This is a genomic window from Halobacillus sp. ABH2_015 (assembly GCF_056158945.1).
In genome coordinates this window covers 1808961-2261132 of the sequence record NZ_JBSWUG010000002.1, presented here as the reverse complement: position 1 = coordinate 2261132, position 452172 = coordinate 1808961, and the positions used below count along the sequence as shown (strand labels likewise).

The following is a 452172-nucleotide window of genomic DNA, read 5'->3' as shown; positions in this document are numbered from 1 at the left end:
ATGGATGCAGCTTCTTGTATTTGTGTCAGGAATCTTTGTCACTGCTCTTGGTATCGGAATCTATGTGGCTCCTGAAATTGGAGCAGGTCCGAGAGACAGTCTGATGCTGTTGATTACTGAGAAAACCGGATGGAAGGTATCGAATGTCCGGAATGGAATAGAAATCATCATTGCTGTATTTGGTTTTCTTCTGGGTGGCCCTGTTGGAGCAGGGACTGTATTCATTGCTTTATTCCTGGGTACATTTGTAGGATACACACTGCCTCATGCAAAAAGATGGCTGCAGTTTTTAATAATGAAGGGTGAACTATATGAAGATATCTACGAAAGGCCGTTACGGGCTGACCATTATGATTGAACTGGCAAGAAAGTTCGGGGACGGTCCGATTTCCCTGAAACAGATTGCCAGGGATAATGATTTGTCCGAGCACTATCTGGAGCAGCTGATTGCTCCACTAAGGAATGCCAGCTTGGTGAAAAGTGTCCGCGGAGCTTACGGTGGCTACATGCTGACCAAAGCCCCGCACGAAATTACTGCCGGGGATGTCATCCGTGTCCTTGAGGGACCGATCACTCCTGTGGAAGGCATAGAAAATGAGGAGCCTGCCAAACAGGCCTTATGGAAAAGAGTCCGGGATGCCGTCAAAGATGTGCTGGATACGACAACCCTGGAAGACTTAAAAGATCATGTAGACGACCAGACGCAGGACGCCTACATGTTTTACATTTGATTCATGGGAGGGAACTCTATGAAATCCATTTATTTGGATCATGCAGCGACGACACCTGTCCATCCAGACGTGGTGGAGGCGATGGTGCCTGTCTATCAGGAGACGTTCGGGAATCCTTCCAGTGTTCATCAGTTTGGAAGGAAAGCAAGAAGCATCCTGGACAAGGCGCGTCGTAAAGCGGCATCCAGTCTGAATGCGGATGAAAAGGAAATTGTGTTTACAAGCGGCGGTACGGAGGCGGATAATCTGGCTGTCATCGGAACGGCCCGCGCCAATAAAGCTAAGGGAAGTCATATCATTACCACTTCGATTGAACATCATGCTACATTACATGCAGTCGAATTTTTAGAAACCGAAGGTTTTGATGTGACCTACCTCCCTGTTGATGAAAACGGCCTCGTACAACTTGAGGACATCAAACAGGCATTAAGGGAGGATACCATCCTCGTTTCAATCATGATGGTCAACAATGAAACAGGGGCTGTCCAGCCGATTGCAGAGACAGCAGAATTGTTAAAAGACCATCAGGCTTACTTTCACTCCGATATCGTACAGGCCTACGGGTTGATGGAGATGGATGTGAAGGAACTCGGTGTAGATCTTCTTGCTGTGTCCGGTCATAAAATCAACGGACCTAAAGGCGTCGGCTTCCTTTATGTGAAGGAGGGTACCGTTCTTTCCTCCCAGCAGTACGGAGGAGAGCAGGAGCGGAAACGCCGGGCGGGTACAGAAAATGTGCCGGCGGTTCGGGGGCTTCAGGCGGCGATTGAAGTGATGGAAGCCAATCGTTCGACGTATCAGGAAAAGTATCTTCATTATAAAAGAAGCTTTATCCAGACATTGAAGGATCAAGAAGTAGCGTTTGAAGTGAACGGAAAGGAAGAAACAACAGCGGCTTCCATTGTGAACATCAGTTTTACAGGAATGAACGTGGAAACGCTGCTTACGAATTTCGACCTGTCCGGGATTGCTGCATCGAGTGGAAGTGCCTGCACAGCAGGTTCTGTAGAGCCTTCCCACGTGCTGACAGCTATGTTCGGAACCGGTCATCCGAAAACGACAAATTCGATTCGCTTCAGTTTTGGTTTGGCTAATAATGAGGATGACGTGATAGAAGCGGCTGAGAAGATCAGCCAGATCATCAAGCGTCTCGCTTGATTTAAGGAAGGTGAAAGATAATGAAAGAACCGAAAGACACGCGCGTCGTCGTCGGTATGAGTGGAGGAGTGGACTCTTCCGTGGCGGCCTTGATGCTCAAAGAGCAGGGGTATGACGTTGTGGGTATTTTTATGAAAAACTGGGATGATACAGATGAGAACGGCGTCTGTACAGCAACAGAGGATTACGAGGATGTGATCCGTGTCTGTAACCAGCTGGACATCCCGTATTATGCCGTGAATTTTGAGAAACAATACTGGGATAAAGTATTTACTTACTTCCTTGATGAATATAAAAAAGGCCGGACTCCGAACCCGGACGTCATGTGTAATAAAGAAATCAAGTTCAAAGCGTTTATGGATCACGCCATGTCGCTTGGGGCCGATTACCTGGCTACCGGCCATTACGCGCAGGTACGTGAAAATGATGGACAGTATGAAATGCTGCGCGGGAAAGATAACAACAAAGACCAAACCTACTTCCTGAATCAGCTGTCCCAGGATGTATTGTCTAAAGTCATGTTCCCGCTCGGGCACCTCGATAAGAAAGAAGTGCGTGCCATCGCCGAGGAAAATGATCTGGCAACAGCCAAGAAGAAAGATTCCACCGGCATCTGCTTCATCGGGGAGCGGAACTTCAAAGAGTTCTTAAGTGAATTTCTCCCTGCACAGCCGGGACGTATGGAAACCTTGGATGGAGAAGTGAAAGGCCAGCATGACGGTCTGATGTACTATACGCTTGGACAGCGCCAAGGGCTTGGAATCGGCGGCGCCGGTGATCCATGGTTCGTCGTTGGGAAGAATGTAGAAGCTAACATTCTTTACGTCGGACAAGGCTTCCACCATGATGCGCTCTACTCTGATGGTCTGATGGCTTCAGAAGCGAACTGGACGAGTGGAAAAGCACCGGAAGCTCCGTTCGAGTGTACAGCAAAATTCCGTTACCGCCAGGATGACAGCCGTGTGACCGTGCATCCGGCCGGAAATGGTAACTGGAAAGTGGAATTCCACGAACCAGAGCGTGCAATCACTCCTGGTCAGGCCGTCGTTTTCTATGATGGGGATGTCTGCCTTGGTGGTGCCACCATTGACACAGTATTGAAAAAGGATACAGCCCTCAATTATGTAGGATAATAAAAAAAGTCATGTCCATCTTGGGAGGGGCATGACTTTTTTATGGAATTCGTATTAAAATGAACGTTGGAAAAGGAGTGGATAACATGGATAAATTGAAACAGGGGATCCAGGAAATGCAGAACCACAATTATGAAGAGGCAGCGAGGCTTTTCACAGAAGCCATCGATGAAAATCCGAAAGAGCCGGTCGGGTATATCAACTTCGGAAACCTCTTGATGCATATGAACGATAATGAAAGGGCCGTGCGCTTCTTCAACCGAGCCATTGAAATCGATGAAACGGCAGCCACCGCTTATTATGGTCTTGGCAATGCTTACTATGAGCAGGAAAAATATACGAAAGCGCAGGAGCAGTTCCTTCTTGCTGTGAAAAACGGTCTGGAGGAAGCCGATGTTCACTTTATGCTCGGCATGACCTTCATTCATCAGGAGTATGTCAAACTGGCTCTGCCTTACCTTTTACGGGCAGCTGAACTGGCTCCGGAAGACGTGGATGTTCAGTTCCAGTATGGGCTGTGTCTCGCACAGAACGGACAGATCGATGCGTCTGAAAAGGTGATGAATCATGTGCTACAATTGGAGGAACAGCATAGTGATGCCCATTATAACCTGGGCGTAGCGGCGCTTCATAAGGAAGATGCCCATAAAGCCCTGGATCATTTCCGACAGGCACTGGAGATCAATCCCGAGCACATGCTCGCCGCTCATGCGAAAAGCCAGGTGGAACAGGCGTTAAACGAGTAAGAACGAAGGAGAACGATGGATATGACTCAACAATCCTTTTTTAGCGAAATGAATGAAGAAGAACGTCCCTATGTTAAAGGGGAGCTCAATCGGATGATTTTTCACAACGAGTCGGAGCATTTTTCCATCGCCTCTATCAACGTGAAGGAGACGAATGAGGCCTTTGAAGAAAAAACGCTCGTCATCAAAGGGCATTTCTCACCGTTGGAAGAAGGGGAGACCTATATCTTCCACGGATCATTCACAGATCATAAGAAATTCGGGAAGCAGTATGTAGTGGAAATGTATAACCGGGTGCTTCCTGAAACAAAGGACGGCCTCATCTTATATCTTTCCAGTGACCTGTTTCACGGGATTGGTAAAAAAACCGCCGAACGGGTGGTAGAGACCCTTGGTGAAACAGCGGTCAGCCGTATTCTCGAGGACAGGGGAGTGCTGGATCAAGTTCCGAAACTGCCGAAGGAACGGGCGGATCAGCTTTATGAGGCTTTGAAAGAGCATCAGGGATTTGAGCACGTCATGATTCATTTGTCCCAGTACGGTTTCGGTTTGAAGCTTTCTCAGAAAATCTATGAAGCGTTCAAGGATCGGACGCTTTCCATTATTGAAGAGGATCCCTATCAGCTCGTCTTTCACGTAGAAGGATTCGGTTTCCACCGGGCGGACGAGATGGCACGGATGCAGAACCTCTCCTACGACCACCCCACGAGAATAAGGGCCGGATGTCTGTATGTGATGCAGAAAAGCATGAGTGCCGGCCACGTCTATCTTCCAACGGAGGAATGTCTTGTCCAGGTGGAGAGCCTGTTGAACCATGGGTCTGACACAGCCATCACTTTCGATCAGCTGTCTGAGCAGATCATCCACCTTGGCGGAGATAAGTTCATCTACATCGAAGATGACCGTCTCTATCTTCCTTCTCTTTATTTTGCAGAGAACGGCTTCCGCGGTCACATCGAGCGGATCATGGAGGAAGAGGTTGAAGTCACACACACGCAGGCGGACTTGATGAAGATCATCGGTGATCTGGAAGAGGAAGAGGCGATGAGCTACGGGGAAGATCAGTTCAATGCCATCGAAAAAGCTCTTACCTCCAAGTTGATGATTCTTACCGGCGGGCCGGGAACGGGAAAAACCACTGTAATTAAAGGAATTATCCATACGTATGCTTCCTTGAACGAGGAAACGGTGGACCCGGAGGATTACAACGGGGATAAGACTTTTCCGTTCATTCTTGCTGCCCCGACAGGACGGGCGGCTAAACGGATGACCGAATCGACGGGACTGCCGGCGAGTACGATTCACCGCCTCCTTGGATGGGATGGTCACGACTCCTTTGAACGGAACAGAAACAATCCATTGGAAGGAAAGCTGTTGATCGTGGATGAATTTTCAATGGTGGACATCTGGCTGGCCAACCAGCTTTTCCGTGCCATTCCCAACGACATGCAGGTCCTTCTCGTAGGAGATGAAGATCAGCTGCCTTCTGTCGGTCCCGGACAGGTGCTCGCAGATTTACTGGCTTCTGAGCAGGTGCCTTCTTCCAAACTGACCGAAGTGTACAGACAGAAGGAAGGGTCCAAAATCATCCAGCTGGCCCATGAGATTAAAAATGATGCGTGCACCCAGGCGTCGCTTCAAAAAGAACATGATTTCAACTTTATCCCGGCCAAAGAACACCAGCTGGCCGACCTTGTAACGAACATTGTAAAAAAAGCCATGGATAAAGGCATCGATGCGAAGGAACTCCAGGTGCTCGCCCCGATGTACCGGACCGATGTCGGGATCCATAAGCTCAATGAAACGATCCAGCAGACAGTGAACCCGCAAAAGAAGCAGAAGCGTGATTTAAAGCATTTTGAAGTGACTTACCGTAAAGGTGATAAGGTGATCCAACTTGTCAACCAGCCGGATGATGGTGTCTACAACGGCGATATCGGGGAAGTAGCGGCCATTTTCCGCGAGGAGGAAAACGTAGATGGTGTCGAACAGGTTGTCGTAGATTTTGACGGGAAGGAAGTTGTGTATCCTAAGAAGGAATTGAACAGCATTATGCATGCCTACTGTACGTCGATTCATAAGTCGCAGGGCAGTGAGTTTTCCATCGTTATTCTTCCCGTCGTGAGGAGCTACCGGCGGATGCTGCGTAAAAATCTGCTCTACACGGCGATTACAAGATCCAAACAGTCCCTGATCATCTGCGGGGACAAAGACGCCTTTTTAGATGGAGTCCGGACGACCGATACGAATACGCGGTATACAAGACTTAAAGACAAGCTGCAGGAACAGAGCACACCTGAGATCCAGCCCGAAGAGGAAGAAGAGCAGCTGTCTCCTTATGACTTTATGTAGGAAGGGGATTGCATTGAATCATAGATTAGGACTGTCAGGAAGTACGATATTATCCGATCCGGATCAGCTTTCTTTTTTATTTGAACGAGGCCTGGACCATGTCGAAATTGGTGAATTCCCGGATGATGCCTCCTATCAGACGTTCAGGCAGATGACCGACGATCATCACCTCGAAAGCTTCGGCATCCACTCCCCTTTAATCAGGGGAAGGAGCAAGTACGACTTGATTGAACATGTCGCTGTGGACCCGGAGCAGGCCAGGCAGGCATTTGAGCAGGAAGTCGCCCGCCTTGCTGCGCACGGGGCGGCCTATGTGCTTGTTCATTTTCCCTATTTTGCGGGAACCTCAACCAGCCCTTCTCAAAAAATCGAAGAAGGGTTAAAATTTTTACATAGATTGAAAGAAACCTATGCTCTGCCAATTGTCTGTGAGCCCAAGCTCGGCCGGAACCGTTCAGGTAAAGGGATGGAATACCTGTGGCGGTTTCCTGTTGAACTGTGGAAGCGTTATGATCTGGATATCTGTGTCGATCTTGGAGACTACCGGATGGCGGCAGGGGAGAATTGGCGCGCGTATGTGGAGCCTCTCCTGCCTTTTACGTCTGTCGTACACCTTCACAATGTCTGTTATATCGAAGACAAGTATTTCTGGATTCCGCTTCATCCGGACAAAGGGAAATGGAATGGGGCGTATGACATGGAGCCAATGCTGCAGATGCTTGGTGAAGGCAGGGGGAAATACTTCATATTCGAACATACGCCGCACGTGAATCCAACACCCGAAGAAGTGGACGAAGGAATCCGCTGGGTGAAGGACGTGCTCGGCGGGGTATGAATTTCCGTGATGAGGACATACTGAAGGGTAAAAAAAGGAGTATGTCCTATGCGGTGCCCGAATTGTAACAATAAAAACCTGGGAAAAATCGGTAGTGAACAGTATTACTGTTGGAACTGCTGTCTGGAGCTTTCAGTCGAGGATGGGAAAGTCAATATCAACCAGATCGAAGAGGATGGCAGTCTCAGTTCTCTGAATGATATCTTTTACCAACAGGGATCCTGATGTTTCATGGGTGAGCGTTCTTCCAAGTGGCTCAAACGATTAACCATCTTCTTTATTACCTTGTTGTCCCTGCTGCTTCTGGCCTGGCTTTTTCCTTATTATGAGCAGGGGCTGGCAGTGATCGGGAAGGTTCTTCTCCCTTTTGCTGCGGCCCTCGTGCTTTCGCTCCTGCTTCATCCACTGGTCCATGGACTTGAGGAAACCGGTGTTCCCCGGCCTATAGCCATTCTGGTCATCTTTCTGGCTTTTTTTACGTTGGCGAGCTATGGACTTTATAAAGGGATCCCGAGGCTGCTGGATCAATTGAAGCTTTTGAATGAGCATCTTCCAGCTCTTGTGGAATCGTATCAAGGCTGGACGAAGGAGTGGTATGCCCAGACCGAGCGGCTGCCGGACGGGATTCATAAAAAACTGGATCAGCGTTTTGAAGCTTTTGAAGGATGGATCAGTCAAAAAGTGATGACGGTTTTTACCGGAATCAGCGGTCTTTTCAATATGATTCTGCTGCTTGCTGTTATTCCTGTGATGACCTTCTATTTTTTGAAGGATTACAAAATGATCGGACGGTATTTACTCACCTTGCTTCCGCGAACGTGGCACAGGGAAGCCGGGCGTCTGGCTGTACAGCTGAATCACTCGCTTGGCGGCTACATCCGGGGGCAGCTGCTCATCAGTCTTGTTGTCGGTGTGCTGGCAGCTATTGGTTTTTGGCTGATCGATCTTCCTTATCCGCTCGTTCTCGGATTGATTGCGGGCCTCACCAATATCATCCCGTATTTCGGTCCGATCCTCGGGGCTGTTCCTGCTGTTGTGGTCGCTGTAACCGTGTCGGTGAACAGCCTGCTCCTTACCCTTCTCGTTGTCATCCTGATTCAAGTGATTGAAGGGAACCTATTATCACCCTACATTATGGGCCGGAGTATCCACACCCACCCTTTGTTCATCATCTTCGCCCTTCTACTGGGAGGGGAGATCGCAGGGATTCCCGGATTGATTCTGGCTGTGCCGGTTTTGACGTGTCTGAAGGTGATTATCGATGAAGTACGGGCTGGAAGGCTCCATATTGACAGATGAAGTACACTTCCCTATAATTACGCTTAGCGTAGACTTTTTGAACGAAGAAAACGATGAAGGAAACGAGTAGGTGCTTTATTCATGGACAGAGAGGCGTGTTCCCGGCTGTAAAACACGCTGCATGATCGTGCTGAACGCTATTCCCGAGTGCGGTTAACCCCCGCCGTAGTTATGCCGCGTTACAGGCATTCCAAGCTGACAGGTGCAGAACCTGTAACCAGGGTGGTACCGCGGAAAAACTCCCGTCCCTGCCGATGAAGGCAGAGGCGGGAGTTTTTATTTTTCTTCGTTCGTTACGGTCTCTCTATATATACTTAAGGAGGCAGCTTTATTATGAGAAATTTGACATCTGCTGACGTGCGTCAGATGTTTCTGGACTTTTTCAAAGAAAAAGGTCACAGCGTAGAACCCAGCGCATCACTCGTTCCCCACGAAGATCCGACGCTGTTATGGATCAACAGTGGTGTAGCGACATTGAAAAAATACTTCGATGGCCGCGTGATTCCGGATAACCCGAGAATTGTCAATGCCCAGAAATCCATCCGTACCAACGATATTGAAAATGTCGGCTTTACCGCCCGTCACCATACGTTTTTCGAAATGCTTGGTAATTTTTCCATCGGCGATTATTTCAAGAAAGAAGCGATGGCATGGGCATGGGAATTCCTGACGAGTGACCAATGGATCGGGTTTGATCCTGAGAAGCTGTCCGTAACCGTTCACCCCGAAGATGATGAGGCGTTCCAAATCTGGAGAGACAGCATCGGACTTCCAGAAGAGCGTATCATCCGCATTGAAGAAAACTTCTGGGATATCGGCGAAGGCCCGAGTGGACCCAACACGGAAATTTTCTATGACCGCGGGGAAGCGTTCGGCAGTGACGCCGGTGATCCTGAATTGTATCCAGGCGGTGAGAATGAGCGTTACCTGGAAATCTGGAACCTTGTATTCTCCCAGTTTAACCACAATCCGGATGATACCTACACGCCGCTTCCGAAGAAAAACATTGATACAGGGATGGGGCTTGAGCGGATCGTCTGTGTGATCCAGGAAACAGAGACGAACTTTGAAACAGACTTGTTCAAACCGATTATCGAAGCGACAGAGACAATGACCTCACACAAATACGGCGGCAGCGTCGAAGGAGATTCTTCCTTCAAGGTCATCGCGGACCATATGAGAACCGTCACGTTTGCTGTCAGCGATGGGGCTCTGCCTTCAAACGAAGGGCGCGGCTATGTTCTCCGCCGGCTGCTGCGTCGTGCGGTGCGATTTGCTAAACAGATCGGTATTGATAAGCCGTTCATGTATAAGCTTGTACCTGAAGTTTCCAATATCATGGTCGATTTCTATCCAGAAGTGAAGAAGAAAGAAGCCTTCATTCAGAACGTGATCCAGACAGAGGAAGAACGTTTCCACGAAACACTGAATGATGGTCTTCAGATTCTTTCCACCATCATGAAAGAGGAAACGGAAAAAGGAAGCACTGTCTTCCCTGGAACGGAAGTGTTCCGTCTGTATGATACGTACGGATTCCCGAAAGAACTGACAGAAGAGTATGTAGCTGAAGCAGGCTTTACCATTGATGAAGCCGGCTTTAAGGAAGAGATGGAGAAACAGCGGCAACGTGCCCGCAGTGCCCGCCAGAAAACCGATTCCATGCAGGTCCAGGACGGTGTGCTTGGTGAGGTCCATGTAGACAGTACTTTTGTCGGGTATGATCAGCTTACGGTTCCTTCCACGTTGGTGGAATTAATTAAAGACAAAGGTTTCGCCGAGAAAGCGGAGGAAGGCGACACCGTTTATCTTTTCTTGTCTGAAACACCATTCTACGCTGAAAGCGGCGGACAGATGGCCGATAAAGGCTGGATTAAAACAGATCACGGTGTGCTTGAAGTGACGAATGTCCAAAAAGCTCCGAACGGACAGCACATGCATGAAGCGTTCGTGAAGGAAGGAACGATTGAGAAAGGGGCACAGGTCACAGCAGAAGTCGACCAGGGAAGCCGTTCGTTCATTGTGAAAAACCATACGGCCACCCACCTGCTGCATCAGGCCCTGAAAGATGTTCTTGGTGAGCATGTGAACCAGGCAGGCTCTCTTGTCGCTCCAGATCGTCTGCGTTTTGATTTCTCTCACTTTGGAGCGGTAACCAATGAGGAAATGGAAAAAATCGAAGCGATCGTCAACGAAAAAGTGTGGCAGTCCATCCCGGTTTCCATTGAAATCAACTCCATTGAGGAAGCTAAAGCCAAAGGAGCGATGGCGCTCTTTGGTGAAAAGTATGGCGAGACGGTCCGAGTCGTTCAAGTAGGCGACTACAGCCTGGAGCTCTGCGGAGGCTGTCACGTGCTGAATACAGCGGAAATCGGCTTGTTCAAGATTGTATCTGAATCAGGAATCGGGGCAGGGACACGCAGGATTGAAGCGGTCACGGCTAAAGATGCGTATCTTTATATGAATCAGAAAGCTTCTGTCCTGAAGCAGGCCGGAGCTCTATTGAAAACATCTCCTGAACAGGTGCCGGAACGCATTGAAACCCTTCATAAAGAAATGAAGGATCTTCAGAAGGAGAATGACTCCCTGGGCGCGAAGCTGTCCAATATGGAGGCAGCCAGCATTCTCGATGAAGTAGAGCAGGTGAATGGCGTAAATGTGCTTGCGAAACAGGTGGATGTAAAAGATATGAACGCATTGAGAACCATGGTGGATGATTTGAAACAGAAAATCGATTCAGGGATTATTCTACTGGCTGCTCCAAATGGAGAAAAAGTTCAGTTGATTGCCGGGGTTTCCAAGGATTTGGTCGAAGAAGGCTATCATGCCGGCAAATTGATCAAAGAAGCCGCCACTCTGTGCGGCGGCGGAGGAGGCGGTCGTCCGGATATGGCTCAGGCCGGAGGAAAAGACGCTTCCAAGATTCCGGACGCGCTGCAATACGCCAAAGAGTATGCCGGTCAAAACTCTTAGTTTTTCCTGAACGAGATTTAGGTATATAATGGAGTAAATACATTTATGTGCGAGGTGACCGAAATGAGTTCAATGGATAAAACAATGCGTTTTAATTTTTCAGAAGAACCCTTCGATCAGGATGTCCAGTCTGTACTGCTTTCTGTTTACGGGGCGCTGCAGGAGAAGGGGTACAATCCGATCAACCAGATTGTCGGCTATCTGCTTTCCGGTGATCCTGCTTACATTCCCCGTCATCAGGATGCGAGAAATTTAATCCGTAAGATTGAACGTGATGAACTGATCGAGGAACTGGTCAAATTTTACATTAATGAGAATAAAGAGGGCAGTAAATGAAAAAAATAGGTTTGGATGTAGGCGAAAAAACGATAGGCATTGCCATCTCGGATGCCTTAGGCTGGACAGCCCAGGGCCTTAAAACACTTCACTGGGATGAACAGGACTATTCTACAGCGCGGGAAGAGCTGAAACAGATCATTGACGATCATCAGATTACGGAAGCTGTTGTCGGCTTTCCAAAAAATATGAACGGCACGGTCGGCCCGCGCGGAGAAGCCAGCCAGGTTTTCGCCTCCTGGTTGGAACAGGAATTTCAGCTCACTTCCCATCTATGGGATGAGCGGTTAACGACGATGGCAGCAGAACGCGTGCTGCTTGATGCTGATATGAGCCGGAAAAAAAGAAAGAAAGTCATTGATAAAATGGCAGCGGTCATGATTTTGCAGAGCTATTTAGATTCAAAACAATGAGGAGGATGTCTGTATGGCATTAGAAAAAGAAGAGCGCATTATTATCCCTGATGAAAATGGGGAAGAGCATTTATTTGAAGTCTTGTTCACTTTTGATGTGGAAAAGACCGGCCATTCCTATATCGCCGTTATTCCAGCTGAACAAAAGGATGGCGAGGAAGTGGAAGTCTTTGCTTTCCGTTTTGAAGAAAAAGGCAACGAGGAAGACGATCTTGCTCTTTATCAGATCGAATCAGATGATGAGTGGGAAATGGTTGAGGAAATGCTCAACACGCTGACAGATGAAAATCTGACATAATGCATGAAACGATAAAGCTGCCGGGAGCTCCCGGCAGCTTTTTTGTATGGGGACGATTGTTTTTGTATACCCTTGAGAAGAAGAACTATGTCACTGGCGTTCTTCGAATATTGTTGAAAATTCCGGGAATATGTAGAAAGATTCTCTCTACTTATAGTATAATGTACCGGATGAAAGGAGGAAGTCCGTTGTCTAATTCTGACTTTAAATCCCAATACCAAAAGAAATTGAAAAATAGAATAGAAGAAGCCGGCAAAGTGAGAAAAATTGTCGCCATCATTCTTACGGTTTTCACACTTGTGATTCTCATCGTAGGAATATCCGGGTACCTTTATGTGAAATCCGCACTCGAACCTGTCGATCCAGGAAATGATAAGCAGGTGGATGTGGAAATCCCGCTCGGTTCCTCTACTTCCAATATCGCTTCCATCCTTGAAGAGAACGATATCATCAAAAATGATATGATTTTCCGCTTCTATACAAAATTCAAAAATGAATCCGGTTTTCAAGCTGGAGACTATCAGTTCACATCCTCCATGACATTGGATGAGGTGATTGAATCTTTGAAATCCGGGAAACTGGTGAAGGATCCCGCTCTTACTGTCACTGTGCCGGAAGGACAGAATATAGAGCAGATTGCAGCTATTTACGCAGAAGAATTCTCCTTTACTGCTGAAGAATTCATGGACAAAATCAATGATGTCTCTTATGTAGAAACGCTGATGGAAGACTACCCTCAGCTGCTGACTGAGGATATCCTTGATGAGGATATCCGTTATCCACTGGAAGGATACTTATTTGCAGCCACCTATCCGATGTATGTCGAGGATCCAAGCATTGATCAAATCGTGAGGAAAATGCTGGACCAGACAACGAAAGTAGTCGCTCCCTACTATAGTCAAATCGAAGAACTGGATGATATAGAAAATGTCCACGATTTAGTGACCATGGCCTCCCTGTTGGAAAATGAAGCACGGACCGCAGAGAGCCGCCGGAAAATATCCGGTGTTTTTTATAACAGGCTGGAAGAAGATATGATGCTGCAGACCGATCCTACGGTCCTATATGCGAAAGGCGAGCATCAGGAAAAGGTCTACTACAAGGATCTGGAGATTGAGTCACCTTACAACACGTATCATGTGAAGGGTCTGCCTGTCGGACCGATTTCCAACTTCAATCAAAACTCCCTTCAGGCAGCTGTGGAACCTGTAGAGCATAATCATTTGTACTTCCTTGCAGACAGTGAGGGGGAAATTCATTATGCTGATACGCTGAAAGAGCATAATGAGCTGAAAGAAAAATACATCAATTAAATGACTGCGCATTACCTGTGCAAATGCAGTTTAGAACGGGACATTCTTTCATGAGTGTCCCGTTCCTTTTATAGGAAAACATAGAAGCATCCTTCCTTGCTATCCGTAATCCCCCCTTTAACGATAGGGTTCTGAAGTTTCTGTAAACGAACGCAGCTCTAAAGAACAATGGCGTTACCAGAGAGATTTGTGTTAAAATAATGGGGTTGTAAAAATGATGTAAATTTGTTGTGAAGGGATGAAGCAGGATGGAGCAGGAGAATTACCTACAATCGTTGCTCTCGAAGCCTTCCAAATCATTTCAAGATATGGAGTCGTTCGCTGAAGAACATAAGATACCGATTATGGAGCCGTTGGGAATGAACTTCCTTATGCAGCTGATCCGTATGCAGAAGCCGGAGCGGATTCTGGAAATCGGGACAGCCATCGGCTATTCAGCCCTGTGTATGCTGGAGGCCTATCCTGCAGCCCGTATTACGACCGTTGAAAGAGATGAATGGCGCTATAAGGAAGCCTTGAAAAATATAGAAAACATAGAGGCCGGGGACCGTGTTTCTGTCATCTTTGGGGATGCGCTGGAAACAGGGGACCAAGCACGTGAAGAAGGCCCGTATGATGTGCTGTTCATTGATGCAGCCAAAGGGAAGTATGAGGAATTTTTCCACTTATATGCCCCGATGCTGAAGGATGACGGGGTCATCATTACGGATAACGTTCTATTTAAAGGCTATGTTGCTGATGACCGGGAAGCCAGTCCACGGATGGCGAAAATAGCGGGTAAAATCCGTAAGTTCAACGAATGGCTTGTCAAACACCCGGATTATGATACAACGATTGTGCCCATCGGGGACGGCGTTGCCATTACAAAGAAGAAAAGCAGTCACAGCTGACTCACGGATGGGATGAAAGGAGAACCACGTAACTATGAACGATAAACCGGTAGTCATTGGTGTAGCAGGTGGTACAGGTTCTGGGAAAACGAGTGTTACCAGATCCATTATCCAGCGCTTCACGGATAAAACTTTATTGATGATCGAACAGGATTATTATTATAAGGATCAAAGCGATGTCCCTTTTGAGGAGAGACTTGAAACGAACTATGATCATCCTCTTGCTTTTGATAATGACCTGTTGATGGAACATCTCCAACAGCTGATCGACCAGAAATCCGTTGAAAAGCCGGTGTATGATTATAAAATGCATACCCGTTCGGATGAGACGATCCACGTGGAGCCGAAGGAAGTCATCATTGTTGAAGGGATCCTTGTTTTGGAGGATGAACGCCTCCGTGATATGATGGATATTAAAGTGTTTGTCGACACAGATGCTGATGTCCGGATTATCCGCCGCATGATGAGAGACATTAATGAGCGGGGACGCACCCTGGATTCGGTGATTGAGCAGTATATTAATGTCGTCCGCCCGATGCATCTTCAATTTGTAGAACCTACGAAAAGGTATGCGGACATCATCATTCCAGAAGGTGGACAGAACCACGTGGCTATTGATCTGATGGCTTCGAAAATCCAGACGGTTCTCTATGAAAAGGGTTTACTGATAGACGAAGAAAATAGTTGAAATACTGGCAAAAATCTGGCATAGTTTTCAATAGTAGTTCTAAAACTTTATGTCCTCGGGTAAAGTATAGTAAATCTCTACAATGAGCGTACAGATGTACTGCTCATTTCCTATATTAAGGACATCTCATTTTTTCTTGTACTAAAGGAGTGTAGACGGACCATGGCAGAAGAAAAAAGTTATTATATGACAGAAGAAGGAAAACAGAAGCTCGAAGATGAGCTTCATCACCTGAAAACAGAGCGCCGTAAAGAAGTGGTGGAACGGATTAAGATTGCCCGCGGCTTCGGCGACCTTTCCGAGAACTCGGAGTATGATGCAGCGAAGGACGAGCAGGCCTTTGTTGAAGCGCGTATCACACAGGTGGAAAATATGATCCGCAATGCCGTTATTATTGAGAATGACAATCAGAATCCTGACACGGTAACAATGGGTAAATCCGTAACCTTCAAGGAACTTCCTGATGGAGATGAGGAAACGTATACCATTGTCGGCAGTGCAGAAGCTGATCCTTTCGAAGGGAAAATCTCCAACGATTCTCCGATGGCCCAGAGCCTGATCGGGCACGTTGTCGGTGATAAAGTGAAAGTAGCCACACCAGGTGGAGAGATTGACGTTCAAATTATTACGGTGGAATAGAACGAAAGACAGGGGATGCCCCTGTCTTTTTCTTCATCTATATTTATAGACCAAAGGGGAGCTGTTATTCCCCGGGAAATAGAGAGGACCTTGGATGGATTGGTCATAACAGCCGGATATTGTATAATGTACGGCGTATTCAAAGGAGGAAATGAACATGGCAGATAAGCATACATCCGAGTCCCGTACCGGGCGTTTTGAGAAAAAGCGTCAATGGACCAAACGACTTCCGTGGCTTGCTGGAGCGGCCGGGATATTTGCAGTGCTGTTGATTTCTTTGATGTTATTTAGCGGAGATGATCAGACCGGACAAGCTCAGAATCCGGAGGAAGAACAGCAGGTGGACACTACAAAGGATGGCACCCAGGAGGAACAAGAGAAAGAAACTGAAAAAGAACCTGAGGAAGAAGCCGATCCTGACAAAACAAGCGTATCCCTGGAAGGATTTGAAGAACTGGAGCCGATTAAGGAAGAGGAAGGCCTGCAGATAGAAGAAAGCGACGACCCTAACGTAGAAAGTGTCGTAACTAAGGACTGGCCGGTTATTCCGACAGAGATGGATACGAACGGCAGTCACAGCATTTCGTACATTAAGGGTACACAGGACTACAAAGAGCTTCAGGAAGCTGTCAGAAGCGCTGTGAACCTTTCTGAGGACAATATTATTTATTGGTGGATTGGAAACGATGGCGGCCCGCAAAAAGCTGTAGCCACCGTTTCTGATAAAAGTAAGACCGGATATCTTCGTGTGCATGTCCAATGGGTGGACAACGAAGGATACAAACCGGTGAAACTGGAAGTACTAAACGAAAAAGTCGTGGAAAGATAGAAAGGACGTATGGATGATGGCGATTGGAATTATTGGAGCAATGGATGAGGAAGTCGAACGCCTGCAGGCGGAAATGACGGATAAGGTAGAAAAAGAAACGGCTGGGAGCTTGTTTATCGAAGGCATGCTGCGAGGGAAAAAAGTCGTTCTCCTTAAATCAGGAATCGGCAAAGTAAACGCAGCTGTTTCGACAACCATTCTGCATGAGCAGTATGAGATTGAAAGTGTCATCAATACCGGATCCGCGGGTGGTTTCGCTGAAGACCTGGAAGTCGGAGATATTGTCGTATCTGACTTTGTTACGCATCACGATGTTGACGTAACAGCTTTCAAGTACGCCTACGGCCAGGTGCCTGGTATGCCGGCGATGTATGAGGCGGACACTGTCCTGGTGGAAAAAGCGATGAAGGCGGTCGGGAGCACAAATGCCCGTGCGGCCAAAGGGATTATTGCGACCGGTGATTCCTTCATGCAGGATCCGGAGAAGGTGGCTTTCGTCAGAGACCGCTTTCCTGAAATGATCGCTGCCGAAATGGAAGCGGCAGCCATCGCTCAGGTTTGCTACAAATACGGCACACCCTTTGTCGTGCTGCGTGCGTTATCCGACATAGCGGGAAAAGAGTCTTCCATTTCCTTTGATCAGTTTCTACCTGTTGCTGCCGAAAATGCAGCACAGATGATCATGACGATGATCGAAGCCGATTGACAGCCTTTTCCACCTTTTTTGATACCTCCATTATGATACGATGATGGAAATCGGGAGGTGGAGGAGTTGGCATCAAGAGAAGCTTCATCCGTGAAATTAAAAGACTATCAAAGATTTGTTTTGACACTCATCATTTTAAGCGCTTATCTTTATGCAGGAGCGTTAATCAGTCTGTATGTGTATGAATCCCGGGCTCATTTATATATGTATCCTGTTATATCCGCTTCATCAGCGGCTGCCTTTTTCATGATTCTTAAAATGAAAAAGTGGAAACAGCAGTCGGTCGGGGAATAAATACCGAAAAAGCTTCATTGACTATTGTCAATGAAGCTTTTTTTATGAAAGGCCTCCCTGCTTACTCTGCTTATAAAATTCATGAAAAATCTTCATTAATGCCCTTTTTTCAATACGGGAGACATAGCTTCTTGATATCCCAAGTTCCTTGGCAATCTCCCTCTGTGTCTTCTCCTCTGTTTGATTCAGTCCATATCTGAAGATGATCACCTCTTTTTCCCGATCATCAAGCACATTAATAAAATCCTTGATCTTTTCAAGCTCCATGTGAAGCTGGATTTCCTCAACGATGTCGGTGACATCTGCCTGCAGAATATCGAGGAGGTTGAGTTCATTCCCTTCCTTGTCGTGTCCGATCGGATCCTGAAGGGAAACATCCTTGCTCATTTTCTTCGTGGATCTGAGGTGCATTAAAATTTCATTTTCGATACACCGGGCGGCATAAGTGGCCAGTTTTGTTCCTTTTCCAGTCGAGTAGCTTTCAATCCCCTTGATCAGTCCTATCGTACCAATCGAGATCAAGTCCTCGAAATCTTCCTTCGTATTCTCGAACTTCTTGACGATGTGTGCCACAAGACGGAGGTTATGTTCGATCAGTTTGTTCCGTGCCTCATGACTGCCCTCGGCCATCAACTGGAGCTGCTTGGCTTCTTCTTCCGGTGAGAGGGGGTTGGGGAAGGCCTGGTTTTTTACATAGGACATGAAAAAGAGGGACTCTTTGAAAAAATAAAGGATCGAAGCAATCAGACTGCTCATGGATGCACCTCCTCATGAATTAGGCAACTGCCTATCTCATGTGTATGTAGAGAAAAGGGGCTCCGTGCTTGTCTGCAATTAAAAATAAAAGGCATAACGAAGGAGATGAGGAAGATCTTCATGATAAAGAAAAACCCGTGCGGTGTTTGAAACTCGCACGGGTTTTGACGTATAAAAACGTTTGTCTACGCTTTTTAATTCTTTATGAATCCTGAGCCTGGTTTTTTCGTTCCTTTTCCAGATCTTCTGCATAATCATCCTGCACACTTTTATCCCATAGGGGCACGCCGGCCCGGTAGGCGGCTCTCGAAATCATATGACCGGATACAGGGGCGGTCAGAAGGACAAAGAAGATTCCAAGCAGCAGTTTCCCGCTGACGATTCCATTCTCTACATAGAGAAAGAGGAATGCACCGATCATTATGCCGGCCACTCCGAGTGTAGAACTCTTTGTAGCCGCATGGAGACGGGTATAGACATCGGGGAACCGAAGAATCCCAATGGACCCTGAAACAAGGAAAAAGGCACCGCTCAGCAGGAATAGACAAATGACAATATCAAAGATGAGGTTAATCCACGTCCCGCTCAATAATAACACCCTTTTCTAAGAATTTCGCCAGAGCTACTGTTCCGATAAACAGGAGAATTCCGATCAGCAGCACGACGTCATTGAATTTGGTTGTCACAAGCAGGACGGCAATCAGCCCTGCGAGGGCCATTAAATTAATTCCGATGGTATCCAGAGCAACGGCCCGGTCCGGGTTTGTCGGACCGAGAATCGCTCTGTAAAGAAGAAGGATGACAGATGCAGCAACCGCTACAATGGCGATGATGGCTGAAGTTTCAATCAGTGTCTGTGTTGTATCTAAAACAGCCTCCATTTAACGTGTCACCTCCATGATTTGTTTTTCAAATGAATTCTTAATATCATTAATGCTTTCCTGTACGTCGGGAATATCCATCGCATGAATATAAATCTTTGTATGGTCCTCACTGACTACAACAGACAGCGTTCCAGGGGTCAATGTAATCAGGTTGGCAAGCAGCGTAATTTCAAAATTCGTTTTTACATCAATGGGAAGGGCGAAAATCCCCGGCTGCATATCCTGCTTCGGTTTGTACACATATTTCAGTATATCCAGGTTGGACAGGATCAGCTCCCGTACAAACAGGAGAATCAGCTGGACAAACTTCCACGTCCGTTTCATGTAAAAGGAATCAGGGACGAAACGACGTAAGAGAAACAGAAGAATAATCCCGAGAATATAGCCGACAAGAAAAGAGGTGAATGTGTAACTTTCACTCAGGAACATCCACATGATGGCGATAATGATGTTCAGTACAATTTGTAATGGCATCGGCTTCTACTCCTTTAATACAGAATCAATGTAGATTTCCGGATCCATTAAGTATTGGGCGATGGACTCCACTACGGGGAAGAACCATTCAGCGCCAACGCCTAACAGCACGGAAAGCGTTAATAGAAATACAGCCGGGTAAACCATACGGCTGCCTTTTTCTTTCCGATCCGGCCGAGGGATATCGGTCTTGTCTCCCCAGAATCCTCTGATGAAAATACGAATCATCGAGAATAGAATCAACAGACTCGACATCAACGCCACAATGACTATCATAACTTCTTCCTGCCCAACAGCTCCCCGGATCAACTGCAGCTTGCCGATAAATCCGCTGAACGGAGGTATTCCGGCCAGAACAAGAGAAGCAAGGAACATCATCCACCCGAGTAAAGGATAGTGGTGGATCAAGCCTCCCATTTTTCTTAAATCCGATGTGCCGGCCACATATACCGTGGCACCGGCCAGGATGAAGAGGGCGGCTTTAATAATCATGTCATGAATAAGGTAATACACCGTACCACTTAGAGAAACTTCAGAGAAGATCCCGATCCCCATCAGCATGAACCCGACAGCTGGAATGATGTTATACGCAACAATCAGCTTCACGTTGTGCGTGGATAAAGCGCCGATCACACCGAAGATCATTGTCAGTGCGGCGAGGTAGATGAACAAGGTATGCGTCATATCCACCTGCTGATTGAACATAAGTGTGAAGGTCCGCAGGATAGAGTAGATTCCGACCTTCGTCAGCAGCGCTCCAAAGAGTGCAGAAACGACGGCATTCGGTGCTGAATAAGGTCTTGGAAGCCAGTAGTACAGCGGGAACACGGCTGCTTTTGTAGCAAAAACGAAAAACAGCAGAATGCCAATGGTTGTTAAGATCCCCTGCTGTTCGACTTCCTGCACACGCTGGGCAATCTGCGCCATGTTGACGGTTCCCACAACAGAGTAGAGAAAGCTGATCGTTGTAACAAACAGCATGGAAGAAAACAGGTTGATTAAGACGTACTTAATCGATTCCCGAAGCTGGGCTTTTCCATTCCCGAGAACGATCAATCCGTACGAAGCCATCAATAGAACTTCAAAGAAAACGAAGAGGTTGAATAAGTCTCCGGTAAGGAAGGCTCCACTGACCCCTGCAATCAGCAGGAAGAAAAAGCTGTAAAAATAGAAGGACTCTTCTTTTTCTGTTAAAGACTTAGGAGCGAAAAATACGGCCGCCACACCAATGATATTGGTGGTCAGAACGAGGACGGCTGCTAATAAATCACCGACAAGAACAATTCCGAACGGTGCTTCCCAGCTTCCGACCTCAAGGACGATGGTCCCCTGACTGCGGATGGTCATAAAGACGTACCCAACCACAATCAGGTTGATCACCGCTGTAATCTGGGAAAAGGAGCGGACCAGTTTTGTTTTCTTGTGTATAAAGGCAGTTATGATTCCTGCCAAAAGCGGCAGCAGAATCGGCAGTATAGCTAAATTACTCATAGTCGTTACCCCTCAGTTGCTCCATATTATCCGTACCATTGATTTTAGCGGCACGATAGGCAAGGACCAGCAGAAGGCTGGTGACCCCAAAGCTGATAACAATGGACGTCAAAATCAAAGCCTGTGGGAGCGGATCTGTGTACTTCTCGATTCCTTCTGTCAGAACCGGGGGTGCCCCCCGTTTCAGCTCTCCCATTGTAAGAATGAACAAGTGGGCTCCATGGGAAATGAGCCCCGTTCCAATAATGATTCTCAGCAATTGTTTTTGAAGGAGGTTATACACGCCGGTGGTGAATAAAATACCGGCTAATACAGCCATAATGAATTCCATTGTTATTCATCCTCCTTCGGTTTCTTTAATCGGATTAATCCGTAAATGGCCATGGCGGCGATTCCGAGAACGACGATTTCAAACAACGTATCGAGACCACGGAAGTCAACAAGAATGACGTTGACGATGTTATCTCCGCCTCCAAGCTTATAGGAGTTCTTAACGAAGTATTCGGCGATGGAATCAAACCATTTACTGCTGTGGGCGGAGATGGCAACCATTGTCATGAGTGCCCCGAAGCCGACAGAGATAATCACGTTAAGAACCTGCGTGCTCATCGGCTGATCTTTCTTCTTCAGCTTAGGAAGGTGATAGAACACAAGCAGGAATAGAGCTACTGTTACGGTTTCCACGATGAGCTGAGTCAAGGCCAGGTCAGGAGCCCTGTAAAGGACGAACAGCATGGAAAGTCCGTATCCAACGACTCCCAGAATTAAAATGGCCGCGATCCGGTTGTTGGTCAGGGCTGTACCGATGGCTGCCAAGACCATAGTGACAGCTACAGCAATTTCAGGTGCGGTAATTCTGGATAAGTTGGACGTATCCACGGTAAATCCGCCGGTCAGAGCCATAAAGGCAAAGCTGACGATTAAGATGGCTGCAAGAATCAAGCGGACATAGCGCCCGAGCGATCCGTTCATATAGCCTTTGGTGATGACTCCGGAATACCTCTCCGTCCGATCGACAAGCCCATCATAAAACTTGTTCAGATTCAGACGTCCAGGCAGGAAGTTGTACACCGGTGACCAAACCTTCCTTGATATGGCCAGAATTGCACCGAAAACCACAACGGTTAAGGACATGACAAACGGCGGGATAATACCGTGCCAGAATGTAATATGTTTTTCATCAAGGGTTGTGCCTTTAACGGCCTCCGCCGCATGGGCGATGAACGATCCGTTCACAAGGAACGGGAATAAACCGATAATGATCACACCAGCGACCAGAATCATCGGAGATACAAGCATTCCGATTGGAGCCTCGTGTGGTTTTTTCGGAAGCTGATCAATCTTCGCACGTCCTCGGAAGGTGCCGAAGAAGAAATACATGGAATAGACGAATGTGAAAATGCTCCCCAGAACAGCCAGGTAAGGAATCACACTCATCATAAAACCAGAGAAACCAGCGGCTGATGCTTCCAGGTGAAGGGAAGATTCAAAGAACATTTCTTTACTATAGAAGCCGTTTAGGAACGGCAGCGGGACACCGGCCATAGAGAATGAGGCAAAAACAGCCAGCGTCGCTGTGATCGGCAGATAAGTCATCAAGCCGCCAAGACGGCGGATATCCCTTGTCCCTGTTTCATGGTCAATGATTCCGGCAACCATGAAGAGGCTCCCTTTAAAGGTAGCGTGGTTCAAAATATGGAATACTGCGCCAAACACGGCGGCTTTCGTTCCGAAACCGAGCATCGCCATAATCATTCCCAATTGACTGATGGTGGAAAAGGCGAGAATTCCTTTCAAGTCTGTCTGACGGACAGCCATATAAGATCCCCAGCATAATGTAACAATCCCAGCTGTGGACACAATAATGAAGAACCATTCACTGGAAGATAACATCGGAGAGTACCTGGCAACTAAATAAATCCCTGCTTTAACCATGGTTGCTGAGTGAAGATAAGCACTGACAGGCGTCGGTGCCTCCATGGCATCAGGGAGCCAGATGTGGAAAGGAAACTGTGCGGATTTCGTGAAAGCCCCTAAGAGAAGCAGACTTAAAATCAGCGGGAAGTATTCACTGTTTAAAACCAGCTGCTGCTGATCAATCATTGCTCGGATACTTGTTGTATTCGTTAACACACTCATGTAAATCAACGCACCCAGCAGGCTCAAGCCCCCGAACACGGTGATCAGCATGGATTTAAGTGCACCATACCGAGATTCCTGTTTATAATTCCAAAAACCGATTAACAGGAAAGAAGACAATGACGTAAATTCCCAGAAGCTGTACAGGGCAAATACGTTGTCGGAGAGAACGACACCGAGCATCGATCCCATGAAAATAAGAAAATACACGTAGAAATGGCCCAGCTGCTCAGATTTATGTAGATAGTAAATCGAGTAGAAAGCCACTAAGGCACCGATTCCACTGATAAGAAGAACAAACAGCAGACTCAGGCCATCCAGGTGGAAAACCATGTTGATCCCAAGCGAGGGAATCCATGAGTATTCCTGGACGACAGGTTCAAAACCTGTTCCGATATGACGGACAAAGTAAATAAAAATGACCACAGGCACAAGTGTTACAAAAAAGCCCGGGTGCAGCTTTTCTTTCCATCTGCTTAAGAATGGAATGAAAACAGCAAGAATAAAAGGCAGTAATACGGCCACCAGCATGCGGATAATTCCTCCTTTGGCTATGTTTCATCTATTTGGTTCGTATAGGGATGATGACAGCCTTGTATCCATTCAATTGTAATCAAAAAAACGGTCATTATTCAACTGTAGCATACCAGCAGCAGCATGTTGTAGACTTATTTTAGTCTTTCCTTATAAATAAGAAGAGACACATCAATAATAAAAATAAAAAAACACAAAAAAACATTCATTCTCCAGAGAGAAACGAATGTTTACGATGAAGCTTGTTTATTTTATCTACCCGACGCGGGGAATCGTTTTTTCCAATTGGTTCTGAATGGCTCTTTTTTTGATTTCATTACTGATCTGTTCGACAAATTCTTCGGAAAGATTGAGTTCAATAGCTTTGTGGTAAGATTGTATAAGCAGGGAATCCGATAATTGCTTCATACCGCTGTCACTCATGTGACAGTCACCTCCCGTTTTCTTAATCTCTCAACGTCCGTCTTTGAATGTATGTTTACCTTACCATGACCCGAAATTTGCCACAATATAGAAGTTATCTACAAGAAAATGTAGATAACTAATTGAAAAAACCATCTAGGTTTAGTGATAACAAAGAAGTTACTGTGTGGAAAATGTGTATAAACTTATCCACAGCCCGGTTTTGTCGGTAAATGTCGAACGAATTTTGTTCTTAATGGAAGACCTTTTGAAACATAATGAAATTTTGTATATGATGGTGAAGGAGATTTTGCCGTTGTATAAGAGATGGAGTGAGTTGATGTTAAATAATTTTCTGCCTGATGAACACGTTCCAAGTGTATTTGATATAGATCCACAGGAACTCAAGGACAAAGGAATCAAAGGTGTTATCACAGATCTGGATAATACGCTGGTAGCCTGGGATGTTCCTGATGCTACCGAAGAAATTCAAGCATGGTTTAAAAAGATGAACAGTCATGGAATTCAGGTGACCATCGCTTCAAACAATAATGAAGCGCGTGTGAAATTGTTTTCGGAGCCTTTGGATGCCACTTTTATTCACAGCGCCCGGAAGCCCCTGTCCAAAGCGTTCAAGAAAGCACGCAAGCAGATGAATTTAAATAAGAACGAGGTTGCTGTTATCGGTGACCAGCTTCTCACAGATGTTCTTGGAGGCAACTCTGCAGGTTACCATACCATTCTCGTCGTACCGATCGTCGAAACAGACGGATTTGTTACCCGTTTTAACCGGAAGATTGAGCGGCGGATTTTAAACTGGATGAGAAGAAAAGGGAAAATTACATGGCAGAGGAGAGATGGATAATGGCAGAGATTCAATGCCAGGGATGCGGAGCGGACATACAGACAACAAACCCTGAACAACCGGGTTACGCCCCCGCTTCCGCTTTAAATCGGGAGGACATCATTTGCAAGCGGTGCTTCCGGCTGAAACACTATAACGAGGTGCAGGATGTGCCGTATCAGGATGATGATTTCCTGGAGATGCTCAATCAGATCAATGGGACGAAAAGCCTCGTCATCCAGCTGATTGATATTTTTGATTTCAATGGAAGTTTTATTCCAGGTTTGAAACGACTGACCGGGAATAATCCTGTTCTTCTTGTAGGGAATAAGATGGACGTGCTGCCAAAGTCAGTGAACCATAACAAGGTGAAGCACTGGCTGAAGCGATCCGCCAGGGAAAATGGTTTGGAAGTCGAGGATGTGTTCCTGATTTCCGCTGAAAAAAACCAGGGTGTCGAAGAATTATCAAGAGCCGTAGAGGATTACCGTAACGGAAAAGATGTTTATGTAGTAGGGACGACGAACGTAGGAAAATCAACGTTCATCAACACCCTCATTTCCAACACATCAGGAGTGAAGGATGCGATTACGACTTCTTACTTCCCGGGAACGACTCTTGGATTCATCGATATCCCGCTGGATGAGCAGAGTTCTATGTTCGATACACCCGGGGTGATCCACCGTCATCAGATGGCCCACTACGTGTCGGATAAAGACTTGAAATTGATTACACCCCGCAAAGAAGTGAAGCCGAAGGTCTATCAGCTGAATGAACAACAGACTCTGTTTATCGGTGGACTGGCCAGGCTTGATTTTGAAAAAGGGGAGCGTTCGTCCTTTATCGGTTATTTCTCCAATGAACTCCACATTCACCGGACGAAAATGGAAAAAGCCGATGACTTGTATAAAAATCATTTAGGGGAGCTTCTAACACCACCGGATCAGGATACAAAAGAGAAGCTGCCTCCTTTGAAAGCCCAGACGTTGAAAATTACGGAGCCTAAGACAGATATCGTATTTTCGGGACTGGGATGGATCACTGTTCCAGAAGGAGATGTCACAGTAACGGCTCACGTGCCGGAAGGTGTGAAAGTATCCCTTCGTTCATCACTCATTTAGGGGGAGATTTTTTGTTTACATTCGGCTTGGCAGGATTTCCGGTCGGACACTCGCTGTCTCCATGGATTCATGAACAATTGATGGAACAGACGGGGGTTGAAGGAAAATATCACCTGTTCGAAATCACACCGGAAGATTTCGATGAGCAGATCGATCAGATCAAAAAACAGCAGCTGGATGGTTTCAACGTGACGGTTCCTTATAAGGAGAAGATCATTCCATATCTTGACGGAATCGACGCGAGTGCCGAGCAGCTGGGTGCTGTGAATACAGTCAAGCGGACATCTGATGGCTGGATCGGCTATAATACAGATGGAACAGGGTTTCTGCATTCGCTTCAGGCACGTTTTCCAGATCTTTTTCATCAGAAAATCAACGTTCTGCTTCTTGGAAGCGGAGGAGCGGCCAGAGGGATCTTTGCTGCGCTGATGGACCAGGCAGAGGTTAAGGTCGATGTAGCGAACCGGACGATCAGCAGAGCGGAGGCTATGATTACTGAAACCGGTGGTGACCACGCTGCCAGAGCAGTTACCATTGAGGAAGCTGAACAAGCAGCCGGGGGATATGATTTAATTATCCAAACCACCACGGTAGGCATGAGCCCGAATGATGATACATCCATTATGCCGCTTCAAAATATCAAGGAAGGTACGGTGGTCAGTGATATTGTCTACCGGCCGCTGATGACGAGCTTCTTAAAAGAAGCGGAAGAAAAAGGAGCCCGTCTGCATTTTGGCCATGAAATGCTGCTGCAGCAGGCGGTTTATGCCTTCCAAATCTGGACGGATCTTCATCCTGAAGCGCATCCGCTCCTTGAAAAGTTCGAACGAAAGTTGAAAGGGGAATAACATGTTAACAAGTAAACAGAAAAAGCATTTGCGTGCGGCTTCCCACCAGGTGCAGCCGATTTTTCAGGTTGGTAAAGCAGGGGTCAATGAAAATATGACGACACAGATCAATGAGGCCCTTGAAAAGCGTGAATTGATCAAGGTCAGCATTCTGCAGAACTGTCTGGAAGAACCCGCATCTGTAGCAGAAGAAATTGTAGATGCTACAGATGCCCATATCGTACAAGTGATCGGAAGCACGATCATCCTGTATAAAGAATCTAAAGAAAATAAGCAGATTGAGCTGCCGTAAAGCAGGATGCCCTTATGAAAAAAATCGGCATCCTCGGCGGAACGTTTGATCCACCCCATTATGGACATTTGTTAATGGCTGAATACTGCCGGGAGGATATGGGGCTGGATGAAGTCTGGTTTATGCCGTCCTATATCCCACCTCATAAAAAAGAATCACAGACAGATGCTGACCTTCGTCTGGAGATGGTAGAACGGGCGATTGCCGGTCATCCGGATTTTCGTTTGTGTGATATCGAACTTGTTCGAAAGGGAACATCTTATACCTATGACACGCTGACACTTTTGAATAACGAATACCCGGATCACCATTTTTTCTTTATCATAGGTGGAGATATGGTACAAAATCTGCCGCAATGGTATAAAATAAATGAACTGAAAACCATTGTGGATTTTGTCGGAGTGAAGCGGCCGGGGTATGAGTGGAATCCGGAAGCCGGTGTTCATTATGTAGAGATCCCCGGTGTCGATGTTTCCTCCACCATGATCAGGGAAAAACTTAAAGATGGAAAAGGTGTCCGTTACCTCGTACCGGAAGCGGTGAATTCTTATATAAAGGAGCATCACCTCTATGGAAATGACTCGTGAACAAGCGTTGGAGTACGTCAAACCTTTTCTTAAACAAGAGCGTTTTGACCACACTGTCAGAGTCGCTGATGAGGCAGTCATCCTCGCTGAGCGCTTTGGCGCTGATGTAAAAAAGGCAGCCCTTGCCGGTGCCCTCCATGATTATGCCAAGTACAAGGACAGGGGCTTGATGAGGCGTTGGATTGAAAGCGACAGACGTCTGCCTAAAGATCTTCTTGATTATCATCATGAGCTTTGGCACGGCCCTGTTGGAGCCCTGATGCTGGAACAGGAAATTCATTTGACAGATCCCGAGGTTTCCAGTGCAGTATCCTGTCATACGACAGGAAAGAAACAGATGAGTCTTTTGGATAAAGTTGTATTTTTAGCGGATTACATTGAACCCGGTCGGAACTTCCCCGGAGTTGATGAAGTCCGTAAAACGGCGGAAACGGATTTGGATCAAGCCTGTCTCCTTGCATTAAAAAACACCATTGTATTTTTGGTCGGCAAGGGAAGGACCGTTTATCCGGACACGTTTCATGCCTATAATGATTTATTATAATCAGAAAGAGACCCAAAGAGATATAGGATGAATAAGGGAGGAAACTCATGGAAAGCAGAGAATTAGTAACACTGGCCGCACAGGCCTGTGATGAAAAAAGAGCTCAGGATATCGTCGTATTGGATATGGCGGATGTATCGTTAATCGCGGATTACTTCGTGATTTGTGAAGGATCCAATGAAAGACAGGTACAGGCTATTGCCAGAGAAGTAAAGGCTCAGGCTGAAGAGAATGGTATGGAAGTGAAACGTATGGAAGGTTTTGAGCAGGCCCGCTGGGTGTTGATTGATCTGAACGGTGTCGTGTGTCACATCTTCCATAAAGATGAACGTCATTATTACAACCTGGAAAGACTCTGGGGAGACGCAGACACGGTGTTCGTTGAGGGCTTGGAAAACTAATATGAGTTACAAGGACATGGCACGGGTGTACGATCGTCTGATGGAAGACGCTCCATACAGCAGCTGGGTGACATTCACCAGAAATCAAATGCAGCACCACAATGTGACTGGGAGCAGGATTCTTGATGTCGGCTGCGGGACAGGTGAGATCACTCATAGACTGGATCAGGAAGGATTTCAAATGACAGGTGTGGACTTGTCGGAGGAGATGCTTGCTGTCGCCCAGCAGAAAAATCCCCGTTCCTCCATCCAATGGTTGAAACAGGATATGACCGAGCTTGAACTTCCTATGGCTTTTGATGCGGTCATCAGTTATTGTGATGTTTTTAACTATCTGCAGGAACCAGGGCAGGTAAAAGCAGCGTTCACCAGTATTTATACTTCTCTGGAAAAGGGCGGGCTGTTTTTATTTGACGTTCACTCTATAGAGCATATTCAGAGGGACCTGAGTGGTTCCACCTTCGCAGAGGTGTATGATGATTTGTCCTATGTATGGTTTTGTGATCCCGGTGAAAAGGACTACAGCATCGTTCACGACTTGACCTTCTTTATCGAGGAAGGTTCCAGTTATCACCGATTTGATGAGGTTCATTACCAACAGGGGTTTGAGCTTCACGATCTTAAAGCGTGGCTGGAGGCCGCCGGCTTCAGCTTCCGGGGAGTCTATGCAGACTTTAGTACAGAACCCGGTGCTGAAGGAGACCGCTGGTTGATTGCTTGTACAAAATAGGGAAGAGTCCGATTGGAAAATCGGACTCTTTTTTTATCCTATCCGGCAGGAATTCGTCAAGTAATGTCGAATAATAAAATTACAAGTGAATGTGTTTTTTATCCTCCTGATGTTTCCTCTGTGTGGCTTCGAACATCTTCTGGAATAATGGCCCGATATGATCCTCCAGAGCCTGAAGGCCCTCGCCGGTCACCCCGCCTTTGACAGTCACTTTCTCCATGAGTTCTTCCAATGTCATAACCCGCCTTGAAAGCAGTTCTCCAAGTCCTGTCATCATATTTTCTGTTAAGACCGCAGCCTTTTCCTTTGGCATGCCGGCGACATCTCCGGCCGCTTTGATCCATTGACTCAGCAGAAAACTGATGAATGCCGGGCCGCAGGATACGATGTCAGAGGCTGCCCGGATATATTCTTCTTCAATTTCCACCGGAGTCGATATGTGAGAGAAGGCCTTATGAAGGGCCGATTGGTAGGTTTCACTCGTTTTTTCTCCGAAAGTCATTAAGCTGACGCCGGCAAGAGCGTGGTTCGTTATGGACGGCACCACCCGGGCGACTTCACAGGGCACAGCTTTCTCAAGCTGGTCCACAGCGATCGGAGAGGTGATGGAAACAAGACATTGATCTTTTTTCCACTTTCCTTTCAGTTGGTCGAGTATCTCCTTATAGTGATGCGGTTTCACACAAATGAAAAGGATATCGCTGTTCTGCTGCGTTTCCAGAATCGTATCGGCGACAGTAATTGACCCCAATTCTTCTTTTAACGCTTCCGCCTTTGTTTTTGTTCTATTGTAAATCGTTAATTGATCGCTGCGCACGGCTCCGCTTTTGATCAGTGATGTTGTAAGCATGCTCCCCATATTTCCGGTTCCGATGATTCCCCATCTCATTGGAATCCCTCCCTTAATGGTTACCTATACAATAGTATTCCGAGAGTAAAGTTTTATGAAAGAAGGGCGGACGATTCATGATCAAACGATACGGATGGATAGGAATGGTTGTTCTTCTGCTTGTACTCGTTTACAGGCAGGTACAGCCGGATGCAGATGTCGAAAACACGGTTGTTACTGAAGAAGAGCAGGTCCAGGTCATGGCTGAAGGGGAGGTTTCCAGTGATGAAATTGTGGTCGACGTAAAAGGAGAGGTCTTACGTCCGGGCGTTTACTCCATGAAGGGTGGGGCAAGGGTGGATGATGTCATCGCGAAGGCAGGGGGAATGACGAAGGAGGCTGACCCTCGGAGCGTCAACCTCGCCCAGGTCCTGCAGGATGAAATGGTTGTGCTCGTGACAGAGGCGGCTGCAGAGGGGGAAGACACTTCCCAGTCATCAAGTATGGATACGGCCAGAATAAGGGTGAATCAGGCTTCTATGGAGGAAATCCAGACATTGAACGGCATCGGGCCGTCAAAAGCCGAAAGTATCATCAAATACAGGGAAGAGCATGGTCCGTTTGGATCTGTCGAGGAACTGCTCGATGTACCCGGAATCGGAGAGAAAACATTAGACCAGCTGAAGGAATATATCGCTGTTCCATAACGTTGACGGCAGGACATACAGCAAGTAAACTTAATGAAAAAACAGGGGGATACATAGATGGAACGAATCACGTGGAACCAATATTTTATGGCACAGAGTTACCTGTTGAAATCCAGAAGCACCTGTCAGAGGCTTGCCGTAGGAGCTGTCATTGTCCGGGATAAGCGTATGATAGCCGGCGGTTATAACGGGAGTGTGAGCGGCGGAGTGCACTGTATTGATGAAGGATGCTATGTCGTAGGCGGCCATTGTGTCCGGACGATTCATGCTGAAATGAATGCACTGCTTCAGTGTTCAAAATTTGGCGTAGCTGCAGACGGGGCGGAGGTCTATGTTACTCACTTTCCCTGCGTTCACTGTACGAAGGCATTAATACAGGCGGGAATTAGAGCGGTTTATTATGGGGAGGATTATAAAAATGATCCATATGCTGTCGAGCTTTTCCAACAGGCCGGTGTCCGGATGAAAAAGGTGCCACTGGAAATTCCTCCCATGCAGACGGAGCAGCGGGACCTTGTCGGCCGGCTTATTGAGAAACTGGAAGAGTCCCGGGATCCTGAAGTGGAACAGTTAAGGGAATTAGCCGGCCATTACTTCTCCCTTCACGAAAAATGAACGCCTGTACCGGCCGGTGGCACCTCCCCGTCCTTGCTTTTGCATCGGGCGGGGTTCTGGCCTCCCTGGAAGAGGATGCCGTTTATGTGTTTGCGGTTTTGATATCCGTTGTCCTTTTTGGTTACCGCACCCATCTCCATCAATTTCTTCTCCTTTGTATGCTCCTCGCTGCTGGTTTTATCTACCTTGCCCCTCAGTCTCCTCTGACACAAAAGGAAAGCAGTGAATCATGGACCGGTATTATTGATTCAGAAGTGAAGGAAACCTCCTATGCTGTGCAGTTCCTTATGAAAGATGAAGACGGCATCAAAAGGCAGGTCCGTATTTTGAAAAGTGATCCTGATGAGCAGGTACCTGTGTTTCACCATGGATCTGTCTGTACGGTTTCCGGTGTGACAGGCCCGTTTGATTCTGCCCGGAACCCGGGTGCATTTGATTATGCGGCGTATATGTACACGCAGGGTGTCCTTGCGGAGATGGTGGTGCAGGATCACTCAGATACAGCGTGCGAGGGGCGGTCCCGGTTCAGTTATCTGTATGAATGGCGGACGCATCTTCTGAAAAAGGTCCAGCGTCAGTTGGATCCTGAATCGTACAGTTGGGTCAAAGCGCTGGTCTTTGGAGAGAAAGATGCTGTCCCCGAAGATATCATCAAGTGGTTTCAAGCGTATAACCTTTCTCATATCCTCGCTATTTCAGGACTGCACGCCGGACTGCTGGCCGGAGGAGTCTATGTCTCTCTTTACCGGTCCGGCCTGGCAACAAAAAGGCAGGCCCGCATCTTTCTGTTCTTCTTTCTCCCATCATATACAATCCTCGCCGGCGCCGCGCCATCGGTCATCCGGGCTTGTGCTATGGCCCTCATCGTCCTTGTCACTTCGATGTTTAACCGCCGGATTCCATTGTCGGATGTCATTGCCTGGACAGCAGGTTTCCTGCTCGTTTGGAATCCTGATTACCTGCATCAGGTGGGCTTTCAATTTTCCTTCCTTGTCACCTTCAGCCTTATCCTTTCTGCACCTGTGTTGAAGAAGGCATCTGGTCTTTGGCAGCAGACGATGATCATCAGTCTCATCTGTCTGCTGGCCATCCTCCCTCTTCAAATCCACTATTTTTACGAATTTCAACCCCTGTCCCTTTTCGTAAATGTGGCGGTGGTCCCCTATTTTTCCTTCTTCGTCATTCCGGTGTCCTTCCTTTTGTTTCTTGCTGCGCTTATTTTTCCCGGTTCTGTCACTTATAGGTTTTCCTCGATATTTTCTGATCTTCACCAGCGTGTCCTCTCAGCAGTTATGGAAGTGGGAGGTTTGCTGGACTTTCCCTGGGTCATTGGGGAACTGGCTGTTTCAGCAATCCTTGTGTTTATGGTCTTGTTTGTCAGGATGATGCTTCATTGGTGCAGAGAACAACGTGGGAAGACTCTTTTGTTCGGCGCTGCGTGTGTGGGTGTGCTTATGGTTTATGCTTCCCTTCCTTACTTGTCATCGAAAGGGACTGTGACAATGCTCGATGTTGGTCAGGGGGACAGCTTTATCATTGAACTGCCTTACAGGAAAGGTGTATGGATGATTGATGCTGCGGGGCCACCTGTTTTCATGGAAGATAAGGCCGAGACGGCGGAAACCATTATTGTCCCTTTCTTGAAATCCAGAGGCATCCATACGGTTGATACCCTTCTCATTACTCATGAGGATAGTGATCATGATGGAAGTGTTCCATACCTGCTCCAACACCATAATGTGAATCGTCTGGTGACGTCACCTTTTAATCCTGTCCAGTATAAAGGGGTGGAGCAGCTAAGGGTGGAGGCAGGAGACCTGTTGAAGGGCGGCGGTCTTGAAATGCGTGTCCGGCATCCGGCAGAAAACAAGGGAGATGCGAATGACAATTCCCTCGTGGTGGATTTCGATCTTGGTGGGAAGAAGTGGATGTTCGCTGGAGATATCTCAGCCCCCGTTGAGAAACAGCTGCTTCAAGGGTCTATGGCTGTTCGTGCCGATGTCTTGAAGGCAGCTCACCACGGCAGTACCACATCTTCAAGTGAGGAATGGCTGGAGCGGGTGGATGCTGACGTGGTATGGATATCTGCAGGCGTCGATAATCGTTACGGTCACCCGCACGAAGAAGTACTGAAAAGACTGATGGATCAGGAGGCGGTCATTCTCCGGACAGATCAATCCGGGGCTGTCACCTATAATTTTTATGGAGATGATGGAACGTTTTCTACTTTTCTTCCGTATAATGCAAGCAGAAAATAAAAAAAGACTGCTTCATAAGCAGCCTTCCGGAATTGCACCATTATTGACCGACCACAGAAAATACAACCCCGATTGCGAAAATAATGAAGAAGAAGACAAATGAGAAGACAAATCCCAATCCGGAATCAATGACATCATTCGTTTTGGATTGAATATCATTCTTGAACTCGTTCATATTACCCCTCCTATATCAATTACTAAGTATAGTCCATTTACAGCCAAAAATCTACATGGTGTGAAAAGGATTTCTAAAATTATCCTGGATTCATACGTTTGCCACAGCTAGCAAGACTTGTCACAGATAATTCTTCCCCAGGCGGTCAAACTAAACGCAAGAGACGAACAACATCGTCCTCTTCAAAAGCACCCGGGGCTTTTGAAATGGCGTTTATATAGATGGTTCATACGGCATGCTCACGTCACTTTTTGACAGATCTTGAAAAGGACAATAAAATAGTGACACTGAGCTCCCTCTCAGGAGGGTGCCGTATTCTTTTTTTATAAGAAAGGACAACCACTGTATGGCCAAGCTGAATCAATCACAGGTGTACTTACTATATGGAGTAGAGCCGTATCTGATACAAGAGAATAAAGATAAAATCATTAAGCAGGCGTTAAAGAAAGAAGACCGCGAATTTAATGTATCCCAGTACGACCTGGAGGAAATCCCTGTCGAGGATGTTATCACAGATGCGGAAACCTTTCCGTTTCTTGGGGATGGGAAAGTGGTGATCGCTGCCAGTCCTGTCTTCTTAAAGGCGAAACCGGACAAGCTCTCCTTTGAGCATGATGTGGATAGGCTGCTGAATTATATACAAAATCCAGCAGAATACACGACACTGATCCTCATCGCTCCGTATGAAAAACTGGACGAACGGAAAAAGCTTTTCAAGGAATTGAAAAAACATGGCGAGGTCATCCACTGTGAGCCTGTGAAAGAATGGAATATGGATAAGTGGATTTCAAGTCTCGCGCGGGATTTACATATTACCGTGCCGGAGGATATTTATGAATTGTTCACACAGGAAATTGGCGCGAACCTGATGGCTTTGAGGAATGAAATGGAAAAGCTTGCCCTTTATGTAGGGGAAGGCGGCGTTGTTACGAAAGAAGTGGCAGAGCAGCTCCTTTCGCACAGTGCGGAAGCATCCGGACTCAAACTCGTCGATGCTGTGATGGAAAGGGACCTTGGAAGAGCGATCCGGATTTATAAGGATCTTGAGAAAGTCAACGAAGAGCCGATTGCGCTGACAGCCCTTCTTTCCTCCCAGTTCCGCATCATCAATCAAGCGAAAGTGCTTAAACAAAAGGGTTATGCCCAGAACCAGATGAAAACGTATATTAAAGCACATCCCTACGTCATAAAAATGGCATTGAAAAGAGAGCGGTTTTTCACGAACCAGGAACTGAACCAAATCATGAATGAACTTGCGGAGACGGATTATAATCTGAAGCAGGGGAAAATGGAAAAAGCGCTCGCTTTTGAAATGCTCCTGTACCGGTTGATCCACATTAAACAGCAGGCGGCTGATGAAAAAGCGACGATATAAAACAAAGAAGCCCTCCGGCAGCAGGCCGGGGGGCTTCCTTCATGTAAAAACGACCCATTCAATAGAAGGATCGTCTGTTGGTCATAAATTACGATTTAATTATAGTGCGTTAACTAATTTAGTTAGGCGGGATTTTTTACGGTTTCCTGTGTTTTGAGGCAGGGCGCCGCGTTGAACAGCTTTGTCAATTTTCTTAACAGCTGTAGGAAGCACTTCTTTCGCGTTTTCTACATCTTTAGCTTCAACAAGCTTTTCTACACGTTTAACCGCCGTACGCATGTCAGATTTGAATGCTGCGTTAAGAGCGCGGGCATCATCGTTTACACGTACACGTTTTTTCGCTGATTTAATGTTAGGCATGGTTTCACCTCCTAGGTAAAAACAAAAGACTCATTCATATCGAACAAGAGACATTCTACCAGAGCAGCGAGGTGTTTTCAATACTTATCTCATTCCTTATCCGATCATCTGCATAGATTTCTTCTGCTTGGGAGAACATTTGAATAAGGAGGCTGACGATATGGAAGAACGATTACACTACTCCATCCGCACGGATCTGGCGCTTGAAGCGCAGGAAATGAATGTTAAGGATGATCCGTCATCCTCAGACAGCGACGGGGTGGAAGTTCATGAAAATAAGAAAAATGATATTACCATTACGTATGTGACCGTAGATGAAGCGGGGGCAGAAAGAATTGGTAAAAAACCAGGGCACTATGTGACGTTGGAATCCCTGGCCATCCGCAAACAGGATAAGGAACTCCAGGAAAACCTGGCAGAAACGATGTCGGTTCAATTGAGAAAATTAATGGGAGCGTGCGGCATCAAAGATATGGACAGAGGTCTGATTGTCGGGCTCGGAAATCATAATGTAACCCCGGATGCCCTTGGTCCGCTTGTGACCGAAGATGTCTATGTGACCAGTCATCTGTTTGAACTGCACCCAGAAACCGTTGCGGAGGGGTGGCGCCCGGTTTCTGCCGTTACACCGGGGGTCATGGGGGTCACAGGGATAGAGACGAGTGATATGGTCCATGGGATTATCGAGGAGATCAAGCCTGATTTTGTCCTCGTTATTGACGCCCTGGCCTCGAGGTCCATCAACCGGATTAATGCGACCATTCAATTGTCGGATACAGGCATTCATCCAGGATCCGGTGTCGGAAACAAACGAAAGGAAATCAGCCGGGAAACGTACGGCATTCCTGTCATCTCTATAGGTGTCCCCACAGTTGTGGATGCCGTTACCATTACGAGTGATACGATTGACTATGTTCTCAAGCACTTTGGACGTGAATGGAGGGAAAAAGACCGTCCCTCCAACGCATTGTCACCGGCCCTCAATCCATTTGAGAGAAAAACACTGACAGAAGAAGATCATCCTGACGACGAACAAAGCCAGGCGGTGATGGGCATGTTCGGTCAGCTTGAGGCAAACGAGAAAAAGCAGTTGATCAAGGAAGTCCTGACTCCTCTTGGTCACAATTTGATGGTCACTCCGAAAGAAGTCGACAGTTTTATCAAGGATATGGCCTGTGTCATTGCTGCCGGTATCAACGGCGCGCTTCACTCCGGAGTAGAAGACGGCCGGCTGGAGTCATACTGAAATAGAAAAAATGATAGAGACCGGTTCTATGAAATTCCTCTTTCTCATACCATTTACTAGATGTGTATGAGAGGAGGATTTTTTATGTCCCGTTACCCGGACAAGTGGAAAAAGGCGGACAAAAATATAGTAAAGCGCGGGACCCGGTGGGTGGTTCTGAGTGTCACGATCCTGATTCTATTATTCATTGGTATCGGTGTACTTACCGGTGCGAAAACGACCTACCGGCTGTATTCCGATACGATACAGGAGTGGACGGCGAAGTTGAAAGGCGGATCCTTCATCTATCTGTTTGAAATGGAAAACCGTGTGTTTAAGGATGCACATCCAGAGGGAAACCGGATCCCTGGTCTCACCTCCCTCTCTTTTCAATTGCTGACAAGTCTGACTCCCAATGACCCGCGAAGCCTGCTTGGCAGAGAGATTCCCGGGTTATCTTCCTACAACAGTCAGATTATTATTGCCGGGCAGGGGACGGACTTTTCTACACTGCCGATTGAATCAGAGCCACCGCTTGAAGTAGAGGATCGTGGAGAAGAAGGGGACATCGAGGAACAGCAGGATTCTGGTACAGATCAGGAAGCTGAACCGGCTGGCGAAGACTCTGTCTATATTTACCATACGCACAACACGGAATCCTTTTATCCTCATCTTCCAGACGAAACGACCGTGTACGATGGGAAAGTGAATATAACCCTTGTGGGCGACCGCTTAGGACAGAGTCTGGAAAGAAGAGGGGTTGGGACGGTGGTGGATAAAACAGATGTAGCCGCTCTCCGTAGTGAGAATGGTATGGAGTACTACCAGTCCTATGATGCTGTCCGTCCGGTTGTGGAGGAGGCAGTAAGCTCCAACGGTTCGTTGACCTACTTCTTCGATCTTCACAGGGACAGTCTTGGAAGGGAGCACACAACGACAACGATCGATGGAAAGGATTACGCCCGTTTCGCTTTTGTCATCGGTGCGGAGCATCCTGGTTATGAGAAGAACCTGGCCTTTGCAACCACCCTTCATAACAAGCTGGAGGAAACGTATCCGGGCATCAGCCGCGGAGTCATTACGAAAAAAGGATCAGGCGTCGATGGCGTCTACAATCAGGATATCAATCCCAATGCCATACTTATTGAGTTCGGTGGTGTTTATAATAATCTGGATGAATTGTACCGTTCAGCGGATATCATGGCTGAAGTGTTCAGTGATTATTACTTTGACGAACAAAAAGTAACGACAGAACCATAAGGAGGGACGATCATGAAGGGACTGGCCGGTCTGATCATCCTGTTCGGCGTCTTTATTGCCGGCGCTTTGTATGGCATTGAGAAGAACAATGAAACGTTTGATGAGGCCGTGCCTGTCCATCAGGAACGTGTGGAGGAGGAAAAAGCAGCAAGCGAGCAGACTTCCTCCCAAACAACAAAACAAATTCCCTCGGATGAAAAAGACTGCCACCCATCTTTTCAAGAAGAAGACGTCCCTTGGATTACCCGTCTCGCTGCAGGGATCGGGGAAGGAGTGGCGGTCACGTTCAACGTTATGATCGTCGTGGCTTCGGAAATCATACAGGCAGGATGACACGTCCTGCTTTTCTATGCCATTGAATAATCCGGGGGTTACTGCTATAATCAACCTAGATATTTGTGTCGAATTCAGTAGGAGTGATTTAAGTTGACAGCACAAAACAAACAGGAGAGGGTCCGGAACTTTTCGATTATTGCCCATATCGACCACGGGAAATCGACATTGGCGGACCGTATCCTAGAAAAAACAAAAGCCTTAACCCAGCGTGAAATGAAAGAGCAGTTCCTTGATGCTATGGATCTGGAACGTGAGCGCGGGATTACGATTAAACTGAACGCCGTTCAATTGAATTATGAAGCGAATGACGGTTTGGATTATACGTTTCACCTGATTGATACACCGGGCCACGTCGATTTTACATATGAGGTTTCCCGAAGTCTTGCTGCCTGCGAAGGGGCGATCCTCGTCGTCGACGCTGCACAGGGAATCGAAGCCCAGACACTGGCGAACGTGTATCTGGCGTTGGAAAACGATTTGGAGATCATCCCGGTCATTAACAAAATCGACCTTCCTGGTGCGGATCCTGATCGGATTAAACAGGAAATCGAAGACGTGATCGGTATTGATGCATCCGATGCGATCCTTGCTTCAGCTAAAGAGGGCGTCGGCATTGATGAAATTCTGGAGCGTATCGTGACCGACATTCCTGCACCGGAGGGCGGGGTCAAAGATCCGACGAAAGCGTTGATCTTTGATTCCCTTTATGATTCCTACCGCGGTGTCGTTGCCTATGTCTGTGTCCGCGAGGGCTCTATTAAAATGGGCGACAAAATAAAAATGATGGCAACAGGCAAAGAGTTTGAAGTGAATGAACTCGGTGTCTTCCGTCCGACTCCGACTCATAAAAAAGAACTGACAGTCGGTGATGTCGGTTACTTGACCGCCTCCATTAAAAACATTGGAGACAGCCGTGTGGGTGACACGATTACTCTGGCCTCCAACCCCGCAGCTGAACCGCTGCCGGGCTACAAGCGTATGAATCCGATGGTATTCTGTGGGATGTATCCGGTGGACGCCAGTAAATATAACGATCTTCGTGATGCCCTGGAGCGTCTCGAACTGAACGATTCCTCCCTGCAGTTCGAAGCAGAGACCTCCCAGGCGCTTGGGTTTGGTTTCCGCTGTGGATTCCTCGGAATGCTGCACATGGAAATCATCCAGGAACGGATCGAACGCGAATATAAAATCGACCTCATTACAACGGCTCCGAGCGTGATTTATAAGGTTACGACGACAGACGGTTCTGAAATGAATGTCGATAACCCATCCATGATGCCTGATAACCAGACATTGGATGAGGTGCAGGAGCCTTTTGTCAGAGCTACAATAATGGTTCCGAATGATTATGTCGGTCCGGTTATGGAGATCTGTCAGCGCAAGCGTGGAAACTTCATGGATATGCAGTATCTTGACGACAACCGTGTCAACATCGTGTATGAAATTCCATTGTCTGAAATTGTCTACGACTTCTTCGATTCCTTGAAGTCCCAGACGAAAGGATATGCCTCCTTTGATTATGAACTCATCGGCTACCGTGTTTCCAACCTTGTGAAAATGGATATCCTTCTGAACGGAGACACCATTGACGCGCTTTCCTTCATCGTGCACAGAGATTTTGCCTACGAGCGTGGAAAGCTGATTGCAGATAAGTTAAAAGAACTCATTCCGAGACAGCAGTTTGAGGTTCCGGTCCAGGCTGCAATCGGAAACAAAATCATCGCCCGTACGACGATCAAGGCGATGCGTAAAAACGTCCTTTCCAAATGTTACGGAGGAGATATCTCCCGTAAGCGTAAACTGCTTGAGAAGCAGAAGGAAGGGAAGAAGCGCATGAAGATGGTAGGCTCTGTGGAAGTCCCACAGGAAGCCTTCATGTCTGTGCTTGATTTGAACGAAGACTAAACGAACAGACTTACTATAAAGACCGCAGGAGACTATTCTCTTGCGGTTTTCCTTATGAAAGGTGGAAACATCCATGAATATCCCATCCGCTTATATACACATTCCATTCTGTCAACAGATCTGCCATTACTGCGACTTTACAAAGTTCTTTTACAATGAACGGCTGGCAGATGAATATCTAGAAGCATTGGAGAAAGAAATTCACACGTACATCCCGGGGGAGAAAGCCCGCGTGCGCACGATCTTTGTAGGTGGAGGAACGCCTACAGCCGTCAATCATAAGCAGTTGGAAAAGCTGCTGAAGATGATTGATGATCACTTTGATACCGCCTCGTGCGAAGAATATACATTCGAAGCGAACCCGGGGGACCTCGACGTGGAGAAGGTACGTCTGCTGAAAGCGTATGGAGTGGATCGGATCTCTCTCGGCGTCCAGGTTTTTGATGATGAAATGCTGGAAAAAATCGGACGCGTACACAAAGTCAAGGACGTCTATACGAATATTGACCGTCTCGTACAGGCGGGCCTTACCAATATAAGCATTGATTTAATGTATGCTCTTCCCGGCCAGACGGTGGAAGACTTCGAAAAAACGGTCGATGAAGCGGTCCAGTTCGGTCTGCCTCACTATTCGTCCTATTCACTGCAGATTGAACCGAAAACGATTTTTTATCAACGTTATAAAAAAGGGAAACTGACAAAGGCACCGGAAGAGGATGAGGCCGAGATGTATGAGCTGCTGCAGCGTAAACTGTCTGCCGCCGGAGCCCATCAGTATGAGATCAGCAACTTCGCCCTTCCTGGGTTTGAAAGCAGACACAATCTGACATACTGGAATAACGAGTATTACTACGGAATCGGGGCCGGAGCCCATGGCTATATGCCTGGAAAACGAACAATTAATATCCGCCCGCTTCCAGCCTATGTAAAAAAGGCGGGAGAAGACGGAAGGCCGATTCTTCACGAAGAACCCATCACAACCAAGGAAGAAATGGAAGAAGAGATGTTCCTTGGTTTGAGAAAAACGCAGGGTGTATCCATAGAGCGTTTCTACGAAAAATACCAGAAGCCGATGGATTATATTTTCGGTGACGCACTCGGGACATTGAAAAACAGGCAGCTGATTCAGGAAAACAACGGGTTTATCCAGCTTACACCACGGGGAAGAATCCTTGGGAATGAAGTGTTCCAGGAATTCCTTCTGGACGAATGAAAAATTGATGGTTTTCCGTTGACATCACCGAACCCTTTTGATAATTTATTATTAGATTTAGCACTCACTTTAAACGAGTGCTAACAGAGGTGATCATCGATGTTAACAGATAGACAATTGCTGATTTTGCAAGTGATTATTGATGATTTCATTCTGACCGCTCAGCCGGTAGGATCGCGTACCATAGCGAAGAAAGAAGCTGTAACGTTCAGCTCCGCTACGATACGTAACGAAATGGCCGACCTTGAGGATCAGGGGTTTATTGAAAAGACCCATTCCTCATCCGGAAGGGTGCCTTCTGAAAAAGGCTACCGCTTTTATGTCGACCATCTGCTTTCTCCATTGCGGTTGTCCCAGCAGGAAATCGTTACGATCAGAGATGCCTTTAACGAAAAAATGATGGAGTTTGAAAGAGTGGTTCAAAAATCGGCGGGGATCCTGTCTGAAATGACCAACTACACCTCCATTATTCTTGGGCCGGAAGTTTTTGAAACGAAGCTGAAGCAGCTCCAAATCGTTCCACTCTCTGATTATTCTGCGATTGCCATCCTTGTTACAGACACCGGGCATGTGGAGCACAGGGCTTTTAATGTACCTGTGGAAATGAAAGGCACAGACCTTGAGAAGATGGTCAACATCCTGAACCAGCGTCTGCAGGGGGTTCCCCTTGTCAAGCTGCACGAGAAGCTCTATACGGAAATTAACGCCTTGTTAAGACACCATACAGAGCACCATGAAGAAGCGTTCGCTTATTTAAGAGCCGCTCTTGTGGAAGACCACCCGACGAAGCTTTACATCGGTGGTAAGACAAACATTCTCATGCAGCCGGAATTCAGGGATCTGGAAAAGGTCCGGTCGCTTTATGCTACGATTGAACAGGAAAATGAAATGGCTGATCTGCTGCGTTCCGGTCAGGAAGGCATTCAAGTCAGAATAGGTCAGGAGAATCCATTCGATTCCATGCAGAACTGCAGCCTGATAACGGCCACCTATCATCTTGGCAACGATCAGATGGGGACCATCGCTTTATTAGGTCCGACGCGCATGGAGTACAACCGGATGTTTTCATTGATGAATGTACTATCCAAGCATATGACCAATACGTTCCGGGGCTGGTATTGACCCTGCGGACGGCAGAAGGAGGATGGGCGGGATTTCCCATCGCATCTTTTTGTGTGATGCTTTTTTAGGATATAGATTCATGTTATATTCATTAACGGTGTAATGGATAGTAGGAGGTGGAAGTCATGGAAGAGAACAAACAGGAAATCATTGATGAAAAAGATGAACAGCAGGAACCGGAAGAGGTTCAAGGTGAAGTAGTAGAAGAAACCGAAGAGTCTCAAGGGGAAACAGAGCAGCTCCGTCAGGAAAAAGAGGAGCTGAACAACCGGCTGATTCGTCTGCAGGCAGACTATGATAATTTCCGCCGTCGTACACAGAAAGAAAAAGAGGCGGATCGGAAATATCGATCTCAAAGTCTTATTGAAGAGCTGATTCCAGCTTTAGATAACTTCGATAGAGCCCTTCAGGTGGAGGTCGACAGTGACGCCGCCAAAAATCTTGCCAACGGTATGAAGATGGTCTACGACCAATTCAAATCCGCTCTTGAGAAAGAAGGCGTTGATGTCATCCCTGCACAGGGCGAGGAGTTTGATCCACACCTTCACCAGGCAGTGATGCAGGTAGAGGATGAAAACTACGGATCCAATATCGTAGTGGAAGAGCTCCAGAAGGGCTATCGATTGAATGACCGGGTTATCCGCCCGTCAATGGTAAAAGTAAACCAATAAAAAACAGGTAGATGAGTACGTAAAGGAGGACATTCAACCATGGGTAAAATCATAGGTATTGACTTAGGTACAACGAACTCTTGTGTAGCAGTGATGGAAGGTGGGGAAGCGAAAGTTATCCCTAACCCTGAAGGTAACCGCACGACGCCATCCGCAGTGGCATTCAAAAATGGAGAACGTCAGGTAGGGGAAGTAGCGAAGCGTCAGGCCATTACAAACCCGAACACACTTCTTTCCATCAAGCGTCACATGGGTACAGACTATAAGGTGGAAGTTGAAGGAAAAGAATACACACCTCAAGAGGTTTCTGCAATCATCCTTCAATACATCAAGAACTATGCTGAAGACTATCTTGGAGAAACCGTTGATAAAGCGGTGATCACAGTTCCAGCCTACTTTAACGATGCGGAGCGTCAGGCAACAAAAGATGCTGGTAAGATCGCTGGTCTTCAGGTAGAGCGTATCATCAACGAGCCGACAGCTGCAGCACTGGCCTACGGCATTGACAAGGAAGACCAGGATCAGACAATTCTTGTTTATGACCTTGGCGGCGGTACGTTTGACGTATCCATCCTTGACATCGGTGACGGTACATTTGAAGTAGTTTCCACAGCTGGTGACAACCGTCTTGGCGGAGACGACTTCGACCAAGTCATTATCGACCACATGGTAGCTGAATTCAAGAAAGAAAACGGCATTGACTTGTCCCAGGACAAAATGGCGAAACAGCGCTTGAAAGACGCAGCTGAAAAAGCGAAGAAAGATCTTTCTGGCGTAGCGCAGACGCAAATTTCCCTTCCGTTCATCACAGCAGGAGAAGCAGGACCGCTTCACCTTGAAATGAACTTGACTCGTGCGAAATTTGAAGAGCTTGCTTCTGATCTTGTTGAGCGTTCCATGAAGCCGACTCGTCAGGCTCTTAAAGATGCCGGCATGAGTGCAGGGGACATCCACAAAGTTATTCTTGTTGGTGGTTCTACACGTATTCCAGCCGTACAGGAAGCCATCAAGCGTGAAATCGGCCAGGATCCTTCCAAAGGTGTAAACCCTGACGAAGTTGTAGCACTTGGTGCCTCCATTCAGGGTGGTGTCCTTCAAGGAGATGTAAAAGATGTTGTTCTTCTTGACGTTACTCCACTTTCCCTGGGTATTGAAACAATGGGCGGCGTAACAACGAAGCTGATTGAACGGAACACAACGATTCCTACCAGCCACTCCCAGACGTTCTCTACAGCAGCAGATAACCAGACAGCTGTAGACATTCACGTCCTTCAAGGGGAGCGCGAAATGGCTCAGGACAACAAAACACTTGGACGCTTCCAATTGACGGATATTCCACCGGCACCACGCGGTGTTCCACAAATCGAAGTATCCTTCGATATTGATGCCAACGGTATTGTGAATGTTCGTGCTAAAGATCTTGGTACAAACAAAGAGCAGTCCATTACAATCAAATCTTCTTCCGGTCTTTCTGATGACGAAGTCGAAGACATGGTTCGTCAGGCAGAAGAAAATGCGGAAGAAGACAAGAAGAAACGTGAAGCTGTTGAACTTCGAAACGAAGCTGATCAGCTGATCTTCACAACAGACAAGACCATCAAGGATCTTGGTGAGCAGGTCAGTGAAGAGGAAAAGCAAAAAGCAGAAACAGCTAAGGAAGAACTTCAAACAGCCCTTGAAGGCGAAGACCTTGATGCCATCAGGGAAAAGAAAGATGCCCTTCAAGAGCAGGTTCAGGCACTTTCCGTTAAGCTTTACGAGCAGGCTCAGGCGCAGGCAGAAGCCCAGCAGGGTGAACAGGCCGGCGGAGCCGAGGAAGATGTCGTAGATGCTGACTATGAAGAAGTCAATGAAGACGACAAGAAGTAAGATAGCGTAGAAAAAAGTCAAAGTCAGGATCTTCTTGACTTTGACTTTTTTAATGAATAAGAAGGGGAAGGGGCGACGGTTGCCCACCCTACCCTTCAGTGTTAATATTAACGTTATGCAATAGCGTCCGGGAGAGTGATCTACAAGTGAGTAAACGTGACTATTATGAGGTGCTTGGTGTGTCCAAGGATGCCTCGAAGGATGAAATTAAGAAAGCCTACCGCAAGCTGGCTCGTCAATATCACCCAGACGTCAGCAAAGAGGAAAATGCTTCTGAAAAATTCAAGGAAGCAAAAGAAGCTTATGAAACCCTGAGCGATCAGCAGAAGAGAGCCCAGTATGACCAGTTCGGCCATGCCGGTCCGAACCAGGGAGGGTTCGGCGGATTTGGCGGAGGCGCCGAAGACTTCGGCGGCTTCGGTGATATCTTTGATATGTTCTTCGGCGGTGGAGGCCGCCGCCGTGATCCGAACGCCCCTCGTAAAGGTGCCGATCTGCAATATACGATGACCCTTCAGTTTGAAGAAGCCATCTTCGGAAAATCCACGGATATTGAAATTCCTGTAGAGGAAGACTGTGATACGTGTGATGGTTCCGGGGCGAAACCGGGAACTACACCGGAAACGTGTTCCCATTGTCAAGGTTCCGGCCAGATTAATCAGGAGCAGAACACACCATTCGGCCGTGTCGTAAACCGCCGTGTCTGTCACCACTGTCAGGGCAGCGGAAAAATCATTAAGGATAAATGTAATACGTGCGGCGGCGATGGCCGCGTGAAAACACGCAACAAAATCCACCTTGATATTCCTGCGGGTATTGATGATGGCCAGCAGATCCGTGTACAAGGCAAAGGAGAAGACGGGGCCAACGGCGGACCGGCCGGCGACTTGTTTGTTGTCATCCGTGTGCAGCCACATGAATTCTTCCAGCGTGAAGGCGATCATATCTTCTGTGAAGTGCCTTTGACCTTTGCACAGGCAGCTCTGGGTGACGAAATCCAGGTGCCTACCGTTCACGGGAATGTGAAGCTGAAAATTCCTGCCGGTACGCAGACTGGAAAAACGTTCCGCCTGAAAGAAAAAGGAGCACCGAACGTTCATGGCCGCGGCCAGGGTGATCAGCATGTGAAGACGAAAGTCATCACACCGAAGAATCTGACCGAGCGCCAAAAAGAGCTGCTTCGTGAATTCAATGATATTAGTGGAAATGAAGCCGCTGAAGAACAGCACGGCAATTTCTTTGAGCGAATGAAGCGCGCCTTCAAAGGCGACTAAGGATGTATCAGAGTCTGTACGATGGAATTTGCAGGTGATTTCCGATTCAATGTCCTGTTTTCATCGTGCAGACTTTTTTTGAGAGGGAAGAAAAGGCCTGCGGGCTTTTTTAGATATAAGAGAAGAGGGTGGAGTGTAATGAAATGGTCTGAAGTCTGTGTTCATACGACGACAGAAGCGGTTGAACCTGTATCAAACATCCTGCATGAATCCGGTGCCAGTGGAGTCGTCATTGAGGACCCCGCTGATATGCAGCGCAGGAAAACGAAGCTTGGAGAAATTTATGAGCTGAACCCCGCTGACTATCCGGCGGAAGGTGTTTATGTGAAGGCTTATATGCCTATGAACAGCTTTCTTATGGAGACCGTTGATGGAGTGAAGAAAACCATCAGCAATCTAACTGAATTCGGCATTGATATCGGCCGTAATGAAGTGACGATCCAGGAAATCCATGAGGAGGACTGGGCAACAGCTTGGAAAAAGTATTACAAGCCCGTTAAAATATCCGAGAAAATCACCATCATTCCTGAATGGGAGGATTACACACCTGTATCCAGTGATGAAATTATCATAGAAATGGATCCGGGAATGGCCTTTGGTACAGGGACTCACCCGACAACGGTGCTGAGCATCCAGGCGCTTGAACAGTATTTGGAAAAGGGAGATGTCGTCGCTGATGTCGGTGCCGGCTCCGGAATTCTGAGTGTAGCTTCCGTCCTCCTTGGAGCCGAGCATGCGTACGCCTACGACCTGGACGATGTGGCGGTTTCGAGCACGAAAAACAATGCCGCGCTGAATGGTGTCGAAAACCAGGTGACTTCCGAAGTGAATGACCTGCTTGAAGGGGTGGATTGGGAAGCAGACTTGATTGTTTCCAACATTCTTGCTGAGATTATTGTGAAATTCACAGATGATGCGTTCCGCGTCGTAAAACCAGGCGGCTATTTCATTACGTGCGGCATCATCTCTGCCCGCAAGGAAATGGTACGCGATCGTTTAATTGAATCAGGCTTCGACATTGTGGAAACAAATAAAATGGAAGACTGGATCAGCATTATCGCTAAAAAGCCGGAGTGACCCCCTATGCAGCGCTATTTTATAGACGCTCCGTACTGGAGTGATACGTCGGTAACCATTGCCGGGGAAGATGTCCATCATATCAGCCGAGTAATGAGGATGGGAGAGGGCGGCCAGCTCATTGCGGTCCACCCTGTCCATGGACCTGCTGCATGTAGGATTGACAGTCTCTCTGAGAAGATTGTCTGCTCCATCACCCATTGGATTGAAGAAGATCGTGAACTGCCTGTCAAAGTGACTGTCGCCGCAGGCTTAGGTAAAGGGGACAAGCTGGAACAGGTTGTTCAAAAGGGGACAGAGCTTGGTGCATTCTCCTTTATTCCTTATCAGGCCGACCGCTCTGTGGCCAAATGGGATGGAAAAAAAGCGCCCAAGAAAATTCAGCGGCTGGAGAAGATTGCGAAAGAAGCAAGTGAACAGTCAGAACGCACAGTCATCCCTTCTATCTCCGGACTATATTCCATGAAGGACATTACGGACTTGAAAGCATCCCATGACTGGTGCTTGTTCGCCCATGCAGAGGAAGCGAGGATTGAGTCTGAGCAGGAGTTTTCCGAAGTTCTGCGCAGCATTCGACCCGGCGACTCCATCGCTGTCATTTTTGGTCCGGAAGGCGGCTTTTCTGAAAAAGAAGTGGAAGCCTTCAAGAACGCCGGATTCTTATCCATCCGGCTGGGACCGCGCATTCTGCGGATGGAAACAGCTCCGCTTTACTTTTTATCCGCTTTGTCCTACGTGTTGGAGGAAGCCTGAACCACTTCGTTAACTCTCGCAATCAAACCGCTTTCATGCTAAGATAGTGGAGAGGTACGTACAACCTATGATAAAGGAGCGTTTGGAAATGGAACAAAATCTTGCAAAAATGATTGATCATACACAGTTGAAACCAGATACACCGAAAGAAAAAATTACACAGATTTGTGAGGAAGCTAAAGAGAGCAGCTTCATGTCTGTCTGTGTCAACCCATACTGGGTGGAATATTGCGCAGAACTGCTGGCGGATACAGATGTAAAAGTCTGCACAGTCATCGGCTTCCCGCTTGGAGCCGTTACGAAAGAAACAAAAGCTTTCGAAACGAAGCAGGCGATTGAAAAAGGAGCCACAGAAGTGGACATGGTGATCAACGTTGGAGAGTTGAAATCAGGAAATTACGACAACGTGCAGCAGGATATCGAAGCTGTCGTTCGTGAAGCTGAAGGAAAAGCTCTTGTGAAAGTCATCATTGAAACCTCTCTTCTAACGGAAGAAGAAAAAGTGAAAGCTTCTGAATTGGCGAAAGCAGCTGGAGCTGATTACGTGAAAACATCCACTGGATTCTCTGGTGGTGGAGCTACGGTGGAGGATATCAGCTTGATGCGCAAAACCGTAGGACCGGACATGGGGGTTAAAGCCTCTGGAGGCGTCCGTGATTATGAAGGAGCTAAAGCGATGATTGAAGCCGGCGCTACACGTATTGGTGCAAGCTCTGGTAAAGCAATTATCAGTGGTGGACAAGGAACATCTGATTATTAAAATGTCGAAAGCGGCCTCTTACGGCCGCTTTTTTTAATTTCCTTTTTTTGATACACTATTTAAAAAAGGAAGAATGGAATGGAAAAACAATCATTGAAAATGCACAGCTATCCAGGAATGGTGGCCGTTGTAGGCAGTGAGTGTAATGGAGAAGTGAATTTCATGTCAGCCGGGTGGCATTCCTTTTTATCTATGGAACCGCCGATGTATGGAGTGGCGGTGGGAAGAGAACGTTATTCCTACCAGCTGATCCAGGAGGCCGGTGCATTCACGATTAATTTTCTGCCTTATGAGGAGGCGGCTTTTATTCAATATGCCGGAAGTACATCCGGGGTGGATACGGATAAAGCTTCCAGTTTCGGTCAGGCATGGAAAAGAGGGAAGGACGGAGGTCCCGTCCTGGAGAGGGCCTACCTTAGTTATGAATGCAGCCTTGATCAGATGATTCCAACCGGAGATCATGACTGGGTGACCGGGACCATTACCTCCTGTTCCTACATTCCTGAAATTTTTAATAACAGAGGTCTTCCCAATTTTAAAAACCTTCACATTCCTTTATATTTAGGTCGTTCCGAGTACATAAAGCTTGATGAAAAGATAAAAAAACAATCCTTCATCGACCCTTTTTCTTATAAAAAAAGTTGACCATCCTTAATCCATATACTATAATTGTCAAAGGTATGGGAGGTCCCATACAAGAGAAACAGTTTTGTTTGCTTCGGAGGGAGGGAAATTAGCATGTCAAATACAACTCGCGTTCGTAAAAACGAGTCTCTTGAAGATGCTCTTCGTCGCTTTAAGCGTTCTGTATCAAAGAGTGGTACATTAGCGGAATATCGTAAGCGTGAATATTACGATAAGCCTAGCGTACGCCGTAAGAAAAAGTCTGAGGCGGCTAGAAAGCGTAAGTAATCAAAGAGGGTGTTGAATAGATGACGATCACTGACCGTCTGACCCAGGACATGAAAACAGCCATGAAGGCGCGGGATAAGGAAAAATTATCTACAATCCGCATGGTTCGGGCTTCTATGCAAAATGAAGCAATTAAATTGGGTAAAGATTCATTATCTGAAGAAGAAGCATTGACTGTTTTATCTCGTGAGGTAAAACAGAGAAATGATTCCCTCCATGAATTCAAAGAAGCTGGACGTGACGATCTTGTAGAAGGACTCGAGCGTGAAATTGAGATTTTACAAGTATATATGCCGAAACAGCTCACTGATGAAGAACTTGAACAGATTGTCAATGAAACAATCGAGGAAGTAGGAGCTGCTTCCAAGAGCGACATGGGCAAGGTGATGAGTGCCATCATGCCTAAAGTAAAAGGCAGAGCCGATGGTTCACAGGTCAATAAGTTCGTTCTTCAGCAATTATCGTAAATATAAAAGGCCTCTCTGTAGAAAGAGAGGCCTTTTTATTTTTAAACGAAACTTTTTACTTTGTCATTCGTATAGGAAGTATACGGAGGGGAAGATAAAAGAGGGGGTGATTGTTCGATGACACGAACTTGGCGTTTACGACTCTGGCTGACATTGTTTATGCTTGGAACCGCCGCTTCTTTGGTGCTCAGTTTTGATTTTGCTGCAGCAGAAGGAGAAGGGGAAACGGTTTACGTCATTCCGGTTGAAGATACCGTCGAACGTGGAATGGCCGCTTTTTTGAAGAGGACGACAGGTGAAGCTGAGGAAAATGGTGTCGATCACATTATTTTTGAAGTGGATACACCCGGAGGCCGTGTCGATGCGGCAGGAGAAATTGGAGAAATTTTTCAGGATCTTGATATACCTAACACAGCGTTTGTAACGAGCCGTGCCTACTCGGCGGGTTCCTACATCGCCTTGAACGCCGATAACATATACATGAAGCCGCAGGCGACTATGGGGGCTTCCGGAGTGATCAACTCAGATGGGACAGCGGCTGATAAAAAGGCCCAGTCCGCCTGGATTTCCTCCATGGCTGCTGCAGCAGAGACGAATGGAAGAGATCCACTTTACGCCCGTGCCATGGCCGATGCAGCCATCGACCTTCCGGATTACGGGGCTCCTGAGGGCGAGTTCCTTACCCTTGGGCCGGGGGAAGCGGAAGAAGTAGGCTATGCAGAAGGAATTGTCGAAGACCGGAACGAATTATTAAGTGAGCTTTCTTTATCCGGAGCGGAAGTGGTGGAGCAGAACCCGACATTATCAGAAAACGCAGCCCGTTTTCTAACAGATCCGGTTGTCATACCGATATTATTATCAGTGGCCAGTCTCGGCCTTGTGGTGGAGCTTTACTCACCAGGGTTCGGCATCCCGGGAACGATGGGCGTTACAGCTCTTGTGCTGTTTTTCTATGGTCATATTGTTGCTGGTCTTGCCGGCTATGAGGCCATCATCTTACTCGTGCTGGGGATCGGTCTTATTGTTGCCGAATTCTTTCTGCCGGGTGGGATAGCCGGAATTGCCGGGGTAGCGGCCGTCGTCTTTTCTCTGATGCTTTCTTCAGCGGACATGGGACATATGGCGATGAGCATTGGTATTGCACTTCTGGTAACTGTAATAGTATCTGTCATCCTGTTTAAGACGATGGGGCTTGAACGTGGCTTTTTCCGGCACATCATTCTGAATGATTCCACCTCATCAGAGCAGGGATATGTTTCATCGGTCAACCGTCTGGATCTGATTGGTCTTGAAGGGACAGCCGTGACACCGCTGCGGCCGTCGGGAACGGCTGAATTTGACGGCGAACGGCTGGACGTCGTTACCGAAGGTGTCTTTATCGGAGTGAATCAGAAAGTAAAAATCATGAAAACCGAAGGATCACGAATCGTGGTCCGTGAACTGAAAAAAGAGGAGGAAACAACGTGACATTGCAGGAACTCATGCCGATTATCATTATCGGTATCATTATTATCGTACTGGCTGTGCTCTTCACATTTATCCCGGTCATGCTCTGGATCAGTGCCCTGGCAGCCGGAGTTAAGATCAATATCTTTACGCTTGTTGGAATGAGATTGAGAAGGGTTATTCCCTCCCGGGTCATCAACCCGTTGATTAAAGCCCATAAAGCCGGCGTCAACGTCAATACCAACCAGCTGGAAAGCCACTACCTTGCCGGTGGTAACGTCGACCGTGTGGTCAATGCGCTGATTGCCGCTCAGCGAGCGAATATCGAATTGAGCTTTGAACGCTGCGCTGCGATCGATCTGGCCGGCCGTGACGTTCTGGAAGCCGTACAGATGAGTGTCAATCCGAAGGTGATTGAAACACCATTTATCGCTGGTGTGGCGATGGACGGAATTGAAGTGAAAGCCAAAGCGCGTATCACCGTTCGTGCCAATATCGACCGTCTTGTCGGTGGTGCTGGTGAAGATACCGTCATTGCCCGTGTTGGTGAAGGAATTGTATCGACCATCGGTTCCAGTGAAAATCATAATAAAGTATTGGAAAATCCAGATCGTATTTCTCAAAATGTATTGAGCAAAGGGCTGGATGCAGGAACGGCATTTGAAATTCTCTCCATCGATATTGCTGATATTGATATCGGCAAAAACATCGGTGCGATTCTTCAGACCGACCAGGCAGAAGCGGATAAAAACATCGCCCAGGCGAAAGCAGAAGAACGACGTGCGATGGCTATTGCCCAGGAGCAGGAAATGCGCGCCCGCGTACAGGAAATGCAGGCGAAGGTTGTGGAAGCAGAAGCACAGGTTCCTCAAGCCCTTGCAGAAGCTCTTCGTACCGGAAAAATGGGCGTCATGGATTACATGAACTATCAGAACATCAATGCTGATACGGATATGAGAAATACGCTCGGCCGCACATCAGATGAAGAAGCCGAAGAAGATAAGTAAATCCTCGCTGACTTAAAGGAGCATGCATATGGCAGATCTTATTGAATTGATATTCAGTAATTTTGTCATCGTCGCTGCGATTATCGGTGGTATTATAAGCTGGTTCAGCGGGATGTCAAAAGAAAAGGATCAAAAGCCGGGAGCTCCGAAGAAACAAACGGCGCCCCGTCCTTATCCGAATAAGTCCCAGGGGGAACCGCAGCAGGAAAAAGAGGGTCAGCAAGATAAAGGAGGCCGTCTCCGCGAGTATTATGAAGAAAAACAGAAGCGTCTGGAAGAAATAGCGGAAAAATCAAGGTCTGACGCTTCTGGATACAACAATGGCCGGAGCATAACGGATTCTCCGGTCTATAACGCAGAGAAATCCAGCCCGATGGAGGAAAACCCTCCGGCAGGCCGGAAAGCCTCGACGAAGGCTCCTCCGTTAACGACGGACGGCCCTCTGGTAGAGCAGGCGCGGAAGTGGGATAAGAAAAAACTGGCCGAAGGAATTGTAATGGCTGAAATTCTTGGACCCCCGCGTGCGCACAAGCCGCATCGCTCGCATCCCCGAAAAAGATAGACGAACGCCCGAATTGTAGTGATACAATTCGGGCGTTTTTCGTATAAATGAAAAGAAGGGGGGGCGTTGTATGCCAAAATGGCAGCAGCAGATTAGAACATGGATCGGCCGTTACTTTGACCTTCCGGCTGATGTGATGCTGGATTTACCACGAATTACTACGATCGGCTCCATACATGTCTACATAGAAAATCATACAGGCCTCCTGCATTTTTCAGAGGAAGAAGTAAGGATTCAATACAAAAAGGGCCAGGTCCGGATTGTTGGCAGAGACCTCGGAGTGAAAATGATGCTGAAAGAAGAACTCCTCCTGGAAGGGGAGTTGAAATCTGTCGAGTTTTTTCCTGATTCCAAAGGAGGATGAGTCTTATGGGAAACCAGCGGGGATTTGTTGAGGGTGTGTTAACCATCGAGGCTTCCGGTCCACTGCTGGAACCTTTTTTACAGGCGTGCACGCGGCGCGGGTGCAGGGTGACCAGTCTGAGGCGCCTGGATGAAACGACGGTCCGCTTCTCCATCCGGCTCAAGGACTGGAAAATCCTCCGATCGCTCCGGAGAAAATACAAGTGCCGCCTGACCATCAAGGAAGGGAAGGGCGTTCCTTTTTTATACAAGCTCATGCGGAGGCGGCTCTCCGTGGCGGCCGCTTTTCTGGCTGCGCTCGTTCTCATCTTTCTGGCGGCGAATACATTGTGGTCGATCAAGGTGGAGGGGTTGACGCCTGAATTAGAGGCAGCGGTTGAAAAGAAGCTGAACAGTTATGGAGTATCCCCGGGACGGTTGACCATCGGCATGAAGGATCCAAACGATATCCAGCAGATGCTGTTGGAGGATATTCCGGATCTGTTATGGATCGGGGTGAAAAAACAAGGGACAAGCTACCAGTTGTACGGTGTGAAAAAGACCAGGCATGATACGAATCAGGATAACCAGCCTTCCAATCTCGTCGCATCCAAGAAAGGGATGATCGTTCAGACCTTTATAAAAAAAGGCCGGCCGCTTGTGTCTGTCTATGATGTCGTAAAGAAAGGACAGGTCCTCGCCACAGGAGAACTTGTCGAAGAAGGGGATACGTTTGTCCACACAGAGGGGGATGTCACAGCAGAGACATGGTATCGGGTGGAGCAGGAGCTTCCCCTTCAGCAGATCGTTACACTCACTGACGGCACTGTAGAAACCGAGTATCACTTTAAAATTGGAGGCTGGTCTGTTCCGGTATGGGGGTGGTGGCGCGGAACGGATGGAAGCTACAGAGACGAAAACGTAACCACAGACTGGAGAATTTTTTCTTATTCCCTCCCTTTGAACATGAAACGCGTAGACCATTTTTCCATTGATACAGATGCGATGGAATTATCCCGCAAGGAAATCGAGAAAATAGGACGGAAGGCTGCGGGACAGAGCCTGCTGCAGGAGCTTGAACCGGGAGCGGAAATCAAAGATGAAAAAGTTTTGCACCTTAGTGAGGAGCATGGTAAAGTAAAATTAATCCTATTGTACAAAGTTTATGAAAACATTGCAGAGACCAAGTATATTAGTCAAGGAGATTGAGTATGCCGGAAGAGTTGAAAACAATGGACATCCAATTGGATAATACAACAGAAACTCTGGCCCTGTTCGGGACAGAGGACCGTAATTTAAAGCAAATTGAAGAACAGCTGCAGGTGACGATCATCTCCCGCGGCGGTCAGGTCCGGGTGTCCGGACAGGCGGAACATGTTCAATTAGTTGAGGATATTCTTCTGAGTGTCCTTGCTCTGATCCGTAAAGGACTGTCCGTGACAGAGCGTGACATTGTCTACGCCGTGGAACTGGCAAAAAAAGGGAAAATCAATCAGTTTGAAGCGTTGTTTGAAGACGAAATCACGAAAAACTCTAAAGGTAAGTCCATCCGGGTAAAAACTCTCGGTCAGCGGAATTATATTGCTGCTATTAAAAATCATGATCTTGTATTCGGAATCGGCCCGGCCGGAACCGGAAAAACATACTTAGCTGTCATTATGGCCGTCAATGCCCTGAAAAATGGAGACGTAAAAAAGATCATTTTGACACGGCCTGCCGTTGAAGCCGGGGAAAGCCTTGGTTTCCTGCCCGGGGATTTGAAGGAAAAAGTGGATCCTTATCTACGGCCGCTGTATGATTCTCTTCATGACGTTTTCGGAGCAGAACACACAGCAAGACTGATTGACCGGGGGACGATCGAGATCGCCCCGCTTGCCTATATGAGGGGCCGGACCCTGGATGATGCGTTTGCCATTCTGGATGAAGCGCAGAACACCACCCCTGAACAAATGAAAATGTTCCTGACCCGGCTTGGCTTTGGATCGAAGATGATCATCACCGGGGATATTACCCAGGTCGACCTGCCAAAAGGCGTAAAGTCAGGGCTGCGTGTAGCTGAAGAGACGCTTGGGTATGTCAAAGGTGCATCGTTCATTAAGCTTGATCAGTCGGACGTTGTCCGTCACCCGCTTGTACAGAGAATCATTGACGCATATGAAGGCGACAAACAATAAGACCCTCCCCGGGTCTTATTTCTTTTTGTGTCCGCTTACCATGAACCATTTGCCTTGGAGCATGACACCCTATATGATAGGGGGAGAGGGGAGCTTTTCACTTGGAAAAGCGGTCTTATGGCCGGAAAGAAAAAGGCCCATAATTACAACACCCTGCAGCAGACGCAGTTACTATGGATGAGGCTTAATAAGCCCTTAATAAGGAGGAAGACAAGTGATCACGATTGATTTTCACGATGAAACGAACTCTGTAGACGAAGCTTTTGTTGATATGATCCAGCGCATTCTTGAATTTGCAGGTGGACGGGAAGGCATCACTGGAGATGCTGAAGTATCGGTAAGCTTTGTTGACAATAAAGAAATTCAGGAACTCAACCGCAACTACCGCCAGAAGGATGAGCCGACAGACGTCATTTCCTTTGCCATGCAGGAGACAGGGGAAGGCGAAGTGGATATTCTGGATGAGAACCTTCCAATGATGCTCGGTGATATCGTCATCTCTGTGGACAAGGCCAAGGAGCAGGCGGAGGATTATCATCACTCTCTGGAAAGGGAATTCGGTTTCCTTGCTCTTCACGGGTTCCTCCATCTGCTGGGATATGATCATCTGAATGAAGAGGATGAAAAGAAGATGTTCACCCGCCAGGAGGACATTCTCCGTGAATTCGGGCTCCAGCGATCCTAAGAAAAAAGGAATAGGATTTGCCTATGCATGGAGAGGCATCAAACTGGTCTGGACATCGGAGCGAAATTTCCGCATTCATACCGCGGCTGCCATTCTGGCCTTAACAGCAGGCGGAATCCTGCGGTTATCCTTGGTGGAATGGGCTGTTCTTACGGTGACAATCGCTCTGGTCCTGACATTAGAGATGGTTAATTCCGCTATTGAAAAACTGCTGGACCACCTGCATCCGGACCGTCACCCGGCCGTGGGAGCTGTCAAGGACGTGGCGGCAGGTGCCGTACTTACGGCTGCCGGTGGATCTGTGGTCGTAGGTGTTTTCCTGTTCGGGCCGAAGCTCCTTGCTTTATTCATGTAACGGTAGACCTTACGGGATGTTATAATAGAATATAGAAGAACCTAAAGGTTAGATTTTATTGGAGGAACATGTATGACAGAGAATTTCAAATCAGGCTTCATTACGATTGTGGGCCGTCCGAACGTTGGTAAATCCACGTTCATGAACCGCGTAATTGGTGAGAAAATTGCCATCATGAGTGATAAGCCCCAGACAACGAGAAACAAAATCCAGGGTGTCTACACCGATGAAGAATCCCAGATGGTCTTTATCGACACCCCTGGTATTCATAAACCAAAGCACAAACTCGGCGATTTTATGGTGAACACAGCTGAAAATACGCTCAATGAAGTGGATGCCGTCCTGTTTATGATCAATGCAGAAGAAGGATACGGGCGCGGGGATCAGTTCATTATCGATCGTCTCCAACGCGTGAACCAGCCTGTCTTCCTGATCATTAACAAAATCGACCGGGTGCACCCGGACAAGCTGCTGCCGTTGATTGAGCAGTACAAGGACATGTATGATTTTGAAGAAATCATACCGATCTCCGCTCTCGAAGGTAACAACGTCAACCATCTGCTCGGGGTTTTAAAAAGCCATCTGCCGGAAGGTCCGCAGTTTTATCCGGAAGACCAGATTACCGATCACCCGGAGCGGTTTGTCATCAGTGAATTTATCCGTGAAAAGGTGCTTCACCTGACGCGGGAGGAAATTCCGCACTCGATTGCTGTAGTCATCGAAGGGATAAAGCCCAGGGAAGATGCTCCCGGCGTTTATATCCAGGCGGCGATCATCGTGGAACGTAAATCTCAAAAAGGGATCATTATTGGGAAGCAGGGCAGCATGCTGAAGGAAGTCGGCAAGAGAGCCCGTAAGGATATTGAATCCCTGCTCGGCAGTAAAGTGTATCTTGAACTGTGGGTGAAAGTACAGAAAGACTGGCGGAACAAGCAGATTCAACTCAGCGATTTCGGTTACAGGGACGACGAATACTAAAGGTTGGAAAAAATTAAGCCTTATAGATCAGGCCGGGGAAAGCAAGATAAGAATGTAAATGGTATCAGCGAATAAAAGAAAGGCGGTGTTTCTTGTGCTCGACAACCTTTCATGGAACGTTTTCAGGCAGACGGGAAGTGTGGAAACTTACTTGATGATGAAAGAATTTGAGTCGCAGGATCAACAACAGTCTCAGGAACCATTTGCTTCCTCCCCTGATCCCCTGACAACGAATGACCAAAATTCGTAAACGGAGCAGGTGATACACTTGATGGACAAAGTGGAAGGCCTTGTGATCCGTACTAATAATTATGGGGAAACACATAAGATAGTCACGATGATGACAAGGGAGAAAGGGAAAATAGGTGTCATGGCCAGAGGCGCTAAGAAGCCGAAGAGCCGGATGGCATCTGTATCCCAGCCGTTTATTCACGGAATGTATCTCATACAGTCAGGATCCGGACTTGGATCTATGAGCCAGGGGGAAATGTTATCCTCCCTCCGTTCCATCCGCGAGGATATTGTCAAAACAGCCTATGCTTCCTACATTGCAGAGCTGACCGACAAGCTCATAGAAGAAAAACAACCGGATCCTTTTCTTTTTGAACAGCTTCTGCAGACGATGGTGTGGATGAATGAAGATAAAGATCCGAACATCCTCACTATGATGTATGAATTGAAGCTTTTTAAAAAGGCCGGATTTGCGCCGGTGGTTGATCACTGCCTGAACTGCGGCAGTACAGAAGGTCCGTATTCCTTTTCCATGTCCGAAGGCGGTCTTCTCTGCTACCGCTGCAAGCATATCGATCCCGGAGCCTACGGCCTGCCGGATCCGCTTCCAAAGCTGCTGCGTTTATTTTTACATATTGATGTAAAACGACTCGGACAGATTACCATGAAGGAAGAAAATAAAAAGCTGCTCCGTCAGCTGATGGATGAATACTATGACCGTTACGGCGGATATTTTATCAAATCCAAAAAGTTTTTGAAGCAGCTTGATTTATTTTCTGAGTGAGGTTTGACAGCATCCTTGCAACTAGAGTATGATTCTAATATCAAATATACGTACTGCAGTGAAAGAGAGGAGTAGCTGAACCCCGTTCTCCACAAGCGAGCCTGAGCCGGTGAAAGTCAGGCGGGAACCATTCAGTGAAGGCGCTCTGGAGCAGTTTTTTAAAGTGGCTTTTCTACATAGAAGAGCAATTAGGGTGGAACCGCGGAAATCCCGTCCCTATGTCTGATTCAGGCATAGGGGCGGGATTTTCTTTATCCGCTCACTATTAGGAGGAGGAAAAGACTTGAATATTCAAGATATGATTTTAACCCTGCAGAATCACTGGTCCAGCCAGGGGTGTCTGCTCATGCAGGCTTATGATACGGAAAAAGGGGCAGGAACGATGTCTCCGATGACACTGCTTCGAAGCCTTGGTCCGGAACCTTGGAACGTAGCTTATGTAGAACCGTCCCGTCGTCCGGCTGATGGACGCTATGGCCAGAACCCAAACCGTTTGTACCAGCATCATCAGTTCCAGGTCATCATGAAACCATCCCCGGATAACATCCAGGAGCTGTATTTAGAATCCCTGCGTGCCCTTGGCATCGATCCGTTGAAGCATGATATCCGCTTCGTTGAAGATAACTGGGAAAACCCGACACTTGGAGCCGCCGGCCTTGGATGGGAAGTATGGTTGGACGGTATGGAAATCACTCAATTCACGTACTTCCAGCAGATCGGTGGATTGGAAGCGAAGCCGGTTTCAGCGGAAATCACGTACGGACTTGAGCGTCTGGCGTCCTATATCCAGGATAAGGAAAACGTATTTGAACTGGAGTGGACCAATGGCGTGACAGTTGGAGATATCTTCACACAGCCGGAATACGAACATTCCGTTTATACGTTCGAAGCGTCTGATGAAAAGATGCTCTTTGATTTGTTTGGGACCTATGAGAAAGAAGCGGAACGCATCATGGAAGAGGGACTCGTGTTCCCGGCGTATGATTACGTGCTGAAGTGTTCGCATACGTTCAATCTCCTGGACGCTAAGGGCGTCATCAGTGTCACAGAGAGGACGGGGTACATTTCACGGGTCCGGAACCTTGCCCGTAAAATTGCGAAAACCTATGTAGAAGAAAGGGAACGCCTCGGATTCCCAATGTTGAAGAAAGAAGGTGGAGCAGATGAGTAAGACTGTATTATTTGAGCTCGGCCTGGAGGAGCTTCCTGCCCGTTTTATTAATGATGCTCTTGCCCAGTTGAAAGATAAGACAGAGAAGTGGCTGACAGATAACCGGATTCCTTTTGGTGATATTCACGGCTTTGCCACACCGAGAAGACTGGCTGTCCAAATCACAGAAGTTGCTGATAAGCAGCCGGACGTCGAGGAAGAGGCGAAAGGCCCTGCTAAAAAGATTGCCTTGGATGAAGAAGGGAACTGGTCGAAGGCTGCCATTGGATTTACGAAAGGGCAGGGCAGAGACGTTGATGATATTTACTTCAAGGAAATCAAGGGTACAGAATATGTGCACGTGCGTAAGTTCATTGAAGGAAAGGAAACAGCCGCTCTGCTTGAGCAGTTTGGAGAGGTTTTTCTTTCTCTGAATTTTCCAAAGAATATGCGCTGGGGAGCCCGTGACCTCCGTTTTGCCCGCCCGATCCGCTGGATGGTGGCTTTATTCGGGGAGCAGGTGATTCCTTTCCAGATTGAGAACGTTCATACAGACCGCCGGACATTCGGTCATCGTTTCCTTGGATCAGAAACAACCATCACGAGTGCGGATCACTACGAACAGACGCTTTCTGATCAATACGTGATGGCCTCCGTGGAAAAGCGTCAGGACCAAATTGTAACCCAGCTTAAACAGCTGGAAGAGAAACAGAGCTGGAAGCTTATGATAGATGAGGAGCTTCTCGAAGAAGTGACCCATCTGGTGGAATATCCAGCTGTTTTCAGCGGCGCATTCTCAGAGGAATTCCTGGAGGTGCCTGAAGAAGCATTGATTACATCCATGAAAGAGCACCAGCGTTATTTCCCTGTCCGCTCCCATGATAACAAGCTGCTGCCATATTTCGTCGGTGTGCGTAATGGCGACGACCAGAACATTGATATCGTAGCCCGAGGAAACGAAAAGGTGTTGAAAGCACGCTTGAAAGATGCGCAGTTCTTTTATGAGGAAGATCAGAAGGGAAGCATCGATGAGAAGATGGAGAAGCTTTCCCGTATGGTTTATCAGGAGGAACTTGGGACGCTTGCGGATAAGGTTCAGCGGATAACAGCCATTACTGGCAAACTGAGTGAATGGCTCCACCTGAGTAAAGAAGAAAAACAAAAAGCTACCCGTGCTGCGGAAATCTGCAAATTTGACCTTGTCACCCAGATGGTCGATGAATTCACTGAACTTCAAGGAGTGATGGGGGAGAAGTATGCCCGTCTGTTTGGCGAAGATGAGGAAGTGGCTGTAGCTGTCAATGAACACTATATGCCTCGGCAGGCCAATGGTGAAGTTCCGGCATCTACAATCGGATCCATTGTAAGCATCGCAGATAAGCTCGATACGATCGTCGGCAGTGTATCTATTGGTCGTGTACCAACAGGATCCCAGGATCCATACGGGTTGAGAAGACAGGCCCTCGGTATTCTTCAAACCCTGAACAGCCGTGGCTGGTCCGTGTCCGTCGAGAAACTGATCGATCTTGTTCATCAGTTCTATATCGAGCTTGAACTCCCTACGAGATCGGAAGAAGAAGTTCACAACGATCTTCATGAATTTTTCCGTGTCCGTGCGGCCTACCTGCTTCGTGAAAAACAAGTGGATCCCGATGTGGTGGAAGCTGTTCTCGCCCAGGGGATCGGTCATTTCCCTGTTGCAGGAAGAAAAGCAGAACTCCTGGTTGAAAAGCGGAATGAACCTTCTTTCAAACCTGTCCAGGAGGCCCTCGGCCGCGTATTAAATTTAGCGAAAAAAGCCGATGCAGACGCGGTGAATCCGGATCTATTTGAGAACAAAGAAGAGCAGCAGCTTTACGATGTTTTCCAAACGGTCCATGAATCGTACAGCCGTCAGATGTCTGAAGGCCTTGTCGAAGAGGCACTGGAGACCTTGTCCGAACTGGCAGACTCCATTCACGCCTTCTTTGATGCGGTCATGGTCATGGCAGAGGATGAAAGAGTCAAAGCCAACCGACTCGGCCTGTTGAAGCAGATTTCTGAAGACATTTATCAGTATGCCGATCTGACACGAATCGAGTGGAAACAACAGTTCTAAGCACCCTTCTTTTACCCATTCAGGAAAATGAGGTATAATGAAGAATAGTATGTCACATTCAGCGTTCAGGGTGGTGAGAACTTGGAATTATCAAACCGGCAGGAGCAGATTATTCAAATTGTGAAGGATAATGGACCGATTACCGGAGAGAACATCGCAGAAAGACTGGAATTAACACGGGCGACTCTGCGTCCGGATCTTGCTATATTAACCATGGCAGGCTATCTGGATGCGCGGCCGCGGGTGGGGTATTTTTTCACGGGGAAAACAGGTTCTGAACTTTTCACGGAAAAACTGAAAAAGTTCAAAGTGAGGGAATACCAGTCCCTCCCGATTGTTGTAGAGGAAGACGTATCGGCGTATGATGCGATCTGTGCGATGTTTCTTGAAGATGTCGGAACATTGTTTGTCACGAACCATAAATCCCATCTTGTCGGCGTCCTTTCCAGAAAGGACCTGCTGAGGGCAAGCATAGGATCGAAGGACTTAACGTCCATCCCGGTCCATATCATTATGACGCGGATGCCGAATATTACGATATGTGAACCTGAGGATCTCCTTTTGGACGCCGCCCAGCAGTTAATAGAAAAACAGATCGACGGACTGCCGGTCGTGAATCCTGCAGAGGATGGGCTTGAGGTCGTTGGAAGGTTAACGAAAACGAATATAACCAAAGCCCTTGTAGAACTTGCACGCGATCAGCATATTTGATTCAGGATTAGGAGGGGCAGTATGGAGAAACCATTAATTTATGTACTATCCGATTCCGTAGGGGAGACCGCTGAGCTTGTTACCAAGGCTTGTTTGAGTCAGTTTGATGACGGACCTTTTGATCTTCAGCGCATCCCTTATGTAGAAGATAAAGGGACAATTAACGAAGCTGTTCTTCAAGCGAAAGAGCACGATGCCATGATCGGCTTTACCCTTGTCGTTCCTGAGTACAGGATTCACCTGAAACAGGAAGCCGAAAAACACGGAGTCCGCTGTGTTGATATCATGGGGCCGATGATGGAAGCGATGGAAAGTCACCTCCAAATACAGCCGAGACTGGAACCCGGCCTCGTCCACAAGCTTGATGAGGATTATTTCAAGCGGGTGGAAGCCATTGAATTCGCTGTCCGGTATGATGATGGCCGTGACCCGCGGGGCATTTCCAAGGCAGATATCGTTTTGATCGGCGTATCCCGAACGTCCAAAACTCCATTGTCCCAGTATCTTGCTCATAAAAGGCTGAAAGTGGCAAACGTCCCGATTGTTCCGGAAGTCCAGCCACCGTCTGAATTGTTCCGGGTGGACCCGGAGAAATGCATCGGCTTGAAAATCAGTGCAGAAAAGCTGAATGATATCCGGAAGGAACGTTTGAAATCCCTGGGACTCGGTGATCAGGCTACATATGCCAACCTTGAACGGATCAGCCAGGAGCTGGAGCATTTCAACAGAATCGTCGATAAAATCGGCTGCCCGGTTATTGATGTCTCTAATAAAGCTGTAGAGGAAACGGCGAATATCATTATGAATAAGCTGAGGAAAGATGCTCAGGAATAATGCAGTATCTCAAAAAGTCGCGCTTTGATTAAGCGCGGCTTTTGTTGGGAAGAATGAAATTAGGTAAAATTAGACATAGCATTCACAGGAGAAATGTATTATAATATTTTTTTGTGGAAAAATCCTGACAGGTCCGGTTTTCATATCTGCAGGATCTTTACTCCTTACGCACATTGTCTATTTTTCAGAAAAATAAAACATTTGCTTTTTAGGAGGATTCTACCGCTTGCTGTAGAAATATTGATACTATGCCAAAAATACATCGAACGGTCTGGGTGGACGCAGACAGCTGTCCCGTTCAGAAGGAAATCGAGGAAATGAGTGCGGACTGCGGCGTGACGGCCAGGTTCATTGCTACGGTTAATCATTTCAGTACAGAAAAGTCACAGACATCGTGGACCTTTGTTGATGATGGTTCCCAGTCTGTAGACCTTTACATTTTGAATGCAGCTGCCAAGGGAGATGTGGTCATTACGCAGGACTTGTCGCTGGCTGTTCTCCTGACCTCTAAAGGGGTTTATGTGATGACGCCGCGAGGAAAACTGATAAAGGAAACCGATGCGGATCACATTATGAACCAGAAGTTTATCCGGCAGCAGACGATGAAGCAGAAGCGTAAATGGAAGGGGCCTTCCGCCTTTACGGACAAGCACAGAGAAGAGTTCCGGGAAACTTTCCAATATTTGTTGTCTGATCATGAAGGAATTTAGCCTTTGGAAGAGAATAATTGAGTAGTATGGTGATCATATGGCTGGACACATTCCAGAAGAAAAAGTAGATGAGATTCGGAAATCAGCCGACATTGTGGAAGTGATCGGCGATTATGTTGACCTCAAAAAGCAGGGGAGAAACCATTTCGGCCTTTGTCCATTCCATGGGGAAAACACGCCTTCTTTTTCCGTTTCGCAGGATAAGCAGATTTTCCATTGCTTCGGTTGTGGAAAGGGAGGGAATGTCTACACCTTCCTTATGGAAATGGAAGGATACAGTTTTATACAGGCCCTCAAGCAGCTTTCTGAACGCACAGGTGTGGAAATTCCAGAGCAGTTTGCTGAGGAGAACTACACCGGTGCGGATAATCAGGAATCACAGGCGATGCTTGAAGCACACCAGTGGCTGACAAAATTATACCATCATTTGTTAAAGAATTCCAAGGACGGCCGGAAAGCCTATGAATATCTTTTGGACAGAGGTTTTACAGAAGAAACCATCCAGAAGTATCAGCTCGGGTATTCACCGGATGATAAGGATTTCGTCGTCACTTTTCTTGAGAAAAAAGGCTTTCACCCCCAGACGATGGTCAAAGCCGGCCTGCTGAGTGTGAATGATCAGGGGAATTATGCCGACCGCTTTCGCGGAAGGGTCATGTTTCCGCTGCGCAACCACCTGGGAAAGACCGTGGCTTTTGCAGGAAGAGCTCTTGGAGAGCAGCAGCCCAAATACTTGAATAGTCCGGAAACGGAACTCTTTCATAAGGGCCGGCTGCTTTATAACTTCGATCTTGCCCGGTCCTCCATACGTAAGGAAAAAACCGTTGTCCTATTCGAAGGGTTCGGGGATGTTATATCCGCTGCCCAGTCGGGTATCCCTTATGCAGTAGGGACGATGGGGACATCGCTTTCCAGTACACAGGCCAACTTGTTGAAAAAGTATACGGATCAGATCATCGTCTGTTATGACGGTGACCGCGCCGGGATTGAGGCGGCTGTCAAGGCTGCCAGACTGACAAAAAGCATCGGTTGTCAGACGTTTGTGGCCCGCGTGCCCGACGGTCTGGATCCGGATGATTTCATCCAGCGGCATGGCGGGGACCGTTTCAAGAAGGAAGTGCTTGATACCAGCGACACGTACATCTCCTTTATGATGAGTTATCTCCGCAGGGATTATAACCTGCAGGTGGAAGGAGATCGTATCGCCTATATCGAAAAAGTACTACAGGAGATTGCCACTCTGGATCGTGCGGTCGAAAGAGAGCATTACCTGAATGAGATGTCCTCTGAATTTCAGTTATCTCTGGAAACCTTGAAAGAGGAAATCAGTCAGATAAGAAGTCAGCAGGGTGTGAAGGATAATGAGCCAAAGAACCGATATACTAATCCTAAGAGGGAAACATCGGTTCAGAACAAGCTTCTTCCTGCGTTTCATAATGCGGAAAGAAAGCTGATTGCATATATGTTGAAAGATCCCTACATTGCTGATAAAGTTCAGGAGGAAATAGGAGGGGCTTTCAATATAGAAGATCATCAGGTCATTGTCACACATCTTTACGCATATTATGAAGACGGCAATGAATCAGATATCAGTCAGTTCGTTGAAATGATTGAGGATATGTCCATCAAAAACCTCGTGATCGAGCTCGCAATGGCACCCGTCAGTGAGGAAGTATCCGATCAGGAAATCCATGATTATATAGAGCGGATTCGATTGGAAAACTGGGATCGAACGGATATTAAGAGCCTGGAATCCGAGTTGAAGCGGGCTGAACAGCAGAACGAGCCGATCAAGGCCGCGGAAATTGCGATGGAGATTATAAAACGGAAAAAAGAATTAAAAGCGTAATCAGGTAGAGTTTGGATAGATTGTTGGAAGGAGGGGGACTTATGGCAGAGAAGAAACAACAGCCATCACGTTCTAAAGAAACTGAAAATCAGACGGAATTGACACTGGAGCAGGCCAAAGAGCAGGTCGTAGAGTTAGGGAAAAAACGCGGAATCCTCGCGTATGAAGAGGTGGCTGAGAAATTATCCAGCTTCGAACTCGACTCCGATCAAATGGATGAATTTTACGAGCACCTGAATGAACAGGGCGTAGAGGTCATCGGTGATTCTGAATCGGACCCTAGTATCAAGCAGCTCGATAAGGAAGAGGAATTCGACCTCAATGACCTGAGTGTACCTCCAGGTGTGAAAATCAATGACCCGGTCCGTATGTATCTGAAAGAAATCGGCCGCGTCAATCTATTATCAGCCAAAGATGAAATCAGTCTTGCCCAGCGTATAGAAAATGGGGATGAAGAAGCGAAAAGGGATCTGGCAGAAGCCAACCTTCGTCTCGTTGTAAGTATTGCCAAGCGTTACGTCGGCCGCGGCATGCTTTTCCTTGATCTAATCCAGGAAGGGAACATGGGTCTGATCAAAGCGGTAGAAAAATTCGATTACCGCAAAGGTTACAAATTCAGTACCTATGCTACATGGTGGATCAGACAGGCGATTACCCGTGCGATTGCCGACCAGGCACGTACCATCCGTATTCCGGTTCACATGGTGGAAACGATCAACAAACTGATCCGTGTGCAGCGGCAGCTTCTTCAGGATCTCGGCCGCGAACCGACACCAGAGGAAATTGCACAGGATATGGATCTTACACCGGATAAAGTCCGTGAAATCCTTAAGATTGCCCAGGAGCCCGTATCACTGGAAACACCGATCGGGGAAGAAGACGACTCCCATCTTGGTGATTTCATTGAGGACCAGGAAGCAACCTCCCCATCTGACCATGCCGCCTATGAACTATTGAAGGAACAGCTTGAAGACGTCCTGGACACACTGACAGATAGAGAAGAAAATGTCCTGCGCCTCCGTTTTGGACTTGATGACGGACGTACGCGAACACTCGAAGAGGTCGGAAAAGTGTTCGGAGTAACCCGGGAAAGAATCCGCCAGATCGAAGCGAAAGCTCTTCGTAAGCTGAGACACCCGAGCCGCAGCAAACGCCTGAAAGACTTTATGGAATAAGAACAGCCGTAGACTCAAGGTTCTTTTACAACGCCTATGTAGGAGGATCTTGAGTTTACCTGTGTTTTGGAGGAAAGTATGCAGGATGAGCGTACGAAAACCATCATTCATGAGATTCAGTACTGGAAAGAGAGCAGGCTTCTACCCGCGGAATACTGTGACTTTCTATTGGCGTTGTACACCAAAGGCGAGGAAGAAAAACCCGGCCATGCTCCTGTACAGACCGTACAGCTGCTGGTCCCGGCCTTTGTTCTGCTCAGCCTGTTTATGATACCCCTTACATTACTTGTCATTTATTTTACTCAAATGGGGTTCATAATGCAAACAGGGCTTTTGTCGTTTTTTGTAGGATCGGTATGGTTTATAAGTGGATGGTTACACTATAAACGGACCGACTGGTATTTGATACCTTTTGTGAACGGTTTGTTGATCCTTCTAATAATGTCCATCTTCGTAGTGGATCACTGGACAACATCCGTCCAGGCTGTCTACATAACGATGCTGTTTCATTTTCTTATCTGGATCAGCGTCGGAGTGTTTATGAAAATCAGGTTTTTATTATGGAGTGGCGTAACCGCTGTCATTTTGTGGATCATTTTCATTGTTTTATAAGTTTTCGGTGGTTAAGCCTTTAATAAGTAACGGTTTTCATATAAAATAAAAATAGTCGAATAGACGCGAAAAATTCATATAGGGAATACATAAGGAGGTTGCCATTCATGAGAAAGAACCCTGTGATCCCATTTGCAATTATCGCTGTACTGGGGATCGTAGCCATGATCATTGTTTCTTCTGCCGGTATCAACCAACGTGAAGCGATTCAAAGCGAGGAAGAAGGCGGAGGAGAACAGACGGAAGAAACTGCATCCGCTGATCCGGAAGAAATGTACCAGAACAAGTGTTCAAGCTGCCATGGCGGTGACTTGAGTGGAGGCGCAGGTCCGAATCTTCAGGAAGTCGGCTCCCGTTATTCAGCAGAAGAGATCCAGGACATTATCATCAATGGTAAAGGATCACAGATGCCTGCAGGTCTTTATACCGGTGAGCAGGCCACTCAGCTGGCAGAATGGCTCGCTGAGAAAAAATAAGAAGTACGTGAGAAGCTTTCTGCTGCTGTCAGAAAGCTTTTCTTTATGAGAGGAACGATTTTTTATGAATGTACATCAACTATCCGAACGGCTGGCAAAGGTAGCGGAATACCTGCCTGCTGGAGCAGTATTTGCTGATATAGGGTCTGATCATGCCTATCTGCCTTGTTATGTCTGTTTAAAGGATCCACAGGCACAAGCGATAGCCGGAGAGGTTAATCAAGGCCCTTATGACAGCGCCCTGAATGAAGTGAAAGCCCATGATCTTCAATCCAGGATCGATGTCAGATTGGGAGATGGTCTCGAAGTGATCCAGCCTGGAGAAGTTAAGCAGGTCACCATCGCCGGTATGGGAGGGCCGTTAATCCGGGATATTCTGGACAGAGGCAGGGATAAGTTAACCGCCGTTAACCGTATCGTCGCCCAGCCGAACATTGATGCACGCTCGATCCGTCAATGGTTTTACACGCATGGATACAGCCTGATTGACGAACAGATCATGGAAGAAGGCGGGCACATCTATGAAATCCTTGCAGCAGAAAAAGGGGACCCTGCCCTTGCTTATGAACCCGCCGACTTGGACAAAGAGCTTTGGCTCGGCCCTTACCTTATGAAGGAAAGGTCAGAAGCGTTTAGGAAGAAGTGGCACGAGGAAATGATCAAGAAGGAATATATCCTTGATCAAATGCAGAAGGCTTCCACTGTGGATGAAGTGAAAGTGGACACGCTTCAAAAGGAAATGAAATGGCTGCAGGAGGTTTTATCAAAATGAATAAAGTAACGGCCGGGGAAATCATAAAAACATTGGAAACATGGGCACCAAAAAGCTTTGCTTATGACTGGGACAACGTAGGGCTGCAGGTGGGCAGCCTGAACAAGCCGGTGCAGAATGTCATGGTAACGCTTGATGTTGTTGAAAGTGTAGTGGATGAGGCGGTTGAAAAAAAGGTGGATCTTATCATTGCCCATCATCCCCTGTTATTTGTGAAACTTCATCAAATCAATGTGGATACGCCAAAAGGACGGATAGTCCAGAAGCTTCTGAAACACGATATTACGGTGTATGCGGCGCATACGAACCTGGATGTTGCAGAAGGCGGAGTGAATGATGTGATGGCAGACCTTCTCGATGTTAAAAACCGCCGGCCTTTGATTCCGACAGAAACGGAAAAGCTTGTGAAACTGGCTGTTTTTGTCCCTGATTCCCACCTGGAAGCTGTAAGGGATGCGGTGAGCGAAGCAGGGGCAGGTTTTATTGGTGATTACAGCCACTGTACCTATCAGGTTTCCGGTGAAGGGACGTTCAAACCTCAAGAGGGTACAAACCCTTATCTTGGGGAGCAGGGCCGCTTGGAGCAGGTCCAGGAGAAACGTTTGGAAACCATCGTTCCACAGGATAAGCTGTCTAAAGTTCTTGAAGCGATGGAAAAAGCCCACCCGTATGAGGAAGTGGCTTATGATCTTTATCCTCTTCTCAATGAAGGCAGGACCCTCGGAATTGGAAGAGTGGGCCGGCTGGACGAGCCCATTTCCCTCCAGGATTTTGCTGACAAAGTGAAGGAGCGTTTCGACGTCCCTCATGTGCGTGTGGCAGGGAAAATGGGGAACACCGTTCAAACGGTCGCCGTTCTGGGTGGAAGTGGAGAAAAATATATTCATAAGGCTAAGAGAAGCGGAGCTGACGTATATGTGACCGGAGATATGACCTTCCATATGACTCAGGACGCTGTGGAGATGGGCTTAGATGTGATTGATCCCGGTCACCATGTGGAGAAAGTGGTCTGCGTAAAAGTACAGCAGTATCTGGAGGAACGCTGCAATAAAGATGGAGCCTTGAACATCCTGGTGTCCGAAGTGGATACAGAGCCCTTTATAATCCAGTAAAAAAGGATGAAAGCGGGAAGCTTTCATCCTTTTTATTATCGTTTCACTTTTTTGCGTGCTCTTACAGGAGGGAGGATTTTCTTCTGCTCGACCTTGGATTCACGAATCCAGGTAGCATCGTCCTCATGGTCAAACTGCTCAATGAACTTGATCACTTCTTTTGTGATCGGTGTTGGCGTGGAAGCACCGGCGGTAACGGCTACTTTATGAACACCTTCCAGCCATTCCAGCTGTATTTCGGTTACATCAGCAATCCGGTAGGCGGTGGTTCCGGCCTTTTCTTTGGATACCTGGGCAAGCCTGTTGGAGTTATTACTCATCGGGTCACCAACAACGAGCGTCAAATCGGCTTCACCCGCCTGTTCTGACACAGCTTCCTGGCGTACCTGTGTAGCCATGCAGATTTCCTGCTGTTTCTCAAGCTGAGGGAACTTTTCCTTGGCTTTTTCCATGACATCATAGACGTCCCATTGACTCATCGTCGTCTGGTTGGTAATCATAAGCTTATCATGATCCAGCTCCAGATTCTCGACATCCTCCTCTGTCTGTACAAGGTGGACCTTCCCGGGAGCGACGCCCATCGCCCCTTCCGGCTCAGGGTGTCCTTTTTTACCGACGTAGATGACTTCAAATCCTTCCGCAACTTTTTTGCGGATCAGGTTATGGGTGTTGGTAACATCCGGACATGTAGCATCAAGAACAGTCAGTCCTTTATCGCGGGCCCTTTCCTTCACCTGCGGGGAAACGCCGTGGGCCGTGAAAATAACCGTACCTTCATGAATACCTTCCAGCATATCGCTGCGGTTTTTACCATCGACAGTGATGATGCCTTCTTCTTTGAAGGCTTCGGTCACATGGGAGTTATGGACAATCATACCTAATATATAAATCGGGCGCGGCAGATTCTGGTCTTTTGAGGCATTTCTCGCAATGACCATGGCATCTACGACTCCGTAACAATAACCGCGAGGGGCGATTTTAATAACTTCCATTGATTAACGTCCTCCTCTTTATCCAATCGAACAACTTTTAAGATACCATCTTCATTATAAAGGGTAAAGCGTAAGTTGACAAAGAAAGCGGTGGTCAGACAACGTTATCGTGCAATTTAGGGCGCACTCTATTATAATAGGGAAGGAACATTTTACATTAAAGGAGAACGGACATGAGTAAGCATACTTTTGAACAATACGCAATTTCCTCTACAGTAAGCAGAATTGTAGAAGGTTTGGGCTTTAAACAGCCGACGCCGATCCAGCAGCAGGTGCTGCCGCCGGCATTAAGAGGGGAAAGTTTGATCGGACAATCCCACACTGGATCCGGTAAGACACATGCCTATCTGCTGGCTTTATTCAGCCGGATGGATGAGAATGCCGATGCCGTACAGTTTGTCATTACAGCACCAACACGTGAACTGGCCATCCAGATTCATGAAGAAGTGAAAAAAGCCGTGAAGCACGCAGGTAAACAAGAGATTTGGCGGTCCAAGCTGTTGATCGGTGGAACGGATAAACAGAAGATGGTGGAGAAACTGGCTTCCAATCCGCCGCACATTGTCGTAGGAACACCGGGCCGTATACTCGATATGGTCAAAGAGGAAGCGGTAGACCTTTATCAAGCCAAATCGTTCGTTCTGGACGAAGCGGATTTAATGCTGGACCTCGGATTTATCGAAGAAGTGGATCAGATTCTTGTTCGCATGGCCGAAGACGTGCAAATGCTTGTTTTCTCTGCAACCATTCCTGAACGGCTGCAGCCATTCCTGAAGAAGTACTTGACCAATCCGGTCCATATTCAAATCGAGGATGATAAGCCATCTCCGGAAACGATGGAGCACCGGTTGATTCCTCTCCGGCATAAACAGCCTGGAGAAGTGATCATGGATATCACGAAGGCGATTCAACCTTATCTGGCCATTATTTTCACGAATGGCAAAGGTCTTGCAGACGAATTGGCGGAGGATTTGATGAGTCGTGGTTTGGAAACAGGCATCCTTCACGGAGGCTTGTCCCCGCGAGAGCGTAAAAGAGTCCTGAAAGAAATCCAAAACCTCCGTTATCAATACATCGTAGCGACCGACCTTGCTGCGCGTGGGATTGATATCCAGGGTGTGAGCCACGTCATCAACGCCCAGATGCCGAAGGAAGAGGAATTCTATATACACCGTGTCGGACGTACAGCAAGGGCCGGGCTGGAAGGTACAGCAATCAACCTCTATCAGGAAACCGATCTTCCATTGATCCAGAAGCTTGAGAAGAAGGGGTTGTCTTTCCAATTCTATGAAGTGAAACAAGGGGAATGGAAAGAAGTGAATGCCTATAATGAGCGGCAGATCCGTGAAAAGAAAGAAACGGATCTGGATAAACAGGCGAAACAGCTCGTCCGCCGTCCGAAAAAGGTGAAGCCGGGCTATAAGAAAAAGATGAAAAAGCAGGCGGAACAAAATAAACGCAGATTGAAGCAGAACCGCTTTAAAAAGAAATAAGAAAGGGTCGAGATCGTCATGGTTAAAATTGGTTCACACGTATCAATGAAAGGGAAGAAAATGCTTCTTGGCGCAAGTGAAGAGGCAGCTTCCTACGGATCCGGCACATTTATGATATATACAGGCGCCCCTCAAAATACGCGCCGCCGTCCAATTGAAGAATTGAATATCGAGGCAGGTCAGGAGCATATGAAGGCCAATGGTATTCAGGATATTGTCGTGCATGCTCCCTATATCATAAATGTAGGTAACACGACCAAGCCGGAAACCTTTCAACTGGGTGTTGATTTCCTGCGCAGCGAAATAGAGCGCACAGAAGCGCTTGGAGCAGGACAAATCGTTCTTCACCCGGGGTCCCACGTGGGGCAGGGAGTGGAAAAGGGTCTTCCGAAAATTATTGAAGGGCTGAATGAAGTCCTTCATAAAGATCAAAATGTCCAGATTGCCCTGGAAACGATGGCCGGCAAAGGTTCCGAAATTGGAAGAAGTTTTGATGAGCTTGCGCAGATTATTGATGGTGTCACATTGAACGAAAAGCTTTCCGTCTGTATGGATACGTGCCACATTCATGACGCAGGCTACAATGTAGTGGAGGATTTTGATGGTGTGCTGAACGAGTTTGATAAAATTGTCGGACTGGACCGCCTGAAAGTCATTCACGTCAATGATAGTAAGAACATTCAGGGAGCAGCCAAGGACCGCCATGAAAATATCGGCTTCGGTCATATCGGCTTCGATGCCCTTCATCAGGTGATTCATCACCCGCAGTTGAAGGATCTTCCAAAAATTTTGGAAACCCCGTACGTGGGGGAAGATAAGAAGAACAAAAAGCCTCCGTATCGATTTGAAATCGATATGGTTAAGCAAGGGACGTTTGATCCGGACCTTAAAGAAAAGATTCTAAAACAGTCATAAGAAAAAGGCGGGGGTGCTGAACCTTCCGCCTTTTTTTATTTCAGCCAGTCCTCGACCCCGTACTCCTCTGCCAGTTTATGAAGCAGTTTATTTACAGAGCGGGCTGTGTCTGCGGAGGTCAGCCCGGCCAGTTTCTTCAACATTTTCTTCCGGCCATTCTTTTCAAAAGGGTTTTCCTTATTTTTTTTCAACGCTTGAACAATAGCCTGTGCCTCTCCCTCGGTAATCGGTATCCGATACTTTGTGCTGTATTGAAGCAGTTCTTTGACGGTTAACTGCTTCAATTTCTGGGTAATGAACTGTTGGGCCATCTTCTTCATCATGTCATCACCTTTTTCCACTGTTTCATACACCTTATGAATTGTGGGAATGATGTGTGTTTTACAAATCATTCACGTGTGAGTAGATAAATTGAAATCAAACACCCATTCGGTTAAGATGGCGCAATGGGTTTCATGGGCTCTTATGGTAAAGGAAGAGTCACGGGAAGGAGTGAACAGAATGAGGGATCAAAAACCAATCATTCGAACGGTCTTTGCTATGCTGTTAATGAGTCTTGTCTTTATAACTTATCATCAATGGCATCAAAACGAACAGCAGGCATTGGCAGATGAAAATAAAACGTTGGAGCAGAACAAGGAAAAGCTTGAGGGAGACAAGGAAAAGCTGTCTTCTGTCAACGACTATTTGAAGGAGCAGTCTTCAGAGAATAAACAAAAAAATGGATATCTGACATGGCCGGGGATCGAAGACCAGGCTGATATTCTGGTACAGGAAAGTGAGGGAGCCTTCAAGAAGGCATGGGCCATGTATTTAGTGAAGGAGTCCAAACGCTATGATTTGGATCCATACCTCGTTTATGAGTTGTTGAAGGTGGAAACGGGCGGGACATTTGACCCTGAGCTTGTAGGACCTGAAACAAAGTATGGACGCGCCTACGGCATGTCCCAGTTCATGAAGAATACAGCGCCGTGGATTGCGGACATGGCTGGTCTTCCCTATGAAGAGGAGCTGCTGTTTGATCCTTACTATTCCATGCAGTTATCTCTGGTTTATCTGGATTATTTAAACAGCCGTTATCAAAACTGGGACGAGGCATTAACCGCTTATCACAGGGGAATGTCCGGTCTTGAACAGTATAAAAGTGAACATGGACATGCGGAGAGCTGGTATGCCGTAGAGATTCAGGAAAACGCTGAAGCTCATACGACACTGGCTTCAGCTGAATAATGGTAAAACCGGATGAACTCATCCGGTTTTTTTTCTGCCATCAAATCCCTTCGTTAAATACAAGAGAAACGTCACATAATATAGGTGATTCTCCATACAGAAAGTGAGGGAATTCGCATGTACGATCCAAAAGAAACTGTTGAGAATCAAACAGAAAATGCTCCCCATCACGGGGACGCACGGGAACAGGTCCATGAAGATGAGCCGACAACGGAGCAGGTGCTGGATGAAGCGTTTGATGAAATCCAGGACAGCGATTTAAGAAAAGAATCCGGGTATGACAAGGTGGAATCCGTGGATGACCATGGCCGCGGTCCTTATCAGCCTGTTTATGGCGACAGTTATGAAGAGGAATTTGCCCAGGAGGCTGCTGTCGGTCCCATTGATGAACCAATGAATAATGGTGAGCAGGAAACGACGATGGAGGATGATGTGAAAGTAGGAATGGGCTGGCTAGGATTATCGGCCGCTATTCTTTCCTTCTTTTTTGCTCCACTGATTCTCGGTGCCGCCGGGATTATTCTTGGGATTGTCGGGAAGAGAAGGGGAGCCGATACTCTTGGAAACACGGCGATCATTATCAGTGTCGTTTCCATCGCCTTTTCTCTTTTCTTCGCTCCGTTTATCAATTTCCTGTAAAAAAAGGGGTGGACCATTATGGTCCACCCTTTTTATCTTAGGATTGCTGCTGTTCAAGCTTTTTCTGGCGCTCTTTCTCATAATGCTCTTCAGCAAGTTTATCTACTTCTTTTTTAAGCTCTTCGACCATGATGTCCTCAGGCACTTTCCGGATGATTTCTCCGTGACGGAAGAGAAGGCCTTCCCCGCGGGCACCGGCAATACCGATATCAGCTTCACGGGCCTCGCCTGGTCCATTGACTGCGCACCCAAGAACAGCTACTTTAATAGGAGCCTTGATGCTCTGGATGTATTCCTCGACCTCGTTGGCGATGGAAATCAAGTCGATTTCAATACGACCGCATGTCGGGCAGGAAATCAGCGTAGCAGCGTTGGACGCAAGTCCGAAAGTCTTCAGAAGTTCCTTCGCTACTTTTACTTCCTCTACAGGATCAGCACTTAAACTGATTCGGACGGTGCTTCCGATTCCTTTACTCAGAATGGCACCAAGACCGGCCGCACTTTTTACTGTACCTGCAAAAAGCGTCCCGGATTCTGTAATACCAAGGTGAATCGGGTAATTGAAAGCGGCCGCTGCTTTTTCATAGGCTTCAATCGCCAGTTTGACATCTGAAGCTTTCAAGGAAACGATGATGTCGTGGAAGTCGAGATCTTCAAGAATTTTAATGTGGTGAAGGGCACTCTCAACCATTCCATCAGCCGTTGGATAACCGTATTTTTCAAGGATGTGACGCTCAAGGGAACCGGCGTTGACTCCAATACGGATAGGGATGCCTTTTGCTTTTGCTGCTTTTACGACAGCTTCAACTTTTTCGCGCTTCCCAATGTTCCCCGGGTTGATCCGGATTTTATCCGCCCCGCCTTCGATCGCTTTCAATGCTTTCTTATAATCGAAGTGAATATCGACAACAAGCGGGATATTGATGCGTTTTTTGATTTCAGGGATGGCGTCAGCAGCACGATCGTCAGGGCAGGCCACACGGACGACCTGGCATCCGGCTTCCTCCAGACGTTTGATCTCAGCTACAGTAGCCTCCACATCATGGGTCTTCGTCGTGGTCATGGACTGAATGACAACTTCATCAGAACCACCTATAGTAAGGTCCCCGACTTTCACGGGACGTGTATCTTTTCTGTGCGTAATTGGCATGAATATCGCTCCTTTAAATTAAAAAAAGGGTTGCAGGATGTTTTTCCAATCTTCATTATAAGGCTAATGGCCGGAAATGAGAAGTAAGGACTCTTAAAAGCCCTGGATTTCACGTAAAGTTTGTGTAAACAGATTGGATTTCCTCGACGTGAAAAGTATATCACGAGAGGAAACGGAAGAAAATTGTTATCATTTGAAACATAGCACCACAGTTGTTCGTATGTATAGTAATAGAAGAGAGGGTGAGCGGTTATGCTTCAAACAGACTGGATAGCACTCCTGATTACATTTTTAGGAACAATGTTCCTGATTGGTGAGCTGCTTGTTAACATGCGTGGGGTTTTCGCTGTGCTGGGGCTTGGATTTATTACCGTGTTTTTTTCCAGTTACCTGGCTGTCGATATGTTCATTATTATGATGTTTGTGTACTTTCTAGGTCTTACACTTATGATTATTGATGGAAAGCTGATTAATGATGGAACACTTGCCACTATAGGTGCAGCAGCGATGATTACAGCTGTTGGTTTCAGTGCGCCTAACTGGACTGCGGGATTATACAGTGTCATTGGTGTTATTGCCGGAGGCTTTTCTGCCCTCATTTTCCTCAAGGTTTTTAAGCGCAGAAACATGTGGAACAAAATGGCGTTGAATGATCAGATGACCTCGGAGATGGGCTATAATTCCATGAATGAATCCTATCAGAAGCTTTTAGGGAAAACGGGGTCTGCGCAGACAGATATGCGTCCTTCCGGTACGATAGAGGTAGATGGAGAGGATTACAGCGCTGTCTCGAACGGCCAGTGGATTTACAAAGGAGAGCCGGTAACGGTCGCTTCTGTCGACGGGACTAAAATCATGGTCAAAAAGGTTCAGAATTAACTATTGTTCACATATTCTTCATCGTTTCTTAACACTTCATTGTCATAATTTATTTGGATGATTATTCAAATGACAATGGAGTGTTTTCTAATGAACGTTAAAAGAAAGACCGGCTTATTAAAATTTACACGGGGCGGATGGCCTCTTCAGGTAAGACTGACGCTCCTGATTATTTTACTTGTCCTTCTCTCTGTATTTGCAACAGGTTTTTTTTCCTATACGAAAGCAGAGGAAAACCAGCTGGCTCTTGTGCAGGACCGGTTGGAACGAGAGCTGCTCGTGGTTCAGGATGTAGCGCAGCAATTGATGTATGCCTTCGTAGGGGATCAGAAGGAATTCGATCAGCGTTTTCAAGGCTATGCAGATGCACAGAAAGCTCAGATGCAGCAGGATGGTCTGACAGCGGATGCATACCTGTTCACTGAACAAGCTGTGTATTCCTATCCAGACTTGACTCCTGTTCCTTCTTTTACCGAAGAGGAAGTAGAGGAGGTTTTAAGTAAGGAAAATGGCACAGAACAGTGGACGACAAATGAAGAATCGTTTGTGTATTCGTTTGCTCCTGTCCAGGAGCTGCAGGGGATCTATGTTCTTGGTGTGGCGGAAGAGGATATTATGAAAGAAGTCGATCAAATGGCCTGGTATACGTTTTTGATTGGAGCTGGGACAGCGGTTGTAGCTGGAGTCATGGTTTCCTATATCATTCGAAAGACTGTCCGCCCCCTCAAACAGCTGGAGGAAATGATGGGGAAGATTGGCAGCGGTGTGATCGGGGAGGCATCGGCTGTAAAAACGAGTCTGCCGGAGGTCCGGTCATTAAAAAGGAGTTATGAAAAGTCCATTACCACTATTGTGGATATTCTGTCTACGGTAAAAGCAGCCGTCCAAAACCTTGATCAAGGGGGAAGCCGCATGGATGAATCAGCGCGGGTTCTTGATCAATCCCAGCGGGCGTTAAAGGAAGAGCTTCTTAAAGTAGATAGAACTGCTGCTGAAACAGAAGGATTTATGGAGGATCAGCAGGAAGTCTTTCGTGAACTTTCTCAAGTTTTCTCCCACTTGAAATCAGCCATGGATCACATGATGGAGAGACAGGGACAAATGAACCAGTCGGCTGCTTCCGGTAATGATGGGGTGGAGCGCGTGGAAAGTTCCTATATAAGTATAAGAAGAGAACTGACAGAAATGTCATCAAGAGTAGAATCCTTTCAGAGTTATATGCATTCGGTACAGGATTCAGGAGCTAAAATCCAGGAGCTGGCTGAACAGACGAGGATGCTTGCTTTAAATGCTTCCATTGAGGCAGCGAGAGCCGGAGATCATGGCCGGGGATTTGCTGTTGTAGCCAGGGAAGTGGGTAAGCTGGCCGATCTTTCCCGGAACACGGCCTTGAACATCGATCAGCGAATGGCGGATCTGATCGAGCTTGGATCTGACTTTTCCAGACAGTTTCGACGTCTTTCTGTTGAAATGAATGATCAGCAGAAGCAAATGGATATTTCAAAAGCAGCTTTTCGAGATCTTTCCTCTGGAATGGAAACGTTCAACGTACAATTAGAATCCGCATACCTTCATTTGGTGGATGGAGAAGAAGTGATGCCCCGGATGCAGAAGGTCATAAAAGGGATGGACCGCCTGACAAGGGACCAGTCCTTGTCCATTGACCATTTAACCCAGGCATCAGACTGGCAGGAGGAAAATGTGAGAATGACGGAGGAATTCATAAGAGAATTGGTCGTATTGACCCAGGAACTGTCCGACATGATTACAACTAAACAGTTGGTTTATGAAGGTGGGGAGAATGTTTCTGAGCCTCATGCTTCTTAAACATCGAGCGTTTGAAAATACCTGTACATAAAGAAGGCTTCCTTGTAAAAGGGGGTCTTTTTGTTATGGAACAGACAGAGATGCATGAGAGCTAAGGAAATCACCATCCCAGGTTAGTTTGTGTGAGAAAAAACGGCAATGTAAATTTAATGTTAAGTTTTCTATTACATCTTTACAAAAGAATCATAGTTCGTTAATAATGGATGAGGTGTTTTAAAGAGAGACATACAGAAATTTTGGATGAGGAAAGGGTGGAAAACATGGAAATCGATGTGCAGCAGATGATATTCGAATTCATCGGCGGGCTAGGTATTTTCCTGTTTGGAATTAAATTTATGGGGGACGGCCTCCAAAAAGTAGCCGGAGACCGTTTGAGGGAACTTTTAGACCGTTTTACCAGCAATCCGTTAATGGGTGTCATTGCCGGTGCCGTAGTGACGATTCTCGTTCAAAGTAGTTCTACAACAACCGTTTTGACTGTCGGATTGGTTAACGCTGGATTTATGACCTTTAGACAAGCTATCGGTGTTATAATGGGTGCCAATATTGGGACGACATTTACTGCATTCATTATTGGTATTGATATTAAAGAGTATGGACTGCCGATCCTGGCTCTAGGTGCCCTGTTGATTTTCTTCTTTAAGAATAAGAAAGTATCCAATATCGGCCAGACCGTTTTTGGACTCGGTGCTTTATTCTTTGGTCTTGAATTAATGAGCGGAGGAATGAAGCCGCTGCGTTCCCTTGAAGCATTCAGGGAACTGACACTCAGTATGAGTGAGAACCCGGTACTTGGTGTCGTGATCGGTACACTGTTCACAGTAATCGTACAGAGTTCCAGTGCCACGATCGGTATTCTGCAAGGACTGTTTGGAGAAGGCCTTGTAGATATACAGGCATCTCTGCCGGTACTTTTCGGAGATAACATTGGAACAACCATCACAGCTGTCATTGCAGCGGTTGGAGCAAGTGTAGGGGCCAAGCGTGCGGCTTTTGTACACGTGATTTTCAACGTGCTCGGTGCTACCGTTTTCCTCATTCTATTGAAGCCTTTTACCTTATACGTCGAGTGGCTCCAGAACTATATGGACCTTGGACCGGAGATGACCATCGCTTTCGCGCATGGGTCGTTTAACATTGCCAACACGGTGGTCCAGTTCCCGTTCATCGCTGTTCTGGCGTGGATCGTTGTTAAACTCGTACCAGGGAATGATTCCCTGATTGAATTCAAGCCTCAGCATCTGGACCCAATCTTTATCGAGCAGTCTCCTTCTCTTGCGCTTGATCAGGCGAAGGAAGAAGTGATCCGCATGGGCGAATATGCCTATAAAGGATTGGAAGAAACGAGTCTGTATTTAAACAATAAACAGCAGAAGCATTCAGAAATTGCGATGCAGATTGAAGATGCATTGAACAACCTCGATCGGAAAATCACCGATTACCTGGTTGATCTTTCTCAAGCATCGCTTACGGACGAAGAAAGCCGGAAACACTCAGCTCTTATGGATTCTGTCCGTGATCTGGAACGGATCGGGGATCACTTTGAGAATATCATCGAGCTCATCGATTATAAGAATTCCAACAAAGTAAATCTTACTGCTCAAGCTGTCGACGACTTAAATACAATGTTCGATCTGACATTGATGACAGTGAAGCAGGCAACAAAATCCCTTGAAAACATGAGCCGTGAGGAAGCACTCGCTGTTGTCCAGAAGGAAAATGAACTGGACCGGATGGAACGAAGCTATCGCAAGAAACACATCATCCGTCTGAATGAAGGAGTATGTACAGGACAGGCCGGTATCGTCTTTGTAGATATGATCAGTAATCTCGAACGGATCGGAGATCACGCTGTGAATATCGCAGAAGAAGTACTGGGAGAAAAAGATAGTCTGTAATGAACGAGGTGAAAGCTTACCAAAGCTTTCACCTTTTTTTATAAAAATCCTTGCCGAGTCGTTCATTGCATGGTATATTATTTTTGTCGCTGAAAACGGAACGGGAAAATATGTTGACACAGTGATACATAAATGGTATATTAATTAAGTCGCTTACAGAGCGAATATGGCGGTGTAGCTCAGCTGGCTAGAGCGTACGGTTCATACCCGTGAGGTCGTGGGTTCGATTCCCTCCACCGCCACCATACATATGATCTTATCTATAAACATGGCGGTTGTGGCGAAGTGGTTAACGCACCGGATTGTGGTTCCGGCATTCGTGGGTTCGATTCCCATCAGCCGCCCCATGTGGACCCTTAGCTCAGCTGGTTAGAGCTATCGGCTCATAACCGATCGGTCGCAGGTTCGAGTCCTGCAGGGTCCACCATATAGATTCCGGAGGAGTACCCAAGTTTGGCTGAAGGGAGCGGTCTTGAAAACCGCCAGGGGGTTTACGCCCCGCGGGGGTTCGAATCCCTCCTCCTCCGCCATCTTTTCTTTTTTTATAAAGGGATATCTAAAACAGCATAGTTTTATGGCTCGGTAGCTCAGTCGGTAGAGCAACGGACTGAAAATCCGTGTGTCGGCGGTTCGATTCCGTCCCGAGCCACCATTGATTGAATGAACAAGCGGTATGCTTGTTTTTTTTATGTTTAAGACCGATACATAAGGGAATTTATAATACCGGAAGATATTCCATTTCACTGCCTTGCAAATCAGTTGCAACAGGCAGGTCTGTTTGATAATGTAAAACGAGAGGCAGAGGCTTCTTATTTTACATACTATTTTAAAGGAGGAGTTACATTATGGCTAAATTTGAACTACCAGAACTACCTTACGCATACGATGCATTGGAACCAACGATCGATAAGGAAACAATGAACATTCACCATACGAAGCACCACAACGGATATGTTACCAAGCTGAACAACGCTCTTGAAGGACATGCTGATCTTCAGGACAAATCATTGGAAGAGCTTCTTTCCAACAACCTTTCAGCTGTACCGGAAGATATCCGCACTGCTGTGCGCCGTAATGGCGGTGGTCATGCCAACCACAGTCTTTTCTGGACGATCATGTCTCCAAACGGCGGCGGTGAGCCGGCGGGTGATCTAGCTACTCAGATCAACGACACATTCGGAAGCTTTGATCAATTCAAAGAAAAATTCGAAACGACAGCAACCGGCCGTTTCGGTTCAGGCTGGGCATGGCTTGTAGTCAATAATGGCAGCCTGGAAGTGATTGATACACTAAACCAGGATTCTCCGATCATGGAAGGTAAAACACCTATCCTTGGCCTGGACGTATGGGAGCATGCGTACTACTTGAACTACCAGAACCGCCGTCCGGATTATGTTTCTGCATTCTGGAATGTTGTAAACTGGGATGAAGTAGCGAAGCGCTTCGATGCAGCTAAATAATCGTATGAAGAATAGGTGAGAGAGGGACGGATATTTCCGTCCCTCTCTTTTTGTATATCTCCATATGTTCTGAAAACACTAAAGGAGAACATAAAGGAGACATGCATATGATGAGTAAGCTGCGCACATGGCTGAGCCGCGAAAACGTTTCTAGAGATTTATTATTGTTACTTCTCATTGGAGGCTTGTACTCCCTCGGAATATTCTTATCCAGTACCTTTGTGAACATATACTTATGGAAGCAGTCCAACAGCTACACGGATATCGCTCTTTATAACCTCAGCATATACATTTTTCAGCCGCTTACCTTTATCGTTGCGGGACGGTGGGCGAAAAAGATGGACCGTGTCATTGTGCTGCGAACAGGAGTAACAGTCCTTTCGTTATTTTTCCTGACTGTGCTGGTGGTGGGGGAACGGGCGGCTTCCTTCAACTTGATGCTCGGTGCCCTGCTCGGAATCGGTTACGGTTTTTACTGGCTTGCTTATAACGTTCTGACTTTTGAAATTACAGAGCCGGATACACGAGATTTTTTTAACGGCTTTCTCGGTGTCCTGCAGTCGCTTGGCGGTATGACAGGACCCCTTTTGGCCGGCTTTATTATTTCACGCCTCAATAACTTTACCGGGTATACAGTGATTTTCAGTGCTTCGTTTGCCTTATTTATTGTAGCCGTGCTGGTGAGTTTTGGATTATCAAGAAGAAGAGCACGGGGGAATTTTTCTTTCCGGCGGATTGTAACCGAGCGGAAGCATAATGTGGACTGGAAACGTATTTTAAATGCTCATGTAGCCCAGGGATTCAGAGAGGGGACTTTTTTGTTTGCTGTATCCATTTGGATTTTCCTGCTGACAAAAAATGAACTGTCTCTCGGAGTTTTTAATTTGGTTTACTCCGGTTTTTCATTTATGTTTTATTTTCTTGTGAGCAGATGGGTGAAACCGAAGCGGAGGAAAACATCGATCTTTATTTCAGGCCTCTGCTTATATGTCAGTGTCATCATCCTTCTATTCAGCAGCACGATGCCGCTGCTTTTATTGTACGCCGCTGTTGCCGGAGTCTTTTTTCCTTTGTTGTACGTGCCCTACGTGTCTCTCACCTATGATGTCATCGGGAGATCGTGGAATGCGGCTGAGATGCGGATCGAATATATCGTAGTTCGGGAAATTTTTTTGAATATGGGGAGAGTTCTATCCATCCTCGTTTTTTTAGGGGCCATTACATTTATTCCTCCGGAAACGGGGATTCCTTACATTCTGCTTCTTGTCGGCGGAGGACACTTCCTGATTTACTTTTTCATTCGAGGTATTGATTCGAAACCTCCCCGAGTGACACATAATTGAAACCAAACACCCATGAGCTTCTTCTATTCTCAGGACCTGAAGAAATGGTATAATAGCAGAAGGATTTTGAAAGAAGGAGAGGAGTTCATGGGGAAAAACAAACGACATAAAGATAATACACACCTTCCCTTTCGGTTGAACGTGGTGTTTTTTATTGTGTTCGTCTTATTTGCCGGAATCATTCTGCAGCTTGGAGTTGTTCAAATATTGAATGGCGAAGAAGCACAGGATGAAATTGACCGCACTGAAAATACAACAACGACCATTTCTGTGCCGCGGGGTGAAATGTATGATCGTAATGGTCAGGTGATTGTTGATAATGAACCGTTATACTCGATTACGTATACACCACCCAAAGGGGTGCAGGGCGGAGATAAGCTGGAACTTGCTCAGACATTGTCCTCTTATATTGACATGGACTATGAAAGTCTGACAGATCGTGACCTGAAGGAATATTTCTACCTGCAGAATGAGCAGGAGGTCCGTGATCGTGTAGAGGATCAAGTGACAGAAGATATGGATAACGGCGATGTATATCAGCTGCAGCTGGACAGCATTACAGAAGAAGAGATCTCCGGCTACGATAATCAGACGAAAGAAGTCATCGCTGTGAAAAAGGAGCTTGATCAGGCGTATTCCCTGGCGCCGCATGTAATTAAGAATTCAGACATTACAGAAGCGGAATATTCCGCGGTGGCAGAAAACCTGGCGAAGCTTCCAGGCGTGAATGTAACTTCAGACTGGGAACGTACTTATCCGTATGAGTCCACGTTTCGCAGTTACCTCGGAAGTATCACATCAAGTGAGCAGGGTCTCCCTAAGGATGATCTTGATTATTACATGTCTCTGGATTACAGCCGCAATGACCGTGTTGGTACAAGCGGACTTGAACAGGAATATGAGGATGTTCTCCGGGGGACGAAGGAAAAGGTCCAGTATGAAACGGACAGCAACAACACCGTCATCAATTCCAAAGTCATCCGTGAAGGACAGGCAGGAAAAGACCTGCAATTGACCATTGATATGGAGCTTCAGGAAGAAGTGAATAAAATCGTCCAGGAAGAGCTTCAATCAGCCATCGTCAATGCGCCTTCTCTAAACCGTCATCTGGAGAATGCCATTGCTGTCGTTTCCAATCCGCAGACAGGAGAAATTCTGGCGATCAGCGGACAGACCTACAACCGCAGTCCGGAAGAAGGAGAGGACCGCTTCACAGACACTTCCCATCAGGCGTTATACAATGCCTATATGCCGGGGTCAACGGTTAAGGGGGCAACAGTTCTGACAGGTCTTCATGAAGGTGTCGTTACACCGAATACATGGATCAATGACAAACCTATTACAATAGCCGGCAGCCAAAAAGCATCATACACGTCGGGGATCGGATCTGTTAACGATATAGCTGCCCTGCAGCAATCCTCCAACGTCTACATGTTTTTCCTGGCTATGTATCTTGGTGGAGAAACAAGCAATCAATATAATATGAATGCTTTGAAACTGGAAGATGAAACGTTAGACAAGTTCGTTTACAATTTCAACCAGTTCGGGCTGGGCGTCACCACTGGAATTGACTTTCCGTATGAGGCAACTGGAGTCAATGGTACACTTCAAAACCCTGGGGAAATCCTTGACTTTTCCATCGGGCAGTTCAATACGTATACAGCGATGCAGTTGAATCAATACGTCTCGACAATTGCAAATGGCGGCGACCGTATACGTCCGAGTCTCGTCAACAGTGTCCACGAACCATCCAGCAGCGAGGGACTCGGTCCGGTTTATAAAGATTATACGCCGGAGGTGCTGAACCAGCTTGATATGGATTCGTCCTATATTGAGCGTGTACAGGAAGGCTTCAGGCAGGTGGCCCAGACGAGCGAAGGAACGGCGAGTTCCATATTCTCGAAGCAGCCCTATGCCCAGTATGATATGGCTGTGAAGACAGGTACGGCACAGGCGTCTAAAACAGTTTTCAGTGAAGATGGAGAGAGAACCACCTACGATGAGCTTCTGAACAAAACTTTGGTCGGCTATGCTCCATCGGATAATCCGGAAATTGCCTTTTCCATCATTTCTCCTTACCTGGGAGAAGGGGCAACAAGTACGTTCAACATCAGCAATAACATTGGTGCCCGGATTGGTGAGGCGTACTTCGAGCTGAAAGAAGCACGGGAAAATGGTACCGCTGACGAAGGACCGGATGAACAAGAGAATAACAACGGAGAAGATGCAGAAACTGAGGAGTGATACACAACGTATCACTCCTTTTTTTATACGAAGACGGAGAAATATAGCGTAAAAATAAGTCATTTCCCAATCTTTTTCGCTAAAAAACCTCAATTTACAAAACCTTTACGTTTCATTCATATGTTATTAAAACTCCGTCGTTAGTATATAAAATGTGAGTTGGCCAAGCGGCCGGCAGCATTAAATATTTATAAATAATAGGGGGAGAAAGAAATGAAAAACTTCAAGAGTTTAGCATTAATGCTTGCATTCATCCTTGTAGTAGGAGTGCTTGCAGCATGTGGTGGTTCCGAGGAAGGCAACACAGAAGAACAGGACAGCACAAGCGGTGAAGGTTCTGGAGAAGAAAGCTCCGAAGAAGTATCCGGCCCAATCGACATTGATGGTTCTTCTACTGTGTTCCCGATCATGGAAAACTTAACTTATTCCTATCAGCAGGAACAACCGGAAGTTGACGCAACATTGAACTCTTCTGGTTCCGGCGGTGGATTCAAAAAATCTACAGTTGGTGAAATTGATCTAAGTAACGCTTCCCGTGAGATCAAGGAAGAAGAAAAATCAATCGCTGAAGAAAATGATATTACTCTTGAGCCTCTAGAGCTGGCTTACGATGGTCTTTCTGTAGTAGTGAGTGCTGAAAATGATTTCGCTGAAGAGCTTACAATCGATCAGCTTAAGCAGATTTTCCTCGACTCTTCTGACGCTCAAATGTGGTCTGACATTAACCCTGACTGGCCTGAGGAACAAATTAAAATCTTCAGCCCTGGTCATGATTCCGGTACATTCGACTACTTCAACGAAGTTGTTCTTGAAGAAGAGCCGATGAAAGAAGGCGAAAACACAACTCTTTCTGAGGATGACAACGTTCTTGTACGTGGAATTAAAGACAATCCAAACGCGATCGGATTCTTTGGATATGCCTACTACGCTGAAAACCAGGACAGCCTGAAAGCTCTTGCCATTTCTGAAGGTGAAGGCGAAGCTGTTGAACCGAATCCGGAAACGATCCAGGATGGTTCATACACGCCACTTTCCCGCCCGCTATTCACATATGTAAACGTGAATGCTTATAAAGAAAAAGCGCAGGTTCGTGACTTTGTAGAGTACACGTTGAACAATGCTGGTAAAGCAGCTGAAGAAGTTGGTTATGTAGCTCTTCCAGACGAGAAATATCAAGAACAGCTTGATACAGTTCAAGGCTGGGCAGAGTAAGTTACTTTAAAACCTAACAAGGAGGGTGAGGCTGATTCCAGTCTCACCCTGCCTTATGGATGAGAGGAGTTTAATGATGGACAAAGGTTTGCAATCAGAGGGGAATATGATTGACGTCCAGCAGATGATTGAGAACAATAAGAAAAAGAAAACGGTCGGTGAAAGAATAGAGAAAATCATCCCGTTTTTCCTGTTACTTTGTGCAGCAGTAAGTGTTCTCACGACACTGGGTATTTTATTTACTTTATTAAGAGAATCGATCGGATTTTTCTCCGATGTTTCAATTGTTAATTTCTATACAGGATCAAACTGGTCTCCGTGGTCCGGCGAATATGGGGTTGCTCCGTTAATCGGTGGTACACTGCTTGTTACGCTGATTGCAACACTTGTTGCAGTTCCACTTGGACTAATGGCAGCCATTTTCTTGAGTGAGTATGCGAATGATAAAGTTAGAAGGGTCATCAAGCCTATCCTGGAAGTACTGGCTGGTATTCCTACAGTCGTCTACGGATATTTTGCTTTGACGTTCATCACTCCAATGTTTCAATCTATTATTCCTGATCTTGGAATTTTCAACGCCTTAAGCGCAGGGGTTGTCGTAGGAATTATGATTATTCCTATGGTTGCATCCCTTTCTGAAGATGCCATGAACTCTGTACCGAATGCTCTACGTGAAGGTGCGTATGGTCTGGGAGCTACGAAATTGGAAGTTGTAGTAAAGGTTGTTCTGCCAGCCGCTCTTTCCGGAATCGTTGCCTCTATTGTACTTGCTATTTCCCGTGCAATTGGGGAAACGATGATTGTAACGATTGCGGCCGGCGCTACACCGAATCTTACTTTCAACCCGACAGAGTCCATCCAGACGATGACTGCCTTTATTGTACAGGCTGCAACAGGGGATACGACATTCGGATCCACGATTTATTACAGCCTTTATGCAGTAGGTATGACCTTGTTTGTATTCACCTTGGTCATGAACCTGATTGCCCAGTACATTTCGCGTAAGTTCAGGGAGGAATATTAATGCTTGGACAGAATGAACAAAATATGAAGAAGCGCATGGAAGGCAGAGTAACCGCAAATAAAATCTCCATGGTTTTATTTGGACTTGCTACAGCTGTCGGCCTGATCGTTCTAGTTTTACTATTTTACCGTGTGTTGACTCAAGGGGTTGGATACCTCAGCTTGGATTATCTTTTAAACTTTCCTGCTCCGTACCCGGAAGAGGCAGGGATATATGCCGGCTTGATCGGGTCGATTTTCTTAATGATCATCGTTGCCGTGTTTGCCATCATTATTGGTGTAGCAACAGCCATTTATCTTGAAGAATACGCACCCCAAAATCGCTTTACAGACTTTATTCGTGTGAATATCCAAAACCTTGCCGGCGTTCCGTCGATTGTGTTTGGACTTCTGGGATTAACTTTCTTTGTCTATATGTTCAGCTTTGGGTACACCCTTCTTGCGGGTGGTTTAACCATGGCACTTCTTATTCTTCCTGTTATCGTTGTGGCAGCGCAGGAAGCTGTCCGGTCTGTACCGTCTGAAATCAAGGAAGCTTCCTATGGAATGGGAGCCTCCAAGTGGCAGACGATTGCCCGCGTGATACTTCCAGCGGCAATACCAGGAATATTGACAGGTGCCATCATTGCGTTGTCACGGGCCATTGGGGAAACAGCTCCGTTGATTATTGTCGGAGCAGCTACAGCTATTTATACACTGCCGGATTCACTGCTTGCGAAGTATACAGTGATGCCGATTCAAATTTATAACTGGACGGGCAGACCACAGGAAGAGTGGCAGTATGTAGCCGGTGCGGGGATCATTATTCTACTGGCTGTCCTGCTTTTGATGAACTCAATCGCTGTCTTGATCCGGAACAAATATCAGAGACGCTTTTAATTAGGATGAGGAGGGTTTCATTATGAGTAAAGTAATGGAAGAGAAAACAAACGTGAGAAACGAACAAACAAAAAAACCTGAAGTGAAATCAGAGGTAAAAAAAGAGAAAACCAACAGCATCATCGAAGTGAATGATTTGAACCTATGGTACGGATCCGATCAGGCTCTTTATGAAGTAAGCATGGGTATTCCACAGGAACGGGTAACGGCTATTATCGGGCCTTCAGGCTGTGGTAAATCTACGTTCCTAAAGACATTGAACCGCATGGTTGAAATGGTGCCGATTGTTAAAACGTCTGGTTCTATTAAATATCGCGAACAGGATATCTTCAGCAGTAAATTCAAGGAAGAATACCTTCGTACAAAAGTGGGGATGGTTTTCCAAAAGCCGAACCCATTCCCTAAGTCCATCTATGATAACGTTGCTTACGGTCCACGTATTCATGGTGTGAAAAAGAAAGAAATTCTTGATCAGATTGTTGAAAAGAGTCTGAAAGGGGCAGCCATCTGGGATGAGTTGAAAGACCGTCTTCATGAGAACGCGTATGGATTGTCCGGCGGTCAGCAGCAGCGTGTGTGTATTGCCCGTGCCCTCGCTGTAGAACCTGACGTTATCCTTATGGATGAGCCCACTTCAGCCTTAGACCCTATTTCTACAGCAAAAGTAGAGGAATTGGTTCAGGAACTGAAGGAGAAGTACAGCATTGTCATTGTCACACACAATATGCAGCAGGCAGCGCGTATTTCTGATAAAACGGCCTTCTTCCTAAATGGGGAGCTTATTGAATATGCCGATACAGATAACCTGTTCCAAAACCCTCAGGATAAGCGTACAGAGGATTATATTACAGGACGGTTCGGCTAATTCGGGAAGGGGTATTCTATGTCCATTCGTGTTCACTTTGAAGAAGAACTTGAAAGTATAAAAGAACAAATTAAGGATTTAGCTATCGATGTCAAGTACTCCCTTGATACAGCCATCCATCTGTTGTATCAGGGAGATGTGGAGGCAGCTGAAAAATTAATTGAAGATGATGCGGTGATCGATGCAAAGGAAGAAAAAATCAACGAGGACGCCATTTTAATGCTTGCCAAGCAGCAGCCCGTTGCCCGGGATTTACGAAGAATTGTAACAGCCATTAAGATTTCTTCTGATTTGGAGCGGATGGCGGATCACTCTACAAACATTGCCAAGGCGACGATTCACCTCGGAAAAAATCATGGGATTCAGATTGACCCTGAGCTTCGGGAGATGGCCATTTTAGCGATGGATATGGTGGATTTGGCTGTGAAAGCCTTTGAACACGAAGACATTTCCCTGGCGAATAAGCTTGCAGAAATGGATGATGTCGTTGACCGGAAGTGCGGGGATGTAGTGAAGCAGATGCTTGAATTCACGGCCATCAATCCTGAACAGGTGCAGCATGTCATGCAGATGGCTTATATAGCCCGATATATAGAACGATATGCCGATCACATCACGAACATCGGTGAAAGTATCTTCTATCAAGTTAAAGGAAGAACGTATGATTTAAATTAATTAATAAAAAGCGTCTGGATATGGATATCCAGACGCTTTTGGTCATACGACCTGTAAGAAGAAAATAAAAAGACCGTAAGAGCACTCTACACGCTCTTGCGGTCTTTTTACATACGTTTATTTTGAAGTCATGGCCCCGGCCATTTCTTCGAACGACATGGTTGACTTGACTGTGGCCTGGCCGATTTGGATATACCGGCTGTAACCGCCGTCTTCCATAAATGCAGTAAAATCATCCGCATCCTCAATGATGCCGGCATTCACTAATTTTTCACCGATTTCGGGAGTTGTCGTACCTTCGGCAATATCAATGGTATACGTTGTCTCCCCGGAACTGGATGGTTCTGCTTTTCGGGTTGACGGATTTTCAGCTTTTACCGCTGCCCATTCCTCATTGGAGAGTACCCGGTATCCAGACTGCTCCAGATCGTCCATCATATCTTGTTCACTCATAGATTCTGTAATCACTTCCGCTTCAGGGGATTCCGTATTCCAGTATGTTATTCCTAGAACAGCGGTTGATGTCAGTAATCCTATGGAAAAGGCCTGTATCCACTGCTTCATGATTGAACTCTCTGCTTCGGTCGGTGGACCATAGCAAGAACCTCATCTTCACTCAAATTCGTCTGCTTCGCTATGTAATGGGTTTTATAACCCTTTTGATACATGGTAAGCACCGTATCTGCTGCATTCAGTGGTGTGGAAGGCCTGCTTGTTTGTTTTTGATTGTGCTGATCGACAATTTCCTGTGTCAAATCTCCAGCAAGCAATTCCTCTTCAAGGACTTTCATTTTTTTCTTCATTTGATAATCGTTCTGCATCATTGTCAAGTTCATCTGTTCCATTTGATTCTCCAACTGTTTGATGCGGTCTTTAGCAAAGAAGGAAAGAATGAAAAAAACAATAGCTGCGCCCGCCAGCGCTGCAACTGCATAAAACATAATATCACTCCTAAACGAATCCCTGTTTATTTATATCATACAAATCACGGCCTGGCTATGGGATATTCAGCCGTTTTTACTGGAATATTCACTTGAAAGACAGGCAGGTTTTTGTTATTATGAGTAAGTCTGATAATGTGATTAAGTCAGTGATTAGATACTAGGAGGAATGAACATGCGTGTAAACATTACACTTGCCTGCACTGAAACAGGTGACCGCAACTATATTAGTACTAAAAACAAACGTAAAAACCCTGAGCGCATCGAGCTTATGAAATACAGCCCGCGCGTTGGTAAGCACACACTTCACCGCGAAACGAAGTAAGCAGTAGGATTTATTCCTACTGTTTTTTTTATACATATCGGAGGTGACGGGATGGATAAAACAGCGTACCGCTTTAAAGGAAAAAGCATCCTTCATAACATATCATTAAGAGAGAAACAGTCCATTGAATCATCCATGTATCAGAGCTTATTCTCCAGTGAAGAATGGAAAAAGGCCAAGATTATAGGAGTCACTCTTTCGCAGGACCATGAATGGTCTACAGAGCCGATCATAGAAGAAGGCTGGAAAGCAGGGAAGACCATTGCGGCGCCCCGGTGTCTGCCTAAGGAAAAGCAGCTGGAATTTTATCAGCTGGACAGCTACAATCAGTTGGAGCGCGTTTATTTTGGATTAAGGGAGCCGGTGCGGGATAAAGATTGGTTCGTTGAAAAGAATGCCATTGATCTGCTGCTCGTTCCCGGACTGCTGTTCGATTCCAAAGGGTACAGAATTGGTTATGGTGGGGGATACTATGACCGTTATATTGAAGGCTTTAGAGGGAAGACGATGATGATGGCTTCAGAAAAACAGCGCGAGGATACCCTTCCGTTTGAGGACTATGATCAGCGGGTGGAATATGTTCTCACAGAAAAAGGGATTCATTCCACCTATACTCTGTAATACAATACTGGTTTAAAAATCAAAAGAAGCTTGTATAAGGGAAGAGAGCTGAACAGAAACTAGGCGTATCCAATCACAAATGAGGTGTCTTACATGCGTCTATTCTTTCGGTGGATCTTCATTATCGGGTCTTTGATTACAGCGTTATACAAGTATCGTTACCAAGCCCTGGATGTAGTCACGAGATTTCCTGCCCTGCGCCGGATGCTTGTACGTTTTTCTATGAATATCCCGTGGGTGCGGCAGAAATTTCTATCCCAGATGTTTCGGGGGCACTCTTGAAGCGGTCAGGTTATCCTGGCCGTTTTTTATTTGTACAGTCAGGTAGTGTGAATGGCTGTGCAGGTGGGAAGCGTGGTAATATGAAAGGTGCAGGGAGGGACCGCCATTGTTTATTGAACAGGAATATTACCTCTGGAAAATGGCTGACTATATGGTCCAGGTTCAACATTTCCAGGTTCTCCATGTGAATACGAATCATGGGGAGATATGGCTGGAGAAAAAAGTGAATAAAAAAAACCATGTGTTCAGGCTTTCCCATAAACAGCTGAATTGGAGAAATGAACTGGCGAGGGAACTGGAAACCGGGTATCGACAGCTCAATCAAAACCGGTCTCTATTTCGCGGAGGGAAGCTTGAGTTTCATATGGTATTCGTATCTGAACATCCTCCTGTTGACGAGTGGGAAGATACTGTAAAGGGGTATAAGGATCAAAAAATCCCATTGCATTTGTATTATATGAATGATGAAAACAAGGAGCAGGCACTGGCTGACCTTTTTCAATCACTAGACATCGATAAGCCTGAAATCAACCGGAGTATAAGGGAAGAGGAAATGGAAGCTTCCCTTCCTTATATGAAGCATCAGCTCGTGAAAAAACAGAAAGATCAAAGAGAGGCTGCAGCTTCCATTTTTGATTACGGTCGTCCCCGATTGACCTATGTTCTGTTAGCCGTCAACATTTTGGTCTTCCTTTATCTGGAGATCATCGGAAGCACAACCTCCATTGAAACGTTGATTTCCTATGGTGCCAAATATAACCCGGCAATTATGGAAGGAGAATGGTGGCGGATCTTTACGTCGACCTTCCTTCATATTGGCTTCATCCACCTCTTTATGAACATGCTGGCCTTGTATTATTTAGGTTCTGCAGTAGAGAGGATTTATGGCACGGTGCGTTTTGCGGTCATCTATTTTGCTGCCGGCCTGTTCGGAGGGATGGCAAGTTTCATGATGAATCCTTCGGTCGCTGCCGGAGCTTCGGGAGCTATCTTTGGGTTGTTTGGCGCCCTGTTGTTTTTCGGTGTTCAGTACAAGCAGCTGTTCCTCCGGACGATGGGGTATAACCTCATCGTGATTATCGGGATCAATATTGCTTTTGGTGTGATGGTTCCTCAAGTGGATAACGGCGCCCATATTGGCGGATTAATCGGAGGGTTTACTGCGTCTGCAATGGTTCATATGCCGGCGCATTCCATGAAAAAATGGCAGCCCGCTGCTGCTCTGCTTTATATTGGAGCCATGGCAGCTATGGTATATCTTGGCATCACAGGCGTATTTAATGGGGAGCAGTCCAGGGTGGTTGTTGAGGAAGTAAGCGAGTTGAACGAACAGCAGTCCTACGGGGAAGTAATCCAACGCACCACCCAGGCTCTTGAGGACCCGCAGGGCTATGAGGCAGAACTTCTTTTCCACAGGTCCTATGCCTACCTGCAGTCCGGAGACTCGTCAGAAGCCAAGGACGATCTCGAGCAGGTCATATCCATCGCGCCGGATCTGGCAGAAGCCCACTACAACCTGGCCCTTCTGCTTCAGCAGGATGGTGAATTGGAAAAAGCGGCTGAACGGGCGTCCACAGCCGCTGAATTAAATCCGGACAATACAAACTTTCAACAGTTGAATGAAGAATTGGCTCAATAATATTGAATGAGCTGATGTTTTTTTCCTGTATCATCTTCGTACAATACAATTAAATGCTTCCCATCCTTGTCGAACAGAATCAGGGGAATGTAACTTTGAATCGGATGCGATGATTTCGTATCGCTGATACCCAGCACATAATTTTTATACAGCCCTTCCCATAGTTGGCCTTTGATGCGTTCAGAATCAGCTTCATTTGTCCCGGGTAAGGGCTTGTTATGATAATCCGCAAGTTCTGTAAGAGCGACTGCTGTATATTTGTCCCGTGGAATTTGATAATGGGTGATAAGCTCCTGCCACTGGGCTTCAATCTGTTGTTCAATAGAATGATCGAGCCTTTGTTTCCACTCCTTTTCCTCCTCGGTCTCCGGTTGCTTAAAAGCGGTTCGGAGCGAGTGGGGGGAATCGATGACGTACAGTTCATCCCTGGAGGTGGCCTGCATGCTCTTAATTTCATTTTCCCCTTCATGAACCTCTCCGTGGTGAAAGGAAACCGCCTGATATTTTTGACTGTCTTCGCCGTGGAGCGACGTTTCTTTTTCAATGACGTCTGCATTCTCCTTCCACTTCGATACAACCCCCTTCAATCTTCCATTTACGTAAAGCAGGGAAACGTCCTGCCTTAAATACACAGGACTTTCACTTTTGGAAGCTACCTTCCAGGATACTTTGTATTCGTCCTCGTCTTCCTCAGCGTCATAATCAAGAGCGGTTCCAAATGATTCGAATGTTTCCGATTGATCGATTGGGAAATATTTGATGACGGGCTGCTCTCCAGTCTGGGTGAATAATGCCAGGGCGACTGCCAGAGTCAGCGGGCCCAGCACCCAGTAGATCCACACTTTTTTCATTCGACTCTCTCCTTGGCCTGTCACAATCTTGAATTAGTAAAGGATATGTATTGAAAAAGCAGGACATGCCTCTGACTGGAACTTCTACATGAACCTCTGCGCATGAAATCGGGGGTTTGTAGGAAAAATAAAAGATAGCACAGGAGAGTGTAAGGAGGCAGGCGCGTGGAAGAAAAGAAAGATCAGCGATTGTTTGACAGTTATGAAGAAAATGTAGCGTATATGAGAAAACGACTCGGCGTGGACGAAAGCTTTGATATGGTTCATCTGGACCTGGTATATGCCGGCCGGGGGATGTCCTTGTTCTTCATCGATGGCTTTGTGAAGGATGATATTCTTCACTATTTAATGAAGCTGTTGTCTCGTCTGGAGCCAGAGCAGCTCGATCCCGATCCTTTAGATAAATTATTGAAAACCCATCTTCCCTATGTAGAACTGGGGCAGGAAAAAGATATGAATCAGGCGGCCAATCTCGTTCTGGGAGGACCGACAGCCCTTCTTGTAGAAGGGGTCGACGAGATCATTATCATTGATGCCCGGACCTACCCCGTACGCGGGCCGCAGGAACCAGATCTGGAAAGGGTTGTCCGTGGCTCCAGGGACGGCTTTGTAGAAACGATTATTTTTAACACCGCCCTGACAAGAAGGCGTGTGAGGGACCGGTCCTTACGAATGGAGTATCTGCAGGTCGGAAGAAGATCGCTGACAGATGTCTGTATCTGTTACATCAAGGATATTGCCGATACAGATCGAGTGGATCATCTGAAAAGGGTGCTGCAGGAGATCGATACGGACGCTCTACCTATGGCGGAAAAGACGATCGAAGAATATATCAGTGGGCAGCATTGGAACCCCTACCCGGTCATTCGTTACACAGAGCGGCCGGATACAGCGGCCGCCCACTTGTATGAAGGACATATCCTCGTCATTATTGATGGATCTCCAAGTGTCATGATTACTCCGGCAACGTTCTGGCATCATATGCAGCATGCGGAGGAATACAGGCAGAAACCATTGGTGGGGGCTTATTTACGGTGGGTCCGCTATTTTGCGTTTTTTGCATCTATTTTTGTTCTGCCCCTGTACTTCTTATTTTCAAAAAATCCAGACCTGCTTCCGGAGTCCCTTTCCTATATCGGTCCAACAGAAGCGGGAACCATCCCATTACTTGTGCAGTTCCTTTTTGCTGAAATTGGAATAGATATGCTGCGGATGGCCGCTATCCACACCCCGTCTTCTCTGGGGACAGCTCTGGGGCTCGTGGCTGCCATATTAATCGGACAGGTCGCCGTGGAAGTCGGGCTCTTTTCAAGTGAGGTCGTGCTGTACCTCGCCCTTGCTGCGGTTGGGACGTTTGCTACACCAAGTTACGAGGTCGGTCTGGCGGACCGTCTTTCCAGGCTCGCGCTTCTCTTGGCTGTGGGACTTTTCGGACTTAAAGGGTATGTGATCGGGATTACGTTCTGGCTGATTTACCTGACGCGGATGCAGACGTTCAAAACCCCGTATCTCTGGCCGTTTATGCCGTTTTCCTGGAAGCCCTTAAGAGATGTGCTGCTGCGTTCGCCCATTCCTTTGAAAAACAGACGACCCGCCTTTCTTCACCCGAAAGACCCTGACCGCTGACGGCCGGGGTTTTTCTGCATTTTCAATTGGACCGACTCTTGCTATAATAGGAACTGGTGATAAAATATGAAAACGATTTATGATGTTCAGCAGTTTTTAAAAAAATTTGGAACGATCATATATATTGGTGATCGGACAGCAGACTTAGAAATGATGGAAGATGAGATCCGGGAGCTCTATCAATCCCAGTGTATGACAACAGAAGACTTTCAGATGGCTTTATTGCTGCTCCGCAGTGAAATTGCCCGAGAGAGAGACCGGCAGGAGGGGGACAATCGACGATGAGCGGACACGTGTACATAGGTGCTGATATTGGCGGTACAACGATTAAGCTTGCTTTTATTAATGAAGATGGACAAATTATGAAAAAGTGGGAAGTTCCGACGAATACGGATGACAAAGGGGCGGCCATTCCTGAAGACATTTCCGAAGCCGTAGAGCAGGTCCGGGCGGAGCTGGGCATCCATCCGTCACAAATTATGGGGATCGGGGCAGGAGCTCCTGGATTTGTGGAAACTTCAACTGGTTATATCCACGAAGCTGTAAACATAGGCTGGAAAGATTTTGACTTCGGTCGAATTTTAAGTGGACTGACGGGCTATGACGTTTGGGTCGATAATGATGCCAACCTTGCAGCGCTCGGAGAGAACTGGCTCGGGGCAGGGCGCGGATGTAAAGAACTCATCGCGGTTACGCTTGGAACTGGAGTAGGCGGAGGTGTGATCGCCAACGGCAGTGTATTGAATGGGGCGAATGGAACAGCAGCAGAACTCGGCCACGTAACGGTCATCCCTGAAGGCGGAGCCCCTTGTAATTGTGGGAAGACCGGATGTCTGGAAACAGAGGCGTCAGCTACAGGGATTGTTAGAAAGGCGAAAGTGGAAGCGGAAAACTATGATGACTCTGCTCTTCATTCCTTTATTCAATCCGATGAGCTTACAGCCAAAGATGTCTTCAGAGCTGCTGCGGAGGGAGACGAAGCGGCATCGGTTGTTCTTCATCAGGTAACCGACGTGCTTGGAATGGCAATTGCCAACATGGCAATCGTTATCAACCCTGAGAAAATTGTCATCGGTGGTGGGGTTTCACAGGCTGGTGATCAACTGCTGAACCCCTTGAAGACGGCGTACCGTAAATATGCCCTTTCCCGAACAGCGGAAGCGTCCACTTTTGAATTTGCAGAACTTGGAAATGATGCCGGGGTTATCGGTGGAGCGTATTTAGTGAAAAAGAACAAATAAAAAAACTGGAGCCTTGTCGGCTCCAGTTTTTTTGTGGGGATTCGGCTCATAGAAAACATTCTTCATGTTGGAGGAGGCCATGATGATGAAATAGGTAGATAGACCTTATCGAAACTGGTAAAATCAGGGTAATAAAATTTGAAACTTTTATGGTACAATAGACGTCATATATAAAGTGACGGTTTAATATTGATAATAAGTGGAAAATGTAAAGTTAAATAATGGCTATGGTTAAAAAATGTAAAGATATGGCCATAGATGTACTAGAGGAGGAACCACCATGCAATTGAGAAATATTCGCATGCCTTTATTTATGATTGCTACGGTTTTATTTGGTATTAAGACATACATCGTTTACCGATTTATGTTTGATTTATCGATTGAAAACCCCATGCAGGAATTGATCCTGCTGTTTAATCCGATTGCGAGTGCCTATTTGATTTTCGCCATCAGTGTATGGATGAAACCTAAGAATCAACGGAAATACTTAAGGTGGACCGTGCTTCTCGGTTCTTTTATTTTGTTCGTGAACTTGATCTTCTATCGGAATTTCACTGATTTCATTACCATTCCTGTATTGTTCCAGGGGAATAATGCAGCGGACTTAACAGGGAGTTTCCTTACGCTTCTGCATATCGAGGATATTTTCATTTTTGCCGATGCAGCCATCGTCTGGTACTTGAGCAGACAGAGGTTTGATTTGACTGTAAAGCTTCCTAAGCGTGGGAAGATCGCTGCAACAGCCGTCACTTTTCTGCTGCTGGCCGGCAATGTCGTCCTTGCTGAAATTGAGCGTCCGATGCTGTTTGTGCGTGCGTTTGACCGCGAGTATCTCGTCAAAAACATAGGCATCTTTAACTACCACGTGTATGATGCGACCATGCAGACAAAAACGAGAGCGCAGAGAGTATTCGCTGATGGTAGTGAAATTAGTGAAATCGAGTCTTATCTTCAAGAGAAATCACCGGATGAAGCTGATAAGGATGCTGAATTGTACGGGATTGCTGAAGATAAAAATGTGATTTTCGTGAGTGTGGAATCTTTCCAGCACTTTTTATATGATTCAGAAATCAATGGAGTAGAGACCACACCTTTCCTGAACGAATTGAAGGAAAGCAGTGATACGGTTACGTTTGAAAACTTCTATCATCAGACTGCTCAGGGGAAAACGTCTGACTCAGAGTTTATCGTGGAAAATTCGTTGTACCCTCTTGGCAGGGGAGCGGTGTACTTCACCCATGCCGGGAATGAGTACCATGCGCTTCCTGAAATTCTCAACAATGAAGGATATGAAACATCTGTTTTCCATGCTAACAATGGAAGCTTCTGGAACAGGGATGTGATGTATGACAATATCGGATACGATGAGTTCCACGATGAGCAGTCCTTTGACGTGACACCGGAAAATTCCTTTGGATGGGGACTTGAGGATAAGGCGTTTTTCGAGCAGTCGATTGATTATTTGAAAGAGCAGGAGCAGCCGTTTTACAGCAAGTTTATTACGCTGACCCACCATTTCCCATTTGAACTGCCGGAAGAAAAGGCGCATATCGACAAATACGATTCCAATTCCAATACGTTGAATGCATACTTCCAGACAGCCAGGTATACAGATGAAGCGCTGGAACAGTTTTTCCAACAGCTGAAGGATGCGGATCTTTATGAGGATTCCATTATTGTTATGATGGGTGACCACTACGGCATCAGCGATTTTCATAATAAAGCGATGAGTCAGTTCCTTGGAGAAGAAGTGGATCCATTCGTTCAAACACAGCTGCAGCGTGTCCCGTTCATGATTCATATCCCAGGGTATGAAAATGGGGGCGTGGAGAATAAGGTCGTCGGGCAGATTGATGTGAAACCGACCCTGCTGCATTTGCTGGGGGTTGATTCCGGAGGCGATATGACCTTTGGTGACAACATGTTCTCTGAGAAGAAAAAAGATTTCATCGCTCTCCGTGATGGCAGTTTTGTGACGGAAGAGTATGTCTATACCAGTGAGACATGCTATGACAGGGAAACAGGGGAACCGTTGGAAGAAGGGCAGGCGGAAGCTTGTGAACCTGTGAAGCAGGAAGTGGACCAGGAGTTGAACTACTCTGATAATATTATTTACGGAGATTTATTCCGGTTCTATGATTTTAAATAATGAGAAAAGCTTGTACAGTTGAACTGTGCAGGCTTTTTTTCTGCTGCATAAATGTCCTATCAGGAGGGTAAAGATAGGCAGATAGATGAAAAAGGGGGAAGGGCTGTGTTTCGTTTTGAACATGTCAGCCAGCAGCCGCTGGAGGATTTGAATTTTACAATAGAAAAAAAAGATCAAGTCATTTTATTCGGTCCATCAGGAGCTGGAAAAAGCACGCTGTTATTTTTATTGAACCGACTGAATGATCCCGGGAAGGGGACCATCTATTTTAAAGATGCGCCTATCTCTGAACACCCTGTAACGGAATTAAGAAAAAAGGTGGGGCTGGTCCTGCAGGCTCCGAATTTGTTTCCGGGGACCGTTCTGGACAATTTGAAATATGGTCCCAGCCTTTTTGGTGAATGGCAGGAAGAGGACGGCAGGAGGCTCCTGGATTATGTCCAGCTGCCATCCAGCTATTTGGAAAGGGATGTCGATCAACTGTCCGGAGGAGAAAAGCAGCGGGTTTCCCTGGCAAGGACACTTGCGAATTCACCGGATGTCCTGCTCCTGGATGAACCGACAAGTGCACTGGATTACCGGACGGCTGAAGAAATCGAGGAAGTGTTGGAAGAGCTCATACAAGAACACGAACTGACGATGGTGATGGTTACTCATAATTTGAATCAGGCCCGGCGGCTTGGAACGCGCGGCCTTTTTGTTGCTGACGGAAAGCTTCAAGAGGATGGAACCATCCCGGAAATGTTGGAAAACCCGAAAACGGAACGACTCCGTGAATTTTTGGAACAGTAAGGATGTGGTGAAGGTTGGCTCCTGAAATATCAAATCAGTCATTATTATTTTTAGTGATCTTTGTCATCGTCCCGCTTGCTTTGTCTTATTTTTATCAGCTTGGAGTCAGTAAAAATGTGTTGTGGTCAACATTCAGAGGGACGGTGCAGTTGTTTGCCATCGGCTACATATTAACCTTTCTATTTGAACTCCCGGCCTCTTATGGTATTCCTCTTATGCTCTCGGTTATGATCATCATCGCCACTTTTCATGCCAGGCAACGGGGAAAAGAGCTGCCTTATGTCGGCTATGTCTTATTCGCCGGTCTGGTTGCGATTGAGGCAGGAGTGCTCGGTCTCTGGCTGATCTTTGACATGATCCAGTTTAAGCCCTCAGAAGTCATCCCGATGAGCGGGATGGTCATTGGGAACAGTATGACAGCCATGGGACTGGCTCTCGAAAGGATGAAGAGTGAGTTCAAGGAAAATAATGGTCGGCTGTTGGCGGCTTTATCACTCGGAGCGGAGCCGAAGCAGGCCTCACATTTAATTGTACAAAAAACACTGCATGCTTCATTGATCCCAAACGTAGACCGGCTGAAGACCATTGGTCTTGTACAGCTTCCCGGAATGATGACGGGTTTGATACTCGGAGGTGTATCGCCGGTTATGGCGATTAAATATCAGCTTGTGATTTCCCTGAGTATCTTTTCTTCTGTATCCTTAAGCTCTATGTTTATTACGCTCGCTATGTATAGGTATTTCTTTAACAGGGAGAAGCAGCTGCTCCAGTCGGAAGAGGAAATCCGCAGTTCCAGATCCTAAAAAAAGCAGGCTCTTCATCAGAAGAGCCTGCTTTTTCATTTAAGCAAAGAGATTGTACCAGATTGTCATGACAGAGAACCAGCCAAAAACTAAAGCTGAGGCCCCTGCAAAAAGGACAGCGAAAAAGTTTTTTGTTTTCAGTTCGCGGAAAATTGCAAAGACACAAAGAATTGTAACAAGTAATAGAAGAATAGCTGTTACCAAATTCAGCACCTCCCGGCCCACTTTTCTTTATTATCATCCCAAAACCATGGATGTTATACTATATGTAACGAACGTTGATACTCATATTTTATAGTATTATAAGGAAAATGTCGAGTTATCTCTCCGTATTTTCTGAAAATCAAAAAGAGGTGGATCCTATGATGAAAATTTCCCGTCTTCCCTTAGGACCGGTATCCACAAACGCTTACATTATTCATGAGAATAAAAAAGCGCTGGTTATCGACCCCGGCGGTGATTACAAAAAGCTGGAAAGTTATCTCCAGGAAAGAGAACTGGACGTGAAAGCAGTCCTTCTGACACATGCCCATTTCGACCATATCGGTGCCGTCGATGAGGTGAGGGAGGCCTATGATGCTCCTGTGTACATACACGAAAACGAAGCCGGGTGGCTCGGAGATCCTGAGAAAAATGGTTCCCAGCTGTTTGGGCTTGGCCGGATAACAGCGGCTCCTGCGGATGAGTTCCTTAAGGAAGGGCCAATGGAATTGGAAGGCTTTCCGTTTGAAGTGCGTTTTACTCCCGGTCATTCACCGGGCAGCGTGTCCTTTGTGTTTAGGAATCAAAGGTTTACCATCGCAGGTGATACACTCTTCCAGCGCGGCATTGGGAGAACGGACCTTCCTGGTGGAAGCCGGGAGGTGCTGGAGGAGAGCATCCGGACGCAGTTGTTTTCGCTGCGGGCGGATATGCGGATTTTCCCCGGACATGGCCAACCGACTACAGTGGGCGAAGAGATAGAGGAAAATCCTTTCCTTAACTAAAAAAAAGCTGTTATCCATAGAACTGGATAACAGCTTTTTTTCTAGTGTCCACCAAACCCCGGTACCAGAATAAACGAACAGTAGTAAGTAAAACCAATCATAAAGACTGTCAGGTATGAGAAAAATATGTACACATACATACGCTCTGACAGCTTAAGATACCCAATAGTAAGGAAAAAAGCCGTTTGAACTAGTGAAAGTAGAGATGCTTCCACCATATCACCGGTATAAAACATGACAGCGAAAATACCTGTCCAAAAGGCCAGAACTCGAAACATACGATCCATGCTTTTTTCCCCCTCCTTTTCTGTCGTTAAACCATCACCCATATTATATACGACCCTGAAATAATTGTAAATAAAACGGATACATGTTCCTTTGTGTAGTATGTGTATATCCATTTACACTTACTCGTAATCGTCCTGATTCAGTGTGAACTCTTTACCTCATCCGATCTTTCATGGATCTTGCTTGTATTTTTCGATGAGTGCTGCGTAATTATGCAGAAAAATGCCTTATAATTGTGAACATTTTATGTCAAGTGAAGAAATGTGTTTAAAATATTGTACAAAGGTTATACAATCACTGTACAACGATAAATAACACACAGCGAGGAGAGCTGAGCATGGAAGAGTTAAAATTTTATACCTACCCGAGTTGCACGTCCTGCCGACGCACGAAGTCATGGTTGAACAGTCAGGGGGTCGTTTTTAACGAACAGCACTTGTTCCGTGAAACTCCTACAGCCGATGAACTGAGACAGATTCTCGCCCTTACAACAAACGGAATTGATGAAATACTAGCTAAAAGAAGCAAGGAATTCAAGGCTTTGGATATTGATGTAGACGACCTTTCCCTCAATGAATTTTTGAACCTTGTGATTGAAAAGCCGAAATTGCTGCGCCGTCCGATTTTGACAAATGGCGAAAAGCTTGTCATTGGCTATGATCCAGAGGGACTGCGTGGAATTACAGATAAACGCGTGGAATACACAGAAAAAATTTCATGAACTTACTTAATGGTGCACCTGAATGGAGGTGCATTTTTATTTGTCTGGATATTGGTAAGTGACAACATATTTACTTCCCGATTGGTTCACGGATAATTCCCAGCTGCACTTCCATAAGGCTTCGGTTTCTTTCCTGCATTCCGCAGCGGCTGTTCCGTTCGCGGTGTGGTAGGAATAGGGAAAAACCGCCTCGCTATCTGGTACCTGTGCCAGCTCAGTGTTGATGTAGTGCCGTGCTCTCTCCAGCAGATGCTTTTTTGTAATGCCATATTGGTGGCTTTGTGTAAGCCTGTGGTGGTTTTCAAAGGAAGCAGCTGTGTATGATACAAGAAGGACAAAGACAAGGGTAACCATCAGGACCCAGGGGAAAATCATACCGGATTCACTTTTTGTGAGGCAGGTGAACCACCTCTTCAAAAGTTTCCTCATTTGTTAAACCCACCTCTACAGATACTATAAAGTCCTTTTCGGTATACGACAGGTTTTTAACGTTTTCCAGAAGGATTTCGTATCCCTTTCCATTTACTGTACGTTTAATCGTGGAGCCATTTTGGGAGATTTCGATAGTCCGGTCATCCTTGTCTGTAACGACAAGGACGTCCCGGGTGAAGGTATACGTCTTGGACTGACTTACCTCCTCATAAAGAACATGGGTGAATTGTTCCGCAGCAAATTCCTCTGTATAGCTGCTCATACCTTTGATGAGAGGAAAGACGGGACTGATGAAGGCTGTTACGATGGTCAGGATTGTCAGACTCAGAACAACTTCCGTGAAGGTATAGCCCTTATTCCGGCGGAACATCATACAGGCAGAATTCATTTTCGCGATCATTGATATCCTTCCAATAGGCACAGCCCGTGCCACCGCCTTCCTTTGTGAATATCAGTGTGACTGGATTTTGAATTTGATACACTTTTGTATAAGGGTAGGGCCGGTTCTCTTGGAGGTGAAGGTGATATTCATCGTATAAAAGGGAAACAGCTTCCCGTTCCCATGAAAGAGCGGCCCGGCCGTTTTCGAGTGAGATAAGAGCCGGGAAGAGGGTGAGAAGCAGCACCAGCAGGACACTGAACGCTGTAACGGTTTCCAGAAGAGTGAACCCGTTAGAGTTCCTCAATTCTCATCCTGCTCGTCCCAAAAGGGAACGTGATTTTATACGTAGCATCAAGTGATGAAATCCTCATCGTCCCGGCTTTCCGGATGGTCCCCTGCTGGTTGAAGTAAACGTTATAGGGAAGTGTCAGCATTTCAATCGTCCACCCTTCAGGCAGTGTAGTTTTTGTGATGGTTTCCCTGTGAAGGGAGTCGTAAATGTAATAGTATCCCCGGCTTGTATTAAAACGGAGTGAATGGTACCCATGATCGTTCATGGATAAATGTTGAATGAGGTATACATCTTCCTTGAATTGTTCCAGGACCTGCGTAGTCTTCACTTGCTCATAAGTGGAGTGGTGGATCGGAGTCAGGCAGAGAATCAGCACAGACCATGTGAGCAGGACGAGAAGCGTTTCTGTCAGGGTAAATCCTTTATTCCCCCGCAGCGTCCACTACCTCACCGTTTGTAATGGTCAGGGCTGTACCATCTGGACATTCGGTTGTCTTGATGTATTCAGCTGTTTTCAACTCTTCGATGGTCGGAACAGCATTGTTTTCGACTTGATAAGCTTCCATCTGAGCTTCCACCGTCACTTTTAAGGCGTCACACCCTTTAGTTCTGATATTTTCTGTGTTCTGCGACAAGTTGGGGATGGTGATGATCAGCAGAACAGAAATCACGAGCAGAACGATCAGCATTTCTATCAGCGTAAACCCTTTTTCATTTTTCCACATAGGTCGATCTCCTTTATTTATAATTGATTCATCCATTGGTAGAGGGGCAGCATAATAGCGGCGTAGACCATTACAATGACAAAAGCAATGCCGACAAAAAAGACAGGCTGGATCCATTGGATGGATTTCTGGATTTTTTCCTGCATGAGGGTCATGAGAAACTCCGAGAACAGATCCAGTTCGTGCATGAGAGCTTGCATATCATTGGTATGATGGAACACATCCGTCAGTTCTTTTCGTAACAAACGGCATTGGTGAAGGGAAGCGGATATGGTGCTCCCTTCAGACAGGTTTTCGAGAATGTTCGTACAATAGTAGGACAGGATGTCATGCTGCTTGTGCTCCTTGACGAGCATGAGGGCATCCTTCAGAGGGAGTCCGGCTTGGAAAAGGGAGGCCAGATGGGAGGAAAAGAGAAAAGAAAGCCTGTAGGAATGATACATACGCAGTGGAGCAAATCTTTCGATTACCTGCATTTTTTTCTCAAACGGCAGCATTGGAATGAAAACAGCGAGCCCTGCTCCTAGAATAAAGATAGCGGCAAACAATATAGCAGCGGTGTTTAAGCCATGGTTCATAAGGTGCATAAGCGTCAGAGAAGAACTTTGCTGATCAGCAAACAAGGTAGTGAAATTAGGGATGATCGTCCTTTTCATAATGATAAAAGTAAGGAAAAGGAACAGAAGAAGGAACACGGGGTAGCGGACAGCCGCGAGAAATTTCTCCTTGTATTCTTTCTTCATAAGCAGAAGTTCACGGCACTGTTTAAACGTTTTTGGCAGGTCATCCTGGTACTGACTGAAGGAGAGGTACTGGGTGACGGTATTGGAAAAATGGGCTTTCTCCAGCGCAAGGCTTAACGTGTCACCTCCTTTCAGCACTTCAATCAATTGATGACTGACTGGCTGGAGGCGCGCGTCCCATCCTGTCATAGAGAGGGACTCGAGCAGGGGGTATCCTTTTTCGAGGATATGACTCAACCTGTGAAAAAAATCGATCTGCAGTTGAATGGAAGGGCCCGGTGTTCGTTTAATCGGCCATTTCTTCCTTAGAAATGAAGCCGAGCGCATAAGCTTTCCTCCTTAGTTGTTCGAAAGTATAAATAGAGGAGGGACTCCCGTTCAGAGCCCGGAGCAGCTGACCGCCCTCCAGTGTTTCAAGGATGGCCGCACGTTTAGGAAGGCGGTCTTTTCCAGTAAGGGAAACCAGCTGCTGAGCGGCGATGGCCAGGAGTGTCTGTTCCATTTCCACTTGTTGAATGTTCATTTCCCTCAGCCTGTGCAGGGTTCCCTCGGCATTTTTAGCGTGGATTGTACTAATGACGAGATGCCCGCTTAAGGCCGCTCGGAAGGCGAATTGAGCGGTTGCCTGATCGCGTATTTCACCAACCATAAGAAGATCAGGATCATGTCGGAGGGCTGCTTTCAACCCGGTATCATAGGTGATGCCCGCACGCTCATTCACCTGTACCTGAATAAGGTTGTTAATATTTTTCTCAATAGGATCCTCGAGTGTGATGGCCTGATACGAACTCTGCGTCATCAAGGCTTGAAGAAGGGCATATAAAGTGGTGGTCTTTCCACTGCCGGTCGGTCCTGTGAATAAAATCATGCCGCTGCGGTGATGAAGCCATCGTTTCAATCGTTTTCCTTGATGAGGGAAAAGAAATAACTGTTCCAGCGGGGTATGATCCATAGGATTGAGGATTCGGACAGCGAGGCTTTCGGAGTCCTGGATAGGAAGCGTAGAGAGACGGAGGTCAAAGAGGCTGCTGCCGGAGCGGTGTTGAAAGGTCCCGTTCTGCGGACGTTTCTGCTCACCGATATCCATCCCGGAAGTGAACTTAAAGTAGGAGAGTGTTTTTTGGTACAAAGGCATAGGAAGACTGGAGTGGAAAATTCTTTCGCCATGGATTCTGAAATAAATGGAGCATGATTCGCGGTAGGGGGAAAAGTGGATGTCCGAGGCGGACTGCTGAACTGCGGAGACGATCAGGTCATAAGCATAAGTCGCAATGGATTTCAAAGGGTTATCACCTCATTTATATCGTGGTTAAATAGAAGTATTCGACATAAAGTGAAAATATCCTGCATGAAAATAGGAAAGGGGAACAAAATGATTTATTTAATTGGTTTTATGGGAAGTGGAAAATCAACCATCGCTTCAAGGCTTGCAGAGAAACTACAGTGCTCCTGCATAGAAATGGATGAAAGTATCGAAAAGCAGGAGGGGATGACTATCCCGGAAATGTTTGCTCAGCATGGCGAAGGCTATTTCAGGGAAAAAGAACGGGATTTTCTGCGAGGCTTAGAGGATGAAGCCGTTGTTTCCACCGGAGGTGGTGTCATATTGTCCAAGGAGAACCGTGAGATGATGCGGGAGGGTACCGTGATCTACCTTCATGCCGGATGGGACACCATTGTGCGTCGATTGAAAAATGATACATCCCGGCCGTTATGGTCAGGGGATGAATCGGAGAAAAAGCAGCGTTTTGAAGACAGGCTTACCCTTTATAAGGAAGCCGCTCATTACGTGGTTGTCGTGGACGATAAAGCTCCAGAAGTCATTGCTGAGGAGATTGCCGCACGTCTAAAATGATGAATTCCCGGGCATACTATTTGTAATTGATGCTTAAAAGAGGGGATTTTATGAACCAAAATGACTATGTGAAGTTTTTGACGGAGGAAATGGTCAAATACATGCAGCTGTCCAAAGAAGAAAAGAAACAGAGAAAGCGGGAAAAACCTTCAAAGAAATCGTCTGTTTACTGGTTTGGATTAATTCCTCTTGCTATACGCATGTTCAAAAGGAAACGGAACATCTCCCATCATTAAAAAAGCCGCTGTTCATCAGCGGCTTTTTTGATGGATCCACGGAGCACTTGTTTCCTGAGAAATATAAAACAAACCACCATTGACCACTTCAAGCTTAATGCAGGGCTTATAGCGGGTATCCATCTGGTCACGTTCTTTCGTAAACGATTCGAGATCGATGTCTTCCGACGCATAAAAGGATTCAAGCAGCGCTGTTTCTCTTTGTAAATGCTGATGTGATTCCACCGCCCATTGATTATTTTGTGATGAAATATACGTCTCCACGTGCTTTTCCATCCGTCTGTATGCGTTGGAAAGTGAAATGACAGGCGTCATGGGGAACGTATAGTCTGATACAGTGTTTCCGAACGGGACCGTTTCCAGTTTTTCCATCATCTTTAACATCATCGTTCCATGAATGAGATTCAATCCGATGGAAAGTGGTTCATCCCGTGCCTGTTTCCCGCGGTAATGCAGCAGGAAGTTGACGACAAGCCACGGACTTACAGCTGTATGACCTGCATTCTCCGGCGGGATGCGCTCATACAGCCGGGCAGTCTTTCCTTTATTGATGGCTGTTTGATAGAGGGCATGCAGTTTAGGTGTTCCGGCATGAAGGTAGATGCCTTGTTTCTGACTGCCATCGGTCTGGGTGAACGTGAGGCGCATCGGTTCGCCTTCGCGGTTCATCTTTTTCATATAGTGCCAGTAAAAGGGGCGGTTCATGATTTCTTCATCCATTTCACTCGTCAACTGGACGGTGAAATGAGTGGGGCCTTTTTCAAGAACCGGACAATTATAGGCAGCGAAAAAATGTTCAACAAATGCAGCGTAGGGGTGGAGAACACTCAACTCGATTCTCTCCTTTCATTAACCGTATGTTCAACGTAACTGACAAGATTTTTTAACTTAATGTCCATTTCCCCCTGACTTTCGGACTGTTTGACAATCGACTGTATCTGCTGCTCAAACGTCCCGCCGGGAATCTGCTCGAGAATGTGATCCAGATCTCCGACCGCATTCTTAAAGACCTCAATTTTTTCATACAACATCTTCATAATGTGGTCCTCAATCGTGTTTTCTACAGCAAAATTATAAATATTCACATCATATTTTTGTCCGAAACGATGAATTCTTCCAATGCGCTGCTCAAGACGCATCGGATTCCAGGGGAGATCATAGTTGATCATATGGTGGCAGAACTGGAGGTTGATGCCCTCTCCGCCTGCTTCTGTAGCGACCATCACTTGTGCTTTGTTTTGAAAAAGCTGTTTCATCCAGTCACGTTTGCTCTTATTAAATTTCCCGCTGAATGGAACAGATGTGATTCCATGCTGCTGTAAATACCACTGCAGGTAAAACTGGGTGGCTCTGTATTCGGTGAAAACGATGAATTTCTCATCTTTTTCCTTTATCAGATCCACCATACGTTCAGCTTTAATATGGTGGGGAAGCCGGCCGAGCGCCTCGATGAAATCATCATAAACCGCTTGTCTTTCAGGTGGGGCTTTCTTCTTCAATTGGGTTAGAGACATGTAACAGGCTTCCCTTGAAGAACACAGTTCTTTGGCCAGGGTCAGCCATGTGAACGAAGGATGATCAGCTTTTAACTGTTCAAGGGATTGATATAGTTCGGCTTCTTCATTTGTAAATGTCAGTCTTTCATTCCTCACCCTGCGTTTAGAGGAATCAAGCCCTGTATCTTTTCTGCGGTTGCGGATCATCAGCTGACCGACAAGGGAGTGAATATGCTGGATATGCTCTTCTTCCCGGGCATGCTTTTGATATTTCTTTTTAAAGTCCGTCAGGTTTCCTAAATATCCGGGCTTCAGGATGGATACAAGGTTAAATAAATCACTCAGCTTATTCTGGATGGGGGTGGCTGTGAGAAGAAGGCAGTAGGTCTTTTTTAAAGACTGGACAAACTGATAATTCTTCGTTTGATGGTTCTTCAGCTTATGGGCTTCATCAATGATGATAAAATCGTATTCCTGGGAAAGAATCTCTTCTCTGTGATGGTCCCTTTTAGCCATATCAATGGATGTAACCGCAACATCCCACTCTTTCCAGGACGCCTGCTTTTTTCTCGGGGATGCAGCCTGGATGTAGAATTTTTCATTCAATTCCTGAATCCACTGATTAACGAGGGATGCAGGAGTAAGAATGAGCACTTTTTCAGCTCGGCCTCGAATCATGTATTCTTTTAAAATCAGCCCGGCTTCCAATGTCTTTCCGAGTCCGACCTCATCAGCCAGAATCGCACGGCCGTTCATGTGATGAACGACGGTTTCCGCGGCTTCTATCTGATGATCCATAAAGTCTACATGAGGAAGGTGATCAAGTGCCAGCAGACCTCCGAATTCCGGCACGGTTTTGAATTGGGCAGCCTGGTAGGCCAGTTTAAATCCTTCCCAGGAGGCCAGATGTTCCGATTGGTCAAGATGGCTGGACAGAGAGTGGATGAACGTTTGATCTGGATGAATGGTAAACATGGAAACAACCCTCCGGATTCCGATATTTTAAGATTGTGAATTGTTGTAGAATTTTCGTGTTCTTTGCCGGACACGCATGATATAATGAACGGGAAATGAAGTGTCATCCATACATTACACGATAGTATGCCCGGTAAAATCTAGGAAAATACAAACGCGAATGACTGCAGAGGGAGAGACCCTTGTAAGGGCGCCGAAGGAGCAAGCAGAATTGTGAATCTCTCAGGCAAAAAGACCTCTGCAGGACGCAGCTCTGGAGAGCGTCTGCCTTCTACGGGCGGACCACCCAAGAAGCAAACACCCTCCACAGGTGTGAAACTTTCTGGTTCACGGACAGAGACTCCCGCTCATAGCGGAGGAGTCTCTTTTTTTATGGGCGGAACGACGTAAAGGAGTGGTTGAATTGACAGAATTGAAACGAACACCTTTATATCCCGAGTATGAAAAGCTTGGAGCGAAAACCATTGATTTTGGAGGCTGGGATCTGCCGGTGCATTTTTCCGGCATTAAAGAGGAGCATGCAGCGACAAGAAATGCGGCTGGTCTTTTTGATGTGTCTCACATGGGGGAAATCATGATCGAAGGATCCGACAGCCTGGCTTTTCTACAGAAAATGCTGACGAACGATGCTTCAAAGCTCGTCCCTGGAAAAGCACAGTACACGATTATGTGCTATGAAAATGGAGGGACGGTTGATGATTTGATCGTTTACCACCTTTCTGAAAACACGTATCTGTTAGTCGTCAATGCGGCGAACAGGGAAAAGGATTTGGAATGGCTTCAACGTCACGCCGAGGGCGATGTGTCTGTGAGGGATGTTTCTGATACGTATGTTCAACTGGCTGTTCAAGGGCCAAAAGCAGAAAAGATTCTTCAAAAGCTCACGGATACCGATGTGTCCGCCATTAAGTTTTTCCGATTTGAACAGGGCGTTTCCCTTGATGGAGTGCAGGACAGCGCCATTGTTTCCCGCACAGGTTACACAGGGGAAGATGGATTTGAAATCTACCTTCCTTCAGCTTCAGGGCCGGATCTCTGGCAGGTTCTATTAAAAGCAGGTGAGCCGGAAGGGCTGCGTCCGATCGGTCTCGGTGCAAGAGATACGCTCAGGTTTGAAGCGAACCTCGCTCTTTACGGACAGGAGTTGAGCAGTGATATTACGCCGATTGAAGCCGGTCTGAATTTTGCCGTCAAAATAAAAAAGGAAGAGGATTTCATTGGGAAGGAAACTCTCGTTAAACAGAAAAAAGAGGGGCCCGAGCGGAAGCTGGTCGGTATTGAAATGCTCGATAAAGGTATTCCGCGTACTCATTATGAGGTCTATGACAGCGATGAGAAGATTGGTTTTGTAACAACAGGGACCCAGTCGCCGACATTGGGTAAAAATGTCGGACTCGCTCTACTTAACCGTGCGTATACAGAGGAAGGGACAGAAGTAACGGTTCAGGTTCGGAAGAGACGCCTGAAGGCCAGGGTCGTCCCGACACCTTTCTACAAAAGATAAATACCTGAGGGGGATGGAACAATGGAATTTCGATATTTGCCTATGACGGAAAAAGATAAAAAAGAAATGCTTGAGACCATCGGTGTCCAGTCATCTGAAGAATTGTTCGCTGATATTCCTGAACGCGTAAGGTTTCAAGGTGATTTAAATATTAAGCCGCCGAAAAATGAATACCAGTTGATGAAAGAACTGGCGGATACAGCCGATCGGAACGTCAACCTCAAATCCCATACGTCATTTCTTGGAGCAGGGGTTTATGATCATTACATTCCTTCCATTGTTGACCACGTCATATCAAGGTCTGAATTTTATACGGCTTACACCCCTTATCAGCCGGAAATATCCCAGGGGGAGCTGCAGGCGATCTTTGAATTTCAAACGATGATTTGTGAATTGACAGGCATGGATGTCGCCAACTCTTCTATGTATGATGGCGGGACAGCATTGGCCGAAGCCGTTAACCTTGCTGCTGGACAGACGAAAAAGAAAAAAGTGCTTGTATCCAAAGCAGTCCATCCAGAATCTCTCGCTGTGATTCATTCCTACGCCAAGGGACCGGGGGTTGAAATCATCGAAATCGACCACAAGGAAGGTTTGACAGACCTTGAACAGCTGGAACATCACCTCGATGAAGATACAGCTGGAGTGGTCGTTCAATATCCTAATTTCTTCGGTCAGGTGGAGCCGCTTGATTCCATCCGCCACCTCGTAGACAAGCAGAAAAAGGCGATGATGATTACTTCAAGCAATCCGCTTGCGCTCGGGTATTTAACTCCGCCTGGTGCGTTTGGCTCTGATATTGTCGTCGGCGATGCTCAAGTGTTCGGAATCCCTGCCCAGTATGGCGGTCCGCACTGCGGTTATTTTGCAACAACGAAAAAACTGATGAGAAAAGTGCCCGGCCGTCTAGTGGGCCAGACGGTGGATGAGGGTGGACGCAGAGGTTTCGTCCTTACCCTTCAAGCGCGTGAACAGCATATCCGCCGGGATAAGGCGACTTCCAACATATGTTCCAACCAGGCATTGAATGCACTGGCTGCTTCGGTCGCTTTGTCGTCCATAGGGAAGCAGGGATTGAAAAAGATGGCGGCGATGAACATTAAGAAGACGTTATACATGAAACAACAGCTTCAATCCCGGGGCATCGAAGTTTTGTATAAGGGAGCCTTTTTCAATGAACTGGTCATCCGCATGAAGAAGCCTGTGAAAGAGATCAATCAGCAGCTTCTGGAGAAAGGATTTATTGGTGGGTATGACCTTGGACGTACAGATGAACGTCTGGCAGGCTGTATGCTGATTGCGGTTACAGAAATCCGTACAAAAGAAGAAATCGACACCTTCGCAGGGGAAATGGGGGATTTGAATGGCTAACCAAGACTTTCCATTGATTTTTGAATTGAGTCAGGAGAGCCGCACTGGGTTCAGTCTTCCTGAACTGGATGTGCCGGATACCGATATTGATGAGATGTTTGAAGATAAGTATGTGAGACAGGACGCACCTCATCTGCCGGAAGTCAGCGAGCTGCAGATTATGCGGCATTACACAGGTCTGTCCAAACGTAACCACGGGGTGGACTCCGGGTTTTATCCTCTTGGATCGTGTACGATGAAATACAATCCGAAAATGAATGAAGATGTAGCCAGACTGGCCGGCTTCAGCCATATCCATCCGTACCAGCCGGAGGAAACGGTTCAGGGGGCGCTCCACCTCATGTATGATCTTCAGGAAACGCTCGCGGAAATTACAGGTATGGATACCGTCACGCTTCAGCCTGCGGCAGGTGCTCATGGCGAATGGACAGGACTTATGATGATTCGTGCCTTCCATGAGGCTAATGGTGATCATCAGCGGACAAAAGTCATTGTGCCTGATTCGGCCCACGGTACGAACCCTGCCTCTGCTACGGTAGCTGGGTTCGAAGCCGTGACGGTAAAATCAGACGAGCGGGGATTAGTGGACCTTGAAGACCTGAAGCGTGTCGTAGACGATCAGACAGCTGCACTGATGCTGACAAACCCGAACACGCTCGGTCTGTTTGAAGAGGATATTGAGGAAATGGCGGCCATCGTTCATGAAGCGGGTGGCAGACTGTATTACGACGGCGCCAATCTGAATGCTGTATTAGGGTATGCAAGGCCGGGAGACATGGGCTTTGATGTTGTCCACTTGAACCTGCATAAGACTTTCACAGGCCCTCACGGTGGCGGTGGTCCGGGATCAGGTCCTGTAGGTGTAACGGCAGAGCTTGAGCCGTTTCTTCCCAAGCCGATCCTTACGAAAAAAGACGGCTGGTACAGATTCGATGATGATCGTCCACGTTCCATCGGCCGGGTGAAGCCCTATTATGGGAATTTCGGAATCAATGTGCGGGCCTATACGTACATCCGCACAATGGGACCGGAGGGATTGAAAAAAGTAAGTGAATACGCCGTTTTGAATGCCAACTATATGATGCGCAGACTGCAGGAAGCATTCGATCTTCCTTTTGACAGGCACTGTAAACATGAATTCATTCTGTCGGGCCGCCGTCAGAAAAAACTCGGCGTACGAACACTGGATATGGCTAAACGCCTGCTTGACTTCGGCTATCATCCGCCGACGATCTATTTCCCGATCAATGTGGAGGAAGCGTTGATGATTGAGCCGACGGAAACGGAATCCAAGGAAACTCTTGATGACTTTATCGATCGTATGCTTCAAATAGCCAAGGAAGCAGAAGATGAGCCGGAGACGGTTCAGGAAGCTCCTCATACGACGATTGTCAGCCGGATGGATGAAACCCAGGCAGCAAGGAAGCCTGTTCTCCGCCACCCGATGGAGTAGAGAAAAACCGGCCCCCTTCGTGGGGAGCCGGTTTTCCTGTGTTGTGATATTTTTCGTTATTTCTTCGTCTTAATTTTGCCGGTCCATTTCTTGAAGCCACCTTCAAGCATGTTCAGGTCGTTGTACCCCTTCTTATGAAGGGTCATTGCCGCACGTGCAGACCGTGCGCCGCTCTGGCAGTACAAGTAGACGGGTTTGTCCTTGCGGATTTCCACGAGTCTGTTGTTCAGCTGTGAGAGCGGAATATTTCTCGCTCCGAGGATGTGACCCCCGTCAAATTCCTTCGGTTCACGGACGTCAATCAGCTGAGCTTTGCGGTAACCTTGACGGAATTCTTCTTCAGATATCGTGTTCAAGATTTTTCTTGTTTTGAAGAATCTATACAAACCGAAAGCAATAAGTAGAACAAGTGCTCCGAGTAAGATCCATAATTCCATTTTCATTTCCCCCCTGTTTTCTCTATTCTTTTATCTATTATAGAAGGGAAGGGCGGGTATTTCAAAAAAATTTTTCTTCCTGCCTGAAAAAAATGCCGTTTTGGAGGGGATTATATCGATTTAACAGATGCAAGACAGGAAAAATCGAAAAAAAAAGACATGAGAGGTGCTTTCCTCTTATTCCCTGCTTTTTTCTAACTGTATCTTACGATTTTCTGATTGACAAAATTCAACACATTCGTTCAATAACACAATATATGGTGATCGAATAATAAACAAACACAATATATTGATTAAAAATCTGTATATGTGGTATGTTACATATATCAATTATGGAATTGGCTTTTTCAAGATAAGGGAGAGATGCGAACATGCAGACGACAACTTCTAAAGATGTGCATACAAAAATCAACATAGACCGGCTGAATGCCGATATCAAACAGTTCCCACAGGTCCACCCGGTAACGGACAACATGTCCATTACCCACAAAGGGGTATCCAGGCTTGTCATGCTCGACCGTTATGCGTTTAAAGATACAGAAAAGCTGACGTTGTCCGAAGGGGATTTTGTCGTACTTACAGTAAAAGACGATCCGAAGTTTCCGGCTCGCGGATTCGGTTTCATTCAGTCCGTTGACTGGCAGACCCACGAAGCGTTTGTAAAAGTGGAAGACGAGTTCGTGAACGTTCTCGACCGTGAGGAAGAAAGAGAGACCGGCGTCATTAAAAGAAATCTTGATACCATCGATAAACCGCTGGAAGTTTATTATGAACAAATTGCTTTACGAAATGCGACAGGACTCTCAGAGGTGGAAACAGATCCGGAAAGACAGGCGCAGAGCTTTGAGGAATTTTACGAGGAGTTATCCAGCCTGAATTTCATACCTGCCGGCCGTGTGCTGTACGGAGCAGGTTCCAATACGGATGTGACCTACTTCAACTGCTACGTGATGCCTTATATCCAGGATTCACGGGAAGGCATTTCGGATCACCGTAAACAAGTCATGGAAATCATGTCCCGTGGCGGTGGTGTCGGGACGAACGGATCGACCCTGCGCCCGAGGAACACGCTCGCCCGCGGGGTGAATGGGAAATCATCCGGTTCCGTTTCATGGCTGGATGATATTGCTAAGCTGACCCACCTGGTGGAGCAGGGGGGATCCAGACGTGGTGCCCAGATGATCATGCTGGCAGACTGGCATCCAGACATTCTTGAATTCATTATTTCCAAGATGCAGAACCCGCGTATCCTCCGTTTTCTTATTGAAAATACGGAAGATGAAAACATTAAACAACTGGCGAAGGACAAGCTGAAATTCACGCCGTTGACCGAAGTGGAAAAAGACCTTTATCAAAGTGTCGTCAATTACAAGCACATTCAGGGTCAGGGTGGTTTTACAGATCAAAGCGTGCAGGAAGCACAGGAAAAACTGGCCCTCGGCGGGACGTATTCCGTTCATAATTCAGAATTCCTGACAGGAGCCAATATTTCCGTCTGTATCACGAATGAGTTCATGGAAGCTGTGGAAAATGATGACGAATACCAGCTTCGTTTCCCTGATGTAGAGAATTACACGGGAGAGGAAATGAACGCCTATAATGAAGAATGGCATGAGAGCGGCGATGTACGCGAGTGGGAAAAACGCGGCTTCGGTGTGCGGGCCTACAAATCCATTAAAGCGAAAGAGCTGTGGAATCTGATTAATGTCTGCGCGACGTATTCAGCAGAACCGGGAATCTTCTTTATTGATAATGCCAACGAAAAGACAAATGCGACAGCTTATGGACAGAAGGTCGTTGCGACCAATCCATGCGGGGAACAGCCACTTGCGCCATATTCCGTCTGTAACCTGGCGGCCGTAAACCTGGCGTCTGTAGCGGATAAGGAAAATAAAACGGTCGATTTTGAAAAACTTACACAAACTGTTACACGTGGTGTCCGTATGCAGGATAACGTGATTGATGCTACTCCTTACTTCCTGGAGGAAAATAAAGTACAGGCCCTTGGTGAGCGTCGTGTAGGCCTTGGTGTCATGGGTCTCCATGATCTCCTGATCTATTGTGAAACAACCTATGGTTCAGAAGAAGGCAACAAACTGGTGGATGAAATTTTCGAAACGATCGCTGTCACAGCCTACCGCGCATCCATTGAACTCGCGAAGGAGAAAGGCAGCTTCCCGTTCCTTGTCGGAGCCACGGATGAAGAAACACAACAACTTCGTGAGAACTTCATTCAGACAGGGTATATGAAGCAGATGCCGGAAGACATTCGGCAGGATGTTCTGACTTATGGAATCCGTAACTCCCACCTGCTTACTGTAGCTCCAACCGGAAGTACAGGAACAATGGTAGGAGTAAGTACAGGTCTTGAGCCATACTTCTCCTTCTCCTACTACCGCAGTGGTCGTTTAGGCAAGTTTATTGAAGTGAAGGCGGATATCCTTCAGGAGTATCTGGATGCACATCCAGAGCAGGATCCGGAGCAGCTTCCTGAATGGTTTGTGACGGCGATGACGATGTCTCCGGAAGCTCATGCGGATACACAGTGCGTCATTCAGCGCTGGGTCGACAGCAGTATTTCCAAGACGGTCAATGCACCCAAAGGATATACGGTCGAACAAGTGGAAAGCGTCTATCAGCGCCTGTACCGGGGCGGTGCGAAAGGTGGTACCGTGTACGTGGATGGGAGCCGTGACAGCCAGGTGCTTACTTTGAAAGCTGAGGAGAACGCTTTTGATGGAGAGCAGACGGAACTGTTTGAAGATGACAAGCGTCCACGTGTTGTCCTGGTCGATACCGTTCATGAGCTGGATAAGACGAACGTGACGATTGGATCGGAAGTCGGCGACACATGCCCGGTCTGCCGTCAAGGAACCGTGGAAGACATCGGCGGCTGTAACACATGTACCAACTGTAATGCTCAGTTGAAGTGCGGTTTGTAATAACTAGAAAAACAGTCCTTCAAATCTGAAGGACTGTTTTTTTATGTTAAACAGCGGCTGCTTGTATCACATAAGAAACTAGTGTATCATTTTTCTATGTAGTCATCAGCAGATCACAAGCGTTATATCTACATAAAGACAGGGTATTGGAGGTTCATCATGCCAACACCAAGCATGGAAGATTATATTGAGCAAATTTATATACTCATTGAAGAAAAGGGTTATGCCCGCGTCTCGGATATTGCTGAGAACCTGGATGTTCACCCGTCTTCCGTGACGAAGATGGTCCAGAAACTCGATCGCGACCAGTATTTGAATTATGAAAAGTACAGGGGATTGATTTTGACTCCGAAAGGGAAAAAAATCGGGAAGCGGCTGGTGTATCGTCATGAGCTGCTGGAACAGTTCCTGGAACTGATCGGTGTAGATAAGGAAAACATCTATGAGGATGTCGAAGGTATTGAGCACCATATGAGCTGGAATTCCATCGACCGTATCGGCGACCTTGTCCAGTTCTTTGATGAGAATAAAGGGTATGTGGAAGCTTTGAGAGAAGTGCAGAAGAAAAACGAAGACCAGAATAACGAATAGAGTGCCTGAGACACGGATGTCCGTGTCTTTTTTTTATGTCCAACCGGCTCGTGGCGGGAAGTTATGAGGAAGGGGGAATTCTGCCACCTGCGTTCTATTTAGTGGACCCGCTGTTTATAATGAATTAAAGCGGGGTGAAGCGTGGTGAAAGTAGATGGGGTGTTTTCCGGAGGCGGGGTGAAGGCACTCGCTTTTATAGGAGCCGTCGAGGAACTACAGAGCCAGGGCTATGAGTTCAGACGTGTTGCCGGTACCTCTGCAGGAGCAATTCTGGCGGCATTAACGGCAGCGGGGTATACAGCCGGGGAAATCAAATCCCGTCTGATGTCCATATCCTTTGGAGAGATGATCCATGTTCCACTGACAGACCGGGTCTTCCCTTTTATGAAATGGCTGTTCCTCTATTATCGTCTCGGCCTTTACAACGGGGCGCAGATGGAAACCGTACTGGCTCAGTGGCTGGAGGAAAAAGGGGTGCGTACGTTCGCAGATCTCCGGCCCGGATCGTTGAAGATCATCTGTTCGGATCTTACTTTAGGGAGAATCGTCGTCCTCCCCGATGACTTGAAGAGTACTTATGGCATTGATCCCGCTACATTTTCCGTGGCAAAAGCTGTAAGAATGAGCTCGAGTCTTCCATACTTCTTTATTCCTGTGAAGATTCATGGAAAGCGTGGGAAATCGGTGATCGTCGATGGAGGGGTCCTTAGTAATTTCCCATTGTGGATATGGGAAAAGCAGGATGGATGCCGGACGAGACCGGTAATCGGCTTAAAATTAAGTGATGAGCCGGATAAGCTTCCTGAACAGAAAATCAGAAACGCCATCCAGATGTTTCATGCCTTGTTTAAAACGATGCAGCGGGCTCACGACTCCCGCTACATTTCAAAATCCATCAGTAAGGATATTCTTTTCATACCGGTAAGCGGCATAGAAACCACTGATTTTCATATGACGAATGAGGAAAAAGAACATTTGATGAATTACGGACGCCAGCATGCATTGGAATTTTTAAAAAGATGGACAAAATAAAATCGAGCCTTTTAAAAAGAGGCTCGATTTTTGTCTTTGTTTTTATTTCCCTCAATGACCCGGAGCTGCGGCCCGTTTGTTCTTCGGCTTTTTTTGCGTGTGAACGGAGCGGATTTAACCGCTGTTTTCGCAGCCGGACTTTTCTTGACGACCGGTGCAGGCTGTTTGTATTTCTGTTTGGATTGTTTAACGGCCTGTTTGTATTTTTTCATTTCTGTGCGGTTGCCGGAACCCCCGCCAAATCCGCGTCCGCGGAGGAAGAAGAAGTAGATGGCTCCATAGAGGATAGCCGCCATCCCGATCATAACCACTATGTTTGTTAAGAAACCTGATGTATTGGTAAACAGCTGAACGCCTACAAAGAAAATGGCAAGCCCGATTAAAATGTACATGACTGGTGTCATCCAGTTACGCATGTCAATGTCCTCCCTTCTAGTATTAGGTCACCTGTACGACATCTTTTAGTTATATATACCCTGGATTGTACACTTTTCAACATTTCCTGTGGCGGGTATGTGCTATTTTCAATTGTTTCCGTAGTAGATGAATTTATGCAGTATTTATACTCAAAGTTCAGGTGAAAGATTCGGGGTTATTCTTTTCTTTCCTTTAGACTGTCACCTCTAAACTAGAAACATGGTAAGTATGTCTGGACCTTTATTTTACAACAAATGGAGAAGAATCACTAGGTCTATTATGAAAGCGGGCATGAAAAAATGCGGGTTGGTTAAAATGAGGAAAGAGGTGATGGAGATGGCAGAACAAACAAAAGATCAACGGAAGCAGGAGCCCCGGCAGAGTGTTGCCTCAAAAGCGGCAGCAACAGGTTTTGCCGGGGGGCTTTTATGGAGTGCTCTGGGTGCCGGCGCCTATTATTTTCATTTTACGGAAGTGTCCGCAGCATCCTTTATATTCCGGTCCTTCTGGCAGACGGATTGGACTGGAACATGGCTCGCAGAAGTTCTTTCGGTGCTGATAGTTGCGCTTCTCTCAATCGGAACGGCTTTCGTTTATTACTTTACTTTAAGATCAAGAAAAGGCATTTGGCCGGGCGCCATTTTTGGACTGCTTCTGTGGGGTGTGGTCTATTTTGTGTTAACCCCTGTGTTTCCAGCAATTCCTGGTTTCATGGAACTGAGCAGTGATACGTGGGTGACAACGGCCTGTTTATTTATCTTATACGGTGTGTTTGTAGGGTATTCCATATCTTATGAGTATCATGAATTTAATCAAACGGCAGATTCTTATTCAAATAAGGAGGGAGTATGATAAGATTTAACTGTATGATCCTTTGGGGAACGGTGGGGATATGGAATGGAGAAAAAGAAGATTTATTTACTGAATGGGCCGAACCTGAACCGTCTGGGTGTCCGCGAGCCCGGAACATATGGCACCGGTACACTTGAGGATGTGGTCCGGCTCGTTACTGAGACCGCGCAGAAAGCCGGCTTCGAGGTGGAGGCTTACCAATCCAATCATGAGGGGGATCTCGTGGACTGGATCCACCAGGCTGAAGCATCTGCGGACGGGATCGTCATGAACCCTGCTGCCTATACTCATACGAGTGTAGCTCTGCGGGATGCAGTGAGTTCCGTTTCCTTACCAGTCATTGAAATCCACATTTCCAACATCCACGCGAGAGAAGCTTTCCGGCATACGTCGATGCTTGCTCCTGTCACGGCAGGACAGATCGTAGGATTCGGAATCGATGGATATCGACTGGCGGTAGAAGGGTTGGTTCATAAGCTGAATGAGAGAGGAGATCACTAATATGATGAAATTGACAGGACTGCGTACAGCAGCTGCGACAAAAGAACTGGATGGACTATTGATCACGAGTTCGAAAAACAGACGGTATCTTTCCGGTTTTACAGGTTCTTCAGGAGCTCTGCTCATTACAGGCCGTGATGCTTTTCTGATTACAGACTTCCGATATACCAAGCAGGCCGCCGATCAGACGGAAGGGTTCGACATTATCGAGCATAAACGTCCCCTGCACGAAGAGGCAGCTGCCAAAGCCAGGGAACTTGGTTTGAAACGGGTCGGCTTTGAAAAAGATCACGTTACATATTCGTCCTACGAGCAGTACAAACAGGTGATGGATGCTGAACTTGTCCCAACCTCTGGGCTCGTTGAAAAATTACGCTTGATTAAGACCGATGAGGAGATTAGTATATTAAAGGATGCTGTTAAGATTGCTGATGACGCTTTTGACCACATTCTAAGCTACATAAAACCAGGTGTGAAGGAAATCGATATCTCCAATGAACTGGAGTTTTTCATGAGGAAGCAGGGAGCGGTTTCCTCCAGCTTTGATATTATTGTAGCGTCCGGTTATCGGTCTGCCCTTCCGCACGGCACAGCCTCGGAAAAGGAAATTCAGTCCGGTGAGCTTGTCACGATGGATTTCGGTGCTCTCTATAAGGGGTATTGTTCTGATATTACGAGAACCGTCGCTGTTGGGGAAATCAGTGATCAGCTGAAAGATATCTATGATACGGTTTTACAGGCGCAGTTAAGAGGTATGAAAGGTATTAAAGCAGGTATTACCGGTAAGGAAGCGGATGCTCTCACCCGTGACTATATTAAAGAAAAAGGATATGGGGACTATTTTGGACACTCCACAGGCCACGGCATCGGTCTTGATGTTCATGAAGGTCCGGGACTTTCCTTCCGTTCTGAACAGACGATCCTAGAAGAAGGCATGGTCGTTACTGTGGAACCGGGGATTTATGTACCGGATGTCGGCGGCTGCCGTATTGAAGACGACACGATCGTAACGAAAACCGGCAACGAGCGTCTGAGCCAATCAACGAAAGAGCTAATTACTTTGTAAGGAAAGAAGGAGGAACAACGTATGATTTCAGTAAACGATTTTCGTACAGGTTTAACAATTGAAGTAGATGGTGGAATCTGGCAGGTTATGGATTTCCAACACGTAAAGCCGGGAAAGGGAGCCGCATTTGTTCGTTCAAAGCTTCGTAACCTTCGTAATGGAAACATCCAGGAAAAAACGTTCCGCGGTGGAGAGAAAGTAGAACGTGCTCATATCGAAAACCGTAAAATGCAGTACCTTTACGCTAATGGTGACATGCATGCATTCATGGATATGGAAACGTATGAGCAGGTGGAAATTCCTTCTGCGACTATTCAGGAACAGCTGAATTATTTGAAAGAAAACATGGAAGTTCAGATTCAGTCGTATCAAGGTGAGACCATTGGTGTCGAGCTTCCGAAAAACGTGGAATTGAAAGTGACAGAAACAGAACCGGGAATCAAAGGTGATACGGCGAGCGGAGGTACGAAGCCTGCGACGCTTGAAACAGGATTAACGGTTCAGGTACCTTTCTTCATTAATGAAGGAGAAGTACTGCTCATCAGCACAACAGACGGCAAATATGTCTCCCGTGCGTAATGAAATCGATCATCAAGCGTGTTCCCATCCGGGAGCACGCTTTTTTTATGTCCGCCCTCCCAAATTGCACTAGAGGCCTGCTCTAGCAGAACTCTAGTACGTGCTGATTTCTTCTACTTTTATATGATTTGACCTGTCATAAGTATAAACGTGGGACATACATATGAAGTAAACCAAATAAAGGAGTAGGAGAAGGATGAAAGAGATTTTACGTCTGTTTCCGCCTTCATTTCAGAAGGTTTTACTAGAGCAGGTGGATTGGAGGAGAGTCCAGGAGATCCGTTTAAGGGTGGAACGTCCCATAGAGATGATCAGCAGTTCAGGCTATTCCGTTTTAGAGTCTCTCTCGATGACCGCGGATCATCTCTCCTACGTCTTGAATCAAATCAGCCAGTTTTCTCTCTATCGATTCAAGGATGAACTGAAAGAGGGTTTTATTACTATTGAAGGCGGCCACCGCGTAGGGATGGCGGGCAAAGCAAACACACAGGAAGATAAAGTAGAGACGTTGAAGCATATCTCTTTTATGAACATCCGCGTCGCTCGATCCACGAGGGGGCAGGTATCCTCTCTGCTTCCTTATCTTTATGACGACATGGGATGGAGAAGTGTTCTGATCATAGGCCCCCCTCATTCCGGAAAAACGACACTGCTCCGTGAACTGGCCTGTGTTATTGGGGCAGCAGCCGGTCCCTATTCACCGTCTAAAGTCGCCATTGTGGACGAGCGGTCGGAAATAGCAGCCAGTTTACGGGGAGTTCCGCAGCTGGACGTCGGCACCCGTACAGATGTGATGGATGCCTGTCCAAAAGCGGACGGGATGATGATGATGATCCGTTCCATGTCCCCGGATGTTTTAATCGTCGATGAAATCGGCGGGGAAAGGGATGCCCGTGCTGTTCAGGAAGCGGTTTATACCGGTGTGAAGGTCATATGCAGTCTGCATGGTAACGGGGTGGAGTCCGTAAGCCGGCGACCGTCGGTTTCCCAACTGATGCACGACCAGGTATTCGAACGTTATATTACACTGGAACGTCTGCGTGCAGGATCGGTCCTTACATGGAAGGTGTATAACCACCTTGGACAAGTTCTTGGTGAAGGGGAAGGAGGTCGGATGGATGGAGTGGATCGGCGCCGTCATCATTTTAACCGTTACAACACTGGGCGGATTTGAAATTGCATCCCGGTTCAAAAAAAGGCCCGGCCATATCAGACAGTGGAAAAATGCTCTTCAACTGATTGAAGCGGAGATGGTTTATGGTCAGTCTTCTCTCTGGGAGGTATGTGAAACCTTATCGAGACATCTGCCTATGCCGATAGCCGGATTTTTTGAGCAGCTTCAAAAGGAGCAGTACAGCTGCCGGGATTTTTCCGTTCTCTGGGAAACCCTTTTGAAAAAACATTGGCCCTGGAATGCCATGGGCAAAACAGAAATGGAAATTCTGCTTCAGTTCGGCCGGACCCTCGGACAACATGATCTGGAACAGCAGCAGAAACAGATCCAATTGACCATCCACCATTTAGACAGAGTGCTTCAGGAAGCATTGGAAGTAGGCGATCAGTACCAGAAGATGGCCAGAGGGATGGGGGTTTTAAGCGGTCTTCTCGTCATCATCTTAATTATATAGAAGGGGGAAGGACCATTGTGCTCCAAGATGCCACAATCCTTTTTCAAATAGCGGGAGTAGGAATTATCGTCGCCATGATTCACAGTATTCTAAAACAAATGGGAAAGGAAGAGATCGCCCAGGCTGTCACATTGACGGGATTTATCATTGTACTGTTTATCGTCCTGCACCGTCTGGCTGACTTGTTCCAACAGATCAAATCCGTCTTTCTCTACCAAGGATAGCTTTATGGATATTATCCAGGTTGTTTCGCTGGGTCTTGTTGCGACTATGCTGATCATTCTGCTGCAGGAACAGAAATCATCAGTCGCTTTTCTGCTTCTCCTTTTCACCGTCATCGTTATTTTCCTGACCGTCCTCGATCAACTGACTTATGTATTTACATTGCTTTCCTATATGGCTGATCAGGCCCAGGTGGAACCGATGTACTTCAAAACGATTTTGAAAATCATCGGTATTGCATATATCGCTGAATTCGGTGCCCAGCTGATCCGGGATGCCGGCCTCAATGCTTTGGCATCGAAAGTGGAACTGGCTGGGAAATTATTCATTTTGATGCTTGCCATTCCAATTGTTACAGCTGTCATTGAAACCATTCTTCAATTCATACCCGGAGGTTAGGGAGGCGGGGAGCAGATGAAACGTCTATGGAAGTGGCTGTGTGCAGGGATCATCGGGGTTTTTCTTTTTCCTTCGGCTTCTGCGGCATCCCCTGAAGCTCCGGAAACGACAGGACCTTCCATGTCGGAATACATTTCAACAGAAGATATGGAAGCGAACTGGGAGGATCTGCAGCAGCAGTATGGAGATTATATGCCGAATTTCCAGCATGACAACTTTATGGAGTTTATTCAAAAGGAAGGGGCGCTCGAGTCTTCCGACTGGTACTCCGGAATGGTGGAATTTTTCTTTCACGAACTTCTTTTAAACGGCCGGCTGCTCTCTTCTCTTTTATTTCTAACCTTATTCAGCACGCTCCTGCAGTCTGTGCAGTCCGCCTTTCAAAATTCAGTCGTAAGTAAAGCAGCGTACATGGTTGTCTATCTCGTCCTGCTGACTCTTGCATTGGAAAGTTTCCGGCAGGTGATTGTCTATACATTGGATGCGGTGGAGCGGATGAGCAGTTTCATGATCGGTCTGATCCCTCTTCTTCTTGGTATCATGGCTTCCTTCAGTCATCTCATGTCCATTTCTTTTTTCCATCCCATCATCATCGCTCTCGTTCAGTCCAGTGGTCTGCTGGTTAAATATCTGCTTATCCCGTTATTTACATCATCAGCTCTTTTATTGATTGTCGGGAGTTTGAATGAAGACTTCAAAGTCGACCATTTAGCAGAACTGTTACGGAAGACGGGAATGGCTGTCATGGGGATTTTCCTTACCGTTTTTCTTGGTGTTATTTCCGTGCAGGGAACCGTCACGGCTGTTCAGGACGGCATCACGATGAAAACAGCCCGGTTTGTGACCGGAAATTTTGTTCCTGTTGTCGGACGTTTGTTTACAGATGCCACCGACACCATACTTGGGGCTTCTCTTGTATTAAAAAACACCCTCGGGATTGCAGGAGTGGTCATTCTCCTCGGCATCGCTGTTTTTCCGTCAATCAAAGTCCTTGCTATCGCGATTATCTATAAATTGGCCGCTGCCCTGCTGCAGCCCCTCGGCGATGGACCGGTCATCCAGGCGATGGATGTAATTAGCCGGCACATTTTCTATATCTTTGCCGCACTGCTTATGGTCTCCATGATGTTTTTCCTTGTCATAGTCATTATGGTCGCAGCAAGCAATATTACAATGATGATCAGATAGGGGGGCGGGTAATGGACTTATTTATTGAGTGGATTACAAGAATCGTATTATTCCTTCTTTTGGCAATGGTTGCGGATGCGCTTCTGCCGTCGGGGGTCATGAAGAACTATGCAAGACTTGTGATGTCCATTTTACTGCTTCTTGTTTTCCTCGGCCCCCTGCTTCAGCTTCTGCAGATCGATCCTGAGCGTCTGTTGCAGTCGGCTGATCAGAAAATGGAAGAGCAGTGGGATACCGACGGTTTGGATGACACTATTGAATCGAAGAAAAATGAAATACTGCAGGGACAAGATGCATATAGATTAGAACAGGTTACCCAAGCTCTATCTGCTGAACTGCAGCCTTCGTTGGAAGAAGAGAAGGATGTCACGCTTCAGGATACGGCGATGACTTTTACCGGACAGCCATACAGCGTGGAAACTCTTGAAAAGGTGACACTGACGTTATCACGGAGCCAGGAGATGGGGGACGTGGAGAATGTCGATATCTCCTTTATGGATGAGCCCTCCCCGCCAGTCTCTTCGGAAGAGGATGCAGAACTGGTGAACTGGGTGGCTGGGAAACTGGACTTGAAGCCTGAACAAATAGAAATCCACTGGGAGGATCAGGATGAATAAATGGTGGAATAAGATCACTCTATCGTCCGATAAGGAAGGGAAGAAGGTGAACAAGACCAAGTATTTGATTGGTCTTGGAATGATCGGGGTTCTTATCATTCTTGTCAGCAGCTGGTTCCAGCCGGATGCAGAGCCGCGTACTCCTCCCGCGGCAGGGAGTACACAGGAGCAGGCTGCATCGGAAACTTCTCCATCTCCGGAACAGACCGATTCCATCACACAGCTGGAAGGGGAATATGAAAAACAGCTCAAGCCGCTTCTTGAGAATATCCAGGGTGTCAGTGCTGTGGATATTATGATAAATCTATCATCCACACACAAAAAGGAGTATGACAAAAACTTGATCATAGGCAAACAGAACACAAAAGAATCCGATAAGAATGGAGGAGAAAGAGAAATTGAAGATTATACGAGAGAACAGCAGCTGGTTCTAGTCCGACAGGGTGACCGCGAAGTTCCGCTGCTCACCCAGACATCCAAGCCTGAAGTCAGCGGGGTTTTCGTAACGGCCAAGGGAGTCGATCAAATTCAGGTGAAGGAATGGGTGGTTGAAGCTGTTTCCCGGGTGCTTGATGTACCGACACATAGAATATCAGTTCTGCCTAAACAATAAGGAGGGATTACCTTGGTAAAAAAACAAACGGTGTGGCTGTTGACAATGTTGAGTCTTTTGATTGTGTTGAGTGTTTACTACATGACATCCCCGGAAAACGGCGAGATGGCTTTTATTCAGGAAGAGGACTGGGCTGAAATGACCAGTGAAGAAGCAGAAGGGGAAAACGTTGAAACGGCAGGAGACGGGACAGTGATTTCGCAAATTTCCACTGATGAGTTATTTTCAGCTATCCGTCTCGATATGAAAAACCAGCGGGATCAGGTCCAGGAGCAGCTTTCCGAAATTGTAGCGTCCAGTGATTTTACGACTGACGAGAAAAATGAAGCACTGGAAAAAATGGAAACGATTAAAACCAATCAATCAAAAGAATCCATCATCGAAAATACCATCCTTGCAAGCGCCCAGTATGATGATGTCCTCGTACGTGCCGAAGATGACGTCGTCCACGTAACCGTAAAAGCCCAGGAGTTATCCAAGGAAGAAACGAACCAGATTATCCAGATGGTCTCCGATGAATTCGGACATAAGCAGGTACAGGTTCAATTCCAGCCTGCAGGCTGAACAAAAGAAGCTGCCGTTGAAAACGGCAGCTTCTTTGGCTGTAGAAAAGCCTGTGTTAACCAGTCAGAGTTCTCCGCACGTCGTGTTGAGGGGACGCGTTCCGCTTATCGGTGGATGCCTGCCGCGGGCACGGCCTCAGCTAAATTGGTCAAGAAAACCATTGGACCAAGTGGATCTTCGGCTCGCGCTGTTCCCGCAGGCGTCACCACCGAACGCTCCTCGTGCCGACGTTAGAATATAGAGGAGAGAAATTGTGCCCTATGCAGATTTGCAGATTCAAAAGAACGGCATGGTCTGCGTTATTGTCGCTTGCGCGGAAAAGAGAATGTGCGCGAACAAGCGTTACTGACGGCGGCTTGCCAAAACATGAAAAAGATTGCCCTTCACCTATCCAGGGTGAGATAGGTGAAGGAGAGGCTTTTTCGTTGAAGGGCGGGCGAATACCAGGAGACTCCTGCGGAGAAAAGGGCGACCCGAGACCCCGCAGTGTGGGTTTTCACGAGGAGGCTCGGGCGTTCGTCCGTGGAAAGCGAGTGGTATTCGCCCGCACGAACTGTACAAAAAAAGCTTGCAGAAAAACACGGGGTTTCTCTACAAGCTGAAGCTGCCGTTGAAAACGGCAGCTTCTTTTTGTGCATGGTTAAAAAGCCGTGTGTATGGAAATAGTGGTGGAGAAAGAAATCCACAGACCTATAGAACTGCCAATTGTTAACGGATAACGTCTGTCTTTCTACCTTCTTTCAGGAGGTTCAGTTGCAGGAAAGCAGGAATTTATAATAGAATGTTAAGAGGAGTTATTAGTACCAGTTATAAAGCAACTATACATAAAAGGGGTGCCAGCTATGTTAAAGGTACAGGAAATCAGAGAAATTATTAAGCTGATCGATCAATCTTCCATCGATGAATTCAGCTATGAAGCAAATGGGACGAAAGTTTCGATGAAAAAACAACAGGAACAGGTTGTTACAGAAGCTGTACAGCCGCAGCAGACGGTTCAGGCACAGCCGAAACCACAGCCGCAGGAATCTGCGCAGAGCAAGGAAGTAAATCAAGAGCCGGCTGCAGAGGAAGCACCTCAAGCAGAAGCTGCCTCCAGCGATTACGATGCTGAAGTCAAGTCTCCGATGGTCGGAACCTTCTATGTGTCTCCGTCCCCGGACCAGGATGCCTACGTGAAAGTCGGCGACGATGTCAAAGAAGACTCTGTCGTATGTATCGTGGAAGCTATGAAGCTTTTCAATGAAATTGAAGCGGAAGTTTCTGGTGAGGTTGTAGAAATTCTGGCTAAAGACGGCGAACTGGTCGAATATGGACAGCCGTTGTTCCGAGTGAAGTCTAAGTAAGCGGGGGATGAGACGTTGATTAAAAAAGTTTTAATAGCCAACAGAGGTGAAATTGCTGTCCGGATCATCCGTGCCTGCAAAGAAATGGACATTGAGACGGTCGCCATTTATTCTGAAGCAGATAAAGAAGCCTTGCACGTCCAGCTGGCGGATGAAGCCTATTGTGTTGGACCTACATTAAGTAAAGACAGCTATTTGAGCTATACCAATATTTTAAGTCTGGCAATCCTGACACAGACGGATGCGATCCATCCAGGATACGGTTTCCTTTCTGAAAACGCAGAGTTCGCCGAGATGTGTGAAGAATGCAACATCACCTTCATTGGCCCATCCGCCTATGCCATTCAAAAAATGGGGACGAAAGATGTGGCCAGAGAAACGATGAGAGAAGCGGGAGTTCCGGTTGTACCCGGTTCCGCTGGAATCATCAGCAGCGAGGAAGAAGGCTTGAAGGTAGCGGACGACATCGGATATCCGGTCATCATCAAAGCGACAGCCGGCGGTGGAGGAAAAGGAATCCGTGTTGCCCGTAATGAAGATGATTTGAAAACAGGAATCCGCATGACCCAGCAGGAAGCGGAAACGGCGTTCGGCAACCCGGGCGTCTATATTGAGAAGTTCATCGAGGACTTCCGCCACGTGGAAATCCAGGTACTTGCCGATAACCACGGGAACGCTGTGCACCTGGGAGAGCGGGACTGTACGATCCAGCGCCGTCTTCAGAAGCTTATCGAAGAAACACCATCTCCGGCAATTTCCGAAAAGATGAGGAAGAAGATGGGCGATGCTGCCGTCAAAGCGGCTCTTGCTGTTAATTACTCAGGGGCCGGTACCGTAGAATTCATTTTCGATAAAGAGGCGGAATCCTTCTACTTTATGGAAATGAATACGCGTATTCAAGTAGAGCATCCGGTGACCGAGATGGTAACAGGTGTAGATCTTATTAAAGAGATGCTGCTGATTGCCAACGATGAAAAGCTTTCCTTTAAACAAGAAGACATTGAGTTTGAAGGCTGGTCCATTGAATGCCGGATCAATGCGGAGAATCCTTATAAAAACTTCATGCCTTCGGCAGGGAAAATTGATATGTACCTGCCGCCGGGAGGTCTCGGTGTGCGTGTGGATTCTGCAGCATACCCGGGGTATACCATCCCTCCCTATTACGATTCTATGGTGGCCAAGCTCATTACGTACGGCCGTGACAGAGATGAAGCCGTCCGTCGTATGAGACGTGCGCTCGATGAATTTGTCGTAGAGGGTGTCCATACAACGATTCCGTTCCACCAGCGTATGATGGAGCATGAAGTCTTTGTGAATGGCGACTTTAATACCAAGTTCCTTGAGAAATATTCGATTATGAAAGATGAAGCTTAAAAGGAGTGGTCATTAATGACTGATAAGCAATTGTTGAATGTGACAGATGGATCGACATTAGGCAATATTGAGATTGCTCCTGAAGTAATTGAAGTCATCGCGGGCATCGCCGTATCCGAAGTGGCAGGAGTTGCTTCAATGCGGGGGAACTTTGCCTCCGGTGTTGCAGAACGACTGGGCAAGAAAAATCACGGCAAGGGTGTCAAAGTGGAGTTGACAGAAAGCGGCATTTTGATTGACGCCTACGTCGTTATGGATTATGGCATCAGTATTCCTGATACCGCCCAGAAAATCCAGGACAATACCCGCCAGGCATTGAAAAATATGACAGCTCTTGAAATTAGTGAAATCAATGTGCACATCGTTGGTATCCAAATGGAGGGAGCAAAAGAAGAAGAAAACGAAACGGAAGCCTATTCATAGGAATCAGAAAGGGGAGACCCTTTCTGATTTTTCTTTTTGCACTAAGGAAACACCAGGCTGTATATCCCTGTTATCATGGCTTTTATCCAACTAAAATGTTATGATTCTAACGGATATTACCTTAAAGGAGAATGAACATGAAACGACGCACAGCACGAGAAAAAGCATTTCAGGCGCTTTTTCAAACGATTACAGAGGATATTGATACGGATGAGGCCATCCAGCACGTGGTAGAAGATCCAGAGGTGGATCCATTCCTGCACGATCTTGTCCACGGAGTCATGGACTACAGGGATGACCTGGATCAGTGGATTGCCGACCATTTGGACAACTGGACGTTCCCACGTCTTCCTAAAGTAGAGAAGACCGTTCTTCGAATGGCCGCGTATGAAATGAAACATAACGAAGATGTCCCGACACAAGTAGCAATCAACGAAGCAGTAGAACTTGCTAAAATCTTCGGCGAAGAAGATTCCGGGAAGTTCGTCAATGGCGTTTTATCCAAGATGATCTAACTTTGAACTGGGGGAATCGGAGATGGCAGCGGAAGTTATTTATGGAAAGCAGTTAGCGGAAGATTTACGGGAAGAGATGAAGCAGGAGGTGGCGGTGCTCCATGAAAAAGGTGTACACCCTAAACTGGTTGTCGTCATTATCGGAGAAGATCCTGCCTCAAAATCTTATGTAAAAGGGAAGCAGCGGGCTTCTGAAAAAGTAGGTATGGATTCTGATCTTATTGAACTTTCTGAGGAAACCTCTGAGCAGGAGCTTCTTGATTTGATCCATCGGTTGAACCAGGATGATACGGTTCATGGTATTCTGGTACAGCTTCCAGTTCCGGAGCATATTTCTGATCAGAAAATAATTGAAGCGATCGACCCTGGCAAGGATGTGGATGGTTTCCATCCTGAAAACGTTGGCAGAATGCTGACAGGCCAGGATACCTTTTTCCCCTGCACACCATATGGGATTATGGTGATGCTTGAACGTGCAGCTATTGTTGTGGAAGGGAAGCATGCCGTCATTGTAGGGCGCAGCAACCTCGTCGGTAAGCCTGTAGGGCAGCTTCTTCTCAATAAAAATGCAACGGTCACCCACTGCCACTCCCGGACAAAGGATTTAAAGTCTCATACGAAACAGGCAGATATTCTGATTGTAGCGGCAGGCAGACCGGGACTCGTAACCGGGGAACATGTGAAGGAAGGTGCTGTCGTCATTGATGTCGGAGTCAACCGTGTAAATGGTAAACTGACCGGCGATGTTGACTTTGAATCAGCTAAGGAATTGGCCTCCCATATCACTCCTGTTCCCAAAGGGGTGGGGCCGATGACCATTACCATGCTGCTCCACAATACCATTAAGGCGGCGAAGCAGATTCACCGCGTGTAAGGAGGCGTTGTCGTGCAGGACCAGTATTTGACGGTAACGGCTTTAACCAAATATATCAAACGGAAACTATCCGGCGATCCTCATTTGAAGACCGTATGGCTCAGAGGAGAAATTTCCAACTTCAAACATCATTCCAGAGGACACATGTATATGTCCTTAAAAGATGATCAGGCAAGAATTCAGGCGGTTATGTTTGCCGGAAGCAACCGCTCGCTGAAATTCATGCCTGAAAATGGGATGAATGTCCTCGTAAAAGGTGAGATCAACGTATACGAACCGATGGGGCAGTATCAGCTCTATATTAAGGAAATGCAGCCGGATGGAATCGGTGCCTTGTATTTTGCTTTTGAACAGCTGAAGGAGAAATTGGAGAAGGAAGGTCTGTTTGCTGAAGAACGTAAGAAAAAGCTTCCTACATATCCAAAGCATATCGGGGTGATCACTTCTCCTACCGGTGCGGCTGTCAGGGACATTTTGACAACGATTAAGCGACGCTATCCGATTGTACCGGTATCCATCCTTCCGGTTCTTGTCCAGGGGGAGCGCGCAGCAGAATCGGTATCCAACGCCATCCGGTACGCCAATGAGCATCTCGATTGCGACGTTTTAATCGTCGGCCGCGGCGGTGGATCTATTGAAGATCTTTGGGGATTCAATGAAGAAATAGTCGCCCGGGCGATTGCAGCATCGTCGATTCCCATTATTTCTGCCGTCGGTCACGAAACGGATACAACCATCAGTGATTTTGCTGCTGATTGGAGAGCACCGACGCCTACTGGGGCCGCAGAAGTAGCCGTCCCTTCCATTACGGAACTGAGGGAACAGGTGCAGCAGTTCAGACAGAGGCTCATAAGATCCATGGACGGACAGCGGACTGAATCCAGGCAGAAGCTGAACCGATTGAAAAAATCCTATGCGTTTAAGTATCCGGAACAGCTGATGCGTCAGAAAGAACAGGACCTGGACCGGGTGCTGGAACGTCTGACCAAACAGATGAACCGGCAGCAGACGAGCCGCCGTGAACAGCTGGGTTATCTAACCAAACGGCTGGAGCAGCAGGGGCCCGATAAAAAAATCAAAGAAGGAACTGAGTCTCTTCAAAGGGATACGAAACAGCTCCAAAAAGCTTTGGATACCATTGTCTCCCGGAAAAAAGACCGTTTCCATTCCACGCTGGATAAGCTGACCCTGCTGAATCCGCTTGAAATTATGAAACGCGGCTATGCCATTCCTTTTGATGAGGAAAATCAGGTCATTAAAAAGGCTGGTCAGGTGTCGGAGGGAAGCAGTCTTTCCCTTCAAGTCCAGGACGGTCTCATTCAATGTCAGGTTACATCGGTGAAGGAGGATGAACATGGAGGAAAATAAACAGGAAATCAGTTTTGAAGAAGCCATGAATCAGCTTGAGGAAATTGTCGAAAAGCTGGAAACCGGCGAAGTCCCCCTTGAGAAAGCTATTCAATACTATCAAGAGGGGATGAAGCTTTCAAAGGTATGCAGTGAAAAGCTCGGAACAGTGGAAGAGCAGATGCAGCAGATAATGAATGAACATGGGAATTTTGAACCTTTCACCGTACAGGAGGAAGAATAGCCTGTGGACTTGAAAGCTTATTTAACAGATAAACAAACGTTCATTAACGACCAGTTGACCATGTATGTAAGAGATTATACCGTCCCTGGCAGACTTCAGGATTCGATTCTTTATTCTATTGAGGCTGGTGGGAAAAGGCTGCGTCCTATTCTTCTTCTGGCCACGGCGGAAGCCTTTGGAGCTCCAGCGGGCAAAGGGTTGACCGCTGCCGCCGCTCTTGAAATGGTGCATACGTACTCCTTGATACATGACGACCTTCCAGCTATGGATGATGATGATACCAGGCGCGGGCTGCCTACCAATCATAAAAAATTCGATGAAGCGACAGCTATTCTTGCCGGAGATGCCCTGCTCACCATGAGTACCCAGCTGATTGCAGAAGACCCGTCTCTTGCACAGGAAGAAAAATTATTTCTTATTCAGGAGCTGACTAAAGCTGCCGGTCCAAGAGGTATGGTCGAAGGTCAGATGCAGGATATGCTGAGTGAAGGAAAAGAGATATCTCTCGAGTCTCTGGAAGCCATTCATAAAAACAAAACCGGCGAGCTGTTGAAATATGCGATCCGTGCAGGTGCAAAGCTTGGAAAGGCCTCAGAGCAATCCATGCAGCAGATGAGCGGAATGGCGGAAGCGCTCGGCCTTATTTTCCAGATCCAGGACGACATTCTGGATGTGACCGGCGATGCAGAAGTGATCGGTAAACCTGTAGGCAGTGATGTGGTGAATGATAAAAGTACCTATCCGGGTCTTCTCGGTCTGGACGGTGCAAAAGAGCAGAAGGATCATTACGTCAAAACAGCTGAGTCCGCTTTGACGGAAGCAGGTGTGGAAGGTACGGTTCTGTCACAACTTATTCACTATTTAAGTACGCGTGATCATTAATCGGAAGGATTTCGATTGAGGTGTGTGCTGAAATATGATATATTATTTTTACAAAAGGAATGGTGCAGTATTCTAGTCGGTCCTCCGTTCCTGAAGGCGGGCCTAAAAATCCGCCAAAGGGCACATCGATGAAGTTCCTTGTGTTGGCTTGAGGCGCCCAGCCTTGGGTCGATGCTGGGAGTTAAGGTCGCAGGGCGATCCACAAAGGCATGTGGGCGTTGACCCTGCTTCCGCGGAGGCCCATTCTTGTAACGGGCTCTGAGCCAGATACCGTTATGAAATGGGGTATGAACCTGCAGCATATGGAGTAACATCTATATGCGCAGCGTAGCCTGCCTTGAGTGGTTTTTGAGGGGATTACAGTCCATGAGACCCTGTGACTACAGATGGCCACTGTGGTCCTGGGACGTAAGCTGTATGAAATCACAACTGCAAAAGAGGCTAAGGAACGGTCAAAGGCTGTCGGGGAAATCCCCTAGACTGTTCTATGGACATAAAACGGGAATTATAGTGCGGACTGAGTGGCAATCTAGTCCAGTTATCGGAAACGAGGCTGAGTCGAGTTTAAAGGGGAACCGCCAGAGTGGTGACACTCGGTACTTGATTGGGAAAACCTACTAGACCTAAGCCGCAATTTTTACCCGTTTTGTGACCATTCCTTTCTGTTACATAATTAAATTATGATTATATATAGATATAGAGGGTAAGAATGGATAATAAATTAAAAAAAGCCGTAAATTTCAGTTTGAGTATTGCCGTTATCACATTTGTGTTAGCGGCTATTTTTTCAGTTATCTCTTCTTCCGTTTTAAGTGGAGTCATGTGGGTCATTGGACTGATCATTGTATTTATCATCGTGTTTACCGGTGTAGTCTTTGATATGCTTGGTATAGCAGCTACAGCTGCTGAAGAGAAGCCCTTCCATGCGATGGCTTCCGAGAAAGTCCCGGGCTCCAAGGAAGCTATTGCGATTGTCAGAAATGCGGATCGATTCGCAAGTTTCTGTAACGACGTTATAGGGGATATATCTGGTATAGTTAGTGGTACGGCCTCCACTGTCGTCGTACTTCAGCTTGCTTCGAGTTTCGGGTATACAGAAGGGTCTGCCGTCCAAATCGGTATTAACGTGGCCCTTACCAGTATCGTGGCAGCACTGACGGTGGGAGGAAAAGCCATTGGTAAATTCTTCGCCATCAATAAATCCACGCAGATTATCTTTTTTGCTGCCAGGGTGATTGCATGGTTAGAAAACAAATTAAATGTAAGAATTTTATCAAATGTCATGTCGTCCACTAAAAAATCAAGATAATTACAAGGGGGTCCTTCAATGGATCTGAGCAGAATCAACGACCCTTCGTTATTGAAGGATATGAATACGAAGCAATTGGAAGAATTTGCAGCAGAAGTGAGACAGTTTTTAATTGAAAACCTGGCCACAACAGGCGGCCACCTTGGTGCGAACCTGGGAGTAGTGGAGCTGACTCTGGCTCTTCATAAAGTATATAACAGTCCCGTCGACCGTCTTATATGGGATGTCGGGCACCAGTCATATATCCATAAGATTCTGACCGGCCGTGGAGGGCAGTTCGACACACTGCGGCAGTATAAGGGCTTGTGCGGCTTCCCGAAACGTGATGAAAGTGAGCATGATGTATGGGAAACCGGCCACAGTTCAACTTCGCTGTCCGCGGCCATGGGGATGGCTATTGCACGCGACTTGAAAAAACAGGACCATTCCATCCTTCCCATCATTGGTGATGGAGCCCTGACAGGCGGTATGGCGCTGGAGGCGCTGAACCATATCGGGCATGAGAAAAAGAATGTAACCGTTATCTTGAATGATAATGAAATGTCGATCGCTAAAAACGTAGGAGCCCTGCACGGGGCGCTCGGCCGGATGAGAAGTGCAGGGAAGTACAATCGTGCCAAGGATGATCTCGAATGGCTGCTGAAGAAGATTCCCGCCGTTGGAGGAAAACTCGCGCAGGCAGCAGAGCGCTTGAAGGACAGCATGAAGTACTTTGTTGTTCCGGGCATGTTCTTTGAAGAGCTCGGGTTTACGTATTACGGACCGGTGGATGGTCATGACTTTGAAGACTTGATGGAAAACCTGAACTATGCGAGAAAAACAGACGGACCTGTCATCGTTCATGTAATGACCAAGAAAGGGAAAGGGTATCATCCCGCCGAAACCGATGTGAAGGACAAGTGGCACGGTGTAGGTCCTTATAAAATCGAATCAGGAGAGAAAATCAAACCGGTCGATGCTCCTCCTGCGTGGAGCTCGGTTATCAGTGATGCGCTGATTAAAAAAGCACGGGAAGATGACCGCATAGTGGCTGTGACTCCTGCCATGATTCTCGGGTCCAAACTGGAAAAATTCGGCGAGGAATTCCCGGACCGTTTATTTGATGTAGGCATTGCCGAACAGCATGCTACCACGATGTCCGCCGGTCTTGCGACTCAGGGGATGAAGCCGTTCCTGGCCATTTATTCCACGTTCCTGCAGCGCGGTTATGATCAGGTGGTCCATGATGTGGCCCGTCAGAAATTGAATGTGATTTTCGGTATTGACCGCGCAGGACTCGTCGGAGCTGACGGAGAGACCCACCAGGGTGTGTTTGATATTGCATTCCTGAGGTCTGTTCCGAATATGATTATCAGCATGCCGAAAGATGAGGATGAAGCCCAGCATCTCGTTCATACAGCTGCAGAATATGAAGAGGGGCCTTTTGCAATCCGTTATCCGCGGGGGAACGCTAAAGGAATCGACACGGATAAACATATGAGGTCCATCCCCGTCGGCAGCTGGGAAATCCTGAAAGAGGGAACAGAGGCTGTCATCCTTACGTTTGGGACGACCATTGATGCAGCTCTTGATGCGGCGGGCCGTCTGGAAAAAGAAGGACGGTCTGTGCGGGTGGTGAATGCCCGTTACATCAAACCGATGGACGAGTCCATGCTGCATGATATGATGAAGCAGGGGCTGCCGATTCTGACAGTAGAGGAAGCGGTTCTTCAGGGAGGATTCGGTTCAGCAGTGCTTGAATTCGCTGAGGAAAACAATTACACCTCCCAATGGGTGCGCCGGATGGGCGTTCCAGACCGGTTCATTGAACACGGCAGTGTGCCAAAGCTCTGGGAAGAAATCGGATTGACCCCGGAAAACATGGTGAAAAACCTAAAAGAATTGATACCTACAAAACAACAGAGGGCATAAAAGATATGGGCAGAAAAGTACGTTTAGATGTATTACTTGTAGAAAAAGGCTATATAGAAACGCGTGAAAAAGCGAAACGAACCATCATGGCCGGACTTGTTTTTCATGAACAGGTCCGCCTTGATAAACCCGGCTTGAAGGTGGACGAGGATCTGGAGTTGATTGTTAAAGGCCGTCCCATTCCGTATGTCAGCCGCGGCGGATTGAAGCTTGAAAAAGCATTGAAGCACTTTGATCTTTCCGTTAAGGACAAGATTATGATTGATATCGGTTCATCCACAGGCGGTTTTACGGACTGTGCGCTTCAGAACGGAGCCAGACTCAGCTATGCCGTGGATGTTGGATATAATCAGCTTGACTGGCGTCTCCGCAATCATGACCAGGTGGTTGTTATGGAACGGACCAATTTCCGATATGTGACGAAAGAGGACCTTACACACGGTCAGCCGCAGTTTGCTTCCATCGATGTCTCCTTCATATCCCTTCGTATCATTCTGCCGGTTCTTGCTGAGATTCTGGAGCAGCAGGGAGATGTGGCAGCACTAATAAAACCACAGTTCGAAGCAGGTAGAGAACAGGTAGGGAAAAAAGGAATTGTGAGAGACCCTTCGATTCACAAAGAGGTCGTAAAAACAATTCTTGATTTTGCTTCTGATCACGGATATTCTGTTTATGGACTCACTTTTTCTCCGATTACCGGCGGGGATGGGAATATAGAATTCCTCGTCCATCTGCGGCTTGATGAAGGCAGCAGCAGTGGAGAACAGGTGGATATCGATGCTGTAGTCAAAGAAGCGCATGAGGCGCACAGCAGAAACGCATAATGAATGTAAAAGGGCTTAGCACAGGCCCTTTTCTTATGGAAGGACTTGAAACGGAGGATGGTCATGAACAAAGGACAACGTCACATCAAAATCAGGGAACTGATTACAAACGACGATATTGAAACCCAGGATGAGCTGGTCGATCGATTGAAGGGTATGGGATACAATGTCACCCAGGCAACCGTATCCCGCGATATCAAAGAACTACATCTTGTAAAGGTGCCGATGATGGATGGCCGGTACAAATACAGTCTCCCTGCAGATCAGCGCTTCAATCCGTTTGAAAAGCTGAAACGGCTCATGATGGATGCCTTTGTCAGTATAGATCGGGCCGGACATTTTATTATTTTGAAAACTCTGCCGGGAAACGCCAATGCTGTAGGTGCTCTCGTGGATAATCTGGAATGGGATGAAATTATGGGGACCATCTGCGGAGATGATACCTGCTTAATTATCTGCCGCAGTGAAGATCATACGGAGTCAATTAGTGAGCAGTTGCTAAATATGCTATAACTGAGGTGGATGGTTTCATGCTAACAGAGTTGTCTATTCGTGATTTTGCAATCATTGATGAGATCTCAATCACGTTCAAAGAAGGGTTGACTGTACTGACCGGTGAAACAGGTGCTGGTAAATCCATCATTATTGATGCGATCCAGCTTCTTTCCGGTGGTCGGGGATCCGTTGAATTTGTTCGTCATGGAACAAAAAAAGCTGAAATTGAAGGGTTGTTTACCGTGCAGCCTGAGCATCCGATCCATAAGGTCGGACAGGACTATGGTGTCGATATTGATGAGGACGGCATGGTTGTTCTTGAACGGACCATTACCCATCAGGGGAAAAGCATCTGCCGGGTGAATGGAAAACTGGTGACACTCGGGATCATGAGGGAGTTCGGACATTCCTTGATCGACATTCACAGCCAGCATGAGACGCAGTCGCTTATGGATCCTGACCGGCACGTCGAGCTTCTGGATGTATTTGCCGGTGAAGAGCTTCGTTCGGTCCTGGACGAGTATGAGAGCGTTTATGACAAGTACAGAACGATGAAGAAGCGCTATAAAGAATTGAGTGAGAATGAGCAGGAAATGGCTCAGCGTCTGGATCTGCTTGAATTTCAGCTGCGCGAGCTTCAAGGAGCTGAAATGCAGCCGCTTGAAGATGAAGAGCTTTCCGAAGAGCGGAAGAAACTCATGAATTTTGAGAAGGTGTACCAAGGCATTCATGATGCCTATTATTCTTTGTACGGGGAACAGCGCGGAATGGACTGGCTGAGTCATGCAATGACTTCTTTGGAAAGTACATCCGATGTGGATGAAAACCTTGCACAACTGTCGGAAGAAATGACGAACACGTATTACCTGATGGAAGAAATGACGTTTAAGCTGAGTAACCATATGGCAGAGCTTGAATTCGACCCTGAGAGACTCAACCAGATCGAATCCAGGCTGAACGAACTCAACCGTCTCAAGAAGAAGTACGGAGCTACGGTGGATGATATGCTTCAGTATGCTTCTCGGATTGAAGAGGAAATTGATGAAATCCGCAATAAAGATTCCCATTTGAGTAAGATGGAGAGTGAAATCGCCGATTTGTCCGAGGATGCTCTTCTTGAGGCGCAGGGGATGCGTGAAATCCGCGTGAAAGCTGCAGATCAGCTGGCTGAATTCATTCATGTAGAATTGAGAGACCTTTATCTGGAGAAAGCAGCCTTTGCTGTGGACCTGCAGACGAAACCGGGGAAACAAGGAGATCCGGAACTGGATGGTACTCCTGTCCAGCTGCTGCCAAACGGTATTGATTTAGTGAAATTCCTGATCACGACCAATCCCGGAGAGCCGCTGAAAGAACTACATAAAGTAGCATCCGGGGGTGAGATGTCCCGGATTATGCTTGCGTTGAAGCGGATTTTCTCGCGGCATCAGGGCATTACGAGCGTGATTTTTGATGAAGTGGATACAGGTGTCAGCGGAAGGGTGGCCCAGGCGATTGCTGAGAAGATTTACGGGATCTCTGAGGGATCGCAGGTGCTCTGTATTTCCCACCTTCCCCAGGTAGCAGCTATGGCGGATACTCATGTCCGGATTGAAAAGCGTGTGGAGGATGAGCGGACATCGACAGCAGCCAAGGAACTTACAATGGATGAAAAAGCTGACGAAATCTCCCGCATGATTACCGGAGCAGAATTAACCGCTACAACCGTTGAGCATGCGCGGGAACTGCTTACGATGGCAGATAAACATAAAAGTAAATCATTATGATGAACCTAAGCGCATGGACGAGTCCATGCGCTTTTGTTTGTTTTATCTTTTCCACCGACACACCTCTTTATACAACGTTTACCTATACGTTGGAGAATGTTTCAAAGCAAGGCAAACGGTACTATAATTACTCAGATTATGCTCGTTTAAAAAGGATTAAGGAAGACCACATTATAAGTAAGCCATTTAGTTGGTACTGGAGTACAAGGAGAGTGAACCCGTGAAAAATCAAGCCTTTAACTATATATGTGGTTCTGTTCTCCTGCTGTTTATGCTTATTTTGCCCTTTTATGCCCCTGTCCAGCACTATCTATCCATCCCGACAGAAGTAAAAGTCGGCGCCAGCCCTGATCAACCTTCTGTTGACCAGGAAGCGTGGACGGCGTTTTCGTCCACAAATGATCACGAAGTGTTTTATGAGTTTGCAGGTGTTCCGGTTAAAAAAACCAGCCTGGAGCCGTTCAAGGATATCCGGTTGATCCCCGGCGGTCAGTCGGTAGGTGTAGAGCTTCATACGAAAGGTGTGCTTGTCGTAGGGCACCACCTTGTAAACGGAAAAGGCGAACAACGGACTTCGCCAGGAGAAAAGGCGGAAATTCTCATCGGCGACATCCTGCTTGAAGGCAATGGAGAGGAAATTAACAGTATGGAGAAATTATCCTCCATCGTAAAGAAAACCGGGGAAAAGGAAGAACCCCTGAAACTGAAAATTAAACGGGGAAAGGAAATAACGACGACAAGCCTGACACCGGCCTACAACCCGCGGGAAAAGGAATATCAGATTGGTCTGTATATTCGTGATTCTGCAGCTGGGATAGGGACAATGACTTTTTATGATCCTGAAACGAAAAAGTATGGCGCTCTCGGTCATGTCATCTCGGATATGGATACGAAGAAGCCGATTGAAATTCATGAAGGCACCATTGTCAAATCGCAGGTCACCTCCATTGAAAAAGGAGCACAGGGCGTTCCGGGAGAGAAAAAAGCCAGGTTTTCCTTGAGGAACGACCGCCTCGGAATCATTACAAAAAACACGCCGTTCGGTATCTTTGGAACATTAGATGATGATATGACGAATGAGGAATATCCGGAGGGACTTCCGATCGGTTTCGCAGAACAGGTGGAAGAAGGCCCGGCTCAAATTATGACGGTCCTTGACGGGGAGAAAATGCAGACCTTTGATGTGGAAATTGTCAGCAATATGCCGAAGAAATCTGCGGTAACAAAAGGAATGATTGTCAAAATCACAGACCCTGAGCTTCTGGATAAAACGGGAGGGATTGTTCAGGGGATGAGTGGCAGCCCGATCATCCAGAATGGAAAAATCATCGGTGCCGTGACTCATGTGTTTGTCAACGATCCGACAAGCGGATATGGCGTCCATATAGAATGGATGCTTCAGGAAGCAGGTATTAACCTTCATGAAGAAGAACGGGAAAAGAAAGCAGGCTAGGAGCTCATAAAGGGCTCCTTTTCCTTTTCGTCGACAAATTTCGACACCGATGGCCGGGCATATGTCGAATACATACGAAAAACCGAGTATTTTTAAGCATTTGCCAGATATTCTCTAATTCTTTATATTTTTTGTTATAATAAAAAAGGAAAGTCTTATATGCCTGTCGAATACGTGTATTACGGAAATAAAGAGGATTATTCTCTTAAGGAGGAAAAAGGAATGGAAAAGATTCAAGTGTGTTTGGCTGATGATAATAGAGAGCTGGTAAAGCTTCTTGAAGAGTATTTTGAAGACACTCACGATATAGAAGTGGTCGGTTACTTCCTACAATGGAAAAGACTGTCTGCAAATGGTCGAAGAGAAGAAACCGGACGTGCTGATTTTGGATATCATTATGCCGCACCTCGACGGCCTTGCTGTGCTGAACAAGCTCAGGGATATGGACAAGCATCCTGAGGTCATTATGTTAACCGCGTTCGGCCAGGAAGAAGTGACGAAAAAAGCTGTCGAACTTGGAGCGGCTTATTTTATGATGAAGCCATTCGACCTTGATCACCTTGGAGAGCAGGTCCGCCAGATCAAACATGCCGGCGATCCCATCAATCGTGCCCTCGGCAGCAGTTATTCCTCAGCAAGATCGAAAAAACCGGATCTCGATACAAGCATCACCCATATCATTCATGAAGTCGGGGTGCCGGCCCACATTAAAGGGTATCAATACCTTCGTGAAGCCATTACAATGGTCTATAAAGATTTGGAACTGCTTGGATCCATTACAAAAGTTCTTTATCCGGATATCGCCACTAAATATAACACAACAGCATCTCGTGTCGAACGGGCCATCCGCCACGCCATTGAAGTAGCCTGGAACCGGGGCAATATCGATGCTATTTCCTCCTTGTTCGGCTATACGATTTCCAATACAAAAGCAAAACCCACGAACAGCGAATTCATCGCGATGGTGGCTGATCGTCTCCGCCTGGAGCATCGAGCAAGCTGATCCATTGAAAAAGCACGTATGTGACAACATACGTGCTTTTTTATGTCATTAGCTGTTTAATTTGTCCTGCAAGCTCTGCGTTATCATAAACCCCTTCGTCAATGGAAAAGAGCTCGTCCTTCAAGAAATCATGGGCTTCCTTATCGACAAAGGCAAGGCCGTCGAGGTTAATCAACCGGTAACTGAAAGGAAGGTCCAAATATTGAATAATGACATATCTGTGTCCTTGATCAAAATAGCTGCAAAGGACAGACATCTCGCTGTTTTCTGGATAATATCGTGTTCCACCGAACCCGTCATTCATCAAAACCATCTGATCACCCTTCCTCCTAGTATCCATAATATAGGATAATAAACAAATATGTAACAAATTTATAAGGAAATTGTAAAAAACTTGTAGAAATATAAGAAAAAAAGTTTTTTAAATTTTTTTGATAAATCTGTTCAACTTTCCGCCTCCTTTGTGTTACAATTCTTAATTATTAATTACTTTGGTACTCTAATGAGGTGTTGTACATATGAAAGTCGTAAAATTTGGCGGCAGCTCCGTTGCCGATGCAGGACAGCTCCAAAAAGTGAAGGATATCGTAACGTCTGAAGATAACCGGCGTGTTGTCGTCGTTTCCGCTCCTGGGAAACGATACAGCGGCGATCAGAAAGTGACCGATCTGCTCATCAAGCTGGGGGAATCAATCCAACACGATCAGGTTGACCATGAGGTATATAAAATGATCGTTGACCGTTTTCAATCGATGGTCAATGAGTTGAACCTTCCGATGAATGTATTGGAAGAAGTGAGGAAGCGGTTGGAGTTCTCAATGGATCAGGTGCAGAAAAAAGAAGCCAAAGCCATAGACTCCTTGAAATCCTGTGGTGAAGACGGGACCGCGTTAATCTTGAGCGCTTATTTAAGGCGGGAAGGTTATGACTCCTCTTATGTAAATCCGAAGGAAGCGGGCATTCTGGTCCGTGATGAACCCGGTGGAGCTCTTGTGTTAGAAGAAAGTTTCGACCAGCTCTACCGTTTAAGGGAGCGCAGGGGAATCCTCGTCATCCCCGGATTTTTCGGTTACACACCTGAAGGGACCCTTGTAACCTTCTCCAGAGGTGGGTCGGATATTACCGGTTCGATTGTGGCAGCAGGGCTGCAGGCGGAACTTTACGAGAACTTCACCGATGTGGATTCGGTCTATTGTGTGAATCCGATGTATGTGGACCGCCCGAAGGAACTGACTTCTCTGACCTACAGGGAAATGCGTGAATTATCGTACGCCGGCTTTTCGGTTTTTCATGATGAGGCGCTTATTCCAGCTTTTAAAGCTAAAATTCCCGTCTGCATTAAAAACACAAACAACCCTTCCGCACCTGGGACAATGATTACAGCAGATCTGCCTGAGCGTGAATCCCATGTAGTGGGAATTGCCAGTGACAAAGGCTTTCTTAACTTGTATGTCAGTAAATACTTGATGAACAGAGAGCTTGGTTTTGGGCGGAAACTTCTGCAGATTCTGGAAGATGAAGGAGTCTCCTTTGAACATGCCCCTTCTGGAATCGATGACATGTCTGTTGTACTAAGGGATCACCAGCTTCCGCCGGAGAAAGAGGAAGTGGTCGTCGGCAGAATTAAGGAAGAATTGAAAGTGGACACGGTTATCATCGAACGGGATATGGCGATGATTATGATCGTGGGAGAAGGAATGAACCAGACCATCGGAATTGCCAGCCAGGCAGCCTGTGCCTTCAGGGAAGCTGATGTGAACATCGAGATGATTAACCAGGGATCTTCTGAGGTTTCCATGATGTTTGGAGTGAAGACAGAAGGACTGGCTGATGCAGTTCAGTCGTTATACCGCACGTTTTTCGAATAATAGATAGAAAAAGACGAAGCCCTTAAAATCGGGGCTTCGTCTTTTTTAGATCATCGAACTGCTGGTATAAATCATTCAGTGTGTGAATGCCGTGCTGTTCGGTCTTCTCCAAAAGGAAACGGAACAATTCTGCCGTCATAATAGCATCATTCAAGGCATGGTGCCGCTCCCTTTTTTCAATGCCGACATGTTTCAGTAGTGGATCGAGCTGATGGCGGACATGCGGGAGCAGCCATTGGGCCATCACCTGGGAATCAATTACGTGCGGGTCATACTGAGGAAGCTTCCATCGTTTCAGCATTGTTTTGAGAAAACGCATATCAAATTTTGCTGGATGAGCGACCAAGACGGATCCTTCGCTGAACTCCATGAAAGATTGAAATCCTTCAATAAAGGGACTGGCGTTTCTCAACTGATCCTTGGAAAGGCCGGTAAGACGAAGAGTCTGCTTGTTGACAGGACGGATCGGCCGGATCACTTGATAAAACGTCTTTCTGTGACAGGCATTCCATCCGTTCAAACGAATCGCCCCGATGGAAATGATCTCGTGACCGATTTCAGGAAGGAAGCCGGTGGTCTCTAAATCGAAGATGGTAAAATCAAGAGAGGTCAGCGGCTGCTCTTTGAAGTGCGCCTCTTTCCCGGCCTCGTGAAGGCTCTGTTCCAGCTGGTGATACGTATGCCATCTTAAATAAGGTTTTATTTTGTAATGATATAATGGTTTTTCAAAAAGCAGATACTTTATGATCTGTAAGTCAACAGGTAACATCAAACCACCCGATTTCGGTTATAACTCAGTTCAAGCACCTGCTGCAGCCGTTTCGCAATAATAAGCGCTTCTCTCAAGGAGCGGCGTTCTTCCTTTTTCAGTGGAGCGAGCTTTAAGTCATTGGATAAGGTGTCTCCTTCTTCCAATTGCTCAAGGTTGGACTGCAGACGGAAAAGCATCAGCCTGTGCAGGGCTGTTTTTGCGTTTTCCACGTCCCTGGGGTGGAAACGTTCATGTTCGGCCAGGGCGTCCAGGCGGTTGACTGTATTGATTTCTTCAATTCCATATTTCATGCTGTAAATGCGTATGGCGTTGACAATCTGCATGATGGCAGATTTTTTAATATTCAAGGTGCGTTTTTTACCGATGCCTGAAATCCTGCCAAAAGGCTGCACGGGAACGCGGAACCGAAGGGTATCCTTCATCAAGAGCTGATGAAGGTTCAAGGATTTCTGAACCTTTTGTGTTACGTATTTTTTCAAATCATAGGCCAGGGAGTAGTCTCCGCTGATAGGCCTGAAATCCATGAAAATGGTGAAATCGCGGATTTCTTCCGCATCCATCTTGGTGATCCATTGATCGATATCCGCATGCCACTCATCTGTCTGTTTTCTCCATTTGTCCTCTTTGGCCATGATTCCTCCTGTGCAGTACGGATATCCGCACTCATGGAGCATATCATTGATCTTCCTGGAAAAAATGGAGAAATAGGCATCGATTTTCTTCTTATGCTTGGACTTATCGTAATCCGCCATGATCATCGCATTATCCTGATCGGTGGAAAAAGCCTGCTCCTTACGGCCTTCACTTCCAAGCACAAGAAAACAATAGTTCACCGGCGGCGCACCATAGCCTTCGCGGATCATTTCGTCTTCTGCAATCTGAACAATCTGCTTATGAATTCTATCGTTGTAGTTTGTCATCAATTCCGCAATATCATAGGCCAGCATCTTGTCTTTAATTAAGCTGCGGACAAACTGCTGGAACCGTTCATTATAAATCGGGGACAATGACTTGATTTCCTCCACACTCGCAGAATTGGAAATTTTGTAGGTGAGGTCGAAATACACCGAGTTCTTGATGGTGAAAAACGACGACTGCCTTAAGATACCGACCACTTTGTCCTTGTGCAGGACCGGAATGATTTCTGTCGGATGGTGTTTCAAATAACTAAGCGCATCATAGATGAACTCCTGCTCACTAATTTCATATGCTTCCTCTGACATATAGGCTTGGACGGGGTTGTTATGATCATTTTCGAAGTAGGCTTTTAAAATTTCGCTGTAGCCGATCATCCCAACCATCGACCTTGAATCCTCGCTCACGATAAGCGCTTCAATTTTTTGCTGCTGCAGCATCCGGGCTGCTTTTTCAATGGAAGCCTGGGGATGGATGAATGTAGGGGGCTCCATGTAAGCATCGGCTCTTTTTTTATATAATTCACGGTCGTCCTCCTCATCTGTGGAGGAACTTTTATATTTGACCTCGTCATACAAGCTTTTCATCAAGTGGCTGATTCCGTCCATCACCACTTTGGAAAACTGGGTATTGTTTGACATGATCTGCAGGAAGGATTCACGTTCAAAACAGATCGTTTTTATCGGTTCAAGAGCCTGTACAGAGAACCGCATTTCTCCGCTCGTCAATAAGATCATGACTCCGATCAAATCACCGGGATAATAAAAGCGGACAGACAGCTGCCGGCCGTTGGACCGGTGCATAATGTTCTTGGCAAGACCGGAGATCATAAAGTGGATATCGATCGAATCATCTTCCTGATCCTCATGAATGATAAATTCGTTTGTGCTGTATTCCTTTACGGAAGCTTTTCCGAAAACGTCCTGGAATTCCTCCTCAGACAACAGGTCAAACGGGTACTGCTGCCTGAATAATTCAAACTCTGTCACAGAGCAAAACTCCTTCATTCTGGATAGTTGGATTGTTTGAACCGTCCTTTAGTCAAGTTCCTTTTTCTGTCCCGGTGGAGAATGAAGCCTCCAATGAAAGCCAGTCCGCCTGCGAAAAATAGAATACCAGCCAGACCCTGGAGGGCAATATGAAAGTAAAGATCATGGAATTCCCCGAAAAGGGCATCACGGATTAATTTTATGCCGTAGACGGCGATCAAACCCGGAGTTACTAATAGCAGTAGTGCTATGAGGCGCATGGGCATCGCTCCTTTTTATAGTCCATTCACAGTATATCAAATGGGGAGGGAAGTGGGAACAATCCCATGCTTGCTAAAATATGCAGATTGATATACGATGAAGTTACGCAAAATATTGCAGGGTGTGGTGAAATGAAACGAGTATTGATTGTTGGAGCCGGCAAAGGCGGTACCGCTCTGCTGAAGCTGCTTAGTCAAGTGGACCGTATGCAGGTAGTGGCTGTGACAGACATCAATTCAGACGCTCCTGGTCTTGCTCTTGCGGAATCCTGTGGAATTCCTGCGGGCGGGTCCTGGGAGGAATGGATACATAAAAAGATTGATATCGTTATTGAAGCGACTGGACAGGAAGATGTGTTCCAGTCGATTAGAGAAGAAAGAGACGAAACGACGGTTGTTATTCCAGGGTCTGTGGCTTATGTGACAGCCGAACTTCTTGAAGAAAAGGAAGCTCTTGTTCAAAAGCTGAAACGACAGACGGATAACCAGCATTTCATTTTAAACAGCATTCACGATGGGATGATCGTCGTCGATAACAAGGAGAACATTACATTCATCAACCCCAGCGCTTCCCGGATTCTGGGCAGAAGTCATCAGGACGTTCTCCATCGTCCTGTTCAAGAGATTATTCCCGCCTCCAGACTGCCTTACACGATGGCATCCAAACACGAGGAAGTGAACAAGAAGCTGGAACTGGAAAATGGAAAGACGGTTGTGACAACCAGGATACCAATGATTGATGAAGATGGAAGTGTCATTGGTGCCTATGCCGTGTTCAAGGATATTACAGAGGTGGTTCACCTGGCTGAGGAAGTCACCGACCTGAAAGAAGTCAAAACCATGCTGGAAGCTATTATACAATCGTCGGATGAGGCGATTTCTGTTGTAGATGAGAATGGAAGCGGTTTAATGGTAAATCCTGCCTACACAAGGATTACCGGTCTTCCGGAAAAAGACATCGTCGGAAAGCCTGCGACAGTGGATATTTCAGAAGGAGAAAGTATGCATATGAAAGTCCTCCGTACGCGCAGGCCTGTCCGAGGAGTACGGATGAAGGTTGGTCCTGCCAGGAAAGATGTCCTGGTGAACGTGGCCCCTGTTATTGTCGATGGCAGACTAAAGGGAAGTGTCGGAGTTCTGCATGATGTATCAGAGATTAAATCCCTGACAAGTGAATTGAAAAGAGCCCGGCAGATTATCCGAAGCCTTGAAGCGAAATACACGTTTGATGACATTATCGGAGATTCACCTGAAATGACCCTGGCACTCGAACAGGCCAAGGTCGGAGCCCGGACTCCGGCATCGGTGCTCCTGCGAGGCGAATCAGGTACAGGGAAGGAATTGTTTGCACATGCCATCCATAATGAAAGCGGGAGACGTCATAACAAGTTTATCCGGGTGAATTGCGCGGCTATTGCCGAGTCGCTGCTTGAAAGTGAGTTGTTCGGATATGAGGATGGAGCATTCTCCGGGGCGCGCCGTGGAGGGAAAAAGGGATTATTCGAGGAAGCAGACAACGGCAGTATTTTTCTTGATGAAATAGGAGAATTGACTCTGCCTATGCAGGCGAAACTTTTGCGTGTGCTTCAAGAAAATGAAATGATTCGTGTGGGCGGAACCAAACCGGTTCACATTGATGTGCGGGTCATTGCTGCTACGAATATAAATCTGGAAAAAGCGATTATGAATAAAAATTTCAGAGAAGACTTGTATTACCGGCTGAACCGTCTTCCTATTTATATCCCTCCTCTCCGGGAGAGGATTGAGGACATCCCCTTGCTGTCCGCCCACCTGATTCAAAAGCTCAACGAGGATTATGGGCGTAACGTAACGTCCCTCAATGAAGCGGCTTACCAGTGTTTAATGGACTATCCGTGGCCTGGAAACGTAAGGGAACTGGAGAATATTATCGGAAGAGCGATGATCTATATGGAACATACAGATGAAATCATAAAGCCTGAACATCTGCCCACTCTTAAAAAACAAGAGGATTCCGTAGAACCGGGCCGGACATCTGCTGGTTGGAGAGGGGAGACACTGCAGGAGGCTGTGGACGACTATGAAAAGAAACTGCTCGTCGAAGCGTATCGTTCGCACGAGTTTAATAAGACCAAAACAGCCAAGGCTCTCGGTATTTCCATTAGAAACCTTTATTATAAGCTTGAGAAGTATGGATTGGATAAAAACAGCATGCAATATTTTTCATAATGCAGAATCCTGCAGGTGCCGAAATGCCTTGTGGGGCTGTACGGGCGTCTCAGACTTTTGGCATGAAATTTGCATGAATGAGATTAGGGATGAGGTGAAGCTTTGAAATCGTTAGATGAACTGATAGAAACCATTGACCGAACGAGCAGACAAACCGTGGCTGTCGCTCAGGCCGCAGATCCAGAAGTATTAAAAGCCGTGAAAATGGCCTTGGACCAGGAACTGGCTCGTTTTATCCTTACAGGTGAAGAAGCGGATCTTAAAACGTGTGCCGCGGAGGCGGGCCTGTCGCTTGACCACCCGGATCTGCAGTGGAAACCGGCGCAGCCGAAAGAAAGTGCCCTCGTGGCTGTACAGGCTGTAGCAGAGGGGGAAGCGGATGTCTTGATGAAAGGGCATGTAGATACGAAGACCCTCCTGCAGGCAGTGCTCCATAAGGAATACGGCCTTAAAAAGAGAAAGGTTCTTTCCCACGTAGCTTTGTTTGAAATTCCCGGGAGAGACCGATTAATATACTTAACAGATGCCGCTATGAACATTCAGCCAACGCTGGAAGACAAAGTAGAGATTATTCTGAATGCGGTGGAAGTGGCCCACAAAGCAGGATGGGACAATCCGAAAGTGGCTGCCCTCGCAGCCGTAGAGGCAGTCAATCCTAAAATGCCGGCATCCACCGATGCAGCCTTGCTGACCCAGATGAACCGCCGTGGTCAAATCGCGGGCTGTGTGGTTGACGGCCCGCTCGCCTTTGATAATGCGGTAGATGCAGAAGCGGCTGCTCATAAGAACATTCAGTCAGAAGTAGCCGGCCAGGCAGATATCCTCGTTGTTCCTACCATCGAGACGGCCAATGCGCTTTATAAATCATTTGTATACTTCGCCCATGCCAAAGTGGCGGGTGTGATCAGTGGAGCATCTGCTCCCATCGTGTTAACATCAAGGGCTGATGAAGCCCAGAGCAAAATTTACTCACTGGCTTTAGCTTTAAAAGCCAGTCAATCCTAGGAGGAATACAAAATGGAAATTTTCAGCTATATGCAGGAATATGATTACGAGCAGTTGTTGTTTTGTCAGGATGAACAGTCTGGTTTGAAAGCGATTATCGCCGTTCATGATACGACCCTTGGACCCGCTCTTGGAGGGACCCGCATGTGGACGTATGCATCCGAAGACGATGCAGTTGAAGATGCGCTGCGTCTTGCTAAAGGAATGACCTATAAAAACGCAGCGGCCGGTCTGAACCTCGGCGGTGGAAAGACCGTGATCATCGGTGATCCGAAAAAGGATAAAAATGAGGAGATGTTCCGCGCATTCGGCCGTTACATTCAAGGACTGAACGGAAGGTACATTACAGCGGAAGATGTGGGGACAACAGTTCAGGATATGGATTTGATCCATGAGGAAACCGATTATGTCACAGGGATTTCTCCTGCCTTCGGTTCTTCCGGCAACCCTTCCCCTGTAACAGCCTATGGGGTATACCGTGGTATGAAAGCAGCTGCTAAGGAAGGCTTTGGATCAGATTCCCTTGAAGGTAAGACCATTGCCGTCCAGGGTGTCGGGAACGTAGCTTTCACCTTGTGCCGCCATCTTCACGAGGAAGGTGCGAATCTGGTTGTTACCGATATAAATAAAGAAGCTGTTCAGCGTGCTGTTGAAGAATTCGGAGCTAAAGCAGTGGAGACGGATGAAATCTACAGCGTGGACTGTGATATTTATGCACCGTGTGCTCTGGGTGCGACCATCAATGATGAAACGATTCCGCAGTTGAAAGCGAAAGTCATTGCCGGTGCAGCAAACAACCAGCTCAAGGAAACGAAACATGGTGATATTCTTCATGAGAAAGGCATTGTCTATACACCGGATTATGTCATCAATGCGGGGGGCGTGATCAACGTTGCCGATGAACTTCATGGGTACAATAAGGACCGTGCGATGAAGCGAGTAGAAACCATCTACGATAACGTTTCCCGTGTATTTGACATTTCCCGCCGTGATAATATTCCTACGTATCTTGCAGCGGATCGTATGGCGGAAGAACGCATTGAGCGTATGCGTCGTTCCCGCAGCCAGTTCCTGCAGAACGGCCATCACATCCTAAGCAGAAGACAGAACGGATAACGGAGGTCTTTGTTGTGCACACTCATCGAATCCTGGTTATAAACCCCGGTTCCACGTCAACAAAAATCGGCGTGTTTGATGACCTGGAAGCCGTCTTTGAAAAAACGATCCGCCACAGCGGAGATGAAATCAATCAATTCAAACGTATTATCGACCAGTACGATTTTCGAAAGCAGGTCATTCTTGATGTGCTCGATCAGGAAGGGATTAATATAAGCAGACTGAGTGCCGTCTGCGGAAGAGGCGGACTCCTGCGTCCAATTGAAGGCGGCACCTACGAAGTAAATGCAGCGATGCTTGAAGATTTGAAAAACGGCTATAATGGAGAACATGCCTCCAACCTTGGCGGCATCATCGCCTATGAAATTGCCCGCGGGCTGAACATCGGAGCCTATATCGTCGACCCCGTGGTTGTCGATGAGCTCCAGGAGCTCGCCCGGATCTCAGGCGTGCCGGAAATCCCGAGGAAGAGTATTTTTCACGCCTTGAACCAGAAGGCGGTCGCCCGGCGTGCGGCAGCTGATCTGGAGATGGATTATCCGGAGGCCCGTTTGATTGTCGCTCATATGGGTGGAGGAATTACCGTCGGTGCTCATATTGGAGGCCGTGTAGTTGATGTCAACAACGGTCTTCACGGCGATGGTCCTTTTTCACCTGAACGAGCCGGTACCGTGCCTGCCGGTGACCTTGTCTCGATGTGTTACTCAGGCCAGTATTACCGTGATGAAGTCATGAAGAAACTCGTCGGACAGGGAGGGCTCATGGCTTATCTCGATACCAATGACGCCAGGGAAGTCGAAAGTATGATCGCCCATGGCGACAAAAAGGCCGAAATAGTTTTCAACGCTATGGCCTACCAGATTGCCAAAGAGATCGGAAGCATGAGTGCTGTGATGGAAGGTCGTGTGGACGCCGTCGCTTTGACAGGCGGACTGGCCTATGGAAAAGCCTTCATCAAAGAGATTTCCAAACGGGTACACTGGATTGCTGATGTGCTCGTTTATCCAGGAGAAAATGAACTGGAGGCATTGAATGAAGGAACACTGCGCGTCCTCAATCACGAAGAAATTCCAAAGCAGTATCCGAATTTTCAGGAATAAAAAGGAGCGGTAGATATGGCAGAGGAGTATGATCTAGTAGTTCTAGGAGGCGGGACGGGAGGCTACGTAGCCGCCATCCGTGCTTCAAGGCTCGGCTTGAAAACAGCGATTGTTGAAAAGCGTGAACTGGGCGGAACCTGTCTTCACAGAGGCTGTATTCCATCAAAAGCATTATTGAGAAGTGCAGAAGTTTTCAAACAAACGAAAGAAGCCGACAGTTACGGCATTACAGTTGAAAACCCTGTATTGAACTTCCAGAAAGTCCAGGAACGAAAGCAGTCGATTGTGGACACATTACATAAAGGTGTTCAAGGTTTGATGAAAAAAGGGAAAATTGATGTTTATGAAGGTTTCGGCCGAATTCTCGGCCCTTCCATCTTTTCACCGACCGCAGGAACCATCTCTGTTGAAATGAACAACGGTGAAGAGAATGAAATGCTGATTCCGAAAAACGTCCTTATTGCAACCGGCTCCAGTCCAAAAAGTCTGCCCGGCCTGGAAGTGGATGGGGAGGATGTGATGACCTCCGATGAAGCCTTGAATATGGAAGAACTCCCATCGTCCATTATCATTGTCGGGGGCGGAGTTATCGGCATCGAGTGGGCTTCCATGCTCGCGGACTTCGGCGTTGAGGTGACCGTCCTTGAGTATCTTCCTCACATTCTCCCAACAGAAGATGAGGATATTTCCAGGGAAATGAAAAAACAGATGAAGAAAAAAGGTGTGGACGTTGTTACCGGTGCCAAAGTCCTTTCCGAAACACTTGAAACGGAAGATGGTGTCACAATCCAGGCTGAAGTTGACGGAGAAACCACAACCTATAAAGCGGAAAAAATGCTCGTATCTGTCGGTCGTTCCGCCAATGTGACCAACATCGGTCTTGAGAATACGGATATTCAAGTGGAGAACGGCTTCATACAAACGAATGACTATTATCAAACAAAAGAAAGTCATATTTATGCGATTGGTGATGTAATCGGTGGGATGCAGCTGGCCCATGTCGCTTCTCATGAAGGAATGACGGCGGTGGAGCACATGTCAGACAACGAGCCCCATCCATTGAATTCTGAACAGATTCCAAGCTGCATTTATTCCAGCCCGGAGGCTTCCAGTGTCGGACTGACGGAAGCACAGGCCAAGGAAAAAGGGTATAACATTAAGACCGGTAAGTTTCCGTTTCAGGCCATCGGTAAGGCACTCGTACACGGGGAAACGGACGGATTCGTGAAAATCATTGCCGATAAAGATACCGACGATCTGCTGGGTGTCCATATGATCGGCCCGCATGTCACCGATATGATTTCGGAAGCAGGGCTGGCCAAAGTTCTGGATGCAACGCCTTGGGAGATTGCTGAAACCATCCATCCTCACCCAACCCTCGCCGAGGCTGTCGGAGAGGCAGCGATGGCTGTTGATGGGAATCAGATTCACGGATAAGAACAAAGGAGGGAAACTCATGGCTGAAAACCGCCATAAGGATTTAGGATTAACGGACGAACAGGTGCTGGATATGTTCCGCACCATGCTATTAGCTAGAAGAATTGACGAACGGATGTGGCTTTTGAACCGTGCAGGGAAAATTCCATTCGTCATTTCCTGTCAAGGGCAGGAAGCCGCCCAGGTCGGCGCCTCCTACGCACTGGACCGAGATAAGGACTATGCGCTTCCTTACTACCGTGACATGGGAGTTGTGCTTTCCTTTGGCATGACGGCACAGGATTTGATGCTTTCCGGTTTCGCTAAAGCGGAAGATCCAAACTCCGGAGGGAGACAGATGCCAGGACACTTCGGCCAGAAGAAAAACCGGATTGTTACAGGGTCATCTCCCGTAACCACCCAGGTGCCTCACGCTGTAGGGATCGCTCTTGCAGGGAAAATGGAGAAGAAAGATTTCGTTTCTCTCGTTACTTTTGGAGAAGGATCTTCCAACCAGGGGGATTTTCATGAGGGAGCCAACTTTGCGGGCGTCCATAAACTGCCTGTGATCTTCATGGTTGAAAATAATAAATACGCTATTTCTGTTCCGGTCTCCAAGCAGCTGGCCTGTGAGAAAGTATCCGACCGGGCGATCGGGTACGGCATGCCTGGGTATACGGTCGACGGAAATGATCCACTTGCTGTTTATGAAGCAGTAAAAGCTGCTGCAGACCGCGGACGTAACGGGGAGGGGCCGACATTGATCGAGACGGTTTCCTACCGCCTGACGCCGCACTCCAGTGATGATGACGACCGTGTTTATCGGGAGCGTGACGAAGTAGATGAAGCGAAGAAGAAAGATTCCATCGTTACGTTTGCCAACTATCTCCGTGAGCAGGGGATTTTGACGGAAGAGAAAGAAACAGAGCTGAATGACGAAATCAATCACATCGTCAATGAAGCCACCGACTATGCTGAAAATGCGGCTTATGCCGAGCCGGAATCAGCAATGAAATACGTGTACGAAGAGTAAGGAGGGGGCACGATTATGGCAGTCATTTCGTATATTCAAGCTGTCACCCAGGCACTTCGGGAAGAAATGCAGCGGGATGAAAAAGTATTTGTACTAGGAGAGGACGTTGGTAAGCGCGGAGGCGTTTTCCGTGCAACGGACGGCCTTTATGATGAATTTGGAGAAGATCGTGTACTGGATACGCCTCTTGCCGAGTCTGCCATTGCTGGTGTGGGCATAGGAGCGGCTATGTATGGGATGCGTCCGGTTGCTGAAATGCAGTTTGCGGACTTTATCATGCCGGCGGTCAACCAGATTATTTCAGAAGCAGCGAAGGTCCGTTACCGGTCCAACAACGACTGGAGCGCCCCTATCACTATCCGTGCGCCGTACGGGGGGGAGTTCACGGGGCTCTTTATCACTCTCAGTCTGTTGAAGCAGTATTCGCCAATCAACCGGGCCTTAAGATTGTGATGCCGTCCACACCTTATGATGTGAAAGGTCTGCTTAAAGCGTCCATCCGTGATAACGATCCTGTTCTTTTCTTTGAGCATAAACGGGCCTACCGTTTGATCAAAGGGGAAGTTCCTGAAGAAGATTACACACTTCCGATTGGAAAAGCAGATGTGAAGCGGGAAGGATCGGACATTACGGTCATTACGTACGGATTGTGCGTTCATTTTGCTCTTCAGGCAGCAGAAAAGCTTGCAGAAGAAGGCATTGATGCCCACATCCTCGACCTTCGTACGGTTTACCCTTTAGATAAGGAAAGCATCATTGAAGCAGCTTCCAAAACTGGAAAAGTGCTGCTTGTCACGGAAGATAACAAAGAGGGCGGGATTATTTCAGAGGTTTCTGCTATTGTCAGCGAAAACTGTCTGTTTGATCTTGACGCTCCTGTCCAGCGTCTCGCAGGTCCTGATATTCCTTCCATGCCGTATGCACCGACAATGGAAAAGCATTTTATGATGAATCCTGATAAAGTCGAAAAAGCGATGCGTGATCTCGCAGAATTTTAATGGAGGAGGCGTTCGTCGTGGGCGTAGAAAAAATCAACATGCCTCAACTCGGAGAGAGTGTAACAGAGGGCACTATCAGCACCTGGCTGGTCCAGCCAGGAGATAAAGTAAACAAATATGATCCGATTGCTGAAGTCATGACGGATAAGGTGAACGCGGAAGTCCCTTCGTCCTTCACGGGTGTGATCAAGGATTTAGTGGCTTCTGAAGGAGATACCATCGAAGTTGGTGAACTAATGTGTCATATTGAAATCGAAGGTGGAGGCTCTTCCTCAGAACCGGCAGCGGCTGAGCAGAAAGAAGAACCTTCAACGTCGTCTTCAAAGGCACAGGCATCCGAACCCGCTTCGAATGGGAAGGACCAGGGGCAGAAGAAACGCTATTCACCGGCAGTCATGACCCTTGCTCAGGAAAATGACATTGATTTAAATCAGGTGGACGGGACGGGCCGCGGCGGCCGGGTCACCCGCAAAGACGTTGAGAAAGTGATTGAAAGTGGAGGAGTTCCAAAAGCCGAAGACCGTCCACAGACGGAACAGAAAGCTCCGGCTGCCGAACCGTCTGCGCCCGAATCCGCAGCCAAGCCGGCTCCTTCTGTTCCTGACGTCCAGGCAGGAGAAGGGGATATCGAAATCCCTGTCACCGGCGTCCGTAAGGCGATTGCTGCCAATATGGTAAAATCCAAAACCGAAATTCCACATGCGTGGATGATGGTCGAAGTGGATGTGACCAATTTGGTGGAGCTCAGAAATGCGAAGAAAAATCAATTTAAAAAACAGGAAGGCTACAGCCTGACCTACTTTGCTTTCTTCGTCAAAGCTGTTGCCCAGGCCTTGAAAGAATATCCACAGCTTAATAGTACATGGGCAGGCGATAAGATCATTCAACGCAAGGCGGTTAACTTGAACATCGCTGTCGCTAAAGAAGATCAGTTGTTTGTGCCCGTGATTAAAGATGCCGATGAGAAAAGTATCAAAGGCATTGCCCGTGATATTACAGAACTGGCTGGTAAAGCCCGTGACGGGAAATTGACGTCCAAGGATATGGAAGGCGGAACCTTTACTGTAAACAATACGGGTTCGTTCGGATCCGTTCAGTCCATGGGTGTAATTAATCATCCACAGTCAGCCATTCTACAGGTGGAATCTATTGTGAAGAAACCGGTCTATCAAAATGGCATGTTCGGTGCGCGTGATATGGTTAATCTCTGTCTGTCGCTGGATCACCGTGTGCTTGATGGTCTTGTTGCCGGTAATTTCCTTGCCCGTGTAAAGGAAATTCTCGAGAAAATGAGTGAAGAGAATACTTCCATCTATTAAAGAGGAGAAGCAGCTGCATCGGCTGCTTACAGGCTGCCTGCTAAAGTTTCAGGCAGCCTGATTTTTATTGGATACCTCTTTTCCGGGTTTTACGGTCTGTCGGATGTCGATATGTCTTGTCTCTGGATGGGAAGGATAGTTCCCGATTCCGGCAGGAGGAAGCTTTTTCAGACAGGAAAGAAACGGCAGAAGAATTGAAAGCCTTCCGTTATCTTGGTAAAATGTTCATAGTATTTATAAAAAGGGGCCATGTCTAATGGATTTCAATATTTTCATGAATGATGTCGTTACAAAAGCACGTGAAGAAATTACGCAAGCGGGGTACACCGAACTTACTTCACCTGAAGAAGTCGATCAGGCACTGACTCAGGAAGGAACCACTCTTGTTATGGTCAATTCCGTCTGCGGGTGTGCAGGAGGGATTGCACGTCCAGCCGCTGCCCATGCCATTCATTATGATAAACGCCCGGACCGCCTGGTCACAGTGTTTGCCGGTCAGGATCGCGAAGCGACGAACCGTGCACGCGAGTATTTCGAAGGATACCCGCCGTCTTCTCCTTCCTTCGCGCTTTTGAAGGATGGGAAAATCCAGACGATGGTGGAGCGTCATGATATCGAAGGCTTTGAACCGATGGAAGTCATCGGAAAGCTTCAGCGCAGTTTTGAAGAATACTGCGAAGAGGTATAATAAAGAAAAGGCTTGGGATCTTTGTGATGAGCAAAGGTCCTTTTGCTTTTCTGCATGGGTTTTAGACAGTATTAGGAAGAGAAAGGATTAGACAGACATTGAAGATAGGATACCGTACCATTAAGACAGCGTTAGGCACCCCTTTTGCCATCTGGGTGGCCCAGATGCTGCAGCTGGAAAACTTTGCATCAGCAGGAATCCTGACGATTCTCTGCATCCAGATTACGAGGAAGCGGTCATTTTTAAGTGCATGGCACCGTTTTTCAGCATGTATTGTAGCTATGGTTTTTTCGTTCGCCTTTTTTGAGCTGATCGGATATAACCCGCTGGCTATCGGGATCATGCTCTTTGCCTTTATCCCTGTGACCGTCTGGCTGAACATTACACCTGGTATTGTGACGAGTTCAGTCATCATTCTCCATTTATACGGCTCAGGCAGTATAGGCTGGGAGATCATTATAAATGAAGTGATCCTGATTACTGTAGGAATCGGTACGGCCCTGCTGCTGAATTTATACATGCCGAGTCTGGAAAATAAACTGGGGGAATACCGGAGTCAGGTCGAGCATAACTTTTCCCTGATCATGAAAGAGCTTGCTACGTTTTTAAGAGATGGAGACAATGACTGGACAGGACATGAGCTTACAGAAACAGCGGCACTGCTTGAAAAAGCCAAATCCTTATCCTACAGGGACGTAGAAAACCACCTGCTTCGGACTCATAACCATTTTTATCATTACTTTCACATGCGGACCAAACAGTTTGAGTTATTGGAGCGGATGCTTCCGCTTGTGAGCCGGATTTCCACCTCGAATATGCACAGCTCTAAAATCGCTGATTTCTTTGATGATTTAGCCGGGGCGATTCATCCTGGTAATACTGCGGTCATTTACCTGCAGCGGTTCAAAGAGATGAAGGAGGAGTTCAGGGAAGATGATCTTCCACAGACGCGCGAGGAATTTGAGATGCGTGCCAGTCTTTTTCACCTGCTTAATGAGATTGAGGAATATTTAATCATTAAACGGTCATTTAAGAAGAGTGACGTATAAAGGACATGAGGGCGGGGAAACTTGAAATAAAAAGAAGGGATATACATGACATTCTTTTTTCTTGTTCTCACCGGCCTCCAGCTGCTGCTTCCCGCGTCAGCTGAAGAGCCTGTCGTCCTTGTCAACAAAGCCGTACACGAACTCGTGGTCTATGAGGACGGGGAGCAGACATTCCAAGCTTCTGCGGCTGTCGGGAAAACCGATGAACTCACACCGGAAGGACTATTTGTAATTAAAGTAAAAGCCGAAGATCCGTATTATCGAAAAAACAATATTCCAGGCGGCGTTCCGGAAAATCCTCTGGGAAGCCGCTGGATCGGGTTTGATGCAGAGGGAACAGACGGCCGGATTTACGGCATCCACGGCACGAATCAGCCGGAGTCGGTCGGAACCTCTGCTTCGGCAGGGTGTATCAGACTGAAAAATAACGACGTGGAAACCTTATACACGATGATTGAAGAAGAGATGGACGTTTGGATCGTGGACGATCCGGACGTATCAATGGAAGATTTATATGAACAGTGGCTGAAAAAGAAATGGCAGCAGTTTCTGAATTAAAAAAGCCGGGAAGGGTGGAGAACCACCTTGCCCGGCTTTTTCTCTTTTTATAGGAAGAAGCTCGCTCCCGCCAGTACCGTAGAGAGAACCATGGAGAGAATCATAATATAAATAACGATTTTCATGCGGCGTTCCCGCTTTGAGCGTTTTTTCGTTTCAGCCAAGGTTGGTAACCTCCTTCTCAGTCGTTCCTGTTCAATATTCTACCGAAAAAAAAGAAAATGGACAAGGGGACGTTTGGATTCACAATTTGTTGTGAATTATGTTAATTTTTAGATAGGTAAGCGCTTCATTTCTGGTATGCTAGAAGAGAATAGACGAAAGAGGAGGCTTTTCCAATGACCCTGTCATCCAATGGACAACATTTCAAGCAGGAATGGGAGAAGAATGTAGAAAAAACCATGCAGCGTTTCCCAGAGCGCCGTCATTCTTTTCATACAAGTTCGGATATTCCTGTGGATCGTCTCTACACACCCGAATCATTAAGTGAAAATTACATAAACCAAATCGGTTTTCCAGGGCAGTATCCATATACGCGAGGGATTCAGCCGACGATGTTCCGCTCACGGTACTGGACGATGCGCCAGTATGCAGGTTTTGGTTCAGCAGAAGAGACGAACGAGCGTTTCCGTTACCTGCTGAAGCAGGGCCAGACAGGCTTATCCGTCGCCTTTGATCTGCCGACACAGATCGGCTATGACTCAGACGACCCCATGGCTGAAGGGGAAGTCGGCAAAGTCGGTGTAGCGATTGATTCACTGAAAGATATGGAGCAGCTGTTCCATGAAATTCCACTCGATCAAGTGAGCACCTCCATGACGATAAACGCGCCCGCAGGCATTCTCCTTGCGATGTACATTGCGGTAGGGGAGAAGCAGGGCGTGCCGAGAGAGAAGCTGACGGGTACGATTCAAAACGATATTTTGAAGGAGTACATTGCCCGAGGGACGTATATTTATCCTCCAAAACCATCCATGCGGCTCATCACGGATATTTTTGCCTACTGTCAGGAGCACCTGCCTAAATTCAACACCATCAGCATATCCGGTTATCATATCCGTGAAGCAGGATCGACCGCTGTACAGGAAGTCGCTTTTACGATCGCGAATGGCATGGCTTATGTAGATGCTGCCATTGAAGCAGGGTTGAAGGTGGATCAATTCGCTCCACGCCTGGCCTTCTTCTTTAATGCCCACAATCAGTTTTTTGAAGAAGCAGCCAAATTCAGGGCAGCGCGCCGGATGTGGGCAAAAATCATGAAAGAGCACTATAAAGCGGAAGATCCAAAGAGCTGGAAAATGCGTTTCCACACCCAGACAGGTGGAAGTACGCTGACGGCCCAGCAGCCGGATAATAATATTGTCCGCGTAACGATGCAGGCGCTGGCCGCTGTATTAGGAGGCACCCAGAGTCTTCATACCAATTCCAGGGATGAGGCGCTGGCGCTCCCGACAGAGGATTCTGCGAGAATTGCTCTCCGGACACAGCAGATTATTGCCAATGAGAGCGGTGTCGCTGACACAGTCGATCCGCTTGCTGGGTCGTACTATGTCGAGTCCTTGACCGACCAGATTGAAAAAGAGGCCGGTGCATACCTGGAACGGATCAGTGAATTCGGCGGGGCTGTTCAGGCTGTAGAAGAGGGGTACATGCAGCGGGAAATCCATCAGGCAGCCTACGAGGCGCAGAAGCGGATGGAATCCAAAGAGGATATCGTTGTCGGCATGAACGAGTATCAGGTGGATGAAGAAATCCATGCGGATCTTTTGAAAGTGGATGAAGCCCTTGAAAAAGGACAGATAGAAAAAACAACGCAGGTAAGAGAGCAGAGAAATCAGGAAGTTGTCGATCGCTGCCTTCAGGAACTCCGCAATGCAGCAGCGGAGCAGGACAATGTCATGCCTCCGATCGTCAGGGCTGTCCAGGCTTATGCCACAGTCGGGGAAATTGCCAACGTCCTGCGTGAGGAATTCGGTGAATATACAGCGATGTAGAAAGGGATGAGTCAGTATGAAGCCAATTCGAGTACTTATAGCTAAACCAGGGCTGGATGGGCATGACCGCGGCGCTTTAATCATCGCCCAGGCTCTCCGGGACCATGGAATGGAAGTCATCTATACAGGTCTGAGACAGTCTGCGGTGCAGATTGCCCGGGCTGCCGTGCAGGAGGATGTCGATGTCGTCGGTTTATCTTCGTTATCCGGAGCGCACAAATCCTTGTTTCCAAAAGTAGTGGAAGCTCTCAAAAAGGAAGGGGCCGATGACATCCCTGTCATCGGTGGAGGAGTCATTCCGGCTGAGGATATTCCTTATCTGGAAGGAAAAGGGGTCCACAAAATTTTCACCAGCGGATCGCCGACAGACGCTATTGCCGTTTATATTAAGCAGCTGATCCATCAGGAAACGATCAGCACTCCAAAGAAAATTGCCCACATCGGGATTGCAGTGGAAAGCATTGATGCTGCGCTTCCTTTTTATCAGCATACGCTGGGTATGGAACTGGAAGCTGTAGAGGACGTGGAATCGGAGCATGTTCGTGCTGCTTTTTTAAGAATTGGTGAGACGAAGCTGGAGCTTTTGGAGCCTCTGAATGAAACCTCCGCCATCGCTTCCTTTTTGGAGAAAAGAGGCAGTGGGATCCATCACATCGCCTTGGAAGTCGATGATCTGCATAAACGCCTTCAGCAATACAAGGAACAGGGAATCCGAATGATTCATGAAGAGCCGAAAACGGGTGCTCATCAGGCCGATATTGCCTTTATGCATCCGAAAGCTTCCGGCGGTGTTCTTTATGAACTCTGGCAGCCAGGGAAGGGGGAGTAGACATGGATATTTTCGATAAAATCAACGAATTATACGATAAGCGCAGAGAGGTTGAACTCGGCGGCGGGGACGAACGCATCGATAAGCAGCACGAAAAAGGGAAATGGACGGCCCGTGAACGGATCGATCACCTTTTGGATGAGGGTAGTTTCATTGAGCTGAACCCTTTCATAGAGCATCGTCATGATGCCTTCGGGATGGACGGCAAAACAGCCCCGGGAGAAGGGGTAGTCACAGGATACGGGAAAATTGATGGGAGAAGTGTGTATCTTTTTGCCCAGGATTTCACAGTGTATGGCGGAGCATTGGGGGAGATGCATGCAAAGAAAATTGCTGCCGTCATGGATCTGGCTGCCAAGAACGGAACGCCTTTCATCGGTTTGAATGACTCGGGAGGAGCGAGAATCCAGGAGGGGGTTTCATCTCTGGATGGATATGGGCAGGTGTTTTACCGCAATTCGATCTATTCAGGAGTCATCCCGCAGATTTCAGTCATTATGGGACCGTGTGCAGGTGGAGCGGTCTATTCACCGGCCATCACCGATTTCGTCATCATGGTGGAAAAGACGTCCCAGATGTTCATTACGGGACCGAAAGTCATAGAGACGGTCACGGGAGAACAAATATCCGCTGAGGATCTCGGAGGCGCCGGCGTTCACAATACGCTCAGTGGAAATGCCCATATGAAGACAACGGATGAAGCGGAGGCCCTGGATGCTGTACGGAGGCTCATCAGTTATCTTCCTCAGAATAACGAAGAGAAAACACCAATGATCCAGGAAGAAACGAGGGATCATTTCCGTCCGGACCTGACCGATAAGATTCCTTTTGATCCCATCCGTCCTTATGATGTCCGCGTCATTATTGATGAAGTGGTGGACGAGTCGTCATTCTTTGAAATTCAAAAAGACTTTGCCAAAAACATTGTCGTTGGTTTTGCCCGTATGGACGGCAGGGCTGTCGGCCTTGTCTGCAATCAGCCGAAATATATGGCCGGCGGGCTGGATATCGACTCCAGCGATAAAGCCGCACGATTTATCCGTACGTGCGATTCGTTCAATATCCCTATTATTACGTTTGAGGATGTAACCGGATTTTTCCCTGGTATTAAACAGGAACACGGGGGAATCATACGACACGGAGCAAAAATTCTTTATGCCTATTCAGAAGCTACGGTGCCCAAACTTACAGTGATCACCCGAAAGGCGTATGGCGGGGCCTATGTGGCGCTGAACAGTAAGTCTATAGGAGCGGATCTTGTCTACGCCTGGCCGAACGCTGAAATTGCGGTCATGGGGCCTGAAGGAGCCGCCAACATCATTTTCGCCAAGGAGATCAAGGAAAGTGCCCAGCCTGAAGAAACGAGGCAGAATAAGATCAATGAATACCGCGAACGTTTTGCCAACCCATACGTTGCTGCAGGTCTCGGGATGATCGATGATGTCATCGATCCACGGGAAACGCGGAGCACACTCGTAAAGGCTTTGGATATGCTGCAGGACAAGCGGGAGGAACGTCCTTATAAAAAGCATGGAAATATTCCTCTTTAATTGACATGATTCTTTCGTTCCGCTAACGTACAAAGAGGAATGTGGTTACATATGAAGGAGGAAATATCCATGGCAGAAATCAACAAACAGCGCTTGCTGGACGAATTTTTAGAACTCGTCCAAATTGATTCCGAAACAACGCAGGAAGCAGAGATTTCCAAAGTACTCAAGAAGAAATTCACGGACCTCGGACTTGAAGTACTGGAAGATGAGGCGGCTTACGCGACAGGTCACGGAGCCAACAACCTGATCTGTAATCTCAAAGGCTCGAAAGATGGAGCCGATACGATTTACTTCACTTCGCATATGGATACCGTCGTGCCAGGGAACGGCGTAAAACCCTCCATCGAGGACGGGTATGTCGTCACGGACGGAACGACGATTCTCGGTGCGGATGACAAAGCAGGGATTGCTGCCATCCTTGAGGCTATCCGTTCTCTGAAAGAGCAGAGCGTAGAGCATGGAGATATCCAATTCGTTATTACAGTCGGAGAAGAGAGCGGCCTTGTCGGTGCGAAAGCTCTGGACAGTTCGCTCCTGAAAGCGAAATACGGCTATGCGATTGACAGTGACGGGCAGGTTGGAAATATTGTCGTAGCGGCTCCGACACAGGCGAAAATCAATGCTGTCGTCAAAGGCAGAACGGCTCATGCCGGTGTAGCTCCTGAAAAAGGGGTTTCAGCTATCACGCTGGCGTCACGCGCCATCGCAAAAATGCCTCTGGGACGTATTGATGAGGAAACGACAGCGAATATCGGACGCTTTGAAGGTGGTCAGAAAACCAACATCGTATGCGATCATGCCGAAATTCTCGCTGAAGCCCGCTCGCTCGACCCTGCGAAAATGGAAGAGCAGGTCGAGAAAATGAAACAGGCATTTTATGAAACAGCAGAAGAAATGGGTGGAGAAGTGGACCTGGATATCCAGGTCATGTACCCGGGCTATAAGCAGGAGGCTGGTGACGAAGTGGTCGAAGTGGCCCGCTCGGCAGCCAAACGGATCGGCCGGGAAAGCGAACTGCTCCGCAGCGGCGGCGGCAGTGATGCCAACGTGATTGCCGGCCACGGAGTTCCGACGGTGAACTTGAGCGTCGGTTACGAAGAAATCCATACGACCAATGAGCGCATCCCTGTAGCTGAACTTGAAAAAATTGCCGAATTTATTACAGCTATTGCTGAAGAAGCGGCATCTTAACGAAGAGGGAGAGTCCCTTCTTCTATCCAAAACCCGTACGGTGTATCTCAAGCGCCGTGCGGGTTTTTATTTCGGCTGTTTTTTCACTTGAATGATGCAGCCTTTTCCGGTGCGAGCAGTCCGCACCATACATCCCGTGGTCTATGCTATAATAAAAGAACAAATGTTCTAATGGAGGAAAGACGTATGGCTTCAAAGTGGTATCCAAAAAAAGGGCGGGTCATTTTTCATGTGGATATGAACAGCTTCTATGCTTCAGTGGAAGCTGCCTTTGATCCCAGCTTAAAAGGGAAGCCTTTAGCTATTGCCGGCAATCCGGAAGAACGACGCGGGATCATCGTGACGAGCAGCTATGAAGCAAGAAAATACGGAGTGAAAACGACCATGCCGCTTGGAGAAGCGCGAAGACTCTGTCCGGACCTGATGGTGATGCGGCCGAATTTTGAACGCTACCGCACAGCATCCAAAGAGATGTTCAAAATTCTCACCGATGTGACCTCTCTCGTCCAGCCTGTCTCCATTGATGAAGGCTACATGGACATTACCGACTGTTCCGACCAAGGTTCTCCTCCTGAAATTGCAGAACGCATTCAGCAGCGGATCGCCGAAGAGCTTGATCTTCCATGCAGTATCGGGATTGCTCCGAATAAATTTCTGGCAAAAATGGCTTCCGATATGAAGAAACCCATGGGGATAACCATTTTAAGAAAAAGGGATCTCGAGCGTACGCTTTGGAAGCTTCCGATTGAAGACATGCACGGCGTGGGATCCAAAACAGCAGAGAAGTTAAGAAAAATTGGGATCGAAACGATCGGCGGACTTGCTTTGCATTCCGTCATAGAACTGAAAGGGATCCTCGGTATCAATGGAGAGCGTCTGCAGAACAGAGCCAACGGAATGGACGACAGACTGGTGGACCCTGAAGCTGTGCATGATTTCAAAAGTATCGGCACTTCCACGACGCTTCCTCATGACACGACGGACGAGGATGAAATCCAAACCGTCCTGCGCCGGCTTTCCAATAAGGTTGCTGCGAGGATGAACGGGAAAAAGGTCCTTGCCAGGAACGTGCAGCTCATGATCCGGTATCATGACCGGAAAACGGTGACGAGGAGCCGCCAGCTTCAGGAATTCATCAGTAAACCCGATGAACTGTTCCAACACAGCATCCAGCTTTTTGACCAGCACTGGAACCAGGACCCTGTCCGGCTTCTCGGTGTAACTGCCGGTGACCTCGCAGAAAAATCCGAGGTCACCCAGCAGCTTGATCTATTCAATTATGAACAGTATGCCGGTAAGGAAAAGTTGTATAAAACCATTGATACACTCACAGAGAAATACGGGAAAAACCCTTTCCGCACGTTGACGAATCCGGATGAAACCAAAGTATCCACCAGCTTTCAAAAAGACTTTCTGGACGATTATAAAAAGTGATTCCCAGGCATGACTCCGCTTTTTTGTTTCATACTAAACAGGAAGGGAGGAAGGAATCATGGGTAGAGATCGACAAGAAAAGAAATTGAAAAAGTCTGGAAAGGTCCAGTCCGACCGTGATCAGAGCCTCAGTTATCCAGGGGCGACGATGATGGAGGGGCCGGAGCCTGCTCGAAAACGCAGATAAGGAGGCGGTTTCTAATGGGTGGACGCCGCATGGGACCCAAACAACAAACACGTCCGGACATTCCTCTCGGTCCGGATCAGGCATATGGCGAAAAGGCGCAGGGCTCACACAAAGCCAAGCAGGCCCGTCATTCCCGTCAAAAACAAAAAACATCGCACGATATGTAATCAAAAGCAGCCGGAAGCGGCTGCTTTTTCCATTCTTTGCTGTTCATAGCCTCAACGCTTCAGGGGATTCTATAAAGGAGGAGGTTGAGAACTATGCCGGAACGAATTGTCGCTGTAAAAAAGAACGGTCAGGGAAGCATTGTTGAGATGCAGCTGGCGTCAGGGCGTGTGGTCGATTATAAGCAGGCCCACGAAATGGCGCGCATCGGTGAGTTGGAACACGTGAACCTGATTCGTGGTAAGGATGGGGAAGACCATCTGCGCAGTGAGCCGGATGGCATACAATCCAACAACCTGGACAACCTTCCCTCTTTCTAAGGAAAACCGGGCAGAGCATACAAAGCTCTGTCCGGTTTTTTTGTATGTAAACAGTAAGCAAATCAGATGGATGTGATAAAAATGAAATAATATCATATAAATATTTCAAAAGTAGTTGACTTTTTTTAGGGGTGTTGTAAACTTAAAATGAAATATAAAACATAAAATATTACAAAACTTTTTAATGGGGATGATGAAATGGCGATCTTCGCAGAAAAGGTTACAAAAACGTATCAAAGCGGAGAGGTGACGGTTAAGGCGCTGCGTGAGGCGAGTCTGACTGTACCGGACAAAAAGATTGTCACAATTCTAGGACCTTCCGGATCGGGTAAATCCACACTTTTGAACGTGATCGGGGGCATCGACCGCTATGACGAAGGACAGATTGTAGTGGATGGCCGGACGCTTGATGAGTTGAAGGACAAACAGCTGACGGAATATCGAAGAAAAAATATTGGGTTCATTTTCCAACAGTATAACCTTATTCCCACTCTTACTGTTGAGGAAAATGTAGAAGTCGGCCGGGAGTTGAGCAGTAATCCGCTTTCGATGGAGGATACGCTGAGAAAAGTGGGTATGCTTGATAAAAAAGATAAATTCCCCTCTCAATTGAGTGGTGGAGAGCAGCAGCGTGTGGCCATCGCCCGTGCATTAATTAAAAATCCCAACATCCTGTTATGTGATGAGCCTACGGGGGCCCTGGATGAGGATACGGGTAAGAATATTTTGAAGCTGCTGAAATACGTGAACGAAACGTACGGAACGACCGTACTCATCATTACTCATAACCAGGGAATCGGAGAGATGGCCCATCAGGTGATCCGGATGAGCAGCGGGGAAATCGTAGAGACGTTTGAAAACGAGACACTGGTGGACCCTGAGCAGGTGACGTGGTCATGATTTTAAAAAAATCGATGATCCGTACACTGAAAGAGAAGAAATTTCAATATGCCGGTGTCATTCTGCTCCTCCTGCTGGCTGTTACACTGTATGTCTCTTTGTCGATGGCTGTGACGACGTTGGAAGAGCGGAACGCCAGGTTTACCGAAGATTATAAACAGGAGACCTTCCATTTCGTACCTTCTGAGCCGGTGGACTCCTCCAAGCTGCAGGAGTGGGAGGAGGAGTTTGGTGTCACCCTTGAGGCCAGGTCCTATTATGATGCTGATGTAGACGGTTCAGTGCTCAGGGTCTTTTCACAAACAGAAGAAATCAACCTTCCTTATCTATCCGAGGGTTCAAACCCGACAGACGGTAGTGAAATCGCTGTTTCCTCCGTTTTTGCTGAAAAAAATGACCTGCATATCGGTGATGAGGTGGAAATCAGCGGAGAACGGATGGAAGTGACAGGATTTGTTTATCTTCCTGACTATATTTACATGATTGAACAATTGACGGATATGATCAGCGATGCGGAGAAATTCGGTATAGCCATAGCCTCAGAGCGTGTCATGGATCAGTGGTCGTCCCTGTCCCAGACAGAAATCACGGGCTGGTCCAGTGATGGAGAGGTTCCTGATGGTTTCATGGAGGCTGTCCGTGCGGAGACGACCATTCTGCAATTTGTAGAAGCCGGTGACAACCCCCGGATTCAGTTCGTGGATACGGAAATTGAAGGCGCAAAAAGTATGAACAATACGCTCCCGCTCTTCATTCTGGCTCTTGCTGCAACGATGGTCCTTCTTTTAATGAGACGCCGGATCGAGATGCAGCGCAAGGAAATCGGGACGCTGCTGGCGCTTGGCTACCGGAGGAATGAACTGCTTCGGCATTACCTCGGCTATGCGTGGGTCATCGGCCTAAGTGGTACGGTTCTCGGACTGGCAGCGGGTGCCGCCTTATCCGTTCCGTTATCTAATCTATATGCAAACTATTTCAATCTACCTGCCTTATCTATGTTCGATTTTAATCCGATGGTGCTCGTCATTGGTCTGATTATTCCTCTGGTGCTCATGCTCTCATTGACAGCGTGGGGGATTCACAGGGCTTTAAAAGTCGATCCTTTGACACTTCTGCGCCCGAAAGAAGTGACGGTCGGCCGGAAATCGTGGCTGGAGCGTCTTCCGTTATTGAACAAAGGCAGCTTTATTCAACGGTTCCGACTGCGTCTCCTTGTCCGTAACAAAGCGAGGAGTCTTTATATCTTCCTTGGTGTCATGTTTTCAACCGTTTTACTGCTGTTTGGTTTTATTATGTTCAACAGTATGGATCAACTGGTGGAAACGACGTATGAGGACATTATGACCTACGACTATGCGGTTTATTATCAGTCCTTACAAACGGAAGAACCAGCCGATGGTTCCTCACCTTTTACCGTCGGCGAAGTGAATGTAAAAGGTGAGGATGCAAAATTAACGGGGTATGGAATCGAAACAAACACCCCTTATATCCATCTCCTTTCTGACGAGGAAAAACTCAACTCCGAACTTAAGGAAGGTGCTGTTCTGAGTACACCAGCTGCGGCGGTCCTTGGTGTCGGGGCAGGGGAAGACATCACGCTTACCAACTCCTTAAATGACGAGGAAATGACCGTCCAGGTGGCAGGGGTGGCTGAGGTGTATATTGGCAGTCAGATCTACCTGCCCCGGGAGGCCTTTAACGAATTTCTCGGCTATCCCGGTGATGCTTACAGTGCCATCTGGCAGGTTGAAGCACCGGAACGGGGGCCGGATGTTTATCAAATTGAAGATAAGCAGAAGGTGATTGACAGTTTTGAAGCGACATCCGGAGCTACACGGTCATCGGTAATCGGAATGTCTGTTTTTGCTGTCGTCATCAGTGTCATCGTCCTTACGCTGCTGACGAATTTGATTGTGGAGGAAAATTCGCCTTCCATCTCCTTGTTCAAGGTCATGGGCTATCACAACAGTGAAGTATCCAAGCTTGTTCTTAGTGTTTATACACCTGTTGTGATGCTCTCTTATTTGATTTCAATACCTCTGGCAGGTTTGGCGCTTGGACAGTTGATGAACTCCCTCGTAGAGCAGACAGGATTCATTCTTCCGACAGATGTATCCTTGTGGATGGCAGCTGCAGGATTTGTCGTCATTATGCTGACCTATGCACTCTCGATTGCTCTTTCCAAACGGAAGTTGAAACAAGTTTCCCTGCAGGAAGCTTTGAAAAAACAACAGGATTAATAGAAAAAAAGACACTCATGAAAAACGGAGTGTCTTTTTTTATTGGCTCTGCTGAAGTTTAATGTGGATATTATATACCGCATGCGCCATCTTCATCGCTGGATGAAGTTTATCGAATGTATGATAGAGGGTTATTCGCTCCGTAAAGCAGCCAAGTTGATGGGAGACGTTACCCACGTAACCCTGTTCTATTGGAGGCACAAGCTTCTTTCGGCATTAAAACAGATGGAAAGTTCAACATTCCAGGGTATCGTTGAAATGGACGACACCTAATTCCTGTACCTTACCTTGTTTCAGGTGTTAGAGAGTATCCAATATCAGCGGAATGAAGTGACGACGAATGTGGTTAAAAGGAATTTATATCTAATCGTTGAAACCCAGGAAACCCTTAGATTATCTACATTACTGTTGTAACCATTGAATCTAGTTGCATATATATCTCGAAACTGAGTCTTTTGCTAAAGGGCAGTTTTCTGGAAGACTCAGTTTCGAGATAATACCCAGTTTTGAAACGATTTATGTACTCATTCGTATATGGATTAAAACACTTTTTAGGAGTGGTAGTTATCTTAGACCTTGTGGTAGTTGTTGCGGTTGCCGTTGGGGGGGGGATAATTGCACTAATTGGGCTTTTGGTCATATTAGGGAGTAAAGTTGCTGAACCTAATAGAGATTTGAAGCGAAAAGTGGAGCGTCTGGAAAGTGAAGTTAAAAGTCTCAAAGATAAAAGGTGAATTAGAAAGTAGTGGTGAACTAATTGGTAAAAAGCAAATTATTGATTCAAAGTGTATTAGTTCTGCAAATCATATGGTTTGTTATGTTTTTAACTAATTTGCTTGGATACATAGGTTCTAGAAATGAGATAGTACAGGACATCGTATGGTTAGGAATACCGATAATCGGTATTTTTGTTTCATTGAAATTTTTACTTGAGAAACGTTTTACTTTTCTAGGCACACTGACCATAGCTTTATCTTTAATTATCGTTTTCATATGGTTTTTAATATCTGGATTAAGTGAAATGTGAAAATTAATTTCTTTTAACTAACAGGTATCTTTGTTGAAAGTTAGTACGACGACTCAAAACCAAGTCTTACGGAAACGGGGGCAATTATTCAATTAGGATGGTTGCCTTTTTCTATATATTCAGTAGTGAACAGTGCTTCTAAGATAGTGAAATTATTAAAGGTTATTCATTATCTTTTAGCGAATTCACGTAAATAGAGCTTAGTTGTAAAAAAGGGGGGTATTATTTTGAAGAAAATAAAGATCGCATATGTTCTTAACACGATCTTGAGTGGTTTAATCGCTATTCTTATATCTACTTTTTTTGCTGGAGGTACTATAGCTGAGAACTATACTGACGAGACTTGGGTCTCCCCAGAGTTTTTTGTGATTTTACCTATATGGGCTTTAGGATTTCTACTAGGATTGCTTATTTTTAAAAGTAAAAACCCTGGGATATATTTGTTTATATCTATTCTTATCACATGGATTTCAATCCCACTTGGAGTACAATTGGGATTTAATCTAACTACATAATTTCCAATAGTGAATGCTATGTACCTCTATATGTCTTGAAATCAATTCTTATAGAAACGGGGGCGATTGTTCAATAAGACCAATCGCTTCTTTCTAATAAGCAGGTTAGTTGGAGACAGTTTCGAGATCACAGCAGTATTGAAACAATCTTCCCGTTCAAACGTATAGTAATTCAAGTCAATTTCCGCATAATTGTATAGTGTTTAAAAGGAGGAACTATGCGACATTTAATTATTTTTGGCATAGCATTGTTTAGTATTTTAATAGGATGTGAGGAAGGGATTTCCAATAAAATAAACAACCAAAAAAATGACGCGATTGTCTCAACTGAAAAGACTTCTAATCAAGATGAATACATAATCGAACAGACCACAGAAAACGGTCAAACTTTAAGAATTTTTTCTGCCTACGAATATGTGCAAAAATATGTGAAAAAGGCTGAAAAAACAGATGAACTGAGTGAGCAGAAAAAATTATGGGACAATATCGTTATGGATCATATACAAGAATCGTGTTTGAGTGGTGAACACTCTCATCTTGTGAAGGAATATGTGAGTACTCCTCCAAAAGAACTGAATAAAGTAAAGGATGATATCACCATTCTTCGGGCTTCAGAACCTGAAAAAACGGCACTTGAAGCCTTGGAGAAATCCGCTGATGTATTACAGGGACAAGATACAACGGTTTGTATTCTTCCCAGAGGAAATCTGGATTACGGGGGTGTGAATGTTAGGGCAGGCAAGGTGTCTGTTTTTTACTTCCCTCAATTTAGCAAGGAGCGATTAAAACAGACGGTTGCACACGAATATCACCACAGTGTGTGGACCGAAAAATTTGCTCGAAATTATGAATGGGATTTACTGGGTAGTATTATTTTTGAAGGAAAAGCTGAATACTTTGCTTCCTTGTTATACGGAGAACCAGTAGTGAAAACGTATCATATGGATGACGTACAAGAGAAACAATTATGGAATCAAGTGAAGGATTCTCTGGATTCAACTGAGGATGATCTAGTGAACACGGTTCTTTATGGAGATGGGAATGAGTTTCCATACAGCTTCGGTTATATTACCGGCTACCACATTGTTCGTGATTATGCTGAAAATCATCCTGAGACAACGGTTGAAGAATGGACGAAATTAACACCCGAGGTACTCTATGAGAAAAGTGGCTACGAAGAATCTTTAAAATGACACAGACCGATCGCCTGGAGTCACGAATAAGCATTTTTAGATTTCCACCGAATTTATCTAGACTACAGTTAATTCTCTAATGAAAATTAACTTAAGAAAAATCTCGAAATCAAGTCTTCAAGTAACGGGGGCTAATCTTCAAGAAAGGATTCACTAACTTATTCAGGATTAGAAAGTGGCTAGAAGACTTTTCTTCTAGAGAGCAAGTTTACTTTTGTCCTTTATGATAAAATCGGACATAGTTGGATTGTAAAATAAATACAAACATAAAATGAAAAAGTGACTCACCGTTAGGGATGATTTTGCTACCCCATATATTTTTAAAGTTATAGCAGTATTGATTGGATTGCTTTGAACGTACAGAATGATTTGGTAAAAAGTTAATTAAGGAGGTTCAATCCCAATGTAAATACGCCCTTTTTTCATCGATTACAAAAACGATAAAAAAGGGGTAGTAAAAAATGAAATCTTCATCCTTTCGGTTTTTATGGATTGGGCAAGCAATGGCCAATCTTGGTGATGTGTTTTATATCGTCAGCTTAATCTCTATTATGTACACAGTTTCACAGTCAGCTTTTTACTTAGCTTTGCTCCCATTTATTAATACATTTGGACGGTTTATCAGTGGGTATCTTTCACCATTATTGTTTAATAAATACCCATTAAAAACACTTTTATCTGGATCACAAAGTAGTAAAACCTTTTTCTTGTTTGTTTTAGCGTCTTTGATCACAGTACAATCTCACGGTTCCATAATGATTATCCTTTTATTTATTTTCATAATCGCCTTTCTCGATGGATGGGCAGCACCTGCTAGCCGTGCGATGCTTCCCAGGTTAGTGCATAAGGAGGAAATTGTAAAAGCGAATAGTTTCTTCTCCGTTATATCACAAATCATTCAACTTGGTGGATGGGCTTTAGGAGGCATTCTGGTAGCCTGGATCGGCGGTCAGATCGTTATTTGGCTAACGTTTTTTTTGTTTATCATATCCTCTGGCTTGATGATGCTGATTCGAGATTCAACAGAGTTTCATCTTCCAAAGGAAAAGTATCCTATCGGGGCAGTTTTAAAAGAAGGTTGGAAAATCATTTGGCACACACCTGTGTTTAGAAAAATACATGTGGTGATCTTTATTGAATCCATAGCGAATGTGGTATGGATTGCCGCCATCATTTATGTCTTTGTTTCTGAGGTTCTTCAGAAAGGGGAAGCATGGTGGGGCTATATTAATACAACTTTCTTTATAGGCCTTCTCATTGGTGGTTTGTTTTGCACGCAGTACTCCTCGATCATTGAGAAGAACTTAAAAAAATTGATGATCTTTACTTCGTTCGGTGTTAGCGCCGTAACTCTGCTTTTTGGTTATAATAGCATCGCCTGGGTGTCCTTACTTTTATCTGTACTATATGGCATAGTTGAGCAAATTAAGTCCATAACTATGGAAACTTATCTTCAAAATGAGGCATCTTCCGATGACTTGCCAAAAATTTATGGAGCCCAAGGAGCATTAACTTCATTAACGTTTGGTATTGCTTCTTTATTGTTAGGTGGAATGGCAGACGTTTTTGGCGTACAAAATGTCTTTTTATTTTCGGGAACCTTACTAGCACTAGCTGCTGTTTATCTTGCGTTTTCAAAACAAAGTTTTCCAGCAACTTATAGCACTTATGAAACTTAAGCCAAAGAAAAGACTGCACTATTCAATGGTGTAGTCTTTTCGCTTATCAATATTTGAACCCCACATTATTGTTTTATTTCACATTGTTTCGCCGAATTATATACCAATCAAATAAGCCCTATGAAGGTTCATTATGATAGGACAGTTTAAATACTAAAATTTGTTTTGATTAGTTAAAAATATCTTGAATTCGAGTCTTAAAGAAATGGGGGCAATTCTTTAACATAAGAATTGCTTCCTTTTTGATGATTTGAGGGCAATTGGTCAATACACCGATAAATCTACTTTTCGTAAAAGTTATTTAATAATTGTATCCACCCTATACAGGGGTAGGGGTCATTTTTTTGGAATAATTTAGGTTTAATTACCTTGTTTTACGATGTAAGTAGTTATACAATGTAATTACTACTACTTGGAGGTAACGCAATGGACAAAGAGTTGATGAAGGGGAGCATTGAAATCTTGTTGCTTTCGATTCTGGGGCAGGCAGATTGCTATGGGTACGAAATGACGAAGAAGCTCAGGGCACTGAGTGAGGGTGCCTACCACATGAATGAAGGGACCCTTTACCCGGCTTTGAAGAGGCTTGAGAAAAAGGAATGTGTGACGTCGTATTGGAGTACGGAATCAGCTGGCGGGCGGAGGAAGTATTATTCCATTACCGAAACAGGACGTACTGTATTGACGGGAAAACTTAAGGATTGGAAGCAGATCAATTCATTAATTAAAAATACTGCGGGGGATTTTTGATGAAGGAGATGGAGAAGTATGTAGAGGAAATCACCAAGAACCTACCTGATGAGGAGAAGGAAGAATTAAGAGAAGAGATGGTCGGACACCTCCAGGAACATATGAAAGAGCTTCTCATCCAAGGGCATTCAGAAGAAGAAGCTGTGCGTCTGGCAATTGGATCCTTTGGCGATGAGGGCAAACTGAATCAAGAGTTCAAGAGGTTCTTTTTTCCAACCTATAAACTGGTTCGTTTCACGTGGTCTGTTGTGTTAACCGTAGCAGGTCTGAGTGTGATATCTTACTTTTCCATGGAGCACTATCATCCAGAGTTTGATAATGGGATGGACTTGTATAGTGTTTGGATGTTTATATTTTATATTGCCTCTCTCGCTGGGGCTGGTGAAGTGATGCATAGTTCTTTGGAAGGTGAAATCAAGTGGAAGTGGATAGTAAACCCTTGGGTGTTTTTTATGGTACCGTCGTTGATGATTAGTGGGCTTCAAACATCGATGCTGTTTACCCAGCCTGAACGGTATCAGGATGGGCTATGGTTGGATTTATACGCCGTTGCGATTGGGGCCTTGGTGTATGTTTCGGCAAGGCAGCTATTTAATGGTCTTTTTCTGGGGGATAACAAAGTGAAAAGAAATGTAATCAAATAAGCATCCTGTGGAATCTATTGAAAAATACGGTGGACTGCATGATGCTGAATGTGTTAGCTGTTGTGATGGTTGCGGGAAGCTGTTACTGGATGATCTAAAACATCAAAAAAGAAGATTCGAGTATCCCTCTGTTCATAGAAATGATTGTTTTGCCTCTTGCCTTCTTTACCATGGGGATTGGTTATGATACTTCTGTTTAGCTTATATTAGACTTAGAGACATTTTAAGGAGGAATTGTATGGATGTTTTAATCTATTTATTGCTTGGGGCATTGTTAATCCCTGCGAACATATTCATAGTAAAATGGCAAAAGAGTGAGCAGTTCCCCCTCTGGTGTTCTGGGATTCTTTTAGCAGTTCTGGGCGTTGGTTTTGGCTTTGCCGTTGGTGCAATACTGGTTGGTCTCGGTAATGCCGGACAAGGAGGAGCCATAATGTCAGCTGTTGTCGGCCTTGTTATCGTAGCTAATGGATTAATATATGTTTTTATAGGTCTTTTAATGGTCATCGGAAAACTTTTTACTAAAAAGAATACTCCAGTATAAGAAAACCCCAAGTCACGGATGTAACACGAGATGTGGAAGTAAATTTTGAATAAGTGTTAAATAATGTAAATTATTTAAAGCATCAAAAGGTTCGTTAGTTAAGAATTCCTGCAAATTTTCTCGAAACCGATTCTTACAAGAACGGGTGCAGTTCTGAAACAGATGATTGCCCCCCCTTTTAATTTTCAGAAAATTATCCATAAAGGTGATACTCTTAACGTTTCTGCTTTTACAAGTCTTATACTTATCGGTAAAAGTTAAGAACGATAAAAATATCAACTATTATATACCTGCCTTTATTGTAAGTATAGCTACAGCTTGGTCTATTTTAAAAACCTTTACTATGAGTGGATTTGGTGTTATTACCTCATATTTTTTTCTACTATAGGGTTATTCATTTTATTTGTTTTTACCAAACATCCTCCGTTTTCAAAAGGAAAAATGTAAGGTCCTCTTGAAATTGAGTCTTCAACTAACGAGAGATTTAGTTCATTAAGCCAATTGTAAAAAAAGGAACTTCCACAAATTTGGGAGTTCCTTTTTTTCTAGTAATATTACACTAAACTTTAACAAAGTCATTTTTAATATGCCTTTTAAAAAGGGGGGATTTCCTGTAGGGTGGAAAAATTGTGAAATTTAGATGGTTAGATATCTTTAAAGTTTATGTCCAAAAATTCTCGCGCTTTATGTCACAGTGTGATACAGTCGTAGTGTGACATACTTAAAAATGGAAAAAGGGGATTAATTAATGAAAAAGCCAGAAAAAACTTACATACCTATGACTGAAACGGCTTTCTACATTTTGCTTGCATTAACTGAACCCCGCCATGGCTATGGCATTATTAAACACGTTGAAAATCTGACACAAGGGAGAATAAGTTTAGGTTCGGGGACTGTGTATGGAACATTGACGAAGATGCAACGCGATGGTTTGATCGTCAAGTATGCAGATGGTGAGCGGAAGAAAGTATATGAAGTTACAGAAGACGGTAAAAAGATCATGAGAATGGAGATAGAAAGACTTAATGAACTCTACAATAATGCAGTCAGATATAAGGGGGAGTTTTTATGACCACATCGATTTTTCGACCCTTTTGGAGTTACGATCCGATTAAAACGGAACAATGGCTGGAAAAGAAAGCAAGCGAAGGGCTTTTTTTGACTGGACTCAATCGGTGGACAAGAAAGTTCTATTTTAAAAGAGAGGACCCTAAAACCTGTGTCTATAGACTTCAATATGAGAAGGTTGACCACTTCCCACAGGCTTTAGTTGAGGCAGGCTGGAAATCGGTTGCGAAAGAAGGTCGTTGGAGAATGATCTGCCATGAGGGTGCTGCGAACAAGGAGCCTATAAGGGATAACATGGCCTCAAGGAACAAAGTTCATTACTATACTTACATGGCGGTTTTCATTTATATGCTTATCGCAGCCGGAATGGCTGGAATGCTGACTCTCACAGTACTTTTAGGTGGTGGATCAGCGACGTTCGTTCCCAGTCCTTATTGGGCAATAACTATTACTGTAGGACTGACGCTTTGGACCGTAATTCCTTATTCAACACTCACGTTACATAAAGGGTTGAAAAAACTGAAAGTAGATCCATCATCTTCTACAGATCGGAACTCAAGCCTTATCAAGTTTACGAAATGGCGTTTAGACTGGGTGTTTGCTCCTGACCGTTTAGAAAAATGGCTGGAGTGTATGGAACAAAAAGGATATCAGTTAGAAAAAGTCAGTAGATGGGGGCTTAGGTTTTCCTTCAGTGAAGGAGAACCTAGAATGGTAAGCTATGCGGCTGATTTTCAAAAAACGATTGAATCGGACTATTTTTATATGCATAGCGATCAAGGGTGGAGTCAATTGTTTCATTCTTCTTCTCTGTTTATGTCTTGGACATTATGGGCGAAAATGTACACTCATGATGAGGAAAGACCCCAACTGTACACTGACCCCCATCACAAGTTAAAGCATGCCAAGCGTGTTACTCTGTGGCAGGGGGGAAGATTTTTACCTTTGGTGATTCTCTATATATGGTTAATCACAATGAATATCAATGGGATTTTTCAGGGGGAAATTCTTGATTCGACCTTTTGGGTGGTAGTTGTGCAAACCATCATCGTCATCGAATTCGGTTATTTTTTTGTTCGTTCATTATTGTATTATAGCCGAGTTAGGAAGACGATACAGTGATGGAAAGAATGCTTACACACTTCCTTAATAAGGCTCGTGTGACTTGAATATTGAATGGTTAGGTTTTATTCAACCTTCATTTATCTTGAAATCAATTTTTAAATTATTGGGTGCTTTAGTTCAATAAGCCAATTGTAAAAAAGGAACTTCCACAAGATTGGAAGTTCCTTTTTTCTAGGAATATCAACTCTAAAATTTAACAGAGTCTTTTAATTAACCGAAGATCCGCTTCATGATAGCCAGTCCAAGGGATGAACCGGGATAACGGAAGCTTTGATCGAATTTAGTGGTTTGTTTTGTAATGCTCTTCTGATGGGTGAACGTGTCAAAGCTGGCCTGGCCGTGGTAATGACCCATGCCGCTTTCACCAACGCCCCCGAAGGGGAGGTGAGGGTTGATAATATGGTAAAGGGTGTCATTGATACAGCCTCCACCGAATGAAATGCGGTTGAGTACCTGCTGCTGTTCGATTTCATTTTCTCCGAAGTAATAAAGGGCCAGTGGTTTTGGACGTTCGTTGATCTGTTCAACCACCTCATCCAGTTCATCATAGGTGAGGACCGGCAGAATCGGTCCGAAAATCTCATCCTGCATCACAGGATCAGCCCAAGTCACCTGATCGAGGATGGTGGGAGCGATTTTCTCCTGGCGTTCATCGACAGATCCCCCGACAACGGTCGTACCGGACGTTAGATAATTGGAAAGTCTCTCAAAGTGGGAGGCATTCACGATTTTCGTATAGTCCGGGTTTTTGAGAGGATGTTCTCCGTAGAACTCCTGGATGTACTTCTTCATCGATCGGATCAGGTCAGCCTTCACTTCATGATGGACGTACAAATAGTCCGGAGCAATGCAGGTCTGCCCGGCATTGGTGAATTTCCCCCAGACAATCCGTTTGGCAGCAAGGTCTACAGACGCATCTTTATGGACGATGGTTGGACTCTTCCCGCCAAGTTCGAGGGTGACTGGAATCAACCGTTGGCTCGCTTTTTCCATGATGATTTTCCCAACCGGAACACTGCCTGTGAAGAAGATGTAGTCCAGAGGCTGGTCGAGCAGCTCCTGCGTCACGTCCTTATCCCCTTCCACAACAGCGATATAGGAGGAAGGGAAGTACTGCTCCACCATCTTTTTCAATACCCAGGAAACGGTCGGTGTCAGTTCGGAGGGTTTAAGGATGACCGTATTTCCGGCCGCAACGGCACCGATCACCGGGGCGAGGGCCAGCTGAATCGGATAATTCCACGGGGCAATGACAAGGACGGTTCCGAATGGCTCTTTTTTGATGTAGTTTTTTGAACCGGTATGTGTGAGAGGCGCTTTAACCTTTGTCGGCTGCATCCAGTTTTTCAACTGTTTAAGATGATGGTCGATTTCACTCTTCAGAAAAGCAATCTCTGAGGCATAGGCTTCATATTCGGATTTGTTCAAATCAAATTTTAATGCATTCAAAATCGGTTTTTCAAAGGTAGTGAGCATCTGTTTCATCTTCTGCAGCTGCTCCCTGCGAAAGGTGTAGCTTCTCGTGTGACCTTCCTGGAACCATGATTTTTGTGCTTGTACAATGGTATGCATCCTGGGGCCTCCTCAATGATTTCTGGAAATATAATGCTGGTAAAAATCTTTGGAAATGGTCGTATTCGGGAAAATTTCCCTGGCTTCATCCAGCAGCTGCTGGACGGCTGTCCCCTGGTACCTGGATGAGATGTGGTTGAGAATCAGCTCACGCACGCCGGCTTCTTTAGCGAGGGAGGCGGCCTGTTTCACGGTGGAGTGGAAATAATTAAAGGCCATTTCCTCCTGATCACCGGCAAACGTTGCTTCATGAACGAGGACATCAAAGCCTTTCAAGGGGCCGGCGAGCTCCGGGAGACAGCGGGTATCACCAAGAATGGCCACTTTCCTTCCTTTTTTAGGGGGACCGGTGACATCGTTCCGTCGAATGATTCGTCCATCCTCCAGCTCTGTTTCCGGCCGGCTTTTAATCTGCTGATAAAGAGGGCCTGGCTGGATACCAAGCTCCTGCAGCTTTGATGGGAGGAGTTCACCGAGCTGGTCCTTTTCCTTTAGGAGATATCCAAAGCTCTCAAGCCCATGCTCCAGACGGACAGCTTCAACAATAAATTGTTTATCCTCAAACAACAGCCCCTCTTCAACCTCTTCGACATACAGAGGGTAGCGCAGGTGTGTTCCGCTTAATCTCAAGCTGATATCAATGTATTCTTTTAATCCGCGAGGGCCGTAAACGGTTACAGGACTCTCGCCGCCCTGGAAGGACCGGCTGCTTAATAAACCGGGCAGCCCGTATATATGGTCGCCGTGCAGGTGGGTAATGAAAATAGCTTCGATTCTGCGGGGCCTTATCGTTGTATTCAGGATCTGCTGCTGGGTGCCTTCCCCGCAGTCAAAGACCCATGTCGTTCCCCGTTCTTCGAGCATTCGTAAAACGAGCGAAGAAACATTCCGCTCTTTTGATGGGACTCCGGATCCTGTCCCTAGAAAAAATAGTTCCATAGCAACACACTCCTACTTTCTCCATGATACCATCCGCGGAAGGAGAACTCACTTCATATGGTACAAAAAACTGCCGGACTTGGATCCGGCAGTTGAGGTGCATCCTTTACCAGGCTCTTGTATACGGCCTTGGTCCTTCTAATGAATAACCAAGATCATCAGCAGCCTGTTTCGGCCAGTAAGGGTTCCTTAAAAAGGCGCGGGCGATGAAGATCAAGTCGGCCCGTTCGTTCTGCAGAATTTCCTCTGCCTGTATCCCGCTGGTAATTAAACCGACGGCTCCTGCCGCGATATCCGCCCCGTGCTTGATCTGTTCAGCAAATGTCACCTGATAACCCGGGTGAGGCTCGATGGATGCAGGGACGACGCCCCCGGAGCTGACATCGATGAGATCCACTCCCTGCGTCTTCATCTCGGAGGAGAAATAAAGAAAGTCATCCATGGTATTCCCATCCTCATGATATTCTTCACCGGATATCCGTACAAACAATGGACCGGACCACACTTCCTTGACGGCTTCAATGACTTTACGAAGAAAGAGGTACCGGCTCTCGCGGCTGCCTCCGTATTGGTCCGTCCGGAAGTTGGTGAGCGGGGACAAGAACTGGTTGATCAAGTAGCCATGGGCGGCGTGGAGTTCGATGATATCGAATCCGGCTTTTTCTGCACGTCCGGCACTTTTGCGGAAAGCTTCGATGGCTGATTCAATTTTTTCCTTGGACATTTCCACAGGTTCTTTCATCGAAGAGTTGAATGCTTTTGCGCTGGGAGCGAAAATCTCTCCCTTGAGATTCGCTTTACGTCCGGCATGCGCAAGCTGTATGGCGGAGGCAGCTCCATGACGGTGAATGCCATCATTGATTTTCTTCAATCCTTTGATTTGGTCATCCTCCCAGATGCCGAGGTCCTCGTGGGAAATCCTTCCTTCCGGTAGAACGGAGGTGGCTTCAATCATTACAAGACCCGCCTGACCGGCAGCGCGGCTTTCGTAGTGGGCGAGGTGGAAGGGCTGGACTCTTCCGTCCTGTTCGTGTGAGGAATACATACACATGGGAGACATAACGATCCGGTTTTTTAACGTGACGTTTTTTATCGTGCAGGGTTGGAATAATCGATGTTTCATTCAGACTCCTCCTTGGTGTCCCGGAAATTCTGTTTCAGTTCACGCAGCGAATACCGGCTTCCCCGCCACTCAATGCCGCCTCTGAACCATGTCAGGATGAGGGCCCGTGCCAGCATGTAGAGAAACAGAACAGCGGACAGCGGAAGGACAGAAGCAAGCCACAGTGGATACGTTGTAAACGCCCGGGTCGATAAGATATATAAATAAAATAACAAAAGGACATTGATGAAGCTAATCATCTGCACGGAGGAATCGGGATGAAACAAAAGGAAAAAAGGAAGGACCTGGGATAGAAAGACACCAAATAAAGCAGAAATGGAAAGCAGAAATGAGTAGTTCAGTCCGGCAAAGGCGTTTTTCTCAAACCCTTTCAGGGCGGAAGGGAGATCTGGATACCATTCAACAGAGAGGTGCTGGGTAGCGGAAACGAACATTTGAGAGCAGCGTGCGGCTTTCATCCGCTGACCAAGAGCCAGATCATCGTCCGCCCGCATTTTCATTTTTTCATGACCGCCGATATGTTCATACGCCTCAGCTTTCATGAACTGGAAGGCACCAATACCCATCCCTTTAGTTGACCCCGGATCATTTGCGGTCCACGGCCGTTTCAAGTAACTGAACCCGAATAAGAAAAAAGAGATTAAACCTTTTAAAAGGAACGAACCGGCCTTGAGATCAGGAGCGGCTGTTACATAGTCGAGCTGGTGTTTTTCTATCAGCTTCACGGCATATCGGAGGGTATCCTCGTGAAAATGGATATCCGCATCTGTAAATAATAGATAGTCTCCTCCGGCCTTGGAGGCTCCCAGGTGAAGGGCGTGATTTTTACCGAGCCAGCCTTCCGGGAGATCCGTCACGTGGACAGGGATAATCTGCGGGTGACGGGCAGCTGCCTCATCAATCCATGTGCCCGTCTTGTCGGTAGAACGGTCATTGACAACGATGATTTCATCAGGAGGGAGGGTTTGTTGAACAAGGGAGTCCAATGTTTGGATGATTGCTTTTTCCTCGTCTTTAGCAGCGATGATAATGGAAATGTCCGCGACCGGATCTGAATGTGAAAGGCCGGCTGAAGACAGGGAGGGGATGTTCCGTATCCCTGTCGTAAAATCAACAAGTAGAACGACCCATACAACTGCTGCCAGCACGTAGATCCAGAACAGCATTATCGGCCACTCCGTTTATGGTGCAGCTCCCTGTATTCAAGAGCAAGGTGGGGCACATCGGTGAAAATGCCGTTGACTCCAAGCTTGTAGCATTTTTTCATCATGGCCGGTCGATTGACGGTATAGATCCGCAGGGCCAGTTTTTCCTTCGCCGCCTGTTTAACGAGGCGTTTGTCCAACAGTCGGTGTTTCACATGAAGGGCGTCAGCCTGCAGGGATTTCGCATAGTGAGGAAGCCGCCTCATTTTTGTAGAGGTGAGAAAGGCTGTCTCCACGGAAGGATTGATTTCTTTCATCCGTTCGATAGAATCCGAATTGAAGCTTGATATGACGGTCCGTTCCAGGACGTGATACCGCTTTAAGGAATCGTAGACGATGCGTTCAATATTCTTGTATTCAATGACATTCGTTTTTAATTCCACATTCAGGAACATCGGCTGGTCACGAAACCAGCGAAGGAACTCGTCTAGTGATACAATGGATGTATCAGAAAATTCCGGCGAAAACCAGCTTCCAGCATCAAGAAGCCGGAGTTCCGCATATGTATAATCTTGTACGAACCCGGTTCCGTTCGTCGTACGTCTCAGGTTTTCATCATGAATGAGCACGGGAACCTGGTCTTTCGTCAGCTGGACGTCCGTTTCAATTCCCTCTGCGCCAGCCTGACGAGCCAGCTCAAAAGCGGGCATGGTGTTTTCCGGAGCCAGTTTACTTGCTCCTCTGTGGGCATAAACGAGTGTTTTTACCAAGGGGGTCACCTCTTCCAAGTGGGCTTTATGAGTCTGATTGTGTTTGATATTCTGTGAAAAGTCAACAAGGAGTGTGGAGTGATGAAGGTATGGCAGACGAAAGAACAATTGACGGATCTGCTCTGCTCGCTGGTGGAGTATCCGAGTATTACGAACAGCGATGAAGAGATCGCCATCATTGAATACTTATATTATATTTTGGAGGACAGGGATTATTATAAAAAGCATCCCGATCATCTTAAACGGCATCCTCTTGATGATGGACGACAGCTTCTCACTGCGCTTGTAAAAAATGGAGAAGCGGAGGAAACCATCGTCCTGCTTGCCCATGTGGATGTCGTTGGTGTCGAAGATTACGGATCGTATCAGAATCTGGCGTTCTATCCACGGGAGTTAACGCAGGAACTACATAAAAACAGCAGCGACCTGCCAAAAGAAGCGTTGAAGGACTTGGAATCCGGAAACTGGCTCTTCGGGCGGGGGACGATGGATATGAAAGCTGGTCTAACTGTTCATTTGTCTCTTTTGGAAAAGGCGATGAATGGTGAATTTGAAGGAAATCTACTGCTCATTGCGGTTCCTGATGAGGAAGTGAACTCTGAGGGGATGCTGGCAGCACTTCCGGCCTTGAGGGAAATCAAAGAAAAAGAAAATCTCGTGTATAAGACCGCTTTGAACGGTGAGCCGATGTTCAGTAAGTATCCGGGTGATCCGGCCTACTATTTATATACCGGTTCCATAGGGAAAGCGCTGCCCGGTTTCCTGTGTTACGGGAAGGAAACCCATGCAGGGGAGCCCTTCGGCGGTCTGAATGCCAATTTAATGGTCAGCTATCTGGCTCAGGAAATGGAGCTGAATGAAGCCTTTATCGAAAAGGTCGGGGAAGAGCGGACACCGCCGCCGATCAGTTTGATGCAGCGGGACTTGAAATTTGAATATTCCGTACAGACCCCGCAGGCAGCTGTGGCCATGTACAACGTCCTGTATATGAAGCAGACGATCAAGGAATTGAATGAGAAGCTGCTACTGGCCGCCCAACGTGCAAAAGCCAAGATCATCAACCATTATCATCATCAGGCATCGTATTATTTGGAAGGCACCCAGACGTCAGCCTTTCATCCGGATATCACGATTCTTACGTATGACCAGCTTTACAAAGAAGCGGTCGAAAGGTATGGGGAGATGGAAGTGGAACGTCGGCAGAACCGGCTTGTGAAACTGCGTGATCAGGGAGATCGTGATTTCTCAACGACTCTCGTGCAGAGTCTCGCTTCCCTGTGTAAGGATATCAGTCCGATGATTGTTCTTTTTTACAGTCCACCGTTTTACCCGGCGGTTTCCTCGCACCACGATCCAATGATCCAGCATGGAGCGCAGACAGCTATGGATTATGCCCGTACACATTATGGAGAAGAACTTGAAGTAGTGGAGTACTTTACAGGGTTGTCAGATTTGAGCTTCATCGGCCCGACGTCCGCCCGCTCGTCCCTGACGGATTTGACGAAACAGATGCCGATTCACGGAAATGGGTTTGAATGGCCGGCGGAAGACATGGAATCGATCACAATGCCGATTATTAACGTAGGCCCTCTGGGTAGGGATCCTCACCAGTGGACGGAGCGGCTTGAGTTGACCTACAGTTTTGAAAAGCTTCCAAAAATCGTAACCGAAACGATTCACGAACTATTTAAAGCGTGAAGCACATAAGAAAAGCCTGGAATGAAAATCATTCCAGGCTTTTTGATTATCCATTGTATTCAAATCCGGCACCAGGGCCGATGGGAAGACCTGTCATCATCCAGATGAGGAGCATAATCATCCAGATGATGAAGAAGGCAATGGAATAAGGGAGCATAGCGGAAATCAGTGTACCAATGCCCACTTTTTTATCATATTTTTGTGCAAAAGCAATCACAATCGCAAAGTACGGCATCAACGGTGAGATGACGTTGGTCGTAGAATCGGCAATCCGGTAGGCAAGGGTTGTCAGTTCCGGTGAATATCCGAGCTGCATCATAAGTGGCACGAAGACCGGCGCCATAATGGCCCATTTAGCGGAAGAGCTTCCGATAAATAAGTTGATGAATCCGGCCACAAAAATGAAGGCGATGATCAGGCCGATGCCTGTAAAGCCAAGGTTATCGAGGAATTCCGCGCCACTGACGGCAATCACTTTACCAAGGTTGGTATGGTTGAAGTAGGCAACGAACTGTCCTGCCGTAAAGGCAAGGACGATGTACATGCCCATGGAAGCCATCGTATCGGACATCTGCCCGGCGACATCCTTATCGTTTTTAATTTCCTTCGTCACTTTTCCATAAATAAATCCTGGGACAAAGAACAGAATCAATATAACAGGAACGAGACTGTGGAAAAATGGAGACGCAAGAAAATCATCCGGATCACGCAGCGGTCCCCACTCCGGTACAACAAGCAGAGCCATGAGAGCGATGGTCACGATGAAACCGATCAGTGCACCTGTCATTCCTTTTTTCTCAATGGCTGTTAAGTAGTTGACTTCTTCCTTCACGCCGCCCTTATAGGTGCCAAGACGCGGCTCAACGATTTTATCTGTCACAATGGTACCGACAATCGTTAATACAAACACAGAGGCAATCATGAAGTAATAGTTCATCGTATACAAAATCGCATCCGCATACTCCGGATCGATGGTAGCAGCTGCCTGGATCGTTAAATCACCAAGCAGTGGATCCAGAGCGGTCAGCAGCAGGTTGGCACTGAATCCGGCGGATACACCGGCAAAAGCAGCTGCAAGTCCAGCAAGCGGATGTCGGCCGAGGCCGGCAAACAGTACGGCACCGAGGGGCGTCAAGACGACATACCCGGCGTCTGCGGCCATACTGGACATAATTCCTCCGAAAACGAGGGAAGCAGTCATTAATGAGCGTGGCACGGAAGTAACGAGACCCCGGAGCATCGCACTGATCAATCCGGATCTCTCAGCAATCCCGATACCCAGCATCGTGACCAACACGGTTCCAAGTGGTGCGAATCCTACAAAGTTTTCAACCATGCTTTCAAACATATATTTAATACCTTCACTGGAAAGCAGATTCACCACCTGCAGGGTTTCACCTGAAGCGGGATCTTCCACTTCAACACCTGCTGTGGAAGCAATCCATGAAGCAATGATGACCAGCAGTGCAAAAACAGCAAACAATGTAACAGGGTGGGGAAGTTTGTTCCCGACACGTTCCACGCCGTCAAGCAGGCGCATTGTCAGCCCTTTTTTCTCCTGTTTTTCCATGATTCTCCTCCTTACAGCTTTTCAAAAAGTTCTTTCTTTTACATAGACGCGTTAAAGTATAAAGAATTGTAAGACTTTTTTGAAGGGTGTTTGAAAAAGTGCTACTAGAAAGAGTATTACGAATTATAGGATATTTAAACATCCGTATGCGGGAAATCCGAAAAGAAACATGGTACAATATAAGAAATGAATGTTCATTCAGTTTGGAGGAAGGGTATGAAAACATTGAAAGATACAATTACTCAAATCACAATGCCTACGCCCTATGCGGTGGGAGATGTCCATACGTACCTGTTGAAAGGGGACCGCCTTACCCTTGTGGATGCCGGTGTCCGTACAGAAGATGCTTGGAACGCGCTTGTCGATCAGTTGAAAATGACAGGGTACAGGCCTGAGGATATTGAGCAGGTGATCCTTACACATCATCATCCTGACCATATGGGTTGGGTGGATCGTTTTTCACGTGTCCAGACGATCGCAGGTCATCCTAAATTGAAGCCGTGGCTGGAGAGGGATGACAGCTTCTTTGAACGGTACGAATCATTTTTTAAGTGGATGTATAAGGAATCGGGTGTCCCGGAGCGCTTTGATTCTCTATTGAAAGGGCTGAAAAAACCGCTGAAATGGACGGCAGAAGGGAAAATGACGCACCTCCTGGAAGAAGGCTGTATCCTCCCCGGCCATGACGAATGGGAGGTGCTTGAAACCCCTGGGCATGCCCAGAACCACCTGTCCTTTTTCCGGAAAGACGACGGTGCCTTGATCGGGGGAGATCATCTTCTTGCCCATATTTCCTCCAACCCTTTACTGGAGCCTGCCTACAGTCCGGGAGAAGGACGGCCGAAGCCTCTTCTTCAGTACCGGGCTTCCATGAAGAAACTGCTTCCTTTGAACATGAACACGGTTTATCCGGGCCATGGGAAGGTGTTCGGTGATGTGAATGCTCTTATACAAACCCGTCTGACAAAGCAGGAGCAGCGGGCGGAAAAAGTTTTCCGCATGTTTAAGGACGGACCGCAGCGTGCCTATGACGTATGTGAGCGTCTGTTTCCCAAGCATGTAGAATCCCAGCTTGGGCTGACGATGTCGGAGACCGTAGGACAGCTGGATTATTTGGAGTCGATAAATCGGCTGAAAACCTCTATCATAGAAGGGGAGAAATTTTACGAAATGAACGGGTGATCATATGAATGAACGTTTAAAGGGAAAAAAGATCCTGATTACCGGGGCCTCCAGCGGAATCGGACAGTTTCTTGCCATCCATGCAGCATCAGAAGGTGCTGTTCCGATTTTGACGGCCAGGTCAGAGGATAAACTGGAACTGATGAGTGAAACCATCGAAAGCACTTTCGGCACATCCTGTCCGTGGTATAAAGCCGATCTGTCCAATGATGCAGAATGGAAAGACACCATTGACAAAATCTGCTATGAACAGGGGTCTGTCGATGCATTGATTAACAATGCAGGGGTGGCGGTGTTCGATTATGTAGCCGATTCAAACTGGCAGGATATTGACCGGATGGTGTCAGTCAATGTGACGTCATTGTTCCGCGCAACTCATCAACTGCTGCCCCACCTGCTTCAGAACGGGGAAGGGCATATTGTGAATATCGCCTCCCAGGCTGGGAAGATGGCGACGCCGAAATCCGCTGTTTACGCCGCTACGAAACATGCCGTGCTTGGGTTTACCAACGCATTAAGGATGGAAGTAGAGCCGCTCGGCCTTCATGTAACGAGCGTCAACCTCGGTCCTGTCCGGACAAACTTTTTTAAGCAGGCGGACCCGAGTGGGAATTATGAAAAAGCCGTGGATAAGATGATGCTGGATCCGAATAAGGTGGCAAGAGTCGTCATCAGCCGCTTATTCACGAAACAGCGGGAGATCAACCTGCCTTCCTGGATGAATTCAGGAAGTAAAGTATACGCGGTAGCTCCCTCAGCGGTCGAAAAAATCATGCATAAACAGTTTAAGAAAAAATAAGGATATCCAACCTCCGGGCCTGCTGGCCGGGGGTTTTTTTATATTTCAAGACAGGATTACAGGAATTGGAACTTGCAAACACGAACATATATTCGCATAATAGTAGTAAAAACGAAAGGAGAAGGGACATGAGCAATCCGAATATTGATTACACCCGCTATCCGGATCGTGGCATCCTCTGTGTGGATATGAAAAGTTTTTACGCCAGCTGTGCAGCGATTGACCGCGGGCTTGATCCTTTAACTTGTTCCCTGGCGGTCGTTGCGGATATGAACCGGAGAGGGAGCGTTGTTTTGGCTGCGACACCGGCCATGAAACAGAAATACGGCATCCGTACGGGGAGCCGTCTGTTTGAAATACCATCGTCACCGGATATTGTGATTGTGTCCGCTCAAATGAGGAAATATTTGGAGGTGTCTACGCAAGTCACGCACCTCTTTCATAAATTCGTTCCTAAAGAGAACATCCATACGTACAGTGTCGATGAAAGCTTTTTGGAAGTTGGAGGGAACAAAGGGAAATTCGGCCGTCCGGATGAGACGGCACAGATGATTATTGATGAATTGAAGGAAACCTTCCATTTGGATGCCGCCATCGGAATCGGACCGAATATGCTGTTATCCAAACTGTGTCTTGATCTGGAAGCGAAAAAGAAGGGCATAGCGCGGTGGACGTTTGAGAACTTTCAGGAGAAATTGTGGCCCGTCGCCCCTTTGTCTGAGATGTGGGGGATCGGCCCGCGGATGGAGCATAGGTTGAACCGGATGGGCATCTGGTCAGTCGGCCAGCTGGCAAAATTTCCGCTGGAACGACTGGAGAAGGCGTTTGGTGTGATGGGGAATCAACTTTATTACCATGCGAATGGGGTGGACTTATCCGATCCGGGAGCTCCGATTATCCATGGCCAGGTGAGTTATGGAAAAAGTCAGATTCTCCTCAGGGATTATCCGGATCCTGAGGAAGTGAAGTACGTTATCCTGGAGATGTGTGAGGAGGTGGCCCGTCGTGCGCGCCGCAAGGGCCATGCGGGCCGGACGATTTCGCTCGGTATCGGCTACAGTAAAAGGGAAGATGGCAGCGGCTTTCACCGGTCTGTATCCATCAATCAGCCGACAAGCATTACGATGGATATTTATCATGCCTGCCTCACTTTGTTTCACCGCTTTTACAACGGGGGAGTCGTCCGCCGCCTATCCATTTCGCTTGGCAGTATTACGGAGGATGCCAGTGTTCAGCTGGACTTGTTTGATCAAGGAAAGGATAAAAAACGTGACCTCGGATATGTCATGGATGAGATTCGTGAACGGTTCGGCCAGGATATGCTGCTCCGGGCGGTTTCCTGGACGGACGCCGGCACAGCTCGACACCGCAGCCGTCTAGTTGGCGGACATTATGCCGAATAAAATCAAAACGATTGTTCTTTGTTAAAGGATTTTTTACAATAGAAGGACAGGAGGGATGAAAGATGAAACTACGCATCACAGATGAAGCTAAACAACAGCTCGAGCAGATACAGGAGGCCGGCCGGCCGCTTCTCCGCCTTTTTTATGATACTGAAGGGTGCGGCTGTGGAGTGAACGGACTCCCGACCCTTCGTCTGGAGCATGAAGAGCGGACGACGGATGAGAAAGTGGAAAATGAAGATTATCCGGTCATTATTGACAACCAGCAGGCCATTTTCTTCAAAAAGGAGATGAAGCTTGATTTTGTCCGTGGCACTTTCCGCCTTTCCAGCCCTGATGGTATCTTGAATCCGATCATCCCGATCAAAGACGTGAAAGAAGGAGCGACGATATGAGTAAAAAGAAACTGGAAGAAGGCTCGCTGGGCTCCCAGCTGAACGCCGATGTTTTATCCAAACTCAAGTCGAAGCAGAATGAATGGAAACAGCAGGCAGCAGAACGGGAAGAACAGGAAAAGCAGCGCCGGATGGAAGAAAGAAAGCGCAGAGAAGCCAATAAGAGTTTTGAAGAGCTTCTTAATGAGAGTGAACTCGATTGGAAAACTTTCAAAAAATAAGCACTCCACTAAGGGGTGCTTATTTTTTCAGTCTGTAGAAAAAGTTTGTCTTATCCAGTTAGAGTCGTCCGTATGTCATGTTGAGAGGGCACGAGCCGAAGATCCACTTGGTCAAGAAAACCATTGGACCAAGTGGATCTTCGGCTCGTGCTGTTCCCGCAGGCGTCACCACCGAACGCTCCTCGTGCCGGTGCCTGTGGAGCTTTACGCTATGATGATAGAGAAAGGTTGGCATAGCTCCTTCGCCGTTTCAAAAAACAGTACAAGATGCGTCACTGCCGCTTGCGCGGGGAAAATCCTATCCATGATCAAGTATTGGTGATCGCTCCTTTGGAGTCACTAGAAAACGCATGTTTTTCCAAACGGATCAGGGACCCGGTGATTCCTGCGAAAAAGGAGGCAGTGCAACCACTTTAGAAATAACCACTTCTACGACACGGACTATTTATTTTTTGATGAATTTATTATATAGTGAATGATTATTCATTCATGTTACAATAGGGAAAGAATCTAAAAAGGAGTGAATCCTATGTTTCAAGTCTTTGAAAAAGAGCAGGTCACATGTGTGGAAATGGTCGTCTCTCATATGGGCAGCGTCTATGCGTATTACGTGGACGGTATGATTGTAGATACGGGCACCCGTCATTTTGAAGATGAACTCATTTCGTTTTATGAACGCATACCGATAGATGTGACGGCTCTGACGCATAACCACGAAGATCATACAGGGACTGCGGCGTGGCTGGAACAGCACCACCGTTCTCCGATCTATGTTCACCCATCCGGCATCGATACGTGTAAGGAATTTGCTCCTTACCCGGAATACCGAAGGAAGACGTGGGGGCTTCGGGAAGCCTTTCATCCTGTCCCGTACCCGTCTCGGCTTTCCTCCCGTCAATTGGACTGGGAAGTGATTGAAACGCCGGGCCATGCGGTAGATCACGTTTCCCTGTTCAACAAAGATCGTGGCCTGTTATTTTCAGGAGATTTGTACGTACGGCCGAAGACAAAGGTAATCATGCGGGAGGAGTCCATCCCGCAGATTATGAACTCCATACAAAAGGTGCTCACTTACGATTTTGGACCGATGTTTTGTGGTCATGCCGGTTATATAGAAGATGGGCGCCGCCGCCTGGAAGAGAAACTGGACCATCTCCAGCACCTCTATGCAGAAATTAAGCACCTTCACGAATCCGGACTGTCCAATCATGACATTCAAAAGAAGCTGTTCCCGAAGGAGTATCCGATTATTTCTTATTCTGATGGAGAATGGGATTCCTTTCACATCATTACCTCCATTGTCGCTGACGTGAAAGCCCGTGTGAGAAAGGTGGGAACCGACGTTTAACAGACAAAGGCCGGATTCATTGTGTCCGGAAAATACTACTTTTCGCAAGACATGTGTATGGTCGCGTTCCGCTTAGCGGTGGATGCTTGCGGCGGGCACGGCCTCCGCTGACTTGGAGAGGAAGAACACCTGCCGAAGTGGATCCTCGGCCCGTGCTGTTCCCGCCGGCGTCCCCAACGAACGCTTCTCACGACCTTCCCAAGTGACGGTGGGAAAAAATGAAACGAAAGGGTCCGGGAGAGTTTTTAAGTTCCTGGAGAAGATAGGGGAATATGAGGTTCATCTACAAAAAGACCGCTGCGGGGCAGCGGTCTTTTTGTTATGTTTTGGAGAGTTCGTTTGATACAGCTTCTCCTGCTTTTTTAAGGAGTTTCTCCCATTTTTCCTGATCAGCCAGGAGCTGATCGGTTTTTGCACCGACGATGGAGAGGGCTGCGGCGGTTTCAGTTTTGCTGAAAATCGGTACGGCCATGCTGATCGATCCATCAATCGGGTCATCCACGCTTTTGGAGAGCCGTTCTTCCTTTACGTGTTCCAGCTGCTTTATATATTCCCCTTGATCGATAATGGAACGGGATCCATATTTCTCCAGTGGCTGGCCGGCTAAATAATGCTCCCGTTTTTTGATATCCATAAAAGCCAGGAATACTTTTCCGAAATTACCATAGGTGACAGGGAGGGTTTGGCCTGCTTTGGAGAAAAACCTTAGTTCCTTCGTTCCTTCGACCGCCTCGATGATCAGAAGCTGATCATTTTCCATAACAGCCAGCTGCACCGTTTCCCCCAGCCGGTCACGCAGATCCACCATATGGGGAACGGCTGCATTTCTTAATTCGTGATGAGCCTTTAATTGAACACTGAGTTCGAGGATTTGATAACCAAGAGAGTATTTTTGTGTAACACTGTCCTGTTTAACAAATCCCCGGGATTCCAATGTCTGAAGCGTCCGGTGCAGCGTGCTTTTAGAGATATCAAGCTGGACCCCGAGCTCCCGGATGCTCTTTTCTTTGTTCTGGCTGAGAACCATTAATATGTCAATCGCATTATCAATGGCTGCAATACGCGAAGGCATCGCATGACCTCCTTTACGTAACAAACGCATTTTCCCTCTATCATACCACGTCTTTTTGGTGGGTGGGGCTTTTAAGACTGGTAACGGGCAGCGAGCGTTTGGTAGCTGCTCATCATTTCTTTTGCGAGCTGGAGGCTGTCTTCCGGTCTGAAGCTGGCATGATCGAAATGAAGCATTTCCTTCAAAATCTGATGGGTATAGTCCGAATAATAAATGGTCCCATCTTCGCTGATGTGATCAATCCCATCCAGCTTGGCAGAAGCTTCATTGATCTGAACGGCTTCTTCCAGCGTCAATCCTTCCGGGAGGACGGGTTCAGCCCCTTCCCGGCTCAAATAGACAGGATACCCGCCGGGCAGCCCTTGTGGAGAGGGGGAGTGTGTAAGCAACTTAGCTGGCTGGAGGAGGGCAAACATATTTTTAATGGTGGAGCTTGCGGAAACGGTTGTGAATGCTGTGCCCTCCGGATACTGTTTGATGGCGTCCCACAGCAGCTGTTCAGTATCAAACTGGTTCGTAACATCTTGGTCATGCACCATAATTTTCATATAATGCGGGGCTTTCTGATAGCCGGCTTCTCTTGGATAGACCCACCATTGATGATGGATGACCAGGTAGATCGTTACGGCATCTGCCGGTACATGAAGGCTTTCAGCAACTGAAAGTTTTACAGAAGGTTCAATTACATCCACATTCCCGATACCGATAGTAGGGGCAAGTCCGAGTTTCCCAAGGGCAGGATTGACCAGGTCGGATAAAGCTGTATTAATCACATGCGGGGAAACAGAGGATTGCCGTACGGCCAGCATAAGGTGGTAGGCAAGGGCGAGCTGGCATGGAAGCCATGCACCGAGACTGGCTGCGCTCAACCTTTCATAGACTTCCTTAGGAAGCTTACGGATGGTATGCCACGTCTGGAGAACCGCGCAGTTGATGATGACGTCTGGCTGCTCCCTGTCAATGAGATCAGCTGTTTCTTGGACATTGGTTACGTCCAGCCTTTTGAACGTAACTTCAGGGTACAGGCGGCTGACGGCCGCTCCGCTTAAGGCGTTATGCACTTTCTTCCTGCCGTCTTCCTCATTAATATCACAAACAACCAGCTCCGGGCATTTAGGATCACGAACGATAAATTCCAAAATATGACTGCCAACTTCACCAGTTCCAATCAACAACACTTTATTCATCGAAAAACCTCCATTTTGGGACAGTGTCCCTTTTTTGTTATTATACGCAGAAAAAAGTGAAGGGGTCAACGGAGAACTTAGCCCGTATAGAGTAAAGTATCGAATATGAATAAAAATTTATTGTTTATCAGGCGGTTTACCTCAATTTCTTCTTTCATCACTTCTGGATTGATATCCGTTGGTGGCTCGCATCCCTTGTCGTTCTCCTGTTTATTCGGACACGGGTAACTTATATTGTTCAGGGGCGGGAATATTCAATGCCGCTCGTTCTGTCCTTTGTCCTGATCGGTTTTTTTATCTGGATTGCTGAAAACATTGCAACATTTTTCGGTGCGTGGCAGTATCCCGGCCAGCAGGACGCCTGGACGCTTGTTCATGTGGGGAAGATCAGCTCCTGGCTGCTGCTTGTGATTGTCAGTTTTCTTATTGTTGCTCTCTTGAAGCATGTGAAGGAAAAGCGTTCAGGAACAGGTGAGGAGAAGGAAACAGAGGCTGTATGAGCAAAAAAAGAGGAAGCCTGATATCAGGCTTCCTCTTTTTTATAGTCTGCGGATTGAATGAGCATGTGTGCCGTTTCTTTTGCTCCTGTGGTCCCTCGTTCATAAATATCAAGGGAATAGGTCACCATTAACCCTTCGTGAAGAATAAATAATTGTTCTGCTATAGGACCAGGATTTTCCATCTGCAGTTGTTCCAAAAGGGAGGAGAACAATTCCTTCAACCACTTTTTCTCTTCCATAATAACCTTCCGGCCTGGATGGGTTTCTTCAGAAAGCTCAGCCAGGGCATTTACGAAGGCGCACCCTCTTTTGTTCCGTGTGCTCATCCAGTTTTCAAGGGCATCGAAAATACGCAGGATTTTATCCAGCGGCTGATCGTCCGGCACTTCATCCATGCAGGAGAACAGGTGCTCCCTCCATTTTTGATCCCGCTCTTCCAAGTACGCCACAATAAGCTGATCCTTAGAACCGAATCGGTCATACAGGGTCTTTTTGGTTACACCAGCTTCACTTGCGATGGTTTCCACACCTACAGCATGGATGCCTTTGGAATAAAACAGCTCTGAAGCGGTATCCAGAATCCGCCGGGCCGCCGGTGTCATTTTTGTCGTTTCACCCATGCAAGCCACCTCCATCTATTGTTTGTACGGATCGGTCTCACAAGGACCGGCTTCTGCTTTTTGAATGACCCATACGCCTAGAAAACATATTATCATTCCTGAGATGGTTAAGAAACCAATTGTATCTCCAAACATAACATAAGCCCAGATCATTGTGACAGGTGGTGTTAAATAAAGGAGACTGCTGACTCTTGTAACACTGCCGATTTTTAAGTTCAACCAGTAAAAACCGTATCCTCCAATGGTGGACAAACCGGCGACCCAGGCGATTGCGAACCAGAAATCAAAGGTAGCCGGGGACGCCGCATTGTCCGTTGCTATCCCAATGGCTGTAAAGAAAACAGCAGTTACGGCTGTTTGAATCGGCAGCGCATCCATTAAAGATAAGGGACGTTTGATTGTCTTTTCAAATAGTGTGGCGATGACAAGGGAAATCATGGCTGCAAATGACAGTCCATAAGCCCAGATCGGTACGTCTGAAGCTTTTCCAAGATCACCGTAAACGACGAACAATACGCCTGTGATGCCGGTGAATAATCCGATCCACTGTTTACGGGATGTCCCTTCCTTTAGAACAGGCCCCGCGAGCAGAGCTGCTGCTATAGGCTGCAGCGTCGTTATTAAATTAGAAGTCCCCGCTGAAACCCCCTGTTCAACGGAAAGGAATACACAGTATAAGTATCCTCCCTGAGCCAGCAGACCGATCAACACCTGAGTCATCACACTTTTAGGACTCAAACGGGTGCGCCGCTTCCATAACCACCAGATCCCTAAAATAGCAGCAGCCGTTATAAAACGCCACATCAACACCGTCATAGAAGCTGCCTCATCGGTCCCGAGTCTCGCTCCGATAAATCCTGAGCTCCACATAATTACAAATCCTGTTGCGGCCAGTACGTTCAATTTTTTATTCATGAAGCATCACCCTCCTTAAAGTAAACCGATCGGTATATTCTTCTTATATATAACCATACCGGTCGGTTTACCGTCAAGAGAAAGTGGAAAGGGAAAAATGTTCCAAAGAACGAAACTTATGCAGAGGGAGATACGTAGAACAGGGAGGAAGTGAAAGGGGAGGAGAAAACATGGTCGCAGCCTACACGTACAGCAGCACCTTAAGAAAGACAAAAGCGGCTCGGACCGCTTTTGTCCTCATTGTCTGCAGCGTTGTGTCAGTGGTAACCGCCCTCCTCACGGGAGACCGTTCTCTTCTTTATACGCTCCCTGCAGGCGTCCTCATCAGTGGGGGAGCGGTCTGGTATGTGCTGACTATGAAAACACGTACCTATACAGTCGTGCGTAAGGATGGATTAACGATCCATAGAGGACTGGGAGGCGGCTATCTCGACCTTCCATTTGATGACATCATTAGAATAACAAAAGTAAAGGACGTCTTGATCATAAAAAGGAAATCGGACCACTCAAAAGAACTTTATATGGGTTACTTATCGGCGGAAGACCAAGAGTCTCTGCTCTCGGAAATTGAAAAGTACTGGGGGCAGGCCCACCCAATAGAAAAGGGGGAAAACGAATGACGAATATTCAAAAGCACAACGAAAAGGCCTGGGATCGAAAAGTCGAGGATCAGGTCCGCTATACGAGAGCGGTCGATGCAGAAGTCATTCAGAAGGCTTCTGCTGGTGATTGGGCAGTCGGGGTAACTGCAGGAAGGAAAGTCCCAGGACATTGGTTTCCGAAGTCTGTCAGTGCATTGAAAGTGCTGTGTCTGGCTTCTGGTGGCGGACAGCAGGGACCAGTACTCGCAGCCGCAGGAGCTGACGTCACAGTTTTCGATTTATCGGCGGCCCAATTGGAACAGGATAGAAAGGTAAGTGAAAGGGAAGGGCTTTCCCTTAGAACCGTTCAAGGGGACATGACTGACTTGTCCGTTTTTGAAGATGAAACCTTTGATATCATTGTTCACCCCGTCTCCAACGTATTTGTGGAAAATGTCCGGCCGGTATGGAAAGAAGCTTCCCGGGTATTGAAAAGAAAAGGTACGTTGATTGCTGGATTTATGAATCCGGTTCTTTACCTGTTTGATGACCAGAAAGAAGAGGAAGGAAAGCTTGAAGTGGCTCATGCGATTCCATATTCGGGACTGGAAGATGCTTTTGAAGAGAACGAGGCTGTAGAGTTCGGACACACGCTTGAAGATCAGATTCAAGGACAGATCGAAGCCGGCCTGATGATTACCGGTTTTTACGAAGATGATTTTGGAAACGGGCGGACAATCGACAAGTACATAAAGACAATGGTTGCGACAAGGGCGGTGAAAGGCTGAAAGGTGTGGGGGTTGTGTTCACATAAAAACCGTCCTGCTCCATTTATGGAAGCTGGACGGTTTTTTGTGCAGCGCTCTATGAAAAAAACGTTTGTTTCGCTTGAATAGCTGCCTGGATTTCCTCAAGAGACCGGCAGCAGGGACCTTCGATGTCTCCTGAAAATTTTTCCGGCTTTTTTTTCAGCAGACGAAGCACATGACAATCGGTAAACCAGTCTCCTTCTTCCGCACTAGGATGGACCCAGTCATCCCAGGCCATTGACAAGGTCGGACTGAAAAGTTTGTTTCTCCCAATTCCTCTGCAGGGGCTTGGAGAAGGTACAGGTGTTGAACCATCCCCTTCCATAAAGAATAACTCGGGCCAGTAATCAGCTCTTGAGCCGGTATGAGGACGGGATTCCGCCCACAGAATAATGGATTCAAGCCGGGATTCTATGGAATAGAGCAGGTCGTAGAGAGAACGCCCCAGGGAGACGCGTTTATTTACGGAAGTGAAATGGTGGACCGTTCCACCTGTCAGTTTTATTCGTTTTTGCACAGGCGTCAGGTAAGGGAAAAGGATATGGTTCATGGACAGCAGTTCCTGAAGTTTGAACATGACTTTATCCATTACTGTCTGCATGTAAAGGGAGTTGTTAAGAACGCGGTTTTCAATATAATGCTGTTCATTAACAATCAGCGCTTTGGTGATTTCTTCACTGCGGCCGCTTTCCCAAAAACGCTCCCAAAAAGGGCGCATGAAGGCAGACACATTCAGAAAGGGTAACAGATGCCAAAGAGGTGCCCCCTGTTTCCTGCTGTATTCATAGAGAAGCAGTTGAGGATAGGCATCTTGAAAGATGAGCCAGTTTCCGCGTTCCAAAAATACATAGAAATCAACCGTTTCTTTTGCTGTCAGCAGTTTAGGAAGATAAGACCCCTTCAAATCGGTCATGTTCCATCCGGCATTTCTTGAAACTAAATGGGCAAGCAGAGCCCAGTGGATTTCGGGGTGGATGAGAAAGAAATCCATATAGGCTTTCGTACGGGTAACATTGTTCCGGTTGGCTTTTTTGGTCTTATTTTTAATGTCCTCCAGCATTCTTTCCTCTTCTTTATGGATCGGCGGTGTGTCACCTGGTTTTAAGGCGTTTTTTAACTGCTTTTTTAATACCCCTGCATCAGACCGGAATTTCACCGTACCCCCCCTCCCATATGCAGATCTATTTTCAGGTTTTCATGATTTTTCTAGTGTATGCAGGAAATAAAACCGTATGTAAAACAAGGAAGGAATATCGTTGTATCTCAACGAATTCTTCTAAAATAAGGGAATGAAAGAGGGAGAAGTCCGGCAGATAGCCGATGATATCAAAAAGGAGGAAACCCTATTGCTGCAGCGTATCATGTGGGATCATCTTGACGCCGCCGGTTCGGAATATGTAACCATTAACAAACGGCCTGACGGTATGGAAGTGAATGGGACCGTTCTGCTGATCAATGACAGACGCCCCCACCGCGTATCTTATCTCCTTAGACTCGGCCATGATTGGAAAACAAAAAAGCTTAAAATTTTTACAAATGAAGAAGAAGACCCTTTTGTCATTGAGACCGTTAAAGAGGACAAATGGTGGGTGGAGGGCAGTTACATGGAGACTTTGGACGGGGCGTCCAATATTGACTTGTCCATCACACCTTTAACCAACTCGCTTCCAATCAACCGGGTTTCATGGGTGATAGGGGAGAAAAGAACATTCAAAATGGTCTCCGTGCAGCCGTTAAGCCGGGAAGTGATGCCAATCCTGCAGACATATACGTATTTAGGGGACTCTGATGGCTGCCGGATTTTCCAGTACAGGTGCCGAAATTATGAAACAGCACTGGTCGTTGACCAAAATGGCTGGGTTGTCGAATATCCGGGCTTTTTTTACCGGCAGGGGGTGTCGGATTATAGAGGAGTTTTCAATGGGGCACCGGTATTTCTGGCTTCGGAAGGAAATTCAGGAGGGAGGCTTCCGACCTGACGAAACCCTCTCCGGCAAAAACAGCGGAAGGAGAAGTTGCTGGATAACAGAAATTTCTTTACACTTATTGTAAGCGCTTTAATTAGGAGGGTGTTGGCATGCATGTACCTTTAGTTTTAACCGATTTCCTTGATCGGGCAGTAGAACTATATGCAGAAAAAACAGCAGTCATAGACGACACGTTTTCATTGACCTACAGTCAGTTGAATGAGAGGGTCAACCGGCTTTCACGCGGCCTGGATGCACTTGGTGTAGGAAAAGGGGACAAAGTGGCTTACCTGGCTCCCAATTCAACAGAAATGCTGGAAGGGTTTTATGGAGTCTTTCAGCTTGGAGCTGTCATGACGCCCTTGAATACCCGGTTGCAGCCGGCGGATTATCAGTTCATTTTGAGACATAGTGAAAGTAAAGTTCTGCTTGTTGATGCTTCGCTGTATCCTCTGGTGGAGAACATTGTCGATGACCTCCCATGCCTGCAGCACGTCATTGTCCATGGAGACACATCTGGACAGGGGTATGAAAACTGGCTTCACTCCTTTTCCTGCGACTCATATCCAAGAGCTGAGGTGGAGGAAACAGATCCGGCTTCCTTGTTATATACGAGCGGGACGACAGGGAATCCCAAAGGTGTTGTGTTGAGTCACCGGTCGAACTATCTGCATGCCTTATCTTCGATGCATCATTTACGTGTTTCGGATCAGGATACGCTGCTGCATGTACTCCCGATGTTCCATGTGAACGGATGGGGGTCTCCATTTTACTACACAGCAAATGGAGCGACACAGGTGATGCTGCGAAAAAACGATCCATCCGCCATCATTGATAAGGTGGAGAAGTATAAGGTGAGCGTGTTACATATGGCTCCCACGGTGTTGAACATGGTGATTGAGGCTTATGAAGCGGCCGATCCGCAAATTAAACAGGATGTGCGCGTCGTGATTGCGGGATCGGCTCCACCTCCGGCTTTTGTAAGGAAAGTGGAAGAGGACCTGGGCTGGAAATTCATTCAAGTGTACGGCATGACTGAAATCTCGCCGCTCATTACGACATCTGAGCTCAAGTCCATGAATTTGGAGAAAGAGTCGGAAGAACGTTATCGTTTGAAGGCGAAAGCAGGTTATAGTATGATAGGCAGCCGGGTAATGGTCGTTGATGAGCAGGGCAGCCAGGTTGAGCATGATGGAAAAACCATAGGGGAAATCGTTACACGGTCAAACAATGTTATGGACGGTTATTACAAAAATGAAGAAGCAACAACAGCTGCCATCCGTAATGGCTGGCTGTATACCGGAGACATGGCAGTCGTGGACGAGAACGGCTATATTGAAATCGTCGATCGGAAGAAAGACGTCATCATCAGCGGTGGCGAAAACATCTCTTCCATCGAAGTGGAAGGAACGCTGTACGATCATCCATCCATATTGGAAGCGGCTGTCGTGGCAGTTCCTCATGAAAAATGGGGGGAGGTTCCGCACGCAAGCATTGTACTCAGAGAAGGAGAAAGTTTGACGGAAGAAGAAGTGGTCCGCTTCTGTAGGGAAAAACTCGCTCATTTTAAAGTACCGAAGAGCATTTCCTTTATTGAAGAATTACCAAAGACCGCATCCGGAAAAATACAAAAAGTGGTGATCAGGAAAGAATTCTGGAAAGGTCACAGTCGGATGGTTCATTAAAAAGAACCTCCCCTTATCGACGGGGAGGTTCTCTTTGTTGACATTTATACCAACGGGGGTATAAAATACAACTAGAAAATGAAATGAAAAAGGAGGGATGGGTCATGACGGCGGTAATGAGTGCTTTGATCATGTTTGCCTTATACCACATCCTCTATCGGATCTGGCCGGCCCGGTCAGTCCATAAAGTCTCTATAACACCCAGCCGCTCTTTTACAGGCAGAGCCGTTGTTGATACCCGGGATTATCAGATTTCCTATAAGGATCCGTATCCACAGGCGTACTGCCTGCCTCTGGCCTATTTGAAACGGCACGCAGGAGAGCTGCCGGATCAGCCGCTGCTGCTGATCTCCACCAACGAGGTTGAGAAAAATATGGCAGCAAGAGTTCTTAGAAAAAAAGGATTTACGGTTGAAGGATACGCGATTGCAGGCGAATGCGAGGAGTGTCCGAAAGTTCCTTGTATGGCCGGCTCTTGACCGTGTGCTTCTTGTTTAGATGAAGGATTGAAGGATCTGAGACCTTTATGGAATTGAAAAAAGACGCTTTCTTCTTCAGCCACTCCGGCTGGGAAAGAAGCGTCTTTTTTATATACAACAAGCGTCAGACATTCGATGCCTGTTCAGAAGCCTCCCTCTATTCCTCCTCACACAGCACCCGCTCCAGCTGCGTCTTAGGAACATGCTGCAGCCCCCAGTCACAAATTAAGTCTAGAACAGGAATCAAGGAACGCCCCCGTTCCGTCAATGAATATTCAACCTTTGGTGGAACTTCTGGATAAACCTTCCTGAACAGGAGGCCGTCTTGTTCCAGTTCTCTTAATTGTCTCGTCAATGTTTTATGGGAAACATCTTGTATATACTGCTTCTAATCCCCGAAACGCCGGTATTGACATTCATAGATTTCATAGAGGATCAGAACTTTCCATTTTCCCTGAATCATCTGCAGCGTGGCGTCAAATTCATTTAAGTAAAGGATATTTTCCATACGTCGTCCTTTCTATACGTTACCTTGATGTCACCATCTGACATGAAAGTGCGTACTTTTTTCTTCATGATTCCTCCTGTACACTACCCATGAGTGAAAGAAAAGAAAGGGGAATAATGATGAAAACAGGGTTTATCGCAGTCACAGGAGCTTCCAGCGGGATAGGGAAAGCAACGGCTTCATTATTGATAGAGAAAGGCTTCAAAGTTCTGCTTATCGCCAGCATCTTTTGGACGGGTTTTCTGGAGACCACGTCATGAAAGCAGATGTGGACGTTACGAATGACAAGGCTTTAAAGGCTGCAATAGAGAAAGCGGAGCAGACGTTCGGGCCTGTTGACCTGATGGTGAACAACGCTGGACGCATGCTTTTAGGAGATATTACTAATCAAAACAAAGCTGAATGGAAGGAAATGTATGATGTGAATGTACTCGGAGTTCTACACGGGATGCAGGCTGTTCTTCCGTCTATGAAAAAGCATCAGCAGGGTACCATCATTAATATTGGGTCGATTGCCGGCAGAAAAACCTTCCAGGATCATGCCGCTTACGTGGGAACGAAATTTGCCGTTCACGCCATGACGGAAAATGTCAGGGAGGAAGTAGCTGGTGACAATATCCGCTTAACGACTATTGCTCCGGGCGTTGTGGAAACCGAACTGTTCAGTCATACGTCTGATGATGGCATCAAACAAGGGTACAGGGATTGGAAAGCATCCATTGAAGGAGGACTTCGGCCGGAAGTTGTAGCCGAGGCCATCTATTATGCATATCAGCAGCCATCGTCTGTAACGATTCGCGAAATCGACCTGGCACCGACGAAACAGCAGGATTAACAGGAAATGAACCGCAGATTGAAACGCCTTCCTCCTCTTTTTCGTATGGAATAGAAGAAGATGATCAGGAGGGCTGTCTAATGATTCAAGTCATTGTCACACTAACCGCAGGTGTCGGTTTGTACATGTTATTCAACTGGCTTATGGGGTACCGGAAGGGGCATATCCAATTGGATTTGGATGGCCGGTATGTAGATTTCGGCGAATATACGCAGGCTGTTCTGGCTGAATTGAAGAACCAGGGTTACAAAGCATCTTATGAAGGGGACGGGGTGTTTACGATCAATGGAAACCGTTATGTCTTCATTGAACGAAATGTTTCCATGGGAGGCGTCCCCCTTCAGCGGACCATCTTAAAACCCGATCAATAAGCAGAAAAGCTCTCTCCAACAAAGAGAGCTTTTTTCTATGGAATAAGATGACCGCCGCTCTGCACACTAATAAAAAAAGAAATGGGGTCAGAGATGAAACTGACATCTGGCATTACTGCTATTTTTCTGTTTTTTGGAAGTTTTCCTCTACTCTCGACGGACGCTCATCCGCGGCACTTTTATGAAGAGAAAGGGACCGCGATCTGGGAAGTACCGACAGAGTCCAAATGGGTTGCCGTCACATTCGATGATGGACCGAGTGATACGTACACACCCGAAATTATGGAAGTACTAAAAAAATACGGGGCAAAGGGTACATTTTTTGTAGTAGGGTCACGAGCTCAGAAGCATCCGGACTTGATCAGGGAGATGGCGCAGGAAGGACATGAAATAGCCAACCATACGTACCATCATCCGAGTTTCACCGGAATATCAAAACAAGATATTGTGAAGGAAATTGACTTTACGGCAGATGTAATCAAGGAGATTACGGGGAAGCCTCCTCAATTGTTCCGCCCACCCGGCGGTGTTTACAATGACATTATTGTAAATACCGCCAGCGAGGAAGGGTATATGGTAGTCATGTGGTCCTGGCATCAGGATACAAAAGACTGGCAGAGCCCCGGGGTAAATCGGATTGTGGATACAGTTCTAGACCATTCAAAGAATGGGGATATCATTCTCTTTCATGATTTCGGAGGCAACAGATCTCAGACGGTCCAGGCATTGAACCGTATTCTCCCTGCATTAAAAGAAGATGGCTTCCAGTTTGTAACGGTATCCGAATTGATTGAAAAACATCCAAAGTATAAAATCGTTGATGACTTTTCCGGTTAGTATAGCAGGATAAAGGGTGCCTGGCTGTAGAGAACGTGATCTCCACAGCCTTTTTTCATGTTTAAAATACCAGTGGGTAAAGGTTTTTTCTTAAAGAGTTGGACGGATGTATAAATGGAAAGGGCGAATCATTCTGTGTAAAGGTACAGCGTGTAGAGCCCGCTTATAAATTTTGAAAAATGTGAAGAATCCTTACATAAACAATTGTGTTAACATTTTGACTTTGGTACAGTAGTATATATCATATTATGTTAAGAAATCTAACATGGAGGGGTAAGTCATGGAAGCCACGTTTTTAATGAACAATCTCTGGATTGTTGTCTGTACGATTCTTGTTTTGTTGATGCAGGGAGGGTTTATCCTTTTGGAGGCGGGATCGACACGTATGAAAAATGCCGGCCATATTGCAGGGAAAACCGTCTTTACAGTGGGAATTGTTTCTTTGGTTTTCTGGGCTGTCGGGTATGGGTTGATCTATGGTGAGGGGAATGCTTTTGTAGGCTTATCCCAGTTCTTTTACGGGGATGCAGAAACCATGGGAGAGGGACTGGCTGGTTCCGTTGATTTTATGTTCCAATTAGCTTTCGCAGCTATTGCCATGACCATTGCTTTCGGTGGCTTTGCTGAGCGGGCGAAACTGATGGGGTACGTTATTTTTGCGGTCTTATTTTCAATACTTATCTACCCGGTTATCGCTCACTGGATCTGGGGCGGCGGCTGGCTGGCGGAGCACGGGAAACAGGACTTTGCCGGTTCCACTGTTGTTCACCTGACCGGAGCCATGGCGGCTCTGGCAGCAACCATGATCTTGAAACCGCGGATCGGTAAATACAATAAAGACGGTACATCGAATGAGATTGCCGGTCATAACCAGGTGTTCACAGCTCTCGGTGTGCTCATTCTCTGGGTTGGCTGGTTTGGTTTTAATGCGGGAAGTACTTTTGGTGTGGGGGATGCCTTTTTCGGTTATGTCGCCTTGAATACTCAGCTGGCAGCCGGTGCGGGGGCTGTTGGGGCAATGCTTATGGTATGGGCCGTGACTGGGAAGGCGGATGTACCGACAACACTGAACGGAGCTTTGGCTGGTCTGGTTGCCATTACCGCCTCCTGTGCCTTCGTTGCTCCATGGGCGGCTGTCTTGATCGGCTTGATTGGAGGAGCGTTCGTCTTCTTCAGTATGAGGTTCTTCGATAAACGGAGAATCGACGACCCGATATTCGCCCTTTCTGTTCACGGTACAGTAGGGATCTGGGGGACATTGTCCAACGGTTTATTTGCAACGCCGGAACTTGCCGCTGTAGGTCGTCCCGGACTTTTCTACGGCGGGGGATTTGAACAGCTGGGTGTACAGATTCTGGGAGTCGTCAGTTCTGGTCTCTATGCGTTTGTTGTTTCCTTCATCATTTTGAAGGTTATGGATAAGGCAATGGGCGGCCTCCGTGTTTCCGAGGAAGAAGAGATTATGGGACTTGATATAAGTGAACATGGCGGGTATGGGTATCCTGAGAACCTGACACCACCGAAGTCGAATTCAGGAGCCTAAATAGAGATAAAGGGTGGAGTTGGCATGCGCGAAAGCTATCAAGAGCTGCGTACATGGCGGGAAACGATGATCCCTGGTCTGTTGACCGATTCTGAGGAATTGAATGTGTTTCATGATCAGCTCATCTCGCGGACGGTGAAATCTGCAGAGGAACGGGTGAGAAATGAGCAGGGAATGCCGCCTGCTCCTTTTTCTTTTTATCTCATGGGGAGCGCGGGGCGGGGCGAGCAGTCCATTTGGAGTGATCAGGACCACGGTCTTATTTTTGAAGGAGGAAGGTCTGATCAGGATTACTTTCTCACGCTGGGTGCTGAAATCAAACGCGGTCTTGCCGTTGTCGGCTATGAAGAATGTGAGGGAGATGTCATGTCCTCCAATCCAGTTTGGTGTCAGCCGAAAGAGGAAATGAAGCAGCAGGTATCAGGGTGGCTGCAGCGGGGGGACTGGCAGGCTCTCCGTCATATGCAGATCTTCTTCGATTCAAGAGTTCTCGTGGGTGAAAAAGACAGGCTGGCACCGGTAAAAAATGAAATTTTCACAGCATTCCAAGAGCACCCTCACCTGTATCAAAGAGTTGTGGAGAACGTGAAGCTTATAAAAAAAGGAAAGGGCGTGTTCGGGCAGCTGCTTCCGGAACAGAAGGGAAGCCGGCAGGGCAGCGTCGATCTTAAACAAACCATTTACTTTCCGTTTGTCAATGCAGCGAGACTTCTGGCTTTCTATAAACAGCTGCATGTCCCTTCCACCCTGTCGAGGTATGACTATTTGGAGGAGGACTTTCCGGAACTTCATTTTTATAAGCAGCAGTTTCAAGAATTTCTTCAGTTCCGGCTCCATAAGGTGGAGGAGTCGGATGGGTATGACGGGGTGCATTATGTTCCAGTACATTCTCTGAAAGCGGAAGAAAAAAAGCGGTTGAAATCCTGGATGAAATACGGCCATGAAGCCATTGAGCATGCTAAAGCGGTTTTATCTAAAGAGGGAGTGCTATGAATCCATTTACTCAATTTGTAAAAGATCTCTCCGGCCGGCTCGGAAGCGGCTTTTCATCCCTGAATCAAAGCAGTGCTTCCAACCAGGCCTACATTAGAAATCTGGAGCGCGAAATTAAGGAAAAAAATGTGCTGGATCTGCCGCTTGCAGATCTTCCTGTCGTCGTCTTTGATTTAGAAACGACCGGTTTTCACCCCTATCAAGGAGACCGCATCCTCTCGATAGGGGCTGTAAAAATCAGAGGCTTGCAGATTGAAAAGGAATCCTTCTATTCGCTCGTCCAGTGCAGGGGCTCCATATCTGATGAAATCACATGTCTCACGGGCATTACAAAGGAGATGACGCAGAAAGCCCCACCGCTTGAGGAGGTCCTGCACGATTTTTACAGGTATATCCAAAGTGATGTCTTAGTCGCCCATCACGCCGGCCATGAGCGAAAGTTTATGAATCATGCGGCATGGACGGAAATGAAGCGGAAGTTTCGGCACCGGATCCTTGATACAACCTTTCTCACCAAAGTGAATCGTCCGAACCAGGATCTGAATTCCCTTGATGAATGCTGTGCGGCGTATGAAATACTGGTTGATCATCGGCACCATGCTTTATCTGATGCCAAGGCTGCAGCAGCCTTATGGATTCAGGCGGTCGAGGAAGCACGTGAGAACGACTACCGGACGCTCGGGGAAGTCTATACAAAACTCGCTTCTTTTAGCTGAAGCACTCCTGATTGTAAAAAAGGGGTGCTTTTTTTATGTGGAAAAAAGCTATAGGTTAAAAATCCTTTAGAAAAAAATGAAAAAAACAACCTCCTGTTGTAAAATTCAGACTATTATGTATAATGTGAGACACAATACAGGCGGGAGGAATAGCAGTGTCAGTAGATATGGCTGATTTTATACAAGAATTGAAGCTGGTGCTTCAGGACCATCAACTTTCAACGAACACAACTGTCCTTGATCATCACAGCAGGGACGAGTCCTATCATAAACCGGAAAGACCGGAACTGGTTGTCTTTCCGGAGACGACAGAAGAGGTGCAGGCGGTTGTAAAAGCTGCAGACGCTTTCGGGATACCCATTATTCCATTCGGGCTGGGAACCAGCCTTGAGGGTCACGTGATTCCATATGTCCGAGGGGTCACGATTGATTTTTCACAAATGAACAAAGTCCTTGAAGTGAGGGATAAAGATTTTCTAGTGAAAGTCCAGCCTGGGGTAACCAGATCTCAGCTGAACAAGGAGTTGAAGAAATACGGCTTATTCTTTCCGGTAGATCCCGGCGCAGATGCCACGCTTGGAGGGATGGCAGCCACGAATGCAAGTGGGACCACATCTGTTAAATATGGAGTCATGAAAGATCAGGTGCATGACCTTGAAGTGGTCACGCCTGATGGAAGCTGTATACATACAGGCAGTATGGCAAGGAAGTCATCTTCCGGTTACCATTTGAACAGTCTTTATGTCGGTTCAGAGGGAACTCTTGGATGCATGACAGAACTAACTCTTAGAGTATATGGTATTCCTGAGCACATTACAGCGGGAAGAGCGTCTTTTCCAACCGTCAATGATGCTGTGGAAGCCGTGGTGTCTATCCTGCAGGCGGGTGTTCCTATTGCAAGAATGGAACTCGTGGACGATCGGTCGATGCAGCAGGTGAACCATTTCAACCACACAACCTATGATGAAAAGCCGACTTTATTCTTAGAGTTCCATGGAAATGAGTCCGGGCTTTTAGAGGATATTGACTTTGTGAAAGCTATCGTCCAGGAACATCATTGTATGGGGATCCAATTCGAAAAAGACAATGCTGCGCGGGTGAAGCTGTGGGAGGCGCGGCATCAGCTGGCCTATGCCTATATCCACAGCTTTCCCGGCAGGAAGCTGATGGTGACGGATGTGTGTGTTCCGATTTCCAAACTGGCTGGAGCCGTGAATCACGCACGTGGTGTCATTGAAGAACTGGGCCTCCATGCCGGAATTCTTGGTCATGTAGGGGACGGAAATTATCATGCGCTTCTTATGCTGGACCCGGATCACCCTGAGGAAGCCGCTAAGGCGGAGCAGTTGAATGAAGCCATTGTAGAATATGCTCTTGCATGTGGTGGAACATCGACGGGTGAACATGGGGTTGGACGAGGAAAGATGAAGTATCAGAAACAGGAACATGGGGCCGCACTGGCTGTTATGGAGAAAATTAAACAGGCCCTTGATCCAAAAGGAATCATGAACCCGGATAAACTCGTTCCAACAAGGAGGACAAATCAATGAAGATGCTTGAATCTATTAGTCATATAGCTGGAAAGTATTTTGCTTTCTGGGTGGTGGGGGCTGCGCTGACCGCCTTTTTCCTCCCTTCCACTTTTCTCGGTCTGGGAGCCTACATTACCATTCTGCTTGGAGTTGTCATGTTCGGAATGGGACTTACACTAAAACCTGTGGATTTTAAGATGGTCGTGCAAAAACCGGTTCCAGTCATCATAGGGGTGCTGTCTCAATTTTTGATTATGCCCCTGGCTGCTTTTGTTATTGCGTATTTGTTGAAGCTTCCTGCCGAGCTTGCAGCAGGACTTGTGCTTCTCGGTTCAGTTCCTGGAGGGACCTCTTCCAATGTCATGGTGTTTCTTGCTAGAGGGAATCTGGCTTTGTCTGTGGCGATGACCTCGTTGTCAACGCTTCTTGCTCCCATTTTCACACCATTGATTCTCCTGATTCTGGCTGGTCAGTGGCTCCCTGTGGACCCGGTATCCATGTTTATTTCAATCGTGCAGGTTATCATTATTCCGATCGCTCTCGGAGTCGGTGTACGTAAGCTTGCCCCGGTAGTGGTTGACAAAGGAACGTCCATCATCCCGCTCATCTCTGTTCTGGCCATCATCATTATTGTTATGGCAGTAGTGGCAGCGAATGTAGACAGCATCATCAGTTCCGGTGTGATGGTTTTTGCTGCAGTTATGCTGCATAATCTATTCGGTTTGTCCCTTGGTTATGGAACGGCAAAAGTTATGAAGCTGGATGAAAGCAAGCGCCGGGCGATTTCCATTGAAGTAGGGATGCAGAACTCCGGTCTTGGTGTAGCGCTTGCTACAGCCCATTTTGGTCCCCTTGCTGCGCTGCCAAACGTTCTTGCTGCCGTATGGCACAATATCTCGGGACCTATATTGGCAACCTTCTGGTCGAAGAGACCGACAGAAAAACAAGAGGAGGATGCTGCACCTCACGATGCGTGGGTAGAAGGTATAAAACAAACGGGTCTATAAAAATTCTGTCATAGGTGAAACCTTTTTCCATTCTTTTCCGTAAACCATAGAAACAACGGAGGAGGATCCACGTGAAGCATGGCAGGAAGGAGAGACGCAGAAAAAGAAGAGCACGGACCTCGGCTTTCTTTGATATTTTTACAGAATGTATCGGCTGGATCCCCGAGGTGGTTTTCGGTATCGGGCGGCTTCTTCTCTGGATGTTACAATTTATAGGAAGACTGTTCCGGGGGATGTTTGACCTACCTTAGGAAAAGCACGTGCGTATACGGCTGAAGAAAAGGTGGATACGCACCTCATATACATATGTCAGAGTGGCATCTTATATTTTTAATGACGAAAGAGGGGGCTTATGAAAAAAATATGGATAGGCATCTGTTTATTTCTTTTTGTTCTGCTTTCAGGAGTCACTTTGTATTCTTTATGGGGCAGCCAGGAGGTGAATGCTGTGACTGAGTATGAAAAACAAGAAGTCGAGAGGATTGAAATCGAGGTGGCATCCATGGATGTCGACATTCAGACCGCATCTGTCTCCCACGTTGAAATGAGTGCAGAAGGAAAGACAAACCAACCCCTTTTTACGTACCATTACTCTCAAGGGAAACTACATATTGAAGAAGTGGAACGAAAAGGGATCCGTCTGCTTCCTTTTTCTCCCTTCAAAGATGCTTCCTTACACATTGTGCTTCCTGAGAAAAAATATGAGGCGCTGACGATGCAGGCATCATCCGGAGACATCCGTATCGAGGAAATGACAACAGCGTCTTTAAATATCAAAACTTCGTCGGGATCTGTGGACATGGTGAATAATGAGATTGAAAGGACTCTGGCCATCGAAACTTCCAGTGGAGATATCGCAGGGGAAGCTGTTACAGCGGGCGCGCGAACTTATCAGACGAAGAGCGGATCCATTACGGAAGAGGATGCTGAGGGAGAGAAGACAAGGGTCAACACGGCTTCCGGAGATCTTTCCTTGACCGGAATGCAGACACTGACGGGTTTGGATGTGGAAACGACCAGTGGGGATGTGCATGTGAGTTATGAATCGGCAGCACCTCAAGATGGAACGGTTTTATTTACGAGCCGGTCAGGAGAAGCGGTTGTAAACTGGGAGGATTTGTTGTATGAAAAGAAAGAGGAGCACTCCTTTCGAGCTGTGCTTGGGAAGGGGAGTGAAGAGAACATCATACAGATTGCTACACAGTCCGGGGATCTGCACTTGAATAACAGGTGAGAGGAGGAGACCTCCCACCTTCGCCTGCTTACTATTGATGTGCGCCCGGTCCTTCTTCAGGTCGGTTTTTATTCGTGCGGTGTCCTGGTTCTTCTTCAACAGGCAGGCTTTCCTTCGGTGTTTTATTGTTGGTTTTAGCGGCGTTCATTTGAGATGTGCGTTTTCCCATATAAGATCCCTCCTTGTATTTTCCTTAGTGTTCGGTCGGAGGAAGGATGTTAATCGAGTAAAATATGGCAGAAAAAGAGCGCCCCGGAGGACGCTCTTTTTTTATGGGTTCATGATTTCTGAAATGATTTCATAAGAGCGCAGCCGTTTATCGTGATCGTAAATTTGAGAAATGATCATCATTTCGTCTGCCTCTGTCTCTTGAAGGAAGCTTTCCAGTTTGGCTTTGACCGTTTCTTTACTTCCGATAATGGAAGAGCCGAGCTGCTGCATGAGTGCCAGCTTTTCCCTTGGCGTCCATACATCCTCCATGTTTTCAACTGGAGGCTGAAGCAGCATGTTCGTGTTCCGGACGAGGTTCAGGAACTGCTGCTGGAGGGATGTGGCCAGATATTCCGCTTCTTCATCCGTATCGGCGGCAATCACATTCACACCAACCATCACATAGGGCTGGTCCAACACATCGGATGGACGGAACTGTTGTCTGTATAAACGCAGCGCTCCTTCCGTATTGTTCGGGGAAAAGTGGCTGGCGAATGAGAACGGCAGTCCCAGCTGTCCAGCCAGCTGCGCACTGAATCCGCTGGAACCAAGGAGCCAGATCGGCACATTCAGTCCTTCTCCTGGTACAGCATGAATGCGGTTTTCGCCGGCAAAGTAACCTCTTAATTCTTCCACCTGCTCAGGAAACTCGTTTGGATCACTATCCAGGTTTCTCCTTAACGCACCAGCTGTCAGCTGATCTGTTCCCGGTGCCCGTCCGAGGCCTAAATCAACCCGTCCAGGAAATAAAGTCTCCAGTGTACCAAACTGCTCAGCGACCACAAGTGGAGCATGGTTGGGCAGCATTACCCCGCCGGATCCGACTCGAATGGAATCTGTATGGTGCAGTACGTGGCTGATGGCTATGGAAGTAGCCGAGCTTGCGATAAACGGCATATTGTGATGTTCCGCTAACCAGTATCTGTTAAATCCCCAGCGCTCAGCATGCTGAGCCAGATCCACTGTATTTTTAAAGGAGTCAGCCGGTGTGCCGCCTTCTGTAACGGGGGCAAGGTCTAGAACGCTGTATTTTGTGTGAGAGAGTGTTTTTTCAGTCATATCCTGTCCTCATTTCTTTGTAGAATCCTATGGTTATCTTATCAATTTTGTTTCGAGACTCAAAATAATTTGTCTGAGCCTGAATCCATGCTTTCTTCCAAAGAGCCCCAGTCCTGTTCCTTCATATCCCGTATTGGAATGGACACACTAAGGAACAACAAAGGAATCTGGTTGGTTCTTTATAGAAGAAAGGAAGGGTATCGGTGAGAACGGCTGTATTCTGGATTAATGAAAGCCTTCTTATACTATTTCTCAGTCTTGCCGTTGCTTATACCGTAAATAGTGAGGCCACGGATCTGGAAGGGGACGGCAGATTTAAGCTCGTGCTGCTTCCGGACACCCAGTTGTATTCAGATGAGTTTCCAGAAAGGTTCCATGCCCAGACTCAGTGGCTGGCAGATAACTTTGAAAAAGAGGATATTCGCTTTGCCGCCCATTTAGGGGATGTGGTGGATAAAAATCAAAAACATCAATGGGAAAATGCGGATCAAGCCGTTGACCGGATGGATCAAGCCGGAGTGCCATATGGAATAGCGATGGGAAATCACGATATGGGGGGTAAAGCGGCTCACTATAAACAGTACTTTGGCAGCAGACGGATGAAGGGGCACCCGGGTTATGGAGGACACTCTCGAAATGAATTGAACTCCTATTATACGTTTTCAGCAGAAGGAAAAGATTTTCTTCTCCTTTTTTTAAATATCGACCTGCCCGGTGAAGATCTTGCCTGGGCCCAGCGTGTTCTTGATGAACACCCAGACATGCCGGTCATCGTTGTCACCCATCTGCTTATGGATACGAAAGGCCGGCTTTCAGAAAAACCTTATGTAAGAAAATCCAAAGGGAATTCTCCGTCATTCATTTATAACGAGTGGATTGCGAAGAATAGTCAAATTTTCATGACTGTCAACGGTCATTACAGCGGAACCTACCGCAAGATTCGTAAAAATGAGGCGGGACTGCCTGTCCATCAATATGCTGCTGATTACCAAGGGTATCCGAATGGAGGGGAGGGGTTCCTGAGAATCATTGAATTCGACTTGAATAAAAATACGCTGACCCACCGGACATATTCGCCTTATTTAGATGAGGACATGATTGGGGAGCAGCATAATTTTACCGAGTATGTGGATTTTGAGAAGCGGTGGAACCTTGAAATTCCCAACCAGCCCTATGAATAAACGAACAACCGCCGGCAGAACATTATCTGCCGGCGGTTGTTCGTTTCAGGCCCCTTCCTGCCACACAGCGTCTGTTTTTTTCTCAGCCGGTCTGCGGGTCATATGGAAAATGATATGAAGACCGATAGCTGTAAGGCTTCCAGCTACTATGCCGTTGCTTGTTAAAATTTGAATACTGTTAGGCAGCTGGGCGAATAGTTCCGGTGCTACAGTTACACCAAGCCCCATGCCGATGGAACAGGCAACAATCATAGAATTCTCAGGAGAAGCGGCGGCTTCCCTGCTTAACATTTTGATCCCCTGGGCAATCACCATGCCAAACATAGCAAGCATCGCTCCACCTAGAACAGGAGTGGGGATGATCGTTGTTAAGGCTGCGGCCTTAGGAAGCAGGCCGAGTCCAAGCAGCATGCCACCCATAATGAAGATGACTTTTTTTGATTTCACACCAGTCATGTTCATAAGACCGACATTTTGAGAAAAGGCGGTGTAAGGAAAAGCATTGAAAAAGCCGCCGAGCAGAATGGCGATACCTTCTGCCCGATACCCATTTCTCAAGTCTTTTTCCTTCACTTCCTGATCAGTCAGGTCACCGACAGCAAAATAAACGCCCGTCGATTCAACAAGGGATACCATAGCGACAAGGATCATCGTCAAAATGGCTGACCAGTGAAACGTAGGGATGCCGAAATATAGGGGTTCGATCATGTGAAAGAAGGAAGCCTCCGTAACAGCTGCTGTATCTACCCGGCCGAAGAAGAAGGCGGTCAGTGTACCGGCAGTAATTCCCATAAGAATGGAGATGGACTGGAAAAATCCACGAGTAAACCGGTATAAGAGGATAATGCCACCCAGTGTACCGAAAGCCAGAGACAAGTTGAATAGCGAGCCGAAGTCTTCTGCCCCTTGTCCGCCGCCCATATTCTGTACGGCAACCGGGATCAAAGTAATTCCTATGATGGTAACGACAGACCCTGTTACAACCGGAGGGAAAAAACGGACAAGCTTACTGAAAAAGCGGCTGATCACCAGGACGAACAGGCCGGATACAAGAATTGCGCCGTAAATGGCTGTCACTCCGTATTCGCTTCCGATAGCAATCATCGGACCGACGGCTGTAAAGGTACAGCCGAGCACAACAGGCAGTCCGATACCGAAATATTTGTTCTTCACAACCTGCAGGATGGTTGCCGCTCCACACATGAAAATATCTACGGCAACTAAATACGTCAGTTGTGTAGAACTTAACCCGAGGGCACTGCCGACAATTAATGGAACGAGAATGGCTCCAGCGTACATCGCAAGAAGATGCTGGATGGCTAAAGTGATTTGTTTCACTGTGCTCCCACCTTTTCAACAAATTGGACACGTCCGTTTTCCAATGAAGCAACGCGGGCTAAGGATTCCACTCGGACCCCTCTGTTCTTTAATATTCCGCCGCCATCCTGAAAGGATTTTTCGATAAGAATACCGATTCCTTCCAGAGTAGCTCCTGCTTGTTCAACAATATGCAGGAGACCGAGAGCCGCTTGTCCATTCGCCAGGAAATCATCAAGGATCAAGACGTGATCGTCTCTGTTTATGAATTCGTGAGAGACGGCAATTTCACTCGCCTGTTCTTTTGTAAAGGAGTAGACTTCAGAGGTGTACAACTGATCGTTCAGCGTCAATGATCTGCGCTTTCTGGCAAAAACAACAGGAACCTGTAAGTGAAGGCCTGTCATTTGAGCAGGAGCGATTCCGGACGATTCAAGCGTCAATATTTTTGTAATGCCTGCTTCTGAGAATCGGTCGGCGAATTCACGTCCAATGCTGTCCATTAATAAGGGATCGATTTGATGATTGATGAAGGCATCCACTTTTAAAACAGATGCGGAGAGTACACGTCCTTCTTCTCTGATTTTTCTTTCCAACAATTCCATAGGATTCCCACCTTGATGATGAATTACATTGGATGTTTCATAAAAAAATGCGTATCGTCCACCTCTCAAAGTTATGAGAAGCCGGACGATACGCACAGCTGGCATCGTAAGGAGAAGAATCCAGAAAGGATTCTTCATCTGTCAGGCTTTTCATAGTCGGTTCATTTACGGCAAACCGGTAGAAACTTGCAGGCCTTATCCCTGCTATTATATGAAAATATCCGAATGTTATTGGTATTGTAACATATAAAGGTTCGATATCAAGAGCCTGTTGACAGATAAGCGAAGAAGATATGGAATATTAAAAAGAAATCATCAGGCTACTGCGCCCGCTTCTTCATTCGGGACGGCTTGGATTCTGCTTTTTTCAGTTCTTTGATTTCTCGGTTGGCCTCTTTGAAGAAGGACCCTCCCATAAGTAAAATGACGACAGAGAATGGGAGAGCAGCTATGATCAGGACGTTCTGCAATCCCTGTGTTCCACCAAAATAAACGATGGTGGCGGCCATACCTGTCAGAGCCAGTCCCCACAAAATTTTGACTGTACCATCTGGATTCAATGACCCTTTGGTGGAAAGCATTCCTAATACGAACGTAGCGGAGTCCGCAGAGGTGATAAAGAAAATCGCAATTACGAAAATCGTAATGAAGGACATGAGTGTGCCAAGCGGATAGTAATCCAGTGTCGCAAACGTTGCGGTTTCAATCGGGAACTCTGAAATGGCTTCAATGCCCCGCTGCTGCAGATCGATAGCGGCTGTTCCAAAGACAGCAAAGAAGACGAAGCAGACGAGAGATGGAACCACCAGCACACCGGTCATGAACTCCTTGATTGTTCTTCCGCGGGAAATCCTTGCAATGAAAATCCCGACGAAAGGTGACCAGGAAATCCACCACGCCCAGTAAAAAATGGTCCACGAGTTGATCCACGATCGGCTTTCCTCATTAAGAGGAGCAATGCGGAGACTCATATCAAAAAAGTTGGTTACGTAGTTTCCAAGAGACTGTGTAAACATATTCAATGTCAGTATGGAAGGTCCTACGATAAACAAAAGAATCATCAAACCAAATCCGAGAAAAAGGTTCGTATTGCTTAAATATTTGATTCCCTTGCTGATGCCCGACCACGCAGAGGCGATAAAGAGCACCATGGAAACGACGAGTATAATAAACTGGGTGGTAAAGTTAGTGGGAACGTTGAATAAGTATCCCAGTCCTTCGTTGATCTGAGCGGAACCAAACCCAAGTGTCGCGGCTACACCAACGACGGTGGCGACGACGGCAAGCACATCAATCAGCCTGCCCGGCAGGCCGCTCATCGCCTTTTTGCCGAACAACGGGATTAAAGTGGCGCTGATCAACCCGGGGTAGCCTTTGTGGAATTTAAAGTAGGCAAGTACAAGAGCGACGAGTGCATAAATCGCCCAGGCGTGGATGCCCCAGTGGAAAAAGGAGTACTGCATGGCATCCTTAATCGCCTGCTCGCTTCCCTCAGGAGCTATAGGACTGCTTTTGAACGCGTGGGAAGCAGGTTCTGCTGTCGTCCAAAAGACGACGCCCATCCCCATACCGGCGCTGAAAAGCATGGCAAACCATGTAGGCAGGGAGAATTCAGGTTTCTCGTCCTTTTTACCAAGCTTCAGGTTTTTGAACCTGGAGAATACTAAGTAAATACAGAAAATCAGCATCGCTAAAACGATGATCAGGTAGTACCATCCAAACGTGTTTGAAATATCAGCCGTAATTTCGGAAGTGACGGTCTGAAGCTGATCAGGGCTGATCGATCCCCAGACCACGAACAAGGCACAGATGGTTAACCCATACCAAAAAACAGGAGTTACATTCTTCATTTCTTCACCTCATATGTAATAATAAAAAGCAGGGGTTGATTCTTCTTCTTACCCTTAAAGTCTACATTTAAATCCTGTTTTTGTTAAATTTGTTACAAGATGTAGAAATATGTAGAGGAGGCAGCCGTATGGATCCGCAAATCGTTCAGCTTGGAAATATGCATCTTATAGGAGAAAGCAGGAGCATGACCTTGACTGAAGATAAGACTGTAGAGTTGTGGAAAAGCTTCAAACCTAAGGTGAAAATGATTCAAGAGCGGAAGGACGAGTGCTTTTATAACCTATCCATTTATCCGGAAGGATTTGACCTGAACACGTTCACCTATGATACCCGCTTCACCCGGTGGGTGGCAGTTCACGCCCAATCTAATGAAGAACTTCCGGAAGGTATGGAGAGCTTTACTATACATGGAGGGCTGTACGCTGTTTTTATTCATAAAGGACCGGCGCACACCTTTGCAGGCACCCTTGGTACTATTTTTAATGAGTGGCTTCCGAACTCTCCGTATGAAGTGGATGTGCGCCCCCACTTCGAGAGGTTGGGGCCGGATTACAGGGTGGATGATCTAAATGCTGAAGAGGAAGTGTGGGTTCCGATTAAATAAAAAAGGTCAATGCCGGCTGCGGCATTGACCTTTTTTTATACTTTTTCTAATTCATGGTCATCGGTAAGAACTTCGGATTTATCCGGGTAGCAGTTCTCGATGTGCTGTTCCCCCCATGCACAGAGCATATCCAGAGCGGGCTTTAAGGACCAGCCGTAGTCCGTTAGTTTGTAAACAACTTTCGGTGGAACCTGGTTGAAAACCACCCGGTCCAGCACCCCGTCCTGCTCGAGCTCCCTTAGCTGCTGGGTAAGCATTTTCTGGGTAATCCCCGGCATGAGACGCTTCAATTCACTCGTTCGTAATTCGCTCTTTATTAAATGACATAAAATAACGACTTTCCACTTCCCACCGATGACTTCAAGAGCTGCCTCAACGGGGATGTTGTATTTTTTCATCATGGTCCACTCCTTCATGGTTCACGTTCCTTATGAATGGAAGACACGTCTTTGATTCTTTTCAACGCTTTAAAAATTTATCATATCTTTATGAAATGTTCCATCGTTATAACTTCCTTTGTCGGTGTCCATAAAAAAGTGGAACGATATGGTCTCGGCAGAACCCTCTGGCGGCACAAATGTTACTAAAAAGTACCTACGTGACTTTAAAGTACGTACTTTCTAAAAAGTTTCATTCGTAGCATAATCATTTTTGTCCCCGGGGGATTGGCCCGCGTTAAAGAGGCCCGGGCCCGTTTAGCTACCCGATGGATATGCCATTTATGTTCCCCGGGCGTGCATGACATTCAATAGAGAAATCCGGAAATGGTCAAAGGCGCCTTTGCTTTTTCGGACTCACAAAAAGAAAGAGGAGGACTTCTTCATGAGTTCATACGCAGAAACGATTGATCAACCTAAATCAAAAGGAGGCACTCCTGCGCTGATTGCTTTAGCCATTAGTGCCTTCGGAATTGGAACGACGGAATTTGTGCCTGTAGGTTTATTATCATCCATCGCCGGTGATTTATCGATATCCATTACGCTGGCGGGGCTTTTGATTTCCGGCTATGCCCTCGGGGTAGCTGTCGGTGCGCCTGTATTAACGGCTCTTACGAGTAAAATGAGCCGTAAATCGCTTTTATTGTCGTTGATGGTGTTGTTTATTATCGGGAACTCGGTAGCTGGCCTGTCGACAAGTTTCGGCCTGCTTCTCGTCGCGCGCTTCATTACCGCTTTCTCTCATGGCATCTTTTTTTCCATCGGTTCCACGATAGCCGCAGATCTTGTACCTGAACATAAACGGGCCAGTGCCATCGCCTTTATGTTTACAGGATTGACGGTTGCTACGGTCACGGGCGTTCCGCTGGGGACGTTCATTGGACAGGCTTTCGGCTGGAGAGCCACCTTCTGGGGAGTTGCTCTGCTTGGTGTGGTCGGTATGATCGCCAGTTCCATTTTAGTTCCAAGTAACTTGAAAGAAGCGGCGCCTGCTAAATTCAGTGAACAATTGAAAATCCTGAAAAATGGAAAACTCATGCTGGCTTTCCTGATTACAGCCCTTGGATATGGAGGGACCTTTGTCGCCTTCACTTATCTGACTCCTTTACTTGAAGATGTAACAGGATTCAGTTCCAAGTGGGTCAGCATCATCCTGCTGGTGTATGGGGTGGCTGTAGCAATCGGTAACGTTGTAGGTGGGAAAGCTTCTAACAAAAACCCGCTCCGGGCGTTATTCTGGATGTTTGTGTTTCAAGCCGTCATCCTGTTTGGGTTGACGTTTGCTGCTCCTTTCAAGGTTGCGGGGCTTATCGCTATCTTCCTAATGGGGCTGTTTGCCTTTATGAACGTTCCCGGTCTTCAAGTGCTCGTCGTTAACCTGGCTGAAAAATACGTCCCATCCGCAGTCAATGTCGCATCTGCTTTGAACATTGCCGCCTTTAATGTCGGAATTGCCATCGGTTCTTTTGTCGGCGGAATCATCGTAGACGGTATCGGTCTTATTCATACCCCTTGGATTGGTGCCATCATGGTTGTCGGGGCTGTATTGTTAACAGGTTTATTGAGAAAAGTAGAACAGTAACAATGTTTGGGTTCTCTTTCTTTCGGTAATGAGTTTCGAGCAGATGAAAACAACAAACAATGAAGAGGAGGAAAATATCATGAAAACCAATATGAAAACATTGAATAACGGTTTGGAAATGCCGGAAATCGGCTATGGAGTCTTCCGCGTCGACGAAGGGGAAGCTCTTGAGGAAGCTGTTGTTACAGCCATTAAGGAAGGCTACCGAAGCATCGATACTGCTGCCATTTATGGGAATGAACGCAGTGTAGGAAATGGAATTAAGAAAGCCGTAGACGAGGGGATTGTAAAACGCGGGGATCTTTTCGTGACTTCCAAAGTGTGGAATGACGGCCTCGATTATGAAGGGACCATCAATGCCTACGAAGAAAGTTTAGAGAAACTGGGTCTGGACTATCTGGACCTTTACTTGATTCACTGGCCGGGGAATAAGAAATATGAACAGCCGTGGAAAGCTATGGAATCCCTTTATAAAGAAGGGCGCGTAAAATCGATTGGCGTTAGTAACTTCCAAGTCCACCATTTGGATGATCTGTTGTCCTATGCTGAGGTCAAGCCTGTTATCAACCAGGTGGAGTTTCATCCTAAACTGACCCAGCAGGAGGTTCGTGAATACGGGGAAAAACACGACATTCAAGTCGAGGCATGGTCTCCATTAATGAATGCGGATCTATTGGATCACCCGGTTATCCAGCAGCTGGCGCAGCGTCATGATCAATCACCGGCTCAGATTATTCTGCGCTGGGATATCCAGCATGATGTCGTAACCATACCGAAATCCATGACGCCTTCCCGAATAAAAGATAATATCAACATCTACAATTTTGAATTAACGGATGAAGAGATGAAAGAACTGGACGCACTCAATGAGAATGCCCGCAGCGGCCCGCATCCGGATGAATTCGATTTTTAATGAAACAGTGAAAGGACAGGGGAATCCCTGTCCTTTTGCTGTTTTTACAATTGTTTATTGTACTTTGGATCTGATGATTTCCTTCCCGCTCCATCGATATAGTAGGTTTCCTTTAACCGGTGGGCGTCCTCAGACTGAGTTTCCCGCTTCATGCGTTTCCTTCTTTTTCGATCGAAATAGATCGACACAGCAATAACGACAGCCAGAATACCGAGCAGCAGCCACAGCATAATCATCCTCCTCGGGTTTTATGACTTATATTCTCCTATTCCCGGTTTTTAGATGGTCTAGTGCTGTCTGACAGGAAACAGGGCATCCGGCCCATTATTTGTAAAAAAACGCAGGGGAATGTCATCATTTTGATATAGGAGCTATATCGATTGGACGGAATGTCTTTGCTTTTGGTAGGCAGCCGCTATTTCTGCTCCTAAGGCCGCATTGGATTTGATTAACGCGATGTTCGCCTGTACACTTTTTCCTTGTGTCGCCTTGTGGATATAATCAAGCAGGAAGGGGGTAACGTCCTTCTGCGTAATATTTCGCTTACCGGCTTCATGTAAAGCTTCCTCGATCATTTGGTTCATATAGGATTCTTCCAGTGCGCTGTGTTCAGGAATAGGATTGGCAATGACCAGGCCACCGTCAAGGCCGAGCGACCATTTGGTGTCGATGACAGCTGCGATTTCATCCGGATGATTGACTTGATAGTTGGAGGAAAAGGCGCTCGATCTTGTGAAAAAGGCAGGAAGCAGATTTGTTTGATAGCTGAGTACAGGAACTCCTTTTGTCTCCAGGTATTCCAGTGTCAGGCCGAGATCGAGAATGGATTTCGCGCCGGCACATATGACAGCGACGTTTGTTTGAGCCAGTTCCTCAAGGTCCGCTGAAATATCCATCGTGGACTCGGCGCCGCGGTGGACACCGCCGATGCCGCCTGTTACAAACACCGAGATACCAGCAAGACCGGCGCAGAACATCGTCCCTGCCACGGTCGTTGCACCTGTTTTTCCTAAAGCAGCCAGGTACGCAATATCTTTGCGCGACGCTTTGATCACTTCTTTTTCAGAGGCAAGTCTCTTTAATTCTTCTTTTGTGAGTCCCACTTTGATTTTTCCATCCATAATGGCGGTTGTGGCCGGTACAGCGCCATGCTCCCGTATGATGGAAGCCACGTCCTCCGCCGTTTGTAAATTATGAGGAAACGGCATGCCGTGTGAGATGATGGTCGATTCAAGAGCGACTACGGGGAGGTTTTCTGCCAGAGCGTAAGCCACTTCTTCGGAGATGTCTACATAAGGGTTCATACAAATTCCTCCACATCCTGGGTCAGCAGGGACGGGGTCAAATCCTGCCGGACCGTGTAGGGGGACTGAATGCATTTTACTGCATTCATCATCCCCGTTTTTATAATTTCCTGAAGTTCCATGCCTTCCATCCATCCGTATAAAACACCGGCACAGAAAGCATCTCCCGCACCAGTCACATCGCTGACATCCCCTGTTGAAAAAGAAGGGAAGTGATGGATACCTCCTTCCTTCTCCCCAACGACGACGCCGTCCTTTCCGGAGGTAATGGTCACTTTGTCGATGCCCATCTCCAGCCATAAACCTGCGGCGAGGTACCATTTTTCTTTGGAGTCAATAGACATATCGAATTGAGCTTCGGTTTCTTCAATATTGGTCATCAGCCACGTAAGTCCGTGCAGATCTTTGGGCAGGCGCTTCATCTTAGGGGCAGAGACGGTAACGAACGCAAGGGGGACCGAGAAACTGCGGCTCATCCTAAGCAGGAGTTCCAACGTCTCTTTTGGACAGTTGAGGTCAGCAACCATACATTCCGACTGCCTCATCTTTATTTCACTTTTCATAACAAGGGGAGGAACAATCGCCTCGAAAACCTCCATATCCGCGAGCGCAGTAAGCAATTCCCCCTGAGGATTCATCAATGCTGTGTATGTACCTGTGGTGGCGTGAGGGAGATGAAGAGTACCTTCCAGATTCATAAAGGGACGGGAGGCTTTTTCGATCATGTCCCAGTCAGCGTCCATGCCGGCTGCTGTAATAAGCGAAGGGTGAAAGCCCAGCCTTCCAAGGTTTTCGGCGATGTTTCTCGCTACACCTCCAGCACTGGAACGGGAATAGACAGGGTTGGATGTGTACATTTGAAGCGGTTCATGGGTGTGGAGTTTCCGGTCGACATTGGCGCCTCCGATGCAGAGGATCTGTCTGGATTTGTTCAACACATAGGCACGACCGAGAAGGACATTTTTCTGAACGAGACCGGAAATAATATTGGCTACTGTGGAACGGGAGAGTTGAAGAGCTTCTGAGAGGGTCTGCTGGGATATATAAGGGTTTTTGACAATCTGCTGGTACACCTGACGCTCACGTGTGGTCAACTTTTCCATTAATCATAATTCCCCCTTCATAAACAAATGTTTGAATAGTCAAACATTTGTTTGCTCTATTATAAGAACGCTTTCATGGAAAAGTCAATAAAAATCGAAGAGAATGGTGACAGGAAATCGTTTGTCCCGTTATAGTAGAAGAGATTACTCAGAGGAGGAATGGGATGCTTGTAAAACAAATTCATCATGCTGCAATAATTTGTTCAGATTATGAAATTTCGAAACATTTCTATGTACATATTCTCGGTTTACCGGTAATAGCTGAAAACTATCGGGAGGAAAAGGCATCTTATAAACTCGATCTTCAAGCAGGTGAAAATCAAATCGAATTGTTTTCTTTTCCATCCCCACCAGAACGGCCGGATGATCCGGAAGCAAGAGGTCTCAGACATCTCGCTTTTGCCGTAGAGGACGTGGAACGCTCCAAACAAGAGCTGGAGGAAAAAGGGGTGGTTGTAGAAGAGTTGAGGATTGATCCGTATACCGGAAGAAGATTTACTTTTTTCAAGGACCCTGATCAGCTGCCCCTGGAACTGTATGAAACAGGCGAAGAAGGAGCGGAGAGGTAACGCTTTGGAAACCTCTGTTGTTTTATCATTTATCGGGATTTCCCTTTTGTTGACACTGAGTCCGGGACCGGACATCCTTTTTGTGCTGGCTCAAAGTATTGTCCAGCAGGCCAAGGCGGGGATTGTTACGGCCCTTGGGCTGTGCACTGGGCTGGTGATCCACGTGTCAGCAGCTGCCCTTGGAGTATCAGCGGTCATCTATCAATCAGCGGCGGCGTTTGAAATCGTGAAATATGCAGGGGCCGCTTACCTGCTTTTTCTCGCTTTTCAATCCTTCCGGGGTGGAGCACCAGCGAATGGAGCAGCGCAGGGGAATTCGGAAAAATACCAAAAGCTTTACAGGAAAGGGATCCTTATGAACCTTCTCAATCCGAAGGTATCGTTATTCTTCCTTGCCCTTCTTCCACCTTTCGCCGATCCGTCCCGCGGGAGTGTTTCTCTACAGATGCTTTTACTCGGATTGATTTTTATCACCCAGGCTTTTCTTGTATTCTTCCTGGTCTCCGTGTTAGCAGAAAAAATTCAACAGCACGTGCTTCACCGGATTTCGACAGGAAAGCTCCAAAAAGCCCAGGGCCTCATCTTCAGTTTCATCGCCATGCAGATTATGATCAGTGGAAAATAATCCCTCTTTATGGAGGGGGTTTTTTGGCTGTAAAAAAAGCCTGTGCTAACCAGTTAGAGTTGTCCATTTGTCGTGTGAAGGGTCACTTTCCGCTTATTGGTGAATGAATGCCGCGGGCACGCCCTCCGCTGACTTGGTCAGGAAGGCCGCCTGCCCAAGTGGAGCGTTCGGTTCTGTTCCCGCAGGCATCACCACCGAACGCTCCTCGTGCCGGGTTAGAATAAATAGGAGAGTAAACAGGTTCGCAGATTCAAAAGAACGCTATGGGCTGCGCTGATGACGGCTGCCTGCCGGAATATAGCAAAGACTGTCCTCCATCCAGCAAGGGGCTTTCGCTCCTGGCGGTAAGAAAAAAAGCTTGTAAAGAAACAGGGGTTTCTCTACAAGGTGAAATCCCCCTCATTAAGGAGGGGGATTTCTATTTATGAGGATATCTGCTTGATTGGTGCGCCTGATTCAGCAGCGGCCTTCCTGATGTGAGCGGCGATCGTATCCCATGCCTCTGTGGCTGCTTCTGTGGGACCAAGATGCGTGAACAGGTGGTAACAGTCTTCAAATAGGCGGTGATGGACAGGGACACCTGCTTTTTTCAGCTTTTTCGCGTATCTCTCCGCTTCAGGCTTGAAGGCATCATATTCCGCTGTGATCATGACAGTTTCGGCTGCACCGCTGACATTCTCTGCGTAAACAGGCGATGCGTAGGGATGGACGTCCTGTCCTTGTTCAGGGACATAGCAGAGGTTCAGAAAATGGGCGAACTGAGGGTATTTGGAACGCCATTTATCTGGTTCTGGTTTTTCAGAAAACGGGGTAGCAAAATCAAGCATGGCACACGATAAAACCTGGAGGAGGGGCTGAGGCTCCTCTTGATCCTTCAAGTATAAACACAAAGCAGCAGCGATGTTGGCACCTGAGCTCTGCCCTCCGACCATCCACTTGTCAGGGTCGATGTTCAGACCTTCGGGATTGCTTTTCACCCAGGCCAATACTTCATAGAGCTGGATGATTGGAGCAGGGAAGGGATGTTCCGGCGCTTTGCCGTATTCTACATTGATGACCACACAACCTGTCCTGTTAGCCAGGTACCGGCAGTACGGGTCATCCATTTCTTTGTTATACATAATGAAGGCCCCGCCGTGGAGGTTTATATAAACCGGTGGTTTATTATAGGTAGAGTGAAGCGGTTCGTAATAGGTGACCGCTACTGGAGCAATCGAAGTGTCGACTAAAACATCGACCCGCTTCTTTACTTTCTGTTTTTGAATGGTAGACGTGCGTGCTGCTTTATTAGGAAGCATACGCAGGAGACGAGCAATCCACTGGATAAACATAAAAGACCTCTCTTTTTTTAGGGTAGTGTTCCCTTAGATATCCTACATTAATCAAACCGGCTGAGGTGAATACACCTTTGGAAAAAGGGGAAAACGAAGCCCGAGAAGCACCAGCTGATAAGGATTTGATTATTATGTATATGGAAAAGGAGAAAAGAAGGTGAATCGATGGTCTTCAATGCAGTTATATGGCTGTTCATCCATTTAGCTGTCAGCGGCATCACAGCTATGGCACCTGCTTCCTTTATCCGGTTCCTGCATCCATTATTAAGGACGAAGAGCTGGGAAGGTCGTGGGCGTATTTACCGGTCTTTCGGAATTCATAGATGGAAAACAATGCTTCCAGAAGCGAGGAAATGGGTGAACAAAGGTAGAGGAAAGACAGCGGCATCGATTAGAAACGTGTATGCATATAGTGAGCTGGAAGAGCAGCTTACCAGATCGGAACTCTCACACTGGATGCAGATTTTCCCTGCGCCCTTGTTTTTTCTATTTAATCCAGCATGGGCAGGGTGGATCATGATTATGTATGCATTGTTGTTTAATCTGCCCTTCATCATGATTCAGCGCTACAACCGGGCAAGAGTCAGCCGTCTTTCGGACAGGTTGCTCCATGCATTTCCGCAAAAGTAGAAAAGAGTCAGAGTGGAGCACTCTGACCGGCGTTTCATTTTAGTATTTAACATAAGCAGCTCCAACAATAATAAGGAGAATAAACAAAACAACAATCAGCGCAAAGCCTGCTCCGTATCCGTAGCTCATGATCTCACCCCCTGTTCATAATTAGTTTATGCGGGGGTTTTTGTTTGGGAAAGGCATCCATCATGCATTACGGTGAATTCCACGTTTTGCGGGGTGGATGATTTTTTTGCTTCAGACACATCCAAAACTTGTTTTTATCCGTATTCTATATAAAACGTGAAGGATTTGATAAAAACAGATATACTAGTATCATTATGGATTTAAAGGAGATTTCTGAATGGCCCAACCGACAGACTTGGATTTGTATGAACGAATCAGGCAGAAAGATAAAGAGGCCCTTGAAGTTCTTTACGACCGATATGAAAAATTGCTGTACTCCTTTGCCTTTCGCATGATGAAGGATTCGCAGGCAGCAGAGGAAGTCATGCAGGATGTATTTATGAAGTTGTGGAGAGGAAAAGGGGCCGGTCAGTATGTCAGCGGGCGGGGAAAGTTCTCCAGCTGGCTTTTGACGATTACCAGGAATGCTTCCATTGATTTAATAAGAAAGAAAAAAGTTCAGGAAGTAGAATGGGATCAGCGTGATTCTGTTCAAGAAGACCTGCCGGGCGTTGAGCAGGAAATTGAAGATAAAGAGGAGCGGGATCAGCTTCGAAGAGCTGTTCATACGCTCCCGGACGAACAACAGAGAATGATTTGTCTCTTTTATTTTCAAGGGATGTCTCAAAGAGAGATTGCGGAAAAATGTGATATTCCCCTCGGTACCGTCAAAGGACGTGTCCGGCTGGCGCTGAAGAAATTGAGAGAGCACCTTGAGAAAGAAGGGGGGATCGTTTATGAACGATAAACCATGTGACCACATCCTGGATTATATAAATGATCAATTATCAGATATCGAGCGAAAACAGTTTGAAAAACACTTATCCGAATGCCCCCGGTGCCAGGAAGAACTGAAGGAATTGGAAGACTTGATGGGGGATCTGCCGTCATATATGGAGCAGACGGAACCACCTTCAGGTATGAAGCAGAGGGTATTGGACGAAGTCTTCTCAAATGAGGAGGAAGACAACACACCTGTCCGTACGAAGAGACCTGTGAAGTGGAAAGCCTGGTCAGGTGTACTGGCTGCAGGACTGCTTCTTTCCATTGGTATGAACGTGTATACTGGACTGGAAGTATCCGATCTGGCCTCAGAAAATGAACAGTTGGAATCGAGCCTTACGGAAATCCAAACAGCTCTTTCCGAACTGGAGGACAGCGAATCCGGTACAGCTTCACCGCTTCAGCAGACAGAACTGGCTTCTGCTGAAGGGACCAATGCTGCTGGAACAGCTACGTTATTAAACCGGGAAACCAAACAGGAGCTTCTCGTACAAACGCAGAACCTGGAAAACCTGGAACCAGGCGAAGTGTATCAAGTATGGCTGATTGAAGGAGAGACACCGGAACCGGCTGGTGCTTTTACAACGAATGATACCGGCAGTGGTGGAGTAGCGTTTACGATAAATGAAGAAAAATCGTGGGATGCTGTTGCCATTACGAAGGAACCACAGACGGGCAACCAAACGCCGCAGGGAGATATTATTCTTCAAGCCGGACTTTAATAGAAGAGAGCTTTCCGTGGATAAGCGGAAAGCTCTTTTTGTTTTCGTTATGTTTCGCTGTCGACCAGTCTTCTGATTTCATTGAGGATCTGCTGTTGATCTTCAATCCGATTCACAAGTTCCCCTTCTCTTACAAGCCACTGCCCCCGCTCAAGCTCAAGCTCCTGAATCTGTTCCTGAAGAAGGGTGATCTCTCCTTGAAGGGTTTCCAATTCCTGACGCAGCTCTTCTAACTCCTTTTCCGAGCATGTGTCATCATAATACCAGTCATGAATGACCAGAGCAGTTTCAGGCTCAACTCTGTACGAATATTCCGGGTCGTTATTTCCGATGACCCATACGGAAAATCCGAGAAAATAGGAAAGATCCTCCAGCGTTTCCTTGTAGGCAGTCCAGCCATTCGCTTGAACAGCTGGAGATTTAACAGGAGAAACAGCCTCGTTCCAAGGAAACTTCAGTCCATATTCAAGAGCTGGAATGTTAAATCCGCCAAAATAAATCTCTTTTCCGGTGACTTCATGGAATCGCTGGATTTCCTGCAGGACGTTCTGCTTCCTGTTGTAAACCTCTGTGGATGTCATGGAAGCTTTGATTTGTTCGACAGTTGGAACTGCCTGATTGTTCAGTTCAAACCAGGCATCAATAGATATGAAATCGACAAGCTTCCAATAAGAGCGGTTGATTTTTGCTGTAAAATCCTGCTGTGTCTGAGGACTCCAGGATGCAGTATACCACCAGTTCGTACGCAATACGACGATACCTTCAAACTGCCGCCTCGTTTCTGTGATCATCGCCTCCCAGTCGGATTCCATGGATTCAAAGTTGACGAGGTTGGAGGCAATATTCAATCCCCAGACTTGATAGGGGATGGCGATGGTGGTAATTAAAGGATTGAGCACCGTCGTCTGCCACAACATAAACCATCGTTTTTTATCTGCGGGGTTCCATTCGGTTTCCCCGTACTGTCCTCCTTGGATGAATGGGAACGGCTCCAGCATCACTTGAATCCCTTTACTGGTCAAAACCTCAATCAATTCGACCGCTTTTTGTTTTTGAGCTTCATTGATTGTCATGGTTAATGATGTACGGCTGGGAATGTCCACCCGGATCGGTACATTCACAGTGTTTAAGTTCAGGCGGAGGATATCATTCAAAATCAGCTCCGGATTAAAATTATCCAGCACCCACAAGTTTCCCGATTTAATTTTCCCAGGCTGCACAGGGTTGTTTATATTATCCATAGTTATCGTAACCTCCAGGTTATGATCTTGTCTTAGGAATAGTGTATGCGCGTGCCCCTGCTCCGGCAGGGTGACAGGCCAGATGAAATGAAATAAGTAGATAGAAAACATACCAGGTCCCCTGACATAGAGCGCTTGATAGACGTTATTCCTGGTGGGGGTGACTAGTTTCCAAAAAAAATCATAGAAATAGTGATCCACATATCATCTCCTCTCGTTAGCTGTATGAAACCAATTCAAAGAGGAGTGGATGAATCAATGACACACAGAGTAAATTGGAAGAAGACTTTTGCAGCGCTTCCGCTATCAGCAGCTCTATTAATACCTACAGCGAGCCCGGCCTTTGCCGACCATCATGGCGACCATGAACAAATGGACAAAGTAACGGTAACTACCCCGGCCGCCGATCTTCGTGCGACTCTGGATCATTATCTTTCTGAACATGCCTACCTGGCTGTCGTAACGATGCAGAAAGGATTGGAAGGCGGTGAAGACTTTGAACAGGCAGCCGCTGCCCTGCAGGCGAATACGAAGGACCTATCCGGTGCTGTCGGATCTGTCTACGGGGAAGAAGCTGGCAGCCAGTTTGAAGACCTATGGTCCGAACACATTGGTTATTTCGTTGACTACGTAAAAGCAACAGCGGAAGATGATGAAGAGGGACGTCAGGCCGCCCTTGATAATCTTGACGACTACCGACAGGATTTCTCATCCTTTATGGAATCAGCAACAGGAGAGAGATTAGAAGCCTCTGCCTTGGCTGAAGGGCTTCAAATGCACGTAGATCAACTAGTTGGAGCTTTTGACAGCTACGAGGAAGGCGATTTTGACGAAGCTTACGAAAATCTCCGTATGAGCATCGAGCATATGTACGGTGTTGGTAAAGGATTATCAACAGCCATTACAGACCAGTTCCCGGAGAAGTTTGAAAATACAACGCCGGCCACACCAGCCGCTGATCTCCGTGCTGACTTGAACCATCTTCTCTCTGAACACGCAGCTCTTGCCGTTTTCGCTATGCAGAAAGGTGGCGACGGAGCGGAGGACTTTGAAGAAGCTGCCGAAGCTCTAAGTCATAACACAGAAGATTTATCAGCAGCTATTTCCTCTGTCTACGGGGAAGAAGCGGGTGCACAGTTTGAAGACATGTGGTCCGAGCACATCGGCTACTTTGTTGATTATGTAAAAGCAACAGGAAATGATGATGAGCAGGCGAAAGAAGAAGCATTGAAAGCTCTTGATGGGTACAGACAGGAATTCTCCAAATTCCTTGATACAGCAACAGAAGGTAAATTGATGGCTGAAAATACAGCAGAAGGTCTGCAGATGCACGTGCAGCAGTTGACTGGAGCTTTTGATAACTATGTGAATGGTGACTACGAAATGGCCTATGAGCAGGTACGTGAAGCATACGGCCACATGTACGGCGTAGGAAAAGGATTATCCGGAGCCATTGTGGAGCAGAATCCTGACATGTTTGCCAGCGACATGCCATCTGAAATGCCGAAAACCGGCTTGGGCGGTACGAGTGATGATGGCGGGCTGAATGCCTGGATGATCGCTTTCGCTTCCATGGGTATGGCTGTTCTTGCTGCCTTCATCGGTTTCCGCCGTAAGCAGGATCAAGCGTAAAAAGAACAGATTCCAATGCGGGGTGTTCTCATCCCGACATTGTTTTCCATAAAGGTATTAAAAAAGAGTGGTGTCTTATCTGGACACCACTCTTTTTTATGGATGTATTTAGAATTTTTTGACAACCGAGTCGTTTTCTTTTCTTCTATATGAACTTTGTCTTATGATTTAAACCAGGTACCTTTCTCAGGAGCCAATGAATGATGGACACTCAGGAGGAGATGAAAGCATGAATGTAACAGAATGGTCCGTTCCATCGATACCATCCATGGAAGGGAAAATCGTAGTTGTGACAGGTGGGAATGGAGGCCTTGGTCTGGAAGCAGTCAAAGTCCTCGGTGAAAAAGGGGCCACAGTGATTATGGCTTCACGTTCTAAGAAACGTGGAGAACAAGCCGCCGATCTGCTAAAGAGACAACAGTCAGATATTCGAGTAGACGTAATGGAGCTGGATTTAGCAGATTTGGATTCTGTCGCTTCCTTTGCAGAACAATTCAAAGAGAAATATGACCGCCTTGATATCTTGATGAATAACGCCGGAGTGATGACAACGCCTTATGGTAAAACGAAGGATGGCTTCGAGCTTCAGTTCGGAACCAATCACCTGGGTCATTTTGCTTTAACGGCCCGCTTATTTGAACGGTTAGCCGCTACAGAAGGCTCCCGGGTTGTGACAATCAGCAGCAATGCCCACAAATCGGGCTCTGTGAACTTTGATAACCTTATGTTTGAACAGGGGAAAGGATACACCCCTATGAAATCATACAGCCGCTCAAAGTTTGCTAATTTACTATTTGCCTTTGAACTGCAGCGCAGGATCGATCAGGCCGGACTATCCATCAAATCACTTGGTGCCCACCCCGGGGGAGCACAGACGGATCTCGCCCGTCATATTGAAGACCGTTTCTTATACAAAGCTCTGAGTGGTGTGTTGAAACGTGTCACCCAGAGTGCCTATGAAGGAGCACTTCCGGGGATACGCGCAGCCACTGATCCGGACCTTGAAGGCGGCCGTTATGTTGGACCTTCAGGATTTATGGAGATGAAAGGAGATCCTGTCGTCGTGAAGCCGAAAACTGAAACCCTTGATGTAGTGGATGCGGAAGAACTTTGGGCAGAATCCGAGCGTCTTACCGGAGTTTCTTTCACGGTCACAAGCTGATAAAAAGGACACCTTCTCAAGGTGTCCTTTTTATAGTTACGTATGGACGGTTGTTTCTTTTACCTGCTTCACGAACTCTTTCATAATGTTCGGGAGATCCGGCCAGGCATGTCCGGATACGAGATTCCCATCAACATAATTCATTTCATTCATATATTCGGCACCAATACTCTCCACCTCCGGCTGGCAGGCCGAATATGCGGTCATTTTCCTTCCACGGGCCACATCAGGGACAGTCGTCAGGACAAGGCTGCCATGGCACATGACGGCAACCGGCTTATCGTTTTCAAAAAAGTGGCGGACCATACCCGGAATTTCTTCATTCATGCGGATGTGTTCCGGAGCACGTCCACCAGGGATGATCAAGGCATCATAATTTTCCGGTGTCACATCAGCAAATGCAATTCCGGCTTCAATTAAGTATCCGGGCTTTTCCGTATACGTTTCCCAATCCTCGAAATCATGGATGACGGTATTCAGTTTCTTTTGATGAGGGGCGGCAATGTCAACTTCGAAACCTTCTTCCAGGCAGCGGAAATAAGGGTAGTACACTTCCAGGGCTTCAACAGCATCTCCAGTAATGATCAACACTTTCTTTGCAGTCATTCCATACCCTCCTTGTCATGAATAAATACAGTACGTCCATTCCCTTAATCCATGATTTGTAATCCGCTTTCCAAAAGAATAAAACAGAGGCCCTGCACAAAGCAGAGCCCCCTGAGTCAGGTTGTTAGTTCAGTAAACCTCCAAAAATAACAGGGACGTAGAAATAGACGATGACAATAGAGAAGAGGATGCAGCTGATGTTCAGCCAGATTCCTGTTGAAGCCATCCGGCTCATTTTGATGTAACCGGTTGCAAAAACAATCGCATTCGGTGGTGCCGCTACAGGGAACATAAAGGCAAACGTCGCACCCATACAAGCAGCCACCATAAGAATAATAGGATCTGTTCCTAAGGCAGCCGCGCCTGCAGCAACAATAGGGTAGACCATTGTAGAAGTAGCTGTGTTTGATGTGAACTCGGTTAACATCGTGATGACGGCGATGATTAAACCAATCATAAGGAAGAATGGGATGCTGCTGTAATTGACGAGCTGGCTGCCGATCCATTTATCCAGACCGGAACTGACGATACCCGCAGCAAGAGCGAGACCTCCTCCGAAAAGCCAGAGGATTCCCCAGGGCAGTTTCAGGACTGTATCCCAATCGAGAATGCTTCCTTCTTTATTTTTGGCAGGAATTAAGAAGAGCAGGACTGCTCCAAGCAGTGCGATAATCGTGTCATCAATACCGGGAATAAAGCGTTCAAGGACAAGACTCCGCGTAATCCAAGCCAGCGCTGTCAGGGAAAATACAGTCAGTACAATCTTCTCTTCGTAACTCATTTTTCCAAGTTCTTTTAATTCCTTCTTTATAATTTTTCTTCCGCCTGGAATGTTCTTGATTTTCATTGGATAGGCGACTTTAACAAGATAGAGCCAGACGAGAGGTACAAGAAGAACAACCATGGGAAGACCGAACATCATCCATCGGGCAAAGGAAATGTCAATGCCGTATAAATTATTCACCGTTGCAGCCAAAATCGTGTTGGCCGGAGCACCGATCAGTGTGCCGAATCCACCGATGGTTGCTGCATACGCGGTTCCGAGCATAATGGCGGTACCAAAAGGGAAGTTTCCGGGAGTTACATCTGTGTTGTTTTTCAAGGATTCGGCTACGTGTTTCGTAACAGCCAGGCTGATTGGAACCATCATCATTGTACTGGCTGTATTGGAAATCCACATCGATAAAAAACCGGTCGCTGTCATGAAACCAAGTATAATCATATTCGGACTACTTCCTATAAAGGCAATGATAGCTAAAGCGATTCGTTTATGAAGGTTCCATTTTTCCATCGTTAAAGCAATCATAAAACTCCCAGCGAATAAAAAGATCAGAGGATCGCCATAAGAGGAGGAAACTTCACCGGTCTCCATCACTCCTGTTAACGGAAAAAGCAGCAGCGGAAGCAGGGACGTGACCGGAATCGGCAGCGCTTCGGTTACCCACCATGTAGCAATCCAGCTGATCAGACCAAGCATCTGGACCGCTTCTGCGTTCATTCCTTCCGGCTGAACCAGTGAGGTAATCAACACATATAAAAGGGGTCCCACAAACAATCCGATTTTCTGAGGGGTGGAATAATTCCCCGGTCGTGGAGGTTTGTCATCGACGAGTTCCTTTGATGGATCAATCTCTTCCTGTACAGCTGCATTCGAAGAAGATTTTGCAAATACAAAAGAAGTTACATGCTTTATATCCTTTCGAAGGCTGCGATCCCATTTCCATAATTGCTCCCAGACAGAATGTAAGTACATCCGTTTATCCCTTCCTTTCACCTTTTTGATAACGCTTTCATGTCTGAATGATACTTTACGTATACATTATTGTCAAACTATTTTCAAAAATTGGGATATTTATCTTTTACATCAAATTTAATTTGACATTAACGTATACATTAATTAATATTTAGAATAGTTAAACAAAAAATCTTTCAGGAGGAATGTATCGATGGAAAACAAACAACATTTTAAACTAGCTGTAATTCCGGGTGATGGTATTGGAGAGGAAGTCATTCAAGAAGGGCTTCGTGTCGTCGATCATCTATCAAAGACTTCTAATAAGTTCACTTTTGAAAGCGATTACTTTCCTTGGGGGTGTGAATATTACCTTGAACATGGAAAGATGATGGATGAGGATGGACTGGAAAGAATCAAAGATCATGATGCTATTTACTTCGGAGCTGTTGGATATCCGACCGTTCCCGATCATATAAGCCTCTGGGGACTCCGTCTTGCCATTTGTCAAGGTTTTGATCAGTGGGCCAATATTCGCCCGGTTGAGTTCCTGCCAGGTGTAGAAGGGAAATTGAATCATCCGGATAAGGAAAAGTTGAACTGGGTGTTAGTCCGGGAAAACACAGAAGGTGAATACTCCGGTATCGGCGGTCGTAATTTTGCCGGGCGCGGACCTGGAAAAGAAGTGGCCGTCCAGTCTTCTGTATTTACAGAGGAAGGCTGTGAACGAGTGATTCGCCACGCTTTTGATCTGGCCATGAAGAGAGACCGGAAAAAAGTGACCAGTGTCACAAAAAGTAATGCCCAGCAGTACGGCATGGTATTGTGGGATGAAGTTTTCAAGCGCGTAAGCCGGGACTATCCTGAAGTCGAAACCGATCAATGGCTCGTGGATGCGATGGCTGCACGCTTCGTACTTCATCCGGAAGAGCTTGAAGTAGTGGTGGCTTCCAACCTTCATGCGGATATTTTATCCGATCTCGGCAGTGCTCTTGCTGGAAGTCTTGGAATCGCCCCGAGTGCAAATATTCATCTGGACGGCCGTTTCCCAAGTATGTTTGAATCTGTCCACGGCTCTGCCCCTGATATTGCAGGACAGGGAATCGCCAACCCGATCGGAACCATCGGCAGTGCTGCCCTCATGCTGGAACACCTTGGACTGAAGCAGGAAGCAGACTTAATTAATGAGGCCATCCGTGCTACAACGAAAGATGGTATCTTAACAGCAGACATTGGGGGAACCAGCTCGACAAGAGAAGTCACAGACGCGATTATCTCACACATTTCATCCAAATACGCAAATGTCTAAATTCCATACAGGGTAAAAAGGGAGTGCGCTCTCTTTTTACTCTCTTCTTGTTATAATGGAAGGAAGACAAAAGTCAGAGTGGTGAATTTATGAGAGAACAATCATCAGTGAGTACAGAACCGCATACAAGAGTAGAGGAAATGAAGGAACGGTTGGCGCCGATCATCCATCATGTGTCCGAACGAAAACTGCCGGCCAGAGCGTATCAGATTTTACGACTGGCAATCAGAAACCTGAAGCTTCTGCCGGGCCCGACCATCCTGGAACGGGAGATTGCAGAAGTTTTAGATATGAGCCGCACTCCTGTAAGGGAAGCATTAATCCGTCTGCAGACCGAAGGAGTCGTCCACCTGATCCCTAGAAAAGGGTTTGAAGTTGAACCGATATCTGCTAAAGATTTGAAAGAAATCTATGAAGTGGTGGAAATGTTGGAAGGATTAGCCGCCGGCCTTGCTGTATCAGTCATGGACGGTGATGATCTGGACCATCTGGAAGAACTTATTTCCCAGCAGGAACAGGCGTTGTCACACAATGATCTTGATGAATGGGCAAGGCTGGATAACTTGTTTCACTTTACAATTATAGAACATGCAGGGAATCAACGACTGGCTAATGTGATTGATGTTCATGCCGATCAATTGTACCGCGCCCGCCTGCTTACGATAAATAAACGTCCGCTCCCGCTGCAGTCGATTGTAGAGCACAGGGCCATAGCTGCGTGTATGAAGGCGGGTAACGCAGAAGCGGCTCAGGCCTCGATGCAGTCGCACCGGAAAAGAGCAAGGAATGAAATCCTTGAGGTGCTTGAAGAAGATCAAGACTCTATGTAAACGAAGTACGGGAGGACATTTGGAGAGGATACGTCTATGAAATGTATAGTAGCCCCTGACTCTTATAAAGGCAGTTTATCTGCTGTTGAAGTTGCCCGGAGTATGGAAGAAGGCATTAAACAGGTGTTTCCTTCCTGTGAGGTCCGTTCATTTCCGCTTGCAGATGGAGGAGAGGGTACGGTTGAGTCCCTTGTGAAGAGCACGGGTGGAAAGCTTCAAACTAACGAAGTGACCGGCCCCCTTGGTGGAAAAGTCCAAGCGGCTTGGGGCATTCTGGGAGACGGGGAGACGGCTGTCATAGAAATGGCCGCAGCTTCCGGTATTACACTCCTTGCCGAAGAAGATTTGAATCCCTATGAAACAACGACATACGGCACGGGTGAACTGATTAAAAAAGCGCTGGATTACGGAGTAAAGAAAGTAATCCTCGGCATAGGCGGCAGTGCCACTAATGACGGCGGCGCGGGTATGGCTGCCGCACTTGGAGCAGAGCTGCTGGATAGGGAAGGGCGCCTGCTGCCTAATGGAGGGAAAGCACTTTTGGATCTCCATGAAATCAGGACGGATCAATTGGACAAAAGGATTTTTTCTACTCTGTTCATAACCGCCTGTGATGTTGAAAATCCACTGTGTGGACCTGAAGGGGCTTCGGCTGTTTTCGGCCCTCAAAAGGGAGCCACGCCGGAGATGGTAGAAGTACTGGACCAGGCGTTACATCATTATGGAATGCAGATTCACAAATATCTCAATAAGGATATCAGGCATGAAAAAGGGGCTGGGGCAGCCGGAGGCCTGGGAGCTGGTTTGATGGCGTTCTTAAACGCTGAATTAAAGCCGGGCATTGAAATCGTTCTGGATAGTATTGATTTCAACGCTGAACTGGAAGGTGCGGATTTCGTACTTACCGGGGAAGGGAAAACAGATCGCCAGACGTTATTCGGCAAGGCTCCTATGGGCGTAGGAATGAGAGCAAAACAGTTTAACGTTCCTGTCTTTTGTATAGCTGGGAGTTTGAGCGATGGTTATGCGCTTCTTGAAGAAAAAGGCATTCAAGCCTTTTTCAGTATTGCCCACGCGCCCTCCACTCTCGATTATTTAAGTGAACATGCTGGTCCTCTTGTTGAGGAAACCGCAAAAAACATCATGAATGTTTACAAAACGGTCTATAAATATAAGACCGCTTCTGCAATATCAAGCGTCTGATCCCCTTGAAGATCTCTTCCTGAGCCAAAAGGAAGAGATCTTTTGTATGCGCTTCCTGTTTTTGCGAAGGGTTTGGAAGGTATAACAGAACTAAGGAAAAGGAGGATTTACTGTGTATTACGCAGGCATTGACTTATCAGGTCCGAGCAATCATGCCGATACGGTCGTGATGATTTTTGAGGACAGGAAAGATGCACTGATTTTCAAAGAAAAAGTTACTCCGGCCAGTGACGGGGACATTATAGATACACTGAGCAGGCTGGCATCAGAGGGGAAGGTTGTGGTCGGAATCGATGCGCCACTGTCTTATCAGGATGGTGGGGGCGATCGCATGAGAGACCGTTCTTTACGGCAGTTCCTTATGGGAGAAGGAGGACGATCCTCCTCCATTATGACTCCGACTATGACACGAATGGTGTACCTGACTCTGAGGGGGATTCGGTTATCAAGAGAGCTTTCCCATTTGGATACGCCGTATGATATTCAAGTCGTTGAAGTCCATCCCGGTGCAGCTGTTCTGACACGGGTGGATGACGCAGACCATTTTCTTTCGTACAAAAAAGACCGCTCTATCCGAAAAGAAGTGCTGGATTGGTTGAGGGATCACATGAATATGCTCGATATTCCGGAAGAATCACTCGAACATGTCCATACGCTGGATGCCTGCGGATCTGCTCTTGCCGCATGGGGATGGAATGACTCAAAATTGGTATCTCCCTGGAGCTATCAAGCCGAACCGCCACTGCACCCTTATGACTTCTGCTGTTAAAATCCGCCCGCTTGGAAAAAACGGTATGGATAAAAATAAGCAGGATCCGCCGAAACAATATACGACGGATCCTGCTTATTTTTCAGGAATTCTTTCACAGGCAAAGGATATAGTCTCCTCGGTCTGTTTTATACAATTCCAATATAGGACATCAAAATTCCTACTACTGTTGCCACAAACGGAATGAGCAGAGCAACGATGAAGATATCTTTATAGGAATCTTTGTGGGTTAAGCCTGTAATCGCAAATACAGTCAATAGGGCACCGTTATGCGGAAGAATCGAAGCTCCGGATGCAATGGCTGTAATCCGGTGAAGGATTTCCGGGTTCATTCCCATCTCCATCGCCTGCTGGTAATAGTCAGATCCGAGAGCATTCAAGGTAATGTTCATTCCCCCTGATGCGGATCCGGTGATCATCGCCAGCACCTGAGTAGCTAACGCATCTGAAATGACAAGGCCGCCTTTGATGTTCAATAACGCTTCTTTAATCGCTGGAAAAGCAGGGGAAGCCTGAACGACTGCTCCAAATCCAACGGCTGCGCCTGTATTCACAACGGCAGTTACAGCGCCTTTGGCTCCATCATTCAATGCTGTGATGAACTCGTGGAATGCTTTCCAATTCAAGATAATCGTTAGAATAATTCCGATGAATAAAGCAATCAGCATTTCTACGTTGAAGATGTTAATCAAAAGGACTACACAGAGAAGCGGCAGGAAGGATAAAAAGACGCTGGGATCGTTCCCGGAACTCTCGGTTCCAACCTTATTCTGCGGCTCTGTAAAGCCTTCTCCGGCTTTCGTCAGTTTATTCGCCCGGTAGGAAAGATAAAAGTATCCGCCGACAGCCATAATCAATCCGGTGACAATACCGATGATCGGCGCGGCCATCATCGTTGTATCAAAGTATTCGGTAGGAATATAGTTCTGGACCTGAGCTGTACCGGGTAGAGCAGTCATTGTAAAGGTGAACGCACCAAGCACAATTGTTCCTGGAATGACTTTCCGACTGATATCGGCTTCTCTGAACAAGTTAATAGCCAGAGGATACATAACAAAGACGACAACAAATAGACTCACACCGCCATAAGTTAGGATGGCAGCACCTAAAAGGACTCCTAAAATCGCCCGCTCTTTTCCGACAATTCTGGATAAAAAGCTGGCTACTTTCCGGGCACTCCCTGTTACTTCCATCAGTTTTCCGAAGACCGCCCCAAACAGGAAGATGGGGAAGAAGTCTCTCGCAAATGAAGCAAACCCACTCATGAAGTCAGATGTGAATGCATCTAGAATATTCATGCCTGATAGAATCGCTACGATCGAAGCAGCAATTGGGGCAATCCATAGAATGGACCAGCCTAAGTACGCCATGATCATTAAAGAGACAAGTCCTATGATAATAGCAAACATGGTATTACCTCCTTTTGGTAATTATTATAAGTAAAATTGCGTTTGACAAAACTCGACAATATTTTGCAACAAGAAATATCTTACTCTCACGCTTTACAGTAATCAATAGAAATAGAAAGATAGAGAATTCATGCATTTTTCGGGGAAAAACGAATATTCCGCATAATTCGTAATGCATGAAATGGAAATTGTTTTTGGGTACAATCGAATTTGAGTTAAAAGTAGCAGCTCATCAAGAACATACATGAGAGAGGTTGATAGACATGGTTGAAAACAAAGTTGTATTTATTACAGGAGCAGCTCAGGGAATCGGGTACCAAATCGGAAAAGTCTTTGCAGAAAACGGTGCAAAAGTCGTCTTGTCTGATATTAATGAAGACGGTGTACAAGAAGCCGCAAAGTCGCTGACCGAGCAGAACTTAACGGCTATGGGGGTAAAAGCGGATGTTACGAGCGAAGACGAAATCAATGCCGCTATTAACCAGACGGTTGAAACCTATGGCCGCATTGACGTACTTATCAATAACGCAGGGCTTCAGCACGTATCTCCTCTTGAAGAATTCCCAACAGAAAAATTCAAGTTGATGCAGGACATCATGCTGACAGCACCATTCATCGCAACGAAAGCGGTCTTCCCGATTATGAAGGAGCAGGGGCAGGGACGTATCCTGAACATGGCTTCCATTAACGGTGTCATCGGATTCTCTGGTAAAGCCGCATACAACAGTGCCAAGCACGGAGTCATCGGCTTGACGAAAGTAAGTGCCCTTGAAGGTGCAGAACATGGCATCACAGTCAACGCTGTAGCCCCTGGGTATGTAGATACACCACTTGTACGTGGTCAATTGAAGGATCTTGCCAAATCCCGTGGCGTGGAACTGGAAAAGGTGTTGGAGGAAGTTATTTATCCACTAGTTCCTCAAAAACGCCTGCTTCAAGTAGAAGAAATTGCAGACTACTCTATGTTCCTTGCCAGTGACAAGGCGAAAAGTGTAACAGGCCAAACCGTCCTTATTGATGGTGGATATACAGCTCAGTAAGTAAACGAAAATGATTGATAACATATAAAAGGAACCGTTCATTGAATAAAATGAACGGTTCCTTTTTATGTAGAAATAGACGGCTGTGAAATGAAGGGTCCATCAGCCCCGAAGCTGGTTGACGGCTGATCTTCCCGTTTCCCGGTGGGTGGCGCTGCTGTTTTTCTTTGATTCCTGTACGACGATGACAGCCGTAATGACGAGGCCGACCCCTGCGTACTGCCAAAAGGTCAACTGCTCCTGAAAGACGAGAAAACCCATGAGTGTGGCGACCACTGGTTCAATGGTAGCGATAATGGAGGCCTTGCTCGATTCTACGAAACTCAAACCTTTCGTGTATAGAATAAACGGAAGCATCGTAGATAAGAGCCCCAGTCCCAGTACATAGAGCCATGTGGATACGGTTGAAAATAAAGAAGCCTCATTCCAAAGGACGCTGAATGGTACGATAGCGATCGATGCGAATACAAACGTATAAAAGGTAACCGTCAGTGAATCATAGTGCACAAGGGCAAACTTCCCGAAAATGCTGTATAACGCATAAAAGAATCCTGATCCAAGTCCAAGAATCAGTCCATACATGGAAATGGATTGTTCCGAATGTGGAACGATGCCGACGACAAGGGCACAGCCTGTAAAGGTAATCAAAAGAGCAGAGACTTTCCGCAACGTCAATGATTCTTTGAAAATCAGCCGTGAAAGCATTGTGACAAACGCCGGAGCTGTGTAGAGAAGGATGGATGCTACAGAAATAGACGTTTCCTCAATCGCACTGAACAAGCACCAGTTAAAGAGGACGATACTGATGATCCCCGTCCCGATAAAGTATCGGCTGTCACCTGCTTTTATTTTAAAGAAACGGCGGTCTTTTGATAATAGGTAAATCCCCAGAAGCAGGCTGGCTGATAAAACCCTCAGCGACACGACTTGTGCAGGGGTGAATCCGATATTGTACAAGTAAGTGACGTAAAAACCGATGATCCCCCATAAAGCGGCACCTGTACCGATTGAAAAAAGAGCAGACTTTTGACTCATTGTGACTTCCTCCATACGATTTGATATATGGAATGCTATCAGAATATGGAAGGATTGGATAGATTCTGTTCCTTCTTTTCTAAAAAAACGGCGTCTGTATGGACGATGATGCAAAGATTGCCGAGACCTGCACAGAACGGCTGACCCGTAAGCGGATCAGCCGTTTTCCTGTATAAAGGACCCGGGTGTTTATAAAGAGGAACGGAGCAGAGTAGACGAATTATAAACATACAGGGGAGGTTTGGAAGGAGAAATGTGTGCATGATGGATGAATAGGGTGACCTAAAAGAATAGGAGCAAGGAACCCGGTGTAAAGTCTCTTTTTGGTCATTTTTTCCTCATGTTATACTATCCTCTTCATTACTTAAGGGGAAAATGGACATCAAACCATTAGAACCTTTCCCCCATGACCTAGACGATTACAAGAGGAGACATGACCATGCAGACGATATACTACGGAGGAAATATTCTTACTATGGAAGAGGAAAATACGTTTGTTGAATCGATTTTAATCGAGGATGGATGGATTAAACATAAGGGCGCACTTCAGGAAATCGAGAAGGAAGCACATCCATCAGAGGTGGAAAAAGTGGACTTGAAAGGGAAAACGTTAATGCCTTCGTTTATTGACCCCCACGGGCATATCTCTTTTGTAGGTCCGGTTTCCCGGATGGCAGATCTGAGCGGCTGCGAAAACTTTGAAGACGTCAAGCGCACGCTTCGTCAATACATAGAGCAGCAGGAAGACGAACAAGACGGAGTGATTATTGGGTTTGGCTATGACCACACGATATTGGATGAGGGACACCACCCTGCCAAGGATATCCTGAACGAGATCACAGATCGACCTCTCTTTGTTTTTCACGCTTCCGCTCACATGGGTTGTGCTAACGACGCTCTTCTGCAAATGGCAGGCGTTGATTCCGAAACGGAGGAAGTCGAAGGTGGAACCATTGGCCGGATGGCAGAAAGTATGGAACCAAACGGATATTTTGAGGAAACAAGTCTTTCATTGATTCAACCGTATCTGCAACAAGGGATGGAAATGGATGCTTTGAAGATGGTGGAAGAAGGACAGAACGTTTATATACAGAATGGGATAACAACTGTGCAGGATGGAGCCGCCTCTCAGCAGTTCGTCGAGTTGTGTAAAGCCTTAGCTGAAGAGGACCGACTGCTTATTGATGTCGTATCCTACCCTCTTATGGACACCAATCCGAATGAGATCTTTGCATCCAACCCTCTTTATGCGAAGCAATACCATAAACGCTTGAAGCTTGGTGGATACAAAATGTTCTTAGATGGCTCTCCGCAGGGGAAAACAGCCTGGCTTACGGAACCTTATGAAGGAGAGGAAACGTATAGAGGCAGTGCCTGGTACAGCGATGAGCAGGTGAAGCAGTTTACAAAACAGGCGGTTCAAGACAATGTTCAATTGTTAACTCACTGCAATGGAGATGCAGCAGCCGATCAGCTGCTGAGAAGCTATAAAGCTTCTGTAGAAGAAACGGAAGATCCGGAGAAAGATGTGCTCAGACCGGTCATGATTCACTGCCAGACCGTCCGTGATGATCAGCTGGATGAAATGAAGAAGATTGGAATGATCCCTTCTATGTTTGTTGATCATACGTATTACTGGGGAGATGTCCACTTGAAAAACCTCGGTGAAGAGCGGGGAAACCGGATCAGTCCGGCTAAATCAGCCATAAAAAAAGGTCTTCCTGTCAATTTCCATCAGGACGCTCCTGTTATCAAGCCGAATATGCTTCAAACGATCTGGAGTGCTGTGAATAGAAGAACGAGAACAGGAGTAACGATTGGAGCAGAACAGCGTACGACCGTGTATGAAGCTCTTCAAGCCGTTACGATTCATGCCGCCTATCAATATGGAGAAGAAGAGACAAAAGGAAGCCTTCATGCAGGGAAGCTAGCTGATTTGGTCATCCTTGATCAGAGCCCGTTCCAAGTAGACCCCATGCAGATCAAAGAAATACAAGTAGAAGAAACAATTAAGGAAGGGCGCACCTTATACAAAAGGGAAGAAAACCAGGGGAATCCAAATGCATTGTGAGCCTTGCCGTTTTCGTTTTAATAAAGCCGCCTGTCCAAGTAGGACAGGCGGTTTTTTTGCTTAGGCTTTCGTTTTATACGATGTTATATGATCCTGCAGCGTGTCATCGCTGCCGAATAGGAAGTGTTTCTTCATATCTGGAGAATACGTGGAGTTTACAGCTGTGCGTCCGACAGTTTCGACTACTTCACGAAGCATAGCCGGAGACGCTCCACAGCAGAGTCCCAGGTAGTTCACACCTATACCGTGAGCTTCCTTAGCCCATTCCGCCAGTTCATAGCGGTTCGTATAGAGCGGGTCGAGAGATGTTGGGAACGTTGTTTCCGTTGGAAGCGTGCAGGCACAGCCACCGTCCGGCAGGTTGAAGAAAGTAGGATGCTCCTCCGTTGTCCGGTAAGGGATTGGAAGGGCCCCAACATAACCGTCCACGGTTTTACGGATTTTCTCAACGTACTGCTGCATCGTTGCCGGACCGCGGAAACAGTTCATTCCTACAACGAGCGCCCCTTTTTCTTCTAATAAGCGGCAGGCCTCTTCGACTTCATAGCCATCCCGCAAGACGTTCTCCCCCATCAGACCGAATGTGATGACAGCAGGGAGGTCCTGCTTTTGAATTTCTTCAAGAGCAATCAGAGCTTCTTCATAGTAGTAGAAGGTTTCACCATTCACGAAATCTACACCTTCCTCTTTACACCAGCCGATCATCTCTGCAAACATGCTCCTTGTTTTCTCAACAGCTTCAGGATCATCCGGATTGAACAGGTTGGTATTGGAAACGTTCCCAGCCACAAGAGCTTCTTCCTCTGGATGCTCTTGAGCCACCTCTTTAGCCAGACGAATTGCCTGACGGTTGAGCGGTTCCAGTAATTCTTCTTTTCCAATAATTCTCATTTTTTCGCGGTGACCGTTATACGTGAATGCTAACACAACGTCGGAGCCCGCAAGCATATAGTCTCGATAAGTCTGTTTGAGTGCCTCCGGGTTATCCAGCGCTACTTCCGGTACGAAGGATCCAGCTTGTAAATAGCCGCGGCGCTCCAATTCAAACAAGTAACCTTCTCCACAAATGACGGGTCCATCCTGTAACCTCTGCTCTAATGATCGTTTCATTTCACAACAACCTTTCCATTTGGTATTGAATAAATATATTAGAAAGCTCATCCTTCTAAAGGAATATGCTGACTCACAGATTCTGATGGAGCTCTTTTTAACAGAAGAAGTGGTGTATATTTCCATTAAAAAAAGACCTCCTTTGATAAGGGGCCTTCCATTTTTCTAGGACTCCTTATCTTCAAGGCAGTAAAGCTGCCTTCTGGATTTAGCACCGTGCCAATGGCTGGTTGCTGAGGTATCAAAGGGCCAGTCCCTACACCTCTCTGGATAAGTTCGTATGTAATTTTTAAAGCAGCTGATCCGTTTGATCAACGCTTATCCTTTCGCTTGCGTTATACATTACAGGAAAATATAGTGAGAATCAATAGAATTTTCGGAAAAAATCCACCGGTATTTAAAAAACGAAGAGAAGAAGGATGCGCCGTTACGACGATAATGGGAAAATGAACGTAGATTTATAGGTGGAGGGGGTCTCTTCATTATGAAACTTTATACAAGGCATTTCGTAGTCCATTATAGAAGGCTTGTGTTCTGTCTTAACCGGAATGGTTTTTCTGTCTTAGGGATTGTGCCGGGAAGTGCGTAAAAAATGGAGGGAACGTTTATGTCTATGCTTTAGATACCTTGGCAGACTGGAAACTTGGCTAAATAACCGCTGAGTTGAACTCGGGGCACTACTTTAAAAGAAGACGGGAAGATGTTTCACTTCAGGTGGCAGGGGCAGGAAAAGAAACAATTACGACAAAAGGAGGGATGAGGATTACACCTGATATAACAACGGATGAGATCCTCCTTTCCCCTTCGACCGTTTTGCTGCTGCCCGGAGCAGATACGTGGAACTGATGTATCCATCAACCCATCATACATAAAGCAGCAAAGCTTCTGGACTGTGGGACGACGTTTGCTGCCATTTGTGGGGCCACACCGATGCTTGCTGAAGCCGGTTTGTTGAACATTCGTTTCCATAACAGCAACAGTCTTGAATATCTTTATATGGTCCGTCCGAACTATGATGGGGAGGCGTATTACAAGGACATAAAGGCCGTAGCGGATCAGAACCTTATAACAGCCAGCTCTGCAGGAGCCCTTTTATTTGCGAATCTTATACTTAAGCACTTGGACGTTTTTTCGGAAAGAACCCTGGAAGCGTGGTATACGTACTTCAACACAGGTGATCCCCGGTACTTTTACATATTGATGGAAACCTTAGAGAAATAGATTCAATAGAAGATGAAAGTGATGTCTCAAGGTGGGAGAGGAGGAGAGCATGTACAAAGCAATCCATTTTCTATTCATCATTCTTATCTTTATTGTGTATCATGTCGTATCATTCGGAGATACTCCCGCTCCTTTTGGGGTAGGCGTCAAAGAGTTGGGAGATCAGACAACGAGGGTCGAAGAATATAATTGGAGAGGAAGCACCGTTCATCAAACTGTTATAAGCTGGAAGTCGCTGGAGGACAAGCCGGAAGAACTGACGTATCTCTGGGTGAATGAAAAACAATTAAGACAAATGTATGCGGCCTTCCTTTCTTATGTCCTGCTATTGTTCTATTTCCCTCTATCTAAACTTATAAGATTGAAATCCAGCATCAAAGAGAAGGATACGAGTCTGAATCCTTTTTGGAAGGGAGTTTTATTTATACTGGGTACAGGCGTCTACACAGCCGTATTGATCACCGGCATTGTGCAATACCAAGAGCTGTTGGATGAAACCACTCGCTTACTAGCTGAACTGGAGCCACTAATGCATCAGGATGAGTGAAGACATTTCAGATTACATCACGAAAAAAAAGGGAGCACGATAAAAGTGGCTCCCTTTTCTTTGTTCAATGAGAGGGTCGATCTATACGTTTACTCTGTCACCCTGGTGACCTTGCTGATCTGCATAGGTTCCTCCTGCAGCGGAAGGCCTTTTTCGACACTCCCTACATCACATAGTGGAATGAAACTGGTTGTCCCAGGTACAAGTAGATCATCGATTTCAAGAACATAGTCTTCCAGTCCTCGATACCTGCCGACAAAAATGCCTGCTCCTTCTTCTACGAAGAAAGTGATGCCAATCGTATCTCCGCAGCGGAAACGGCTGGAGATGACATTAGCTAGTCCAGTAACACAGCAGCTGCAGGTGATTACATCCACATCGGGATGAGAATCCTTTTTACACGGTTTATGATCCATACCATACACCTCCTGAATATCAAGATAGTACATTCTATGACAGGATATGAACTATGGTATAGATGAATATCACAGTCGCTGAAAAGATAGAGAAGCAGATGGGTTTTCTATTATTTTTACTAAGGCAGCCGGAATAATACAGACCGAATTATACATGTAGGTAAAGCATTCCCCATTCGATGATGAAACGTAAACCTCGTTCTTTGCTGAAGTTACCCATGGTCGAAGTTCATTTCGTTTTCAATTCGGCTTTTGTTGATGAATCGTATAAGGCCATAACCCCCTCAGAATCCACACCTCCAAAAAATCATCGATTTCGTTCAGGAACAGTGCCTGTCATCAGGTTCAGGAAAGAGGATGATTTCCATAGAGGGGATCGGTTGGGATCTAGGATAGGAGGTATAAGAAAGAAAGACTTTTCAAAGGAAATGATTGAAAAGTCTTTCTTTTTTCATAAGCGTTTAAAACTCTTTTTTCAGCGGGAATCGGGGGAAAAGGTTATTCATGAATTGAAGTTTAAAAACAGCGGGGTGATGGGATAATGAGTCCGGAACAAATAGGTTTTGCGCTATTATACATTGGTGTATTTCTTATCATCGGGAAGATTATCAGAGTAAAAGTGAAAATATTTCAGGATCTCTTTTTGCCGGCATCGATTATCGGCGGCTTTATAGCTTTATTATTAGGTCCGCAGGTGCTTGGGAAAATTGCAGCCCAATTTGTATCAGAAGGGCATTTCTTAACGAACGGCATTATGACAGATACGATTATCCAGGTTTGGTCAGCCCTTCCAGGGTTAATGATTAACGTAGTATTTGCTTCTCTCTTCTTGGGAGCGGCTATGCCTAAATTGAAAGACGTGTGGACCTACGGCGGCCCTCAGCTTGCCTTTGGCTGGGCCGTCGGGTGGGGACAGTATGTCATCGGCTTGTTAGTCGTACTGCTGATTTTAACACCCTTTTTCGATATTCCAGCGATGGCCGGTGCTCTTATTGAAGTGGCTTTTGAAGGAGGACACGGTACAGCGGCGGGAATGGCAAGTACATTTGAAGAGCTAGGTTTTTCAGAAGCCTTCGATTTAGCGATCGGCCTGGCCACTGTGGGTGTTTTATCAGGGGTCATCTTTGGTATTATCTTGATTAACTGGGCGGTCCGGAACAACAAGACCGAGGTCATCAAGGATGTTGATGGATTTTCTGAACTGCGGAAGAGTGGCATTATGGAATATCAGAATCGTGAACCTGCCGGGAAAATGACTCTCCGTCCTGAATCCATCGAGCCGTTATCCTTTCACCTCTCCATCATTATGATCGCCATTCTGATTGGCTGGGGTATTTTACAGGGACTGATCGGACTTGAAAGCATCACGATTGCCAATTGGACAGGATCAAGCTTCATGACATATATTCCATTGTTTCCGGTTGCTATGTTCGGCGGCATTATCATTCAGATTTTCTTTAACAAAAATGATAAATACAACTTGATTGATCGGAGAATGGTGAACCGCATCCAGGGGCTGGCTCTGGACTTGTTAATTATCTCAGCCATCGCAACGGTTTCCCTGGAAGTGATCGGGGACTATCTTGTGCCTTTCTTAATTTTGGCTGTGGCCGGGATTTCATGGAACCTCTTCAGCTTTATTTTCCTTGCTCCCAAGATCATTCCAAATTACTGGTTTGAACGAGGGATCGGAGATTTTGGTCAATCCATGGGGGTGACGGCCACGGGCCTTCTATTGATGCGCATCGTCGATCCGGACAACGAGTCCCCGGCATTTGAAGCTTTCGGCTATAAGCAGCTCGTTTATGAACCATTTTTAGGAGGTGGCCTCGTCACCGCACTTTCTGTCCCATTCATTGCCGGGGTCGGTCCGTGGGCCGGACTTATTCTCGCTTTATGCATGACGGCCCTGGGTATATTGGTCGGCATTTTCCATTTTGGGAAACAAAAAAATCAAGAGTAGACAAGGAAGCTGCTTAAACGCAGCTTCTTTTTTTCGTCAAGAACGTTTGGTTTGTTCTAAAATAAGGAATCATTTATTAAATTTTGAAACTGGATGCCCCTGGTGTTCGTAGAGTCAGGAAAGAACGAGAGGTGGGGGTTGTTTCATGATCAAAAAGGTTTCCATTGTCTTTGCTGTTCTTTTTTTTACTGCAGGATGCACATCTTCCCAGTCTTCTTTAGACCATGAAGAAAATACCACAACGAAAGATGATGTATCGAAAGTGCTCACGCAGCTGTTCACAGGACCGGGAGAAGAGGTTAAGGAGTTGTATGAAGAAGGCAGTTATGAAAAGGTTCATGCCTATTATACGGAGCAGTTCGCACCCTATTTAACGGAGGATTATATGGATCAGGCGATGAAGACGAATCTGCTTACAAGGTATCACCAACAAGCGTAAAGCAGTGAAGTGAAGATGGAAGTGGAAAATAAAGACATCCAGCAAAGCGACGTAGCAACAGATTATATTTTTGATTACCAGGTGAATGTAGATAATGGTGAAACGGCTGATGTTCGTGGGAGAGTAAACACAAATGAAGATGGGGAAATCACTCGGATCTATTTTACGGAGGGCCAGGCATTGAGGCATGCTTTTGATACCGTGGAAAAAACATCGGACGGATTATTTGAGTATGACCATTCAAGTCTGGAGACCCGTTCTTCTGATGAATCGTTTCAGCCCCAATTCCCTCAAGTGATGCCTTATGAGGTGCATGGTGTCGAAATAAAAGCTGGAACGAAGGAAGATAAAGATACTCTTTTAACGTTTATTTTTCATGGTGAGTCGGGAGAATCCATGACATTGACCACGATGAAAGAGGAAGACCTTTCATTGGAGGGCATGGAAACGGAAGAGATTGCTGTTGGTGATGGTACAGGAAAGTATGCCGTGGATAACAACGCAAAGTATTTGAAATGGACGGCAGAAGCTATTACCTATAAACTCGAAAGTCGTCTGGAGCAGTTATCTAAAGATACCCTCGTTTTAGTAGCGGAGTCTTTTGAATAAGTGGAAGCTCATGTCTATTTATGTGGAGGTTAAAGCGTTTTATAACCACAAGAGTCCGCTGTTCCCTTCCAAGCATAAAAAAGGTGGTGCTGAAAAAATGAACAAGGACATCATGCTATGCCCTGACTGTGGCCGTAAACTCAAAGCGGGATACATATTCTCTCCGCGGAAGATTTGCTGGTCAGAATCGCCTGATTCGATTGTTATGGATTTTGGCAGTGAGGTTCTGGTAGAAAGTGCGCTTCTTAAAGTAAGGAAGATTCCAGCTCATAGGTGTGAAGCCTGTCAAAAGGTGATATTCGGCTATGAGCAGTAGAAATGACGGAGATGAACGGATTTTAAAAAGGCATCCTGAGAAAGAGGTGTAAAGGAAACCGCACGGGATTCTCTAAGGAACCTTGGATCGGCGCAGTCTTTTTCTGACTGCTGGTTGGTCACCTTGATTGATTATCCTTCAAATTCGATAAACCATACGACATCCTTTGTCCCTTCTCCAACAAAATGGTTTAATGAAAGAAAGGAAAGGGTGGGAGAACTGTGAATATTCTCATAAGTGAAGTAATATGGCCGGAGGGCGTGGAGATTCTTGAGAATCAAGGCCACGAAGTAACATACGATAAAGAATGGTATAAGAACAGAAGAGGACTGCTGGAGCATCTTCGGGACGCTGATGCGTTGATTGTACGGAACCAGACCCAGGTGGATGAGGAGCTGTTGAGCTGTGCACCAAATCTTAAGGTCATCGGCCGGCTGGGCGTAGGTTTGGATAATATTGAACGGAACGAAGCGGAAAACCGGGGAATTTCTGTCATCTCAGCTAAAAACGCGAATGCCGTGTCTGTGGCGGAGTATGTGATGCAGGCGGTTCTCAGCGCCGGCCGCCCTCTGCATGAAGCCCATAAGAGTGTGACTGAAGGCAAGTGGGAAAGAAAGGTACATACCGGATTTGAAATAAGTGGAAAAACGCTCGGGTTCATTGGTCTGGGGGAGATTTCCCACAGGACAGCAAAACGGGCAAAGGCTTTCGGTATGAATGTGATCGGCTATGATCCTTTTCGTACTGAATATGATTATATGATTGACGAAACGGGCGTTGTGAAAAAAGAATGGGAAGACGTACTGAGGACGTCCGATTTTCTTTCCATTCACGTGCCATTCAATGCGGCTACGAAAAACCTTGTGGACAGAGAAGCCTTACGGATGATGAAACCTTCTGCCTGGGTCATCAATACCGCAAGGGGCGGCATTGTCGATGAGACTGCTCTGGCTGACACCTTACATGAAGGGCGTTTGGCAGGTGCTTTTCTCGATGTGCTGGAAAATGAACCTGTCCAACCTGAAAACCCTATCCTCCATGCACCGGGCGTCAGGCTGACCCCTCACATCGCCGGTTTAACAGAGGAATCGCAGAAGAGGATTTCTGTTATGATTGCGGCGGAAGTGAATCAGGAACTTCAAGGCATCCCTTCTTTGTGCCGTGTATAGTTTTTAAGCTGTATTGACCACTTCTCTATCCTTCTGCTATAGTTTTACTAGTTATGAAGGGGAGTAGCTTTAACAGTAAAGTCATCATGACAGAGTTTCCGCTCTCGGCTTTACTGGCGGCATACATGCTGCTGGCAGGACCTTTACCAATCAGGGTAAGGGTCTTTTTGTGTGCTTCTGTAAACGATACAGAAGCCTTCATCAGGAAGGGGAATAAAACATGGAATCTATTTGGATTGAATACGGGTGGACCCTGTTAATTTTAATCGGTCTTGAAGGTTTGTTATCTGCGGATAATGCTCTTGTTCTCGCCGTGATAGCTAAACATCTGCCGGAGGACCAGAAGAAACGGGCGATCAATTATGGAATTATCGGTGCTTTTGTTTTCCGTTTCAGTGCTTTATTTGCTATATCGTTCATCGCCAGTGTATGGCAGGTGCAGGCTCTTGGTGCCGCCTACCTGATCTACCTTGGTTTGAAAAATATATTATCGAGGGAGAGTGACGATGAAGAAACAGCACAGGAAGGAAAAGGAAAGGGGTTCTGGCCGACGGTTGTGAAAATCGGGTTTGCCGATTTGGTTTTCGCTATCGACTCCATCCTTGCTGCTGTGGCGCTGGCTCTTGCGCTTCCGGATTCACCGCTGCCAGTAATCGGAGGCATGGACGGTGGTCAATTCATCGTGGTTATAACAGCAGGTATTGCCGGTTTGGTCTTGATTAAATTCGCTGCTTCCTGGTTCGTGAAGCTTTTAGAAACACGTCCAAGTTTGGAGACGACGGCTTATCTAATTGTTGCCTGGGTCGGGGTGAAACTTGCTGTCATAACGTTATCCCATAAGGATGTCGGTATACTGGATGAACATTTCGCTCATGGTCTTGTGTGGACGGTGATCTTCTGGACCCTTTTACTTGGTATCGCTGTCGGTGGCTGGTTCCTGTCTGGTCGTCACCTGAACAGAGCCTACGAAAAAAATGCTTCTTAATGAAAATGGATCCCATAGAAGGGGTCCATTTTTTTGCATTATCGGACAATTCTTACTTGTTATAAACCTATTGCGGCCCTTTTTTTCAACTGGTATCATTTATCCTTTAGTTCGAAACGGTAGCACATGAAACAGTGGATGAAAAGGAAGAGGGGTTTCAACATGATAAATATCTTATGGGGGTTAGGCGGAGTGAGTGTCGTCTTCATTCTGGCCCTGCTATTTTCAACAAATAGAAAAGCGATTCGCTGGAGAACCGTAGGCGCAGGTCTTCTGCTGCAGGTTTCTTTTGCCTTCCTGGTTTTCGCAACCAGTGGAGGGCAGAAACTTCTCGGAGCCATGTCTTCCGGAGTAAGTAAGCTGATCGGATACACAGAGGAAGGAATCGGTTTCCTTTATGGACCGCTGATCAATCAGGATGGGATGGGCATGCTGTTCGCCTTTCAAGTCCTGCCGACAATCATATTCTTCAGTTCCTTGATTGCTGTATTGTATCACCTTGGTATTATGCAGATCGTCATAAAGTTGATCGGAGGATTCCTGTCTAAAGTTCTCGGCACGACGAAGGTGGAAAGCATCAATGCTGCAGGGAACATTTTTGTCGGACAGACAGAGGCGCCGTTATTGATCCGTCCATTTATATCCAAAATTTCCAAATCGGAATTGTTTGCTGTGATGACTGGTGGATTCACCTCTATAGCCGGGTCAACGCTTGTAGGATATACACTTCTCGGCATTAACGTAGAGTATCTGCTGGCCGCTTCTTTTATGGCTGCACCGGCGGCCCTTGTGATGGCTAAATTGTTTCTTCCAGAGACTGAGCCGCGTTCGGAAGAGTTCTCTGATATCAACCCGGAAGACAGCGATACGTCGAACGTATTTGATGCTGTGGCAAACGGAGCGGTGACCGGTTTACGGCTGGCCTTGAATATCGGAGCGATCCTGCTGTCGTTCATCGCCCTTCTGGCCCTGTTGAACGGGATGGTCAGCTGGATCGGTGGTTTGTTCGGCTTTACGATTACCATTCAGCAGCTGCTTGGATATGTGCTGGCTCCTCTGGCATTCGTGATTGGTGTCCCTTGGGAAGAGGCTGTTAGAGCAGCTGGATTTATTGGGGAGAAAATCATGGCCAATGAATTTGTTGCGTTTTCCAGTCTTGGCGAAGCTAAAAATGAATTAAGTGCGAAGGCAGAGATTGTGACGACCTTTGCATTAACGGGCTTTGGCAGCCTGTCTGGTATCGGCGTACAGATCGGCGCCCTTGGCGGCCTTGCTCCTGACAGGAGGAAAGACGTAGCCAACCTGGGTCTTAAAGCTGTCGCTGCCGCAACACTGGCCAACTTCCTGTCAGCCAGTATTGCTGGAATGTTTCTGTTATAAGACGAAAGCACCTGAGATGCTCAGGTGTTTTTTTGTGTGCTCTGTTCGAACATCCGTACGTTTATCTTTTTATGGAAAAGGCAAAGGAGGAAGGACTACAGATTACAATTGGAGGAGTATTCGTGAAGAGAAGTCTTTTAATTATTCTGGCTGCTATAGATATTCTATACATGCTTACCATCATTTTCAGATATGATTTCACCTTTGAAGGGGCAATTAATCTATTGTTCGGCTTTGCCTTCGCTGCAGGCATCGTTGTTTCTGCTCTCTTCATATTTCAGGCCCAGTATAAAAAAGGGTTTCATCCCATATTATCTATATTCGTACTGGCTATGAGTGCCGCGTCCTTAGCATGGCTCGCCTTTTTCAACTTTCTAGCAGACTTCATATCCTGAAGCATACCCGGGGGCACTCCCCGGGTATTTGGTATGGTACGATTGTTATCGCAAACTTTTCTGCCGGAAAAGATAAAACCTGCCCTCCCGGGTAGACTGGATGTACAAAGAGTTCTGCTTCATAAAATTGCAGAATACTTGGAATGATTTAAAAATCAGGGTTGTTTTCGCTATAATAGAACCATAGACAAGAGAGGGTGTTGGTATGAATCCATTGGAAACACGAATGAAATTTCGAAATCAGGAGTTGACTGGAACAACTTCCGGCTTGTGTGAACAGTATATACAAACCAATCTGGTAACGCTTCCGAAAGCCTACGCTTTCGATTTTCTTTTATTCTGTATGAGAAACCCAAAACCATGTCCGGTTGTGGAAGTTATGGAAGCGGGGGTGACGAAGCCGGCTTCCGCAGATGCGGATATCCGCACCGATCTCCCGCGCTATCGGATTTATAGAAACGGTTTCTTTTCAGAGGAAGTCCTGGATTTGAACGAAGTCTGGCAGGATGATTTTGTTACTTTTCTCATTGGATGTTCCTTTACCTTTGAACAAGCCCTTCTTGACGGGGGGATTCCTCTGCTCCATCAAGACCAGAACAAAGTCGTCCCAATGTTTGATACGAATATACCCCTTAAAGAAGCAGGCATCTTCAAAGGAAATATGGTTGTAAGTATGCGTGCCGTTCCGAATCATTTAGTCGATCAGGCTTTGGAAATCTCCCAGCAATTTGAATCTTCCCATGGTGAGCCGGTCCATATCGGTTCTCCGGAGCAGATCGGAATCGACGACATTCAACAACCGGATTATGGTGAAGCTGTTACCTTCGACAGGGATGAAATGACACCGGTATTCTGGGCATGCGGCGTAACTCCGCAGAATGCCGCCCTTCAGGCACAGCCTTCGATTATGATAACCCATGCGCCCGGACACATGCTTATTACAGACGAAAAAGATCCAAATTATTCCTGATGTGGGAAGGGGAGGTGTGTACCATGGGAAGGAAAGTGATTCTCGACTGTGACCCCGGCCATGATGATGCCATATCGATTATTTTAGCAGCTTCTCAAATAAGTCCGCTTCAAATCGAAGCGATAACGACCGTGGCCGGAAATGTAGAAGTGGAGAAATGTACATCCAATGCTTTACATGTTTGTGGAATGATAGGACTGGACGTTCCAGTGGCTGAGGGAGCGGCAAAACCTTTAACAGGCGGTCCGGTGACAGCAGGAGATTTTCATGGGAAATCGGGGCTTGACGGTCCCGAACTTCCAACCGTTCCGACAAAAGAGCCGGTTGAACAGCATGCGGTGGACTTGATTATTGAAAAAGCTCTTCAATCAGAACAGAAAATCACGCTCGTCCCGACAGGTCCTTTGACAAATATTGCCTCAGCTCTCATCAAGGAGCCCGGGATTAAGAACAATATTGAGGAAATCGTCTTGATGGGCGGGGGAACGTTTGGGAACTGGACGCCAGCGGCCGAATTTAATATATGGGTGGATGCAGAAGCGGCTGAGCACGTATTCAAAAGCGGCATTCCGATTACGATGTTTGGTCTTGATGTGACACATCAAGCACTCGCCGACCGGGAAATAATGGACAGGGTTGCAGCTGTCGATCACCCCGCTGCCCAATTTGTTTTTGAGCTTCTGGAATTCTTTTCGAAAACGTATAAAGATGTCTTTAACTTTGAAGCCGGACCCATTCATGACGCGTGTACAGCTATGTACCTTATAGAACCAGACATCTTCGAATGCAGGCATGTGCATGTGGACGTGGAGACAAGAGGAGAATATACTACGGGTATGACAAGTGTCGATCTCCTTGGTGTAACGAAAAAAGAACCGAATGTCCATTTTGCTGTTCATTTGGACAAGGAAAAGTTCTGGAATGTTTTTGAAAAAGCTTTGCGCTCCTACATCGACTAACCGCTATATTTTTATAAGTGCATTGAATATTCTGATAAATAACCTTATCCTTGAGATAAGGTTATTTTTTGGCCTTAACATACTGACTGGTAGGTATAATAAAGGAGGAGGAGTCCATGCAGTACGTTGAAACGGTAACAGGACCGATCAAGGCGGACAAGCTTGGCAAAACATTGATTCATGAACACTTTTTCTTTGGGTATCCTGGTTTCCAAGGGGACCTGACCCTTGGAGGGTTTGATTTTGAAGAGAAAAAACAACAGGGCCTTAAAGTGGCCGAATTGATGCAGACGCAGGGGGTTGAAACGGTCGTCGATCCTACTCCGAATGAATGCGGACGTCATGTAGAACTGCTCAGAGCCGTTTCTGAAGCGAGCGGCCTGAACATTATTTGTGCCACCGGTTATTACTATGAAGGGGAAGGGGCCACCCCTTACTTTAAGTTCCGTCAGCAGCTTGGAACAGCTGAAGAGGAAATCTATCAATTATTCAAAGCAGAAATAACCGGAGGGATAGAAGGAACCGGTATTAAACCGGGCATCATCAAGCTGGCTTCGAGCAAAGGGGAAATTACGGAGTATGAGCGCATGTTTTTCCGGGCAGCGGTACGAGTGCAGAAAGAAACAGGCATCGTTCTTTTAACCCATACGCAGGAGGGAACCATGGGACCGGAACAGGCAGCTTTCCTAAAGGAAGAAGGAGCTGATCCTAAAAAGGTTGTGATCGGCCACATGTGTGGAACGACAGATATTACGGAACATCTGCAGGTGCTGAAGCACGGAGTCTATCTTGCGATGGATCGCTGGGGCCTTCAGGGAATAGTCGGCGCCCCTTCGGATGAGCAGCGGACAATTGTTTTAAAGGCTCTTCTTGGATCAGGGTATGAAGACCAGCTGTTTCTTTCCCATGATACGGTCAACGTCTGGTGGGGCCGGGACCCGGTTATGCCTGACCCCCTGAAGGAACTCCTGAAAAACTGGAAGCCGGACTATTTATTCCAGCATATTCTTCCTGGTCTACTGGAGGAGGGAGCCGTAACCAGCGGGCAGCTGGAGCAGATCTTTTCCAGAAATCCCGCCAGGCTTTTTGGACAAACCTATGAACCTCAGCCGGAACAAAGGCAGTCACAGGCAGAATGGATGTAAAAGAAGGAAGGATTATGGACCTGACACAGTCAGGTCTTTTATTTATTTGGCTCTGTTATTGTTTGGTGTTGTTATTTAACATGTGAGCTCAGATCACCCCTTTCTGTCATGGGATTGTAGGAGGCGGCCTTGGGAATGACTCCCTTTCCACGGGGTACCGTGAGCCTCCTCAAACTTCGTTTCCCGCGGAAAGCGGACGGTTTTCCCTGCCATCCCATGCTCTGAGTAAACAACGGACCGGAACCTGATTCCAGACGGAAACGATTTAGTAATCGTTTAAAATATCAACCACAGGCTTTAACAGAGCTATTTATTTAATGAAGGAACCGCTTTCGTAAAGCTGTTTTCAATCAAGAGCAGTGAATCATACAGAAAAGCATAGACTTTTCAAAGGAACAGGGATAAAATCGAAGTTTAACAAACAGGTGATTGAGGGATATATAGCAGGGATTATTTACAGATAGAGAGAAAGAGGAAGGTGTTTGAACAATGTTACAAAACCCAACAGGGAAAGAAAGAATCGGATTAGCGTTTCTGCTTGGAATGCTCGGGATTCTGGGTCCGCTGAATATTGATATGTATCTGCCGAGTTTTCCGGCTATCGCGTCTGATCTAAATACAAGTGCTTCATTGGTGCAGCTCAGCTTGACCGCCTGTCTTATAGGTCTGGCTGTTGGACAGATCGTCGTAGGTCCAATCAGTGATGCGCAGGGCAGAAAAAAGCCATTAACCATTTTTCTGGCTTTATTCTCTGTTGCTTCACTTTTGAGTGCACTGGCACCGAACATTACCATTCTTGTTATAGCAAGGTTTCTGCAGGGTTTTACTGCTTCGGCAGGAATCGTTCTCTCACGTGCGGTTGTGCGTGATGTGTTTACAGGACGCGAATTGACGAAGTTTTTTGCATTATTGATGGTTATTAATGCGACCGCTCCAATGATTGCTCCGATGACAGGAGGGGCGATTCTGCTGCTGCCATTTTCAACATGGGAAACGATTTTCTTTTTCTTAAGTATTGTCGGAGCGGCTATCGTTTTGACGGTCATTGGGAAAATGCCGGAAACTCTTCCAAAGGAGAAAAGGATTCCAAGCTCTGTCAAAGAATCTATTTTGACGATTGGACGCCTGCTTAAAGATCGTTCCTTCATTGGGTATGCGTTGACCATCGGCTTTGTCCATGGGGGAAGCTTCGCTTATGTATCCGGAACACCGTTCGTTTATCAAGGCATTTATAACGTATCTCCCCAAGTCTTCAGTATCTTGTTCGGAATGAATGGACTTGCCATCATCACAGGGAGCTTTTTGATCGGTCGTCTCGGAGGAATCATCCATGAGCGCAGCCTGCTGCGTACGGCTGTTCTGACAGCTGTAACCGCCACAGGGTTTCTACTGGTAATGACTTGGATAGAAGGGCCTTTGTATTCCATCGTTACTCCTATTTTCATTTATATGACAGCGATGGGAATGGTGCTGACGAGTACATTCACTCTTGCCATGGAACATCAGGGCCACCGCGCGGGAAGCGCCAGTGCAGTTCTCGGTATGCTTCCGCTGTTGTTTGGAGCCGTGGTTTCACCGCTGGTCGGTTTGGATGAAACGTCTGCTGTACCTATGGGACTGATTTTATTCAGCACATCCTTTATAGGAGCGGTACTCTTCTTTACACTCACCAGTAAAAATCAGCATGCGTCTGCTTAAACGGCGAACCACCTCTTGGATGAGTTTTCTTAATCACCATATGATGAATGCTGGTATGGAAAGAAAGCTTTGGGGAACAATAAGTGTCGGATCTTTGTCCACTTCACGAGCGGATGATTTCTCTACTGACATGAGTTTTTGTAAAATGAAAAGGCAGTAAGTCACCAGCCTGACCGGGCTGTAAAAAAAGGAGAATAACTATGATAACGATTCATGCATTTCTAACAGCGAAAGAAGGACGGGAGGAGGAACTGTTCAATGAATTGAAAAAAGTGATCGAGCCTTCCCGTAACGAAGCGGGTTGTGTCGATTACGTCCTTCACCGTTCTCTTGATGATGCTTCTGTATTCGCTTTTTATGAAACATGGAAGGACCAGGAGGCGCTGCAGATGCATATCGATTCTGACCATTATCAGGCCTATCGTGAAGCGACCAAAGACCTGACCTCCTCACGTGAAGTTCATAAATTAGAAAAAGTTCAGTGAAACCGCCGTCTCCCGGCGGTTTTTTTATGGGCGGTTTCCTCCATAAGTGTAGAAGGAAAAAGAGAGATCAACAAAAAACGGTCAAGGTTACAGCAATGATACAGGCGGGATCATCGTATTCTGCTGTGAATAATCTAATCGATTCTACCTATCAAATAATTCAACGGCTTATGTTAAGATATAGGAAGTTTTCTATCAGGTAGGAAACTGAATCTACTACATAGGAAGTGACTGCATGAGAAAGATTACAGTGATACTATTTGTGTTGATTCTGGGAGTTATCGCAGCCGCATGCTCAGAAGAATCGTCTTCGGATCAACAGGACAATAAAACAGAAACGGAAGAAGAAACGAAGGAAAACGAAGGGACAGAATCGGCTTCATCAGATACTCAGCACACGGAACAACCATTTAAAGCCGTAGAGCCGGATGATTCAGCAGCTCCTTTAAAAGAAGGATTAACCGAAGAAGAATTAAACAACATGCCGTCTGCAGAGGCGCATGGGGGTGACCGGACCCGGATGGTGCCGGTGGGAGAAACACTTGTGAAAGGGGCTGAAGATGAAAGTTCAGGCCCTTTGAAGGATCATAGAATCGTTGCTTATTATGGGCACCCGGATTCTGAAAATATGGGGATCCTTGGGGAAATGGAACCCGACGCACTCATGGAAAAACTAAAGGAACAGACACAAGCCTATTCCAACGCTGATCCTGAACGACCGGCTGTTCCGATGATTGAGTTGATCAGTACGGTCGCGCAGCGCACGCCTGGTCCGGAAGGTAAATATTATCACCGCACCTCGCCTGAAGATATCGACCGTTACGCGGAACTCGCTGAGGAGAATGATGCTTTGTTGATGCTTGATGTTCAGCTGGGGACCGATTCTGTGATGAATCAGGTCAAGCTGTTGGAAAAATGGTTGAAACTCCCGCATGTCCATCTTGCCATCGATACGGAATTTCACGTGGCTGAAGGCGAAACGCCGGGAGTGAATCTAGGTCAGGTAGATGGAGCAGAAGTACAGCAGGCAGTGGATTATTTATCAACGATGGTGGAGGAAAACGACCTGCCGGATAAAATGATTCTCGTCCACCAATTCATGGATGAAGCGCTGACAAACAAGGAAGCCATCACACCGACAGATAACGTTGAAGTTGTCCTCAACTATGATGGGTGGGGGGATTCAGCGACTAAAATGTCTCTTTACCGCAAATTCGTCCGTAATGAAGCTGTCCAGTACGGAGGATTTAAAATCTTTTACAAAAAGGACGAACCGGTGATGAGTGCCGAAGATGTGCTGAGGCTGGATCCAAACCCTGCGGTTATTAATTACCAATAAATGATATGTAATAGACGGAGGAGGGATATGTCATCAGTCTTATAGTTGTTGTAGTCATTATTATATCGCTCTGGTCCATCACGAATACGATAGAAAAGAACACACGGAAAATCACTACTAAGATGGACGAGCAGAACAAATATTTAAAGCATATCCACGAGGCTGTGGAAAAAGGAAAACAATAGCGGTTCTTTTTTCAAGAGATGCAGAAATGCATCTCTTGTTTTCGTTTCATTTCAAATCCTTCCTCCAATAGATGGGTGCATGGACTGGGAATCATTTAAAGATGTAGGACAACAGAGGGAATTTATTTTTATGCGTACAGTAGGGTGAAAAGATTGGTTCTTCTATGAAAAGCGAACTATAGGAAAGGAAGAGGCTGAGAAGAAACGGTGCCATACGTTAACGCTGTGTAAATGGGCATTTATGGAATTTCAGAAAGCGTCGCATCCGGTGATGTGTACGAGATAGATGTAGAAACAGATGAAGATATTCCAAATACAGAACGATAACGGACAACGGTTTTTCATTACAACCGTCAACCCTGTCATCCAAGAGCATGGGAGGGCAGGTTTTTAATGTTTACTCGTGCTAAGGTAAAAGAGAAGGAAAGGAGAGGAGAGATGTGAAGGGCATTGAAACAATGCAGAAAGCACTTCAATATTTAGAAAGCCATTTGAAAGAGGATTTTTCGATGAAGGAAGCGGCCAGGGAGGCCTGTCTTTCTCCGTTTTAATTCCAAAGAACTTTTCATCTTTTAACAGGTACAACGGTAATGGAATACATCAGAAGAAGAAGGTTGACACTTGCAGCCCTGGAGTTGAAGCAGGGGAACACCAGAGTCATAGATGCTGCGTATCGATATGGCTATGAATCCCCGGAATTTTTTGCACGGGCCTTCCGAAAACAGCATGGATGCCCGCCGAGAGAGATAAGGCTTCCTGAAAGGAAGGTGACTGTTTTTTATCCCCTCGTCATTCAAGTAACTATCAAAGGAGCTGAGCCGATGAAGTTTCATATTGAGGAAAAGGAAGGGTTTAAGGCTGTTGGAGTGAAAAGGGAAATATCCTGTCTGCACGGGGAAAACCTAAAGAAAATCCCTGAGATGTGGGTGGAATTAAATACGGATGGCACGGTTGAGGAAATCGCAGCAGTGAATAACGGACCGGTCAGAGGGATTTTGGGGATCTGTGAAGATCGGTCGGATGAAAAAGAAGGTGTCATTGATTACTCGATTGCTGCAGCCAGTGTGAACGAAGTTCCTGCCTCTATGACCTCCATCTCCATTCCAAAAGCTGTCTGGGCTGTATTTGAAGTGAAGGGTCCAATGCCTCAGGCGATGCAGGAGAAGTGGGAACAAATTTATTCCGAATGGTTTCCTTCAAGCAGCTACACACAGTCCCCCGGTCCTGAACTCGAAGTCTATCCTGAAGGAGATCCTTATAGGAACGATTACTTTTCTGAGATTTGGATCCCCGTGCAGAAGTGATGGTTGTAAGCACAATTCATTCCCGAATTGTGCTTTTTTTTGTTGGGAAAAGGATTTTTCTGTTCCCAGGGAGAAGTAAAGGGTAAAGGAAGAGTATGGATATTGAGAGGAGCAGACGAATGAAAACAGCAACGAATTTCTTTATGCGGGAGATTACATCAGAGGACTGGGAAGCGGTCCACAGCTATGCGTCCATTTCTGACGTCTGTCGTTTTCAGGCATGGGGACCGAATTCAGAGAGAGAAACGAAACTTTACATAGAGCAGGTCCTTTCCGATACGAGCGTGGAGGACCCGACCAGGTATGTTTGGGGGCTGGCGGATATTGAAGAAGGTCATTTGATCGGAGCTGCTGAAATGAATATTCTGGATAAGGAAAATGAAATCGGCCGGATCTCTTATGTGATCCACCCGGGGTACTGGGGACGCGGCATCGCTACACAGGCGGCGGAGCAGATGATTTCCTACGGATTCCAAAACTTGACCCTGCATAGAATTGAGGCTGTCTGTGATCCACGCAACGCCGCAGCCATCCGTGTTTTGGAAAAGAACGGAATGGAGAAGGAAGGACGGATGAGAGGGCATTTGAAACTCGATCAAGGCTGGCGGGATTCCTACTTGTACAGCATCCTTGTGACGGATGCTCTTTATCGTTGAAAGGCAGACCGAAACAGAGGAGGAAGTAATATGACCACTCCGGTCAAAAATGAAATCGGGACCGTTTTTATCCCTGTCCGGGATATAGAAAAATCCCGTGACTGGTATTGCTGCCTATTAGGTGTACCCAATGACGGTGAAATCGTCCATGACCACTTGTACATCCTGCCTATGAAGGGGACTGGAGCGGTTTTGGACAGCCGGATATATGAACCCGGCAGAACATTTGATATTCCGGTTTTTCATTTGAATACGACAGATATAGAAGCTGCTTATGATTACATGATGTCTCAGAACATCAATGTTGTGACAGAAATCCAGCGCCACTATTTTAATTTCAAAGATCCGGATGGCAATCTGCTGATGATCTGTCAATGTTGATATTGGATGCATCTGAAAAGAGGAGGTTCGGTAAATGGAGAAGCAACACCAACTTGTCCATATGCTTTCTATCAAGTATCCCATCATACAGGCGGGAATGGCAGGAGGAGTTTCGTCTCCGTCCCTTATAGCAGAAGTGTCGAACCATGGAGGTCTCGGTACACTCGGCGGTGGCTATATGCACCCTGAGGAAATGAGGTCGGCCATTAAAAATATCAAAGAAAAAACCAGCAGGGCATTTGCTGTGAACCTGTTTGTGCCAGAATATCCCGAAGTAAGTGGAGAAGAGGTGACAGCCGCCCATAAGGCGCTGGAACCCTACTATGATAAATTGGCTGTACACGAACGTCAGGACCCCTTTCTTGATGTGGAATTGTTTGAACAGCAGATCAATGTCGTATTGGAAGAGAAGATACCAGTCGTAAGCTTTACATTCGGTCTCCCTTCAGGAAGGGTCATGAAAGCATTGAAACATTCAGGTGTCATTACAATAGGAACAGCTACAACTGTTGAAGAAGCTGTTTTGAATGAAATGAAAGGCATGGATATCGTCGTTGCTCAGGGAAGTGAAGCAGGCGGGCACAGAGGCTCTTTCCTGCAGAGTTTTGAAAAGAGCATGATCGGTCTCTTTTCACTCATTCCCCAGGTCGTAGATGCGGTGAAGGTTCCGGTTGTTGGAGCGGGCGGAATCATGGATGGCCGTGGTTTTTCGGCTGCTCTCTCCCTTGGCGCTGAAGGGGTCCAGATGGGAACCGCCTTCGTAACAAGCCGGGAGAGCGGAGCCCATGAGTTGCATAAGGAGATGATCCAAAAGGCCAGAGAAGATGAAATGACATTAACCAGCGCCTTCAGCGGAAAGCCGGCCCGGGGCATCCGTAACACTTTTACAAAATCGTTGAGCAGACATGAGGACCTGCTCCCATACCCTTTGCAAAACCAAATGACAAAAGCGATCAGACAGGCCTCCGCAGCCAAAGGAAACCCGGAATACATGTCCCTCTGGTCGGGGCAGAGCCCAAGGCTCAGCAGAGACACTTCAGCTGGGGAAGTAATCAGTGATCTTGTATCCTATGTTGAAGAACATCGGGTGCTGCCCATCACCTGGTCATCTACATAAGGAAGAGCAGGTGAACATACGCACAGTTTACAGAATAAGGGGAGGTCGCGGGAGGAATGGCACCAAAGCACATCATATCGGCAGCGACGGTCATATTGAATGAAGAAGGAAGATTTGTACTGATTCAGGGGCCGAAGCGGGGCTGGGAGATTCCCGGTGGGCAGGTGGAGGAAGGAGAATCCTTAACGGCAGCTGCTGTCAGGGAGGCTGAAGAGGAATGTGGATTGAAGATTGAAGTGATCCGGTTCTGCGGCATTTTTCAAAACGTTGATCGGTCTATCTGTAATGCCCTTTTCATTGGAAAAGTGATTGGAGGAGAATTGAAAACGACCGCAGAGGCTCTGGATGTTGGATTTTTCAATTTGGAAGAGGCTGAAAAGCTTGTCACATGGACGAATTTCCTGGAAAGGATTCAGGCGTGTCTGGATGAAAAGAATCAGCCCTTTTTATGTGAATGGTAAAGAGAGAAACCCGGGCGTTAAGAAGCCCGGGTTTTTGTTATGAATGGGAGGAGGATGAATGAAAAAGCCTGCAGGGAAACATGAGGTTTCTCTGCAGGCGGTTGGTAAAATAATTCGATTATGCTTTAATATGGAGCTTCCTGATAGGCTTGATCTGCTGCTGCCGGCAGTCGGTGATACAGCGGATAAACTTTTGTATAAGCCAGTTGGATCACGGGACCGAGAAACAGCATAGGGGCCAGTGTTCCAAGTCCCACAGGTCCTCCAATAAGGAAGGCCAGAGAGGTCATGATGACCGCTACAATCGTCTGACCTGCCTGCAGGCTTAATTGGAAACGTTCACTGACAGCAAGGAAAAGCTGGTCGACAGGCGCTCTCGGGAATTCCGGCAGAATGTAGATGGCTACACCAATACCGATAATGATGACACCGGCAAGCAGAGTCACAACTTTTACGAAGAACGGGGCAGCCGTTAAGTTTACACTTGCAAAGACGATTTCAAGCCAGAAGTCCAGGATGAGACTTTCCAGAAATACAGGGATGACCGCCCGGATTTCAGGCATTGATTTCATGAGCTTTGCATTGATGAAGATAATTATCAGCTGAAAAACCCCGTACCAGAAACCGACCGTAAATCCGAGGTGGTCAGAAACCCCGATGAAAAATGACGTCCAGAATCCAGCTCCCAGTGTGGCATTGATAAGCAGCGCAACACCGAAGAAGTTAATAAGCATACCGGTCAGATAGACGATTGAGCGGTAAAGCATACATGTTCCTCCCTTCCTTTTCCAAATGAAAATGCACAGCACTCTCTAAATTTCTCACCACATTTTATTAGGGTGGAAGAGGGGGTGTCAATCATAAAATTTTGGAAGAGGAATGGAAGCGGTTGCGCTCTTATGACAGTCTTTAGAAAAGTCCGGAATTCAAAAATCGGACTCAGCTTTTAAGGCTTTTTTCTGCAGCAGTAGAGTAGTCTGAGCTCCTTCCTGAATAAAAAAACTCCTGTCCCTGCTGCCTCTGTCATGTTGAAATAAAAAGGGGAGGTTTTCTGTCCAACAGAAAACCTCCCCTTTTTGCCGTGTGGTCGAAAGCTGCTGACAAGGATGCAGCCTTTTTCCATTAAAAGACTTTCGTCGTCCAGTCTTCGCAATTCCATACATCCGTCACGATATCCTGGTAAAATTCCGGTTCGTGTGAAATGAGCAGAACGCTGCCCTTATATTCCTTAAGGGCTCTTTTCAGTTCAGCTTTGGCATCCACATCCAGGTGATTGGTCGGCTCGTCAAGAACGAGAAGATTGGTTTCTTTATTGATCAGCTTACAGAGGCGGACTTTTGCTTTTTCTCCACCACTGAGCACCTGGACTTTGCTCTCAATGTGTTTTCTAGTCAGCCCGCACTTAGCGAGGGCGGCGCGTACTTCATACTGGGTGAAGTGCCGGAATTCTTCCCACACTTCTTCAATACAGGTGCGGCTTCCCACATCGGTCAGCTCCTGTTCGAAGTATCCGATGTGCAGGTGTTCTCCAAGTTCCACGGATCCGGAGACAGGTTGAATTTCCCCGAGGATACTTTTCAGCAGGGTCGTCTTACCGATTCCGTTTGCCCCGGAGAGGGCTATTTTCTGGCCGCGTTCCATAGTTAAATTCAAAGGACGGGACAGAGGCTCGTCGTAGCCGATGACGAGGTCTTTCGTCTCAAATAGATACTTTCCCGGTGTACGGGCCTGCTTGAATTGGAAGCTCGGTTTCGGTTTTTCTTTATCCAGTTCGATGACATCCATCTTATCCAGCTTTTTCTGGCGGCTCATCGCCATTTTACTTGTAGCGGCATTGGCTTTATTGCGGGCTACGAAATCCTTGAGGCTGGCGATTTCCTTCTGCTGCTTTTTATAAGCGGCCTCCAGCTGCTGTTTCTTCATTTCATATACTCTTTGAAATTCCTCATAATCTCCCGGATAACGGTTCAGCTCCTGGTTTTCCATGTGATAGATCAAATTGACTACACTGTTCAGGAAAGGAATGTCGTGAGAGATGAGAATAAAGGCATTCTCATACTGCTGCAGGTAAGTGCGCAGCCATTCAATATGTTCGACGTCCAAATAGTTGGTCGGCTCATCCAGAAGCAGGATATCCGGTTTTTCCAGCAGCAGCTTGGCAAGCAGCACTTTCGTCCTCTGACCACCGCTCAAGTCGTGGACATCACGCTCAAGGCCGATATCATCCAGCCCGATCCCATTGGCGACTTCATCCACCTTCGCATCAATGGTGTAAAAATCATTGTTGGTCAGCATATCCTGAATGCTTCCGGTTTCCTCCAGGAGGGTTTCCAGTTCTTCCGGAGAGACTTCTCCCATTTTTGCGAAGAGGTTGTTCATTTCCTGCTCCATATCAAATAAATACTGAAAAGCTGTTCTCAGCACGTCACGGATGGTCATGCCCTTGGCAAGGTCTGCGTGTTGGTCAAGATAACCAATCCGGATCCGCTTGGACCAGGTGATGGAACCGGCATCCGGTTCAAGTTTTCCAGTAATGATATTCATAAACGTTGATTTACCTTCGCCATTGGCACCGATCAACCCGATGTGCTCCCCTTTTAAAAGACGGAAGGACACATCCTCGAAAATCGCACGGTCACCAAAGCCGTGGCTCAGGTTTTTTACTGTTAGTAAACTCATAGTCGTAAACACCTTTTTTCCTTGTAGTAAAATTGCTCTTACTCATTATAAAGGGGATGGACGCTGGATGACAGGGTGCGGAGAAAAAAAGAGTAAATAATCCGCACGTGGGAAAGGTAAGCGAAAAGGTTGAACGGGCGTGGATACGATGAAATATGACTGCATTATTATAGGAGGAGGTCCGGCCGGGCTGCAGGCAGCCGTCCAGCTTGGAAGGTATATGCGGAGCGTCCTTATCGTAGATGCTGGTTCAGGGAGGTCCTCGGCGTGCCGGAAATACAGTAACCTGCTTGGTTTTCCGGAAGGTGTCAGCGGGGATACATTGAGAAGGCGTGGTCTGAAACAAGTAGAGGCTCTTGGAGTTACGCGTGTGGAAGAAGAGGTCAGCCGTGTTCATAAGTCTTTCACAGATTTTATTGTCCAGACCCGGAAAGACCGCGTGTACAAAGGTAAAAGTCTTTTGTTCGCTACAGGTGTCCAGGATGCATACCCGTATGTTCCTGGTTTACAGGAGTGTCTGGGGGTTTCTGTCTATATTTGTCCGGATTGCGACGGGTATGAAGTGAAAGGCAAACGGACAGCTGTCTGGGGGTGCGGAGACCCAGGGGCGGACATGGTGGAAACCATCTATTACTGGACGAGAGATATTATTTATGTCAATCATGGTGCCCTTCCATTGACTGCTGAGAAAAGAAGAGGGCTTGAGGATAAGGAAATCCCTGTCTATGAAGCGGTGGTTACGGACCTTGCCCATCATCTTGGACAGGTCCAGTCCTTGAGAAGTTCCACTGGAGAGTCCTGGGCTGTGGAAAAAACCTTTCTTGCTTTTGGTGGAAGCCGCCCCCGAACCGAATTGGCTTACTCTCTCGGTGTCATTCAGGATGATAAAGGACACGTTCTCGTGGAGCCCCGAACGAAAATGACAAATATTGAAGGCGTCTGGGCTGCTGGGGATATTTTGATGCATTCTCAGCTGGTCAGTACAGCGGCAGCCGATGGAGCTCAGGCGGCGGTTTGGATTCACAAATGGCTTCACAGGCAGTCTTTTTGATTTTGGCCGGGTCCTGTAGGATAATTATAGATGACTCACGTCTTTTTCCTCAAAATCCCCATTACCAACGAAGGAGCATAGACCTTCCATGTTTTTCGAAGCTTTTGGAACAGACTCATTTTTATTATTAACCGCTTTATTACTTTTCAGCGGTGTATTCGTAGCTAAATTCTCAAGCCGCTGGGGGATCCCGGCGCTTATTTTATTCATTTTGATCGGCATGTTATTCGGAAGTGAGGGCCTCGGCATCGTTTATTTCAACGATGCATCAACGGCACAGTTGATAGGTGTATTTGCCCTTGTCATTATTCTATTTGAAGGCGGGCTCCATACGAAGTGGGCTACAGTGAAGTCTGTTGCACTTCCGTCTCTGTCACTCGCCACCCTTGGTGTGCTCCTTACCTCGATGATTGCCGGGTTTTCCGTCTATTTTCTGTTTGAACTCAGTCTGTTGGAGAGCCTCTTGTTTGGTGCCATTGTAGGATCCACTGATGCTGCAGCCGTTTTCGCTGCCTTGAAAGAAAGGAATATTAAGGCGAAAATGGGAGCGACGCTTGAGGCCGAGTCAGGGACGAACGACCCGATGGCCGTCTTCTTGACTTTATCTTTCATTGAATTGATTACTTCACCGGATACATCCCTGTGGATGCTGATCCCCCGCTTTTTCTTCCAGATGGGTCTCGGTCTTGTATTTGGTTTTGTGTTAGGGAAACTCGCTTCGGTTTCGATTAATAAGATTAAACTGGATTCCAGTGCTCTTTATCCGATTTTCTCGGTAGCCTTTGCCCTGGCTACTTACAGCATAACAGCATTCAGCGGAGGCAGTGGCTTTCTTGGAGTATACGTAGCGGCGCTTGTGATTGGTAATAGCGAATTGACATACCGGTATTCCATCTTTCAGTTTAACGAAGGCTTTGCATGGATGGCGCAGATTTTAATGTTTGTGATTCTCGGCCTTTTTGTTTTTCCGAGTGAATTGTTCACCGCCCCGATCATGATCAATGGTCTTCTGCTTTCGGCGGTGCTTATTTTAATTGCCCGCCCCGCCGCCGTATTTTTGTCATTACTTGGCATGAACTACTCGAATAAGGAAAAGTTGTTTATATCGTGGGCTGGTTTGCGGGGAGCTGTCCCTATCGTTCTCGCTACGTTCCCAATTGTAGAAGGCTTGGAAAACAGCCAGAGCTTGTTTAACCTCGTTTTCTTTGTTGTTCTGACATCAGCCCTTGTGCAGGGATCGACGATTTCCTATGTAGCCAAGAAGATGACATTGGTAGGTCCGAAAAAGGATGTGCCCCACCACAGCATCGAACTTATATCGATGGGGAAAGCCAAGGCAGAGATGATTCAATACCAGACCAATGCTGAATCAGCGGTTGTCGGAAAAAAACTGCATGAGGTAAGCTTTCCCAACCGTGCCAATATCAGTGCCATTATACGCGATAACGAAGTGATTACCCCTTACGGAGAGACAGAGATTCACGCTGGGGACTTTTTATACATCCTTGTCGAGGAGAAGTATAAGGCCCAGTTGAAGCGGACACTGGAGGAGCGGGTGAAAAAAAGTAAAGAGAAACAAAAAGAAAAGCAGAAACAGGACGCGGTCAACTAACGTGTCTGTTTCTGTATTTTTTTGCATCTATGACGAAAAAGGACATATGTCCTTTCCGGGTGCTCTGTCTTCCTTTTTAATATAGGAAGAACAGGAGGCTGACGTATGAAAGGTGCATTATTTTCCCTGCTTGGAGGTCTTTGTATCACCCTGCAGGGCATTTTCAACGCGAGAATGAGTGATTCCATTGGCGGCTGGCATACAACATCAATGGTTCATTTGGTGGCCTTTGCCATTTCATTCTCCATTTATATGAAAGTAAGAGATGGAAAAGGGAAGAGCTTTGCGCGTGTTCCCTTCGTATATTTGACCGGAGGGACTTTCGGTGTCATTGTCGTCTTTTCCGAATTAACCGCTATCCATCAGATCGGTCCGGCTGCTGCTATTGCTGTTTTACTCGTCGCGCAGATTGGTACCGCCTTTATCATTGAATCACGCGGATGGTTTGGTGAGAAGAAAATACCAATTACCCTGAGGCAGGCGGCAGGACTGACGATGATGGTGCTTGGCGTGATCCTTTTTCAACTTTGATTTAGAGGAGACATCACCATGAAAGAAGCAAACACAAAGAAAATGATGGACTACCTGTCCATGTATGATCTTGACCAGTATTTTCCCGGACCCTACAAGGATAAGCTTCAATTGTTTTCCTTTACAGAAGGTGAAGATTTATTTGTGCCGGGGGAAAAGCTGGACCGGCTTTATTTCTTAGTCGAAGGGAAAATTAAAATTTACACCCTCACACCAGAAGGCCAGTCACTGATCAACCGGTTTAAAAAACCGCTCGCAGTCATCGGCGATGTTGAATATGTAAAGCAAAGTGCCGTACTTAATTCTGTTGAAGCGGTCAGTTCGGGTGAAATGATCGGTTTTCCTTATGCAGCACTGAAGGATTTGGAAAAGGAGCACCCGGCTATTCTCCGTTTCCTTTTGGAAATGGTGGCACATAAATTTTATACAGAGGCTCATTTTACGAGTATGCATATGCTTTATCCAGTTGAAGTCCGGCTGGCCGGGTACTTGCTGTCCATCTCTTCTGTAGGTGAAGGGACCGCTTTTCATCAGGAAATGCGTACGTCCAACTTATCCGAACTGGCCGAGTGGATTGGAACGAGCTACCGCCATTTGAACCGGGTCCTGAGAAAGATGGAAGCTGATGAAGTTATCGAAAGGTCGAGAGGATCGATTATGATAAAAAATTTACAGGAGCTCCGGCTGCTGGCAAAAGGTAATATTTATGAATAAGGAGGAATTCGATGTCAGGCATCATTCTTGCCGTCGCGGCAGGCATATTGATCAGTCTGCAAAATGTCTTTAATGCCCGGGTCAGTGAGAAAACAGGGCCATGGGCCACAACAACGCTAGTGCTCGGTCTTGGCCTTGTCTGTTCACTGCCGGTGTTTTACGCCGTTGAAAGGGAAAGTCTGTTCACTTTTGGAAATGTAAATCCGATTTATCTATTCGGCGGGGTCTTTGGTGTTGGAATCGTTTTCTTTTTAATGCAGGGAGTTACGTTGATCGGCCCGGCTTATGCTATTTCAATTGCTTTGATTTCCCAGATCGTTCTTGCATTCATCATTAATACAGGAGGATGGTTCGGGTTTGCTGCTTCCGATTTATCCTGGCAGAAGCTGCTTGGTATTGCTCTTTTAATCGGTGGTGTCCTTGTTTATAAACTGGAGAAAAAGCCGGAGGTACGTGAACATACAGAGGAGCATCAGCTGCGGGCCTGAAGCCCACGGCTGATTATTCGTCCATCTGCAGGTATTTTTTCAAGGCGATAAGCGGCCAGATAGCATGATAGCTGTGGTAATGGATATAAAAATTTCCGGGCAGGCCCGCTCCCGTAGGGTATCGGGTACTCCAATCTTCGTTTTTCAGCTGCGTTAACAGACTGGAGACTCCTTGATCAATGGCAGGCGTCCTTTTTTTGTAAACCGAAAGAAGAGCATCCAAAGCCCAGGCTGTCTGAGAGGGTGTGCTGGTGCCTAACGGAGTGTATGTTCCATTTTGATCACTCCGGCATGACTCTCCCCAGCCGCCATCCGTGTTCTGAATGGACATCAACCATTCACCTGCCTTGAGAACGGCAGGGTGGTCGATGGTTTTTCCGGCAGCGGCCAAACCGGTCAGCGCCGCCCATGTCCCGTAGATGTAACAGACTCCCCAGCGTCCGTACCATGAACCGTCCTTTTCCTGATGATCGATCAGCCAATGGACGGCTTTTTTTACGCTTGGATGGTCAGGTTTAAGACCACCATCTGTGCATAAGAATTCCAGTGTTCTCCCTGTCAGATCCGCTGTGGATGGATCAAGAGCGGCATGCGCAGCTCCATCCATCGGCACATAGCGGAGGAGTGGGTTTGTTTTCCCTTTTTCAAAAGCCGGCCAGCCCCCATCTTCATTTTGAAGTCCCATCACCCAGTTCAACCCACGAGTATAATGGTTCGTGAGCGGAGGATGACTTTTTAAAAAGGGGGAAAGAGCTCGTAAAGCTGCCGTGGTATCATCAAGATCAGGATGGATGGAATTGCTTTTTGAAAACCCCCACCCTCCGGGTAGAAGAGAAGGCGCTCCCATCACCCAGTCTCCGTATTCGTACTGCTGATGTTGGAGGAGAAAGGATAATGCTTTGGTACAGCCTGCTTTAGATGATGGAGGAAGGCCTAGAGCATAAGCCGCCAGGGCGGTATCCCATATGGCTGAGGGGGAGTTCTGCATATGATACCCTTCCTGGAGTGGAAAGAGGTGGGTTCTCAATCCTGAAATGGCCCGTTGTATGACAGGATGGGATTCTTTATACCCGCATGACAGCAGGGCATAAATCATATAAGCGGTGGAGCTCGTATAACTATAAAGTGTTCCATCCGATTCAATTCGATCAATCATATAGGATTCCAGTCTTTTTCTGGCGGTCCAGTACAGCTGCTCTGGAGCTCCGGCAAGATGGAGAATTTTCCTTTTTATATGAGCAAGCAGCTGTGGAGAACGATGGTCTGATCCATCTTCCACTGTTCGGTTGTTCAATGTGTGAAAGTCTGGAATCCCTGGTTTTAACAGGCGGAATTTTTTGTCGGACATAAGCAGGATCGGTGCCATATGCACCCTTGCATAGCTGCTGAAATCATAAAAGGACAAAGGCGATTCAGGGGGGAGGAGGCTGATATGAACAGGCAGGTGGAAGACATGCGGCCAATCATATTCCCCGTAGATGGCAAGTAAAATTTTTGTCATGGAGTGGGAGCGGCGAAGACCTCCTTTGGCACGGATGAAATGAAAAGCTTTTTGTATTTCCGGACTTTCCTTCTTATAAAACCCGGCCTAAAGAAGGGCGAATGAAGCTTCGATCGTTGCAGATAGATTCCCTTTTTCATCATGATAGAGGGACCACCAGCCTTCTGGCTGTTGTAAGGAAGCAAGTCGTGTGCATAGACTTTGGACGGTGGAAGCATCATTCGTAAACGAGCGCAGCAAAAGGATCATCGAGACATCTGTGGAAAGACTGTTTTCAAAACAGTAAGAGTAGTGACCATCGTGGTCCTGTTCAGCCTGGACGGCAGAAGTGATTTCAGAAACGGCCTTTTCTGCTGCATCCTTCATGAGCGGCCCTCCCTTTTCGGGTGCGTCGTGGTGGAGATGGGGGAAGAGCTGATGGTAAAGATGAAATCATCGACAAAAGCCTGCACATCAAATTCAAGACAAATCGCAGGGTCACCCGGGTTGGAGTGTGACCCCGGGCGGAAATCGGCAATAGATGTTCCTTTTCCTTCCCCTTCGACTAAAACAGAGACGGATCTTCTTACATATCTTCCCTTCCCAGGGTTGATCATCAAGTATAAAGTCAATACATCATGGAGAGGAGCCCCTTTGATTCCGGGGATAAGGGTTTGATAAGCTTCTGTATAGTAATCCATAAGTTCTTTGAGAATCGGCACAAGGGGATGAGAAGAATAATCCGTGATCTGCTGGATATGGTGAGGGGTAATGACGGCTTTTGATGTCACATTCAAGGGAATGATATAGATGGTCGCAGCCCGCTGAAGGACGATGTTGGCGGCAACGGGATCACCAAAAAAATTGGCCTCCGCAGATGGGGTGACATTGCCTGGAACCAAAAAGGCCCCACCCATGAGGAAAATGTCTTTAATGTGAGGTTCTATATCGCTCCCGAGGAGAAATAAATGCGCAAGCGCTGTGTTCCGCCCGATGTCCACAATCGTTACATCGGTATGGGCAAGGAGAATATCATACACATCAGAAAAGTTGTTGAGTCTCCCTTTAAAGGGTGGAGGAGTCAATGGACCGAGTCCGTCCGGCCCATGAATTTCAGGGTAGTACTCAGGGGTTTCACCACTCAATGGACTGTTTGTTCCACCGATCATGGGAATGGAAGGGAATCCGGCTTTATTCAAAAGAAAAGCTGCGTTATCAACAGCTTTTTGTTTCGTTACATTTCCGTAGCTTGAGACGATGGCGAGCACTTCAATTTGGGGATGCATCAGGGCATACATAATGGCGATGGAATCATCAATACCAGGGTCGGCGAACAGGATGATTTTTTTCACTAATCTGCTCCTCCCTCATCATATGTGCTTCTACCATCGTATGGGCAGAAAGAATATTTCATGTATATCAGAAAGGTGGACATCCCGTGGCAAAATTATCGAGGAATGATATGTATATCCGATCGCTTCAATTGTTAAGAGAAAAGGTTCCATCCTTTCAATCCTTTCCTTTTCATTTACCTGTGCTGAGGGAATTGGACGAACTTCAGTTCCATCCTAATGTCACGTTCATCGTAGGTGAGAATGGAATGGGGAAATCCACTCTGCTTGAAGGAGCGGCTGTAGCCTATGGGTTTAATCCTGAAGGCGGGACAAAGAATTTCAATTTCACAAGCTATGATTCGCACTCTCACCTTGATGAGTACCTGCGCCTTGTTAAAGGGATAAAAAAACCGGACGATCAATTTTTCTTCCGGGCAGAAACGTTCTATAATGTAGCAACAAATATTGAGGATATGGATAGTGATCCGATGGGAGGGGGGAAGGTTATTGATTCCTTTGGAGGTACCTCCCTGCATGAGCAGTCCCATGGAGAGTCTTTCTTTGCTGCCTTCAATCATCGTTTCTTCGGAAAGGGGCTGTATATTCTGGATGAACCTGAAGCCGCCCTTTCTCCATTGAGGCAGCTTTCGATGCTCTCGATAATGCATGACCTTGTAGAGAATGAATCCCAGTTCATCATATCCACCCACTCCCCGATTCTTATGGCTTATCCTCATGCAGACATTGTTCAGCTTACAGAGGAAGGATGCCGGAAAGTCGGGGTCGAAGAAACGAGTCATTACCACATTATGAAGCAGTTCATTGAAGATCGGGAACGATTGTTTTATCACCTGCTGCAATAAGGAAGACCGGTGCGTTCGGCACCGGTCTTTTTGTTGATACAGCTCGTTTCAGAATAAAACGGATCGAGTCTGGGGGGGGCATGGACCAAAATCCTGCAGCAGATCAGGAATAGAAAAAGGCTGACGGAAATATCCCCGTCAGCCGCAGAACCGGTGCTTTTCTCAGCGGTCGTATAGGAAATGGCCTGTTATTTCAAGTTGCTTCGGATATACTTAACGATTTTACGGATTTCATTTGGGTGGGGGCGGCCGAATGGGCTTGTCTGACGCTGTTGATACAAGACTTTCCCCTGGTCATCTGTCAGAAAGTAGGCGGGTTCTCCATGAGTTCCATGATCTTCATACGGCGCCTGCTCATCATGATAATGGACACCGTAGGAAGAAAGGAATTCCAGGTTCTCATCAATAAGCACAGGGAATGTGAAATCATGCTCCTCCACCATTTTCTCAAGAGCTGCCTTATCGTCATGCGTGACAGTTATGAGGCGGATGTTATGTTTGTCGAAATAGTCTCTGCTGTTTTGGAATTCATCAAGTTCACTCATGCAGGCCGGGCACCAGGAGCCGCGGAAATAGACGATGAGGTTCCAGTTTTCTCCTTCTTGTTTTAACGTGTCTGAGAAGCTGAAGGTTTCCCCGGACACGGTTGGTAGTGTGAAATCAGGTGCATCTTGGTTTAATTTGAATGTAGTCAAAGTTGGACACTCCTTTTCTATTTCATTCCTAGTCCTATACCCTTTTCATACGGGATATAACATAAAACGATCGGAAAACAGGAAAGCGGGTGCCTGCGACGTGCACCCGCTGGTTGATCAGCAGACGAAAGCTGCTCCAACGATAATCAAGAGAATGAACAATACAACAATCAGTACGAAACCGCCGCCCGATCCGTATCCACCGTATCCATAACCGCAGCCATAGCCGCCGAAACCACCAGGGTATCCACCATATCCAAAGCCCATTGAGGAAAACTCCTTTCTGACATGAATTGAGGATGGTTCCTCTACACTGATAGCATATGTCCAGGTCTGAATCCTGCGTGTGCGGTTGTCTACTTCACCAGAGATTCACATGAGCTCAAAGTTGATACATATACTTGTACAAAAGTTCAAGCTGAAGTGGGGGATAGGCATGGGCGTGGTGCCGACGGCGGAATCAGTGGAACGATTTTGCAAGGCTGCAGCGAAAAGGAAAGTGGATATAAACGAAATGCAGCGAAAGATGTTATGCAGGACGGAGGATCATCCGTTTCCTGAGTTTACAGAAAAAGAAATCCAACAGCTTCTTCACTTCTATGGATTATTTAAGCCCGAAAACTACCAAAGAGCAGAAAGGTTGGTGAAAGAGTGGGAGGAGCACGAGTTATATTCGCGTCTGGAGAAGGAATTCATGCGTCTGAAAAAAATGTGGCACGGTCCTGATGTACCTGTTTATTTATATCCTTTTCAAGAAACGGGAGGTCTCTTCGGAAAACATGGGAGAGGTGGAGCAGCTTTCAAAGAGGCGTTGTATATCTTTTATGGCGGGGTTTCGGAAAAGGACGACTGGAAAGCTGTACTTGCTCATGAGTACAACCATGTTTGCCGCCTTCACCAAGGGGCCTATTCAATGAATAAGGTCACACTTCTGGATTCCCTTATCATTGAGGGCTTAGGAGAATACGCAGTCCTCGAACTCTACGGGGAAGAATACACCGCACCATGGACACAAAGGTATTCCGACCGGCATTTGAAGCAGATCTGGAAAAAGAAATACCTTCCTTCCATCTATTTGAGAGGTCAGAAGAAACATATGAATTATTTGTATGGCAGTCGAAGGCAGGGACTTCCGAAGTGGGCTGGATACCAGCTGGGCTACCGGATGGTGGCGTCCTACCATAGATCCCACCCGGAAGAAACGATGCTTTCTTTGCTTCAAAAAAGTGCATCAGAAATCTATCAGGGTTCCCTTTTTACTGACAGGTAGATAAAAAACGACACGTGTCTGCTATCTGGAAGGAATCAAGGAAACAGGGACAGATGCATATACGGCCTTTCTTTTCTGCACATAGGATATGTATGAATCTTATGAATGGAGGAGGAGGGTTCTCGTTGTTTGATAAATTTGAAAAAAAGACAGGCGTCAAAATGGATGAAGTCTTTAAGCTGGCACAATCCCTGCAGGGGGCAAACTTTAAAGATGAAAAAACCATTCGCAACGTAATTAAGAAAGTATCTTCCCTTGCCAATCGTCCGGTATCCAGGGAGAAAGAAGATATGATCGTCAAGGCTATTCTTGATGGCAAAGTGCCGAAAGACATGGCTTCTATGGAGAAAATGATGAAGAAGAAAAAGTAAAAGGAAAACCTTTATCTGGCATGACCATACCGGATGAAGGTTTATTTTTTTCACCTCTTTCTTTGTTACAATGAACAAAAGGAGAGTGAATCGTATGAAGTCGATCATATGGATGATGGTCATCTTATTGGTGATTGTCGTAGGAAGCGTGGTCTGGTTCATGGTTGCAGCGGGGTCTTGAAACGGTGGTTTCTTTACAGGGTAATAGTGCAGGAGGAGAGGGAAGATGAAAGGGTACAAAATCATAGAAATGAAAACGGAATCTGATTTCCGTTCTGTTTTTCCAGTCATGCTGGAGCTGCGTCCCCATTTAAGTGAGCAGAGCTTTGTAGAACTTGTTCAGGAGGCCGTCTCTGTGGATCGTTATCACCTTTATGGATTATGGAACGATGGAGTGCTTGTGGCTGCTGCAGGATTCAAGCCGATGACGACGCTGTACTACGGCCGGTTCGTATGGGTATGTGATTTAGTCACAACTGCCGGAGAGCGCTCTTCGGGATGGGGGAGCATCCTCCTGCAGTTCATTGAAGGATGGGCCGAGCAGCACGGTTTTACAAGCATCGCTTTATCTTCAGGACTCACAAGACAAAGAGGCCATAAATTTTACGAGAAACATATGCAGTACGAAAAAGTGAGTACGGTATTCCGGAAGCAGCTTGATACATAAAGTAGGTTTTGAGATAAAACCAGGAAAAACTGTCTCTCGAGAGGCAGTTTTTTCATTCTAATCTTCGTTTGAATGTTGACGCTTGAAAGCGTAGAGCATATGATGGGTATACAATCAAACATGTATTTGAATGAGGTGGACAGAATGCCTGAAAAGGTAATGAAAAAGCAAGCCGGAGATACGTGCGATATCTTCTGTTATGACGAGGCGCTTGTTCAGCGCGTGCAGCCTCAGGTGGAGCGGGTGTCCGGCGTGGAGCAGATTTTTAAAGCTCTTTCCGATCCGACACGCATGAAAATCGCCTACGCTCTAACCCTGGAAGATGAGCTGTGCGTGTGTGATGTGGCAAATATTATTGGATCGACAACCGCTACGGCCTCTCATCACTTACGGCTCCTGCGTAATATGAATCTTGCTAAGCATAGGAAGAAGGGGAAGCTCGTCTTTTATTCCCTGGCTGATGAACATGTCCGGCAATTAGTATCGATCGCCTTACTGCACAACGAACATGAGTGATGGTACAGAATGGAGATGGGGTTTATGAGTACGAACGAAAAAGATATACAAAATAGCTGCTGTTCCGGCAGCCACGAGCAAAAGCCGGGAGCGATCCAGTCCCGGTCTTCCTGCTGCTCGAAAGAGATTTCCAGCAGGAGGGATGAGGAACATTCCTGCCCCTCCAATCAACGAAAAGAGGATCAGGAGAACGTATGCTGTGAAACCAGTGAAGAAGAGGAAGACGAGGATTCCGGTCCATCGGCACCTCCGACACAGCTTGCAGAATACCAGATTAAAGGCATGGATTGTCCTTCGTGTGCCGCAACGATTGAAAAAAGTCTCCGAAAAAAAGAGGGAGTGCAATCTGTTTCCGTCCATTATGGTACAGCTAAAATGGTTGTCGGCGGAGAAAGCCGGGCTGTTTATGAACAAATTCCTAATCAGTTGAGAAAGCTGGGATTTGAAGCCGAGCCTCTTCAAACCGGCAGGGAGATGGAAACATATAAAGTAGAAGGGATGGACTGTGGTTCGTGTGCCGTGACCATTGAAAAGCACCTCTCGAATCATCCCAGTGTTCAGGATGTACGCGTGAATTTTTCCACAGGTAAACTTCATGTCCTTCACACGACAAAACCTGAAGAGATCATGAGAGAAGTCCGAAAATCGGGTTTTGAAGCTTATCTTGAAAAAGGGGGTTCCTCTAAGGAAGGTCAAAAGATTCCTCGAAGACCTTTTCCTTCTGCTGCAATGTCAGGGTTTCTTCTTGCCCTGGGCTTCATCGGGTCCTTCACGTCGCTGTCTGTCGTATGGGTGACGGCTTTCTATGCGCTGGCCATTGCCGTGGGAGGGTGGAAACCGTTAAGAAGTGCTTTCTATGCTGTGAGAAGCGGCTCGCTTGATATGAACGTGCTGATGGCTTCCGCGGCTCTTGGAGCAGCCCTGATTGGGGAATGGTTCGAAGGAGCTATGGTCGTCTGGTTGTTTGCGTTAGGGAATGCCCTTCAAAATCGATCGTTGGAAAAAACGAGAGATTCCATTCGCAGCTTAATGAACATTGCTCCGGCTGAAGCGTTGGTGAAAGAAGGCCGTCAGTGGGTCAGCAAAGCTGTTGAAGCGGTATCGATCGGGGAGGTCATCGTTGTCAAGCCGGGGGACCGCGTTCCATTGGATGGAGAGATCATCCAAGGAGCTTCCAGCTTGAACCAGGCACCCATTACAGGTGAATCTCTTCCTGTTGATAAGCAGGAAGGAGATACAGTTTATGCCGGGACGATTAATGAGAGTGGCTCTTTGGAAGTCCGTGTAACGAAACGATCCGAAGATACAGCCATTGCAAAAATCATACATCTGGTGGAAGAAGCACAGGAAAAGAAAGCTCCTACCCAGGCGTTTGTAGACCGATTCGCAGCTGTTTACACACCTATTGTGTTTATGCTGGCTCTGTTAGTAATGGTTATCCCTCCGTTGGTTACAGGAGGAGCATGGAGCGAATGGCTTTATAAAGGGATTTCCCTGCTTGTTGTTGCCTGTCCGTGTGCCCTGGTGATCTCCACCCCGGTGGCGATCGTATCGGCCATTGGGAATGCAGCCCGGCATGGTGTACTGATCAAAGGTGGAACATTCCTTGAAAAAGCGGGTGCCATCCAAGCTATTGCCTTTGATAAAACCGGTACCCTGACAGAAGGTAAACCGAAAGTAGCAGATGTTATTGCTCTTAATGGAGAAAAAGAGAATCTCATCAGGATTGCGGGGACGATTGAAGAATATTCTACTCATCCGATAGCGGCAGCCGTATCATCTTATGCATCAGAACGGCAGATATCAACAGCCCGCGGGAGTGATTTCCGCACACGGCCTGGCAAAGGCGCCCAGGCCAAGATAGATGGGACTGTCTATTACGCAGGGAATCCGAAATTGTTCAAAGAACTGGGAGTTGATCTGGATGAAGTGGAAAATCAATTGGATCAGCTCGAGTCAGAAGGGAAAACCCTCGTTCTTATAGGTACGGATAAAGAAATACATGGGATCATTTCTGTCGCTGACTCTATCAGGGAAATCACGATCCGGTCGATCCAATCCTTGAAGCAATCGGGATTAAAAGAACTGGTTATGCTTACGGGAGATAACGAGGGGACCGCCAAGCGGATAGCAGCAGAAGCAGGTGTGGACCGTTATTTCGCTGATTTGATGCCGGAAGATAAAACAAAAGCGATCGAGAAACTGCAGGAGGAAGGGAAACAAGTGGCTATGGTGGGGGATGGGATCAACGATGCTCCTGCTCTTGCTTCCTCAGACCTTGGTATTGCGATGGGCGGTGCCGGGACGGATACAGCTATGGAAACAGCTGATGTCGTTCTAATGGCGGATAATCTGGAAATGCTGCCTCATACGATACGATTGAGCCGTAAAGCCTTGACCATTATCAAACAGAACGTTTGGTTTTCCCTGCTTACGAAACTGGCGGCGCTCATTTTGATTTTTCCAGGTTTCTTAACGTTGTGGATGGCTGTGTTAAGTGATACAGGTGCTGCTCTGATCGTCATCCTCAATAGTATGAGACTGCTTCGCAAAAACGCATAGACCGAAGAAAATCCCGGATGAGACATCCGGGATTTTTTATGGTCGAGGATATTTTCGTTAGTTGAACCGCAGAAATATTCCCAAGTTCGATGAAAAAAGACAATCTTAAACGGTTTTAAACCCTATTACTTTCACAATTTCATTAACTGAAAATTATGATATATTAAAAATGTGCTAGATAAATAGGAGGGATTCGATGAATTGGAAATCAGTAATGGCTACCTTTGTTCTGGGTACGAGTCTTGTGTCTGGCGGGACACTCGCTCATGCGGAGACAGGCAAAGATGTAAAAGAGGTACCGAACGCATCGGAGTTTATGCAGAAAGAATGGCAGGCGAAAAATGTCAAATCAGAAAAAGGGATCCAGGAATTCTTTAAGCAGAATGCGAAAGACTTTCAGCTGAATCCATCCAAAGATTTGAAATTAATGGATACAGAAACCGATGAACTTGGAATGAAGCATTACACATACCAACGGGTGATTGAGGGAATCCCTGTCGCTGATTCAGAAGTCGTGGTACATACCGATAAGAACGGGAATGTTTCAGCTGTGAATGGTGAATTTCATATGGATGCACCAGACAAGCTTGAAGAAAAACGAAGCGTAAGCAAGACGAAGTCGTTGATGCTCGCTTGGAAACACATTGACGTAGATCGCAGTGAAGCGGATAAAGTCCAGAAAAGTGATGTAGGTGAAGATTTTGAAACGTTAACGGAAAACACAGATCTTGTTGTGTTCCATGGTGAACAGGGGTATACGCTGGCTTACCAAGTGGAGCTTCAGTTTGCTCAGCCTTATCCTGCCAATTGGAAGGTGTATATTAATGCGGAGTCAGGAGAAGTGTTGAAAGCTGCCAATGCTGTCCATGAAGCTACAGGTACAGGAACAGGTGTATTGGGAGATACGAAATCACTTAACACCTACGCGTACAACAACACGTACTATTTATATGATACGACAAAGCCAATGAGCGGGGTTATTGAAACATTTGATAACTATGGTGGACAATTTAGTAATCTACCAGGAAGTTATGTTACCGATTCAGGTAATACGTTCACAAGCGAAAGACAGAAAGCGGCTGTAGATGCTCATTACTATGCTGGAGAAGTTTTTGATTATTTCTATGATACATTCGGTCGTGAAAGTTATGATGACCAGGGATCCAATATTCGTTCCACTGTCCATTACGGTTCGAATTACAATAACGCAGCCTGGACAGGGAACCAGATGATTTATGGAGATGGGGACGGCAGTACGTTCACATATCTATCCGGTGCTGACGATATCGTCGCTCATGAATTGACTCATGCTGTGACAGATACGACCGCTGACCTTGTGTATGAAAATCAGCCGGGAGCTTTAAATGAGTCCTTCTCTGATGTGTTTGGTTATTTTGTAGATTCAGAGGACTGGCTGATGGGTGAGGATGTGTATACGCCGGGTCGTTCAGGAGATGCGCTGCGTTCCATGTCCAATCCGAATGCCTATGACCAGCCCTCTCATATGAATGAATACCGCAACCTTCCGAATACGGAAGCAGGGGACTGGGGCGGTGTCCACATCAACAGCGGCATTCCGAACAAAGCTGCTTACAATACCATTAACAGCATTGGGAAATCGAAAGCAGAAAAGATTTATTACCGTGCCCTTACGGTTTACCTGACACCGAACAGTAATTTTTCCAGTGCCAAGCAGGCGCTTGAGCAGTCAGCTCAGGATCTATATGGATCTTCAACTGCCAGCGCTGTTACACAGGCTTGGAATAATGTAGGCGTCAATTAAGCAGAGGATCAAAAGAAGCAGAGCCACCGCTCTGCTTCTTTTTTTATGGAAAATACAGAATAGTATCGTATTTTTTTATGGAATGGGTAATTCCGCACATTTGAAAGGGAATGAAGCGTTGACAAATTTCCCGGGAGCACGTAGTATAATGTACGAGAGTGAGAATCATTATCACTGTTAAATGGTTTAAATGTTCGAAAGGGGTCCTTATTATGACACGTCTACATACGGATGGTCTCCATGTGGGCTACGAGGATAAACTCATTGTAGAGGATATGACACTGGAAATTCCGGAAGGGAAAATAACGACGATTATTGGGGCCAACGGCTGTGGGAAATCCACACTGCTGAAATCGATTGCACGCATCATCCCTAAACAGGAAGGCAGCATTTATCTGGACGGTGAAAGCATTCATCATCACCCGACAAAGGAACTGGCCAAAAAGATGGCGATTCTTCCTCAATCTCCGGAAGGTGCTCCAGGATTAACAGTCGGTGAGCTTGTATCATACGGACGCTTTCCTTATCAAAAAGGGTTTGGCCGTCTATCGAAAAAAGATCGGGAGGTCATTGACTGGGCTGTTGAAATGACAGGAATGACGGAATTTAAATACCGGCCGGTGGATGCCTTGTCGGGTGGACAGCGGCAGCGGGTATGGATTGCGATGGCCCTGGCTCAGGAAACAGATCTCATCCTGCTTGATGAACCGACGACCTATCTTGATATGGCACACCAGCTGGAAGTTCTCGAACTGCTGGAACGGCTGAATAAAGAAGAAGGACGGACGATTGTCATGGTGCTTCATGATGTCAACCAGGCTGCCAGATTTGCTGATCACCTGATTGCATTGAAGCACGGACGAATCATAAAGTCTGGATCCGGACAGGAAGTCATTCATAAAAGCGTGTTAAGAAGGGTCTTTCATATTGATGCTGAAATCGTTGCGGACCCTCGAACAGGAAAACCTATTTGTTTGACATACAACTTATTAAAGGGAGATAGAAATCATGAAGAAAATCTGGCTGATCAGTCTCTTGTCACTGCTGCTCATTCTTAGCGCCTGTGGTGGTGGAGAAACAGAAAACGAAAATACAGGGAATGAAAGCGGAGACGATACACAAACCGAAGAGACGAGTTCTGATTCTGAAACAAGAATGTATGAGTCCGAAAACGGTGAAGTTGAAGTTCCGGCTGAGCCGGAGCGAGTGGTTGTCCTCTCGTCCTTCGCGGGTAATGTTCTTGCGCTGGATACGAACATTGTAGGGGTGGACGCATGGTCTAAAGGCAACCCGTTGTTCGAGGAAGATCTTGCGGATGCAGAAGAGCTTTCTGATGAAAGCCTTGAAAAAATCATTGAGCTTGACCCGGATTTGATTATCGGGCTGGCGAACACGAAAAACAAGGACAAGCTGAATGAAATTGCTCCGACCGTCACTTACACGTATGGTGAGCTCGATTATTTGGAGCAGCATGTGGAAATCGGGAAACTTCTGAATAAAGAAGAGGAAGCCCAGCAGTGGGTGGATGAATTTAAGGAAAAAGCCGGGGAAGCGGGTACAGAAATCAAAAATGAAATCGGTGAAGATGCGACGGTCACTGTATTCGAAGAGTTTGATAAGCAGCTTTATGTCTTTGGAGATAACTGGGCACGCGGAACAGAAATTCTCTATCAAGAGATGGAACTGAAGATGCCTGATAAAGTGAAGGAAATGGCGCTTGAGGATGGTTTCTATGCGATTTCTCCGGAAGTGCTCTCAGACTTTGCCGGGGATTACATGATTTTCAGTAAGTCGGATGGTGCAGACAGCTCCTTCCAGGAAACGGAAACGTACAAGAATATTCCTGCTGTAGAAAACGATCAAGTGTTTGAAGCAGATGCCGAAGCTTTCTACTTTAATGATCCTCTTTCACTGGAACACCAGCTCAGCTTCTTTCAAGAGAAGTTTTTGAACGAATAACCTTTTGTAGAAAAGATGAGACTTTATGCAGACTTTTTCAGTAAGGCAACTATATAAATTCATAATTGGAATCGCCGTCCTCATCCTTTCTTTCTTTGTCGCCATGACATTCGGGGCGGCGGACACCACCTTTAAGCAGGCGTGGATTTCCATGACGACCAGTTCGCTGGACTCAACTACGACGATGTTAAGGGAAATCCGTCTGCCGCGGGAGATTGCTGCAGCCCTTGTCGGTGCGGCGCTGGCGGTGTCAGGGGCGATTATGCAGGGGTTGACCCGGAACCCTCTTGCTGATCCGGGTCTGCTTGGTTTAACCGCAGGGGCAAATGCTGCACTTGCGGTTACACTTGCTTTATTCCCTTCTGCGAATTACATGGGAATTATGCTGGCCTGTTTCATTGGAGCGGCCGTCGGAGTGGTTCTTGTGTTTGGAATCGGTTCAGCTAAACGCGGCGGTTTTTCTCCGTTCAGGATTGTACTTGCCGGAGCAGCCATTTCAGCGTTTTTGTTCGCTGTGGCCGAAGGTGTAGCCCTTTATTTCAAAGTGTCCAAAGATGTTTCCATGTGGACGGCCGGTGGGTTGATCGGAACGTCCTGGAGTCAGATACAGCTGATTGCTCCCATTGTATTCATCGGGACGATCGTTGCTGTCCTGCTGGCCCGTCAGCTGACGATTATCAGCTTGAATGAGGAAGTGGCCGTTGGACTCGGGCAGAATATCCTGACTGTTAAAATTATCTTATTCATCGTCATTACCCTGCTGGCCGGAGCAGCGGTGGCGCTGGTCGGAAACCTTGCCTTTGTCGGTTTGATGGTGCCCCATATGGTCAGACCGATCGTGGGAAATGATTACAGGATGGTGCTTCCGATGTCTGCTTTGTTCGGTGGAGCTTTCCTTCTCCTCGCGGATACATTGGCCCGGACGATTAACGCCCCTTATGAAACGCCGGTTGCAGCGATTGTTGCTGTACTCGGTCTGCCGTTCTTCCTCTTTGTTATACAAAAAAGGGGGAATGCATTCTCATGATTCATCCTTCTGTCTTGAAAAAACAACGTCTATATCTGATCCTGCTTTCACTCTTAATTTTAGCAACCGCTGTAGCAGGGCTTGGTCTCGGATATTCCTCCGTTTCCTATGACCGGATTCTTCCAACGATCCTCGGGAACGGCGGTTTTAAAGAGGAATTTGTTTTATTTTCGATTCGTCTTCCACGGATGATCATAACCGTACTGGCGGGGATGGCTCTTGCTTTATCCGGCGCTATTCTTCAAGGGATCAGCCGGAATGATCTCGCTGATCCGGGAATTATCGGAATCAATGCAGGGGCAGGGGCTGCTGTTGCGCTCTTCTTTTTGTTTGCTCCCATTGATGCAGGCTCTTTCGTTTATATTCTTCCACTGATCGCATTCGGGGGAGCAATGATCACGGCCCTGGGTATTTATTTGTTTTCCTATAATAAAAGGACCGGTTTTGAGCCTGTCCGTTTAGTGCTGGTCGGTGTCGGGTTTTCCATGGCTCTTTCCGGTTTAATGATTATTCTCATATCATCAGCACCAAGGGAGAAAGTGGACTTCATCTCTAAATGGCTGGCAGGCAGTATCTGGGGCACAGACTGGCCTTTCATCCTTGCGCTGCTGCCATGGATCATCGTTTTAATTCCATTTGCGCTTTGGAAAAGCAACGTTATGAATCTATTAAACACAAGTGAACCGGTTTCCATCGGCGTTGGTCTTCCGCTTAAGAAAGAGCGTTTTATTATGTTGATGACCGCGGTAGCTCTTGCTGCTTCTGCTGTATCCGTTACCGGAGGGATTGCATTTGTCGGTTTGATGGCTCCTCACCTGGCCAAGGTACTTATCGGTCCGAGAAGCCAGCTGTACCTGCCTTTGAGTATCCTGATAGGAGGGTGGCTTCTGTTGTTTGCTGACACGGTCGGGAGAAACATCGCAGAACCCGATGGGATTGCAGCCGGAATTATGACTGCGCTTATCGGCGCCCCTTATTTTATTTATCTATTATTGAAGAAGTCCTGATCACCGGTTTCCTATTGCGGGACATCCGTTGACTATTAAAAAAATATGGATGTCTACTGGCAATCAGGAAGAGAGCTTATCATAGGCTTTTCTTGAAGAAAGGGAGAGTTTCTGAAGTCCAGAAACTCTCCCTTTTAATATTTCAAAGTCACAGGACAGCCAATTATTACGTCTCTTGAATCACTGAATATCAGGCTGTAAGACACGTAAATGAATATATATACAGGGGGTGGGTCCCGGCCGCTTCCCGCTGTACAAAAAACGCCTCCCGATCAGCCGGGAGGCGTTTTTAGCATTTATTGAGTCAATCCTTCTTTAATCGTTTTGATATTCCATTCCATCATGGAGATGTAACTGTCTCCATCTTCTCCAGGTTCAGCAAGGGAATCGGTAAAGACTTTACCCCTGATCGGAACATCGGTTTCTGATGATACAGCTTCCATACTCCGGGCATCAATACTGGTTTCGAGGAACAATCCTGTGATTTCTCTTTCATTGATCAAATCTACAATTCTAGTGATTTGATCAGGAGTCCCCTGGTTTTCCTGGTTGATTTCCCAAATGTATTCGGCTTGGAAGTTGTAAGCCTCACTGAAATATTTGAATGCTCCTTCACTTGTAACGAGCACACGTTCTTCCTCGGGGATTTCCTCGAACTGGGCCACTGCTTCATCATGCAGATCCTGCAGTTCTGCGATATATTCTTCTGCATTTTTTTCATAGACTTCCTTGTTCTCAGGATCCACCTTAATCAGGCCGTCCCGTGCGTTTTCAGCATACTGGATCCCGTTTTGAATATTCAGCCAGGCGTGAGGATCTTCTTCACCCTCCTTGCCTTCTGTCGTTAAGTACATGGCTTCAACATTTTCACTCATTAAAAAGACAGGAGCATCGTCGCCGGCTTTTCCGGTGGTTTCCATCAGTTTATTGAACCATGAATTTCCCGCTTCCAAATTCAAACCATTGTAGAATACGGCATCAGCATCCGTTGTTTTCTTTACATCTTCCGGTAGTGGATCGTATTCATGGGGGTTGGAGCCGATGGGAGCGAGACTGTGAATCTCCACTTTGTCACCACCGACATTTTTAACGATGTCATAAATAATGGAGTACGTCGTTACGACCTGTACTTTTTCATCTTCCTCTTTCGTACCGCTTGCTTCATTGTCTCCACAGGCTGCCAGAAAGAGCAGAGTGGAAAACACGAGTACACTAAGGATCCAATTCTTTTTCAACATAATATCATTCCTCCTGACTATTCGTTAATCGTTGTTTTATACCATGGTGCTTTAGATAACAAGTGGTAAAAGGGAAGAGGTACTTGTCTTCCCTGCATTAATGATGACTCCCATTAACTTTATTCATTCATTAAACGAGGGATGCCCGCTTTTTCCTTACTTTCAGCATTTTCCATAGAAGTCCGTGCTTTGGTGAGAAAAGGAAGACGAGAATAAAAAGAGCGGTGGCTGCTAAAACAATGGCAGCTCCTGAAGCCAGGTTGTAGGTGAAACTGAAGTACAACCCTGTAATGCTTGATATGACGCCGATACCGGCAGCGAGAAAAATCATGATGGAAAGCCGGTCTGTTAATAGGTAAGCGGCTGCTGCCGGCGTAATCAACATGGCTACGACGAGGACAATGCCGACGGTCTGCAGAGAAGCCACGGTTACCATCGTCAACAGAGTCATAAGAAAATAATGAATCATACGTACAGGCAGCCCATAGGCGGCCCCCATCGTTTCGTCGAAGGATGTAACGAGCAGTTCTTTATAGAATAAATACACAGCTGCCAAAACAAATAGACCGATGCCCATGGTGATCCACATATCTGACGAACGGACGGCGAGGACATTCCCGAACAGGATGTGATACAGATCTGTACTGCTCTTCAGCAGTGTAATAATGATAATCCCGGCAGCGAATGCAGCGGTGAACATAATTCCAATGGATGTATCATGTTTGATCCGGCTGTTTTGACTGACGAATCCAATGGCAATGGCCGTCAATACACCGCTGAAAACGGCACCGAAAAAGAAGTTGATTCCCAGCATATAAGAAATGGCAACACCAGGTAGGACGGCGTGTGAGATGGCGTCTCCCATGAGTGCCATCCCTCTTAAGATAATGAAGCAGCCAATGACTCCGCAGATGATACCGACCATAATCGATGTAAGCAGCGCTTTTTGTAGAAATTCATATTGAAAGACGGCTTCAATAAATTCCATAATTACACTCCAATCTCTTTCATAAAGGCGAATTGCCCTTGGTAAGCTTTGGCGATGGTTTCTGTACGGAAAACTTCACTGACAGGACCGAAACCTACCAATTCTTTATTTAGTAAAATGAGCTGATCGAAATATTCTTCTGCTTTACTTAAATCGTGGTGGACGACCACGACGGTTTTTCCCTGCCAGCATAATTGCTTCAAAATCTTGACGATCGTTTCCTCACTGGATACGTCGACTCCTACAAAAGGCTCGTCAAGAAAGAACATATCCGCTTTTTGGGCCAGGGCGCGGGCAAGAAATACACGCTGCTGCTGTCCCCCGGAAAGTTCACCGATCTGTCTCTTGCTGAAATCTTTCATACCGACTCTGTCCAAACACTCCAGTGCCCAGGTTTTTTCTTTTTTTCCCGGTCTCCGGAACAGTTTCAGGTTGGGATAGGTGCCGAGCAGGACAGCATCGAGGACAGTAATTGGAAAATCCCAGTCGATATCATTTCTTTGAGGGACATAGGCGATTTTCCGTCGTGCTTCCTGAATGGGATTCCCGAATAACTGTATGGTTCCTTTATCTTTAGGAATCAGATTCAGTACAGCTTTTAGAAACGTAGATTTACCTGCGCCGTTTGGCCCGATAATGCCGATAAGGTTCCCTGGCTGCACAGAGAGGCTGATACCTTTGACAGCTTCATTTCCATAATAGGAAACGTGAAGATCTTTGATGGATATAGCTGGGTGGTGCATGATGATCCTCCTTTAATCATTTTCTATATGCATGGTTCGTGCATGTCTTCATAAAATTTATATTAGGGCATTTAAATTTGCCGAGTGCAACTTTTAGTTTAAAAAAGATACCCCTTTACTATATGGGGGTCCCAAAAAAAGATGACAATATTGCTTTTGGCATAAAAAGTTTCCTTTGTGCAAAATATATAGCTAACTCCATGAAATGTCAACAGTGAAGACAGAATATTATACGAAAGTTTATAAAAAAGGTACATTCCGGGGGAGTGTACCTTTTGGCCTTCTTCTTATTGGGCGCTGTTCACTTTTTTCTCGGCAATATAATCTTCCGGGCGTTCTTTCTGTGCGATCAAGTCCTCCATCGTAACTTCATTCTCGTTCGTTGAAAGGGAAGGCAGTGAATTCATAGATTGAACGCCGGGGTTTTGAATGAGCTGTGAAAGCTGACCCTGGTTTTGTTCGTAGAGCCGGTAGCCCACTGCTCCAACGACTGTTCCTGATACAAATCCCATCATGAAATCCTTATTTAATACCATAGTGATACCTCCTGTTTTTTTAGAATGCCAGTATTCTTTTTTTATTTGAATCATTTAAAAGCTCAAGGACGTTGACAGCCCACGTTACCATCGCTACTTGAAGAATGTTTCCTGCCCCGATGGACAGCATGCTTACATTTCCTGTGAGAACATCCGGGTGGCGAAGTTTGTTTTCTCCATGGGACAAAACCGTATAAGCAGTGGAAATGACGACGGCATAGTCGAGCATTCCAGGAACATTCCCCGGTTTGTTGTTCAAGTAGGCCAGCAGAATAAGGAATCCTGTTACAAGACTACGTAGAAAATCCTTGCGCTGGGCAGGGGCAATATTGATCATGATATTGTCCAGCGGATCAAACTGCGTCTGCTTGAAAAATAGACTGATAAAACGGAGGATGATTTTTCTGTTAATCACGTCCTTGGAGTAGTGAACCGTCATCGATTGAATAGCCGGCTCAATGAACGTCTATCCTGTAAGATCCCAGCACTTTTTCCAAGCGCTTTAAAAATAAGACTTGCTTTACTTTAGTGAGCATAGCGGACTCCTTTGCGATAGATTGTTTAACAGGTTTATGATTAAGCGCATGTAAATTTCCATTATATGACAAGGTAAATTCCTCATGTTCTTACTTCGCATAATAGGGTTGAAGTCCACACTTCAGACAATATCTTTCAACGTTAAACATGAAACAAAAACTACCCGGACTTTTATCCTGCCTGGTGCAGCGTGAAAGATTCGTAATGATAGAGGAAATAAGGTCAATGGGAGGGGATGTTTTTTTCATTTGGAAAGATTCCTTGACTATGGTGTGTACCCCACGGTTTATAATAAGTGCAGGAGGGTGTGTCATGTATAAAAGAAGTGAATTCTCAAACATTACCGGCCTCAGCAAGGATACACTCCGGTATTATGCAGAGGTGGGCCTGTTGGAACCGGCTTTTATTCATCCCGAAAACAAGTACAGGTACTATGATGACGGCAGCTATTTTCTCGCTCTTCTGCTTGGTAAACTGCGGAGGTTCGGTTTTTCCATACAGGAAATGAAAACGGTCATGGACGATGACTCCTTTACCAGTCTGGAAAAATTGTTAGCCGAAAAGAAAAGCAAAATGGAACAAGAGGCAGAAGATATTCAAGAAAGAATTAAGGAACTGGATGATTTTATCCAATCTGGTAAGGAGGAGAACGAATGATAGAATGGGAAAAAGAAAAAATGATCGGCGCTTCACTTGAGGATGTGTGGGATCTTTTCAAAGATAAAAACATTAAGCGGATCATGCCTAAGGTGGAAGAGCATAAGCTGATCGAAAAAACAGAAACGGAAGCTGGTGCGAAACATCTTCAGACTTACAGAGAAGGGAAGCGTCTCGAAACCTATACTGTAAATACGCTTGTGTATGAAGACAAACCGGCATTTAAACATAAGAAAATCGCTTTTGTGATCGGCAGAGCGTTTGAAGTAACGGCGTCCTTCCGATTGGAAAAAGTAGATAATTCAACAACAAGGTTGATATACTCCGGGTCCAATCGTGGGACCAACTTTGTCGGCCGTGCCATGATGAAGCTGGCGAATAAAAAAGGGAATGATACAGTCGTCCAGGAGTTTGTCGACCGTGTAGAAGAGCAGGCGGCACTGTCCAGCGAAACAAGGTAACGGAATAGATGGATGCTTATTATTGGAAGACCTGATTATTTATATGGGCTGGTTTGGAAAGGGGAAAAAGAGGCACATACGTAGTAGAGAAAACAGATTGAACCTCTGACATAACTGATAAATCTTGTTTTACGGGAAAGGAGTGAGTTTATGGAAATCATTACGCTTCCGGAATGGAAGACCGCCTGCCGGAGATGGGAAGGGAGTTACACAGAGCTTTCGGATCTGAAAGGGTTTATAGAGGGTGTAATGGCGGAAATGATCGCAAGAGCTGACCTTGAGCATCTATCTGAACAATGGGGGTTTTCTTATCATACGAGGGATGATGGATTTGTCCACTATTCAGGTTGACGAGTCGGTGGAAATTCCCTCGACGATGAATCTTCAAACGATTCCAGAACAAACCTATCTGCACGTGCAGCATTTGAAAGGAAAAAGTGTTGCAGATACCTATACAGCTGTCTATCAATGGTTTAAGAATATGGGGAGACAACCTCATCGTGAACCTGGTGTGGAGTATGATGATCTGCCAATCAAGTTCGAGAAGTACCCGGTGCCAAGGGAAATGGATCATCATGATTTTGATATATACATCCCACTTCTGCAGCGAGATTATTGATACGGATGGAAAAGAAGAAGACCGTCCCGGCTTTAGAAACATCATGTAGAGGTGGCTTTATGTCATCTTGATTGCAAAGGCCCGCATATGGGAAGAAGCCTGTCGGTAGCACGGCCTCCGTTAACTTTTTCCGGTAGAGATTCCTGACCAAGCAGATCTTCGAATGATCGTGCTTCTGCAGGCATACTTAACGGGCTTTTCATAAGATCGGGAATCCATTGTACAAAAAAAGCTGCCGGAAACGTTACCGACAGCCTGACCGGCCGTAGAAGCGGCCGGTTTTCTTTTTAATAAACTTTGTCTCCATTGAAGATGGAGTTTTTTACAATGACATAGTCCACGTGTCGAATGCCATCAAGGTCGGTACCGCCTGCATAACTGATGGCGGACTGAAGATCCTGTTCCATCTCTGTAAGGGTATCTTTCAAATGTCCTTTGTATTCTACGAACATCTTCTTGCCCTCGACGTTTTTCTTTTCCCCTTTTTGATATTCAGAAGCAGAGCCAAAATATTCTTTGTAGAGTTTCCCATCTTTTTCAACGGTTTCTCCCGGGGATTCTTCGTGACCGGCAAAGAGGGAGCCGATCATTACCATGGAGGCGCCAAAACGGATGGATTTTGCGATATCTCCATGGGTGCGGATTCCGCCGTCGGCAATAACAGGTTTACTGGCTGCCTTTGCACACCAGCGTAAAGCTGCCAGCTGCCACCCACCCGTACCGAAACCGGTTTTGACTTTGGTAATACATACTTTTCCTGGTCCGATTCCTACTTTAGTGGCATCGGCTCCGGCATTTTCAAGTTCCCTGACGGCTTCTGGAGTACCGACATTTCCAGCAATGACGAACGTGGAAGGAAGGTGGGCTTTGATGTGCTGAATCATGTGAATGACAGCGCTGGAATGTCCGTGGGCGATGTCGATCGTAATATAATCCGGAGTCAGATGGCGCGCAGCCAATGATTCGATAAATTCATATTCGTCTTCCTTCACACCAACACTAATGGAAGAAATTAAACCTCTTTCCTTCATGGTTTCAATAAAACGGGTGCGTGTTTCAGGCTGGAAGCGGTGCATGATATAGAAATATCCATGTTCAGCAAGCTTTGTTGCTGTTTCATCATCAATAATGGTCTGCATGTTGGCGGGAACCACAGGCAGCTTGAACGTATGATCTCCAAATTGAACAGAGGTGTTGCATTCAGAACGACTATTTACGACACATTTTGCGGGAATTAATTGAACATCTTCATAATCAAATACATTTTCCATCAAAATCACTCCTGAAACACGAATATTTTAGTAATAATTAAAATTATTGTTCGTACAATAGTAATTTACATCATTGTGAGCTTTCTGTCAAAGAAAGATTGATATCTTTTCTTTATAAGGAAGTCTTTGTAAAAGCAGGTGTAAATGATCGTAAAGAAAAGCAAAACCCTTGCAAAAGTGGATCATTTTATAGAACATAGGGAAGGATTGTACTTTGACAGAGAAGATGGAGGTTCAAAATGGAGACGACGCAGAATAGAAAAATTATATTGGCCACGTTTATGATCGGGGCGTTTTTTGCCATTCTCAACGAGACGCTTTTGAACATAGCTTTAACAGAACTTATGGATGTTTTCGGCTTAAGTGCTCCGACGGTCCAGTGGATGGCCACGGGCTTCATGTTGGTGATGGGGGTCTTGATGCCGATATCCGCCCTCTTAATTCAATGGTTTACGACGAGACAGATGTTTATCGGAGTTATGACGATCTTCTTAATAGGAACGACAATTGCAGCGTCCGCATTGAACTTTCCGATGCTTTTAACCGGGCGTATGATTCAGGCGGTGGGAACGGGATTGTTAATTCCTGTCATTATGAATGCCCTTCTTTTGCTGTATGAGCCTGCGGTCAGAGGAAGGATTATGGGAACATTCGGACTCGTCATCATGTTCGCTCCAGCGATCGGCCCGACATTATCCGGGGTCATTGTTGATTTCCTGGGGTGGCGCTGGTTGTTTATTACCGTCATTCCATTTGCTTTGTTTTCCATCATTTTCGCATGGAAATTCCTTGAGAATGTCGGTGAGATCACACGACCGAAGGCGGATGCAATTTCGATTGTCCTTTCTTCTATAGGAATCGGCGGAATCGTCTATGGCTTCAGCAGTGCAGGGGAAACGGAAGCAGGATTCGCCTCACCCTCGATCATTGTGATCCTGGCTGCTGCAGTTATCAGCATGGTCTGGTTTGTTTTCCGCCAGCTCCGTTTGGATGAGCCGCTTCTTGATGTACGGGTTTTTCAATACCCGAGCTATGCCAGAGGCATCTCTATTTTTGTTATTGTCATTATGGCGATGTTCGCTTCCGAAATCGTCATGCCGATGTATCTCCAGGGTCCCCTTGGATATTCCGCCAAAATCGCCGGACTGCTTTTACTTCCCGGCGCCCTGCTTAATGGGTTGATGTCACCGGTCATGGGGACGTTATTTGACAAAGTCGGCCCACGGAAGCTGATTATTCCCGGGACGATTATCCTGACAGGGGTGATGTTCTTCTTCAGCCAAATCACACCCTCCATCCCGACGTGGAGTTTTGTTCTTGCTTATATCCTGCTGATGTTGTCGATTTCAGCCATTATGATGCCATCCCAGACCAATGCGCTGAATGAGCTGCCGAAGCACTTGTATCCTCATGGAACAGCGATAGCCAATACGCTGCAGCCGATCGGAGGGGCGCTTGGAGTATCCATTTTTGTCAGCATTATGAGCCAGGGGCAGAGAAATTATCTCGATGGAGAACAGGCACAGGAGGGAAGTGCCCTAATGACCGAAGCCATGACAGCCGGCGTTCATCAAGCTTACTGGTTTGCGCTTGCCCTGGGAGTTATCACTGTGGTCATTGCCTTGACGATTAAGCGGGCGGTTTCTCCCGATTACGACAAAGAAACTGAACAGAAACAAGCATAAAAAAAGCCCATCCGGATTCCGGATGGGCTTTTTTTATAGGTTCATCATACGCTTGATGAACGACTCCAGAGGTTTCCTGGACTTTATATTTTCGTTGCATTTCCTGCTGTCATAGCAGATATAATTCCCACGGGTTACGCTTTCTTCAGCATCTTTTCCTTTGCTGGTGACCGTAAACAGGCCGACACGCTCCTGTTCATGGCAGAGCGTGCATATGTTCTTCTGCCTGGATGGCAGGTAGTGTCCGTAAAGACCGGTATACCGGTCGTCGACTTTCGTGATGATATATTTACGATTGGCTGCAGGGTCATTCCACCCCATATAGGACATTTCAGCCCAGTCCATTTCATCGAATTCCGGAACCTGAAGTTTTTTTACTTTAGGAAACAGGAGGCTGATTTCTGCGTCGGTCAGCTTCGGGAAAGGAATCACATAATGCTTCAGTCTGGAAAAATAAAAAATGGCATCTGTTTCTTCCTGCACCTCTTCAATCTGACGGATCAATTCGTGCTGTCCTTCCGTTAACGCTTCAAAAACATCGAGGGCTTTTTCGGAAGAAAGAGAGGTAAGTGCCTGAGTGACCGATGAATCATTGGTCGTCCGGTGGCCGTTCAGCAGATTCTGGGTTTCATTCTTTATATAATGGTATTGATCGGAGCGGATAAATGCATCCATGTTTATACCTCCGTTTCTAGTAGGTGTGGTCTTATTATTTCAGAGCCGTTTCATTTCATCAACTTAAAGGCTTATTATTCACACAGGAACCCTCCAAATATAAAATTCGGTGGCTTTTTCATAATCCCTGATGAAATATGGAACGCTAGGGTTAAGGAAAAAAGTAAGGAGGGTGCCTGATGAATACGGTTATGTATCTTGGAAGCGGAATCGTTTTATTTTTTGTATTATATATACTGGCCCGGACACTTGGAAAGAAATTGACATCCCAGATGACGCTTTTCGATTTTATTGCAGGTATAACCCTGGGAAGTATGACAGCGACGACGTTTCTGTCCCCAAGTGTGTCCCTTCCGCGTGGCATCCTTGCCCTCGCTTTATTTTCCGGACTGGTTTTTCTTATCGACCATTTGACGTTGAAAAGTCTTTGGATCCGCCGGATTTTCAATAGTGAAGCAGCCATACTCATGAAAGATGGACAGATTCAGATGGAAGAAATGAAAAAAGTACGTTTTACAGTGGATGAACTTATTGCCGAGTTAAGAAAAAAAGGTGTCTTCAGTTTCAGCCACGTGGAAGCAGCTGTACTCGAAACCGACGGGACTGTCAGTGTATTAAGGAAAGCGGAGGCTTCTCCGGTCACTCCTGCCCATATGAACCTTTTAACTCAAACCACCTCTTCTCCCTACCTGGTGATCATAGATGGAGAAGTTGTCAAGAAACAACTCCAGCAGAGCGGTTTCAGCGAACAATGGCTTCAGGAGCAGGTGAAAACGGAGGGGTTTGTTTCTTTTAAGGAAATTTCTGCATGCCAAATCCATCAGGATGGATCTCTGTACCTTTCGGGAAAGTAACCGGCGTTCCTAACGACTATAGACTCAATCCTTCGACAACATCTGGAATAAAAATGCAGAAAATGAGGATTTTATGTTTAAAAGTGAGAGGGGTGGGTTATTAACCTGTAGGTGGAAAATAGTGGGTTGGGTCAGCTTTTGGATCATACATACATAGGAAACTCACCGTAGAAGCCAATATGAAACGGGAGTGTTTGGATGAAGAAAAAGTTTTTGAGTACGATGATGGCTGGTGCTGTTCTGTTTGCGTTACCTCTTCAAGCCGCTGCGGCTGATAGGAGTGCGGAAGACATCTTGAAAAAATCGAACGAAGCGATGATGGGTCTGGACAGCTATACGATCCATACGTCTTCTGAACAGACAGTACCGGGGATGGAAGGCGGAGAAAACTCCGAAGTGACATCTGAATCAAAGGCGGATGTCATGCTTGATCCTCTTACAATGCATATGATGACGACCATTGCCGGTCAGGAAACGGAATCATATTTGACGGAGGATGGGTATTACGTTCAGGTGCCTGAGGAAGGCTGGGTGAAAATGTCCGGAGATCTTGGAAATCTTCAAAAATCCATGATGGCAGAAGGGCAGATGTCCCAAGCGATGCCGCTTGCCTCAGACATGACCGTCAGTGAGGAAGATGACGCTTATGTACTGACCTATGAAGGTGACGGCGAAAAACTATTGAAAATGTCCACGCAAATGCTTCAATCTTCCGGCAGTCAGCAGGATTCGGAGCAGTCTGCTGAAATGCAGAAGATGATGGAGCAGTTGATGGAGAAAGTTGAAATTGAAGATTTCTCTTATCAAGTAACCATTGATAAAGAAAACCATTATATGACAGGTATGATGATGGACATGAAAATGATGTTTGAGGACAGCGGTGAATCTGTAACTATCAGTCAGACTTCTGATGTCACTCTTTCCAACTTCAATGGGGTAGGCTCTATTGAAATTCCTCAGGAAGTCCTGGATGCCCAGACACTCGAAGAGGCTGCCGGCGGTGAGCTTCCAGACACGTCTTCCAATGAACCGGTATACGCATTAGCAGGTGCACTTGCTGCCGCTGCTGCCGGAGTCGTCCTTTTGTACAGAAGAAAAGAGACAGCATAAGAAGGAGATAGAGAAGCCGCACAGCGGCTTCTCCCTTTCTTTATTAATGAAAAAGGAGGTTTTTTCGTGAATAAATTTCTTATTGGGATCATAACCATCGGGCTTTCCATCTCTCTGTTTTATGGACTTCAATGGTGGAATGCTGCCGGTGCAGTAGAGAAGGTCTCCCAAGAAGAAATCAGTACATGGGAGGAAGCTTCCACGGAAATAAATGAAATGGCGGTCTTGGATGGCCCTGATCGTAAAACGGCAGGGAAAGAGAAGGTGTACAGTGAGCAAGTATCTACATATGAAAAAGGAGAAGAGATGGGAAGGCTGATCATCCCGATGCTTAACAAAGGATACACCACTTACTGGGGCGCGGATGAGGATTCACTGAAACGGGGCGTCGGCATGTATGTGAGTGAGTGGACCACCACTCCTGATGAAAAAGGGCATACCGTGTTAAGCGGGCACCGGGAGACGGTTTTTACGAACCTGGGCGATATCAAACAAGGAGATTCCCTTTTTTATGAGTATGAACAAAAGCGTTATGAATACAAAGTAGAGAAGACCTGGGTTACTGATGCAGACGACCGCTCTGTCATTGTGGATAAGAAGGAGCCGACATTGACACTGACTACCTGTTACCCGTTTAATTTTGTTGGAGACGCGCCTGAAAGGTATATCATTCAAGCTTCTTTGGTCCACGTTAGTGAAATGGACGGATTATGACAAGAGGATGGACAGCTTTGACAGGCAGGTTGGATTAAATAAAGTCCGGCGGAAAAAAAGAAAATGGGAGCAATTTAGTCAAATTTCGTTTACAATAGAAATGAACTACATATTGGAAAAGCAGGCGCAATTGAACGACTCAATTGCTTAATAGGGAAGCTGGTGAAATTCCAGCACGGTCCCGCCACTGTAACAGAGAGAGACCCGCAGATGATCCACTGTACGCAAAAACGTATGGGAAGGAGCGGGGCTTGTTGACCTGAAGTCAGGAGACCTGCCTGCTTTAAACACCAAAAAAACCTACGCGGATAGGAGGGTGTGTCGAAAGATTAGAAGGGACCCGTCTGCGGTGTTTTCTAATGGTGCACATCTTTTCCGGGGATGTGTTTTTTTGTGTTCCAAGGAATAAGGGGAGGAATAAAGATGGAACATTTATGGAGAAAACTGCTGGCTGTGATATTTGTCATCGGTCTACTGGCGGGATGTGCTTCAGGTGGGAATGAGGATGCAGAGTCTTCCGAGGACCAGTCCGACCAAACGACAGAAGAAAATGAAACGTCCGGGGAAGAGGGTTCTTATCCATTGACCTTAACGGATGCTATGGATAATGAAGTAACCATCGAAGAAGAACCGGATAATATTATCAGTACAATTCCAAGCAATGGGGAAATCCTGTTTGCACTTGGCTTGAACGAGGAAGTGGTCGGGGTTAGTGATTTCGCCAATTACCCGGAAGAAGCTGCCGAAAAAGAGAAAATCGGAGGACAGGATTTGAATGTAGAGAAAATCCTTTCACTTGAGCCGGATGTAGTCCTTGCTCATGCTTCCGGAGCGCATACTTCCCAAGAAGCCCTTCAGCAGATTCGTGATGCAGGGATTTCCGTTTATGTCGTTAAGGATGCTTCTTCGTTCGATACGGTCTATGAAACGATTGCCACGATTGGAGATATTACCGGAACAAGCGAAAAAGCTTCAGAGATCGTCTCTGGTATGCAGGAAGACTTGAAAGCGGTTGAAGAAAAGGCGGCTGCGATTGCTGAGGAAGACAAAAAAGATGTATTTGTGGAAGTGTCACCGGAACCTGAAATCTACACAGGTGGACAAGGCACATTTTTGAATGAAATGCTGGCTGCTATTCAGGCGGAAAACGTTGTCGGGGATCAGGAAGGCTGGTTCAAAATGAACAATGAAGCAATTGTTGAACTGCAGCCGGACGTCATCATTACGACGTATGGCTATTACACAGAAGATCCTCAAGGCAGTGTTTTAAGCCGGGATGGCTGGGACACCGTACCTGCTGTAGAGGAAGAACAAGTCTATGATGTTCATTCCGATCTTGTCACACGTCCGGGTCCACGTTTAGTTGAAGGGGTTCAGGAACTTGCAGAAGCCGTTTATCCAGACGTTTTTAGCGAATAAGACGACACATTATATTGGCAGTGTCTTGTTTTTAGTGTTCAGCATTTTTCTCGGGGCTTCCCTTGGCAGTGTCCCGATTTCCTTCGAAGCTATTGCCCGCATCATCGGCGGGCAGCTGCTTCCATTTTTGCCTGTGTCTGAAGGGACAGATCCTACTCTGCAGGCAATTATTCTGCAGATCCGGCTGCCGAGGGTCGTTCTTGCAGGATTGGTAGGCGGCGCACTGGCTGTATCAGGGGCCGCTTTTCAAGGTCTGCTTAAAAACCCGCTCGCGGATCCCTATACACTCGGCGTGTCTTCAGGGGCGTCGGTGGGAGCGGTTGCGGTTTTGTTCCTGGGCATAAGTCTTCCTTTTGCCGGTTCTTTTACGCTTCCAGTCGTAAGTATTACGGCAGCGATCTGCACGATTTTTATCGTCGTAGGTTTTGCCAGGCTTGTAGACCGATCGATGTCCATGACGACGATCATCTTAACTGGGATTATCTTCAGCTCATTCCTCGGATCATTCATATCCCTTATGATTTCTTTGACAGGAGAGGAGCTGCGGCAGATCATCAACTGGCTGCTTGGTAGTGTCGGTAACCGTGGCTGGGATTATGTCCATTTGATGCTTCCTTTCTTTGTTGGTGGAGTCCTATTGCTCATATTTACAGGACAGGAACTGAATGCGATGACCTTTGGTGAGGAGCGGGCCAGGCAGCTCGGGGTTCATGTGGAGCGTCAAAAATACGTGGTCCTGTCTGCGGCCTCTATCTTGACTGGTGCGGCTGTTGCCGTATCCGGGACCATCGGATTTGTCGGACTGGTTATCCCTCACATATGCAGGAAGTTGTTTGGTAGTGATCACCGGCATCTAATACCACTGTGTGTCTTGAATGGAAGTGCATTTCTAATTCTCGCTGATTTACTGGCCAGAACAATCGTCACCCCATCCGAGCTTCCTATAGGTGTGGTCACCGCTCTGATCGGGGCACCGATGTTTGCTGCCATACTAATCCGAAGAAGAAAAGGAGGTAGAAGTTCATGATTGACGTGCAACATCTCTATGCCGGTTACGACCATGACATTCTTCATGATCTGTCCTTTTCTATACTTAAGGGTGAAATGTTTGGTATCCTCGGTCCGAACGGCAGTGGAAAGACGACGTTACTTAAAGCGATAAACGGGACGCTGCCGGGAGTCAGGGGGGACGTTGCCATTCAGGGCCGTCCGATCAGCCGTATGACAGCGAAAGAAACAGCGAAGGAAATGGCAGTCCTTCCCCAGCATCATGATGTGTCCTTTTCCACAACAGTGGAGCAGACTGTGTTGATAGGCCGCTACCCTTATCAAAAAGGACTTTTCAAACAGTGGACAAGAGAGGATTATCAGATTGCAGAAGAAGTGATGGAACAAACCGGGGTGACACAGTTCAGGCACCAGTCGCTGTTATCCCTTAGTGGAGGGGAGCGTCAGCGTGTTTTCCTGGCCCAGGCGCTGGCTCAAAAACCTCGCATTCTTCTATTGGATGAACCGACGAACCACCTGGATTTCAGTTATCAGAAGCAGATGCTTGACGCATTAAAACAGTGGTCCTTGAAAAACGGACTGACGGTCGTCGCGATCTTTCATGACTTGAATTTGGCAAGCCTGTACTGCGACCGTCTCCTGTTGTTGGATCAAGGAAGGGTGAAGGCGCTGCAAGAACCGGAAGTGGTGCTGAATGAACAGCACCTGTCAGCCGTCTACCGATCGGATATCCATGTCCATGCTCACCCCTCCTTTTCGAAGCCGTTTACAAATGTCGTCCCCTCTTTTAACGAAGATAAACCGAAATCCATCCTGTCACCAGATCAGTTGGACGTTTCAAAGGAGCGGGTCTATTACAAAAGTCGTCAACCTTTGAAGTGTTATTCGTCGGCTGTTCTTCATCCCGGCTTCGGCTGGTTTGAAGAATTTATCAATGTCCAGGTAGACCATTCTTTCCGGTGTGATGATCCAGCGGGCTATTTGAGGACAGAAGCGGAGCGATGGGGCTGTCAGATCCACAGGACCGTGGGCATGATGACAGCGGCGGACGTCGAGGATCTTTCGACCGAGTTTGTTGAAAATGAAGATTTTACGCTGCTCGTCGTCGTCACAGCAGGAACAGGGAACGCTGTGGATGTCGTCCACGGCAGCAGTCATCTACAAGAAACTGTGCCGGGGACGATCAATACCTGGGTGTTCATAGACGGACATTTATCTGAACAGGCCTATGCTCAAAGCCTGATGACCGCAACAGAGGCTAAGGTGAGGGCTCTGATGGATATGGCTATTAACGATCCTGTAACGGGTACGGCGGCAACAGGCACCTCTACAGATAGTGTTTTAATCGCAGGCACACAGCAGGGAGCGATGCTGGAATATGGAGGAACGATTTCTTCATTAGGCAGAGCGGTCGGTCCAGCTGTATACAAAGCGACGAAGGAAGCGGCTGCCCGATACCTCAATCGAAAAGAAGATGGGTTTTGATTTCCCATCTGCTTGCCCTCACATTAGGATGCCTCCTGGATTTCTTTTTTGGAGATCCCACAAAGATGCCTCATCCTGTTACAGGGATGGGAAAGGTTATTGCGGTTTTGGAGAAGTCCTGGAACAAGGGCCGGTATCAGGTTTGGAGAGGAGCGCTTCTTTGGATTGTCGTTACAGGTTCCGCTTTTCTGACTGCATGGGGGATGGCAGCCGCTGCCGCTTTATGGAGTCATTCCGCGTCCGTCATTGTAGAAGGGCTTCTTATATGGACGACGATTGCAGGAAAAGGGCTGAAAGAAGCCGCTCTTAACGTCTATCTTCCTTTGAGGGAAGGGGATTGGGAGACTGCACGTCGGGAGCTTGGGTGGATTGTCGGCCGGGATACGGGCCATCTTGAAGAGAGGGAGCTTGTCCGTGGTACGGTCGAAACGGTGGCGGAAAATGTAAGTGACGGTGTTACGGCACCCCTTTTTTACGCTTTGATCGGTGGGGCACCACTCGCTGTGTTGTATCGGGCGGTGAATACGTGTGATTCAATGGTCGGCTACAAAACAGAGCGATACAAAGCCTTCGGGTATGTATCAGCGAAAATGGATGATTTATTTAACTACATCCCAAGCCGGCTGACGGCTTGCGTGACGCTCATCGTTTCCAATGGAACAGCCCGTGAAAAGCGGTGGAGGTTCCATCACCTGTCTTCTCAGGCCTCGCATCATCCAAGTCCGAACAGTGGCTGGGGGGAAGCCGCCGCCGCTTTATCGCTTGGCGTACGTTTAGGTGGAGAAAATACGTATTTCGGGGAAAAGTCATTCCGCCCGTATATTGGTTTTCCTCATCATGAATTGACAGACATACATATCAAGCAGGTCAATGTACTGTTAACACGGACGGTGGCAGCATGGATTGTCCTGCTCTGGTTAGGGGGGATTGGGTTTGAACTGGCCGTCTCATGGTGCAAATCCTTATAAACTTTATCAAATGCAGGGGAAAATACCGAAAGAAACGATTACGGATTTCAGCGTGAATACAAATCCATACGGGTCTCCGGCCGGGTTGAAGGCTCATATGGCACACCATCTGGATTTGATCCATGAATACCCCGATCCTGAGCAAAAGCGGCTTACAGAACGAATTGCTTTGATGCAGGATCTGCCGAAAGAAAAGGTACTCGTCGGCAACGGAGCTTCTGAACTTATTCATATGATTGCCCGATTTTGGCAGGGCAGGCGGGTGGGGATTATTCAACCAACCTTTTCCGAATACGAAAAAGCGTGTGAAGCGTATGGTTGTGACATCGTCAACTTTTATGTATCGGAAGAGAGGAACTTTCATCTCTTTATTCCAGATATTCTTCCACACCTCCCGAGCCTGGATCTATTCATACTTTGTCATCCCAACAATCCGACAGGTAGAACCTATCAGCCTGATGTATTGTATGGGTTGTTAAAACTCTGTGAATTCAACGACGTTCAGGTCGTGATTGATGAGGCTTTTTATGATTTTGTTTCAGGAGAGCCTTTCTTCTCACCCGACTTGTTTGAATTTCCGAATGTTCTTCTTCTTCGCTCCCTCACAAAAATGTACAGCATACCCGGACTCCGCCTCGGTTATGTAATGGGAGAGGCAAAGGTGGTTGAAGCACTGAAGCGCCTGCAGCCGGAGTGGAGTGTCAACGCACTTGCTGAGGAAGCGGGCATGTATTGTTTGAATCAGCAAGGATTCGCCCGGCAGACAGCTGCTGATCTTTCCAGGGAGAAAGCTTTCCTCTTTTTACAATTGAAGAGGCTGGGCTACACTCCTTTATCCACGGAAACGAACTTCTTTCTCATGAGAGACCCTTTCCACAGCCAGGCCGATGACATGATCTGTTTTCTCCTGCAGGAAGGCGTGACTGTCCGGCATTCGAATAACTTCAAGGGGTTGAACGGAGCCTTTGTCCGTGTGGCCGTGAAACAGCGGGCGGATAATGACCTGCTTCTCAAAACTCTGGAAAAATGGAGAAGTGTATGCTTACAGTAGTGATAGGCGGTGTCAGGAGTGGCAAAAGCAGCATGGCGGAGAGGAAAGCTGAGGGTACAGGAGAAGAAACCCTTCATTATATTGCTGCAGGGGTTAACACAGATGAAGAAATGCAGCACCGGATTGATCATCATCAAAAGGCCAGGGAAAATTCGTTATCTACATGGGTTCTTCATGAGTATCCAGTCCAACCATCGGAAGCTTCTTTTCCCGATGGCAGCGTTGTCATCCTGGACTGTTTAACGACCTGGGCGACGAATGAATGGGTGAAGATGGACGGGGATACCTGTGTGGATGACCTTGTGGCCGCGATCCTGGGTGAAATCATTCATTTAAATGAACGGGCAGGTCATCTGATCGTTGTTTCCAATGATCTATTTTCGGATGCTTCCGATCATCCGCCTGTGATTGAAGAATATTTACAACTGCTGGGAACCCTCCATGTAAAACTGGTTGATATGGCCGAGCTTGTCTATCATATGCAGTTCGGCCACGCCCGGCTTAAAAAGGGGCAACAGCTATGAAGGGACTAATGATACAAGGAACAGCTTCCAATGTAGGAAAGAGTTTCATTGTAACCGCAATCTGCCGGTGGCTCTCCAATCAGGGATATCGAGTGGCGCCGTTTAAGTCGCAGAACATGTCGAATAATTCCTATGTAACCAATTGGGGAACAGAGATCGGCAGGGCCCAGGGAGTCCAGGCAGAGGCGTGCAGGACACCGGCCCTTCCGGAAATGAATCCAATCCTTTTAAAACCGAGAAACGATCAGGATGCGGAAGTCATCTGTCTTGGAAAGTCTATGAAGACATTCTCAGGGAGTAATTACCGGGCTGCCTTTTATGAAGAAGGGCTTCAAGCTATCAAGCAGAGCCTTGACAAACTGAATAACTCTTTTGACTATATCGTTATTGAAGGAGCCGGAAGTCCTGTTGAAGTGAATTTAAATGACCGGGAGCTTGTGAATATGGCTGTCGCCGACCTTGCTGACGTTCCGGTCCTGCTGACAGCGGATATCGACAGGGGCGGGGTTTTTGCATCCATCGTCGGTACGCTGGAACTGCTTCCCCCGCATCACAGGGATAGGGTCAAAGGGATCCTCATCAATAAATTCCGTGGGGATCCTGACTTGTTCGAAGGTGGGCGGAAGTGGCTCGAAACCTATACGGGGCTCCCTATCCTCGGGGTTCTTCCGCATGTCGAACATCATATTGAAGCGGAGGATTCCTTATCATTACGTCCCCCTAAGGCGTCCACAGGTACCAAGTCTCTGGATCTTGCCGTCATCGTTTTTCCCTACGTTTCCAATTTTACAGATGTCGATCCGTTCTATAGGGAAAAGGATGTCAGTATCCGCTATGTGTACAGTAAGGAAGAATTCGGATGTCCAGATGCTGTCCTTCTTCCGGGGACAAGAAGTACGATCGAAGACCTGAAAGCGGTGCAAAACAAAGGTCTGGCCGAAGCTTTGACCTCTTATATACACCGGGGAGGGACAGCGGCAGGGATATGCGGAGGCTATCAAATGCTTACCCGCCAGCTGACAGACCAACACGGTTCCCATGAAGGACTGTCCATCCTGCCAATGAGGTCGGTGTTTAATACCGACAAGCAGACGAGGCAGGTCCGGGGAGAAGTGCACGCTTCCAGTGGTTTCGGACCCCAGTCTATTGAAGGGTATGAAATTCACCTCGGAGAAGTCACCGCTGAAGACGAAGTTCCAGCTTTGTTCACATTTAACAGCCGTGATGAAGGTGCAGTCTGGAATGATGGCAGAGTAATAGGCACCCATCTGCATCATGTGTTCCATAATGATGGCTTTCGAACAGACTGGTTGAACAGGCTCCGTAAAGAAAAGAATCTTCCGGTCCTTCCTGAAGCAGATCAGGAAGAAGACCCTTATGACAAAGCAGCGGATGAATTAGCTGCAGAAGTGGATACCGATGCGCTCCTGCGCTTATTAAATGGGGAGGAGCTTGTACCATGAAGGCATGGATTCAAGGATTTCTTCTGGCCTTTCAATTCTTCTCCATTTTACCTGTCCGTCGTGAGCTGCCGATGGAGGGAAGGCAGTTGAGGGGAGCCATGGTGAGTCTGCCCTGGGTCGGGCTTGCCGCCGGAGGATGCGCATTGGGGGTTTCCTTTCTGCTGGATGTGTATACGCCTATGTCTAATGAAGGGATCGCGCTCGCAGCTTTGATTATCAGCGGTGTGTTCACTGGAGGCATTCATCTGGATGGGTGGATGGATACAGGAGATGCTTTCTTCTCCTACCAATCCATCGATAAACGGTTGGAGATCATGAGTGATCCACGCACGGGGGCTTTCGGCGTCCTCTCCGTTCTCCTTCTCCTTTCCGTCCGCTTCCTGTTTTTAATGGAAACCCTGCATGTATCCTTTGCTGCATTTGCTTTCGGCCTCCTTGTCCTTCCATGGATCAGCAGAAGTATCCTTCTTTATCATTTTGCCTGGACACCTCCTGCCAAGCAGGAGGGGCTGTGTGTGCTTTTTCAGTCAGCTTATGAAAAAAAACTATGGATCATCAGTCTTTTGCAGAACCTTATCTGGGTGGCCATATTCATTGCTGGATATCATCTGTTCTGGATTCCGGCCGTCCTCTCGTTTTCAGCAGCTTTTTTGATGTATTGGCTTTTCCGGAATCGATCTATCCGTTCGTTCGGGGGAATGACGGGCGATGTATTAGGTGCAACGGTGGAAGGAGGGGAAACACTGTTATGGATCGTATGGTGGATCTCTATTTTATCCGTCATGGATTAACCGAAGGAAACAAGCAGAGACAATATATCGGCTGGAGTGATGTTCCGCTTCTTGAAGAAGGGAAAACAAGCGTTCAAATGTTCAAGGATCAGCTCCCTGATATGGGATTGGTTTTCAGCAGTGATCTGCTTCGCTGCGTGGAAACGACGGAGCTGTTGTTCCCCGGCTGTCGATACGGAAGAAGTTCTTCTCTCAGGGAAATCCATTTCGGTGACTGGGAAACCTGCACGTATGAGGATTTAAGGGATAATGACCTCTATAGGGCGTGGGTGTCCCGGCCGGACCGGTTTACACCACCGAGAGGGGAATCATATCCGCATTTCCAACAGAGAGTAAATCGGTTTTTGCTGTATCTGCTAAGAGTGGTCGAGAAACAGCAGGTCCAATCCGCTGTGGTCGTTACCCACGGAGGTCCATTAAGGGAAATGGTCAGCTGGGTGACAGGAACACCTCTTTGGACCTATCCAGTCCACCCTGGAGAAGGTCTCAAAATTAAGCTTCAGCAAAAAGGGGAAGGGGGGATATCATGGAATTTGTTACAGGTGGATCCTATAACGGAAAAGGAAAATGGGCCCGGGATATGTGGCTGAACCATCATGAGGAGCACACGTGGATGGACTTGAAATCCCAGGAGGTGCACATCCCGGACACAGATCAGCTCGTTCTTGAAAACATTGAATTTATGGCCAGGGAGACGGAAGAAGGTTGGTCCTGGCTGGAACCTTTGTTGTCATGGGAGAACGAGGCCCCTCAGCGCCGTCTGCTTCTGATAGGTACGGATATTACCAGAGGGATTGTTCCATTGGAAAAGTCGGACAGAGAGTGGCGCGACCGGACAGGTTTCTTATATCAAAGGATCATGGAAGAGGCAGCCCATGCTTATGTGGTGTGGTTCGGCATTGCAGAACAATTGAAATAAACAGGAGGTTATCAAATGAGACTTTATACAAAATCTGGTGATAAAGGCCAGACGAGTGTTATCGGAGGACGGGTGGACAAGGATGATATCCGTGTAGAAGCCTATGGTACGGTTGATGAAGCCAACAGCTTTGTCGGAAAAGCAAGAACAGAATTGGATTTGTCGATCGATTCACTTCAGCAGGTGGATCAGGAACTGGAACGGATCCAGCATGAATTGTTTGACTGTGGAGGTGATCTGGCCAATAAAAAAGCGGATCATCCCTATAAATTGGAAGAGAAAAGTGTGAACTGGCTCGAAGACCGGATGGATGAGTATATTGCAGAAACGCCAGAGCTCAAACGGTTTATCCTGCCTGGAGGGGCACCGGCTGCCGGCACGCTGCATATCGCACGGACAGTTACGAGGAGAGCGGAAAGAAACGTCGTTTCCCTTGCGAAAGTCGAGGACATTCATGACGTGTGCCTGCGATACTTGAACCGGTTATCCGACTACTTTTTTGCGGTCAGCCGGTACATCAATTTCGTCAGTGGGGAGAAGGATGTAGAGTATATCCGCAGTGCGGAAGTGTTCAAAGGCCGTCCGCGAAAGTCTAAAGATACGTGAAGAAATTCGTGTGGACCGCGATGTTCACTTCCATGGCCGCTGTAGGCGGCTTGTTGAAAATCCCCGTCGGCATTGGAAGTATCGCGCTTGATGCTGTGCCGGCGCTTCTTGCCTCTATTGTTCTTGGACCGGTCAGTGGAGCGGTGACCGGTGGTCTCGGCCATCTTCTTTCCGCATTCACCGGCGGTTTTCCACTCGGTCCTTTTCATCTGTTTATTTCGGTGGAAATGGCCCTGCTTCTTTTGCTGTTTCCCTTTATTTACAATAAGAGCAGATGGACGGGATATTTGTTTTTCATCACCTTCAACAGCCTTGTTTTACCACTCCCATTTTTATGGATGATGAGCTCTGTGTTTTACTGGACCCTTGTCCCGGCTCTCACAGCAGGCGCTTGCATCAATGTCATCTTGTTCTGCTTTGTATTACAGAAAATAAAACCGGTACTTATGGGGGCGAAGGAGGAGAAAGTCAGTGCGGGATAGTACGTTTATTCCTTTTGATAAACAGTTCGATCTAGTAATCAGTTCTGATAACGCGGCGAATATCGGCGAAAAGGATGCCGATTACATTCAAGCTCCTTATCCACTTGTGGCGGAATCTATGTTCAGGGTGGCCTTTATGGAAAATTACGCAGTAGGAGCTGAGCCATTATCCATCCTGCTGCACAACTTTTCAGGAGAAGATGTGTGGCAGCCGTGCGTGGATCGGATCAACGAATTGGCTGAAGGTCTCGGTCTTTCTGTTTCCGTGACTGGGAGCACCGAATCCAATTTCCCCCTGCAGCAGTCTGCGCTCAGCCTTACTGTCATAGGGAAAGTAAGCCCGTCAAATGTAAAGACAGGGTGTACACCGGAATGGGCAGCTTTTGCTGTCATCGGTGAGCCGCTGGTCGGGCAGGAAGTGATGGAGAAGGAGGACCGGATGGCGCCGTTGTCGTTATTTAAAGAGCTCGCTGATCATCCGTCCGTTTTTGAAATGCTGCCTGTCGGCTCCAAAGGAATTCTTTACGAGCTGCAGGAAATGTTGAAGGCGAATGATTTAGCAGCAGCTTTTCCTGAACATTGTTCATTGGATATAAAGAAATCCGCCGGCCCTTCCACCTGTTTTATCATCAGCTATAAAAAAGAAGAGGAGGCAGCGATCCGTAAAGCAGCAGGGGCGTTGTTCCACCCTCTTCTCCCACGTTAAAAAACCCCCGTCGGCTGGATCAGCCGCGGGGGGTCTGTTTTTAATTGGTTTGGTCGGCCATTTTTACAAGAGCGTGTGCAATGTGCTCCCGCTCATTTTTGTCTGCCGCATTCCACAGTTCATTGAGAACCTTCTCTTCTCTGTTTCTTGGTTCTTCATATTCAGCTAAATAATCCGCTACGCGTTTGGCGCCCTTTGTAAGACCTTCTTCACCAAGGCCCAGTTTTTCGCCTTTATGGACTTTATCACCGAGGTAGTCCTTAAACGTTTGGAAGTTGCTCATGATTTCATCTTTTTTCTCTTCATTCATCTGTGCTGCCTGCTCTTTTGGGTCTTTCACTTTAAATTCCTCCTCTTGTAGATTCTCCGTTGTGTATCGTTACGCTTTTTCCCAATAGGCTGCCTGGTTTTGGGAACTGATAGGTGGGAAAGAGTCGCCGCTGTTCAGTTCAACATGCTTTTCGTCTTCTGTTACACTGTCTTCCTTACCGCCATCAACAAGTCCTGCGAATTTGTAAGTGCCATTCTCCGGCGCTTTTTCACCCGTTTTAAAACGATCCGCCATTACTGAAAACTCCCTTTCCTTTTTTTGTAATTCTTCGTGTGTACATTACGTGTATATCCGGATTGAGGGATAGTGAAACATTTGGAAAACATCCAGTGGAAAAATGAGGAAAATGGCAGGGGATGCCACCATTCATCTAGAAGGAGTTATAATAAGGAGGCGTTTCCATTGAGTATTTCCATGATAATGACCTTGTTTGGATTGTTCCTCGTAGGAAGTGCTCTTGTATGTACAGGTCTTGGATGCTATTTCACGAAGAGAACGGATGTAACAACAGGATATTTAGCTGTGCTTCTTCCCAGTGTCGTCCTCGTTACGCTGACGGTGAAGTGGTTCCTTTTAACAGCCGTGCCCGTGAGTGTAAGTATGTTCACCTGGGTAATGCCGATTGCCCTTGTCCTTGTTTTTTATCCTCTTTTTCTCAGTATGAGCTGGGTGCTGTTAAAACGAATGGACCATGCATAAGCGGGAATTTCATGACAGATGATATAGAAAAAGAATCTTGGTGATGGTTATGACATTATTCCGACTCGGCTATGTGGCTATGAGTGTTCATCTGCACAATGCTTCTCCTTCTCAGACCGTAACTTATAAACGATTTGCCCAGATGAAAGATCAGGAGGCTGCAAAAAGGAAACTGGAGCGAACCGCTTCTGCCAATCTACAGAACTGCCTCAGACTTTTGAAACATAACAAAGCACACGATATCCAGTTTTTTCGCTTGAGTTCCCGTCTTGTTCCCCTCGCCACGCATGAGGCTTTACGAGGGTGGGATTACCTTGGGCCGATTAAGCAGGACTTGAAGATGCTTGGAGACTTCGCCCGGGAGAATGGGATGCGGCTGGATTTCCATCCTGATCATTTTGTGGTGCTGAACGCCCGTAATCAAGAGATTTTCCAATCGTCTATCACTGTGTTGAAGTATCATTATCTCCTTCTGCATCATATGGGGATCGATCCGACCCATCGATGCGTCTTTCACCTCGGAGGGCGGTACCAGGACAAAGAATCGTCTCTGGAGCGTTTTATAGAGAACTGGGCTCTCGTTCCAAAGGGGATCCAGAAAATGGTGATGATCGAAAATGATGATACTTCCTACACGCTGGACGATTGTCTCTATGTATGTGAAAAACTTCAAATCCCCCTCGTTTTTGATCTTCATCATCATATGGCGAACCATGAGCATAAAGAATGGGAAGAGAATTGGGACCGTGTCCTAGGGACGTGGACCCATTCCCCGCTTCCTGTGAAAATGCATATCTCCAGCCCGAAAAGTCCGGATTCTTTCAACAGTCATGCTGATTATGTTGATCCGGATATGTTTCTGGCGTTCATTGAGAAAACCGCCGGTACAGTAGACCAGATCGACTGTATGATTGAGGCGAAACAAAAAGATGAAGCTCTTTTTCAACTGGCTGGGAAGCTTCGTAATCATCCTCGCATCGAAATGAAAAGTGAGAGCAGCTTTGAGTGGAAGGAGTGAGGAATAACAGCCTGCAGGGGGCACCTGCAGGCTGTTGTTTTTTGATTGATTTAAGATTTCCACGCCGGCATCGTCCGGTCTAATGGTTTATCTTTCCGATATCCGAGAACATACTCGGCCTGCATGATGGTATGGATCTCTCGTGTGCCTTCATATATGACGGGAGCTTTGGAATTCCGCAGATACCGTTCAACAGGGTATTCATCAGAATATCCGTAAGCACCGTGAATCTGTACAGCATCATCAGCGGCTTTGTTGGCAAAATCGCACGCCTGCCATTTGGCCAGAGATGTTTCTCTTGTGTTTCTTTTTCCTTCGTTTTTTAACTCACCTGCTTTATAGACGAGCAGGCGGCTCATCTGCAGGCCGGCTTCCATTCGGGCGATCATCTGTTGGACGAGCTGATGCCTGCCGATTTCCCTTCCGAACGTTTTCCGCTCATGGCAGTAATCCACACTTGCTTCCAGGCAGGCCATAATCTGTCCGCAGGCTCCGGCTGCGACGGTAAAGCGTCCATTATCAAGGGCGGACATCGCTATTTTAAACCCATCGCCTTCCTGCCCGACCAGGTTATCTTCCGGCACGCGCACACCATCAAAAAACAATTCTCCCGTATTCCCCGCACGTATACCGAGCTTTCCTTTTTGAGCTTTTGATGAAAAACCAGGGAATGTCCGTTCGACGATAAAGGCGGATATACCGTGGTGCTTTTTACTTTTATCTGTGTAGGCAAAGACGAGAAAATGATCGGCAGCATCACAGAGGGAGATCCAGGTTTTCTGCCCGTTCAACACGTATTCGGTCCCATCTTTGACAGCTGTCGTCTGAATGGCGGCAACATCAGATCCTGCACCGGGCTCTGTGAGTCCAAACGCACCCACTTTTTGTCCTTTGGCCTGAGGGATGAGATAACGCTTTTTCTGTTCCTCGGAGGCCCACTGCAGAAGTGTCATACAGTTCAGGCCTGTATGCACGGATACCGCGGTGCGGAAAGCGGTATCGCCACGCTCCAGTTCCTCACAGACAATTGCCAGGGCGTTATAATCCATCCCGCTTCCTCCATAATCTTCAGGTATGCACACCCCCATCAGTCCGAGGTCTGCCAGCTGTCGAAGGACACCGTGGTCAAAATGACCGGAAGCATCCCATTGTCTGATGTTCGGCATAATTTCCTGATCGACGAAGCTGCGGACCGTTTTACGAAGCATGTCCTGTTCCTGTGTAAACGAAAAATCCATACCATCACTCCTTATATGATCTCACCGTTTTTCAGTCGTTGTATTTCGTTTGGGGCATATCCGAGTTCCGATAGAAGGCCTGCACTGTCGGCACCTGGTTCAGGTGGAGCCGTGCGGTAGGTTACGGGAGTTTTTGAAAGTTTCAACGGACTTCCGATGATGGATGTCGTTCCCGCTTGTGGGTGATGCATGCGGATAAACATTTCCCTGACCTTCAATTGCGGATCGTTCCAGACGTCCTCCAACGTTTGAATGGGGCCGAAAGGGATATTCCTAGTCAGACAGGCTTGTTCCCAGAAGGAAGTATTTTCCTTTAAAAACAACTTCTGCAGGATGGCTGAAAGTTCCTTCCTGTTTTTTACTCTTCCTGTATTGGAGTTGAACTTCTCATCCGATCCTAGCCCGGGTTTACCGAGCATTTCTGCCAATTGCATGAACTGCCGGTCATTTCCTACAGCAATAACAATTTCTCCATCCTTCGTATAGAACGATTGGTAAGGGACGATATTGGCATGACGGCTGCCGAGTCTCTCAGGTAGATGACCGGTCATTAAATAATTGCTGCCGATATTCACAAGGGCGCTTACAGCTGAATCGAAAAGGGAAAGGTCGATTTTCTGCCCTGTTCCGGAAACCTCGCGTTCCAATAAAGCGGACTGGATGCCGATACACGCGTAAAGACCGGTCAGAATATCGGTAATCGCTACTCCCAGTTTCTGCGGGCCGGATGTTTCATCTCCGGTAATGCTCATTAAGCCGCTCATGGCCTGAATGATAAAATCGTATCCCGGTCTGTCCCGGTACGGTCCGGTTTCACCGAATCCGGTAATAGAACAGAAGACGATCCCTGGATGGATCTCTTTTAAACGGTCATATCCGATTCCGAGCTTTTCCATCGTCCCTGTCTTGAAGTTATGAATGACCACATCGCAGGTTTGGACGAGTTTTTCGATGATCTGTATGCCTTCCGGCTTTTTGAGGTTCACCGTTAAGCTTTTTTTGTTCCGATTGGTACACAAAAAATAGGAGCTGACTCCATTTTTGAAGGGAGGACCCCAGCAGCGTGTTTCATCACTGCCGCCCGGGGCCTCTATTTTTATGACTTCTGCGCCAAGGTCACCGAGGATCATGGAACAGTAGGGGCCTGCCAGCACACGGGTCAAATCAAGGATCCGACGTCCTTTCAAGGCTGTCTCCATATACGACCACTTCCTTCCATAGAAAAAGCCAGAAGAACCCATACGTGGTATGAATCCGACTGGCTTGGGAAACGCGGGGATTACGGTTCAACGTTGTCCTTTACGGGTTGTATCTCATCCTATGCAGAAGCTGGGCAGCCTATGAATGGGTAAAATCTATCATCATACCTGCCTTATCCGGCTAATAGGATAAGACAGTACGGTGAATGTGAATATAGGACAGGCTGGAGGTAGGGTAAATGATTCCACTTTCCAAACAGGTGCAGAGTCTGCCTGCATATCTGTTTTCTCTTTTTCATAAAAAGAAGATGGCTCTTACGGCGCAGGGGATTGATGTGATTGATCTGGGGATCGGAGCTCCGGATCTTTCTACACCGCCGTTTATTATAGACAAGCTTATTCAGGAAGTCAGAAAGCCGGAAAACCATAAGTATCCCCCTTATCATGGATGTATGGAATTCAAGCAGGCCGTGACGGATTTTTATCACCGCCGTTTTCATGTATCCCTTGATGTGGACAGGGAGGTTTTGGCCCTGATCGGTTCAAAGGAAGGGATTGCCCATTTGATCCAGTCGATGCTCAATCCTGGCGACGGCGTCCTGGCGCCGGACCCCGGCTATCCGGTGTATCAATCAGCAGTGCATTTGGCCTATGGGGTGACGATTCCTTATCCTCTCAACCCAGAGGAAAATTTTGCACCTGCATTTGATCAAATTTCGGAGCGGGACTGTACCCGGGCAAAATTGATGATCCTGAACTATCCCAACAATCCGACCGGTGGAACGGTTGGCATGGAAACGTATGAACAAGCTGTCCGATTCGCGAAAAAAAATCAACTGATCCTTCTGCAGGATGCCGCTTATGATCTTGTGACCTTCGGGGACTATCAATCTCCAAGTCTTCTTCAGGCTGAGGGAGGAAAGGATGTTGGCATTGAATTCGGCTCTCTGTCTAAAAGCTTCAATATGGCAGGGTGGAGATTGGGATATGCCGCCGGAAACGAAGAACTTATTCAAGGCCTCGGTCTTGTCAAAAGCAACAGGGACACAGGGCAGTTTCCTGCCATTCAAAAAGCAGGAGCAGCTGCTTTAAACAGCAGTTTTGATTCTGTCGTAGCCAATAACAGGACGTACGAAATGCGCTTCAATATTATTCTTCCAGAGCTGGAGGAAATGAATGTCCGCGCCGTAAAACCCAGAGGGACGTTTTTTGTCTGGGCGCACGTCCCGGAAGGATTTACATCCCAGAGCTTTGCTGAAAAAATGCTCGATGAAGCCGGAATCATTCTGACACCCGGGACAGCCTTTGGGCAGCAGGGAGAAGGGTACATCCGCATCAGTCTGACCCACCCCGTCGAGCGTCTGCATGAGGCTGTGCTGAGGATGAAAAAGGCGATGAAGGGAGGGTGATGGTGTGAAGCAAGCGGTTATGTCCAGTGCCAGGGCCATTGTGGAGTGTATAAAAATGGAAGGTGTCCGACACATCTTTTGTGTCCCGGGTGAGAGTTTTCTACCGGTGCTGGATGCCATATCAAGGGAACGTTCCATGCAGTTGATTTCCGCCAGGCATGAAGGTGGTGCATCGTTTATGGCGGAAGCCTATGGGAAAGCGGGATCCTGCCCAGGTGTCGTCATGGCCACTAGAGGAGTTGGAGCGGCCAACCTTGCCATTGGTGTCCATACGGCTGCGCAGGACTCCACGCCTCTTGTCGTTCTTCTTGGACAGGTGCATTCCAGCTTCAAGGGGCGTGAAGGGTTTCAGGAAGTGGATTTGGAAGCCTTTTTCAAACCTATCGCGAAGTGGGTGGCTGAAATCAGAGAGCCGCCCCGGACAGCAGAAATCATTCAGCGTGCCTTCCGGATTGCACAGACAGGGCGGCCCGGGCCGGTGGTGGTTTCGCTGCCTGAGGATGTTTTGAAAAAAGAAGCCCTTATGACATTCGGTCCGGCGGTTACCATACCTGCACCTGCACCTTCTGAAGAGGAAGTAGAAGCCGTAAAGACTGCCTTGAAGTCCGCTGTCCGTCCGGTTGTGATTGCCGGGGGCGGGATTAAGCGTGCAGGCGCAGAACAAGAGCTGGTCTCTTTCGCGGAACGTTTCAGCCTTCCTGTCGTTACGGCCTTCCGCAGACATGACAGCTTTCCAAACGACCACCGTTTATATGCCGGTCACCTCGGGTTAGGGACCGATGCGGACATTCTGGAAACGGTCCGTCAAGCGGATACGATTGTTGCGATCGGCACCCGTTTATCAGAAATTACAACACAGGACTATAAGCTTCTCACTCCCGACCATAAGGTCATTCATATAGATATCGATGAACAGACGATTGGACGTGTGCATCCGCCGTTCCTTGGGGTGGCCGCTGACGCACGACAAACATTGAAAAAGCTGGAATCCATGGATGTTCCCGCCGGATGGGTTTCTTGGGCGGAACAAAGGCGGTTGAAATATGAACGCACGCTGACCAATGCTGGAAGGCAGATGTTGAATGGCCGGGTTATTGATTGTTTGCAGAACAGACTTAAAGAAAACAGTGTGATTACCAACGATGCTGGTAATTTTGCGGGATGGCTTCATTCGTTTTTTGTATTTCGTCATCCCCATTCCTATGTGGGGCCGACTTCCGGGGCTATGGGCTACGGACTTCCCGCAGCCCTTGGAGTGAAGCTGGCATCTCCTGAAAAAATCGTCGTTTCTCTCTCCGGAGATGGAGGGTTTATGATGACCATGCAGGAAGTGGAGACCGCCGTCAGATACAACATTCCTGTAATCAGTCTTGTCTTTAACAATCGTATGTACGGAACCATCCGCATGCATCAGGAAATGCATTACCCGCATCAGGTCGCAGGAACAGACCTTGGGGAGGTCCGGTTCAGTAAAATAGCCCGTCATATGGGAGCGGAAGGTTTCTATGTACAAACAGTGGAGGAATTCGACGGAGCCTTGGAAAAAGCTCTACAGTCGAACGTCCCTGTAGTCATTGAAATTGAATGTGATCCAGAGCAGATTTCCCTGAACCGGACCATTTCAAGTCTCCGGTCAAATCAGTAACCAAGAGGAGTGAGCACGTGGAAATCACCCAGGTAAAAAAGTTAAAGAACTTTATCAATGGTGAATGGAAGGCACCTTCTACAGAAAAAATGACCAAGGTGTATAATCCGGCTGATTCAGAAATACTAGCCGACGTTCCGTTGTCCAACGCAGAGGACGTCAAGGCGGCGACCAGGGCGGCCGTTTCTGCCCAGAAGAAATGGGCGCTTGTTCCTGCACCGCAGCGGGCGGAGGTCCTTTATAAAGCAGGCTTGATCATGAAGGAGAAAAAAGAGTATCTGGCTCGTCTGCTGACGATGGAAAACGGTAAAGTCATTGAAGAGGCGCGTGGGGAGGTGCAGGAAGGGATCGACATGGCATTCTATATGGCTGGAGAAGGACGGCGCCTGTTTGGACAGACGACTCCTTCCGAGCTGAAGGATAAGTTTGCTATGAGCGTCCGTGCCCCAGTAGGTGTCGTCGGAATTATTACCCCTTGGAACTTTCCCATTGCCATAGCAACGTGGAAGTCCTTTCCTGCCATCGTTGCTGGAAATGCCGTCGTTTGGAAACCTGCAACCGAAACCCCGTTCATGGCCTTTGAACTGGCAGGGATTCTTCAGGAAGCCGGCCTTCCTGAAGGTGTCCTGAACGTTGTGTTCGGATCCGGTTCCACCGTAGGGGAAGCGATGATCGAAGAGGATGACATCCGTGTTATATCCTTTACCGGATCGAACGAAGTTGGCAGGCACATTGCTGGAAAGTGCGGAAGCCGCCTGAAGAAAGTGTCATTGGAAATGGGCGGTAAAAATGGTGTGATCGTCATGGATGACGCTGACTTATCCCTTGCGGTCGAAGGGATTTTGTGGAGTGCGTTCGGCACAAGTGGACAGCGCTGCACCGCCTGCAGCCGTGTCATGGTGCACGAGAACGTTAAAAAAGAGCTGGAGGAGCGGCTGCTCAAGGAAACGGCAAAGCTGACAATAGGCAGCGGCCTTGATGAGTCGATAAAGGTGGGGCCGATTATCAATCGAGGCGGCCTCGAAAAAATTCAGCAGTACGTAGACATTGGGAAACGAGAAGGGGCAAAGCTTCTTGCAGGAGGTTCTGTGATGGACCAAGGCCCATTGAAAAACGGCTGTTACTTCGCCCCGACCATTTTCACAGATGTTACCCCGGACATGCGGATTGCCCGTGAAGAAATTTTCGGGCCGGTGGTATCCCTTATTCCTGTTAAAAGCTTTGAAGAAGCGGTTCATATCAATAATCAAGTGGAATTCGGCCTGTCCAGTTCGATTTTCACTAAAGATGTAAACCGAGTGTTTGCCGCCCAACGGGATCTCGACACAGGAATCGTTTATGTGAACGCGGGAACGACAGGTGCTGAGATCCACCTTCCGTTTGGCGGAACAAAAGGCACGGGCAACGGTCATAGAGATTCCGGAGTAGCGGCTCTTGATGTATTCACAGAATGGAAGGCCGTTTATGTCGATTTCAGCGGCCGCCTGCAGCGGGCGCAGATTGATGTTGAGGAAGGTTCATAACGGGCAGAAGGAGTGATCCAATGAAGGTGGCTGTTTTAGGATCCGGTCTCATGGGAAAGGAAGCGGCCAGAGACCTTGTTCACAGTCCTGGTGTAACACATGTCGGTCTGGCTGATATTGATCAGAGAAGAGCCGAGGCTGTCGTTAATACGCTGCATTCTCCAAAGCTTTCGGCCTATCAGGTTGATGCAGGCAATGAACAGCAGCTGGAGAGCTTTTTGCAGGACTACGATGTCGTGATCAATGCCTTGTTTTATTCGTTTAACGAAATTGTTGCGCGTACAGCAGTGAAGGCAGGTGTCCACTCCGTCGATCTAGGAGGTCATATCGGTCACATTACCGACCGTGTGCTTGAACTGGATGAATCCGCCCGAAAGGCAGGGGTTACCATCATCCCTGACCTCGGTGTAGCCCCCGGGATGATCAATATCCTTTCAGGGTATGGCGCATCAAAACTGGACAGCTTGAGTGGGATAAAGCTGTACGTCGGGGGGATTCCTGTCCGCCCTGAGCCTCCGCTTGAGTATAATCATGTCTTTTCTATGGAAGGACTGCTGGACCACTATTCCGATCCTTCTACGATAATAAGAAAAGGGAAACTGGAAGAAGTGGAATCTCTGACAGAAATAGAGCCGATCTACTTTGACCGTTTCGGCCCTCTGGAGGCTTTTCACACTTCCGGAGGGACATCGACGCTGCTTCAATCCTACCCGGATATTGAAACGCTGGAATATAAAACGATCCGTTACCCTGGTCATGCAGCGAAGATGAAGCTGCTCGTCGACCTGAACCTCACAAGGGCAGGGAACGTAGTGGAAGTAGACGGGAGGAAAATCAATACGAGAAAAGTTCTCCTGAAAAGCATCGATCCTCTTTTAGAACTAAAAGAAAAGGATGACGCTGTACTTTTAAGAGTCCTTGTAGAAGGACAGAAGGATGGGGCAGACCAATCCTGCTGCTATGAAATGATCACGTATAAAGACAGGGAAGCCAATGTAACGGCGATGGCAAGAGCGACCGCTAATACGATATCCGTTGCTGCCCAGATGATCGGAAGCGGCCGGATCACAAAGCGTGGGGTCCATCCTCCCGAAAGAGTTGTTCCCGGTGATTTTTATATCACGGAAATGGCGAAGCGGGGAGTGGTTATTACAGAAAAGAATCATAAAGTGTAGGAAAAGAGAGGGGGACGCCCCCTCTCAGCTTATAAAGAAACCCCTGTTTCTTTATAAGCTTTTTTCTTTCTTACCGCCAGGAGCGAAAGCCCCTTCCCTTTCCGCGGACGAGCGCCCGAGCTTCCTCGCAAAAAAACCGCTCGGCGATCTCGGCCCACTCGTTCTTCCGCAGGAGTGGAAGGGGCACCGTTCCCTGGGAGTTCTTGAAAATCAAACAAGATTCTCCTTCCCCCCGCTCACCCTTACTGGATGGAGGACAATTTTTTTCATATTCCTTCAGGCAGCCGTTATCAGTGCCTGTTCTTTCCCTTTTTGTTTTCCACGCAAGCGGCCATAGCGCAGCCCATGCCGTTCTGCTTAATCTGGGATCCTGCGTAGGGCGTGCCCGTGGCATTCATCCACCGAAAAGCGGAATGTGACCCTTCCCACGACAAATGGATACCTCTAACTGGTTAACACAGGCCTTTTCTACAGCCAAAGAGGGGGGGCGCCCCCTCTTTTCTTAATTTTTACATAAATTTCAAACAAGATGAACATCCCGGCGTTATACTGGTGGCGCCACATGTTATCAGCGGCCGCTCAACAGAAGGAGTGGTTGTGATGTTTAAAAGAAGACGATATTGGTAAGGAAAAGAAAAAACAGGGAGTGCGTAAACATGGTATGGAAAGAAATCGAAAACCTGCAGTTCCTCAGCCAGCTGTCCTTGAAGCAGGTGGAGGACAGACTCTTGATCACTGCTGATTTTGCACCTGAACTGAAAAAGGCACTGGGCATGAAAGAGCCCTTTCTTTACGTCACGCTTTACGTCCGTGGAGGGGCGAGGATAAAGATCATCGATGAGGATAGTGCTGCCCTTTTTAATACAACCAAAAAAGATTTTGACGAAGATACGTATGCGCGGATCATTGATTTTGCCAAATCTCATGCCCGCCAATTCAAGAAAAGAACGTAACCTTCATGGTAAAATAAACCTATGGCTTACAAGCCGCAGGAAGGAGCATTGCGCGCTCATTATTTTTCAGGAAGGTGGTTTACATATGAAAAAAGTGGTATTGGCTGGAGGAACTGGATTTATCGGCAGGTATTTTAAGCAGCGATTTGAAGAGATGGGGGTTGAAACCTGTACGATTTCCAGGCAGCCCGGGTATATTCACTGGGAAGACTTTGACGGGATTGTTCAGGCTCTGGAGGGAGCCGATCTGTTGGTGAACCTGGCAGGCAAATCTGTGAACTGCCGGTATCATCCACGTAATCAAAACGAAATTATGATCTCACGCGTCATGACGACGCATGTTCTAAGTAAAGCTCTTAAAGCGTGTTCCCACCCGCCGGAAGTGTGGATGAACTCGAGTACAGCTACGATTTACCGGCATGCGGAAGACCGGCCGATGACGGAGGAGTCAGGGGAAACAGGGAGTGGGTTTTCCGTCAATGTCGCATCGACCTGGGAGGATCACTTCTATGCCCACAGCCTGCCTGGAGTCCGCAGGGTCGCGCTTCGGACAGCGATCGTTCTCGGTAAAGAGGGAGGTGTGATGGGCCCTTATAAAAATTTAGTCAAGTTTGGTCTCGGTGGTGTCCAAGGGAGTGGGAAGCAGATGTTCAGCTGGATTCACGTGGAAGATTTGTTCAGGATTGTGTTATTCCTGAAAGATCGGTCTGATTTAACCGGTGCTTTTAACTGTTCAGCCCCCGGGCCGGTCAGTAACGAACATTTCATGGAAATCATGCGGGAGCAAATGGGGCGGAGTTCTGGACTTTCCGCTTCGAAGTGGATGCTTGAGCTGGGTTCTGCATTTATCCGCACAGAAACTGAATTGGTGTTGAAAAGCCGCTGGGTCATTCCGGATCGTCTGGTCAAAGCGGGATTTTCCTTTGAATATCCTGCCATTGACGATGCACTCTCGGAAATTCTACAAATGTCGTCATAATTAGTCCCTCGAGACATATTCCTTCTTTATCCAGGCCCCTGTAAAATAAAAGAGTACAAGTGAATGAAGCTGACTTGAAACTCATAAAGGGGAGAAAAAGTGATGATGTCTAAGGTGGATCTTTCTGTTCAAACGCTTTTGGAAAACGATGATGTTCATTTGGAACCTGTCAATAAGCGGATCAAGGTGTACAAGCTTCCAGACTGGATCACTGAGGAAGAACTGGATGACCTTTCTCAGACGGCTCTGGATAACGACTGCGATAAAATCATTTTCTATGTGCGGGCGGATCAAAAAGAAACATCGATTGCAGAGGAGCATTCCTTTATATATGAAGGTGAAATCCAAGGTTTTTTCCAAGGGGAGGATGCGCTGATTTATGCCAGGTATTTGAATCCTGACAGAGGGAGAGCCGGCACGGGCAATGTGATTCCTCGCCTCAAGGAATTAAACATTCAGGAGCAGACCGGGGGTAGGCCCCTGCCTGAAGGGTATGATATCCGATGGGCAGAAGAGCAGGATGCAGAGGAAATGGCCGAGCTGTACCGGGAGGTTTTTCCGAAATACCCAACCCCTATTCATGACCCTTCCTATATTAAACAGCTGATGAAAGAAGATGTTTATTTTTCCCTTATTCATGACGGGCATCAGCTGGTGAGCTCCTGTTCCGCTGATCTATTTCCTGAATTTAATGCAGCGGAATTTACAGACTGCGCAACTCTTCCTTCTCATAGAGGAAAAGGTCTTTTATCCTGTCAGTACCCACACCTGGAAGAAAAAATGAAACATCTCGGCGTCCAGACGATGTTCTCCTATACGCGTGCAGCTTCCATGGGGATGAATATCGTGGCAAGACAGCAGGGCTTCACGTTCGGGGGATGTATGATTCAAAACAGTATGATCGGCAGTGGACTCGAAGATATGAATATATGGTATAAAGCTTTATAAACCTAAAGCTTGGTAAAATCGAATCTGAAAATAACACCCGTACGGTGAAACATGGGATCATCGTGCGGGTTTTTCTTTGCAGACCTTATTCCCTGCCGGAGTATGAAGGTCTGCTTGCAGGGCAAGGAAAATGAAAACGGAAAAAGGAGGAGGGATTTGTTTGATATACATGGCGTCCTTCTATCAGGAAAATGACAACGTGCAAGCTGTCATTTTAGCCGGTTCTGTGTCCAGGAACCTGGGTGATCATCATTCTGATATTGAACTGCATGTGTTGTGGAAAGAGCCGCCGAGTGATTCCGACCGCATGGGTCCGGTGAAAAGAGGGAACGGAATCCTTCGTACGTTTTACCCTTATGAAGAGGGGGAGTGGTCTGAAACGTATCACGATGAAAGCGGGGTGAAGTTTGAAATCAGCAGCTTTTTAACGAGGACGATTTCAGAGGTGATCCATGATGTAAAGGAAAAGCTGGATGTGAGTTATGAAAAGCAGTGCCTTCTTGCAGCTGTTCAGGACGGGGTCGTATTACACGGCCATCATGTAGGAGAGATACTGAAGGAGGAGATGAATGTTTATCCGGAAGCCTTAGCGGAAAAGATGATCAAAATCCATCTGGATTTTGGCAGTCCTTGGCGCAGTCGTAAGGCGTTGTGTGAAAGAGAGGACTGGCTGATGTTTTATTCTGTCATGTGCGGGGTTCATCACAATCTTTTCGGTATTCTTCACGGATTAAACCAGATGTACGTCAAACACCCTTCCTTTAAATGGATGAAAGATACCCTGGAGCAGATGGACGTTAAACCCGAAAGGATGTCTGAGAGGTTGACTTATATCTTTGAGGCATCTCCTGCACAGGCGCTGCAGGAGACAGAGCACCTCGTTAATGAAGTCGTCCAGCTGGTGGGAATTTCTGATTATAAAGGGCCCCTTCAGGATGAGATAGAGTCGTACTGGAAAGAAGCGGGCCCCATCAGTTAAAGGTGTAACAGCAGGGAAGGGAAGGAATACCCAATGATATACAGGAACAGGCCCAAGGTATAGCTGACAATGGTATAAGCTGCAAGTGTTTTCCATTCCCTTCCCCTGTGGAGGTGGAGGGCTTCCAGTTTAAACGTGGAGAACGTGGTCAAACCTCCCATGATCCCTGTTCCGGCCAAAGTTATCCATGTTTCTGAAAGATGCAGGCCTGCTGTTGTACCGAGCATAAAGGAACCAGTCATATTGACAGCAAAAGTGGCCCAAGGAAAGGAAGAGGACGTCCGTTTGTTGATCCATTTACTTATGGTATAGCGCAGGACAGCTCCAATGAATCCACCTGCCCCTGCCAGGAGTACTAACAGTATCGTCATCCAGTCTTCCTCCCTGCGAGGTGGAATCCAAGGAAAGAGCATAAAAATCCGCCCCCGATGCTCAGACTTATATAGAGAAGGCTCTCCCATTCACTGCCATGCTGATACAGCGAAAGCGCATCTGCTGTCAAAGTGGAAAACGTCGTATAAGATCCAATGAGTCCGGTGCCCAGAAAAGCTTTCCACTCAGCCGTCAGCTGATATTTGTTGATCAGTCCTGCGGTCATCCAAGCCAGCAGAAAGCTGCCGGACAGATTCACAAAAAGGGTGGAATAAGGAAATCCACTCGTATTTACGTATAAAAGACCAATCAAGTACCTCAGGGATGCCCCAATAAACCCACCGAAGCCGACATAAAGATAGATCATTCCACAAACCTCCTACCATTCTCATCGATATTATAAAGACTTTTGATTTAATTTAAAAGGAATGCTTTTTTTACATGGGGAGAACCCTTATAATTTATCTATCAGCACCAAAATGAAAGAGGGTTACCAATGATAGTCAGAATCTTAAAGAACATCGATTTTTCAATCCTTTTCGCCGTACTGGCGCTTTCCGCCTTTGGTACTGTCATGGTATACAGCGCGAGCATGGTCAGTGGTGTCATGGTGTATGACGTAACCCCCGGATATTTCTTTGAAAAACAGCTGCTTTCCTGGGGTCTGGGAATCGGCGCTTTATTTTTCGGGATCATCTTTCCGTATAAAAACTACCGCCGTTTATTTAAACTCATTTTACTGGTGACCGTCATTCTACTAGGGATGGTTTTTGTCATTGGACAAACGACCAACAACGCTCAGTCCTGGATCAGCCTCCCGCTGATCGGACGCTTTCAGCCGGCGGAACTCGCAAAAATGTCCCTGATTATCTACTTGGCTGCTATTTATACGAAAAAAAGCAGCTACATACAGGATTTCACACGAGGACTGCTTCCTCCAATGATCATTACAATGCTTGTCGTGGCTATGATTTTAAAGCAGCCGGACTTGGGCACAGCAGTAATCGCTCTGGCTGTTTCCGGATTGATCATTATGTCCAGCGGCTTGAAGAAGTCCCATTTGTTCTTTATGCTCGGTCTCGTTTTAGTGGCTGCCGTTACGATGTACCAATTCGGTTTGAGTGAAGAACAGCTCTCCCGGTTTGATGGTGCCTACCAACCCTTTGAATATGCGGATGACGCAGGCTACCAGCTGATTAATTCCTATCTCGCTATCCATAACGGCGGGATTATCGGTACAGGCCTCGGAGCCGGGGTGCAAAAGCTTGGCTATCTGCCGGAAGCGCATACCGACTTTATTATGGCCGTTGTAGCGGAAGAACTGGGGATTATTGGAGTGGCTGTTGTGATCGGACTGATCGCTCTTATCGTCCTGCGTGGTTTTTATGTCAGTATGAACAGTCATGATACCTTCGGAAGGCTGCTGTCTATCGGTGTTTCCGGTTTAATCGGCATTCAGGCTGTTATCAACCTGGGAGGATTGACAGGTTTGATTCCTTTGACGGGAGTTCCGCTTCCGTTTGTCAGTTTTGGTGGAACCTCGTTATTGATGATGATGTTCTCTGCAGGAATTTTAATCAATATCCACGCCATTTCCAAAATCAAAAAGAATCAGGAAGAAAGAGCTGCCGCATAAAAAGGCGTCATCCCTGGAGGATGACGCTTTTGTTTTTATAGAGTGCATTATTAGAGCTGTGGTGCGGTGCTCGAAGGTCAATGGATGACCTGAACAGCTGTAACCGGACGCCGAAGGTCGGTAACATGAGCCCGTAGCTTTATTCTTTACTATCCATTGTTTTTGTTGTTTTTTATACTTCACAAACCATAGAAAAAAAGGTAGTGTATAAACCATGATTTATTCTATAACACATTAACTCGTTAAATTTTTACAAATGGAGAAAGGAAGAGGGAGATGAAAAGAATACCATTATTAGTAAGGATTGTCCTGGCAATAGCGCTGGGGATCATTATAGGACAGTTTGCACCGGAAATCCTGATTGAAATCGCTGCAACATTCACAGGTTTATTCGGTAATTTCCTAAGCTTTGTCATCCCGTTAATCATTCTCGGTTTTATTGCGCCTGGGATTGCATCAATGGGCCGGGGGGCAGGAAAGATGCTGGGTCTGACGACTGGATTAGCCTATGTCTCCACAGTTCTGGCAGGTACAGCGGCTTTCTTATTCGCCAGGAACCTGTATCCATCTTTTTTGCAGGGACAAAGTGGAGCGGCTTTTGCTAATCCCGAGGAATCCCTGGTGGAAGCACCTTTTTCAGTTGAAATGACTCCAATTATGGGCGTCATGGCCGCACTTATATTATCTTTCCTATTAGGAGTTGGAATGACGGCTGTTCAAGGCGATTCTTTGTTACATGTCATGAATGAATTTCGTTCCATTATCCAAAAGGTGATAGAGAACATCATTATTCCTCTCTTACCGTTTCATATATTTGGAATCTTTGCGAATATGACGTATGCAGGACAAGTCGGTACGATTTTAAGTGTATTCGCAAAAGTGTTCTTGATGATCATAGCTCTGCACCTGCTTTATCTTGTCGTTATCTATGGTATTGCGGGCAGTATGCATGGCAGAAATCCATTCAGTCTATTGAAGAAAATGACGCCTGCCTACTTTACAGCACTAGGAACGCAGTCCTCGGCAGCTACGATTCCAGTGACATTAAAACAAGTGAAGAAAATGGGAGTGCGCGAACGTGTCGCAGATTTTGCTGTACCGTTACTTGCGAATGTCCACTTAGCAGGAAGTACAATCACAATTACCAGCTGTGCCATGGCGGTTATGTATATGCTGGGACAAGCAACAACATTTGCTGATGTATTTCCATTCATTCTTATGGTAGGAATTACAATGATTGCAGCCCCGGGTGTGCCGGGAGGAGCAGTTATGGCAGCTATCGGCCTCCTCGAATCGATGTTAGGATTCGATTCCACCATGGTTTCCTTAATTATTGCTCTCTACCTGGCTCAAGACAGCTTTGGTACAGCAACGAACGTTACAGGCGATGGAGCCATTACTGCGATTGCTGATAAACTTATGAAAAAAGGAAAACAAGAGGATCTTCCTGTATCTGATCAGAACGTTGGATAAGGAAATCCTATTGTAGTAAAAGAGCCGCTGCTTAGGCAGCGGCTTTTTGTCTGTTGAGAAACAATCGCTGCCCCGCATGTCGTGGTTGCGTTAACGTATCGCTTATCGGTGGGTGTCATCCGAGCCCCTGCTCTAGTAGATCTTTGGCGCGCAGTCATCACCACTGAACACCCCCGTGCCCTCACCCAATAATCATTTGAAAAAGGGAAGATCTTTTGTTTAACAAAAGATCTTCCCTTTGTATCTTTCGGAATCAAAGCTCTCAAACTGATGTTCGAATCCATGAAGGTATTTCAGAAAATAAAAGGAATAGGAATGGAAATGGTTTTACTTTCCTACACCGTATTCCGTGATGTCAATACTGCTTTGCATTTTTAACAAGCGAGGGGAAGGTCTTATTAGATAATCTATGCACTTAGGTTCCGTATGCAACCTGTTAATATCCATTTTATGGTATCATATGAACCACATAGACATAATAAAATGGAGGGAATTTTATGATGATTTACGGACCTTTACTCGTATCATTCTTTCCAGAGATCCTTGTATTGGGTCTTACTTGGTGGTTCAGCAAAAAGGGTTTTTCTCTGTTTATCAGGATGTTACCCGGAGCTTTATTGAGTATTGCAGCTCTTATCCTTTTTTATATTGGATTTGTTAACATCAGGGGATTCGAAGGGGCAGCTTATGGCATTCTTTGTTTCTTTTTTATGCTTTTTGCTATTCTGTCCTTTGCTGTTGCATTTAAGGTGAAATGAAGTACGTGAAAGGATCATGGATTGAACAAGGATTCAATGTTAAATAGGAATGCAATCAATAGTACCTTTGTTAACTCGCCCTCTGGTTGAAGGAAATATCATTTTCGCGCAAATCTTAAATATCCAAAGCCCGCCTTCTGCCATAACGGGATCTATAAAAAATATAAGCAGTCATAACGGAGGAGTGTTTTTGTGAATCAGTTATTGGCCTTCTCTATATTAGGTTTAAGTATTAGCGGTGCGGTTTTAATTCTATCTGTTCCTTTATTATTTAAATCTCCAACAGGGGACTTTGAACTCTTATTGGCTGCTGGATCAGCAGGTTCTTTTGCTGTTTTCGCCGCCTCATCTCTCATTTTACGAAACCGTTTCAACCACTCTAAGAATTGATGGTTCAGCTTTCCCTGTTGATCTCATGCAATGAAAGGAAGGTTTTTTTGGATCTTCTAAATCAAAGACTGCAAGATGTGAAAAAGCCCCCCATTCATTCAGAAATGATTAAAGGGACTCACGCAGGTGATATGGTCCGGATTGAAACTTTCAATCAAAATGGTGAAAAGGAAAAACTCTTCTATAAGGAATTTGCTAAGGATAGAAAGATTGAAATAGACATGTATAAAAAGCTGGGAGATCAAAGCAGAAGAGAGCCCGGCAGGAGAATCTATCATCATACTACTTCTGGGGAGATATCAAATGACTACTGGAATCTATGAATGTATAAGTGAAGAAGCGTTATACAAGTACGCAGAACTCGCTGTAAAAGTTGGTGTGAATCTACAAAAACAGCAGATGTTGATTATTCATAGTGATATCCAAAATGCACCGTTTGCACGTTTCATTCAAACGGCAGCCTATAAGGCGGGTGCATCAAATGTACATATCGATTGGACTGATGTACAGTCTGCCAAAGAATTTTTCTTACATGCACCAGATCGCATCATCGGGTACTATCCGGATTGGCAGGCCGCCCGTTTTCGGGAATGGGAAGAGGCAGACGCCGCTTATATCCATATTATTACTGAGAATACGGAAATGTTTAAGGAGGTTTCTGCTGAGAGGGTGGCCTGTTTTCAAAAAGCTTCTCGTGCCAAATTGAGGGATTATCACACGAAGATTAGATCCCACGAGATACGCTGGTGTCTTCTCGCTGTACCGAGTGTTGACTGGGCATTGAAGGTATTCCCAAACCTACGTAAAAAAGAAGCTTTACAATCCTTGTGGACGTCGATTTTAAAAGGAGCCCGGGCAGACGGGGATTTCCCTGTAAAGGATTGGGAAACTCACCATGCAGCCTTCGAGTCCCGGAAGAATTTCCTGAATGAGAGCCAATTTGAATCCCTGCATTTTAAGAATAACCGGGGAACGGATTTACACGTTGGTCTACCTGAAAACCATCTCTATATCGGCGGGGGAGTCTCAGATAAAGAAGATATCCCATTCTTTCCGAACATTCCTACCGAAGAAGTATTTACTGCTCCCCATAGAAATAAAGTGAATGGGCGACTGGCAGGTAGTAAACCGCTAGTTTATGGGGGACGTGTTATCGATGGGTTTTATCTGATTTTTAAAAACGGGCGGATTACGGACTATTATGCGGCAGAAGGGCAGGAAGTGCTGCAGCATCTCATTGACACAGACGGGGGATCCCAATACCTTGGTGAAATCGCTCTCGTCTCTCATACATCCCCACTTGCTCAAGAGGATACTCTTTTTTACAACACACTGTTTGATGAGAATACATCCTGTCATATCGGAATTGGACATGCTTCTCCTTCCAATATTCAGAACGGCATGAACCAATCTGAGAAAGAGTTGAAGACAGCTGGGCTGAATACGTCGCTATTGTCCGTTAATGTGACCTTTGGTACTGGAGATATGGAAGTAACAGGCATAAACGAGGATGGAAGTGAAGTCCTGCTGATGAAAGAGGGGGATTTTCAATTTTAAATCGCCCGCAGCTGAAAAGCGTCATCCATGGTGGGTGACGCTTTTTTGATCTTTCTCCTAATGAGGAAGGAGAGTGATACGAATTTCATCCGTATCGGATGTTTTACGATTATTTCCGAGAACAAGTTTCGTTTGCAGAACATAGGCGATATCGGGAGAGGTCTGTTCCATGTCTTCAGGCAGGACGAAATGGAATGGGTACTCAGTTTCTTCGTTGGAATCAAGTTCTCTATTCATTAAGATGGTTGTAATGGGCTGTATAAAAGCTGGTTTTCTTCCTGCTTCCTTTTTAAATAAGTCACATTCCAGACGTTGAATGGTTTGATGGGTGAGTCCCCCTTTTACGTGAAAAGAGCCCTGGACTGAATCGCCGGGTTTGAATTGGTTCCCTGATAAGACTAGATCCACTTGAGGAAATCCGGTTTTGATCCAGCTGAAAAGTTTGGCAAGCATAGGCTGATTTCTCCTTCATGATCAGAATAAATGACTCCATCCGGGGATGGATGTGAGTGGTGAATAGCTATTTTTTCGTTTTTTCACACGAGATAATGAAGAGCTGGTTAGCGTTCTTTCAGCTGTCTACACTTGTATAATATTCCAACCTCATGGAGTCGTCAATCTTTTATTCTATTCTTCTTTGATTCCATATGGCAGGGTTATAGTTGTTGGAAAATTATGATAAAGTAGAAGTCAAGAAGATGCTTGAATGCAAATGAATCATTTATTTTCCTATCTGTTTTCAAATAAAAGAACAGGAGTCATCCATCATAAGGCTGTCGTAATGGAAATGCCCGGTTCGCAAGGGTCAACCAGTGATCCCCGCTATTATGTACGTATAAACGATTATGACAAGGCAGGCAGCATGGTATCCTTTCGAATATAAGGGATTGAAAGTCAGATGAACAGGCTCAGGATGGCGGATGGGGGAACGATATGGAGTTTAAGGAATTGACTACAGTACGGCTGCGTCTTGTGGAAATGACTGATGGATATATTGATGACTATTTTCACATCTTGTCCAGAGACGAAGTGACAAAGTATATAGGGATGCCTTCGCTCACCCACCGGGATCAGGCTGACGGAATGATTCAAACCTTTAAAGAACAATTTAAGTCTGAAAAGGCTGTCCGATGGGGCATTTTGCTCAGCGAAGAAGAAAAGTTTATCGGTACGGTGGGGCTGAGTCATATAAGCCTCTGGGGGAGAAAAGCTGAAATAGGGTATGAACTGCACCCCGGCTATTGGAAGAGGGGATTGATTACGGAAGCCGTTTCACGTGTTCTAGCTTATGCGTTCGATGACTTAGGACTATACAGGGTGGGAGCGGTTACCTTTCCGGCGAATACTCCTTCCTCCAGAGTGCTTGAGAAAACGGGGTTTCTTAGAGAGGGCCTGCTGCGGGGCTACCTGTTTCAAAATGGAGAAAATCATCATGCCTATATGTATTCCATCCTGCGTACCGAATTCAGTAAACGTTAAAGTAGGGATGTGTAACCAATGAACATAGGGAAACTTTTATTATGGATCGCCGGTATTGGACTTATTTTTGGTGGAGGGTATGCGGCTGCTGTATATGTTGGTGACACACCTTCCTATACGTTGACTGCCGTGAAAGCAGGGGAGAATAAAGAAACGGCTGCCACACTTCATAATGGAGAACATCAGGCTGAACTGGATACGGTGCTCACTATTCTGCTGCATCAAAAACCGGTGGAAGGGGCATCTGTGGACATGGAAAATCCTGATGTAACCTTGAAGTTGATCAGTCCGGAACGGTCCATCGGCATTCTGGACGCAAGGGTTTGGTTTGAAGAAGACAGGGCTGTGCTTGGAATTCGTAGTGGACAGACGTGGAATAGTATCCGGTTTTCGGAGTTGTCACAAAACGATGCCTCATACATCCGGTCCATCATCGACGAAGAATAATTCGTCGTTATAGGTAAGCGCTTTATTTAAAGTGGAGAGAAGGATAGAGAGGGTGGGCGCCCTCTCTATCCTTCTCTAATAATATCCGGGAAGGTATCCAGCTGGACATGGATTTAAAACTGGCCGTTGTACCATTGGAAATAGTCTAAGTGAATAGACAGAACGATCAATGCCCCCAGCACCGTAAACATGAGTAGAGGAAACCCCCAGTCCTTTGCGCTGATTTTCATCGGTCTGTAAAACGTACGTGACCGTTCCCCCGTAAATCCTTTGGACTCCATGGCAGCAGCTGTTCGTTCTGCTTTTCTGACAGCGCCTGCCAAAAGAGGGATGGAATAGCGCTGCAACTGTTTAAACTTTCCTTTGAGCGATTTGGATTCTGTGACTCCTCGTATGCGGTGGGCCGCCCGAATCTGATCGAATTCTTCTTTCATCATTGGAAGGAAACGGTATCCTGCCATCAGACCATATGCAAGCTTGGGAGGCAGTTTCAGTTGTTGAATGAGGCTTAATATGAAATGAACCATGTTTGTCGTAAATACAAACAAAAGAGATAAGGCGGCAAAGGCCATTACACGAAAGGAAAGCGCCAGAGCCATCAATAAATCTTCTTTTGGGAACAGAAACCCAGCAAGGCGGATAGTCTCGTCGGGACTTGCTGGTGCATCGGCAAAGGCAATGGTCGTCCACAGCATGCCGAAGGCGAATACGGTGAACGCGGAGAGGTATAGGACATATACTCGTTTCCGAAACCTGCCGAAAATCAGTGTCAAAGCGATTGTAAATCCTGTGAAGACGAAAGGGGTTACAGGATCGAATAAGAAGGCGAGTACAAAGACGAGTCCGATTATCGTGCAGGCTTTCATGGCAGGATTAAGAGTATGAAGGGACATGAAAGCGGCTCCTTTCTATTAATAATCGATTCAGTTGAACAGGAAGGGGAGGTTCAACAGGCCAATCCGGAAGTCGGTTATCGTTCCAAAGATGTTCTGGGAGACCATCGTAAGCGATCCTTCCTTGTTCCATCACAATCACCCTTGTCGCATATTGGTGAACAAGCTCCATATCATGTGTGATCATCAATAAGGTGGTCCCTTGTTGAAAGCGCTGCTCAAGCAGAGCCATCAGTTGTTGGGTCGAGACCGCATCCTGACCGAAAGTCGGTTCATCCAGCAAAAGAAGCGATTGATTTTCCACGATCATCGTGGCCACGCTTAAACGGCGTTTCTGCCCCTGACTTAACTGATAAGGATGATGCCTGTCTAATCCATTCAATCGGCACAGGGAGAGCAGATGTTCAACCTGCCGGCGTATTTCCAATTCGGGTGTTCCCCGCTGCCTTAAACTGAAAGCAATCTCCTCGAACACTTCATCGGTTACAAATTGGTGTTCCGGATTTTGAAAAACGTACCCCACCTGTGTCCGTAAGTTGTCCGCTCTCCATTTTTTCATGGATGTCCCTTTCCAAGTCACTGTGCCTCTGTCCGCCTTTGTGATGCCGGCCATTATTTTGGAAAGACTGGATTTTCCACTTCCATTCGCCCCTACCACAGCAATCCATTCTCCTTCATAAAGGGAGAGAGTGAGATCCTTTAAAATATGTTTCCACTGGACATCGGATAATTCCAAGAGCGCCTTTCCGCGTCTGTTCGGGTCACGAACATTTGATGGAACTTCAATGTTCCGCTGCGATAACTCCTCCAGGGTAAATGGATAGGGAGGAGGGCAGTCTTCGTCTATGCTGTACTGCACAGCATAGGGAAGCCGGATCCCCTGATTGTGGATGGCGCGGCCCTGGTTATTGATGACTTCTTTTAACGGCCCCTTTGTAAGAATCCCGCCATCGGAGTGGAGTACAATGACATGCTTGAGAAGTTCCAGCCATCCTTCCAATCTGTGTTCGATCACAATCAAGGTGAGACTTCTAGTTTTTTTTATGGAAGTCAGAATAGTAATGAAATCACGAGCAGACTGCGGATCCAGATTAGCTGTCGGTTCATCCAGGAGAAGGATGTCCGGCTCCATCACCAGCACACAGGCAAGGGCCAGTTTCTGCTTCTGTCCGCCGGACAAGTGATGGATGAACGACGTTTTTTTATCCAGTAGATTCACCTGTGCAAGGACATCATCTATTTTGTGTTCCATCTCCTCAGCAGGTACATGAAGGTTTTCTAAACCAAAGGCGATTTCATCCTCGACGGTCAGCATACAAAATTGAGTTTCGGGGTCTTGAAAAACACTTCCAACAGTTTTAGCCAGCTCTCCCGGTTTGAAGTCGCTTGTTGAACGTCCGTAAATGGCAGCACGCCCATTCATCTCGCCATCCAAATCCTCCGGGTAAAGCCCGTTTATACATTGGACAAGCGAGCTTTTTCCTGAACCGCTCGGGCCAAGGATGAGGGTGTCCTGTTCGTTTTCGATGGAGAGGGTGATATCCGTCAATACGGTTTTTTCATTTTCTTCATACGTAAGCGTCAGGTTTTCCAATTGTACAGCCGTCTTCATCAGGAAGCCTTCTTCTTTCTTAATTCCCGCCCGAGAGCAAAACTGGAAAGGACGCCGGTACGGGCAAGTCCGTCAGCCACGGCTTTACCCAATACTCCGGAAATCACAGCGCCGCTGACCATACGGACAATCAGCATGGCAGCGACGTATCCACCACTTAACGCAGCGTATCCAGATTGGAAATACCCCCATGCGAAACTGAAAACGGCAGCCATCACGCCGGCGAGCATGAGTACAGAAAGATGATAAGACCGGTAACGCGTCAGAGCAAACGCACTTTCCGCTCCGAATCCCTGAATCATTCCCGTTAGAATCAATAGGGGACCGGAAGCATTCCCGAGCAGAACTTCAATTGTCGCTGCGATGGTTTCAGAGAGAAAAGCTGCGCCCGGGCGGCGTAAAATATAGGCGGCAATGATGGATACGATAAACCAGATACCAAAGATAATATCATATCCGATTGGACCAAAGAGACCTGAGAGAAGTTTTCCAACAGGCAGGAAAGCGAGATAGACGACAGCGAAAACGACGGACAAGACAGATAGAACAACGATTTCTTTGAGTTTCCAGTTTTTCATAAGATGCTCCCCCTGGAGGAAGGGCTGTTGACCGACACCGATACAGTCATGACGGTGTGAGACGACCCTGAAGCTTCTGTCTCACGGAAAACGTTTTCCAACCCTTCGAAAACCGTATGGGTATCTCCGTCAAGTCTTGTAGAATAGTGGGCGGGCGTCACTTGGATGCCCTTCGATTTCATCGCTTCAATCTGCTTGTATATTGTATCCATATAACTGTCCCCTCCCATTGGATAGAGCGAAAACTTAGCTGCTAATGGCTGGGTAATCGAGCGGGAAGTGTCTTCATTCCTCCGTTGCAGGGATTCAGCCATATACGTGTCTCCAGCCGAGTCTCCCGGGCACCCGATTGAATAAGTCGCATGAAAAGCCGCATGAACACCTTCTTTGGATACATGAAGAAGGATAGCCTTTGTCACATCAAAAATATGTTCCATCCGCCCCCGTACCGTCGTAGAGACATCATCGGTATCGAGCCATACTTTAGATGTATCCACTTCCTTTAAGCTTTCCAGAATTATACCCGCAAACTCATCACTCATCGGATGTATGGAAAACGAACATCCAGCAATTTTCGATGTACCACAAACTTGATTCATCCATCATTCCTCCTTTTTTTAAACACAAAGCTCTGTTAAAGTCTGTTGTTGTTATTTTAAACGAGTACTAAATCGTCTCCGTCTGGAATTAGGGGTCCGGCCCGTTGTTTACTCAGAGCATGGGATGGCAGAGAAAATTGTCCGCTTTCCGCGGGGAACGAAGTTTGAGGAGGCTCACGGTACCCCGTGGAAAGGGAGTCATTCCCAAGGCCGCCTCCTGCAAATCCCATGACAGAAAGGGGTGATAGGAGCTCACATGTTAAATAACAACACCAAGCAATAACAGACCCAAACACAAAAAAACTGCATCCCATGGGAATGCAGTCCGTTGATCGATGAATAAAACCTGTAAAGGCCTGATTGATAGAACGGCTGCACTTCCCCACGCTAGTATTATCTAGTTCGGGTGCCAAGGGTCGGATCATCCTCTCAGCCGCTCGCAGCAGCTCCCCTAGTGCCTCATATGTATACAGTTTTTTGTATTGACTCTATCGTAGCGGATGTTGGAATATTTGTAAATGTTTATTCTCCTTTTTATGAATACGAATGATAGAGTTCATTTTCAAAATCTTCCAATCGTGATACGCTGAAGATAATAGAATCTGTCATATCTTGAGTGGAATAAAAGAGTCGGACAATCAGAAGACAAGGGATACCATCAATGGGAAGGGGAAGACAGATATGAACACTCACATGAATCGCACAAGCAGGTGGATGAAGCGGTATGCACGTCCATTGGAAGCAGCCAGATGGGAAGCACTTTTTGAAAGAGGTCCTAAAGAAAAGGTCCTCGTATACTTGAGTGCGTTCCAAAATGAAGATGGAGGTTTTGGTCACGGAATTGAGCCGGATTTTCAACTTCCAGCTTCGTCTCCAATGGCCACATGGGCAGCTTCCCAAGTGCTTGCTGAATTGAATGTATCTTCCAAAGAGCCGCTGCTTCAACAGATGGTTTCCTACCTCCTTCGCTCATACGATCGTCAATCAGGGATGTGGCCTTCGGTTATTCCTGAAGTCAACCATTTTCCTCATGCGCCCTGGTGGTCGTGGAGGGAAGGGGTGCAGTCCAACTGGATGTTTAACCCGGGGGCGGAATTGGCCGGTTTTCTCATCGACTGCTCTCAAAGGGATACAGAAGCCTGGAAAACGGGTGTGGCTGGAGCCGTTAAAGCTGTTGAACATTTGATGAGTGTCAGTGAGATGGATTTCCACGAATGGCAGTGTTTTCAAAATCTACTAATCTCCGTGGACAAGCATAAAGGACTCGTCCATAATCAAATGCCTTACGGGCTTGATCAGGTGCAGTCCCACCTTCTTACGTTAGGCGAGAACTGTTTCAGTCAGGATCCTTCGGAATGGGGAAGTGGGTACGGTGCGCTTCCGACTGACATAATATCGTCCCCACAGCATCCGTTGTATGCTAAATACAAACCTTTAGTTTTGGAAAACATCCGTTATTATTTGAAAACGCTGAAGGAAGAAGGCATCTGGGATATCAGCTGGGACTGGGGAGACGGAACAAAAGCTTTTGCTGCAGCTGAACAACAGTGGAAAGGAATTACGGCGGTTCAGCGTTGGAAAATTATCCATGCTTTTCAAGGGGAATGGTAAAACGGAAGAGAGGCTGTAGCGCCTCTGTCGGACGTAGATGTTGGAAAAAGAGAGGTTATTGGGATCCTGTTTGCTTTACTGAGCAGCAAGTGCTGGTTTTGTGGTCATCCTTGTCCATGAGGTGAACGTCCATGTGACCGGGAGTATTGGTGTCGATGTTATTGATGGCTGAATCAAACAGTGTTTTACAAGCGTCTGCTCAGTGGATGACCTGAAGGAGACACCCCTCGTTTAAACCTGACCACTTTTCGTGAATTATCTTTTTCCCTGAATATAAAGGAATAAAGAAAACCGGGATACATGTGTTATGTATCCCGGTTATTTTTATGGCTTAAATAATCTTAGTTTTAAGTTGTCTTCATTCTGAGAGCAGTCCAGATAAGGAAGTTTTTCATAAGGATAGTACCGCACAGTTGTCGGGTTCATATCAAGCAGGCCGAATAGTTCCTTCATATCCGTAATCCGGTTCAATTGAATGAGCGTATCTTTCCCTGCGAACGATTGGAATCTTGCAGACGTAAATCCTTCTTCCTTGATAAAGTTAAGAATGTCCATTAGTTAGTCTCCTTATGGCCGTAAGCTGGTTGGACATGTGCTCATTATATTTTCATAGACGTAACCGGATTCAATCCCTACCGGCTGTTATTCTACAATAACAAATATCTCGGGAAATAGCCAACTTTTCCCGTTTACTTATTGTTTTTGTAATATAAAAAAGAAAAAAGCCACGTATCCAAAGACACGTGACTCGTTTTAGTAATAAGGAGAAATCATTAAATAGACAACGACGCCTGTCAAACTGACATAAAGCCAGATCGGCATCGTCCAGCGGGCGATTTTCCTATGTTTATCCACTTTCATTGCCAGACCTCTGAACAGTGTTAACAGGGCAAGGGGTACAATAAGTGCGGCCAGCACAATGTGGGTGATCAGAATAAAGTAATAAATACCTGCCACCAGACCCTCGCCGCCGAAGGACGTTGATTCAGACATGGAATGGTACGTGAGATATGAAACTAAAAACAATGCTGTTGTTGTAAAGGCAGCAAAAATGAATCGTTTATGCCACGTAATATTCTTTCGGATAATCATGAATAAAGCCGCCAGCAGAAACACGAATGTGAAGGAATTGAATACGGCATTAAGTAATGGGAGCAGTGTAATGTCAAAGCTGGTCTCGCTTCCAATTTCCGGGAGGAACAACAAGGCCACGACAATTAGATTGATAGCAATGGACAATCCAACCACCCATGGTACATAATTAAAATCTTTTTTTATTTCCAAAGTAAAACCCCATCTCATAATAGACTGCAGGAATAGTATATAAAAAATCCGCTTGAAAATCATCTCATGATGTCGAACGTTAACGAAACTGTCACTTCATGATGGCTTACAAGCGTGACAAAAGACGGAATAATGGGCTGACCTTTTCCGGAAAGAATCCATAGGATACGTACAAGGAGGGAAGATTATGCGCCCGAAGTACTTGTTTTTGAAATTTCTGGGATTTGGCGGGGAGCTGCTCCTATCCGGAACAGGGGCTGCTCTATACACGTATCTAGAGGACACCGGGAGGGGATTTGATCCCAACCCTGTATTCTGGCAGGCCTTTATCACGATCCATCTGACCATGTTGATAGTTCTGCCATTATTCTTACAGGGGAGAACGTTAGGCATGCTGCTGACAAATATGTCTGTCGTTTCGACGCATGGAGGAAGCCCTCATGTGTTTCAATCCATGATAAGAGCTGTTCTTGGATTCGGCCCGGTTCTGTTGACCAATGGATGGTGGCTGTTTGTCTCTGCTGCAACATCCGTATTGGATAAAAAAGGACGGAGCTGGGGGGAACTCATATCCTTTACAATGATGAAGCCAAAAGAACCTAAAGAGAAGTAATGTTTCTGTATTCAATCGAAAAACCGGTTCCTGTAAGGCAGCCGGTTCTATTTATTGGTTTAAATCTTGAATGAGTGTTTGCAGGGTCTGCTGCTGGGTTTCTATAGACTTCCGTGTGTATTCGGCCATTCGTTGATAGATTGATAAAATAAGCTGGCCATACTGATCACCAGGTACAGCCCATTTTCCATTCAACGCGGTCCATGTGCGGGCGCTTCCCCGTGCAACAAGTTCGAATCGTGGATCTACAATCTTCACCCCCTCAGGAATATAATCGCTGGAAGCATAGGCATATAAGTGTTGAATCTGAGCGTGGACACCTTCTTCGGGTGTCGGAAAGGATGCCCCGGCCACTCCACCACCTACAGCACCAATACCTGCAAAATTATTCTGATCTCTCTGTACATCGCCGGTGAAACGGAAATAGTTCGTTTCATGCACGGCCTGGGCAAACGCAATATCCCCTCGTATGCCGTAAAGGTTTCCGTATACCATATAGTACTGACCAAGCTCTGGAGCACCGGGATAGACCGAACGGACAAATTGGTCAAGCTGACAACCGTCAATCACACTCTGCCCAAGAATGGTCCACTTGTCTTCCTGTGTTTCGGGGGCAGGTGAATCTGGTGCGGCTGGGAAATCAGAACCCGACCAGATGAAGGCGTCGATGATACCGAACGACTTCAATTGATGCACAAGAGCTTTGGCATGATCCATTTCTTGAAAAGCGCCGGCTTGAACCCGGTAATAGGTGAGGCCGCCGATATCTAAAGTGGTGATAAACGAGGATAATCCGGCAGCGGTAAGCCGGTTCATCCGTTCCTCGGCATTTTTCCTTTCTCGGAACGATCCGGCAATGACCCGGTACAGATCATCTTCCGGCACAGGGGATTCGGATTTGTCTGTTCCGGCGAGGATATACGCGTCTGCGATCCCTATCCGCTTTAATTGGTCTATCTGTGATTTGGCATTTATTTCCTTGGAGAAAGCTCCTGTTTGAACCCGGTAATAGACCCCGCCTGAGATGGAGGCAGGCACAATAAAAGCAGCGAAACCGTTTTGAAATAAAAATTCGGTTCGTTGTTCTGCGTTTTCTCTGCTTTGGAAAGCTCCAGCCATCACTTTGTATAACGTGGAGCTCTCAGTCGCTGCGGTGCTGGAAAGCTTCGGCAGCTGTAGAGCTTTGGCTGTTCCTTCCGCGATAGCTCTGGATATGTCGTTGATGAACGCGGAGTTTCTCAGCAGGGACAGATCGTCGGGATGATCGACAAATAAGAGTTCGAGTAAAAGGGAACTCATTTGTGTTTCGCGGGTGACGAATAAGTTGGCTTGCTTCATGCCCCGGTTGTTCACGCTGTATTTTGAAGCTGTTTGATAAATCGTGTTATGGATGATGGACTGGTAAGCTTGAGTATTCGGAGCAAGAGTTCCGTTATAAATATAACTTTCAAATCCGCTTCCACCGGCGGCATTATTGTGGATCGATAGGAAGAAATCAGCGTTGACGGAATTAGCAGCCGCCGTCCGCCTGCTCAAGGAAACCGTTACATCCGACGTTCTCGTCATGACAATTTCAACTTCATAATGCTCCGTAAGATAACGCTGGACGTTGAGGGCGATGGATAGGTTAAAGGTCTTTTCCTGATACCCTTGGTAAACGGCACCTGGATCTGTACCTCCGTGCCCCGGGTCAATGACAATGGTTTTCATATCAATCTTTCTCCTTTCAAGAATCTCTTTTAGTATATGAGTTTTCTTAGATGCTTGTATGGATGAAGCGGCAAAATCACCTTGTCAAACACATGCTTTAGCTGACTACGGCTTGTATTGTATAATAATAGAATGACGTGAAAAGGAGGAGACTCATGGATCCACTGGATATTGTAGGGAACTTACATAGAATAAAGCCTGTCTTTCAACCGATTGTCAGTGCAATTAATCACGATGTGATCGGATATGAGGTGCTGGCCCGTTATAAAGAAAATCAGACGTGGGAGAGTCTTGGTCCCTTTTTCCATGATACGGACGTGCCGGAGGAATTCAAAGTGGAGGTCGATCAAGTCGTCCTCACTCAAGCGGTCCACATGATGATGGATAACAGAACAGAAGGTCTGCTGTTTATCAACCGCAATGCTAAGCAGCTGATGGTGAACAATGGGGATGATCTCCTGCAGTCGCTCCTTCAATTCAAGGACCAGGGATTTGACCTGAGTCGTATTGTCATTGAAGTGACTGAACATGATTTTGATGAAGACTTTGAAACCTTGAACCACCTTCTGCTGTATTTTAAAACGTACGGTATCCAGATTGCCGTGGATCATGTTGGAGCAAAGAGCTCGAATATCGACCGGATCAGACTTTTGGAACCCCATATTTTAAAAATTGATACAGGGATCATCCGCAGACAGGATGGAGATGCTTTTCAGGATATCATGTACTCGTTATCTATGCTCGCCCATCGGATCGGGGCGGCACTTTTATTTGAGAATATCGAGGATGATTTTCAATTGTATTTTGCCTGGAAGCACGGCAGCAGATTCTATCAGGGATATTACCTTGCCCACCCATCCTTCGACCCCATAGGTAAAGGGGCGCTGTCGGTGGATATCAAAGAACGGATGAGCGGCTTTGTACAGCGGGAAAAACGCCTGTTGGAAGATCGTCAGCAGTATGTGAAACATTGGGAAGCCAAGGTGAGACAGCTCCTGGCCAGGTGGGAAGGACCAAAGAAATCCGATGCGTTTATTGATGGGGTGACGGAGAAGTTTCACAATGAAAGCTTCCGTATGTTCATTTGCCACATGGACGGTCAACAAGTATCCTCCAACTTCCGTAAAAAAGAAGACGACTGGTTTATGGAAACGGATAAAAGAGGATCCAACTGGGCTTTCCGCCCGTATTTTCTGGAAAATGTGATGAAAATGAGGGAAACGCACGCCGGTCTTCTTTCGGACCTTTACTCGGATATTGAAACGAAAGAAATGGTCCGCACATTCAGCTTTCCATTAACCGACCAGCATTTTCTTTTCATTGATTTGAGATACGCTTATCTATATGATCACGCATGTCTGCTTGCCTGAACAGCGGCACATTCCACTTCTCGCAGAAAGGCCTGAGGAACCATCGAAACATGGTCCCTCAGGCCTGTTTTGTTTACAGAAAGAGAATGTGATGAAAGGGTCTACGTTGGTGTCTATGGAATAAAGTAAGGCAAGGAGGGATGGCAGATGAAAGTGAGAGCACTGGAAGATGTTGTTGGATCCAACAGGGAAGTGGATGGAGGGAACTGGATCAGCCGGCGTTTACTTGTTGCTGAAGATCATATGGGTTATTCTGTCAACGATACTGTAATCAGGGCGGGGACGGAAACGAAAATGTGGTATAAGCATCATCTCGAGTCGGTCTACTGTATAGAAGGGGAAGGCGAGGTCGTGACTGTTTCTGATCAAAGGACCTGGCCCATTCGCAAAAACACTTTATACGCCTTGGATCAGCATGATGAACACGTGCTCCGTGCCTTCACGGATATGCGGATGATCTGTGTGTTTAATCCACCTTTACAGGGGCGGGAAAAACACGATGCAGATGGTACGTATCCAGCAGATTCAAAACAAGGGAACCTTTGATGTAAGGGGTGTTTTCCTTTTCTGTATTTTTTTGGTAACCTAACAAAAAAGGCAGAAAGGGAGCATGTTATGGAAAAAGCGTTGGATGAAGAAAGCGTGGATCAAATTTCCATTCGGATGAAAAGCCGGAAATCCATGTGGTACAACTTTCTGATTATGGCCTTTCTGGTGGGGGTTTCTCAGCTTTTCTTTGAATCGGTGACTGGAATCATTTATCTTGCTGCCATGCTCTTTTTCGGGCTGTTTTTATATGAAACAACAATGGCACGTAAGACGAATGAACAATTATGGCAGATTTGGGAAGAGCGTTGGCTGGAACGGCCGTTTTTCTATAGTCTGCGCTCGTCATTTTCCCAATCGGCTCAAGTTTGGCTTCCGGCTATTATTACTACGGATTTTTCCTGGGTTATGGCAGTTGTTCTCTCCGTGTTTAGTCTGGGGGTCGGTTTTTATTCCGGGTATCAAAGGTGGAAAGCCAAAAACCATTATTGCCGTATCGCTGCAGGGAAGGGTAAAGCGGCGGTTTCATAAATGAATAAAAAGAGGAAGAAGGGGAAGGCCCTTCTTCCTCTTTTTATTTTATATAAGATGAATGTAAATCTTTTTTCAAAGAGGTTAACAGTCTGGTATTCTATTAGTGAGAAAGGGGAGAGGAAACCTTGGATCCTATACATATCGACGTTCCCTATGTGCTGCATACGAAACGCCTTCGTCTACGGAGGCCGGAGGCTGGAGACGGCCCGGCGGTTAATGAAGCTGTTCATCGGTCGGAAAAGGAGTTGAAGCCGTGGCTTCCTTTTGTGCAGGAGATGCCTTCGATTGAAAATACAGAAAGCAATATCAGGCAGGCCCATGTAGATTTTATGGAAAGAAAAAAACTCCGGTATCTTGTTTTTCACAAGGAGAATGGAGCGTTTGTTGGGACGACTGGACTTCATACTATTGACTGGGATATTCCGAAGTTTGAAATCGGGTACTGGATCGACACCAAATGGAGTGGGCATGGGTATATGCAGGAAGCCGTGCGTGAAATAACGCGGCTGGCTCTTTATGATCTCGGTGGAGCGCGTGTAGAAATCCGATGTGAAAGGGAAAATGAAAAAAGCAGGCAGGTTCCCGAAAAACTTGGCTACCATCTTGAAGGAATGTTGCGTAATGATGATCGATCCGTGGATGGGAAACATCTGACAGACACGTGTGTCTACGCAATAATTAAAGAGCGGAGGCAGGAACATGTATGATGTGACCATTGTCGGTGCTGGTGTAGCGGGAACATTTATGGCCTACACCCTTGTCCAGAAACACCCCGGACTTCAAGTGAAAGTCGTAGACGTAGGAAAACCGTTGAAAGAGAGATCCTGCGCACAGGGGCATGGACAACCTTGCACGTGCTCTGGAGCCTGCGATCAGTACATAGGCTTTGGCGGTCTTGGGAATTCAGAGGGAAAATTCAATTTTACCAACGCTTTTGGTGGAGAGCTTCCACGAAAAATCGGCGGAAAGGAAACCGCCCGCCTTATGAAAGAAGTGGACCGCATTCTAACCGGTTTTGGAGGAGACCGTGTGGACATGTATTCAACAGATAACGAGCATGTGAAAAGAAGGGCTGCTTGTGGTGACTTGACCGTTTTAACGACGGAGGTACGCCACCTTGGTACTTCTCTGTCGAAGGAGGTATTTCAAAACCTATATGAACACTTAGTCAATAAGCTTTCCTTTTCTTTTAACACCCATGTCAATTCCATTACACGGGTGGGTGAAGGTTTCCGTATCGTTACAGATTGTGAGGAGTTTCTAAGTCGAAAAGTTGTGCTTGCGACAGGAAACAGCGGCCGGGAGTGGTTCGCACGGATAACGGAACCGCTTGGCATCGAACCGAGGGAGACGCGGCTGGACCTGGGTATACGGTTGGAAATGCGGGGCGGCCAGCTGGATGCTCTCCTAAAAGAATCATTTGAAACGAAACTTTTGAAAAAAACGTCACGTTTTACGGCCTACACATACTGTATGAATCCCAAAGGCAGGATTATTCGAAAACATCAGCATGGACTTGTCATGCCTGATGGTCAGAATTCACGAGAACAAGGGGTGCCGGGAGAAAATTTGAATTTCACTTTGTTTGTCACCCGTTACTTTCCGAGTCTAAAGCAGGCGGTGGAAGAAGCATCACGCGTCATTGGAGGAATCAATCGTTCGAGGGGAAGAATCGTGGTCCAGCGTCTTGAAGATTTGAAAAAGGGAAAGGGGACGACTTCAATTCATGCAAACTCCGTGATTCCTTCTCTTTCCGCTGACGAAGGATCGCTGATAGAAGAAGTGCCACATATTTATATAGAGGCTCTCATCGAGTTCCTGACCTCTCTTGAAGCAGCGATAGGTGAACCGGTGGATCCTGACACGCTGCTTTATGGGCTTGATGCTAAATTTTACGAACCAGTTATTCCAACCAACAGGAATTTTGAAACGGACGTCCCGGGACTTTTTCTGGTCGGAGACTGCTCATCCGTCACTCATTCCTTGTCCCAGGCAGCGGCTAGTGGGATTTATGTCGGAGAGGTAATAGGAGGGTAAAGGAAACGACCGTTTTCCTCAGCCTTTAGAAAAAAACATATCTTTTCCTGGATCATACCTTCTCATCTGGATGTTCGCGTCCGGCTGACGGGTGGATGCCTGCCGCGGTCCCGGCCTGTGCTGACTTGGGCAGGAAATATAAATCGTTGTATGGAGTAGCTTCACTTGGGTATGCTCTTCCATACCAAGGAACAAGAAGATTGAAAATGGTTAACCGCATCAGCGGTTAACCATTTTCAATCTGGGTCATCGCTTCCTCCACTTGAGCGGCATCCATGACGTTCATTAATCGGATGGATTCCCCCGGTTTTACAGCATGCTCCGCTGTTATGGAGATGGCTTCTGCCTTGTTGGTCAAGTTGAAGTCATCGAGGGTTACCGGCAGGTTCATCTCCTGGTAATAAGGGGTGAGTGCTTCAATTTCATCAAAGCGGCCTTCCAGAGCAAGCTGGACGAGAATACCATAAGCCACTTTTTCTCCGTGAAGGAAAGCGTGGGTTTCCGGTACTTTGGTCAAGCCGTTATGGATTGAATGGGCTCCGGCGATTCTTCCATAACTATCCCCGTATCCACCGACCATACCGCCAGCCATAATAATGGTTTCCACAACTCTCATGAAGGCAGGTATGACGGCTTGCTGACGAACGGCTTCCACAGCTTCTGTACCATCTTGTATGAGAACATCCCTGCATAATCCGGCCGCGTGCAGCGCAATGTCTACGGAAATCGGTTTGGAGGCGAGAGACCTCGTGAGAACATCCGCTTCATACCATTTGGCGAGCGTATCGCCGATGCCGGCCCTGAGATAAGGTTCCGGGGCACGAACGAGCAGATCAGGCTCTACAAGCAGCATCCATGTACTACGTGGATAAATAATGTATTCCTCAAAATTCCCTTCATCATCGTAAAACACACTGAGCGGCGTCCAAGGTGCGCAGTTTGAGGCTAGTGTAGGAATGAGCACGACTGGAATATTCAATTGATCGGCACAGGCTTTTCCGAGATCAAGGACCTTTCCGCCTCCGATGCTGATCAAGACGTCACAGTCCCGCAGGGCTTCACTGAGACGCATGACCTCTTTATGGGAGCACTCCCCGTTATAGGCTTCCGATTGGACCGGCATCGTCAGCTTTGGAAAATAGGGCTGAGCAGCCTTCCACGACTGCTCACCGTGAATGATTCCTGCTTTTGCAAAGGCCTGGTTTTCCAACAATTCCGGTATATTCCTTAAAATTCCAGGATCAGCTTTATAAATCGCAGGTGCTCCTTGTACAGTTACGTTTTTCATGGTTGATCACCTCTGGTAATGATATAGCCATCATTATCCAGATGACAGAATAATATGTCAATAACAAAACCGGGAGCAGGCCCCCCGGTTTTGCAGCTTAACGGTTTCGGAATTCCTGAAGAATGTTCAGACCTGTGGTGACGGCCTGACTCATGGCAGAGCCCCCGCCGTAAGCAGCTGATACACCCATCGTTTCATAAATTTCCTTGTCCGAACAATCTGCTTCGACGCACTGATCCATGTGATAGGCAATACTGGCTTCATCTCCATCTTTCACACTGATGGCAAGAGCCATTAAGTGCTTGGTACCTTTGCTGAGTTCTCCGTCTTCAAAGAACGAGCCGGTAAAGTGATTGTATTCTTTTGTGGCCTCCGGCAGGTGTTCGGTCAGGGTTTCAATGCCATTTCTATATTCTTTAAGCAGGTCTTCTCCTTGTTTGTTCATTCTTTCACTCTCCCTTTTCTTTGTTATTCCTTTTATTCCTTCCTCTTCCAGTCACTTAAACAACGTAATAGGCTTCCCGGCACATCCCTGTCCATTAATGAAATGTTGGGAAAATTGTTTACAAATGCAGAATGATGCGTTAAAGTTGTAAATCATAAACGAATAGCAACAACTAATTCTTATCAAGAGTGACTGAGGGAAAGGCCCGTAGACGTCACAGCAACCTTCCATGTGGAGTGGTGCTAAATCCGCCGGAATGATATTCCGGGAGATAAGAGTTTGGCTGATAGTTATGCGAAACTCTCTTCTTGATAAGGAAGAGAGTTTTTTTATTAGGTAAAGGAGGACGGTTATGATTTCCATCCAGGAGCTCAGTAAAATTTACACATCCAAGAAAAAACAGGTGATCGGGGTGGACAAGGTTTCTCTCGATATTCAGGAGGGGGAAATCTATGGAATCGTCGGATACAGTGGAGCTGGTAAGAGTACACTCCTCCGATGCATGAACATATTGGAACGCCCGACATCAGGAGAGGTTTATATCGATGGGATCGATCTGCTTTCTCTCTCCAAAAAGGACCTTAGAAAAGCACGACAGTCCATCGGCATGATTTTCCAGGGGTTCCACCTTGCTATGGGGAAAACGGTTTTGGAGAACGTGGCCTTTGCTTTGAAAGCGGCCGGTAAACCAAAACAGGAGCGCAATGATCGTGCCAGGCGTCTGTTGGAACTTGTAGGTCTTAGCGATAAAGCCGATCAGTACCCCGCTCAATTGAGTGGAGGGCAGAAGCAGCGGGTCAGTATTGCCCGGGCACTGGCCAACGATCCTAAAGTGCTGCTGTGCGATGAAGCAACTTCCGCACTCGATCCGAACACGACACAGTCGATCCTGAAACTATTAAAGAAAATCAACCGGGAGCTTGGACTGACCATTGTATTGATTACACACGAAATGGAAGTGGTGAAAGAAATCTGCGACCGTTGTGCGGTCATGGAAGAAGGAAAAGTGGTAGAACAGGGGGCGGCCTACGAAATTTTCGCCTCTCCTCAAAATGCTTTGACAAAGCGGTTTATTCGAACAGTGATCGATTTCCATGTTCCGGAAGAACTGCTGAAAAACAGCCGCGGCACCATTGTCCAGATGAAGTTTACCGGCGGACAGGCGGGAGATACGGTTGTGTCGGATCTGCTTCAGAACTATAAAATCAAGGGAAACATCCTGCATGGAAATGTGGATTATATACAGGAAAAAGCCCTCGGTACATTTGTTATGGAATTAACCGGTGACCCGCAGGAAGTCGGGAGAGCTGTGGAAAATCTGAAAACGATACTGGATGAAGTGGAGGTGCTGAATCATGATCGATCAGCTGATCAACCTGTGGCCCGAGCTGAATAAATCATTTATGGAAACATTGATCATGGTAGGGATCGGACTTGGCGTAGCCGTTATCGCCGGTCTGCCTCTGGGGTTGCTGCTATTTGTTACCGACCGTGACTTGTTTTTGGAAAACAAATGGATCAAAGGAGCTGTGGGCATTTTTGTAAACCTTGTCCGTTCCATTCCATTTATCATCCTGCTTGTGTTTTTATTCCCATTTACTAATTTTCTTTTAGGTACGACAACAGGACCGATTGCCGCCTCCGTTGCTTTATCGGCCGCAGCGATTCCTTTTTATGCAAGAATTGTAGAATCATCCGCCAGGGATATTGATAAAGGCGTCATAGAAGCGGCTATCGCATGTGGGGCTTCCCCATGGCTGATTATTAAAGATATCATTTTTCCTGAAATCAAGCCGGGCTTGATCAGTGGTTTAACGATAACAGCCATCAGCTTGATCGGGTATTCCGCAATGGCCGGCGCAATTGGCGGTGGAGGGATCGGCGACCTCGCCATCCGGTACGGGTATTACCGTTATGATAATTTCGTCATGTTTACAACGGTTATTGTGTTGATCGTCCTTGTTCAGGTAGTCCAGTACGCTGGGGATTTCCTGGCAAAAACAGTGAAAAAAAGTTAACCCAAGACGAAACGAAGTTCAGGAGGAAGATAAAATGAAAAAAATCGTAACCTTGTTTGCAGCTTTAACAATCATTACTTTTTTGTCTGCCTGTGGTGGCGGAGAAGAAAATGCAGATGCAGAAGAGAAGAAAACCATCCGCTTTGGAGCTACATCCGGTCCTTACAGTGATATGGTCACCGAAGCGATTGCTCCGCTGCTGGAGGAGAAAGGCTATGAAGTAACCAATAAAGAGTTTACGGATTATGTGCAGCCTAACAAAGCGTTAGCCAATGGTGATCTGGATGCTAACCTGTTCCAGCACAAAATCTATTTAGAGTCCTTTGCCGAAGAACACAACCTGGATCTGTCCGAGGTCATTGTTGTTCCAACAGCACCTATGGGTATTTATTCCAGTGAGTATCAGAATATCGATGGTGTTGAAACAGGCAGTACGCTGGGGATTCCCAATGACCCGACGAACCTGGCCCGAGCGCTGATCATTCTTGAAGATGAAGGTCTGGTCACTTTGAAGGAAGATGTAGACCCTCTTCGTGCCTCTTTGAACGATATCGTAGAAAATCCAAAAGAAATCGAATTCGTTGAAGTAGAAGCCGGCCAGCTGCCACGACTGGTGGACAGCGAGGATCTATCCATGGTTCCTGGTAACTATGCGCTTGCTGCCGAGATGGATCTGCTGAGTGCTCTCGCCCTCGAAGATATGCCGGATGATTATAGAAACCGGGTAGCTGTCAAGACCGAAGATCTGGATGCCCAGTTTGCCAAGGATATTAAGGAAGTTGTGGAATCGGAAGAGTTTGAGGAAATCATGGATGAAAAGTTTGAAGGCTTTGGTAAGCCACAATGGATGAAAGAAGAATAACATGTGAGCCGTCTTCCTTTGGAAGGCGGCTTTTTGAATGGAGGTTTATGCAGGTGAAGAAGGAACGATGGTATTTGACCGGGATGATCTGACGTGTCGGACAGAACTGGAGGAATTTATCAACCATCGGTCTTATGATGGAACTATAGCAGGCGCGTGATTTTTCCTGCTATTCTGAAACTTATCTCTGTGTGATACGTAAGAAGGGTCAGAAAGGACGAAGAAGGGGTGGAGAGCAAATGGAGGTTGTAATCAAAGTGGACCGATTGACCAAAAGCTTCGGAAAAGTGCAGGCTGTCAAAGGCGTCTCATTTTCCGTCAAAAAGGGAGAAATTTTTGGGATCATTGGACCCAATGGAGCGGGCAAGACAACGACGCTGGAAATGATTGAAGGAATTTTGAAGCCTGACAGTGGAACCATTGATGTGCTGGGACTTACGCCGAATCGGGAACTTCAACAATTGAATCAGCGGATTGGTGTTCAGTTTCAGGCGACATCCATTCAAAAGAAAATGAAAGTGAAAGAAGCCCTGGATTTATTTGCTGCTTTTTACCCAGGAAAAGTAATGAAACAACAGCTTGTGGAAATGCTGGGGCTGGAGGAGAAAATGAATGTCCGTTTCGAAGATTTGTCAGGAGGATGGAAGCAGAGGGTTACCCTGGCACTGGCGACCCTGCACCAGCCGGAAATCATTTTTCTTGATGAACCGAGTATGGGACTGGACCCCCACGCCAGAAGGGAAATGTGGACGTTGATCCGCCGGTTGAGAGAGAAAGGAAGCACTATCGTGTTGACAACCCATTATATGGAAGAGGCTGAACAGCTCTGTGACCGGGTGGCAATGATTTACAGTGGTGAACTGAAAGCAATGGACCGGCCCTCCGTTCTGCTTGAGCAGAGTGGTGCCATGCTGATCACATTTCAAAGCGATGATTTTCCTTATGTAAAGCTTCCATCTATGCCGGGGGTGGTCAAAGTTGAAAAAGAAGAAGATACGTTTAAAGTGTACAGTGACGATCTGCAGCTCACCAGTTATCATCTCTTCGCCTATGGTCATCAAGAGAATCTATCCTTAAATCATTTCCAATTTGCTAAAGGGACGTTGGAGGATCTTTTTGTCCAGTATTTGGAGAAGGAGGAAGCCAGATGAATGTCGTATGGAAGCTTGCACAGCTGGAAACGAAAATGTTTTTCCGCGACCGTCTCAGTGTATTCTGGACCTTTTTATTTCCAGTCGTCATGATCTGGCTGTTTGGATCCATGTTTGGAGACAATGCTGAAGGAAACTTTTCATTTGCTGCGTTATTTGTACCTTCCTGGATCGGAGTAAATATCGTGACCACTTCCTTTTTCACCTTGGGAACCGTTTTGGCCGGCTACAGGGAAACCGGAGTCCTGCGCAGATATCAATCCACCCCTTTACAGCCGTGGAAGATCCTGGCTGCTCACACAGTTCAAGGGACGGTGATTTTTCTTTGTTCTGCTCTGCTCCTTCTTGTATTTGGAATGTTGATGTATGACCTGGAACTTCCACTTTATATGGGAAGCACACTAGCTGCTCTTTTTCTAAGTATCGCTGCCTTTTTCCCTTTTGCTCTTTTTATTACATCATTGGCTAAAAATACACAGTCTGCGGCTGCGATCAGTTCATTGTTTTTGAATGTGATGATTTTCTTGTCAGGGGCTACTTTTCCCCTGGAAATGATGCCGGAAGTCCTCCAATATACAGCCAAAGTCCTTCCGCTTTATTATGTGATCGAACTTCTGCGTGGGACGTGGAACGAAGCACCCATTTTTGAATATGGATTCGAAGTGTTTGTATTGATCGGCATTGCCGTCGTTTCTACAGTATTAGCCGCGAGGTTTTTCCGTTGGAGTGATAAATAAGGAAGAGGCAGGTTACCAATGACTTAAACAGGCACTGATATCTTCCATCTGCATAGTGGTTGAAAGAGCTGTCTCAGCTGAGGATTATTCGCAGCGAAATGACATAATAAATCCCGTCCCGCGTGGAGGTGTCACCAATACAGGACGGGTTTTACACCATTGAAAATTAGAATGGATTGGTAGCCCATTGAAGGGACTGTTTAATGAAGATTCTTGGATGAAGCTTCAATTGAGCCGTCATATACTCGGCAATATCCTCCGGCTGCATATATTTTTCCTTATCCTGCTCTTCCAAATGATCTCCAAAGACAAGCTCTGTAGCCACAAGACTCGGGTTCAGGGTGAAGACACGGATGTTGTTTCTGCGCACTTCCTGCATCAGCGCTTCCGTCATTCCCTGTATAGCGAATTTCGAGGCGCTGTAGGAAGTGGATCCTGCAGTTCCCTTTATACCATTGCTTGAAGAAACGTTGATGATATCCCCATGATTTTTCTCCATCATATCGGGGAGGACCGCCCTGGTCACATGGTAGGTACCGAATACATTGACTTCAAAGGTGCGTTTCCAATCTTCAGGATCGATATTCAGGAAATCCCCGTAAAGCCCCATGCCGGCATTGTTAATGAGGATATCGGCAGAGCCGATACGCTCTTTTAATTGTTCAACCGCCTGTTCTACGTCTGACTGCCGGGCAATATCTACAGAGACTGCAGCGGCTTGTACTCCATAAGCCCTTGCTTCGTCTGCTGTTTTGTTTAACTCTTCTTCTGTGCGGGCCATTAACCCGACGTGCACGCCCTCAGAGGCAAGCTTGAGAGCGGTGGCTTTTCCGATCCCGCGTCCGGCTCCTGTAATGTAGGCGGTTTTTCCCTTGATTTCCTGTCCCATTTTAATCATCCTCTCCAACATTCTCTCCTAAAGTGTAAACCGAAGAAGAAGAGGAATCAAAAAATGTTACTCCATGTTGAAGTTCTGTGTGCCAAAGTCCTTAATACGAACTTCTGCTTTCACATCAATATCCATCTGGGAGAAGATTTCATCCCACTCCTCTTTATGTTTATTCCAATAGTCCGGCTGATGGATACGTACCCACTGGGAAAGGTGGACAAAATCCGTTTTTAATTCTTTCTGCGCGATCTGAAGAATGGCATTGATCTTATCCTCGATATTTTTGTCCGCGGCTTTCTTGATTCCTTCTTCCCAACCCGTTTCAAAAACGTTGCGGTCGACGCCCCAGTCCTCGCCAAGGGATGTGGTCACCTTTACATCAACACTCATGGAAAGTTCCCCGTCAGAGAAGGAAACGTCAAATTTGGAATCCGCCCCCTTAATTTCCAGAACGACGGGTCCGTCTACGATATTTTTTTCGCTTAAATAAATGTATCCACCTTCCACATTGTTATGGAGGTAACGGACGCCTTCCATCTTTTCAAGTGGAATCCAGCCGATATATTGGGACGTTTTTCCTAAAATGACGCCGGCTCCGTAGGATTTGATATTTCCATTAATCATAGCCATTCCAGGTATAATAAAGCTTCTTTTTTCTGAAATATACTGGGACATATCTCCGATCGTTAAGTTTTTAGGGTTGGTATTATTCTTATGGTAGTTTTCACTTAATTCTTTAATTTGGATGGATGGAAACAGCTCTTTTTCCGGCTGGGCGTTGAATATGTTCTGAACAGGATCCATTGTAATGAATACTGGAACAGTCCGGCGGAATTCGTGGTCGCGGATATAAAGGTCAATCAGTTGGCTGAGCTTCTCTTTTTCGAGCAGCCTGGTTGAGAATAAAATCGATTTTAAATGAGTATAGTTTGGCGGTCGGTTACTCTCGAGTGAGTTCTCACGAATCATCTCAAACAGCGTTGTTCCGGTTGATTCGAGATTTTGATACGGGCTGTCCTGCTGGGAACTGTCCTGTTGTGTAGGAATCTGCCCGGGCTTTACATATTGATTAATCATTAACATGTGGTCATCTTCGGCAACGTCTAAAGCAAGTCCGGTAACAATACCGACATCTTCAATTTCCTTAATATCCCAGCATCCCGTTAACAGGAAAGTCGAACAAACCAGACAGAAAATAGGTTTAAGTGTCATGCGTCTGCCTCCTCATCAATGATACGATCAGTAACAGTCCAGGGAATCCGATGACCGCAGCCGCACTGATCCATTGAATGTGAGAGGAGTAATCCAGCACTTCTGTAAGGCCTTCCGGATAAAGGGTGATAGTGAAAATCAAAAGGCCTGCGGCAGCCATACACCACCAGCCCGGCTTCGTTACTTTCCCAATGCCGAGAATCATTCCATAAGTATAAGTCACGAATGAAGTGAATACAGTGATCAGCCAGCCGAAAATGAAAATCAATTCAAAACGTTCAAAGAAGAAACCTTGAAATTCAATGCTTTTGGCCATCTCGATCGTGGGAAACGTGCTTTCCTTTAGTTCCGCTATGCCTAAAACCCCGATGGTTAAAATGTGAAAAATCACATAGATCACAGCTGTCACAATAATACTGGTCCATACAGATAAAGCCAGTTTTTTTATTTTTTTCGTTTTGATGAGGGGAGAGAAAATCATCAGGAATTCAATGCCGATAAATGAAAAGAAAGATATCTTCGATTGGGTGACCGTTGTCATAAGATTGCTCTTCAGGACAGGCCTTAAGTTTTGAACATCCACATCTTTGAAACTCAGAAGAGCAAGAATGAGAAACATGAACATCATGACAGGAAAGTACAGCTGGAAGAAACGGACGACATCTCCAGGTCCGTTGCTGATTAAATAAAGGCTGACCAGCATAAATGATCCAATGATGATATATAAGGGAGTGGTATCCAACAGGTAATTTTTTATAATCGCTGTGGTCACTCTTAAAATATAGGAGGCTACAATGAGACAGTGAAAAATGAAAAAGAGGTTGATCAGCGTTCCGACCCATCTGCCTGTGATCTTTTTTGACATATCAAAGAAAGTGAGACCTGGATAACGGGTGACTAATAAAACATACAAAGTGGCGATCAGGCACATAAGAAAAGCGCCGATGATGATACTGACCCATAAGTCCGGGGAGTTCACAGCATTGGCCAGGTCACGCGGCATCAAAATGATCCCTACGCCGATCATCGCTGATATAAAGATGACGATCAGCTGAATGGAAGTCAATTGTCTTAAATCACTCATCCAAACCACCTTCTTTATCAAATCGTAACCGGATCAATGTGTCTTTCCATCTGTTTGGGTAATAAGGAGCAAAGGGTTCCAGGTAAGGGACTGTAAAGCTGTTCAACCGAATCAAATGGATACTCAGAATAAAGACGGCGAGGATTAAGCCGTAAATCCCGAGCATAGCAGCGACAAACAACATGACGAAACTCACCGTCCTTAACGCAAGGCTGAGGCTGTAATCGACAATGGTAAAGGAGCAGATAGCTGCAAAGGCGACGACGATGATCATTAATGGACTGACGATTCCGGCTGTTACAGCTGCCTCACCTATTACTATGGCTCCTACAATGCTGACAGCCGGTCCAATAGGCTTAGGCAGACGAATGCCGGCTTCCCGGAGGATTTCAATCGTCATCTGCATAACAAATGCTTCCATGAATGAAGGGAAAGGCACACCTTCTCTTGTCTTGGATATGGAGATGGCCAGATCTGTTGGAATTAATCCATGATGAAAGGAAATCAAGGAGATATAGATAGATGGCAGCATAACAGCAAGAAATGCAGCAGCAAACCGCATGAGACGAATGAGAGACGCAGGAATCCATTTGAAGTTGTAATCATCTGATGTCTGAAAAAGGGAATTCAAGGTTACAGGTGCTAACAGGACAGAAGGGGATCCTTCCACGAAGATGGCCACCTTTCCCTCAGCCAGGGCGTTGGCGACTTTAGCCGGTCGTTCGGTTTCCTGGAGCTCAGGAAATAAAGAGAACGTATTTTTCTCCAGGCTTTGTTCGACCACCCCTCCATCCGGGAGGTAGTCTTCTTTAACGGCCTTTATACGCTTTCTTACTTCTTCCAATAATTTTTCATTGGCTTCCTCTTCCACGTAGGCAATGGTTACATGGGTGAAAGCTTTCAAACCGAGAGAAAGGTGTTCGAACTTTAAATGTGTAGATCTCAAGTGAACACGGAGGAGCTTGATGTTTTCTTCCAGTGATTCAATAAACCCATCCCGGGCGCCCCGGAGAGTCATTTCAGATACAGGCTCTGATACAGCACGGTAATGGAATCCGCACGTTTCAACAGCATATACGGTTTCTCTCTCAAGCATTAGTGTATATCCATTGAGAAGGTGACTGTCCATATCCTTTGCTTGAGAAAGGATCGTCAGCGGTTCTGCCGAAAATGCATGCTCTACGGTTTGGTGATCCGGGTTGTTCCACTCAAGCAGCGGGGCAAGAATGGAATCCTGGATCTTAGTCATATCTGTAATAGAAGGCATATATAAAACATAAATGTTGTGGGAATCAAATGGGATGGTTTTGATCGTAACGCAGTCATCGTTTTTCTTCTGGGACAGGTACTCCTTGACATTCAACGGAAAGCCCTCCATAAGATTCTTGGAATTTTTATTAGTATGAGCCAATCATGAGGGATTACCCTGAAAAGCGGAACAGCCTTCGAAATGGAAGAAACTGCTTCATTAGCTGCAGAAAAATAACAAAGGATAAGAAGGAAAGGAGGGTGGAACATGGGAAAAAAAGCGAAAAATAAAAGCAAGAAGGATTTAAATGCACTTCGAAGAGAAAAAGGGGAAAAGAATGGTACAGGAAAACAAGATCCATACCGCTGAAAAAAGCCTGCTCCTTTTTGAGGAGCAGGCTTTTCATTACCGGTTGTCTTCTTCGATTTGATCGTTCAATTTTGTAAATCGGTTTTTAATGACAGAAGTATCAGCAAATAAATCATGGATGCCCTGGTGGCGTTTTGTGAAGGCCACGACAAGATAGGGAAGTCCTCCGAGGGCCATGCTGATATAACGTCCGATGCACTCCCGGAAGATAATCTGACCATTACTCATCCTGCTGCGTGTCAGAGACACAACGGATAGACCGAACACCATCTTCCCGAGTGATGCCTGGAAAAACTTGGTCATCAGAATGAAGTACAGGAAGAAAATCAAGGACGTCATGATATTTTCTGCACTGAACAAAGGGATCCACATTTGCGCATCCTCCAGGTTAACGAGGCGCAGCAGTGGTTTTGTTACGATGGAATTCACACTCCAGATGACGAGAAGGTCGATGAGATAGGCAAAAAAGCGGGGGATAAATCCCGCAAAAATGACTCTCTGTATATCATCCTTCTGTTGAAGGACTAAAGTGGATAATGGGTGACTGGGTTGTTCAAATTCTGTAGTTTCCATCTTTACTCCTCCTTATTCTGTGTACATGTACATCAATGTCGGACCTTGACGCTCACTGATCAGCTGTTCAATATAACGGATCTCACTGTCTGGCATCAAGCTCTGCGCCATTGGGAAATCAAACAAAGATGTGATTGTATTCTTGTATTCAAACACCTGTGGGTCTCCACCGATTTCTTCTTTTAAAGCAGCAAGGGTATCTTCGCGGAAGCCGATCTGGTCAACAAGTCCGTTTTCAGCTGCCTGCTTACCGGAATAAATTCTTCCATCAGCCAGTTCCTTCACACGGCTTTCAGACATATCTCTTCCTTCAGAAATAACGTCAACGAACTGTTGATAGGATTCATCAACCAAGGTCTGGAGAATTTCCCTGTCAGCCTCCGTCATTTCTTTTGTGGGACTCATAATATCCTTGAACTCGCCACTTTTGATCGTGTTGAATTTGACGCCGTACTCATTAGCGAGCTCCTGATAATTCACACTCTGCATAATGACACCAAGGGAGCCGGTGAACGTGTCGTTGGAAGCATAAATTTGATCAGCGGGCGCAGAAACGTAATACCCGCCGGAAGCAGCCGTGTTCCCCATGGACACATAGATCATTTTATCTTCTTCTTTAATCTCAATCAGTTTATCATGGATTTCTGCACTCTCATAAACACCGCCGCCCGGCGAGTTCACATATAAGTGCACACCTTTGATGGTTGGATCATTTTTGATCTGCTCGAGTTTTTTCATGAAACGGTCATGCTGATAGCCTCCACCGCTGAACGGATTGGTGTTGGAACCTGGACTGTCCATAATCGCTCCCTCAAGGTTGATTTCTACGATGCGGTTGGATCCAGACCCTTTCTCCACCACTTTTTCTTCCAGCTTTTCACTGGAGGAGAAAAGGGACATCGTGCCGTTCTTTTCCTCATCTTCCTGTGATAAAAATGCTCCAGCCGCCTGGACGGCAATCGCTACGATCAGCAGGGCACCGGCAATGACTGCCGCGGTAATTCTTTTTGTCATATGTACTCTCCTTTCAATCTCTTCCATAGTATACATGTTCATCGAATTTCTATCGACAATTACTATACGGATCGGGGAAGGGGATGGTTTCAAATTTTCCTGATGAACCAGGATTTAGGGGATGACATTAAAATTCAATAACATCATGAAAATATTTGTACGTGAAAGCCTGAATTGTTTTAAAATAAGGGCTGTACATGAATGTCGCAGTAAAGGAGACGTCCTCGTGAAAATCAAGAAGGTATTCGAACTGTTAAACATAGACCCCCAGCCCTTTACAGCACTTGGGCTGGAAAAAGACATAACAGGAATTACAGATGATTCAAGACAGGTGAGCCCTGGTCAAATATTTACAGCGGTAGAAGGTCATGAGGCAGATGGCCATGATTATATATACGAAGCCTGCCGTAATGGAGCCGCAATCATTGTAGGAAGCAAAAAGCCGGAAAATATCCCCGTACCATTTTTGTACGTCGAACAACCGAGAAGAGCGCTGGGGATACTGGCAGCGGCTTTTTATCAATATCCCGCACGAAGCAAAACGATAATAGGAGTGACGGGGACCAATGGAAAGACGACCATTACACATCTGCTTCATCATCTTCTGGAGTCCAGCGGTTTTTCCTGCGGACGCTTTGGAACGGTAGGGAATTATATGAATGGGAAATCCGTGGAAGGGTTCCAGACGACCCCCGGCGTGGTGGACCTTCATAAATGGTTGTATGAAAGCAGGGACGATGTGGTCGTGATGGAGGTCTCCTCCCATGGGCTGGACCAGCATCGCCTGGAGGGGGTGTCCTTTGATATCACGCTATTTACTAATCTTCAGCAGGATCACTTGGATTACCATCCATCAATGGAAGATTATTTTAAGGCGAAGTCCAAACTCTTCTTTATGATGAAGGAAAGGGGACAGGCCATCATTCATGTGGATGACCCGTGGGGGGACAGACTCTCAAGTCTGCTTAAAGACGAAGGACTTGCGGTTACCTCTATAGGTGAAAATGCCGCTTGTGATATCCGGATTGATGAGGTCAATGACGAAGGAGTCCGCGTCTTTGAAGATGGAAACTCTTTTTATTATCCAACCCCCATTACAGGTATCTACAACAGCTATAACACGCTTCAGGCTTGTACAGCTGCTGCTTGTTTAGGAGTTTCAAAAGGGAAAATGGTCGATGCTTTAGAATCGTTCCCAGGTATTCCTGGTCGCTTTGAGCAGTATTCCATGCCGAATGGTGTGCATGTGATCATCGACTATGCTCATACAGCAGACAGTATTCGTCACATCCTTCAAACCGCTGCCCGGCAGTATGACGGCAATATTACTCATGTATTTGGATTCAGAGGGAATCGGGATGAATCCAAGCGGCCGTCTATGCTGCAAGCTTCGGCAGAGTGGAGTGACGGCTATATCCTGACCCTTGATGATTTGAACGCGGTGGCTTATGAAGAAATGACGGCCACCCTCTATAAACTACATGAAGAAGAAGGCCGGTCTCACGTGCGGATCATTCCTGATAGAACCTCAGCCATAAAAACGGCCGTCGAGGGTGGCGGGGAAGGAGACGTCATTGTAATCACCGGCAAAGGTCATGAAACATACAAGCAGTCCTATCAACGTCCGTTTACTTCGGACCGTGAGACAGTACTGAACCTGCGTAACGAAATAAAGACCGATGTTCATCAGTATCAATAAAGGATTATCCCGGAAACGTCCAGCAGCTGCTGGACGTTTTTTTACTTATGGTTTCTCTTAGGGCTGGATGTCCCGGGGGTACGGTTGATTTTTTTCCATTTCAATCCATTGGCGATGATTCCGATCACACCGGTAATGATAAACATCCATGCCGTCCATACCGCCATATCTTCCAGCTGGCTTGTTAACATCCGGCTTGCTCCCGCAAAAGCAAGGAAAAAACTTGCAATCAAGGCAATTCCTGTTTTTAATTGTTCATTCATGAGCGGATTCACTCCTTTTTGGAACTACTCATCCATCCTATCATATTTTGACGGGCGTCAAAGAACCAGTCTCTGCAGTGGGAGGTGCATTGAAAATAGTGGCGCTCCCTATCTTTCCAGACATTTTTGCTTTAAACTATCATAAGAAAATGAATGAAAATGTAGGTGTATAGAATGAATTATATCATTGTAGGAGCTGGGATACTGGGAGCTTCCACAGCTTACCATTTAGCTTCCAAAGGAGAAAAAGTGGCGATTGTAGACCGTGGGGAAGGTGGACAGGCTACACGGAATGCGGCTGGGATCATCTGTCCATGGCTGACAAACCGGACGAGTAAGGACTGGTACCAGCTCGCTGTCAACGGCGCGGGATATTACCCTGAACTGGTGGAGCATCTTAAGGAAGCCGGTATTTCTGATCCGGGTTATAAAAGGGTGGGCGCACTCAATATATTCGATACCGAAGAAAAGCTTGACCGGAAAGCCGCTTATGCAGAAATGCGGAAAATGGAAACGCCGGAAATGGGGGAGATATCGAAGCTGTCTCCAAAAGAAACAAGGGAGATGTTTCCACCTCTTGCGGAACATTACCGCTCTCTTCACCTCTCGGGGGCGGGGAGAGTAAATGGCAGCCGTGTCACCGAATCTCTTTTGAAAGCGGCCGAGCGGAAAGGAGCAGAAGTTATCTATGGGAACGCCTCTTTGCGTACATATAAAGGGGAAATCCAAGGTGTCGACATTGATGGTGTGCCGCAGCATTCCGATCAAATGATCCTTACGAATGGATCCTGGATGCGGGAATTGTTTGCGCCTTCTGCCCTGAGCCCGCGGGTGACCTTCGAGAAAGCGCAGATCATCCACCTTCATCTGACCGGGTATGCAACGGAGCACTGGCCGGTCCTCCTGCCGCCTTTCAGCCACTATATGCTTGGTTTTGAAGAAGGGAAACTTGTTGTCGGAGCGACGAAAGAAAAAATTCATGAGCATGATTCACGGGTTACAGCTGGTGGCATTCATCAACTGCTGGAAAAAGCTCTTCGCACAGCGCCGGGGTTGAAGGAAGCTGCCTATGTAGAAACGAAGGTAGGGTTCAGACCTTTCACTCCTGGATCGCTCCCTGTCTTCGGGCGGCTGCCTAATCAGCCGCATATCCTTGCTGCCAACGGTTTGGGGGCATCGGGGCTGACGAGTGGACCCTATGTCGGCGCCCAGCTGGCTGCACTTGCAGCAGGGGAGGATACGTCCATGGACGTCAGTCCTTATACTACAGATCGTTTATTTAAGTAAGAGCCTGTGATTTAGTCTATTTGAACATCGATTCAGAACCATGTCCGGATACTTTCTATGAAAAAAGCGTGTAGAAAAACATGAAGTTTCTCTACACGCTTTTTTTATTTGGAATGCCCCTATGACGTGTGAAGGGAAGCTTCTTCTTTGTCCGTTTCCGGTGCAGGAGAAGCTGCTTCTGCTTCATCAGGCGGGTGGGTCTTTTTCACAAAAAATGCAAGCACAATTCCCACAATAGATAAGGCTGTAATGACCATGAAGGCCGTGTTCACTCCAAAAATCGCAGGATGATCAATGGCGGGATCACCTCCAGCTGATTGGGTTGTTGATGTCATAATCGTTACAAGGACGGCTGTGCCAACAGATGCAGCCACCATCCGCATAGTATTGCTCATCGCAGTCCCGTGCGGAATCAACCGGTTAGGCAGCTGGTTCAATCCTGCCGTTGTCACAGGCATCATAACCATGGAGAGACCGAACATCCGAATGGCATACAGGACTGTAATGGTCGTGAATGTTGTCTGGATATCCAGGAACGAAAAGGCAGCTGTGGCACCGGTGAGGATGATCAGTCCACAGACCGCCAGCAGCCGGGCACCGATTTTGTCAAAAATCCTTCCTGTTATCGGAGACATGAATGCTGTAATAACGGCACCCGGAAGCAGGGCCAGTCCGGATTCGAAGGCTGTAAATTCACGCATGTCCTGCATGTAAAGAGGGATCAAGGTTTCCGATCCGATTAAGCCTAAAAAGGCAATCATGGCAATTCCGGTCGTTATTGAAAAAACAGGATAGCGGAACACACGGAATTCCAGCATCGGATGCTCCATTTTCAACTGCCTTGTTATGAATAAAGCGAGGGCAGCTGAGCTTCCGGCGAGCACGGCTAGTGTCAATGGCGAAGACCATCCGGCGTTTCCTGCCAGTGTAAAGCCATACAAAAGTCCTCCAAATCCTGCTGAAGACAGGATGATGGATAAGGGATCGACCGTTGGATAGGTCAGTTTTGTTACATTTTTCAATATGAAATACGCAACAATGATGATAAGAATGGGCAGCGGGAGAATAAGCCAGAATAAAAATCTCCAGCTGAATTCAGAAGTGATCCACCCTGACAAGGCGGGGCCGATGGCCGGTGCAAAAGAAATGACCAGTCCAATGTAACCCATGGCCGTGCCGCGCCGTTCGACAGGGAAGATCATTAAGAAAACAGTCTGCATCAATGGCAGCATCACACCTGCTCCCATGGACTGGACCACCCGGCCGAATAAGAGCATAGGAAAGTTTGGGGCAATCCCTCCGAGGATGGTCCCTACTGTGAAAATTCCCATGGCACTTAAAAATAGCTGCCTGGTGGAAAAACGCTCAATTAAAAAGGCGGTCACTGGTATCATGACGCCGTTGACAAGCATGAATACGGTTGTCAGCCACTGGGCCGAGTTGGCGGACACGTTCATTTCATCCATAATCGGTGGGATGGCTGTGATCATCAGCGTCTGATTTAATATGGTTATAAACGATCCTGCAAGCAGTAAAGCTGCCATCAGGATTCGGTTGGGGGTCTGTTCAGACACATTCCTTCCTCCTTTTTCAACTTACTAAACGTCCATTATACGCCGTGTTCTTCACCGGGAAAAACATTCTGCTCTAATAGGTGACAGATATATTGTTATGTAAACAAAGGGGGGATATGAAAAAAGCCCTCAGTTCTTTGCTGAAGGCTTCCTTGCTATATTCCTTTATACACAGGCCGGCCGACAGAGGAGTAATAAAGAGGCAGATGTAAAGCTTGTTTAATTTCGTAACAATTTCTTCCATCAAAAATATTGGCCTCCTTCATCAGAGAAGGATAACAGGCTGGAGGGAAGTCGACGATTTCTTTCCATTCTGTACAGATGACGGCCAAATCAGCACCTGTCAATGCTTCTTCCATCGATTCTGCCAGAGGAATCTGCCATATCCGTTTCCTGCTTTTACTGATAAGAGGATCATATCCAATGACCATTGCTCCTTCCGAGGTAAGAAGATTAATGACCTCCCGGGCGGGGGAAAGACGCAGGTCATCTGTATTGGGCTTGAACGTTAAACCAAGCACAGCGGCTTTTTTTCCTTCTATAGAGCCAAACCGGTCAAGGATCTTTTGTAAGAAAGCCCCCGGCTGTTTTCGATTGACTTCATTGATAGAGGAAAGCAGGGGGACGGGCAGTTTTTTCTGCTCGGCTGAATAAAGCAGAGCGGCTGTATCCTTAGGAAAACAAGAGCCGCCGTAACCGATACCGGCCCTTAGGAAACTTTCACCGATCCGTTTATCCATCCCCATTCCTGCAGCCACCATCGTGATGTCGGCTCCTTCAGCTTCACATAAGGACGCCATCTCATTGATAAAGCTGATTTTGGCTGCCAGAAAGGCATTGGATGAATATTTGATCATTTCTGCTGTCTGTGGATCTGTATGAAGCACCGGGGCAGGGAGACTCTCGTAAATATGCTCAACGAAGGCAGCGGCATAAGGATCGGTTGAACCGATAACAATACGGTCACTGTAAAAGAAATCGTTGACGGCGGAGCCCTCTCTTAAAAATTCGGGGTTGGAAACTACTTGGACGGATCGGCCGGTCGTTCGGTCCAGCCGAACTTTAATATCTGCATGAGTACCGGCAGGAACTGTACTTTTGATGATGAGGACCGAATGGCTTTGAAGAAATGGAGCTATATCGCGGACAGCGGTATGCATGTACGATAAATCGGCACCCCCGTCTGCGCGCGAAGGTGTCCCGACAGCAATGAAAACCGCTTCTGCATGCTGGACAGCTTCTTCCGGACTTGTCGTATAGGAAAGGCTGCCGGCGGCTGTACATGTTTCGTGAAGCTCCTGTAATCCCGGCTCGAAAAGAGGGAGGTGCCCCCGGCTGATCTGGTCAATTTTAGATTCATCAACATCCATACAAGTGACATGATGTCCTCGGGAAGCCAGGCAGATTCCTGTAACCAGTCCCACATACCCTGTTCCAATGACAGCCAGCTTATTCACATCATCATCTCCTTTTTACGCATGAGACAGCACCGGTACTTCTTCCACGATGGTTTGATACTCCTGCAGCAATCCATAGAACACAGCATCCCAAGAACGGGTTAAGGCATAGGCTCTGGCTTTTTCGCTCATGGCCTTCAGTAAAAGCGGATCCTGCAGCAGGTGTGTGACTGCTGAAACGAAACTGGAAGGGTCATCTGGTGTACAGGTCCACCCTGTTTTCCTGTGCTGGACGATTTCCTTGACGCCCCCGGAATCTGCTACAACGGCCGGCGTTCCAGATGCCAGGGCCTCCAGCACGACATTTCCGAATGTCTCCGTCGCAGAGGGGAAGACGAGCAGAGCGGATTCTGCATAGATCCGGCTCAAATCCATGCCACTTTTGTAACCGGTAAAGGTCATGTTGGCCGGTGCTTCCTGTTGAAGTGTTTGATATAAAGGCCCTTCTCCGACTATCATCCAATGAATATACGGATGCCATTCTGACGGGAGGGCGGCAGCTGTTTTCATAAGAATGTCCAGTCCCTTCTCGGGAGCCAGCCGGCCGACATACGTTAAGATAAATGGTTCAGTGACCCCGAATGTGTCTCGCAGGTAAGTAGACTGTGGCTGTGGGTGGAAATGATCACTGTCGACGCCTCTTGACCAGATGCACACATTGGACAATCCTTTCTTAAGCAGCTCGTCCCTCGTCTCTATGGACGGGACGAAAATCCGTTTGAAAGGCTTGTGAAACCACCGCATATACTTCCAGATCAGCGGGGTTAAACAGGACATTTTGTAAAAGTCCAGGTACTTGTGAAAATGTGTATGGTATGACCCGACCAAAGGGATGTTCAATTTCCGGGCATAATGATGCCCTGTCAACCCCATATTGAACGGTGTCGCAACGTGAATGATGTCTGGTTTGAACTGTTCCAGTTCCGTTCGAATATGGGATAGACGGGGGAGGGCCAGCCGGCATTCCGGGTATAACCAGAAAGGAAGACTCTTAAAGCGGTGGATGTTCTCATTATAATCACAGGTTTCAAGGGGATTCGGGGCGAATAGGCGGTAGGACGTCTGCTTGGTTTCCAGGAAATCTGTCCATTTCTTCAGCGTTTTGGCAACCCCATTGATTTGAGGTGCGTAGGTATCGGTGAAAATGGCGACTTTCATGATTATCCCCCTCCATGTTTTTCACGCATGTCTACTGGTATTTATTTATTCGCCTGAAAAAATGATTATGCGGAGGAGGCGGATATCCAAGTGAACTTTACACAGCGTTCATAATGTGCATTTGGAAACAGCAAAAAACCTGCCTGGGCAGGTTTGAACATACGTATAGGAGGATGGTTGTCGGTTTCCGCTGCTTTTCCGGGGCATGGGTAAAGTAGAAAGATTTATGCGGATTTTTTAGAGATGGACTGCTGGCTTACTGCTTTTAAGAGAATCATTTTGTCCTTGTTTGTCAAACGCGTCCAAATACCAACTTTGATTTTCATTGGTTTTCCTCCTCAGGGGTTTGAATGGATTTGGTGACAAGTGGCGAACGGAGAGAACCGATTTGTTAGTACTTAGCATATACCGTCATTTCAACGGTTTTAAACCACAAAAATATCTACATAATTCGATGGATGTTTCTGTAATAGAGAGGTAAACACATAGTTTTGTCGAATGAACAGGCAGAGGAAAAGAAAAGTTCTGTTATTCTAGCTGATTCATGAACATTTTGTAAAAAAGAAATGAGGTCTGATCTTGATTATTTATGAATTTCAGTCTGAGGAAGGGGGAAATTCTATTGGAGCTCTCCTCCTTCATACGGCTGCTGTAGAATATGTCCATCAGGTGATCAGTTTTGAACAGCGAGACCTGAATGAAGAGGAGGAACAGCGGTGGGGAGATGCCCTGATGCTCGGAAGAGGAGCGGCGGAGTCCATCCATTCGGCCCCCGTTTCCTTTTATATTAAACAATTGAAAGACGTCCGCCGCAGGACAATGGAAAGGCTCAAAGAGAAAGAGGATGAGTGGCTTTATGAACCAAGGACATGGCCGAACGGTGTCGTCCGTAATCCCTGCTGTCTCTGGTTTCATGTGATGGAAGATGAAATCAATCACAGAGGTCAAATCCGCGCGCTGGTAAGAAAAAACAAATCCATTAATTAGGAAAGGGAAATACATATGCTTCGATTTATTGACGGACATCACGATACGCTGTTGGAACTGAATGATGGATCTGACGCTTTCTTTACGGGACTCCCATCTGCTCATCTGGACTTTACCCGTGGAAGAAAAGCAGGTTTTGCGGCCGGGTTCTTTGCGGTTTTTGCTCCCAATCCAAAATCAGATCCTGATCCCGGCATTGTCCATACTCAGGCAGGTTATATGAAATCTCTGCCTCCAAGACTTTCAAGGGAATATGCGCTCGCTGCTGCTGCCAGGTCAATGACCCGTTTTTTCCAATTGGAAGAATTGTCAAAGGGAACCTTCAAAACGATACGGACGATAACAGATTTGAAGAAAGCCGTAGACGGGGAATGGATGGGAGGGATTCTCCACATGGAAGGCGCAGAGGCCATCGATAAAGATCTTGATTTGCTATATGTGTTTTACAAAGCAGGGCTTCGGTCCATCGGGCCCGTCTGGAGCAGGTCGAATCCATTTGGGGAGGGCGTCCCTTACGGGTATCCCTCTTCTCCTGATACCGGCCCGGGGCTGACACCTGAAGGGAAAGAACTCGTTCGAAAGTGCAGTGAACTGGGTATCATGGTTGATCTTTCTCATTTAAATGAGCAGGGATTCTGGGATGTGGCAGCGATTTCCGATAAACCCTTAGTGGCTACACATGCCAACGTTCACAGGATCTGCCCGGTATCAAGAAACCTAACAGATCCTCAAATCGATAAGATAGGGCAGTCCGGTGGTCTGATAGGGGTGACGTACAGCATTGATCCGAATATGGTAACCCCCCGTGCTGAAGGGGATCCTGAGGCTTCCCTGGAGGATATTGCTGATCATATCGATTATGTCAGAAACCGGATTGGTGTAGACCATGTTGCCTTAGGGTCAGATTTTGACGGTACGATGGTGCCGGATGCTATGAAGGATGTCACAGGGGTTCCCATGCTTTTAAGTGTGCTTGAGCGAAGAGGGTGGAAAAAGAACGAACTGGAGCAGCTGACTAATAAAAACTGGGTCAGGGTGCTGGAGCAGACCTGGAAAGAATAAAAAGAGCCTCCTGGCAGATCCCGGAGGCTCTTATTTAAGAACGATGTTTTTGATAAGTAAGAGGTTTTGTTAACGACTGGATCTTCCTGTACGTTTCATCTGTTAGAGCAGGAGCGGTTCTGTATGTCAGGCTGTCAGCCAATTGGTCCGTCGTCCGGGCGCCAAAAACGGCGGAGGCCACTGCAGGGTGGTGGAGGACATACTGAAGGGCGAGCGCTTCTGCGTTTTTATCTGAATCTGTTAAGGATGGCCACTCTTCAGCGATGGCCAGCACTTCATCCCTGCTGTATTCCAGATACCCGTCTTCTGCTTTCGACGCTGCTTTTTCAGGCCCCTGGCTTGAAAGCATACCTTTGGCTAATGGACCGCGGGCCAATACACTGATGTTATGGTCAGAAAGATAGTCGAGAAGCTCCTCCGGGCGCCTGTCCAAGGCATTGTACTGCATCATTATGCTTACGATGTTCGATTTTTCCACGTATTGTTTAATCACATTCGGGCGGATGGATGATATTCCGTAGGCGCGCACCAATCCTTCGTCCACGAGTTCATCAAAAGCCTGGATACTTTCATCTACAGGGTCCTCAATCGTGCCCCCGTGAAGTTGATATAAATCGATAAAATCCACACCGAGCCGTTTCAGACTGCTCTTCACCCCTTCTTTGATGTGTTTTTTAGAAGGGTCCCAGGTCCAGCCTTCTTCCCCGGGGGTGAATTTATTACCGACCTTTGAACCAATGATCACGTCATCTCGGCGTCCTTTAACGGCCTGACCTACGATTTCTTCATTTTGTCCATAGTCGTACAAGTCAGCGGTGTCCAGATAATTAATGCCGGAGTCCAGAGCCTCGTGGACGATGTCTTCTGCTTTAGCGTAGTCGGTTCCCAGGGACATGCACCCCAGCCCGATATCTGATACGTATAAATCTGAATTTCCAAGGCGTCGTTTCTTCATAGAATCATCCTTTCCTGTATAGTTTATCGTAATATTCATTGTAGACGCTACTCCTGTGATAGAATGGCGGTAGATAATCAGAGAGGATGAAATCGATGAAAAAATTTGAAGAGAAAACCTACCAGACCGAAACCATATATACAGGTAAAATTGTCCAGCTTGACGTAGACAGTGTTACTTTACCCGATGGGCATACATCTAAACGGGAGCTCATCAGACATCCGGGAGCGGTGGCGGTTATCGCGACGACCCAGGAAGGGAAACTCGTCCTTGTGGAACAGTATCGAAAAGCGATGGAGAAAAGTATCGTTGAAATTCCTGCCGGCAAGCTGGAACCGGGAGAGGAACCGAAAACATGTGCCATGAGAGAGCTTGAGGAGGAAACCGGTTATACAACCGAAGATTTGGAACTGGTCACATCCTTCTACACATCCCCGGGTTTTGCAGATGAGCTCGTCTATGTTTATTTCACGGATCAAATCAAGCCGATGGATATCCAGCCGGACGGGGATGAAGACGAATTTGTAGAAGTGATGGAACTGACTCTGGACGAAGCGGTCCAGCTGGAGAAGGACCAGCGAATCCATGATGCGAAAACAGCCTACGCCCTCCTATATCTGCAGTTGAAGCAGAAATGAAGGATTACTTCGCAGATTTACATATCCATATCGGGCGCGACTGGAACGGTGGTCCTGTGAAAATTACCGGATCCAAGAAGCTGACCCTTACGAACGTGGTTGAAGAAGCTTCCCATTCCAAAGGACTGGATATGGTAGGGGTTATTGATGCCCAGTCTCCTGCTGTCCAGGATGAAATTCAATCTCATATAACGAACGGTCAGGCAAAGGAGCTTCAGGATGGCGGTATTCAATACAAGCATACGGTTTTGATTCTTGGAGCAGAGATTGAAGTATATGATGCTTCCTGTTCAGGTCCTGTGCATCTGCTCTGTTATTTTCCGTATTTGAGGGATATGGTTCGTTTTTCAAGCTGGCTTTCCAACAAAATGAAAAACATCTCCCTGAGCTCCCAGCGTTTCTATGGTACAGCCCGGGAGCTCCAGTCGTATGTCAGGGAGCACGGAGGACTCTTTATCCCGGCCCATATTTTCACCCCTTTCAAAAGCCTTTATGGCAGGGGAGTGCGGACGTCATTAATAGAAGTATTGGACAGTACCGCCATTGATGCTGTTGAACTTGGGTTGAGTGCGGATACGGAGATGGCTTCGCATATCTTTGAACTTCAGCCTTATACGTATGTAACCAATTCAGACGCCCATTCTACGGCCAACATGGCCAGGGAATACCAAACCATTCAGATGGAAACCCCTTCATTTGAAGAGCTGCGTCTGGCTCTGCACAATCTTAGAGGAAGGAAAGTGAAGGTCAACTATGGTATGAATCCGAGAATGGGCAAATACTTTCAGACGGTATGTGCCGCCTGTCTGCAGCAACAGTCTGACAATCAGGAAAGACGCTGTCCTTCCTGCGGGAAAGGAAAATGGATCAAAGGGGTGTCCGATCGAATCCGTGAGTTGTCAGACAAGCGTCAGGAGCGGGAAAGGCCGCCATATATTCCACAGGTGCCTCTCCATACCCTTCCAGGAATCGGCCCGAAAACCTATCAAAAGCTGATAGAAGCGTTTCAAAATGAGATGAATATCATTCATCACACAGCCGAACAGGACCTGGCCGGTATCCTGCCCGAACCGACCATTGAAAAAATGATCGATATGAGGCAGGGGCGGCTTTCTATCTCCAAAGGCGGGGGAGGGAAGTACGGGAGGATCCACTAGCTTTTTCAGGTCTACTTTTTCATTTTTTCTCATAGATTGGTCATAGACCAGGTAGGAGAAAGGATGAGGGATAATGCACCAGGGCATGCGGATGGTTAAAAATGATGTACAGTCGCATATGAATATTTTCGTATTCATTTTTGTGTTGTTTCTTATGGGAATCATTTTCGGGGCTGTCATCGTAAACAGTATGAACTTTGTACAAAAACAAGATCTCTTTTTCTATTTGAAGCAGTTTTTTGAGCAGCAGGCTTCGTCTCCTGGAACGGGAAAAGCTGTTTTATGGAAGGACAGTGTGCTTTACCATGTAAAGTATATGCTGCTGTTGTTTCTGCTGGGCATTTCCGTCATCGGTATGCCTGTCATTACTGTGCTGCTATTCATTAAAGGACTGGTGCTCGGCTTTTCCGTCGGCTTTCTTGTCAACCAGATGGGATGGTACGGTCTGCTGATTTCCACCGTTTCCATAGCACCCCAGAATTTGATTATCATTCCCGTTTACCTGATCGCCGGCTCTCTTGCCTTGATATTCTCACTTACCCTCTGTAAGCAGCTTTTTATAAGAAGGGTGCACCAGCCTCTTATGAAGGGGTTCGTCCGGTACAGTGGATTGTTCGGCGCATTGATGGCTGTGCTGATGGTATCTTCCGTGATTGAGGTTTTTATTTCAAATTCTATTTTGGAACTGGTTTTAAAGTGGCTTTACGAATGAATAAATCCGCCGCCAGATAATAACGATTATCATTAACAGATTAAAATGATTATAATTTGACACTCGTTCTGTCTCTGATTATAATGAGAATGGTAAGACGAGGGAGGGACGAACGATATGGAACATCGTATAGAAAAGATAAAGAAGCAGCTGCATTCCCAAAGTTATAAGCTTACACCACAGCGGGAAGCAACTGTACGGGTTTTACTGGAAAACGAAGAAGATCATTTAAGTGCGGAAGATGTTTACCTCCTCGTAAAAGAGAAAGCACCTGAAATTGGTCTTGCTACCGTATATCGTACACTTGAACTTTTATCAGAATTGAAAGTTGTCGACAAAATCAATTTTGGAGACGGCGTTTCCCGTTATGATCTTAGAAAAGAAGGGGCCGAACATTTCCACCACCATCTCGTCTGCATCGAATGTGGATCCGTGGAGGAAATCGAGGAAGACCTTCTACTTGATGTTGAAAAAATAGTTGAAAGTCAGTGGGGGTTTGAAGTGAAGGATCACCGTTTGACCTTTCACGGCATCTGCCGGGTCTGTCAAAAGCAGGCGGTCGCTGCTTCATCTGCGGAAGAAAATAAAAAATGAACGCCGGAGGCCGCTATGCAGAATCATAGTGGCTTTTTTTATAGAGGGACCGGGCAGATGTTAAGCATCTGCTCGTTTTTATTTACAAATGAAGAAAAATCGTGTACGTTAATGCTAGATGGACTTGTGTTCTAGATACGGATGCTTTCACCTCCGCTGCGTATATTTTGAGCTGTTTCCGGCATATCCTTGAATAAAGGACAGCGGTGGGGGTGATGGAGTGGGCCGGCTTCGGCATAGTTTAAGAGATTTAGTCAAAGTCCTCTTAGTTTTTACTGTCTGCACGTTCGTCTTTTACATGGCATTGAGAATGGTTCATGGAGAATACGAAAGGCAGCATCGATATGATCCTCCAGGGGGATCAGCCGTAAAGGTGTCCAGTTCTCAAGATTCTGATTGGGCCGATCGTCTATCGATATTTTTTCGATTAGGAGAGTAGGTGGAAGATGCAGTATGCTCTTGAAGATTTTTATCACTATTTAACGGTGGAGCGCGGACTTTCACCCAACACAATACAATCCTATAAAAGGGATCTTACGCAGTACACGGCGTTTATGCAGGAAAAAGAACAGATTAAATCGTGGGATGTGGTGACGAGGGCCCATATTATGAAATACCTCCACCACTTGAATGATCAAGGGAGATCTCCGGCTACGACGGCACGTTTTCTGTCTTCCATCCGTCTTTTTCATCAGTTTTTGATCAGGGAGAAAAAGACAGAGCATGACCCGAGCCTACATATAGAAACACCGAAAAAGGAACGCCGGCTTCCTAAAGTTCTTTCTTCGGATGACGTGGATAAACTCTTGAACATCCATGCCAGGGATCCTCTTTCCTCAAGGAATAAAGCCATGTTTGAAATGCTTTATGCCACAGGGCTCCGTGTAACGGAACTGGTGTCTCTGAAGGTCAGTGATCTCCATTTGACGATGGGATTTGTCCGCTGCCTTGGCAAAGGATCCAAAGAACGGATCATTCCTCTAGGGGATATGGCGAAAGAAGCCGTGGAAAATTATTTGGATACAGGCCGTGGTGCGCTGGTCAAACAGAAAAACACGGAAGAATTATTTGTGAATCATCATGGGAATAAGCTGTCCAGGCAAGGATTTTGGAAGATTCTGAAAGCGGTTGCTCGAGAGATGGGGGTGGAGAAAGAACTGACTCCACATACGCTCCGCCATTCGTTTGCCACTCATCTGCTTGAGAACGGAGCGGATTTAAGAGCAGTACAGGAAATGCTGGGACATGCAGATATTTCCACGACACAGATTTACACACACGTCTCAAAAACAAGGTTGAAAGATGTTTACCGCTCGTATCATCCGCGAGCGTAAACTTTTTTTGCTTTACAGATGTCTGACATCCTACATCTATGGAAAAAGGGTAGTTTCAGACGAATTTGGGAAATTAAAAAACAGGAGGGATCGTTGATGAATTCATTTAAACGCGTATTTTTGGTTGTGATGGACTCCGTAGGGATCGGGGAAGCCCCGGATGCAGGAAAGTTTGGTGATCAAGGAGCAGATACACTCGGACATATCGCCGCCCACATGAACGGCTTGAATATGCCGCATATGGGAGAGCTTGGATTGAGCAACATCAGAAGGATTCAGGGAATTGAACAAGCTTCTGCACCTAAGGCGCATTATACGACTATGGTGGAGGCTTCCAATGGGAAGGATACGATGACCGGTCACTGGGAGATTATGGGTCTTTACATCGACCAGCCGTTCCGCACCTTCCCCGATGGTTTTCCTGACGAACTGCTGGATCAAATCAAGGCAAAGACAGGTAGAGGCATCGTAGGAAATAAGCCGGCCTCAGGAACAGAAATCATTAAAGAGCTTGGCGGACACCATATGGAAACCGGCGATTTAATTATTTATACTTCGGCTGATTCTGTTCTTCAGATTGCTGCCCATGAAGATGTCGTTCCACCCGAAGAACTGTTTGAGATCTGTGAATTCTGCAGGGAGATTACCAAGGATGAGAAATATATGGTCGGCCGCGTCATTGCCCGGCCGTTTGTTGGCGAGCCCGGCGCATTTGAACGTACATCCAACCGTCATGATTATGCTTTGAAACCATTTGGTCGCACAGTCATGAACGAAATGGCAGATGCAGGTCTTGATGTTGTAGCTCTTGGTAAAATTTCCGACATCTATGATGGAGAAGGTGTGACAGAAGCGGTTCGAACGAAGGACAATATGGACGGAATGGACCAGTTAGTGAAATCCATGGATAAAGACTTCCGTGGCATGAGCTTTTTGAACCTGGTTGATTTTGATGCCAAGTACGGCCACCGCCGTGATCCTCAAGGATATGGGGAAGCTTTGGAAGCTTATGATGAGCGCCTTCCCGAAGTATTGGAAAAGATGGAAGACGATGATTTGTTAATCATTACGGCTGATCACGGCAATGACCCGGTCCACCATGGTACAGATCACACGCGTGAACTTGTTCCCCTTGTCGTTTACCATAAAGGAATTGATGTAGGGAAAGAACTGGAGCAGCGCCGGACGTTCGCAGATATCGGGGCCACCATTTCCGATAACTTCGACATTCAAATGCCTGAGCATGGGCAGAGTTTCTTAAAGGATATCCAATAGGGAGGGGTATGATCATGAATCAAACGCAAGTAAAAGAAGCATCTCAATTTATTAAACAGCAGCTCACCGGACAGCCGGGGGTAGGCTTGATTTTAGGATCCGGCCTGGGGGTTTTAGCGGAAGAAATCCAAAACCCTACAGCCATCCCTTATTCCGAAATTCCTCATTTTCCGGAATCAACGGTTTCGGGTCATAAAGGACAGCTCGTCATCGGAGAGCTTGAAGGACAGCAGGTCATTGCTATGCAGGGCCGCTTCCACTATTACGAAGGCTATACGATGAAGCAGGTTACCTTCCCGGTACGCGTGATGAAAGAGCTCGGGGTTGACACTCTATTTGTCACAAACGCTGCCGGCGGCATCAATACTTCCTTTGAGCCTGGGAACTTGATGGTGATTACCGATCATATCAATAACATGGGGGACAGCCCGTTGATCGGACCAAATGATGATGAACTGGGAGCCCGTTTCCCGGACATGTCTGAAGCTTATGACCGTGAATTGGTTGTTCATGCAGAAAAGGCGGCGGAGAAGTTAAACCTTGGCATCCAAAAAGGTGTGTATGTGGGCAACACGGGTCCTGCCTATGAAACGGGAGCGGAGATCCGCATGCTCCGTACGCTTGGTGGAGACGCTGTAGGTATGTCCACGGTACCTGAGGTCATGGTGGCCAACCACGCAGGGATGAAAGTTCTTGGTATTTCCTGTATCTCCAATATGGCTGCTGGTATTCTTGACCAGCCGCTCACCCATGATGAAGTGATTGAAACAACAGCACAGGTTCGTGAAGATTTTCTCGGGTTTGTTAAGGAACTGCTCCGTACACTTTCTGTTTGACGTGTTTGAAATGAAGCAGCTAAGGTGGTGGCTCTTCAGTCACCGCCTGAAATTCTTAGTAAAAGCAAAGGGTGATAGGACATGAGAATGTATGATGTAATTGTTAAAAAACGTGACGGCGGGGAACTCACCAAAGAAGAAATACAGTTTTTTGTGGAAGGGTATACAAAAGGAGACATTCCTGATTACCAGGCGTCCGCCCTTACGATGGCCATCTATTTCCAGGGGATGACACAGGAGGAAACGGCAACGTTGACGAAAGCGATGGTCGACTCTGGTGAAACGATCGACCTTTCGGAAATTGATGGGAAGAAAGTGGATAAGCACTCGACAGGCGGTGTCGGTGACAAAGTGACCTTTATTGTAGGGCCTCTTGTTGCATCCATTGGTATTCCCGTTGCGAAAATGTCCGGGCGCGGCCTCGGTCATACAGGCGGGACACTGGACAAGCTGGAATCTGTCAAAGGCCTTGAAATTGAGATGAGCAAAGAGAAGTTCATCGAGAATGTCAACAAATTCAAGCTCGCGGTTGCAGGACAGACAGGCAATCTGGCACCAGCTGATAAGAAGCTTTATGCACTGAGGGACGTAACTGGAACAGTCAACTCCCTGCCTCTCATCGCCGGTTCAATCATGAGTAAGAAGATTGCATCCGGGGCAGACAGCATCGTTTTGGATGTAAAAACAGGAACGGGTGCCTTCATGAAGACACTGGAGGATTCCGAAGCTCTTGCGCGTGAAATGGTGAATATTGGTAATAACCTGGGAAGAAAAACCGTAGCAGTGATCAGTGACATGAACCAGCCGCTCGGTTATGAAGTTGGAAATGCGAACGAGATTAAGGAAGCGGCGGAAATACTACAGGGAAGCCCTGTGGAAGACCTTCGTACACTATCCTTGGAAATCGCTTCCCATATGGCTGTCCTGGCTGATAAGTTCCCTAGTTACGAGGATGCATATGAAGCGCTGGAAGCCAATATTGAAAACGGCAAGGCATTTCAATCCCTGCGCAACCTTATTGAAGCACAAGGGGGAGATGTATCCATGATCGACGATCTCTCCAAACTTCCGCAGGCGAAGTATCAAGTAGAAGTAAAAGCCGACAAAGATGGATTCGTTTCAGCTATTGACGCGGAATCCATTGGTGTTGCCGCTATGTACCTCGGTGCAGGTCGTGCGACAAAGGATGATGAAATCAACCATGGCGTCGGAATTACGATGAAGAAAAAGATTGGTGATTCGGTAAAAGCGGGAGAACCTCTCGTCGTTCTTCTAAGTGATGATGAACAGCCGGAAGACTCGATCCAAAAGGTCCAGCAGGCGTATACGATTTCGAACGAACAGGTGGAAAAACCTACGTTGATCCACAACATCATTAAATAAACCGGAAGACGGAGTCCCAGTGGCTCCGTCTTTTTTTATGGGGATGATCATAAAAAACATGCGGCAAAGAGGTTTGTATAGAAGATCATGGAAAGGGAAAGCTAGGGGCACTTACAGCTATATGGGAGGTTTAGGGAATGAGAAAATTAATAGGTGTCATCCTGGCTATGTGTTTATCCGCCGCTGTCCTTCCGGCGGGCATATCAGCGGAGGAAAAGGCGTCATTGGATATTGTGAACTCAGCCAAATCGGCTGTGCTGATGGAAAAAAACAGCGGGCGGACACTTTTTGATAAGGATGCAGATAAGAAGCTGCCTCCAGCAAGCATGACAAAGGTCATGACGCTTTTATTGATCATGGAGGAACTGGAAAAGGGCGGAATCACTCTGGACGAAATGGTCCGCGTCAGTGAACATGCCGCATCCATGGGAGGGTCGCAGATTTTCCTTGAAGCTGGGGAGGAGATGACAGTGGAAGACCTTCTCAAAGGAATCGCCGTAGCTTCCGGTAATGATGCCAGCGTAGCAATGGCTGAACGAATTGCCGGTAGTGAAAAAGAATTTGTAGCGATGATGAACAAAAAAGCAGAGGCGCTCGGTTTAAAAAACACCCATTTTGAAAATCCGACGGGACTACCGGCTGAAAACCACCTGAGTACCGCCCGTGATATGGCTGTTATGGCCCGTGAATTACTTCTCCACGATGAAGTAACCACCTATACAAAGATTTATGATGATTATCTGCGTAAAGGACAGGATAATGAATTTTGGCTGGTGAATACGAACAAGCTCATCAAAACCTATCCCGGAATGGATGGTTTGAAAACAGGCTACACCTCCGAAGCGAAATACTGCCTGACTGCATCCGCCCAGCGGAATGATATGCATATGATTGCAGTCGTTATGGGGGCGGCCACCCCGAAAGAGCGCAATGCTGATGTTTCGAGTCTGCTGGACTATGGGTTTTCCCAGTTTGAAGGTGTTAAGCTTTATTCCAAGGATGATGCGATGACAACGCTGAACCTGACAAGGGGAGAGCCTCGTCAAGCGGTGTTGAAACCGGAGAAAGATGTTGTTGTTCTGAAGAAGAAAAATGACAAAAAGACAGATTATGAAACAGAGTTGAAGGTAGACGACAGTCGAAGTCTTCCCTATGAAAAAGGGGCGCACATGGGATGGGTTGTTGTAAAAAATGGTGGTGAGGAAGTCGCCAAAGTACGTCTGGAAACTTCAGAACCAGTGGAAGAAGCAGGATTTTTCCAGTTATGGGAACGGTCCTGGAGGAATTTGACGAGCTTTCAGAGGTTTTAGCACTTTCCCACTAGTATTGTACCAGAGCAGGAAATGACTCAGAAAAGGACGAAAAGACTTAGGGACTCTTAAATGTCAGAGGAGGAATTCACTTGAGTCTTCAAAGTCAGTTCGCTGTCAGGGAAAATGTTTTAATCGTTCGTTTAAATGGAGAGCTCGATCATCATGAAACAGGATACTTGAGGGAAGCCTGGCAGAAACATCTGGAAAATGAAGCGGTAGAACATGTGATCGTTAATTTGGAAAAACTATCCTTTATGGACAGTTCCGGCCTTGGTGTGATGCTTGGTCGTTATAAAGAAGTACAGGCTAAAGGGAATGTCATGGTCGTTTGTTCTGTATCCCCTGAAGTTACACGCTTGTTTGATATGTCCGGTCTATTCAAAATAATACAGCTGATGGATAATGAAGCCGCTGCACTGGAAAGTCTGGGGGTGGCATCATGCGGAATGAAATGACCCTTGAGTTTCTAAGTATCAGCGCCAATGAATCTCTGGCCAGGGTTTCCGTCGCTTCCTTCATCAGTCAGCTCAACCCGACGATGGAGGAGCTGACAGATATTAAAACCGTTGTATCCGAAGCGGTTACCAATGCGATTATTCATGGCTATGAAGAAAAGAGTGACGAAAAAATTGTTCTTACCTGTGCCATAGATGGAGAAGAAATTGAATTGATTATCAAGGACCATGGGAGCGGTATTGATAATATCGATCTTGCCAAGGAACCCTTATATACCTCCAAACCGGAATGGGAGCGTTCCGGTATGGGATTTACAATTATGGAGAACTTTATGGATCAAGTGGATATCACATCTGAGCCCGGGGTCGGGACGACCATCCGTATGACCAAGCAGCTGACGTCCACCCGTGCGCTCTGTAATTGAGGCTGCGCCTATGGGAGATGCCACTAAAGAACGTCTGTCGGATAAAGATGTAAAGGCATTGATTAAGAAAAGTCAGGCAGGAGATCAAGAGGCCAGGGATTTTCTTGTTGAAAAGAATACCAGGCTTGTTTGGTCGGTGGTGCAGCGTTATCTGCGCCGGGGGTATGATCAGGATGATCTTTATCAAATCGGCTGCATCGGTCTTTTAAAGTCCATTGATAAATTTGATCTTAGTTATGATGTGCGTTTTTCTACGTACGCCGTTCCTATGATTATTGGTGAAATTCAACGGTTTATCAGAGATGACGGCAGTGTCAAGGTAAGCCGCAGTCTGAAGGAACTGAATCATAAAGTCCGGGCGAAAAAAGAAGAGCTTTTAAAGGAATATGGCCGGTCGCCAACCGTCAATGAACTGGCCGGGGCTCTCGGTATGTCCAAGGAGGAAATTGTCCAGGCAGAGGATGTCGGCCGGGCACCTCAGTCCATTTATGAAACCGTTTATGAAAATGAAGGAGACCCCATTACCCTTGTTGACCAAATCGCTGAGGAGGATGACAGCTGGTTTGATCAGCTTACACTGCAGGATGTCATGAGCCGGCTGGATAAACGGGAGCGTCTCATCATTTATCTCAGGTATTATAAAGACCAAACACAAACAGAAGTTGCTGAGAGGCTTGGCATATCACAGGTCCAGGTGTCCCGGCTGGAGAAAAAGATTCTGGCGGATATGAAAGCTACCATGAATGATACGAGTTAAAGGACTGCGCCTGCTGAAGGTGCAGTTTTTTTATTGGACACCTGCTGCAGCGAGGAGAGGGTGGCGTATGATTTCCGCTGCACCACGCATAATAAACGTATCTAACCATTACAGGGGGCGTGAAAGATGACAGCACCCGTCTATATTCGTCTGAAGCAGTCCATTTACGTTCATCCTCAGGCAGAAATTCGTCTTAAGGATACGGCTGCAATCACAGGGACTGAACAGCAGATCGCCCCTTTGAAGGAAATCGTTCTGCATGCCGTGACACCCGAGGACCAGAACATTGTCGTCATTGACGCGTTCATGATTGTGGAGCAGATCCTTCATCAACAGCCTGGTACAGAAGTCCAATTGATCGGCCCATCCTGCTGCGTCGTGCATATAGAGAAACACGGGAAGGAACCGAATCCCATGTTGATCAGTGCTATTTGGATCTTATTATTTATCGGAGCCGCCATGGCTATTATGAATTTCCATTTCGATGTCAGCATGCAGTCCGTGCAGCAGAAGCTGCACTTGATGCTGACAGGACGGGAAGCCGAATATCCATTATGGATACAAATTCCTTATTCGATCGGACTGGGAATCGGTATGATCTTATTTTTTAACCATTGGTTCCAGAAAAGGTTCAATGAAGAACCGAGTCCCATGGAAGTGGAGATCTTTAACTACCAGGAGGATCTGGATCATTATGTAGCCATTAAAGAAAATAAGGTGGAAAAAAAGGATGTGGATCGTTGAAATCTTAATCGGACTGGCTTCAGGGATTGCCGTCGGCACAGGATTTGTAGCATTCCTGACTGTCCTCGGTATTGTACCGCGTCTCATGCAGTTGAGCCATTCGGAATCAAAGTTGAGGCATTACGAATGGGCGGTCATCACTGGTGTGTTTTTCGGGATTTATTTATCATTTGGCAGCTTTCCTCTTCAGATGACATGGTGGGGGCTCGGCGTGTGGGGGCTGTTTCATGGGATCTTCATCGGTATGCTTGCAGCGGCTCTCACAGAAGTGTTGAACGTTTTTCCTCTGCTTTTTAAAAGGATAGGAGTCGATGGTTATCTCTTTACGTTATTAATGGCGCTGGTGCTTGGGAAAATCGCAGGTTCGCTGTTTCAATGGATCATTTTTGTCAGATAATCCGCAAATTGGAGGGATATGTATGGATAAGCAGCCTTTGAATGAGCAGAATTTTGAACATGCCGTCAAATCCTATCAACCGAAGCCGCCTTATGTAATGAACTGCATAAAAGCATTCATTGTAGGCGGCCTCATCTGTGTGTTCGGAGAATTGTTATCACAAATGTATATACATTGGTTTGACTATAATGAAGAAAATGCAATGAATCCTACAGTGGCCACCCTTATTCTCTTAGCAGCGCTCGCGACAGGTTTTGGTGTTTACGACAAGCTGGGGCAGTTTGCGGGGGCTGGATCGGCTGTACCGGTGACTGGTTTCGCCAACTCGATTACGAGTGCAGCCCTTGAACATAAATCAGAAGGCCTTGTTCTCGGGGTGGCGACCAACCTGTTTAAACTTGCGGGTTCGGTCATTGTCTTCGGTGTCGTGGCTGCTTATGTTTTAGGGATTTTCCGATACCTTTGGTCACTTATATTCTAGGAGGAAACAGGAATGGGTAAAGCTGGAAAGCACACATGGACATTTTCCAATCAAGTTTATATACAGGCTTCAGGTACAGCTGTCGGACCGATGGAAGGGGAAGGGCCTCTCGGGTCGACGTATGATGTAATCCATAAGGAACTCCATTGTGGAGAATCCAACTGGGAACTGGCGGAAAGGAAGCTGATGTTTGATGCGGTATACGCGTGTCTCCAAAAAGCAGGAGTCGATCAGTCCGCCATCGATTTGTTCCTTGCGGGTGATCTTCTCAATCAAAACGTGACTGGAAATTACGTGGCCCGCCAGCTTGGTATTCCCGTTCTCGGCATGTTCGGTGCCTGCTCGACGAGCATGGAGACCCTGGCGTCAGGCGCGGCTCTTGTCGACAGCGGGTTTGCAGATCAGGCTTTAGTAGCGGTGAGTTCCCATAATTGTACAGCCGAACGCCAATTTCGTTACCCGACGGAATATGGAGGACAGAAGCCGAAAACAGCGACGTATACGGTAACCGGAAGCGGTGCCGCTCTTCTTTCCAGGACTCCTTCCCCTGTTCAAGTTGAAGCGGCAACAATCGGAAGGGTGATGGATTATAACATCAAGGATCCTTTCGATATGGGATCCGCTATGGCTCCGGCGGCATGGGATACGATTAAAACCCACCTGGAGGATATGGGGAGAATGCCTTCGGATTATGATGTGATAGCGACGGGGGATTTATCATCTGTAGGTTCGCCGATTTTCAGAGATATGATGAAGCAGGATGGGTATGACCTTAGTGAAGTCCATAAAGACTGCGGCATGCTTGTCTATCACAGCGATCAGCCTGTATTTGCCGGGGGGAGCGGCTGTGCCTGTTCCGCTGTGGTCACGTATGGAAAACTGCTAAAGGATTTGATGGACGGAAAATATAACAAGGTGCTCGTCGCAGCCACCGGAGCTTTGATGAGTCCGATGATGATTCAGCAGAAGGAATCGATTCCAGGTATAGCGCATGCAGTTGTATTAAAGCGTGGGGAGGGAGCCTCATGACCTTTTTATGGGCTTTTATCGTAGGGGGAGGAATCTGTGTCATCGGCCAGATCCTGCTTGATGTATTCAGACTGACACCTGCCCACGTGATGTCCTCCTTTGTTGTGGCGGGGGCGGTTCTCGATGCTTTCGACATTTATGATAAACTCATTGAGTTTGCAGGGGCGGGGGCTACGGTGCCGATTACCAGCTTTGGACATTCCCTTCTGCACGGAGCGATGGAACAGTCGGAAAAGCATGGGTTCATCGGAATAGCTGTCGGCATTTTCGAACTAACGTCTGCAGGAATTGCCTCTGCCATTTTGTTTGGCTTTATCGTTGCTGTGTTTTTTAAACCGAAAGGATAATGATGCCTCAAGGAGTGAAAGGAATGCCGGATCAAAAAGAAGCACCCATCGTTATGAAACTGGAACAGAATAGAAAAGCAATGAACGAGAGGATAGGGGTTGAACAATCCTTTGATCTTGGATTCCGCACCGTTCATATTCTTGGAACAGAAGTCAATGTGTATTATGTGACAGGTCTTGTAGAGACACCCATCATAGTAGAAATTATGAGGCAGTTGTTCGAATTGAATGAAGGTTCGGAAAAAGAGGATTCCATCCGCTCGCGGATCAAGAACGATATTCCACACCAGCAGGTGGAATCCTCTTCAGATATGAACCAGTGCATCACCCAGTTGTTATCCGGGCTGATCATCATTTTTGTAGAAGGAGAGACAGAAGCGTTCATCGTGGATGTCCGTACCTACCCGGGCCGTACACCGGAAGAGCCGGATACAGAAAAAGTGATCCGAGGATCCAGGGACGGATTCACTGAAAATATTATTGAAAATACTGCTTTAACAAGGCGGAGAATTCGTGATGAACGTCTTCGTCATGAAATTCTTCAAGTAGGAGAAAGGTCAAAGACCGATATCTGCATTTCTTATATCAAGGATGTCGCAGATCCCGGGCTTGTCGATTTGATTAAGAGTGAAATTAAAAACATCGATATCGATGGACTTTCCATGGCAGATAAGACGGTTGAAGAATTCCTCGTCAAGCAGGGGAGGAACCCGTTTCCGCTTGTCCGCTATACGGAGAGACCGGATGTGGCATCGTCCCACTTGTTTGAAGGGCACGTCGTCATTATGGTGGACACCTCCCCGAGTGTGATTATTACGCCGACGACCTACTTCCATCATGTTCAACATGCGGAGGAATTCAGGCAGGCACCGGCCGTAGGTACATTTGTCCGCTGGGTGCGCTTTTTTGGAATCTTTTCATCCATATTTGTACTGCCGCTCTGGATGCTTTTCGTAATGCAGCCGGATCTGCTCCCTCAGGCGCTGGCTTTTATCGGCCCGAATGAAGAGACGGCCATACCGATCATTATTCAAATTCTACTTGCGGATCTCGGTCTCGAAATGCTCAGGATTGCCGCCATTCATACCCCGACACCGTTATCGACAGCTATGGGTCTGATTGCGGCCGTGCTGATCGGGCAGATTGCTATTGACGTGGGAATGTTTGTCCCGGAGGTTATCCTCTATGTAGCCGTTGCCGCAATCGGGTCCTATTCCACTCCCAGTTATGAATTGTCCGTCGCCAATAAGATGGCCCGTGTGCTGTTTGTCATTTTAGTAGCCGCTTTTGGTATCAAAGGTTTAATGATCGGTTTCCTTGGTTTCGTTCTACTACTGGCTCATACAAAATCGCTGAACACGCCTTATCTCTGGCCTTTCCTGCCTTTCAATGCCAAAGCAGCGCTGCAGATTATACTGCGGCTCAGTATGCCGTCACTCAAGGTGCGGCCGAGTGTGGTCCACCCTCAAAATAACCAGCGGCAGAAATAATCATATTGCCGGTCTTTCAGCAATGTGATAAATTATAGACAATTAAAAAATGTCCTTTACCAATAAAGGGCATTTTCTTTTTATTCCAAGTACATACGTTTGAACAAAAAAGGCGGGATGGTATGAATCACGAAGTAAATGAACAAGGGCAGCTTATGATTGCCGGAGTGCCGGCAAATGAGCTCGCCCACCACTACGGCACGCCGTTATTTGTCTATGATGTCGACCGAATCCGTGCGAATGCGCAGGCGTTTGTACGTACATTCGAAGAATATAACGTTCCTGCCCAGGTCGCTTATGCCAGTAAAGCTTTTTCTTCCACAGCGATCCTTCAAGTCGCCCATCAGGAAGGGCTTAGCCTTGACGTCGTTTCCCAGGGAGAGCTTCACACTGCTCTCGAAGCAGGTTTTCCAGTAGAAAAAATCCATATGCATGGAAACAATAAGAACATCCAGGAAATTGAGATGGCTGTGCGCTGCGGCATTGGATGCATTGTTGTCGATAACTTCTTTGAAATTGAACTGCTGAGCGCTGTATTGAAAGAACAAAATAAAACGATGGATGTGCTTCTTCGTGTTACACCAGGGATAGAAGCGCATACCCATGACTATATTCTCACAGGTCAGGAAGATTCCAAGTTCGGGTTTGACTTGAGCAGCGGCCAGGCCGAGGAGGCGTTTCAGAAAGTCCAGGAAGACCCGAATATACACATGAAGGGACTTCACTGCCACATCGGTTCCCAGATATTTGAAACGGATGGTTTTCAAATGGCTGCCCAGCGCCTATTCCGCACCCTTCACGAGTGGAAGGACACCTATCACTATGAAGCTTCTGTCGTCAATCTTGGTGGAGGATTCGGAATTCAGTATACGGAAGAGGATCAGCCGCTTGAGCTGGATCAGTACGCACACGCTCTTATTAAAGAGGTGAAAGCCTTATCCCGTCAGTTCGACTACCCGATGCCTGAGATCTGGATTGAACCCGGCCGGGCGATTGTGGGAGAAGCGGGTACGACCCTTTATACAGTAGGTTCTGTGAAAAACATTCCGGACGTGCGGACTTATCTATCAGTTGATGGGGGAATGACGGATAACATCCGGCCTGCTTTGTATAATGCAAAATATGAAGCCGCCCTTACGGAGAAAATGAATGAGCCTAAAGAAAATACCTATTCAATTGCCGGGAAGTGCTGTGAATCCGGAGATATGCTAATATGGGATGTGGCGCTTCCTGCTGTTGAGCATGGAGATACACTTGCAGTTTTCAGTACAGGAGCGTATGGTTATGCTATGGCAAGTAATTATAACCGCTTTCAAAAACCGGCAGTTGTGTTTGTGGAAAACGGGGAACATCAGCTGGTCGTCCAAAGAGAAAGTTATCAGGATATGACCAGACTGGATTTGTCATACGAGAATGGAAAGGGGAAAGAGAAATGAAACAAGCAACGATTCAATTTGAAAATGGTGAGAAAATGGTGGCTGAGCTTTATGAGGAAGCTGCGCCGAATACGGTAGCCAATTTCGAGAAACTGGCCAACGATGAGTTTTATGACGGCCTGACTTTCCACCGTGTTATTCCTGACTTTGTCATTCAGGGAGGCTGCCCGAACGGAACAGGTACTGGTGGTCCTGGATATACAATTAAATGTGAAACAGAAGGAAACCCGCATAAGCACGAGCGCGGATCCTTGTCTATGGCCCATGCAGGCAAGGACACAGGAGGAAGTCAGTTCTTTGTCTGTCATTCTCCGCAGCCTCACCTTGATGGCCGTCATACGGTATTTGGAAAAGTCATTGAAGGTGTGGATATCGTTGACCGTGTACGTGTCGGTGACGTTATGCAGAAGGTAAGAGTAAAAGATAAATAAGGTATTGGATGAGCCGGCTTGAAAAGACAATGACCCATTGTTGGATCAGCGGCTCCTCTTTTTCTGTCCGGCGGGGAGGAAAAGAGCGGTTACATCTGCTTATGAAATGAACGGTGAGTCATTCATTGAGAGAGGGAGACGTAAGGTGACCGGGTGTCCGCCTGATTCCCGTCACAGGCGCCATGCTGTATCATCACTCTTAAGTAGTCTGTTGCGCTTGTGGAGAGAGGGTTGAATATTTTATCCTGTTGCTATATTCTTATTGAACGGGGATAAGAAATTCGTTCGACCGGGGGATACAAGATGAAATGGAAAAACTGGACACTGTTTACCATTCTCGCTTTATTCAGCATTGGCTGGGGCCTGTTTTACTGGTTTGGCATTGTTATGTAAAATCGTGGTGTCCGGCCTGACAGACAAGTGGACAATTACTTGAATAGAATGATATGACTTAAATGTATGTGGATAACCAATACGATTAGTTATTTCATAATTGAGGGGTTAATATGCTGATTCGATATAAAAAATCTTTTGAAAAGATAGCTATGGGTCTGCTTTCCTTTATGCCGGAAGTTACAGACGTCCGCAATCTGCAGGATGTCATCCGGCGGTATGATGCAGATCCTGACTGGTATCTGTTTTTATGGAAAGAAGAAGATATTCTGGGGGCGGTGGGCGTCCGTCTGGAGGACGGCAGAGCCGTCGTACAGCACGTCTCCGTTAATCCATCCCACCGTAATCAGGGGATTGGACGCAGGATGATTCAAAGCATCCGTCTTCACTTTAAAGATCAATGTGAAATCTGTGCTGACACAGCTACAGAAACGTTCATTGAAAAATGTGATGAGGAAAGTGCTTCTTCCCAGTTGTAAGATAAAAGAGGTGCCTCTGCGGCACCTCTTTTCTCATGGGGAAATTTATCTTCTGCGCTTATGTTTATGAATCAGTCTTTCATCTTCCATCCTGCTGGGTGATCCGAATGCCACTCCCCAACTTTGACAGATTTCATCAACATCCTGTAAAAGCTGTGGGTCCGTAATGGAAAAGTTCCAGCTTACATAGGGTTCACCGCTGCGTACACGACAGAGTTCTGAGGAAAGCTTTTGTTCCATGTGGACTGGATCAATCCCCAGATGTACAAGGGATTCCCGCTGTACAGGCATATGATGGACGCACCTTTTTAAAAGAGTGACAGCGCCGTTTTGGTTGCCCCGCCGGTCATGGTACATAGCCACAGCTGTTTGTATAAGCAGAACCCATACAGACTGCCGGTTGCCGGGGTCTGTATTTTTCCAGTGCTCCTCGAGCACTTCATGGCATTCAAAGTAATCCCTTGTCCCATGAAAATGGGCCAGAAATTCCAAGTAAAGAGAAGGGTACATTGCAATTACTCCATTTCAAGCGGAAGCCTGTTGGTCCGCGTCATTTTTTCGAAACCGGCGTGCCCGCTCTCTATAGTTTATAGGATACACCCATTCATCTACAAGGGGCACCGTTTAGACCACCTGTTGGCATAAGAACATTTCTGATATGATAAAAGTGAAGAATCAGTGGTAAAGGAAGAATAACATGACAAAAAGCTACCAAGTGAAAGTGGAAGGCTTCGAAGGGCCTCTGGATCTTCTTTTACATCTTATCAATCGATACGAAATTGATATCTATGATATTCCTGTTTCACAGATAACGGATCAATACATGCATTACATTCACACGATGCAGGAATTAGAACTTGATCTTGCCAGTGAATATTTGGTGATGGCTGCAACACTGCTGGCTATAAAGTCACAGATGCTGCTTCCTCAGCCTCAAATGGAAGAAGATATGGAAGATATGGAACTCGAAGAAGACCCACGGGAAGAATTGATGCGGCGCTTGATCGAATACCGTAAATACAAGCAGGCCGCGGATGAATTGAAGCAGAAAGAGCTGGATGCCAATCGGATCTATACGCGTCCACCTTTAAGTGTAGAGGACCAGGAAGAGGAAAAGGCGGAAGTCCGTCCGGGAGAAGCATCGATTTATGATATGATCCAGGCCATGGGCAGGCTGATGAAACGTAGTAAAGAAAAGCAGCCCGATGAAGCCAGGGTCCGGCGCGATGAAATTCCCATCCAGATGCGTATGGACGAAATATTACATCAAATGCAGCGTTCGCCAGAAGGGACTCCGTTTTACCAGTTGTTCGAAAAACGGACGAGGCCCCATATTGTCGTTACGTTCATTGCCCTTCTTGAGTTAATGAAAAGCAATGATATTACCTGCGTGCAGCAGAAGCATTTTGAAGAGTTAATTGTGTTTAAGATGGAGGATGCCCCATGGAATTAGAGGAATACAGAGCAATCATAGAAGGGGTGCTGTTTGCCTCCGGTGAAGAAGGAGTGCCGAAAAAGAAGTTGATGGATTTGTTGGGAATAGACAAATCTTCTGTAGATGATTTGATTGAGAGTATGCAGGAAGCTTATATGCATCCATCCCGGGGGCTGATGATTATGGAGTCCCAGGGAACCCTGCATCTTACAACGAAACCCGAGCATGCGTCCTACTACAAACGTCTGCTGGATTCCCCGAGCGCAACCAGACTTTCGCAGGCGTCTCTGGAAGCGCTGGCGATCATCGCATATCAGCAGCCGATAACGAGAATTGAAGTGGACGATCTGCGCGGGGTGAAAAGTGACCGCTCTATACAAACCCTTGTCAATAGAGGTCTGATTGAAGAAAAAGGACGCAAGGACGCTATTGGTCGTCCAATTCTTTACGGAACGACGAAGGACTTTTTGATTTACTTTGGTTTGACATCGATCGACGACCTTCCACCTCTTGAGGACCTGCAACACCCTGAGGATATGGCAGGAGATGCCGATCTTTTCTTTGAAACATTTGAGAAAGATCCATTAAATGATGAAGACTGACACTTGCTGCTCCTGATCCAGGGGCAGCATTTTTTTACGACTGGGCGGGAACTTCATGATTCATATGCCTGTACATTCAGGCATAAGGTGTAGCAAACGACTAGAATGGGAGGAGCTCCTCTTGAAAAGGTGTTTATATATGATTTTGACCGCCCTGCTCGCTTTCCAATGGTTTAGTTTACACCCGGTTCAAGCTGAAGGAGCGCTGTCTGTATCAGCCGAGCATGCGGTTTTGATGGATGCAGCATCCGGACGGGTCCTGTATGAAAAAGATGCCTACGAACCAGCTTTGATTGCCAGTACAACTAAAATCATGACGGCGTTGATTGCCGTTGAATCAGGCAAAATGGATGAGAAGGTTTCCGTAAGTAAGAGAGCCGTGTATACAGAGGGATCTTCCATTTATCTAACAGAAAAAGAAAGTATCCGCTTAAAGGATCTTGTTTATGGTCTCATGCTCCGGAGTGGGAATGATGCAGCGGTTGCTATAGCTGAACATGTGGGAGGAAGTGTTGAAGGCTTTGTCCAGATGATGAATGATAAGGCCGCATGGCTCGGGATGAATGACAGCCGGTTTGAAAACCCCCACGGCCTGGACGGGGAATCCCATCTTTCGAGCGCCTACGACTTAGGCCTGCTGATGGCTTATGCAATGAAAGATGAAACGTTTCGTGAAATTACGGGAAGCGAATCCTACCTTTCAGAAAACAGGGACTATGCGTGGATGAACAAGAACAAAATGCTCACTCAGTATTATGATCCGACAAATGGTGGAAAGACAGGTTTCACCAAGGCAGCAGGACGGACGCTGGTCACCTCTGCTGCTAAAGAGGGAATGGAATTGATTGCGGTCACTTTGAATGCACCGGACGATTGGAATGATCATAGAAACATGTTCGAGTGGGGATTCGCCCATTTTGAAACCGTCCTTCTGCAGAAGAAAGGCACGGTGAAAGTGGGGGGAGAAACCTATTATGTACCGAGAGATTTAGCTTATCCATTACTTCCATCTGAAAAAGAGCAGTTGGAGGCCGTGTTTTACCCTGTAGAAGAAGGGGCGGAAATCATGGCAGGGGTTACTTATTACAAGTCGGGCCGCGTCCCAATCGTAGAAGCAGCCGTTTGGAAAGAACGGCCGTCGCAGTCTTTTCTGCGGGAAGTCGGTGATTTTCTTCACCGGATGATGGGGGTGGCGCCATGGTCAACCTGATCTGGGCGCTTCTTGCAATCATCGGTATTGTTTATGCGGCATTCAACGGCACAATGAAAGAGGTCAACCAGGCGATATTTGAGACGCTGGATGAGGCTGTTATGATTACGATCAGTCTCGCGGGGGTGCTGGTGTTCTGGCTTGGGCTGATGAAGATCGCGGAAGAAGCTGGATTGTTAAGAGGACTTGCTGTGTTATTTAAACCTGTAGTCCGCCGGATCTTTCCAGATATCCCGGACAACCATCCTGCACTTGGATACATTTTATCGAACATGACGGCCAATATGTTCGGGCTGGGGAATGCAGCGACGCCGATGGGGCTGAAGGCGATGAAGGAATTGAAGGATCTATCCGGTTCGGACCATGCCAGCCGTTCCATGATTACCCTGCTTGCCCTCAACACATCCTCGTTAACGTTGATTCCTACAACCGTTATAGCGATCAGGATGAAATATGGATCCTCTGACCCTACATCGATCATCGGGGCTACCATACTGGCCACAATCATTTCCACCTGCGCCGCCCTCTGCATCGACCGCTATTTTTATTACAGGAGAAAGCGGAGGCTTGGATTATGATCAGTATATGGCTGATTCCGGGAATCATCTGCCTCGTACTGGTCACGGCTACCATAAAAAAGATTCCCTCTTATGAGGTTTTCGTAGAAGGGAGTAAGGAAGGGCTGCAGATTGCTGTGTCCCTGCTGCCCTTCCTTCTAGGCATGATGGTATCCATCGCCGTCTTTCAGGCCTCAGGAGCTATGGGAGCGGTGCTCGTATTGTTCGAACCCGTTATGAATGCTTTCGGCGCACCGGAGGAAATTCTGCCGCTGGCTTTTATCCGGCCCATCTCGGGAACGGCCGCATTGAGTATGACAACAGAACTGATCCGTACGTTCGGCCCTGATTCTTTCATCGGCTATCTGGCATCCGTCATGCAGGGAAGCACAGATACTACGCTTTACATCATCACCGTCTATTTCGGTGCTGTAGGAATCAAGCGGATGGGCGATGCATTGAAGGTTGGACTCCTTGCAGATTTAGTTGGTATACTGGCATCAATCATAATTGTGATCATCCTATTCCAATGATAGGATGATTTTTTTGTTCAAACCTATATAGAATGTGTATAATGTAAATGGTATGTTCACTTGCTTAAGGAAAGCTGCAGGGGACATGAGAGATTTTAGAAACAGAAGAAAGTTGGTGACGGTCGTATGGCAGAGAAGGAACGACTACAAAAGGTGATCGCCCATGCCGGTGTTGCATCACGAAGAAAAGCAGAACAGATGATTTTGGATGGAAAAGTGAAAGTGAATGGTGAAATTATCACGGAACTTGGAACAAAGGTTGGAAAAAACGACGATGTTGAAGTGGAGGGTGTCCCAATCGATAAAGAGGAACCTGTCTATTTCATGCTCTATAAACCAAGAGGTGTGATTTCCAGTGTAAGCGATGACAAAGGCCGGAAAGTCGTAACGGACTTTCTTCCTGAAGTGAAAGAGAGGATTTTCCCGATCGGACGCCTGGATTATGATACATCCGGCTTGATCCTGCTCACTAATGACGGGGACTTCGCTAATATGCTTATGCATCCCAGCCATGAAGTCAACAAAGTATATATCGCAAAAACGAAAGGGATTCCGACGCCGGAACAGTTGAAGCAGTTGAAAAAAGGGATCACGGTGGACGGGGAGTATTTAAAAGCTGTCCATGCAAAAATCAACTCTACGGATTCCAGAAAAAATACAGCAATCGTTCAGGTTATTCTGCATGAAGGGAAAAATCGTCAGGTGCGCCGTATGTTCGATACCCTCGGTTTCCCGGTAGATAAACTGAAACGTGAACGATACGGAACGCTGGACCTTAAAGGGCTGAATGCCGGAGATTATCGTCCTCTGAAGCCTTTTGAAGTGAAACAGCTGCGCCAGCTCGCTGAAGAAAATGTTGAATAACGTTCATATTTTGACTTTCCAATCGATGATATAATGATCTGGGAGTGACGGCTATGAAAGAGAAAACCATCCGGAAAAAGAAAAAAAGGCTGATCTTCCGGGCTGCCATGCTGACGGTTATGATTGGCCTTGTCGTTTTTGCTCTCGTGGCAAATGGAAAAGATGATCAGGTGGCTGTTGCCAAAGGGGAAGAGGCGCCTGATTTTCAATTGAAGAAATTCGGTACGGAAGAAACGGTTCAATTGAGTGATTTGGAAGGGCAGGGGGTCATGCTGAACTTCTGGGCCACCTATTGTGGTCCGTGCAAGGATGAGATGCCTTATATGGAAGAGTTATACGCCGAGTATAAGGAAAAAGGTGTGGAGATCCTTGCCGTCAACCTGGATTCAACAGAATTGGTTGTAGAAAACTTTGTGAATGAATATAACCTCTCCTTCCCGATTCTTCAGGATAAAAAAGGACAGGTGATGGATCTGTATAACATCGGTCCGATCCCTTCGACCTTATTCATCAATCCGGAAGGTGATATTGAAGAGCAGGTGATCGGCCCGCTGACATTGGAAAAACTGGAGGGGTACCTGCAGGAGATTTCACCAGAGGAATAGAGTCTACTTATATATTGTGAGGTTTTATTATGAATGAGATTACCTGTGAGTGTGGACACGTAAACCCCGAAGGTACCGTTTTATGTGAGTCCTGCGGAAAACCGATCGAGGGGAATCAGCATATTGACGGCAATGACCAGAAGGAATTGCTGAACATGCGCTATGATGGCAGTGCCCGCAGGTCCCAGACGTATAACCGGACGATGGTTGATAAAATATGGAATTTCTTTTCCTCTGTTAAAGTGGGCGTTTGGCTCATTTTTATTACTGTCATAGCTTCAGCAGTAGGAACGATTTTTCCACAGGAAGTGTTTATACCTGGGAATGCTGATCCGGCCACCCACTACCGGGATCAATACGGAATCGCAGGTCAGATTTATTATCAGCTTGGTTTTCATGATTTATTCAGTTCCTGGTGGTATATGCTGCTGATTGCCATGATCGGTATTTCCATCGTTATTGCCAGCATCGACCGATTTTTTCCTCTATACAAAACCTTGAAAAACCAGAAGCCGAAACGGCATGAGTTGTTTATGAAAAAACAGCGGGTGTTCGGAACGACAGAAACTCAGAAAGTGGATGTGGAGCGTTTCAAAGCCAACCTGAAGAAACAGCGTTTTCGTGTGTTTGAACAGGATGGTCATCTGCTGGCGGAGAAAAACCGGTTTGCCCGGTGGGGACCGTATGTCAACCACATCGGCCTGATCATTTTTCTGATCGGGGCTCTTCTCCGATTCGTCCCGGCTTTTTATGTTGATGAATTCATCTGGGTCCGGGAAGGGGAAACCATTTTAATTTCCGGAACGGATGGGCAGTATTATATTGAAAATAAAGCTTTTACACTGGAAACGTATGACAAGGATAATCCTGATGATGCCCGGTTTAAAGAAGCGATTGAAAATCAGAATGGAGCCATTCCTAAAACCTTCCGGACGGATGCTGTGATCTATGAGCGCACCAATTCGGATGTCCCGGGAGCTGAACCGGAGCTGGAGCAGGTCAAAGAAGGGGCATCCACGATGAACAATCCTTTGAAATTCGGTGATTATGCCCTTTATCAAGCCAGTTATCAGCTGAATGAATTCAAGGAAATGTCCTTTAAGATTCATGACAAGGATGACGAATCGACCAACTATGGAGAATTCACCGTCGATCTGACAGATCCTCAATCTACATATGAACTGGACGGAGGCTACAGGGTGGAAATCGCCAACTATTTTCCTGATTATGAACTGGAAGATGGGGAACCGGTTTCCGTGTCGAAGTATCCAAGGAACCCGGCCTTTGTTTTTCAATTATTTCCTCCAGGGGAGTCTGAACCTGAAACCAGTTTTCTCGGTATAGGAGCCAATGTTGATGCTGGTGGTGAAAATGAGTACAAGCTCGGTCTGACTGAATTTGATGTCAGGGATGTGACCGGTCTGACCGTGAAAAAGGATGAAACGCTCTGGCTGATTGCTTTTGGAGGCGCTGTCTTTATGATCGGTGTTGCCCAGGGCATGTACTGGAACCACCGCAGAATCTGGCTTCAGCCTAGAAGTGATGGTGTCTGGATTGCAGGGCATACGAATAAAAACTGGTATGCATTAAGGATGGAGATTGATAAAGCGATTGAGGGAACAGGAATAGAAGCTCCCGTCGATCAGCACGAAATGAAATCATAGAGTCAGGAGGATGAACATGGGAGATTTAACGACCATAAGCAGTAACCTGCTTTATGCGGCATTTTTCATCTACTTGACGGCTACCTTCTTCTTCGGGGGAACAATAAGAGATAAGAAGAAAGGCAGCAGCAGAGTGGCTGGAAATATCGGTATTACGATTACCATCATAGGATTTCTTACGCAGCTTGGATATTTCTTTACAAGGTGGGGAGCAAGTGGTCATGCCCCAGTCAGTAATTTGTTTGAATATACGACATTCTTTGGGATGATGCTCGTTTTTGCTTTTATTGTCCTTTACTTTATTTACCGTGTGGATCTGCTGGGTCTGTTTGCCCTGCCGATTGCTCTGCTTCTCATTGCATTTGCGAGCATGTTTCCGACAGAGATTTCACCTCTCGTCCCGTCCCTGCAGTCGCACTGGCTTTATATTCATGTAACGACAGCTTCTCTCGGTCAAGGAATCCTGTCCGTAAGCTTTGTCGCCGGTTTAATCTTTCTTATCCGGCAGGTGGATCAGACGAAACGATCCAAGCATACGATGTGGCTTGAGTTTGTCATCTATATCATTGCCGCTACAGTTGCGTTTATCGTCCTTTCCTCAACCTTCAGTGCTCTTAATTACCAGGCGGATTTTGAAGCACCAGTCGAAGGACAGCCGATGACCATCACCTATGAGATGCCCGCCATTGCAGGCCCTGCTGGAGGGGAATTACTGACTGAAGATGCGGTATCTCCTTTGTTTGATGCTCCTGAATGGATGCGTGGCGAAGATGCAGCGAAGAAATTCAATACATTCCTCTGGGCTGTCGCTGGCGGACTTGTTCTTTACTGGGGCTTACGCCTCGTTTTCCGCAGACGTATTGCGGCGGTCATTCAGCCGCTGTTGAAAAAGGTTAATCCTGAGCTTGTTGATGAAGTGTCTTACCGGGCGGTAGCCATCGGGTTTCCGGTCTTTACGCTCGGGGCACTGATCTTCGCTATGATTTGGGCCCAGCAGGCATGGGACAGGTTCTGGGGCTGGGACCCGAAAGAGGTCTGGGCTTTGATCACCTTCTTCTTTTATGCCGCTTATCTGCACCTCCGCCTTTCCCGCGGATGGCAGGGGATGAAGTCTGCCTGGCTGGCTGTTGGTGGTTTCGGTATCATTATGTTTAATTTGATCGCCGTTAACTTAATCATTTCAGGTTTGCATTCTTATGCATAAGATCAAGGGCAGACGGTTTTGAATCGTGCTGCCCTTGCTGTACATTCAATCGATTTAAATGGTAATGGAGGAAGATATTATGGAACGAGAAGCTAAAATACTGGTCGTGGACGATGAGGAACGTATCCGCCGGTTGATCCGTATGTATCTTGAAAGAGAAGATTACGTGATTGAGGAGGCAGAGGATGGCGAAGAAGCCTTCCAAAAAGCGGTCCAGGAAGATTATGATGTGATCTTGTTGGATTTGATGCTTCCGGGGAAAGACGGCATTGACGTCTGCCGTGAACTGCGTGAGAAGAAAGCGACACCGGTGATTATGCTGACGGCCAAAGGAGAAGAAGCGAATCGTGTCCAGGGCTTTGAAGCAGGGGCTGACGATTATATTGTGAAGCCTTTCAGTCCGAGGGAAGTGGTTCTGCGGGTGAAGGCCCTGCTGCGCAGGTCTTCCTCGACGAAGTTTTTGGAAACGGAAACCTCTGCCCGCAACGTCCTTGTTTTTCCTCATATGACGATTGATAATGATGCCCACCGTGTAACCGCTGATGGGAATGAAGTATCTTTGACACCGAAAGAGTATGAACTACTGCATTTTATGGCGCAGGCCCCGGATAAGGTTTTTGATAGGGAAAGGCTTTTGAAAGAGGTATGGCAGTACGAATTTTTCGGGGATTTGAGAACGGTCGATACCCATGTGAAACGACTGCGTGAAAAACTCAGTAAAGTGTCCGCAGAAGCTGCCGGAATGATTGTAACGGTATGGGGCATCGGCTATAAATTTGAGGTCTCCGGCGATTGATGTTCTGGCGTAGTGTCGTAGGTAAATTGTGGTTTACCATCCTCTTTCTCGTATGTTTTGTTCTGTTTATTTTAACCATCCTTTTATTGGAGTTTTTTCAGAATTACCACATTCTTGAGGCGGAACGGCATCTTCTCCAGACCGCTGATAAAATATCGGAAGTGGTGGAGAGGTATGAGTCGGATGAGGATCTTCTTTTGTCTACGACAGAACTCGTCAAAGATCCTGCGAGCCGGGCTGTCATTACGTGGGGCCCGGACCGTCAGATTGCGGCGGAAAGCTCCTCTGAGAATCTTCCTGTCATCAATTATGATTGGTTTAGAAGCGACCCTGATTTATCCACGGTTATGGAAGAAGGCATGGACGTGAAAAAGGTAGCTGATCTGAGTGCCGGAGAAACCGGCATTATGGTTGTAGGTACACCCCTCACCGAGGGTCAGGGGGCGGTGTTTGTCTATCAGTCGCTGGATACGATTGAAGAGACTTCTGAACAAACGACTAAAATCATCTTCCTTGGTGCAGGGATTGCCATTGTTTTAACTACCATCTTTGCTTTCTTCTTGTCGACGAGAATTACTTCGCCTTTGATAAAAATGAGGGAAAGCGCCCTTGAACTTGCTAAAGGCCGCTTCAATACGAAAATCCCGATCCGTACTCATGATGAAATCGGCGAGCTTGCTATGGCTTTTAATCGGATGGGTCGGGAGCTGAAATTTCATATTAATGCCCTGAATCATGAGAAAGAACAGCTGTCCGGGATTCTTCGGTCCATGGCGGATGGGGTTATTACCGTGAACCGTCAAGGGGATGTTCTTGTATCCAATCCGCCTGCTGAACAGTACTTGGAGGCATATGAGTTTGAAAATCAAGGGGCAGATGGACACGTAGATCTTCCTGAACCATTACAGGAACTGCTGCAGCGCGTCATTATCGAAGAACAGGAGCTGATGACAGAAGCAACTCTGCAGGGGCGTTCATGGGTGATTTTAATGACGCCTCTATACGATCGTCAGAAAATCCGTGGTGCGGTGGCTGTTCTAAGGGATATGACAGATGAGAGGCGTCTGGATAAACTAAGGAAAGATTTCATTGCCAATGTATCCCATGAGCTTCGCACGCCTATTTCGATGCTCCAGGGCTACAGTGAAGCTATTGTGGACGACATCGCGGAAAGCAAAGAGGAAAAGAATGAACTGGCTCAGATTATCCATGATGAATCGCTTCGGATCGGCAGGCTCGTCAATGAACTGCTCGATCTGGCCCGTATGGAGGCGGGGCATATCCAGTTGTCCATGGAGACGTTGGATATGGAATCCTACATGCATAAGATCATCAGGAAGTTCCAGGGGGTTGCGAATGAAAAGGGCGTGATCCTTCATTCAGCTATAGATCCTCAAGTGGAAACGGCCTCTTTTGATCCCGACCGGATCGAGCAGGTGTTTACCAACCTGATTGATAATGCCATCCGTCATACAGAAACAGGCGGCGAAGTCATGATTCGTGTGGAAGCCGGAACCGGGGCATGGGTGGGGGCGGTCAGTGACTCCGGCCTCGGCATTCCTGAAGAGGATCTGCCGTTTGTATTCGAGCGTTTTTATAAAGCAGATAAATCAAGAAAGCGTGAAAATAAGAATTACAAGAAAGGGACCGGCCTTGGTCTTGCCATCACGAAGAACATTGTAGAGGCTCATGAAGGTTCAATCAGTGTTCACAGCCGGCTGAAAGAAGGGACAACCTTCACCTTCAAGATCCCTTACCATCCGTAACGTAGAAGCTGCCTGCTGCAGGCTGCTTCTACGTTTTTTTTGGACGTTTGAAAGATCTGGTTTTCTTTTCTAAACGAAGACTTTAAGATGAAAGTGTAACGTTTGATACATAGGAGCGTCTAAATAAGTATCGCAGGAGGTACAGCCATTGAGAGCGTTCTTTGATGAACTTTATGATCATTACCACCAGGACCTGTTTCAGTTCATTTTTTATATGGTAAAAGACCGTAACCTGGCGGAGGATCTTGTCCAGGATGTTTACGTGAAAGTGTTGAAATCCTATCAATCTTTTCATGGGAAAAGCTCGGAAAAAACGTGGTTGTTTTCCATTGCTCGTCACGTAACCATCGATCACTTCCGCCGTCAGAAAAGGACGCGGGATCGTGTGGCTGAATTTTTTGACTGGGGCGATAAGGGCGCCCAGCTTCCTGACCGCGCTCCACTCCCTGAAGAAATCATTATCCAGAGTGAGGATGTGCGGCATGTCTACCTGGCGATGAACCATTGCTCTGTCGATCAGCGGACCGTTTTGATCCTCCGTTATATCCAGGGGCTTTCGATTAAGGAAACTTCCGAGGTTACGGGCTGGACAGAAAGTAAAGTGAAAACGACACAGCATCGAGCGCTGAAAACCGTGAAAGAATATACAGATTCAGTGGAAGGAGGGGGAGGAGAATATGAAAAAATCTAATAGACAGAACGTGGAAAAGCAGTTATCCAGGCTTCCTTCCATAAAAGATCATCAATCCAGAGATGTTCTCTACAAGGCAGTCAACCAAAAGTTACACCGGAAGGAAAAACGTATCCCTTCGTGGCTGGGGCCTGGATTTGCCGTCTGTGCCGTGCTCGTACTGCTCGCCGTCTTTATCCCTGTCTTTATGGCACAGAATCAACAATTGAATACCCAGCCTTCCACACAGACCAGTGATGAAGCTTCCCCGTCTCTGGAGAGCCCTGAAAAAGAAAGTTCTGCAGGATCCGCTGCGAAGGAAGAGGGGGAGTCTTCTGAGGCGCCCGATGGATCGTTCTCTATCAAGGAGGATGAGTGGTTTACATTCGCTTATCCGGGAAGGAATGCGGAAGTTGTTATTCCGGTTTCCACTCACGATGCTCTTCCTTATACAAAGGAAAAAGCGGAGGAGAAAGGGCTGTCAGACAGGCTTCTACAGAACGTCGAGATTGATATTGATGAAGAGACGAAAAAGGCGGAGGTTACTTTTCCGGATGAATTTGAGCCGGCAGGAACTGCGTATGTGCAAATGCTCATGGAAAGTATCCGCTGGGAGCTGGAAGGAAAAGGAGTGCGAACCATTGCGTTGAATCGTCCTTCCTATGATTCGGTCCCGATGGGGAATTACGGGGAACTGAACAGCCTGGACCCGATTTCGGAAGGGGAGTATATGTTTAAGCTGTACCAGTATAACGCCCAGTCCTCCTCTTATCTGGCTCCGGTTCCTACGGAAGGGAAACCATCGCTGGAAGACGTGTTGAACTTGATGAAGGAGAAAGGTGGAGGAACGTATATCAGACCCTCTGTACCAGACCATGTGGAATTTGCCGTCGATAAGGTTGAAGAAGGGCATGTACAGCTGGACATTACTCATCAGGAGTGGAAGAGCGAACAGGAACTCATTCTGATGATTGAGGCTGTTTCAGCTACGGCCCGCCATTTCGGGATGTCCCGGGTCACCTTTGGTGGAATGGGAGTGGAGGAAGTAGGAGGGTATGATTTAACAAAACCTGTCGATCTGCCCGGTCCCTTTAATGTAGAATCATGATCCTTACCAAACTCCCCATGTTCAGGGGAGTTTTTTTGGGACGTTCCGGCTGATGCATGTTAAAATAGAACCGTCTGAAAAAGGAGACATGCAGATGGATCAAATGGAGATACAGCAATTAATTTCTCGAAAAATGAAGCTTATCCGGGTGGAATATGGATACACACAGAACCGTATGGCTGAAATCATTGGTCTGTCCAAAAAGACCCTTGTTCAAATAGAAAAGCAGCGAACGACGGCTGGGTGGACGACGGTCACAGCGGTCTGTGCGCTCTTCAGAGAAAGTGAGATCATCAGGAGAGTCTTGGGCGATGCGCCTCTGGAAATATTGGAAACGGCTGCCCATCTTCATATAAACGCCGGGGAGGAAGTCCCATCCACCCTGCCGGTGACGTGGACGGTCATCACTGAAAAAAGCAGTTTTAAGCTCGAACGAAATGAAAGGAGCGGACATTTCCGCATCAGTAGAGCGGGAACGAGGCTTTTATCAACATGGAATCGTGTGGAGGCAGAACTCCATTTGGAGAAGATAGCACGTGACATATAAGAAAGGCCCCTTTTTAGAAGGGGCCGGTGTATATTATTCGAATTTCAACGGATCTCCATGAAAAGGAGCTTCCGCAATTTTAATAGAATCGGTTGGACAGCCGTCAAAGGCATCTTCCATATCTTCCTCATATAAATCGGGTACAGCTTCCGTCCCCTCATTATCATCCATCACTGCAAAGGCAAGTCCTTCGTCATCATAATCATAGATGTCCGGAGCAGCAGCCCCGCAGGCCCCGCAGGCAATACAGGTTTCTTTATCGACCATCGTGTATTTCGCCAAAGGGTTTTCCCCTCCTTTTTCTAACCATTCTATATTGACAGGCATTGTCTATGAAAGTGGTCCACGTCCTATTGTAAATCTCCCCCCTGTATTTTTCAAATGGTTGACTAGGAGCTGTTTTTCAGGGCGTGTTGTACGAACGATGAAAAAATCAAACGAGAAAGGTGGTGGGTGGATGTTTGAATCTATTGTTCTTCACTGCATCCAGCGGTTTAAAGGGGAACGGACGGTATCTGGTATTTTTAATATGCTGACAGGGAAAAGATCCTCCCAGACCATGCAGGATGCCAAAGCATATCAGCTTGATCATCTGTTCGGTATTTTTCCAGAGCTGGACCGCAGACGACTGGATACCGTGATCGACCAGATGTCTCATCGTGGAGAAATCGTTCTGAATGAGCAGAGTTTCCCGCACATAACAGAAAACAGCCGGCAGCCGTCTCCGCACACGTTCCCGTATTTTCAGGGGATGACCTGGCATGAAGTGGTCCCGGCCTTCATTTCCCGTTTAAACCTTCTCGTACAGGCGTCTTCAAATAAAGAAGCGGGGATTCAGTCCTATGTAGCCATTGTTGACAATCCAGAAGCCCAGCTATGGGTGAAAAAGGTGTTCGCCACTTTCCAGAATAAGCTGGCCCGCCTCAACCAATCCTTGTATGAAGAACTGGAAAGGCTTCTTTCTGGTCATGATCCAATCCAGGCGGAGCTGTTTACTCACCGCCTTACGGGTGGAGGGTGGATAGGTCTGACTATGGATCAGCTTAAAGAAAAATTCAGTTTGTCCAAGGAGGATGTCCTGCTGGGGCTGAGACATACGTACTATTATCTATTTCAGCAGGCAAAAATGGACCAGGATGCCTATCCTGTCCTCCATTTATGCACCCGCGGTCTTCAAGCCTCCCATCTCGTTACAGCGTCCGCGGGGAAAACCTATCAGCTTATAGCCCAGGGGCTTTCCCTTGAAGAGATTGTGACTATCCGGCGTTTGAAGAAAAGCACGATACAGGATCATATTGTGGAAGCCGCCCTTGTAACTCCTGACTTTGACGTCTCTCCCTTTTTGACGGCGGACCAGGTCGTGGAGATCAATCAAAAAGCGGTTGATTTGAATACCCAGCGGCTGAAGCACATTCATCAGGATCTTGGAGGCGTCTATGATTACTTTGAAATCCGCCTGGCTCTGGCTCATGGGCGGAGCACGCACATAGAAAGGAAGCCATTATCTTGAGTACACAGCTAGCAGCAGCATTAAAAAAATATTTCGGCTTTGACCAGTTCCGGGAAGGGCAGGAAGATGTCATCCGGGATGTGATGGACGGAAACGATGTTCTGGGGATTCTTCCAACAGGCACGGGTAAATCCTTATGCTATCAACTGCCCGCACGGCTTCTCCAAGGAACAACCATCGTTGTCTCCCCGCTTATATCCTTGATGGTCGATCAGGTGAAGCAGTTGAAGGCAGCCGGATATAAATCGGTTACAGCATTGAACAGCTTTATGGACATAAAGGAAAAAAAACAAGTGATTCAGAACCTTGATCAGTATGATCTTGTCTATATTTCACCGGAAATGCTTCAAAATGAACGGCTCCAGGAGGACTTTAAACGAATGACCGTTCCACTTTTTGTCATTGACGAAGCTCACTGCATCTCCCAGTGGGGGCACGAATTCCGTACAGATTATCTGAAACTGCACCGGATCATTGATTCGATAGGGAGCCCTCCTGTACTTGCTCTGAGCGCCACTGCTACACCTGAAGTCCAGGGGGATATCATGGAGAAACTAAACCGTCCGGGGATGGTCCGCCATATCTATCCTATGGATAAACAGAACATCAGCCTGTCAGTGGAGGAAGTCCAAAGCCCCGACGAGAAAACAGAAAGAATCGTAAACATCCTCTCCCATATACACGCACCGACGATGATCTATTTCTCCAGCCGCCAGTGGGCGGAGAAGGTAAGCTTTGTGCTGAGAGAGAAGCTCAGCCACCGGACCGCCTTCTATCACGGAGGCATGGAACAGACGGACCGTATGCTCGTTCAACAGCAGTTTATGAATGGGCAGCTGGATGTGATCTGCTGTACAAGTGCCTTTGGTATGGGCGTGGATAAAAAAGACATCCGTCTGGTTATTCATTTTCACCTCCCGGCCCAGACCGAGTCGTTTATTCAGGAAATCGGTCGTGCGGGAAGGGACGGAAAACCTTCTGCCAGTCTCGTTTTGTTTACAAAAAAAGATCACTACCTTCCTCAAATGCTTATCCAGAGTGAGCTGCCTGAGCGGGAGCAGCTGGATCTGGTCCTTGGTTATTTGAAACGTCAGGAAGGACGCGGACTTTTGGAGGACGCATCGATCATGGAGCAGCTTCAACTTTCTGAATCGCAGTGGAATTTCATCAAATACCAGGCAGAAGAGCGGGGCGTGCTGGATCATGGAAAGGTTCAGCCGTTTCCGATGGATTTCGAGAGCCGGCTGCATGCGCTGCTGCGGGAACGGTGGACCTATAAACAGGGGAAACTTACGGAAATGCTGACATGGATCCATCATACAGGATGCCGCAGGGAAGCGTTATACCAATCTTTTCAGGACCAAATCCGGGCGCCTTATGTTCCATGCTGTGATGCCTGTGGTTTTTCTGTAAATCATCTGACCTTTCATGAATCATTGGAAACTCCGGCAGCAGAATCTTGGAGAGAGCGCCTGCAGATGATTTTTCATCAGGGGCCGCCCCATGCGTGAGGCCCAGCAGGAAATGATCCAGGAAATGTCAGACAAACAAATCACCTTTCACCTCCTTTTGACGCAGATGATCATTATGTCTGCCGCTGTCGTAGCAAGTGCCTTTCTTTTTGATTCGTTTCTTGCGGAATGGCAGGAGCAATTTCACATAAACTGGAGGCACTGGTGGCTTTACGGTGTCATTCCAGGACTTATTATCCTTCTCATTGATTTGTTTCTCCTGTATGTTTTACCTGTGAGGGCTTATGATGATGGAGGAGTCAATAAAAGGGTTTTTGCGAGCCGGTCTTTTCCTGGAATTATCTTCATCTCTCTGCTCGTTGCCGTAAGCGAGGAAATGCTGTTCAGGGGCGTCCTCCATCATGAGTTCGGTTATATAACGGCAAGTGTACTGTTTGCCATTCTGCATATCCGTTACTTAACACGGGTGGTGCTGCTGCTATCGGTTTTATTTGTCAGTTTCTTTATCGGGTACATGTATGAAGTAACAGGAAGTCTCCCTGTTACCATTACAGCTCATTTCATCATTGATGTTGTTCTCGGTGTCTGGATCAGACTCGGGAAATGGGGGGAGAAGCATGCATCAGACGGATAAACGCGAAATCCATGAAGAAAAGGAACAGGAAGACCTCGACGTGCTGGGGCTGCCGCCGCGGCAGGAGGTCCATACGAGCAGAACGGGAAGAGTCAGGTGGAAAGTCAGCACCGCCTGGATCAGTTTTTGGTTTATCGTATTCATAGTTCTCATCTGCTTTATCTTCTCTTATCCTTTATGGGGCGAATGGCTCAAGGGGATATCTTTTCAGCCGCTGAATCTGAATGAAAAAGCGCCCTACCATGAAGAAATCACGGTGGAGCGCTGAACGGTCAAAAGAATTGTTTCCGGTCCTTTTCGAATTTTAAAATCTCCACAGCTTCACGGAAGCGCTGGGAGTGGATGACTTCCCGCTCCCTGAGAAATTTGAGGCTGTCATTGAGGCACGGATCATCGGACATATTAATGATCCATTGATAAGTGGCCCGTGCTTTTTCCTCGGCAGCTATATCCTCATACAAATCAGCAATGGGATCTCCTTTGGCTGCTATATATGTAGCTGTCCAAGGACTACCTGCTGCGTTTTGATAATACAAAGCGTGATCGTGGTTGGCGTAATGCGCACCAAGCCCTGCCTCTTTCATTTGTTCAGGTGTAGCATCCTTCGTTAATTTATAAATCATGGTTGCAATCATTTCAAGATGGGCGAATTCTTCTGTTCCTATATCTGTTAATAAACCGATGACTTTATCAGGGATGGTATATCTCTGATTCAAATAACGGAGGGCGGCCGACAGTTCCCCGTCCGCTCCGCCGTATTGTTCGATAAGATATTTGGCCAGTCTGGGGTTGCATTCCGTTACTTTAACCGGATACTGCAGTTTCTTTTCATAAAACCACATATTCTACCTCCTTAAAGTTCAAAGATTTACACCTGCCATGGCCAAGGGGCATCGGACCAGTTCCATGGATACCCGGAAAAACTGCCTCCATACTGCCGGAGGGGGCCGTATTTCTGTTCAAAGACGGTTTTCAAATCCCGGCTTTCCACTGCAAGCTGATTAAACTGCTGAACCGCCTGCGTATCTTCGGGATGTGTGTCCAAATAAAGCGTTAAATCAACCAGAGCGAAATCGACCATTTGAATTTTTTCCATCAAGGAATAGCGCTCCTGATCGTGGGATTGACCCTGCTTCATCCTTTACCTCCTTTAGGTACGGGCGTCGGGTAGGGGTCATAAAGACAGGGCCATAAGGTTCCTTTGTACAAAGCTTCCTGCAGAGGATACTGCTGCAGGTTCATTGGCTGGAATCCGAGGTATAAATTAGGTGGTGTCTGGTAACACTTGGTCCTGATGGGTGGACACGGATCAAAAGGCCCGTAATAAGGGTGGTAGCACTTCACTGGTGTATACATATTTCAACACTCCCTTTGTCTCCAAAAATATATGTGTCCAAATGTTGTCCTATTCTGATTAAGGCAGGAGAACCGCCGGCTTCAGGCGAATAAGGTACTGACCATAAAAGAAAGAGGTGACAGGTATGTTTGTAAAAGGGATCATGAAACCAGTTCATCAGTCATTTACAGCAGATGTAAACACCAGTTTGAAAGACGTGCTGGAATTGTTGGAGCAGAAAGACATCGAAGCTGTGCCTGTACTGGAGGGGAACCTTTTCAAAGGTATGATTTCGAAGGAAATGATTTATGAATCCTGCTATAAAAAGGACGGTCGGCAAGACACGGGGACTTTCCTGCAAGAAACCCCTGCTGGGGAAGCGGCCGGATATGAAGATTTCTGTATTACCAATGAAGAAGTGTTTGAACGCACACTACCTATGTTCAAGGGCTTTGCTGTACTCGCGGTGGTGGATGACCATCGTGTTTTTCAAGGGCTTGTGACACGGTATGATGTGATTGAACAATTTGAGAGTGCCTTTGGTGTAAAGAAACAAGGCATTCGGATCGCCTTTACGTCAGAAGAGTCTGAGGGCCGGATTGAACGGCTGGGGGACATCATCAAAAACTATCACGAAAACGTGATTTCTCTTGCTACCTTTGACGAGACAGATAAGCTGGCAAGGAGAATCGTTTTGAAAATCGAGGAAAATGATAATATAGAAGCCTTTACGAAAAAACTTGAAAAGTCAGGTTTTCGAATCTTAAGCGTCAAACATGTATAACCACTGCCGCTGTGCCTATCCGGGCATAGCGGTGTTTTTTTGGATATGCTATGATGATATTTTCGCTGCGGGAAACAAGGAGGTGGGCTGGAATTGGTGATATGGATACTTGTATTGGCTGTGGCAGGGCTGAGTGTGCTGTTGTATATGAGGTACCTGGCTGGTAAAGATCATGTCAGAGAGGAAAAGGTGCAGAACGCCTTTGGAAAAGACGGAGACCACCTGCGTATTTTCTTTATCTCTGATATACATAACCGCATCATTAAAGAACAAACATTAAAGAAAGCCGGGATGGTGGATGCTGTCATTATTGGTGGAGACCTGGTGGATAAACGGACATCCATTTCTAAACTTGAGACGAACCTGAAAAATTTGAAACACTGGGAAGTACCGGTTTACTTTATACCAGGCAACAATGATCATGAACTGATCGAAGAACCACTGACGGCCGTATTGGACAGACATCGGGTTGTAACGTTGTCCAATGAAGATGTGGACGGAGAAGGAATAGGAGGAACACCGTTCATAGTAACGGGTCTTGACCCTTATTTCCTGAAGCCGAGGCGGTCGCTGAAACTGGCTGATTCTTCCTGTTTCCGGATCTTATGCGTACACGATCCCTATGTATACAGTCAGATGAATGTCCAGGAAAAAAACAAGTATGATCTTGTATTGAGTGGTCATACTCACGGGGGACAGATCAGGCTGTTCGGCATAGGTCCCTATCAGCGCGGAGGATGGAGCAGAAGGGCTTCTGTTCCTCACCTGGTGAGTGAAGGGTACGGAACATCCCTTCTGCCGTTAAGACTTGGGACAAGAGCAGAGTGTCACGTCATTGACATCAGCGGATATGTAAAGGATTCTTCTAAAAACCTTGCATAAAGAATATACAAATTTTACACAATCCGTTTGATTCCTATATAATTAAAGTAAAAGACTTACTTGGAGGCAGGCTTATGGCTACGACTAAAGCAAAATATAATATTAAAGCGGTGTCACAGATGCTGGGCATCCAGCCTGGAACACTCCGAGCCTGGGAACGTCGATACAGAATGATCCGTCCTTCCCGCAATGAAGCAGGTCATCGGCTTTATACAGATGAGCATATCAGGATATTAAAATGGTTGATGGAAAAAGTGGATAAAGGTTTTACGATATCACAGGCGGTTTCACTCCTGGAAAGCAATGAAGACGCCGTCACCCATAATGAGCACTCAGAAAACCGCACACAGCTTGATAAAATTGGTGATCAGCTGCTGGACAGCCTTCTTTCGTTTAATGAGAATGACGCTCAGCGGCATCTTGATCATGCATTCAGTCTGTTCACGCCTGAAACGGTGGCGATTGATATTATCGGTCCGATTCTCGTGAAAATCGGGGATTTGTGGGAGGAAAACAAAATCACAAGCGCCCACGAGCACTTTGCCAGTCAGTTTATCCGCTCCCGTATAGGCATGATGCTTCTTTCCATTCCTTCGGACAGTATGCTTCCTAAAGCTCTGCTCGTATGCGGCCCGAATGAACGGCATGAACTGGGCCTGCTTATTTTTGCCCTCTTTTTGAAGCGGAAAGGTTATGATGTCATCTATCTCGGCCAGAGCATCGCAGGAGGAGATATCGATATTGTGATCAATGAAATTGACCCCGCTTATATGTTTATGTCCTGTACACTAAAGAAAAATATACCGATCACGATTCGTCTGGCCGAGGCGCTTCAGCGTGAATTTCCTTCTCTTAAGATAGGTCTCGGCGGGTATGCCTATGACCGGCTTTCTGAATTGGACAAGAAACGGATACAGCCGTTTATCGTTGGAAATTCCAAGCGTGCATGGGAACAGTGGCTGCAAATGAACTGATGGACTGGGAAATTATATTTGCCCCCGGCTTCAAATGTCGGATATAATTTGAAAAAAGGTGCCATATTGGCGCCGGTCATCATACTATATAGATAACACATCGTGACCAGGGGGGCGATCATATGCGAGTAGAGAGAATGACGAGTGAAAAATTCAAGATTTTCCTTACTTTTGACGATTTAATGGACCGGGGCCTCTCCCGCGAGGAACTCTGGAATGATCTACCTCGCGTACACCGGATATTCAGCGATATGATGTATGACGCAGGCATAGAGCTCGGAGTAGAGCTTACAGGAGTTCTGCTCGTGCAGGTTTATCTGCTTCAGGCACAAGGCATGCTTGTCGTTGTGACAAGAACAGAGCCTGCTGATATTGAGGAAGATGACGAAGACTACCTTGAAATGAAGGTAACCCTTGATGAGAGCAAGGAAATGATGTTTTCCTTTTCTGATTTCGAACACGTCATCCAGGCGGGGATCCACCTGCATCAGCTTGGTGTGACAGGGGGAAGTATTTATCATTATGAGGATTCCTATTATATGCTTTTGGAAGATAAAGAAATAGATCACCTGGACCAGGATCAGGTCATTGCCCTGCTTTCTGAATACGCTTCAGCCACAGCCGTAACCTCATACCGGCTGATGGAATATGGGAAATCGATTATGGACAAAGATGCCTGTGAATCAATAACTAAACATTTCTCTTAATGATGAAGGAACGAGTCTTGAAGAAAAGCTCGTTCTTTTTATTTATGGATAGAAGGCCTATTGTCAAACGTGTTACTATAAAGGTTGGCAAATCTATATCGTGGTAGGAAATGGAGTGTAGGAAATGAAGATTGCGGTGTTATATGGAGGAACCTCAGGGGAACGGGAAGTTTCCTTGTCTACAGGGAAGGGAATTATACAAGCATTGAAAAATAAAGGCCATGAGGTTACGGCCGTCGATTTTTCCCCGGATCATCTGGACCAGGTCACAGCGCTTGATGTGGACCTTGTATTCATCGGTCTGCACGGACGCTTTGGCGAAGACGGAAGGATTCAAGGTCTTCTTGATATGAAGGGGCTCCCGTATGTTGGTTCAGGGGTGCTGGCTTCTGCTCTGGCCATGGATAAGGCTAAATCCAAGCAGATCTTTTCCCTTAACGGCTTGAACACAGCGGAGAGCGCTGCTTTTGATGTTACAGATGAGAGTCAATGGTCTTCGATTGAACATACGATCAAGCAGCAGTTTCAGGTTCCCTATGTCATTAAACCGAACCAGGAAGGGTCCACACTGGGACTGACCATCGTAAAGGATGAGGCAGATGCCGGCCTGGCAGTTAAAACAGCAGCACAGTCGGATTCTATGATTCTCGTAGAGGACTATGTAAAAGGAAGAGAAGTAACTGTACCCGTCATGGGGCGCCGAGGGGAAGAGAAGGCTCTTCCGGTCATTGAAATTATTCCGAAGAATGATTATTACGATTTTGATTCAAAATATCAACCAGGTGGAAGTGAACATATCGTACCAGCTGAACTGCCGGCTGATATGACGGCGAAGCTTCAGGAAGATGCCGTTCGTGCTCATCAGCTGCTGGGATGTGACGTTTATTCACGCGTGGATTTCATTATTAATGATAAAAATGAACCGGTTATTCTTGAAGTCAATACCCTGCCGGGAATGACGCCGACGAGTCTGTTTCCTGATGCCGCTCAAGAGATCGGCTTAAGTTATGATGATTTAATCCAATCGTTCGTGGATCTGTCCCAGCCTGCATATGAGAAAAAAGTGTAATCGCTTACAACTTCTTTGTGAAAACGGATGAAAAAGCTGGTTTCGACCTTTCCAACAGGCAGAGGAACGTGTATACTATTCACTGAAAGAAGAGCCCTAATCGAATGGATGATATAGGAGGTAAATGGATGGTAGCCGATAAGCCTGCAGACAATGCAAACGAAAAAAATGACAAACTTGACGTGTTGAAATCCACGCAGACCGTGGTTAAAAAAGCACTTGATAAATTAGGATACCCTAATGAAGTATATGAATTAATGAAAGAGCCTGTCCGCATGATGACCGTAAGAATTCCTGTAAGAATGGACAACGATCAGATTAAAATCTTTACAGGGTACAGGTCCCAGCATAATGATGCTGTAGGTCCAACCAAAGGCGGCGTCCGTTTTCATCCAAATGTGTCTGAAAAAGAAGTCAAAGCGCTCTCCATCTGGATGAGTTTAAAAGCCGGTATTGTCGATCTTCCGTACGGCGGAGGTAAGGGCGGTATTGTATGTGATCCGAGGGAAATGTCCTTCCGTGAACTGGAAGGAGTCAGCCGCGGATACGTCCGGGCGATCAGCCAGATCGTAGGCCCGACGAAAGATATTCCCGCTCCCGATGTATTTACCAATTCACAGATTATGGCGTGGATGATGGATGAATACAGCCGCATTGATGAATTTAACAACCCGGGTTTCATTACAGGTAAACCACTGGTGCTCGGTGGTTCCCACGGAAGGGAAACCGCGACAGCGAAGGGCGTAACCATCTGCATTGAAGAAGCCGCCAAGAAAAAAGGCATCAATGTCGAAGGCGCAAGAGTCGTCGTTCAAGGCTTTGGTAATGCCGGAAGCTTCCTTGCGAAATTCATGCATGATAAAGGTGCTAAAGTGGTCGGAATATCGGATGCCTACGGAGGGCTTCACGATCCGGATGGTCTTGACATTGACTATCTTCTGGACCGTCGTGACAGCTTCGGCACAGTGACCAACCTGTTCAACAATACAATTACGAATGAAGAACTGCTGGAGCTTGACTGTGATATTCTTGTTCCCGCAGCTATTGAAAACCAGATTACAGAAGATAACGCCTATAACGTGAAAGCGAACATTGTCGTAGAGGCAGCGAACGGGCCAACGACACTCGAAGCAACGAGAATTCTTTCTGAGCGCGGCATCCTTCTTGTGCCGGATGTACTGGCTTCTTCCGGGGGCGTAACCGTTTCCTACTTTGAGTGGGTACAGAACAACCAGGGATATTACTGGACAGAAGAAGAAGTGGAAGAGAAGCTTCATAAAGTCATCGTCAAAGGTTTTGACAATGTCTACCGTACATCAGAAACAAGGCGCGTGGATATGAGACTGGCCGCCTATATGGTCGGGGTCAGAAAAATGGCAGAAGCATCCCGTTTCCGTGGATGGATATAACTTGATTCTATAAATGGAATCTCCTATCATGATGATGGTAGGAGATTCATTTTTTTGAAATGAACGGAAGAACGTTGTTGGAAAGAGGAGTGTTATACGTGCATCAACAAGAAAAAGCCATCATCATCGGCGGCGGTCCCTGTGGGATGAGTGCAGCTATTGAACTTCAGAAGGCTGGTATTGAACCGTTAATCATTGAAAAAGGGAATATTGTAAATTCTATTTATCATTACCCGACCCATCAAACTTTCTTCAGCTCCAGTGAAAAACTGGAAATTGGTGAAATTCCTTTTATTTCTGAAAGGCAGAAACCGGTGCGTAATGAGGCGCTTGCTTATTACCGTGCGGTGGCGGAGAGAGAGAACCTGCGGGTGCATACGTACGAAAAGGTTCAAAAGGTTGAAAGAGAAACTAGCGGGTTCATCATCCATACAGAAAAATCATCGGGTGAACAATCATCGTATGCAGCGGACCAGGTAATCGTTGCGACAGGCTATTATGATCAGCCGAACTTCATGGGTGTCCAGGGGGAGGAGCTTCCTAAAGTGATGCACTACTTCAAAGAGGGGCATCCCTATTACAACAAGAATGTCGTCATCATCGGTGGAAAAAACTCGGCAGCGGATGCTGCTTTGGAACTGGAAAAATCAGGTGCTCGGGTAACCGTTCTGTATCGTGGTGAAGATTATTCGAAAAGTATCAAGCCATGGATTCTCCCTCAGTTTGAAGCCCTTGTGAGAAAAGGAATCGTTACCATGGAATTTTGTGCCGACGTAAAAGAGATTACTCAGGATGCCGTCCGATATGAATGCAATGGGGAAGAAAAAAGTGTGGCGAACGACTTTGTCTTTGCAATGACGGGCTATCAACCTGACCACAGCTTCCTGACGAAAATGGGCGTGGAGATAAACGAGGAAACCGGGCGTCCATCCTTTAATGAGGACACAATGGAAACGAATGTTCCAGGCATTTATATTGCCGGTGTCATCGCTGCCGGATATAACAACAATGAAATCTTTATTGAAAACGGACGCCACCACGGCGGGAAAATCGCTGCTTCCATCGCAGCGGAATCAAAAGCGTAAAAAAACGTTCAGGCACCCGCCTGAACGTTTTTTTTCAGCTGAACATATGCTCGAGTTCTGTCATATTCGCCGTCATCTCCAGAGCCACCATTAACTTGATGCGGGCTTTTGGACCTGTCAGGCCGTTTGCGAAGATGATGCCCATATTTCTAAGCTGTCGTCCGCCTCCGGGATAGCCGTAAGTGTCCTGGACGATTCCCTGATAGCAGCGGGAAACAAGGACAACGGGAATGCCTTCCTTAATTGTTCTTTCCAGTGCTTCCATCGTTTCAGGAGGGAGGTTACCCTGTCCGAGTGCTTCAATGATCAGCCCGTCCACACGGCTTTCGCGTACCGCATCGATTAAATCGCCGTCCATCCCTGCGTATGCTTTAATCAAAGACACACGTTTGCCTATGTTTTGGATCGGATAGGAGTCATGCCGGGTCATCTTATGGTGGAAAAAGACATCTGATTTTGTCGTAATTCCGATAGGCCCGTATTGAGGGCTCTGGAAAGTCGCAACATTGCTTGTGCTCGTCTTCGTTACATTTTTGGCTGTGTGGATTTCGTCATTCATAACGACGAGCACACCTTTGTCCTGGGCTTCATCACAGCTCGCCACCTTTATGGCACTTAGCAGGTTGTAGAGCCCGTCCGCTCCTATTTCATTACTTGAACGCATCGCTCCTGTTACGACGACGGGTTTTCTTGTTTGTAAGAACAAATCCAGGAAGTAGGCTGTCTCCTCCAATGTGTCTGTTCCGTGAGTGATTACGACGCCATCATAATTTCGTCTGGCCATTTTTTCATGGATATAGCGGCCGAGTTTCAACATATGGTCGGGACGGATGTGCGGGGAAGGAAGATAGAATAGAATATCATCCTCAATTTCCACCTGTCCTTGAAGAACTGTTGTGATTTCCTCCAGCGGATGGCGGGAGGAGGTATTGACTTCACCGGTTTCCTTATCTTCTTTCATTGAGATGGTTCCACCTGTATGTATGATTAAAATGCGCTTCATGAATCATCCACCAACTTTCTATATCGATAGTTCCTTTTCTTTATTCTTCATGATACGATGAATCTTAGTTGAAAGAAAGAGAGAGGGTTGATTACCTTGGCCATATTGACCGCTGCCATATCACCTGCTGTGGCCATCATGACATTCATATACTTAAGCAAGCGTATAGAACTTGAGCCTCTCCCTCTTATTATACGGATGTTTGTTATCGGCGTCATTATGGTTTTTCCCATCATGTTTATCCAGTATGCCTTTGAGACGGAACAGGTCATTACAAACCAGTTATTTGTATCCTTCTTCCTTGCAGGTCTCCTGGAGGAATTTTTCAAATGGTTTTTTCTATTATTTGTCGCCTACAGACATTCTCATTTCGATCACCACTATGATGGCATCATTTACGGTGGAGCGGTCAGTCTCGGGTTCGCGACGATCGAAAATGTTCTTTTCCTTTTTAATAAAGGGATTGAAATTGCGATGCTCCGGGCGGTCTTTCCTGTTTCTTCCCATGCCCTGTTCGGCATCATCATGGGGTATTATATGGGTAAGGCGAAGTTTACAACGGTCCATATCCGAAAGTCTCTGGCCTGTGCGCTTATCATCCCTGTTGTATTACATACGATTTATGATTACATCATCACGATTCAGACGGATACGTGGGCGTATTGGATCACCCCGTTTATGGTCGGTTTATGGATAGTCGGAATTCGAAAAATCAGACTCGCCAACGATCATCATGAATCCATCTATCATAGAAATCAAGAGACACCCTGATGAGGGTGTTTTTTTACTGCCATTCACCTGTTTTTCAATCAAAAAATTACCTGCAGGCGTTTTTACAGAAATCCATTTCATCGAGTACAGATGACGGGAATGTATAAAGTCGGGCGTAAGTAAAAAACTACTTCCATAACTAAATTATTGCGTCAGGGGTGTATGGTGGATGTTATGGAAGAAAACAATGGTCGTTACTGCAGGTCTGGTCCTGCTGATATTCCCAATAGCAGATGGCACATGGAGCAAACCGGTTCATGGATTTTCCAGTCAGGTCATCCAGCAGGGGGCAACAGGCGATGATGTCATTGAACTGCAGGCAAGGCTTCAGTATCTCGGCTTTTATAATGGCGATATTGATGGTGTGTTCGGCTGGGGGACTTATTGGGGGCTTCGGAATTTCCAGTATGAATTTGGATTGGACATCGATGGCCTGGCCGGTCAGGAAGTGAAGGATAAGCTTGTCAAAGCCAGTAATTACGATGAAGGATATGTGAAAAAACAGATCCAGGAAGGCAAAGACTTCACCCATTATGGCGGCGTTCCAAAAAGCCAGCAGACGAAGCAGCCTTCCGGTCAATCTCCTCCATCTTCAAAACAGCCGGAAAGCCAGGGAGGGGACCAGGGCGGGGGACAGCCGGATGAGCCGACAGCTGTCAACGTTCCGAGCGGATATTCACAAAATGATATTCAGCTTATGGCGAATGCCGTCTATGGCGAGGCCAGGGGGGAACCTTATGTAGGTCAGGTGGCTGTTGCGGCTGTCATATTGAACAGAGTTCAGAGTGCTTCGTTCCCGAATACAGCATCGGGGGTCATATTTGAACCTCGGGCATTCACAGCCGTGGCAGACGGTCAGATCTGGCTCGAGCCGAACGATCAGGCCAAGGAGGCGGTCATGGATGCCATCAATGGATGGGATCCATCCGGACAGGCGTTGTACTACTTTAATCCAAATACCGCCACTTCAGACTGGATTTGGACAAGACCTCAAATCAAGCAGATTGGAAAACATATCTTTTGTAAATAGGAGGTGCGAGTATGATCAGGTGGTCTTTTATTGTTGTCTTAAGTATTGCCGCTGTCGGTCTTGGCGTATGGGGGTATCAGGAGAATCAGGATAAAAATGCGGTTCTTATTCAAGCGGAAAACAGTTATCAACGCGCTTTTCATGACCTTACGTTTAACATCGATCTCCTTCATGACAAGATCGGCTCCAGCCTGGCTATGAATTCCAAGCAGAGTCTTTCCCCGCAGCTCGCGGACATATGGAAAATTTCTTCTGAAGCTAATTCGGATGTCGGGCAGCTGCCCCTGACGCTGCTTCCGTTTAGCAAGACAGAAGAATTTCTCTACGACGTTGGTGATTTTGCCTACCGCACAGCGGTGAGGGACTTGGAGAAAAAACCGCTGAGTGATGAAGAGGTTAAACTGCTGGAAGAACTGCACGAAAAGTCAGGGGAGATTGAAAGCGAACTGAGGAAAGTGCAGAATGTAGTGTTGAGTGACAACCTTCGCTGGATGGATGTGGAGCTGGCGCTGGCCACGAATGATGAAGCCGGTGATAATACGATTGTCAATGGTTTTAAAACAGTTGAAAAATCGATGGACAGCTTTGAAAGCTCTGTTACAGAGGTCGGGTTTGGAAGTTCCGGGCCTGAGAAAAATTACCGCAATCTTCAAGGAGAAAACCTGACCAAGGAAGAAGCGAAGAAAACAGCTTCCCAATGGCTTGAAAAAGTGGATACCGAGAAGCTTACGCTGACGAAATCAGGAAAAGGAGCAGATGTTCCTACTTATACAGCCTCCTTCCAGGAAGGAGATAAAAACGGGTATATCGACCTTACTGAAAAAGGTGGACACCCGTTGACTATGATGATCAGCCGGGACGTCAATGATCCTGAAATAAGTCTGTATGAGGCTTCTGAGAAGGCCAAGGAGTTTGTCAGCGGATTGGATATTGACAATCTTGAACTTGTAGAAAGCAACCAGTATGACAAAATGGGTGTCTTCCGCTTCCTTTATACGAAAAACGATGTCCGCTTTTTCCCGGATGCCGTCGTTGTTAAAGTTGCCTTGGATAATGGCGAGGTCCTGGGGCTGTCGGCCAGAGATTATTACGATTATCATAAGGACCAGGATTTGAATGAGCCGGAAATTACACTGGAAGAAGCACGCTCCAAAGTGAATCCGAACGTGGATGTCCAGGAACATCATTTGTCTGTGATTGAAAATGATTTGAAGGAACAGGTGCTGTGTTATGAATTTCTAACTACGATGGAAAATACAACCTACCGTATATTCATAAATGCATCCACAGGAGAAGAAGAAAAGGTCGAAACGTTGAAGAAAGCAGAAATGAAATTCAATCAGGAAATTTAATAGGAAAAAGACACTTTCCAACAGGAGGGTGTCTTTTTTCTTAAAACTTTGTGCCTATATTCTTCCTTTTTCTTCTTTATAATGAGATAATTCCCTTAACTGATTCATGTCAAGGGAGGGTTTTAAATGGAGATTTTTCCTATAGGAACATCCGTCATCTTGGAGGTTCCGGACGGACATTCAAAAGATGTGCCCGATAAGTACAGGTGCAGACTCGTGGATATTGAACAGGAGCGGATATACATTGATTATCCCATCCATACGGAAACAGGAAAAACAGGTTTCTTTTATGAAGGGACGCTGTTTCATGCGAGTTTTGTGGGAGAAGATGATTGCGTGTACTGGTTTAAAACAGAAGTGTTGACGCGGAAAATCAAAAACATACCGGTCATTGTCCTTTCTTTTCCGGGGGTGAATGATCTTGTGCGTATTCAACGGCGCCGTTACGTGCGGGTGGATGCAGCCGTGGATGTAGCCGCGCGCTCTTCTGATTATTCCTTCACGACCGTAACCAGTGACATCAGTGGTGGGGGGATGATGTTTACGAAGCCTCCGCATCATGACATTCAACAAGGGGATGGGATGGACTTCACCATTGTGCTTCCTATGAATGCCGGAGATTATTTTTATCTCTTGGCAGCAGGTTCGGTTGTCCGGGTGGTCCCGGCTACTTCCAGCCAAACGGCCCGTATATCGGTAGAGTTTACGGATATAGAGGAAAGAGACCGCCAGCAGATCATCCGCTACTGCTTTGAACAACAGATGAAGTGGCGGGCTAAAGCGCTGAATTAGCTTTTTAAATAGATTTTCTCCCTGGGATTGTGTTATTCTGAACAATGGTAAAAGTAGTCATTACAAGGGTAGGATCGGTTTCCACCCTGTAGTCAGGACAGATGGAGGAAATAGAACGTATGATGAACACAATCACGATTGCAATTGACGGTCCAGCGGCTGCCGGAAAGAGTACAGTAGCAAAAAAAGTCGCAGAAAAACTTTCATTTATCTACGTGGATACAGGAGCTATGTACCGTGCTCTGACATGGAAAGCCATCGAGGAAAATGTCTCGCTTGAGGATGAGGACGCTCTTTTTTCCCTTTTAAACAGAACGGATTTGAACCTTGTCCAGTCGGATGAGGGCCAGCGTGTCCTCGTAGATAAGAGTGATGTATCTGAGCGCATCCGCACGGCAGAAGTGACCAACCAGGTATCTATTACAGCAAAACACAGGAAAGTGCGGGAGGAAATGGTACGCCGTCAGCAGGAATTGGTTAAGGACAAAGGTGTTGTGATGGACGGTCGTGATATCGGAACCCATGTGCTGCCGGATGCGGAAGTGAAAATCTTCATGATCGCATCTGTCGACGAAAGAGCGGAGCGCCGCCATAAGGAAAATGTGGAAAAAGGATATCCCTCAAACCTTGAGGAATTAAAAGAAGAAATCCGCCGCCGTGATGAGCTGGATTCCAACCGTGCTGTATCCCCGCTCCTCAAAGCGGATGACGCCGTTGAAGTGGATACCACATCGATGAACATTGAAGAAGTCGTCGGCCGTATCCTGGAAATCGTGAAACAGAAAAGTCCAAAGGGGGAATAACGATGAGCCTCTATAAAATTGGTAAGCTGCTCTGCAGTGTCATTTTCTATCCCCTGTACCGGATTAAGGTTGTAGGGAAGGAAAATATTCCGGCAGATGGACCGGTTATTATCTGTTCCAATCATATTTCGAATGTAGACCCGCCTGTGGTTGGAATTACCAGCAGCCGGAATATTTACTTCCTCGCCAAAGAAGAGTTGTTTAAAAACCCTTTGATTGGGGGAATATTGAAAAAAGTCCACGCGTTCCCAATTAAACGCGGGATGAGAGACAGAAATGCTCTCCGCAAGGGTCTGGATATTCTTAAAGAAGGTCACGCCCTTGGGCTGTTCCCTGAAGGGACAAGACAGAAGAGCGGGGAAATCGGTCAGGGACTTGCCGGTGCCGGGTTCTTCGCCCTTCGATCTGAAGCTGCGATCGTTCCGTGTGCTATCATCGGACCTTATCAAAAGTTTAAGCGTCTGAAGGTCGTTTATGGAGAACCGATAGACATGTCGGAATACCGTGAACAGAAAGCGTCGGCCCAGGTCGTAACAGACCGGATCATGGAAGAAATCAGACAATTGCATAAAATTCATGAATGATATGGCGTAATCACTTGACAAAATGCTCTAAATATTAGAAGTTAGACAAAAGGGCATTTCTGTATTATTAGGTTGTGTCGGAAATTGAAGGAGGTAGCTTGGTATGGATGAAATGAATCAGGAAGTATCAGGAATGAAAGAATTCTCTGCAGGGGACATCGTGACTGGTAAGGTCGTGAAAATCGAAGAAAAACAAGTCCTTGTAGATGTTGGATATAAAGTCGAGGGGATTGTACCCATCAGTGAATTATCCAGCCTTCATGTTGAAAAAGCATCAGACGCAGTTAATGAAGGGGACGAACTGACCCTGCAGGTGAAAAAAGTGGAAGACGATGAAATCGTACTTTCCAAGCGCGCTGTAGACGCCGATAAGGCGTGGCAGGATCTTGAGGCTAAATTCGAAAGTGGAGAAATCTTCGAAGCAGAAGTCAAGGACGTTGTAAAAGGCGGTCTTGTTGTAGATATCGGTCTTCGTGGATTTATTCCAGCTTCTCTCGTTGAAACGTATTATGTGGAAGATTTTGAAGACTACAAAGGGAAAACACTTTCTCTTAAAGTGGTTGAGCTTGATCGGGAGCAGAACCGTGTCATTCTTTCTCACCGTGCGGTCGTGGAAGAAGAGGAATCAGCCAAGAAGCAGGAAGTTCTTCAATCCCTTGAGGAAGGACAGGTCATCGAAGGTACAGTACAGCGCCTTACTGACTTTGGCGCGTTTGTAAACCTCGGAGGTATTGACGGTCTTGTACATATCTCCCAGCTTTCCCACCAGCATGTGGAGAAAGCGGCAGATGTGGTTGAAGAAGGCCAGTCCGTGAAGGTTAAAGTGCTTTCTGTTGACCGCGACAATGAAAGAATTTCTCTTTCCCTCAAAGCTACACAGCCGGGACCTTGGCACGATATCCAGAATAAGGTGAACTCCGGAGAAACTCTTGAAGGTACGGTACGCCGCCTTGTAAGCTTCGGTGCTTTTGTGGAAGTTTTCCCTGGAGTCGAAGGTCTTGTGCATATCTCTCAAATTTCCAACCGCCATATCGGGACGCCGGATGAGGTGCTCGAAGAAGGCCAGACTGTTCAAGTGAAAGTTCTGGATGTGGATGAAGGGGCGAAACGCCTGTCTCTAAGCATGAAAGAACTGGAGCGTGATGAAACGCGCGCGGATATTGAACAATATGAAAGAGAAGAAGACAATTCCGGCTTTTCTCTAAGCGATATGATTGGTGACAAGCTGGATAAATACAAAAAATAAATCGTACGTGGTGATGGATATGAGTAGATCAAAAAGAAAAATTGATCATATCCGCCATGCTTTAGGTCATGAACGGGCGCCTTATAACCATTTTGATGATATGAAAATCGTTCATCAAAGCCTGGCCCGTTTGGATTTCAATCAAATCACGTTAACGGCAGAAGCGGGGGAACTTAAATTAAGTTCCCCTCTTTTTGTTAATGCCATGACCGGTGGAGGCGGAGAAAAGACAAGAGAAATCAATCGCGATCTTGCTATTGCAGCAAGGGAAACCGGTATAGGAATGGCTGTCGGCTCCCAGATGTCTGCAATCAAAAGACCGGAAGAACGATCAACCTATGAAGTCGTAAGAGAAATGAACCCGGATGGGGTGGTATTCGCCAATGTGGGCAGTGAGGCATCATTGCAGCAGGCGGAAGAAGCTGCCAGTATGATTGACGCGAATGCGCTGCAGATCCACATCAATACCCTGCAGGAATTAATCATGCCGGAAGGGGACAGGGACTTTACTGCCCGGATGACGAACATCCAGAAAATCGCACACGGGATGGATCTCCCTGTGGTCGTCAAGGAAGTCGGCTACGGCATGTCGGTGGAAACGGCACAAACGCTATACGATATCGGCGTGCGTTACATAGATGTCGGCGGCCGGGGGGGAACCAACTTTTCACGAGTGGAAAACCTCCGGAGGGAAAAGCCTTTTTCTTCCTTTAATAACTGGGGGATACCTACACCAGCCTCTATTCTTGAGGCGCGCAGCAGCCAGAACATGCACATATTCGCTTCAGGAGGCATCAGACACGGACTGGATGGGGCGAAAGCTATGGTTCTTGGAGCCTGCGGATTCGGGATGGCTGGTTCTTTGTTAAAAGTTCTTCTAGAGGAAGGCAGGGAAGCTTTAATCGATGAAATCCATCATATCCACCAGGAATTGAAGATGGCTATGATGCTTTTAAACGCCTCCAGCCCTGAAGAACTTCCTGATAAGCCTTTTGTTCTGACAGGAGAAACAAAAGCGTGGCAGGAGCAGAGGATAACGAATGGCCGCTGGTAATCTCTCGGGCTGCCGGAATTATGACGGCAGCCGTGTTTTTATCAATCCTCTTTTGTTAGAGGTGATGGGAACGAAGACTTATCTTGAAAAAGCTTTCTATAAGGTATACTTCCTGTATCAGAAGTCTGTCCGTATATCTTAAACCTGTTCCATCCTTGAAAAAAGCAGATGACCGCGGGCTTACCCGCGGGAAAGACCTATGACAGTGAAGTCATAGGTCTTTTTTTATGTGCTCCATGTTTAAAGCTGTCCAAAACCTTCCATAATGACAGTGAAGGAGTTGGAAAGTATGGCGGTTTACTGGTATGCCTGGGTGCTTGTCATCTGTGCCTGGTTTTTTATGAAACACACCCGAACAAGAACAGCCTTGCTGTTCTTTCTTTTCATCCTTATGTGTACATACAGCTGGAGTATCATTTCCCCATCCGCCTACCTTTATGCCCACCTCGCCCTTCTTATCCTATTTGGTCTATATCTCATATCTTTTCACAAAAGGCCGCTGGTGGTTTATTTATGGTTGTTTTTCTTAAGCATTGGTTATGCGTCCGCCAGCCTTTTTATCATCATTCATCCGGTTTGGATGCACCTGCCTGGATTTTCGATAGGGTTTGTCGTGGTCCTGCTTTTGAGGATGATTGTGACTGATTTGAGAGGAATGGCTGGTCTCTGGTTGTTGATCAACGGCTCAGGTATGACCCTCACCTATGTTGTCCTCCGTTTCTATGGGAAGGAAGGGGTGGTAACGGCCCAGCCGATGCTTGTTTTTGTTCTGAAAGGGTTGTTATTTCTTCTTTTTGTGCATGGTTTACGTGCATTGAAGAAAAATAATGCAGGAGCAGGAAAAAGTAAACATAAGGGAGACGCATATGCATGAATGAATATACATATCCCATTTTGTTTGGGATTATCGCAGGAACCGTTTTGAGGGTGTTTATGATGCGGACGGATTACCGTCAGTATCCGACCTATCTGCATGGAAAGATCATCCATTTGTCTTTGGGGTTTATTGCCGCTGCTCTCGGGACCATTGCCATTCCATCTATTATGGAAAAGGAATTCACAGCTGTTACTTTTCTGACGCTGGCTGCGTCCCAGTTCAGAGAGGTGCGGAACATGGAGAGAAATACACTGGCTGAAATGGACAGCTATGAACTCGTACCTCGTGGGAACACGTATATCGAAGGGATTGCTGTAGCCTTTGAAAGCCGGAATTATCTGGTGATCTTTACATCTTTCATCGTAACGCTCTGCTACCTTGCAGTGAATATGTGGGCCGCTCTCGGGGCGGCAGCGGCCTGTTTTGTATTGTCCTCCATCTTAATGAGTGGCTCTAAACTGGGCGATATCGTAACGATTGAACAGAGGGAGCTCACGTTCGATGGGGCTGGTCTTTACGTAGATAACATTTATATTATGAATATTGGTCTCCCTGAACGGCAGGATGAAATTCTGAGGTATGGGATGGGGTTTATCCTGACGCCTAAATCTTTTAATATCCGTTCTACGATTGCCAACCTCGGCCAGCGGCAGGCAATTCTTCATGATGTGTCTGTAACGCTCGGGGTCTTCCGTGATTCCGGGACTCCGGCTCTTGTGCCACTCATTAAGCGTGACTTGAATGATGGACGGATCGGTGTATTCATCCTCCCCCAGGAGAAGGATCCCGCCCGTGCCAGAGAAGTCATAGCCAATGTACCGGTGCTGGAAAATGCGATACAAAAACCAGGGAAACGGAGTGGGTGATAGCAAATGAAAATGGAAAAAGCGATCCTTGCCTCCATTACGACACTGGATAATAAAGTCCAGGGAAGTGCTGCTGTTTTCAAGTGTGAAACAAAAGAGGAGATGGAGGCGGTGGCCGCTAATTTGGAAGCCATCTTAGATGGAATCGCCCACCGGTTGAGTGACCAGCTCTATATTATTGTCAAGCACTGAACGTTGAAGAAAGAATTGTTTCTTTTCCTAAAGTCTGCTAAGATAAAAAAGTTAATGGCTTGCTGCTGTTCTTCGGGTGATGGGCGGAAACCATCAAGCCGTAGGGGAGCAGTCTTTTTTTGCTTTTCACTGCTGTTGAAACATGAAATAATGAAAATAGAATGAAGAAAGGATGATCCTTTCATGAGAAAATCAGTAATTGCAATCGTAGGAAGACCGAATGTCGGTAAATCAACAATATTCAACCGGCTGGTTGGAGAAAGAATATCTATTGTAGAAGACACGCCGGGGGTAACCAGAGACCGGATTTATGCAGAAGCCGAATGGCTCACCTCCACCTTTAATGTCATTGATACAGGTGGCATTGAAATCGGGGACGAGCCTCTTCTTGTGCAGATGCGTGCTCAGGCACAGGTGGCTATAGATGAAGCGGATGTCATCGTTTTCATGGTCAATGGCCGTGACGGCATTACCGGAGCCGATGAAGAGGTGGCAAAACTGCTCTTCAAATCCAATAAGCCTGTCGTACTGGCTGTAAATAAAGTGGATAACCCGCAGATGAGGGAGAATATCTACGAGTTTTATTCCCTGGGATTCGGTGAACCTTTCCCGATTTCCGGCACACATGGCCTGGGCCTTGGGGATCTGCTTGATGAAGTGGTTAAACACTTCCCTGAACGGATCGAGGAGGAAATCGATGATGATACCATCCGGTTCAGCTTGATTGGACGACCGAATGTCGGAAAATCTTCGCTTGTAAACAGCCTGCTCGGTCAAGAGCGTGTGATTGTCAGCGATATAGCCGGAACGACAAGGGATGCGGTTGATTCACCATTTACGAAAGACGGTCGTGACTATGTCATCATCGATACCGCGGGAATGCGTAAGCGAGGAAAAGTGTATGAATCTACAGAGAAATACAGCATTCTCCGTGCATTGAAAGCGATTGAGCGTTCCGACGTTGTTTTAACGTTGATTGATGCAGATACCGGGATCCAGGAACAGGATAAGAAAATTGCCGGATATGCCCATGAAGCCGGTAAGGCGGTCGTTATTGTCGTGAATAAATGGGACACGCTGGATACTGATGAAAAAACGATGAAGGAATTCGAAGATAAAGTCCGGGATAACTTCCGATTCCTTGATTATGCACCGATTGTCTATCTGTCTGCCAAGACGAAAAAACGCATTCATACCCTGCTTCCAAGAGTGTTGGAAGTCAGCGAAAATCATGCCAAACGGGTGCAGACCAACGTGTTGAATGAAGTCATCATGGATGCTCTGGCTATGAATCCTTCTCCTTCCATTAAAGGACAGAAGCTGAAAATCTTCTATGCTGCCCAGGTATCCGTGAAACCACCAAGCTTTGTGGTTTTTGTGAATGAACCTGAACTTATGCACTTCACGTACGAACGATTCCTGGAAAATCGGATCCGGGAAGCATTTGGATTTGAAGGAACTCCTATTAAAATCTTTGCAAGAAAACGGAGTTAAGCTGTAGGAAGGGAGTCGATACTGTGGAAAAGATAGCGGTTTTAGGTGCGGGAAGCTGGGGGACGGCCCTGGCTCTCGTTCTCGCTGATAATGGCCATGATGTCCATTTGTGGGCACATCGGAAAAGTCTGGCTGAAGAGATCAGCCGCACACATACAAACGAAAAATACCTGGAAGGTGTAGCACTTCCTGAACAGCTCCAGGCCACACATGAAATGGCTGAAGCCGTTCGAGGGGCCGGCCATATCCTATTGGCTGTTCCGACGAAAGCCATAAGGGAGGTCTGCACCCAGCTGAAGGATCTTCTACAGGATAAAGTCATCCTCACTCACGCAGCGAAAGGGATTGAACCCGGAACTTACAAACGGGTATCTGAAATCATAGCTGAAGAAATTCCAAAAGAAAGTTATGAAGATATTGTTGTGTTGTCAGGGCCGAGTCATGCAGAGGAAGTCAGCCGCCGGCAGCCGACGACGGTAACGGTATCGGCTGCCGATCTAACCGTGGCCGAAAAAGTGCAGGATATCTTTATCAACCATAATTTCCGTGTATATACCTCCCCGGATCTTGTCGGGGTGGAGCTTGGTGGAGCCTTGAAGAACATCATTGCCTTAGGAGCGGGGATTTCCGATGGTCTGGGTTATGGAGATAATGCCAAGGCGGCGCTTATCACGAGAGGCCTTGCTGAAATCGCACGTCTGGGTACATCCATGGGAGCGAATCCCCTGACGTTTTCAGGCTTGACTGGAATCGGTGACCTGATTGTTACATGTACAAGTTCACACAGTAGAAACTGGCGTGCCGGGTATAAGCTTGGTCAGGGCAGCGGACTTGAACAGGTGCTTGAAGATATGGGGATGGTTGTGGAAGGGGTTCGCACAGCCAAGGCGGCCTATCAACTTGCCTCCGATCAGAATGTCGACATGCCCATCACCACAGGAATCTACCAGATTTTGTTTGAGAACAAGGGTCCGCGTGATGTCGTGGATCAATTAATGACACGGATCCGCAGGCATGAAATGGAGGATTTGACAAATATCCTTGACCAGCAGTTGAAAGACTGACACATCATGACCTCTGTGCATATACTACACAGAACCTAATGCACGAGGAGGTCAATTGTTCATGAGTGATTTTCAAAAGAGTATTTTTGATCACCTGAAGAAAAAAGCAAACATCGATGCTCAGGATGTATTCAAGGTCGCTGATAAGGTCCAGCACGCAGACTTTTCGGACGAAAAAACGGTGCGGGGGCTGGTCCGGCAGTTGTCAGCGGTCGCCGGCAAAAACATATCCAAGCAGAAGGAAGACAAAATCGTTGAAGCCGTTATTAGTCAGAATATGCCTCTGGATATGAATACGTTAGGTAAATTCTTGAAATAATTGCGAACTGGTGGGCGCCTGAGGAGGCGGTCTTTCCATCGTATGCATAAGATATCACGCAGCAATCATTACACATGAGCTGGTCAGGGAATTGTTTAGTCACCCGGGGTGGGAGCACCCCGGTTTTTTTATGTATCCGTTTACGAACAGGATATGGTATAATGTCAAAAGTCGAATGTACACCAAAGGAGGGCCATTTATGTCTGAATCCATGCTGAATATGTACATATCCTTTGCTGGAATCATCTCCTTATTCCTTGCTATTGGTCTCATCTATTTAAGCAGATTTAAATTAAAGGGCATTTTTTCAGCCGTTACCGCCGTGTTTGCCTACCTGTTTATGATCGTGGGCGGCTTGATTATTTTTTACATTGTACTCAGCGGCCCAACCGCTTAACGAAGGAGGAAACAGCATGAAGATTTTTCACTACTCAGGGCTGCTCATTCTTCTTTTCCTGTTAACCGGGTGCTTATATCCTCAAGAAAGACTTCAGAAAAACCAGGTTCCCAACGATCAGCAGCTGAACATGGTACAGGACGCTGTCGATACTTATCAGGAAAGAACAGACGGGCTTCTTCCTATTAAGACGAAAGATCAGGATACACCGCTTTTTCAAAAATATCCTATTGAGTTCAGCAAGCTGAAGGAAATGAACATTCTTGGAGAACTCCCGGGGACATCTTTTGAGAACGGGGGCCATTACCAGTATGTCATTATTCATCCGGAAACGGATCCGACTGTGAAAGTGCTGGACCTGCGGACGACAGAAGAAGTCAGGTCACTCCAGGTGAAAGTCAAATTCTATACGGATAACAACCGCTATCCTCCTTTAGGAGATTTCGTGTCCCAAGGGGTGTACGAGCTGGATTATGAGAAGATCGGAATGGACGAACCGCCAATGGTGGACAGTCCATATTCTGATCAACGTCTTCCGGTTTACCTGGATGAGCAGGGACAGGTCTATATCGATTACCGGAAAGACCTCTATGCGTATCTTCGATCAGAGGACCATGCGTATGAGGCAGGAGAGGACATTCGTTTTCTTCTGACGGATTATACCCCGATTGTGCCTGCCTATTCAACGGCCTATACGGTGGAAGAGGGAGAGCCGGTATTTTTAACCGCCCCGTCATCTTCCTGATTGAACCGTTCCCCCTGTGGGAGCGGTTTTTTTATGTCTTTCTCTTTCACGTTCCTTTCCCAGGCTGAGGTGCTTGTGCCGCTTGATTATAGATTTCTGGCATATTCACCTGGGACAACGTCATAGAATCAGAGTGTCTAGGCTTGTATGGTGGTGAAATTACATTTGGGAGGGGATCCTTTGGAAAAGGTTGATATCTTCAGTGATATTTCCAAACGGACAAATGGAGATATTTATTTAGGTGTTGTCGGTGCTGTACGCACGGGTAAGTCAACATTTATAAAGAAATTTATGGAGCTTGTTGTACTGCCCAACATGGATGAGGAATCTGACAGGGAACGTGCTTTGGATGAACTGCCACAGAGTGCAGCTGGAAAAACGATTATGACCACCGAGCCTAAATTCGTCCCTAACCAAGCGGCTAATATTACAATAGATGACCATCTGGATATCAGAGTCCGAATGGTGGACTGTGTGGGTTATGCTGTTAACGGGGCTGTCGGCTATGAAGATGAACACGGGCCGAGGATGATTCACACGCCGTGGTATGAGGAGGCCATCCCGTTTCATGAAGCAGCTGAAATAGGGACACAGAAAGTGATCCAGGAGCACTCCACGATTGGAATTGTAGTCACGACAGACGGGACGATAGGCGAAATACCAAGGCAGGATTATGTGGAGGCCGAGGAGAAAATTGTTGAAGAACTGAGAGAGGTTGGAAAACCTTTTATTATGATCATCAATTCCGCCCAGCCTCATCATCCGAACACCGAACATCTCCGGGAGTCCCTTGCGGAGAAATATGATATCCCGTGCCTGGCTCTTTCTGTAGAGAGTATGAGAGAACAGGATGTTCAGAGTGTCCTTCGGGAAGCGCTGTTTGAATTTCCGGTCCTTGAGGTGAATGTGAACCTGCCGAGCTGGGTGATGGTGCTTGACTCCAGGCACTGGTTGAGAGCGAACCTGCAGGCGGCGATCGAAGATACTGTCAAAGACATCAAGCGTCTCCGGGATGTCGACGATGTCGTAGGCAGCTTCGATCAGTATGAGTATATAACAGGGGCTCATATTTCGGGCATGGATCTTGGTGAAGGGATCGCTGAAATTGACCTGCAGGCACCGGAGCACTTATATGATCATGTCCTGAAGGAAATTGTAGGTGAAGAAATCCGGGGCAGGGATCACCTGTTGGAAATCATGCAGGATTTCTCCTATGCAAAACGCGAATATGATCAAGTGGCTGATGCCCTGCAAATGGTAAAGCAGACCGGTTATGGGATTGCAGCTCCTTCTCTTGAAGATATGAAGCTGGATGAGCCGGAAATTATCAGACAAGGATCGAGGTTTGGTGTGCGTCTCAAGGCGGTTGCCCCTTCCATTCATATGGTTAAAGTGGATGTGCAGTCTGAATTTTCGCCGATTATCGGAACAGAGAAACAGAGTGAAGAGCTCGTCCGATATTTAATGCAGGACTTTGAAGATGACCCGCTTTCCATTTGGAATTCTGACATTTTCGGGCGTTCCCTGAGTTCTATTGTCAGAGAAGGTATCCAGGCGAAACTGGCATTAATGCCTGAAAATGCCCGCTACAAGCTTCAGGAAACACTGGAACGGATTATCAATGAAGGTTCAGGCGGTATGATCGCAATCATTCTGTAACGGCTCTTATTAAGAGCCGTTTTTATTTTTATTATGGCTTTTGATCTGCATCCTTGGGTTTTTATCAGAAAAAGCAGCTGGAAGAACGTTGGTACCTGATCTAAAGGCATACATAAGGATGGTATTCCGGATTGCTCCTTGCAATCCGGGAGGCGCTTTCAAATGGGGTGAAATGTGAAAACCGCGTCTTTTCAGGCTTTCTGGACGAAGGATTTGAAAATTTTTTTACTGAAAAACTTTGAAATGAAGGATTTTTTTACAACAACGTCGTATTAACCTGTGAGAAGATGTTCATACTGGTAGAAACGTTGTCATGACAGGCTTTGCAGGTTTTTTTGTAATTGTTGGACATTTCCGCGTCTGAATGGAAAGTGAACCACAATTCAGCGTTGAAATCGCATTGTAACGCGATTTTTAAAGGATTGTCTATTGAATTTCATGAAAAACTCGTTTATTATAAGGCTTGTCATCAAATGATGACCGTTAAATAAACATTTATAGCGGTGAACACCGCTTGAATGAGTTTAACCTTCTCGGGAGGAGGTGAATGTCATGAACAAAACAGATCTAATCAATGCGGTATCTGAAAAAGCAGATCTTTCTAAAAAAGATGCGACTCAAGCTGTAGATTCTGTATTCGAATCTATCATGGATTCACTTAAAGATGGTGACAAAGTCCAGCTGATCGGATTCGGTAACTTTGAAGTTCGTGAGCGTGCGGCACGTAAAGGCCGTAACCCACAAACTGGTGAAGAGATTGAAATCTCTGCAAGCAAAGTACCAGCGTTCAAACCTGGTAAAGCCCTTAAAGATGCGGTTAAATAATCAGCTACATAGGGCTTGGGAAAAGGGTGCACACTGCACCCTTTTCCTTTTTTTCATAGTAAAAAGCCGGTTATGCGTCCATACTGTAGTTGAATCGCGATCTCAGGCCCATTCAACAGGGTGGATATTTTGACAAAGGCGGCTCATTAAGACATAGTTAAGATAAAGAAGGAGGGCTCCTGCGATGTCTGCATCCAACAACGATTTTTTTGTAATTAAAGCACTGGAAGATGGTGTGAATGTCATTGGTCTTACAAGAGGAACGGACACAAGATTCCACCATTCCGAAAAGCTGGACCGTAATGAAGTGATGATTGCTCAGTTTACAGAGCATACATCTGCTGTGAAGGTACGCGGAAAAGCGGTTATTCAGACGAGCCACGGGGAAATGACCAACGACACAGAGTGATGGATATCCTCTGGTGTCCGATACATACAGGGAATGGCGAAATATGCTATAATAGGAATGTTTATTAGTGTTCAGGAAGGGACCGGGTGATCATGTTGAATTCTTCAGATAACGATATTAAGCAGCTCAAAAGTAAAATCGCAGCCAAGGTCCGCCATCCTTATTTGGTTCGTTTTATACCTGAGCCGCACATCGATGACGACAAACTTGTTATCTTATCTTCCATTATGAACCATACAACACTGCCGGTGGAGAAGAAAGAGCAGTATATTATTACGACCATGCTCGTACAAATTGCTCTGGACACCCATGATCTGGTTACCTTGACTGATGACGAAGATGATAAAGAAACAGTAAGGCACCGCCAGCTCACGGTTCTGGCTGGTGATTATTTCAGCGGGCTCTACTATTATTTATTATCCCAGTTGAATGATATTCCCATGATTCATACCCTTGCGGGAGCCATAAAGGAAATCAATGAGCTCAAAATGGAACTCTACTATAAAGATGTGGAGTCTTTTCAGGAATTTCTGGATGGTGTGAAGAAAATTGAATCGCTGCTCATACAAAGAGTAGGTGCTTATGTTCAAAAAACAGCCATCAATGACATGGCAGGGGAATGGCTGCTGGCTAAGAAATTGATGGAGGAAAAACGCAGTTATCAGGAGGGGAACGTATCGCCGTTGATTGAAGCCCTTGTGAAAAGGCCCGGCCTTTTCGGGAATCACGGACAGGTGATCGGAAGCCTTGAACAGATGCTGCAGAGTCATGTGAACCATCTTGAGGCAGCGGTGGCCCAGCTGCCCATTCATTTCAACTGGCTGAAATCCTACGTTCATGCAGCTATTCATCATCAATTTAATCATAGACAGATCGCGGAAGAAGGGTAAGTTATGGATCCACAGACGAAAGAAGAACGGGTACACCATGTGTTTGAGAAAATATACGGACGTTATGATAGTATGAATTCCATTATTTCCTTCCAACAGCACAGGCTTTGGCGCAGGGACGTCATGAAGCGCATGAATGTCCAGCCGGGCGATACGGCCCTTGACGTCTGTTGTGGGACGGGGGACTGGACAATGGCTTTGGCAGAAGCCGTCAGCAGCAATGGAAAAGTCACCGGCCTGGATTTCAGTGAGAACATGCTCTCTGTCGGTATCAAGAAAAAGCTGGCCGGTCGAGTGCGTCAGGTTGAGTTTCAGCATGGAAATGCGATGGCACTTCCATTTGAGGATGATCAATTCGATTTTGTAACCATTGGATTTGGTTTAAGGAACGTGCCTGATTACCAGCAGGTGCTTCGGGAAATGTACCGGGTCGTCAAGCCCGGCGGTAAAGTCGTCTGTTTGGAAACCTCCCAGCCGACAAATCCGTTTTTTAAACGGATGTATTACTTCTATTTTGGAAATATCATGCCGCTTTTCGGCAGGGTGTTTGCAAAGAGTTATCAGGAGTACAGCTGGCTTCATGAATCAGCCAAGGACTTTCCCGGCAAGAAAGAATTAAAAATGATGTTTGAGGATGCCGGCCTTTCCAACGTCATTGTCAAATCCTATACAGGCGGCGTAGCAGCTATGCATATGGGTGAAAAGCTTTAACCGAGGATGAACTAGAATGAAATTAGCTATGATCTACTCTTTTCTAAAAAATGACCTGGCTGTGATTGAAGATGCAGTCAATGATACCATTCAGTCCAACAATACGGTTTTAAGAGATGCGTCCAGTCAGCTTCTCCAGGCAGGCGGCAAGAGGATCCGCCCTGTCTTCGTTCTTCTCGGGGGCAAATACGGCGATTATGATATTGAGCGGATGAAAGCCGTTGCTGTTTCTTTAGAGCTGATCCATACAGCCTCTCTCGTCCATGATGATGTCATAGATGAAGCGGAGCTGAGAAGAGGGGAACCAACCATTAAAGCAAGGTGGGATAACCGCATTGCAATGTATACAGGGGATTACATATTTGCACGCTCTCTGGAAACGCTGTCGGTTCTTGAAAACCCGAAGGCCCATCAGATTCTTGCTGGAACGATGGTGGAATTGTGTCTTGGTGAAATTGAACAGATTAAGGACAAATACAATGTCCACCAGAATTTCCGCACCTACTTACGACGGATCAAAAGGAAAACAGCTCTGCTTATCGCGGCCAGCTGCCGCCTGGGAGCCATTGCTGCGAATGTTGCCGAGGAGAGGGAAAAAGAGCTTTACCGATATGGCTACAATGTAGGGATGTCCTATCAGATCATCGATGATGTGCTGGACTTTACAGCTTCTGAAGAGGAGCTTGGTAAACCGGCGGGCAGTGACCTTCTGCAGGGAAATGTGACGCTGCCGGTGCTTCTTTCTATGGAAGACCCGCTTTTCAAGAAGCAGCTTCAGGAAGCTTTTACAGGCACAGAAGCGGAAACGACAGAAAAACTGAAGCCTCTAATCCGGACCATCCAGACAAATGGTTCGATTGAACGATCCCTTGAAATCAGCGACCTGTATCTGCAGAAAGCCTATCAGTCACTGGATGGACTTCCAGCAGGGCGTGCCAAGCAGACTTTGAAAGGAATCGCCAAGTATATTGGAAAAAGAAGGGCATGATTCTATTGCCTTTCCTTTCATTGTTTGATAGACTTTTTATGGCACTTATTAAAAGCGCTTTCAGACTATACATAAGATGAGGTGTTTGTCATGGAAAAGACTTTTTTAATGGTTAAACCCGACGGTGTACAGCGTAATTTGATTGGAGAAATCACAGGAAGATTCGAGCGGAAAGGTTTCAAATTGGCCGGTGCCAAGCTGATGTCTATTCCAGAGGAATTGGCACAAGAACACTACGGCGAGCATAAAGAGAAGCCTTTCTTCGGTGAATTGGTCGAATTCATCACTTCCGGTCCTGTATTTGCAATGGTATGGGAAGGGGAGGACGTCATAGCGGCCGCACGCCAGATGATGGGGGCTACAAAGCCTTCAGACGCAGCTCCTGGGACAATCCGCGGGGACTTTGGCATGATCGTTGGGAAGAATGTCATCCATGGCTCCGATTCAAAAGAAAGTGCAGAAAGAGAAATTTCCCTGTTCTTCAACGAAGGAGAACTGGTTGATTATCAAAAAGACAGCCTTGCCTGGGTCTATGAATGAACGATAAAACCGCCTGCGGGCGGTTTTTTTGTTTCTACCTCTCTATATTTACAATAAGCAGGCGGTAGCGTAATCTTAAGGGTAGATTATAGAAGCAGGGGGCGCGGGGATGACAGATGATTACCTAAGCTTTACGGTAAATATTTATGCAAAGACAGGCATTGACCTTTCTCTCTATAAAGAGACGCAGATGAAACGGCGACTTACCTCACTGCGTGACAAAAGAGGGTACCCCAGTTTTAAAAGCTACTTTCAAGCTTTGGAGGGAGACCGTGAACTATTGGAAGAGTTGATGAATAAAGTCACGATCAACGTTTCAGAATTTTATCGGAACCGGCAGCGTTTTGATGTTCTGGAAAAGAAAGTGATTCCTCATTTATCGAAAAAGAATCAGCGTCTGCGCATATGGAGTGCCGCATGTTCTACGGGGGAGGAGCCTTATACCCTGGCGATGATCCTTGCGCGTTTTTTTCCTCGGGAACAGTTGGAAATTATCGCTACAGACATCGATCCTCTAGCTCTGGCGCGTGCGAAAGAAGGCGTGTATCACGAGCGGTCACTTAAAGAAGTTCCTGATGATATAAAGCAGGCGCACTTTACTAAAGAAGGTCCATTTTACCATGTTCATGAAGATATCAGGAGCCGCGTCGTGTTTAAGGAACACAATCTGCTGGCCGATGCTTTCCCTTCCAAGTGCGACCTGATCGTCTGCCGCAATGTCATGATTTACTTTACGGAAGAGGCCAAAAAGGAACTGTATGTTAAATTCAACCAGGCTCTGAAGGCGGACGGCATTTTCTTTGTAGGCAGTACGGAGCAGATTTTTTCGCCGGAACACTATCATTTCAAGGTTTTTGATACCTTTTTTTACCAGAAAGTAAATAGAGCATCGGCGGTTTCGGGTGTAAAAGCGTTTTCATGAAAGATTAATAAAAAAATTGAATTTTTCGATGTTACAAACGGGATTCCTTATGATATAGTAGTATCTAAAATTTATCCCCCGTTATATCCGGGGGTACCTATACAGGAGGTACAATATTCATGCGCTACTTAACCGCTGGTGAATCACACGGAAAACAACTGACAACAATACTGGAAGGCATCCCCTCTCATCTTCCACTGTTGAGGGAACAGATCAATGAATCACTCATACGCCGCCAGGGTGGCTACGGTCGTGGAAAACGGATGCAGATCGAAAAAGATCTCGTAGAAATTACAAGTGGTGTAAGACATGGATATACGTTAGGGTCACCCATTACGCTTGTTGTACATAATGATGACTTTAAGCATTGGACAGATATTATGGGAGAAGATCCCCTTCCCGAAGGTACAGATAAAATTCGACGGACTGTAACGAAGCCCCGCCCGGGTCACGCCGATCTAAATGGCGGAATGAAATATGGTCATCGTGATATGCGGAATGTGCTGGAACGTTCATCAGCAAGGGAAACAGCTGCAAGGGTAGGTGCAGGAGCGGTCGCGAAAGTTCTCCTTAAAGAACTTGGCATTGAAGTTGCCGGCTATGTAAGAGAAATCGCGGGCATCGTCAGTGATGTAGATGAAAATCTTACCCTGAGCGAACGCCGTGAAATTTCCGAGGCTTCTCCTGTCCGTACATTTGACGAACAGGCGGCTGAAAAAATGATGAAAGCCATTGATGATGCGAAGAAGGATGGAGATTCCATCGGAGGGGTCACTGAGGTTTACGTAGAAGGGATGCCTGCAGGGATTGGCTCTTATGTCCAGTACGACCGGAAGCTTGATGCTAAAATTGCCCAGGCCGTGATGAGCATCAACGCCTACAAAGGGGTGGAATTTGGAATTGGTTTTGAAGCAGCAAGAAAACCTGGAAGCCAGGTCCATGATGAGATCCTTTGGAGTGAAGAGGAAGGTTACACACGCAGGACGAACCGTCTTGGCGGGTTTGAAGGCGGGATGACTACAGGGATGCCGATTGTGGTCAAAGGCGTTATGAAGCCGATTCCGACGTTGTACAAGCCTCTGCAGAGTGTGGATATCGAATCGAAAGAGCCATTTAATGCAAGTATCGAGCGGTCAGACTCCTGTGCAGTACCGGCAGCGTCTGTTGTAATGGAACATATCGTTGCTTTTGAACTGGCCAAAGCGATAACAGAAGAATTTCCATCCGACTATTTCCCACGTCTTAAGCGGGCGGTTGATGATTACAGAAAAGAAATCAGGGATTTTTGATGAAGACATTACAGATCACGGCAAGTACACATGAATATGAGGTTGTCCTTGGAGAAGGGATTCGTCATAGGATTCCTGACATGTTGGAAAAAGACTATCAGTCCATCCTGATCATCACCGATGATCAGGTATCGGATTATTACCTCGAAGATGTAAAGCAGTCGTTTACCAGTGACCGGTACGTCTATACTGCTGTGGTCCCAAGTGGGGAAGCATCGAAAAGTATGGAATGTTATGAGCAGCTCCTCGATGCCTGCACGACTCATCAGCTGGACCGCCGCTCATTGATCATCGCCCTTGGCGGCGGTATGATTGGCGACCTCGCGGGCTTTACCGCTTCAACGTACTTAAGAGGTATCGATTATATCCAAGTGCCGACTACAATTCTGGCTCATGACAGCAGTGTCGGCGGGAAAGTAGCCATCAATCATCACAGAGGAAAAAATCTTATCGGGAGCTTTTTCAACCCTCAGAAAGTCGTTTATGACCTTGAAACCATCGCTACACTTTCCCGGAAGGAAATCCGCTCCGGTTACGGAGAAGTCATTAAACACGCGTTCCTAAGTGATGTAAACTGGCTTGACAGCCTTCTTGATGTGTCGCTGGATACCTTGACAAGCAGGCAGCTGGAGGAAGATTTATATAGAGGCATTCAAGTGAAGGCCTCTATCGTGGAAAAAGACGAGAAGGAAGCGGATATCCGCCAGTACTTGAATCTTGGGCACACGCTTGCCCACGCGGTTGAATCCGAGCTCGGTTATGGCAGAGTGACACATGGAGAAGCTGTAGCCCTCGGGCTTTTATATGCATTGAAATTGAGCAGCATAACAAGCGGAAAAGATTTACGAGTAAATGATTATGTAAACTGGTTAAGAAAAAATGAATACCCGCTTGATCTATTGAGAGGCCTTGATGCTGAAAAACTGGTGGATCGTATGAAGTGGGATAAGAAAACGATCGGCAGGCAGATTAACTTTGTTCTGCTGGATGGTGTAGGACATCCTTATGTCCAGGCCATGGATGACAGTCTCCTGTTAAATGAATTAAAATGTGTCATAGAAGAGGTGGGGAACGGATGATGATCAGAGGAATCAGAGGAGCTACGACCGTCGAAAACAATGAACAGGATGAAATCGTCAACCGTTCATTAGAAATGATGCAGGCGATCATTACGGCTAACCAGCTGGATGCGGATGATGTCGTTTCCGTTTACTTTACCGTTACCGAAGATTTAACGGATACCTTTCCAGCGAAAAGCTTGAGGCAGATAGATGGATGGACGTATGTGCCTGTCATGTGCATGAGGGAGATTCCCGTACCTGGCAGCCTTGAAAAATGCATCCGCGTGATGGTGACGGCCCGGACTAAGATTGAGCAGGCACAGATTCAGCATGTATATCATCATCAGGCCGTTCGACTTCGCCCTGATTTAAAGAGTTGAGAGGAGTTTTTTCATGAAAGCAAAAGATATTCTTAAGACGATGAAACCTTATAAACCCGGCAAAGGCATTGAAGAGGTGAAAAAAGAGTACGGGCTTGACCGTATTGTCAAACTGGCTTCCAACGAAAATCCATACGGCTTTTCTCCTGTGGTGAAGGAAGAGCTTCCAAAGCTCGTTTCCAAACTGGAAATTTATCCGGACGGCTATGCAGCGGGTGTGAGGACGAAGGTTTCCAGTTTTCTTGGGGTGGATGAAGACCAGATCATTTTTGGAAATGGATCGGATGAAGTTGTCCAAATCATCTGCCGCACATTCCTTGAGCCTGGTGCCAATACGGTCATGGCTTCTCCGACGTTTCCCCAGTACCGTCACAATGCCTTGATAGAAGGGGCGGAAGTGAGGGAAGTTCCGTTGAAGGAAGGTCATCATGACCTCGAGGAAATGATTCGTCAAATTGATGAAAACACGCGTGTTTTATGGATCTGTACACCGAATAACCCAACAGGGGTTCACATCAACGAAGAAACGATACAAGACGTGCTGGCCAGAGTCCCTGAACATGTACTGGTCGTGCTTGATGAAGCCTACTACGAATACCTGGAAGCGGAAGATTCTTTTGATGCGGTCTCTGCATTAAATCAATACCCGAACGTAATGGTTCTTCGTACCTTTTCAAAAGCTTATGGTCTTGCCGGCCTGCGTATCGGATTCGGCTTGGCCGCAGCGGAGGTCATTCAGGTACTTGAACCAGCAAGAGAACCGTTCAATACATCTACAGTTGCCCAGGCTGCTGCGATACTCGCTCTGGACGATCAGGAATTTATTACGACAACAGTGGAAGCCACCCATAAAAATAAAAGAGCCTTGATGCGTTTCTGTGATGAAAACGGTCTGGGCTATTATGACACCCAGGCGAACTTCCTTTTGATCCAGCTCCCTATCAGCGGGGATGAGATGTTTGAATACCTCCTTACTCAAGGGTTTATCGTTCGCTCCGGCGAAGCGCTTGGACTGCCGAATTCCATACGATTGACTATCGGCAGAGAAGACGACATGCTCCAGATTCAACAGGCCATGAAAAAGAAGCTGGAAATGGTTAAGCAGTCATGAAACAGACGGTCCTCATCGTCGGTTTAGGATTAATCGGCGGATCGATTGCAATGAATGTATCTAAGAAAGAAGATGTTTTTGTCATCGGTATGGACGGAGACGAAGCAGCTTTGAATATGGCGCTGAAGCAGGGCGTCATTGACCAGGCATCTTTTAACTTTTCTAAAGCAGTGGTGGAGGCGGATGTATGTATTCTGGCTACGCCTATTTCAGTCACCATCGATTTTCTCCATCAGCTAGAAAACGTGGAGCTGACTAAACCGCTGCTTGTTACGGATGTGTCATCTGTGAAAAATCAGGTTTTAAAAGCAGCGGACCGCCTGACACACCCTCTGCTTTCCTTTGTGGGCGGCCATCCAATGGCCGGCTCACACAAGCAGGGCTATACAGCGGCGAAACCTCATCTGTTTGAAAATGCGATATACGTTCTCACGCCCGCCCTTAATGGCACAAAGAAGGAAGCGGAAAGGCTTAAGGATTTACTATCCGAAACAAACGCTCGTTTCCTGACGTTTTCGACAAGTGAACATGATGAAATGACTGCGGTCATTTCCCACTTTCCACATTTAATTGCTTCCTCCCTCGTGCATCAGGCGAAGGTTTGGCAGGAAACCCACCCATACATTGAACACCTGGCTGCCGGCGGTTTTAAGGATATCACCCGGATCGCTTCCAGCAACCCGAAGCTCTGGCAGGATATTTTCTTTCAAAACAGGGACCTCCTTATTGCAATGCTTGAGGATTGGATCAACGAAATGGATAAAGTCCGCACCTTCCTGAAGGAGGAGGCGGAAGAGGAAACATATGAATACTTGAAAGAAGCCAAGCTTTACCGTGACGGTCTTCCTGTGAAGGAAAGGGGAGCCATTCCCGCTTTTTATGACATTTATGTAGATATTCATGACCAGCCGGGGGCTATCCATGATGTGATTGGTCTTTTGGCAGCGGATGGAATCAGCATAAAAAACATTCAAATCCTCGAAATCCGTGAAGGGATTACAGGAGTTCTGCGTGTAAGCTTTGCTACAAGCGAAGAGCAGAAGCTGAGTCATAAAGTCCTGCAGGAGAAAAAATATGAAGTTATGGTGCAGCAGTAATCAAGGGAGGCAGAAGAATGACAGAGATACAATTGCAGCCGACACAGAAGCAGCTGCAGGGGACTATGTCTGTCCCTGGCGATAAATCAATATCCCACCGGTCTGTTATATTTTCGGGATTGGCAGAGGGAACATCATATATTACCAATTTCCTAACGGGAGAGGACTGCCTTCGGACTGTCGAAGCTTTTCGTGAGATGGGTGTCAGAATTGATCAGCAGGATGACCGTCTGACGGTATATGGAAGAGGAATTCAAGGCCTCAAGGAGCCGTCTTCTCCATTGAATTTCGGCAACTCCGGAACAACCGCAAGATTGATGAGCGGGGTTTTGGCGGGGCTGCCTTTATTTACGACGGCCTTTGGGGATGCATCCTTATCCAAGCGGCCGATGGATCGTGTCGTCGTCCCATTAAAGCAGATGGAAGCGGATATCTCCGGCAGGGATGAGAATCGTCTGCTTCCTCTCGCATTCAGGGGCCGTAAGTTGAAAGGGACTATACATGAGCTTACCGTTAGAAGCGCGCAGGTGAAATCAGCCCTTCTTCTTGCAGGCATGCTGGCGGACGGGGAGACCAAAGTGATCGAACTCGGACAGACAAGAAATCATACAGAAATGCTTCTTCCTGAATTCGGCGTGGATCTTAACATAGAGGGACCTGCCATTACCATCGAGGGTGGTCAGCAGCCACAGGCATCAGATATAAAAGTTCCCGGAGACATTTCATCAGCCGCATTTTTCATTGTCGCTGCTGCCATCGTTCCAGGCAGTGATCTCCTGATTAAAGATGTGGGGTTGAATTCTACCAGAGACGGCATTATTCAGGCGATGAAAAGAATGGGGGCGGATATTGAAACGGATATCCATACCTATATCGGGCGCGAGCCGGTCGGGGACGTCCGGGTCAGAAGCTCCCGTCTCAAGGCTCTGCAGCTGGATGGTGAGCTGATCCCGAATCTTATTGACGAAATTCCGATTATTGCCCTTGCTGCGACACAAGCCGAAGGAACAACCGTCATTAAGGATGCTGAAGAACTGAAATTCAAAGAAACCGATCGTATTGAAGCGGTCGTGACTACTCTTACGAAGCTCGGAGCTGAAGCAGAGGCCACTGAGGACGGTATGGTCATCCATGGAGGAGCTTCTTTAACAGGAGGCAGCGTCCACTCTTATGGTGATCACAGAATAGGGATGATGGGTGCTGTCGCTTCTCTTATCAGTGCTGAGCCGGTCACGATTCAGGACAAGGACTGCATCAATATTTCCTATCCTTCCTTTTTTGAGCATTTAAATGGAGTCCTCCGTTAAAATAACTTCATAGTTTCATTGAAGCTCTCATACGATATAAAAAGCCTGCCTGGTGGAGGTAATCGTAGAGAGCTTCTTTGCGTAAAAGGAAAGAGAAGATGATTCAGGGATGTCCACCAGAGAGGGTCACCACGAGGAAAGGGATGGGTCGTACAGATTTTTATGGTAATGGAAGCGCATTCGGCCTGGTGGGATTATGTGACGGCGGCTTATGACTGAAAAGAGAGACCTGCTTCTTCGGTTTGAACACCTAGTGAATAGCTTACGCAGCAGATATCTGGAATATGACCACATCATGAAGAGGTCTGTTGTACATAAACAGACATCCGCACCCTGACATCTATTCTTCTTTTCATCTTACCCGCTCCTGAATGGAAACCTTGGACAAAATTCGTCAGCGGAATGGAATATCGTCGAACGACTAATCAGAAATGTGGTCTTCACTGTATGGACATTATGGTATGATTAATCTGAAAGACGTGGTTTTCCGATGGAGAGCCGGAACGTTTGAAGAGAAGGATGTTTTCAGATATCATAGTGCTGTTCCAATAAACAAAAATACGAGCGGACGGATGGAAAACTCCATCCGATCTAAATAAAGTGAAGAATCACATGCATGTGCTTAACGTGGAAAGGATGTCATCATGGAGGAAATACAAAAAGCCATTCGTCAAATGGAGGCCCATAAGACGGAAGATGCAATAAAAACACTGACAACATATCTGCCAGAGGCGGATGAAGAGGAGCGTTTTACCATTGCAGAACTGTACATGCAGTGGGGAATGCTGGAAGAAGCGAAAATGGTGCTTCACGAACTAATTCAACGCTATCCGAAAGAACAGGAATTGAAAGTGATGATGGCAGAAATTCACATCGATCTTGATGAGGATGATGAAGCAATCGAACTGCTGAACCAATTCGGACCTGAAGACGAAGACTATCTTCAGGCGCTGGTACAGCTTGCTGATTTGTATCAGGCCCAGGGGCTGTATGAAGTAGCCGAACAAAAACTTCTGGCTGCTAAAAACGTGGAACCAAACTCAGCCATTATTGATTTTGCTCTTGGTGAACTCGCGTTTTCAAATGGGGAGTACTCCAAGAGTATCCCGTATTATGAAAATGCCATGCACCATCAGCCTGTGATTGGTGATATAGAAGTGGCCACACGACTGGCTGAAGCCTATGCGGCCAATGGGGAATTTGAGCAGGCGTTGGAATTCTTCCAGAAGGTGGAAGAGGACAATCCGGATGTTCTCTTCCGTTATGGATTTGTGGCTTTCCAGGCCAACCGTAATGATATCGCGATTCACGTCTGGGAGGAACTGATTGAGAAAGATCCTTACTTCCAATCGGTTTATCCACACCTGGCTCAGGCTTATGAGTCCGAAGGGATGCCTCAGGCAGCCCTTGATATGGCTCGAAAAGGACTTGCTAAAGACGAATTCAACAAAGAACTTTATCACCTTGCCGGCAGTCTTTCCCACCGTCAGGGGAATAAGGAAGAAGGATACCGTCTCATGCGGGAAGCGGTCGCCCTGGACCCCGGCTATAAAGAAGCTGTTCTGTTTCTGATTGAAAACTTTAAATCCGATGAGGACTATGATCAGATCATCGATTTAATTCAAGAACTGATTTCCTTAGGTGAGGAAGACCCCCATTATCTATGGGAGCTTGCCCATGCTCTGGAAGAGGAAGAGCGTTTCAAGGAAGCCTATGAACAATACAGCCAGGCTTATCTTTCCCTTAAGGAAGACACCGACTTCCTCAAATCCTACGGATACTTCCTCGTTGAGGACGGCCGTATGGAAGAAGGTGTCCGTGTCTTCAAGGAATACCTTGCCATCGACCCTGCTGATACTGAGATCGAGGATTTCGTTAAGCGTCTGAATGAGGAATAAATGGAAAACTAAAGCGCAGGAGGGGCGCATATGCAGACACCAATTTCTGTGGATGAGAAAAAAGATTTTGTCCGCTGGTTTTTGAATCACTTTCAGTTGAAAAAGAGGGAAAGTGTCTGGATTCTTAACTATTTAATGAATCATGAATCTCTTTTATCCAGTGTTCATTTCGTCCAGGAAGTGAAGTTTTGTCCCCGTGGTATGGAAATTAGTGCGCAGGGAGTCTCTGATCCCCCTTTCCGGTTTTATAAAGGTCAGGTCATGACCAACGATGCGGAAAAATCCTTTCATGATCTTCGTATGAATCAGGGGGAGCCGGTTTATATTCAGATGAACTTCGAGAATGCCCAGCAGTGTTCCAAATATGCGCTTGTTCTTGAAGAGAATCCATATCTCCCCAAAGATTATTATTTGAATGACCGTGATAAGAATGAAGCAGACCGCCTGTTGAAAATCAGCCTTCTCCAACATCGGAGAAAGCAGATTGAAGAACAGATTGATGAATCCCTGATCAATGGGGAACGGACGGTTTTTACCGAGTTGTGCGGCCGGCTCGAAAAAGTGAAAGAGGAACTGAGTGCGTTTTATTAAAAAATAAAGTCAGGAGCATCCTATGATGTTCGCTGACTTTATTTTTTATTTTTATGTAGTAAAATATAGAAAAACGTACATAACAAAGGCAGGGGATACTTATGAAATGGACGAAAGCAGATACGACCCAGTACTTACCGGAAAAACAATACGTGGACACGCTAATGATTCCACTGATACCCTTTGACCCCGCCGGGGACCAGCAGATGGTCGGGCAGGCTTTCCAACGGGAGCTGAATCAGGTGTTTATGAACCTGATTGAAAAAGAATACAGAGGCAGGATCTTTCTTTCCCCTGACTATGCCTATTTAAAGGGTGGATACGAAAAGGAGAAAGAAAGATTAAATGAGTGGATTCGGCGTTTCAGGGAACAGCCGTTTGAACACGTTTTCCTATTTACGTTCGACAGCGGCTGGAAGAAACATGAGGATGATTTGGCCGGCCGTTTAATCTGGGTGCCGGGGATGTCGAGCGGCAGCATGAAATCGACAGAAACACAGGCATTTGTGAAGGAACAGGCCCGCGGCATCAGTGAACTGATCCAGGCCTATTGGTGACTGGATAAAACTTCCGACAAGGTTTGATATTTTATTGACCAGGCTATAAGATTGCGCTATCATGGTAATGTCCTAGTTAAACCATGTGTGATCGATCCATGCTGCATGGATTACAGCATAGAGGGGGGAAAAGTATGAGCGATAAAAAGAGGGTGTCCCGACGTCAGTTTCTGAACTACACGCTCACTGGTGTAGGCGGTTTCATGGCTGCCGGTATGCTTGCTCCGATGGTTCGGTTCGCAATCGATCCCGTTTTGAAGTCCAAAGAAGGCGGCGATTTGAAATCGGTTGCTTCTGTCGATGAGATCACAAAAGAGCCGCAGCGCTTCGAGTGGACCATCGACCAGGTGGACGGCTGGTACGAATCTGAAGTACAGAAAACAGCCTGGGTATACAAGGATGACAATGATGAAATCGTTGCCCTGTCACCGATCTGCACCCATTTAGGCTGTACAGTGGACTGGGGTTCCAATGATGAGTACCCGAATGAGTTCTACTGTCCGTGTCACGGGGGCCGTTATACAAAAGACGGCGATAACGTTCCGGGCACACCGCCGACCGCACCATTACCTGTTTTTGAGCACGAAACCAAAGAAGGTATGCTTTATTTAGGTGAAGCAAAAGACAGAGGGGGGGCATAACACATGCTTCAGAGAATTTACGACTGGGTGGACGAGCGTGTCGATGTAACCCCGTTATGGCGTGATATAGCGGATCACGAAGTTCCTGAGCACGTCAACCCGGCACATCACTTTTCAGCATTTGTTTACTGTTTTGGTGGTCTTACATTCTTCGTAACAGTCATTCAGATTCTGTCCGGAATGTTCCTGACCATGTACTATGTACCAGATATTGAGAACGCATGGAAATCGGTTTATTACTTACAGCGAGAGGTTGCTTACGGTCAAATCGTACGTGGGATGCACCACTGGGGCGCCAGTCTCGTCATTGTGATGTTATTCTTACATACACTGCGGGTATTCTTCCAGGGCGCTTATAAAAAGCCGCGTGAATTGAACTGGGTGATTGGGGTCCTATTGTTCTTTGTCATGCTTGGTCTTGGTTTTACAGGGTATCTGCTTCCATGGGATAACAAAGCTTATTTCGCTACTCAGGTAGGTCTTGAGATTGCAGCGGCAACACCGTTTATCGGAGATCAAATCCGTACACTGCTTGCCGGTGACCCATCGATTGTTGGTGCTCAAACGCTTACACGTTTCTTTGCTATCCACGTATTTTTCCTTCCGGCAGCATTGTTCGGATTAATGGCCTTCCACTTTGTCCTAATCCGTAAACAAGGTATTTCCGGACCACTATAAAATAGCAAAAGAAGGAGGGAAAGCTGTGCATAGGGGAAAAGGGATGAAGTTCGTCGGTGATTCAAGGGTCACTGCCGAACAAAAAGCCAATTTACCAAAAGACTATTCAGAATATCCAGGCCGCACGGAAGCGTTCTGGCCCAACTTCCTGTTGAAAGAGTGGCTGGTAGGATCGGTCTTTCTGATCGGGTTTTTAATACTTACCGCTGCCCATCCGTCACCGCTGGAGCAGCAGGCGGATCCAAACAACGCGAGTTACATTCCGCTACCGGACTGGTACTTCCTGTTCTTGTATCAATTCCTTAAATATCAATTTGCCGGCGGGGATTACATTGTTCTCGGAGCGATTGTTATGCCGGGTCTTGCCTTCGGTGCACTTCTGCTGGCACCGTTCCTGGACCGTGGACCGGAACGACGTCCTCACAAGCGTCCAATTGCTGTAGGCCTGATGCTTCTTGGTTTCGCAGCCACCTTTTGGCTTACCTATGAATCCGTCACACATGCAGATTACGAAATGCGTGCGGAGAAATATGGTGTGAACGTGGAAGCGGTTGAATCCACAATTGATAAATCAGCTCCGGGTTATGCCGTTTATGAAGCCAACTGTCTGAGCTGTCACGGCGATGCCCTTCAAGGTCAGGGAAGCTACCCATCATTAATTGATGCAGAGCTGACGGTTGACCAAGTGAAGGACATTGCAGTGAATGGTAAAGGCGCCATGCCGGCTGGAATCTTTAACGGAACGGATGAGGAACTTCAGCAGCTTGCTGAGTTTGTTGTCGGGGCAGGCAGTGGTGAAGGAGGCTCATCTGAAGGAGAAGGCTCTTCTGAGGGAGAAGGTTCTTCCGAAGGAGAAGGTTCTTCCGAAGGAGAAGGCTCTTCCGAGGAAGAAAGCTCCTCTGAAGAAGAATCTTCCGAGGAAGAAAGTTCCTCTGAAGGAGAGAATGGTGAAGATTCAGAAGAAGAGAATGGGTCTTCTGAAGAATGAACAAAATAGATTGATGAATGCCGCGCTGAAACATGCGCGGTTTCTTTTGTTACAGGAGGAAGGTTCGCATGAAACAGATGTTGACATATATTTTGACGCACCGGCTTTTTTTAATCGTATTATTTTTTGTTAATCTCGGAGGAACGATTTACGGGTATCTATGGTATGAACCGCAGCTGGAGGTAACAGAACCGATCTTCCTCC

Annotated in this window: 483 protein-coding genes, 5 tRNA genes, 9 pseudogenes, 7 riboswitches and 1 other annotated feature (2 of these 505 running past the window's edge); of the genes and pseudogenes, 386 read left to right on the top strand and 111 right to left on the bottom strand. The window is 46.7% G+C overall.

Annotated features, from left to right (window positions below):
* The 20 genes from ACXAD6_RS12075 to ACXAD6_RS11980 form a co-directional block, all read left to right on the top strand.
* A protein-coding gene (locus ACXAD6_RS12075) for a YczE/YyaS/YitT family protein (RefSeq protein WP_474969072.1) crosses the window boundary here: on the top strand, nucleotides 1-358 show its 3' portion. It extends 326 nt beyond the left edge of the window; the window shows 358 of its 684 coding nt (coding positions 327-684); its start codon lies off the left edge, out of view; it ends in the stop codon at nucleotides 356-358.
* Nucleotides 312-731, top strand: coding sequence for a cysteine metabolism transcriptional regulator CymR (gene cymR, locus ACXAD6_RS12070; RefSeq protein ID WP_027955302.1), 420 nt, complete (start codon nucleotides 312-314; stop codon nucleotides 729-731). The genes ACXAD6_RS12075 and cymR overlap by 47 nt, the downstream gene beginning before the upstream one ends.
* Nucleotides 732-749: 18 nt before the next feature.
* Nucleotides 750-1889 carry a cysteine desulfurase family protein gene (locus ACXAD6_RS12065; protein ID WP_474969071.1) on the top strand — a complete coding sequence of 380 codons (1140 nt, stop codon included), beginning with the start codon at nucleotides 750-752 and terminating at the stop codon, nucleotides 1887-1889.
* 20 nt (nucleotides 1890-1909) lie between these two features.
* Entirely contained in the window at nucleotides 1910-3022 is a 1113-nt protein-coding gene (gene mnmA, locus ACXAD6_RS12060; protein WP_474969070.1) for a tRNA 2-thiouridine(34) synthase MnmA, read from the top strand.
* A gap of 86 nt (nucleotides 3023-3108) precedes the next feature.
* Complete coding sequence (locus tag ACXAD6_RS12055; protein WP_474969069.1) at nucleotides 3109-3768, top strand: tetratricopeptide repeat protein; 660 nt, start codon at nucleotides 3109-3111, stop codon at nucleotides 3766-3768.
* A 21-nt stretch (nucleotides 3769-3789) separates the two neighbouring features.
* On the top strand, nucleotides 3790-6120 hold the full coding sequence (recD2, locus tag ACXAD6_RS12050) for an SF1B family DNA helicase RecD2 (protein WP_474969068.1): 2331 nt from the start codon (nucleotides 3790-3792) through the stop codon (nucleotides 6118-6120).
* Between the two features lie 13 nt (nucleotides 6121-6133).
* A complete protein-coding gene (locus ACXAD6_RS12045) occupies nucleotides 6134-6955 on the top strand; it encodes a sugar phosphate isomerase/epimerase family protein (protein ID WP_474969067.1) in 822 nt (273 codons plus the stop codon).
* Nucleotides 6956-7003: 48 nt separating this feature from the next.
* A complete protein-coding gene (locus ACXAD6_RS12040; protein WP_474969066.1) occupies nucleotides 7004-7180 on the top strand; it encodes a hypothetical protein in 177 nt (58 codons plus the stop codon).
* A 6-nt stretch (nucleotides 7181-7186) separates the two neighbouring features.
* Nucleotides 7187-8254, top strand: a complete 1068-nt coding sequence (locus ACXAD6_RS12035) for an AI-2E family transporter (protein WP_474969065.1) — start codon at nucleotides 7187-7189, stop codon at nucleotides 8252-8254.
* Between the two features lie 333 nt (nucleotides 8255-8587).
* Entirely contained in the window at nucleotides 8588-11224 is a 2637-nt protein-coding gene (alaS, locus tag ACXAD6_RS12030; RefSeq protein ID WP_474969064.1) for an alanine--tRNA ligase, read from the top strand.
* Nucleotides 11225-11287: 63 nt separating this feature from the next.
* On the top strand, nucleotides 11288-11560 hold the full coding sequence (locus ACXAD6_RS12025) for an IreB family regulatory phosphoprotein (protein ID WP_027955310.1): 273 nt from the start codon (nucleotides 11288-11290) through the stop codon (nucleotides 11558-11560).
* Nucleotides 11557-11973: a Holliday junction resolvase RuvX gene (gene ruvX / locus ACXAD6_RS12020; RefSeq protein WP_474969063.1), complete on the top strand. Its 417-nt coding sequence runs from the start codon at nucleotides 11557-11559 to the stop codon at nucleotides 11971-11973. Before ACXAD6_RS12025 ends, ruvX begins: the two co-directional genes overlap by 4 nt.
* A gap of 13 nt (nucleotides 11974-11986) precedes the next feature.
* Nucleotides 11987-12271 (top strand): DUF1292 domain-containing protein, encoded by a 285-nt coding sequence (locus ACXAD6_RS12015; RefSeq protein WP_474969062.1) that lies wholly within the window; start codon nucleotides 11987-11989, stop codon nucleotides 12269-12271.
* 188 nt (nucleotides 12272-12459) lie between these two features.
* The gene (mltG, locus tag ACXAD6_RS12010; protein ID WP_474969061.1) at nucleotides 12460-13584 is read left to right on the top strand and encodes an endolytic transglycosylase MltG; all 1125 of its coding nucleotides are present in this window, start codon (nucleotides 12460-12462) and stop codon (nucleotides 13582-13584) included.
* Nucleotides 13585-13832: 248 nt separating this feature from the next.
* Nucleotides 13833-14474 (top strand): O-methyltransferase, encoded by a 642-nt coding sequence (locus ACXAD6_RS12005; RefSeq protein WP_474969060.1) that lies wholly within the window; start codon nucleotides 13833-13835, stop codon nucleotides 14472-14474.
* Between the two features lie 34 nt (nucleotides 14475-14508).
* Complete coding sequence (gene udk, locus ACXAD6_RS12000; RefSeq protein WP_474969059.1) at nucleotides 14509-15162, top strand: uridine kinase; 654 nt, start codon at nucleotides 14509-14511, stop codon at nucleotides 15160-15162.
* A gap of 162 nt (nucleotides 15163-15324) precedes the next feature.
* On the top strand, nucleotides 15325-15801 hold the full coding sequence (gene greA / locus ACXAD6_RS11995) for a transcription elongation factor GreA (RefSeq protein ID WP_027955316.1): 477 nt from the start codon (nucleotides 15325-15327) through the stop codon (nucleotides 15799-15801).
* A 157-nt stretch (nucleotides 15802-15958) separates the two neighbouring features.
* On the top strand, nucleotides 15959-16630 hold the full coding sequence (locus tag ACXAD6_RS11990; RefSeq protein WP_474969058.1) for a YrrS family protein: 672 nt from the start codon (nucleotides 15959-15961) through the stop codon (nucleotides 16628-16630).
* 16 nt (nucleotides 16631-16646) lie between these two features.
* A complete protein-coding gene (mtnN, locus tag ACXAD6_RS11985) occupies nucleotides 16647-17336 on the top strand; it encodes a 5'-methylthioadenosine/S-adenosylhomocysteine nucleosidase (protein WP_474969057.1) in 690 nt (229 codons plus the stop codon).
* Between the two features lie 66 nt (nucleotides 17337-17402).
* Nucleotides 17403-17630, top strand: a complete 228-nt coding sequence (locus ACXAD6_RS11980; protein ID WP_474969056.1) for a YrhC family protein — start codon at nucleotides 17403-17405, stop codon at nucleotides 17628-17630.
* Nucleotides 17631-17672: 42 nt separating this feature from the next.
* Here the strand turns inward: ACXAD6_RS11980 and sigK are convergent, their stop codons facing one another.
* The 8 genes from sigK to sda all read right to left on the bottom strand — a co-directional run bounded on the left by sigK (nucleotide 17673) and on the right by sda (nucleotide 24331).
* Nucleotides 17673-18386, bottom strand: a complete 714-nt coding sequence (sigK, locus tag ACXAD6_RS11975) for an RNA polymerase sporulation sigma factor SigK (protein WP_027955319.1) — start codon at nucleotides 18384-18386, stop codon at nucleotides 17673-17675.
* A 202-nt stretch (nucleotides 18387-18588) separates the two neighbouring features.
* A complete protein-coding gene (gene mnhG, locus ACXAD6_RS11970; RefSeq protein ID WP_474969055.1) occupies nucleotides 18589-18975 on the bottom strand; it encodes a monovalent cation/H(+) antiporter subunit G in 387 nt (128 codons plus the stop codon).
* Nucleotides 18956-19267 (bottom strand): Na(+)/H(+) antiporter subunit F1, encoded by a 312-nt coding sequence (locus ACXAD6_RS11965; protein ID WP_474969054.1) that lies wholly within the window; start codon nucleotides 19265-19267, stop codon nucleotides 18956-18958. Before ACXAD6_RS11965 ends, mnhG begins: the two co-directional genes overlap by 20 nt.
* Entirely contained in the window at nucleotides 19268-19744 is a 477-nt protein-coding gene (locus ACXAD6_RS11960) for a Na+/H+ antiporter subunit E (protein ID WP_474969053.1), read from the bottom strand. It abuts the gene before it with no gap.
* Between the two features lie 6 nt (nucleotides 19745-19750).
* The gene (locus ACXAD6_RS11955; protein WP_474969052.1) at nucleotides 19751-21235 is read right to left on the bottom strand and encodes a Na+/H+ antiporter subunit D; all 1485 of its coding nucleotides are present in this window, start codon (nucleotides 21233-21235) and stop codon (nucleotides 19751-19753) included.
* Nucleotides 21228-21566, bottom strand: coding sequence for a Na(+)/H(+) antiporter subunit C (locus ACXAD6_RS11950; protein ID WP_027955324.1), 339 nt, complete (start codon nucleotides 21564-21566; stop codon nucleotides 21228-21230). The genes ACXAD6_RS11955 and ACXAD6_RS11950 overlap by 8 nt, the downstream gene beginning before the upstream one ends.
* A 2-nt stretch (nucleotides 21567-21568) precedes the next feature.
* A complete protein-coding gene (locus ACXAD6_RS11945) occupies nucleotides 21569-23905 on the bottom strand; it encodes a Na+/H+ antiporter subunit A (RefSeq protein WP_474969051.1) in 2337 nt (778 codons plus the stop codon).
* Between the two features lie 258 nt (nucleotides 23906-24163).
* Nucleotides 24164-24331, bottom strand: a complete 168-nt coding sequence (gene sda / locus ACXAD6_RS11940) for a sporulation histidine kinase inhibitor Sda (protein WP_474969050.1) — start codon at nucleotides 24329-24331, stop codon at nucleotides 24164-24166.
* A gap of 235 nt (nucleotides 24332-24566) precedes the next feature.
* Here sda and ACXAD6_RS11935 point away from each other — a divergent pair, with 235 nt between their 5' ends.
* The 8 genes from ACXAD6_RS11935 to ACXAD6_RS11900 are packed head-to-tail and all read left to right on the top strand — an operon-like array spanning nucleotide 24567 to nucleotide 29677.
* The gene (locus ACXAD6_RS11935) at nucleotides 24567-25175 is read left to right on the top strand and encodes a YqeG family HAD IIIA-type phosphatase (RefSeq protein WP_474970420.1); all 609 of its coding nucleotides are present in this window, start codon (nucleotides 24567-24569) and stop codon (nucleotides 25173-25175) included.
* A complete protein-coding gene (gene yqeH / locus ACXAD6_RS11930) occupies nucleotides 25175-26275 on the top strand; it encodes a ribosome biogenesis GTPase YqeH (protein ID WP_474969049.1) in 1101 nt (366 codons plus the stop codon). Before ACXAD6_RS11935 ends, yqeH begins: the two co-directional genes overlap by 1 nt.
* A gap of 11 nt (nucleotides 26276-26286) precedes the next feature.
* Nucleotides 26287-27123, top strand: a complete 837-nt coding sequence (gene aroE / locus ACXAD6_RS11925) for a shikimate dehydrogenase (protein WP_474969048.1) — start codon at nucleotides 26287-26289, stop codon at nucleotides 27121-27123.
* Nucleotide 27124: 1 nt separating this feature from the next.
* Complete coding sequence (gene yhbY / locus ACXAD6_RS11920) at nucleotides 27125-27415, top strand: ribosome assembly RNA-binding protein YhbY (RefSeq protein ID WP_474969047.1); 291 nt, start codon at nucleotides 27125-27127, stop codon at nucleotides 27413-27415.
* 14 nt (nucleotides 27416-27429) lie between these two features.
* Complete coding sequence (locus tag ACXAD6_RS11915) at nucleotides 27430-28002, top strand: nicotinate-nucleotide adenylyltransferase (RefSeq protein WP_474969046.1); 573 nt, start codon at nucleotides 27430-27432, stop codon at nucleotides 28000-28002.
* Nucleotides 27986-28546, top strand: coding sequence for a bis(5'-nucleosyl)-tetraphosphatase (symmetrical) YqeK (gene yqeK, locus ACXAD6_RS11910; protein ID WP_474969045.1), 561 nt, complete (start codon nucleotides 27986-27988; stop codon nucleotides 28544-28546). The genes ACXAD6_RS11915 and yqeK overlap by 17 nt, the downstream gene beginning before the upstream one ends.
* Nucleotides 28547-28593: 47 nt before the next feature.
* Nucleotides 28594-28947 carry a ribosome silencing factor gene (gene rsfS / locus ACXAD6_RS11905; RefSeq protein WP_027955332.1) on the top strand — a complete coding sequence of 118 codons (354 nt, stop codon included), beginning with the start codon at nucleotides 28594-28596 and terminating at the stop codon, nucleotides 28945-28947.
* 1 nt (nucleotide 28948) lies between these two features.
* The gene (locus tag ACXAD6_RS11900; RefSeq protein ID WP_474969044.1) at nucleotides 28949-29677 is read left to right on the top strand and encodes a class I SAM-dependent DNA methyltransferase; all 729 of its coding nucleotides are present in this window, start codon (nucleotides 28949-28951) and stop codon (nucleotides 29675-29677) included.
* 79 nt (nucleotides 29678-29756) lie between these two features.
* Here ACXAD6_RS11900 and comER read toward each other — a convergent pair whose 3' ends face one another.
* Nucleotides 29757-30566, bottom strand: coding sequence for a late competence protein ComER (gene comER, locus ACXAD6_RS11895; RefSeq protein ID WP_474969043.1), 810 nt, complete (start codon nucleotides 30564-30566; stop codon nucleotides 29757-29759).
* A 77-nt stretch (nucleotides 30567-30643) separates the two neighbouring features.
* On the opposite strand from comER, the gene ACXAD6_RS11890 reads away from it, so the two are divergent.
* Genes ACXAD6_RS11890 through ACXAD6_RS11880 form a run of 3 tightly spaced genes read left to right on the top strand, consistent with a single transcriptional unit; the run spans nucleotide 30644 to nucleotide 34086 of the window.
* Nucleotides 30644-31213, top strand: a complete 570-nt coding sequence (locus ACXAD6_RS11890; RefSeq protein ID WP_474969042.1) for a helix-hairpin-helix domain-containing protein — start codon at nucleotides 30644-30646, stop codon at nucleotides 31211-31213.
* Nucleotides 31214-31270: 57 nt separating this feature from the next.
* Complete coding sequence (locus ACXAD6_RS11885) at nucleotides 31271-31828, top strand: ComE operon protein 2 (protein WP_474969041.1); 558 nt, start codon at nucleotides 31271-31273, stop codon at nucleotides 31826-31828.
* The gene (locus tag ACXAD6_RS11880; protein ID WP_474969040.1) at nucleotides 31825-34086 is read left to right on the top strand and encodes a DNA internalization-related competence protein ComEC/Rec2; all 2262 of its coding nucleotides are present in this window, start codon (nucleotides 31825-31827) and stop codon (nucleotides 34084-34086) included. The genes ACXAD6_RS11885 and ACXAD6_RS11880 overlap by 4 nt, the downstream gene beginning before the upstream one ends.
* A 40-nt stretch (nucleotides 34087-34126) precedes the next feature.
* Here the strand turns inward: ACXAD6_RS11880 and ACXAD6_RS11875 are convergent, their stop codons facing one another.
* The gene (locus tag ACXAD6_RS11875; RefSeq protein ID WP_027955338.1) at nucleotides 34127-34261 is read right to left on the bottom strand and encodes a YqzM family protein; all 135 of its coding nucleotides are present in this window, start codon (nucleotides 34259-34261) and stop codon (nucleotides 34127-34129) included.
* A 346-nt stretch (nucleotides 34262-34607) separates the two neighbouring features.
* Between ACXAD6_RS11875 and holA the strand changes: the two genes are divergently transcribed.
* Nucleotides 34608-35636: a DNA polymerase III subunit delta gene (gene holA / locus ACXAD6_RS11870; RefSeq protein WP_474969039.1), complete on the top strand. Its 1029-nt coding sequence runs from the start codon at nucleotides 34608-34610 to the stop codon at nucleotides 35634-35636.
* A gap of 99 nt (nucleotides 35637-35735) precedes the next feature.
* Here the strand turns inward: holA and rpsT are convergent, their stop codons facing one another.
* Nucleotides 35736-35996 carry a 30S ribosomal protein S20 gene (gene rpsT, locus ACXAD6_RS11865; protein ID WP_027955339.1) on the bottom strand — a complete coding sequence of 87 codons (261 nt, stop codon included), beginning with the start codon at nucleotides 35994-35996 and terminating at the stop codon, nucleotides 35736-35738.
* A 160-nt stretch (nucleotides 35997-36156) separates the two neighbouring features.
* On the opposite strand from rpsT, the gene gpr reads away from it, so the two are divergent.
* The 37 genes from gpr to ACXAD6_RS11680 all read left to right on the top strand — a co-directional run bounded on the left by gpr (nucleotide 36157) and on the right by ACXAD6_RS11680 (nucleotide 70903).
* Nucleotides 36157-37242, top strand: coding sequence for a GPR endopeptidase (gene gpr, locus ACXAD6_RS11860; RefSeq protein ID WP_474969038.1), 1086 nt, complete (start codon nucleotides 36157-36159; stop codon nucleotides 37240-37242).
* An 84-nt stretch (nucleotides 37243-37326) separates the two neighbouring features.
* On the top strand, nucleotides 37327-38481 hold the full coding sequence (gene spoIIP, locus ACXAD6_RS11855) for a stage II sporulation protein P (RefSeq protein WP_474969037.1): 1155 nt from the start codon (nucleotides 37327-37329) through the stop codon (nucleotides 38479-38481).
* A 12-nt stretch (nucleotides 38482-38493) separates the two neighbouring features.
* Complete coding sequence (locus ACXAD6_RS11850; RefSeq protein ID WP_474969036.1) at nucleotides 38494-38814, top strand: hypothetical protein; 321 nt, start codon at nucleotides 38494-38496, stop codon at nucleotides 38812-38814.
* A 93-nt stretch (nucleotides 38815-38907) separates the two neighbouring features.
* Entirely contained in the window at nucleotides 38908-40722 is a 1815-nt protein-coding gene (lepA, locus tag ACXAD6_RS11845; protein ID WP_474969035.1) for a translation elongation factor 4, read from the top strand.
* A 73-nt stretch (nucleotides 40723-40795) separates the two neighbouring features.
* A complete protein-coding gene (gene hemW, locus ACXAD6_RS11840) occupies nucleotides 40796-41935 on the top strand; it encodes a radical SAM family heme chaperone HemW (protein ID WP_474969034.1) in 1140 nt (379 codons plus the stop codon).
* Nucleotides 41936-42034: 99 nt separating this feature from the next.
* Entirely contained in the window at nucleotides 42035-43057 is a 1023-nt protein-coding gene (gene hrcA, locus ACXAD6_RS11835) for a heat-inducible transcriptional repressor HrcA (protein ID WP_474969033.1), read from the top strand.
* 125 nt (nucleotides 43058-43182) lie between these two features.
* Nucleotides 43183-43728, top strand: a complete 546-nt coding sequence (gene grpE / locus ACXAD6_RS11830; RefSeq protein ID WP_474969032.1) for a nucleotide exchange factor GrpE — start codon at nucleotides 43183-43185, stop codon at nucleotides 43726-43728.
* Nucleotides 43729-43767: 39 nt separating this feature from the next.
* Nucleotides 43768-45597 (top strand): molecular chaperone DnaK, encoded by a 1830-nt coding sequence (gene dnaK / locus ACXAD6_RS11825; RefSeq protein WP_474969031.1) that lies wholly within the window; start codon nucleotides 43768-43770, stop codon nucleotides 45595-45597.
* A 146-nt stretch (nucleotides 45598-45743) separates the two neighbouring features.
* Nucleotides 45744-46871, top strand: a complete 1128-nt coding sequence (dnaJ, locus tag ACXAD6_RS11820; protein WP_474969030.1) for a molecular chaperone DnaJ — start codon at nucleotides 45744-45746, stop codon at nucleotides 46869-46871.
* A gap of 138 nt (nucleotides 46872-47009) precedes the next feature.
* The gene (gene prmA, locus ACXAD6_RS11815) at nucleotides 47010-47948 is read left to right on the top strand and encodes a 50S ribosomal protein L11 methyltransferase (protein WP_474969029.1); all 939 of its coding nucleotides are present in this window, start codon (nucleotides 47010-47012) and stop codon (nucleotides 47946-47948) included.
* A 6-nt stretch (nucleotides 47949-47954) separates the two neighbouring features.
* Nucleotides 47955-48701 (top strand): 16S rRNA (uracil(1498)-N(3))-methyltransferase, encoded by a 747-nt coding sequence (locus ACXAD6_RS11810; RefSeq protein WP_474969028.1) that lies wholly within the window; start codon nucleotides 47955-47957, stop codon nucleotides 48699-48701.
* An 88-nt stretch (nucleotides 48702-48789) separates the two neighbouring features.
* On the top strand, nucleotides 48790-49461 hold the full coding sequence (deoC, locus tag ACXAD6_RS11805; RefSeq protein ID WP_474969026.1) for a deoxyribose-phosphate aldolase: 672 nt from the start codon (nucleotides 48790-48792) through the stop codon (nucleotides 49459-49461).
* Between the two features lie 78 nt (nucleotides 49462-49539).
* Nucleotides 49540-50106 (top strand): flavin reductase family protein, encoded by a 567-nt coding sequence (locus ACXAD6_RS11800; RefSeq protein WP_474969025.1) that lies wholly within the window; start codon nucleotides 49540-49542, stop codon nucleotides 50104-50106.
* Nucleotides 50107-50199: 93 nt separating this feature from the next.
* The gene (gene rpsU, locus ACXAD6_RS11795) at nucleotides 50200-50373 is read left to right on the top strand and encodes a 30S ribosomal protein S21 (protein ID WP_027955353.1); all 174 of its coding nucleotides are present in this window, start codon (nucleotides 50200-50202) and stop codon (nucleotides 50371-50373) included.
* 20 nt (nucleotides 50374-50393) lie between these two features.
* Entirely contained in the window at nucleotides 50394-50840 is a 447-nt protein-coding gene (locus tag ACXAD6_RS11790; RefSeq protein WP_027955354.1) for a GatB/YqeY domain-containing protein, read from the top strand.
* Nucleotides 50841-50999: 159 nt separating this feature from the next.
* Nucleotides 51000-52307 (top strand): NfeD family protein, encoded by a 1308-nt coding sequence (locus ACXAD6_RS11785; RefSeq protein ID WP_474970419.1) that lies wholly within the window; start codon nucleotides 51000-51002, stop codon nucleotides 52305-52307.
* Between the two features lie 14 nt (nucleotides 52308-52321).
* The gene (gene floA / locus ACXAD6_RS11780; protein ID WP_474970418.1) at nucleotides 52322-53293 is read left to right on the top strand and encodes a flotillin-like protein FloA; all 972 of its coding nucleotides are present in this window, start codon (nucleotides 52322-52324) and stop codon (nucleotides 53291-53293) included.
* Nucleotides 53294-53321: 28 nt separating this feature from the next.
* On the top strand, nucleotides 53322-53855 hold the full coding sequence (locus tag ACXAD6_RS11775; protein WP_474969024.1) for a hypothetical protein: 534 nt from the start codon (nucleotides 53322-53324) through the stop codon (nucleotides 53853-53855).
* 70 nt (nucleotides 53856-53925) lie between these two features.
* Nucleotides 53926-54219, top strand: a complete 294-nt coding sequence (gene yqfC / locus ACXAD6_RS11770) for a sporulation protein YqfC (protein WP_027955358.1) — start codon at nucleotides 53926-53928, stop codon at nucleotides 54217-54219.
* 5 nt (nucleotides 54220-54224) lie between these two features.
* Nucleotides 54225-55406, top strand: a complete 1182-nt coding sequence (yqfD, locus tag ACXAD6_RS11765; protein ID WP_474969023.1) for a sporulation protein YqfD — start codon at nucleotides 54225-54227, stop codon at nucleotides 55404-55406.
* A gap of 2 nt (nucleotides 55407-55408) precedes the next feature.
* Nucleotides 55409-56371 (top strand): PhoH family protein, encoded by a 963-nt coding sequence (locus tag ACXAD6_RS11760; protein WP_474969022.1) that lies wholly within the window; start codon nucleotides 55409-55411, stop codon nucleotides 56369-56371.
* A gap of 217 nt (nucleotides 56372-56588) precedes the next feature.
* The gene (ybeY, locus tag ACXAD6_RS11755) at nucleotides 56589-57056 is read left to right on the top strand and encodes an rRNA maturation RNase YbeY (RefSeq protein WP_027955361.1); all 468 of its coding nucleotides are present in this window, start codon (nucleotides 56589-56591) and stop codon (nucleotides 57054-57056) included.
* Nucleotides 57031-57411 (top strand): diacylglycerol kinase, encoded by a 381-nt coding sequence (locus ACXAD6_RS11750; RefSeq protein ID WP_474969021.1) that lies wholly within the window; start codon nucleotides 57031-57033, stop codon nucleotides 57409-57411. Before ybeY ends, ACXAD6_RS11750 begins: the two co-directional genes overlap by 26 nt.
* Before the next feature lie 72 nt (nucleotides 57412-57483).
* The gene (gene era, locus ACXAD6_RS11745; protein ID WP_027955363.1) at nucleotides 57484-58389 is read left to right on the top strand and encodes a GTPase Era; all 906 of its coding nucleotides are present in this window, start codon (nucleotides 57484-57486) and stop codon (nucleotides 58387-58389) included.
* A gap of 94 nt (nucleotides 58390-58483) precedes the next feature.
* A complete protein-coding gene (locus tag ACXAD6_RS11740; RefSeq protein ID WP_084163142.1) occupies nucleotides 58484-58639 on the top strand; it encodes a YqzL family protein in 156 nt (51 codons plus the stop codon).
* Between the two features lie 18 nt (nucleotides 58640-58657).
* On the top strand, nucleotides 58658-59404 hold the full coding sequence (gene recO / locus ACXAD6_RS11735; RefSeq protein WP_474969020.1) for a DNA repair protein RecO: 747 nt from the start codon (nucleotides 58658-58660) through the stop codon (nucleotides 59402-59404).
* A gap of 49 nt (nucleotides 59405-59453) precedes the next feature.
* Nucleotides 59454-59625, top strand: a binding site (T-box leader).
* 62 nt (nucleotides 59626-59687) lie between these two features.
* Entirely contained in the window at nucleotides 59688-60575 is an 888-nt protein-coding gene (gene glyQ / locus ACXAD6_RS11730) for a glycine--tRNA ligase subunit alpha (RefSeq protein WP_474969019.1), read from the top strand.
* Nucleotides 60568-62652, top strand: a complete 2085-nt coding sequence (glyS, locus tag ACXAD6_RS11725) for a glycine--tRNA ligase subunit beta (protein ID WP_474969018.1) — start codon at nucleotides 60568-60570, stop codon at nucleotides 62650-62652. The genes glyQ and glyS overlap by 8 nt, the downstream gene beginning before the upstream one ends.
* Before the next feature lie 81 nt (nucleotides 62653-62733).
* Nucleotides 62734-63363 (top strand): transcriptional regulator CcpN, encoded by a 630-nt coding sequence (gene ccpN, locus ACXAD6_RS11720; protein ID WP_474969017.1) that lies wholly within the window; start codon nucleotides 62734-62736, stop codon nucleotides 63361-63363.
* 21 nt (nucleotides 63364-63384) lie between these two features.
* Complete coding sequence (locus tag ACXAD6_RS11715) at nucleotides 63385-64197, top strand: pyruvate, water dikinase regulatory protein (RefSeq protein WP_474969016.1); 813 nt, start codon at nucleotides 63385-63387, stop codon at nucleotides 64195-64197.
* Between the two features lie 248 nt (nucleotides 64198-64445).
* Nucleotides 64446-64907 (top strand): DUF188 domain-containing protein, encoded by a 462-nt coding sequence (locus ACXAD6_RS11710; RefSeq protein ID WP_474969015.1) that lies wholly within the window; start codon nucleotides 64446-64448, stop codon nucleotides 64905-64907.
* 37 nt (nucleotides 64908-64944) lie between these two features.
* Nucleotides 64945-66756, top strand: a complete 1812-nt coding sequence (gene dnaG, locus ACXAD6_RS11705; protein WP_474969014.1) for a DNA primase — start codon at nucleotides 64945-64947, stop codon at nucleotides 66754-66756.
* A gap of 41 nt (nucleotides 66757-66797) precedes the next feature.
* Nucleotides 66798-67931, top strand: a complete 1134-nt coding sequence (rpoD, locus tag ACXAD6_RS11700) for an RNA polymerase sigma factor RpoD (protein WP_027955371.1) — start codon at nucleotides 66798-66800, stop codon at nucleotides 67929-67931.
* 78 nt (nucleotides 67932-68009) lie between these two features.
* Nucleotides 68010-68543 (top strand): hypothetical protein, encoded by a 534-nt coding sequence (locus tag ACXAD6_RS11695; RefSeq protein ID WP_474969013.1) that lies wholly within the window; start codon nucleotides 68010-68012, stop codon nucleotides 68541-68543.
* Nucleotides 68544-68650: 107 nt separating this feature from the next.
* Entirely contained in the window at nucleotides 68651-69019 is a 369-nt protein-coding gene (gene cccA / locus ACXAD6_RS11690; protein WP_027955373.1) for a cytochrome c550, read from the top strand.
* Between the two features lie 64 nt (nucleotides 69020-69083).
* Nucleotides 69084-69791 carry a tRNA (adenine(22)-N(1))-methyltransferase gene (locus tag ACXAD6_RS11685; protein WP_474969012.1) on the top strand — a complete coding sequence of 236 codons (708 nt, stop codon included), beginning with the start codon at nucleotides 69084-69086 and terminating at the stop codon, nucleotides 69789-69791.
* Entirely contained in the window at nucleotides 69788-70903 is a 1116-nt protein-coding gene (locus ACXAD6_RS11680; RefSeq protein WP_474969011.1) for a Nif3-like dinuclear metal center hexameric protein, read from the top strand. Before ACXAD6_RS11685 ends, ACXAD6_RS11680 begins: the two co-directional genes overlap by 4 nt.
* Before the next feature lie 35 nt (nucleotides 70904-70938).
* On the opposite strand, the gene ACXAD6_RS11675 is transcribed toward ACXAD6_RS11680, so the two are convergent.
* Nucleotides 70939-71895 carry a 4-hydroxy-3-methylbut-2-enyl diphosphate reductase gene (locus ACXAD6_RS11675; protein ID WP_027955376.1) on the bottom strand — a complete coding sequence of 319 codons (957 nt, stop codon included), beginning with the start codon at nucleotides 71893-71895 and terminating at the stop codon, nucleotides 70939-70941.
* 173 nt (nucleotides 71896-72068) lie between these two features.
* Between ACXAD6_RS11675 and ACXAD6_RS11670 the strand changes: the two genes are divergently transcribed.
* Both ACXAD6_RS11670 and ACXAD6_RS11665 read left to right on the top strand, forming a co-directional pair.
* Entirely contained in the window at nucleotides 72069-73388 is a 1320-nt protein-coding gene (locus ACXAD6_RS11670) for a DEAD/DEAH box helicase (protein ID WP_474969010.1), read from the top strand.
* 18 nt (nucleotides 73389-73406) lie between these two features.
* Nucleotides 73407-74303 (top strand): deoxyribonuclease IV, encoded by an 897-nt coding sequence (locus ACXAD6_RS11665; protein WP_474969009.1) that lies wholly within the window; start codon nucleotides 73407-73409, stop codon nucleotides 74301-74303.
* Between the two features lie 35 nt (nucleotides 74304-74338).
* On the opposite strand, the gene ACXAD6_RS11660 is transcribed toward ACXAD6_RS11665, so the two are convergent.
* Nucleotides 74339-74695 carry a DUF2624 family protein gene (locus tag ACXAD6_RS11660; RefSeq protein ID WP_474969008.1) on the bottom strand — a complete coding sequence of 119 codons (357 nt, stop codon included), beginning with the start codon at nucleotides 74693-74695 and terminating at the stop codon, nucleotides 74339-74341.
* 109 nt (nucleotides 74696-74804) lie between these two features.
* On the opposite strand from ACXAD6_RS11660, the gene ACXAD6_RS11655 reads away from it, so the two are divergent.
* Nucleotides 74805-75533: a lytic transglycosylase domain-containing protein gene (locus tag ACXAD6_RS11655; RefSeq protein WP_474969007.1), complete on the top strand. Its 729-nt coding sequence runs from the start codon at nucleotides 74805-74807 to the stop codon at nucleotides 75531-75533.
* A 117-nt stretch (nucleotides 75534-75650) separates the two neighbouring features.
* Nucleotides 75651-76172, top strand: a complete 522-nt coding sequence (locus tag ACXAD6_RS11650) for a hypothetical protein (protein WP_474969006.1) — start codon at nucleotides 75651-75653, stop codon at nucleotides 76170-76172.
* A gap of 37 nt (nucleotides 76173-76209) precedes the next feature.
* Here ACXAD6_RS11650 and ispG read toward each other — a convergent pair whose 3' ends face one another.
* The gene (gene ispG, locus ACXAD6_RS11645; protein WP_474970417.1) at nucleotides 76210-77316 is read right to left on the bottom strand and encodes a flavodoxin-dependent (E)-4-hydroxy-3-methylbut-2-enyl-diphosphate synthase; all 1107 of its coding nucleotides are present in this window, start codon (nucleotides 77314-77316) and stop codon (nucleotides 76210-76212) included.
* A gap of 258 nt (nucleotides 77317-77574) precedes the next feature.
* Here ispG and ACXAD6_RS11640 point away from each other — a divergent pair, with 258 nt between their 5' ends.
* From ACXAD6_RS11640 to phoU, 16 genes are all read left to right on the top strand, one after another.
* Nucleotides 77575-78201, top strand: a complete 627-nt coding sequence (locus ACXAD6_RS11640) for an NfeD family protein (protein WP_027955383.1) — start codon at nucleotides 77575-77577, stop codon at nucleotides 78199-78201.
* Nucleotides 78202-78291: 90 nt separating this feature from the next.
* Nucleotides 78292-80028 (top strand): methyl-accepting chemotaxis protein, encoded by a 1737-nt coding sequence (locus ACXAD6_RS11635; protein WP_474969005.1) that lies wholly within the window; start codon nucleotides 78292-78294, stop codon nucleotides 80026-80028.
* Between the two features lie 260 nt (nucleotides 80029-80288).
* On the top strand, nucleotides 80289-81926 hold the full coding sequence (locus ACXAD6_RS11630) for a Na/Pi cotransporter family protein (protein ID WP_474969004.1): 1638 nt from the start codon (nucleotides 80289-80291) through the stop codon (nucleotides 81924-81926).
* Between the two features lie 168 nt (nucleotides 81927-82094).
* Nucleotides 82095-82171: transfer RNA gene (locus ACXAD6_RS11625), tRNA-Met, on the top strand.
* A 26-nt stretch (nucleotides 82172-82197) separates the two neighbouring features.
* A tRNA-His gene (locus tag ACXAD6_RS11620) sits at nucleotides 82198-82273 on the top strand.
* Nucleotides 82274-82276: 3 nt separating this feature from the next.
* Nucleotides 82277-82353, top strand: a tRNA-Ile gene (locus ACXAD6_RS11615).
* A 10-nt stretch (nucleotides 82354-82363) separates the two neighbouring features.
* Nucleotides 82364-82456: transfer RNA gene (locus tag ACXAD6_RS11610), tRNA-Ser, on the top strand.
* Between the two features lie 46 nt (nucleotides 82457-82502).
* Nucleotides 82503-82578: transfer RNA gene (locus ACXAD6_RS11605), tRNA-Phe, on the top strand.
* Nucleotides 82579-82771: 193 nt separating this feature from the next.
* On the top strand, nucleotides 82772-83386 hold the full coding sequence (locus tag ACXAD6_RS11600; protein ID WP_027955386.1) for a superoxide dismutase: 615 nt from the start codon (nucleotides 82772-82774) through the stop codon (nucleotides 83384-83386).
* Between the two features lie 107 nt (nucleotides 83387-83493).
* On the top strand, nucleotides 83494-84729 hold the full coding sequence (locus ACXAD6_RS11595; RefSeq protein WP_474969003.1) for an MFS transporter: 1236 nt from the start codon (nucleotides 83494-83496) through the stop codon (nucleotides 84727-84729).
* Nucleotides 84730-84816: 87 nt separating this feature from the next.
* Complete coding sequence (locus ACXAD6_RS11590) at nucleotides 84817-86973, top strand: peptidoglycan D,D-transpeptidase FtsI family protein (RefSeq protein ID WP_474969002.1); 2157 nt, start codon at nucleotides 84817-84819, stop codon at nucleotides 86971-86973.
* A 213-nt stretch (nucleotides 86974-87186) separates the two neighbouring features.
* Nucleotides 87187-88185, top strand: a complete 999-nt coding sequence (locus ACXAD6_RS11585) for a PstS family phosphate ABC transporter substrate-binding protein (RefSeq protein WP_474969001.1) — start codon at nucleotides 87187-87189, stop codon at nucleotides 88183-88185.
* Between the two features lie 76 nt (nucleotides 88186-88261).
* Nucleotides 88262-89209, top strand: a complete 948-nt coding sequence (pstC, locus tag ACXAD6_RS11580) for a phosphate ABC transporter permease subunit PstC (RefSeq protein WP_474969000.1) — start codon at nucleotides 88262-88264, stop codon at nucleotides 89207-89209.
* Nucleotides 89209-90087, top strand: a complete 879-nt coding sequence (pstA, locus tag ACXAD6_RS11575; protein WP_474968999.1) for a phosphate ABC transporter permease PstA — start codon at nucleotides 89209-89211, stop codon at nucleotides 90085-90087. Before pstC ends, pstA begins: the two co-directional genes overlap by 1 nt.
* Nucleotides 90088-90109: 22 nt before the next feature.
* Nucleotides 90110-90952, top strand: coding sequence for a phosphate ABC transporter ATP-binding protein PstB (gene pstB, locus ACXAD6_RS11570; RefSeq protein ID WP_474968998.1), 843 nt, complete (start codon nucleotides 90110-90112; stop codon nucleotides 90950-90952).
* An 18-nt stretch (nucleotides 90953-90970) separates the two neighbouring features.
* Nucleotides 90971-91627: a phosphate signaling complex protein PhoU gene (gene phoU / locus ACXAD6_RS11565; RefSeq protein ID WP_474968997.1), complete on the top strand. Its 657-nt coding sequence runs from the start codon at nucleotides 90971-90973 to the stop codon at nucleotides 91625-91627.
* 117 nt (nucleotides 91628-91744) lie between these two features.
* Here the strand turns inward: phoU and ACXAD6_RS11560 are convergent, their stop codons facing one another.
* Complete coding sequence (locus ACXAD6_RS11560; protein ID WP_474968996.1) at nucleotides 91745-92191, bottom strand: hypothetical protein; 447 nt, start codon at nucleotides 92189-92191, stop codon at nucleotides 91745-91747.
* Nucleotides 92188-92568, bottom strand: coding sequence for a DUF6115 domain-containing protein (locus ACXAD6_RS11555; RefSeq protein ID WP_474968995.1), 381 nt, complete (start codon nucleotides 92566-92568; stop codon nucleotides 92188-92190). Before ACXAD6_RS11555 ends, ACXAD6_RS11560 begins: the two co-directional genes overlap by 4 nt.
* A gap of 175 nt (nucleotides 92569-92743) precedes the next feature.
* Between ACXAD6_RS11555 and rpmG the strand changes: the two genes are divergently transcribed.
* The 3 genes from rpmG (at nucleotide 92744) to ACXAD6_RS11540 (ending at nucleotide 95435) form a co-directional block, all read left to right on the top strand.
* Nucleotides 92744-92893, top strand: a complete 150-nt coding sequence (rpmG, locus tag ACXAD6_RS11550) for a 50S ribosomal protein L33 (protein WP_027955394.1) — start codon at nucleotides 92744-92746, stop codon at nucleotides 92891-92893.
* A 51-nt stretch (nucleotides 92894-92944) separates the two neighbouring features.
* Nucleotides 92945-93514 (top strand): 5-formyltetrahydrofolate cyclo-ligase, encoded by a 570-nt coding sequence (locus tag ACXAD6_RS11545; protein WP_474968994.1) that lies wholly within the window; start codon nucleotides 92945-92947, stop codon nucleotides 93512-93514.
* Between the two features lie 388 nt (nucleotides 93515-93902).
* Nucleotides 93903-95435, top strand: a complete 1533-nt coding sequence (locus ACXAD6_RS11540) for a rhomboid family intramembrane serine protease (protein WP_474968993.1) — start codon at nucleotides 93903-93905, stop codon at nucleotides 95433-95435.
* Here the strand turns inward: ACXAD6_RS11540 and ACXAD6_RS11535 are convergent.
* Nucleotides 95429-96286, bottom strand: a complete 858-nt coding sequence (locus tag ACXAD6_RS11535) for a hypothetical protein (RefSeq protein ID WP_474968992.1) — start codon at nucleotides 96284-96286, stop codon at nucleotides 95429-95431. The genes ACXAD6_RS11540 and ACXAD6_RS11535 overlap by 7 nt on opposite strands.
* A 222-nt stretch (nucleotides 96287-96508) precedes the next feature.
* On the opposite strand from ACXAD6_RS11535, the gene ACXAD6_RS11530 reads away from it, so the two are divergent.
* The 6 genes from ACXAD6_RS11530 to ACXAD6_RS11505 all read left to right on the top strand — a co-directional run bounded on the left by ACXAD6_RS11530 (nucleotide 96509) and on the right by ACXAD6_RS11505 (nucleotide 102897).
* On the top strand, nucleotides 96509-97912 hold the full coding sequence (locus ACXAD6_RS11530; protein WP_281658387.1) for a spore germination protein: 1404 nt from the start codon (nucleotides 96509-96511) through the stop codon (nucleotides 97910-97912).
* A gap of 66 nt (nucleotides 97913-97978) precedes the next feature.
* Nucleotides 97979-98197 (top strand): YqgQ family protein, encoded by a 219-nt coding sequence (locus ACXAD6_RS11525; protein WP_027955399.1) that lies wholly within the window; start codon nucleotides 97979-97981, stop codon nucleotides 98195-98197.
* On the top strand, nucleotides 98194-99153 hold the full coding sequence (locus tag ACXAD6_RS11520) for an ROK family glucokinase (RefSeq protein ID WP_474968991.1): 960 nt from the start codon (nucleotides 98194-98196) through the stop codon (nucleotides 99151-99153). The genes ACXAD6_RS11525 and ACXAD6_RS11520 overlap by 4 nt, the downstream gene beginning before the upstream one ends.
* Nucleotides 99154-99433: 280 nt before the next feature.
* Complete coding sequence (locus ACXAD6_RS11515; RefSeq protein WP_474968990.1) at nucleotides 99434-101302, top strand: LTA synthase family protein; 1869 nt, start codon at nucleotides 99434-99436, stop codon at nucleotides 101300-101302.
* A 105-nt stretch (nucleotides 101303-101407) separates the two neighbouring features.
* Nucleotides 101408-102094 carry an ABC transporter ATP-binding protein gene (locus ACXAD6_RS11510; protein WP_474968989.1) on the top strand — a complete coding sequence of 229 codons (687 nt, stop codon included), beginning with the start codon at nucleotides 101408-101410 and terminating at the stop codon, nucleotides 102092-102094.
* Between the two features lie 14 nt (nucleotides 102095-102108).
* Nucleotides 102109-102897 carry an ABC transporter permease gene (locus tag ACXAD6_RS11505; RefSeq protein ID WP_474968988.1) on the top strand — a complete coding sequence of 263 codons (789 nt, stop codon included), beginning with the start codon at nucleotides 102109-102111 and terminating at the stop codon, nucleotides 102895-102897.
* Nucleotides 102898-102936: 39 nt separating this feature from the next.
* Here ACXAD6_RS11505 and ACXAD6_RS11500 read toward each other — a convergent pair whose 3' ends face one another.
* Nucleotides 102937-103101, bottom strand: a complete 165-nt coding sequence (locus ACXAD6_RS11500; RefSeq protein ID WP_084163120.1) for a DUF2759 domain-containing protein — start codon at nucleotides 103099-103101, stop codon at nucleotides 102937-102939.
* A gap of 158 nt (nucleotides 103102-103259) precedes the next feature.
* Here ACXAD6_RS11500 and ACXAD6_RS11495 point away from each other — a divergent pair, with 158 nt between their 5' ends.
* Nucleotides 103260-103883, top strand: a complete 624-nt coding sequence (locus tag ACXAD6_RS11495; protein ID WP_474968987.1) for an MBL fold metallo-hydrolase — start codon at nucleotides 103260-103262, stop codon at nucleotides 103881-103883.
* A gap of 41 nt (nucleotides 103884-103924) precedes the next feature.
* Here ACXAD6_RS11495 and ACXAD6_RS11490 read toward each other — a convergent pair whose 3' ends face one another.
* Nucleotides 103925-104170 carry a DUF2626 domain-containing protein gene (locus tag ACXAD6_RS11490; protein WP_027955405.1) on the bottom strand — a complete coding sequence of 82 codons (246 nt, stop codon included), beginning with the start codon at nucleotides 104168-104170 and terminating at the stop codon, nucleotides 103925-103927.
* Nucleotides 104171-104508: 338 nt separating this feature from the next.
* Here ACXAD6_RS11490 and ACXAD6_RS11485 point away from each other — a divergent pair, with 338 nt between their 5' ends.
* Nucleotides 104509-104892: a Spx/MgsR family RNA polymerase-binding regulatory protein gene (locus tag ACXAD6_RS11485; protein WP_474968986.1), complete on the top strand. Its 384-nt coding sequence runs from the start codon at nucleotides 104509-104511 to the stop codon at nucleotides 104890-104892.
* Between the two features lie 36 nt (nucleotides 104893-104928).
* Here the strand turns inward: ACXAD6_RS11485 and ACXAD6_RS11480 are convergent, their stop codons facing one another.
* Genes ACXAD6_RS11480 through comGA form a run of 7 tightly spaced genes read right to left on the bottom strand, consistent with a single transcriptional unit; the run spans nucleotide 104929 to nucleotide 108748 of the window.
* Nucleotides 104929-105267 carry a hypothetical protein gene (locus ACXAD6_RS11480; protein WP_474968985.1) on the bottom strand — a complete coding sequence of 113 codons (339 nt, stop codon included), beginning with the start codon at nucleotides 105265-105267 and terminating at the stop codon, nucleotides 104929-104931.
* Nucleotides 105268-105274: 7 nt separating this feature from the next.
* Nucleotides 105275-105724 (bottom strand): competence type IV pilus minor pilin ComGF, encoded by a 450-nt coding sequence (locus ACXAD6_RS11475; RefSeq protein WP_474968984.1) that lies wholly within the window; start codon nucleotides 105722-105724, stop codon nucleotides 105275-105277.
* A complete protein-coding gene (locus tag ACXAD6_RS11470) occupies nucleotides 105678-106010 on the bottom strand; it encodes a prepilin-type N-terminal cleavage/methylation domain-containing protein (RefSeq protein ID WP_474968983.1) in 333 nt (110 codons plus the stop codon). Before ACXAD6_RS11470 ends, ACXAD6_RS11475 begins: the two co-directional genes overlap by 47 nt.
* A complete protein-coding gene (locus tag ACXAD6_RS11465) occupies nucleotides 105997-106374 on the bottom strand; it encodes a competence type IV pilus minor pilin ComGD (RefSeq protein WP_474968982.1) in 378 nt (125 codons plus the stop codon). The genes ACXAD6_RS11470 and ACXAD6_RS11465 overlap by 14 nt, the downstream gene beginning before the upstream one ends.
* Nucleotides 106375-106420: 46 nt before the next feature.
* Nucleotides 106421-106723 (bottom strand): competence type IV pilus major pilin ComGC, encoded by a 303-nt coding sequence (gene comGC, locus ACXAD6_RS11460; RefSeq protein ID WP_474968981.1) that lies wholly within the window; start codon nucleotides 106721-106723, stop codon nucleotides 106421-106423.
* A gap of 17 nt (nucleotides 106724-106740) precedes the next feature.
* A complete protein-coding gene (locus ACXAD6_RS11455; protein WP_474968980.1) occupies nucleotides 106741-107793 on the bottom strand; it encodes a type II secretion system F family protein in 1053 nt (350 codons plus the stop codon).
* Nucleotides 107753-108748 (bottom strand): competence type IV pilus ATPase ComGA, encoded by a 996-nt coding sequence (gene comGA / locus ACXAD6_RS11450; protein ID WP_474968979.1) that lies wholly within the window; start codon nucleotides 108746-108748, stop codon nucleotides 107753-107755. Before comGA ends, ACXAD6_RS11455 begins: the two co-directional genes overlap by 41 nt.
* A gap of 90 nt (nucleotides 108749-108838) precedes the next feature.
* Between comGA and ACXAD6_RS11445 the strand changes: the two genes are divergently transcribed.
* Complete coding sequence (locus tag ACXAD6_RS11445) at nucleotides 108839-109321, top strand: shikimate kinase (RefSeq protein ID WP_474968978.1); 483 nt, start codon at nucleotides 108839-108841, stop codon at nucleotides 109319-109321.
* A 50-nt stretch (nucleotides 109322-109371) separates the two neighbouring features.
* Nucleotides 109372-109557 (top strand): YqzE family protein, encoded by a 186-nt coding sequence (locus tag ACXAD6_RS11440; protein WP_474968977.1) that lies wholly within the window; start codon nucleotides 109372-109374, stop codon nucleotides 109555-109557.
* Nucleotides 109558-109572: 15 nt separating this feature from the next.
* Here ACXAD6_RS11440 and ACXAD6_RS11435 read toward each other — a convergent pair whose 3' ends face one another.
* Together ACXAD6_RS11435 and ACXAD6_RS11430 are read right to left on the bottom strand one after the other, a co-directional pair.
* The gene (locus ACXAD6_RS11435; protein WP_474968976.1) at nucleotides 109573-110388 is read right to left on the bottom strand and encodes a YqhG family protein; all 816 of its coding nucleotides are present in this window, start codon (nucleotides 110386-110388) and stop codon (nucleotides 109573-109575) included.
* Entirely contained in the window at nucleotides 110385-112028 is a 1644-nt protein-coding gene (locus ACXAD6_RS11430; RefSeq protein WP_474968975.1) for a DEAD/DEAH box helicase, read from the bottom strand. Before ACXAD6_RS11430 ends, ACXAD6_RS11435 begins: the two co-directional genes overlap by 4 nt.
* Before the next feature lie 160 nt (nucleotides 112029-112188).
* Nucleotides 112189-112276, top strand: a riboswitch (glycine riboswitch).
* A gap of 3 nt (nucleotides 112277-112279) precedes the next feature.
* Nucleotides 112280-112367, top strand: a riboswitch (glycine riboswitch).
* A gap of 64 nt (nucleotides 112368-112431) precedes the next feature.
* Here ACXAD6_RS11430 and gcvT point away from each other — a divergent pair.
* The 3 genes from gcvT to gcvPB are packed head-to-tail and all read left to right on the top strand — an operon-like array spanning nucleotide 112432 to nucleotide 116356.
* Nucleotides 112432-113532: a glycine cleavage system aminomethyltransferase GcvT gene (gcvT, locus tag ACXAD6_RS11425; protein WP_474970416.1), complete on the top strand. Its 1101-nt coding sequence runs from the start codon at nucleotides 112432-112434 to the stop codon at nucleotides 113530-113532.
* 21 nt (nucleotides 113533-113553) lie between these two features.
* Nucleotides 113554-114903: an aminomethyl-transferring glycine dehydrogenase subunit GcvPA gene (gcvPA, locus tag ACXAD6_RS11420; RefSeq protein WP_474968974.1), complete on the top strand. Its 1350-nt coding sequence runs from the start codon at nucleotides 113554-113556 to the stop codon at nucleotides 114901-114903.
* Entirely contained in the window at nucleotides 114896-116356 is a 1461-nt protein-coding gene (gene gcvPB, locus ACXAD6_RS11415) for an aminomethyl-transferring glycine dehydrogenase subunit GcvPB (RefSeq protein ID WP_474968973.1), read from the top strand. The genes gcvPA and gcvPB overlap by 8 nt, the downstream gene beginning before the upstream one ends.
* A gap of 56 nt (nucleotides 116357-116412) precedes the next feature.
* Here gcvPB and ACXAD6_RS11410 read toward each other — a convergent pair whose 3' ends face one another.
* Entirely contained in the window at nucleotides 116413-116793 is a 381-nt protein-coding gene (locus ACXAD6_RS11410) for a rhodanese-like domain-containing protein (protein ID WP_027955421.1), read from the bottom strand.
* A gap of 371 nt (nucleotides 116794-117164) precedes the next feature.
* On the opposite strand from ACXAD6_RS11410, the gene ACXAD6_RS11405 reads away from it, so the two are divergent.
* The 3 genes from ACXAD6_RS11405 to ACXAD6_RS11395 all read left to right on the top strand — a co-directional run bounded on the left by ACXAD6_RS11405 (nucleotide 117165) and on the right by ACXAD6_RS11395 (nucleotide 121358).
* Entirely contained in the window at nucleotides 117165-119735 is a 2571-nt protein-coding gene (locus ACXAD6_RS11405) for a vitamin B12-dependent ribonucleotide reductase (protein WP_474968972.1), read from the top strand.
* A gap of 159 nt (nucleotides 119736-119894) precedes the next feature.
* Complete coding sequence (mntR, locus tag ACXAD6_RS11400; RefSeq protein WP_027955423.1) at nucleotides 119895-120326, top strand: transcriptional regulator MntR; 432 nt, start codon at nucleotides 119895-119897, stop codon at nucleotides 120324-120326.
* Between the two features lie 141 nt (nucleotides 120327-120467).
* A complete protein-coding gene (locus tag ACXAD6_RS11395; RefSeq protein WP_474968971.1) occupies nucleotides 120468-121358 on the top strand; it encodes a patatin-like phospholipase family protein in 891 nt (296 codons plus the stop codon).
* 11 nt (nucleotides 121359-121369) lie between these two features.
* Here the strand turns inward: ACXAD6_RS11395 and ACXAD6_RS11390 are convergent, their stop codons facing one another.
* On the bottom strand, nucleotides 121370-121774 hold the full coding sequence (locus ACXAD6_RS11390; RefSeq protein WP_474968970.1) for an SA1362 family protein: 405 nt from the start codon (nucleotides 121772-121774) through the stop codon (nucleotides 121370-121372).
* Nucleotides 121775-122111: 337 nt separating this feature from the next.
* Here ACXAD6_RS11390 and ACXAD6_RS11385 point away from each other — a divergent pair, with 337 nt between their 5' ends.
* From ACXAD6_RS11385 to spo0A, 28 genes and pseudogenes are all read left to right on the top strand, one after another.
* Entirely contained in the window at nucleotides 122112-122627 is a 516-nt protein-coding gene (locus ACXAD6_RS11385) for a YqhR family membrane protein (RefSeq protein WP_051254697.1), read from the top strand.
* A gap of 45 nt (nucleotides 122628-122672) precedes the next feature.
* On the top strand, nucleotides 122673-123128 hold the full coding sequence (gene aroQ / locus ACXAD6_RS11380) for a type II 3-dehydroquinate dehydratase (RefSeq protein WP_474968969.1): 456 nt from the start codon (nucleotides 122673-122675) through the stop codon (nucleotides 123126-123128).
* A 1-nt stretch (nucleotide 123129) separates the two neighbouring features.
* On the top strand, nucleotides 123130-124194 hold the full coding sequence (locus ACXAD6_RS11375) for a M24 family metallopeptidase (protein ID WP_474968968.1): 1065 nt from the start codon (nucleotides 123130-123132) through the stop codon (nucleotides 124192-124194).
* 21 nt (nucleotides 124195-124215) lie between these two features.
* Entirely contained in the window at nucleotides 124216-124773 is a 558-nt protein-coding gene (gene efp, locus ACXAD6_RS11370; RefSeq protein WP_160836097.1) for an elongation factor P, read from the top strand.
* 196 nt (nucleotides 124774-124969) lie between these two features.
* A complete protein-coding gene (gene spoIIIAA, locus ACXAD6_RS11365) occupies nucleotides 124970-125947 on the top strand; it encodes a stage III sporulation protein AA (protein ID WP_474968967.1) in 978 nt (325 codons plus the stop codon).
* Nucleotides 125892-126401, top strand: a complete 510-nt coding sequence (gene spoIIIAB / locus ACXAD6_RS11360) for a stage III sporulation protein SpoIIIAB (protein ID WP_474968966.1) — start codon at nucleotides 125892-125894, stop codon at nucleotides 126399-126401. The genes spoIIIAA and spoIIIAB overlap by 56 nt, the downstream gene beginning before the upstream one ends.
* Before the next feature lie 17 nt (nucleotides 126402-126418).
* Nucleotides 126419-126625: a stage III sporulation protein AC gene (spoIIIAC, locus tag ACXAD6_RS11355; protein WP_008637060.1), complete on the top strand. Its 207-nt coding sequence runs from the start codon at nucleotides 126419-126421 to the stop codon at nucleotides 126623-126625.
* Nucleotides 126626-126629: 4 nt separating this feature from the next.
* Nucleotides 126630-127022: a stage III sporulation protein AD gene (gene spoIIIAD, locus ACXAD6_RS11350; RefSeq protein ID WP_474968965.1), complete on the top strand. Its 393-nt coding sequence runs from the start codon at nucleotides 126630-126632 to the stop codon at nucleotides 127020-127022.
* A gap of 15 nt (nucleotides 127023-127037) precedes the next feature.
* Nucleotides 127038-128210 carry a stage III sporulation protein AE gene (spoIIIAE, locus tag ACXAD6_RS11345; RefSeq protein ID WP_474968964.1) on the top strand — a complete coding sequence of 391 codons (1173 nt, stop codon included), beginning with the start codon at nucleotides 127038-127040 and terminating at the stop codon, nucleotides 128208-128210.
* 11 nt (nucleotides 128211-128221) lie between these two features.
* On the top strand, nucleotides 128222-128827 hold the full coding sequence (gene spoIIIAF / locus ACXAD6_RS11340) for a stage III sporulation protein AF (RefSeq protein WP_474968963.1): 606 nt from the start codon (nucleotides 128222-128224) through the stop codon (nucleotides 128825-128827).
* Nucleotides 128820-129440, top strand: coding sequence for a stage III sporulation protein AG (spoIIIAG, locus tag ACXAD6_RS11335; RefSeq protein ID WP_206935132.1), 621 nt, complete (start codon nucleotides 128820-128822; stop codon nucleotides 129438-129440). Before spoIIIAF ends, spoIIIAG begins: the two co-directional genes overlap by 8 nt.
* Before the next feature lie 12 nt (nucleotides 129441-129452).
* Nucleotides 129453-130004, top strand: a complete 552-nt coding sequence (locus tag ACXAD6_RS11330; protein WP_474968962.1) for a SpoIIIAH-like family protein — start codon at nucleotides 129453-129455, stop codon at nucleotides 130002-130004.
* 267 nt (nucleotides 130005-130271) lie between these two features.
* Nucleotides 130272-130409 (top strand): annotated as a pseudogene (locus ACXAD6_RS11325) (transposase); the annotation flags it as partial.
* Between the two features lie 437 nt (nucleotides 130410-130846).
* Nucleotides 130847-131347, top strand: coding sequence for an acetyl-CoA carboxylase biotin carboxyl carrier protein (accB, locus tag ACXAD6_RS11320; protein ID WP_474968961.1), 501 nt, complete (start codon nucleotides 130847-130849; stop codon nucleotides 131345-131347).
* A 15-nt stretch (nucleotides 131348-131362) separates the two neighbouring features.
* The gene (gene accC / locus ACXAD6_RS11315; protein ID WP_474968960.1) at nucleotides 131363-132721 is read left to right on the top strand and encodes an acetyl-CoA carboxylase biotin carboxylase subunit; all 1359 of its coding nucleotides are present in this window, start codon (nucleotides 131363-131365) and stop codon (nucleotides 132719-132721) included.
* 15 nt (nucleotides 132722-132736) lie between these two features.
* A complete protein-coding gene (locus tag ACXAD6_RS11310; protein ID WP_474968959.1) occupies nucleotides 132737-133144 on the top strand; it encodes an Asp23/Gls24 family envelope stress response protein in 408 nt (135 codons plus the stop codon).
* Between the two features lie 137 nt (nucleotides 133145-133281).
* Nucleotides 133282-133659: a transcription antitermination factor NusB gene (gene nusB, locus ACXAD6_RS11305; RefSeq protein WP_027955439.1), complete on the top strand. Its 378-nt coding sequence runs from the start codon at nucleotides 133282-133284 to the stop codon at nucleotides 133657-133659.
* A 22-nt stretch (nucleotides 133660-133681) separates the two neighbouring features.
* Nucleotides 133682-134533 (top strand): bifunctional methylenetetrahydrofolate dehydrogenase/methenyltetrahydrofolate cyclohydrolase FolD, encoded by an 852-nt coding sequence (gene folD, locus ACXAD6_RS11300; protein ID WP_474968958.1) that lies wholly within the window; start codon nucleotides 133682-133684, stop codon nucleotides 134531-134533.
* Between the two features lie 12 nt (nucleotides 134534-134545).
* Nucleotides 134546-135901 carry an exodeoxyribonuclease VII large subunit gene (xseA, locus tag ACXAD6_RS11295; RefSeq protein WP_474968957.1) on the top strand — a complete coding sequence of 452 codons (1356 nt, stop codon included), beginning with the start codon at nucleotides 134546-134548 and terminating at the stop codon, nucleotides 135899-135901.
* Nucleotides 135888-136124, top strand: a complete 237-nt coding sequence (locus ACXAD6_RS11290; RefSeq protein WP_027955442.1) for an exodeoxyribonuclease VII small subunit — start codon at nucleotides 135888-135890, stop codon at nucleotides 136122-136124. Before xseA ends, ACXAD6_RS11290 begins: the two co-directional genes overlap by 14 nt.
* A gap of 9 nt (nucleotides 136125-136133) precedes the next feature.
* The gene (locus ACXAD6_RS11285) at nucleotides 136134-137006 is read left to right on the top strand and encodes a polyprenyl synthetase family protein (RefSeq protein WP_474970415.1); all 873 of its coding nucleotides are present in this window, start codon (nucleotides 136134-136136) and stop codon (nucleotides 137004-137006) included.
* Between the two features lie 709 nt (nucleotides 137007-137715).
* A complete protein-coding gene (locus ACXAD6_RS11280; RefSeq protein ID WP_474968956.1) occupies nucleotides 137716-138315 on the top strand; it encodes a hypothetical protein in 600 nt (199 codons plus the stop codon).
* An 18-nt stretch (nucleotides 138316-138333) separates the two neighbouring features.
* Nucleotides 138334-140226 (top strand): 1-deoxy-D-xylulose-5-phosphate synthase, encoded by a 1893-nt coding sequence (dxs, locus tag ACXAD6_RS11275; RefSeq protein WP_474968955.1) that lies wholly within the window; start codon nucleotides 138334-138336, stop codon nucleotides 140224-140226.
* Between the two features lie 5 nt (nucleotides 140227-140231).
* Nucleotides 140232-141050, top strand: coding sequence for a TlyA family RNA methyltransferase (locus tag ACXAD6_RS11270; RefSeq protein ID WP_474968954.1), 819 nt, complete (start codon nucleotides 140232-140234; stop codon nucleotides 141048-141050).
* A gap of 63 nt (nucleotides 141051-141113) precedes the next feature.
* The gene (gene ahrC, locus ACXAD6_RS11265) at nucleotides 141114-141563 is read left to right on the top strand and encodes a transcriptional regulator AhrC/ArgR (protein ID WP_027955448.1); all 450 of its coding nucleotides are present in this window, start codon (nucleotides 141114-141116) and stop codon (nucleotides 141561-141563) included.
* A 17-nt stretch (nucleotides 141564-141580) separates the two neighbouring features.
* Complete coding sequence (recN, locus tag ACXAD6_RS11260) at nucleotides 141581-143311, top strand: DNA repair protein RecN (RefSeq protein WP_474968953.1); 1731 nt, start codon at nucleotides 141581-141583, stop codon at nucleotides 143309-143311.
* A 220-nt stretch (nucleotides 143312-143531) separates the two neighbouring features.
* Nucleotides 143532-144764: a SpoIVB peptidase gene (gene spoIVB, locus ACXAD6_RS11255; RefSeq protein WP_474968952.1), complete on the top strand. Its 1233-nt coding sequence runs from the start codon at nucleotides 143532-143534 to the stop codon at nucleotides 144762-144764.
* A 222-nt stretch (nucleotides 144765-144986) separates the two neighbouring features.
* Nucleotides 144987-145767, top strand: a pseudogene (spo0A, locus tag ACXAD6_RS11250) (sporulation transcription factor Spo0A).
* Nucleotides 145768-145807: 40 nt separating this feature from the next.
* On the opposite strand, the gene ACXAD6_RS11245 reads toward spo0A, so the two are convergent.
* The gene (locus ACXAD6_RS11245; protein WP_474968951.1) at nucleotides 145808-146080 is read right to left on the bottom strand and encodes a hypothetical protein; all 273 of its coding nucleotides are present in this window, start codon (nucleotides 146078-146080) and stop codon (nucleotides 145808-145810) included.
* A 205-nt stretch (nucleotides 146081-146285) separates the two neighbouring features.
* On the opposite strand from ACXAD6_RS11245, the gene ACXAD6_RS11240 reads away from it, so the two are divergent.
* Nucleotides 146286-147635, top strand: coding sequence for an aspartate kinase (locus ACXAD6_RS11240; protein WP_474968950.1), 1350 nt, complete (start codon nucleotides 146286-146288; stop codon nucleotides 147633-147635).
* 22 nt (nucleotides 147636-147657) lie between these two features.
* Here the strand turns inward: ACXAD6_RS11240 and ACXAD6_RS11235 are convergent, their stop codons facing one another.
* The 3 genes from ACXAD6_RS11235 to ACXAD6_RS11225 are packed head-to-tail and all read right to left on the bottom strand — an operon-like array spanning nucleotide 147658 to nucleotide 150571.
* On the bottom strand, nucleotides 147658-148404 hold the full coding sequence (locus ACXAD6_RS11235; protein WP_474968949.1) for a 3'-5' exonuclease: 747 nt from the start codon (nucleotides 148402-148404) through the stop codon (nucleotides 147658-147660).
* Nucleotides 148404-150311, bottom strand: a complete 1908-nt coding sequence (locus ACXAD6_RS11230) for a DUF294 nucleotidyltransferase-like domain-containing protein (RefSeq protein WP_474968948.1) — start codon at nucleotides 150309-150311, stop codon at nucleotides 148404-148406. Before ACXAD6_RS11230 ends, ACXAD6_RS11235 begins: the two co-directional genes overlap by 1 nt.
* 14 nt (nucleotides 150312-150325) lie before the next feature.
* On the bottom strand, nucleotides 150326-150571 hold the full coding sequence (locus ACXAD6_RS11225) for a DUF2627 domain-containing protein (protein WP_027955456.1): 246 nt from the start codon (nucleotides 150569-150571) through the stop codon (nucleotides 150326-150328).
* 132 nt (nucleotides 150572-150703) lie between these two features.
* Here ACXAD6_RS11225 and ACXAD6_RS11220 point away from each other — a divergent pair, with 132 nt between their 5' ends.
* From ACXAD6_RS11220 to ACXAD6_RS11165, 12 genes and pseudogenes are all read left to right on the top strand, one after another.
* Complete coding sequence (locus tag ACXAD6_RS11220) at nucleotides 150704-152779, top strand: sigma-54 interaction domain-containing protein (protein WP_474968947.1); 2076 nt, start codon at nucleotides 150704-150706, stop codon at nucleotides 152777-152779.
* A 102-nt stretch (nucleotides 152780-152881) separates the two neighbouring features.
* Nucleotides 152882-153784, top strand: coding sequence for a phosphate butyryltransferase (yqiS, locus tag ACXAD6_RS11215; RefSeq protein WP_474968946.1), 903 nt, complete (start codon nucleotides 152882-152884; stop codon nucleotides 153782-153784).
* A gap of 12 nt (nucleotides 153785-153796) precedes the next feature.
* On the top strand, nucleotides 153797-154900 hold the full coding sequence (gene bcd, locus ACXAD6_RS11210) for a branched-chain amino acid dehydrogenase (protein ID WP_474968945.1): 1104 nt from the start codon (nucleotides 153797-153799) through the stop codon (nucleotides 154898-154900).
* 14 nt (nucleotides 154901-154914) lie between these two features.
* The gene (gene buk / locus ACXAD6_RS11205) at nucleotides 154915-156000 is read left to right on the top strand and encodes a butyrate kinase (RefSeq protein WP_474968944.1); all 1086 of its coding nucleotides are present in this window, start codon (nucleotides 154915-154917) and stop codon (nucleotides 155998-156000) included.
* A gap of 15 nt (nucleotides 156001-156015) precedes the next feature.
* Nucleotides 156016-157437: a dihydrolipoyl dehydrogenase gene (gene lpdA, locus ACXAD6_RS11200; protein WP_474968943.1), complete on the top strand. Its 1422-nt coding sequence runs from the start codon at nucleotides 156016-156018 to the stop codon at nucleotides 157435-157437.
* Between the two features lie 19 nt (nucleotides 157438-157456).
* Nucleotides 157457-158449 carry a thiamine pyrophosphate-dependent dehydrogenase E1 component subunit alpha gene (locus ACXAD6_RS11195; RefSeq protein WP_474968942.1) on the top strand — a complete coding sequence of 331 codons (993 nt, stop codon included), beginning with the start codon at nucleotides 157457-157459 and terminating at the stop codon, nucleotides 158447-158449.
* 15 nt (nucleotides 158450-158464) lie between these two features.
* Nucleotides 158465-158937 (top strand): annotated as a pseudogene (locus tag ACXAD6_RS11190) (alpha-ketoacid dehydrogenase subunit beta); the annotation flags it as partial.
* A complete protein-coding gene (locus tag ACXAD6_RS11185; RefSeq protein ID WP_474970414.1) occupies nucleotides 158923-159447 on the top strand; it encodes an alpha-ketoacid dehydrogenase subunit beta in 525 nt (174 codons plus the stop codon). The pseudogene ACXAD6_RS11190 and the gene ACXAD6_RS11185, both read left to right, overlap by 15 nt.
* Nucleotides 159448-159464: 17 nt before the next feature.
* Nucleotides 159465-160766 carry a dihydrolipoamide acetyltransferase family protein gene (locus ACXAD6_RS11180; RefSeq protein ID WP_474968941.1) on the top strand — a complete coding sequence of 434 codons (1302 nt, stop codon included), beginning with the start codon at nucleotides 159465-159467 and terminating at the stop codon, nucleotides 160764-160766.
* 256 nt (nucleotides 160767-161022) lie between these two features.
* Nucleotides 161023-161454: a BrxA/BrxB family bacilliredoxin gene (locus ACXAD6_RS11175; protein ID WP_027955465.1), complete on the top strand. Its 432-nt coding sequence runs from the start codon at nucleotides 161023-161025 to the stop codon at nucleotides 161452-161454.
* A 98-nt stretch (nucleotides 161455-161552) separates the two neighbouring features.
* Nucleotides 161553-162503, top strand: coding sequence for an aromatic acid exporter family protein (locus ACXAD6_RS11170; protein WP_027955466.1), 951 nt, complete (start codon nucleotides 161553-161555; stop codon nucleotides 162501-162503).
* A gap of 45 nt (nucleotides 162504-162548) precedes the next feature.
* Entirely contained in the window at nucleotides 162549-163061 is a 513-nt protein-coding gene (locus tag ACXAD6_RS11165; RefSeq protein WP_474968940.1) for a L,D-transpeptidase, read from the top strand.
* Nucleotides 163062-163108: 47 nt separating this feature from the next.
* On the opposite strand, the gene prli42 is transcribed toward ACXAD6_RS11165, so the two are convergent.
* Complete coding sequence (gene prli42 / locus ACXAD6_RS11160; protein WP_242520466.1) at nucleotides 163109-163225, bottom strand: stressosome-associated protein Prli42; 117 nt, start codon at nucleotides 163223-163225, stop codon at nucleotides 163109-163111.
* 174 nt (nucleotides 163226-163399) lie between these two features.
* On the opposite strand from prli42, the gene ACXAD6_RS11155 reads away from it, so the two are divergent.
* The 19 genes and pseudogenes from ACXAD6_RS11155 (at nucleotide 163400) to ACXAD6_RS11065 (ending at nucleotide 182416) form a co-directional block, all read left to right on the top strand.
* Nucleotides 163400-165055, top strand: a complete 1656-nt coding sequence (locus ACXAD6_RS11155; RefSeq protein WP_474968939.1) for an acyl-CoA mutase large subunit family protein — start codon at nucleotides 163400-163402, stop codon at nucleotides 165053-165055.
* Between the two features lie 16 nt (nucleotides 165056-165071).
* Nucleotides 165072-165884, top strand: coding sequence for a methylmalonyl-CoA epimerase (gene mce / locus ACXAD6_RS11150; protein ID WP_474968938.1), 813 nt, complete (start codon nucleotides 165072-165074; stop codon nucleotides 165882-165884).
* A gap of 2 nt (nucleotides 165885-165886) precedes the next feature.
* The gene (locus ACXAD6_RS11145; protein WP_474968937.1) at nucleotides 165887-167434 is read left to right on the top strand and encodes an acyl-CoA carboxylase subunit beta; all 1548 of its coding nucleotides are present in this window, start codon (nucleotides 165887-165889) and stop codon (nucleotides 167432-167434) included.
* A gap of 69 nt (nucleotides 167435-167503) precedes the next feature.
* Nucleotides 167504-168628, top strand: coding sequence for a M20/M25/M40 family metallo-hydrolase (locus ACXAD6_RS11140; protein ID WP_474968936.1), 1125 nt, complete (start codon nucleotides 167504-167506; stop codon nucleotides 168626-168628).
* A 186-nt stretch (nucleotides 168629-168814) separates the two neighbouring features.
* Nucleotides 168815-170062 carry a DNA polymerase IV gene (locus ACXAD6_RS11135; protein ID WP_474968935.1) on the top strand — a complete coding sequence of 416 codons (1248 nt, stop codon included), beginning with the start codon at nucleotides 168815-168817 and terminating at the stop codon, nucleotides 170060-170062.
* A 58-nt stretch (nucleotides 170063-170120) separates the two neighbouring features.
* The gene (locus tag ACXAD6_RS11130; RefSeq protein WP_084163123.1) at nucleotides 170121-170249 is read left to right on the top strand and encodes a YpzI family protein; all 129 of its coding nucleotides are present in this window, start codon (nucleotides 170121-170123) and stop codon (nucleotides 170247-170249) included.
* 14 nt (nucleotides 170250-170263) lie between these two features.
* Nucleotides 170264-170416, top strand: coding sequence for a small acid-soluble spore protein P (locus tag ACXAD6_RS11125; RefSeq protein ID WP_027955473.1), 153 nt, complete (start codon nucleotides 170264-170266; stop codon nucleotides 170414-170416).
* Between the two features lie 93 nt (nucleotides 170417-170509).
* The gene (locus tag ACXAD6_RS11120) at nucleotides 170510-170734 is read left to right on the top strand and encodes a DUF3892 domain-containing protein (RefSeq protein ID WP_474968934.1); all 225 of its coding nucleotides are present in this window, start codon (nucleotides 170510-170512) and stop codon (nucleotides 170732-170734) included.
* Between the two features lie 198 nt (nucleotides 170735-170932).
* The gene (locus tag ACXAD6_RS11115; protein WP_474968933.1) at nucleotides 170933-171634 is read left to right on the top strand and encodes an ABC transporter ATP-binding protein; all 702 of its coding nucleotides are present in this window, start codon (nucleotides 170933-170935) and stop codon (nucleotides 171632-171634) included.
* Nucleotides 171631-173874, top strand: coding sequence for an ABC transporter permease (locus ACXAD6_RS11110; protein ID WP_474968932.1), 2244 nt, complete (start codon nucleotides 171631-171633; stop codon nucleotides 173872-173874). Before ACXAD6_RS11115 ends, ACXAD6_RS11110 begins: the two co-directional genes overlap by 4 nt.
* A 72-nt stretch (nucleotides 173875-173946) precedes the next feature.
* A pseudogene (locus ACXAD6_RS11105) lies at nucleotides 173947-174144 on the top strand (IS1595 family transposase); the annotation flags it as partial.
* 984 nt (nucleotides 174145-175128) lie between these two features.
* Nucleotides 175129-175416 carry a hypothetical protein gene (locus tag ACXAD6_RS11100; protein WP_474968931.1) on the top strand — a complete coding sequence of 96 codons (288 nt, stop codon included), beginning with the start codon at nucleotides 175129-175131 and terminating at the stop codon, nucleotides 175414-175416.
* A 218-nt stretch (nucleotides 175417-175634) separates the two neighbouring features.
* Entirely contained in the window at nucleotides 175635-176609 is a 975-nt protein-coding gene (locus ACXAD6_RS11095) for a DUF2268 domain-containing putative Zn-dependent protease (RefSeq protein WP_474968930.1), read from the top strand.
* Between the two features lie 461 nt (nucleotides 176610-177070).
* Nucleotides 177071-178288, top strand: a complete 1218-nt coding sequence (locus ACXAD6_RS11090; RefSeq protein ID WP_474968929.1) for an MFS transporter — start codon at nucleotides 177071-177073, stop codon at nucleotides 178286-178288.
* Between the two features lie 426 nt (nucleotides 178289-178714).
* Nucleotides 178715-179038, top strand: coding sequence for a PadR family transcriptional regulator (locus ACXAD6_RS11085; protein ID WP_474968928.1), 324 nt, complete (start codon nucleotides 178715-178717; stop codon nucleotides 179036-179038).
* The gene (locus tag ACXAD6_RS11080; RefSeq protein WP_474968927.1) at nucleotides 179038-179682 is read left to right on the top strand and encodes a permease prefix domain 1-containing protein; all 645 of its coding nucleotides are present in this window, start codon (nucleotides 179038-179040) and stop codon (nucleotides 179680-179682) included. The genes ACXAD6_RS11085 and ACXAD6_RS11080 overlap by 1 nt, the downstream gene beginning before the upstream one ends.
* Before the next feature lie 238 nt (nucleotides 179683-179920).
* Nucleotides 179921-180226, top strand: coding sequence for an inner-membrane translocator (locus tag ACXAD6_RS11075; protein ID WP_474968926.1), 306 nt, complete (start codon nucleotides 179921-179923; stop codon nucleotides 180224-180226).
* Between the two features lie 748 nt (nucleotides 180227-180974).
* Complete coding sequence (locus ACXAD6_RS11070) at nucleotides 180975-181298, top strand: PadR family transcriptional regulator (protein ID WP_474968925.1); 324 nt, start codon at nucleotides 180975-180977, stop codon at nucleotides 181296-181298.
* Complete coding sequence (locus ACXAD6_RS11065; RefSeq protein ID WP_474968924.1) at nucleotides 181295-182416, top strand: DUF2812 domain-containing protein; 1122 nt, start codon at nucleotides 181295-181297, stop codon at nucleotides 182414-182416. The genes ACXAD6_RS11070 and ACXAD6_RS11065 overlap by 4 nt, the downstream gene beginning before the upstream one ends.
* A gap of 213 nt (nucleotides 182417-182629) precedes the next feature.
* On the opposite strand, the gene ACXAD6_RS11060 is transcribed toward ACXAD6_RS11065, so the two are convergent.
* The 5 genes from ACXAD6_RS11060 to ACXAD6_RS11040 all read right to left on the bottom strand — a co-directional run bounded on the left by ACXAD6_RS11060 (nucleotide 182630) and on the right by ACXAD6_RS11040 (nucleotide 187968).
* Nucleotides 182630-183991 carry an aldehyde dehydrogenase gene (locus tag ACXAD6_RS11060; RefSeq protein ID WP_474968923.1) on the bottom strand — a complete coding sequence of 454 codons (1362 nt, stop codon included), beginning with the start codon at nucleotides 183989-183991 and terminating at the stop codon, nucleotides 182630-182632.
* Between the two features lie 12 nt (nucleotides 183992-184003).
* Nucleotides 184004-184930 (bottom strand): ribonuclease Z, encoded by a 927-nt coding sequence (rnz, locus tag ACXAD6_RS11055; RefSeq protein WP_474968922.1) that lies wholly within the window; start codon nucleotides 184928-184930, stop codon nucleotides 184004-184006.
* 106 nt (nucleotides 184931-185036) lie between these two features.
* Nucleotides 185037-186053, bottom strand: coding sequence for an NADPH dehydrogenase NamA (namA, locus tag ACXAD6_RS11050; RefSeq protein ID WP_474968921.1), 1017 nt, complete (start codon nucleotides 186051-186053; stop codon nucleotides 185037-185039).
* Nucleotides 186050-187219 (bottom strand): glycosyltransferase family 2 protein, encoded by a 1170-nt coding sequence (locus ACXAD6_RS11045; RefSeq protein WP_474968920.1) that lies wholly within the window; start codon nucleotides 187217-187219, stop codon nucleotides 186050-186052. The genes namA and ACXAD6_RS11045 overlap by 4 nt, the downstream gene beginning before the upstream one ends.
* Nucleotides 187219-187968 (bottom strand): glycerophosphodiester phosphodiesterase, encoded by a 750-nt coding sequence (locus ACXAD6_RS11040; protein WP_474968919.1) that lies wholly within the window; start codon nucleotides 187966-187968, stop codon nucleotides 187219-187221. Before ACXAD6_RS11040 ends, ACXAD6_RS11045 begins: the two co-directional genes overlap by 1 nt.
* A gap of 81 nt (nucleotides 187969-188049) precedes the next feature.
* On the opposite strand from ACXAD6_RS11040, the gene ACXAD6_RS11035 reads away from it, so the two are divergent.
* Nucleotides 188050-189666, top strand: a complete 1617-nt coding sequence (locus tag ACXAD6_RS11035; RefSeq protein ID WP_474968918.1) for a M20/M25/M40 family metallo-hydrolase — start codon at nucleotides 188050-188052, stop codon at nucleotides 189664-189666.
* Between the two features lie 46 nt (nucleotides 189667-189712).
* On the opposite strand, the gene ACXAD6_RS11030 is transcribed toward ACXAD6_RS11035, so the two are convergent.
* Nucleotides 189713-191236, bottom strand: coding sequence for an AbgT family transporter (locus tag ACXAD6_RS11030; protein WP_474968917.1), 1524 nt, complete (start codon nucleotides 191234-191236; stop codon nucleotides 189713-189715).
* Between the two features lie 216 nt (nucleotides 191237-191452).
* On the opposite strand from ACXAD6_RS11030, the gene ACXAD6_RS11025 reads away from it, so the two are divergent.
* The 6 genes from ACXAD6_RS11025 (at nucleotide 191453) to ACXAD6_RS11000 (ending at nucleotide 196584) form a co-directional block, all read left to right on the top strand.
* Nucleotides 191453-192418, top strand: a complete 966-nt coding sequence (locus ACXAD6_RS11025; RefSeq protein WP_474968916.1) for an MBL fold metallo-hydrolase — start codon at nucleotides 191453-191455, stop codon at nucleotides 192416-192418.
* 4 nt (nucleotides 192419-192422) lie between these two features.
* Nucleotides 192423-193217 (top strand): SDR family NAD(P)-dependent oxidoreductase, encoded by a 795-nt coding sequence (locus tag ACXAD6_RS11020; protein ID WP_474968915.1) that lies wholly within the window; start codon nucleotides 192423-192425, stop codon nucleotides 193215-193217.
* Between the two features lie 128 nt (nucleotides 193218-193345).
* Nucleotides 193346-194620 (top strand): Y-family DNA polymerase, encoded by a 1275-nt coding sequence (locus ACXAD6_RS11015; RefSeq protein ID WP_474968914.1) that lies wholly within the window; start codon nucleotides 193346-193348, stop codon nucleotides 194618-194620.
* Nucleotides 194621-194682: 62 nt separating this feature from the next.
* Nucleotides 194683-195015 carry an iron-sulfur cluster biosynthesis family protein gene (locus tag ACXAD6_RS11010; protein WP_027955490.1) on the top strand — a complete coding sequence of 111 codons (333 nt, stop codon included), beginning with the start codon at nucleotides 194683-194685 and terminating at the stop codon, nucleotides 195013-195015.
* On the top strand, nucleotides 195012-195236 hold the full coding sequence (locus tag ACXAD6_RS11005) for a YqkE family protein (RefSeq protein WP_474968913.1): 225 nt from the start codon (nucleotides 195012-195014) through the stop codon (nucleotides 195234-195236). The genes ACXAD6_RS11010 and ACXAD6_RS11005 overlap by 4 nt, the downstream gene beginning before the upstream one ends.
* A gap of 529 nt (nucleotides 195237-195765) precedes the next feature.
* Nucleotides 195766-196584, top strand: coding sequence for an MBL fold metallo-hydrolase (locus ACXAD6_RS11000; RefSeq protein WP_474968912.1), 819 nt, complete (start codon nucleotides 195766-195768; stop codon nucleotides 196582-196584).
* Between the two features lie 319 nt (nucleotides 196585-196903).
* Here the strand turns inward: ACXAD6_RS11000 and ACXAD6_RS10995 are convergent, their stop codons facing one another.
* A complete protein-coding gene (locus ACXAD6_RS10995; protein WP_474968911.1) occupies nucleotides 196904-197656 on the bottom strand; it encodes an IclR family transcriptional regulator in 753 nt (250 codons plus the stop codon).
* A gap of 71 nt (nucleotides 197657-197727) precedes the next feature.
* Nucleotides 197728-198843 (bottom strand): saccharopine dehydrogenase NADP-binding domain-containing protein, encoded by a 1116-nt coding sequence (locus tag ACXAD6_RS10990; protein WP_474968910.1) that lies wholly within the window; start codon nucleotides 198841-198843, stop codon nucleotides 197728-197730.
* A gap of 131 nt (nucleotides 198844-198974) precedes the next feature.
* Here ACXAD6_RS10990 and ACXAD6_RS10985 point away from each other — a divergent pair.
* Nucleotides 198975-199343: pseudogene (locus ACXAD6_RS10985) on the top strand (DUF817 family protein); the annotation flags it as partial.
* A gap of 23 nt (nucleotides 199344-199366) precedes the next feature.
* Here ACXAD6_RS10985 and ACXAD6_RS10980 read toward each other — a convergent pair.
* Together ACXAD6_RS10980 and ACXAD6_RS10975 are read right to left on the bottom strand one after the other, a co-directional pair.
* Nucleotides 199367-199963 (bottom strand): TetR/AcrR family transcriptional regulator, encoded by a 597-nt coding sequence (locus ACXAD6_RS10980; protein WP_474968909.1) that lies wholly within the window; start codon nucleotides 199961-199963, stop codon nucleotides 199367-199369.
* A 15-nt stretch (nucleotides 199964-199978) separates the two neighbouring features.
* Nucleotides 199979-200878, bottom strand: coding sequence for a DMT family transporter (locus ACXAD6_RS10975; RefSeq protein WP_474968908.1), 900 nt, complete (start codon nucleotides 200876-200878; stop codon nucleotides 199979-199981).
* A 170-nt stretch (nucleotides 200879-201048) separates the two neighbouring features.
* Between ACXAD6_RS10975 and ACXAD6_RS10970 the strand changes: the two genes are divergently transcribed.
* Nucleotides 201049-201498: a hypothetical protein gene (locus tag ACXAD6_RS10970; RefSeq protein WP_474968907.1), complete on the top strand. Its 450-nt coding sequence runs from the start codon at nucleotides 201049-201051 to the stop codon at nucleotides 201496-201498.
* On the top strand, nucleotides 201495-202247 hold the full coding sequence (locus tag ACXAD6_RS10965) for a class I SAM-dependent methyltransferase (RefSeq protein ID WP_474968906.1): 753 nt from the start codon (nucleotides 201495-201497) through the stop codon (nucleotides 202245-202247). Before ACXAD6_RS10970 ends, ACXAD6_RS10965 begins: the two co-directional genes overlap by 4 nt.
* Nucleotides 202248-202323: 76 nt before the next feature.
* Here the strand turns inward: ACXAD6_RS10965 and ACXAD6_RS10960 are convergent, their stop codons facing one another.
* Nucleotides 202324-203424: a DUF2515 family protein gene (locus tag ACXAD6_RS10960; protein WP_474968905.1), complete on the bottom strand. Its 1101-nt coding sequence runs from the start codon at nucleotides 203422-203424 to the stop codon at nucleotides 202324-202326.
* Between the two features lie 190 nt (nucleotides 203425-203614).
* Between ACXAD6_RS10960 and ACXAD6_RS10955 the strand changes: the two genes are divergently transcribed.
* The 3 genes from ACXAD6_RS10955 to ACXAD6_RS10945 all read left to right on the top strand — a co-directional run bounded on the left by ACXAD6_RS10955 (nucleotide 203615) and on the right by ACXAD6_RS10945 (nucleotide 206399).
* Nucleotides 203615-204247, top strand: a complete 633-nt coding sequence (locus ACXAD6_RS10955) for a putative glycolipid-binding domain-containing protein (protein ID WP_474968904.1) — start codon at nucleotides 203615-203617, stop codon at nucleotides 204245-204247.
* 98 nt (nucleotides 204248-204345) lie between these two features.
* Nucleotides 204346-205920 carry a long-chain-fatty-acid--CoA ligase gene (locus ACXAD6_RS10950; RefSeq protein ID WP_474968903.1) on the top strand — a complete coding sequence of 525 codons (1575 nt, stop codon included), beginning with the start codon at nucleotides 204346-204348 and terminating at the stop codon, nucleotides 205918-205920.
* A gap of 104 nt (nucleotides 205921-206024) precedes the next feature.
* Nucleotides 206025-206399 carry a hypothetical protein gene (locus ACXAD6_RS10945; RefSeq protein ID WP_474968902.1) on the top strand — a complete coding sequence of 125 codons (375 nt, stop codon included), beginning with the start codon at nucleotides 206025-206027 and terminating at the stop codon, nucleotides 206397-206399.
* Nucleotides 206400-206556: 157 nt separating this feature from the next.
* Here the strand turns inward: ACXAD6_RS10945 and ACXAD6_RS10940 are convergent, their stop codons facing one another.
* The gene (locus tag ACXAD6_RS10940; RefSeq protein WP_474970413.1) at nucleotides 206557-206778 is read right to left on the bottom strand and encodes a winged helix-turn-helix transcriptional regulator; all 222 of its coding nucleotides are present in this window, start codon (nucleotides 206776-206778) and stop codon (nucleotides 206557-206559) included.
* Nucleotides 206779-206996: 218 nt separating this feature from the next.
* Between ACXAD6_RS10940 and ACXAD6_RS10935 the strand changes: the two are divergent.
* The 9 genes and pseudogenes from ACXAD6_RS10935 to ACXAD6_RS10895 all read left to right on the top strand — a co-directional run bounded on the left by ACXAD6_RS10935 (nucleotide 206997) and on the right by ACXAD6_RS10895 (nucleotide 215975).
* Nucleotides 206997-207742, top strand: a pseudogene (locus ACXAD6_RS10935) (SDR family oxidoreductase).
* An 80-nt stretch (nucleotides 207743-207822) separates the two neighbouring features.
* Nucleotides 207823-208113 (top strand): hypothetical protein, encoded by a 291-nt coding sequence (locus ACXAD6_RS10930; protein WP_474968901.1) that lies wholly within the window; start codon nucleotides 207823-207825, stop codon nucleotides 208111-208113.
* Nucleotides 208114-208206: 93 nt separating this feature from the next.
* Nucleotides 208207-208950, top strand: a complete 744-nt coding sequence (locus ACXAD6_RS10925; protein ID WP_474968900.1) for a polysaccharide deacetylase family protein — start codon at nucleotides 208207-208209, stop codon at nucleotides 208948-208950.
* 280 nt (nucleotides 208951-209230) lie between these two features.
* Nucleotides 209231-210493, top strand: a complete 1263-nt coding sequence (locus ACXAD6_RS10920; RefSeq protein ID WP_474968899.1) for an ammonium transporter — start codon at nucleotides 209231-209233, stop codon at nucleotides 210491-210493.
* 24 nt (nucleotides 210494-210517) lie between these two features.
* Nucleotides 210518-211486, top strand: coding sequence for a DUF294 nucleotidyltransferase-like domain-containing protein (locus ACXAD6_RS10915; RefSeq protein WP_474968898.1), 969 nt, complete (start codon nucleotides 210518-210520; stop codon nucleotides 211484-211486).
* Nucleotides 211483-212202: an exonuclease domain-containing protein gene (locus ACXAD6_RS10910; protein WP_474968897.1), complete on the top strand. Its 720-nt coding sequence runs from the start codon at nucleotides 211483-211485 to the stop codon at nucleotides 212200-212202. Before ACXAD6_RS10915 ends, ACXAD6_RS10910 begins: the two co-directional genes overlap by 4 nt.
* Before the next feature lie 155 nt (nucleotides 212203-212357).
* Entirely contained in the window at nucleotides 212358-213752 is a 1395-nt protein-coding gene (locus tag ACXAD6_RS10905) for an FAD-binding oxidoreductase (RefSeq protein WP_474968896.1), read from the top strand.
* Nucleotides 213749-214741 (top strand): bile acid:sodium symporter family protein, encoded by a 993-nt coding sequence (locus tag ACXAD6_RS10900; protein WP_474968895.1) that lies wholly within the window; start codon nucleotides 213749-213751, stop codon nucleotides 214739-214741. Before ACXAD6_RS10905 ends, ACXAD6_RS10900 begins: the two co-directional genes overlap by 4 nt.
* Nucleotides 214742-215189: 448 nt before the next feature.
* Complete coding sequence (locus tag ACXAD6_RS10895; RefSeq protein WP_474968894.1) at nucleotides 215190-215975, top strand: DUF4097 family beta strand repeat-containing protein; 786 nt, start codon at nucleotides 215190-215192, stop codon at nucleotides 215973-215975.
* Nucleotides 215976-216006: 31 nt separating this feature from the next.
* Here the strand turns inward: ACXAD6_RS10895 and ACXAD6_RS10890 are convergent, their stop codons facing one another.
* Nucleotides 216007-216144, bottom strand: a complete 138-nt coding sequence (locus ACXAD6_RS10890; RefSeq protein ID WP_474968893.1) for a hypothetical protein — start codon at nucleotides 216142-216144, stop codon at nucleotides 216007-216009.
* 101 nt (nucleotides 216145-216245) lie between these two features.
* On the bottom strand, nucleotides 216246-217244 hold the full coding sequence (locus ACXAD6_RS10885; protein WP_474968892.1) for an LLM class flavin-dependent oxidoreductase: 999 nt from the start codon (nucleotides 217242-217244) through the stop codon (nucleotides 216246-216248).
* A gap of 203 nt (nucleotides 217245-217447) precedes the next feature.
* Here ACXAD6_RS10885 and ACXAD6_RS10880 point away from each other — a divergent pair, with 203 nt between their 5' ends.
* Complete coding sequence (locus ACXAD6_RS10880; RefSeq protein WP_474968891.1) at nucleotides 217448-218425, top strand: metallophosphoesterase; 978 nt, start codon at nucleotides 217448-217450, stop codon at nucleotides 218423-218425.
* A 45-nt stretch (nucleotides 218426-218470) separates the two neighbouring features.
* On the opposite strand, the gene ACXAD6_RS10875 is transcribed toward ACXAD6_RS10880, so the two are convergent.
* From ACXAD6_RS10875 to ACXAD6_RS10865, 3 genes are all read right to left on the bottom strand, one after another.
* Nucleotides 218471-219763 (bottom strand): nucleobase:cation symporter-2 family protein, encoded by a 1293-nt coding sequence (locus ACXAD6_RS10875; RefSeq protein ID WP_474968890.1) that lies wholly within the window; start codon nucleotides 219761-219763, stop codon nucleotides 218471-218473.
* On the bottom strand, nucleotides 219760-220347 hold the full coding sequence (locus tag ACXAD6_RS10870) for a xanthine phosphoribosyltransferase (RefSeq protein ID WP_474968889.1): 588 nt from the start codon (nucleotides 220345-220347) through the stop codon (nucleotides 219760-219762). Before ACXAD6_RS10870 ends, ACXAD6_RS10875 begins: the two co-directional genes overlap by 4 nt.
* Before the next feature lie 133 nt (nucleotides 220348-220480).
* Nucleotides 220481-220582: riboswitch (purine riboswitch) on the bottom strand.
* A gap of 85 nt (nucleotides 220583-220667) precedes the next feature.
* Nucleotides 220668-222197: a BCCT family transporter gene (locus ACXAD6_RS10865; RefSeq protein WP_474968888.1), complete on the bottom strand. Its 1530-nt coding sequence runs from the start codon at nucleotides 222195-222197 to the stop codon at nucleotides 220668-220670.
* A gap of 128 nt (nucleotides 222198-222325) precedes the next feature.
* On the opposite strand from ACXAD6_RS10865, the gene ACXAD6_RS10860 reads away from it, so the two are divergent.
* Nucleotides 222326-222802 (top strand): GyrI-like domain-containing protein, encoded by a 477-nt coding sequence (locus ACXAD6_RS10860; protein WP_474968887.1) that lies wholly within the window; start codon nucleotides 222326-222328, stop codon nucleotides 222800-222802.
* A gap of 35 nt (nucleotides 222803-222837) precedes the next feature.
* On the opposite strand, the gene ACXAD6_RS10855 is transcribed toward ACXAD6_RS10860, so the two are convergent.
* Nucleotides 222838-223200, bottom strand: a complete 363-nt coding sequence (locus tag ACXAD6_RS10855; RefSeq protein WP_474968886.1) for a winged helix-turn-helix transcriptional regulator — start codon at nucleotides 223198-223200, stop codon at nucleotides 222838-222840.
* Between the two features lie 424 nt (nucleotides 223201-223624).
* Here ACXAD6_RS10855 and ACXAD6_RS10850 point away from each other — a divergent pair, with 424 nt between their 5' ends.
* Both ACXAD6_RS10850 and ACXAD6_RS10845 read left to right on the top strand, forming a co-directional pair.
* A complete protein-coding gene (locus ACXAD6_RS10850) occupies nucleotides 223625-224821 on the top strand; it encodes an MFS transporter (protein WP_474968885.1) in 1197 nt (398 codons plus the stop codon).
* A 79-nt stretch (nucleotides 224822-224900) separates the two neighbouring features.
* The gene (locus ACXAD6_RS10845) at nucleotides 224901-225734 is read left to right on the top strand and encodes an aldo/keto reductase (RefSeq protein ID WP_474968884.1); all 834 of its coding nucleotides are present in this window, start codon (nucleotides 224901-224903) and stop codon (nucleotides 225732-225734) included.
* A gap of 44 nt (nucleotides 225735-225778) precedes the next feature.
* Here ACXAD6_RS10845 and ACXAD6_RS10840 read toward each other — a convergent pair whose 3' ends face one another.
* The 3 genes from ACXAD6_RS10840 to ACXAD6_RS10830 all read right to left on the bottom strand — a co-directional run bounded on the left by ACXAD6_RS10840 (nucleotide 225779) and on the right by ACXAD6_RS10830 (nucleotide 228141).
* Nucleotides 225779-225964, bottom strand: a complete 186-nt coding sequence (locus tag ACXAD6_RS10840; protein ID WP_474968883.1) for a hypothetical protein — start codon at nucleotides 225962-225964, stop codon at nucleotides 225779-225781.
* 141 nt (nucleotides 225965-226105) lie between these two features.
* Nucleotides 226106-227038: a pseudouridine-5'-phosphate glycosidase gene (locus tag ACXAD6_RS10835; RefSeq protein WP_474968882.1), complete on the bottom strand. Its 933-nt coding sequence runs from the start codon at nucleotides 227036-227038 to the stop codon at nucleotides 226106-226108.
* Nucleotides 227035-228141 (bottom strand): carbohydrate kinase, encoded by a 1107-nt coding sequence (locus tag ACXAD6_RS10830; RefSeq protein WP_474968881.1) that lies wholly within the window; start codon nucleotides 228139-228141, stop codon nucleotides 227035-227037. The genes ACXAD6_RS10835 and ACXAD6_RS10830 overlap by 4 nt, the downstream gene beginning before the upstream one ends.
* A 164-nt stretch (nucleotides 228142-228305) precedes the next feature.
* On the opposite strand from ACXAD6_RS10830, the gene gloA2 reads away from it, so the two are divergent.
* Both gloA2 and ACXAD6_RS10820 read left to right on the top strand, forming a co-directional pair.
* Entirely contained in the window at nucleotides 228306-228710 is a 405-nt protein-coding gene (gloA2, locus tag ACXAD6_RS10825; RefSeq protein ID WP_474968880.1) for an SMU1112c/YaeR family gloxylase I-like metalloprotein, read from the top strand.
* A 4-nt stretch (nucleotides 228711-228714) separates the two neighbouring features.
* Nucleotides 228715-229335: a LysE family translocator gene (locus ACXAD6_RS10820; RefSeq protein WP_474970412.1), complete on the top strand. Its 621-nt coding sequence runs from the start codon at nucleotides 228715-228717 to the stop codon at nucleotides 229333-229335.
* A gap of 422 nt (nucleotides 229336-229757) precedes the next feature.
* On the opposite strand, the gene ACXAD6_RS10815 is transcribed toward ACXAD6_RS10820, so the two are convergent.
* Nucleotides 229758-230666: an alpha/beta hydrolase gene (locus ACXAD6_RS10815; RefSeq protein ID WP_474968879.1), complete on the bottom strand. Its 909-nt coding sequence runs from the start codon at nucleotides 230664-230666 to the stop codon at nucleotides 229758-229760.
* A 168-nt stretch (nucleotides 230667-230834) separates the two neighbouring features.
* On the opposite strand from ACXAD6_RS10815, the gene ACXAD6_RS10810 reads away from it, so the two are divergent.
* Nucleotides 230835-231299: a glycosyl-4,4'-diaponeurosporenoate acyltransferase CrtO family protein gene (locus tag ACXAD6_RS10810; protein ID WP_160836011.1), complete on the top strand. Its 465-nt coding sequence runs from the start codon at nucleotides 230835-230837 to the stop codon at nucleotides 231297-231299.
* Between the two features lie 39 nt (nucleotides 231300-231338).
* Here the strand turns inward: ACXAD6_RS10810 and ACXAD6_RS10805 are convergent, their stop codons facing one another.
* Complete coding sequence (locus tag ACXAD6_RS10805; RefSeq protein ID WP_035531392.1) at nucleotides 231339-231428, bottom strand: YjcZ family sporulation protein; 90 nt, start codon at nucleotides 231426-231428, stop codon at nucleotides 231339-231341.
* A 217-nt stretch (nucleotides 231429-231645) separates the two neighbouring features.
* Between ACXAD6_RS10805 and ACXAD6_RS10800 the strand changes: the two genes are divergently transcribed.
* Both ACXAD6_RS10800 and ACXAD6_RS10795 read left to right on the top strand, forming a co-directional pair.
* The gene (locus tag ACXAD6_RS10800) at nucleotides 231646-232215 is read left to right on the top strand and encodes an RNA polymerase sigma factor (protein WP_474968878.1); all 570 of its coding nucleotides are present in this window, start codon (nucleotides 231646-231648) and stop codon (nucleotides 232213-232215) included.
* Entirely contained in the window at nucleotides 232205-232972 is a 768-nt protein-coding gene (locus tag ACXAD6_RS10795; protein WP_160836492.1) for an anti-sigma factor, read from the top strand. The genes ACXAD6_RS10800 and ACXAD6_RS10795 overlap by 11 nt, the downstream gene beginning before the upstream one ends.
* A 47-nt stretch (nucleotides 232973-233019) precedes the next feature.
* Here ACXAD6_RS10795 and ACXAD6_RS10790 read toward each other — a convergent pair whose 3' ends face one another.
* Nucleotides 233020-234324: a glycoside hydrolase family 113 gene (locus ACXAD6_RS10790; protein ID WP_474968877.1), complete on the bottom strand. Its 1305-nt coding sequence runs from the start codon at nucleotides 234322-234324 to the stop codon at nucleotides 233020-233022.
* A 147-nt stretch (nucleotides 234325-234471) separates the two neighbouring features.
* Between ACXAD6_RS10790 and ACXAD6_RS10785 the strand changes: the two genes are divergently transcribed.
* Together ACXAD6_RS10785 and ACXAD6_RS10780 are read left to right on the top strand one after the other, a co-directional pair.
* Entirely contained in the window at nucleotides 234472-235845 is a 1374-nt protein-coding gene (locus tag ACXAD6_RS10785; RefSeq protein WP_474968876.1) for a copper amine oxidase, read from the top strand.
* Nucleotides 235846-236074: 229 nt separating this feature from the next.
* The gene (locus tag ACXAD6_RS10780; protein ID WP_474968875.1) at nucleotides 236075-237007 is read left to right on the top strand and encodes an oxidoreductase; all 933 of its coding nucleotides are present in this window, start codon (nucleotides 236075-236077) and stop codon (nucleotides 237005-237007) included.
* A gap of 36 nt (nucleotides 237008-237043) precedes the next feature.
* Here ACXAD6_RS10780 and ACXAD6_RS10775 read toward each other — a convergent pair whose 3' ends face one another.
* Complete coding sequence (locus ACXAD6_RS10775; protein ID WP_474968874.1) at nucleotides 237044-237613, bottom strand: DJ-1/PfpI family protein; 570 nt, start codon at nucleotides 237611-237613, stop codon at nucleotides 237044-237046.
* 124 nt (nucleotides 237614-237737) lie between these two features.
* A complete protein-coding gene (locus ACXAD6_RS10770; RefSeq protein ID WP_474968873.1) occupies nucleotides 237738-239366 on the bottom strand; it encodes an SLC13 family permease in 1629 nt (542 codons plus the stop codon).
* A 193-nt stretch (nucleotides 239367-239559) separates the two neighbouring features.
* On the opposite strand from ACXAD6_RS10770, the gene ACXAD6_RS10765 reads away from it, so the two are divergent.
* From ACXAD6_RS10765 to ACXAD6_RS10750, 4 genes are all read left to right on the top strand, one after another.
* Nucleotides 239560-240654: a tartrate dehydrogenase gene (locus ACXAD6_RS10765; protein WP_474968872.1), complete on the top strand. Its 1095-nt coding sequence runs from the start codon at nucleotides 239560-239562 to the stop codon at nucleotides 240652-240654.
* Nucleotides 240655-240794: 140 nt separating this feature from the next.
* Nucleotides 240795-241484 carry a GntR family transcriptional regulator gene (locus ACXAD6_RS10760; protein ID WP_237417222.1) on the top strand — a complete coding sequence of 230 codons (690 nt, stop codon included), beginning with the start codon at nucleotides 240795-240797 and terminating at the stop codon, nucleotides 241482-241484.
* 36 nt (nucleotides 241485-241520) lie between these two features.
* Nucleotides 241521-242687 (top strand): glycerate kinase family protein, encoded by a 1167-nt coding sequence (locus tag ACXAD6_RS10755; protein ID WP_474968871.1) that lies wholly within the window; start codon nucleotides 241521-241523, stop codon nucleotides 242685-242687.
* Between the two features lie 112 nt (nucleotides 242688-242799).
* Nucleotides 242800-243456, top strand: a complete 657-nt coding sequence (locus ACXAD6_RS10750) for a DUF429 domain-containing protein (protein WP_474968870.1) — start codon at nucleotides 242800-242802, stop codon at nucleotides 243454-243456.
* A gap of 128 nt (nucleotides 243457-243584) precedes the next feature.
* On the opposite strand, the gene ACXAD6_RS10745 is transcribed toward ACXAD6_RS10750, so the two are convergent.
* Complete coding sequence (locus tag ACXAD6_RS10745) at nucleotides 243585-244865, bottom strand: GntP family permease (RefSeq protein WP_474968869.1); 1281 nt, start codon at nucleotides 244863-244865, stop codon at nucleotides 243585-243587.
* A 263-nt stretch (nucleotides 244866-245128) separates the two neighbouring features.
* Here ACXAD6_RS10745 and ACXAD6_RS10740 point away from each other — a divergent pair, with 263 nt between their 5' ends.
* On the top strand, nucleotides 245129-245905 hold the full coding sequence (locus ACXAD6_RS10740) for a 3-hydroxybutyrate dehydrogenase (protein WP_474968868.1): 777 nt from the start codon (nucleotides 245129-245131) through the stop codon (nucleotides 245903-245905).
* 102 nt (nucleotides 245906-246007) lie between these two features.
* Here ACXAD6_RS10740 and ACXAD6_RS10735 read toward each other — a convergent pair whose 3' ends face one another.
* Nucleotides 246008-246940, bottom strand: coding sequence for a DMT family transporter (locus ACXAD6_RS10735; RefSeq protein ID WP_474968867.1), 933 nt, complete (start codon nucleotides 246938-246940; stop codon nucleotides 246008-246010).
* 439 nt (nucleotides 246941-247379) lie between these two features.
* Between ACXAD6_RS10735 and ACXAD6_RS10730 the strand changes: the two genes are divergently transcribed.
* Nucleotides 247380-249011: an amidohydrolase gene (locus ACXAD6_RS10730; protein ID WP_474968866.1), complete on the top strand. Its 1632-nt coding sequence runs from the start codon at nucleotides 247380-247382 to the stop codon at nucleotides 249009-249011.
* 60 nt (nucleotides 249012-249071) lie between these two features.
* On the opposite strand, the gene ACXAD6_RS10725 is transcribed toward ACXAD6_RS10730, so the two are convergent.
* On the bottom strand, nucleotides 249072-250121 hold the full coding sequence (locus ACXAD6_RS10725) for a homocysteine S-methyltransferase family protein (protein ID WP_474968865.1): 1050 nt from the start codon (nucleotides 250119-250121) through the stop codon (nucleotides 249072-249074).
* Nucleotides 250122-250293: 172 nt separating this feature from the next.
* A riboswitch (SAM riboswitch) is annotated at nucleotides 250294-250398 on the bottom strand.
* Between the two features lie 572 nt (nucleotides 250399-250970).
* Between ACXAD6_RS10725 and ACXAD6_RS10720 the strand changes: the two genes are divergently transcribed.
* Nucleotides 250971-251342: a DJ-1/PfpI family protein gene (locus ACXAD6_RS10720; protein ID WP_474970411.1), complete on the top strand. Its 372-nt coding sequence runs from the start codon at nucleotides 250971-250973 to the stop codon at nucleotides 251340-251342.
* 49 nt (nucleotides 251343-251391) lie between these two features.
* Nucleotides 251392-251889 (top strand): hypothetical protein, encoded by a 498-nt coding sequence (locus tag ACXAD6_RS10715; protein WP_474968864.1) that lies wholly within the window; start codon nucleotides 251392-251394, stop codon nucleotides 251887-251889.
* Nucleotides 251890-251978: 89 nt separating this feature from the next.
* Here ACXAD6_RS10715 and ACXAD6_RS10710 read toward each other — a convergent pair whose 3' ends face one another.
* Nucleotides 251979-252305 carry a hypothetical protein gene (locus tag ACXAD6_RS10710; RefSeq protein ID WP_474968863.1) on the bottom strand — a complete coding sequence of 109 codons (327 nt, stop codon included), beginning with the start codon at nucleotides 252303-252305 and terminating at the stop codon, nucleotides 251979-251981.
* Nucleotides 252306-252484: 179 nt separating this feature from the next.
* On the opposite strand from ACXAD6_RS10710, the gene ACXAD6_RS10705 reads away from it, so the two are divergent.
* The 21 genes and pseudogenes from ACXAD6_RS10705 (at nucleotide 252485) to ACXAD6_RS10605 (ending at nucleotide 270261) form a co-directional block, all read left to right on the top strand.
* Nucleotides 252485-252847 (top strand): hypothetical protein, encoded by a 363-nt coding sequence (locus ACXAD6_RS10705; protein WP_474968862.1) that lies wholly within the window; start codon nucleotides 252485-252487, stop codon nucleotides 252845-252847.
* A complete protein-coding gene (locus tag ACXAD6_RS10700) occupies nucleotides 252847-254268 on the top strand; it encodes a sodium/glutamate symporter (protein ID WP_474968861.1) in 1422 nt (473 codons plus the stop codon). The genes ACXAD6_RS10705 and ACXAD6_RS10700 overlap by 1 nt, the downstream gene beginning before the upstream one ends.
* Nucleotides 254269-254413: 145 nt before the next feature.
* On the top strand, nucleotides 254414-254707 hold the full coding sequence (locus ACXAD6_RS10695) for a hypothetical protein (protein ID WP_474968860.1): 294 nt from the start codon (nucleotides 254414-254416) through the stop codon (nucleotides 254705-254707).
* Nucleotides 254708-254722: 15 nt separating this feature from the next.
* Nucleotides 254723-255316, top strand: coding sequence for a DUF4367 domain-containing protein (locus ACXAD6_RS10690; protein WP_474968859.1), 594 nt, complete (start codon nucleotides 254723-254725; stop codon nucleotides 255314-255316).
* A 10-nt stretch (nucleotides 255317-255326) separates the two neighbouring features.
* The gene (locus tag ACXAD6_RS10685) at nucleotides 255327-255632 is read left to right on the top strand and encodes a PF20097 family protein (RefSeq protein WP_474968858.1); all 306 of its coding nucleotides are present in this window, start codon (nucleotides 255327-255329) and stop codon (nucleotides 255630-255632) included.
* A gap of 221 nt (nucleotides 255633-255853) precedes the next feature.
* Nucleotides 255854-256801, top strand: a complete 948-nt coding sequence (locus ACXAD6_RS10680) for a hydroxyacid dehydrogenase (RefSeq protein ID WP_474968857.1) — start codon at nucleotides 255854-255856, stop codon at nucleotides 256799-256801.
* 220 nt (nucleotides 256802-257021) lie between these two features.
* Nucleotides 257022-257786 carry a TerC family protein gene (locus ACXAD6_RS10675; RefSeq protein WP_474968856.1) on the top strand — a complete coding sequence of 255 codons (765 nt, stop codon included), beginning with the start codon at nucleotides 257022-257024 and terminating at the stop codon, nucleotides 257784-257786.
* Nucleotides 257787-257951: 165 nt separating this feature from the next.
* The gene (locus ACXAD6_RS10670; protein WP_474970410.1) at nucleotides 257952-259166 is read left to right on the top strand and encodes a NupC/NupG family nucleoside CNT transporter; all 1215 of its coding nucleotides are present in this window, start codon (nucleotides 257952-257954) and stop codon (nucleotides 259164-259166) included.
* Between the two features lie 71 nt (nucleotides 259167-259237).
* A complete protein-coding gene (locus tag ACXAD6_RS10665; RefSeq protein ID WP_474968855.1) occupies nucleotides 259238-259561 on the top strand; it encodes a hypothetical protein in 324 nt (107 codons plus the stop codon).
* Between the two features lie 205 nt (nucleotides 259562-259766).
* On the top strand, nucleotides 259767-260531 hold the full coding sequence (locus ACXAD6_RS10660) for a putative hydro-lyase (protein WP_474968854.1): 765 nt from the start codon (nucleotides 259767-259769) through the stop codon (nucleotides 260529-260531).
* Between the two features lie 23 nt (nucleotides 260532-260554).
* Nucleotides 260555-261490, top strand: coding sequence for a nucleoside hydrolase (locus ACXAD6_RS10655; RefSeq protein WP_474968853.1), 936 nt, complete (start codon nucleotides 260555-260557; stop codon nucleotides 261488-261490).
* Nucleotides 261491-261606: 116 nt separating this feature from the next.
* Entirely contained in the window at nucleotides 261607-262635 is a 1029-nt protein-coding gene (locus tag ACXAD6_RS10650; RefSeq protein WP_474968852.1) for a phosphotriesterase family protein, read from the top strand.
* 489 nt (nucleotides 262636-263124) lie between these two features.
* Entirely contained in the window at nucleotides 263125-264333 is a 1209-nt protein-coding gene (locus ACXAD6_RS10645; RefSeq protein WP_474968851.1) for a Bcr/CflA family efflux MFS transporter, read from the top strand.
* A 200-nt stretch (nucleotides 264334-264533) separates the two neighbouring features.
* Nucleotides 264534-264818 (top strand): putative quinol monooxygenase, encoded by a 285-nt coding sequence (locus tag ACXAD6_RS10640; RefSeq protein WP_474968850.1) that lies wholly within the window; start codon nucleotides 264534-264536, stop codon nucleotides 264816-264818.
* Between the two features lie 235 nt (nucleotides 264819-265053).
* The gene (locus ACXAD6_RS10635) at nucleotides 265054-266157 is read left to right on the top strand and encodes a hypothetical protein (protein ID WP_474968849.1); all 1104 of its coding nucleotides are present in this window, start codon (nucleotides 265054-265056) and stop codon (nucleotides 266155-266157) included.
* A 748-nt stretch (nucleotides 266158-266905) separates the two neighbouring features.
* A pseudogene (locus tag ACXAD6_RS10630) lies at nucleotides 266906-267082 on the top strand (helix-turn-helix transcriptional regulator); the annotation flags it as partial.
* A gap of 81 nt (nucleotides 267083-267163) precedes the next feature.
* Complete coding sequence (locus tag ACXAD6_RS10625; protein WP_474970409.1) at nucleotides 267164-267646, top strand: GyrI-like domain-containing protein; 483 nt, start codon at nucleotides 267164-267166, stop codon at nucleotides 267644-267646.
* 119 nt (nucleotides 267647-267765) lie between these two features.
* Nucleotides 267766-268302 carry a GNAT family N-acetyltransferase gene (locus tag ACXAD6_RS10620; RefSeq protein ID WP_027954602.1) on the top strand — a complete coding sequence of 179 codons (537 nt, stop codon included), beginning with the start codon at nucleotides 267766-267768 and terminating at the stop codon, nucleotides 268300-268302.
* Nucleotides 268303-268332: 30 nt separating this feature from the next.
* Complete coding sequence (locus ACXAD6_RS10615) at nucleotides 268333-268683, top strand: VOC family protein (protein ID WP_474968848.1); 351 nt, start codon at nucleotides 268333-268335, stop codon at nucleotides 268681-268683.
* A 34-nt stretch (nucleotides 268684-268717) separates the two neighbouring features.
* Nucleotides 268718-269800: an NAD(P)H-dependent flavin oxidoreductase gene (locus ACXAD6_RS10610; protein WP_474968847.1), complete on the top strand. Its 1083-nt coding sequence runs from the start codon at nucleotides 268718-268720 to the stop codon at nucleotides 269798-269800.
* 56 nt (nucleotides 269801-269856) lie between these two features.
* On the top strand, nucleotides 269857-270261 hold the full coding sequence (locus tag ACXAD6_RS10605) for an NUDIX hydrolase (RefSeq protein WP_474968846.1): 405 nt from the start codon (nucleotides 269857-269859) through the stop codon (nucleotides 270259-270261).
* Between the two features lie 125 nt (nucleotides 270262-270386).
* Here ACXAD6_RS10605 and ACXAD6_RS10600 read toward each other — a convergent pair whose 3' ends face one another.
* Together ACXAD6_RS10600 and abc-f are read right to left on the bottom strand one after the other, a co-directional pair.
* Nucleotides 270387-271028 (bottom strand): YczE/YyaS/YitT family protein, encoded by a 642-nt coding sequence (locus ACXAD6_RS10600; RefSeq protein ID WP_474968845.1) that lies wholly within the window; start codon nucleotides 271026-271028, stop codon nucleotides 270387-270389.
* Nucleotides 271029-271383: 355 nt separating this feature from the next.
* The gene (abc-f, locus tag ACXAD6_RS10595; protein WP_474968844.1) at nucleotides 271384-272940 is read right to left on the bottom strand and encodes a ribosomal protection-like ABC-F family protein; all 1557 of its coding nucleotides are present in this window, start codon (nucleotides 272938-272940) and stop codon (nucleotides 271384-271386) included.
* 148 nt (nucleotides 272941-273088) lie between these two features.
* On the opposite strand from abc-f, the gene ACXAD6_RS10590 reads away from it, so the two are divergent.
* From ACXAD6_RS10590 to ACXAD6_RS10570, 5 genes are all read left to right on the top strand, one after another.
* The gene (locus ACXAD6_RS10590) at nucleotides 273089-273991 is read left to right on the top strand and encodes an NAD(P)/FAD-dependent oxidoreductase (protein WP_474970408.1); all 903 of its coding nucleotides are present in this window, start codon (nucleotides 273089-273091) and stop codon (nucleotides 273989-273991) included.
* An 88-nt stretch (nucleotides 273992-274079) separates the two neighbouring features.
* Nucleotides 274080-275603, top strand: coding sequence for a potassium/proton antiporter (locus ACXAD6_RS10585; RefSeq protein ID WP_027954595.1), 1524 nt, complete (start codon nucleotides 274080-274082; stop codon nucleotides 275601-275603).
* A 105-nt stretch (nucleotides 275604-275708) separates the two neighbouring features.
* Nucleotides 275709-276134, top strand: coding sequence for a DMT family transporter (locus ACXAD6_RS10580; RefSeq protein WP_027954594.1), 426 nt, complete (start codon nucleotides 275709-275711; stop codon nucleotides 276132-276134).
* 18 nt (nucleotides 276135-276152) lie between these two features.
* The gene (locus ACXAD6_RS10575; protein WP_474968843.1) at nucleotides 276153-276848 is read left to right on the top strand and encodes a Crp/Fnr family transcriptional regulator; all 696 of its coding nucleotides are present in this window, start codon (nucleotides 276153-276155) and stop codon (nucleotides 276846-276848) included.
* 11 nt (nucleotides 276849-276859) lie between these two features.
* Nucleotides 276860-277336, top strand: coding sequence for a DMT family transporter (locus ACXAD6_RS10570; RefSeq protein WP_474968842.1), 477 nt, complete (start codon nucleotides 276860-276862; stop codon nucleotides 277334-277336).
* 13 nt (nucleotides 277337-277349) lie between these two features.
* Here the strand turns inward: ACXAD6_RS10570 and ACXAD6_RS10565 are convergent.
* Nucleotides 277350-279203, bottom strand: a pseudogene (locus ACXAD6_RS10565) (terpene cyclase/mutase family protein).
* Complete coding sequence (locus ACXAD6_RS10560) at nucleotides 279200-280168, bottom strand: nucleoside hydrolase (protein ID WP_474968841.1); 969 nt, start codon at nucleotides 280166-280168, stop codon at nucleotides 279200-279202. The pseudogene ACXAD6_RS10565 and the gene ACXAD6_RS10560 overlap by 4 nt, the downstream one beginning before the upstream one ends.
* Nucleotides 280169-280278: 110 nt before the next feature.
* Between ACXAD6_RS10560 and ACXAD6_RS10555 the strand changes: the two genes are divergently transcribed.
* A complete protein-coding gene (locus ACXAD6_RS10555; protein WP_474970407.1) occupies nucleotides 280279-281013 on the top strand; it encodes an AAA family ATPase in 735 nt (244 codons plus the stop codon).
* Nucleotides 281014-281201: 188 nt separating this feature from the next.
* On the opposite strand, the gene ACXAD6_RS10550 is transcribed toward ACXAD6_RS10555, so the two are convergent.
* Both ACXAD6_RS10550 and ACXAD6_RS10545 read right to left on the bottom strand, forming a co-directional pair.
* Nucleotides 281202-281708, bottom strand: coding sequence for a peroxiredoxin family protein (locus tag ACXAD6_RS10550; RefSeq protein ID WP_474968840.1), 507 nt, complete (start codon nucleotides 281706-281708; stop codon nucleotides 281202-281204).
* A gap of 117 nt (nucleotides 281709-281825) precedes the next feature.
* The gene (locus ACXAD6_RS10545; RefSeq protein ID WP_084163045.1) at nucleotides 281826-281975 is read right to left on the bottom strand and encodes a YjcZ family sporulation protein; all 150 of its coding nucleotides are present in this window, start codon (nucleotides 281973-281975) and stop codon (nucleotides 281826-281828) included.
* Nucleotides 281976-282084: 109 nt separating this feature from the next.
* Between ACXAD6_RS10545 and ACXAD6_RS10540 the strand changes: the two genes are divergently transcribed.
* The 10 genes from ACXAD6_RS10540 (at nucleotide 282085) to ACXAD6_RS10495 (ending at nucleotide 292870) form a co-directional block, all read left to right on the top strand.
* On the top strand, nucleotides 282085-282978 hold the full coding sequence (locus ACXAD6_RS10540; protein ID WP_474968839.1) for a DUF2268 domain-containing putative Zn-dependent protease: 894 nt from the start codon (nucleotides 282085-282087) through the stop codon (nucleotides 282976-282978).
* 125 nt (nucleotides 282979-283103) lie between these two features.
* The gene (locus ACXAD6_RS10535) at nucleotides 283104-283349 is read left to right on the top strand and encodes a stage VI sporulation protein F (protein ID WP_027954587.1); all 246 of its coding nucleotides are present in this window, start codon (nucleotides 283104-283106) and stop codon (nucleotides 283347-283349) included.
* A gap of 226 nt (nucleotides 283350-283575) precedes the next feature.
* Nucleotides 283576-284016 carry a GNAT family N-acetyltransferase gene (locus tag ACXAD6_RS10530; protein ID WP_474968838.1) on the top strand — a complete coding sequence of 147 codons (441 nt, stop codon included), beginning with the start codon at nucleotides 283576-283578 and terminating at the stop codon, nucleotides 284014-284016.
* Nucleotides 284017-284160: 144 nt separating this feature from the next.
* On the top strand, nucleotides 284161-284532 hold the full coding sequence (locus ACXAD6_RS10525; protein WP_474968837.1) for an ArsR/SmtB family transcription factor: 372 nt from the start codon (nucleotides 284161-284163) through the stop codon (nucleotides 284530-284532).
* Between the two features lie 24 nt (nucleotides 284533-284556).
* Nucleotides 284557-287094 (top strand): heavy metal translocating P-type ATPase, encoded by a 2538-nt coding sequence (locus ACXAD6_RS10520; protein ID WP_474968836.1) that lies wholly within the window; start codon nucleotides 284557-284559, stop codon nucleotides 287092-287094.
* Between the two features lie 196 nt (nucleotides 287095-287290).
* Nucleotides 287291-288877: a M4 family metallopeptidase gene (locus ACXAD6_RS10515; protein ID WP_474968835.1), complete on the top strand. Its 1587-nt coding sequence runs from the start codon at nucleotides 287291-287293 to the stop codon at nucleotides 288875-288877.
* A gap of 212 nt (nucleotides 288878-289089) precedes the next feature.
* Nucleotides 289090-289935, top strand: coding sequence for an ABC transporter ATP-binding protein (locus tag ACXAD6_RS10510; RefSeq protein WP_474968834.1), 846 nt, complete (start codon nucleotides 289090-289092; stop codon nucleotides 289933-289935).
* A complete protein-coding gene (locus ACXAD6_RS10505) occupies nucleotides 289886-290836 on the top strand; it encodes an iron-hydroxamate ABC transporter substrate-binding protein (RefSeq protein WP_474968833.1) in 951 nt (316 codons plus the stop codon). The genes ACXAD6_RS10510 and ACXAD6_RS10505 overlap by 50 nt, the downstream gene beginning before the upstream one ends.
* Before the next feature lie 25 nt (nucleotides 290837-290861).
* Entirely contained in the window at nucleotides 290862-291863 is a 1002-nt protein-coding gene (locus ACXAD6_RS10500; protein WP_474968832.1) for a FecCD family ABC transporter permease, read from the top strand.
* Nucleotides 291860-292870 (top strand): FecCD family ABC transporter permease, encoded by a 1011-nt coding sequence (locus ACXAD6_RS10495; RefSeq protein WP_474968831.1) that lies wholly within the window; start codon nucleotides 291860-291862, stop codon nucleotides 292868-292870. The genes ACXAD6_RS10500 and ACXAD6_RS10495 overlap by 4 nt, the downstream gene beginning before the upstream one ends.
* Nucleotides 292871-293166: 296 nt before the next feature.
* Here the strand turns inward: ACXAD6_RS10495 and ACXAD6_RS10490 are convergent, their stop codons facing one another.
* The 5 genes from ACXAD6_RS10490 to ACXAD6_RS10470 all read right to left on the bottom strand — a co-directional run bounded on the left by ACXAD6_RS10490 (nucleotide 293167) and on the right by ACXAD6_RS10470 (nucleotide 296790).
* Nucleotides 293167-294108 (bottom strand): metal ABC transporter solute-binding protein, Zn/Mn family, encoded by a 942-nt coding sequence (locus tag ACXAD6_RS10490; RefSeq protein WP_474968830.1) that lies wholly within the window; start codon nucleotides 294106-294108, stop codon nucleotides 293167-293169.
* Between the two features lie 130 nt (nucleotides 294109-294238).
* On the bottom strand, nucleotides 294239-295096 hold the full coding sequence (locus tag ACXAD6_RS10485) for a metal ABC transporter permease (protein WP_474968829.1): 858 nt from the start codon (nucleotides 295094-295096) through the stop codon (nucleotides 294239-294241).
* A 2-nt stretch (nucleotides 295097-295098) separates the two neighbouring features.
* Nucleotides 295099-295839, bottom strand: a complete 741-nt coding sequence (locus ACXAD6_RS10480) for a metal ABC transporter ATP-binding protein (protein ID WP_474968828.1) — start codon at nucleotides 295837-295839, stop codon at nucleotides 295099-295101.
* 287 nt (nucleotides 295840-296126) lie between these two features.
* Nucleotides 296127-296375, bottom strand: a complete 249-nt coding sequence (locus tag ACXAD6_RS10475) for a hypothetical protein (protein ID WP_474968827.1) — start codon at nucleotides 296373-296375, stop codon at nucleotides 296127-296129.
* A gap of 19 nt (nucleotides 296376-296394) precedes the next feature.
* Nucleotides 296395-296790, bottom strand: coding sequence for a hypothetical protein (locus ACXAD6_RS10470; RefSeq protein ID WP_474968826.1), 396 nt, complete (start codon nucleotides 296788-296790; stop codon nucleotides 296395-296397).
* 434 nt (nucleotides 296791-297224) lie between these two features.
* Between ACXAD6_RS10470 and ACXAD6_RS10465 the strand changes: the two genes are divergently transcribed.
* The 4 genes from ACXAD6_RS10465 to ACXAD6_RS10450 all read left to right on the top strand — a co-directional run bounded on the left by ACXAD6_RS10465 (nucleotide 297225) and on the right by ACXAD6_RS10450 (nucleotide 298649).
* Nucleotides 297225-297569, top strand: a complete 345-nt coding sequence (locus ACXAD6_RS10465; RefSeq protein ID WP_474968825.1) for a MerR family transcriptional regulator — start codon at nucleotides 297225-297227, stop codon at nucleotides 297567-297569.
* Entirely contained in the window at nucleotides 297566-298030 is a 465-nt protein-coding gene (locus ACXAD6_RS10460; protein WP_474968824.1) for an SRPBCC family protein, read from the top strand. Before ACXAD6_RS10465 ends, ACXAD6_RS10460 begins: the two co-directional genes overlap by 4 nt.
* 150 nt (nucleotides 298031-298180) lie before the next feature.
* Nucleotides 298181-298381 carry a hypothetical protein gene (locus ACXAD6_RS10455; RefSeq protein WP_474968823.1) on the top strand — a complete coding sequence of 67 codons (201 nt, stop codon included), beginning with the start codon at nucleotides 298181-298183 and terminating at the stop codon, nucleotides 298379-298381.
* Nucleotides 298362-298649, top strand: a complete 288-nt coding sequence (locus tag ACXAD6_RS10450) for an effector binding domain-containing protein (RefSeq protein ID WP_474968822.1) — start codon at nucleotides 298362-298364, stop codon at nucleotides 298647-298649. Before ACXAD6_RS10455 ends, ACXAD6_RS10450 begins: the two co-directional genes overlap by 20 nt.
* A 287-nt stretch (nucleotides 298650-298936) precedes the next feature.
* Here ACXAD6_RS10450 and guaC read toward each other — a convergent pair whose 3' ends face one another.
* Complete coding sequence (guaC, locus tag ACXAD6_RS10445) at nucleotides 298937-299920, bottom strand: GMP reductase (RefSeq protein WP_474968821.1); 984 nt, start codon at nucleotides 299918-299920, stop codon at nucleotides 298937-298939.
* Between the two features lie 239 nt (nucleotides 299921-300159).
* On the opposite strand from guaC, the gene ACXAD6_RS10440 reads away from it, so the two are divergent.
* The gene (locus ACXAD6_RS10440) at nucleotides 300160-301605 is read left to right on the top strand and encodes an MDR family MFS transporter (protein WP_474968820.1); all 1446 of its coding nucleotides are present in this window, start codon (nucleotides 300160-300162) and stop codon (nucleotides 301603-301605) included.
* Between the two features lie 33 nt (nucleotides 301606-301638).
* On the opposite strand, the gene ACXAD6_RS10435 is transcribed toward ACXAD6_RS10440, so the two are convergent.
* Nucleotides 301639-302280, bottom strand: coding sequence for a FusB/FusC family EF-G-binding protein (locus tag ACXAD6_RS10435; RefSeq protein WP_474968819.1), 642 nt, complete (start codon nucleotides 302278-302280; stop codon nucleotides 301639-301641).
* A 179-nt stretch (nucleotides 302281-302459) separates the two neighbouring features.
* On the opposite strand from ACXAD6_RS10435, the gene ACXAD6_RS10430 reads away from it, so the two are divergent.
* From ACXAD6_RS10430 to ACXAD6_RS10355, 16 genes are all read left to right on the top strand, one after another.
* Nucleotides 302460-303134, top strand: coding sequence for a DUF421 domain-containing protein (locus ACXAD6_RS10430; RefSeq protein ID WP_474968818.1), 675 nt, complete (start codon nucleotides 302460-302462; stop codon nucleotides 303132-303134).
* 198 nt (nucleotides 303135-303332) lie between these two features.
* Nucleotides 303333-304244, top strand: a complete 912-nt coding sequence (locus ACXAD6_RS10425; RefSeq protein WP_474968817.1) for a DUF6612 family protein — start codon at nucleotides 303333-303335, stop codon at nucleotides 304242-304244.
* 66 nt (nucleotides 304245-304310) lie between these two features.
* Nucleotides 304311-304958 carry a class D sortase gene (locus ACXAD6_RS10420; protein WP_474968816.1) on the top strand — a complete coding sequence of 216 codons (648 nt, stop codon included), beginning with the start codon at nucleotides 304311-304313 and terminating at the stop codon, nucleotides 304956-304958.
* A gap of 105 nt (nucleotides 304959-305063) precedes the next feature.
* Nucleotides 305064-305254: riboswitch (cobalamin riboswitch) on the top strand.
* A 127-nt stretch (nucleotides 305255-305381) separates the two neighbouring features.
* A complete protein-coding gene (locus ACXAD6_RS10415; protein WP_474968815.1) occupies nucleotides 305382-306377 on the top strand; it encodes an ABC transporter substrate-binding protein in 996 nt (331 codons plus the stop codon).
* Nucleotides 306340-307404 (top strand): FecCD family ABC transporter permease, encoded by a 1065-nt coding sequence (locus ACXAD6_RS10410; RefSeq protein WP_474968814.1) that lies wholly within the window; start codon nucleotides 306340-306342, stop codon nucleotides 307402-307404. The genes ACXAD6_RS10415 and ACXAD6_RS10410 overlap by 38 nt, the downstream gene beginning before the upstream one ends.
* Nucleotides 307401-308870, top strand: a complete 1470-nt coding sequence (locus tag ACXAD6_RS10405) for an adenosylcobinamide amidohydrolase (protein ID WP_474968813.1) — start codon at nucleotides 307401-307403, stop codon at nucleotides 308868-308870. Before ACXAD6_RS10410 ends, ACXAD6_RS10405 begins: the two co-directional genes overlap by 4 nt.
* A complete protein-coding gene (gene cbiB / locus ACXAD6_RS10400) occupies nucleotides 308870-309838 on the top strand; it encodes an adenosylcobinamide-phosphate synthase CbiB (RefSeq protein WP_474970406.1) in 969 nt (322 codons plus the stop codon). The genes ACXAD6_RS10405 and cbiB overlap by 1 nt, the downstream gene beginning before the upstream one ends.
* The gene (gene cobD, locus ACXAD6_RS10395) at nucleotides 309804-310889 is read left to right on the top strand and encodes a threonine-phosphate decarboxylase CobD (protein WP_474968812.1); all 1086 of its coding nucleotides are present in this window, start codon (nucleotides 309804-309806) and stop codon (nucleotides 310887-310889) included. The genes cbiB and cobD overlap by 35 nt, the downstream gene beginning before the upstream one ends.
* Nucleotides 310877-311413, top strand: a complete 537-nt coding sequence (locus tag ACXAD6_RS10390) for a bifunctional adenosylcobinamide kinase/adenosylcobinamide-phosphate guanylyltransferase (protein ID WP_474968811.1) — start codon at nucleotides 310877-310879, stop codon at nucleotides 311411-311413. Before cobD ends, ACXAD6_RS10390 begins: the two co-directional genes overlap by 13 nt.
* Complete coding sequence (locus ACXAD6_RS10385) at nucleotides 311410-312876, top strand: cobyric acid synthase (protein ID WP_474968810.1); 1467 nt, start codon at nucleotides 311410-311412, stop codon at nucleotides 312874-312876. The genes ACXAD6_RS10390 and ACXAD6_RS10385 overlap by 4 nt, the downstream gene beginning before the upstream one ends.
* Nucleotides 312873-313667 (top strand): adenosylcobinamide-GDP ribazoletransferase, encoded by a 795-nt coding sequence (locus ACXAD6_RS10380; protein WP_474968809.1) that lies wholly within the window; start codon nucleotides 312873-312875, stop codon nucleotides 313665-313667. Before ACXAD6_RS10385 ends, ACXAD6_RS10380 begins: the two co-directional genes overlap by 4 nt.
* Nucleotides 313625-314257 carry a histidine phosphatase family protein gene (locus tag ACXAD6_RS10375; protein WP_474968808.1) on the top strand — a complete coding sequence of 211 codons (633 nt, stop codon included), beginning with the start codon at nucleotides 313625-313627 and terminating at the stop codon, nucleotides 314255-314257. Before ACXAD6_RS10380 ends, ACXAD6_RS10375 begins: the two co-directional genes overlap by 43 nt.
* Nucleotides 314194-314586 carry a bifunctional adenosylcobinamide kinase/adenosylcobinamide-phosphate guanylyltransferase gene (locus ACXAD6_RS10370; protein WP_474968807.1) on the top strand — a complete coding sequence of 131 codons (393 nt, stop codon included), beginning with the start codon at nucleotides 314194-314196 and terminating at the stop codon, nucleotides 314584-314586. Before ACXAD6_RS10375 ends, ACXAD6_RS10370 begins: the two co-directional genes overlap by 64 nt.
* Before the next feature lie 15 nt (nucleotides 314587-314601).
* The gene (locus tag ACXAD6_RS10365) at nucleotides 314602-315192 is read left to right on the top strand and encodes a cob(I)yrinic acid a,c-diamide adenosyltransferase (RefSeq protein WP_474968806.1); all 591 of its coding nucleotides are present in this window, start codon (nucleotides 314602-314604) and stop codon (nucleotides 315190-315192) included.
* Nucleotides 315189-315674: an ECF transporter S component gene (locus ACXAD6_RS10360; RefSeq protein WP_474968805.1), complete on the top strand. Its 486-nt coding sequence runs from the start codon at nucleotides 315189-315191 to the stop codon at nucleotides 315672-315674. Before ACXAD6_RS10365 ends, ACXAD6_RS10360 begins: the two co-directional genes overlap by 4 nt.
* Nucleotides 315664-316380: an ATPase gene (locus ACXAD6_RS10355; RefSeq protein WP_474968804.1), complete on the top strand. Its 717-nt coding sequence runs from the start codon at nucleotides 315664-315666 to the stop codon at nucleotides 316378-316380. Before ACXAD6_RS10360 ends, ACXAD6_RS10355 begins: the two co-directional genes overlap by 11 nt.
* Nucleotides 316381-316420: 40 nt before the next feature.
* Here the strand turns inward: ACXAD6_RS10355 and ACXAD6_RS10350 are convergent, their stop codons facing one another.
* The gene (locus ACXAD6_RS10350) at nucleotides 316421-316690 is read right to left on the bottom strand and encodes a DUF3243 family protein (protein ID WP_474970405.1); all 270 of its coding nucleotides are present in this window, start codon (nucleotides 316688-316690) and stop codon (nucleotides 316421-316423) included.
* A 69-nt stretch (nucleotides 316691-316759) separates the two neighbouring features.
* Nucleotides 316760-316945 (bottom strand): YjzC family protein, encoded by a 186-nt coding sequence (locus ACXAD6_RS10345; RefSeq protein ID WP_474968803.1) that lies wholly within the window; start codon nucleotides 316943-316945, stop codon nucleotides 316760-316762.
* A gap of 168 nt (nucleotides 316946-317113) precedes the next feature.
* Here ACXAD6_RS10345 and ACXAD6_RS10340 point away from each other — a divergent pair, with 168 nt between their 5' ends.
* Nucleotides 317114-317410 carry a hypothetical protein gene (locus ACXAD6_RS10340; RefSeq protein ID WP_474968802.1) on the top strand — a complete coding sequence of 99 codons (297 nt, stop codon included), beginning with the start codon at nucleotides 317114-317116 and terminating at the stop codon, nucleotides 317408-317410.
* 49 nt (nucleotides 317411-317459) lie between these two features.
* Entirely contained in the window at nucleotides 317460-318428 is a 969-nt protein-coding gene (gene uvsE / locus ACXAD6_RS10335; protein WP_474968801.1) for a UV DNA damage repair endonuclease UvsE, read from the top strand.
* Between the two features lie 50 nt (nucleotides 318429-318478).
* On the opposite strand, the gene ACXAD6_RS10330 is transcribed toward uvsE, so the two are convergent.
* Both ACXAD6_RS10330 and ACXAD6_RS10325 read right to left on the bottom strand, forming a co-directional pair.
* Complete coding sequence (locus tag ACXAD6_RS10330; protein WP_474968800.1) at nucleotides 318479-319666, bottom strand: acyl-CoA dehydrogenase family protein; 1188 nt, start codon at nucleotides 319664-319666, stop codon at nucleotides 318479-318481.
* Between the two features lie 11 nt (nucleotides 319667-319677).
* Entirely contained in the window at nucleotides 319678-320865 is a 1188-nt protein-coding gene (locus tag ACXAD6_RS10325; protein ID WP_474968799.1) for a CaiB/BaiF CoA transferase family protein, read from the bottom strand.
* Between the two features lie 239 nt (nucleotides 320866-321104).
* Between ACXAD6_RS10325 and ACXAD6_RS10320 the strand changes: the two genes are divergently transcribed.
* The 8 genes from ACXAD6_RS10320 (at nucleotide 321105) to ACXAD6_RS10285 (ending at nucleotide 330476) form a co-directional block, all read left to right on the top strand.
* Nucleotides 321105-322274 (top strand): aminotransferase class I/II-fold pyridoxal phosphate-dependent enzyme, encoded by a 1170-nt coding sequence (locus ACXAD6_RS10320; RefSeq protein ID WP_474968798.1) that lies wholly within the window; start codon nucleotides 321105-321107, stop codon nucleotides 322272-322274.
* Nucleotides 322275-322293: 19 nt separating this feature from the next.
* The gene (locus tag ACXAD6_RS10315; protein ID WP_474970404.1) at nucleotides 322294-323919 is read left to right on the top strand and encodes a thiamine pyrophosphate-dependent enzyme; all 1626 of its coding nucleotides are present in this window, start codon (nucleotides 322294-322296) and stop codon (nucleotides 323917-323919) included.
* A 17-nt stretch (nucleotides 323920-323936) separates the two neighbouring features.
* A complete protein-coding gene (locus ACXAD6_RS10310) occupies nucleotides 323937-325442 on the top strand; it encodes an aldehyde dehydrogenase family protein (protein WP_474968797.1) in 1506 nt (501 codons plus the stop codon).
* Between the two features lie 20 nt (nucleotides 325443-325462).
* Complete coding sequence (locus tag ACXAD6_RS10305; protein WP_474968796.1) at nucleotides 325463-326617, top strand: saccharopine dehydrogenase family protein; 1155 nt, start codon at nucleotides 325463-325465, stop codon at nucleotides 326615-326617.
* A 656-nt stretch (nucleotides 326618-327273) separates the two neighbouring features.
* Entirely contained in the window at nucleotides 327274-327570 is a 297-nt protein-coding gene (locus ACXAD6_RS10300) for a hypothetical protein (RefSeq protein WP_474968795.1), read from the top strand.
* A gap of 85 nt (nucleotides 327571-327655) precedes the next feature.
* Nucleotides 327656-328549, top strand: coding sequence for a TIGR01777 family oxidoreductase (locus ACXAD6_RS10295; RefSeq protein WP_474968794.1), 894 nt, complete (start codon nucleotides 327656-327658; stop codon nucleotides 328547-328549).
* A gap of 102 nt (nucleotides 328550-328651) precedes the next feature.
* Nucleotides 328652-329497 carry a putative beta-lysine N-acetyltransferase gene (gene ablB / locus ACXAD6_RS10290; protein WP_474968793.1) on the top strand — a complete coding sequence of 282 codons (846 nt, stop codon included), beginning with the start codon at nucleotides 328652-328654 and terminating at the stop codon, nucleotides 329495-329497.
* Nucleotides 329498-329666: 169 nt separating this feature from the next.
* Nucleotides 329667-330476 (top strand): DUF4037 domain-containing protein, encoded by an 810-nt coding sequence (locus ACXAD6_RS10285; RefSeq protein ID WP_474970403.1) that lies wholly within the window; start codon nucleotides 329667-329669, stop codon nucleotides 330474-330476.
* Here ACXAD6_RS10285 and ACXAD6_RS10280 read toward each other — a convergent pair.
* Together ACXAD6_RS10280 and ACXAD6_RS10275 are read right to left on the bottom strand one after the other, a co-directional pair.
* Nucleotides 330473-330847 (bottom strand): fluoride efflux transporter FluC, encoded by a 375-nt coding sequence (locus ACXAD6_RS10280; protein WP_474968792.1) that lies wholly within the window; start codon nucleotides 330845-330847, stop codon nucleotides 330473-330475. The genes ACXAD6_RS10285 and ACXAD6_RS10280 overlap by 4 nt on opposite strands.
* Nucleotides 330844-331215 (bottom strand): fluoride efflux transporter FluC, encoded by a 372-nt coding sequence (locus tag ACXAD6_RS10275; RefSeq protein WP_474968791.1) that lies wholly within the window; start codon nucleotides 331213-331215, stop codon nucleotides 330844-330846. The genes ACXAD6_RS10280 and ACXAD6_RS10275 overlap by 4 nt, the downstream gene beginning before the upstream one ends.
* Before the next feature lie 129 nt (nucleotides 331216-331344).
* On the opposite strand from ACXAD6_RS10275, the gene ACXAD6_RS10270 reads away from it, so the two are divergent.
* The 6 genes from ACXAD6_RS10270 to ACXAD6_RS10245 all read left to right on the top strand — a co-directional run bounded on the left by ACXAD6_RS10270 (nucleotide 331345) and on the right by ACXAD6_RS10245 (nucleotide 336662).
* Nucleotides 331345-332484, top strand: coding sequence for an FtsW/RodA/SpoVE family cell cycle protein (locus tag ACXAD6_RS10270; protein WP_474968790.1), 1140 nt, complete (start codon nucleotides 331345-331347; stop codon nucleotides 332482-332484).
* A 276-nt stretch (nucleotides 332485-332760) separates the two neighbouring features.
* Entirely contained in the window at nucleotides 332761-333957 is a 1197-nt protein-coding gene (locus tag ACXAD6_RS10265) for a dicarboxylate/amino acid:cation symporter (protein WP_474968789.1), read from the top strand.
* Between the two features lie 497 nt (nucleotides 333958-334454).
* The gene (locus ACXAD6_RS10260; protein ID WP_474968788.1) at nucleotides 334455-334715 is read left to right on the top strand and encodes a YesK family protein; all 261 of its coding nucleotides are present in this window, start codon (nucleotides 334455-334457) and stop codon (nucleotides 334713-334715) included.
* A gap of 192 nt (nucleotides 334716-334907) precedes the next feature.
* Nucleotides 334908-335105 carry a hypothetical protein gene (locus ACXAD6_RS10255; RefSeq protein ID WP_474968787.1) on the top strand — a complete coding sequence of 66 codons (198 nt, stop codon included), beginning with the start codon at nucleotides 334908-334910 and terminating at the stop codon, nucleotides 335103-335105.
* Complete coding sequence (locus ACXAD6_RS10250; protein WP_474968786.1) at nucleotides 335105-335428, top strand: hypothetical protein; 324 nt, start codon at nucleotides 335105-335107, stop codon at nucleotides 335426-335428. The genes ACXAD6_RS10255 and ACXAD6_RS10250 overlap by 1 nt, the downstream gene beginning before the upstream one ends.
* A complete protein-coding gene (locus ACXAD6_RS10245; protein WP_474968785.1) occupies nucleotides 335409-336662 on the top strand; it encodes an aminopeptidase in 1254 nt (417 codons plus the stop codon). The genes ACXAD6_RS10250 and ACXAD6_RS10245 overlap by 20 nt, the downstream gene beginning before the upstream one ends.
* A 57-nt stretch (nucleotides 336663-336719) precedes the next feature.
* Here ACXAD6_RS10245 and ACXAD6_RS10240 read toward each other — a convergent pair whose 3' ends face one another.
* Entirely contained in the window at nucleotides 336720-337115 is a 396-nt protein-coding gene (locus ACXAD6_RS10240; RefSeq protein ID WP_474968784.1) for a sporulation protein, read from the bottom strand.
* A gap of 480 nt (nucleotides 337116-337595) precedes the next feature.
* On the opposite strand from ACXAD6_RS10240, the gene ACXAD6_RS10235 reads away from it, so the two are divergent.
* Nucleotides 337596-338141 carry a GNAT family N-acetyltransferase gene (locus ACXAD6_RS10235; protein ID WP_474968783.1) on the top strand — a complete coding sequence of 182 codons (546 nt, stop codon included), beginning with the start codon at nucleotides 337596-337598 and terminating at the stop codon, nucleotides 338139-338141.
* Nucleotides 338142-338159: 18 nt separating this feature from the next.
* Entirely contained in the window at nucleotides 338160-338588 is a 429-nt protein-coding gene (locus ACXAD6_RS10230; protein WP_474968782.1) for a hypothetical protein, read from the top strand.
* 113 nt (nucleotides 338589-338701) lie between these two features.
* Here ACXAD6_RS10230 and ACXAD6_RS10225 read toward each other — a convergent pair whose 3' ends face one another.
* Genes ACXAD6_RS10225 through ACXAD6_RS10210 form a run of 4 tightly spaced genes read right to left on the bottom strand, consistent with a single transcriptional unit; the run spans nucleotide 338702 to nucleotide 342270 of the window.
* Nucleotides 338702-339481: an energy-coupling factor transporter transmembrane component T family protein gene (locus ACXAD6_RS10225; protein WP_474968781.1), complete on the bottom strand. Its 780-nt coding sequence runs from the start codon at nucleotides 339479-339481 to the stop codon at nucleotides 338702-338704.
* A complete protein-coding gene (locus tag ACXAD6_RS10220) occupies nucleotides 339462-341093 on the bottom strand; it encodes an ABC transporter ATP-binding protein (protein ID WP_474968780.1) in 1632 nt (543 codons plus the stop codon). The genes ACXAD6_RS10225 and ACXAD6_RS10220 overlap by 20 nt, the downstream gene beginning before the upstream one ends.
* Nucleotides 341093-341671 carry an ECF transporter S component gene (locus ACXAD6_RS10215; protein WP_474968779.1) on the bottom strand — a complete coding sequence of 193 codons (579 nt, stop codon included), beginning with the start codon at nucleotides 341669-341671 and terminating at the stop codon, nucleotides 341093-341095. Before ACXAD6_RS10215 ends, ACXAD6_RS10220 begins: the two co-directional genes overlap by 1 nt.
* A complete protein-coding gene (locus ACXAD6_RS10210) occupies nucleotides 341668-342270 on the bottom strand; it encodes a YkoF family thiamine/hydroxymethylpyrimidine-binding protein (protein WP_474968778.1) in 603 nt (200 codons plus the stop codon). Before ACXAD6_RS10210 ends, ACXAD6_RS10215 begins: the two co-directional genes overlap by 4 nt.
* A gap of 362 nt (nucleotides 342271-342632) precedes the next feature.
* A riboswitch (TPP riboswitch) is annotated at nucleotides 342633-342733 on the bottom strand.
* A gap of 218 nt (nucleotides 342734-342951) precedes the next feature.
* Here ACXAD6_RS10210 and ACXAD6_RS10205 point away from each other — a divergent pair.
* Complete coding sequence (locus ACXAD6_RS10205; RefSeq protein WP_474968777.1) at nucleotides 342952-343881, top strand: hypothetical protein; 930 nt, start codon at nucleotides 342952-342954, stop codon at nucleotides 343879-343881.
* Nucleotides 343882-344205: 324 nt separating this feature from the next.
* On the opposite strand, the gene ACXAD6_RS10200 is transcribed toward ACXAD6_RS10205, so the two are convergent.
* Together ACXAD6_RS10200 and ACXAD6_RS10195 are read right to left on the bottom strand one after the other, a co-directional pair.
* Entirely contained in the window at nucleotides 344206-344436 is a 231-nt protein-coding gene (locus ACXAD6_RS10200) for a hypothetical protein (protein ID WP_027954522.1), read from the bottom strand.
* A 198-nt stretch (nucleotides 344437-344634) separates the two neighbouring features.
* Nucleotides 344635-345183 (bottom strand): DUF420 domain-containing protein, encoded by a 549-nt coding sequence (locus tag ACXAD6_RS10195; protein ID WP_474968776.1) that lies wholly within the window; start codon nucleotides 345181-345183, stop codon nucleotides 344635-344637.
* Between the two features lie 169 nt (nucleotides 345184-345352).
* On the opposite strand from ACXAD6_RS10195, the gene ACXAD6_RS10190 reads away from it, so the two are divergent.
* Complete coding sequence (locus tag ACXAD6_RS10190; RefSeq protein ID WP_474968775.1) at nucleotides 345353-345778, top strand: RDD family protein; 426 nt, start codon at nucleotides 345353-345355, stop codon at nucleotides 345776-345778.
* 51 nt (nucleotides 345779-345829) lie between these two features.
* Here the strand turns inward: ACXAD6_RS10190 and ACXAD6_RS10185 are convergent, their stop codons facing one another.
* Entirely contained in the window at nucleotides 345830-347488 is a 1659-nt protein-coding gene (locus ACXAD6_RS10185) for an N-acetylmuramoyl-L-alanine amidase (protein WP_474968774.1), read from the bottom strand.
* A gap of 155 nt (nucleotides 347489-347643) precedes the next feature.
* Here ACXAD6_RS10185 and ACXAD6_RS10180 point away from each other — a divergent pair, with 155 nt between their 5' ends.
* The 5 genes from ACXAD6_RS10180 (at nucleotide 347644) to ACXAD6_RS10160 (ending at nucleotide 351975) form a co-directional block, all read left to right on the top strand.
* Entirely contained in the window at nucleotides 347644-348858 is a 1215-nt protein-coding gene (locus ACXAD6_RS10180) for an EAL domain-containing protein (RefSeq protein ID WP_474968773.1), read from the top strand.
* A gap of 147 nt (nucleotides 348859-349005) precedes the next feature.
* Entirely contained in the window at nucleotides 349006-349404 is a 399-nt protein-coding gene (locus tag ACXAD6_RS10175) for an ectoine synthase (RefSeq protein ID WP_474968772.1), read from the top strand.
* Nucleotides 349405-349473: 69 nt separating this feature from the next.
* Complete coding sequence (locus ACXAD6_RS10170) at nucleotides 349474-349935, top strand: hypothetical protein (RefSeq protein WP_474968771.1); 462 nt, start codon at nucleotides 349474-349476, stop codon at nucleotides 349933-349935.
* Nucleotides 349936-350063: 128 nt separating this feature from the next.
* Nucleotides 350064-350645, top strand: coding sequence for a GNAT family N-acetyltransferase (locus tag ACXAD6_RS10165; RefSeq protein ID WP_474968770.1), 582 nt, complete (start codon nucleotides 350064-350066; stop codon nucleotides 350643-350645).
* A complete protein-coding gene (locus ACXAD6_RS10160) occupies nucleotides 350638-351975 on the top strand; it encodes an NAD(FAD)-utilizing dehydrogenase (RefSeq protein WP_474968769.1) in 1338 nt (445 codons plus the stop codon). Before ACXAD6_RS10165 ends, ACXAD6_RS10160 begins: the two co-directional genes overlap by 8 nt.
* Before the next feature lie 226 nt (nucleotides 351976-352201).
* On the opposite strand, the gene ACXAD6_RS10155 is transcribed toward ACXAD6_RS10160, so the two are convergent.
* Nucleotides 352202-353263, bottom strand: a complete 1062-nt coding sequence (locus ACXAD6_RS10155) for an iron-containing alcohol dehydrogenase family protein (protein ID WP_474968768.1) — start codon at nucleotides 353261-353263, stop codon at nucleotides 352202-352204.
* Nucleotides 353264-353360: 97 nt separating this feature from the next.
* Nucleotides 353361-353708, bottom strand: a complete 348-nt coding sequence (locus tag ACXAD6_RS10150) for a carboxymuconolactone decarboxylase family protein (RefSeq protein ID WP_474968767.1) — start codon at nucleotides 353706-353708, stop codon at nucleotides 353361-353363.
* Between the two features lie 176 nt (nucleotides 353709-353884).
* Nucleotides 353885-353986, top strand: a riboswitch (SAM riboswitch).
* 74 nt (nucleotides 353987-354060) lie between these two features.
* Here ACXAD6_RS10150 and ACXAD6_RS10145 point away from each other — a divergent pair.
* The 6 genes from ACXAD6_RS10145 to ACXAD6_RS10120 all read left to right on the top strand — a co-directional run bounded on the left by ACXAD6_RS10145 (nucleotide 354061) and on the right by ACXAD6_RS10120 (nucleotide 358476).
* Nucleotides 354061-355104, top strand: coding sequence for a methionine ABC transporter ATP-binding protein (locus ACXAD6_RS10145; protein WP_474968766.1), 1044 nt, complete (start codon nucleotides 354061-354063; stop codon nucleotides 355102-355104).
* On the top strand, nucleotides 355061-355726 hold the full coding sequence (locus ACXAD6_RS10140) for a methionine ABC transporter permease (protein WP_027954511.1): 666 nt from the start codon (nucleotides 355061-355063) through the stop codon (nucleotides 355724-355726). The genes ACXAD6_RS10145 and ACXAD6_RS10140 overlap by 44 nt, the downstream gene beginning before the upstream one ends.
* A 34-nt stretch (nucleotides 355727-355760) precedes the next feature.
* Nucleotides 355761-356588 carry a MetQ/NlpA family ABC transporter substrate-binding protein gene (locus ACXAD6_RS10135; RefSeq protein ID WP_474968765.1) on the top strand — a complete coding sequence of 276 codons (828 nt, stop codon included), beginning with the start codon at nucleotides 355761-355763 and terminating at the stop codon, nucleotides 356586-356588.
* Between the two features lie 37 nt (nucleotides 356589-356625).
* Nucleotides 356626-356748 (top strand): hypothetical protein, encoded by a 123-nt coding sequence (locus tag ACXAD6_RS10130; RefSeq protein ID WP_474968764.1) that lies wholly within the window; start codon nucleotides 356626-356628, stop codon nucleotides 356746-356748.
* Nucleotides 356749-356827: 79 nt separating this feature from the next.
* Nucleotides 356828-357739 carry an ABC transporter ATP-binding protein gene (locus ACXAD6_RS10125; RefSeq protein WP_474968763.1) on the top strand — a complete coding sequence of 304 codons (912 nt, stop codon included), beginning with the start codon at nucleotides 356828-356830 and terminating at the stop codon, nucleotides 357737-357739.
* The gene (locus tag ACXAD6_RS10120; RefSeq protein ID WP_474968762.1) at nucleotides 357736-358476 is read left to right on the top strand and encodes an ABC transporter permease; all 741 of its coding nucleotides are present in this window, start codon (nucleotides 357736-357738) and stop codon (nucleotides 358474-358476) included. Before ACXAD6_RS10125 ends, ACXAD6_RS10120 begins: the two co-directional genes overlap by 4 nt.
* A 166-nt stretch (nucleotides 358477-358642) precedes the next feature.
* On the opposite strand, the gene ACXAD6_RS10115 is transcribed toward ACXAD6_RS10120, so the two are convergent.
* From ACXAD6_RS10115 to sppA, 6 genes are all read right to left on the bottom strand, one after another.
* The gene (locus ACXAD6_RS10115) at nucleotides 358643-359365 is read right to left on the bottom strand and encodes a 3-ketoacyl-ACP reductase (protein WP_474970402.1); all 723 of its coding nucleotides are present in this window, start codon (nucleotides 359363-359365) and stop codon (nucleotides 358643-358645) included.
* 66 nt (nucleotides 359366-359431) lie between these two features.
* Nucleotides 359432-360577: a Ger(x)C family spore germination protein gene (locus ACXAD6_RS10110; RefSeq protein WP_474968761.1), complete on the bottom strand. Its 1146-nt coding sequence runs from the start codon at nucleotides 360575-360577 to the stop codon at nucleotides 359432-359434.
* Entirely contained in the window at nucleotides 360567-361661 is a 1095-nt protein-coding gene (locus ACXAD6_RS10105; protein ID WP_474968760.1) for a GerAB/ArcD/ProY family transporter, read from the bottom strand. The genes ACXAD6_RS10110 and ACXAD6_RS10105 overlap by 11 nt, the downstream gene beginning before the upstream one ends.
* Entirely contained in the window at nucleotides 361654-363024 is a 1371-nt protein-coding gene (locus ACXAD6_RS10100) for a spore germination protein (protein ID WP_474968759.1), read from the bottom strand. Before ACXAD6_RS10100 ends, ACXAD6_RS10105 begins: the two co-directional genes overlap by 8 nt.
* Nucleotides 363025-363315: 291 nt before the next feature.
* Nucleotides 363316-363852: an RDD family protein gene (locus ACXAD6_RS10095; RefSeq protein WP_474968758.1), complete on the bottom strand. Its 537-nt coding sequence runs from the start codon at nucleotides 363850-363852 to the stop codon at nucleotides 363316-363318.
* Between the two features lie 12 nt (nucleotides 363853-363864).
* Nucleotides 363865-364866, bottom strand: coding sequence for a signal peptide peptidase SppA (sppA, locus tag ACXAD6_RS10090; protein WP_474968757.1), 1002 nt, complete (start codon nucleotides 364864-364866; stop codon nucleotides 363865-363867).
* 226 nt (nucleotides 364867-365092) lie between these two features.
* Between sppA and ACXAD6_RS10085 the strand changes: the two genes are divergently transcribed.
* Complete coding sequence (locus tag ACXAD6_RS10085; protein WP_474968756.1) at nucleotides 365093-366565, top strand: UDP-N-acetylmuramoyl-L-alanyl-D-glutamate--2,6-diaminopimelate ligase; 1473 nt, start codon at nucleotides 365093-365095, stop codon at nucleotides 366563-366565.
* A 41-nt stretch (nucleotides 366566-366606) separates the two neighbouring features.
* Here the strand turns inward: ACXAD6_RS10085 and ACXAD6_RS10080 are convergent, their stop codons facing one another.
* Entirely contained in the window at nucleotides 366607-366828 is a 222-nt protein-coding gene (locus tag ACXAD6_RS10080) for a hypothetical protein (protein ID WP_474968755.1), read from the bottom strand.
* A 174-nt stretch (nucleotides 366829-367002) separates the two neighbouring features.
* Here ACXAD6_RS10080 and ACXAD6_RS10075 point away from each other — a divergent pair, with 174 nt between their 5' ends.
* Nucleotides 367003-368115 carry an NAD(P)/FAD-dependent oxidoreductase gene (locus ACXAD6_RS10075; RefSeq protein ID WP_474970401.1) on the top strand — a complete coding sequence of 371 codons (1113 nt, stop codon included), beginning with the start codon at nucleotides 367003-367005 and terminating at the stop codon, nucleotides 368113-368115.
* A gap of 119 nt (nucleotides 368116-368234) precedes the next feature.
* Here ACXAD6_RS10075 and ACXAD6_RS10070 read toward each other — a convergent pair whose 3' ends face one another.
* From ACXAD6_RS10070 to ACXAD6_RS10060, 3 genes are all read right to left on the bottom strand, one after another.
* Entirely contained in the window at nucleotides 368235-369689 is a 1455-nt protein-coding gene (locus ACXAD6_RS10070) for an MDR family MFS transporter (RefSeq protein WP_474968754.1), read from the bottom strand.
* 155 nt (nucleotides 369690-369844) lie between these two features.
* Nucleotides 369845-371146 carry a UDP-glucose dehydrogenase family protein gene (locus ACXAD6_RS10065; protein ID WP_474968753.1) on the bottom strand — a complete coding sequence of 434 codons (1302 nt, stop codon included), beginning with the start codon at nucleotides 371144-371146 and terminating at the stop codon, nucleotides 369845-369847.
* A 15-nt stretch (nucleotides 371147-371161) separates the two neighbouring features.
* Nucleotides 371162-372304, bottom strand: coding sequence for a glycosyltransferase family 4 protein (locus tag ACXAD6_RS10060; protein ID WP_474968752.1), 1143 nt, complete (start codon nucleotides 372302-372304; stop codon nucleotides 371162-371164).
* 579 nt (nucleotides 372305-372883) lie between these two features.
* Between ACXAD6_RS10060 and ACXAD6_RS10055 the strand changes: the two genes are divergently transcribed.
* Nucleotides 372884-373291, top strand: coding sequence for a DinB family protein (locus tag ACXAD6_RS10055; RefSeq protein WP_474968751.1), 408 nt, complete (start codon nucleotides 372884-372886; stop codon nucleotides 373289-373291).
* A gap of 15 nt (nucleotides 373292-373306) precedes the next feature.
* Nucleotides 373307-374353 (top strand): dipeptidase, encoded by a 1047-nt coding sequence (locus ACXAD6_RS10050; RefSeq protein ID WP_474968750.1) that lies wholly within the window; start codon nucleotides 373307-373309, stop codon nucleotides 374351-374353.
* Between the two features lie 34 nt (nucleotides 374354-374387).
* On the opposite strand, the gene ACXAD6_RS10045 is transcribed toward ACXAD6_RS10050, so the two are convergent.
* A complete protein-coding gene (locus ACXAD6_RS10045; protein WP_474970400.1) occupies nucleotides 374388-375308 on the bottom strand; it encodes an aldo/keto reductase in 921 nt (306 codons plus the stop codon).
* 95 nt (nucleotides 375309-375403) lie between these two features.
* Between ACXAD6_RS10045 and ACXAD6_RS10040 the strand changes: the two genes are divergently transcribed.
* The 22 genes from ACXAD6_RS10040 (at nucleotide 375404) to ACXAD6_RS09935 (ending at nucleotide 393414) form a co-directional block, all read left to right on the top strand.
* On the top strand, nucleotides 375404-375946 hold the full coding sequence (locus tag ACXAD6_RS10040) for an NUDIX hydrolase (protein WP_474968749.1): 543 nt from the start codon (nucleotides 375404-375406) through the stop codon (nucleotides 375944-375946).
* Complete coding sequence (locus tag ACXAD6_RS10035) at nucleotides 375943-377103, top strand: endonuclease Q family protein (RefSeq protein WP_474968748.1); 1161 nt, start codon at nucleotides 375943-375945, stop codon at nucleotides 377101-377103. The genes ACXAD6_RS10040 and ACXAD6_RS10035 overlap by 4 nt, the downstream gene beginning before the upstream one ends.
* 73 nt (nucleotides 377104-377176) lie before the next feature.
* Nucleotides 377177-377815 (top strand): stage II sporulation protein M, encoded by a 639-nt coding sequence (gene spoIIM / locus ACXAD6_RS10030; RefSeq protein WP_474968747.1) that lies wholly within the window; start codon nucleotides 377177-377179, stop codon nucleotides 377813-377815.
* 117 nt (nucleotides 377816-377932) lie between these two features.
* Nucleotides 377933-378409: a ferric iron uptake transcriptional regulator gene (gene fur, locus ACXAD6_RS10025; protein ID WP_027954489.1), complete on the top strand. Its 477-nt coding sequence runs from the start codon at nucleotides 377933-377935 to the stop codon at nucleotides 378407-378409.
* 220 nt (nucleotides 378410-378629) lie between these two features.
* Nucleotides 378630-378848 (top strand): DUF4227 family protein, encoded by a 219-nt coding sequence (locus ACXAD6_RS10020; RefSeq protein WP_084163029.1) that lies wholly within the window; start codon nucleotides 378630-378632, stop codon nucleotides 378846-378848.
* 7 nt (nucleotides 378849-378855) lie between these two features.
* Nucleotides 378856-379743 (top strand): site-specific tyrosine recombinase XerD, encoded by an 888-nt coding sequence (gene xerD / locus ACXAD6_RS10015; protein WP_474968746.1) that lies wholly within the window; start codon nucleotides 378856-378858, stop codon nucleotides 379741-379743.
* A 96-nt stretch (nucleotides 379744-379839) separates the two neighbouring features.
* Nucleotides 379840-381018 carry a phosphopentomutase gene (deoB, locus tag ACXAD6_RS10010; protein WP_474968745.1) on the top strand — a complete coding sequence of 393 codons (1179 nt, stop codon included), beginning with the start codon at nucleotides 379840-379842 and terminating at the stop codon, nucleotides 381016-381018.
* A 14-nt stretch (nucleotides 381019-381032) separates the two neighbouring features.
* Nucleotides 381033-381854, top strand: a complete 822-nt coding sequence (locus tag ACXAD6_RS10005; protein ID WP_474968744.1) for a purine-nucleoside phosphorylase — start codon at nucleotides 381033-381035, stop codon at nucleotides 381852-381854.
* 81 nt (nucleotides 381855-381935) lie between these two features.
* Nucleotides 381936-383237, top strand: a complete 1302-nt coding sequence (locus ACXAD6_RS10000; RefSeq protein ID WP_474968743.1) for a pyrimidine-nucleoside phosphorylase — start codon at nucleotides 381936-381938, stop codon at nucleotides 383235-383237.
* 137 nt (nucleotides 383238-383374) lie between these two features.
* Complete coding sequence (locus tag ACXAD6_RS09995) at nucleotides 383375-384547, top strand: D-alanyl-D-alanine carboxypeptidase family protein (protein WP_474968742.1); 1173 nt, start codon at nucleotides 383375-383377, stop codon at nucleotides 384545-384547.
* Between the two features lie 92 nt (nucleotides 384548-384639).
* On the top strand, nucleotides 384640-385005 hold the full coding sequence (gene spoIIAA / locus ACXAD6_RS09990) for an anti-sigma F factor antagonist (protein WP_474968741.1): 366 nt from the start codon (nucleotides 384640-384642) through the stop codon (nucleotides 385003-385005).
* Nucleotides 384990-385430: an anti-sigma F factor gene (gene spoIIAB, locus ACXAD6_RS09985; RefSeq protein ID WP_474968740.1), complete on the top strand. Its 441-nt coding sequence runs from the start codon at nucleotides 384990-384992 to the stop codon at nucleotides 385428-385430. Before spoIIAA ends, spoIIAB begins: the two co-directional genes overlap by 16 nt.
* Nucleotides 385431-385440: 10 nt before the next feature.
* Nucleotides 385441-386187, top strand: a complete 747-nt coding sequence (gene sigF / locus ACXAD6_RS09980; RefSeq protein ID WP_474968739.1) for an RNA polymerase sporulation sigma factor SigF — start codon at nucleotides 385441-385443, stop codon at nucleotides 386185-386187.
* 126 nt (nucleotides 386188-386313) lie between these two features.
* On the top strand, nucleotides 386314-386931 hold the full coding sequence (locus ACXAD6_RS09975; RefSeq protein WP_474968738.1) for a stage V sporulation protein AA: 618 nt from the start codon (nucleotides 386314-386316) through the stop codon (nucleotides 386929-386931).
* Nucleotides 386918-387328, top strand: a complete 411-nt coding sequence (locus ACXAD6_RS09970) for a stage V sporulation protein AB (protein ID WP_027954479.1) — start codon at nucleotides 386918-386920, stop codon at nucleotides 387326-387328. The genes ACXAD6_RS09975 and ACXAD6_RS09970 overlap by 14 nt, the downstream gene beginning before the upstream one ends.
* Nucleotides 387329-387350: 22 nt before the next feature.
* Nucleotides 387351-387809 carry a stage V sporulation protein AC gene (gene spoVAC / locus ACXAD6_RS09965; protein WP_474968737.1) on the top strand — a complete coding sequence of 153 codons (459 nt, stop codon included), beginning with the start codon at nucleotides 387351-387353 and terminating at the stop codon, nucleotides 387807-387809.
* Nucleotides 387810-387821: 12 nt separating this feature from the next.
* Nucleotides 387822-388838, top strand: a complete 1017-nt coding sequence (gene spoVAD / locus ACXAD6_RS09960) for a stage V sporulation protein AD (protein WP_474968736.1) — start codon at nucleotides 387822-387824, stop codon at nucleotides 388836-388838.
* Entirely contained in the window at nucleotides 388835-389185 is a 351-nt protein-coding gene (spoVAE, locus tag ACXAD6_RS09955; protein ID WP_474968735.1) for a stage V sporulation protein AE, read from the top strand. Before spoVAD ends, spoVAE begins: the two co-directional genes overlap by 4 nt.
* A 23-nt stretch (nucleotides 389186-389208) precedes the next feature.
* Nucleotides 389209-390675 carry a spore germination protein gene (locus tag ACXAD6_RS09950; protein WP_474968734.1) on the top strand — a complete coding sequence of 489 codons (1467 nt, stop codon included), beginning with the start codon at nucleotides 389209-389211 and terminating at the stop codon, nucleotides 390673-390675.
* A gap of 122 nt (nucleotides 390676-390797) precedes the next feature.
* Nucleotides 390798-392111, top strand: coding sequence for a diaminopimelate decarboxylase (lysA, locus tag ACXAD6_RS09945; RefSeq protein ID WP_474968733.1), 1314 nt, complete (start codon nucleotides 390798-390800; stop codon nucleotides 392109-392111).
* On the top strand, nucleotides 392108-392542 hold the full coding sequence (locus ACXAD6_RS09940; RefSeq protein ID WP_474968732.1) for a peptidylprolyl isomerase: 435 nt from the start codon (nucleotides 392108-392110) through the stop codon (nucleotides 392540-392542). The genes lysA and ACXAD6_RS09940 overlap by 4 nt, the downstream gene beginning before the upstream one ends.
* Before the next feature lie 506 nt (nucleotides 392543-393048).
* On the top strand, nucleotides 393049-393414 hold the full coding sequence (locus tag ACXAD6_RS09935; RefSeq protein WP_474968731.1) for a GNAT family N-acetyltransferase: 366 nt from the start codon (nucleotides 393049-393051) through the stop codon (nucleotides 393412-393414).
* Nucleotides 393415-393459: 45 nt separating this feature from the next.
* On the opposite strand, the gene ACXAD6_RS09930 is transcribed toward ACXAD6_RS09935, so the two are convergent.
* Nucleotides 393460-393924: a DUF309 domain-containing protein gene (locus tag ACXAD6_RS09930; protein ID WP_474968730.1), complete on the bottom strand. Its 465-nt coding sequence runs from the start codon at nucleotides 393922-393924 to the stop codon at nucleotides 393460-393462.
* Between the two features lie 187 nt (nucleotides 393925-394111).
* Here ACXAD6_RS09930 and ACXAD6_RS09925 point away from each other — a divergent pair, with 187 nt between their 5' ends.
* The 14 genes from ACXAD6_RS09925 to ACXAD6_RS09860 all read left to right on the top strand — a co-directional run bounded on the left by ACXAD6_RS09925 (nucleotide 394112) and on the right by ACXAD6_RS09860 (nucleotide 406975).
* Nucleotides 394112-394867 (top strand): segregation/condensation protein A, encoded by a 756-nt coding sequence (locus ACXAD6_RS09925; RefSeq protein WP_474968729.1) that lies wholly within the window; start codon nucleotides 394112-394114, stop codon nucleotides 394865-394867.
* Nucleotides 394858-395451, top strand: coding sequence for an SMC-Scp complex subunit ScpB (gene scpB / locus ACXAD6_RS09920; protein ID WP_474968728.1), 594 nt, complete (start codon nucleotides 394858-394860; stop codon nucleotides 395449-395451). Before ACXAD6_RS09925 ends, scpB begins: the two co-directional genes overlap by 10 nt.
* 139 nt (nucleotides 395452-395590) lie before the next feature.
* Nucleotides 395591-396661, top strand: coding sequence for a D-alanyl-D-alanine carboxypeptidase family protein (locus tag ACXAD6_RS09915; RefSeq protein WP_474970399.1), 1071 nt, complete (start codon nucleotides 395591-395593; stop codon nucleotides 396659-396661).
* Nucleotides 396649-397239: a nucleoside recognition domain-containing protein gene (locus ACXAD6_RS09910; RefSeq protein ID WP_474968727.1), complete on the top strand. Its 591-nt coding sequence runs from the start codon at nucleotides 396649-396651 to the stop codon at nucleotides 397237-397239. Before ACXAD6_RS09915 ends, ACXAD6_RS09910 begins: the two co-directional genes overlap by 13 nt.
* Nucleotides 397236-397751 (top strand): spore maturation protein, encoded by a 516-nt coding sequence (locus ACXAD6_RS09905; protein WP_474968726.1) that lies wholly within the window; start codon nucleotides 397236-397238, stop codon nucleotides 397749-397751. The genes ACXAD6_RS09910 and ACXAD6_RS09905 overlap by 4 nt, the downstream gene beginning before the upstream one ends.
* Nucleotides 397752-397877: 126 nt before the next feature.
* Nucleotides 397878-398615, top strand: a complete 738-nt coding sequence (locus tag ACXAD6_RS09900; RefSeq protein WP_474968725.1) for a pseudouridine synthase — start codon at nucleotides 397878-397880, stop codon at nucleotides 398613-398615.
* A gap of 53 nt (nucleotides 398616-398668) precedes the next feature.
* Entirely contained in the window at nucleotides 398669-399220 is a 552-nt protein-coding gene (gene resA / locus ACXAD6_RS09895; protein ID WP_474968724.1) for a thiol-disulfide oxidoreductase ResA, read from the top strand.
* Nucleotides 399221-399249: 29 nt separating this feature from the next.
* Nucleotides 399250-400884: a cytochrome c biogenesis protein ResB gene (resB, locus tag ACXAD6_RS09890; RefSeq protein ID WP_474968722.1), complete on the top strand. Its 1635-nt coding sequence runs from the start codon at nucleotides 399250-399252 to the stop codon at nucleotides 400882-400884.
* Nucleotides 400885-400900: 16 nt separating this feature from the next.
* A complete protein-coding gene (gene ccsB / locus ACXAD6_RS09885) occupies nucleotides 400901-402088 on the top strand; it encodes a c-type cytochrome biogenesis protein CcsB (protein WP_474968721.1) in 1188 nt (395 codons plus the stop codon).
* 79 nt (nucleotides 402089-402167) lie between these two features.
* Nucleotides 402168-402884: a response regulator transcription factor gene (locus tag ACXAD6_RS09880; RefSeq protein ID WP_474968720.1), complete on the top strand. Its 717-nt coding sequence runs from the start codon at nucleotides 402168-402170 to the stop codon at nucleotides 402882-402884.
* Nucleotides 402884-404650, top strand: a complete 1767-nt coding sequence (locus ACXAD6_RS09875; RefSeq protein ID WP_474968719.1) for an ATP-binding protein — start codon at nucleotides 402884-402886, stop codon at nucleotides 404648-404650. The genes ACXAD6_RS09880 and ACXAD6_RS09875 overlap by 1 nt, the downstream gene beginning before the upstream one ends.
* A 148-nt stretch (nucleotides 404651-404798) precedes the next feature.
* Nucleotides 404799-405341: an RNA polymerase sigma factor SigX gene (gene sigX, locus ACXAD6_RS09870; RefSeq protein WP_474968718.1), complete on the top strand. Its 543-nt coding sequence runs from the start codon at nucleotides 404799-404801 to the stop codon at nucleotides 405339-405341.
* Nucleotides 405328-406428: a hypothetical protein gene (locus tag ACXAD6_RS09865; protein ID WP_474968717.1), complete on the top strand. Its 1101-nt coding sequence runs from the start codon at nucleotides 405328-405330 to the stop codon at nucleotides 406426-406428. The genes sigX and ACXAD6_RS09865 overlap by 14 nt, the downstream gene beginning before the upstream one ends.
* Before the next feature lie 94 nt (nucleotides 406429-406522).
* A complete protein-coding gene (locus tag ACXAD6_RS09860) occupies nucleotides 406523-406975 on the top strand; it encodes a helix-turn-helix transcriptional regulator (RefSeq protein ID WP_474968716.1) in 453 nt (150 codons plus the stop codon).
* Nucleotides 406976-407008: 33 nt separating this feature from the next.
* Here the strand turns inward: ACXAD6_RS09860 and ACXAD6_RS09855 are convergent, their stop codons facing one another.
* Nucleotides 407009-407257, bottom strand: a complete 249-nt coding sequence (locus tag ACXAD6_RS09855; protein WP_027954456.1) for a ferredoxin — start codon at nucleotides 407255-407257, stop codon at nucleotides 407009-407011.
* 175 nt (nucleotides 407258-407432) lie between these two features.
* On the opposite strand from ACXAD6_RS09855, the gene ACXAD6_RS09850 reads away from it, so the two are divergent.
* From ACXAD6_RS09850 to ACXAD6_RS09835, 4 genes are read left to right on the top strand one after another with little or no spacing between them, the layout of a single operon-like run.
* Nucleotides 407433-408485 (top strand): YpbB family protein, encoded by a 1053-nt coding sequence (locus tag ACXAD6_RS09850; protein ID WP_474968715.1) that lies wholly within the window; start codon nucleotides 407433-407435, stop codon nucleotides 408483-408485.
* Nucleotides 408482-409996, top strand: coding sequence for a RecQ family ATP-dependent DNA helicase (locus ACXAD6_RS09845; RefSeq protein ID WP_474968714.1), 1515 nt, complete (start codon nucleotides 408482-408484; stop codon nucleotides 409994-409996). Before ACXAD6_RS09850 ends, ACXAD6_RS09845 begins: the two co-directional genes overlap by 4 nt.
* Entirely contained in the window at nucleotides 409989-410591 is a 603-nt protein-coding gene (locus ACXAD6_RS09840) for a lysostaphin resistance A-like protein (RefSeq protein WP_474968713.1), read from the top strand. The genes ACXAD6_RS09845 and ACXAD6_RS09840 overlap by 8 nt, the downstream gene beginning before the upstream one ends.
* Nucleotides 410575-410859: a hypothetical protein gene (locus tag ACXAD6_RS09835; protein WP_474968712.1), complete on the top strand. Its 285-nt coding sequence runs from the start codon at nucleotides 410575-410577 to the stop codon at nucleotides 410857-410859. The genes ACXAD6_RS09840 and ACXAD6_RS09835 overlap by 17 nt, the downstream gene beginning before the upstream one ends.
* A 4-nt stretch (nucleotides 410860-410863) precedes the next feature.
* On the opposite strand, the gene ACXAD6_RS09830 is transcribed toward ACXAD6_RS09835, so the two are convergent.
* The 3 genes from ACXAD6_RS09830 to ACXAD6_RS09820 are packed head-to-tail and all read right to left on the bottom strand — an operon-like array spanning nucleotide 410864 to nucleotide 411947.
* Nucleotides 410864-411433 (bottom strand): manganese catalase family protein, encoded by a 570-nt coding sequence (locus ACXAD6_RS09830; protein WP_027954451.1) that lies wholly within the window; start codon nucleotides 411431-411433, stop codon nucleotides 410864-410866.
* Between the two features lie 26 nt (nucleotides 411434-411459).
* Complete coding sequence (locus tag ACXAD6_RS09825; protein ID WP_474968711.1) at nucleotides 411460-411729, bottom strand: spore coat protein CotJB; 270 nt, start codon at nucleotides 411727-411729, stop codon at nucleotides 411460-411462.
* A complete protein-coding gene (locus ACXAD6_RS09820; protein ID WP_027954449.1) occupies nucleotides 411726-411947 on the bottom strand; it encodes a spore coat associated protein CotJA in 222 nt (73 codons plus the stop codon). Before ACXAD6_RS09820 ends, ACXAD6_RS09825 begins: the two co-directional genes overlap by 4 nt.
* A 143-nt stretch (nucleotides 411948-412090) precedes the next feature.
* Here ACXAD6_RS09820 and ACXAD6_RS09815 point away from each other — a divergent pair, with 143 nt between their 5' ends.
* From ACXAD6_RS09815 to ACXAD6_RS09785, 7 genes are all read left to right on the top strand, one after another.
* A complete protein-coding gene (locus ACXAD6_RS09815) occupies nucleotides 412091-412711 on the top strand; it encodes a CBS domain-containing protein (protein ID WP_474968710.1) in 621 nt (206 codons plus the stop codon).
* A 96-nt stretch (nucleotides 412712-412807) separates the two neighbouring features.
* Nucleotides 412808-413593 (top strand): metallophosphoesterase, encoded by a 786-nt coding sequence (locus tag ACXAD6_RS09810; RefSeq protein WP_474970398.1) that lies wholly within the window; start codon nucleotides 412808-412810, stop codon nucleotides 413591-413593.
* A gap of 74 nt (nucleotides 413594-413667) precedes the next feature.
* On the top strand, nucleotides 413668-414567 hold the full coding sequence (locus ACXAD6_RS09805; protein WP_474968709.1) for a MerR family transcriptional regulator: 900 nt from the start codon (nucleotides 413668-413670) through the stop codon (nucleotides 414565-414567).
* Nucleotides 414568-414689: 122 nt separating this feature from the next.
* Nucleotides 414690-415274: a genetic competence negative regulator gene (locus ACXAD6_RS09800; protein WP_474968708.1), complete on the top strand. Its 585-nt coding sequence runs from the start codon at nucleotides 414690-414692 to the stop codon at nucleotides 415272-415274.
* A 124-nt stretch (nucleotides 415275-415398) separates the two neighbouring features.
* Nucleotides 415399-416343 carry a D-alanine--D-alanine ligase gene (locus ACXAD6_RS09795; protein ID WP_474968707.1) on the top strand — a complete coding sequence of 315 codons (945 nt, stop codon included), beginning with the start codon at nucleotides 415399-415401 and terminating at the stop codon, nucleotides 416341-416343.
* 128 nt (nucleotides 416344-416471) lie between these two features.
* Entirely contained in the window at nucleotides 416472-417752 is a 1281-nt protein-coding gene (locus ACXAD6_RS09790; protein WP_027954443.1) for a Glu/Leu/Phe/Val family dehydrogenase, read from the top strand.
* Nucleotides 417753-417898: 146 nt separating this feature from the next.
* Nucleotides 417899-418837, top strand: coding sequence for a YpdA family putative bacillithiol disulfide reductase (locus ACXAD6_RS09785; protein ID WP_474970397.1), 939 nt, complete (start codon nucleotides 417899-417901; stop codon nucleotides 418835-418837).
* A gap of 34 nt (nucleotides 418838-418871) precedes the next feature.
* Here the strand turns inward: ACXAD6_RS09785 and ACXAD6_RS09780 are convergent, their stop codons facing one another.
* On the bottom strand, nucleotides 418872-419840 hold the full coding sequence (locus ACXAD6_RS09780) for an asparaginase (RefSeq protein WP_474968706.1): 969 nt from the start codon (nucleotides 419838-419840) through the stop codon (nucleotides 418872-418874).
* Between the two features lie 87 nt (nucleotides 419841-419927).
* Between ACXAD6_RS09780 and prsW the strand changes: the two genes are divergently transcribed.
* The 37 genes and pseudogenes from prsW to lhaT all read left to right on the top strand — a co-directional run.
* Nucleotides 419928-420611: a glutamic-type intramembrane protease PrsW gene (gene prsW / locus ACXAD6_RS09775; RefSeq protein WP_474968705.1), complete on the top strand. Its 684-nt coding sequence runs from the start codon at nucleotides 419928-419930 to the stop codon at nucleotides 420609-420611.
* Nucleotides 420612-420780: 169 nt separating this feature from the next.
* Nucleotides 420781-421641 carry a spore cortex-lytic enzyme gene (gene sleB, locus ACXAD6_RS09770; RefSeq protein WP_474968704.1) on the top strand — a complete coding sequence of 287 codons (861 nt, stop codon included), beginning with the start codon at nucleotides 420781-420783 and terminating at the stop codon, nucleotides 421639-421641.
* Between the two features lie 11 nt (nucleotides 421642-421652).
* On the top strand, nucleotides 421653-422993 hold the full coding sequence (gene ypeB, locus ACXAD6_RS09765) for a germination protein YpeB (RefSeq protein ID WP_474968703.1): 1341 nt from the start codon (nucleotides 421653-421655) through the stop codon (nucleotides 422991-422993).
* Between the two features lie 126 nt (nucleotides 422994-423119).
* Nucleotides 423120-423785, top strand: a complete 666-nt coding sequence (locus ACXAD6_RS09760; protein ID WP_474968702.1) for a flagellar brake protein — start codon at nucleotides 423120-423122, stop codon at nucleotides 423783-423785.
* Nucleotides 423786-423904: 119 nt separating this feature from the next.
* A complete protein-coding gene (cmk, locus tag ACXAD6_RS09755; protein WP_474968701.1) occupies nucleotides 423905-424588 on the top strand; it encodes a (d)CMP kinase in 684 nt (227 codons plus the stop codon).
* A 2-nt stretch (nucleotides 424589-424590) separates the two neighbouring features.
* Nucleotides 424591-425172, top strand: coding sequence for a lysophospholipid acyltransferase family protein (locus tag ACXAD6_RS09750; RefSeq protein ID WP_474968700.1), 582 nt, complete (start codon nucleotides 424591-424593; stop codon nucleotides 425170-425172).
* 103 nt (nucleotides 425173-425275) lie between these two features.
* On the top strand, nucleotides 425276-426418 hold the full coding sequence (gene rpsA, locus ACXAD6_RS09745) for a 30S ribosomal protein S1 (protein ID WP_027954434.1): 1143 nt from the start codon (nucleotides 425276-425278) through the stop codon (nucleotides 426416-426418).
* 19 nt (nucleotides 426419-426437) lie between these two features.
* Entirely contained in the window at nucleotides 426438-427472 is a 1035-nt protein-coding gene (gene fni, locus ACXAD6_RS09740; protein WP_474968699.1) for a type 2 isopentenyl-diphosphate Delta-isomerase, read from the top strand.
* A gap of 289 nt (nucleotides 427473-427761) precedes the next feature.
* Nucleotides 427762-428346: a YphA family membrane protein gene (locus ACXAD6_RS09735; RefSeq protein WP_474968698.1), complete on the top strand. Its 585-nt coding sequence runs from the start codon at nucleotides 427762-427764 to the stop codon at nucleotides 428344-428346.
* Complete coding sequence (locus tag ACXAD6_RS09730; RefSeq protein ID WP_474968697.1) at nucleotides 428343-429215, top strand: YIEGIA family protein; 873 nt, start codon at nucleotides 428343-428345, stop codon at nucleotides 429213-429215. Before ACXAD6_RS09735 ends, ACXAD6_RS09730 begins: the two co-directional genes overlap by 4 nt.
* A 6-nt stretch (nucleotides 429216-429221) precedes the next feature.
* Entirely contained in the window at nucleotides 429222-429407 is a 186-nt protein-coding gene (locus ACXAD6_RS09725; RefSeq protein ID WP_027954430.1) for a capping complex subunit for YIEGIA, read from the top strand.
* A gap of 183 nt (nucleotides 429408-429590) precedes the next feature.
* On the top strand, nucleotides 429591-430901 hold the full coding sequence (gene der, locus ACXAD6_RS09720) for a ribosome biogenesis GTPase Der (RefSeq protein ID WP_474968696.1): 1311 nt from the start codon (nucleotides 429591-429593) through the stop codon (nucleotides 430899-430901).
* Nucleotides 430902-430924: 23 nt separating this feature from the next.
* The gene (locus tag ACXAD6_RS09715) at nucleotides 430925-431965 is read left to right on the top strand and encodes an NAD(P)H-dependent glycerol-3-phosphate dehydrogenase (RefSeq protein WP_474968695.1); all 1041 of its coding nucleotides are present in this window, start codon (nucleotides 430925-430927) and stop codon (nucleotides 431963-431965) included.
* Between the two features lie 61 nt (nucleotides 431966-432026).
* Nucleotides 432027-432284 (top strand): stage VI sporulation protein F, encoded by a 258-nt coding sequence (locus ACXAD6_RS09710; protein WP_027954427.1) that lies wholly within the window; start codon nucleotides 432027-432029, stop codon nucleotides 432282-432284.
* A gap of 199 nt (nucleotides 432285-432483) precedes the next feature.
* Nucleotides 432484-432681, top strand: coding sequence for a DUF2768 domain-containing protein (locus ACXAD6_RS09705; protein WP_027954426.1), 198 nt, complete (start codon nucleotides 432484-432486; stop codon nucleotides 432679-432681).
* Between the two features lie 16 nt (nucleotides 432682-432697).
* Nucleotides 432698-433426 (top strand): hypothetical protein, encoded by a 729-nt coding sequence (locus tag ACXAD6_RS09700; RefSeq protein WP_474968694.1) that lies wholly within the window; start codon nucleotides 432698-432700, stop codon nucleotides 433424-433426.
* Nucleotides 433427-433606: 180 nt separating this feature from the next.
* Complete coding sequence (spoIVA, locus tag ACXAD6_RS09695; protein WP_474968693.1) at nucleotides 433607-435085, top strand: stage IV sporulation protein A; 1479 nt, start codon at nucleotides 433607-433609, stop codon at nucleotides 435083-435085.
* 552 nt (nucleotides 435086-435637) lie between these two features.
* Entirely contained in the window at nucleotides 435638-435910 is a 273-nt protein-coding gene (locus ACXAD6_RS09690; RefSeq protein ID WP_008638574.1) for an HU family DNA-binding protein, read from the top strand.
* A gap of 184 nt (nucleotides 435911-436094) precedes the next feature.
* The gene (gene mtrB, locus ACXAD6_RS09685) at nucleotides 436095-436319 is read left to right on the top strand and encodes a trp RNA-binding attenuation protein MtrB (RefSeq protein ID WP_027954422.1); all 225 of its coding nucleotides are present in this window, start codon (nucleotides 436095-436097) and stop codon (nucleotides 436317-436319) included.
* Between the two features lie 92 nt (nucleotides 436320-436411).
* Nucleotides 436412-437209: a heptaprenyl diphosphate synthase component 1 gene (locus ACXAD6_RS09680; protein WP_474970396.1), complete on the top strand. Its 798-nt coding sequence runs from the start codon at nucleotides 436412-436414 to the stop codon at nucleotides 437207-437209.
* A gap of 3 nt (nucleotides 437210-437212) precedes the next feature.
* Nucleotides 437213-437920 (top strand): demethylmenaquinone methyltransferase, encoded by a 708-nt coding sequence (locus ACXAD6_RS09675; RefSeq protein WP_474968692.1) that lies wholly within the window; start codon nucleotides 437213-437215, stop codon nucleotides 437918-437920.
* A gap of 16 nt (nucleotides 437921-437936) precedes the next feature.
* A complete protein-coding gene (gene hepT, locus ACXAD6_RS09670; protein ID WP_474968691.1) occupies nucleotides 437937-438908 on the top strand; it encodes a heptaprenyl diphosphate synthase component II in 972 nt (323 codons plus the stop codon).
* 90 nt (nucleotides 438909-438998) lie between these two features.
* The gene (gene ndk / locus ACXAD6_RS09665; protein WP_027954418.1) at nucleotides 438999-439448 is read left to right on the top strand and encodes a nucleoside-diphosphate kinase; all 450 of its coding nucleotides are present in this window, start codon (nucleotides 438999-439001) and stop codon (nucleotides 439446-439448) included.
* 109 nt (nucleotides 439449-439557) lie between these two features.
* The gene (locus tag ACXAD6_RS09660; protein WP_474968690.1) at nucleotides 439558-440370 is read left to right on the top strand and encodes a CheR family methyltransferase; all 813 of its coding nucleotides are present in this window, start codon (nucleotides 439558-439560) and stop codon (nucleotides 440368-440370) included.
* Nucleotides 440371-440489: 119 nt separating this feature from the next.
* On the top strand, nucleotides 440490-441659 hold the full coding sequence (gene aroC, locus ACXAD6_RS09655) for a chorismate synthase (protein ID WP_474968689.1): 1170 nt from the start codon (nucleotides 440490-440492) through the stop codon (nucleotides 441657-441659).
* Nucleotides 441659-442738 (top strand): 3-dehydroquinate synthase, encoded by a 1080-nt coding sequence (aroB, locus tag ACXAD6_RS09650; RefSeq protein WP_474968688.1) that lies wholly within the window; start codon nucleotides 441659-441661, stop codon nucleotides 442736-442738. Before aroC ends, aroB begins: the two co-directional genes overlap by 1 nt.
* Entirely contained in the window at nucleotides 442738-443100 is a 363-nt protein-coding gene (gene aroH, locus ACXAD6_RS09645; protein WP_474970395.1) for a chorismate mutase, read from the top strand. The genes aroB and aroH overlap by 1 nt, the downstream gene beginning before the upstream one ends.
* Before the next feature lie 13 nt (nucleotides 443101-443113).
* Nucleotides 443114-444211 carry a histidinol-phosphate transaminase gene (gene hisC / locus ACXAD6_RS09640; protein WP_474968687.1) on the top strand — a complete coding sequence of 366 codons (1098 nt, stop codon included), beginning with the start codon at nucleotides 443114-443116 and terminating at the stop codon, nucleotides 444209-444211.
* Complete coding sequence (locus ACXAD6_RS09635; protein WP_474968686.1) at nucleotides 444208-445308, top strand: prephenate dehydrogenase; 1101 nt, start codon at nucleotides 444208-444210, stop codon at nucleotides 445306-445308. Before hisC ends, ACXAD6_RS09635 begins: the two co-directional genes overlap by 4 nt.
* A 17-nt stretch (nucleotides 445309-445325) precedes the next feature.
* Nucleotides 445326-446615, top strand: a complete 1290-nt coding sequence (aroA, locus tag ACXAD6_RS09630) for a 3-phosphoshikimate 1-carboxyvinyltransferase (RefSeq protein ID WP_474968685.1) — start codon at nucleotides 445326-445328, stop codon at nucleotides 446613-446615.
* 644 nt (nucleotides 446616-447259) lie between these two features.
* Nucleotides 447260-448513: a tetratricopeptide repeat protein gene (locus ACXAD6_RS09625; protein ID WP_474968684.1), complete on the top strand. Its 1254-nt coding sequence runs from the start codon at nucleotides 447260-447262 to the stop codon at nucleotides 448511-448513.
* 30 nt (nucleotides 448514-448543) lie between these two features.
* Nucleotides 448544-449104 (top strand): ReoY family proteolytic degradation factor, encoded by a 561-nt coding sequence (locus ACXAD6_RS09620; RefSeq protein WP_027954409.1) that lies wholly within the window; start codon nucleotides 448544-448546, stop codon nucleotides 449102-449104.
* Nucleotides 449105-449205: 101 nt separating this feature from the next.
* Nucleotides 449206-449661 carry a DUF2487 family protein gene (locus tag ACXAD6_RS09615; RefSeq protein WP_474968683.1) on the top strand — a complete coding sequence of 152 codons (456 nt, stop codon included), beginning with the start codon at nucleotides 449206-449208 and terminating at the stop codon, nucleotides 449659-449661.
* Between the two features lie 134 nt (nucleotides 449662-449795).
* Complete coding sequence (locus tag ACXAD6_RS09610; protein WP_027954407.1) at nucleotides 449796-450302, top strand: QcrA and Rieske domain-containing protein; 507 nt, start codon at nucleotides 449796-449798, stop codon at nucleotides 450300-450302.
* A gap of 3 nt (nucleotides 450303-450305) precedes the next feature.
* Nucleotides 450306-450980 (top strand): menaquinol-cytochrome c reductase cytochrome b subunit, encoded by a 675-nt coding sequence (gene qcrB, locus ACXAD6_RS09605; protein ID WP_027954406.1) that lies wholly within the window; start codon nucleotides 450306-450308, stop codon nucleotides 450978-450980.
* A gap of 25 nt (nucleotides 450981-451005) precedes the next feature.
* Nucleotides 451006-451764 (top strand): annotated as a pseudogene (locus tag ACXAD6_RS09600) (c-type cytochrome); the annotation flags it as partial.
* 281 nt (nucleotides 451765-452045) lie between these two features.
* Nucleotides 452046-452172, top strand: partial view of a lipoprotein heptaprenylglyceryl N-acetyltransferase LhaT gene (lhaT, locus tag ACXAD6_RS09595; RefSeq protein WP_474970394.1) — the beginning only. Its footprint extends 446 nt past the window's final position; only the first 127 of its 573 coding nucleotides appear in the window; its start codon is at nucleotides 452046-452048; its stop codon lies off the right edge, out of view.

Excerpts from the sequence above, each read along its gene's own strand:
- ACXAD6_RS11595 (WP_474969003.1), top strand. The coding sequence starts at position 83,494 with ATGATGAGTAAGCTGCGCACATGGCTGAGCCGCGAAAACGTTTCTAGA.
- ACXAD6_RS09815 (WP_474968710.1), top strand. The coding sequence starts at position 412,091 with ATGAAACCAGTTCATCAGTCATTTACAGCAGATGTAAACACCAGTTTG.
- ACXAD6_RS10125 (WP_474968763.1), top strand. The coding sequence starts at position 356,828 with ATGGAGGTTGTAATCAAAGTGGACCGATTGACCAAAAGCTTCGGAAAA.
- ACXAD6_RS09800 (WP_474968708.1), top strand. The coding sequence starts at position 414,690 with ATGCGAGTAGAGAGAATGACGAGTGAAAAATTCAAGATTTTCCTTACT.
- ACXAD6_RS10210 (WP_474968778.1), bottom strand. The coding sequence starts at position 342,270 with ATGAATCAAGTTTGTGGTACATCGAAAATTGCTGGATGTTCGTTTTCC.
- ACXAD6_RS10885 (WP_474968892.1), bottom strand. The coding sequence starts at position 217,244 with ATGACTGAAAAAACACTCTCTCACACAAAATACAGCGTTCTAGACCTT.
- ACXAD6_RS11875 (WP_027955338.1), bottom strand. The coding sequence starts at position 34,261 with ATGAACGAGTTCAAGAATGATATTCAATCCAAAACGAATGATGTCATT.
- ACXAD6_RS11175 (WP_027955465.1), top strand. The coding sequence starts at position 161,023 with ATGGATTTCAATATTTTCATGAATGATGTCGTTACAAAAGCACGTGAA.
- ACXAD6_RS09860 (WP_474968716.1), top strand. The coding sequence starts at position 406,523 with ATGGATCAAATGGAGATACAGCAATTAATTTCTCGAAAAATGAAGCTT.
- ACXAD6_RS09840 (WP_474968713.1), top strand. The coding sequence starts at position 409,989 with ATGCGTGAGGCCCAGCAGGAAATGATCCAGGAAATGTCAGACAAACAA.
- ACXAD6_RS09750 (WP_474968700.1), top strand. The coding sequence starts at position 424,591 with ATGAGCCTCTATAAAATTGGTAAGCTGCTCTGCAGTGTCATTTTCTAT.
- ACXAD6_RS11290 (WP_027955442.1), top strand. The coding sequence starts at position 135,888 with ATGGAGGAAAATAAACAGGAAATCAGTTTTGAAGAAGCCATGAATCAG.
- ACXAD6_RS12040 (WP_474969066.1), top strand. The coding sequence starts at position 7,004 with ATGCGGTGCCCGAATTGTAACAATAAAAACCTGGGAAAAATCGGTAGT.
- ACXAD6_RS11640 (WP_027955383.1), top strand. The coding sequence starts at position 77,575 with ATGCTTCAAACAGACTGGATAGCACTCCTGATTACATTTTTAGGAACA.
- ACXAD6_RS11485 (WP_474968986.1), top strand. The coding sequence starts at position 104,509 with ATGGAAGAGTTAAAATTTTATACCTACCCGAGTTGCACGTCCTGCCGA.
- ACXAD6_RS09710 (WP_027954427.1), top strand. The coding sequence starts at position 432,027 with ATGAGTGATTTTCAAAAGAGTATTTTTGATCACCTGAAGAAAAAAGCA.
- ACXAD6_RS10430 (WP_474968818.1), top strand. The coding sequence starts at position 302,460 with ATGAATACGGTTATGTATCTTGGAAGCGGAATCGTTTTATTTTTTGTA.
- ACXAD6_RS10225 (WP_474968781.1), bottom strand. The coding sequence starts at position 339,481 with ATGTCCCTTCATACTCTTAATCCTGCCATGAAAGCCTGCACGATAATC.
- mce (WP_474968938.1), top strand. The coding sequence starts at position 165,072 with ATGAAGCCAATTCGAGTACTTATAGCTAAACCAGGGCTGGATGGGCAT.
- ACXAD6_RS10685 (WP_474968858.1), top strand. The coding sequence starts at position 255,327 with ATGTCTATTTATGTGGAGGTTAAAGCGTTTTATAACCACAAGAGTCCG.
- ACXAD6_RS10995 (WP_474968911.1), bottom strand. The coding sequence starts at position 197,656 with ATGCCTTCGCGTATTGCAGCCATTGATAATGCGATTGACATATTAATG.
- ACXAD6_RS10250 (WP_474968786.1), top strand. The coding sequence starts at position 335,105 with ATGGTTCAGCTTTCCCTGTTGATCTCATGCAATGAAAGGAAGGTTTTT.
- gpr (WP_474969038.1), top strand. The coding sequence starts at position 36,157 with ATGGAAGAACGATTACACTACTCCATCCGCACGGATCTGGCGCTTGAA.
- yqeH (WP_474969049.1), top strand. The coding sequence starts at position 25,175 with ATGGCAGAGATTCAATGCCAGGGATGCGGAGCGGACATACAGACAACA.
- udk (WP_474969059.1), top strand. The coding sequence starts at position 14,509 with ATGAACGATAAACCGGTAGTCATTGGTGTAGCAGGTGGTACAGGTTCT.
- ACXAD6_RS11950 (WP_027955324.1), bottom strand. The coding sequence starts at position 21,566 with ATGGAATTCATTATGGCTGTATTAGCCGGTATTTTATTCACCACCGGC.
- ACXAD6_RS10035 (WP_474968748.1), top strand. The coding sequence starts at position 375,943 with ATGAAGGATTACTTCGCAGATTTACATATCCATATCGGGCGCGACTGG.
- ACXAD6_RS10220 (WP_474968780.1), bottom strand. The coding sequence starts at position 341,093 with ATGAAGACGGCTGTACAATTGGAAAACCTGACGCTTACGTATGAAGAA.
- ACXAD6_RS11515 (WP_474968990.1), top strand. The coding sequence starts at position 99,434 with ATGCAATTGAGAAATATTCGCATGCCTTTATTTATGATTGCTACGGTT.
- accB (WP_474968961.1), top strand. The coding sequence starts at position 130,847 with ATGTTAAAGGTACAGGAAATCAGAGAAATTATTAAGCTGATCGATCAA.
- ACXAD6_RS10050 (WP_474968750.1), top strand. The coding sequence starts at position 373,307 with ATGCTTCGATTTATTGACGGACATCACGATACGCTGTTGGAACTGAAT.
- dnaG (WP_474969014.1), top strand. The coding sequence starts at position 64,945 with ATGGCTGGACACATTCCAGAAGAAAAAGTAGATGAGATTCGGAAATCA.
- ACXAD6_RS11155 (WP_474968939.1), top strand. The coding sequence starts at position 163,400 with ATGACCCTGTCATCCAATGGACAACATTTCAAGCAGGAATGGGAGAAG.
- cymR (WP_027955302.1), top strand. The coding sequence starts at position 312 with ATGAAGATATCTACGAAAGGCCGTTACGGGCTGACCATTATGATTGAA.
- ACXAD6_RS10665 (WP_474968855.1), top strand. The coding sequence starts at position 259,238 with ATGGAAAAGGCAAAGGAGGAAGGACTACAGATTACAATTGGAGGAGTA.
- ACXAD6_RS09780 (WP_474968706.1), bottom strand. The coding sequence starts at position 419,840 with ATGAAGCGCATTTTAATCATACATACAGGTGGAACCATCTCAATGAAA.
- ACXAD6_RS11545 (WP_474968994.1), top strand. The coding sequence starts at position 92,945 with ATGGATAAAACAGCGTACCGCTTTAAAGGAAAAAGCATCCTTCATAAC.
- ACXAD6_RS11010 (WP_027955490.1), top strand. The coding sequence starts at position 194,683 with ATGAAACTACGCATCACAGATGAAGCTAAACAACAGCTCGAGCAGATA.
- ACXAD6_RS09910 (WP_474968727.1), top strand. The coding sequence starts at position 396,649 with ATGGTCAACCTGATCTGGGCGCTTCTTGCAATCATCGGTATTGTTTAT.
- ACXAD6_RS09830 (WP_027954451.1), bottom strand. The coding sequence starts at position 411,433 with ATGTGGTTTTATGAAAAGAAACTGCAGTATCCGGTTAAAGTAACGGAA.
- ACXAD6_RS11715 (WP_474969016.1), top strand. The coding sequence starts at position 63,385 with ATGGAGAAACCATTAATTTATGTACTATCCGATTCCGTAGGGGAGACC.
- ACXAD6_RS11045 (WP_474968920.1), bottom strand. The coding sequence starts at position 187,219 with ATGCTGTTCTGGATCTACGTGCTGGCAGCAGTTGTATGGGTCGTTCTA.
- ACXAD6_RS11005 (WP_474968913.1), top strand. The coding sequence starts at position 195,012 with ATGAGTAAAAAGAAACTGGAAGAAGGCTCGCTGGGCTCCCAGCTGAAC.
- ACXAD6_RS09820 (WP_027954449.1), bottom strand. The coding sequence starts at position 411,947 with ATGTATACACCAGTGAAGTGCTACCACCCTTATTACGGGCCTTTTGAT.
- ACXAD6_RS10370 (WP_474968807.1), top strand. The coding sequence starts at position 314,194 with ATGGAATTTGTTACAGGTGGATCCTATAACGGAAAAGGAAAATGGGCC.
- ACXAD6_RS11120 (WP_474968934.1), top strand. The coding sequence starts at position 170,510 with ATGCCGGAACGAATTGTCGCTGTAAAAAAGAACGGTCAGGGAAGCATT.
- ACXAD6_RS11785 (WP_474970419.1), top strand. The coding sequence starts at position 51,000 with ATGCTTGGAACCGCCGCTTCTTTGGTGCTCAGTTTTGATTTTGCTGCA.
- ACXAD6_RS11680 (WP_474969011.1), top strand. The coding sequence starts at position 69,788 with ATGAATAAAGTAACGGCCGGGGAAATCATAAAAACATTGGAAACATGG.
- dxs (WP_474968955.1), top strand. The coding sequence starts at position 138,334 with ATGGATCTGAGCAGAATCAACGACCCTTCGTTATTGAAGGATATGAAT.
- cmk (WP_474968701.1), top strand. The coding sequence starts at position 423,905 with ATGATGAACACAATCACGATTGCAATTGACGGTCCAGCGGCTGCCGGA.
- ACXAD6_RS10965 (WP_474968906.1), top strand. The coding sequence starts at position 201,495 with ATGACGAATATTCAAAAGCACAACGAAAAGGCCTGGGATCGAAAAGTC.
- spoIIAB (WP_474968740.1), top strand. The coding sequence starts at position 384,990 with ATGCGGAATGAAATGACCCTTGAGTTTCTAAGTATCAGCGCCAATGAA.
- yqfD (WP_474969023.1), top strand. The coding sequence starts at position 54,225 with ATGGGAAACCAGCGGGGATTTGTTGAGGGTGTGTTAACCATCGAGGCT.
- ACXAD6_RS11225 (WP_027955456.1), bottom strand. The coding sequence starts at position 150,571 with ATGCGCCTCATAGCACTACTGCTATTAGTAACTCCGGGTTTGATCGCC.
- ACXAD6_RS10590 (WP_474970408.1), top strand. The coding sequence starts at position 273,089 with ATGAAATATGACTGCATTATTATAGGAGGAGGTCCGGCCGGGCTGCAG.
- ACXAD6_RS10860 (WP_474968887.1), top strand. The coding sequence starts at position 222,326 with ATGGATCCGCAAATCGTTCAGCTTGGAAATATGCATCTTATAGGAGAA.
- ACXAD6_RS09875 (WP_474968719.1), top strand. The coding sequence starts at position 402,884 with ATGTTCTGGCGTAGTGTCGTAGGTAAATTGTGGTTTACCATCCTCTTT.
- spoIIIAG (WP_206935132.1), top strand. The coding sequence starts at position 128,820 with ATGAATAAATGGTGGAATAAGATCACTCTATCGTCCGATAAGGAAGGG.
- ACXAD6_RS10690 (WP_474968859.1), top strand. The coding sequence starts at position 254,723 with ATGGAAGTGGAAAATAAAGACATCCAGCAAAGCGACGTAGCAACAGAT.
- ACXAD6_RS10375 (WP_474968808.1), top strand. The coding sequence starts at position 313,625 with ATGGATCGTATGGTGGATCTCTATTTTATCCGTCATGGATTAACCGAA.
- aroC (WP_474968689.1), top strand. The coding sequence starts at position 440,490 with ATGCGCTACTTAACCGCTGGTGAATCACACGGAAAACAACTGACAACA.
- ndk (WP_027954418.1), top strand. The coding sequence starts at position 438,999 with ATGGAAAAGACTTTTTTAATGGTTAAACCCGACGGTGTACAGCGTAAT.
- ACXAD6_RS10330 (WP_474968800.1), bottom strand. The coding sequence starts at position 319,666 with ATGGATTTTTCGTTTACACAGGAACAGGACATGCTTCGTAAAACGGTC.
- ACXAD6_RS10765 (WP_474968872.1), top strand. The coding sequence starts at position 239,560 with ATGGAAAACAAACAACATTTTAAACTAGCTGTAATTCCGGGTGATGGT.
- ACXAD6_RS10320 (WP_474968798.1), top strand. The coding sequence starts at position 321,105 with ATGATTCCACTTTCCAAACAGGTGCAGAGTCTGCCTGCATATCTGTTT.
- ACXAD6_RS09725 (WP_027954430.1), top strand. The coding sequence starts at position 429,222 with ATGAAAATGGAAAAAGCGATCCTTGCCTCCATTACGACACTGGATAAT.
- ACXAD6_RS10215 (WP_474968779.1), bottom strand. The coding sequence starts at position 341,671 with ATGAAAAACTGGAAACTCAAAGAAATCGTTGTTCTATCTGTCTTGTCC.
- ACXAD6_RS10155 (WP_474968768.1), bottom strand. The coding sequence starts at position 353,263 with ATGAAAAACGTAACTGTACAAGGAGCACCTGCGATTTATAAAGCTGAT.
- ACXAD6_RS10415 (WP_474968815.1), top strand. The coding sequence starts at position 305,382 with ATGGAACATTTATGGAGAAAACTGCTGGCTGTGATATTTGTCATCGGT.
- ACXAD6_RS11800 (WP_474969025.1), top strand. The coding sequence starts at position 49,540 with ATGGAAAAACAATCATTGAAAATGCACAGCTATCCAGGAATGGTGGCC.
- ACXAD6_RS11685 (WP_474969012.1), top strand. The coding sequence starts at position 69,084 with ATGAATGTACATCAACTATCCGAACGGCTGGCAAAGGTAGCGGAATAC.
- ACXAD6_RS10270 (WP_474968790.1), top strand. The coding sequence starts at position 331,345 with ATGATAGTCAGAATCTTAAAGAACATCGATTTTTCAATCCTTTTCGCC.
- ACXAD6_RS11070 (WP_474968925.1), top strand. The coding sequence starts at position 180,975 with ATGAAAAAGCCAGAAAAAACTTACATACCTATGACTGAAACGGCTTTC.
- comER (WP_474969043.1), bottom strand. The coding sequence starts at position 30,566 with ATGAGATGGGGAATCATCGGAACCGGAAATATGGGGAGCATGCTTACA.
- ACXAD6_RS10870 (WP_474968889.1), bottom strand. The coding sequence starts at position 220,347 with ATGGAATTGTTGGAAAGAAAAATCAGAGAAGAAGGACGTGTACTCTCC.
- mnmA (WP_474969070.1), top strand. The coding sequence starts at position 1,910 with ATGAAAGAACCGAAAGACACGCGCGTCGTCGTCGGTATGAGTGGAGGA.
- ACXAD6_RS11220 (WP_474968947.1), top strand. The coding sequence starts at position 150,704 with ATGAAACGAGTATTGATTGTTGGAGCCGGCAAAGGCGGTACCGCTCTG.
- ACXAD6_RS11165 (WP_474968940.1), top strand. The coding sequence starts at position 162,549 with ATGACATTCTTTTTTCTTGTTCTCACCGGCCTCCAGCTGCTGCTTCCC.
- ACXAD6_RS11945 (WP_474969051.1), bottom strand. The coding sequence starts at position 23,905 with ATGCTGGTGGCCGTATTACTGCCTTTTATTCTTGCTGTTTTCATTCCA.
- ACXAD6_RS09900 (WP_474968725.1), top strand. The coding sequence starts at position 397,878 with ATGGCAGAGAAGGAACGACTACAAAAGGTGATCGCCCATGCCGGTGTT.
- ACXAD6_RS10150 (WP_474968767.1), bottom strand. The coding sequence starts at position 353,708 with ATGAACAAACAAGGAGAAGACCTGCTTAAAGAATATAGAAATGGCATT.
- ACXAD6_RS10000 (WP_474968743.1), top strand. The coding sequence starts at position 381,936 with ATGAGAATGTATGATGTAATTGTTAAAAAACGTGACGGCGGGGAACTC.
- ACXAD6_RS09790 (WP_027954443.1), top strand. The coding sequence starts at position 416,472 with ATGGTAGCCGATAAGCCTGCAGACAATGCAAACGAAAAAAATGACAAA.
- ACXAD6_RS10275 (WP_474968791.1), bottom strand. The coding sequence starts at position 331,215 with ATGATCTATCTTTATGTCGGCTTCGGTGGGTTTATTGGGGCATCCCTG.
- aroA (WP_474968685.1), top strand. The coding sequence starts at position 445,326 with ATGACAGAGATACAATTGCAGCCGACACAGAAGCAGCTGCAGGGGACT.
- ACXAD6_RS10575 (WP_474968843.1), top strand. The coding sequence starts at position 276,153 with ATGAAAGAAGCAAACACAAAGAAAATGATGGACTACCTGTCCATGTAT.
- ACXAD6_RS10925 (WP_474968900.1), top strand. The coding sequence starts at position 208,207 with ATGAAACTGACATCTGGCATTACTGCTATTTTTCTGTTTTTTGGAAGT.
- gcvPA (WP_474968974.1), top strand. The coding sequence starts at position 113,554 with ATGGAATTTCGATATTTGCCTATGACGGAAAAAGATAAAAAAGAAATG.
- ACXAD6_RS11960 (WP_474969053.1), bottom strand. The coding sequence starts at position 19,744 with ATGCCATTACAAATTGTACTGAACATCATTATCGCCATCATGTGGATG.
- ACXAD6_RS10175 (WP_474968772.1), top strand. The coding sequence starts at position 349,006 with ATGAAAGTGAGAGCACTGGAAGATGTTGTTGGATCCAACAGGGAAGTG.
- mntR (WP_027955423.1), top strand. The coding sequence starts at position 119,895 with ATGCCAACACCAAGCATGGAAGATTATATTGAGCAAATTTATATACTC.
- spoIIIAE (WP_474968964.1), top strand. The coding sequence starts at position 127,038 with ATGAAACGTCTATGGAAGTGGCTGTGTGCAGGGATCATCGGGGTTTTT.
- ACXAD6_RS10300 (WP_474968795.1), top strand. The coding sequence starts at position 327,274 with ATGGTATGGAAAGAAATCGAAAACCTGCAGTTCCTCAGCCAGCTGTCC.
- ACXAD6_RS10570 (WP_474968842.1), top strand. The coding sequence starts at position 276,860 with ATGTCAGGCATCATTCTTGCCGTCGCGGCAGGCATATTGATCAGTCTG.
- ACXAD6_RS11585 (WP_474969001.1), top strand. The coding sequence starts at position 87,187 with ATGAAAAACTTCAAGAGTTTAGCATTAATGCTTGCATTCATCCTTGTA.
- ACXAD6_RS10835 (WP_474968882.1), bottom strand. The coding sequence starts at position 227,038 with ATGAACCCTTATGTAGACATCTCCGAAGAAGTGGCTTACGCTCTGGCA.
- ACXAD6_RS10145 (WP_474968766.1), top strand. The coding sequence starts at position 354,061 with ATGATTTCCATCCAGGAGCTCAGTAAAATTTACACATCCAAGAAAAAA.
- ACXAD6_RS10775 (WP_474968874.1), bottom strand. The coding sequence starts at position 237,613 with ATGACTGCAAAGAAAGTGTTGATCATTACTGGAGATGCTGTTGAAGCC.
- lysA (WP_474968733.1), top strand. The coding sequence starts at position 390,798 with ATGAATCACGAAGTAAATGAACAAGGGCAGCTTATGATTGCCGGAGTG.
- ACXAD6_RS09975 (WP_474968738.1), top strand. The coding sequence starts at position 386,314 with ATGACAGCACCCGTCTATATTCGTCTGAAGCAGTCCATTTACGTTCAT.
- ACXAD6_RS10060 (WP_474968752.1), bottom strand. The coding sequence starts at position 372,304 with ATGAAAGTCGCCATTTTCACCGATACCTACGCACCTCAAATCAATGGG.
- ACXAD6_RS10620 (WP_027954602.1), top strand. The coding sequence starts at position 267,766 with ATGAAAACAGCAACGAATTTCTTTATGCGGGAGATTACATCAGAGGAC.
- ACXAD6_RS10280 (WP_474968792.1), bottom strand. The coding sequence starts at position 330,847 with ATGACGATACTGTTAGTACTCCTGGCAGGGGCAGGTGGATTCATTGGA.
- ACXAD6_RS10900 (WP_474968895.1), top strand. The coding sequence starts at position 213,749 with ATGAAGATGCTTGAATCTATTAGTCATATAGCTGGAAAGTATTTTGCT.
- sigK (WP_027955319.1), bottom strand. The coding sequence starts at position 18,386 with ATGAGCAGTCTGATTGCTTCGATCCTTTATTTTTTCAAAGAGTCCCTC.
- spoVAC (WP_474968737.1), top strand. The coding sequence starts at position 387,351 with ATGGATAAGCAGCCTTTGAATGAGCAGAATTTTGAACATGCCGTCAAA.
- ACXAD6_RS11075 (WP_474968926.1), top strand. The coding sequence starts at position 179,921 with ATGGATGTTTTAATCTATTTATTGCTTGGGGCATTGTTAATCCCTGCG.
- ACXAD6_RS10265 (WP_474968789.1), top strand. The coding sequence starts at position 332,761 with ATGAAAAGAATACCATTATTAGTAAGGATTGTCCTGGCAATAGCGCTG.
- ACXAD6_RS10695 (WP_474968860.1), top strand. The coding sequence starts at position 254,414 with ATGATCAAAAAGGTTTCCATTGTCTTTGCTGTTCTTTTTTTTACTGCA.
- ACXAD6_RS10850 (WP_474968885.1), top strand. The coding sequence starts at position 223,625 with ATGAGTTCATACGCAGAAACGATTGATCAACCTAAATCAAAAGGAGGC.
- ACXAD6_RS11520 (WP_474968991.1), top strand. The coding sequence starts at position 98,194 with ATGAGCGGACACGTGTACATAGGTGCTGATATTGGCGGTACAACGATT.
- ACXAD6_RS09620 (WP_027954409.1), top strand. The coding sequence starts at position 448,544 with ATGCAGACACCAATTTCTGTGGATGAGAAAAAAGATTTTGTCCGCTGG.
- resA (WP_474968724.1), top strand. The coding sequence starts at position 398,669 with ATGAAAGAGAAAACCATCCGGAAAAAGAAAAAAAGGCTGATCTTCCGG.
- ACXAD6_RS11455 (WP_474968980.1), bottom strand. The coding sequence starts at position 107,793 with ATGCGCTCGGCTTCATTTCTAAGGAAGAAATGGCCGATTAAACGAACA.
- alaS (WP_474969064.1), top strand. The coding sequence starts at position 8,588 with ATGAGAAATTTGACATCTGCTGACGTGCGTCAGATGTTTCTGGACTTT.
- ACXAD6_RS10580 (WP_027954594.1), top strand. The coding sequence starts at position 275,709 with ATGAAAGGTGCATTATTTTCCCTGCTTGGAGGTCTTTGTATCACCCTG.
- ACXAD6_RS10425 (WP_474968817.1), top strand. The coding sequence starts at position 303,333 with ATGAAGAAAAAGTTTTTGAGTACGATGATGGCTGGTGCTGTTCTGTTT.
- ACXAD6_RS11480 (WP_474968985.1), bottom strand. The coding sequence starts at position 105,267 with ATGATTTTCCCCTGGGTCCTGATGGTTACCCTTGTCTTTGTCCTTCTT.
- ACXAD6_RS10480 (WP_474968828.1), bottom strand. The coding sequence starts at position 295,839 with ATGCACCACCCAGCTATATCCATCAAAGATCTTCACGTTTCCTATTAT.
- ACXAD6_RS10305 (WP_474968796.1), top strand. The coding sequence starts at position 325,463 with ATGAAGGTGGCTGTTTTAGGATCCGGTCTCATGGGAAAGGAAGCGGCC.
- ACXAD6_RS10740 (WP_474968868.1), top strand. The coding sequence starts at position 245,129 with ATGGTTGAAAACAAAGTTGTATTTATTACAGGAGCAGCTCAGGGAATC.
- ACXAD6_RS11890 (WP_474969042.1), top strand. The coding sequence starts at position 30,644 with ATGATCAAACGATACGGATGGATAGGAATGGTTGTTCTTCTGCTTGTA.
- ACXAD6_RS10475 (WP_474968827.1), bottom strand. The coding sequence starts at position 296,375 with ATGGTATTAAATAAGGATTTCATGATGGGATTTGTATCAGGAACAGTC.
- xerD (WP_474968746.1), top strand. The coding sequence starts at position 378,856 with ATGCAGTATGCTCTTGAAGATTTTTATCACTATTTAACGGTGGAGCGC.
- ACXAD6_RS11810 (WP_474969028.1), top strand. The coding sequence starts at position 47,955 with ATGCAGCGCTATTTTATAGACGCTCCGTACTGGAGTGATACGTCGGTA.
- ACXAD6_RS09660 (WP_474968690.1), top strand. The coding sequence starts at position 439,558 with ATGACAGATGATTACCTAAGCTTTACGGTAAATATTTATGCAAAGACA.
- ACXAD6_RS10440 (WP_474968820.1), top strand. The coding sequence starts at position 300,160 with ATGGAGACGACGCAGAATAGAAAAATTATATTGGCCACGTTTATGATC.
- ACXAD6_RS10240 (WP_474968784.1), bottom strand. The coding sequence starts at position 337,115 with ATGCTTGCCAAACTTTTCAGCTGGATCAAAACCGGATTTCCTCAAGTG.
- ACXAD6_RS11140 (WP_474968936.1), top strand. The coding sequence starts at position 167,504 with ATGGCAGAAATCAACAAACAGCGCTTGCTGGACGAATTTTTAGAACTC.
- ACXAD6_RS12055 (WP_474969069.1), top strand. The coding sequence starts at position 3,109 with ATGGATAAATTGAAACAGGGGATCCAGGAAATGCAGAACCACAATTAT.
- rnz (WP_474968922.1), bottom strand. The coding sequence starts at position 184,930 with ATGGAACTATTTTTTCTAGGGACAGGATCCGGAGTCCCATCAAAAGAG.
- ACXAD6_RS10190 (WP_474968775.1), top strand. The coding sequence starts at position 345,353 with ATGCGCCCGAAGTACTTGTTTTTGAAATTTCTGGGATTTGGCGGGGAG.
- sleB (WP_474968704.1), top strand. The coding sequence starts at position 420,781 with ATGTTATGGAAGAAAACAATGGTCGTTACTGCAGGTCTGGTCCTGCTG.
- hepT (WP_474968691.1), top strand. The coding sequence starts at position 437,937 with ATGAAATTAGCTATGATCTACTCTTTTCTAAAAAATGACCTGGCTGTG.
- ACXAD6_RS11495 (WP_474968987.1), top strand. The coding sequence starts at position 103,260 with ATGATGAAAATTTCCCGTCTTCCCTTAGGACCGGTATCCACAAACGCT.
- ACXAD6_RS10405 (WP_474968813.1), top strand. The coding sequence starts at position 307,401 with ATGATTGACGTGCAACATCTCTATGCCGGTTACGACCATGACATTCTT.
- ACXAD6_RS09690 (WP_008638574.1), top strand. The coding sequence starts at position 435,638 with ATGAACAAAACAGATCTAATCAATGCGGTATCTGAAAAAGCAGATCTT.
- ACXAD6_RS10075 (WP_474970401.1), top strand. The coding sequence starts at position 367,003 with ATGAATTATATCATTGTAGGAGCTGGGATACTGGGAGCTTCCACAGCT.
- spoIIIAA (WP_474968967.1), top strand. The coding sequence starts at position 124,970 with ATGAAAGAGATTTTACGTCTGTTTCCGCCTTCATTTCAGAAGGTTTTA.
- ACXAD6_RS10785 (WP_474968876.1), top strand. The coding sequence starts at position 234,472 with ATGACACACAGAGTAAATTGGAAGAAGACTTTTGCAGCGCTTCCGCTA.
- ACXAD6_RS10760 (WP_237417222.1), top strand. The coding sequence starts at position 240,795 with ATGAAGGAACGGTTGGCGCCGATCATCCATCATGTGTCCGAACGAAAA.
- qcrB (WP_027954406.1), top strand. The coding sequence starts at position 450,306 with ATGCTTCAGAGAATTTACGACTGGGTGGACGAGCGTGTCGATGTAACC.
- ACXAD6_RS11915 (WP_474969046.1), top strand. The coding sequence starts at position 27,430 with ATGAAAAAAATCGGCATCCTCGGCGGAACGTTTGATCCACCCCATTAT.
- yhbY (WP_474969047.1), top strand. The coding sequence starts at position 27,125 with ATGTTAACAAGTAAACAGAAAAAGCATTTGCGTGCGGCTTCCCACCAG.
- ACXAD6_RS10510 (WP_474968834.1), top strand. The coding sequence starts at position 289,090 with ATGACACGTCTACATACGGATGGTCTCCATGTGGGCTACGAGGATAAA.
- ACXAD6_RS11630 (WP_474969004.1), top strand. The coding sequence starts at position 80,289 with ATGGAAATCGATGTGCAGCAGATGATATTCGAATTCATCGGCGGGCTA.
- pstA (WP_474968999.1), top strand. The coding sequence starts at position 89,209 with ATGCTTGGACAGAATGAACAAAATATGAAGAAGCGCATGGAAGGCAGA.
- ACXAD6_RS10350 (WP_474970405.1), bottom strand. The coding sequence starts at position 316,690 with ATGAATGAAGAGAAAAAAGATGAAATCATGAGCAACTTCCAAACGTTT.
- ACXAD6_RS10950 (WP_474968903.1), top strand. The coding sequence starts at position 204,346 with ATGCATGTACCTTTAGTTTTAACCGATTTCCTTGATCGGGCAGTAGAA.
- ahrC (WP_027955448.1), top strand. The coding sequence starts at position 141,114 with ATGAACAAAGGACAACGTCACATCAAAATCAGGGAACTGATTACAAAC.
- ACXAD6_RS09730 (WP_474968697.1), top strand. The coding sequence starts at position 428,343 with ATGAATGAATATACATATCCCATTTTGTTTGGGATTATCGCAGGAACC.
- spoIIIAB (WP_474968966.1), top strand. The coding sequence starts at position 125,892 with ATGGAGTGGATCGGCGCCGTCATCATTTTAACCGTTACAACACTGGGC.
- uvsE (WP_474968801.1), top strand. The coding sequence starts at position 317,460 with ATGACATTATTCCGACTCGGCTATGTGGCTATGAGTGTTCATCTGCAC.
- ACXAD6_RS10730 (WP_474968866.1), top strand. The coding sequence starts at position 247,380 with ATGCAGACGATATACTACGGAGGAAATATTCTTACTATGGAAGAGGAA.
- ACXAD6_RS11695 (WP_474969013.1), top strand. The coding sequence starts at position 68,010 with ATGCAGGATGAGCGTACGAAAACCATCATTCATGAGATTCAGTACTGG.
- ACXAD6_RS11555 (WP_474968995.1), bottom strand. The coding sequence starts at position 92,568 with ATGTTTTATGCAGTTGCAGCGCTGGCGGGCGCAGCTATTGTTTTTTTC.
- ACXAD6_RS10260 (WP_474968788.1), top strand. The coding sequence starts at position 334,455 with ATGATGATTTACGGACCTTTACTCGTATCATTCTTTCCAGAGATCCTT.
- ACXAD6_RS10005 (WP_474968744.1), top strand. The coding sequence starts at position 381,033 with ATGAATCAAACGCAAGTAAAAGAAGCATCTCAATTTATTAAACAGCAG.
- greA (WP_027955316.1), top strand. The coding sequence starts at position 15,325 with ATGGCAGAAGAAAAAAGTTATTATATGACAGAAGAAGGAAAACAGAAG.
- hemW (WP_474969034.1), top strand. The coding sequence starts at position 40,796 with ATGAATATCCCATCCGCTTATATACACATTCCATTCTGTCAACAGATC.
- ACXAD6_RS10285 (WP_474970403.1), top strand. The coding sequence starts at position 329,667 with ATGGCGTCCTTCTATCAGGAAAATGACAACGTGCAAGCTGTCATTTTA.
- ACXAD6_RS11015 (WP_474968914.1), top strand. The coding sequence starts at position 193,346 with ATGAGCAATCCGAATATTGATTACACCCGCTATCCGGATCGTGGCATC.
- ACXAD6_RS12035 (WP_474969065.1), top strand. The coding sequence starts at position 7,187 with ATGGGTGAGCGTTCTTCCAAGTGGCTCAAACGATTAACCATCTTCTTT.
- ACXAD6_RS10770 (WP_474968873.1), bottom strand. The coding sequence starts at position 239,366 with ATGTACTTACATTCTGTCTGGGAGCAATTATGGAAATGGGATCGCAGC.
- ACXAD6_RS10930 (WP_474968901.1), top strand. The coding sequence starts at position 207,823 with ATGATTCAAGTCATTGTCACACTAACCGCAGGTGTCGGTTTGTACATG.
- abc-f (WP_474968844.1), bottom strand. The coding sequence starts at position 272,940 with ATGAGTTTACTAACAGTAAAAAACCTGAGCCACGGCTTTGGTGACCGT.
- ACXAD6_RS10105 (WP_474968760.1), bottom strand. The coding sequence starts at position 361,661 with ATGAGTGATTTAAGACAATTGACTTCCATTCAGCTGATCGTCATCTTT.
- yqeK (WP_474969045.1), top strand. The coding sequence starts at position 27,986 with ATGGAAATGACTCGTGAACAAGCGTTGGAGTACGTCAAACCTTTTCTT.
- ACXAD6_RS11790 (WP_027955354.1), top strand. The coding sequence starts at position 50,394 with ATGACGATCACTGACCGTCTGACCCAGGACATGAAAACAGCCATGAAG.
- ACXAD6_RS11440 (WP_474968977.1), top strand. The coding sequence starts at position 109,372 with ATGAACCAAAATGACTATGTGAAGTTTTTGACGGAGGAAATGGTCAAA.
- era (WP_027955363.1), top strand. The coding sequence starts at position 57,484 with ATGACAGAGAATTTCAAATCAGGCTTCATTACGATTGTGGGCCGTCCG.
- ACXAD6_RS10095 (WP_474968758.1), bottom strand. The coding sequence starts at position 363,852 with ATGGAAACTACAGAATTTGAACAACCCAGTCACCCATTATCCACTTTA.
- ccsB (WP_474968721.1), top strand. The coding sequence starts at position 400,901 with ATGGGAGATTTAACGACCATAAGCAGTAACCTGCTTTATGCGGCATTT.
- ACXAD6_RS10185 (WP_474968774.1), bottom strand. The coding sequence starts at position 347,488 with ATGAAAACCATTGTCATTGACCCGGGGCACGGAGGTACAGATCCAGGT.
- ACXAD6_RS09705 (WP_027954426.1), top strand. The coding sequence starts at position 432,484 with ATGTCTGAATCCATGCTGAATATGTACATATCCTTTGCTGGAATCATC.
- ACXAD6_RS10325 (WP_474968799.1), bottom strand. The coding sequence starts at position 320,865 with ATGGAGACAGCCTTGAAAGGACGTCGGATCCTTGATTTGACCCGTGTG.
- ACXAD6_RS11095 (WP_474968930.1), top strand. The coding sequence starts at position 175,635 with ATGCGACATTTAATTATTTTTGGCATAGCATTGTTTAGTATTTTAATA.
- ACXAD6_RS10780 (WP_474968875.1), top strand. The coding sequence starts at position 236,075 with ATGAATGTAACAGAATGGTCCGTTCCATCGATACCATCCATGGAAGGG.
- ACXAD6_RS11000 (WP_474968912.1), top strand. The coding sequence starts at position 195,766 with ATGTTTCAAGTCTTTGAAAAAGAGCAGGTCACATGTGTGGAAATGGTC.
- aroH (WP_474970395.1), top strand. The coding sequence starts at position 442,738 with ATGATCAGAGGAATCAGAGGAGCTACGACCGTCGAAAACAATGAACAG.
- dnaK (WP_474969031.1), top strand. The coding sequence starts at position 43,768 with ATGGGTAAAATCATAGGTATTGACTTAGGTACAACGAACTCTTGTGTA.
- recD2 (WP_474969068.1), top strand. The coding sequence starts at position 3,790 with ATGACTCAACAATCCTTTTTTAGCGAAATGAATGAAGAAGAACGTCCC.
- ACXAD6_RS11490 (WP_027955405.1), bottom strand. The coding sequence starts at position 104,170 with ATGGATCGTATGTTTCGAGTTCTGGCCTTTTGGACAGGTATTTTCGCT.
- ACXAD6_RS10920 (WP_474968899.1), top strand. The coding sequence starts at position 209,231 with ATGGAAGCCACGTTTTTAATGAACAATCTCTGGATTGTTGTCTGTACG.
- sda (WP_474969050.1), bottom strand. The coding sequence starts at position 24,331 with ATGAGTGACAGCGGTATGAAGCAATTATCGGATTCCCTGCTTATACAA.
- ACXAD6_RS11965 (WP_474969054.1), bottom strand. The coding sequence starts at position 19,267 with ATGGAGGCTGTTTTAGATACAACACAGACACTGATTGAAACTTCAGCC.
- floA (WP_474970418.1), top strand. The coding sequence starts at position 52,322 with ATGCCGATTATCATTATCGGTATCATTATTATCGTACTGGCTGTGCTC.
- ACXAD6_RS09785 (WP_474970397.1), top strand. The coding sequence starts at position 417,899 with ATGAGTGCAGCTATTGAACTTCAGAAGGCTGGTATTGAACCGTTAATC.
- ACXAD6_RS10120 (WP_474968762.1), top strand. The coding sequence starts at position 357,736 with ATGAATGTCGTATGGAAGCTTGCACAGCTGGAAACGAAAATGTTTTTC.
- spoIIP (WP_474969037.1), top strand. The coding sequence starts at position 37,327 with ATGTCCCGTTACCCGGACAAGTGGAAAAAGGCGGACAAAAATATAGTA.
- ACXAD6_RS11675 (WP_027955376.1), bottom strand. The coding sequence starts at position 71,895 with ATGGAAGTTATTAAAATCGCCCCTCGCGGTTATTGTTACGGAGTCGTA.
- fni (WP_474968699.1), top strand. The coding sequence starts at position 426,438 with ATGAGTAGATCAAAAAGAAAAATTGATCATATCCGCCATGCTTTAGGT.
- aroB (WP_474968688.1), top strand. The coding sequence starts at position 441,659 with ATGAAGACATTACAGATCACGGCAAGTACACATGAATATGAGGTTGTC.
- ACXAD6_RS09735 (WP_474968698.1), top strand. The coding sequence starts at position 427,762 with ATGGCGGTTTACTGGTATGCCTGGGTGCTTGTCATCTGTGCCTGGTTT.
- ACXAD6_RS11650 (WP_474969006.1), top strand. The coding sequence starts at position 75,651 with ATGTACGATCCAAAAGAAACTGTTGAGAATCAAACAGAAAATGCTCCC.
- cccA (WP_027955373.1), top strand. The coding sequence starts at position 68,651 with ATGAGAAAGAACCCTGTGATCCCATTTGCAATTATCGCTGTACTGGGG.
- ACXAD6_RS10615 (WP_474968848.1), top strand. The coding sequence starts at position 268,333 with ATGACCACTCCGGTCAAAAATGAAATCGGGACCGTTTTTATCCCTGTC.
- ACXAD6_RS11670 (WP_474969010.1), top strand. The coding sequence starts at position 72,069 with ATGAGTAAGCATACTTTTGAACAATACGCAATTTCCTCTACAGTAAGC.
- efp (WP_160836097.1), top strand. The coding sequence starts at position 124,216 with ATGATTTCAGTAAACGATTTTCGTACAGGTTTAACAATTGAAGTAGAT.
- ACXAD6_RS11665 (WP_474969009.1), top strand. The coding sequence starts at position 73,407 with ATGGTTAAAATTGGTTCACACGTATCAATGAAAGGGAAGAAAATGCTT.
- nusB (WP_027955439.1), top strand. The coding sequence starts at position 133,282 with ATGAAACGACGCACAGCACGAGAAAAAGCATTTCAGGCGCTTTTTCAA.
- ACXAD6_RS09805 (WP_474968709.1), top strand. The coding sequence starts at position 413,668 with ATGGCTACGACTAAAGCAAAATATAATATTAAAGCGGTGTCACAGATG.
- ACXAD6_RS11475 (WP_474968984.1), bottom strand. The coding sequence starts at position 105,724 with ATGATCGCGAAAATGAATTCTGCCTGTATGATGTTCCGCCGGAATAAG.
- ACXAD6_RS10700 (WP_474968861.1), top strand. The coding sequence starts at position 252,847 with ATGAGTCCGGAACAAATAGGTTTTGCGCTATTATACATTGGTGTATTT.
- ACXAD6_RS09970 (WP_027954479.1), top strand. The coding sequence starts at position 386,918 with ATGTGGATCGTTGAAATCTTAATCGGACTGGCTTCAGGGATTGCCGTC.
- ACXAD6_RS12005 (WP_474969060.1), top strand. The coding sequence starts at position 13,833 with ATGGAGCAGGAGAATTACCTACAATCGTTGCTCTCGAAGCCTTCCAAA.
- ACXAD6_RS10635 (WP_474968849.1), top strand. The coding sequence starts at position 265,054 with ATGAGAAAGATTACAGTGATACTATTTGTGTTGATTCTGGGAGTTATC.
- ACXAD6_RS10245 (WP_474968785.1), top strand. The coding sequence starts at position 335,409 with ATGACTACTGGAATCTATGAATGTATAAGTGAAGAAGCGTTATACAAG.
- ACXAD6_RS10790 (WP_474968877.1), bottom strand. The coding sequence starts at position 234,324 with ATGTTTTCTATCTACTTATTTCATTTCATCTGGCCTGTCACCCTGCCG.
- ACXAD6_RS10645 (WP_474968851.1), top strand. The coding sequence starts at position 263,125 with ATGTTACAAAACCCAACAGGGAAAGAAAGAATCGGATTAGCGTTTCTG.
- ACXAD6_RS11020 (WP_474968915.1), top strand. The coding sequence starts at position 192,423 with ATGAATGAACGTTTAAAGGGAAAAAAGATCCTGATTACCGGGGCCTCC.
- ACXAD6_RS10505 (WP_474968833.1), top strand. The coding sequence starts at position 289,886 with ATGAAGAAAATCTGGCTGATCAGTCTCTTGTCACTGCTGCTCATTCTT.
- ACXAD6_RS10115 (WP_474970402.1), bottom strand. The coding sequence starts at position 359,365 with ATGGGACAGGAAATCAAGGGAAAAACCGCCTACATTACAGGAGCCGGA.
- rpsA (WP_027954434.1), top strand. The coding sequence starts at position 425,276 with ATGGATGAAATGAATCAGGAAGTATCAGGAATGAAAGAATTCTCTGCA.
- ablB (WP_474968793.1), top strand. The coding sequence starts at position 328,652 with ATGATGTCTAAGGTGGATCTTTCTGTTCAAACGCTTTTGGAAAACGAT.
- ACXAD6_RS10715 (WP_474968864.1), top strand. The coding sequence starts at position 251,392 with ATGTACAAAGCAATCCATTTTCTATTCATCATTCTTATCTTTATTGTG.
- prmA (WP_474969029.1), top strand. The coding sequence starts at position 47,010 with ATGAAATGGTCTGAAGTCTGTGTTCATACGACGACAGAAGCGGTTGAA.
- ACXAD6_RS12025 (WP_027955310.1), top strand. The coding sequence starts at position 11,288 with ATGAGTTCAATGGATAAAACAATGCGTTTTAATTTTTCAGAAGAACCC.
- ACXAD6_RS10385 (WP_474968810.1), top strand. The coding sequence starts at position 311,410 with ATGAAGGGACTAATGATACAAGGAACAGCTTCCAATGTAGGAAAGAGT.
- ACXAD6_RS10485 (WP_474968829.1), bottom strand. The coding sequence starts at position 295,096 with ATGGAATTTATTGAAGCCGTCTTTCAATATGAATTTCTACAAAAAGCG.
- ACXAD6_RS09760 (WP_474968702.1), top strand. The coding sequence starts at position 423,120 with ATGGAGATTTTTCCTATAGGAACATCCGTCATCTTGGAGGTTCCGGAC.
- recN (WP_474968953.1), top strand. The coding sequence starts at position 141,581 with ATGCTAACAGAGTTGTCTATTCGTGATTTTGCAATCATTGATGAGATC.
- ACXAD6_RS10845 (WP_474968884.1), top strand. The coding sequence starts at position 224,901 with ATGAAAACCAATATGAAAACATTGAATAACGGTTTGGAAATGCCGGAA.
- comGC (WP_474968981.1), bottom strand. The coding sequence starts at position 106,723 with ATGTGGAAAAATGAAAAAGGGTTTACGCTGATAGAAATGCTGATCGTT.
- ACXAD6_RS11195 (WP_474968942.1), top strand. The coding sequence starts at position 157,457 with ATGGCTGAAAACCGCCATAAGGATTTAGGATTAACGGACGAACAGGTG.
- ACXAD6_RS10640 (WP_474968850.1), top strand. The coding sequence starts at position 264,534 with ATGATAACGATTCATGCATTTCTAACAGCGAAAGAAGGACGGGAGGAG.
- ACXAD6_RS11280 (WP_474968956.1), top strand. The coding sequence starts at position 137,716 with ATGGATAATAAATTAAAAAAAGCCGTAAATTTCAGTTTGAGTATTGCC.
- spoIIM (WP_474968747.1), top strand. The coding sequence starts at position 377,177 with ATGCACCAGGGCATGCGGATGGTTAAAAATGATGTACAGTCGCATATG.
- ACXAD6_RS10650 (WP_474968852.1), top strand. The coding sequence starts at position 261,607 with ATGCAGTACGTTGAAACGGTAACAGGACCGATCAAGGCGGACAAGCTT.
- ACXAD6_RS10795 (WP_160836492.1), top strand. The coding sequence starts at position 232,205 with ATGAACGATAAACCATGTGACCACATCCTGGATTATATAAATGATCAA.
- ACXAD6_RS10495 (WP_474968831.1), top strand. The coding sequence starts at position 291,860 with ATGATTCATCCTTCTGTCTTGAAAAAACAACGTCTATATCTGATCCTG.
- hrcA (WP_474969033.1), top strand. The coding sequence starts at position 42,035 with ATGTTAACAGATAGACAATTGCTGATTTTGCAAGTGATTATTGATGAT.
- ACXAD6_RS09940 (WP_474968732.1), top strand. The coding sequence starts at position 392,108 with ATGAAACAAGCAACGATTCAATTTGAAAATGGTGAGAAAATGGTGGCT.
- ACXAD6_RS10170 (WP_474968771.1), top strand. The coding sequence starts at position 349,474 with ATGGAAAAAGCGTTGGATGAAGAAAGCGTGGATCAAATTTCCATTCGG.
- ACXAD6_RS11090 (WP_474968929.1), top strand. The coding sequence starts at position 177,071 with ATGAAATCTTCATCCTTTCGGTTTTTATGGATTGGGCAAGCAATGGCC.
- ACXAD6_RS10675 (WP_474968856.1), top strand. The coding sequence starts at position 257,022 with ATGGAATCTATTTGGATTGAATACGGGTGGACCCTGTTAATTTTAATC.
- ACXAD6_RS09915 (WP_474970399.1), top strand. The coding sequence starts at position 395,591 with ATGATTTTGACCGCCCTGCTCGCTTTCCAATGGTTTAGTTTACACCCG.
- rpsU (WP_027955353.1), top strand. The coding sequence starts at position 50,200 with ATGTCAAATACAACTCGCGTTCGTAAAAACGAGTCTCTTGAAGATGCT.
- ACXAD6_RS10525 (WP_474968837.1), top strand. The coding sequence starts at position 284,161 with ATGCCTGAAAAGGTAATGAAAAAGCAAGCCGGAGATACGTGCGATATC.
- ACXAD6_RS10540 (WP_474968839.1), top strand. The coding sequence starts at position 282,085 with ATGAGCTCAAAGTTGATACATATACTTGTACAAAAGTTCAAGCTGAAG.
- mtrB (WP_027954422.1), top strand. The coding sequence starts at position 436,095 with ATGTCTGCATCCAACAACGATTTTTTTGTAATTAAAGCACTGGAAGAT.
- ACXAD6_RS10315 (WP_474970404.1), top strand. The coding sequence starts at position 322,294 with ATGTCCAGTGCCAGGGCCATTGTGGAGTGTATAAAAATGGAAGGTGTC.
- ACXAD6_RS09610 (WP_027954407.1), top strand. The coding sequence starts at position 449,796 with ATGAGCGATAAAAAGAGGGTGTCCCGACGTCAGTTTCTGAACTACACG.
- ACXAD6_RS10530 (WP_474968838.1), top strand. The coding sequence starts at position 283,576 with ATGAAAGGGTACAAAATCATAGAAATGAAAACGGAATCTGATTTCCGT.
- namA (WP_474968921.1), bottom strand. The coding sequence starts at position 186,053 with ATGAAACATCGATTATTCCAACCCTGCACGATAAAAAACGTCACGTTA.
- ACXAD6_RS11955 (WP_474969052.1), bottom strand. The coding sequence starts at position 21,235 with ATGAGTAATTTAGCTATACTGCCGATTCTGCTGCCGCTTTTGGCAGGA.
- ACXAD6_RS10515 (WP_474968835.1), top strand. The coding sequence starts at position 287,291 with ATGAATTGGAAATCAGTAATGGCTACCTTTGTTCTGGGTACGAGTCTT.
- glyS (WP_474969018.1), top strand. The coding sequence starts at position 60,568 with ATGAGTAAGACTGTATTATTTGAGCTCGGCCTGGAGGAGCTTCCTGCC.
- ACXAD6_RS10735 (WP_474968867.1), bottom strand. The coding sequence starts at position 246,940 with ATGAGTCAAAAGTCTGCTCTTTTTTCAATCGGTACAGGTGCCGCTTTA.
- ACXAD6_RS11060 (WP_474968923.1), bottom strand. The coding sequence starts at position 183,991 with ATGCATACCATTGTACAAGCACAAAAATCATGGTTCCAGGAAGGTCAC.
- fur (WP_027954489.1), top strand. The coding sequence starts at position 377,933 with ATGGAACATCGTATAGAAAAGATAAAGAAGCAGCTGCATTCCCAAAGT.
- ACXAD6_RS09635 (WP_474968686.1), top strand. The coding sequence starts at position 444,208 with ATGAAACAGACGGTCCTCATCGTCGGTTTAGGATTAATCGGCGGATCG.
- ACXAD6_RS11530 (WP_281658387.1), top strand. The coding sequence starts at position 96,509 with ATGAGAAAACGACTCGGCGTGGACGAAAGCTTTGATATGGTTCATCTG.
- ACXAD6_RS10235 (WP_474968783.1), top strand. The coding sequence starts at position 337,596 with ATGGAGTTTAAGGAATTGACTACAGTACGGCTGCGTCTTGTGGAAATG.
- ACXAD6_RS11245 (WP_474968951.1), bottom strand. The coding sequence starts at position 146,080 with ATGGTTTTGATGAATGACGGGTTCGGTGGAACACGATATTATCCAGAA.
- ypeB (WP_474968703.1), top strand. The coding sequence starts at position 421,653 with ATGATCAGGTGGTCTTTTATTGTTGTCTTAAGTATTGCCGCTGTCGGT.
- ACXAD6_RS09615 (WP_474968683.1), top strand. The coding sequence starts at position 449,206 with ATGAAATGGACGAAAGCAGATACGACCCAGTACTTACCGGAAAAACAA.
- ACXAD6_RS10625 (WP_474970409.1), top strand. The coding sequence starts at position 267,164 with ATGAAGTTTCATATTGAGGAAAAGGAAGGGTTTAAGGCTGTTGGAGTG.
- ACXAD6_RS10980 (WP_474968909.1), bottom strand. The coding sequence starts at position 199,963 with ATGGGTGAAACGACAAAAATGACACCGGCGGCCCGGCGGATTCTGGAT.
- ACXAD6_RS10710 (WP_474968863.1), bottom strand. The coding sequence starts at position 252,305 with ATGGATCATAAACCGTGTAAAAAGGATTCTCATCCCGATGTGGATGTA.
- rsfS (WP_027955332.1), top strand. The coding sequence starts at position 28,594 with ATGGAAAGCAGAGAATTAGTAACACTGGCCGCACAGGCCTGTGATGAA.
- ACXAD6_RS11110 (WP_474968932.1), top strand. The coding sequence starts at position 171,631 with ATGATTTTAAAAAAATCGATGATCCGTACACTGAAAGAGAAGAAATTT.
- ACXAD6_RS10745 (WP_474968869.1), bottom strand. The coding sequence starts at position 244,865 with ATGTTTGCTATTATCATAGGACTTGTCTCTTTAATGATCATGGCGTAC.
- ACXAD6_RS10180 (WP_474968773.1), top strand. The coding sequence starts at position 347,644 with ATGGATCCACTGGATATTGTAGGGAACTTACATAGAATAAAGCCTGTC.
- ACXAD6_RS11125 (WP_027955473.1), top strand. The coding sequence starts at position 170,264 with ATGGGTGGACGCCGCATGGGACCCAAACAACAAACACGTCCGGACATT.
- mtnN (WP_474969057.1), top strand. The coding sequence starts at position 16,647 with ATGGCGATTGGAATTATTGGAGCAATGGATGAGGAAGTCGAACGCCTG.
- ACXAD6_RS10130 (WP_474968764.1), top strand. The coding sequence starts at position 356,626 with ATGGAGGTTTATGCAGGTGAAGAAGGAACGATGGTATTTGACCGGGAT.
- ACXAD6_RS11025 (WP_474968916.1), top strand. The coding sequence starts at position 191,453 with ATGAAAACATTGAAAGATACAATTACTCAAATCACAATGCCTACGCCC.
- bcd (WP_474968945.1), top strand. The coding sequence starts at position 153,797 with ATGGAAATTTTCAGCTATATGCAGGAATATGATTACGAGCAGTTGTTG.
- ACXAD6_RS10435 (WP_474968819.1), bottom strand. The coding sequence starts at position 302,280 with ATGGATGCATTTATCCGCTCCGATCAATACCATTATATAAAGAATGAA.
- ACXAD6_RS10585 (WP_027954595.1), top strand. The coding sequence starts at position 274,080 with ATGTTTTTCGAAGCTTTTGGAACAGACTCATTTTTATTATTAACCGCT.
- gloA2 (WP_474968880.1), top strand. The coding sequence starts at position 228,306 with ATGCTTGTAAAACAAATTCATCATGCTGCAATAATTTGTTCAGATTAT.
- ACXAD6_RS10600 (WP_474968845.1), bottom strand. The coding sequence starts at position 271,028 with ATGCTTTACCGCTCAATCGTCTATCTGACCGGTATGCTTATTAACTTC.
- ACXAD6_RS11600 (WP_027955386.1), top strand. The coding sequence starts at position 82,772 with ATGGCTAAATTTGAACTACCAGAACTACCTTACGCATACGATGCATTG.
- rpoD (WP_027955371.1), top strand. The coding sequence starts at position 66,798 with ATGGCAGAGAAGAAACAACAGCCATCACGTTCTAAAGAAACTGAAAAT.
- ACXAD6_RS10945 (WP_474968902.1), top strand. The coding sequence starts at position 206,025 with ATGACGGCGGTAATGAGTGCTTTGATCATGTTTGCCTTATACCACATC.
- ACXAD6_RS09880 (WP_474968720.1), top strand. The coding sequence starts at position 402,168 with ATGGAACGAGAAGCTAAAATACTGGTCGTGGACGATGAGGAACGTATC.
- ACXAD6_RS10520 (WP_474968836.1), top strand. The coding sequence starts at position 284,557 with ATGAGTACGAACGAAAAAGATATACAAAATAGCTGCTGTTCCGGCAGC.
- ACXAD6_RS10990 (WP_474968910.1), bottom strand. The coding sequence starts at position 198,843 with ATGAATAAAGTGTTGTTGATTGGAACTGGTGAAGTTGGCAGTCATATT.
- ACXAD6_RS09995 (WP_474968742.1), top strand. The coding sequence starts at position 383,375 with ATGAGAAAATTAATAGGTGTCATCCTGGCTATGTGTTTATCCGCCGCT.
- guaC (WP_474968821.1), bottom strand. The coding sequence starts at position 299,920 with ATGGAAAATGTATTTGATTATGAAGATGTTCAATTAATTCCCGCAAAA.
- ACXAD6_RS10110 (WP_474968761.1), bottom strand. The coding sequence starts at position 360,577 with ATGACACTTAAACCTATTTTCTGTCTGGTTTGTTCGACTTTCCTGTTA.
- gcvPB (WP_474968973.1), top strand. The coding sequence starts at position 114,896 with ATGGCTAACCAAGACTTTCCATTGATTTTTGAATTGAGTCAGGAGAGC.
- ACXAD6_RS11760 (WP_474969022.1), top strand. The coding sequence starts at position 55,409 with ATGCCGGAAGAGTTGAAAACAATGGACATCCAATTGGATAATACAACA.
- ACXAD6_RS10755 (WP_474968871.1), top strand. The coding sequence starts at position 241,521 with ATGAAATGTATAGTAGCCCCTGACTCTTATAAAGGCAGTTTATCTGCT.
- ACXAD6_RS10490 (WP_474968830.1), bottom strand. The coding sequence starts at position 294,108 with ATGTTGAAAAAGAATTGGATCCTTAGTGTACTCGTGTTTTCCACTCTG.
- ACXAD6_RS09680 (WP_474970396.1), top strand. The coding sequence starts at position 436,412 with ATGTTGAATTCTTCAGATAACGATATTAAGCAGCTCAAAAGTAAAATC.
- ACXAD6_RS11030 (WP_474968917.1), bottom strand. The coding sequence starts at position 191,236 with ATGGAAAAACAGGAGAAAAAAGGGCTGACAATGCGCCTGCTTGACGGC.
- ACXAD6_RS11590 (WP_474969002.1), top strand. The coding sequence starts at position 84,817 with ATGGGGAAAAACAAACGACATAAAGATAATACACACCTTCCCTTTCGG.
- ACXAD6_RS10380 (WP_474968809.1), top strand. The coding sequence starts at position 312,873 with ATGAAGGCATGGATTCAAGGATTTCTTCTGGCCTTTCAATTCTTCTCC.
- ACXAD6_RS09825 (WP_474968711.1), bottom strand. The coding sequence starts at position 411,729 with ATGAAGCAGGGTCAATCCCACGATCAGGAGCGCTATTCCTTGATGGAA.
- ACXAD6_RS11885 (WP_474969041.1), top strand. The coding sequence starts at position 31,271 with ATGGAACGAATCACGTGGAACCAATATTTTATGGCACAGAGTTACCTG.
- folD (WP_474968958.1), top strand. The coding sequence starts at position 133,682 with ATGGCAGCGGAAGTTATTTATGGAAAGCAGTTAGCGGAAGATTTACGG.
- spoVAD (WP_474968736.1), top strand. The coding sequence starts at position 387,822 with ATGGGTAAAGCTGGAAAGCACACATGGACATTTTCCAATCAAGTTTAT.
- spoIIIAF (WP_474968963.1), top strand. The coding sequence starts at position 128,222 with ATGGACTTATTTATTGAGTGGATTACAAGAATCGTATTATTCCTTCTT.
- ACXAD6_RS11445 (WP_474968978.1), top strand. The coding sequence starts at position 108,839 with ATGATTTATTTAATTGGTTTTATGGGAAGTGGAAAATCAACCATCGCT.
- ACXAD6_RS11130 (WP_084163123.1), top strand. The coding sequence starts at position 170,121 with ATGGGTAGAGATCGACAAGAAAAGAAATTGAAAAAGTCTGGAAAGGTC.
- ACXAD6_RS11410 (WP_027955421.1), bottom strand. The coding sequence starts at position 116,793 with ATGGAATTATGGATCTTACTCGGAGCACTTGTTCTACTTATTGCTTTC.
- ACXAD6_RS11525 (WP_027955399.1), top strand. The coding sequence starts at position 97,979 with ATGAAAACGATTTATGATGTTCAGCAGTTTTTAAAAAAATTTGGAACG.
- ACXAD6_RS10390 (WP_474968811.1), top strand. The coding sequence starts at position 310,877 with ATGCTTACAGTAGTGATAGGCGGTGTCAGGAGTGGCAAAAGCAGCATG.
- ACXAD6_RS11880 (WP_474969040.1), top strand. The coding sequence starts at position 31,825 with ATGAACGCCTGTACCGGCCGGTGGCACCTCCCCGTCCTTGCTTTTGCA.
- ACXAD6_RS10830 (WP_474968881.1), bottom strand. The coding sequence starts at position 228,141 with ATGGAAAAGTTGACCACACGTGAGCGTCAGGTGTACCAGCAGATTGTC.
- ruvX (WP_474969063.1), top strand. The coding sequence starts at position 11,557 with ATGAAAAAAATAGGTTTGGATGTAGGCGAAAAAACGATAGGCATTGCC.
- ACXAD6_RS10705 (WP_474968862.1), top strand. The coding sequence starts at position 252,485 with ATGATGAAACGTAAACCTCGTTCTTTGCTGAAGTTACCCATGGTCGAA.
- ACXAD6_RS11145 (WP_474968937.1), top strand. The coding sequence starts at position 165,887 with ATGGATATTTTCGATAAAATCAACGAATTATACGATAAGCGCAGAGAG.
- ACXAD6_RS10840 (WP_474968883.1), bottom strand. The coding sequence starts at position 225,964 with ATGCTGTGGCTGCTGCTCGGTATTCTGGCTGTCGTTATTGCTGTGTCG.
- ACXAD6_RS10725 (WP_474968865.1), bottom strand. The coding sequence starts at position 250,121 with ATGAAACGATCATTAGAGCAGAGGTTACAGGATGGACCCGTCATTTGT.
- ACXAD6_RS11900 (WP_474969044.1), top strand. The coding sequence starts at position 28,949 with ATGAGTTACAAGGACATGGCACGGGTGTACGATCGTCTGATGGAAGAC.
- ACXAD6_RS09905 (WP_474968726.1), top strand. The coding sequence starts at position 397,236 with ATGATCAGTATATGGCTGATTCCGGGAATCATCTGCCTCGTACTGGTC.
- lpdA (WP_474968943.1), top strand. The coding sequence starts at position 156,016 with ATGGCAGAGGAGTATGATCTAGTAGTTCTAGGAGGCGGGACGGGAGGC.
- ACXAD6_RS12015 (WP_474969062.1), top strand. The coding sequence starts at position 11,987 with ATGGCATTAGAAAAAGAAGAGCGCATTATTATCCCTGATGAAAATGGG.
- ACXAD6_RS10295 (WP_474968794.1), top strand. The coding sequence starts at position 327,656 with ATGAAAAAAGTGGTATTGGCTGGAGGAACTGGATTTATCGGCAGGTAT.
- ACXAD6_RS12065 (WP_474969071.1), top strand. The coding sequence starts at position 750 with ATGAAATCCATTTATTTGGATCATGCAGCGACGACACCTGTCCATCCA.
- ACXAD6_RS11390 (WP_474968970.1), bottom strand. The coding sequence starts at position 121,774 with ATGCGTAACTGGATGACACCAGTCATGTACATTTTAATCGGGCTTGCC.
- ACXAD6_RS11135 (WP_474968935.1), top strand. The coding sequence starts at position 168,815 with ATGGCTTCAAAGTGGTATCCAAAAAAAGGGCGGGTCATTTTTCATGTG.
- sigF (WP_474968739.1), top strand. The coding sequence starts at position 385,441 with ATGGGAGATGCCACTAAAGAACGTCTGTCGGATAAAGATGTAAAGGCA.
- aroQ (WP_474968969.1), top strand. The coding sequence starts at position 122,673 with ATGGAGAAAAAGAAGATTTATTTACTGAATGGGCCGAACCTGAACCGT.
- ACXAD6_RS11235 (WP_474968949.1), bottom strand. The coding sequence starts at position 148,404 with ATGTTACCTGTTGACTTACAGATCATAAAGTATCTGCTTTTTGAAAAA.
- ACXAD6_RS10500 (WP_474968832.1), top strand. The coding sequence starts at position 290,862 with ATGCAGACTTTTTCAGTAAGGCAACTATATAAATTCATAATTGGAATC.
- ACXAD6_RS10610 (WP_474968847.1), top strand. The coding sequence starts at position 268,718 with ATGGAGAAGCAACACCAACTTGTCCATATGCTTTCTATCAAGTATCCC.
- ACXAD6_RS09925 (WP_474968729.1), top strand. The coding sequence starts at position 394,112 with ATGACAAAAAGCTACCAAGTGAAAGTGGAAGGCTTCGAAGGGCCTCTG.
- ACXAD6_RS10660 (WP_474968854.1), top strand. The coding sequence starts at position 259,767 with ATGAATCCATTGGAAACACGAATGAAATTTCGAAATCAGGAGTTGACT.
- ACXAD6_RS11240 (WP_474968950.1), top strand. The coding sequence starts at position 146,286 with ATGAAAGTCGTAAAATTTGGCGGCAGCTCCGTTGCCGATGCAGGACAG.
- grpE (WP_474969032.1), top strand. The coding sequence starts at position 43,183 with ATGGAAGAGAACAAACAGGAAATCATTGATGAAAAAGATGAACAGCAG.
- scpB (WP_474968728.1), top strand. The coding sequence starts at position 394,858 with ATGGAATTAGAGGAATACAGAGCAATCATAGAAGGGGTGCTGTTTGCC.
- ACXAD6_RS10045 (WP_474970400.1), bottom strand. The coding sequence starts at position 375,308 with ATGAAGAAACGACGCCTTGGAAATTCAGATTTATACGTATCAGATATC.
- ACXAD6_RS10135 (WP_474968765.1), top strand. The coding sequence starts at position 355,761 with ATGAAAAAAATCGTAACCTTGTTTGCAGCTTTAACAATCATTACTTTT.
- rpsT (WP_027955339.1), bottom strand. The coding sequence starts at position 35,996 with ATGCCTAACATTAAATCAGCGAAAAAACGTGTACGTGTAAACGATGAT.
- ACXAD6_RS10815 (WP_474968879.1), bottom strand. The coding sequence starts at position 230,666 with ATGTTTATCCAGTGGATTGCTCGTCTCCTGCGTATGCTTCCTAATAAA.
- ACXAD6_RS09625 (WP_474968684.1), top strand. The coding sequence starts at position 447,260 with ATGGAGGAAATACAAAAAGCCATTCGTCAAATGGAGGCCCATAAGACG.
- ACXAD6_RS10160 (WP_474968769.1), top strand. The coding sequence starts at position 350,638 with ATGTATGATGTGACCATTGTCGGTGCTGGTGTAGCGGGAACATTTATG.
- ACXAD6_RS11850 (WP_474969036.1), top strand. The coding sequence starts at position 38,494 with ATGAAGGGACTGGCCGGTCTGATCATCCTGTTCGGCGTCTTTATTGCC.
- ACXAD6_RS11405 (WP_474968972.1), top strand. The coding sequence starts at position 117,165 with ATGCAGACGACAACTTCTAAAGATGTGCATACAAAAATCAACATAGAC.
- resB (WP_474968722.1), top strand. The coding sequence starts at position 399,250 with ATGAATGAGATTACCTGTGAGTGTGGACACGTAAACCCCGAAGGTACC.
- ACXAD6_RS11310 (WP_474968959.1), top strand. The coding sequence starts at position 132,737 with ATGACTGATAAGCAATTGTTGAATGTGACAGATGGATCGACATTAGGC.
- ACXAD6_RS11385 (WP_051254697.1), top strand. The coding sequence starts at position 122,112 with ATGGCAGAACAAACAAAAGATCAACGGAAGCAGGAGCCCCGGCAGAGT.
- ACXAD6_RS11935 (WP_474970420.1), top strand. The coding sequence starts at position 24,567 with ATGGAAGACCTTTTGAAACATAATGAAATTTTGTATATGATGGTGAAG.
- ACXAD6_RS11065 (WP_474968924.1), top strand. The coding sequence starts at position 181,295 with ATGACCACATCGATTTTTCGACCCTTTTGGAGTTACGATCCGATTAAA.
- spoVAE (WP_474968735.1), top strand. The coding sequence starts at position 388,835 with ATGACCTTTTTATGGGCTTTTATCGTAGGGGGAGGAATCTGTGTCATC.
- ACXAD6_RS10555 (WP_474970407.1), top strand. The coding sequence starts at position 280,279 with ATGTATATCCGATCGCTTCAATTGTTAAGAGAAAAGGTTCCATCCTTT.
- yqfC (WP_027955358.1), top strand. The coding sequence starts at position 53,926 with ATGCCAAAATGGCAGCAGCAGATTAGAACATGGATCGGCCGTTACTTT.
- ACXAD6_RS10975 (WP_474968908.1), bottom strand. The coding sequence starts at position 200,878 with ATGAATAAAAAATTGAACGTACTGGCCGCAACAGGATTTGTAATTATG.
- ACXAD6_RS11775 (WP_474969024.1), top strand. The coding sequence starts at position 53,322 with ATGGCAGATCTTATTGAATTGATATTCAGTAATTTTGTCATCGTCGCT.
- ACXAD6_RS09835 (WP_474968712.1), top strand. The coding sequence starts at position 410,575 with ATGCATCAGACGGATAAACGCGAAATCCATGAAGAAAAGGAACAGGAA.
- ACXAD6_RS09935 (WP_474968731.1), top strand. The coding sequence starts at position 393,049 with ATGCTGATTCGATATAAAAAATCTTTTGAAAAGATAGCTATGGGTCTG.
- ACXAD6_RS10655 (WP_474968853.1), top strand. The coding sequence starts at position 260,555 with ATGGGAAGGAAAGTGATTCTCGACTGTGACCCCGGCCATGATGATGCC.
- hisC (WP_474968687.1), top strand. The coding sequence starts at position 443,114 with ATGAAAGCAAAAGATATTCTTAAGACGATGAAACCTTATAAACCCGGC.
- ACXAD6_RS10200 (WP_027954522.1), bottom strand. The coding sequence starts at position 344,436 with ATGGACATTCTTAACTTTATCAAGGAAGAAGGATTTACGTCTGCAAGA.
- ACXAD6_RS09795 (WP_474968707.1), top strand. The coding sequence starts at position 415,399 with ATGAAGATTGCGGTGTTATATGGAGGAACCTCAGGGGAACGGGAAGTT.
- ACXAD6_RS11635 (WP_474969005.1), top strand. The coding sequence starts at position 78,292 with ATGAACGTTAAAAGAAAGACCGGCTTATTAAAATTTACACGGGGCGGA.
- ACXAD6_RS11560 (WP_474968996.1), bottom strand. The coding sequence starts at position 92,191 with ATGAAGCAGTGGATACAGGCCTTTTCCATAGGATTACTGACATCAACC.
- pstB (WP_474968998.1), top strand. The coding sequence starts at position 90,110 with ATGAGTAAAGTAATGGAAGAGAAAACAAACGTGAGAAACGAACAAACA.
- ACXAD6_RS11535 (WP_474968992.1), bottom strand. The coding sequence starts at position 96,286 with ATGAAAAAAGTGTGGATCTACTGGGTGCTGGGCCCGCTGACTCTGGCA.
- ACXAD6_RS10205 (WP_474968777.1), top strand. The coding sequence starts at position 342,952 with ATGAACACTCACATGAATCGCACAAGCAGGTGGATGAAGCGGTATGCA.
- ACXAD6_RS09950 (WP_474968734.1), top strand. The coding sequence starts at position 389,209 with ATGCCGGATCAAAAAGAAGCACCCATCGTTATGAAACTGGAACAGAAT.
- ACXAD6_RS09700 (WP_474968694.1), top strand. The coding sequence starts at position 432,698 with ATGAAGATTTTTCACTACTCAGGGCTGCTCATTCTTCTTTTCCTGTTA.
- ACXAD6_RS11270 (WP_474968954.1), top strand. The coding sequence starts at position 140,232 with ATGGGCAGAAAAGTACGTTTAGATGTATTACTTGTAGAAAAAGGCTAT.
- ACXAD6_RS09930 (WP_474968730.1), bottom strand. The coding sequence starts at position 393,924 with ATGTACCCTTCTCTTTACTTGGAATTTCTGGCCCATTTTCATGGGACA.
- ACXAD6_RS10545 (WP_084163045.1), bottom strand. The coding sequence starts at position 281,975 with ATGGGCTTTGGATATGGTGGATACCCTGGTGGTTTCGGCGGCTATGGC.
- spoIIIAD (WP_474968965.1), top strand. The coding sequence starts at position 126,630 with ATGGATATTATCCAGGTTGTTTCGCTGGGTCTTGTTGCGACTATGCTG.
- ACXAD6_RS10365 (WP_474968806.1), top strand. The coding sequence starts at position 314,602 with ATGAGACTTTATACAAAATCTGGTGATAAAGGCCAGACGAGTGTTATC.
- ACXAD6_RS10910 (WP_474968897.1), top strand. The coding sequence starts at position 211,483 with ATGAATCCATTTACTCAATTTGTAAAAGATCTCTCCGGCCGGCTCGGA.
- ACXAD6_RS10455 (WP_474968823.1), top strand. The coding sequence starts at position 298,181 with ATGGAAATCATTACGCTTCCGGAATGGAAGACCGCCTGCCGGAGATGG.
- deoC (WP_474969026.1), top strand. The coding sequence starts at position 48,790 with ATGGAACAAAATCTTGCAAAAATGATTGATCATACACAGTTGAAACCA.
- ACXAD6_RS10465 (WP_474968825.1), top strand. The coding sequence starts at position 297,225 with ATGTATAAAAGAAGTGAATTCTCAAACATTACCGGCCTCAGCAAGGAT.
- ACXAD6_RS11990 (WP_474969058.1), top strand. The coding sequence starts at position 15,959 with ATGGCAGATAAGCATACATCCGAGTCCCGTACCGGGCGTTTTGAGAAA.
- ACXAD6_RS10605 (WP_474968846.1), top strand. The coding sequence starts at position 269,857 with ATGGCACCAAAGCACATCATATCGGCAGCGACGGTCATATTGAATGAA.
- ACXAD6_RS11375 (WP_474968968.1), top strand. The coding sequence starts at position 123,130 with ATGATGAAATTGACAGGACTGCGTACAGCAGCTGCGACAAAAGAACTG.
- ACXAD6_RS11080 (WP_474968927.1), top strand. The coding sequence starts at position 179,038 with ATGAAGGAGATGGAGAAGTATGTAGAGGAAATCACCAAGAACCTACCT.
- ACXAD6_RS10810 (WP_160836011.1), top strand. The coding sequence starts at position 230,835 with ATGGTCTTCAATGCAGTTATATGGCTGTTCATCCATTTAGCTGTCAGC.
- ACXAD6_RS11430 (WP_474968975.1), bottom strand. The coding sequence starts at position 112,028 with ATGTTTACCATTCATCCAGATCAAACGTTCATCCACTCTCTGTCCAGC.
- ACXAD6_RS10800 (WP_474968878.1), top strand. The coding sequence starts at position 231,646 with ATGGCCCAACCGACAGACTTGGATTTGTATGAACGAATCAGGCAGAAA.
- phoU (WP_474968997.1), top strand. The coding sequence starts at position 90,971 with ATGTCCATTCGTGTTCACTTTGAAGAAGAACTTGAAAGTATAAAAGAA.
- deoB (WP_474968745.1), top strand. The coding sequence starts at position 379,840 with ATGAATTCATTTAAACGCGTATTTTTGGTTGTGATGGACTCCGTAGGG.
- der (WP_474968696.1), top strand. The coding sequence starts at position 429,591 with ATGAGAAAATCAGTAATTGCAATCGTAGGAAGACCGAATGTCGGTAAA.
- ACXAD6_RS10460 (WP_474968824.1), top strand. The coding sequence starts at position 297,566 with ATGATAGAATGGGAAAAAGAAAAAATGATCGGCGCTTCACTTGAGGAT.
- ACXAD6_RS11660 (WP_474969008.1), bottom strand. The coding sequence starts at position 74,695 with ATGATTTGTAAAACACACATCATTCCCACAATTCATAAGGTGTATGAA.
- ACXAD6_RS10915 (WP_474968898.1), top strand. The coding sequence starts at position 210,518 with ATGCGCGAAAGCTATCAAGAGCTGCGTACATGGCGGGAAACGATGATC.
- holA (WP_474969039.1), top strand. The coding sequence starts at position 34,608 with ATGGCCAAGCTGAATCAATCACAGGTGTACTTACTATATGGAGTAGAG.
- ACXAD6_RS10230 (WP_474968782.1), top strand. The coding sequence starts at position 338,160 with ATGAACATAGGGAAACTTTTATTATGGATCGCCGGTATTGGACTTATT.
- ACXAD6_RS10855 (WP_474968886.1), bottom strand. The coding sequence starts at position 223,200 with ATGAAAAAATACAACATCCCCGTTGAGGCAGCTCTTGAAGTCATCGGT.
- ACXAD6_RS10865 (WP_474968888.1), bottom strand. The coding sequence starts at position 222,197 with ATGAAGAATGTAACTCCTGTTTTTTGGTATGGGTTAACCATCTGTGCC.
- ACXAD6_RS11655 (WP_474969007.1), top strand. The coding sequence starts at position 74,805 with ATGAGGGATCAAAAACCAATCATTCGAACGGTCTTTGCTATGCTGTTA.
- ACXAD6_RS09865 (WP_474968717.1), top strand. The coding sequence starts at position 405,328 with ATGAAAAAATCTAATAGACAGAACGTGGAAAAGCAGTTATCCAGGCTT.
- pstC (WP_474969000.1), top strand. The coding sequence starts at position 88,262 with ATGGACAAAGGTTTGCAATCAGAGGGGAATATGATTGACGTCCAGCAG.
- ACXAD6_RS11035 (WP_474968918.1), top strand. The coding sequence starts at position 188,050 with ATGAAGGTATGGCAGACGAAAGAACAATTGACGGATCTGCTCTGCTCG.
- ACXAD6_RS11710 (WP_474969015.1), top strand. The coding sequence starts at position 64,446 with ATGCCAAAAATACATCGAACGGTCTGGGTGGACGCAGACAGCTGTCCC.
- ACXAD6_RS10195 (WP_474968776.1), bottom strand. The coding sequence starts at position 345,183 with ATGAGATGGGGTTTTACTTTGGAAATAAAAAAAGATTTTAATTATGTA.
- ACXAD6_RS10080 (WP_474968755.1), bottom strand. The coding sequence starts at position 366,828 with ATGAATGAACAATTAAAAACAGGAATTGCCTTGATTGCAAGTTTTTTC.
- rpmG (WP_027955394.1), top strand. The coding sequence starts at position 92,744 with ATGCGTGTAAACATTACACTTGCCTGCACTGAAACAGGTGACCGCAAC.
- ACXAD6_RS10805 (WP_035531392.1), bottom strand. The coding sequence starts at position 231,428 with ATGAGCTACGGATACGGAGCAGGCTTTGCGCTGATTGTTGTTTTGTTT.
- ACXAD6_RS10345 (WP_474968803.1), bottom strand. The coding sequence starts at position 316,945 with ATGGCGGATCGTTTTAAAACGGGTGAAAAAGCGCCGGAGAATGGCACT.
- ACXAD6_RS09675 (WP_474968692.1), top strand. The coding sequence starts at position 437,213 with ATGGATCCACAGACGAAAGAAGAACGGGTACACCATGTGTTTGAGAAA.
- ACXAD6_RS10890 (WP_474968893.1), bottom strand. The coding sequence starts at position 216,144 with ATGGGAAAACGCACATCTCAAATGAACGCCGCTAAAACCAACAATAAA.
- sppA (WP_474968757.1), bottom strand. The coding sequence starts at position 364,866 with ATGACAAAAAGAATTACCGCGGCAGTCATTGCCGGTGCCCTGCTGATC.
- ACXAD6_RS11085 (WP_474968928.1), top strand. The coding sequence starts at position 178,715 with ATGGACAAAGAGTTGATGAAGGGGAGCATTGAAATCTTGTTGCTTTCG.
- ACXAD6_RS10970 (WP_474968907.1), top strand. The coding sequence starts at position 201,049 with ATGGTCGCAGCCTACACGTACAGCAGCACCTTAAGAAAGACAAAAGCG.
- ACXAD6_RS11115 (WP_474968933.1), top strand. The coding sequence starts at position 170,933 with ATGGCGATCTTCGCAGAAAAGGTTACAAAAACGTATCAAAGCGGAGAG.
- ACXAD6_RS09850 (WP_474968715.1), top strand. The coding sequence starts at position 407,433 with ATGTTTGAATCTATTGTTCTTCACTGCATCCAGCGGTTTAAAGGGGAA.
- ACXAD6_RS10040 (WP_474968749.1), top strand. The coding sequence starts at position 375,404 with ATGAAAAAATTTGAAGAGAAAACCTACCAGACCGAAACCATATATACA.